We start from the raw sequence: 333,849 nt of genomic DNA on the forward strand, positions 1-333,849 counted from the left end.
GAGATATCGGTAATTCCTGAGAATAAACCCGCCTTAGAGTTTTGGCGTAAAGCCATTTCTACTTTTACAGCAAGTAACTATACCGAAGAAATCAAAGCAATTAAAAAGGACTCACATCAACTAGAACGTTATATTTTAAGCTTTGATACCCACAGCCACTCATCAATTAACAACACTGATGATGACAGCAGTTTAAAAATTTCCTTTGTTGATAGCTTAAGTGATGAGCTTGACAAGCGCATGACGGATGGGTTCATCGCTTATGAAACAAGGCATGGAATCGATGTGAATTACAAACGCTTTTCAGTAATACTATCAAAAGAAAATAATATTGTTTGTGGCGTGATCAATGCCTTCACTGCCTTTGCCGAAATCTATGTTGATGATATTTGGGTGGATAGTGCCTATCACGGTAGAGGGTATGGAAGAAAATTATTACAGGCTCTTGAAGATCATTTTAAAGGACAAGGATTTAATAACATCAATCTTGTGACCAGTGCTTTTCAAGCACCAGAGTTTTATAAAAAATGCGGGTTCACAGCCGAATTTACCCGAATAAATAAAATTAATCCCCAGCTTTCAAAAACATTCTTTGTGAAATTTTTTGAAGAAGAAAACCAAACTCAAGGTTTACTTAAGCATTCAGAGTAATAATTATAAATAGCAACAATGATGATTTCGGATAAAAAATGATAACAATTGATCTCCTTAAAAATCACCAAGACTCAATTCCCAGACTTGCCACAATTTGGCATGAAGTTCTTGGTAAAATATGGGTACCTGATGCTCCTATTGAGCAAGTCATTCAAAAATATGACGCCCATTTAAATGACACTCAATTACCTATAACTTTTGTGGCAACTGATGGGGAGAAGCCAGTAGGCATGTGTAGTTTAAGAGAAAATGATGGAATACGACCAGACTTAACACCTTGGCTAGGTCCACTTGTTGTATCCCCTGCCTATCAAAAGCAAGGGATAGCCCCATTGCTTATTAAGGCAACCCAACAAAAGGTAAAGGATTTGGGTTTTAAAAGAATTTATTAATCATCATGTTGGCATGGATTCATGGAAGATCTTAAGATTTCGAAACAGTATGACTTAATCTTTATTCCAAGCGGGTCTTTTGGCTTTGGGGAGCAGCAATTATAGAAGCAGCTCTTCAACATGGTAAAGAAAACGGCTGTACTTTTGCCACCGTCAATACTTTTGATTGGGAAGCACTTGGTTTTTATCAAAAACTTGGTTTTAAGATTGAATTTGAAAGGCATGGATTCCTCAAAGATTCAGTATTTTATTTTTTACGCAAGAATTTCTGATCTTCATATCTATCTTCACCTGGAAGTTTTGGTTTGAGTGTAGTTTGAAAGGGAGATGGTGAACTATGCTCTTTTCCTTGTTGGCTTTCAGTTGCCACTGGATCAACAGGACGTATTCCTTCTAAAATACGGCTTTTAAATCTTTGAGTTATTTCTTGCCCTGTTGGAGCTACTTTATTAGTTTCTGTGCTGTGCTTATGCTCTAAAGTCATCGCTCTATCTTCTAATTCATTACCTAAATCGGAAAGATTATCTTTTCTTGTTGGCTCCATGACCCGCGTTTTTTTCAGTTCAACAGATGAATTAAGCGCAGAAAGCCGAGACGCTACATATTTACCAATAACAGCAGTACGTTCTTCCTCGCCTTCTTTCCATCCAGGCTCTACATTTTTAGCAAGACCAAATTTTTGAAAAAACCAATTAAAGGCATGTTCTAATTTCACTACTGGACCCACAATTAATTCAGCAAGAACATGTCCAAATCCGTGGGGAGACTTATTAAGCTCCTCGTTACCATTAGCAAGTAAAACAACAGAAGATTTGGTTTCCATATCCATTGCAACCCACCCGCGCCACTGGTTCATGTCACCACTATGGAAAGCTGTGGTGACCTTACCCTGCTCATCTAATTGCAATCCAAAACCTAATCCCCATGCGAGGTGTTGTCTGTCTTTATCTGATACCTTCAAATCTTTAGCCCATTGATCTGTCATCAAAGATATTTGAGGCTTAAAAGCTTCATGCAATGTTTCATTTTTATGAGTATGCTCTGTAACAGAAGTTACCCCAGCAAGTTGCTCATCTGATAGACTATTAATTGGTTTATCTTCAGTTACTTCAGCGAATCTATGCTGTAGTTCCTCTAGTTTGGACTGATCTAATTTGATCTGGTGCAGAGTATTATCTAACTTATTGTAGTAAAAAAAGCCCGTTTCAGTAAGAATATATCGTGAGGTTATTGAGTCTTTTTGATTTTCATTTGTCGGATTTTCAGACATTTTTATCAGACCGCATACTTGCATCCAGGCTGAAGTTAAAAGAGCATAATCACTTGGCGTAGTATGTAGGGTATTTGCTGCATGGGATTTATCCTCAGTACTTCCTGGAGCTACAAAGCTGCTATGTGTCATATTCAAAGGTTGAAAAATATCTGTCTTAGCAAGCTTTTCAAGTGACATGTTTTGATCTTTTTCGATGGCCTTTTGCAAATAATATAAGGCCGTATTCCCATAAGAATAGGCTGTTCCTGGTGGAAACTCCAGTCTTGGTGCGCCATTAATAGGTATGCCTGAACTGTGAGATAAAACCATACGAGGAGTTATTTTATTTGCTTCTTCAATAAAATCTTTACTAACTTCCTTACCTAAATTATTTTTATAGAAATCTTGTATTGGTAGAATTTCTGAAATTGGGGTGTCTAAAGTAAATGGCTTGGTAAATTTTTTATCAGATATCATTTTAAGTACTAAATAGGAAAATACAGCCTTACTCAGGGATGCAGCTCCAAATTTTGTATCTGGCTCTACTTTGGCTACTGGAGTTTCAAAGTATACATCGGTTTTTCCTATTACCTCCGGTCTAATAGGCTCTCCTGGTTTAAAATATGCAATAGATACACCCGGAATTCCTCCTTTAATCATTCTCTCGTCAATTTCTTCTTTATTTTTCATAGTGATTTTATTCGCTAGGTGCCATTAGTTTATTATATAATATTTTAGTGAGACTGATTTTGAACAACCCCACTTAATATAGGCGCGGTTTTCTGGACACAAAAAAAGGTTTTTTAAGAGCTATTCTTCTTAATACAAAGAGGAGAATAAAATGTCTAAAAAGCGAGCTTATTATACGGCGGCCAAGAAGGCAAAAATAACGCTAGCTGCGATTGAGGGGAAACTCACACAAGCGCAAATTACCAGTGAATACGGTGTTCACGCAACGCAGGTAAAAACTTGGAAGCAATCGGCCATCAAAGCCATTAACGATTTATTCTCTGGGGCTAATGAAAAAGAAGCCAAGTCCCAAGAGCAGCTTGTTGAGGCATTATATCAAGAAATTGGTCGACTTCAAGCGCAGCTATCTTGGCTAAAAAAAAAGCATGAACTTTAGTCTGGATGAAAAGCGCGTCATGATTGATCCTCTTGCCGAGCTCACCATTCGTGAACAATGCTTGCTATTAGACTTGCCTGTTTCAAGTTATTATTATAGTGCCAAGCCCATTTCTGTCGAAGATGAAGCGCTTATGGCGCTACTTGATGAGCACTATCTGCAGTATCCATGTGAAGGTAAAATTAAGCGGGCAAGATGGCTGTCAAAAGAAGTAGGCTATCCTGTTGGTAAACGTCGAGTAAAAAAGTTGATGGAAATGATGGGGTTATCGACTGTTTACCCAAAGCCAAATACAAGCGTTCCCAATAAGGAGCATGAGGTGTTCCCTTATTTATTAAAAGAGGTGGATATCACCAAACCAAATCAGGTTTGGGCCGCAGATATCACCTACATCCGCATGAAAGGAAAGCATGTGTATTTAGTAGCTATTATGGACTGGTATAGTCGTTATGTGATTGGATGGGCTATTTCACCTACTATGGAGGCTGAATTTTGTATTGAGGCGCTTAGAAACGCTTTGCTGCATTCGCGTTGTGAGATCTTTAACACGGATCAGGGTTCTCAATTTACCTCAAAAGATTGGATAAATACGCTAAAATCTCACCACATTTCTATCAGCATGGATGGGCGAGGACGTTATTTAGATAATATATTTATCGAGCGATTGTGGCGTAGTGTTAAGCAAGAAAAAATCTACCGGTATGATTTTGATACAATTGAAGAGGTTGAGCTGGCCTTAACGGAGTATTTTGAGTATTATAATAACCGAAGGCTTCACCAGTCCTTTAATTATTTAACGCCCGCAGAGGTGTATTATGGCCGGAAAAGACCATAAACCCTAAATGAGAGCGTCATGACTTACCCACAAGGCCCACAGGCCTATACGAGAAAGTGAAGCTCTCCTGACCTGTGGACTTGTGGATAAGTCATTCTGATAGAGTTGTGGTAAAATGACCTAAGACAATTCGTAGTAGCAATCACTATTCATACGGTATTGAGTAGGTTTAAATAGGTTAATTTGAGTGAATTTTTAACTATAAATGATGGATGAATAGCTCTTATTTTTCCTTAATTTTGTTCCAGACATGCGGACCCATATCAACTTGTTACAATTTATTTACGATATAATTTGTCAAATTCTATAAAGAACACTAGAGGCATACAGAATGAGCACAGTTAATATATTGGTTGATAATAGTCCTAGTGATGAAAACAATGCTCGCATAAGAAATGGAATATTAGATTTTAATGCTAAATACCTCCATGAAAAAGCCAGTCCATTTAGTATTTTCGCTCAAAATAATAAAAATGAGATCATAGGTGGTGCTACTATTTGGGAACATAGTGATGCATTTTACATCGACATATTATGGGTTGAGGAGAATTACAGAGAACAAGGAGTAGGCTCTCGATTACTCAATGAACTATTTAATCAAGCAACCATTAAAAATGTAAAAAAAATCTTTGTTGATACCTATGAGTTCCAGGCCGTTGATTTTTATAAAAAACAAGGTTTTTCCGTAATTGGACGACTTGAAGACTATTTATTAGGGCATGACAGAATTTATTTAAGAAAAAACTTAGGTTAATTAAAAAAATTATTTCTCTGCAATTCAGTAATATGATTAATCAAATCAACTACTCTATTATTATCCAATTTGATAGCGGGATCAGGATTTAATTATGCAAAGAAAATCAATTGGGTCAGACTCGATTGATTATTGATACCTCAAATTGTTAACTTTTTGTAAAAAAATTTAAAACTCAAAAATGACACCCCCTGAATTGTGTAAAATAATAACAATTATAATTTAAGGGCTAATGTAATATAGGCGCGGTTTTCTGGACACAAAAAAAGGTTTTTTAAGAGCTATTCTTCTTAATACAAAGAGGAGAATAAAATGTCTAAAAAGCGAGCTTATTATACGGCGGCCAAGAAGGCAAAAATAACGCTAGCTGCGATTGAGGGGAAACTCACACAAGCGCAAATTACCAGTGAATACGGTGTTCACGCAACGCAGGTAAAAACTTGGAAGCAATCGGCCATCAAAGCCATTAACGATTTATTCTCTGGGGCTAATGAAAAAGAAGCCAAGTCCCAAGAGCAGCTTGTTGAGGCATTATATCAAGAAATTGGTCGACTTCAAGCGCAGCTATCTTGGCTAAAAAAAAAGCATGAACTTTAGTCTGGATGAAAAGCGCGTCATGATTGATCCTCTTGCCGAGCTCACCATTCGTGAACAATGCTTGCTATTAGACTTGCCTGTTTCAAGTTATTATTATAGTGCCAAGCCCATTTCTGTCGAAGATGAAGCGCTTATGGCGCTACTTGATGAGCACTATCTGCAGTATCCATGTGAAGGTAAAATTAAGCGGGCAAGATGGCTGTCAAAAGAAGTAGGCTATCCTGTTGGTAAACGTCGAGTAAAAAAGTTGATGGAAATGATGGGGTTATCGACTGTTTACCCAAAGCCAAATACAAGCGTTCCCAATAAGGAGCATGAGGTGTTCCCTTATTTATTAAAAGAGGTGGATATCACCAAACCAAATCAGGTTTGGGCCGCAGATATCACCTACATCCGCATGAAAGGAAAGCATGTGTATTTAGTAGCTATTATGGACTGGTATAGTCGTTATGTGATTGGATGGGCTATTTCACCTACTATGGAGGCTGAATTTTGTATTGAGGCGCTTAGAAACGCTTTGCTGCATTCGCGTTGTGAGATCTTTAACACGGATCAGGGTTCTCAATTTACCTCAAAAGATTGGATAAATACGCTAAAATCTCACCACATTTCTATCAGCATGGATGGGCGAGGACGTTATTTAGATAATATATTTATCGAGCGATTGTGGCGGATCAATGATTTTGTCATACACTAATAATTCGGTTGCCTCTACATGGAAACACCCGAATTGCCCAGGATCGATTTTAAGATCTGCATAGAGGCAATTTTCAACAGAAATACCAGGTAAAATAATTGTTTCAATCGAATTTTTTTGAGCTGCAATTATAGCTTGTAAACCTGGGTCTGCGAAAATTGTAGGATGTCCATAAAGTACTACAGTGATGAAATTATAAGTTCCCAAGTCAGTAAGAATTTTATCTCTTATTTTGTCATAGGAATTCTGCCGATCAATTTCAGAAAAATATATCGGCTCAAGAGATTCTGACAATTTAGAATAGCGCTCTATCCATTGTTTGGTAACAGGTTCGTTAACTAAGTATAAAACTTTATCTGCACTGGTAGTATACGTCTTAAATTCAGTTGTAAAATGGGATATAGATTTAATACCTGAACCAACTAAAGCTAATTTCTTAATGATAAATCCTTTTACTATTTAACCACTCTGGACATATCAGCAAATTGTTCAGAACTATTGGATAAGGCCGCTCTTATTTTTTGATTGTTTTTAGCCTTAAATGTCTCAAGCAGGCCGATCGATTGGAGAATGTTATCTTTGTTACTGGAGAATATGGCTTGTTTAGCCAAGTTTTCGAATTTAATCAAGACGCTCATAATTCACCCTTGTATGGCATATTATGGAAGAGTATAAGTAATATAGAATAAAAAAACCATAGGTAAAAGTAGAAGTGTTATTACCTTACATGAATATTTATGACTTCTTATGTTCACTTATTAACTGTTTTATACAGGACTTACGAAAAACCTCTTGCTTAGGTAAATAGATCAATCAAACAGGAGAAATTTCTCAAGTAGCTGAGGTCGATTAGATGATTTAAAATGGAATGATAGTTTACTATGATGAGCAATATTTTTTACCTGATAGAGACTAGCCATCGCCCGCCCGAGAAAGCCATTTGGCCGATTAGATTACTGCCAATATCTGTTAAGTAGCCAGATTAATTACACACTAACCAATTATGCAGAGCATGTATCCCATGTAAGTCATGATTTGGTGAAGCTCTATCTAGAAAGAGAACGATTAACAGCGAGTGACGTATGGTTACAGTTTAAACCAGATATAGTGGTGAGTAATGAAGGTTTTGTTGTATTTGATGATACGGTTCTTGATAAGAGCAATTCACAACATATTGAGTCGGTGTGTTGGCAGTATAGCGGTAATGCCCATGGTGTTATTCGTGGAGTTGGACTGGTGAACTGCATTTATGTTAATCCAGAGACAGAGCAATTTTGGATTATAGACTTTAGAATTTTCGACCCTGAAAAAGATGGGAAAGGCAAAGCTGACCATGTCAAAAACATGCTTAATAATATTATTTTTCATAAGAAATTAGCCTTTAAAACTGTTTTGATGGATACTTGGTATGCTACCAGCATGCTGATGTTACTTATCAATGACCATAAAAAGATATTTTATTGTCCGATGAGAAAAAGTCGTTTAGCTAAACTTAAGGACTCAGAGGATGCTTACCAACCGCTACCTAGCCTTGAATGGAACGAAGCTGAGTTAAAGGGATGCCAGAGCATCTGCAGATGAAATTGTTTTCTGTTGCTATTTCCCCCAATAGAACAGATTTTGTTGCTACTACTAATGATATTTCACAGACATGTTCTGACGATACGAAAAAAATTTGTGCTATTCGATGGTATGTGGAGCAATTTCATCGTGAAGTCAAACAGCTCACTGGAATTGATAAATGCCAGTGTCGCAAGCAACGGATACAACGTAATCATATCACCTGCGCTATTCATGTGTGGGTTAACCTGAAAAAAATCGCTTATCAAACTGCACAAACCGTATATCAAATTAAAAAGAAGTTACTTAAAAATTATCTTATTAATGAACTACAAAACCCTTCCGTTTTGATGAGTTTTTCGTAAGTCCTGGTTTCTTTGTTCGTACCTGCAAACCTTCCTAGTACAACGTTTCACTGATTCTGTCCTGTTGCATTAAGGACAGGATACAGCTTTTTTAATTTAATTCTGGCATCCGCAGTTGTAAATTGCCAATCAATTGTTGCTTCCTCTGCGTTTCTTTGCTGGTTCCATTCGGATATTTCACGAACAAAGGTCTCTTTATCAGGAATCCGTCGATCAAGACATTGCCTGCTTAAATGGCTTAGTTCAATCTCAGCCATATTTAACCAGCTTCCATGCTTTGGCGTATAATGAATTTCAAGTTTATCCAAAATTCTTTTGGCTTCCACCGGCTCAAAAGCTTCATATAAGGATGAACCAGCATGAGTGTTCAAATTATCCATGATCAATATAATGATATCCGCTGAGGAGTAATGGGTATCGAGCAACTCTCTGATAAAGTGCGCCCAGTCAATTTTTTTACGCTGCTCCGTTACCTTTGTTGTTCGTTTTCCCTTTAAAGGCTCACAACTTAAAAAAATATTACACGTACCATTTCTTTCATATTCTGCATCATAACGTAAACTCTCACCTGGGCTTGCTGGAATTGGTGTTCTTGTTTCTTTGATCAACTGTTTACTTGTTTCATCCATACAAACAACGGGACGTTTTGAATCATAGGGTCGTTTATAAATATCCAAAACATCTTCCATTTTACAAACAAATTCAGCATTAGCCTCAGGGATACACCATTCTCTCTTTTGCCATGGCTTTATTTCGTTTTTTTTAAAACCCTACAAATTGTTGAAGGTGAAACACTGTCAATAATTTCCAACGCCACTAATTTATGTGCTAACAATTTTAGCGTCCACCGACTCCTACCCTCTGGTGGTGTTGAGCAGCATAATGCAACCAAATGAGCCTCTTGTTCGCCGTCAATTTTACGAGATTTTGGATTGGCATGTGGCCTACGTGATAGTGCTGATTCCATACCTTCCTCAACAAATCGTTGGCGTATCCGAGCAACCGTTTTACTACTCACATGCATTTCAGTAGCTATTTCTTCATCCGTTTTTTGTTTTAATTTTGTATCATTTGCATCTGCAGACAATAACACTCGCGCATGCATTAATTTATTTGCCGCTTTTTTCCCAACTCGAATCAAAATCAACAATTCTTCTCGTTCTTCTAATGTTAATTTTACGATATACTTTTCCATGTGTGCTGCTTTCCAATGCGCCTCAAGAACGCGGAAGGTTAGCACACCTTGCCATAACAGGACAGAATCAGTGAAACGTTGTACTAGGGTCTGTTGACAATTTTAAGTGACTCAGTCGAGCACCGTGTTTTAGGGAAGCTTCGATCTGGATTGCTTCGCAAACGCTTGCAAAGACACGCCTTTATGCAATAAATAAAATGTGTTCACAGAACCTGGGAGTTTAAATTTTATTGATACAGACTCTTCGGTTTATCCACCAGGCCAGGACTAAAGTGGATAATACCCCCAGATACGCGCCTGTTTCCTTCCAGTCTGGGCCGACTAGCTGTAAGGCATCGGGGCTTTGTAAAATTGAAAACGGGATGGCCAGCATCACATCCATAATGGCAGATCCGGCAACAAGGCCACAGGCTATCAGGGTCCCTCTTTGTTTTCGGGTAACTGCTTCTGCTTCAGTCATTTTTGTGCGTACCAGACGTTTTTGGACAAGCAAGGCAATCATTCCCCCGATAAACAAGGGGAACGAAGAAGCCAATGGTAGGTACATACCTATAGCTATCCCTAAAATCGATAAATTAATAAAGCGTTTTAATTTAAGAATATGATTTAAAAAAAGGGCCAGTAAAATTATACAAGAACCAATTAACATCATTGTCCAGGGAAGGGAGTTGCTAAATACCGCTTCGGTAATCGCTGCCATCAATGCTGCGGTTGGAGCAGGCAAGGACTGACTTATATCCATCCCGGGATGAGGCATTACTCCGGCAATACCGTATACATTAAACAGCAATTGCATTACAGGAGGAATGACAAGTGAGGATACCACGACTCCTAATAACAACATCACTTGTTGTTTCCAGGGTGTGGCACCGACCAACTGACCAACTTTCAAATCCTGAGTATTATCATTAGCAATAGCCGCAATCCCGGTAACCACCGATCCTATTATAATCGTAATTGCTTCTGCAGCCTGAATTTGATGGGCATTTAATGGAAGAGGCAATAGATGATCAATAGCTGTCAGTAATAACCAGGCAGCAAACAACATTCCGGAAATAACTACAGAGCTTCCTGGACTTGCAGTAACCCCTACCATTCCTGAAAAATAAGCGGTAATGACGGAAAATAAAAAGCCAATAAATAGCACATACATCACCCCGCAAAATATTATTGTGGGTGAATAATCATTGTCTAAACCAACTTGACCCAAGGGAAATATAAACTGAAAAAATAAAAACAGAATCGCAGCCATGACGCCAATACCCATCAGGATAAATGGCATGGGAATGTCTTGATCAGTACGTGGCAACTCTGCATCTTTTTTTCCTTTGGAGATAAAGGCCTTAAAAGAAATGCTGATGCTTTTGGATAAAGGTTTTATCAGTTTTAAAAAAGTCCACATCCCGGCAAACAACATGGCTCCAATACCCAAATAGCGCATCTCACTACTCCATAATAATGCAGAGGCTTGCTCGGGTGGGTATTGATTTAAAAATTCGGGATAAAATTGACTTACTAGAGGTAAGGCAATCAACCAGGAGATAACTGCACCCAAAAAGATGCTTATGGCCATATCGTGACCGACAAGATAACCAGCTCCTATCATCGTTGCAGAAAACCCCGCTCCCAAACCGAATAAGGAGCGTTTCACCACAAACCAATAACTCCAGCTACTGGCAATTAACTTAAAACCAATTTGGAATAACTCGATTAAAGCACCTATTGCTCCGCCAATAAAAATATCTTTGATTCCTATTTTATCGGCAGATGATTTCAACACCTCAGCAATAGCGCGGCCCTCAGGAAATTTTAACGCCTTCTCGTGCACTAAAATACGCCGTAAGGGGATAGAAAACAAAACACCTAAAATTCCGCCGCAAGCAGCAATAAAAAAATTAGTCAGATAATCAAAATGATTCCAGTACCCAATTATAACAAGCGCTGGAATGGTATAAACAATGCCCCCAGCTACGGCTTCACCAGCAGAAGCTGCTGTTTGCACTGCATTATTTTCAAGAATGGTGGAGTTACGAAAAAAACGCAAAATACCCATTGAAATAATAGCAGCGGGAATAGATGCAGAAGTTAAAATTCCTAATTTAAGCGCCAGGTATGCATTGGACATAGCCAATAATACCGTGAGTATTATGGCCAGAAGGATCACTCGAAATGTTAACTCTGCTACATTTTGATTTGCCGCTATAAATGGTGTATCAGTCATTAATGACTCCACACAATTTTAGCAAGCTCAGGTTTCATTATGGAAGCTATTTTAGCTCGGGGTATGGCAACAGTTTGCTCACCATAAACATATGCTGCAACTTGATAACTGTTAAATATAATAGCTATTCCCTCACCAGTAAAAGACCAGACCTGATAATTATCCTCTACTGATTTGGTACCTTCCCTAATCCATTTTTCATCAGATATTTTTTTCGCAGTGATTGCGTTATTACAAAATGCCGCGATGGGGGTTAAATAATCAGCACCGGAAACGAATAAATCAGCCAGTTTAACTGGATGACCTGCAACAAAATTTTCAACAACTACAGTATTGGAAGGATGAGCAGCGCCACGATGGTAGATTGACACATTAAAACGAACGCTTAGCGCATGTTTAGACTTATAGGGAACTGTATAAGTAATATTTAAACCTGTTTTTCCTGGTGCGTCAGCAGGTGTATCGGCATCCTCAGCTAATTCCTTTATAAATTCCTGTTGCGTTTTTTCAATAAGGTGTTTTATCGTTGAATTCACTACCCCAGATTGAAACCCTTGTGGATATTTAATGTCCACAATGTAATCAGCAGTTTCTTTTTTAACAGCTACAGGAGTAATCGCTTGAGCAAATGCCACATTCAACAGGAGACCTAAAGAAAAACATATTTTTAAAGAACTCTTGGATGGATACTGCATCATTTTACTCCTAATAAATATTGTTAATTGCTACCCATTCTCCCGCTATCATTGTTCGATGCGAAAGTGGATACGCAAAATAATAACAGAGTGCCGCGCTATCATTTATAGACCACAAAACTAAATCAGCAACCTGGCCCTGAGCAATGCTTCCGACTTCTTTATCCAGTCCTAACGCTCTGGAAGCCTGAAAAGTTACCGAAGCCAATACTTCAGGCACTGACAAGGAAAACAATTGGCAAGCCATACTCATCATCAACAATAAAGACGTCGTTGGAGATGAACCGGGATTGCTGTCGGTGGCAATAGCCATCCCAACTCCGGCTTGCCGTAATAAATCTACTGGGGGTTTATTTTTTTCCCGAAGAAAATAATAAGCGCCAGGAAGCAAAACCGCAACGGTATTGGTTTTCGCCATGGCAGAAGCTCCTCGCTCATCGAGAAACTCCAAATGATCGCAAGATAATGCCCCTAATTGTGCCGCTAATCTACTCGCGCCCAGATTAGACAATTGCTCTGCATGACATTTTATAGGTAAATTCAAAGCCTGAGCAGCAAGAAAGATTTGCTCTGTTTGTTTTAGTGAAAAGGCAATCGATTCACAAAAAACATCAACGGCATCCGCCAGACGTGTTTCTTTGACTGCTGGCAACATCTCAGAACACAAATAATCAACATATGCTTGACTGTTTCCATGATACTCAGGGCCAATGGCATGAGCACCTAAAAAGGTTGTTTTTATTCTTAATCCCGTTATCTGGCCTAAATACCGGGCTACGCGAAGCATTTTCAGTTCGTTTGGTAAGTCCAAACCATAACCTGACTTAATTTCAACTGTAGTTACTCCCTCATTTCTCAAGGCAAGAACTCTTGGCAGGGATTGCTCAATTAATTGTTCTTCAGATGCAGCACGGGTTTGGTGAACAGTAGATAAAATTCCACCCCCGGCTCTGGAAATTTCAGCGTAACTCACTCCCTCCAGCTTCAACTTAAATTCAGCAGCTCTATTACCAGCATAAACTAGATGGGTATGACAATCGATTAAACCTGGAGTAAGTAATTGCCCGTGACAATCTTCTTTTACCTGTGCACCTTCAATAAAATGCGTGGGTAAGTCAGCTGTCAAACCACACCATTTTATGCTGCCATGTTCTATAGCAACAGACTGGTTGTGTAATTGCAAACCCCGATGGTCGACAGTAGTAGCATTAAATAATAATTTATCGCAGGTAAACATTAGAAGTCCCAATGCAATACTTGGTGAGGAGGTCTTAACCAATCACCGTGATGAGCCGTATCATAAATATCCCACTCCTGTGAGGAATAGGTTTCACGGTCAAGATCTAATAATAGCCAAGTCAGAAATTCAGCTAGTGTTTCTGGTGCTATTAAACGATTGTGTTGCTTTAAGCGTGTATAATAATCAACATCTTCAGGACTCATATTGACGCTTTGCCTGATAATAACCTGTAATTCGGTATCTATTATCCCGGGTTTTACACTGGCAAAGGAAACCGATTTGGATTCCAGTTGCCAACATTGAGTCAGCATGGCTAAAGCCGCTTTAGAAACGCAATATGCGGTCCATCCCTTCACTGCAAAATAAGCTGCTGCGGAGCCAATGTTTAATACTCGCCCATCGATTAATCTATCAAAGAGAATTTGTGGTAAAAAAAGTGGCGCATTCAAATTAGTATTCAATGCATGATGCCATTCTTCCGGCTGGATGTTCTGGACAGCAGCAAGAGGGGAGATAGTTCCTGCGCTATTAACCAATCCTTCAATTTGCGGTATATTGCTAACAAATGCTTTGATCGAATGGAGGCCTTCATTTGTGGATACATCGGCACAAAAATATTCAATTAAGGGGGAAATTGAAGCTGTTTCTTCTAATAATTGCCTGCGGCGCCCAACAATTAATACAGATTTACCACGCTTTGCTAAAGCTAAAGCCAAGGCTTTTCCTATTCCGCTGCCCCCGCCGGTAATAATAAACATGCTATTCTCATACGCTATCAATCAATTGATGAAGATAATAACAGACATTAGACTAACTTGGGATGTTTTTTACCGATGAAACCAGCTCTTACAGAAATAGCTTGTATTATAAATATATCAAAGTTTAAAACAGGAGAATCTAATGTTTGAAAACCTTTCTAATTATCAACCAGCTAAACCCTCACTTTGGCAAGGTCGAAAAGACAGCTTCAATGCAGAACGATTTTTTCAAAAAATGACGTTTATTCAACATCAAAATGAACTGATCACTGAGGATAAAAAAACTGTTCTTCTTGGATTTGCCAGCGATGCCGGGGTCATCCGTAATCAGGGGAGAGCTGGCGCAAAACTGGGCCCTGATCAATTAAAAATCCAGCTGGCAAAATTACCCTGCCCTATGGAAGGACCCTATCTTGACCTGGGCAATATAATTTGTGAGGCAGATGATGCTCTCGAATCAGCCCAACATCAATTCGCTGAGTTAATTAAATTTTGTCATCAGCACGGCCATAAAACTATTGCTTTTGGAGGAGGACACGAAATAGCCTGGGGTCACTATCAAGGATTAACTCCCCACTATTCCAAACTAGGTATTATTAATTTTGATGCCCATTTTGATTTACGCCCTTATCATAAAGGTCAGCCAGGCACATCAGGAACTCCTTTTTCCCAAATTGCCACTTTTTGTGACGAACGTCATTTATCATTTGATTATTGTTGTATTGGTATTCAAAAATTTGGCAATACACCCACCTTGTTTCAACGAGCTAATGATCTTAATGTTAACTATCTGTTTGCTGAAGATCTCTATGCCCAAAGCCAGGCCTGGCAAATTGCATTCCTTGATGATTTTATGTTAAATCTGGATCATATTTATCTGACAATTTGTCTTGATGTTTTAGCTGAGTGCTTCGCTCCGGGAGTTAGTGCCCCTCAGACTATGGGTCTTACTCCATGGCAAATCCTGCCCCTGTTGAAATACATCATCCAAAGTGGCAAAGTAGTCAGTTTAGATATTGCTGAACTTTCACCGCCTCTAGACCAGGATCAAAAAACTGCTAGACTAGCGGCTCTTATTATCGCAGAATTGTTAGATACTAATTAAGGAGTGTATTTCATGAGGAAAACCATGCTGTGGGGCGCTTTATTGACTTTAACCTGTACTCAGGTACAAGCTGTTGCCACGACACAACCTACTCAGTCACAAACTCCAGGTTCCCCTGCGACATCAGTGACTACCAACCCAAGCACTCAAGAGCCGGTTGTTATCCAAACAAACCCTGACACGCAACCTGTTCAGGGAAACGAACAGGGCCAACCTCAAGTAGTTCAACCCAGTCAAAACATACAAAACCCGCAACAAACTCAGCCGGTACAGCAAACACCATCTGTAGAAGCACCGACAACAGTACAACAACCCGCTGTACAAACCCCAGCAGCACAAGCCCCGACTATAGAGCCCCAAGCTCAGCCAGCTCCAGTCATCGATTGCGACTATAAAATTCCGGCAAACATCAAAACCGTGGAACAGTCTTTGGTTATAAGCTGGTCGGAAAAAGCAGTAACTCAGGCTTTTGATTTTGATCCGGCTACTTTAGACACCCAAATGCAAAAGCTAAAAGCCTGCTTTACCGATCAGGGGTGGACAGGTTTTAGTTCAGCATTAGAAAAATCAGGTAATTTAGAGGCTATTAAAACCCAGAAATTAACCGTGAGCAGCCAGCTTGATGGACAACCTCAAGTTACGGAAGCTAAGGATAATCAGTGGAAAATTACCCTGCCTTTACAAGTCGTTTATCAAAACGCTAAAGAGAAAGTTACTCAATTACTTAGCGTTAATTTAACTGTTAGTCGTAAAATAACAGGTGATCTGGGAATTGCACAGATGATTGCTACCCCACGTACTGCCACTACGATACAACAGCCCGATACATCTACATCGCCAAATGCTGGAACGAGTAACGTAACCACGCCTGCTAATACAACGACACCAACTAACACGACTTCCCCCCAACCCGCCGAAACTCCGGTAACCAACCAACCGGCCAGTAATTTCCCCACGACTAATCCTGGCGCGACTCAATAGCTTAAACAGGGAAATGCAGCATCCCGTATTACTGGATGCTGCTCAAATATAGGGAAAATCATGCGCACACAATTCATGGGTTTATTATGCATGTTGGCTTTAAATGCACATGCAAACGTGATCCAGTATTTTGCGGGAATAAGTTATAACAATCCCTCAGAGTTGTTTAAAGTAAAAAACGACCTGTTCCTTATTGGTAGCACTGGTTCATATGCTGATTTAAAATTTACAGGAAGTGTTTTAAATTTCAATACATTGCAATACGATTCAGGAACTAATCATTCACAAACCTATACGCCATTACCCTACGGTAGATTAGCCAAACGATTTAATGAAAAAATTGTATTTGCTTTGGATGTTACTCAACCGTTCAATTCTAACTTAAACTGGGGTAATCATGCATTCACTCGCTATGCGAATACCCAAAATTATCTGACCGATGTTGATGTCAGTCCCAAAATTTCCTACGCTTTAAGTCAAAAATGGAAAATTGGTGGTGGCTTGAATTTTAATTTTTTAGCAAATAATGAAGTGAATTTTGCGGTTCCAACAGGTCAATTCACTTCAGATATTCTTACTAATCCAACCTCCAGTTTCGGCTTAGGGTTTAACCTGGGTGCAACCTACATTATAAATAAAACCAACTTTCTTGGTCTTACCTATTACTCGAGAATTCGACAGAACACCAAAGGAACGAGTACTCTTGGCCCATTAGTCAATCCTAACCTGGAATTCAGTTTCTTCATGCCAACCACGATAGTTGCAAATTACGTTCATATCTTCAGCCCTGAATGGCTGATTAGTGTGTCAGGATATCGCTCTGACTGGAGCGTCAATCAGCAAGTACGGCTTTATAATACTGCGGTTCCTCCTCCAATGAGTAATTTTGTTTTTGACATGCATTTTGGTAACTCCTATGCCTTTATTGCTGCAGTACGTAAGCAAGTGAACGAACAATTAGGGTTAACCTTAGTAGGGATGAGAGATGGGGGCCCGGAAAAAGATAATTTAAGAACGATTACGTTTCCTTCCTATGCACAATACTTCATAGGTCTTTCAGGAGATTATCATTTTAATAAAAGTACATCCATTGAACTGTTATGTGGGCATCTTATCTCACATCCCAGCATTCAAAATCGGGTAGTTGTTACTAATACGTCTATTCCGTTTACAACTGGTAAAGTAAATATTAATGTAGAAGTTGTCGATCTAAAACTAAAAATAGAGGCCTAAAGCAAGGAGTGGTCGACACCAATATGTGATCTGAATAAGAAGCACTTGTGCATTAAAAAATCCTCTGGATAGGACGCAGAAAGCGCTGTTTAGGCAGTTTAATTTTTTGAGGATCGTTCCCGGCCAACCTGGGGCCTGATAAGTATCGCTTGGGATATTGCCCTCAGGTTAAGGCGGAAACCTTAACCTAGCGCTTCAAGAATTAACGTTGGGCCACAACTGGTTTACTTACTCCATTTTGATCAGGATAAGCCAATATTATTACTTTAGTACCCACCCGAAGAAACTCCTCATTAAGCCATTTGGCAGCACTGGGGAGAATGCGTACACAACCATGACTTGATGGATGATCAGGAACTTCATAAGCAGCATGAATGGTAAATCCTCGGTAGAAATACATGCAATAAGGCATTTTCGCTCCGCCTTTAGTGTCTACAGGATACTCCCCGGAACGACATTCTGCTCCACGCTTGTTATAAATTCGAAAAGTACCTGTTATAGTCCGGCACGATTGAGTTGAGTTTCCCTCACAAAAATCCACTCCTGCAGACCCGCTTCCTGTCAAAACCCGCTTACCCTCTTCATCATAGGCAGCCCATGCAGAAGCTTTAGGATCGAAAATAAATTGCCTTTCTCCCGGCGCTTTAATCTGCATTGGGAAGTATTCACGTCCTCTTTTATCTCTTAAATAATGAGTTGTTCTATGTACGTAACCAGCATCATCAGTAATTAAAGTAGATTCATCGAATTCAACGCATGAAGTTAAACCGAGACAAAGCAATAAAGCCACCCCAAACAACTTGTTCATTTAAGTATTATCTCCACAAACAAAAAAATCACCCTTCAAATCTGATTTAAGTTTTGGAGGGTGTGATTTTAAATAATTATCTAATCCTTTAGTCGTCGATATTTGATCCGCGATGGTTTATTAGCTTCATCACCTAAGCGGCGCTTCCTATCCTCTTCATAATCACTGTAATTTCCTTCAAAAAAGGTGATTTGTGAATCGCCTTCAAAAGCCATTAAGTGAGTACAAATACGGTCTAAAAACCACCTGTCATGAGAGATTACAATCGCACAACCAGGGAAGTTTAGAATAGCATCTTCCAAGGCACGTAAGGTCTCTACGTCTAAATCATTACTGGGTTCGTCAAGTAATAAGACGTTGCCACCACTTTTTAGTAGTTTTGCCAAATGGACTCGATTACGCTCCCCTCCAGAGAGTTGCGACATTTTCTTTTGTTGATCCGTACCTTTAAAATTAAATCGCCCAACATATGCTCGAGACGGCATTTGAAAACTGCCTACTTGCATGATGTCGTGACCATCAGAAATTTCCTGCCAAACTGAATTGTTCGCATCCAGATTATCACGCATCTGATCTACATAGGCTAATTTGACTGTATCTCCAATACGAATAACCCCGTTATCGGGCTCTTCTTGACCTGTAATCATTTTTAAAAAAGTCGACTTACCAGCACCATTAGGGCCAATAATCCCCAGTACACCACCTTTTGGTAACTTAAAATCCAGATTATCAATTAGAATTCGGTCACCGAACGATTTACAAATTTTTTCACCTTCAAGCACCAGATCTCCCAAGCGCTCTCCTGGGGGTATATAAATTTCATTGGTTTCATTACGCTTTTGGAACTCCTTGGAGTTCATCTCTTCAAAGCGAGCTAATCGTGCTTTATTTTTTGCATGTCGCCCTTTAGGTGAGGTACGGACCCATTCTAGCTCTGCTTTGATGGAACGCTGATGGGAGTCTTCCTGTTTTTTCTCCATGCTCAAACGCTCTTCTTTTTGCTCCAGCCAAGCAGTGTAATTGCCTTTATAGGGAAAGCCTTCACCTCTGTCCAATTCTAAAATCCATTCAGCAGCATTATCCAGAAAATATCGATCATGCGTAATGGCTACTACTGTGCCTGGAAATCCTTCCAGAAAATGCTCTAACCAGGCAACACTTTCTGCATCCAAATGGTTAGTTGGCTCATCGAGTAATAACATGTCAGGATTGGAAAGTAATAAGCGACACAAAGCAACACGTCGACGCTCCCCTCCTGATAATTTACCAACAAGAGCATCCCATTCTGGTAATCTTAGTGCATCTGCAGCAACTTCCAATTTTCTATCCAGATCCCAGCCACCGCCAGCTTCAATTTCATTTTGCAATTCACCTTGCTCCGCAAGCAAGGTATTCATTTCATCATCACTCATTGGTTCTGCAAAGCGCATACTAATTGCATCAAAACGGGCTAATTTGTCTTTCATTTCCACCACGCCCTCCTCAACTACCTCGCGGACTGTTTTTTCCAGATCCACTTCAGGCTCTTGGGCGAGATAACCTATTTTAATTCCAGGCTGAGGTCTTGCTTCCCCATCAAAATGAGTGTCAACTCCCGCCATGATACGTAATAAAGTTGACTTTCCTGAACCATTTAAACCTAAAACCCCAATTTTAGCTCCAGGATAAAAACTTAATGAAATGTCCTTTAAAATAAATCGTTGATTTTCAACAATCTTGCTCACCCGATTCATCGTGAAAATATATTGTGCCATAAATATTCTACCTCTTAAAAAACTGCTACCAATCAAGTATTACTTTTCCAGATTGACCCGATGCCATAATTTTGAATGCCTCTTGAAAATCATCTACCGGAAAATGATGCGTTATGACTGGCTCAATATTCAGACCGCTTTGGATCATGGCAATCATTTTATACCAGGTTTCAAACATTTCCCTACCATAGATCCCTTTAATAACCAGTCCCTTAAAAATAACCTGATTCCAGTCTATGGCTGTTTCATTAGGCGGAATACCCAGCATGGCAACATGGCCGCCATGATTCATGGCTTTCATTAAATCATTCAAAGCCGTTGGATTTCCTGACATTTCCAAACCAATGTCAAAACCTTCTAACATACCTAGTTCGGTAGCAACATCACTTAATTTTTCATGTCTGACATCGACAGCTTTAGTGACTCCCATTTTTCTGGCTAATTCCAGACGGGTCTCATTGACATCAGTAATCACTACATGTCGTGCTCCTATGTGTCTCACAATAGCAGCGGCCATAATTCCGATGGGGCCTGCGCCTGTAATTAACACATCTTCTCCGACCACATCAAATGCAAGGGCACAATGAGTGGCATTACCTAACGGGTCAAAAATTGAAGCCTGATCTCCGGTAATATTATCGGGAAGGACAATAACATTCGATGCAGGAAGAACCAAATATTCGGCAAAACAACCGGGTCTATTCACACCAACACCCTGAGTATTGCGACATAAATGGCGTTTTCCAGCACGGCAATTACGACAAAATCCGCAGGTTATATGCCCTTCCCCAGAAACCTTTTGGCCAACTTTTAATCCTTGCACTTCCTGACCAATTTCTACAATTTCCCCATAAAACTCGTGTCCTACCGTCATAGGAACCGGAATAGTAGCCTGAGCCCATTCATCCCAGGTATAGATATGGATATCAGTACCGCAAATTGCTGTTTTTTTTATTTTAATTAAGACATCGTTTACGCCGCACTCAGGAACAGGTACATCATGCATCCAAATTCCAGGTTCTCTTTTTGCTTTGACTAATGATTTCATGTCGTTCCTCAATAATAGATCGCTGATGCAGTTATATAGCTGAAAATTCTTTACCCGCCGTTTCAAATGCCTGTAGTGCTTGATCTAGATGATGTACCTCAAGAGCCGCTGACATTTGGGTTCGAATACGAGCCAGTCCTTTAGGTACTACAGGGTACGAAAAACCAACCGCATAGATACCTAACTCTAATAAGCGATTAGAGATGCGTCCAGCTAGACTGGCATCTCCCAACATTACAGGAATGATTGGGTGTTCACCCGGAATTAGCTTGAAACCTAATCGAGTCATTCCTTCGCGAAAATAACGGCTATTACTCTTCAATTTTTCAGCCAAACTATTACTTTTGCTCAAATTATCCAAGACCGCACAGGAGGTATGAGCAATAACTGGAGCCAAGGTATTAGAAAATAAATAAGGCCGGGATCGCTGACGCAACCATTCAACAATGACACTATTTGCCGCGGTATATCCACCGGACGCTCCACCTAAAGCCTTACCCAGAGTGCCTGTAATGATATCAATCCGGTCGCTCACCCCAAAATACTCTGGGGTTCCTCGGCCAGTTTTTCCCATAAAACCAACAGCATGTGAGTCATCTACCATGACCATAGCATCGTATTTATCAGCTAATTCACAAATAGCAGGAAGATTCGCTAAAATACCATCCATAGAAAAAACACCATCGGTGGCAATCAGACGAAAACGAGCATTTTTGGCAGCGATTAATTGCTCTTCCAATGCCTTCATATCATTATTGGCATATCGGTATCGCGCGGCCTTACATAATCTGACTCCATCAATAATACTGGCATGATTTAATGCATCACTGATAATGGCATCTTCTTCACTTAGCAGGGTTTCAAAAAGACCTGTATTAGCATCGAAACAGGAAGAATAGAGTATTGTATCTTCTTTAGTTAAAAACTGGCTGATTTTTTTTTCAAGCTGCTTATGAGGTGTTTGGGTTCCGCAAATAAATCGAACAGAGGCCATACCATAACCATACAGATCCAGAGCTTTCTTTCCTTCGGCTATTAGTTGTGGATCATTGGCTAAACCTAAATAGTTGTTTGCACAAAGATTAATCACCTGTTTATCATTGACCATTACATCTGCTTGTTGCTTACTGGAAATGATTCGCTCTGATTTAAATAATCCTTCATCCTTGAGTGTTTCCAGTTCAGTTTGCAAAAAATTAATGAATCGCTCAGGCACTCTACTCTCCTTGGGATATATAAAATTGAAAATAATACCAAATTTTAGACATTGTCACCATGAAATGCTATTAAGAAAAATCAGAACAATGTATTTTGCAATATTATTCTTAGCGTACGCGCTAAATTCTTGCTAAAATCGAGCCAAAGTTTTAACCTATCAACCAAAATTAACTCGGTAGAACAAATGAGCAATCACAGTGCACGCATTAATATGGTCAAACAACAGCTAAGAACAGGCGATGTTTTAAACGAGTCCATCCTGAATTTATATGATTTAATCCCACGCCATGAATTTGTCCCCGAACATCTGGCCCATTTTGCCTATTCAGACATGCAAATCCCCCTGGCTCACGGCCAGCGTATGTTAACCCCCCTTGAGGAGGGAAAAATATTACAGGGACTTGAACTACTTGGAACTGAAACCGTTTTGGAAGTAGGAACCGGCAGTGGATTCTTAACCGCCATGTTAAGTAAGTTGTGTAAAAAAGTAATTAGCATTGACTATTATCCTGAGTTTACATTAAGTGCTGCTCGTAAATTACAAACCCATCATTGCGATAATATAGAATTACACACGGGTGATGCCTGTCGCGGATGGCTGGAAAAAGCGCCCTATGATGTGATGGTCTATACTGGCGCTCTGGAAAAGCTCAACGAAACACACAAGCTGCAAATATTGCCAGGTGGAAAATTATTCGCTATAGAAGGTAAATCTCCAGTCATGCAGGCGTTTTTATACAGCTTGGATCACCATGATACCTGGGAAAAGTCCATGCTTTTTGAAACTGATATCCCCCCCCTTTTGGACCAATTAAAGCCAAAAGAATTTGTATTCTAGGAAGTTTTAATGAAAAAACTGCTGTTATTTTGTATGGTTACTCTGAGTCTGTCAACACCCTGTTTTGCAATAGACCTTATGGATATCTACAAACAAGCTCTTGAAAATGATACGGTGTTTAAAAATGCATATGATACTTATATGTCCAGCACAGAAGCCATTCCTCAAGCTCGATCGGCACTTTTTCCCCAGGTAGGTATCAATACCCAGGCAGGTCGCAACGTACAACTCATTTCAGACGGTACCTTTGGTGTCAACGTTTACTACAGTAATACTCAATGGCAAGTGACTGCTTCTCAAGCTGTTTTTAATTATCAGGCATGGGCAAAGGTACAACAAGCAAAAGCATCGGTAAAAGCATCCCAGGCAACTTTTAATGACGCAGCTCAAAATTTAATTTTAAGAACCGCAAAGGCCTATTTTGAAGTGTTACTGGCCAAAGATACCCTTGAATTTGCAGAAGCAAAAAAGCGGGCAAACAAACGCCAATTGGATCAGGCAACTCAGCGTTTTAATGTTGGGCTGGATGCCATAACGTCTGTATACGAAGCCCAGGCCGCGTTCGATCAATCTGTTGCCACAGTCATTTCTGCGCGAAATAACCAAATCAATCAAAATGAAAACCTGAGAAAACTAACCAATCACGTTTATGAAGGCTTGGCACGCTTGCGTGATAGCACCATTCCCTTGGTTAAACCTGAGCCTGATGATGTAAATCAGTGGATTGATACAGGACTTAAGCAAAATTACAAATTATATGCAGCAAAATACAATCTTGAAGTTGCTAAAGAAAATGTGAAAGCACTATCAGCAGGTAATTGGCCTGTTTTCGCCATTCAAAGTAATGCCACACAAACGCGTAATATTGCCAATGGTCCTGACACTTTTTTCGTTCCTGCCAAGCAAACTCAAGCAAACGTTGCCCTAGCGATGAATTTCCCGATTTTCCAGGGAGGATTAGTTCAATCACAAACACGTCAGGCGCAATTTAATTTCCAGGGCAGCAGCGAACAAATGGAACAAACCTACAGAGATGTAGTTGTAAACAGTCATATAGCATTTAATACAATTACCGATGGAATCAGCAAAGTAAAAGCTGACAGGCAAACTATTATTTCCCAAAAAAACTCGCTGGATAGTACTGAGGCTCAATTTGAGGTTGGTACGCGCACCATGGTTGACGTCGTTAATGCACAACAACGCCTTTTTGAAGCCCAGGAGCAATTGGCAAGTGATCAGTATAATCTGATCAACTCCATGCTCACCTTAAAATACCTGGCCGGCACATTGAATGTAAATGATCTAGAGCTGGTTAATTCATGGTTAGCTACTACACGAGTAAAAGGATTTGATTCTGTAGCAAGCGATGCCTCCAAATAACTTATTCAGGATGTTCCATGTCTTCTAATTTATCTTTAATTGAAAAAAAATTATTACATTACACCGGAAAAGCAATTGCTGATTTTAATATGATTCAGCGGGGAGACCGTGTCATGGTCTGTCTTTCCGGTGGTAAAGATTCTTTTACCATGTTAACAATTCTTGAGCATCTGCGACGCCGTTCGGGTAATAAATTTGAAGTATTTGCCTTTACCCTTGATCAAGCACAGCCAGGTTGGGATGACTCAACTCTGCGCAACTGGCTTGCAGATAAAAAAATTCCCTATGAAATACTTACCCGGGATACCTACAGCATAGTAAAAGAAAAAGTTCCTGAAGGGAAAACCTATTGTTCCTTATGCTCACGATTACGACGTGGAATTATCTATCGCTATGCTGAAGAAAAAGGGTATACCAAAATCGCACTGGGTCACCATCGCGATGACTTGATCCGCACTTTAATGATGTCTATCTTCTACAATGGCGATATCAGATCAATGCCACCCAAGTTACTTAGTGATAATAAAAAACATATAGTCATTCGTCCCATGTGCTATGTTCAGGAAAAAGATATAATTACTTTTGCTAATGAACAGGCATTTCCAATTATTCCCTGCAATCTATGTGGCTCCCAGGAAAATTTGATGCGTAAGAAAGTGGGTCGTTTGATCGATCAGCTGGGTGCTGAAAATCCCAAAGTACCCAGTAACATCCTTCACGCTCTCCAAAGCCTCAAACCAAGCCAACTAATGGATCAAAGCATGTGGAATTTCAAAAATCTGGAGAAAGAATTAATAACTCCTAATCCTGTCGATGAGTCAGAAGTATTCCAAGCAGATGAGTTTGAAGTTATTGAGGAGTAGCGTTTTTTGCAACAGGATAAGAAGTTATTCTATATATTTTAGAAATTGTCTATCGGTGGGAGTCGAACCCACCGAAATTAATACAATCAATAGGAAATGTTAATTTTTATCCCGGGTTATTTGAGCCAATTTATATACTGACTGATAGACCAGTGAATATTAATTACGAATTACCAAGGGTTGTTCATTTATGCTCCCTGTACTTTCAGGCTCCTTGTCTTTTCTCTTTTTAAAGAAATTATTTACCCCTCCAATGATTTTATTCGTGGCATTAAATAGCTTATCGATAACACTAGTATCCATTTCCATTTCAAAACATCTGACTGAGTTGATATCATCAAAGTCATTAACAATCATTTGAGAAAAACACGAAAGCATGTAATTAAGAACCACCTCATCCTGATCTTTCTGACTCATCTTTTTAAAATCTCCGTCACTCTCTAATTTTTTCCACATGTAAAAATTAATGCTGCGTCCATGATTAGGATCATAAAAATACGCAGTTTTTTTCTTTGGATCGTAACGTAAAAAGATTGCATGACCCCAAGATGCCTCATCTGGTGTTTGGGTGCCATCTTTTTTCATCGATTGATGCCCAATGGATATTTTTATAATTCCAGAATTTTTTAATTTTGACTTCTGTTGCTGAGTGACAGCGCTATAAAGTACTTGATAGATTGAAGTGCAACTGAAAGCGGGTTCATCTGCAAAACGCGCATCTGCATGTAGTTGTTGAATTTTCTTTAGATGAAGACGTTTTAACACAGCTTGAGATAGACCATTGTTACTGGCTATCCCCACATCTACTTGATATAAAGCTTGGGTATAGCGATCTTGTGGTGAGATTTTCACTTCCGCTTTCCAGTGTAAATCTGAAAGTGTCTCATTTCGGGCTATGCTGGTCATTTCTCGAGTAATCACTCTGTAAGCATTTGCTTGACACACTCCATTTCCTAATATCTCGCAATCCCCGCCAATAAATCCCTGAATATTTTCATACTGAATTGGATTTCCCCAAACCTTAAAAAATTCAATGTCTTGATTAACGTCTGTTGGCAGCATTGTTTGTATATGACTGGAAAACATACCATTTGAAGGGGATAGAACCTCTTTTACCTTGACATACTGATCCGTTAATACAGCCAACCTGTCTTTGTTGTCTGTAATTTTTTTATCTATAAAGCGACCTAAAGTATGCAACAGTCTGCTTTTTGATCGTTGCAAAGAGCTTTCAATATGCTGAGAGATATTTTCATTAGAGTCATTGAGTTTCTTTTTGCATTTCTCAGATTCTTGTTCTATCAAATCACTTGCTGTTGAGAGAATTTCTTGTCTCGCTTTAGTTAGCATGTGAATCAAGGGAACTAAAGAAGGTTCACCACCCGCAGCAATAATCTTTTCCTTCAAAGCCATGAGCTCAATCTGATGTTGCAGCTCTTTTAGTGTTGGGATCTCATTTTCGGCCTGACCATTAAGTACTGCATTTTGTATCACATGTTTGATTTTTTGCTGGACCAGCTCTTTATTCACTTTAATTTTGTTAGGGTCTAAGCCAAGAGCCGAAAAAACAGCCATTTCATGTGGGTTTTGGAGGAATTTTTCAGGGTGCGCAATTTGCTGATGTACAAAGGCTCGCTTTAACACAAGAGAAAAATCCTCAAAATACTCTTTAGATAACTGAGTTAGAGCACGCTTTAACTTCGGGAACATTTTAATTACTACTTCTTCTTGAGCGGTAACCTCACCTTGCTTGAGTTTTACAGTTAATTTGGCCATTTCTTCATTGTATTGCTGGAGTGTCATTTCTCCTTGAGCATATGCGATAATACGAAGTTTATCAGACTCAGTCATCATCCGATGGCTATCACGAATGTCAGTTCCGATAACATCCCAATCGCAAATCATTAGTTCAGCTTTTTCTTTACCAGCAATAGATTCCAAGCGATCATAAAGATCGATAAGGGCTGCACGATTACACGCTGAGCGAACATTCACCACAAATTGATCCAGTACCAAAACATTCTTAGGGTTATCGTTTATTGCAGGTTTATCTGTCATATGCTCAATAACATGCTGAATGTCACGAACTATTACAGGAGCTAACCTGGCTGCATGGTCAACATGCTCGTCCTTCATCATCTGGGTTACTAGCTGTATCGGATTTGTATTAACCAGTGAGAGAGATTCAAGAACAGTATCTTCATCTGCGATTTTTTTTAATTGCACCGACAAGATTTGAAAAAATGCTTCATTATCTATTTGTTTTGAACCTGTTTCAGAATGAGTTCGCTCGATTGCAACATCAAAACCCGCTGGTGAACCCTCCCACTTTTTTTTCATATCTTCAATCATAACTATCCTGCTATGCTGTTGCTCAGCAACAAGAATTATTTTTTCCATAAACTCATTTATCTCAGATATTAAGCGTAATGGTGGCGTGTTATCATCAAGACGTTTGGAGGTAGGCCAGTGGCTTTCATACAATTGTTCAAAAGGTACATTTGAACAATATTCTGCGCATTTTTGTCTCAGTTGATCAAGGATGGTCGTGTTTATTACTGCTAACAACTGGTTAACTGAACTTCGATGTATTGTTTGCCAATATTCAAAACTGTCAGGATGAATATTAAGCTGCATGCTGTCTGGAAACAGCTCTTTTTCTTTTATCAATTGTATAACAGCGGAACTATTAAAAGCACTTAATTTCTCAGGGCTGCTCCCTGGGTTAAAGCCTTGCCAAAGCTCAGCCAGATAAGTCTTGGGGCATGATTTCATTAAGGAGAAAGCATCTAAAGCCAATAACTCTTGCTTAAATTGCTCCAGATTAATGATCAGTTGCTGTTTGTATTCATTTATATTTGGAAGTGTATCTTGGTTCTGGGCATAAAAATGGCGTGCTGTTTTCTGAAAAAGCCATTTTTTCAGAACTTCGATATTAAAGATTCTTAATTGCTCCTCACTTACTTCCTGGGGCCAATCGCCATTCTTTTTCCAATAATCACCAGTATTAAAATAGTCACATATTTGTCGTAGAGAAATCACATCCTCTATGGATTCTAATGCAGTGGGAACTGCACTCATCATCCATGCCATTTTAGGATTATATGCAACGTTTATTGCCTTTACATACTCTGAGAAGCGATTTGATTCAACATTATAGTTGTCATCATTTGTGTTAACTGTAGGGTATATCTCTGGAGGTGGAGGTGGGATGAAATCTTCATCAATGAAGTGTGGAAAATCATAAACAAAAATATGTGTTCCACTAGATACATAAGAAGGCATAATAATATCAACATAATTTAAACAATTTGTGCATTGTACATTAATGCATCGAAATTATACAACCAAATAATGCACTTATTTGTTAAATTATGCCCAAATAGGAACTTATCATTTCGGTAATTAACCAGCATACTGGACCAACTACATGACTTCGTTCTGTAGAGAACTCTTCAAACAGTATTTATCGTACTCGTTACCTATTTATCCGTTTACCCATACAATGTGGTATTTTAATGCCTTTAAATTGGACAATTTTATTTATATTAACGTTGTTTTTGTATAGAAATTGAAAATTTGGGTATCATTAGCGTAAATTAACAAAGTGCGATAGAATCACACTTTGTTTATAAAATGAATTGCCAAGACTTAAACTACATACGCCACTAGGAATTTAGATGAGACAACAGAAAATGAATACCCGTATATTTCGTATATATACTAAACGCTATTTAAAATTTGATATTGTGGCCGCGATAGTTGTATTTCTTGTAGCAATACCTCTGTGTTTGGGTATAGCTTTGGCTTCTGGTGCCCCCTTATTTTCAGGAATATTAAGTGGAATCATAGGTGGTATTATCGTTGGTAGTTTAAGTGGCTCTCAGGTAAGTGTTAGCGGTCCTGCTGCGGGTATGGCTGCCGTTGTCGTGGCCGCAATTGTCCATTTGGGTGATTTCAATACTTTTTTGTTGGCTTTGGCTTTAGCAGGCATTCTCCAAATAGTGATTGGTATTTTTAAAGCAGGTTTCGTTGCCGATTATGTACCATCCAACGTTGTTCAAGGTTTACTTTGCGCCATAGGCATTTTATTAATTATCAAACAATTACCATTAGCTTTCACTCTTTCAGCTGATTTTAATGAACTTAAAACCCATCTATTAGAAACCACAGAAGGTCTTACTTTAAGCCCTATATTAGCCCTGTACCACCATCATATCAATTCAGGTGCCATGTTAATTACCAGCATGTCTTTAGCTATTCTAATTTTCTTTGATTTAACTAAAAATAAAATTTTGAAAGAAATTCCTGCTCCCATTATAGTTGTTATCATTGGCGTTTTCTTAAATCAAATTTTTATCTGGACCGATTTACCCTTAGTACAAAATTCTCCCCAACTGGTTAACATTCCGAAAACAACGGGTTTGCACGATTTCTTTAGTCATCTGGAATTTCCTCATTGGTCTTCCTGGTCTAATCCCCAAGTGTATCTCTATGCATTAATATTGGCTATTGTTGCTTCACTGGAGACCTTGCTAAATTTGAAAGCAGGAGATCGATTGGATAAAAAAAGACGCAACAGTTCTTCTGATCAAGAGTTAATAGCCCAGGGAGTAGGTAATCTGACCGCGGGTTTAATTGGAGGGATTCCCATTACTTCAGTGATAATTAGAACGTCGATCAACATACAGGCAGGTTCTAAAACCAGGGTTTCTACTATTCTACACGGTGTTTTTATCTTGATTGCGGTCATGCTCTTGCCGGGAGCTTTGAATAAAATTCCCCTATCTTCTCTGGCGGCGATTTTAATCTACACTGGTTATAAATTAAATAAACCAGCCATTTATCGCCATATCTACTCTCAGGGTAGAGATCGGTTTATCCCATTTATAGTAACCGTTGTGAGTATTATTGCTTTTAACCTACTTGCTGGAATTTTAATAGGTCTGTCTATTAGTCTGTTCTATATATTAAAATCAAACAGCCAAACCCGAATCAATATCTTTAAAGAAATCTATCCCAATGGAGTTACCAGTCGTCTGGTGCTTCCGCAACAAATGACTTTCCTGAATAAAGCAGCTTTAGTTGCCGAATTGGAATCTATACCCAGATTTGCGCAACTTGTTATCGATGCGCGCTACAGCCAATACATTGATAAAGAAATTCTGGAGTTATTAGATGTATTCAAAGACGAACAAGCACCCAGTAAACATATTTCTTTGAATTTAACTGGCTTCAAAGAAAGTTATAAAATTCATAACTACATCGATTTTATTAACGTCACTACTTATGACGTGCAATCAAACCTTACCCCGGCAGAAGTATTAAATATTTTGCATGAAGGAAATCAGCGTTTTCTTCACGACACCCGTATTCACCGCTCGAATCACATTGACATCAAACATACTGCTAAAATGCAACATCCTATAGCAGTTGTTCTTGCATGTATTGATTCAAGAGTGCCTGTAGAAACCATTTTTGATATGACTTTTGGTGATATATTTTGCGTGCGTATTGCCGGTAATGTCATTAATGCTGATATTCTGGCCAGTATCGAATATGCCTGTAAGGTAGTAGGAGCCAAGCTTATAGTTGTTTTAGGCCATACTCGATGTGGAGCTATCCAATCTGCCTGTGATGGAATCGAGGCAGGACATATTACTCAGTTACTTGCAAAAATAAAGCCTGCTTTAAAAGCTGAAACCCAAACTGAGACTAACAGAACTGGGCTAAACACCGACTTTGTAAACCATGTTACAGAATTAAATATTGCGAATACGCTGCAATGTATTTACCTGCAAAGTGATATTGTAGGCACCATGATAAAAGAGGATGAAATTGGTATGGTAGGGGCGATGTATGATGTGAACAGCGGTAAAGTAAAATATAAAAACTATACTGAAGAACTGATTCAGCTGGACGTCAAATCAACTAAAGAATTAGCCAGCAAGCTTGACCAGGTTCTGCAAGAAGCAAAAATAAACTGACCGAAACTCTCTTTGTGGTATCAATAGCGCATGGTAGTGCAAAGTATGTTAAAAGACACACGCTTTTTGTAATATACTGTGATAGAGAGGATACGATCAAAGACCTCAACTTAGTTGAGCAGGGATAACGCTCTAAGAAAGGTAATTATATGTCTTTTTTTCGCTTCTTAAATGGATTCAATCAGTTGTTTAACCGAGGCTATGATCGAAATGATAGTCTCATCGTTTCTGAATTGAGATTACGTCAAATTGAAGATTTTGAGAAACAATTTCAAAAAAACCAAGAGGCGCTCTACTATTCCAAAGAAATGCTACAAGACATAGCCAATAAAAAATTGAGGGCATTATTACATCACGCCAAATCAAAATCTCGTTGGTATAAAAAAACCCTGGCAAAAATCAATGTAGAGAATTTTACCAAAGAGCGATTGGTCGATCTTCCTACTATAAATAAAACTATTCTAATGGAACATTGGGATGCAATAGTAACCAACCCCAAGCTTTCACTAGCCTTGGTTGAAAAGCATCTGAGTAAAAAAAGTGATAAGACCGACACCATGTATCTATTCTCCCGTTATCATGTAGTTTCAACTGGAGGAAGTAGTGGCAAACGAGGCATATTTATTTATGATTGGGATGAATGGATTACATTTCACACATCGTTTATCCGCTATCCGCTCTACAATAATGAACGCACGTATCTTGTAACTAGCAAACTGAATACAAATCCCAAAATTGTTAGTTTGTTTGTAACAAATACGGCAGTTGCAGCCTACTCATTAGCAAAAACCTTTTGGCGAAATGATGAAAGTGTGTATTTTCTGCCCATGGCGGTGACGCCATTAAACATAGTTATTGCTCGTCTCAACCAAATTATGCCTGATATCTTAACTGCAGCCCCTTCATATCTTCACAAAGTATGTCAATTAGTTCAAAAAAGACAAATAAAAATTGAGCCCAAGATCATTTTTATTGGTGGAGAGCCACTTTTTGAGCAAACCCAGGCTTTAATCAAAGAAACTTGGCCTAAAGTACATATTTTTAATCTATTTGGTTGTACTGAAGGAGTAACGGGGCTAAATTGCCGAGCCAATACAGATGAGATGCATCTGAATGAGGATCTATGTATTGTCGAGCCGCTGGATGAACAAAATCGCCCTGTTGATCTAGGGATTATGGCGTCCAAAATTTATTTAACCAATTTGTATAATTATACTTTGCCACTGATCCGTTATGAAAATTTCGATGATATTTTGTTTTTAAATAAAACCTGTGATTGTGGAATCCAGCATCAGCTTATAAGAGCCCCTAGAGGTCGTCCTGGATGTGACTTTAATTATCCCGGGAATATTTTTGTACATCATTCTCTTTTTTTACCACCGCTTTTGCTTGAAAAAAACATTCAAGAATATCAGGTGGAACAAACAAAGAAAGGGGTCAATATTAAGATTTTAGCCACTGGTTTTATAGACAAGTTAAAATTACAGGAAAATATACGATTACGACTAAGCAAAGCAGGCCTCTTTGATGCCAAAGTGAATATCATTGAGGTATCTGAAATAACCTATTTATATTCCGGTAAGCTAAATCGTTTTATACCTTTGAACCCTGATTCAGCTATTGAATAATATAGAGGCTAATGTTCATCATAGCTTTGCATCACCAGATGGGTGTTGCTTCCTCCTGCACCATAACTTGAAACGCCAGCTAAATAGTACGGTTTTGTTTCGGGAAAATCTTGAAACTCCGTGGCAATATATAGTGGCGAGTCTTCCAACATAAAATCCGGATTCGGAGTCTCGAAGTTAATTGATGGAACAATAGCCTTATTTTTTAGCATCAGTACTGTTTTGATGATTGACGCCATACCGGATACAATACCCGTATGGCCCAGATTACTGATTACCGAGCTTATCGGACAACGATTGGTCATTCTAACGTCTTTAAATGCTTTTTTCAGTGCATATATTTCTGTCGCATCTCCTAGCTTGGTTGCGGCGCCATGAGCTGCAATATAGTCGAGATCACCTGGAGCAATACCTGCATTATTCCAAGCCGACTGCAGACAAGTATATTGACCATGAATTCCTGGTGCCATGAATCCTTCTTTTGAAGAATTACCATCATTATTCATAGCTGATCCGATAATCACCGCATGGATTTGATCATTATCTGCAATGGCATCTTCAAGCCGCTTTAAAACAACCAACCCAGCACCATTTGAGTATAAAGTACCGGAAGCTAAAGCATCAAAGGAATGGCAATGACCGTCAGATGAAAATAATCCGTTCTCTTCATAAATATAACCAGTTTCCTGGGGTAAATCGATTAAGACCGCGCCAGCAATTGCCATATCACATAGATTACTATTTAACTCGCGACAGCTCTGTATAACAGCGGTTAAAGAAGATGAGCACGCTGTATATAAATCAATTGAACTTCCTTGAAATCCAAATTGATAAGAAATATAAGGAGCAATGACTTTTGAATAATATCTTTCTATTGCTTTTTTAGTATCAATCGCCTGGTAATATGCGGCACCTAAGAAATGAGCGGCTGGTTGATTATTTGCGCCAATATAAACAGCCGTTTTTTTGATGTTATTTGACTCACTCCTCATCCTACTCAAAGCACAATGGGTTAAATGCGACATCACTTTACCCTGCACACCCAAGACTTCAAAATTTTTGGTAGTATTTTTAAATGGAGGGGTATTAAATGATTCTAAGTTATCTAATATTCCTCGGTAGGGTTTGTAGTGATCAGCAGTGATTAATTCCTCTGAAATACCTGATCGCCTTAACTGAACTGGTGAGAATTTACTGACAGCCTCTTTGCCAAACTTTAACAGATCCCAATATTCATCAAGATCATTAGCTCCAGGAAATTTTACTGCCATACTAACAATAGCAACTTTGTTTGAGTGGTCATTCACATCCATAATTTAAAGCCCCCATTTATGTGGTCTACTGACCACTTATCTCCAGAACGCCTACGTACCGAGACATCGAAAGACCCGTTGTCCACAGCTTCATTCAATTAGTTTTAATCTAGCCTATTTTAAATATAGGCTATGTTCTTAATTTAAATGAGATGGCTATCAAATCCTGGTCATCTTATTCCCTGCAGGTTACTTAGATTAAATGAAACTCATGAGTTGCGCTTTATCTATTTTTCCATTTTCTTTTCTTGGCAATGAACTTAACCAGATATAATGCTCAGGAACCATATAATCAGGAATTCTGGTTTTTAAAAACGATTTAAGCTCAGCATTGTTAAGCTTTATTTGTTTGTTATCAGCAATTAGAAACGCGACCATTCTATGATCAAGAGAATCCACTTTCTGGCAGACAACGACTGCATCCTGAATATTGGGATGATCTAATAAATGGTATTGTATTTCGTCTAATTCAATACGCATGCCATGTAATTTTACTTGATCATCCTTGCGGCCCAAAAATATTAATTCATTTTCTTTATTCCAACAGACTACATCTCCAGTGCGATACATTTTTTCTCCTGGCAGGTAAGGATTATCTAAAAACGATCCCTGGGTAAGTGCTGGATTATTTAAGTAACCTTGAGCTAATCCAATCCCGGAAATGAATAGTTCTCCTGGTTCGAAGCCCGTTGGATTGAGCTGCTCATCTAACACAAAAAGTTGAATATGCTGGATGGGCTTTCCAATTGGAATAGTGCGATAGTGTTTTTTTTTTTCACAAATAAAACAGGAAACATCTATTGTGGTCTCTGTGGGGCCATATAAATTGACTAATAGGGTTTCATGATCCCGAAATAGCTTATTAAATAAATTAACGCTTCTTGCATCCAGCGCCTCTCCGCTTGAGAACACATATTTTAAGGATTCCAAACGATTCATCAAAAAGTCTTCTTTAATATAACTTAAAAAGATACGTAATACCGAAGGTACAAAATGAATGACGCTTATCTGATATTGCTCAATCATACGAATAAATAACTTAATATCATGTTCTTTTTTTTGTGGTAAAAGAACCACTGCTGCACCCGCAACGGACCACCAACATGTCTCCCAAACCGAAATGTCAAAACAAATGTGCGTTTTATGAAACACGACATCATGAGTTTGTAATGGAAAGGTATGTTGCATCCATACAATCCGATTAACCAGGGCCAGATGGGAAATCATGACCCCTTTAGGTTTGCCTGTAGTACCTGAAGTGTACATCACATAGGCTAAATCGTGCTTCTCTCGAAGCAGGTTTAAATTACCCCATTGTTCATGGCTCGTGTTTTCATGAATGCTCAATATTTGAAGCTCATTTTTATCATCTAACTCATATTTTGCTGTCACTAATGAATTATCATCAACAATTAAAAATTTTACTCGCCCCTCTTCCAGGATAGTTTGATTTCTAATTGGAGGAGCCTGGGGATCCAACGGCAAATAGGCTCCCCCAGCCTTTAATACTGCAAAGATTGCCACTAACATGTCAAAAGAACGCATGAGTTGGATACCGACAATTCCATTTAATGACAACCCTCTTCTCTGCAAATGTCTTGCATATTGATTGGCTTGTTTATTAAAGGCATCATAAGAAATGTCACGATCTTCCAGATAAATAGCTGTATTTTCTGGATATTGCTTTACTTGCTCTTCGAATAGGGAACAAATTGTGGTGTATTGATCAAAGGATTTCATTTATAAATCCCCATACTAATTGACACAAAGCTTGGAAATGAGAATTTCGTGCATTTGTGAGGTTCCCTCGATAATCTCCATTACTTTAGCATCCCTATAATATCGTTCAACAGGATGAGTTTCCTCAAACCCAGCTGCACCAAATATTTGCAACGCATGATTAGATACAGATACTACCATTTTTGACGCAACGTATTTTGCTACCAAGGTTTCAGCAATATAAGCTGGATTTTTTTGCTGTCTAAGTAACCCTGCATAAAAACACAATTCTCGCGCAGCTTTAACCTGCACCACCATTTCAGTTATCATTTTTTGAATCAACTGATGCTCATCTAATGTTCGATTGAATTGTGTTCTTTCTTGAATGTAATCACGAGCTGCATCCAAACATGCTTGCCCTAAACCAACACATCCACACGCAGTGGTATAGCGTCCTTCATCCAAAGCAGTTTGGGTAACATAGGTTAAACCCATACCGATAGTGCCTAATAAATTTGTTTTAGGAATTGGGCAATTATCAAAAAATATTTCTGCCAACATATTCGAGCGTAAACCTAAAAAGCCAGACATCGGAGAAACAATCACACCTGGTGTATTTTTTTCAACTAAAACAGTAGTTAGGTGTCCCTGGTAGTTTGCTAAAACTAAAAACAAATCGGCTATTTGCCCTAAAGTAATGTATTTTTTACTCCCTTTTAGAATAAATTCACCGCTTATATCCAACAATTGAGTTTCAACATGTTCCAAATCACTACCAATATTAGATTCAGTTAATGCTATTGCAGCCAGGGTTTTCCCTGTTGCAATCCGGGGCAACCAATTTTTTTTCTGCGCTTCCGAACCAAACTGAATAAGTGACTTACTCACCATACCTAGTACCGTTAAAATATTTGCCAAGGAACAAAGCTCCTTGGCAAATGATTCATGCATTATACCAATGGTCAATTCATCCCATTGTTGCCCACCAAATTGTTTAGGAATACACGCGCCCAAAAAACCATTCTGGGCTAATGTATAAAAAAAATCACGGGGAATGCTTTGTTCTTTATCAAATATTTTCGAATGAGGGTGAAGCGAATTTTCTACGAAATGATTAAATAATCGCTTCTGCTTCATGTATTGATGTTGGTAATCAGGCAAAATTTCTCTCCTTAAGGTATATTGACTGGTCTTTCGATGTGTCGGAACAAGTCCCGGCACAACGGGTTTTTAAAGCTCAAAATTGTCAACAGACCCTGGCGAATGCCAACAGACCTTATTCATATTGATAAAATCCTTTTTTTGTTTTTTGTCCAAGAAGCCCAGCATCTACCATATTTTTCAATAACCAGCAGGGTCGGTATTTCGGATCGTTTAGCTCTGAATACAATGTTTCTAAAGAATAGAGAACCGTATCCAAACCAATTAAATCTGCAGTATGCAATGGTCCCATTTTATGTCCAAAGCATTGTTTAAATAGAGTATCTAGATCTTCGATTGATACAATGTTCTCCTGTATCATAAAGATGGCTTCATTAATAAAAATCATCATTGCACGATTACTCACAAAACCAACTGAGTCCTTAACAACGATCATTTTTTTGTGCACTTGATCCAGTAACGATTTAGTTTTTTCTATTGTCGATTCGTCAGTGTGATATCCCTTAATTACCTCTACCATAGGCATTATCGGCGCTGGGTTCATAAAGTGTACACCTATAACACGTTGAGGATGCTCAACCAGTGACGCTATTTTAGTAATCGAAATGGAAGAGGTATTTACCCCAAAAATACAGGTTGAGCTGCATTGTTTATTTAATAGTTGATACAAGGCTTTTTTTTGCTCCCAATTTTCAGGGATATTTTCAATAATATATTCAGATTGCTGCAGTCCATCCAACTTTGTTGTAAAAGAAATTGATGCCAACATTGTTTCAATGACCTGTTTAGAGGGCAAACTCTTGGTTACTACCTGATAGTGTAAATTTTTAGCTATAGTGTCTTTTGCTTTATCTAATTGAGATTGGAGATTATCAATTAAAGTGACATGAAATTTGTATTGCGCGAAAAGTTGTGCAATACCTGAACCCATTGTCCCAGAACCAAGAAGAGTAATTTTTTTTTGTCTCATGGTAGCGTGTCCAATCTGGATGTACTATACAGCCAAACTTTATCACAATTATCAAATTGAATTATAGTTTACTAAAAATAAAGTGAGCGATGTCATCAATACTAGTTAGCTGATTTGGATCAAACTCTCCCACATCAAGATCAATTTTATATTTCTTCTCTATAAAAACTAATAATTGAATGTAAAATAAAGAGTGCATTGCACCTGTATCAAAAATATTATCAGAATAGCCAATATCCCTAACTCTAAATGAATTGAGTAAAAATAGTTTTACTTCATTTTTAATATGCTGAATTTCCATCAGATCCTCCTGCTTATAAGAATCATCTTATTATTCAATACTAAGGCCTACGTATACGGATAAAAAAAGTGATGTATATTGATATTATGCAATTATAGGCAGCGTGTCTCTTTTCTTTTCAGATACTTACAATTGGCCAAAGTCCAGATACTAAGTTGAGGTTACAAAATTTTTTCCGGATCAATCATAGTTCTGCAGGCAAATCTTGACTCATAAATTCTACCCATGTTTTTACCTTCGGTTGCATATAGCGCCCGGGATGGTAATACAAAAATACTGGAATCGGTGGTACACGATAATGCTCCAGAACCTCTATTAATTCACCTTTAGCGAGAGCAGACGCCACTTGATAATGATGCAATGCAACAATGCCTAAACTGTTTATGGCACAATTCAACATTGCCTGAGCATCATTTAAATATAACAGAGGTTTAAAATAAACGACTTCTCCGGATTGAAAAATCCAACAATCATTAGGTGTTCTCATCGTATGGGTAATGTAGTCATGTTTTTGTAAATCAGAAGGTTGTTCAGGCCGACCATGAGCAGCCAAATAATCAGGAGAAGCACAAAATACATAGCGAGTCGATGTAATTTTCTTTTGAATTGAATTAGAGGCTACTTGTGCAGACATCCCAAATACCACATCCAAATCTTCTTCCAGGAGATGGGGTATTTGTTCGTCAATTTTTAAGTCCAGTATGACTTGCGGGTAAGCTACTCTGTATTCTGGTAAACGAGGTATTATAATGTGTTCCGCAAAATAACGTGCACTCTTCACGCGCAGTAAACCAGCCGGCTCCGATTTGGCAGCTGCAACAACACCATAAGCCTTCTCTAAAGCGAGTAAAACCAATAGAGCCTCATTGTAATAGTTTTCTCCTGTTTCGGTAAGGGTTACATGGCGTGTAGTTCGATTTAGGAGCATCACACCAAGATCAGCCTCCAGCAAGCTTATCTGCTTACTTACCGCGGCTCCGGAAATATGCAAAGCTTTTGCAGCTGCTGTAAAACTGGCACATTGAACTACTTTGCAAAAGGTTTGGATGAGTCCTAAGGTATTCACAGTGCGTTCCTAAATTTAATCGCAAATTGCCTCATGATAAGTATATAATAGCTTCTTTTCAACTTAGATTATCCAGGAGCAGAAATGCGTGCGTCTCAATGGTTTTTAGCAACCCTGAAAGAAACTCCTAATGATGCTGAAATTACCTCTCATCAACTAATGTTAAGAGCAGGTATGATTCGTAAGCTAGGCTCGGGGCTTTATACCTGGATGCCACTGGGCCTTAAAGTATTGCGTAAAGTAGAAAATATTGTCCGCGAAGAAATGGATCGGGCAAAAGCCATGGAAATATTGATGCCCGCGGTACAACCTGCAGAACTATGGCAAGAGACAGGACGATGGGATACTTTCGGCGGTCAATTACTGACCATGCGAGATAGCAATGAAAGAGACTATTGCTATGGCCCTACTCATGAAGAGGTCATCACTGATTTAATGCGTCATGAACTGCAATCTTACAAACAATTACCAGTAAATTTTTATCAGATTCAAACAAAATTCCGTGATGAAATCAGGCCACGCTTTGGTGTAATGCGTGCGAGGGAATTCATAATGAAAGATGCTTATTCCTTTCATCTAAGTCCTAAAAGTTTGCAGGAAACCTATCAAGCAATGTACCTGGCCTACAATCGAATATTTGATCGCATGGGTCTTAAGTATCGTGCTGTGGAGGCAGATTCGGGTGCTATTGGCGGCTCTGCTTCTCATGAGTTCCAGGTATTGGCTGAGACAGGTGAAGATCTGATTTTTTATAGTGATGCCAGCGATTATGCGGCAAATATTGAAAAAGCTACCAGTTTAAATCCCCCCAAGGCAAGCGAACCAACTACTGAAGCCCTGCAATTGGTTGATACTCCAGACGTAAAAACCATTACTGATGTTGCCAATTTCCTGAATATAGAGTGCAATCAAACGATCAAAACCTTGATTGTAAAAGGAAAAGAACATCCGATGGTGGCTTTGATTTTAAAAGGGGACGATGGACTCAATGAGGTTAAAGCCATAAAAAATCCTTTAATTGATTCACCCCTGGTCTTTATAGATGAAGAAACCGTTCTCAAAACTTTAAAAGCCCCAGTAGGCTCATTAGGTCCCATTAATTTGGATATCCCTGTCATCGTTGACCACTATGCTTTAGCTATGCCTTCTTTTGTTTGTGGGGCCAATCTTGCTGACAAACATTATATCAATGCAGCATGGGATAGAGATGCCAGTTATAACGAAGTAGATGATTTACGTAATGTTAAAGAAGGTGACCTTAGCCCTGATGGTAAGGGAAGGCTTCACTCTTGCCGTGGTATAGAAGTTGGCCACGTTTTTCAGTTGGGTGATAAATATGCCAAAGCCATGAATGCTTCCGTAATTAATGAGCAAGGTCAATTGCAAACCATGATGATGGGATGCTATGGTTTAGGCATTACACGGGTCGTCGCTGCAGCTATTGAGCAACATCATGATGATCGGGGCATTATCTGGCCTCAAGCTATAGCTCCTTTTCAATTGGTCATTATTCCAATTAATGGGCATAAATCTCAGGCTGTTAAAGATAAGGCCGATGCTCTTTATCGACAATTTAGTGATTTGGGAATAGATGTTTTATTGGATGACCGAAATGAAAGAGCAGGTATACTGTTTGCTGATAATGATTTAATCGGTATTCCTCATCGCTTGGTAGTCAGTGATAGAAACCTGGAACAGGCAATTGTGGAATATAAAGCCAGAACATCTAGCGAGTCCCAACAATTAAGTCTGGATGAAGTGATCAATTTTATTTCAGGATTGGTTCAATAGACGAATGACACTACCTTAAAGTATTGACCTACATACCACGATTTATGCGCGGTATGTAGCGCGATGTTTCTGCTAATTTGATTTTAAGACTTAATAGCAGACATCCCGCAATCACAGCTTTTCACAACAACTAAAAGCTTGACTTGTTGCTTCAAACTCATTCTCTTCTAATACAGAAGCCTCCATGGTTAGCTGTGTACCACTCAGACGAGCAAAAGACTGACTTGCCTTAAAATTTCTCAGCTCAATCTCAAAATCATAGAGCTGATCGAGATTTTCAAATCGCTTTATAAAAACACCATTTTTACTGTGTTCTTCATCTATTTTTTCTGCTAAATATTCGATTTGATCAGCCAAGGGTTTAGTACCATTAACAGCTTCGATTTCAAGAGCAGCCAAATGAGAGGCTAACTCTTGAATTTTTTTATCTATTTGCGGCTGCAGAATAGTACTTAACTGAGTATCAGGTATTCCCTTTAATCCAGCAAATTGATAACGCCAATCCTCACTTGTCTCTTGTGGAAATAACGGTCTGACCAATAATGACACAAATCTGGAGAAAAAGGATGGAGCGGGTTCTGAGTTTATTCCCCTTATTTTATTATATAATTCAATAAAATCTGATTTTAACTGCTGGTCTTTTAAGTGATTTATTTGCTCCAGAGTAAAATCAGTCGAATCAAAATCCTTTAATAAATTTCTATCAAAAAAGAGATTTTGTTCTTTTTCAGAAAAACCGTTTAAATCATCAGGTACTTTACCCGCAACATAATCTTTTAAAAGGAGTACTTCCTGAATTAGAGCATGATAACTTTCAGGAAATAACGATTGATCCACTTGTTTGTATTCTCTGGAGTGAAGCAAAGGTAATTGCTTTTGTTGTAATTCTTGCAATATACGGATTCGGGCATTATTTTGCTCTTGCAGGCTTTCTAAGCCTGTACGCTCTTGATTAAGAACTGGAACTCTTGAATTGTAACGCATAAAACTATCAAATAAAGGAATAGAGCCAGAACCCTCTATGATTAGATCATAATATTCATGAAATCCGGTATGAACAGGTGTTATCCTGACACTACCAACCACATACCCCTCTATTCCTTGAAAATGTTCCTGTAATTTCGCCGCTTTATAATCAAAATGATTGGTTTTCTTGATTAATTCCTGATGTTTTTGAGAAAATTTATTCCAAATAGTACGAAGCTCACCTCTCAACTCTATAACAGGTTTATAGACTTGCGAATTAGATTGATTTAATTCTTTACTGGTCCTGGAAAGAAAATAATATAAATCGTCAATAACATAGACTGTGTTGTTATCACGTTGAATAGAATGAATTTGATCTTTAATAGTATTCCATTGCAGATTATTTTCTAGCCATGGATTGTGTTGCTCCTCTATTTGGTTCAAAGCAGACTTAAATTGTTTTTTCATCAAATCAGAGTGCGCATCTTCTTGGCATTTATGAATAAAAGAACCATCCAATTGGTCTTGCCCACTTCCAATAACTGTTAACGTTTCTAACGTTTCTAACGTTTGATTAATCAAAGTACTGGTGTTTTGATGACCAAAAGAAAATATCCAAAGTCCTTCAAGTTGTGCTTGATGCTGAATCAAAAGTTTATAAAGATTTTTAAGTGCCAATTGCCGAGAAGGAGTATCCGTTGCCTTTTTTACCTCGTCAACAGCAATTAATATCTCTTGCGCTGCAGTTTTTACAGCAGTTCGTTCAAGCCAATAAAAGAAACCTCTATTCTCTTTGAGGGACCAAGATAAACTAAGCTCAAGATTTTCAGCGATTTCGAAGGCAACATTGCCTATGTATGTTCCTTTAAGCTCTTGCAACTCTTTAGTTTCAGGAATACCTGAATACTTGTAAATTCGTATCAATTCGCAAAGGATGGGTTGCATCCGATATTTTTCCGGAAGATCTCTCGCGTGATAATCTTTTAAAACTTGTTCAAGAGCTAAAAAATTTCCTGCTGTGCTCAGTCTTTTAATGAACAAATATTTTACATTGGCACTTAAAGAAGAGCGTTCGATTTCTCGAATAGTATCTTTAACCAGCAATTTAAGCTGACTCTTGGCAAAACCTGATCTGTATTCATTCTTTGAAACATCAGAGTAAACGAGCATGGCTCCGTTCACATCTAATCCAGAATCCACCACCCTGCTTGTTTTTTTCTGTTCAAGGGCTGTAGTTTTTTTATGATGACGAAGGGCTAGATTTTGGAGTCGCAATTGATCACTTAACATCACGCCTTCTAAATAGTTACGACGCAGTGCATTCACCGATTCTTCCTGAATTTTACTTTCGGTTTTTTCCTTAAGCACATTACGATGAGTTTTCCAAATTAACTCAATACCTTTTTCATAATCCTGTAATGCATTATCTAGTGCCGCTGTTTGTAATTTTTTATTACTATCGCGTCTTACGTAGGGATTGGAATAAACATGTCCAGGATCAGAGTCCGTTAAACATTTACTCCATTGATCAACAAGAGAAACTATCAAATCTTCTCTTTGCACAAATAACTCATGATCTAATTTTTTCCAAACATTTTGGGGGTAAAGCAGATGTAAAAATGCTTGCCATTCATCAAATTGCTTCAATACCGTCAGTTGCATGGTGGCAACTGTTTGAGTGTAGTAACGTTCAACCGCCAATTCCTGATTCTTTTTTCGCTGAATCCTGCCCACTTCATCCAGAATACTCTTTCGATTTGCTTCCGGCTGGAAAGGCCATGAATTTGAAAAAATTGTTCCTTCTTCCTCATAGATAGCAACATATTGGCCGGGTTTACCATTAGGTGATAATTGATCGATAAACTTGCCTGTTTTACCGGGTGCCTCAAGAAACGTTTGAATACCTAAAAATCCATGTTCATGTTCTGTATTAAAAGTAATATCTTTAATTAATAAAGATGTAGCAATCGTAATAGTGTTTATTTGACCCGCACAATTTACTGCCCAATTTATTCTGGTTTCTTCTGATTCCTCACCTGTGAAAGCGCCCATCCTAATGTCATTGCCATCATTTTTAAATTGGTTACTTAACTCATGGAATAAGTCTTTCACATGGTTTTCATCAGTCGCGAGCAAGACCACAGGTTGACCCGATCGAGCCTGGGTCACAATTCTCTTTATCTTTTCCAGATGCTCTGCTTTTTTAACAACGAGTGGCGTGTCAATTGAGTCACGTTCACTTTTTTTGTGATGCGAGGGCATTTGGAATGCAACCTCAGCATTTAATAGATTATTCTGATCATCTAAAGAGCGAGCTATGCGGGTAAAAATACCAACGATACGGCCATGTTCTTTATAATGGTCAAATAAATCTTTGGCGGGTACTGAATCTATAATTTCCGTTTCTGATTCAATCAAAAAAGTCTTGGAAGGATATTTTTTTTGTAAATGAGCATGTATAAAGTGCTGTGCATCTCTGCCGAATATGCAATCCGTTTGGGGAACTGATTGATATCCAGGTACCGCAATACCAGAGGTTTGAGTTAAATAAACATCAAAATCCTCACCTTCCACTAATTGCTGGACTCTGCATGCCAGATTAATCCAGGAATTGAGTTTTAAATCTGATAAATCTATTAACTGTTCGCGTTGCAATTCAGTCGTTGCGTGTGTATTAAGAAATCGTTTTAAATTCTCTCTATCTTGCTCCTCATCCCACACATCACCTGATGAGGAATCTAAATTTTTAAACTCTTTTTGTTTAATAAATTCATCAACTAAAGGATAAATCCATATATAGGGATTGGGTACAGTCTCATTCAAATCATCTTCATTTTTACTGTTCTCTACAAGATCAAATACTATTCTGTCATCTACAGTGGAAAAATCTATTGCATTGATAATTAAGTTACTTGATAATGGCTGCCCCAGTTTTTTGACTGTTAAAGCGTCACTTTCGCTAGTAGCACGTGAGCGATAAATAACCAAATCAACAACAGTTGAATAATTAATGCCTCCAACCTGAAAAGTTCCTGCTGGATCATCAGCCTCTATTACTGCTGTGGGAATATCAAGCACAGTAAAAAAATGATTTACTCCGTTATCCAGATAATTCTCTTTTACTAACCCTCTATTACCCATGCACACATCTACTGTACCGCCATCAGCTGCAACCCACTGCATAGCTGCCAACAGAGGGGTGGTGGCATTTTTTCTTTCCTCGCTACCAATTTCTAATAACATGTTAGACTGTTGATTTTGCATGGACATTAAAATCGATAAGATCTGCGTTGTATCAATGAATTGGCCTGTAGTACGGAAGTATTGCTCTCGCATCACTGCCAGTAAATTTAACTGTGCTTTCGTTTTTGCATGTTCAATCAAAACTGGATTTCTTACTCGAGCAATTAATAACTTTGATAATGTATTTAATTCTGACCTGCTGACATTGGTTAGATTAGTGTACTGTTTATTGTCAACAGTTAAAGGATGGTCCTTACCTATCGCATTAATATAAATTACTTGCTGAGCAAGGCTATGCAGAGGCGCGTTGGTTAAACGGCCTTCGTCAACCAAATTTTTCATTTTGGTTATTACTCGATGTACCTGAGCAGTATCAAATTGCTCCTCAAGAATTTTTTGGGATGATTTGATTAAGATCCCATGCGTGTCATATTGAGGCGCTCGTATTGCTTTAGGATCTTTATCAAAAAAATCAATATATTTTTTTAGTTCTTTTTTATTCTTACCCAGCTCAATAACCAATTGGTTTAAATCTGGATAAGGCAGATTATCAAATAAACTAGCAATCGAATTCAGCATAGTTCCATGAGCTACAAGACCCTTGTGTAAATCCAACAATAATCCTAAATCTTCTGATTTTGAATTTTCTCCAAAAGAGATAAGAATTTTCATCCATAAGCTTAAAGTATGCTCATTAGTTAACTCTAACGTTCCAAGCAAATTATGAAATCGTATCAATTCATACGTACCGTTCGCCCTGTAAGCTTTTAAGAGCAAAGTTAACCCATAAACTAAAGTAGGCACTTCTTTGCCTTTCGTTGCAATCACTGCATTAAGCTTATCAGTTAATGATCTCAGTAGTGCTGAATCAAGCTCAGGATCTGCCTGTTCAACGACCCTATGTACCAGATCTATTATTAAGCCGTCTTCTGGGGCAAACGTGGATAAACCAGTTGTCTTTGCTCTTCTTTCAGCAGTTTTTTCAAGAGGTCGTTTGAAGATCTGTAAACCCAAGGGACTTACTTTTTTTTCTTCAACCCAGTTTTTTTTCGCTTTTCTTATACTGACGGGCAGTTCTTCTGTAAAATCAGAACAACCATGTTGACCTGTATTTTTCAGATAGACTTTATTGAGCAATTGATTAAAAGCCGCTTGCTTTTTACTTAAAGGTTCAGGTATTAAATTAAGCTTGTAAATACAACGGCGTTCTGTTTGAAGAAAATCAATCAGATCGCTATTATTCTGTGAGTTGATCGCATCATAATTGATTTTCAAATGCACTGTTGCTGGCAACGGATCTTTTTCATAGTTAGTTTCTAAATAACTCGTAAAATCTTTAATACTAGTAAAGCTTAATTCATTTAGAATAATCTTCATGTAGACACTTCTCCCAATAATAAATGTCTTTATAGCTAGTTATTGCACAAAATCATAGCATACGAATGCTTAAGAAAATATGAAATAAAGATTCAAGATAAAAAGAGTTATTCGTTCATGAGAATAAAATAAGGGGCGTTGAGATGCCAAACATCATTAAAGCAGAAGTACCGAGTTTAACAATTGTTGGGTATAGGCGTGCTGTGGTTGCTTAAGGATGTGTTCACAGGTCCCAAACTCAACGGCCAGACCGTCTTTCATTACCAATACCTCATCTGCAATGTATGATACAACGCTCATATTATGAGTAATAAACAAAAAAGAGAGGCCAGTTTCCTGTTGTAATTCTTTTAATAAATTAAGAATTTGTGCTTGAACAGAGATATCCAGCGCACTGGTTGGTTCATCGCAAATTAAAATATCAGGTTCTGTAGCTAAGGCCCTGGCAATACAAATTCGCTGTCTTTGACCTCCCGAAAATTGATGAGGGTATCGATCTAAACTGGTACTGGGTAAATTAACCAGATTAATCAGCTTTTTCTGCCTTGTTCTGATAATTGCTGGCTTCATTCCCTGGGCCTGCATGCCCTCAGCTATTATTTCTCCTACCGTCATGCGCGGATTCATAGAAGAAAAGGGATCTTGAAAAATAATTTGAACTTTTTTTCTATATTGCCTTAAAGCCTTCCAGCCAAGAGATAAAACATCTTGATCCCTATAAATTATCTTTCCACCAGCTGCAGGTAATAAACGCAATAATGCCCTGCTGGCACTGGTCTTTCCACAACCGGACTCGCCAACTAAAGCTAAAGTTTTTCCTTGCTTCAAACGAAAAGACAAATCATCAACGGCCTTAAATATAACTTTGGGACTAAATATTCCTTTTTTTTGCTCAAAATGCACCGATAAGTTCATTACTGTAAATATGGTTTCGGCTTGTTCACGAGCAGTATCCCAAACCAGTTTATTTTTCTCTAATAAAGGTAATTGTTTCAATTCAGGATATAAATGACAACGTAAACTACGATTATTTATTGGTTGTAATTGCGGTTCTTCAACAGTGCATCGTTCAAATGCATAGATACATCGGGGATGAAATCGGCAACCTGATGGTAAAGCATCTAAAGTAGGTACACTACCGGAAATCACCGATAGTTTTTCTTCACGTTTAGCAAAAGAAGGTAACGATGCGAGCAATTGCTGAACATAAGGGTGGCCAACCTGAGAAAAAAATTCATCGACTAACGCCTGTTCCACAACTTGTCCTGCATACATCACACATACTCTGTCTGCCATTTCCTTTACTACACTCAAATCATGAGTAATCAATAATAAACTCATCTGATGTATGCGTTGTATTTTTTTCAATAAAGCCAGAATTTGCGCTTGAATTGTCACATCAAGAGCAGTAGTAGGTTCATCTGCAATTAGGATATCCGGCTTGCATGCTAAGGCCATGGCAATAACCACGCGTTGCTTTTGTCCACCAGAAAGTTGATGCGGGTATTGATGAATTCTTATTTGCGGTTGAGGCATTTCTACTTCGTTCAGAAGATCTAAAAGTGCCTCTTTAAGTTTAGTTGCTGAACACGCATGGTGCCTTACCAGAATTTCAGAAATTTGTTCACCTATCGTCATCACGGGATTTAAAGCAGTCATAGGCTCCTGGAAGATCATTGCCAGTTTACGCCCCCTTAACTGCCTCATCATATGCTCAGGCAAAGTTAAAATATCTTCTCCATTAACACTGATTTGGCTGTCAATGCCATAAACACCTGTTCGAGGCAGCAGACGCATCAAAGCCAAAGAAGTCAGCGACTTCCCACATCCCGACTCACCTAATAAAACCAAAGTTTCACCTGGATTTAGGTTAAAACTAACCTTGTCTATTGCCGAGATCATTTTATTAGGACTTTGGAAGGCAACTGATAATTGATGTATTTCTGCTATATTTTGCATGTTTTAATCGTCTATTTACAATTCGTTCACTGTACCAAGAGAATGGTTTAACTGGCAACTAAACAGATAATGGTAAAAATAACAAAAAATATAAATTCATTTTTTCAATTTTTATGTAACCTACTCAGTTCGTAAGTGAATTATGTTAAAATGGATCTAGTTTATCATTGAGTGAATACCATGGCAGAAACTTACAATGCGGAAGCGATTGAAGTCTTAAATGGCCTTGAGCCTGTTCAACGACGTCCCGGTATGTATACCGACACTACCCGCCCAAATCATTTGGCACAAGAAGTCATAGATAATAGTGTCGATGAAGTACTCGCCGGATTTGCAAGCCATATCCGAGTAACTCTTTTTGAAGACGGTTCAGTTGAAGTTGAAGATAATGGACGAGGTATGCCCGTGGATTTACATCCTCAGTTAGGTTTGAGTGGTGTTGAGGTGATCATGACTCGTCTTCACGCCGGCGGCAAGTTTTCTGATAAAAACTACAGCTTTTCTGGTGGACTGCACGGGGTTGGGGTATCAGTGGTGAACGCTTTGTCTGAGCGCCTTGATGTGACAATTAAACGTAATGGTATTGTCTACCAAATGTCATTTGCGAATGGTGATAAACTATGTGAGTTAAATGAAGCAGGCATCACTAAAAAACGAGAAACAGGGACAATTATTCGTTTTTGGCCTAATGCCAAATATTTTGATACAACTAAAATATCTTTAAAGCATCTTACTCATGTATTAAGAGCAAAAGCGGTTCTATGCACTGGTTTGTCTATGACCTTTATCAATAAGACAACGAATGAAGAAACTTATTGGTGTTATGAACACGGCTTAACGGATTACTTAAGCCAGACATTACCTGACAATTACCTACCAGAAGAACCTTTTTCGGGCGAATTTAAAAATGATGAAGCCACCGTGGATTGGGCTTTGGTTTGGTCAGAAGCCGCGAACAGCAGCTTAAATGAAAGCTATGTCAACCTGATTCCAACAGTGCAAGGTGGAACCCATGTTAATGGATTACGCTCTGGCTTGTTTGATGCCATGGCTGAATTTTGTGAATTAAGGAATCTGTTACCCCGTGGCGTGAAACTAACCGCTGATGATCTCTGGGAGCCCTGTCAGTATGTCTTATCAGTTAAAATGAAAGAACCTCAATTCGCCGGACAAACTAAAGAACGATTAAGCTCACGGCAAACAGCTGCCTTTGTAAGTAATGTAATCAAAGATGCTTTTTCTTTATGGTTAAATCAACATCGAAACCAAGGTGAGGCAATAGCTTCATTAGCAATAGACCGCGCACAAAAACGTTTAAAACAGGCGAAGCAAGTTGCCCGAAAACGTGTCAGTCAAGGACCCGCTCTTCCCGGTAAACTGGCAGATTGTTTGCAAACAGATTTAAGTCAGGCTGAATTATTTTTAGTTGAAGGGGATTCAGCAGGAGGCTCTGCAAAACAAGCACGTAATAAAGATTTTCAGGCTATCTTACCCTTACGGGGTAAAATTCTTAATTCCTGGGAAGTGGACTCCAACCAGGTCCTGGCCTCCCAGGAAATTCATGATATTTCGGTAGCCATAGGAGTTGATCCAGGCTCTGATGATCTTACAGGCCTGCGTTATGGTAAATTATGTATTCTCGCTGATGCGGACTCGGATGGCGCTCATATCGCCACCCTGATTTGCGCCTTATTTTTACGACACTTTAAACCGTTGGTTAAAGCTGGACATGTTTTTGTCGCTATGCCCCCACTATTTAGAATTGATGCCGGAAAAATTGTCCATTATGCCCTGGATGATGAAGAAAAAAATCGTGTTGTTGAGCATCTATCTAGAACAACAAAAGCAAAAGTAAACGTCCAACGTTTTAAAGGCTTAGGTGAAATGAATCCTATTCAATTACGGGAAACTACTATGGATCCGGATACTCGACGCCTGATTCAACTCACTCTTGATGATGAAGAAGGCACCGAAGCGCTTATGGATATGTTGCTCAATAAAAAACGCGCTGGGGATAGAAAAATCTGGCTGGAAACCAAAGGTAACTTGGCAGAGGTCTAATTGCAAGGAGCCCGTTGGCTAAAGGCCTATCCTCTGATTTGTTCGAATGGATTTTTTTGGATAACGATCTGGTTATAGGTGTCATTCCTAGTCTATTTTTCTGCTTTAGTGCCTGGGCGCGGTAAGCAGACAACAGGGGTATCAATCAATCCTAAAGGGTTATAAGTTTCTTTTTTACCCCGATACATCAGCTGGAAAATGACGAAACATAGATGACCCAGGCTATATATTTTTCAATTCCACTTTAATAACGGCACTATATTAGAGTAATCATCCGTCCATAAAAACTGCTTCTTTTCATCCGTTGGCCGCCAAGCATTATCTGTTAATTCAAGAATTAAATCTTGGTTGGAAGTAAGGACAGCCCACTCGGATTGAAACTGTCCAAATTTGGAATTTCCCTTATCCAACAAATACAATACCTGTAGATTTAAAAAATGCCCTGCTGCATTAAGGACAGGTAATAAATCAAGATGCCTGTTACTAATATTGACTAATATAACACCATCAGGAGCGATTTTATTCTTATAAAGAGTAAATGCTTCCAGAGTCATCAGATGTACAGGAATAGAGTCTGAATTAAACGCATCCAGGATTAATAGCTTCTGTGATCCGTCAGCTATTTTTGCTAAAGCCAGTCGTCCATCATTTTTGATGATTTCTGTATGGGGATGACAGTCACGCAAATAGGTAAACAGTTCAGTATTTTTTGCAATATCAACCATTTGCTGGTCAATCTCAATAACGTTGACAAAATCTGCTTTACGAAATTGACACAGCATAGTTCCGGCTCCTAACCCTATAATAGTCACAGACATCGAATGAAACTGCTTTTTCATCGTTTCAACCACAGCCCTAGTTGCGCCGTAATATGATCTATAGCCACTGATTGGTTTCTTCTCATTGAGAAATTGTAATCCATGAACAGTAGACTGACTAACCAACGCATGCACCTCCTGTTTTGCCAGCACCTGCTTTACCCCATAGAAGTTACGTTGTTGCAATAAAATCTTGTTTTGATTAAACAGGGGTAAAAAAATTAGTGAGAATAAAATAGACATCGAAATAAACAAACAAAGTTTGTTTTGTCGCACTAAAATTATCAGCCCTAAGGCTATAATTGCAATCAGTTGAAAAGTGGAGGTTCCCTTAATGCTAGGAATAAAATAGTGGACTACAACCAGGGCTAAAATCAATAAAGGCAGCCAAGCTGCTGACTTGTATTTCGTAGCAGGCAAAACAAGTAAACTTAACAATATAGCTAAAGGATATTCATAAACCTGGTTAAACAAGTGTGGCGCTAAAATTCCATTAAAAATACCAGCCAACACACCACCAATGGCCAAACAAAAATAAAACAAGGTAAGTGATTGAGGTTTGGGTCTTCTCTGAAATAATTGGCCATGACAAAGAACCGCTAAAATAAAGAAACTTGCTAAATTAAACAGTACCATTTCCCAAGCCTTCAACTCACTTACACCGAGGATAAATCCGAGAATGGTAAATATCAGGAAAAACATATAGTTTCTAATAACCCATGTCTGGGAAATTAAAGGTTTTTTGGAAAATGTGACCACAAAGGAAAGTAGATACAAGGCAAGTGGCAAGACCCAAAATAAAGGCGTAGCTGCTACATCTGTTGTAATATATAGAGTGACGCCCAACATCAAACTACACGGGATAAAACTTAAAAAAACCCAATACAACATCTCCTGCCAGTGTTCTATCGTTACCTTTTTTTCTGTTTGAGGTAAAGGCTGATATCGAGCTGCAAACAGGATAATCGTCAATAAACACAAATAGCAAAAATAACCTATGCTCCAAAGATGAAATTGAATAGATAAACCCATAAAGCGTTCAATCACCCAAGGATAGAGAATTAAAGCCAATAAGCTACCTAGATTACTGGCTATGTATAAAAAATAGGGATCTGTAGCTCCTTTTCCCTGAGTCTGGCTGTATGCAAATTGCAACAATGGTGCTGATGCCCCAATAACAAGTACGGGTAAGCCTATTTGAGTAAATAGGTTATGCAAAATACCCCATTCGGGTTGAACATCCATATTTAATGGGTGAAATATAATCGGAAGAGCTATTAAACTTAAGACAACCAGTACCGTATGTATCAAACGCCATACAGTAGGTTTGTTAAAGAAGCTTAGCAACCAGACATAACCATATGAAACCAGCATTACAAGCTGAAAAAAAAGCATACATACTGTCCATACAGCTGGAGTGCCACCATAAACGGGTAGCAACGTTTTAGCCACCATTGGCTGAATGCTGAATAACAGTACTGCGCTTAAGAATAAGCTTACCGGGAATAAAAAACCTAACACTAGCAACCCTTGGAAAATAATCTATTAAAATCAACTGGATATAGCGAATCCATTCTGTCTTCCTATTCTAATAGAATATTATTATTGAATCCATCCTTTGTAATAAAGCGCGGTATGAAGGAGTGGAGTTTTCAAACACAGTGCGTCACATAGCTTTATTAAAGACGCAGCTGCAAATCAGAAAATTAATTTGGCATTACCACGAGGGCAGAACCACTTCAAGGATAAACTTTAATTATGAAGCTTATGCCGATTTATTCTAGATCATTAATGAAGCTTGCTCAGCACTCGCTTTAAGCGGCGTTCCGGGATTCCGAACCCCAAAATAATAATTTAATTTTTAGATATGAAATTCGGTGTCATTCCCCTCATCGTCACCCTCCATGACTGAATTGGTTGACCCTTGAAAATTACTTGACTGCAATCTATTCTGCATTTTATCAACCCATCCTTAAACGAGCAGATTGGTGCGTTGCTGGCACTTCCAGTCCAAAGCTTTGCAGTAAGGTTTGACCAATCTCATAGACTTGCTGCAATCCTTTGGTTTTGTCATTGGAATAAGAATAGTCCGTCCAAGCTCTTTCTTCTCGGGCCAAGAGTCCTTCTATGGCTTTCCATTGTGCATAGAATTTCGTTCTTTTCAATGACAGGTCATATTCCTCCAATTCACTCCCATAAAATTGAAAGTTAGAAGAATGAGAAAGGTATTGAGAATAGACATCAAAGGCTTCATCTATGGAGCGCATAGCCTCACCCCATTCGTTTTTATTGCCTGGGTAAATTGTCTCATTTTCTAGCATAAAATCGTACAATAATTGGATGGAAGGTTTCATGAACGCCTGCATATTGGCGATGAGGTTTCGATTGAGCTTTGCTTGGATGAATGGTTTAAGGAATAAAGGATGGGCACGGTGTAGTGCTTTTCTATCTCTGCGGCAGCTGCCGAATTGACTAAAATCCATATCCTCAAACCCTAGGACATAGCCAATTTTATCGGCCTGATCTGCATTTTTCCTTAGTACTCGTCCGGCCATCTGAACGTATATGTCAGGATTGCTACATTTTTTAGCAATGATAGTCCAGTTCAAGCGAGGATCATCAAATCCGACTAAGCACATCCCCACGGCGAGAATGACGGCTCCTTCGTGATGTTGTTTCGCTGAAAAAGCTTTTATTCTCTGCTCAAGCCCTGAGCTGTTAATTTTAGAGTTAATGGTAAACGTTGCAATGTTGGCCTCTCTAAGAATCTTTTCAGCCCGTTCAGTATCCGCAATGTGGGGTAAATAAATAATCCCTTTTAAATCAAGGAGAAATTGACCGTTAGGATGACGTTTTGTTCTCAGAATTGAGGGCATTTGATCGATAAAGGAATTCAGTTCTTGCGGCGGTGATATGGAGCATTTAAATCGCTCTATAAGCAGTGGGGCCAGCACTTTATCTTCCGTTGCTTCCTCTCGGCTATAGCAGTAAGTTCGCTGAGGAAAGATGTCACTCATTGGCGGAGTTGCAGTGAGTCCAATGGTTGGACAATCACTCATCTCCATGAATTTTTTAAGCGTGTCCTTATTTGTAAGGTGAGATTCGTCAGCCATCGTTAGAACAACGTTCATCAGCTTCGACATGCTACGCGTTATGTATTGACCAAAGCTTTTGGAGCAAAAAATAAAAATGCCTTTGTTATTCGTCAGGTCGCTATCGATGACTTTTTGTACGGAAGCATTGTTTGCCTTTGAGCTGACTTTGATGATGCGATCGACAGGAATGTTTAGGTGGTCTTCGTTCCCAAATCGATTGCAATAGTCAATCATGTCCTCATAGGTTTGAGTAACCAGACTTTGGAATGGCGTAACAATGATGATAGAGCCATTGCCTGGGCGGTTATACATGAGATTGGCCAGAACAAATTGAATCATGGTTTTGCCTGTGCCTGTTGCCAGCACCAAGCTTCCATTTTTTTGGGTGAGGTTTTGTAAACTCTGGATGGCTTGTTTTTGATGGGGGCGCAAGTAGGGAAACGCTTGCAAATTCTCTTCAATGGCCGTTTTTAAAGAGTCTAGGGGAGATAATGGCGAAACTTCGGCATCCATACGGTTTGATGTGGTCAAGCAAATTGATACACACCAGTTAAGCGACTTTTTTTAATTGTATTATTTGCTCATTTTCAAACTGATTTGGACTTTTATATCCAAGGAATGAATGTAAGCGGTTACTGTTATAAAACATTGTAATATAATTCAGGATGTCTTGTTGTGCCTCAAAGCGAGTTTGGTAATTGCGCCATTGGACTCGCTCTTGTTTTAACCTCCCGAAAAAGCTTTCAGCAACAGCATTATCCCAGCAGTTACCTTTACGACTCATACTACCGATGCAACCATAAGTAGTTAATAGCATGCGATAAGCATTACTCGCATATTGAACGCCTCGATCGGAATGGGTTATTACTCCAGTATTGGGTTTGCGTTGCCAAAGCGCCATTTTAAGGGCGTCACAAGCCAGGCTTGCCTTCATCCGCGAACTCATACTCCAACCGATAACTTTTCTTGAAAACAAGTCGATAACAACAGCTAAATACAACCAACCCTCTTGTGTCCAAATATAGGTAATATCGGAGGCGTAAGCTTGATTAGGCTTTTCTACAATAAACTGTCTATTAAGTACATTTTCAAATATAGGCTGCTTATGCTTGCTGTTTGTTGTTACCCTATATTTCTTTCTGTAACGTGCGTGTATTCCTGCTTCCTTCATTAGATTTCGGGCTTTATTTCTCCCAACAGGATAACCTAATGCATTTAATGCTTTTTTCATTCGACGGCTTCCATAAGTATAATGGCTTGATTCTGCTAATTTTTTAACCCAATCAAGCATCTCCACATGCAATGGATCTGGTGGTTTATTACATTTAAGATAATTGTAAAAACCACTTCTTGTAACACCCAGCAATTGACACATCACGTCAATTGGCCAGGCCTTCTTATTCTGGGCAATAAATGAATATTTCACTTCATTTCTTTTGCAAAGAAGGCCGTCGCCTTTTTTAATATTTCTTTTTCCATTGTTACGCGTCTTAATTCTTCTCGTAAACGACGTATCTCTAGTTGTTCGTCAGTTAATTTACCATTACCTCTAAATGCTTGCCCTTCCTCTTTGGAGTGTTCTTTGATCCACCGGCTTATCAACCTGGAATCAATGCCCAGACTTTGTGCAGCTTCTGATTGCGTATAATTCTGCTCCAAAACAAGACTAATAGCGTCTAGTTTAAATTCTTTAGTATATTTCGTTGCACCCATTTTATTACCTCCAGTTAAGATGATTATCTCTTATCTGGAGTGTACAAATCCATTAGACCACATCAATTACATTTAAGATAATTGTAAAAACCACTTCTTGTAACACCCAGCAATTGACACATCACGTCAATTGGCCAGGCCTTCTTATTCTGGGCAATAAATGAATATTTCACTTCATTTCTTTTGCAAAGAAGGCCGTCGCCTTTTTTAATATTTCTTTTTCCATTGTTACGCGTCTTAATTCTTCTCGTAAACGACGTATCTCTAGTTGTTCGTCAGTTAATTTACCATTACCTCTAAATGCTTGCCCTTCCTCTTTGGAGTGTTCTTTGATCCACCGGCTTATCAACCTGGAATCAATGCCCAGACTTTGTGCAGCTTCTGATTGCGTATAATTCTGCTCCAAAACAAGACTAATAGCGTCTAGTTTAAATTCTTTAGTATATTTCGTTGCACCCATTTTATTACCTCCAGTTAAGATGATTATCTCTTATCTGGAGTGTACAAATCCATTAGACCACATCATGCTATCGTCCAATTCAAGTTCAAGGTGTTTGCGTTTGAGGGATCCCTCTGCGATGTCTTTACCCTGGGGTAAAGGCAATAATCCGAAGTCAGTAATTGACGAAAGAGTCGATAGGGCAGAGTTACATTCCTCAATCAGTTTTTCAAACCGTTCTGCGGGCAGATTTAGATTTTTTTTCTGGGAAATTTTCAAAAAATGGCTCATTAAACGGAACCATCTCGGTGCCCTGTTAGATGAGTGGGAAGCCATGTCACTCAATTGTATCACCATCTCGTGAAGTTTATGCCAATGGGCTTCATCTTCCAGAAAATGATGGCATTCAAATTTAATAAAGCTGATATCTTCACTGTTCGCTTGCAAAATGACGGCGCAGGCCTCTTCTACTTTGCCTTGGTGCATCGCTAAATGGTAACGAAATCCTGGGTGTTTAGCTTGATTACAAATTAAACCATCAACGCCATGATTCCCAGGCAAATATTTTGCAACGAGACGATACAGCTTCGCAGCTTTTGTATAATCGGGTTGCGGTTTTTGTTTGACGAAGGTAAATGCTAAAGAAGAGAGCATTTCTAACTGATTAGCCTGCCGCAATAGTTTGACGGCTCGATCTAAATCTTCTGGTCCGCCTTGTGCGCGGATGTGCATCAGGGCACGTTTAGTAAAGGCTGTTATATCTCGCATTGCCATGGCTTGTTCATAGAGCGTAACAGCAGCAGAGAAATTGACTGGCCCACCTTCACCAGCTTGATGCAACAAAGCTCGCAAGCTCATAGATTCAGCGCTATTAAGTGTAATGGCTTGATCAAGGAGTTCAATCCCTTTAACAATATCTTTTGCCCCGCCTTCACCCTTGATATACATCATGGCGCGTAAATACATTGCCCGAGTATTTTCCATAGCAATGGCCGGCTCAAGGAGTTCGATGGCTTTAAGATCATCTTTTGGCCCGCCCTGACCGAGGCAGTGAGTATATGCGCGCGTAACCATGGCGGAAACATTACCCCAGGCAATGGCTTGCTCAAGGAGGTCGATGCCTTTAGCCAAATTTTTGCAATCGCCTTCACCGAGGCCGTTTAGACGTGCGTTAGCAACCTTCTCTGGATCATTTCCCCATGCAACCGCAAGGTCAAAAAGGTCGTTGGTTTTATCAAAATCGTGTCTTAATCCCTGGCGGGTAAGGTGCAATTGGGCTAGTAAAAGCATACATTGAGTATTCCCTAATGAGCTGCCTTTCTCTAACAGCTTGACGATTTCGACGGCATTCTCAGCTGTTTGGGACACATGGTGCATACGAAATTCCGCGTAGACAAACATAGCCTCTGTACTATTATCAGCGATGGCTTCCTGAAGGAGCTCGATGGCTTCATCTCGCTTTTGTGGATCCTTTTGAATATAGAGGTATAGATTTGCCAGGCATGCCTTTGCGCTGGAATTCTTCAGAGCAATGGCCTTCTTATACAATTCAACGGCTTTATCCAATTCTTTAGGGCCACCCAACCCCTTTGAATACATATTAGCGCGACTAACAAAAGCGGCGTCACTTCCCCTCTCAATAGCTTGCTCCAATAGCTCTATGGCTAGGTTGTCCTCATTAAGCTGTTGATAGATTAAGGCACGTAGGTATAGTGTAGGGCCATTTGGCTTAGAGTCTGTTTCATAGTCATCAATAAGAGCCGTGATTACTGGAATCGCTTCCTTTTTGTGCATCTTTATAAGAAAAATCCAATGGTGTATAAATTGGTAATTTCCTCTAAGCATGAGATGGGTGATGGCAACAAGCTTATCCACACCGCTGCTATTGGATTGGGCAATACTGTCGAGGGTCATCTCGGATGTGTATGCAGAGTTTGGCATGGTTCTCTTCTATAGGGGGATTTTTGAACAAATAGTATCGTAGTATATAATTTTTTTATTAACGAATTATTAGGTATCAAAAACATACTTATCCCGATTCTTGGTACCGGACAAATTTTTTTAAAAAAGAGGAATTAAGAACAAAATAACTCGCTGATATTAAATGTATTTCATATGATTTTTCCGTAAGCTGGGCTTTCTTTGCCGGAAGACCGGAGGGCTTGCGTTCCGTAAACCCTGATATAACCTGCTTAATATAACGATTAAGCCACAGCCGAATCGTTATAATGTTCCTATTTAAATGGCACGATATTTCAGGGTTTACATACCTGATGCAGCTAACAATACATAATGCGCTCGTTCACCAATATTTGATTTTCGTTCGAGTCTTAATCAGCTTAATGCTGCTCGCTCTTCTTCGTTTAGCGATATCCTTATCATGTCTATTTTTTTCTTCTTAATTTTGAGTGGCTAAAGATACAACATATGTTGGTTTTGCGCTAAATCATTAATGAAGACTGCTTAGTTGATACCCTAAAAACCAAAACAATCCGTTTTCACTCCCTCAAACTTTGTTTACAGTGCCATACATCGCAGACACGCTAATAATTTAGGGATGTAATCCGCTAGTTACTCATTAGCCAACTTTCACCTCTTAGAGGTATAGATCATATTGTCATAAAAGAGGCAATAAAGCTTGCTATAATCTAATATACAGTGGACTGTTTATAGAGCAATATTATGAGTTATGGAAATATCAAAGCTATGCTCAAGGAATCGAAAGAAACTGTCATAGAAAACAGTTGGTTGCTTCATACCGACAAAGAAATTACCGACCTGAAATTAGGCTGGCGAGAACAAAGTAAAAAACAGCAGCTGGAACAATTTTATGACGGTCAGACTTTAATTGAGGAGAAACTTGGGCGGTTTGCCTTAAGCCTAATAAGCACCCCTTCTTTAACCCAAACTCAACAAGATAAGGTGCTAAGGATTTGGGGAAATACACACCGAAGCATGGCTGAGAAAGCAAGAGCCCTAATTCAACTTGCAGGTAAAACAGGTTACTTTGACCCTGCTCTGGTCAAGATTATGCCTCGGTTTTTGCAGTTATTTTCTAATGATCAGGCGCTTTTTGATTTCCTTCGAGCCCCTCAACAATTTATAAATCAAAATGATCACGTAACAGCTTATGACGTACAGCTTCTTGAGTTTGTTATTAAAGACCCTGTCATACACTATCTTCATCTTGGCCAACACGTTCAGCAAACATTTGAGTCAGAACTGACGCAAACCATGCAATCACTTCATCTGGAAAATTATGGTTGTCGAGATGCCAAGCGCTTTGAACAATGCATTAAACCGAATGTAAAAGATGAGGTACTGGAACAATCCAAAAAAACCTTTTCGGGGGAAATAATTATTGGAATGGCTGGCGCATCAGACAATTACACTCGCAAACTCATTACAAGCACGGCCAAAGTTGTAAGAAAAACCAAAATGGGGGAATGTCATAGCTTCGCCCAGTTGGCTGCTGAACATTTACTGACACAAGCAGAGCAAAAAAAATTAAATCTGGATATAAAAATAGTCAGTCATGATGCGCAACTTGGCTCACATACGTTTCTTCTTATTAACCATTATACCGATGATTTGTACGACCTGTCTAATTGTATAATCGTTGATCCTTGGGCTTACTCTATGGGTTACAGAGACACCCAAGGTATTTTTACAATCGATAATTACCCTTTTCCCAGTATGACCACTAACCTAACATGTTGTTATAACTCAATTAATGATGTAGAGCATTTGAATAGACGATATGACGTCAATATTGACCCTGAAGAATTTGAAAAAATGAGGTCAAATATTCCCTTTCAAGAACCACCGGAACAGAAAGTCAATTCTGAGGAAGCAAGGCAATTTATTGAGTATTTATATGGAGGTGTTCAAAACCTCATTCCCAACCCGATTAAAGAAGCCGCCCTTAAAGAAATCATTAAGGATCTCAATTTTGATGATATTTCTCCTTCGAAAGCGATTAAATTAGCGGCTGATATCTATTTTGCAGGTTTGGTTGAAGGAGGCCCTCAAGAAGGGTATAACTGGAGCAAACAAGAGAACCTTACAGGTGATGTCCTTGGTACAGAAGAGCATTTTAAGGAGTATTTTGTGGAAGCATTCAATCGCTACCCTGAAGTCAAATCATTTTGGACAAATTATCTTCAAATAAATCATCAAGAAGAAAACCTACAAACGGAGAAGATTACCGTTGAGTCTATATTAAAAATCGGTCAAGATTTAGCAAATGATAAGAATATGATGCATCAATACTCACCATCTAATCCGGACACATTTTTTAACATAAAATATTAAAATTCGATTAACCGAATTAGTAGAAATTTAAATTGGCCAGGATTGAAGACATTGAGATTGGAAATAAAAAACCCGCCATCAGGCGGGTTTTTTAAGGATAGCAGTGCAGACTACATCATTCCGCCCATGCCGCCCATATCACCAGCGCCAACAGCGTCATCTTTCTTTGGTAAATCAGCAACCATACATTCAGTAGTTAACATTAGGCTAGCTACAGAAGCTGCATTTTGCAATGCCATACGAGTTACTTTAGTTGGATCCAGAATACCTAAATCAACCATATCACCGTATTCACCAGTTGCAGCATTGAAACCATAGTTACCTTTGTTTTCAGCTACTTTGTTCACTACTACAGATGCTTCATAACCGGCATTAGATACGATTTGACGCATTGGTGATTCAATAGCACGACGTAGAATATTGATACCCATGTTTTGGTCGTCGTTATCGCCTTTTAATGCATCCAATGCTTTTTGAGCACGAATCAGGGCAACACCACCACCTGCAACGATACCTTCTTCAACCGCAGCACGAGTAGCATGAAGAGCGTCTTCTACACGAGCTTTTTTCTCTTTCATTTCTACTTCAGTAGCAGCACCTACTTTGATGACTGCAACGCCACCAGCTAATTTGGCAACACGCTCTTGTAATTTCTCCCGATCGTAATCAGAAGTAGTCTCTTCCATCTGAGCACGAATTTGAGTAATGCGAGAGTTGATTTCAGTAGCTTTGCCTTCACCATCAATAACTGTAGTGTTTTCTTTAGTAACAACAACACGTTTAGCAGTACCCAGATCTTCTAAAGTAGCAGCTTCTAAACTCTTGCCAATTTCTTCAGAAATCACTTGGCCAGCAGTTAAAATAGCAATATCTTGTAACATTGCTTTACGACGATCACCAAAGCCTGGTGCTTTAACAGCACATACTTTGACTATGCCACGCATGTTGTTAACAACCAGAGTTGCCAAAGCTTCGCCTTCAACATCTTCTGCAATAATCAACAATGGACGACCGGATTTTGCAACACCTTCCAGAACACCCAGCATGTCACGAATACTAGAGATTTTCTTGTCAACCAATAAAATATAAGGTTGCTCAAGCTCACAAGTCATGTTTTGTTGATTGTTGATGAAGTAAGGAGAGATATAACCACGGTCAAACTGCATTCCTTCAACAACAGCTAATTCATTTTCCAGACCATTACCGTCTTCAACAGTAATAACGCCTTCTTTACCTACTTTTTCCATCGCTTCAGCAATAATAGAACCAATCGCTTCATCTGAGTTAGCAGAAATAGTACCTACTTGAGCAATTGCTTTAGTATCTTTACAAGGCTTGGACATTGCTTTTAATTCTTTAGTTACTGCTAGAACTGCTTTATCAATACCGCGTTTCAGATCCATTGGGTTCATGCCGGCAGCAACAGCTTTGTTACCTTCAACAAGAATGGAACGTGCCAGTACAGTAGCTGTAGTTGTACCATCTCCAGCAGTATCAGAAGTTTTAGAAGCAACTTCTTTAACCATCTGAGCGCCCATGTTCATGAAGCGTTGCTCAAACTCAATTTCTTTGGCAACAGACACACCATCTTTAGTTACAGTAGGAGCACCATAGGATTTTTCTAATACAACATTACGACCGCGTGGGCCCATAGTTACCTGAACTGCATCAGCTAATGCATTAACACCAGCAAGCATTTGTAGACGAGCTTCGTCGCCAAAACGTAATTCTTTAGCCATTATCTTTATCTCCTTAAACGATTAGATTACTTCTCGATTACACCCATGATGTCGTCTTCACGCATCACGACTAATTCTTTACCGTCAATTTTCACTTCGGTACCAGAGTACTTGCCAAACAGTACTACATCACCCAATTTAACCGCCAAGGCACGAACATCACCATTTTCTAGTACTTTGCCAGCGCCAATCGCGATGATTTCACCACGCATGGGTTTTTCAGCAGCGCTATCTGGAATAACAATACCACCAGCTGTGGTACGCTCTTCTTCCATACGACGAACTACAACACGATCGTGTAAAGGACGAATTTTCATACTTTTATCTCCTGATTAAATTAAACTCTGAATCATGAACATTGCCTAACAGAGTAAACAATGCCGATGAAAGTCATATGGGGGCAGGAAGATAACTTTCAAGGGTAAAACAAAAAATATTTTGGTTTTCTTGTTACTGGCACTACAATAAAGGCTAAACATCTACAGCATCAAGGCCCGGAATGAACAAATGTCTCGTTTTATTACTGTTTTACTGTACTGCTTTTATCATTCATGCTGATCCACTTCCCGCTGCAGAAGTATTTCAAGTCAACGTGAAAAAAGTAGATCCTAATACTTTTGTTATTGACTGGCAGATAAAACCAAATTATTTTTTGTATAGCGACCGTATCAAATTAATTCCCCAGCCTGACAGTAACATTCATTTAGGAACTCTTCGCTTTCCAAAAGCTCTAAATAAAACTGATAAAAAAGGCCATGTCTATACCGTTTATCGCAATCAATTATCTCTTCCGGTAGCTGTGTTAGGAAACACGCCTGGAGAGGCACTGCTCGATCTTCATTATCAAGGCTGTGCTGATGATGGATTCTGCTATCCACCCGAAATAAAACAAATCAAACTATCTGTAGATGAAAATCTGGCTCTATCAGCAGTTACTTTAGAAAAAATCACTCCCGAACCAGCTACTGATTCAACAGACCAGCCTGACGAGATCTCTCAAGTCTTTGCTACCCATAGCTGGGCAATGATTCTGCTCATTTTTTTTGGTTTTGGCATACTCTTATCCTTTACCCCTTGCATCTTGCCTATGGTCCCTGTGCTGTCAGGAATCATCGTTGGTCATGGCAAGACAGTGACTACACGCAAAGCATTTTTCCTTTCATTAAGTTATGTACTGAGCATGTCCGTTACTTATGCTCTGTTTGGGGCAGTAGTCGCATTACTTGGTGCTAATTTACAAATAAGCATGCAATCACCTTGGGCTATTAGTCTGTTTAGTTTCATTTTTATTCTCCTTGCTTTATCGATGTTTGGATTTTATGAATTCAAATTACCTGATTCATGGCAAACAAAAATTACTGGCTCAAGTCGTACGCAACGAGGTGGTCATTATATTGGTGCTGCGATAATGGGCTGTCTTTCTACTCTGATCTTATCCCCTTGCGTCACCGCTCCTTTAATTGGGGTCTTAACTTATATAGCACAAACCAAAAACGTACTTTTAGGCAGTCTCACCTTATTTTTCTTAAGTTTAGGGATGGGAATCCCCCTGCTTCTTATTGGTACCTCCGCAGGAAAATGGTTACCTGAGTCCGGAAGCTGGATGAATGCAGTAAAAGGGTTCTTTGGAATATTACTACTTGCTGTAGCCATTTATCTGATGGCGCGAATTTTACCACCACAGCTCATCATGTTTTTATGGGCATGCCTGTTTATTTTTTCAGGTATTTATGCAGGGGCCTTAACATATTCCCAGACAAGTCGAGAAAAATTCTCTCAAGGTGTGGGAATTATTTTGTTAGGTTACGGACTATTGATCCTGATAGGTGTCAGCATGGGGTCTGCCAACCCCTTACAGCCCCTGTCTAATTTAGAAGCAGACCATAAGCAACCTGCCTTTTCTGCCAGGCCGATCCAGACCCTAAGCGGTATTAAAGCCGCCATTCGTGAGGCAAAAGGAACACCTGTGATGCTTGATTTTTATGCTGATTGGTGTGCTTCGTGTAAATTTATGGAAGCAACTACGTTTAAAAATAAACAAGTGATGAGCGCTCTAGAGTCTTTTAAAGTGATCAAAATTGATGTTACTGCTAACAGTACCGATAATAAGTCTATAATGAATCATTATAAGGTGATTGCTCCACCTACGTTTGTATTTTTTAATTCGCAAGGCAACGAACTGGTAAATTTAAAACTGGTGGGAGAAAGTTCTGCTGAGAAGTTTTTACAAATTTTAAGCCAAATAAAATAAATATATATATATTCCAGCGCAATATTAAAGCATCGAAAATTTGGAGAAAGAGGGGCATGGCTTTTAAGAAAGCTAAAAACCATTGACGATGGTCTTGTCGTTATACGGTAAACAAGACTTGTTTGCTCCCATCTTTTTCAGGTTCAGAAAACAGGAATAATATGACTCACATATCGAGTCATTTTTCGTTTGCCAGATATAATCTATCTCTCTCTTCATAAAGGAGCAAATCTTTATTTGCCATCTTTAAATACGTTTTATACATAATCTTTGAAACTTAGCTGCCTCTGTCGACAAACCTACTCAAAAAGCGATATAATTCGTTCACTTTTTTTACAGACAGAATTTTATGAATCATAAGGTTGGTTTTGTTAGTTTGGGTTGTCCTAAAGCGTTGGTTGATTCTGAGAGAATCATTACGCAACTTCGTGCTCAAGGCTATGAGTTAGTATCCAGTTATCAGGATGCGGGTGTGGTAGTGATTAATACCTGTGGATTCATAGACAGTGCCGTTAAGGAATCTCTGGACACCATTAAAGAAGCCATGGCTGAAAATGGTCGCGTTATAGTAACCGGTTGTTTGGGAGCCAAAGCAGATATCATCAAAGAAGCCTGCCCGGATGTCCTCCATATTAGCGGGGCTCATGCATATGAAGACGTAATTAATGCGGTACACCAGCATTTACCACCACCGACAGATCCGTTTACTCAACTCATACCTCCTCAAGGAATAAAGCTGACTCCACGGCATTACGCCTATTTAAAAATATCAGAAGGATGCAATCAAAAGTGTACGTTTTGCATCATTCCGACTATGCGTGGCAAATTACAAAGCTATCCTATGGCTCAAGTCCTGACTGAGGCAAGAAAATTAAAGGATGCTGGGGTAAACGAGATACTGGTTATTTCTCAAGACACCAGCGCGTATGGTGTCGATACACGTTACCAGGAGATTGAGTGGCAAGGAAAAACCATCAAAACCAGTTTTTATGATTTATGCCAACAATTGGGTGAACTAGGTATTTGGGTGCGTCTGCATTATGTTTACCCTTATCCTCATGTTGATGACATTATCCCTTTAATGCGTGATGATCTGATCCTCCCTTATCTGGATATCCCGTTGCAACATGCTAATTCACGAATTTTAAAGGCAATGAAAAGACCTGCCAGTAGTGAGAATACCTTACTACGTATTGCTTCCTGGAGAGAAGTTTGTCCTGATATTACCTTACGTTCAACATTTATTGTTGGTTTTCCAGGAGAAACGGAGGACGATTTTTCTGAACTTTTAGACTTTTTGGAAGCAGCTCAATTAGACAGAGTAGGCTGTTTCAAATACTCCCCTGTTGAAGGTGCAAAAGCAAATGATTTGGCATCACCAGTGCCTGAAGAAATAAAAGAAGAGCGTTACCATCTATTTATGCAACTCCAGGCCGAAATCAGCCGCAACAAATTAAAAAACAAAATTGGCAGCACTCAAACCGTGCTTGTTGATGAAATAACAAAAGATCAGGTTATAGCCCGCAGTAAAAGTGATGCACCCGAAATTGATGGCTTGGTATATCTACCCCCAACTCCAGGGATTACCGTAGGATCTTTTGTCAAGGTAAACATTACAAATAGTGATGATTATGATTTATATGCTGAGAGGGCCTTGTGATTCACTTTGATAAATGATATCACATATCTCTGCTACCTTAGCCTGTATTTCCTCACTGTCTATAGACTTGGACTGCAGTATTTTTTGATGTAATAAATAATGATAATGCTGGTAAGCTTCCTTTAATGTGATCCACTGCTCCTTAGTTAAAACATGGGCAAAAAATAACTGCTTCAGCTGGCTCAAAGTATGGGTATAGCGAGCCATTTCTGGCTGATTTAAATTGAGCACCAGAAATTGAACCAAGAACTCCAGGTCCAACAAACCACCCCGAGCATGTTTTATGGGATCGGTTTCTTGATACTGATCAATTTTTGCTCTCATTGCCAGCACCTCTTCTTGTACTGTTGCCCGGTTTTTTACTGAGGACAGGACTGATTTTTTTAGCCGTAAAAATGATTGTTTTATCTTGGGATCTCCTATAATAACGCGGGACTTTAATAACGCTTGATGCTCCCATGTCCATGCCTGATTTTTTTGATATGCAACAAATGCATCAACATGGCTGACGAGTAAACCAGCAGCACCAGACGGCCGAAGGCGTGTATCCACTGAATACAAAACACCTGTTTGTGAACGAATAGTTAACATATGCAATATTTTTTGAGTCAACCGGGTAACTAATGCTTCCTCCGATGGCTCAACACTATGTAAAAAAACCAAATCCAAATCAGAAGCATAATTCATTTCCCGACTGCCGAAAGTTCCATAGGCAATAATGGCAAAACGAGATTTAATCTGGGCCATTTCGTGATTACGTAAAGACAATTGCTCATTCGCTATGTCTAGTACCTGACTAACAATCACATGAGCTACATCAGATAAAAACTGTCCAATTCGAACAGCAGGACACAAACCATAAAGCTCTGCACGAGCAGCCATAAGCCAATGGGTTAATTTGAATTGACGAAGAATTTCTTCTTGTAATTCCACATCGGAACTATGAGAACGTTTTTCTGTTAATACCTGCTCTAATTGAGATCTGGAAAGGGGACGCCAGTACTTTTCCTGATCTAGTAATACTTCTAATAAAAAAGGTTGATTCACCAATAATCCGGTGATAAATGGACTATTAGCAAACCAGAATAATAATTCCTTTAATGCATGAGGATTTTCAGTTAACAAAGCAAGATAGGCACTACGGCCTACAATATTTTCAAGTAAATGCATTACCTGTAATAACACTTCATCCGTCTTGGCAAAATGAGTTAACTCGGTTAGCAGCAGCACCATAAAACGATCCAGTCTGATACGTGCCCCTTGCGACAAGCGTCTGCAACGAGGACCATGCCTGAATGCGTGTAGCATTTGGTAACAATGTTGTGAGTTTTCAAATCCCCAACTAGTCAACAAATTAATTGCCATAGTGTCTTCAACATGTCCCTGCCAAAGACTGGCTAACTGATTTGCCAAGAGGCGTTTTTCATCTTCATAAGCCTCTACCCTGCCTAACACTAAATGAAAGGAATGACTAATAATACGTTGATATTGATGTAATTTAGCTAAAAAATCCTCCCATGCAGAGTAGCCCATCGCCAATATAACTTGTGCTTTTTTTATTTCATCTTCGGGCAAGGAATGGGTTTGTTGATCATTCAGACTTTGCAAAACATTTTCTAACTTTCGTAAATAAAGGTAGGCTTGCTTTAATGCATCACCGCGCGGTACCAATTGTGCCTGTTTTAAGGCCTCAAGGGCTGGCATTGCACTTTGCTTGCGAAGCTGAGGTAATCGACCACCACGAATTAATTGAACATTTTGAATAATAAATTCTACTTCCCTGATACCACCCTGCCCACGTTTTATATCATTTAAGCGTGGATTCAATTGAACTTCACGTTCTATCATGGCTTTCATGCTACGCAACGATTCAATAACACTAAAATCAACATAGCGTCGATATACAAAAGGAATAATCAATCGTTCATACCAGGGTAAAGTTCCCTCTCCAGTTTCAGAAATCACCCGTGCTTTGACCATTGCATAACGTTCCCAATCGCGTCCCTGTTCCTGATAATACGTTTCCATAGCAGCCAAACTGGAGACCAGAGGGCCACTATCTCCATTAGGTCGCAGTCTTAAATCAACTCTGAATACAAAACCATCTGCTGTCACCGCTTGCAATACCTGCACCAATTGTTGTACTGCCTTGCTGAAATATTGCTGATTGGGAATCACTTCTCCATCCGTATTACCTGCCATACTGTAAGCAAAAATCAAATCAATATCTGAAGAATAATTTAGTTCTCTTCCCCCCAGCTTTCCCATGGCAAGGATAAACATGGGGACTTCTTTACCGTGCTCATCTTTAGGTATACCGTAACGAACAGAAACGGAGCGACGACAATAGCTTAACGAATGTAAAAGAATAGCATCAGCACAATCAGACCAGGATCTCATTACCTCTTCAGTACTCGCCAGCCCCCCTAATTCAAGGAGTAGTAAGCGCAAAAAATGGGTATGCCGAAAATGACGCAATTCACGGAGGTAGAGATCTTGAGGCAAATCAGGGTTTATATTACTTATCGCATTAAAATAATCTTTTCTTTCCAATAAAGAACTGCAAGAGTCATTTGCTAATAAAGAAGTTAACAATGCAATTTGCCTGCAGGCATAATCACTAATAAGAACCAGTTTAATCACACTGTCTTTCAGAGGATGATTCAAGTCAGAAAGGTGCTTTTCAATAAACCAGGCTTTTGAAGATAAAATTTCTGGTATAACGCTCTTTTGGGACATTAATCATTCTATTGGTGAATTGGAAACCTTATAGACTACCTCATGCCAGAGATAAATTACAATCAACCGCGAATATCTCATCCGTTTTTTGCCAATCAATCTGCCAATCAATCAATGAATAAACAAGATGACTCACTTGCTTGTTCATTTACCACACAGATTGCTGAGTAATATCAACGGTGGTCCTAATATTTTCGTCCTCGCCAACTTGTTAACTGTAAAATGACAGTGTAAATTTATCGTATCCAGTAATTAATCAGTTCACGGACAATCATGCATGATGCAAATTTATTATTTTTAATTTTGATCCTTACCATTGGAATGTTCATTTGGGGCCGATTTCGTTATGATGTGGTGGCACTAATGTGCCTTTTGGCACTAACATTAACCGGACTAATCCCATCGGAAAAAGCCTTTTCAGGATTTTCCAATTCAGCGGTAATCAGTGTTGCAATGGTTATGGTAATATCAGCCGCACTCATTCAAAGCGGCCTGGTTGACCAAGTCATTTCCTTCATTCAGCCTTTATTAACATCGCCCATGCTATTGATAGGCGCAATATGCATTATTGCTTCTTGTTTATCTGCTTTTGTCAATGATGTTGGGGCACTGTCTATATTAATGCCAGTAGCCATTCAAGGCGCTATCGCCGCCAAATTATCGCCATCAAAAATTTTAATGCCCCTATCTTTTGCAACTCTGCTAGGCGGTATGACAACCAAAATAGGTACTCCACCAAACTTGCTGATATCTTCTTATAGAGAGTCCATTGTTGGCGCTCCCTTTTCCATGTTTGACTATACTCCAACAGGCCTGTCGGTTGCTTTTGGTGGCTTGGTTTTTATTATTTTTATTGGATGGCGTCTCGTACCCGCCAGACGAAAACCCTCAAATGATCCTACAGAGCTTTATCAACTACATGATTATATTAGCGAAGTACGCATCCCCGAGGGTTCAACAGTTGTTGGGATGAGCCGTCAAGAACTTGAAAGTCTCATTGAAGGTGATTTGTCAATTATTGGTCTTATCAGAGGGCGGAAGAAAAAAATAGCCATTCCTGGAGACGAAGAACTCTTGCCGAATGATGTATTGATTATAGAAGCCTCTCATGATGATTTGAATAAGTTAATTACGGCAGGAAAACTTGAACTTTTTTCTGGCGAAGTGTTTACGACTGCAAGTTTGGTAGGCCAGAATTACAATACGGTTGAAGCTGTAGTGACCCCAGGGTCAAGAGTCCATGGTCGCTCCTGGCAGCAGTTAAGAATTCGCTCCAGAATGGGGCTTAACCTGATCGCTATAGCTCGCTCTGGGAAACCCTTAAAAAATCGGCTACATCATGTGAACTTTAATCCAGGAGATGTTTTGCTTCTTCAGGGAGTAATAGAGGAGTTACCTGAAAATTTAGCAAACCTGGGCCTCGTGCCTCTGGCAGAGAGAAACATATCTGTTGGCTTCCGGCGCACCTTGATTCTACCCTTGCTGTTTTTTATTGGAGGAATTTTACTAAATGTGTTTCAGATAGTGCCTATACAAGTCGCGTTTACCCTAGTAGTCGTGGCTATGATTGGCGTTAATATTATTTCTGTGCATCAGGTATATAAAAGTATCGATTGGTCCATTATAGTGATGCTGGGTGCATTAATTCCTCTTGGGCTAGCACTTAAAACTACTGGTGCGGCTCGAATGATAGGCCAGTCTCTTCTATTTTTTACAGAGGGAACCTCCGTGCTTGTAATATTAGGTTTATTGATTATGATAACGATGACTTTGTCAGATGTTATGAATAATGCTGCAACAGCTGTGGTTATGGCTCCTATTGGCGCTGATATTGCAGAGTTGTTGCATATGAGCCCCGATCCGTTTTTGATTGCTATTAGTATTGGCGCCTCTTGTTCCTGCCTGACGCCTATCAGTCACCAAAATAATACCTTAATCATGGGGCCAGGAGGCTATAAGTTTTTTGATTATTTATGGCTTGGAATACCGTTAGAGGTAATTGTTCTTCTAACCGCTCTACCATCGCTTTATTATTTCTGGCTTTAAATATAAAGCATGCCAATTAATTTGGATGGTAGCATCTTGGCATTATTTTAATGTTCTAAACTATTATCATATTGATTGTATTTTGGTTATTGGTTACACATTGATTCTTAATCTATAATATATAATCTATTATTAATGCTCACTCATTTATTAAAGGATAAGATGAATATCATTCGTTACCTATTGATTACCTCTGTTCTTTTGATCTCCCATGTCTATGCACAAGGAGAGCCTTTAAATGTTGGAGTACATAGTTTTTATCCGCCATTTATGATTCAAGGGACCGATAATGAAATTTATGGATACGATGTCGATATGATGAATGCGATCTGTAAGATTATGAATCGAACCTGCCAATTTCATATTATGCAATTTGATCAGTTATTACCGGCAGTAGCAGGAAAAAAAATAGATGCTGCGGTCGGTGCAATCACTATTACTACGGATAGATTAAAATCTGTAAGCTTTAGCATGCCCTATTTAATAAGCTACTCTCGCTTTCTAACCAACCACATCGACAAAGCAAAACTTCCTTTTTCTTTAAATTTATTAAACACCCAAAGAATTGGAATAGAAACAGGAACTATTTTTACTGATCAAATTAAACACTTGGGAATAATAAATCCCACCATAAAAGAGTTCAAAACAATGGAGCTTTTAGTAGAAGCATTAGCCAAAAATGAGGTTGATTATATTCTGCTAGATAGCTCAACCTCAATTTATTGGGCAGCCAATGCATCAGGGGAGTTTAGTTTGATAGGCCCTTCATATGTATATGGAAACGGTTATGGCATAGCCGTAAATAAAGAAGATAGGGCATTATTGCAAACCTTAAACAGTGCTTTGCTACAATATGAAAACTCTAACGATTATAAAATTAATTATAACAGGTATCTTGATTTCTGATTATTGCAGAAAAAATTCCTAATGTAGCGTTTGCCCTTGAGTGATACAACGTCCGATAACCTGTCTGGTTACATAATCCCCCTGACTGGCACCATATACTGAAACAAAATGCTTAGCTAATATGACTACCCAACCGGACAAACAAAAATTCATTCGCTTTTCAGTTTGATCCACTTCAATTTCGAACAGCCCCAACGACTCACTGTCACGTTTATTTGCATACTCTTCCATGATTATTCGAGCAGTTTGTAAATCTTTATCTTTGGTAGGCCAATTTTGATTCATAAAACACTCCCTAAAAAGCACGATTAGGTCTATAATTTTTACTATATTGAGGTAATTTGATAAATTACAAGGGTAAAAGTATTCTTATATTATGCCTGAATTTGGCTAAATACTCAATAGTAAGATCACTTTTTGAGCTGCACTTGCTTTCTAGTTTCCAATCTAAAATCAAGGAGTGAGCAAACAAATTTTTTCATATGTGCTGATGGAATGTTTATCCTGTACAGCATATGATATACCTATCAGATAACTATAATAAGACATCATGACTTATCAAATTTTACCCTCTTTGCTCTCTGCTGATATGACCCGTCTTGGTGACGAAGTCGATAGTGTAATGAAAGCAGGCGCTGACTTTATTCATTTTGATGTCATGGATAATCATTACGTACCTAACCTTACTTTTGGCCCGGCCTTCTGTGAAGCATTAATTAAACGCTTTCCCCATCTTCCTGTGGACGTTCATTTAATGGCTACTCCGGTTGATACACTCATCGAATCATTTGCAAATGCCGGAGCCAAACGGATCAGTATCCATCCTGATGCTACAATCCATCTGGACAGAAGTTTGCAATTAATCAAAAATCTGGGCTGCGAGGCAGGATTGGCATTAAACCCCTCAACATCGCTTGATACTTTGACCTGGTGTGTTCAACATCTTAGTTTTATTCTGGTGATGACAGTGAACCCAGGTTTTGGCGGCCAAAAACTCATTCCAGAGATAACGCACAAGATTGCGCAATTTCACAGTCTCTACCCTCAACTGGATCTCTGTGTTGATGGAGGGATAACCATTGATAATATTGCTTCAATAGCCGGTGCAGGAGCCAACCAATTTGTTGCAGGATCTGCTATATTTAATAGCATTGATTATAAAAAAACCATTAAAAGCATGCGTGAACAATTAGTACGTATTTAACAATGGACTGTATGACCTCAAAGGCAAACAAGAGGATTTATGAACAAATTATTAGTGTTGTGTGGGCTAAGCTGGTCAGTTCTTTCTTTCGCCCTATCAGGACAAGCATATATGGACAGGTTTAATGCTTATACCGCTTGGAATCAAAATTTACCGGCTCAGCCTTCGCCAGACTTTCTCAACTTTATAAAAGGTACCTCTCCCCTGTCCGATAAATTACGCGAAAAATGGCTTTATGAGTTAGTCCGAGTAAAAAATTGGACCAACTTCAATACGTATTACCAACCCTCTGATGATATCAATCTCGTTTGTTACAAACAGATTGCTGCCTATACTCTGGGCCAGGAAACAGAAGCACTAAAAAACTCAATTCCTCTTTGGTTAGCGGGCAATTCACAACCACAAGCCTGTGATACTCTATTTGACTTATTGCTTAAAAGTGATAATTTCGATCAAGGACTCATTACCCAACGCATAGCTCTTGCCCTTGATGAGCGAAACATTCAACTGGCGCGTTATTTGTTAAAACAATATGAAATACCCCGTTTAAATCAGATTCAAACATTAACCACCATAGACCAAAATCCGGTTAACATCAGTAAACTCAGTCCCGGTGAATTAAGCAATCATTTTTATCTTTACGGCTTAAAACGTATGGTTTCGATCAATATGGATCATGCCCTGCGACTTTGGGATCAGCCAAAAACAAAAAAAATATTGACTGAATCACAAAAACAAGATTTTTTAGCACACATAGCTCTTTATAAAGCCATGCGTAATCACGAGGATGCCCTGGCTTGGTTCGCCAAAGTAAAGCCCCAATATCATAACGAGGTCCTGGTAGATTGGCAGATTCGCTTTGCCCTAAAAAATAATGATTGGAAACATGTTGCTGAATTAATTAATGACTCAAACGATAAAGATACCCCCTGCTGGCAATATTGGCTTGCGCGTGCGCTGGAAGAACAAGGAAAAAAAGAACAAGCCATAGCTATTTACGAACCATTAGCAAAAAAAAGGCAATATTATGGATTCCTGGCCAGTATTCGCCTCAATAAGATTCCAAGCTTTGAAAATGAAAAACCCTCCACTAATTTTGAATCATTAAAGCCTTATCAACCCTTTATAGAGCAAGTCAAAGCTCTTTATACTTCCGGGCAGAGTCTACAAGCCTCTCGTCTACTTAATGATTTCATTAGTGAGTTACCTAAAGATGAAGCCAGTGCTTTAGTGAACTGGGTTGATTCAGAACTGCAATGGCATGGAAAATCTGTTTTTTTAAGTAATAATGAGACACTTAACAATCAACTCTCACTTCGCTTTCCCTTGGCGTACAAAGATACAGTAAGGATGTATGCTAAACAATACGCCGTAGCCCCAGAGTTTGTCTTTGCCATCATCCGACAGGAAAGTGGTTTTAGGGAGGATGCAGTTTCTTCAGCTGGAGCCAGAGGTTTAATGCAGATCATGCCTTTTACTGCCAGTGTTGTCACTAAAGAGGACAAAATACCCTACAGCGATCACCAACAGCTTTTTCTCTTCCAAAAGAACATCAATATCGGGGTTGCTTATTTACAACAACTAACAAAACGGTTCAGTAATCACCCAGTCCTCGTTGCTGCAGCTTATAATGCAGGTCCCAAACAAGTCGTTTATTGGCTAAAAAATCATCCACCCAAAGAAATTGACCTGTGGGTTGAGACACTCCCCTGGCAAGAGACACGAAATTACTTAAAGAACGTTATGGCGTTCTATGTAGTTTATCAATACCGTTTAAATCAAAAGCCTGACCTGAATAATTTTCTAACTCCTTTGTAGGTTCCAATAACCTGGAGCTATATGAACTCTTAAGCACATTAATCTGGTTTGAGTTTAGTTAGAAAATAACCTCAATTTACAATCAGTAAAAAAGGCTCTCAAGTCATAGGTCAAGCCAAACAGAGGTTGGATCGAGATGACGTTACTCCCCTGTATTTTGAGAAAAACGTAATAAAACATGATTCGACCGATCCATTGCTTCTTGCAAAGCCTGATCAGAATTGATTAAGCCGGCAAACATGGCCTCTAAAACCTCATCATTAATGCTACGAATTTGATTTTGCGGACCCGTATGTTTAAAGGGTTTTGCATTCACAGGTCCCTCTAAATCACTGCGGGCTAATAATAACGATGGATGCTTACTGGCTTGAACGATAGCAGCATAGATTCCTTTCAGTCCCAAGGGAAGGTATCCCGTATGTTCGTGCCACCGCTTTTGGATCTCAGGTCTGGCAATAAAAACAAAAAATTGGGCAATTCCTTTATATTGTACTTCATTTTGACCGTTAACAGCCCACAGAGCAGCTCCTCCGGCAACATTAGCATGCCTTGTTGGACTGGCTTGGGTATCCAAAGGCATGGTTGACACACCTAGATTAAAAGGGACAAATGCCAATAGACTGTTATAAGCGCCAGAAGACTGGCTAAATAAAGGACACACCCCGCTGGTAAAAAAAATGGTCGCATCATCTACTCGTCCGCCATAGCGAAAATAATGTAAATCATGCCAACGCTTTAAACGTTGAATATGCCGAGCTAGTTGTGGCGTATTAAAAACTGCGCGCGCCTCCTCCGTTAACGTTAAGCCATGAATCGCTAAATAAGATTCAAAAAGCACCCATCCTGGATATGCTGTAGTATAGGTACAGTCATAGCCTGCTTTTTTAATTTTTTCTGCCAGCACTTCCAACTCTCCCCAAGTGTGGGGGAAATTAGCTTGGCTGTATCCCACTTTAGCAAGTATGTCACGATTGTAATACAAAACCGGCACCGAGAGGTTAAAGGGCATGGCCATCAATTGGCCATCTCTACTGTAAAACTCGCGCACAGACTGAATGAAATCATCCTTGGGCAATCTCATATTTTGCTCGTGCATTAAAACATCAACCGGCTTAATTACTCCTTTAGGAGAAAGCATGATGGCAGTTCCTACTTCAAAAACCTGAACTATAGCCGGGGCCTGATGGGCTCTAAATGCGGCAGCAAAACTGGTCAGAGTTTCCACATAATCGCCTTTATACACGGGCTTAATGGTGAACTCACTCTGACTAAGATTGAAATCATCGGCAAGCAATCGGACTTCCTCACCTAAATTGCCAGCCATACCGTGCCAAAAAACCAGCTCTACTCGTTCAGCAAGGGCTAACGAACTAAACAGTAGGGAACATAAAAACAGAATTGTCGCGTTCATGCTAATAAATCCGGGTAATCACTAAAAACGGCATCCACCCCCCAAGCATATAATTTATTCGCTAAGCGTCTACGGTTCACTGTATAGGCGCAAACGATATAGCCCTGGTTTTTTACCTCTTTAACCCTATCTGCAGTTAACACTTTTCGGTTAAAATGCACTGAGTAACATCCTAATTGCTTTGCTTTTTGTAACCAATGCTCATCCCATTCGTGAAGCAACAAACCCAAGGGCATTTCGGGAGCAATACTGCGACATAAAACCAAAGCCTCCCATTCAAAGCTCGAAACTAAAGGTAAACTCTTGCCTTGAGGCCAATACCGATGGATATGACTTAATACAGCCACTGTGGTTTGTTCCACAGCTCCCTTATAGGGCTTAATTTCTATATTTGCCTGTGCATCAGAAAAAGACAGCCATTTTAGAGCTTCTTTAAAATGGGGAACATGTTCACCTTTAAACCTCCTGGAAAACCAGGAGCCCGCATCAAGGCTTTGTAAATAAGCCGCATCAACCGATCCTACCTCACCCCGTCCATTAGTAGTTCTTTTTAAATTATCATCATGAACGACAAAAGGCTCACCATCAGCACTGCACATCACATCAAACTCGATAAAACGACACCCTAATGCTAAAGCCTTATTAAATGCAGCTATAGTATTCTCAGGAGCATATGCTGATGCCCCTCTATGACCGATTACCTTATCCACAACCAACAAATTAATTCCCCTGTGTTCGATTGAAGCAGCCTCAACCAGTAACGCGTGTTGCATTAGCTGCTTTAGTAGTATTTATAGGGGCTGTCGATTTCGAAGATGCCTCAGTACGATTTGAGGCTGCTTCAACTACAGCCGTCATAATCAGCTCATTACTTACGGTTACTGCAGGGGAAGCTGCCGCTGTCATCACCATTGTATTCATTTCTTTGGCTTGATAGGCTCTTGGAGGCTGAGGAGCATTATCCCCTCCCTCTATAAATACCAAATTACTGACACTATAGTTTTGGGTCGGATAGACTTTATTCATTCGTGCAATTTCTTCATTAACTTGCTGATATAACTGTTCACGTATTTTAGCACGAACAGTCTGTGTTTCCTCTAAACTGGGTTTAAAATCTACCCCGCTCACTTCATATTTTGTACCTGGGGTACTGATTATTTTAGCATGTTGATAAATATCTGTTAAAGTAGCCTGATCGACACGGACTCGGGCCTGAACATACAATTTTTCCAGACCTGAACTATCCTGAGAACGATTAAAATCAATCAAATGCCAATCACCTTTAGCAATTTTATTTAAACTCGTCATCATGTCGGCCCGCGCTTTAACTAAATCAGCATTAGATAAAGTGGCATTAATACTGACAGTTAACAGGGCTGTTTGAGTAGTAACCCATTTTTTGGAAGAGATTTGAAAAAGAACTTTATCAAGAACCATTTGAGGAACGAGAATATCTGCAGCAAAAGCAAAAGGGGTAATCGTCATTAAAGCAAGCATTCCCACAACTTTTTTCATTAGGAACTCCATTCTGGATATAATTTAAATTAGTGTATACCAGCAGCCCCTTAGACACCAAATCATTCTGGCTATTTGGGAATTGAAGTTGAATTTTAGCCCGTATTAGCAATAGTGTAATGAGGAGCTAATTTTCATCAAAATCCAGAATCGTTTTTAAATCCGTATTACGGTATGCTAAGAACCTCTACATTTGACAAAGACATGTATTCTGATTTTTACATTTCAACAGTCAGATCTATTTCGAATGATTTTTTTTCAAGGAGAATCAAATCAAACCGATCCATTGATTTAATTAAAAAATAGGTCTATAACTTTCCAATTTATTGCAAGAGGAGCGCAAACCAATGATGTCCATTGACAATATAAATAATGATAGCCTTGCCAAAACAGAAGACGATTTCCTTGACTATGCTCTATCCCATGGTTTTGGCGATTTACACCTTAAAGTGGATCCCGAAACAGGTATGAAAGCGATAATTGCTATTCATAGCACCAAATTAGGCCCAGCTTTAGGCGGGTGCCGTTTTATTGAATACCCTAATACTGCCGCTGCCCTGAATGATGCAATGCGTCTTGCCCGTGGAATGAGTTTTAAAGCTGCTTCTGTTAATTTGCCTTTAGGCGGAGGCAAATCAGTAATTATCAAGCCCCAAGGTTCCTTCAACCGGACTGAATACATGCATCGTTTTGGGAAGTTTGTTGATGAATTAAACGGTAGGTATATTACTGCTCTTGACAGTGGAACAGTATTAAGCGATATGGATATTATTGCTGAACACACAGACTATGTTGCCAGCTTATCCAAACATAATGGCGATCCTTCTCCTTCTACAGCGAAGGGCGTAATGCGAGGAATTCAGGCTGCTGTAGCCTTTAAATTGGGAAAAAGTAATTTAAACGGTGTTCATGTAGCAATTCAAGGGCTTGGCCATGTAGGTTATTTACTGGCGAAACACTTGCATGAATCAGGTGCAATACTTACCGTTGCCGATATTTCTCCTGAGGCGGTTGAACTGGCTGTAAAAGAACTGGGTGCCAAAGCCGTCAGTACTGACGTTATTCACAAAGTTCCTTGTGATGTTTTTGCCCCGTGCGCCTTGGGTGCCATAATTAACGATATTACTATTTCGCAATTACAAACCACTATTATTGCGGGAGCGGCTAATAATCAACTCGCGCATAGCTTCCATGGCAAGAGATTGCATGAAAAAGGCATTTTATTTGCTGCTGATTATGTTATTAATGCAGGCGGAGTAATTTTTGCAGCGTCTAAATATTTGCATACCCCAGAGGAAAAAGTGAACAGTCAGATTGACGGTATCTATACTTCTTTAATGGAAATATTTAATCGCTCTGCTAAAGATAACTTACCTGCCAGTGAAATTGCTGATACTTTGGCAAAAGAAAAATTAGCTTAGGCGGGTATTTTACATGAAGCATCTACAACTTACCCCGGGTTTATATGAATACATGTTAGATAAATCATTGCGCGAGCACCCGGTACTAAGGGGTCTGCGCAAAGAAACGTCTACTATGGAATTGGCCAATATGCAGGTTGCACCCGAACAAGCGCAATTTATGCAATTTCTTTTACGCTTAATTCGTGCTAAAAATGTTCTGGAATTGGGAACGTTTACAGGTTACAGTGCATTAGCCATGTCCCTGGTTCTTCCCGACGATGGTCAACTCATTACCTGTGATATCAGCGAAGAATGGACGAAAAAAGCACATCCATTCTGGCGCGAAGCAAAACAGGAAAATAAAATTAAATTACGCTTAGGACCAGCCCTGGAAACTCTGTATGCTTTGCTGAACGAGGGCTGGGAAAAGAAATTTGATTTCATTTTCATTGATGCTGACAAAACCAATTATCTGAATTACTATGAATTAGCATTAAAGTTGATTAAACCCCAAGGATTAATCGTTATAGATAATGTATTCTGGGATGGTAAAGTCATTGATCCCCATGAAGCCGGTGGGCAGACAAGAGAGATAAAAAAGCTCAATGAATTGATTAAAAATGATCAGAGAGTATTTGTAAGTATGTTACCAATAGCCGATGGACTTTTTTTAGTACAATCAGTTTAATAATTCTAACTTGTGAGATTTACACCGGGTTTTCAGTTCAAATATTTATACAAGGAGTTCTGCTGATGCAAACAAATAATAACCCCTGCGGATTAGATGGCTTCGCTTTTTTAGAGTTTTCCGGACCGGATAAACAACGCTTGGAACAACAGTTCGTTGATATGGGCTTTCAACCAGTATCCACCCATCAAGATCAGGACATCACTTTATATCAACAGGGCGAAATTCTCTTTATCGTGAATGGAGCACGCGATTGCCAAGCCGCAGAGCACGGTGTAACACATGGACCAGGCGCTTGTGCAATGGGCTTTAAAGTCAAAGACGCTGATGCGGCTTTTCAATACGCCCTCAAGAATGGCGCGACCGCGTTTGAGGACAGTCGTCATGCTCATCATGACTTACCTGCAATTAATGCAATTGGTGGCAGTGTTATTTATTTTGTGGATGATACGCATAAACCTTTTAATAACAAATGGAAAATAAATACTACATCAGCAATTCCAGGTAACGGCCTGGTAGCCATTGATCATCTCACTCATAATGTCTTTAGAGGCAATATGGATAAATGGGCCAAGTTTTATGAGTCTATTTTCAATTTTCAGGAAATTCGTTTTTTTAATATTGTCGGTCAAATGACTGGTCTCATCAGTCGTGCTCTGAGTAGTCCTTGTGGAAAAATTAAAATACCATTAAATGAATCAAAAGATGACCAATCTCAAATTGAAGAGTTCCTTCATGACTACCATGGTGAAGGCATACAACATATAGCTTTAACTACTAAAGACATATATAAATCAGTAAACAGTTTAAGGAAACAGGGGGTCAAATTCCTCGATGTGCCAGACACTTATTACGACATGCTTGATACACGTCTTCCTTGGCATCAAGAACCCATCGCACAATTAAATGCAGAAAAAATTTTAATGGACGGAGAACGTGATCCACAATACGGATTATTGTTACAAATTTTCACTGAAAACATTTTTGGCCCAGTGTTTTTTGAAATTATTCAACGTAAGGGTAACCAGGGATTTGGAGAAGGTAACTTCCAGGCTTTATTTGAAGCGATTGAAAGAGATCAGGTCAAACGCGGTACTTTAAAAAAAGAAATGAGTTAACAGATACAACATACTGATTATTCTATGACCTATTTTTCAAGAGGCCCCTATGAAACTTGCCAGTTTAAAATCAGCTTTATCTCGTGATGGAGAATTATGTGTGGTCAATCAAACATTGACTAGCGCAGTACGAGTACCCCATATTGCCCCGACGCTTCAATATGCCCTGGATCATTGGCTGTTAAAAGAAAAAGAACTGCAACAAACCTATCAAAAATTAAACGAAGGTAGTTTAGACAATACTTTTGCGTTCGATCCCCAGCAGTGTGCATCTCCCCTGCCCCGAGCCTATCAATGGGCAGACGGCAGTGCCTACGTCAATCATGTTGAATTGGTACGAAAAGCCAGAGGAGCAGAAATGCCTGCCAATTTTTGGACTAATCCCTTGATGTATCAGGGGGGGTCAGATGCTTTTTTGGGGCCAAGAGATCCTATTCTGGCAGTTGATGAAACTCATGGAATAGATTTTGAATCAGAGATAGCGATTATTACTGACGATGTTCCAATGGGTATCAGTGCAACAACCGCAGAACAACACATTAAACTGCTGATGTTAGTCAACGATGTGTCACTTCGTAATCTAATCCCTGATGAATTAGCCAAAGGGTTTGGCTTTTTTCAATCAAAACCTGCCAGCAGTTTTTCCCCGGTCGCCATCACCCCTGACGAATTAGGTTCTGATTGGGATAACCAACGTGTCCACTTACCATTACTCACTCACTTGAATGGCACTTTATTTGGTCAACCTAATGCGGGCGTGGACATGACCTTTTCTTTTCCAGAACTTATTCAACATGCAGCAAGAACAAGAGATCTAAAGGCTGGAACCATAATAGGCTCAGGAACAATATCTAATTTAGACCGCAGCAAAGGTTCTTCCTGTATCGCTGAAAAAAGAATGCTGGAGATTTTGGAAGGCGGAAAAGGTCATACTTCTTTTATGCGTTTTGGTGATCGGGTTCGCATTGAAATGTTAGATAAGCAAGGTAATAGTCTCTTTGGCGCTATAGATCAGCTTGTAACTCATTACGAAGCAGATTCTCAATGATACTGTATGACTATTTTCGTTCTACGGCCTGTTATCGGGTACGTATTGCTTTAAATTTAAAAAATATTGCTTATGAGAAAAGAGAAATCCATTTGGTGAACCATGGTGGGGAACATCATAGCCCACTATATCGCCAGATTAATCCCCAAGGCCTTGTCCCCAGTTTAGACGTTAATGGACATGTTCTACATCAATCAATGGCAATTATTGAGTATCTGGAAGAGTCCTATCCTGAAATTCCTTTGTTTCCCAAAGATCCCTTCATTAAAGCGACGTTACGCTCTCTGGCCTTAATCGTGGCTTGTGATGTGCACCCCTTGAATAATTTGCGAGTGTTAAATCGCTTAAAGATGCAATTTAGTGCGAATGAAGCGCAAATTTCAGATTGGTACCATCATTGGCTTAAAGAAGGCTTTGATGCCTTTGAAAAACGGTTGGAGGTGCTTGAGCGAAATAAGCCTGTTTGTTTGGGCAATGAAGTAACTGTGGCAGATATTTGTTTAATTCCTCAGGTATTCAATGCAAACCGTTTTAATTTTGTTATGGACGACTACCCGCTTATTAATGAAATTAATGATTACTGCTTAACTTTAGCCGCTTTTCAAAATGCAGCCCCTGTCAACCCTTGATTTACATATATAAGTAATAGCCGTTTGCCATTAAAATAACACCTATTACAGCCATTATAATAATCATTACATAATAGCCCTTTCCACTGTATAATTTTTGGCTAAGAGTAATAACCTTCTCGGGAAATGACAAGATAAGGATGGATTTTATTAAAATGAACCACAGAAAGATACTCAGTAAATCAGTTGCAAATTGCCCGTCCCAAAAATTATGGATAGTCACTAAAAAAAGACCTAACAATAATCCAAAAGAACCACCCACTAATATCCCAAAACCATTTGGGTTAATATTCTTGAGCACTTTTTTGTAGTGTCTGGCACGACTGGCAAGTATAATGGCCAACAATATGAGATATACTCCAAATACCTGCGACAGTATAAACGTATGAAAATATTCACGGACCATTGCTTTCTCCTTAAACCAACATCTACTCTTAAGTAAAGATGCTTTACACGCATTTATCAAGTTATTTTAGGGCACCCAAGACTAATTATTGATTTTTTTAAATATCAGAATTTTGTCTCTTAAAACCAAGCCTTCTTTAAATAGACTGTCACTATTCCTTCGGAGGTTTTTGCTAACATGCTCCATGTAGCCTTACATCGTTGCAAATGACCAATAAGTATATTTTGATTAGAACAACGATATCGTACCGGCATGGAATCATAAACCTCATTCGGCTCTATAGCCTCGCAATGTTCTCCATTGGCTAATTCAATTCCCCAGGGATAAACACGCGACATATCCAGGGTAACGTGGTTTTCGTTCTCTAAGGGACTACCGACTTCAATTTGGACACTATCACTTACCCAAGGTGACTGGGGACATATTACCTCGGTTTTACTATTTGATGGCTTGACAAAACAGGGATCAAAAATTTTACCATCTGCCATACATCGCCAGGCATCCTCTCGTAAAATTAATTGAGATTGAGTCGTACATTGCCCACTTATTTTATTTTTTACAACAGGAACAGTTTGATCAGTTACTTCACCATAAGGTCTATACAGTTTTAATACAGTATCATCTGCAGAAACCAAAAAAGAACAAAAAAATAGCAATACTAATAAAACTCTTTGCATCATAGTGTTCCCCCACTGATTTTATTTAGTGTATCATCTCTATTTAAAAATAAAGCAGACTTCTTTACCGATTTTGGAGTACATAATGACAGATGTCTTTACCATAAAACAATGTTTGGAAGGTGAAATTAGCATAGATGAAACCGTTACAGTGCGCGGCTGGGTAAAAACCCGACGTGATTCTAAAGCCGGATTATCATTTATCAGTTTACATGATGGTTCTTGTTTTTCCCCAATTCAAATCGTAGCTACTGATGGGTTAAAAAATTATCACGAGGAAGTAGTGAAACTAACTGCCGGCTGTTCCATGATAGCCACTGGTAAATTAGTCGCGTCTCAAGGTAAAGGTCAGTCTTTTGAAATTCAGGCGGATCACATTGAAGTAGTAGGCTGGGTTGAGAATCCTGATACTTATCCGATTCAGGCAAAACGTCATACCCTGGAGTTTTTACGCGATGTAGCCCATTTACGTCCACGTACTAATACCATTAGTGCGGTAACTCGTATTCGTCATTGTTTAGCCCAAGCCATTCATCGTTTTTTTCATGAACAAGGTTATTTTTGGATACATACCCCCATCATTACTGCCAGTGACTGTGAAGGTGCGGGGGAAATGTTTCGCGTGTCCACTTTAGATATGTTAAATGTACCTAAAAATGAACTGGGACAAATTGATTTCAGCAAAGATTTCTTTGGCAGAGAAACATTCCTTACGGTTTCAGGTCAATTAAATGTTGAGTCCTATTGTATGGCCATGTCTAAGGTGTATACTTTTGGACCAACATTCCGCGCAGAAAATTCCAATACCAGCCGTCATTTGGCTGAATTCTGGATGATAGAGCCCGAAATTGCGTTTGCCTCTCTCGATGATATATGTAATTTAAGTCAAAACATGTTGCGCTATTTATGCAAAACAGTGCTCAATGAACGTGCCGATGACATGGACTTTTTCAATCAGTTTGTCTCTCCAGGCTGTACCGAGCGTATGGAGCAAATGGCAGAAGCCGAATTTGAAATCATGACCTATACTGACGCCATTAAAACACTTGAGTCTTGTGACCACAAATTTGAATTTCCCGTTAGCTGGGGTCTGGATTTACAATCAGAGCACGAACGCTATCTTGCAGAAGTACACTGCAAAAAGCCGGTTATCCTGACTAATTACCCTCAAGAAATTAAAGGGTTCTATATGCGGCTCAATGATGATGAAAAAACTGTAGCCGCTATGGACGTTTTAGCCCCGGGAATAGGCGAAATTATTGGTGGAAGCCAACGTGAAGAACGTTTACATATTTTGGATAAACGTATGGATGAATGCAATCTGAACAAAGAACACTATCAATGGTATAGAGACCTACGTCGTTACGGTACTGTACCGCATGCTGGCTTTGGTTTAGGTTTTGAGCGTTTGATTAGTTACGTCACTGGCGTGAGTAATGTGCGTGATGTAATTCCTTTCCCACGCACCCCAGGTCATGCTGACTACTAAATGGAACAATTAAGGGAAGCGCACTTATCTTGGGCAAAGTCATGTCCCTGATCCGCTAGCGCTTCTTTTCTTTCTCGTTTGGCCCTAGTGCTTATCAAAACTGCTTTATAAGCTACTTCACAATAGTTTGATTCTATTCCTGTATCCATTGATTCATATTGAGCGCGATCAAAAGCTGCTTTATGCGAATACGATTCTGGCAGTTCCTTATGTTCTTCACCTGCACCAAGCTCCGGGTTATCTTCCTCCCGTCCTTTCACTGCAGCCCCTAAAGGGTTTCGTGCAGAGGGGTAATAACCAGTTTTCTTTCTTTTAAAGAATGGTATTGAGATATGTGAGCCAGTTAGTTGATTTTTCTCATCTGCTTTTCCTTGAACTTTTGCACCATCTTTTATTTTTCTCTCAGAAGTAAGCATAATAATTCCCCTCATTTTGTTACTCTTGATTACACAAAGAACCTTCATGCAAAACTAATACTCTATCCATACGCTTTGCAATTTGCAAATCATGAGTCACTATCACCAAAGCAGTATTCATTTGTCTATTGAGATCCAACATCAGATCAAACACTTTTGCCGCCGTAGTCTGATCCAGATTTCCCGTAGGCTCATCTGCAAGGACACAGTTTGGTTGATGCACTAAAGCACGTGCGATGGCTACCCTCTGCCGCTCTCCTCCAGAAAGCTGGGCCGGTTTATGCTCTAACCTTGGCTTAAGACCAACCTTATCTAACATATCACTGGCTTGTTGTTCTGCTTTTTTAACCTCTAATCCTGATAATAATAAAGGTATCGTTACATTTTCAAGTGCAGTAAACTCGGGCAATAAATGATGAAATTGATATACAAATCCTAAATGCTGATTCCGTAACTGACACCGTTGCTTTTCGCTGATTTTTTGCCAGCTCACTGTATTAATGCATACTTCGCCACTAGTTGGCTTATCCAGTCCACCGAGCAAATGCAATAAAGTGCTTTTTCCTGAACCAGAAGGGCCAATTATAGCAACTCTATCACCTTTTTCTATGGATAAATCAATGCCCTTCAATACATGGACCTTTGAAGCACCATCATTATAGGATTTAGATATTTTGTGCCCCTTTAAAATAGGATTATTCATAATGCAAAGCCTCCGCAATAACTGTTTTTGAGGCACGCCAGGCAGGATAAATTGTCGCGGCAAAACTCATTAATAAAGCCATGGCACATACCTGCCAAAGATCACTGAATAAAATTTCAGAGGGTAAATAATCAACAAAATAAATACTGGAAGATAAGACCTGCACATGAAACAACGCTTGTAAGCCATTCACTATTGCAGTCGCATTTTTGGCCAAAATCAAGCCACCCACCAAACCGATACCAGTACCAACAATTCCTACCATCATCCCTTGCACTATGAACACCCATAGGATAGTCGATGGTTTTGCTCCAATAGTTCTTAAAATCGCAATCTCGGCTTGTTTATCATTAACTACCATAACCAGGGAAGATACTAAATTAAAAGCTGCTACAGCGATAATTAATAATAAAATCATAAACATCATGGTTTTTTCCATTTTAACTGCCTGAAAAAAAGCGCCAAACTGCTGGGTCCAGTTACCTACCTGATACTCCGCACCTAAAAGATGAGACAAGCGGGCAGATAATTCAGGCGCCTGATACACATTATTAATTTTCATTTTGATACCCGTTACCTGATTTCCCATCTGGAGTAATTTTTGGGCGTCTTCCATATTAATAAAAGCAAGTTTAGTATCAAAATTAAAACCTGTACCGGCAGAAAAGACACCGGCTACAGTGAAGCGTTTAAAACGAGGGATCATACCTGCAGGCGTCACAGTTGCCTGAGGAATCATCACGGTTACTTTATCACCAATCATGACCCCCAAACTATCAGCAAGCCCCTTACCTAAAATCATGCCAAAATGATTTAAATTTTTCATACTCCCGGCAAGCAGCTTATCCTCTAAGTGGGTCACCCCTTGCTCTTTTTCAGGTAATATACCAGTCAATATTATAGGTAAGACCTGGCCATCATGAGTTAGCAAACCCTGCCCGCCTACATAAGGAGCAATGGCTTTAATCTCTGGAATTGTTTGCAGTTTTTTGACCAGACCAGGCCAATCACTTAATTTTTCATTTGGCCCAGTCACGGTAATTTCAGGAGCCATTCCAAAAAAACGCTGATGAATTTCCTGATCAAAACCATTCATCACGGATAAAACCGTAACTAATACCATCACCCCCAAGCCAATACCCAGCATGGAGCTAAAAGAAATAAAAGAAACAAAATGATTCTTCTTTCTGGAACGTGTGTAACGCAACCCTATAAAAAGGGCCAATGGTTTATACATGATTGCTTTAATTTTGATTAAAGTTCTATTGTAGAGAAAAATCAGGCAAGGGGATATAGCCTATATGAAGTTTAGCGACTTATTATTATTTAATCATCAGGCAACCCACATAGTTATCCACAGAATTTGTGGATAGTAAGTCGCTGCCGCAATGATATGGACTCATCCTCTCTTTTAAACGGCTATTAGTTGAGCCTAAATGTTTTTGTTACATGGCGTTAATGAGTATGGCAAATAACAGCTGATGTGAGAATGGTAAAACCTACTCTGTAAATACCTGAACATTTTCCCCACCCCAACAATCCATCTCTAAAAAATCATGAGGCAGCACAGCTGCCTCAAAAGAAAAGGGATAAAGGAGCTAAGGGGTAAAAGCCCGGACACACCGAACAGATCGAGCGCTGCTCTTAACGATGCTGCCGACGTTACCCGGAGTGTATTCCTGAAATATTCGAATTTTTTAATAAAAAATATGGCAAGACCTACTATCCTGGCTATTCTCGCCCATCAACAACGCGATGAACGTGTTTATATCTTTGAAACGTTACTTAGGACTTTAAAGGTTACTCCAGGGAAAGCCCTGTCTATAGCTTATGAAATAGAGTCACATCTCATTGAAAAGAATATTGCTGGATTGAATTTTTTGGGGTTCAGTTCTGCTGCATGGATTGATTTTGATCCGCTAATAACAGAAACTGAGTTTGAGTCGTTATATAGTTTATGCACATGTGCAGGGCTTCTTTCCTGTTATAAAGATAGACTCAACAAGCCTGAAAAATCGTTCTTGGCTCAGCGTTGTGATGATGTAGACTATACAGGAAAACCGATCCGATCATGTATTGTCATTTGATTTTCTAATGATCATGAAAGGAATAACGGCACCCAAACCCATGCAGAAATCCACGTCAAACTCTATCTCCATTTAGTTTGTTTAACGCAGAGTAATTTAATCTTTATCATTCTTTCTCAATGAATATTTTGAGGTGACTGATGGATATATTTCATTATTTTAATAGTAGTTTCCTGCCCTTTTTTCAGGGGTTGGAATTAACATGCAATAGTGATTGGATGTTAAACAAACTTACTTAAATACCAAACTTCCAGGGAGCAAAATGTATAATAATGGAAAGAATAATATATATTCCGGATTCGTCCGACAACAGTGCCGGGTATGAATACCTCTTCTGGGCAGTGCGCTACCGGTGGTAACAGGATTTAAAGCGTAGCTGCACTGCCTCAAACGAAAAGAGATAACGGGTTAAGGGGGAGGAAAAGCCTGGGCACAACGCACCAAATGAGGATTGACTTTAGTGGTGGAGACGGGGGCACCATTGGGAAAGCTCACTGAGAATGCGGTGTTGTTGCCGTCCTGCGTGGAGCTCCAGTAGGGCACGGGCGCAAACTCGCCAAAGTTACAAGGGGTGGCTAAGTTGGAACACAGTGCATCCTGGACTTCAGTCAGCTCATTTCCTGCGGGAAGATACCATTCTGCTCCTAAATTTCGGCACTGAGCGGCCGCGCAATTATTGGGAACATTAGAACAGGATGCATTAGCCACAATGAGATCAGTATTATTAGCGCCATCATCCAGGGTTGTACCGGGTATAGGACCAGGAGAATCCGTCCATGAACGAGTAATCTCCGCTGCCACATCAATCACAACCTTACCATTGCCACCACTTTCCTGAAACACTAATCCACCCAGATAAGAAAAAGCAATCAAAGCTTGGGGGCTATTGGCTGTGTTACTGCCACTGACGGTAATGGTACACGGTACGTAAGGGGTATTGGAGGTCAGTATCAGTGTGCAGCTGGCTCCTGGAGCAACACTGGTGCAGTCAGTGTCATTAACAGTCAGGTTGGGGCAAGCGGTTTTATCCGTGACCGTAATCGCATTAGCATTCACCATACTGCCACCATCATTGGTCACCTCTAAAGACAACGAGGGCATTGGAGATACCGTAACAACCCGATTTTGCTGTATGGGGTTCGTAATGCTTATCTGTGGCTGATTGGTCACCGTAACACTCACATTAACAGTGTTGGTATTGTCTCCGGCTATAGGAATTGTTGTTGGCCCTTCTAGTGTGCCTGAGGCAAAAGTAATGGTACAACTTGCCCCAATCGCCAGACTCGCGCCACAAGTCGTGCTTTGCACGCTGATGTTACTGCCCCCAGGAATAGCTGCAATCACATTCTCTGCCGCAACCGAAGAACTTGCGTTATTGGTCACCGTCACATCCCCCGTTGAGTTTTCAGCAAACAGTAACGTGGTGGGATTGACGCTTATCATGACAGGGGAACCACGAGTGATGTTTAAGCTGTTGGCGCTACTAGGTTGATAACATTGGTTTGGGTTCGGACTGCCATCTGAATTGGCCTGACACAACGCAGGACCACCATGAACACCGCCTTGAGGCAGCGTACTGCCGGTTACGGCAAGATTTAAGGTGCAGTTACTGCCGCTCTGTCCTTTGGGCGCCAGTAGGCAAGAGCCAGTTTGAATAATACCCTGTATCGACTGAATTACCAGTCTTTTAGACTTTCCAGACTGATTTTGAATCATATACTGTACAGTGGCCGTTCCGTTTTCCGGTACGATCTGGGTCGGATTGCTTCCCGGTGTTGGAACGATGGTCCACAGCGGCCCCGCTGCCTGGGCTGTTGTCCATATCAACCAGGATAATAAGCTAATAAACATCCTGTTCATTAAAGTGTTTTTGATAATTTTTTTCATGTTCTCTATCCTTAAGTCAAGGCAGTGAGATATAACAAGACCCCATTGGTTTTAGAGGTGATTGATTACCCGTCCTGAATTCATTGTCTGTCCTGAAGCTTACTCCCGCGCAATAAGATCGTTATCATTACTTCTCTTTATGCAAGAAAACTCAAGTTAAACATTAATCCATTGGTGTATACATGTCCTTGAGATAAACCATTGCCTAGTGTTTGCCCAAAAGCACGACCTAATTGACTTTTGCCCCAATCAGCAAATTCATAGCCTATACCAACTTGCAAATTCTGATTAATAGCTTTTTGTAGACCTACGCCTACAGTATAACTAAATGCCGTTTCACTGTTAGATCCATAATTGGAATTAGGCAAAGCTTCGAAAATGACGGGCGTATTGTTAAAGTTGTGGGCACGATTAAATCCAACCCCGGCACTAGCACTGACATAAGGAATTGCCATATAGCCCATGTCTGCTAACAATTTCCCTTTTACCGCAACATGTGCGTGATTAATTTTGTAAGAATAAATAAGGGTATTAAATTGAGGATCGGCATCGTCCCAGATCTCACCATTAATTGCCGTGTTACTTGTCGCTGCAACTGCCAGACCTATTTGTCCCAAAATAGTAGCACTCAAAGAATGCTGCACACCTAAAAAAACTTCACCATTAAATAAGGTGCTTGTATTTTTGGAAGCACTATAAGTTTTTTCAATTTCAGGTGCCAGAAAAAAAGTTTGGGTATCACCGCTATCAGTCCAGGCAGGCCCAGCGCTTAAAGTAAATACTTTCGCCCAACTTCTCGGGGCATCCCCCATGGTTCCAGCCAGCACACTACCGTACAAAAAAAAACTTAACATCCCTAAAGCGACCTTATTTGCTTTCATGAATTATCCTTAGATTAATATATTTTTTAAAAAGCTTAAAAATTTTAAATTTAGTATCGTTTTGACATAAAATGCATCGCTCATATTAGAGGCTACTAATAATTCAACTTTTAAAAACCGGGTATGCCATTACTTGTTCGCGACAACCGTGGGCTGTCAACCTATGCGTTGTCAACAGATCCTGATTTTAAACACACCCTGTTAATGCTTGAACAAAACATACTCATAATCAGTATCATCAACTAGTGTTCGTTGCAATTTGGACAACATTAGTTATGATAAACTATCAAGAGGGAACCTTAACAAGATAAAGACTGCATATCCCTAAGTCAAGAACCAAAAACAAGTCTTTTTAAATCCGAGCAAACTATCCCCTCCTCAACCCAGTTTTTTTGCCTGATAAGTGATTATTAACTACTCAATTCCTTATTGATGAACAGACGATATTAAGCCTTGCTCCAAGGAAGTTTATCACCTAATATGCTCTTCAACTCACTGATTTTATTCATATAATCATCTTTTTTGGCGAAAAGAATTGTATGACATGTTATTAAAATCAGCGAGTTATTTTTTATTTATTCATACTTTTCTAAAAATCGTCCTGTGTAAAGGAAACTGAATTTGATGTTGGAACGCATTATAGTCAATCCAATTGAAACACCAAGAGGCTATAAAAATCCAGATCAAGGCATTGCGTTACGCGGACCTTTATCCCAATTTTTTAGTGGCCTTTATTTAAAACCACTCGATGACGCATTCAATGAAATGGATGTGGCTTACTTTCGGTATCAGGATGATATTCTCATTTTGTGCCAAACCAAGCGCAGTCTTAATCGCTGTAAACAGCGTCTAATGCAGGTATTACAAGAAAGGCGCCTGCGCTTGTCCGGGAAAAAAACGCGTATCGGATCCATTGATAGGGGCTTCCATTTTTTAGGCATCCAATATCCAAAGACGCAACCCTTGGATAACACCATAATAACACAGGCTGTTGTAAACGTTCCTAATACGGAGCAAGTTGAGCAAAACCAATCCAAACCCCGGGGGGGGGGTAGAGACAATTTGGCAACCCGAAAAGCAGCCTCTTTTGCAAACACACATTGTTCCTCATGCACGAACATTGCGCAAAGCGCGCGAGCAAGTTAAATGGATGGTCAAAGATGGGGTTTCTCCCCGGCGCATCATCAGTTACTTGCATCGATGGTGTATGTGGTGGGTGAGAACAGCAGCACCCTGGTTATACCAGGACTTGCTTTTATGGTTTTTGGACTCATGCTGGGACGAGCATGTGGCGGCTTACGCCGCCGAGCTTCTCCATCGACATGATGTCAATTCGGTCAAATCTGAGACACCTGGTGATGATTATCTAGCGTCATCTTGTCTTCAAGCTGCGATTTGAAATCGAGAAAATCGTTTGTTCTTACTTTACATAATGCCGTCATGGCATCCAAATCGCGCGCCGCCCCATCCCTACCCGCGATACGCCCCGGGCCCGCCCGCCCCGCCCCCGACTTATATATTGCAAAATCAACCGCCAGCTTAGAATCAACGCTAAACCAATTTTCATCCTTTTTAGTTATCCAATTATAAAACTGCTTTGATGATTTAGGCTGCGAGGTAAACTCCGGCACAGGATAAAAAGGCTCATCAGAGCAGTATTCATAAACAACATGCATAGGAAAAAGATTTTGGGCACTACCTACACCTTCTCTCCATTGTTTATCAATGGCATCCCGATTTTCAACCCCTGGCGCGTTTATCGAATCTACTTGTGTTTGCAGCTCTTTGATGATGGTATTTTCGAAATCAAAATGCTTTTCAGTGATTGTTTTTCCATTAAGCCTATAAGTGACTCCGTCCGTGTTCACTTTGTTGTATTGAGCAATCAATATTTCAAATATCGGTTTACCTTCTTCATTCTGTAGAATGCACGCAATCATTGCTGCCCACATATGTTTATCCAGAGCCCACAGCGCATATTCAAAAACGCTGATGTTCTCAAATTCTCGCCCAGAACAATCCGTAAGGATGCCCCTTTTAAAAATTAAACTCATGTCCTTATTTAACATCGCTTTAACCGCATCATGTTCCCCGCGTGTCACATGATGCAGTAACTTACGAACATCAATCAGAGGTTGAAACAAAGCCAAATGATATTTTGATGTCTGAGCGAAGTTTACTAAATCACGGTTTGATAAATTTTGAGCGGTTTCAATTTTAAGTTCTAGTGGTAATTTATTAAAATTCTCGAATTTTGATTGCATACTTTCACCTTAATTCTATTCACTTGGGATAATTTAAAAAATGAATTATACGCGAATTAATTGAAAACAAAAAGAGCTAAGTGGTTTTAAACTGACCGCATAAAGAGAGTGCTCAGAAATATTCTTACATTAATGCGAGGTCACACCCGTAGCAAAATAGTTTCTACTATATTTAGTGATATCACCGATCCATGAAGCCAAAAAAAAAACAGTCAGCATTTATTCTTAGAACTAATAATTATCACTATATGTGCCGTTATTTGTGGGGGTGAGGGTTGGGAAGATATAGAAACATTTGCTAAAGAGCGTGAGGATTGTTACGTAGATATTTAACTTTGCCCTATGGAGTTCCCTGTCATGATACATTTCGTCGCGTTTGGAGCTGAAAATTTCGACTTTTTCAGGCATATTGCCCTCAATCTGCTTAAGCAAGAGCGTTCTAATAAATTTAGCATCAAGAAAAAACGGTACGTTGCAACTCTAAATACAAAATACCTTGAAAAGAGAGTACAGGGAGTATAATTCAATATGCGCTTGCTCTAGAAAAAGTTGAGGATAAAGCCTATTGTTAATAATGTGTTAATGAAACAAGCGTATAGTTAATTTAATAGATACACATTGTCAGAAGGATAACACGATGGCCAAACCATTACCCGAACGTTTAGCAGCAGCTTTAAACGTTTCAGGTGCGTTTGATAATTGCTTTTTTCATGCATACGCCACCCACCTTTTGGCAAATAAGTTACCTTTTCCAGAAGATTTATTCACTTTTGCATCAATAAAGGGCAAAGAAAGTCCTGCATCACAATTGCAAGAAAGGTTTCCTAATCAAGATTCTTTATCACTATTCGCAGAGTACACACAACGCCACCACCCGGATAGCCCCCTGATATCTCCTAATTTTATAGTTGAAAAAACTTTAGTTCTTGGTTTTTTAATGCGTGAATGGTTTGCTACTCAAATGTCTCAAAACTTAAATGTGGCTAACCGCATCCAAGAAGATGCCTTATCTAAATTTGCCAATTATAGATCGCTCCGTTGGGACGAAATTGATACAGACCTTTTACTAAGTGGTCCTGAAGGCGTGTTATATACCGCTAATAAAGAATTCCTTGAATACTTCGTAGAACATAACCCAAATAATGGGGTTTTAACTGAGGAAGAAGCTCGATTTAAACAATACTTTACCAATGCCAATGAAGATGAAAATGAAGCTTTGGCGGTCTATTGGAAAGCAGAGGGTTATCAAAAATATTGCCAGCTCATTGCTAGTCCAAGCACAAAACTTGCTTATAATGATGTAATGCCAGTAATCGAGCTGCTTGATCAACCGCTTACTATTTACAGCACTGATCAGACAATAATTTACACTACCAAGGGAAGAGACGATTTCCCTAAAATGGAAGTGAAGCTTAATGCAATGGTAGGTCATTACTATCTGTTAAAAACGGATGAAACAGCGCCTCTATTACGTGAGTATGCTCAAAGCATGGAGCAATATACAGTAGATAGAGAAGTTGTACTGAGGGTAATAGGTAATAAAGATTTAGCTGCTGATGAACAATCCTCCTTGTTAGTGGGATCAATATGTCCTGATCGTCATCTTAGCAAACCGGCTTTTAATTTATTGCTTGATAAAGTAGATCACTTCCAAACGTTTATTCATGAACATCAACAATCTGAACTTTTACAAGCACAGCAAGAACAACTTCGCATGCACCAAGAAGAAATATGATGTGGTCTAATGGATTTGTACACTCCAGATAAGAGATAATCATCTTAACTGGAGGTAATAAAATGGGTGCAACGAAATATACTAAAGAATTTAAACTAGACGCTATTAGTCTTGTTTTGGAGCAGAATTATACGCAATCAGAAGCTGCACAAAGTCTGGGCATTGATTCCAGGTTGATAAGCCGGTGGATCAAAGAACACTCCAAAGAGGAAGGGCAAGCATTTAGAGGTAATGGTAAATTAACTGACGAACAACTAGAGATACGTCGTTTACGAGAAGAATTAAGACGCGTAACAATGGAAAAAGAAATATTAAAAAAGGCGACGGCCTTCTTTGCAAAAGAAATGAAGTGAAATATTCATTTATTGCCCAGAATAAGAAGGCCTGGCCAATTGACGTGATGTGTCAATTGCTGGGTGTTACAAGAAGTGGTTTTTACAATTATCTTAAATGTAATAAACCACCAGATCCATTGCATGTGGAGATGCTTGATTGGGTTAAAAAATTAGCAGAATCAAGCCATTATACTTATGGAAGCCGTCGAATGAAAAAAGCATTAAATGCATTAGGTTATCCTGTTGGGAGAAATAAAGCCCGAAATCTAATGAAGGAAGCAGGAATACACGCACGTTACAGAAAGAAATATAGGGTAACAACAAACAGCAAGCATAAGCAGCCTATATTTGAAAATGTACTTAATAGACAGTTTATTGTAGAAAAGCCTAATCAAGCTTACGCCTCCGATATTACCTATATTTGGACACAAGAGGGTTGGTTGTATTTAGCTGTTGTTATCGACTTGTTTTCAAGAAAAGTTATCGGTTGGAGTATGAGTTCGCGGATGAAGGCAAGCCTGGCTTGTGACGCCCTTAAAATGGCGCTTTGGCAACGCAAACCCAATACTGGAGTAATAACCCATTCCGATCGAGGCGTTCAATATGCGAGTAATGCTTATCGCATGCTATTAACTACTTATGGTTGCATCGGTAGTATGAGTCGTAAAGGTAACTGCTGGGATAATGCTGTTGCTGAAAGCTTTTTCGGGAGGTTAAAACAAGAGCGAGTCCAATGGCGCAATTACCAAACTCGCTTTGAGGCACAACAAGACATCCTGAATTATATTACAATGTTTTATAACAGTAACCGCTTACATTCATTCCTTGGATATAAAAGTCCAAATCAGTTTGAAAATGAGCAAATAATACAATTAAAAAAAGTCGCTTAACTGGTGTGTATCAATTTGCTTGACCACATCAATACTTAGCAAGCAGAGGGAAGAGCAACTTCGCATGCAACAAGAAGAAATATTTAGCAAGCAGAAGGAAGAGCAACTTCGCATCCAACAAGAAGAAATATTTAGCAAGCAGAAGGAAGAGCAACTTCGCATCCAACAAGAGCAACTCCTCATGCAAGAAGAAGAGAGACTGAGCCAGCAGGAAGAAAAAAAACTTCGCATGCAACAAGAGCAACTCCTCATGCAAAAAGAAGAGAGACTGAGCCAGCAGGAAGAAAAAAAACTTCGCATGCAACAAGAAAAGCCAGGTACCACGGCTAATGCTGTACCCAACCCATTTGAGCTGGAGTTTAAGCAAAAAATTGATTTGTTAACAAAAAAAATGATTCAGTTTCAAGATGAGCCTAATCATAAAGATGCTTTTGATGCAGCATCTTTGCTGTACGACAAATTAAAAGAGGAAGGTGATGACTATTTTGGGAATCCACCGACACGAGATAGCTACCAGGAATTCAAAAAAAACTGTGAGGGCCATATCAAAACCGCCCGCTTGGAACTTGATAATCACCGTGGATGGACAAAGATAATTTTAAATGTTATTGCTATTGTATTATCAGCTGGAATAGGCTATCTATTCGCTGCAGGAGTAAATATGGCTGTTAACAAAGGCAAATTTACCTTCTTTTCCACAGACAGCTCATTAGTAATTGATGAAATAGAGGATAGCATTAATAAATCAAAGCCTACACCATAAAATTAAATTGAACTAGACCCTAACCAAACATCCTCTCGCAATTTAGCTTATGAAGTTTCTGATTTATTACATTTTAACAACTCAACATATAATAAAAGCTACTCCTTTTATTCGTCCATGATTTAACTTTCTGCTATGATTCAGGTAAGTTTTCTTTAATCCTCAATAAGAAAAAACGAAATATTATCTATCTTGTACAAATACAAACCTGGATCATCTAAATGTATAATTTTCTGTTAATTTTTTTAGCGATGATATTGGTCTTACTAAATGCATTCTTCGTAGCAGCAGAATTTAGCATGGTGAAACTAAGAACAACACGAGTACAAGCAATTAAAGAACAATATGGGATTAGAGGACATATTTTAGAACAAGTCCATAACCAATTGGATGCATACTTGTCTGCTTGCCAATTAGGTATTACCTTGGCATCCTTGGGATTAGGCTGGATTGGCGAACCTGCCTTTGCTTCCTTACTGGAACCTGTGTTTCGCTTTTTAGGAGTTTTATCTCCCCAACTTATTGCCATCTCTGCATTTTTCATTGCGTTTTTAATCATTTCATTTCTTCATATTGTGATTGGAGAGCTGATGCCAAAATCGCTTGCTATTCGACAATCTGAATTAATTTCAATTTGGACCGCCATACCATTGTATGGTTTTTACTGGGTAATGTACCCAGCCATTTGGCTATTAAATAATTGTTCAAATTTCTTTCTTTCGAAAATGGGACTGGATGTCTCAAATCAACATGAAGGATTCTATTCAAGTGATGAACTCAAATTAATTCTCAATAGCAGTCACTTACATGGTCAATTAGATCAGGATGAACGAGACATTATAGAACACACACTCGATTTAGGTGAATTAAAGGTCACCGAAGTTATGCGCCCTACTGATGAAATGGTCATGTTGAATATTAATCAGTCCTTTGAAATGGTTTCAAAAAAAATTGTGACCTATGGTTACAGCCGCTATCCAGTATACGACTCAAATACAAAAAAAGTGATTGGTGTCATCCATATAAAAGATCTGTTTGCAGATTTATTATTAAAAAAAGAAATTAGCAGTTTAGCTCCTTATATTCGTCCCGTGCTAAAAGTTTCTCATAAATTACCTGCAATGGATCTTTTGCGTAAATTCCAGGAAGGAATGCCCCATTTTGCCCTTGTTTACAAAAGTAAAGACAGCTTGCTTGGATTCATTACTCTAGATAATTTGTTACATATTTTAATTGGGCGCATTAAGGATGAATTCCATAAAACCCATGATGATTGGGTAAAAAACTCTGATGGCTCATTTACTACTAAGGGCGAGTGTTCCATATATTCACTTGAAAGAGCATTGGATTGCGATATTACAGTCACCGCCGATGAAGAAGATCTGGATACACTTTATGGACTTATTATTACTCGGTGCGGGAAATTGCCAAAAGAGGGAGAGACCATCACTTTTGATGAATTTGATGCTTTGATTGAAAAGATACAAGATTCTTTTATTACCAGAGTCAGAATAACTCCAAAATCTGAGTGAGCTTTGAGATTAAATCGGTTTAGAAATGGCATTTTATTCCAGAAAATAACAGCAGACTCATAAAGCTTATCTAGATGAAAACATACCCTTGAAGAAGGCAATTGTGGATGATTAGCTGATAGTTCATTGGCCCAAGCAATAATATCGTCTGTATTCGGAATTTTTGGTGAGCGCGTCACCAAACCTGCTAATTCTTATTGAATATAGGGTAATTTGATATCACAATTATATTTGATTTTTGTATTTGTAAAAAAAAGACCGGGGTTAAGCACGTAATTTTTAATGTTACATTGGCCTGCTTCTGCAACTGCATAAGAATCCCTAATTTAAATTCAGCTCTTAGATATATTTCCTGTATCTTATGATCTAAATGCGCTTTGCTCATGCAATACGCCAGAATACAGCTAAAAATGATGATTAGAAAACACTTGCAGCAAATAAACTACTCCCAGTCTAGATTGCGCCAGCGTAATTCAGTTGTAGTGCCACTTGAAAGCGTCTTACTAAGCTAAGATGCTCATCGCAAATATTAGTTCTTGAGTGCTCATGCCAGCAATTTTGTCTATTTTTTGTTTCACATTGCTCCGAATTGGAAAAAAGGTCTAATATAAGCAGACATCAGTTAAAACTAAAAAGGACTTTTGAATTGCATCATTCGCTTCCTCTGATTACTACTATCGCAATGGGCTTTGCTTTGGCATTAATCTTTGGCTTGATTGCCGCGCGCTTTAAGATCCCTCCATTAGTCGGTTACTTATTAGCCGGCGTTACTATTGGACCCTTTACTCCTGGATTAATGGCGGATATCAGTATCGCCCAAGAACTTGCAGAAATTGGAGTTATGTTGCTGATGTTTGGAGTAGGATTACATTTTTCATTATCTGATTTGATGCGCGTCCGCAAAATTGCTATCCCTGGTGCGATAGTCCAAATAGTTGCAGCTACTATACTTGGCGGTGGTGTTGCAATTATGTGGGGCTGGAATTATGGCAGCGCTCTAATTTTTGGGCTTTCTCTATCCGTTGCCAGTACTGTTGTATTATTGAGAGCACTGGAAGAACGAGGGGCTATTGAGACGATTAATGGCCATATTGCCGTGTGATATGGGTCCGCATGTCTGGAACAAAATTAAGGAAAAATAAGAGCTATTCATCCATCATTTATAGTTAAAAATTCACTCAAATTAACCTATTTAAACCTACTCAATACCGTATGAATAGTGATTGCTACTACGAATTGTCTTAGGTCATTTTACCACAACTCTATCAGAATGACTTATCCACAAGTCCACAGGTCAGGAGAGCTTCACTTTCTCGTATAGGCCTGTGGGCCTTGTGGGTAAGTCATGACGCTCTCATTTAGGGTTTATGGTCTTTTCCGGCCATAATACACCTCTGCGGGCGTTAAATAATTAAAGGACTGGTGAAGCCTTCGGTTATTATAATACTCAAAATACTCCGTTAAGGCCAGCTCAACCTCTTCAATTGTATCAAAATCATACCGGTAGATTTTTTCTTGCTTAACACTACGCCACAATCGCTCGATAAATATATTATCTAAATAACGTCCTCGCCCATCCATGCTGATAGAAATGTGGTGAGATTTTAGCGTATTTATCCAATCTTTTGAGGTAAATTGAGAACCCTGATCCGTGTTAAAGATCTCACAACGCGAATGCAGCAAAGCGTTTCTAAGCGCCTCAATACAAAATTCAGCCTCCATAGTAGGTGAAATAGCCCATCCAATCACATAACGACTATACCAGTCCATAATAGCTACTAAATACACATGCTTTCCTTTCATGCGGATGTAGGTGATATCTGCGGCCCAAACCTGATTTGGTTTGGTGATATCCACCTCTTTTAATAAATAAGGGAACACCTCATGCTCCTTATTGGGAACGCTTGTATTTGGCTTTGGGTAAACAGTCGATAACCCCATCATTTCCATCAACTTTTTTACTCGACGTTTACCAACAGGATAGCCTACTTCTTTTGACAGCCATCTTGCCCGCTTAATTTTACCTTCACATGGATACTGCAGATAGTGCTCATCAAGTAGCGCCATAAGCGCTTCATCTTCGACAGAAATGGGCTTGGCACTATAATAATAACTTGAAACAGGCAAGTCTAATAGCAAGCATTGTTCACGAATGGTGAGCTCGGCAAGAGGATCAATCATGACGCGCTTTTCATCCAGACTAAAGTTCATGCTTTTTTTTTAGCCAAGATAGCTGCGCTTGAAGTCGACCAATTTCTTGATATAATGCCTCAACAAGCTGCTCTTGGGACTTGGCTTCTTTTTCATTAGCCCCAGAGAATAAATCGTTAATGGCTTTGATGGCCGATTGCTTCCAAGTTTTTACCTGCGTTGCGTGAACACCGTATTCACTGGTAATTTGCGCTTGTGTGAGTTTCCCCTCAATCGCAGCTAGCGTTATTTTTGCCTTCTTGGCCGCCGTATAATAAGCTCGCTTTTTAGACATTTTATTCTCCTCTTTGTATTAAGAAGAATAGCTCTTAAAAAACCTTTTTTTGTGTCCAGAAAACCGCGCCTATATTACAACGCCCAAAAATATTACTCGGAATAATTAAAATGTATCTTGAATCCAGTCAATTAGTGTTTTCGCCATCAGACATAACTCAGTTTATGGATAGTCCTTTTGCTTCATGGATGGAGCATCTGGCTCTGACACATCCTAATTCGTTACCAATCCCAGACAAGAATGATGGGTTAATGGATGTACTGCAAGGTATGGGACATCAACATGAATCAGCGGTATTGGCTTCTTTTATAGAACAGGGATTATCAATAGTTAATCTCAAAAAACAGGCGGATCCTTTAGGGGCAACAAGTGCTGCCATGCAAACTGGGGTGGATGTTATTTATCAGGCCAGTTTGGAGCTGTCGCCATTTCGAGGGTACGCAGATTTTCTAATTAAAGTGCAGGGAACAAGTCGTTTGGGCGATTATTATTATGAAGTATGGGACAGCAAGCTTGCTAAATCAGTGAAGCCCTGTTTTATAATTCAATTATGTTGTTATGCAGAAATGCTTGAAAAAATTCAAGGAAAGCGACCTGAATACATTACTGTTATTCTGGGAAATAAAGAACAAAAAAAATTTAGAACGGATGATTACTATTATTTTTATCGTAATTTGAAACACCTTTTTTTAGAAACTCATCAGGGTTTTATTCCAACAAAGTGCCCTGATCCGTCCTCGTCTAAAAGTTGGGGAAGGTGGAGCAATTACGCAGAAGAGTTACTCAAAAAGGCTGATCACCTAGTCCAGATAGCTACTATTACAACAAGTCATATTAAGAAATTGAATAAAGCAGGTATTACCAGCATGACTGCTCTGGTTAATGCTGAAAATAACCTGATCAGAGGACTAAAACCTGAACTATTAAAACGGTTAAAAACCCAAGCTAAAATGCAACAGGAAAGTGCAGGAAAAGAAGTTCCTGTTTATCAATTAATCCCCCATGAGGCTGGAAAAAAAATGGGGCTGGCTTTGCTTCCTCGGCTATCATCACATGATGTTTTCTTTGATATAGAAGGTTTTCCTCTTGAAGAGGGTGGTTTGGAATATTTGTGGGGCGTTACCTATTTTGATGAACACGGCGAACGTCGATATAAGGATTTTTGGGCTCATAATCAGGAGCAGGAAAAAAAGAGTTTTAAGGCTTTTATAAATTGGGTTTATGAGCGCTGGCAACATGAGCCAGGAATGCATATCTATCATTATGCAAGTTATGAAATTTCTGCCTGCCGTAAATTAATGGGTAGATATGGAATTTGCGAATATGAAGTGGATCAGTTATTGCGTAACGAAGTTTTTGTTGATTTATACAAGATTGTAAAGAGTTCGCTGCTCATTGGAGAACCAAGGTATTCCATTAAAAACGTAGAGCATCTATATCGTAATAAGCGAGATACAGAGGTGGGATCAGGGGGTGATTCTATTGTTGTCTACGAACGCTGGCGAGAAAATCCTGATGGAGATACATGGCAAACATCCAAAACTTTAAAAAATATTCGTGATTATAATATTGATGATTGTAATTCAACCCAGGAACTGATGCTGTGGTTAAGAGAAAAGCAGAAAGAGCAAGGGATCACATACCTTGGTAAGACGCAATTCATTGAGCCAGAAGTTAAGGAGGAACACGAAGAGCGCGTTAAACTTCGTGATAGATTATTAGCTAAAGCAGAGCAATTTAAAAACGAGGGTAATGAATTCCGCGCCAAAATGAATGCAGTTTTTGCCTGGTCTATTGAATTTCATCGGCGAGAAGCAAAACCGGTATTTTGGCGTTTGTTCGATCGTTTGGGATTAAGTGAGGAAGAGTTACTTGATGATATTGATTGTTTGGCTTATTGTCGCCGGACGAATAAAGCGCCTTATAAACCAACCCCCCAAGCGCGTAATCTCGTATATGAGTATACTTTCGATCCCAATCAGGAGTTTAAGGGGAATGCAAAACAGTATTACATTTTGGGTGAGGAAACGGAGGACGGTAAGAATATTAAAGCAACTTATCATGCGCAAGGCAGTGATTTAGAGCAGGGATTAATTACTCTACAAGCTAAAAATCCACCGGAGGAGCAGATTACACTGATTCCTGATGAGTTCGTAAATCCCAGACCCATTCCAGAGGCTCTTGCAAAACAGGCAGAAGCCTTTGAACAAGAAAGGCTTAATGAGACCGCAATAGTGGATTTTTTAAGTAAAGCTATTCCCCGTATAAATGACCATCTTGCCGGCAACCCCATAGCTCCCAGTCATGATCCAAAACAGCGATTACAGGAAATTATCCATGCTGTTCTAAATTTAAACAACAGCTATCTCACCATTCAGGGTCCACCGGGAGCAGGTAAAACATATACCGGGAAACATCTGATTGCTGAACTGCTTAAAAGAGGAAAAAAAATAGGAATATCATCGAATAGTCATAAAGCCATCAATAATTTGCTGATTAGTACTGCTGAGTATTGTCAAGAAAAAGGAATTTCAGGACATTTTGCTTGTACCCGTACTACTGATTCTGCAATTAATAAATTGAATATAGCTGTATTAGAAAATAAAAATATCTTTGATTTTACTCAACCATCCTGCGTGATAGGAACAACCGCCTGGGGTTTTGCCCTCGAGGATCTTGAAAATACCTTTGACTATCTTTTTATTGATGAAGCAGGTCAAGTTAGCGTTGCTAACTTGATTGCTATGAGCAGGGCAGCCCGCAATATCATTTTAATGGGTGATCAGATGCAGTTAGGACAACCTTCCCAAGGTAATCATCCGCAAGACAGTGGTTTATCTATTCTTGATTATTTGTTGCATGACACACCTGCTATTCCTGAGAATATGGGTGTATTTCTTGGTACTACCTATCGTATGCATTCGGCAGTTAATCAGTTTATTAGCGAGGCCATTTATGAGGGAAAACTGGAAACAGTTCCTGAAAATGATCATCAATCCATAAGTGTTCCTGATGGTTATCAAGGCTTGTTAAATAAAGAGGCTGGAATTTTTGCCATACCTGTCCTGCATGAAGGAAACACTCAGGCAAGTGATGAAGAAGTAGAGAAAATTTACTCCCTAACCCAAGATTTATTGGGTAGAAGCTTTAGAGAAAAAGATGGCACGCAACGGTTAATTGGCTGGGAAGACATCCTTTTTGTTGCTCCATACAATCATCAAGTTAATAAATTAAAATCCACGTTGGGCGAACAGGCTAAAGTGGGTAGCGTGGATAAATTTCAGGGACAAGAAGCACCAATAGTTTTTTTAAGTATGTGTGCGAGCAGTGCTAATGAATCTCCGCGCGGATTAAATTTTTTGTTTGACAAAAATCGTATCAATGTTGCCATCTCACGAGCCCAATGTATGGCTATTGTTGTTTACAACCCGGCGTTACTCGATACCCGGGTAAATAATATACAACAAGTAGCAGCGCTCAATGTATTTTGCCAGTTAATAAGGTCAGGAGATACGGTTTAAGGCATCATGCCCCTCCACGGGGTTGGCATAAAGGTAAGACAACGAATGGCGCGGAAAAGTACGGTAAAAATATAGGACACTGCTAATATCAATTATGTCTTTTAGGTATGATAACGGCAGCAAGATTTCTCTAACAGCCATGTGCTATTTCCATAAATTACTAAAGCTGTTTATCTCTCGAAGGGTATTAAGATGAATACGATACGTGCTTTTTTCGCAATTATGCCACCTAAATCAATGCGTGATGTTCTAGAGAATATTTTAAATACACTAGAGCATTCTGTTCCAGAACGTTCTATGCGATGGATGAACCTTGAAAATTTACATATCACCTTGCAATTTTTAGAAAAGGTGTGGCCAGAAGATGTAAATCCATTAATTAAACGAGTTCGGACTGAATTAAAAAATACAAGTGTATTTGAATTGCAAATTAATCAGTTAGAGTGGTTTCCAGAACCGAAGCATCCTAAGATTCTGTCTTTGGCAGTGGGGCCACAGGAGATTTTAAAAGCACTGTCAGACTCAATTGGATATGCAATAAGCTCTTTAAACTACTCAGTTGAATCAAGGCCTTATCGAGGACATATGTCGATAGGACGCTTATCTCAGCATCGCTCGCAACATCCATTATTACCTCAAATAAAGGTACCAATTATCCCGGCAATACTTATCGATGAGATTTTTCTGATAGAAAGCAAACCCGGTAACGGAAAAAACAGCTACTATCCTTTAGCCCAATTTAACTTAAGCTAGCAAACTTGACTGCTTACGTGCCTTAATTAATACAATTCAAGTTGGATATCCCGGAGCGTTATGCGTCCGGGAAAAGAAGATAATTTTTTTAGTGATGGACATCGAGAGGTTCAATATTGCCAGTAGTAAATACAGGACCATGATCCCCTGGCTCATAGGTATTAGGGTTTTGATTATCTAAAACCTCAAGTTGAACACTCACCCCTTCAACAGGATAGTTTTTCATTAATTCCCTTCCCATCTGAGTGGCTAAAATTTCCCAAAATACTTCTGCTGGAAACTCTTCTGATGGTTCCATGTATTTGAGCACGTCTTCTCGCATCACTCTATAGTCAATATATTTTGAAGAAGCTAATCCTTTATTGTATGCAAAACGCACATAAACAGTGACTTTTTGCCCTCCCTGGCGTTGAGTATCATATTTGGGAATGACAAATTGAAAGTAATTTCGTTCATCATGTGTATTTTGATTTGAGGCGGCCCAAAGCGATGCGGGACCAAAGGAAATTATCGCGAGGAAGACCATCGCCTTTAAAAGGTTATTCATTATATTCTCCACGTAACCGTTTAATAAATCACAGTAACAATTTTTTGTAATTGCTGTGACGGATAAAAAACTAAAACGATAGCAGAGCAGGTTTTGGCGGTTTATATATGAATGTTTTAATTCCAGAGCATAAAATACTAAAGCAGATGAAAAATAGAAGTTTACTTGTTGTTGAGAATAGATCAAAAATGAGCGAGTGTTTCATAGTACAGGCTTGAGTTTGTTTGCAATCATAAGATCCATTACTTTGTGTTTTTTGGGAGCAAGGATTGTGGTGCTGATTTAAGGTATAGGATTTTGATACGTGCGAATCAGGCAACGATTTGCCATTTTTAAAACCAGAAAGAATGATCACCAAAGCCAGGGCGATGAAGAAAAAATATTTTTTCATGATCAATATTATAACAATATAGTCAAATTATTTCAACATTAAATATTAGAGTTCGTGTATAGCAAACTTGATTGCAAACCTAAATTTCGTCAGTCATCCTTGCTCGCAATTTTAATAAAAAAGGGTAAGGGATGACGCGTTACAAAGTCCACAGAGATCACCAGAGATCTAAAATTACTATTGATATTGAACGAATAAATCGGCACTCGGAAATACCACTTCCTTCGAAAGAAACATCTCAGTTGCCTACTAAACAATCATCTGTAACGTAATCAGTAAGTTCTGATATTCCAGAATAGAACAGTACTTGTAAGCTTGGAAAGGCCGGTCCTGATAAAATGGTAAAGATCCTCTTTCTCGGGTAAACAAGTAAAGTTAGTTGGTAAAATATAGTGCTCTTATTTTATTGGGAATACTAAAAAAAGAGGTCCATTTATCGATTGTTGCATGGTGTAGCTCATGGAACTAAGAAGGATTACGTTCCGCTTCTAAGAGTTGCAAATCAACTATGCAAACATAAAGTTATAACTTTCTTTCTCGAGGTTTCACAGTTGATTCAGATCATGAGCGATGACTTGAACATTTTATTATTGAAAATTAAGGTTTTTTTAATTCAATATGGTAAAATAAAAACCATTATTCTATGGGGTGTTCATTATATGGGTAAAAAATATAATCTGGTTTTATCTCTTTTTAGTAACCACGAATCTACTGAATTGCTTAGACAAAAATGCGAACAAAAAAATGGAATAACAGATACCATCTCTATTGAGTTTGATGGATGGTGCGACATCAAACCTTTTTCTCTAGCTGATCAATTGAAATTTAAAAAGTTAACTGGCTCGTCACACTTGTATATTCACGGACATGGTGGGGTTGGCTGTGATTTTTTGGGAAATAATAACGATAATTATTTATTTTATAAATCGTTAGCCGAAATAATCGTTCGCCATGTGAATTTGAATAAAATTGCTGGATTACATATTCGGTTATTTTTTTGCCATAGTTCAGCAAGCCTGACTGTAACCGCTGATACCAGTTTTGCCTCAAAGTTAATGGATCATTTAAGATTTAGTGGTATAAACAATATAAAACTTATTGGAAATACTGACTCGATTACAATTATTCAAAATCCACATACAAAAAAAATATACAGTTACATGCAAACGGATATAGAGAAAAATATTCGGGATCAATATAAATTAAATCGTACAGAAGCATTAAATAAAGCAAAATCTGTTTTTCTACTTCATCTTCAGTCTCTAAATTCTATTTTTTTTGATGAAGAAACGTTGCGTTATATTGACGAAAGATTGTTGGTTGAAATAATGTTGGATAGAAAAAAAACCGGTGAGTTCATTGCAGACCTTTGTGGGTTTATTTTACAAAGAGGTTTTTTAACTTTAGCCAATTCCATGCTGTTGATAACCCTCGTAGGAACCCTGGCTAAGGCAAAAGAAAAACTTGAGACTTTGTCAGTGGAATATCAATCAACAGAGTTTGATAACACCATGAGACAATTAAAATCTGCTAACTTTGCAAGACCAAATGCAAAAATTTTGTTCCAATGGGATGGAGAAAACAAGGTTAACGTGGATTGTTATGAAAGCAAACGACACTTAAGCTTTGTCTAGGATGTCCTGAATTTGTGAGCTTATGGGTAAAGAAACCCATAAGCAAAGCTATATCTTTATAGTATATTTCAAAAATCAATATTCGAATCACCTGCTGAACAGCGTTTATTAAAAGCAATATTTTTTAGGGGTTTGTTCCTGCTCTTGCTCTTCATTATCCCATTTTCTTTTATTGCCAGAGTCAAAAAATGTAACCTTGATATTGTATCCTGTCAGAATCGCCGGGTAAGTGTCTGCCACTGAGCCCGGACTAATCCGAGCCGCGCGCGTCAGCAAGCGGAATTATCTCGAGATGCTTATGTGGTGCATGGAACCTGCCGCACTTTAAGTAAGATTAATTCAGCCAATGATGGCATTTCAAATTTTTTAGTCACCCTATCGTAAATATACTGATAAACGTTAACTTTCAGTTTTCTGGCCGTCTGTACAATCGTGGCAAACGTATCCTTTGATTTGGTGCCATTTTGGGAGACCGTTTGGAGATTGATGTCGCGTATCCTTGCTTGAAACCGTGTCCCTAATTCAGAGGCATTGTTGTGCAATGGCAGAAATGGATGGTCTAACACCAATAATAACGCTTGTTTTTTAGCACGTGTCTTTGCAATGCGTTGATCTAAAACATCATAGCCTGTCGTGGTTGCGAACAAAGTATCAAATTGCATTGATAGTTGTTGGGCCATTGATTGAGATGGAGCCGTCTTGTAAGTCAATAATGCATGGTAGAAATCCCATAATTGCTCAAGAAATACAGCCAATATATTCTGATTCATATCTGAGAATGGAGTGAGTTTTTTATAATGACGACCTTCATGGATCCAGCACAGCGCATGATGTAGGGCCAATTTATTAAACTGAGGCGCATCATCTGTCATTAAATAATGGATGAAGTATTTCGAGTGCTGATAATAGGCAAGAGCTGCTGACTCAAGAATTATGCGTCGATTCGTGCTGTGTTTTTTTGGATTTGGAAAAAGTGTTCCCATCAAACTATCGATTGATTCACGTGTGAGGGGTTGTGCATGCAGCATTGGTTTAATTTGATCCAACCATTTTTTTGCGAGACCAAACTCATCCATTAACTCATAAGCCTCCTGATTAAACATAAACTTTAATTGGTCTCGACACAGCAACTCCAATAAGGTCAAGCGATCTTTTTTACGACGAGTGAAGTATGCTGTAAAAAAGTCATTACATAAAACATGGGTGTAGTGATTTTTGCCGTTAACACGACTGCCTGTGTCATCCATCTGCTGGTACAAGCCTGCGTTGCTACCGGCATCGACAATATCTTCTTTTTCCTGATGAAAAATATCATTGCCTTCTGTCAGCATGGAAGCAATTTTACCATGTGATATTTGAATACCACATGTTTTTAAAAAGCGCTCAATGGCGCTCTCCGTCATCCCTGCATCACGGTATAATGTGATGACCAGCGCTTTAACCCCAGGACCAAATTCACTGCCCTTATATTCGCCAGGAATCGGCGCAATAAAGGTTTTTTTCAAAGATGGTGAGTAATACGTTTCCAGCTTGAATTCAACATTATCCGTGATGATTTTTAGATCCTGGATGATTCGAATCTCAAAACCCTTGAACTTGGCGTCATCTGGCAGCGTTGCTTTGTCCAGAGCAATCGTAACACGTCTATCAATACGTACGTTTTTTTTGTCTTTGCCTGTGTTTTTATTGTTCCCTTTACCACGTTTATTGCGATCTCCTTCAGATGAATGATTGGAATTGCCTGTATTATCGCCATTGCTACCTTTGGATTGACCGCGAATATTAGGTTTGCCCTGTTCACCCTTAAGGCGGTTTATCTCATCACGTAATACTTGGTTTTCCTCTCTGAGCAAAGCATTTTCTTCGGCAAGCATTTCGACCAAATTAACCAATACCTTAATGATAGTCACGTATCCGTTCGGTGAACTACGGGTTGCATTAGAAGAAGGGGTTAATTCATCTTGAGATTAAAAGGAAGAAGATTCGTGAAGTCTTCTGCGGTTTTACAGAAGCGGATTTTTTCGAAGAGGACTTTGAGGTAATCAAAAGGATTAAGGCCATTGGACTTAGCTGTTGCAATAAGGCTATAGAATAATGCCCCAGCATGAGCCCCTCTAGGGCTTCCAGACATGAGCCAGTTTTTTCTGCCCAGAGCAAAAGGCCTAATGATGTTTTCAATGGCATTATTATCAATCTCGAGCATCCCATCAAGCAAATAAGCAGTAAGCTCCTTCCATCGCTGAGACATGTAAACTAAGGCATCACCCAGCTTTGATTTGGGTACCGCATTTTTTAAGGATTGGTCAAGCCAAGTCTTTAAAGCGTCAAGAATGGGTTTTGATTGTTCGAGCCTTATCTGATAGCGTTGTTCTGCCGTATAGTTCCCATCCCGAGCAATTTTTTCAATGGCATAGAGCTTTTGAATATACGCCACGGCCTGATGTGATTTACCTGTGGTTTTAGCCAGTTTGACAAGCTCAGCAAAAGGACGTCTGGCATGTGCAAAACATCCCAAATGAATAATATCAGGATGGTCATCAACCCAGTCATAACCAACATACCCATCTGTTTGTAAATAGCCTTTAAACTCTTTAAGTAGTTCTTTAGGCCATTGGGCTTGTCGGGTTTCACGATAATCAAACACAATGATTTTTTTATCCGGTTTGTGATTCTGGTATACCCACATATAGCTCTTGGATGTATTTTTTCGATTAGGCTCATCCATCACCTGAAGTGGTGTTTCATCGGCCTGAAGGTAGTTTGATGCAACCAGCTCTTTGATTAGAGCGTTCCTCATTGGGCTACATACCTCAGATGCTGCCATTATCCATCCACATACTGTATTGCGAGCCATCTCAATGCCCATTCGTTTCCAGATGTGCTCTTGACGGTATAAAGGGAGGTGGTCTTGGTATTTACTAATAATGGCATGAGCTACAAGGCTTGGTGTGGCAATGCTTTTAGGAAGGAATAATTGCGGCATAGGGGCAATGCTTACCCCTTCATCACAACGATTACATGCATATTTGGGTCGCACATGGGCAATGACCGTCAGCTTTGCAGGAACAAACTCTAGCTGTTCCGTGACCTCTTCGCCAATACGTTGCTTCATACAGCCGCAAGCACACAGTTTTTCTTCTTCTGCAATGTCATGCTCAATGGTTTCACGGGGTAACTCTGGAGGTAATGGGCGTCGTACTGGTTTTTTGCGAGTATAGGTGACCGTAATTGTATTATCTTCTTGCGGCAGCTCTGTGACCTCTATGCTTTCTGCTTCATCAAATTGCAACTCGCCTTGCAGAATATTGTGTTCAGATGAGGGAGAGTATTTACGCTGTTGAGCCAGTTTGAATTGCTCTAGCATATTAAAATACTTTTGCTTCCATTCCAGAGCTTCTTTTTTTAATTGATTAATTTCTTCCTGCAAAGGCATTAAAAGTGATTGGTCTTTTGAGGAAATCATGGCTGGTTTAGTGCTTGTTTTAATGGTGATATTATACCATAACCACCATGATTTCTTCAGTGTTTTTCAATGAAAATCACGGTAAATCACCGGGTTTCCTCCTTGATGAAAGGTGAATTTATTGCTGGCCATGAGCCATTTTAAGTGCTCTTTTGTCAGCTCAATATGACCTTGGGTATTGCGGGGGAAAATGAATTTCCCTTTCTCTAATCTGCGGTACCATAAGGTAAAACTCTGCTCTTCATAGTACAGTGCTTTTAACTTATCTCCTCCTCTGCTACGAAACAAAAATAAATGACCTGCACTAAGCTCCATTCCAAAAACTTCATGCACCAGAATGGCTAGAGTATTAATGGATTTGCGCATATCAGTTATTCCACAATATAAATGCACTTGAACATCATCTGGAATTAACATAAGGTCATCAACTCCCTTAATAATATCAGTCGGTGTTGATGGTCAGCTGCATCAAGTTCACAGCGTATTTTATTAGGGAGTTCAATAACTAATTTAAACACTGCCTTAGCAGAAGGTAATGGAGTAATAATAAGTGGCTCAAATAAAGCCTCTTTGGCTGGGGTAACTGCTTTAGACTCTTTCTTGAATTTATTGCGATAAAATCTGAGCCTGGAGTCTGATATTCCTTTATTACGGCAAAATAATCCTGGTGCTAAACCACTTTCCTCATAGGATTTAACCATGTCACTCCAGTACTCATCTCTTTTTGTCATCGTCTACTCCAATAGTTATGGTGTAGCGATCTTCTTCAATTTTCACTTATTCCTCTAGGTGTATTTCACCGAACGGATACATAGTCACGGCCTTTTTGTCGGCAAGACTATCGATATCTTTTGTTAACTCATCTAAAACTTGTTTGATTTCTTGGCGTTTCATCATCTACCACTGCGTTACTAATGCTGATACGGCAATCATAACATGACTTTTTTTGAACGCATTTTTCGAGTTTTAACGCCACTAAGGGCTAAGAAAAAATCTGACCTCAGGAGGGAGATGTTTTATTAGTGAAAGGGGCTACATTGTGATCTTGGGGATCTTAGGGCATGCATATTGCATGACTTACGTTTGATATGGAAAAACATCAGTTTTACAGAAAAACCGTGTCAATAGGTATTTTGAATATTTTTAAAGAATTCCGCTTGCTGACGCGCGCGGCTCGGATTAATCCGGACTCAGTGGCAGACACTTACCCGGCGATTCTGACAGGATACGTAAATTCCTTTAAAAAACCATTGAATTCGATTTCAGATGGCTTTGCAGTGTCGTTAACAGCATAAGACGCAATTGTAATGCCAAGTGCTTTGGCTTCATTCTTTTTATCTAAAATGCTTTGTCCTGATACCGCGACAATAAAAAAAGTCATAGTTTCATCTTTTTTAGCTTATATTTTATTGTAATGTACTTACCTTAAGGAAAAATGAACAAGACTTACGCAAAACCCATAAAGCTTTGTACCGGACAATTTTTAAAAAAAGAAGAATTAAGAAAGAAATAACTCGCTGATATTAAATGTATTTCATATAATCTTTCCGTCTAAAAAAAGGTGTGAATATGAAATATATCAGCGAATTAAGAGAGATTTAAGGTCAACAATTGGATTTGCACAAGTCTAGATTGGATTTTTTTGCACAAATGTTGCTAGCTTTATTTACAGTTCGCAGTGTGAGTTTAAGTGGAATTGCTGTCGCAATGCAGGATAAAACCAATAAAGAATCGCGGCTCTTCTGCGCATCTGTAGAAATTAATCATGCGTAAATTTAGAACCCTTGGAAATCGAGAAACAGGCGCTGAAAAATAGTTTTAACAGCCGAGAATCCGTAGCATCGTCTTTTTGCTACTTTTATTTTATTATTCATTTCTTCAACAAAAACGCTGTTCTTTCGCTTTTTAAAGTAATTGACGATGTACGGCTTGTACTTACCCAGTGTTGAAATAAGGCCATCAAAACAAGTGACCTCACTTTGTTCAACCTTTTTAATCCATCTGTTTAGTTTAGCCATCCCTGATTTTCTTCCGCAGTGTGTGTTGAAAATATTGGTTAACTTCAGGGAGTAGCTATGGGCTTTTTTGAGTTTGTCGGAATGTTTATATAACAGCTCTAACTTTGATTTATCCACATCAGACAAGCATTCATGTTGCTTTCGCAATATCCACATCATACCTTCTAACTTTGCATATTCACCACTATCAAGCTCTGATTTAAGGCGTTTCATTTTTTTTATTCTCAGCTTATCAAGCGGTTTCCTATATAATTTTGCGACATGATATCTATCTATTACAACAGATTGTGGACCAAATGCTCCAATAGCAGCATAGACGAAAGCATCATGCATGTCGGTGCAAACGCTTCTGACTGTTTTTTGTGGTCGTGGCGGAATGGATTCAAAATATGACTTTATATCCGCCTTGCCTCGCCCTTCAATCACGGCAAGTACACGTATTCTGCCATCATTTAATCGCGTGCTAATAATGGTCATGTATTCGTCATGCCCCTTTTTTAAAGCTATTTCATCAATACCAAGTGTATCCAGTGATTTGAAATTTTCCCAATCCACATGCCCTGCAACAAGCCTGTCCAAAGCCGCCTGCATGACTTTGTGGCCCAACTTTTTTTTAATTGAAACATTCGCAATGGTGCTGTGAATCAAGCTACGCATTATGTATTCTTCGAGCCCTTTGGTGATCCTGGCATTACGGTCAGTCCAGTCATATTGCTCTGTTGTCGTGGGGTAGTCATCACAGTGTCCGCAAATAAGCGGTCTTCATTAATGATCTAGCGCAAATGCAGTGTTTGGTGTACTTTTAGCCCACACAAAATTACGTAGCCCCAAAGAGCCATGATAAGGATATCTCTAAACGAAGAAGAACGAGCTGCATTAAAGCGATTGAGACTTGAACGAAAATCAAATATTGGTGAACGAGCGCATTATGTATTATTAGCCGCATCAGGCATGTCAGCCCCTGAAATATCTCGCCATTTAAATAGGAACATTATCACGATTCGACTGTGGCTTAATCGTTATGTTAAGCAGGGTTTATCAGGATTTACTCCTCGCAAGCCCCCGGGTCGTCCAGCAAAGAAAGCTCCGCTTATTGAGACACATCTTCAGGAGCTTTTGAGTAAATCGCCACAAGATTATGGATATCAGGAAGCAGGCTGGCAGCTTAATTTACTACGCGATTGGTTTGAAAAAAAGGGATGTAAGGCATGCGACAACACGTTGATGAAATCGCTTAATATGTTAGGGTTTGTTTATAAGCGCTTTTCTAAAACGATGCCACAAAATGCACCTACCGCTGCAGAGAAGAAAATTAAGATAGGTGGCATTGTAGAACGGATCAAAAAGGAACCATCGGAAGATATTGAAATTTTTTTTGTAGATGAGTCACATTTTTCAAATCAACCTTATGTCAGCTGTGGTTGGTTTAAATGTGGTGAAAAAAAGCGGTGAATACCGTTAAAAATAGACTGAGCAAGACATTATTTGGTGCATTAAACCTGAAGACAAGCAGGTTTAACTGGAAACAAGCAGATACAGGGAATAGCCAGAAATTTATTATGTTTCTGCATCAGCTGCACAAGGCAAATCCTGATAAAAAATTAATGATCATTCTTGATAATGGCTCAATCCACAAAAGCAAGAAAGTTCAGAAATTTATCAAAAAGCATGGGTGGGTAGAGTTATTTTATCTTCCACCATATTCGCCGGAATATAATCCAATAGAACGCTTTTGGCATTGGTTAAAGCAAAAAGTATATGGCTGCAAATCGTTTACGAAAATGGAAGAGCGTATACAGCAAATCAGAAAATTAATTTGGCATTACCACGAGGGCAGAACCATTTCGAGGATAAATTTTAATTATGAAGCTTATGCCGATTTACTCTAGATCATTAGTGAAGCCTGCTTATATCGGACGGGCACAATTTCTAAATAGACCGGTTGATCAAAAATCGGTAGGTGTCTAATCCTTCTTATTGGTGCGCGCCAATTGGGTTTTATCGCGGGTTTTCCACACTTGTGGCAGGTACTGTGAGCATGTTTATTCTTTACTTAAAAGACAATATTGCCTTCAATATCAATACGTTACGAGACAACTTCAAGCGATTTTATATCCAATGGAAGAGTGATTTGACTCATTATTTCCGCGACATTCTAATTTAGATGCCGCATTCTAACCCTTATACAGATTGGGTTCCACTACCTACAGATGCGCAGAAGAGCCTTATTATTTCTGAAGTTCTCAGCTAGAACCCGAATATAACTGGACAAATTGTCGCTAAGATACGACAATTAACCATGATAGAAATTAAACCTAAACAAATACGGTTCTATCAAATCAGGGAAAATTCCTTATAAAGAGTGGCTTGATGGCTTAAAAAATTCTAAAGTCAGGCATCGAATACGTGCCCGATTAGATAGAGTTGAACTGGGAAACCTGGGTGATTATAAAATTTTATCCGATGGTGTTTCAGAGTTAAGATTTTCATTTGGCTCAGGATATCGTATTTATTTTGCGGTGGAGATAAAAGTCGTCAGGAAAAAGACATTGATACCGCAAAACAATACTGGGATGATTTACAGGAGCGCTGTGATGAATAAAGATAAAATTTTACACAATACAGTTGATTACGATAGCGATCTGATTACGTCCTTAAAAGATCCAGAGGAGGCTTATGGTTATTTACAAGTTGCTTTAAAGGAATACCAAGAAGACAACAATCTTGAGGCTTTTTTGGTTGCCTTGAAAAATGTCGCCTCTGCACAAGGTGGCATGACAAAGCTTGCAAAAACAACCAAACTAAACAGACAAAATCTATACAAAATACTGTCAGAGAAAGGCAATCCACGGCTGGATAACTTTGGAACTATTTTAAAAGGACTCGGATTTAAGCTTTCTATTGAGCCATATAACCACGCGCCTTAATAGCCAATGTTTAAGAATATTATCGTGTAAGATGATCTGAGAAAAGATCATTACCAGTTTGCGTTCTTGTATAATGAGCAACATAATTGGTTTCAATATAATGAACCATCCCACCCACTGAGTTGGCAATTAATAGTAACCAGCTTAGTATACAAATTGACTGTTTGAAACAAGATGGATATTCATTACATTGGAGCCGTTTATTCTTTACCGGTGCAGGACGTTTATTGAGCATTGATTACTGGGTGAATCCAGTTTTTAATGTCGAATGGAGCAAAAAAAATGGAATTAAACAAGAATAATAACAAAAAGCGACTCTGGCTATCCCAGTTAAAACGATGGTTGCCTTTGCTGATCATCTTTTTGGTGCTGGCACTGATATTTGGCACAGGACTGCAAAAATATTTAAGCTTTGAAAGCCTTAAAACCCACAGAAATGTCTTATTGGAATGGACAAACACCCACTTTTTGTGGTCATCACTAATTTTTGTAGCGATTTATACCATTGCTGTGGCCGTTTCAATACCCGGCGCTACGTTTTTAACCTTAGCTGGCGGTTTTCTCTTTGGACCTGTGTTTGGCAGTATCCTGGTGGTTGCTAGTGCCACCATGGGCGCAACGTTGTTATACTTTGCAGTCAAAACCTCACTTGGTAATTGGCTTGCACAAAAAGCTACAGGCTGGATTAGCCGGATGCGTGAAGGGTTTCAAGAAAATGCCTTTTCTTATTTGCTGTTTTTGCGACTGGTTCCTGTATTTCCTTTCTGGGTGATTAATATTGTGCCCGCCTTGCTCGGTGTCAGTGCTGCCACTTTTGTTGTGGCAACCTTTTTTGGCATTATGCCGGGTTCAGTTGTTTATACGCTGGTTGGTAATGGACTCAGCCATATCTTTGCGACCAATCAAACGCCAAATTTAAGCATCATTTTTGACCCAAAGGTGCTGTACCCATTGCTGGCATTGGCAGCGATGTCTGTGCTACCCGTCATCTACCAAAAATTCATTAAAAAGCGAAAAGGAAAATAAGCATGAGTCACGATAACACGTTTGATTTAGCGATTATTGGCGGGGGCTCTGGTGGCTTAAGTCTTGCCTCAGGCAGTGCGCAGTTAGGTCTTAAGGTTGCTTTGATGGAAGGCCACAAAATGGGCGGAGATTGCTTAAATTACGGCTGCGTGCCTTCAAAAGCGCTTTTGGCAGCGGCAAAATCAATCTATCAGGCAAGACACCAGGCACCTGAATTTGGTGCTGATCTTGAATTTAAATCCTTGGATTTTAGCAAAGTGATGGGGCATGTCTCGTCTGTTGTCAAAACCATCGAACCGCATGACTCGGTTGAGCGCTTTGAATCTTTAGGCGTGAAGGTTTTTCAGGAGTACGGGCAATTTGTAGATGAAAATACAGTTAAGGCAGGCAGCCAAACGATTAGGGCCAAAAAAATTGTGATAGCGACTGGCTCATCCCCTTTTATCCCACCCATTAAAGGGATTGATACCATAAACCATCTCACCAACGAAACCATTTTTGATTTAAAAGCGCTTCCCGAACACTTAATTGTGATTGGCGGAGGCCCCATTGGTTGTGAGTTGGCTCAGGCCTTTGTGATGCTAGGTAGTAAAGTTACTATCGTAGAAGCGATGACCATTCTGCCTAAAGACGATAAAGATGCTGTGGCTGTTGTAAATCAAACGTTAAAGGATGTGGGAATCGATATTCTGGAGCACGCAAAAGTTAACGAGCTGGTGCAGAAAAATGAATTCACCATCGAAGTGAAGGTATCCAAATCCTCAGAAGATATCGTTCTTACCGGTTCGCATGTTCTGGTAGCTACGGGGAGAAAACCCAATGTGGACAAATTAGGACTTGATAAAGCCAGGGTCTCGTTCACAAAGAAAGGCATAGATGTCAATGCCAGATTGCAGACCAGTCAAAAACACATCTATGCCATCGGTGATGTAGTGGGACCCTATCAATTTACTCATATGGCGTCTTATCAGGCAGGAATCGTGTTACGTAATATCGCCTTTAAGATACCTGCCAAAGTCAATTACAAAGCCGTTCCCTGGGTAACCTATACCCATCCGGAGCTGGCCCATGTGGGCAAAGCTTACGCTGATATCAAAGAGCCCTCAGAGTTTACTATAACCAAATGGCAATTCAGTCAATCCGATAGAGCGCAAACAGAAGGTGAAACTACAGGAATGATCAAAGTGGTTAGCAACAAAAAAGGCACAATTTTGGGTGTCACTATTGTTGGTTTGCACGCAGGTGAGCTCATTTTGCCCTGGGCCATGGCCATACGAGAAAGTAAAAGTCTTCGGGCTTTCACCGATACCATAGCCCCCTACCCAACGCTAAGTGAGATTAGCAAACAAGTATCTGGTGAGTTTTACAAGCCTAAACTGTTCTCCAAAAAGGTACGCACGCTTGTTTCCTTGTTACAAAAATTATGGTGGTAAAATGATAGAAGCCTATATAAGAATCCCTTATCAACGGATTTTAGTCGATCCTGCGGCAAGAAAAATACAAGACAAAATATCTCCTAACCAACTGACGTTGCTTTCAGGGGCTGTGGGACTTTTGATCTTGCCTTGCCTATATTTTGGCGCCCATTCATTCGCAATCATTTTATTATTGTTGTCAGGATATCTCGACACCCTCGATGGTACCTTAGCCAGATTGACCGGGCATTCCTCTGACTGGGGAAGCGTGCTTGATATCACCGTTGATCGCTTGGTGGAGTTTATTGTTATTTTAGCACTTTGGTTCGTGGCACCTGAGGCAAGAGGCTTTTGGATCATCATGATGCTAGGCAGTGTTTTACTCTGTATTACCAGTTTTTTAGTGGTCGGAATTTTTACTGCCAATGAATCTGAAAAAGGCTTTTATTATAGTCCGGGCATTATGGAGCGAGCTGAAGCCTTTGCTTTTTTTATCGCCATGATTGTGTGGCCCAACTGGTTTTCCATCCTTGCCTTTTTCTTTTCTTTGCTGGTGTTAGTCACCGCGATTATCCGGCTGAAACAGTTTTATAACGCCCAATCTAAGCTTTTGCCTAAAACCCGTGAAACTGTCGACAGGAGTTGATCTCATGATTAAAAAAATCGCCTGTATCTTCAGTGGCTTGTTGTTATTGGTTAGCACATCCTTTAGCGCACCGCAGAAAAACCTTTGGTCTTTTTGGAACCAGTCCAATGAAAAAAATACTAAAGCCATTTCGCATAGTATGTTTCAGGATTTTTTAAATCGTTATTTATTTAAAGGAGAAAGTGGTGTTAATCAAGTGCATTACAGCAAAGTCACTGCTAAGGACAAGCAAGCGCTGAACCAATACATCGAAAAACTTAAAAGCCTACCTATAAAAACATTCAATAAAAAAGAACAACTGGCTTACTGGATTAATCTTTATAACGCATTAACCATTCAATTGATACTCAAACACTGGCCGGTTCAAAGTATTACCAAAATCAATATTTCACCGGGTTTTTTTAGTTTTGGTCCCTGGGATGCGCCACTTATCTCCATTGAAGGACAAAAAGTCACGCTAAATGATATTGAACACCGAATTTTGCGGTCTATCTGGAATAACCCCTTACTGCACTATGCACTGAATTGCGCCTCCATGAGCTGCCCGCAATTGCAAAATAAAGTATTTACAGACCAAAACAGTCAGGTTTTGATGAATAAAGCAGCAAAGAAGTATGTCAACAGCCCTTATGGCGTCACGGTAGACGCCAACAGCTTAAGTCTTTCAAAAATCTATCAGTGGTATCAAGGAGATTTCGGCAACGATGAATCGCAGGTTTTAAAACATATTGCCCAATTTGCTAATCCTAAACTAAAGAAACAACTTTTAGAGAAGCAAAAATCGATTTCTTACTATTACAACTGGGATATCAATGGACGTTAATCAAGAAGGAACTATGAATTTTGAAAAAAACTGGCGGTCTCGCTGTTGAGTATGAGAGTCACTGTTTTTATTGTCATACTGATGTGGACCATTGATAAGCTGATACGACCGGAACATGCAAGTGCGGTTTATGAAAAATTTTACGGATTATCCGACGTGATGGGCTATCTGATACAGAGACTGGGTACTCTGGAGCTTCTATTACTGATAGGCTTTGTTTTGGGCTTATGGAAGTCATTTACCTACTTAATTGTTTTTATTCTTCATACTGTTTCAGTATTTTCCACGATTGGTGCCTATTTCAAGCCCTTTACCGGTAACCACTTATTGTTTTTTGCTGCCCTTCTTATGTGGGCTGCCTGCTTAAGTCTCTATCTTTTACGGAACAAAGATACACTTTTAAGTATAACTAATAAACAAAATTCTCAAGGATAGGAGCACACCATGGCGGAACATTATCAAATGAAAGCAACACTCAAAGAGAAAAATGAAGTCGATAGTAAGGCAAAAGAATTGTTTGAACGTTCTGAAATAGAGCTCAAAATGATTCCTAACCCTTACAAGGCTATGGCAAATGCACCGGAAATTCTTATGGCTTATATAGAGGGAGACAAAAACTTCCGTGAAAATTCGGGATTCACAGCTTCTGAGCAGGAAGTGATATTGCTTACCCTTAGTAATGAAAATGGCTGTGAGTATTGTATGGCGGCACACTCCACCATGGCCGATTTTTACTCTAATGTACCCCCGGAGGTGACCAACGCAATACGTGAAGACAAGCCGATTGAGGATAATAAATTAAACGCCCTGGCTGTGATGACAAGAGAAATGCTTTTATCGCGTGGTCGCCCGAAACCCTCTGTGGTTGAAGATTTTTTAAACGCCGGATACAGCGAAACAAACCTGCTTGATATTATATTGCCAATTTCTGTAAAAACCTTATCAAATTACACGAATCATCTTTTTAATACACCGGTGGATAAAGCTTTTAAGGCTCGAGAATTCAAGGTCGTGCAGTTTGCCGCGCGCGTATTAAAACATTTTAGAAAATAAAAAAACAAAGGATGCCAGGGATGGATGTTATCATTCAGTCAGCGCTTAACGGGGATGAAGAAAGTTTTAATGCGTTAATCCAAACCTATACGCCGAGCTTAAAAGCCACGCTTCGATCGATAGTGAATGAGGCGACTGCTGCCGATATTATCCAGGAAACCTGGTTATCTGTTTATACTCACCCAGGTGATTTCAAACAACAATCACATTTTAAAACCTGGTTTTACCGCATTAGCATTAACAAAGCTAAAACCCACTTTAAAAGTGCCTGGATACAAAAAATCACACCGGAATCTGATAGCTTATATGAGCAATTTGAGAATAAAAATAGCAGTAGGAAGGTTCCTGAACTTTGGGGCATGGAATCGCATGAATCACTACTGGATCAGGAAGAGCTCGCCGTTTTTATTCAGGCAAACATTGAACATCTACCGCAACAGCAGCGAATGGTATTTTTCCTGCATGATATTGAGCAGTTGTCTTCTAAAGATATCTGTTCCAGATTGAGTTTAAGTCAGCTCAATGCTTTTTCGCTATTACATTGAGCAAGAAAATTTCTATATGTTCAAATTGAGAATTTTTAACCAAAGGAAATAATAAGGATATAAAATGACTGACATTCTTAATCGAAAACAAATCGAACAGTGCACTAACTGGAAAGAAGTCTATTCCAATTTAAAAGCGCTCTTTATCAACTGTACCCTAAAGCGTTCTCCCGAACTATCCCATACTGATGGACTGGTAAAAATATCCCGGGCCATCATGGAGCGACAAAAAGTACAGGTTGAGGAAATTCGGGCGGTTGATTTTGACATCGCCAATGGCGTTTATCCAGATATGACTGAACACGGCTGGGAAAAAGATAACTGGCCAGACATTTATAAAAAAGTCATGGCCGCCGACATTCTTATTTTAACTTCACCCATCTGGCTTGGCGAAAAATCTTCGGTGTGTACGAAGGTTATTGAGAGATTGTATGGTAATTCAGCCAATTTAAATGACAAAGGGCAATACAGCTATTATGGCCGCGTAGGAGGCTGTTTAATTACAGGCAATGAGGATGGCGCCAAACACTGCGCGATGAATATTTTATATTCTTTACAGCACTTAGGTTTTGTTATCCCACCGCAGGCGGATGCCGCCTGGGTTGGTGAAGCAGGTCCAGGTCCATCCTACCGTGACGAAGGATCGGGTGGTCCGGAAAACGATTTTACTAACCGTAACACCACCTTCATGACCTGGAATCTGATGCATCTGGCAAATCTGTTAAAAAAAGCCGGCGGTATGCCTGCTCATGGCAACCAACGCTCAGAATGGGATGCTGGATGTCGCTTTGATTTTACTAATCCTGATTATCGTTAATAGTAATAAGGAGGCGCTCATGCGCTTGTCAAAAGATCGTTTCCAAAAAATCCCCTGGTATTTGAAACCTTTTTTCTGGAATCAAGAACGTAAATACGGTCAGTATTTAGAGCCAGCCAAAGTCTGGGCCAGTGTGCCAAAGCTTTTTTTGGGCGTTGCCAGTATTGTTGGGACGTTGGAGAGAAAGCGCTCTCCTGTTTCTCCAGTCATTCGTTCCCTGGTCAGCATCAGAGTATCGCAAATAAACTGGTGTTCTTTTTGTGTGGATTTGAATTCATTAACTATAATGAAACGTATAAACAACAGTGAAAAAGTTGATGCGCTTGAAAATTGGCGAGAGTCAGGGCTATTTTCACCCGATGAAGCCACAGCCCTTGATTATGCTGAACAAATGACTGAGAGCAGGCAGCAGGTAACAGATAGCTGCTTTGAACGATTAAAATTGCATTTTGATGAAGCGGCTATTGTAGAGCTTACAGCACTGATTGCCTTTCAGAATATTGATATGGGTCCGCATGTCTGGAACAAAATTAAGGAAAAATAAGAGCTATTCATCCATCATTTATAGTTAAAAATTCACTCAAATTAACCTATTTAAACCTACTCAATACCGTATGAATAGTGATTGCTACTACGAATTGTCTTAGGTCATTTTACCACAACTCTATCAGAATGACTTATCCACAAGTCCACAGGTCAGGAGAGCTTCACTTTCTCGTATAGGCCTGTGGGCCTTGTGGGTAAGTCATGACGCTCTCATTTAGGGTTTATGGTCTTTTCCGGCCATAATACACCTCTGCGGGCGTTAAATAATTAAAGGACTGGTGAAGCCTTCGGTTATTATAATACTCAAAATACTCCGTTAAGGCCAGCTCAACCTCTTCAATTGTATCAAAATCATACCGGTAGATTTTTTCTTGCTTAACACTACGCCACAATCGCTCGATAAATATATTATCTAAATAACGTCCTCGCCCATCCATGCTGATAGAAATGTGGTGAGATTTTAGCGTATTTATCCAATCTTTTGAGGTAAATTGAGAACCCTGATCCGTGTTAAAGATCTCACAACGCGAATGCAGCAAAGCGTTTCTAAGCGCCTCAATACAAAATTCAGCCTCCATAGTAGGTGAAATAGCCCATCCAATCACATAACGACTATACCAGTCCATAATAGCTACTAAATACACATGCTTTCCTTTCATGCGGATGTAGGTGATATCTGCGGCCCAAACCTGATTTGGTTTGGTGATATCCACCTCTTTTAATAAATAAGGGAACACCTCATGCTCCTTATTGGGAACGCTTGTATTTGGCTTTGGGTAAACAGTCGATAACCCCATCATTTCCATCAACTTTTTTACTCGACGTTTACCAACAGGATAGCCTACTTCTTTTGACAGCCATCTTGCCCGCTTAATTTTACCTTCACATGGATACTGCAGATAGTGCTCATCAAGTAGCGCCATAAGCGCTTCATCTTCGACAGAAATGGGCTTGGCACTATAATAATAACTTGAAACAGGCAAGTCTAATAGCAAGCATTGTTCACGAATGGTGAGCTCGGCAAGAGGATCAATCATGACGCGCTTTTCATCCAGACTAAAGTTCATGCTTTTTTTTTAGCCAAGATAGCTGCGCTTGAAGTCGACCAATTTCTTGATATAATGCCTCAACAAGCTGCTCTTGGGACTTGGCTTCTTTTTCATTAGCCCCAGAGAATAAATCGTTAATGGCTTTGATGGCCGATTGCTTCCAAGTTTTTACCTGCGTTGCGTGAACACCGTATTCACTGGTAATTTGCGCTTGTGTGAGTTTCCCCTCAATCGCAGCTAGCGTTATTTTTGCCTTCTTGGCCGCCGTATAATAAGCTCGCTTTTTAGACATTTTATTCTCCTCTTTGTATTAAGAAGAATAGCTCTTAAAAAACCTTTTTTTGTGTCCAGAAAACCGCGCCTATATTATATGTCGAGCAAATTTAACAGCGCTTTAGGTATTGAACCACAGGGATTGTGTAAAAAAAAATAAAAACAATAGGAAGAAAGATATGCAGATGTTGAAGCGAAAAAAATTAAAGTCTCGATATTGGTACTGGTTATCCTGTTGGTTGCTGCTGTTTTGGTACGTTTTTATATCCGTTATCATACCAAACCATTAATGACTCTCCATGTAAAAGAATACAAACTAAATGAATACCCGGATAATCCGGCATCTTTAAGCAGGCAACATGGAAAATACTCGCATGAAAAATTACAGTTAAAAAAAGAAAATGGTTCACATTTCACCTTTATCTTCCTGCCAGGCAATAAAGAAAGTCAGGGCAAGATCACGAGTGACTTTAAATTAAACTGATTATGTGATCTCATATCTCCTTTATTTATAAAGGAGCAGAAATGTCATCATTAGTAGAATGTTTTTCGATAATTCGCGATCCTCGTCAAGAAAGTAAAATTGATCATAAACTAATCGATATCCTTGTTCTGTGTGTTTTAGCCGTCATTTGTGGAGATGAAGGCTGGCAGGATATAAAAGAAGTGGGCCATGCTCGTTTAAATTGGCTGCAAGAACGTGGTTTTTTTAAGAAAGGAATTCCTGTTGATGACACGATTGCAAGGATAGTGTCTAGCCTTAATCCAGAAGAATTACAAAGCTGTTTCATCAAATGGATGGCGGCAGTTGAAGAAGCAACAGACGGTAAAATTGTGGCAGTTGATGGAAAAACCCTGCGCCATTCATATAACAAGAAGAAACGTAAGTCTGCGATTCACATGGTGAGTGCATATGCTTGCGAAAATGGCGTTGTACTTGGACAAAAAAGGCAGATGATAAATCAAATGAGATCACGGCTATCCCGGCTTTACTTGATTTATTGGATATTATAGGTTGCATTGTGACCATCGATGCTATGGGTTGCCAAGAGAAAATTGCAGAAAAAATTGTTAGCAAAGAAGCTGACTATGTATTGGCTGTAAAAGACAATCAGAAACAACTTCACGAAGAAATAATCGATTTTTTTGAAACATCTCGCCGATTTGAATTTAAGAACGTCAGATATGATTACTTTGAGGAGGCTCATAAAGGACATGGCCGTGTCGAGCTGCGTCGATATTGGATCAGCGACATGCTGGATACGATTAGCAATCCTGGACGATGGGCTTCTTTGCAAGGCATTGGAATGGTTGAATCAGAACAATATATCGATGGTAAAACAACTTCTGAAACCCGATATTTTATTGTATCAATAGCTCCAAACGCTAAAGTATTTGCTAATGCAGTTAGAAAGCATTGGGCTATCGAGAATCAGTTGCATTGGGTATTGGATGTGTCATTTAGAGAGGACGACTCGAGAGTTAGGTGTGATAATGCCTCTGAGAATTTTGGTGTGTTTAGACATGTCGCTATTAATGCGTTACGTAACGAAAAATCGTGTAAGAAAGGGGTAAAAGCCAAGCGATACAAAGCAACCTTACAACCTGATTATGCACAGAAAGTATTAAATGGTATTTTTTGAGCACTCATGTGGTTGCCCTGTAAAGAAAGTGAGTTCTGTCGCAAAAAGTTATCCGTCAAGGTAAGATCTGGCGTTTTGCATGTAAATCAGCATGCAAAAATGACCCCCTTTTAGGGTAAATCAGCATCCAATTTTGACCCTCTAAAATCGAGTAAAACGTGTACTCTAGATTTTAATAATCTAGAGGGAATTAGAGGATGTTGATCATGGAAACAGAAGCAAAAATTAGGCGCATGTTTCATGTGCAAAAATTAACTATTGCGGAAATTGTTCGCACAACAGGATTATCGCGTAATACAGTTAGACGGGTAATCCGAGCAGAAAAGTCTGGGAAAAATTATCAACGCTCCATTCAACCACTACCTGCACTGAATATCTTCAAAGAGACGTTGGTATCATGGTTGAACAACGACCACAAGTTATCGAAAAAGGAACGCCGTAGTGCAATGAAGTACTACACTCAACTAAAAGAAAGTGGCTATTGCGGTTCTTATGATAGTGTCCAGCGTTTTGTTAAAGTATGGCGCTGTACGAGTCGAGAGTCATTAAAAGCCTATATTCCACAATACTATCATCCCGGAGAGGCCTATCAGTTTGATTGGAGTGAAGAAACTGTAGAGCTTGCAGGCGTTGTTCAAAAAATCAAAGTAGCTCAATTTCGTTTAAGCTACAGCCGTAAATTTTTTCTTGTAGCATATCCTCGAGAAACTCAAGAAATGTTATTTGATGCGCATAATTTAGCCTTCAAATTTTTTGGTGGCTTAACGCTAAGAGGTATTTATGACAACATGAAAACGGCGGTAGATAGTGTTTTCAAGGGTAAGGAGCGTGCTTTTAACCGGCGATTTTTGGCATTAATGGATCATTACTTAATTGAACCTACAGCCTGCAATCCCGCAGCCGGATGGGAAAAGGGGCAGATTGAAAATCAAGTTGATAATGTACGTGACTGGGTATTTAAACCACGTCTTAAATATGAAACCTTGTCGTTATTAAATGAACATCTTCAGCAGCAATGCCAATTATTGGCCGAGAAAAGGCATCACCCAGAACAACAAGAACTAACTGTTGACGCTGTATTTCAAGAAGAAAGAACTCATTTTAGAGCGTTAAATCATCCATTTGATGGGTATAAAGAAGTTTCAACTCTAGTACATTCAACCTGCTTGATTCATTGCGATAGAAATCGTTATAGCGTTGATTGTGCCTATGCCAACCAGATGGTGACGCTCAGGATATACGCATTAACTATAGAGGTATTTTCAGGTAATGAGTCCATCGGTTGCCACCAACGCACCTTTGGCCGCAATAAAACACTGTTTAATCCATGGCATTATTTACCTTTACTGGAGCGCAAGCCAGGGGCATTACGCAATGGTGCTCCATTCAAAGACTGGCAATTACCACCAGCCATTTTAAAAATCAAAAGCATTCTCATGAAGCGCCGTGGTGGTGACAGAGAATGCGTTGAGGTGCTGTTGGCAATGAGTGAGCATGGCATTGAGGCGGTGAGTGTAGCCTGTGAATTAGCGCTAACAGAGCAGGTGGTTAGCCGTGATTATATTCTTAATGCGTTGCATCGATTACGGCCTACAGCACTTCCTCAAGCAACGACAATGCCCGCTGGATTAATCTTAAAGGAAGAACCCACAAGTAATTGTCATAAATATAATTTACTCTTAACGGGAGCAAATCATGCCATTCACTAAATTATCTGAGTTGCTTAAGATATTAAAATTACAAGGCATGTTAGATAGGTTGCTAGCCTATGAAGAGTCGAAGCCTTTGGTGAAACTAACTCATTATGAGTGGTTATCTATGCTATTAGAAGCAGAACAAATAACACGCAAAACGCGTGCTATTAATTATCAACTGAGTGTCGCAAAATTCCCGGTCAATCGTAATTTAAGCCAATTTGATTTTACGCAACATCCTGTTAATGAAGAAGAAATAAGTTTATTGCACGCAGGGAGCTTTGTTGATGCTGGGCGCAATATTATTTTTGTGGGTGGCACGGGCTCTGGTAAAACGCACTTAGCTATTGCTATAGCAACTAATTTAATTAAGCAAGGAAAGCGGGCTTGTTTTTATAATGTTGTTGATCTGGTCAACAAATTAGAACAAGAAAAAAAACAAGTTAATACAGGACGGCTAGCTAATCGCCTGCAAAATTTTGATGCTATTGTCCTGGATGAGCTTGGATATTTACCATTTTCTGAAGCGGGCGGAGCTCTGTTGTTTCATTTAGTTAGCAAATTATATGAAAAAACATCATTAATCATTACAACAAACTTAAATTTTGGTGAATGGCCAAAGGTGTTTTGTGATACAAAAATGACCGCAGCCATGCTGGACAGATTGACTCATCATTGCTCTATTGTTGAGACTGGAAATGAAAGTTATCGCTTTAAAAATCGAAGCTAAAACAGTAAAGTAAATAATCAATGTGATATGTTTTTGAGGGTCAATTTTGGATGCGGTTTGAGGGTCAAAATTGGATGCTGATTGACAAACTTGAAGGACCATCTCAAATGGAAAGTGATAAGCGGTCTTCATTCATGATCTAGCGCAAATCCGACTTTAGTGTACCTTTAGTCTTTGCCGCAAAAATATTTTTATACCAAGCACAGATATATTCTGGGCGAGTTTATGCGACAAAACCCAGTAACCTCTGAAGGAGGCGACCATTGATTTGTGTACTGAGTTTTCAAACCTATTTTGAGACTTAATTATAAATTCATGAACATCCAATCCCTGTGTCTGGAAACCCCATCGTTTTACGAAGGTAGCTAAACTGGTAGAATGATTTTTTATATGAAAAATTAAAGCCATGGCCTCAAAAGAAGAAACTGTTTTTTTCATCCTTGATCAAATTAAAGTTGCAGGGAGCATTTCAGCAAAAAAGATGTTTGGAGAATATGCCATTTATTGTAATAACAAAGTAGTGGCTTTAGTTTGTGATGATCTGCTTTTTATCAAACCAACAATATCAGGAAAAGCTTTCATAGGCGAGGTAGATGAACAGCCTCCCTACCCTGGCGCTAAAAATTATTATTTAGTTTCTGGTGAGCGTTGGGAAGATAGCGATTGGTTATCTGTATTGATTAAAATTACTGAAACCGAGTTACCTGCGGCAAAACCTAAAAGCAAGAGGAACTAATTCTTATCTATCCCATACTTCTGACTTTTGTAATTTAGGAATGCTTTGTTTGCTTCATCACTATCTTTTGTTATCTCTGCATTGTATCTTTGGGTGCGATTTATAAACAACGCACTCCCTCAAGATGTCAAGAATACTCTAAGGAATGCATCTATTATTGCCAATAATAGGGTGGTTTTTAATATAAAAGGTAATGACCACCGCATTTCTTGTGCCATGGACTACCCCAGGTTAGCCATGTTTATTAAATTTGTTGGTACTCACAAAGAGTATGATCGAGTGAATGCCTCGGAAGTTGAAAATGATTAAGCCAATTCATAATGAGAATGATTATAAAATTTCTCTCGAACGAGTTGATACCCTTTGGGGAGCGGAGCAAGATACTCCTGAAGGAGATGAGCTTGATGTGCTACTTGTTCTTATAGAAGGTTATGAAAATAAGAATCATCAAATGCCCCCATCTGATCCTGTTGATGCCATCAATTTTTTAATGGATCAAATGAATTTAACTCGTAAAGATTTGGAGGCTTTTCTTGGTCCTAAAAGTCGCGTTAGTGATGTTTTAAATAGAAAACGTAACTTAACCCTACCGCAGATTGTCAAATTGCATAAAGAATTACATATACCTTATGAGAGCTTAATTGAAGAGCGCTATTATCTTTAAAGATAGTTTCTGATAATTATATTAGTGTCTGTTGACATTTCGCCTGCCGCCTCCGTGCCGCGGCTTGTCCCTGTCTCTTGATCACATCTTATCCATGTAGATGCTTTGAGCGATTAGAAATCCTTCTATTCGCTCATTCAATTTAAACCAACCGTTCCAAATAGTTGACCATGCCGCTTTACCAGTGCTCTTGGAGTTGGTCCATCCACCAAGTTTGGCAATTGCTTTGAATGCCCAGTATGCATCAGGAGTTTGAGATGGAAACTCCGTTTTCTCCACCGTTTTCCATAAAACCCTCCATTCAACCTCGCTCAATAACTCATCACAAGGAACACAAACATGTTCCGCATCCAGGAGTTGAGAGTCTGGCTCAAAATACTCTTTGAGTTGAAGTAATCTAATGGCTAAAAAAGATAGAATGACTATCATTTTTTCTAAATTATCAGCAGATTGCATTCGTAAAAGTTCTACGTTTGTTCCGGATTTCCATGCTTTATGAAAGTCCTCGATACGCCACCTGAGTTCATAATATCGGATCACTTTCCTTGCTTGTTCAAAAGAGGAAATATCTTCTGTCGTTATTAATATCCACTCCAAAATAGCTTCTTTTTGAGGATGTGTTTCAGTGGCATATACTACATTCACTGAGACGGGCTTTAATGGTTTTTCTCCATTTCTGCGCTCGGGCGGTTGCAGACTTACTTTGACTGCCTTTATCATTAATTCAACTTGACGTTTTGTCAATCGTTTATCGCCTAGCTCAATACCACTAAATAATGCCTCTGACCATACACTAGAATCGCTTAATGACGAATTCATAAAACTCACCTTATTTAAAAATAATAAGGTGAATTTGATCATTATTTCTTCTTACATACAAGATGTGTAGAAGATTCAGGGACAAGCCGCGGCACGTAGACAGCAGGTGAAATGTCAACAGACCCTAGATATGATGCATATAGAAAAAGGAATTAAGATGAACAAATTTCAAATAGTTGATGAGCATTGGCAGATGTTTGAGGATATATCATCAAAATGAAAGCTATAAAAATTTAAAAGCCCAAGCAAACATATTGGGTCAAACTATGAAAGAAATTTTTACGAAGTGAATTATTTATGTAAGCTCCGGAATTTTGAAGCTGCCTCTAAAGACAGCTTCGATAGCCTATTATTTTTTAGGAGGCATAATGACCTGATTGATGACATGAATAACACCATTGGATGCTTTAATGTCTGCTTTAACTACTTCAGCACCATTAACAAACACCTTTCCATCATTTAAAGTTACATCAATTGATTGTCCTTCCACTGTTGGCACCATGCCGGCTTTTATTTTATCAGATGTCACATCACCACTGACCACATGATAAAGTAAAACAGATTTTAACGTTGCTGGATCAGCCGCCAATGCATCTAACTGTTCTTTAGGAATTGCTGCGAAGGCTTCGTTTGTCGGCGCGAAAACAGTAAATGGACCTTTCCCTTCAAGGGTTGCAACCAAATCAGCTTGCTTTAGAAGCGATACTAAAGTGGAAAAATCCTTATTACCCGATGCAATTTGCACAATATTCATATCTGTTGCATAAGCTGATATAGAAATAAAACCAGCCAGTAGAATGCCCATAAATTTTATAAGTCCTTTCATGATAAACTTTTCCTTTTAAATAGTGACGTACAGAAATGTACAATGGTTATTATAGTCCATATCCTGTTCGTTTGAAATCAAGAAAAAAAAAGACTCTTCTTTTATGTGTCACAACTCCCTATAATGGACCATAATTTAAAATTAAATGGTTTCAAACTATGGTGTCATTGGGTGTTGGATCGTAACTCAAAACATGAAAAAAGAACCCAACTGCTCAAGCAAGAGGTGAAATAATGCCCTCCATTCGATTTATACTCGCTGACCAGCTCTCTTCGTCTATTTCTTCCCTTGATGGCATCGATGCCAAATCTGATTCTGTTCTAATATGTGAAGTGATGGAGGAGGCTACATACGTCAAACATCACCAGAAAAAAATTGCTTTTTTATTTTCTGCCATGCGGCATTTCGCGCAAATGCTGCGTGAGAAAGATATCAGTGTTCGTTATATTAAACTGGATGATCCTGAAAATCAGGGCAGTTTAACGGCTGAGCTGCAACGCGCGGCGTCAATACTCAATGCAGATAAAATCATCGTGACTGAGCCAGGCGAATATCGCGTTCTCGAGATGATAAAGTCCTGGCAGAAAATGCTTGGCATACCAGTTAAGATTCTTCCTGATTCCCGCTTTTTGGCAACTCATACTGAATTTGCTGCATGGGCAAAGAATAAAAAACAACTGCGTATGGAGTTTTTCTATCGTGAGATGCGGAAAAAATACAAGATTTTACTGGAAGCAGAGGGTACGTCCCACCTGCTCAAACCAGTGGGTGGTGAGTGGAATTACGACAAGGAAAACCGAAAGCCACCAAAAGCGGGCATGGTATCGCCAAAACGAATATCCCACCAAAAATCCGCTATAACTCAGGAAGTTTTGAATTTGGTTCATAGTCGTTTTTCGCATCATTTCGGCAGACTTGAACCCTTTCATTATGCCGTAACTCGCGAACAGGCAATGATCGAACTGGATCATTTTATAGATACAATACTTCCACATTTTGGCGATTATCAGGATGCGATGGTAGCTGGTGAACCCTATCTCTATCACTCGCTTATCTCAAGTTATCTGAATGCGGGTTTATTGCTCCCACTGGAAGTCTGCCAGAGGGCAGAGGCATGATGTGGTCTAATGGATTTGTACACTCCAGATAAGAGATAATCATCTTAACTGGAGGTAATAAAATGGGTGCAACGAAATATACTAAAGAATTTAAACTAGACGCTATTAGTCTTGTTTTGGAGCAGAATTATACGCAATCAGAAGCTGCACAAAGTCTGGGCATTGATTCCAGGTTGATAAGCCGGTGGATCAAAGAACACTCCAAAGAGGAAGGGCAAGCATTTAGAGGTAATGGTAAATTAACTGACGAACAACTAGAGATACGTCGTTTACGAGAAGAATTAAGACGCGTAACAATGGAAAAAGAAATATTAAAAAAGGCGACGGCCTTCTTTGCAAAAAATGAAATGAAGTGAAATATTCATTTATTGCCCAGAATAAGAAGGCCTGGCCAATTGACGTGATGTGTCAATTGCTGGGTGTTACAAGAAGTGGTTTTTACAATTATCTTAAATGTAATAAACCACCAGATCCATTGCATGTGGAGATGCTTGATTGGGTTAAAAAATTAGCAGAATCAAGCCATTATACTTATGGAAGCCGTCGAATGAAAAAAGCATTAAATGCATTAGGTTATCCTGTTGGGAGAAATAAAGCCCGAAATCTAATGAAGGAAGCAGGAATACACGCACGTTACAGAAAGAAATATAGTGATGTGGTCAAGCAAATTGATACACACCAGTTAAGCGACTTTTTTTAATTGTATTATTTGCTCATTTTCAAACTGATTTGGACTTTTATATCCAAGGAATGAATGTAAGCGGTTACTGTTATAAAACATTGTAATATAATTCAGGATGTCTTGTTGTGCCTCAAAGCGAGTTTGGTAATTGCGCCATTGGACTCGCTCTTGTTTTAACCTCCCGAAAAAGCTTTCAGCAACAGCATTATCCCAGCAGTTACCTTTACGACTCATACTACCGATGCAACCATAAGTAGTTAATAGCATGCGATAAGCATTACTCGCATATTGAACGCCTCGATCGGAATGGGTTATTACTCCAGTATTGGGTTTGCGTTGCCAAAGCGCCATTTTAAGGGCGTCACAAGCCAGGCTTGCCTTCATCCGCGAACTCATACTCCAACCGATAACTTTTCTTGAAAACAAGTCGATAACAACAGCTAAATACAACCAACCCTCTTGTGTCCAAATATAGGTAATATCGGAGGCGTAAGCTTGATTAGGCTTTTCTACAATAAACTGTCTATTAAGTACATTTTCAAATATAGGCTGCTTATGCTTGCTGTTTGTTGTTACCCTATATTTCTTTCTGTAACGTGCGTGTATTCCTGCTTCCTTCATTAGATTTCGGGCTTTATTTCTCCCAACAGGATAACCTAATGCATTTAATGCTTTTTTCATTCGACGGCTTCCATAAGTATAATGGCTTGATTCTGCTAATTTTTTAACCCAATCAAGCATCTCCACATGCAATGGATCTGGTGGTTTATTACATTTAAGATAATTGTAAAAAACCACTTCTTGTAACACCCAGCAATTGACACATCACGTCAATTGGCCAGGCCTTCTTATTCTGGGCAATAAATGAATATTTCACTTCATTTCTTTTTGCAAAGAAGGCCGTCGCCTTTTTTAATATTTCTTTTTCCATTGTTACGCGTCTTAATTCTTCTCGTAAACGACGTATCTCTAGTTGTTCGTCAGTTAATTTACCATTACCTCTAAATGCTTGCCCTTCCTCTTTGGAGTGTTCTTTGATCCACCGGCTTATCAACCTGGAATCAATGCCCAGACTTTGTGCAGCTTCTGATTGCGTATAATTCTGCTCCAAAACAAGACTAATAGCGTCTAGTTTAAATTCTTTAGTATATTTCGTTGCACCCATTTTATTACCTCCAGTTAAGATGATTATCTCTTATCTGGAGTGTACAAATCCATTAGACCACATCAACTCTCTGCCTGCTCGGGCTTTGTGATTAACTCTCTCCCTGTTCCGACTTTGTGATTAACTCTCTCCCTGTTCGGGCTTTGTGCTTAACTCTCTCCTGTTCCGACTTTGTGATTATGTCCCTCCCTGTTCCGACTTTGTGATTAACTCTCTGCCTGCTCGGGCTTTATGATTAAGTCTCTTCCTGTTCGGGCTTTGTGCTTAACTCTCCCCTTATCCCGGCTTTTGTAATTAAGTCCCTCCCTGTTCGGGCTTTGTGGTTAACTCTCCCCTTGTCCCGGCTTTTGTAATTAAGTCCCTCCCTGTTCGGGCTTTGTAATTAATTCTCCCCCTGTCCCGGCTTTTGTAATTATGTCCCTCCCTGTTCGGGCTTTGTGATTAACTCTCCCCTTATCCCGGCTTTTGTGATTAAGTCTCTCCTTGTTCAGGCTTTGTGATTAACTCTCAACCCGTTCGGGCTGAGGAAGCGCTTTAGCGCTGTCTCGAAGCCTTCGCCAATTTGGGGCTTGAAACTTCGAGATGGAATAAATCCCACCCCAGAACTAACAATGTTGAGAGACTTGAAACATTTATGTCTGTCGAATAGGTATCTCTCTTAAATTAACAAAAAACGAAAGTTCTTTTGAATCTCATTCAAATCAAACTGATTGAGATAAAGGGAAAAGCTCATCCAGGCACTTAATGCCGCCAAATCCTGAAATGGTGGGGGTAGATAAACCGGATTGGTTAATATGCCACGTTCTTTCAACTCACCCAATAATGGCAAATCATCCAAAACCAATTTACCGCTGAATAAAAGAGGAATGGAATCAACATGCTTTTGACTGATAGCAAAACGAATATAATTGTAAATTAAAACAAAACCCTTAGCATAAGATAAATCCTTCGTAAATGGACCACCTGTTGGGGTGCTGCCTCTAAAGATACGTACCGTATGATTGTAACTGTCGTCCTCACTCAAACCACAATCTATAAAATAACGATAGATATCGAGAAAATCAGCACCGTGGGTAACTTTGTCCAATGCGATAACCCGGTTAGTAATTTTCAACATCCTGCCCGGGTAAGAAGAAAAAGTAACAACTTCAGTAATGACGGCTAACCCCTCTTGAATCACACTGCTCGACGGTGAACCTTTGGAGAGGAAGAAACAGTTAGGCTGCATGGCGCCGTTCAACGTTGTCCCCACATGTACCCAACCTTCATGAACTTCCAAATAGCGTAAATCACGGTCGCTAAACATCGCTTGCTGACTCAGCTTGATACTATCCGCACCCGCCGATGCATCAGCAACCATTCCATCACTAATCATAACGGTTACTTTACCCGGGTGTCTCGCAAAGAAATGTCCTAATCGGGCCTGAAGAATTTCCTGAGCTTGTTCCGGGGTATGACGTTTTAAATCGGCTTCTGATTGTAGTTGAACATCCAAATCAGTTAACACATCAAACAACAGTGTCCCCATCTGACTCATGCGCGGACCGCCAGCATAAAATACATCATTTGGACTGCCGTAAAGCTCCATCGACAATTCACTAAACGCAGGAGTTCCTCGTGCAGCCAACATTTGAGCCGCGCGACTGTATTCATCACATTGACGTCTAATTAACCGGGTTACGGTGGAGTATTGCCCCAATTGGTTCTGGGCATCCCGCAAAATAAATCGGAACTCTTCCTGTTTTTCATGCACATCGAAGGGTAAAGGTTTTTTTGCATAATAGGATGTATCGACATTGGGAAGTTTTTTTCCTTTATGTTTAAAAAACTCTTGTTTGACTGAATTATCCCATTTAATACTATCAAGAATCCTGATTTTGCGTTGCGCTTCCACAATGCGCCGGGACAACTCCTGTATGATCGGCAACTCACCTGATTCTGATGGTGTCATAATCAAATCCTTATGAGGTGATTACGTCCACAGGCGGTGCAATACTCACCTGTGCACTCTGATTTTGTGGCGGTAAATCATAAAAAGTACTTAAATTGGAACTCGTTAACGGCGGTGGTACTTCCAGTTTTTCACCATTTCGACTTCTTAAATAAAGATTCTCTCCGTTACTTGAATAACGAGAAGAGCAGGCCGATAAAGCCAAAACAGCAAGAACAACAAAACCTAATTTTTTCACAACATTCCCCAATTAAATCAAATCTAAACTCTTAAGTTCTTTTTCTAAAGCCTGATGGTGAATTTCAGACAAAGGAGTCAAAGGTAATCTTATCTCTTCGCCAATCAAACCCATTTTATTCATTGCCCACTTCACTGGTATGGGATTAGCTTCTACAAACAGCAGCTCATGTAGAGGCATCAATTGATCATGTAAACGCAGACAAGCAGCGTGATCTTCGTCCACAGCCAAATCGCACATTTTTGCCATGAGTTTGGGAGCAACATTCGCGGTTACCGAAATGACGCCCTTTGCTCCAGCCAACATCCACTGAGCCCCAGTGAGATCATCACCGCTAAACACATCAATACTGCCTTCGGAGAGACGTAAAATTTGTTGCAATCGGGTCATCTGCCCCGTAGCCTCTTTGATACCTATAATATTAGAAATTTTAGCCAGTCTCGCTACCGTCTCAGGCAGCAAATCACAGGCTGTTCTGCCTGGAACGTTATATAAAATAATAGGTATTGGTACTGACTGAGCTATTTGACTGTAATGCAAATACAAACCTTCTTGCGTAGGACGAATGTATGCTGGCGTCATAATCAAAACAGCATGAGCACCATATTCCATAGCCTGCAGAGTTAATGCAACACAGTCCCTGGTCGCATTCATTGCAGTACCTGCAATCACAGGTACTCTCTCTTTTGCCTGATCAATAACTGTTTTTATTACCAGGAGTTTTTCCTCATGAGACAAGGTACCTGCTTCTCCTGTGCTTCCGGCAGCAACCAGCCCGTGAGTGCCCATTTCTATGTGAAATTCAACCAATTCACGCAGACGGTTAGTATCCACTTGATCGTCCTGCATAGGTGTAACCAAAGCGACTAGACTTCCCTTAAACATGTTGTCCTCTGTTTTTTTTGTTCTTAGCCTATACTACTGGAAAAATGGGGTCCGAGTAAATTTTTAAAACAGGAATCAGCATAATATTTTAGCCTTTCAGAAAGACTTTCTCGAGAATTTATGATTATTTTATTTACATTTTTCACTTATTTTGTACTATTCTTCATATGAACGATGACAAATAACAAGAGGAAGTCAATCATGAAAAAAATAATAGCAACAGTGTTTTGTGTCGGGCTGGCAACCACAGGACTTGTTGGTTGTACTAATACCGAAGTAGGAACAACTGCTGGTGCCGCCGCAGGTGCTGGATTGGGCTATGCAGTTTCTGGTGGTTCCGCATTGGGAACGGTAATCGGTGCAGGCGCAGGTGGTTTGATAGGTAATACCATTGGCCAAAATCAAGACCGACGTGCCTATTATAATTCCCGCTATTACCGTCATGGGTACTATCGTAATGGATACTACTATTGATACGTTATGTTCTATCCCTTTTTAATAATTGGCCTTGGCTGACTTAACCCCTCTTGATAAAAGGGTTAAGTCAAGGCAATAACCAGGAAAAAATAAGAAAAACACCCCATTTCCAGCTATTCAAAAAAATTTGTTCGTGAATCATAAGCAATATGAAAATTCCATTGCTATACTGTTGAAATACAAAAAAATAATACAAGGATGGTACCCATGCGTCTAAAAAATAAAGTAGCCATAGTTACTGGCGCTGCCAGTGGAATTGGTAAAGAAATTGCCTTGGTCTATGCCAGGGAAGGAGCAAAAGTAGCAATTGCCGATCTCAACCTTACTCAAGCAAATAGTGTAGTGGAAGAAATTAAATCCCTTGGGGGACAAGCTATGGCAGTAACCATGGATGTCACCGATGAACAACAGGTCAATGAAGGGGTTGATGCTGTAGCTGAGCAGTTGGGGGGGATGGATATCCTCGTTAGCAATGCAGGAATTCAAATCATAGAATCAGTAGACAAGTTAGCTTTTTCTGATTGGAAAAAAATGATGGCCATTCATTTAGACGGAGCATTCTTAACTACTCGAGCCGCACTGAAGCATATGTATGCTTCAGGTAATGGAGGCAGTATCATCTATATGGGCTCTGTTCATTCTAAAGAGGCCTCCGTTTTGAAAGCTCCTTATGTGACCGCGAAACACGGTTTGATTGGTTTATGTGAAGTAGTTGCGAAAGAAGGAGCAGCGCACAATGTCAGAGCTAATGTGATTTGTCCAGGCTTTGTCCGTACTCCATTGGTAGACAAACAAATTCCAGAGCAAGCTAAAGAATTGGGCATTAGTGAAGAGGATGTGGTTAAAAAAGTAATGCTTAAAGATACCGTAGATGGACAATTTACTACTACTGATGATGTAGCCCAAACCGCCTTATTCTTTGCATCCTTTGCCTCCAATGCATTAACCGGACAATCCCTGGTAGTCAGTCATGGTTGGTTCATGGAATAAAACATGTCTAAGTTGACGACGAAGAAAAAGCTGACGCATCAGGTCATTGCCTGTGCCTTTCAGGGCGGAGGGGCACTTGGTGCATACCAGGTTGGCATTGTACATGCGCTGGATGAAGCTGGCTACTTCCCTGACTGGTTTGTCGGTACTTCTATAGGAGCAATTAATGCTGCAATTGCAGCAGGAAATCCACCTCAGATTCGTGTAGAAAAAATGCAGCAATTCTGGGACACCATATCAACTCCAGAGATGTTCCCTCAAGCAATTACTTTCGACGATCCGGTCAATCGTAAAATACAACACCTATTGTCGTCCCAGCGCTCTCTTTTCCTGGGGCAGCCTGGTTTTTTTCGCCCCCGCTTCCCTCCTCCGGAATTAGGCTGGCATGATAGCGCCGATTTATTGAGTTACTATGATACGTCTCCGTTGCGCAGCACACTGGAACGGTTTATTGATTTTGATCGCATCAACGACTCCAGAAACAGCACTCGTTTAAGCCTTGGGGCAGTGGAGATCAGCTCGGGTCTGATCGAATATTTCGATTCCGATGAACAAGAAATCGGACCGGAGCATATTATGGCGAGTGGAGCCCTGCCCCCAGGCTTTCCCGCAGTTGAAATCGAGGGGAAACTTTATTGGGATGGTGGAATTTCCAGTAACTCCCCTGCGACCTATGTTTTATCTCATCGGTGCCCGAAAGATTTACTTTGTTTTGCAGTTCATTTATTTGACTCCTATGGCCTGCACCCGACAAACCTCGATGAAATATTACAACGCAAAAAAGACATCGAATTTTCCAGTCGAATGGCCAAAGTAATACAACTATATCAAGAAATTCATGCGCTAAAAAATAGTATTCATGTATTGGCGCAACACATCCCTGAAGATCAAAAACTAAGTCCAGAGGTTAAGCAGTGTATCTCCAAAGGTAAAGATTCCAATATATCCCTGGTGCGGTTTTTATATGAAACCGATACGACTGAACTGTCCTCCAAAGATTATGAATTTTCCAAAAAATCAATCGCTGAACGAATAACTCATGGTTACCATGATGGTAAAAAGGCAATTAAGAAATCCCCATGGCTTGAATCAGTACCTCAAACTGTAGGTGTCGCTGTATATGATATGTCGAGCAAAAATTATTTGAATAATCAGGAGAAATAAAGATGAAGGAAGCAGAAGTGAAACAAAAAGCATTTGCCATGCCACTGTCCAGTCCATCATACCCTAAAGGTCCTTATCGTTTTATCAATAGAGAATTTTTGATTATCACTTATGAAACAGATATAGACGTACTCCGCGAATTCGTACCTGCCCCATTGGAAGTGGTAGAGCCAATAGTCAAATTTGAATTTATCCGAATGCCAGACTCCACCGGCTTTGGAGATTACACGGAATCAGGGCAAGTGATTCCGGTGCGCTTTAAAGGGAAAATGGGTAGCTTTACTCATGCCATGTATCTGGATGACCATCCTCCAATAGCCGGTGGAAGGGAAATTTGGGGCTTCCCCAAAAAAATGGCCAACCCCAAATTAGAAGTGGTGCATGAAACCCTTATCGGTACTTTAGACTATGGACCTTGCCGCATCGCGACTGCAACCATGGGTTACAAATATGAAGTGCTTGATGTAAAAAAAATCGCTGAATCAATGACTAATCCCAATTATTTACTTAAAATAATTCCCCATGTGGATGGAAGTACACGAATTTGCGAGCTTGTAGAGTATCATTTGACTGAAATTTCGGTAAAAGGAGCTTGGCAGGGACCAGCACAACTTGAGTTAGCTCATCATGCATTGGCACCTGTAGCAAATCTGCCGGTACGTCGAATTGTGAGTGCTGTTCATTTGCAATCAGATCTTACCTTGCCTTATGGGCGCGTAGTACATGATTATCTGACCAAATAATTATTGAAAATGCATTAGGGATAAAATAAAAATGCTAATTATAATAGGCTACATTGTCATCTTGTTCTGTGTTTTTGGGGGATTTGCCATTGGAGGAGGCCATCTGGCTGCTGTGTTTCAACCTATAGAGTTACTTATTATTGGGGGTGCGGCTGTAGGTTCTTTTATTGTGGGAAACAACATTTCCGGTCTAAAATCCGTATTAAAATCTATACCAGCCATTTTTCGCAGTCAGCAATCAGTAAAAACTGTTTCTATCGATTTACTAAGTCTCCTCTATAATCTTTTGAATAAAGCAAGGCAACACGGTCTGATGGCTCTTGAAAATGATGTTGATGAACCGGAAAAAAGTCCTATTTTTACTAATTATCCTTCTTTGATGGCTCAGCATCACATCATTGAGTTCATTTGTGATTATCTACGTCTTATCATTACTTCTAACATGCAGCCCTTTCAACTTGAAGCTTTAATGGACATGGAAATAGAGTCTCATCACGAAGAAAAAATGATACCCATACACGCGATCACCAAACTTGCTGATGCCATGCCCGCTTTCGGTATTGTGGCCGCCGTTTTGGGGGTAGTTCATACCATGGAGTCTATTGATTTGCCCCCTTCTGAATTAGGGGTATTAATTGCCCATGCTTTGGTAGGAACCTTTTTAGGTATTTTACTTGGTTATGGGTTTATTGGTCCGATAGCTACAGTCATGGAACAAAGAGCCAATCAGGCTCAATTGTTATTGCAGTGCATTAAAGTGACCATATTGTCCAGCCTGCATAATAATCCACCCATTATAGCCATTGAATTTGGGCGTAAAGTATTATTTTCAGATCAAAGACCGTCCTTTACACAGCTCAACGATGAAATAAAAAATCCAAAACCTGCAGCTTCAGCTGAAGACGCAGCTTCTGAACCTACACCAAGTTAGAGTATATCTATGAGTGAAATAAATGATATCAGCGATCCGCTAGGTGATGACTTTGGCGATAAGAAAGATAAAAAAGAGAAAAAGGAAAAAACCAGCCCTCCTATCATTAGAAAAATAAAAAAAGGAGGGAATGGACATCATGGGGGATCCTGGAAAATTGCCTATGCCGATTTTGTGACTGCAATGATGGCATTCTTCTTACTCATGTGGTTAATTGCATCATTAAATAAATCTCAAAAAACTGGAATTGCCAATTATTTCAAGCAACCCATAAAAGTTGCTCTTACCGGTGGGGAAGGGATCGGCGATAGGAAAATAAATATCAAAGGAGGCGGCCCTAACGTAGAAGCGGTGGAAGGACAGGTTTCTGCCACCAATAAACCATTAACCAAACAAGAAATAGCCGAGGAATCCGACTCCAATAAAGACGAAATAGCGAAACTTGAAGAATTAAAATCAGAAATCAATCTGAGTATAGAAAATGATCCCTCGCTTGCAGGCTTAAAAAAACAACTGTTAATGGATGTAGTATCTGACGGCCTGCGTATTCAATTAATAGATAACCAGAAAAAACCCATGTTTGATGTGGGATCGGAAAAACTTAACCCTGAAGTTCAACCGATTCTGGCCAATATTGCCAAACTCCTTAATTCGGTAAATAACAAAATAACCATTCAAGGACATACCGATGCCAATCCATACCATAATCCGGAAGAGTTAGACTACACCAATTGGGAGTTATCCTCCCAGAGAGCAAATGCAGCGCGTCGAGCATTGATCAAATCAGGCATGAACGAAAGTAAAGTAATGACGGTTACAGGATTTTCTTCCACCGTTCTTTTAGATAAAGCCAATCCTTATAATCCAGAAAACCGGCGTATCAGCATTATTGTCATGAAAAAAGGTGCAGAAGATAAAATTATTTCTAACAAGTAAATACAACTCAAATTGCGCGTGATTAGATCAGACTCAGGGTTCTTGCCTCATCGTCAATTATATTCTGTTCTAAAATTGATTTAGCTCGACAGACTGACAAAGCAACCAACTGGGGCTGTGTCACTACAGAAAATGCCTTTTTCTCTACATCCCTGAAGAGTACTCTAACTCCTGGAGCAACAAAAACTACCGCTAAAAAAAGCGATTTCTTAAATTTAGCCTGTTCTTCCAGGTTACAACGAGATTTATATTCTTGAGGAAGTACTTTAATTTCTGGCAACAAGGTCCCCAAATAAGCCAAGCATGCATGTCCCTCACGGGCATGATGCTCTAATCCCGTAATCAAAGCACTAAAATCCACATCGTAAGTAATGTCTAATTTTCCTGGCTGTCTCAGGGGAATATTTCTATAGAGAGGCGAATGCGAGCCATAACAACGGTAATCCACATTTTTTAGTTTAAAAGAAAGATCGCCATAATCAATCACAATACTGACTAAAGCTTTTTCTGCCATCAACCGGGCATAAGTATCCAGGGAAGGACAGATTATTTTACTATCGCCCGGGTTCATGGAAGCACAAACCTCATCATGTTCGGCAATATATTGCTCTAAATCCGGAAATAAACTTAAAGGCAAAGCCGAATAAGAAAAGAGAAAACAATTTGATGGACCAACAAATTGTTTATTCGCTGTAATTGCCAGTAATTTTTTGAACCGTGCTGCGGTAACCACCAATCCCTGATGATCGATGCTCATCTTTTGGTCGTTGAGCAGCAACTTAAACTGTGCTGATTCATGCTTTAATCCGGCAACACTCTCCGGATAATGCTCATGTAAATAACTATAGGCTTCCGGCAGTAATACGGGAATAGCCATTTTTACCTGACATTGTCTTTTTTCATCAAAAACTATCTGTTCCGAGGGCAGCATATCCATGAGTTCATTACTAAGGTGCAATGCCGCCTTTTTATTATAACGAGTCATTTCTAATGCATCATCGTGGATAACTTCTACACTGCCCTCTTGAATGAAATGATCCAGTTTTTGTCTTTGTCGCACTACAAGAGCTGAGGCAATTTCAATTATCGTGTAATGAATGGCTTTTTCAAACTTGGCCCAACGCTTATCTTCTTCAGCCATAGCCTGTATAAAGTGTAGCATTTTGAAACAGAGGTCTCCTTCTCCGGCACCACATTCAAGGATTTCAAAACGCTCTTTATTCTCTGCTGGAAGCTGCAGCCAAATTTGAAAAGCCCTGTGGCTTAAAGCTATAGAAAGTAGATACCCCTCACTGGCTTCGGTATAAAAATGCCCTTCTTTGTTTACATCGTTAGTAAATTCAATGTTACCACTGGAGTAATAACCAGCATTATCCAGATATTGCATGCAATTAATGGCTTGCCCCAAAGTTAACAACCGCTCATCAAGAACCACATCATTGAAGGGTATGAGTTGTTTAGGCATCAGTTCAGGGAAAAAACGATAAGCGAAGGACTGTTTTTCGGGGCTTAAGGCAGGCCGCTTTTGTTCTGCAAAACTATTGGTCGCATTGGATGAAAGCATACTTGATAATCCTGCCAGCGACCGAAGTCTGGGTAGTTCTGCAATCAGGAAAAATAATTCGGGAATAGTTAAATCAAAGCGCAATAAATCATCTCTTGTTTGAATCAGCTGAGCACAAGGTCTTTCTACTAATACCCTTTTAGACTCGGCTTTTTTTTCTCCGGCAATTAATGGATGCAGAGCAGGATAAGCATTTATAACACCAACCAGGTCATCTAGTTGAGTAATATAAGATTCAATTAACCTATAAAACCTGGGACGAGGTAAATTAACTAATTTATCAAGAATACGCACATAATGCACCGCGTCAGGAATAAATGGCTTAAGCTGAGGAGCATGCAATAAACGCTCAAAAGTAGTAGGCAATAACTGACAAAATACACTTAAGTCTTCGAGGCTGCTCACAGCATACACCAAAAACCCGGGGAATCGTGCATCAAGATCCTGAAAGGCTTGCAGATCATTATAAGCCAACTGTAATAGCGCATCACGCGAATGGAATGCTTTAAGACTATCAAGGGATAGGTACCATTCTTTAGGTGGCAGATTTCCTAACCTGAACATTAGATTTAGTATTATGGAAAGTAAATCATATTGGCCCTTTTTATTTACTGCTAAAAATAAACTCCCCTTTTCAATAAGTTTCTGTTCAAGCCATTTTGAAAGTCCAATATGCTCTATAAGTAACATCCCAGTTTTTAAATTAGTTTTAAGCCATCTTTCTAACTTTATCTCTGGAATTGGATGAGGATTTTTATCCACACTCACTTTTAACTCTGCAGCAAGAAGGGTATCAAGATTATTTCTTGCTTCACTTATCTCAATGGTTAAAGACAGTTTGCTTAACAGATCATCCAGTTGCTGCAATTCAATTAGAATCGGCTCAATTTCATCTGGTTCAATGAGTGCGTCAGTACCCCTTATTTGAGATATTAAAGCACCTGTGGCGCGATAATTGGGGGCAGTTTCTTTTGTTTTTAAAAGAACTTCATGAAAAAATGCTAAATAGCTGGAATGAAAAGACATAAAGTGCACTAATGAATCAAATTTAGGTCAATTATACCTTATTCATCAACCATATTCCAAATTTTGGGCAATTTTGCCTGTCCATGACTTGCTTTGTTAAATCCAGTTGGATATGATTTATGACGGCTTTGTTGAAATATTGGCTTAGTAGTGCTAATATTGCTCAGCAATAGAGGAATACCTCTACTTGGATTAGTAATGAAATGGGGATGTTCTTTCATGTCTTTAAATGATTCTGCAACAATATCATCAGCTCAGTCAAACGAACACCTTTCGGAATGGAGAAAACAAGATACTGTCTGGATGTTAAGTCTTTACGGTACAGCAATTGGTGCAGGAACTCTTTTCCTTCCCATAGATGCCGGTCTAAACGGTATCTGGCCTTTAATCATCATGGCCTTACTCGCCTTTCCCATGACTTACTACTCTCATCGCGCATTATGCCGATTTGTCCTGTCAGGTTCTGCAGCACATAATGATATTACCGATGTAGTAGAAGAGCACTTTGGTCCTTTTGCTGGCAAGATGCTCACCGCTTTATATTTTTTTGCTATCTATCCTATTTTACTAATGTACAGCGTAGCGATAACGAATACTACTGAAAGTTTTCTTGTTAACCAAATTGGGGTTACTGCACCTCCAAGAGCTCTTTTAGCTATTGTGTTGATCCTGGCTCTAATGACCGTAGTTCGTTTTGGCCAGGACATTATTGTCAAATCAATGTCAGTATTGGTATATCCCTTTGCAAGCATTTTATTGCTGTTGTCGTTGTACTTAATTCCAAATTGGAACAATGCTATTTTGCAACAAAGTAACTCCCTGCAAGCAAATGGCGGGCATGGATTATTAATGACCTTATGGTTAATTGTTCCAGTCATGGTGTTTTCATTTAATCACTCACCGATTATTTCTTCTTTTGCGGTAAGTCAAAAACAACAGCATGGAAGTCAAGCAGATAAAAGAAGTTCCTCTATTATGAAATACAGCCATTTACTGATGGTGTCCTCAGTGATGTTCTTCGTATTCAGTTGCGTTTTCAGCCTTTCACCACAGGACTTGATGCAAGCAAAACAACAAAATATTTCTATTTTGTCCTATCTTGCCAATCATTTTAACACACCAGTAATTGCCTATATTGCGCCTTTAATTGCTTTTATTGCTATTTCCAAATCCTTTTTAGGTCACTACTTGGGGGCTAAAGAAGGCCTCAGCGGCATTATTGTTAAATCGTTAAAATCATCAGGAAAAACAATTAGTAGCAAAACTCTGCAACGAACAATTGAAGTGTTTATGGTGATGACCTGCTGGATCATTGCAACAATCAATCCCAATATCTTAAAAATGATAGAAACTCTAGGTGGGCCCGTGATCGCTCTGCTTTTATTTATTATGCCTATGTATGCAATTGCCAGAGTTCCAGCAATGAAAAAATACGGCAATCGACTAAGCAATCTGTTTATTACTGCCATGGGTATCATTTCCATCTCCGCAATTGTATATGGTTTGATTTAAGCCGTTGATTGTTCTATCTTAGCCCCTGTTACACTGCTCTAATACGGCTGCATCTTGACTTCAGGTTATAGTGTTCTCAGAGGTAATCAAGCACAGGTTGCGCTTTCGTGAGCGGTATTAACTATCAATTAGCTCCTAAACCGGATGCCCATTTCGCAGGGATACATCAGATCGAGATGACTTTCTCTGCCTGTTTTCTTAAAGCAAACTGCTACCCATGTTGTCTCAATAAAGGATGAGGGACAGGATCTGAAGATTGCTAATAAAGCCTTAATACAAATGATTTATAATTAATTTTAAAGGCCATTTTAAAGACACCAGGAAAGACACCATGCCAAAACTATCAAAACAACAAATTGAAAACATATTTGATAAAGTGGATGCTGAATTTTTTATCCTGCCGTCTAAAATAGGGGATCTTGGTATTACTTCAGATAAAGGTCTCGCTGCCACGAAACAATTAAAAGAAGATTTGATTAATGCTCGAAACAATTATAAAGATGCTCTAAATGCTGATGATGGAAAAAGCTATCAAGAAGTTGGAAATGAATTTATAAGTGCATGTACATTAGCAGCAAATAGGGTGGAAAAGAATTTGGGCTTGGGTGAATACCTCGAAAATATGCTGAAAACAATTACTAATGCGGTGATTAAAATCGGAACCGTTGGCCAGGTCAGTAATTTTTTCTCTAAAAAAAGCGCAACTGAAATTGGGAAAAGTTTTGAAAATCAAGTAACTAAAGCACATGAAGAGATAAAGCAAGATGAAGAAGCAGACAAATACCAACCATAAAATATAGACTCATTTTATAATACGAACCATTTACATAAAGGTTATTAAACCTAAATGAAATGGTTTGTATGCTTACGATGCGAGACCTGATTTACATTCATTAAAAACAGTACGTTGGGTGAATATTAGGTAACTTCTCAATAACCTCGAGAAAATCCAAAATCTCGATATCCCGCGGTTATTAAGAAGTTATGATATGAGCCTGAGTACTCACCTTTTGAAACAATGCCTGGCCTTGATGCAGCGTATAGTGTAATACGACTACATCCTGATTTCAGGTTAGAATTCGATTTTCCAGAGGTTTATCATCAAGCACAGGTAGTGCGGGAGGTTAACAACTCCACTCCATTATTCTCTTCTGCATCCCCACAAGAACGAAAAAATGAAAAGCAATTTGGCTCTCTGGCTTTGATCCGGCGCAACTCGTTATCAACCATATCGTTAATCTCCCCCAGGGTAGATGTCAGACCGTAAAGACCTCTAATTTGACGAATAATCCATAGCTTGCTGCGCAATTGACGGATGTATTTAAGACCAGCATATTCGGAAGAGGTGGACTCACCGTTGATATCTTTTTTTAATTGAAGCAATATGCGTTGCATACCCGGCTGATTTTGATGTACCTGGATAAACTGAGCAATACATGCAATAGCTATATTTTTTTGAAATTTCAGGCAAAAACGATGATCTTCTCCGACATCCCTAAGAATTTCTTTCAACTGTTGATATGATTTGGCCTGAGTTACCGAATTAATATATGAAGTTTGAAATTGATGAGATTCAATTCGGGCCGCCAGATTAAATTGTTGAAACAAAGAGCTTTGTTTTGCCCCATTTTCTAATAAATGTTTCATAGTAAAACGAATATCTGTACGAATATCTTTAGGGTGATCTTCAGCTGTTACAACTCGCTCCAAAGCAACATCCAAAGGTGTTTTTCCAGCATTATTTTTTTTATTGATAAAATGTCCGAACATTTGTATGGTTTCTTCATAGCGATAGTCGCCAAGCTTAATAGCGGTATGTAAGGGAGTATCCCCCTCTTCAAATCCTTGCTCTGATTGACACAGCTCCTGATAAGTAAGTAAAGAATTTTCTACATGTTCTGGGAGCCTAGCCTGCGGTGTTGACTCGATAAGTTGCTTTAATAAGGACTCATGATCTTCCTGTTTTAAACCAGCAACAAAATCACGGAATTCTTTTATGGAAAATAATACCGATTTTAATCGCGCCTGCCGAGCAACGGTTGCTTGCTTCATTAAAGCAATTTGAGCTCGCTCCTTGGAACTATTTTCATCAAGACATTCCTTTAAGCTTAATTCAATAAGTTCTGCTGGTAACAAAATATGCTTATAAAAAGCCATCCATTTCGCTTTTTTAAATTCAGGTATTTCCCCTAACAGAGCAAAGGCTTCAGTTTCTTCGGAACTATGGTATTCTTTGGCAGACCAAGGCTTGTATGTATAACTGAATTTTGTTGGCCAATAAGAATTCTGTGAATGAGTTAACAAGGGGAAGGCCAATAAATCTTCAGCAGTAATATCAAAAGCACTGTCACTATGCAGCCAATGAAAAAAACGCCACGTTTTAAAAGACATGATGCTATCGACCAGCATTAAATCATGATCAATTTTAAAAAAAACGGCATGGGGCTTGCCTTCCTTTTCTATAAAATAAAGGCCAAAATTACCTTTATGCAAGTCATCTTCTTCCAGAGTGTACGAAGCTGCCAGAATCTGTGCTAATGAAGCATAATCAATACTAAATACATTGTCCTGTTCAGCTCTTAGTAAACTTGCAAAGAAACCTTGAGGTAATTTATCTAAAAAATAATAAGGGATTTCTTCTGCGTGGGCCACTTTTTTTACTGTGCAATTCAAATTGAATTGGGGATCATCGAAAGTAAAGAAATTTTGGTTTAATCCTTCTTTTTGTTCGATAACATAACAAAGATGCTCAGTCACTAAACCAACTACATTCAGAAAGTCATTAACAACCAATCGTTGAGGAGCGGTAGTGCCTTTGGATAAAAACAATAGTGCCAGTTGCGTAAATGCAACTTCAAAGCGTGAAAATTTCGCCATACCGAATTTGTTTCTTTTAAATATTACTTTGGATGGCTTATCGTTAGAGTATGGAGCCATGTGCACTGCATCAACATAAGCCTCATGCCCATGACGCGTAGGCTCTCCCAGCTCGATATCTGCAATATTATAAAGCCAAACCATAACAATCACAAAAAAAAATAAGTATATTATTTTAACATAATGCACAAAATAATCAATACAATTCTATTATTCTCTACCAATTTCAAAGTTTATCAACAATAACTGCCTTTTCGCATCTTCAGGAAAAAAATTAATTATTCGATCCATCGTTTGATTTGCATTATTCGCATGAAGAGTAGAAATACATAAATGTCCTGTTTCAACGCAAGCAATTGCGTGCTTCATAGAATCACGCTCACGAATTTCTCCAATTAAAATAACATCTGGCGCTTCACGCATGGCATTGGATAAAGCATTTTCGTAATTTAAGGTATCTATTTCTATAGGGGAGGTGATGCCTTCAATTTTAATGTTCGGTGGTGCGGTATTTAATCATTGGGTTAAAATCAATAATCACATTTTCTCCAGAACTTCCCGTAAATGTTTGACTGGTTCTATTATCATGGAATCTATCTGCTGCTTGGGCGCATTGGCAAAAGGAACTATAGCCCGCTTAAATCCATGTTTTACCGCCTCTTTAATTCGTTCTTGTCCACTTTGCACGGGCCTTATTTCCCCTGCGAGACCTATTTCACCAAAGATAATAGTTTCGCTATCAAACACCCGATTACGTAAACTTGAAACCACTGCTGCAAGTAATGCCAGATCGCTGCCAGTCTCAGTAACTTTTACCCCTCCCACTACGTTGATGAACACATCTTGATCGTAAGTTGCAATACCACCATGACGATGCAAAACCGCCAATAAAATAGCCAAACGATTATGTTCAAGGCCTGCGGTAACGCGTTTTGCCTGTTGTCCATGGGCCTCATCAACTAAGGCCTGTACTTCCACCAACATGGGGCGTGAGCCCTCCCAGGTTACCATCACCGCACTGCCTGGTGTAGGCTCTGGTTGACGGGATAAAAAAATTGCTGAAGGATTAGATACCTCTTTTAATCCTCTATCAGTCATGGCAAATACGCCTAACTCATTCACCGCTCCGAAACGATTTTTAATCGCCCTTATCACTCTAAAACGGCTGTCGCTTTGTCCTTCAAAATAGAGCACACTATCCACCATATGTTCCAGAACCCGGGGACCGGCCAGAGTTCCCTCTTTAGTTACATGTCCTACTAAAAATACTGCTGTTTGGGTCATTTTTGCAAAACGGACTAATTGGGCTGCAGACTCCCTCACCTGACTTACTCCCCCGGGTGCAGAGTTTAGAGTTTCAGTAAAAATAGTTTGTACTGAATCAACAACTATAATTCTTGGTTTTTCTTTTTGGGCATGCGCTATAATCGTTTCCACTTGAGTTTCAGCCAAGAGTCTTAGTCCTGCTAATGGTAATGCCAAACGTTGCGCGCGCATGGCAACTTGCTGCAAGGATTCTTCGCCTGTTACATATAAAACTGTTTCTTGCATCGATAAATTAGCCAGGGTTTGCAGCAATAGGGTTGATTTACCAATACCGGGGTCACCGCCAATTAGCACCACCGATCCATAGACCAAGCCACCTCCTAAAACTCGGTTTAATTCAGATAAACCACAGTCCATACGAAGTTCTTTATCCATTACTACGTCTTCGACAGCAGTTATCATGGATCGCTGATTTGCCCACTGGCCACTTCTTGAGGAACGGCTGGCAGCCACAACCCCTTCCTCAGCAACTGAGTTCCATGCGCCACATTGCGTGCATTGTCCTGCCCATTGTTTGAAGATTGCGGCACACTGGCTGCAAACAAATTGAGTTTTTGTTTTCATTTTTCGAACCTTAAAGGCATTAATCTTAACAGAGATAGAATAACTGATAGTCAAACGAATTACCTGAATAATTTACTAGTCTGAGGGAAATCACTTGAGATTTAGATTAGGACTATTAGCTCAAAATAATAAAAACTATTGAGAATATAGATTGGAGATAATTTTAAGGCAACTCACTGTTAACTTGGGGCTGTAGGGAACGGATTGAATCTCGATAATGAGAATTACTCAGTTATTATTTAAATCAATATAATCAATCACCTAATTAATTGTCCATCCAAAATAAGGGAAAAAAATATACTACGTTTTTTAAGGGTTAATAATTTGTTATATTGATGGCTTAATATTACTTTAAGTGATTTTTTTAACATCACATAGGGAGGCCATAATGGCAAGGATAAAGCTCAATCAAGAAAATCATAGAATACCAAAACTAATAATCAACCAAGCGGACAAGCTGGAGAAAATAAAAGCCTTCCTAATTCAGAAGAAGAATTAAATAGCTAAATGACCTGAACAAAACCATGTTAGAAAAGCTAAGCAGAAAAATATTGTATCCTGTCAGAATCGCCGGGTAAGTGTCTGCCACTGAGTCCGGATTAATCCGAGCCGCGCGCGTCAGCAAGCGGAATTCTTTAAAAATATTCAAAATACCTATTGACACGGTTTTTCTGTAAAACTGATGTTTTTCCATATCAAACGTAAGTCATGCAATATGCATGCCCTAAGATCCCCAAGATCACAATGTAGCCCCTTTCACTAATAAAACATCTCCCTCCTGAGGTCAGATTTTTTCTTAGCCCTTAGTGGCGTTAAAACTCGAAAAATGCGTTCAAAAAAAGTCATGTTATGATTGCCGTATCAGCATTAGTAACGCAGTGGTAGATGATGAAACGCCAAGAAATCAAACAAGTTTTAGATGAGTTAACAAAAGATATCGATAGTCTTGCCGACAAAAAGGCCGTGACTATCATTAAGGTATTGGTTAATTTGGTCGAAATGCTTGCCGAAGAAAATGCTTTGCTCAGAGAGGAAAACCAAGTATTACGTGATGAGATAAACCGCCTTAAGGGTGAACAGGGCAAACCTAATATTCGCGGTCAATCCAAAGGTAGCAATGGCGATAATACAGGCAATTCCAATCATTCATCTGAAGGAGATCGCAATAAACGTGGTAAAGGGAACAATAAAAACACAGGCAAAGACAAAAAAAACGTACGTATTGATAGACGTGTTACGATTGCTCTGGACAAAGCAACGCTGCCAGATGACGCCAAGTTCAAGGGTTTTGAGATTCGAATCATCCAGGATCTAAAAATCATCACGGATAATGTTGAATTCAAGCTGGAAACGTATTACTCACCATCTTTGAAAAAAACCTTTATTGCGCCGATTCCTGGCGAATATAAGGGCAGTGAATTTGGTCCTGGGGTTAAAGCGCTGGTCATCACATTATACCGTGATGCAGGGATGACGGAGAGCGCCATTGAGCGCTTTTTAAAAACATGTGGTATTCAAATATCACATGGTAAAATTGCTTCCATGCTGACAGAAGGCAATGATATTTTTCATCAGGAAAAAGAAGATATTGTCGATGCCGGTAGCAACGCAGGCTTGTACCAGCAGATGGATGACACAGGCAGTCGTGTTAACGGCAAAAATCACTACACCCATGTTTTATGTAATGACTTTTTTACAGCATACTTCACTCGTCGTAAAAAAGATCGCTTGACCTTATTGGAGTTGCTGTGTCGAGACCAATTAAAGTTTATGTTTAATCAGGAGGCTTATGAGTTAATGGATGAGTTTGGTCTCGCAAAAAAATGGTTGGATCAAATTAAACCAATGCTGCATGCACAACCCCTCACACGTGAATCAATCGATAGTTTGATGGGAACACTTTTTCCAAATCCAAAAAAACACAGCACGAATCGACGCATAATTCTTGAGTCAGCAGCTCTTGCCTATTATCAGCACTCGAAATACTTCATCCATTATTTAATGACAGATGATGCGCCTCAGTTTAATAAATTGGCCCTACATCATGCGCTGTGCTGGATCCATGAAGGTCGTCATTATAAAAAACTCACTCCATTCTCAGATATGAATCAGAATATATTGGCTGTATTTCTTGAGCAATTATGGGATTTCTACCATGCATTATTGACTTACAAGACGGCTCCATCTCAATCAATGGCCCAACAACTATCAATGCAATTTGATACTTTGTTCGCAACCACGACAGGCTATGATGTTTTAGATCAACGCATTGCAAAGACACGTGCTAAAAAACAAGCGTTATTATTGGTGTTAGACCATCCATTTCTGCCATTGCACAACAATGCCTCTGAATTAGGGACACGGTTTCAAGCAAGGATACGCGACATCAATCTCCAAACGGTCTCCCAAAATGGCACCAAATCAAAGGATACGTTTGCCACGATTGTACAGACGGCCAGAAAACTGAAAGTTAACGTTTATCAGTATATTTACGATAGGGTGACTAAAAAATTTGAAATGCCATCATTGGCTGAATTAATCTTACTTAAAGTGCGGCAGGTTCCATGCACCACATAAGCATCTCGAGATAATTCCGCTTGCTGACGCGCGCGGCTCGGATTAGTCCGGGCTCAGTGGCAGACACTTACCCGGCGATTCTGACAGGATACAAAATATTGTATCATTATTGACCAGGTTAATTCAGAACTTTCTTATTTCTTTAACGCACCGAAAAGCGCTTAGTGTTGATGCCATTGGGTTTGTATGACCTTATCACATTGGTGAATGGAAAGCACTTATAAAGCCCTACCTCTTAACAAATTGCGAAATAAAGAACAAAAAGCAGCTCTTTTGATTAAAATTGGCCATGATGACGATTTGCTAACTCATTTCAAAATCAGCTTCAAAATGTTTTTAAAACTTTCATATTGGTTTGAATTAAGCACACACAAAGGCCAATTTTTAAAAACTGTCCGTAACAAAGGGATGAAGCCTATTTTTTAAACCTCTTAATATTTTCTTAATCTTTATGCGCTAATATTAAACTATAAATTTTTTTTAAACAAAGAGGAAGCCTATCATGCCAAAATTTAAATCACACCAAAACCCGGTGGAAGAATTGACCGCGTTGAAGAAAGTTTTTGAAAAAAAAATAATGGATGCAGGTAATTCTTCTGACCTACCAACGAAAATTACATTATCAAAAGAAGTAGTGGATGAATACAATGATAGTATGGGAACTCTAAATACTATGACTAAATACAAAGCAAATCCAAATGATAGTCAAATTATTTCCCTTAAAAAAGACCTGCGCGCTCAATTCGATACAGCCACAAGAATGCATGATCGATACGGTGCACAACATGATATTGCTGTGGAAAAAGAAGCCAGAAAAATCCCTACAGGAGTGTTTAAGCGAGCAGAAAAAGCAATTCTGAAAGCAGAGGAAATTAAACAGACAAAAAAAGCGGAGAAAAAAAATACTCCTGTCGAGGTAGAGTGGGGTGAATTTGAGAGTTACGAACAGAACCGTGATAGATTAGTAAGAGAAGAGGCTGCAGAAGCTGTGGAGAAAAAAATCCCTACAGGAGTGTTTAAGCGAGCAGAAAAAGCAATTCTGAAAGCAGAGGAAATTAAAGAGGCCAAAACATTAGCAATAGACAAAATAGATGATATATTGGCCGTCCTTCTAAGTAAAACAATAAATATTGGTAACAATTTACCAGAAGCTAGAACGGTAGCTGAAACTTTATATACCGTTTTATACGATGCTAGAACTGTTTACGAAGGTGAATTAAACAATGGTAAAGAGATCACGAAAGCAGGAGATAACTTTAAAAACCTTTGTAAAGATGCAATAGCTACTGCTATGCCTGTTTTAGAGCGAGATTTAGGTTGGGGCGAATACCTTAAAAACATGATGAAATCACTAGCTAATGCAGTGATTAAAGGTGTTACTCTAGGTAATGTCAGTAACTTCTTTACTCAGAGTAAGTCAGAAGCTAGTAAAGCGTTTGATGAGGCAGATCAAGAGTTACAATCTGACGACGACAATACCCCAACTAATCCATAGGCATGCAAACAAGTTCGTTGGGTTAGGGTTCCCCTCCCTAATCCAACGAGTATTTATCGATGTATGTCCAATCCCTTTTTCTCTGCAGTCATTTGAATCATCTTTATTTTTTCAGTCAAAACCCACTACAATGCAATCAAGTCAACTCCCCAAGTTGAATCCTAATCCTAACTCAGTATAATCACAGCAATTTCACAGTATCAGAGCAATTTTATGAATAAAGGCATGCATTTCGAAAAATCGATAACAGAGCTGGAAGTGATAGTGAAACAATTGGAAAAAGGGGAGTTAACTCTTGAAGATTCGCTCAAGCAATTTGAAAAAGGAATTGGCTTAGCCAGGCATTGTCAGGATGTTTTGAACCAGGCAGAGCAAAAAATAGAAACCCTGACCGCCACCCAAGCCCTTTCTGAACCTCAATCGGATGGGCAAGCAAGTGATTGAAATTTATACCCGACGCCATGAGACATTCCTTGAACAGATGCTCAATGAAACGCATGTTCCAGCCAGACCAATACGCTCGGCAATACACTATTCTTTGTTTCCTGGTGGAAAAAGGCTGAGGCCTATTTTAGTGTATTTAGCAGGCGAATTGATTAACGTGAATCTACAGGTACTCGATGTGATAGCAGCAGCTTTGGAGTTAACCCACTGCTACTCTTTAATTCACGATGATCTTCCCGCTATGGATAATGATGACTTTCGCCGGGGAAGACCAAGTTGTCATAAAGCCTATGATGAGGCTACCGCGATTTTAGTCGGTGATGGCATGCAAGCCTTGGCTGTTGAGGTTTTATTAACCCGTTTGTCTTCTTTACTCAACGCATTTCAAGTGCTGGCTATTACTCAAATTCTGGTTCAAGCCAGTGGGGTAAGCGGTATGGTAAGCGGACAAAGTCTTGATTTATCCGAGTTGGCAAAATCATCCGTAACGGAAGAGCAACTAAGAGAAATCCATCTGCTTAAAACTGGTCGATTGATTCAGGCTTGTTTTGACATGGTTTTAGCAGCCCAAACAGCAGTACATGAATCTATTGAAATAGCGTTGAGAACTTATGCCAGACATATAGGGCTTGTGTTTCAAATGCAAGATGATTATTTAGATCGTTACGCACCAGCTAATATATTGGGTAAAGGCCGATCATCCGATCTAGCCAATGAAAAAACTACTTTCGCGACTTTGTTTACCCAGAAACAACTGGAAGAAGAAATTGCCATACATTACCAGATAGCCATTGATTCGTTACACATATTTGATAAAAAAGCGACGGTTTTGATTGAATTAACCCACCAATTACAAAACCGTAGTAAATTAGCTTAATACCCAATAACGCTGATATAACCTGGGCATCATAGGGTTACAAGTATATCATAATGGTGCTACCTTAAGGTGGTGCCATTAGGCCAAGACCCACCTCCATTTAAGTTGCGCTTCCTTAACATCTGCTAGGGGATTATTTATCCTTCCTTCTAAGAATTTGGGAAACTGGAATCAAGGTTTCTATACCACTTCCTGTTTTTCTTTGCTCCCCTTTCCAGGCATGGCCATAAACCACTTCGTAAGTAAGCGGGTACATTCCTTTATCAGTTTGCATCGTTGCATAATTTTTTTCAAATTTTTGCCATGCGTCTTTGCCGGTTAATCCTTGATTTCTTGCCGAGTTTATATTCTTTACCCCTTGCATTTTTAAAGCTCTTATTAAATGAGACAAGGTTTCATAATGAACAGATAATAATTCCATATCCATTACTGGTTCTAAAAAATGTTCTGCCATAAGACAATCACCCACATCATGCATGTCAATAAAATCATTAACATGCGCATACTGATTTGCTCCAGTCCAGGCACTTTTCAGTTCCTTAAAAGTGTCAGGACCCAGGGTGGTAAACATGAGACAGCCATTTACATTCATGACCCGATTTAACTCACGAAATACCCTTGCAAGAGAACTACCCCAGTGAATGGCCTGATTGGCAAAAACCAAATCAAACATCCCGGTAGCAAAGGGCATATTGCTCATATCTGCGGTCACCAGAGGCCATTTACGTCGCCAACTCTGTTTTTTCTTTGCCTGTAATAACATGGCATGAGCCAAATCCAAACCAAAAATCCGGGCCTTGGGGTACATCAAAGCTAATTCCCGTGAGAAACCGCCTGTACCACAGCCTAAATCGAGAATACGTTTGGGCGAAATTTTTAAATACTGCAAACGCTCGAACAAACGTTTCCCTATTTCTTGCTGTACTTTAGCAGCAAGTTCATATTCAGTGGCATGTTTATTAAATGCCTTGCTAATTTCGTTGTTGACAGCCATCATAGGAACCAGAGAAAAAGTTTAAAACAGGGAATCCAACGCCCATGCGCCAGAAGCTGCACAGTATAACACAGACTTTGCGTCTGCCTTCAATCTGCATACTTTGCAATCAATTTCATAAAAGTACTTTAGCTGTATGTTCTTCATGCATTGAGTTTATTAAACCTCTGGGTCCTGCCTGCCAACATTGCGCTACCCCGCTTCCAGATAAGGATTACCCTGTTTGCGGACAATGCATACAAAAGCCACCTCATTTTGACAGGGCACTAGTAAACTATAGGTTTGAAGAGCCTTTACGCAGTCTGTTACATCATTTTAAATACAATAATGGCCTTTATCTCAGCTCTTTTCTTTCTCAGATCATGTTGCACAGCGCACAAAATCAATCAATTTCTGCCCAGTGTTTAATTCCTGTGCCTATGCATTCCAAAAGGTTAAAGCAGCGAGGGTTCAACCAGGCTGCTCTTTTGGCTAAACGATTAGCTCGCAAGTTAAATCTGCCATATGATGCAACAACGTGCCAAAAAATCATTAATACTACGCCTCAGGCCAGTCTCAATAGCGAACAAAGAAAAAAAAACTTGCACCATGCCTTTCATGCCGGTCCCCTGCCCTATGAACACGTCATCCTAATTGATGATCTTCTCACTACCGGCTGCACTGCAAATGAGTTAGCGCGCACCATAAAAAAAACCGGGGTGCAAAAAGTTGATTTATGGTGTTGCGCCAGAACAGTGAAAAATTAATAGATTGCTGCAATTTTTTTCGCGTAAGTTAGGTCACGACCTGCCATGATAACTAAATGACTGTACTGTACATAGCCGTCGGGGCGTAGCCATAGCTCGTGCCTCCTCGCACCGTTCGGGCTGAGGAGGCGCTTTAGCGCTGTCTCGAAGCCTCCACGTCAAGACCAGCAAGGCTTCGAGACGGCGTAAACGCCTCCTCAGCCCGAACGGCCTGGATGCAGGTTTTTTGCTTGAGAAGATCGTGTAATAACACAGAGCAGGCCGGGCACAGGAAATAAATTAACCCAGCGACTGCCAAACTAAAACTGGCAATAAAAAACAGAAATACAACTATCCCCTGTTTCAAAGAGACAATGAAAGCCGCAAATAATCCAATCGGACCTGGCAAAGCTCTCGAAAGCATCGCCCATAACCGCTTTCCTCGCTCCGTTCAAGCTGAGTCGAAAGCATCGCCCATAACCGCTTTCCTCGCTCCGTTCAAGCTGAGTCGAAGGCATCGCCCATAACCACTTTCCTCGCTCCGTTCAAGCTGAGTCGGAAGCATCGCCCATAACCACTTTCCTCGCTCCGTTCAAGCTGAGTCGGAAGCATCGCGCATAGCAGTTTTCCTCGCTCCGTTCGGGCTGAGTCGGAAGCATCGCCCATAACCACTTTCTGATGTGGTCTAATGGATTTGTACACTCCAGATAAGAGATAATCATCTTAACTGGAGGTAATAAAATGGGTGCAACGAAATATACTAAAGAATTTAAACTAGACGCTATTAGTCTTGTTTTGGAGCAGAATTATACGCAATCAGAAGCTGCACAAAGTCTGGGCATTGATTCCAGGTTGATAAGCCGGTGGATCAAAGAACACTCCAAAGAGGAAGGGCAAGCATTTAGAGGTAATGGTAAATTAACTGACGAACAACTAGAGATACGTCGTTTACGAGAAGAATTAAGACGCGTAACAATGGAAAAAGAAATATTAAAAAAGGCGACGGCCTTCTTTGCAAAAGAAATGAAGTGAAATATTCATTTATTGCCCAGAATAAGAAGGCCTGGCCAATTGACGTGATGTGTCAATTGCTGGGTGTTACAAGAAGTGGTTTTTACAATTATCTTAAATGTAATAAACCACCAGATCCATTGCATGTGGAGATGCTTGATTGGGTTAAAAAATTAGCAGAATCAAGCCATTATACTTATGGAAGCCGTCGAATGAAAAAGCATTAAATGCATTAGGTTATCCTGTTGGGAGAAATAAAGCCCGAAATCTAATGAAGGAAGCAGGAATACACGCACGTTACAGAAAGAAATATAGGGTAACAACAAACAGCAAGCATATAAGCAGCCTATATTTGAAAATGTACTTAATAGACAGTTTATTGTAGAAAAGCCTAATCAAGCTTACGCCTCCGATATTACCTATATTTGGACACAAGAGGGTTGGTTGTATTTAGCTGTTGTTATCGACTTGTTTTCAAGAAAAGTTATCGGTTGGAGTATGAGTTCGCGGATGAAGGCAAGCCTGGCTTGTGACGCCCTTAAAATGGCGCTTTGGCAACGCAAACCCAATACTGGAGTAATAACCCATTCCGATCGAGGCGTTCAATATGCGAGTAATGCTTATCGCATGCTATTAACTACTTATGGTTGCATCGGTAGTATGAGTCGTAAAGGTAACTGCTGGGATAATGCTGTTGCTGAAAGCTTTTTCGGGAGGTTAAAACAAGAGCGAGTCCAATGGCGCAATTACCAAACTCGCTTTGAGGCACAACAAGACATCCTGAATTATATTACAATGTTTTATAACAGTAACCGCTTACATTCATTCCTTGGATATAAAAGTCCAAATCAGTTTGAAAATGAGCAAATAATACAATTAAAAAAAGTCGCTTAACTGGTGTGTATCAATTTGCTTGACCACATCATTCCTCGCTCCGTTCAAGCTGAGTCGAAAGCATCGCCCATAGCAGTTTTCCTCGCTCCGTTCAAGCTGAGTCGGAAGCATCGCGCATAGCAGTTTTCCTCGCTCCGTTCGGGCTGAGTCGGAAGCATCGCCCATAACCACTTTCCTCGCTCCGTTCAAGCTGAGTCGAAAGCATCGCCCATAGCAGTTTTCCTCGCTCCGTTCAAGCTGAGTCGAAAGCATCGCCCATAGCAGTTTTCCTCGCTCCGTTCGGGCTGAGGAGGCGTTTACGCCGTCTCGAAGCCTCTACGTCAAGACCAGCAAGGCTTCGAGACAGCGCTAAAACGCCTCCTCAGCCCGAACGGCCTGGATGCAGGTTTTTCGCTCGAGAAGCTTGTGTAATGACACAGAGCAGGCCGGGCACAGGAAATAAATTAACCCAGCGACTGCCAAACTAAAACTGGCAATAAAAAACAGAAATACAACTATCCCCTGTTTCAAAGAGACAATGAAAGCCGCAAATAATCCAATCGGACCTGGCAAAGCTCTCGAAAGCATCGCCCATAACCGCTTTCCTCGCTCCGTTCAAGCTGAGTCGAAAGCATCGCCCATAACCACTTTCCTCGCTCCGTTCAAGCTGAGTCGGAAGCATCGCCCATAACCACTTTCCTCGCTCCGTTCAAGCTGAGTCGGAAGCATCGCCCATAACCACTTTCCTCGCTCCGTTCAAGCTGAGTCGGAAGCATCGCGCATAGCAGTTTTCCTCGCTCCGTTCGGGCTGAGTCGGAAGCATCGCCCATAACCACTTTCCTCGCTCCGTTCAAGCTGAGTCGAAAGCATCGCCCCCTCCGTTCGGGCTGAGGAGGCGTTTACGCCGTCTCGAAGCCTCTTGATGTGGTCTAATGGATTTGTACACTCCAGATAAGAGATAATCATCTTAACTGGAGGTAATAAAATGGGTGCAACGAAATATACTAAAGAATTTAAACTAGACGCTATTAGTCTTGTTTTGGAGCAGAATTATACGCAATCAGAAGCTGCACAAAGTCTGGGCATTGATTCCAGGTTGATAAGCCGGTGGATCAAAGAACACTCCAAAGAGGAAGGGCAAGCATTTAGAGGTAATGGTAAATTAACTGACGAACAACTAGAGATACGTCGTTTACGAGAAGAATTAAGACGCGTAACAATGGAAAAAGAAATATTAAAAAAGGCGACGGCCTTCTTTGCAAAAGAAATGAAGTGAAATATTCATTTATTGCCCAGAATAAGAAGGCCTGGCCAATTGACGTGATGTGTCAATTGCTGGGTGTTACAAGAAGTGGTTTTTACAATTATCTTAAATGTAATAAACCACCAGATCCATTGCATGTGGAGATGCTTGATTGGGTTAAAAAATTAGCAGAATCAAGCCATTATACTTATGGAAGCCGTCGAATGAAAAAAGCATTAAATGCATTAGGTTATCCTGTTGGGAGAAATAAAGCCCGAAATCTAATGAAGGAAGCAGGAATACACGCACGTTACAGAAAGAAATATAGGGTAACAACAAACAGCAAGCATAAGCAGCCTATATTTGAAAATGTACTTAATAGACAGTTTATTGTAGAAAAGCCTAATCAAGCTTACGCCTCCGATATTACCTATATTTGGACACAAGAGGGTTGGTTGTATTTAGCTGTTGTTATCGACTTGTTTTCAAGAAAAGTTATCGGTTGGAGTATGAGTTCGCGGATGAAGGCAAGCCTGGCTTGTGACGCCCTTAAAATGGCGCTTTGGCAACGCAAACCCAATACTGGAGTAATAACCCATTCCGATCGAGGCGTTCAATATGCGAGTAATGCTTATCGCATGCTATTAACTACTTATGGTTGCATCGGTAGTATGAGTCGTAAAGGTAACTGCTGGGATAATGCTGTTGCTGAAAGCTTTTTCGGGAGGTTAAAACAAGAGCGAGTCCAATGGCGCAATTACCAAACTCGCTTTGAGGCACAACAAGACATCCTGAATTATATTACAATGTTTTATAACAGTAACCGCTTACATTCATTCCTTGGATATAAAAGTCCAAATCAGTTTGAAAATGAGCAAATAATACAATTAAAAAAAGTCGCTTAACTGGTGTGTATCAATTTGCTTGACCACATCATCTACGTCAAGACCAGCAAGGCTTCGAGACAGCGCTAAAACGCCTCCTCAGCCCGAACGGTATAGAGGCAGGTTTTTTGCTCGAGAAGATCGTGTAATGACACAGGGCTTGTTACTAAACCGCGATGATGGAAACCGACCTATTGATACATACGAGCTAAATCATTCATTAACAAATGAACTAATAACAAACAAAAGACAATAAACAGTAACTGGTATAACAATACTTCCATGGCTACTGATATGGGCTTACCACGAATCTTTTCAATAATGCTGTAAAGAATTGAACCCCCATCAAGACCGGGCAAAGGAAATAAATTAACCACAGCGACTGCCAAACTAAAACTGGCAATAAAAAACAGAAATACAACTATCCCCTGTTTCAAAGAAGCAACAGAAGCCGCAAATAGTCCAATCGGTCCCAGCAAAATAGCAAAAGGTATTACGCCACTAAATAATTGCTTTAAAATCATCATAAAAAAATGAATCAAATGGACGATAACAGTATTTGCCTGCTGCATTGCTTCAAGGATTGAAGAGGCTCGCTTCACGCTACTTGCAGCAGATAGATTGGGGCTGATACCCAGACTCGCTAATAAAGAATTTTCGCGTCCCGTAAATTTTATCTGGCTTAAATCAAGGGTTATTTCTTTTAATTTTTGATCTGCTTGTTTCATTGTTACTTTAACCTCTTTACTGCCCCATGAAATCACTAGCTGCATTCCTACCTCTTGCCAAGATGGAGTGGGATAACCTGCGATAGCAATAAATTGATCCCCGGCAAGAACTCCGCCCTGAGCTGCAATACTGTTGGCCTGGACGGAATGAATTTGTGGCATCTTGTAACTTATACCCAGATAAAAAACGAGTACAAAAGCAAGCCAGGCTGTCATCAGATTAGCAAAGGCTCCCGCCAGTAAAATAAGAATTCGAACCCAAACGGGTTTTTTATCAAAACAAAGAGGATATTCTTTTGGATCTACAGGAGTAATTCTTGTATTAAGTAACTGAACATAACCACCCAAAGGCCATATTGCCCAAATCCAATTACATCCGCCTTTACTTTGCCATTGGAGCAATGGTTTTCCAAAACCAATAGAGATTTTTTGAATTTTCACGTGAAAGAAGCGAGCTACCAACGCATGACCACCCTCATGGATTCCCACTACCAATATCAGGGTGAGAATTATGGCTAAAAGCACCATCAGCATAGAAACTCCTTTTATGTACTACTTGGTATTATCAACAATTAATTGCAACATGGGGATTCCTTTTTTTCCTGCCAACTCGTATCCTTTACGATAAACTTCAAAAATTCGATAAGGCTGATTCGTTTCACTATCTACCAATTCAACCTCATCACCATGCTCATCAACTAAAGTCAGGGTTAAATGTATCTCACGATAATCACTAATTTGATACCGATCTTTAAATAATTGCAGTACACGCTCCAGACTTTCAACCGCCTCATCACTATTATGTTGGCCTTGCAGGATAATATCCATTTGGTACTCCTCGTCAATTTACACATTTTGTGCAAAAAGTAGTTACTATTGTTGTCGGTAAAATAAAAAAGTACTTTAGTACGATAATGAACTTTCCCAATTATCTACAAATTTAGTGGCTAATCGTTTACAATACGCAATTAACCTTACTAATTACTAAATTCATAATCTATGGTGTTTGTTGCCTGCGGACTCAATCATAAAACTGCTCCAATAAACGTGCGTGAAAAAGTCGCTTTACCCCCGGCTATGCAGAATTCCCTGCTCCATAAGCTGCTTAACCTGCCCGAAGTGAACGAAGCGGCTATTCTATCTACCTGTAATCGCACAGAAATCTATTGTGATACGGAAGATCCCCAAATTCTTTCGAGATGGTTAGCACACGAGCATCAGTTAGCTCCGGAATTACTTTCTCCCTTTATTTATACTCATGAGGGTCATCAGGGGATTAAGCATACCTTACGTGTTGCCAGTGGTCTCGATTCGATGATGATTGGTGAACCTCAGATTCTGGGTCAAATGAAACAGGCCTATCAGCAAGCCTGTCGTCTCGGTACGGTAAAAGCCCAATTACGCCCTGTTTTTGAATATGTTTTTAGCGCCTCTAAACGAATTAGAACCCGAAGTGGTATAGGAACAAATCCTGTTTCAATCGCCTATGCCGCAGTTCAGTTAATCGGCCAATTATTCTCAAGCTATAAATCACTGAATGTATTTTTGATTGGTTCTGGAGAAACAGCCTCCCTGGTAGCAAAATATTTACACCAGCAGGGAGTCCATCGTTTCATGGTAGCGAGCCGCACTCTTGAAAATGCCCAGAAACTTGCACATACTTTTGGTGGCAAAACACTTTCCATTGGTGATATTCCCCAATACTTATCACATGCTGATGTGGTTATTTCTGCAACTGCATGCCCTCTTCCTTTTATTAATAAAAGCCTTGTTGAACATGCTCTGCAACAACGAAAACATGCTCCTATGTTTTTTTTGGATTTAGCGGTTCCCCGTGATATCGAAAGTAATGTAAGCGAATTAGAACAGGTACATCTATATAATGTTGATGACTTGCAAGTCATGATAGAAAAAGGAATGAATGAAAGACGCCATGCAGCCTTGCAAGCAGAGCAATTAATCGAAAGTGAATTGGATAATTATATTCGTTGGCATCGTTCTCTTAGAGCAAAAGAAGTCATCTGCGATTATCGCAACCAAATGCAGGATTTGGCACAACTGGAATTACAACGCGCTATAAAAAAACTGTCTGCCGGCCAAAACCAACAAACCGTTTTAAATGAATTTAGCGAGCGCCTGGTAAATAAGCTTACTCATAACCCCACTACCGGCCTAAGACAAATAGCCTGGGATGGTCGAGAAGACTTACTTACTTTGGCACATTATCTCTTTAACAAAACTACCAACCAGCCACTATATGAAGAAATCCCTTGAGTTAAAACTCCAGCAAATGCTGGAGCGCTTTCAGGAAGTAGGTCGCTTATTATCAGAAGCTTCTGTTATTGCAGATCAAAACCAATTTAAAGCATTGTCTAAAGAATATGCCCAACTGGAACCTGTAGCTACTTGCTATGAATCCTATTTAGACGCTAAAAATAATATATCCTCTCTTAAGGAGTTACTTGAGGGCGAGGATAAAGAATTGGCCAGCATGGCCGAAGAAGAATTTGACGCTGCCAAAAAACACATCGATGAACTGGATGAGCAATTACAATGGCATCTTATCCCCAAAGATCCTGATGATGAACGTAATATTTATATTGAGGTAAGAGCGGGTACAGGTGGAGATGAAGCGGCCATTTTCGCAGGAGATCTTTATCGTATGTACAGCCGTTATGCTGAAAACGTGGGATGGCAACTTGAGTTAATCAGTGCCAGTCACGGCGAACATGGCGGCTACAAAGAAATCATTGCCCGCATCAGTGGTAATGCCGTCTATTCACAATTAAAATTCGAATCAGGCGCTCATCGTGTGCAACGAGTACCCGAAACTGAATCCCAGGGACGTGTTCATACCTCTGCTTGCACGGTAGCTATCATGCCAGAAGTTGAGGAAATTGATGAAATCCAAATTAATCCTGACGATTTGCGCATAGATACGTACAGATCATCCGGCGCCGGAGGTCAACACGTTAACAAAACAGATTCCGCCATACGTATCACCCACCTGCCCACAGGTGTAGTTGTTGAATGCCAGGATGAACGTTCGCAACATAAAAACCGTTCTAAAGCGATGTCTTTGCTCAAAACTCGACTACTGGATGCAGAGCAAAGCAAACAAAAAAAAGAGCAAGCGCAAACAAGAAAATCATTGGTTGGCACAGGTGATCGCTCTGAACGCATTCGTACTTATAATTTCCCCCAAGGGCGTTTAACGGACCACCGCATTAATCTGACTATCTATCAGCTCAATGACGTCATGGAAGGTAATTTATCTTTAGTCATCGATTCTTTAAAGCGTGAATATCACGCAGAGCTGCTCGCTGAATTGGGTCGTCATGATTAATATTCGCATGGCCTTGAAACAAGCCTTGCAAAAATTAGATGAATTTGCGCCTGATTCACGGCTGGAAGCAGAATTATTACTAAGTTATCTGTTAAATAAAAACAGAGGCTACCTCTTTGCTCACCCCGAGGAATTACTAAGCCAAACACAACTAAATAAATATCAACAGTTAATAGAACAACGATCTCAAGGCACACCTATTGCCTACTTAACTGGTAGCCGTGAGTTTTGGTCACTTTCCTTAAAAGTGAATGAGCATACTTTGATTCCAAGACATGAAACAGAGCGATTGGTAGAGCTAGCTTTGGCGTTGCTCCCCAACAAACCAGAAATTCGTGTTCTTGATTTAGGCACAGGCAGTGGTGCTATTGCTTTAGCGCTGGCAAAAGAGAGACCCAACTGGAATATCTCAGCCTGTGATTGCAGCCTGGAGACACTGGGTATAGCGCAAATAAATGCCCAGGACCATGGAATAACCAATGTCTCCTTTTATTATTCCAACTGGTTTAATAATCTTCCGGATACCCAATATCATGCCATTGTATCAAACCCTCCTTATATTGCGGAGAACGATCCTCATTTAAAACAAGGGGATCTTCGTTTTGAACCACTAAAAGCTTTAGCCAGTAGTCAAGAGGGATTTGCTGATCTACAATGTATTATTACAGAAGGTTATGAGTACCTTTTGCCTGATGGGTTACTTTTGTTAGAACATGGCTCTGATCAGAAAATTGGTACAAGAGCTATACTTGAGAGAACGGGATATCGAAACATACAGTGTTGGCAAGATATTCAAGGTCATGATAGGGTTAGTGGAGGTTACCGACCAGCGAACACTATATGAGTAAAATATTATATTGATGATGTTGCAGTTTTTTGGTATATACCTAGCCACATTCTGCAAAACCCGGTTTCAGGGATTGAGTTGGAGATGGAGGCTAAAATGAAAGGGCAATTAATTGATATAACCAATGAGAGACTAAACAACGTGAAAAACGACGCAATCGGTAGCATGGGAATCTCCCCCTATATAGAAAGTGAAGGGGAAGAGTATATGAATGAAAAACAGCTGGCACATATTGAAAAAATATTGCTGGCTTGGCGTCAATCATTGATGGAAGAAGTTGATCGAACCGTGACGCACATGAAAGATGAGGCTGCTAATTTTCCTGATCCCTCTGACCGAGCAAGTCAAGAAGAGGAGTTTAGTATTGAGTTGCGTACCCGTGATAGGGAACGGAAGCTTATTAAAAAAATTGAAGATGCTTTAGAACGTTTGAGAAACGATGATTTTGGCTATTGCGAAGCATGCGGTATAGAAATTGGCCTAAAACGCCTGGAAGCCAGACCGACTGCAACATTATGCATCGATTGCAAAACTTTATCCGAAATTAAAGAGCGCCAAAATCAGGGCTCCTAAATGGTAATCTCTTGCGATAAACCATTTCCGATTATTCCCGTGCAAGCGGGAATGATCTTTTTTAAAGCATTCCAATTCTGCAACAGAATTTGAACACCTTAGCCTGATTACTGAAATTATTCTCACTGCTGTTCCAACCAACACTCATCATAGCGATTACAAAAAACATCTAAATATCTTCATATTAAAATTAAGTTTATTTCTATCAATAAATTTAATTATGCCCAAACTGTTGTATCCGTTCGGTGAAATACACCTAGAGGAATAAGTGAAAATTGAAGAAGATCGCTACACCATAACTATTGGAGTAGACGATGACAAAAAGAGATGAGTACTGGAGTGACATGGTTAAATCCTATGAGGAAAGTGGTTTAGCACCAGGATTATTTTGCCGTAATAAAGGAATATCAGACTCCAGGCTCAGATTTTATCGCAATAAATTCAAGAAAGAGTCTAAAGCAGTTACCCCAGCCAAAGAGGCTTTATTTGAGCCACTTATTATTACTCCATTACCTTCTGCTAAGGCAGTGTTTAAATTAGTTATTGAACTCCCTAATAAAATACGCTGTGAACTTGATGCAGCTGACCATCAACACCGACTGATATTATTAAGGGAGTTGATGACCTTATGTTAATTCCAGATGATGTTCAAGTGCATTTATATTGTGGAATAACTGATATGCGCAAATCCATTAATACTCTAGCCATTCTGGTGCATGAAGTTTTTGGAATGGAGCTTAGTGCAGGTCATTTATTTTTGTTTCGTAGCAGAGGAGGAGATAAGTTAAAAGCACTGTACTATGAAGAGCAGAGTTTTACCTTATGGTACCGCAGATTAGAGAAAGGGAAATTCATTTTCCCCCGCAATACCCAAGGTCATATTGAGCTGACAAAAGAGCACTTAAAATGGCTCATGGCCAGCAATAAATTCACCTTTCATCAAGGAGGAAACCCGGTGATTTACCGTGATTTTCATTGAAAAACACTGAAGAAATCATGGTGGTTATGGTATAATATCACCATTAAAACAAGCACTAAACCAGCCATGATTTCCTCAAAAGACCAATCACTTTTAATGCCTTTGCAGGAAGAAATTAATCAATTAAAAAAAGAAGCTCTGGAATGGAAGCAAAAGTATTTTAATATGCTAGAGCAATTCAAACTGGCTCAACAGCGTAAATACTCTCCCTCATCTGAACACAATATTCTGCAAGGCGAGTTGCAATTTGATGAAGCAGAAAGCATAGAGGTCACAGAGCTGCCGCAAGAAGATAATACAATTACGGTCACCTATACTCGCAAAAAACCAGTACGACGCCCATTACCTCCAGAGTTACCCCGTGAAACCATTGAGCATGACATTGCAGAAGAAGAAAAACTGTGTGCTTGCGGCTGTATGAAGCAACGTATTGGCGAAGAGGTCACGGAACAGCTAGAGTTTGTTCCTGCAAAGCTGACGGTCATTGCCCATGTGCGACCCAAATATGCATGTAATCGTTGTGATGAAGGGGTAAGCATTGCCCCTATGCCGCAATTATTCCTTCCTAAAAGCATTGCCACACCAAGCCTTGTAGCTCATGCCATTATTAGTAAATACCAAGACCACCTCCCTTTATACCGTCAAGAGCACATCTGGAAACGAATGGGCATTGAGATGGCTCGCAATACAGTATGTGGATGGATAATGGCAGCATCTGAGGTATGTAGCCCAATGAGGAACGCTCTAATCAAAGAGCTGGTTGCATCAAACTACCTTCAGGCCGATGAAACACCACTTCAGGTGATGGATGAGCCTAATCGAAAAAATACATCCAAGAGCTATATGTGGGTATACCAGAATCACAAACCGGATAAAAAAATCATTGTGTTTGATTATCGTGAAACCCGACAAGCCCAATGGCCTAAAGAACTACTTAAAGAGTTTAAAGGCTATTTACAAACAGATGGGTATGTTGGTTATGACTGGGTTGATGACCATCCTGATATTATTCATTTGGGATGTTTTGCACATGCCAGACGTCCTTTTGCTGAGCTTGTCAAACTGGCTAAAACCACAGGTAAATCACATCAGGCCGTGGCGTATATTCAAAAGCTCTATGCCATTGAAAAAATTGCTCGGGATGGGAACTATACGGCAGAACAACGCTATCAGATAAGGCTCGAACAATCAAAACCCATTCTTGACGCTTTAAAGACTTGGCTTGACCAATCCTTAAAAAATGCGGTACCCAAATCAAAGCTGGGTGATGCCTTAGTTTACATGTCTCAGCGATGGAAGGAGCTTACTGCTTATTTGCTTGATGGGATGCTCGAGATTGATAATAATGCCATTGAAAACATCATTAGGCCTTTTGCTCTGGGCAGAAAAAACTGGCTCATGTCTGGAAGCCCTAGAGGGGCTCATGCTGGGGCATTATTCTATAGCCTTATTGCAACAGCTAAGTCCAATGGCCTTAATCCTTTTGATTACCTCAAAGTCCTCTTCGAAAAAATCCGCTTCTGTAAAACCGCAGAAGACTTCACGAATCTTCTTCCTTTTAATCTCAAGATGAATTAACCCCTTCTTCTAATGCAACCCGTAGTTCACCGAACGGATACAAACTGTTCATAAAATACCACTTTACTGCTGAGATTTTGGTTTATTAATAAGCATTTTTCCTTGTAGTACTCTATAATCTAATAGCCATTACTTAAAGGAAAATGTCATGGAAAGATTAGCATGGAGTATTTTAGGTCTTGCTGTCATGGGCCACGATTACTAGCCCACTAAAGGTCGGGTTTGGCCACGATTAATGGCCCACTCCATGGCCATCTCTGAGTCCCACTTTGAGTAGCAAATAAACAGTGTTAGTTTGGTCATTACCAATAACTAACGGATTTGTTATGAGATGAGGATTAAAACAATGGCAGAAATTAGAGGTATCCGTTCGGTGAACTACGGGTTGCATTAGAAGAAGGGGTTAATTCATCTTGAGATTAAAAGGAAGAAGATTCGTGAAGTCTTCTGCGGTTTTACAGAAGCGGATTTTTTCGAAGAGGACTTTGAGGTAATCAAAAGGATTAAGGCCATTGGACTTAGCTGTTGCAATAAGGCTATAGAATAATGCCCCAGCATGAGCCCCTCTAGGGCTTCCAGACATGAGCCAGTTTTTTCTGCCCAGAGCAAAAGGCCTAATGATGTTTTCAATGGCATTATTATCAATCTCGAGCATCCCATCAAGCAAATAAGCAGTAAGCTCCTTCCATCGCTGAGACATGTAAACTAAGGCATCACCCAGCTTTGATTTGGGTACCGCATTTTTTAAGGATTGGTCAAGCCAAGTCTTTAAAGCGTCAAGAATGGGTTTTGATTGTTCGAGCCTTATCTGATAGCGTTGTTCTGCCGTATAGTTCCCATCCCGAGCAATTTTTTCAATGGCATAGAGCTTTTGAATATACGCCACGGCCTGATGTGATTTACCTGTGGTTTTAGCCAGTTTGACAAGCTCAGCAAAAGGACGTCTGGCATGTGCAAAACATCCCAAATGAATAATATCAGGATGGTCATCAACCCAGTCATAACCAACATACCCATCTGTTTGTAAATAGCCTTTAAACTCTTTAAGTAGTTCTTTAGGCCATTGGGCTTGTCGGGTTTCACGATAATCAAACACAATGATTTTTTTATCCGGTTTGTGATTCTGGTATACCCACATATAGCTCTTGGATGTATTTTTTCGATTAGGCTCATCCATCACCTGAAGTGGTGTTTCATCGGCCTGAAGGTAGTTTGATGCAACCAGCTCTTTGATTAGAGCGTTCCTCATTGGGCTACATACCTCAGATGCTGCCATTATCCATCCACATACTGTATTGCGAGCCATCTCAATGCCCATTCGTTTCCAGATGTGCTCTTGACGGTATAAAGGGAGGTGGTCTTGGTATTTACTAATAATGGCATGAGCTACAAGGCTTGGTGTGGCAATGCTTTTAGGAAGGAATAATTGCGGCATAGGGGCAATGCTTACCCCTTCATCACAACGATTACATGCATATTTGGGTCGCACATGGGCAATGACCGTCAGCTTTGCAGGAACAAACTCTAGCTGTTCCGTGACCTCTTCGCCAATACGTTGCTTCATACAGCCGCAAGCACACAGTTTTTCTTCTTCTGCAATGTCATGCTCAATGGTTTCACGGGGTAACTCTGGAGGTAATGGGCGTCGTACTGGTTTTTTGCGAGTATAGGTGACCGTAATTGTATTATCTTCTTGCGGCAGCTCTGTGACCTCTATGCTTTCTGCTTCATCAAATTGCAACTCGCCTTGCAGAATATTGTGTTCAGATGAGGGAGAGTATTTACGCTGTTGAGCCAGTTTGAATTGCTCTAGCATATTAAAATACTTTTGCTTCCATTCCAGAGCTTCTTTTTTTAATTGATTAATTTCTTCCTGCAAAGGCATTAAAAGTGATTGGTCTTTTGAGGAAATCATGGCTGGTTTAGTGCTTGTTTTAATGGTGATATTATACCATAACCACCATGATTTCTTCAGTGTTTTTCAATGAAAATCACGGTAAATCACCGGGTTTCCTCCTTGATGAAAGGTGAATTTATTGCTGGCCATGAGCCATTTTAAGTGCTCTTTTGTCAGCTCAATATGACCTTGGGTATTGCGGGGGAAAATGAATTTCCCTTTCTCTAATCTGCGGTACCATAAGGTAAAACTCTGCTCTTCATAGTACAGTGCTTTTAACTTATCTCCTCCTCTGCTACGAAACAAAAATAAATGACCTGCACTAAGCTCCATTCCAAAAACTTCATGCACCAGAATGGCTAGAGTATTAATGGATTTGCGCATATCAGTTATTCCACAATATAAATGCACTTGAACATCATCTGGAATTAACATAAGGTCATCAACTCCCTTAATAATATCAGTCGGTGTTGATGGTCAGCTGCATCAAGTTCACAGCGTATTTTATTAGGGAGTTCAATAACTAATTTAAACACTGCCTTAGCAGAAGGTAATGGAGTAATAATAAGTGGCTCAAATAAAGCCTCTTTGGCTGGGGTAACTGCTTTAGACTCTTTCTTGAATTTATTGCGATAAAATCTGAGCCTGGAGTCTGATATTCCTTTATTACGGCAAAATAATCCTGGTGCTAAACCACTTTCCTCATAGGATTTAACCATGTCACTCCAGTACTCATCTCTTTTTGTCATCGTCTACTCCAATAGTTATGGTGTAGCGATCTTCTTCAATTTTCACTTATTCCTCTAGGTGTATTTCACCGAACGGATACAATTAGAGAGGTGCTATATCAGCACAAAAAAGGGATGACTCAACGCAATATTGAAAAGTCTCTAAGCGTTTCACGAATGAGCATACGCAAGTACGTTTCAATGGCCAAGGATTTGGGTTATCAGGAGGATATTTCCAATGATGAGCTCGAAGTTATCGCTTTGCAGATACATAATAAAATCGTTAATACTACAGCCAACAACAGTAATATAGGCGCGGTTTTCTGGACACAAAAAAAGGTTTTTTAAGAGCTATTCTTCTTAATACAAAGAGGAGAATAAAATGTCTAAAAAGCGAGCTTATTATACGGCGGCCAAGAAGGCAAAAATAACGCTAGCTGCGATTGAGGGGAAACTCACACAAGCGCAAATTACCAGTGAATACGGTGTTCACGCAACGCAGGTAAAAACTTGGAAGCAATCGGCCATCAAAGCCATTAACGATTTATTCTCTGGGGCTAATGAAAAAGAAGCCAAGTCCCAAGAGCAGCTTGTTGAGGCATTATATCAAGAAATTGGTCGACTTCAAGCGCAGCTATCTTGGCTAAAAAAAAAGCATGAACTTTAGTCTGGATGAAAAGCGCGTCATGATTGATCCTCTTGCCGAGCTCACCATTCGTGAACAATGCTTGCTATTAGACTTGCCTGTTTCAAGTTATTATTATAGTGCCAAGCCCATTTCTGTCGAAGATGAAGCGCTTATGGCGCTACTTGATGAGCACTATCTGCAGTATCCATGTGAAGGTAAAATTAAGCGGGCAAGATGGCTGTCAAAAGAAGTAGGCTATCCTGTTGGTAAACGTCGAGTAAAAAAGTTGATGGAAATGATGGGGTTATCGACTGTTTACCCAAAGCCAAATACAAGCGTTCCCAATAAGGAGCATGAGGTGTTCCCTTATTTATTAAAAGAGGTGGATATCACCAAACCAAATCAGGTTTGGGCCGCAGATATCACCTACATCCGCATGAAAGGAAAGCATGTGTATTTAGTAGCTATTATGGACTGGTATAGTCGTTATGTGATTGGATGGGCTATTTCACCTACTATGGAGGCTGAATTTTGTATTGAGGCGCTTAGAAACGCTTTGCTGCATTCGCGTTGTGAGATCTTTAACACGGATCAGGGTTCTCAATTTACCTCAAAAGATTGGATAAATACGCTAAAATCTCACCACATTTCTATCAGCATGGATGGGCGAGGACGTTATTTAGATAATATATTTATCGAGCGATTGTGGCGTAGTGTTAAGCAAGAAAAAATCTACCGGTATGATTTTGATACAATTGAAGAGGTTGAGCTGGCCTTAACGGAGTATTTTGAGTATTATAATAACCGAAGGCTTCACCAGTCCTTTAATTATTTAACGCCCGCAGAGGTGTATTATGGCCGGAAAAGACCATAAACCCTAAATGAGAGCGTCATGACTTACCCACAAGGCCCACAGGCCTATACGAGAAAGTGAAGCTCTCCTGACCTGTGGACTTGTGGATAAGTCATTCTGATAGAGTTGTGGTAAAATGACCTAAGACAATTCGTAGTAGCAATCACTATTCATACGGTATTGAGTAGGTTTAAATAGGTTAATTTGAGTGAATTTTTAACTATAAATGATGGATGAATAGCTCTTATTTTTCCTTAATTTTGTTCCAGACATGCGGACCCATATCATTGAGACTGTGCTTTTACTATTGAAAAGCTGGAAGTTTTGACCAGTCGGGATAAGTTAACTCCCACAACCTGAAAATTTTTTCATCCTTATATTGAGCGATTAAAATAACTTCAATCCGTTTGGGAGACTCATTGGGTCTGTTCGTGGTAATAAATACGCGCCCGGCTAATTTTTCACCTTGTTCGAGAAAGGTCTCATCATCATACTCAACTTGATATTGAATTTCCGTTGCGTAATATTTTTGATGGGACGTTACAAAATCATCGTAATTGGTAACCAGATCATTAGTATATAAAAGAAATTCTTTATGATAGTAGCCTGGTATCAATGAGGCGTTTTTGGAAATAACCATTTTGTTGAACATTTCTTTTAGTTTTTCTGTATACATACCTTTAAGTCTCTAACTTGATATCGATGAATGAAAATAATACTATCTCCTACCAATAGCAACATCTTCCCAATAAGCAGCGCAAAACTCCATGACTTTACCCCATCAATTACATTTAAAAGAAATCAACCAGCAAGATGAAAAACGCTTCATCCAAACAATGAAGAAAAGTCATGACTTTCATCAACCGTTTACCACTTCTCCCCAAACCAAGGAAGCATTTCATACTCATTTTTTAAGATCGCAACAGGATAATCAAAGGTGCTACTTAATACTCAATCAGGAAAATCATATCGTGGGCGTATTTAACATTAACGAAATTGTTCGTGGATTTTTTCAAAGTGGGTATCTTGGTTATTATGCATCGGTAGATTTTGCTGGTAAAGGATTAATGAGCTTGGGCCTTAAGCTGGTTTTGAAAGAAATCTTTACCGAATTAAAATTGCATCGTATTGAGGCAAATATTCAGCCAAACAATACGCCCTCCATTCAATTAGTTACCCGAAATGGTTTTATCAAAGAAGGGTTCTCGCCACGATACTTAAAGATAAATAACATTTGGTGTGACCATATTCGCTACGCTTTAACTTATGAAGATTGGGTAAACACACAGTAGCTATTCACCACTGGATTGTTTACGACAACGATAGACCACTTCCCCTGTACTAATTTCTACAATCTCTCCCTCAGCACCTGATTTTTCTAATTCACACTGTCCAATTAAAAATATTTGTAAGTCGCTAATACAATCTCCTGTAGTTTGGGAAATAATTTCATCTCCTATTTTTATTTTTGCTTGATAAGGGTGTTGTTCCGTAACTGTGTTCATAGATTGGCCTTGTTTCATATCTTATGTTTTAATTATAGCTTAGGCTTTGAAAAGTTTAATTTTGTCGTGCAAAAAGTGCTAATTAGTTTAAATTTTGCACCCATGGGTTTTCATATTAAACCCGCAGCGGTTGATGTTGCCCTTCCCGCGATAGATTAAATCCTTAATCTCATTTGAATCAAAATTAACATGCAGGCTATAATCACCAATCCACTATCTGTTGTTTATTTGTAATGGAACGTAGACCGGTGGGATTGTGTCGATCATTCATATAGTTTAATTTAGGGATGCAGCAATTCCTTAAACTATTATAACAAGGTTAACGACCGTGGAATCTCAGCTTTTTTTTCATACGAGGATCTTTATTTTCACTTTGATTATAATTGTCTATTGCGCTCTTGTTTACACCATGATCACCTGCCAATACAACACTGATTTTACCTCCTTCTATTCCTCAGCATTAGCGGCAAGACAAGGCCATAACCCTTATCAGGCCATGATAACAAGCTTTCTTCCCGTGGAGAAGGAAAGCTATATTAATCTAAATCCGCCCATTATCTTATTATTATTTTATCCTTTGACTTTTTTTTCCTACCCAGTTGCTCTTAATATTTGGTTAACACTCTCTATTATCTTCGGCTTAATTGGCGCCTGGTTTACTTTTAATATTGTTTTCTCTCAATATTTTGTTAAGAAAAACTGGATGAGTCTTTATACGGCCTATCTATTTTTATTTTCAACTCTAATCTGCTTATCAGCCAATCAGGTAGGAACCCTGTTATTACTTTGCCTGATGCTAGGGTACCATTTTCACCTTAAGAATAATGATTATCCAGCAGGTATTATTTGGGGATTTATTATTGGATTAAAATTGTTTCCCGGGTTGTTATTTTTTTATATATTAAGACAAAATCGAAATAAATTGTTTGCAATAATGCTGGTAACCATTGTTCTGTGTTTTCTTATCCCACTGCTTGTTTATGGTGGGGCGATTTACAGCCAGTTTTACCACGCGATGACAGGTATTGAATGGTACGAAAATCCCTGGAATGGCTCTGTATTAGCCTTTATACATCGTGTATTTGCCGAGCTACACTATATTGATTGGACTATTCCCACCTATATTATTATCCTGTTTCTTGCTCTAATAGGCTACTTATGGAGTCTTAGCCCCAATGATACGCAAGATAATATAAACCACCAGCCGTTCTGTTTAACGCTCGTAATGATGCTTGTACTTAGTCCTCTGGGCTGGATTTATTACTTTCCGATATTACTTTTTCCTATCATGTTATTATGGACAAGTATAATGAAGGAGCATGAGCAGATGTCACAGTCAGCGAAACTATGGCTCACAAGCTTGTTTTTGCTTAATTTCCCCACAGCGGGTCTCACGACCATGCAAGTTGCACGCTATGATGATAAAACCCAATTGATTCCATTTTACTTTTTTGGCTTGGTCACTTTAATTTACCTGCTAACCGTCAAAAAAAAATACCTGCCGGGTAACAATGAACTAACTGTGGATGATAACAAAGACTCATTCATGTTTATTACATTCCTTATTATGGCCTTTAGCTTTATAGTACCGGGTACAGGTTTCTTACTGCGTCTGTCCAGAGCCTGTATTTATTAATCTGGACTCAACAATACAGGCTCCCTGCTTTGGGTTGCGAACTGCTAATTGGCCATTCTCCGTGCCTGGAAAAAGTAACCTGAACCATTATTTCCAGGAAAGAATGGTTGGTGATTGATGCTCTGGCGCTAATGTTTTTTCTGCAGGCCATCCTATAATAACAGATGCCTGAGCAATCATGTCATCAGGAATACCTAATTCTTGTTTCCACTCAGGCAAATTTAAGGCGGGGAGAGAAAAACCAATCACACAAGAACCAAGTCCTTTCGCATAAGCAGTAAGCATTAAATTTTCAGCAGCAAGCCAACATTCGGCAGTAACAAATGGACCAGTATAAGTACTGTAGATAACAATTAATGTGCTCGCATTATAAAAAACATTATAGTCTTTTTTTTCTACTACTCCCAGTATCCGTTTTCTCTGTTCTGATGCGAGTTTATCTGTTTGATTATGCAGTTCAACTTTACAACTGGCTGACAGACGATTTAACAATTCTTTCTGTTGAATCACTGCAAATGCCCTTGGTTCTTCATGCAAGGCCGTAGGTGCTTGCATGGCGGCATCTAACAAAATATGAATTAGATCTGAGCTTACTTCGGTGGGAAGATAGTTACGAACTGCTCGACGGTTATATATAGCATCCATTATATCCACTGTTTTTTTTTCATTTTCAATGGGTGAGCTTTTCATCGGTGTCTCCATGACTTGATAATAGTATTTTATTATAGCTCTATTTGCCAATTAAGATCGAACGAATTCAGTTGAATGATTACTGATAAATAATAATTAAAATCAACGAATCATTAACATAATCTATAATTAATATAATATGGATATAAAAAATCTGTCCTTACAGATAATGGATGCGTTGGAGTCAACAATGACCTATAAGAATATTATGCTGGCAATTGATGGGAGTAATGTATCAAACGCAGCGGTGGAAGAAATAAACAGGCTTACAAAAGGCAAACGTATACATTTGCGTGTTGTTCACGTAGTCGATGAAAAGATGGTCTATTGTGGCGGGCCAGGTTTTGATCATTCTCTAATAATCAATAGCTTAAAAGAAGAGGGAGCAGAGGTTCTGGAGAGTGCGGTAAAAATAATTGAAAAACAGAGCGCCATAAAGGTTGAGAAGTTTCTCCTTGAGCTTAAAGTGTTCCGGGAAACGATTGCAGACATGATTGTTGCGGAAGCAGCAGACTGGCCGGCTGACTTACTGGTTATTGGTTCGCATGGTAGAAGAGGCTTTAGTCACTTTTTTTTAGGTAGTGTAGCTGAGCAGGTTGTTCGCAATGCTACCATTCCGGTGTTGATTGTTAGAAGTTCCAATGAGTTAAAACAGTAACTCGACTTAAATGCAACCCAATGAATATTAGCATTTATAATAATGAATACCTAAATCCAAAATTTCAACAGACAGACTGATATTAAATTTCTTTGTTACTTGGCACCCCCTGTAACTGTTGTTACAATGCAAACGTAACGCAATGATAAAAAGGATTTTATCCTTTTTAAACAAGAGAGCCACATGATCAAACACATTGTCCTATTAAAATTTAAAGCAAATGTAACCCCGCATCAAATTAATTACGTATTTCATCAGCTAGGTCATTTAAAGTCATTAATTCCTTCAATAAACCATTTTTCTTTTGGAGAAAACTGCAGCCCCGAAGATTTAAATAAAGGATTTACCCATGCATTTATGATGGAATTCAATGATATCGAAGGAAGAGATACATATTTGAATCATCCGGAACATATAAGAATTGCACAAGATGTTATTGTACCCCTACTTGAAAATGGCTTGGAATCGGCTTTAACTCTTGATTATAAAGCTCAAACTCACTAGAAACATAGCTGCCATACAATGACTCCTGCCTTGTTTACCAAATATCTTTCCTTCCAAAAGCTAAAAATAAGAACGGTCAAAAATAATTTATTTAGACTCGAAAGGTTTGTTTTTTGTCTTTGATGTAGTATATTTGACCACCTATGTTGCCAGCTAAACTAACCACAAATCAAAATGATTCCTTATTTGTACGATTTACTTCCAGGATCGTCATTCAATAACAATTTTTGGAGAGAACATGCTTGAATATCTAACATGGATTACCGCCGGTATATCCCTGGCAAGTAACTTTATTTTTGGAATTATCCAACCTACTCATGAACAATTGAAAGTACCACAATGCCTTGCGGTACATATTACTGTCGGTCATGAGGTCTTAGCAGAAAACACTCAGTTCAAAATTATTGATGTACCTGATAGTGAAGTGAAGCAACTTATGCTCTTAGCAGATCAAGTTCAATGCGGTAATATCGTTCATGTCAGTAATCAATTAACGACTGCAAAAAAACAATCAGCACAGAGCCTGTTACAAAATAAAGTAGCAGCAACAACCGGAAATAACAACCGCTACATAATGAAACACCAAGATGAAGTAAATACTGCTTTGAAAGCCATCGTAGCTGACAATATATGGCAAACATTAAACCATTTAACAGCCTATACAAATCGTTCTGCAACCAAAGATACGGGGGTTGCTGCTGCACATTGGTTAAAAGAACAATTTGAAGCCATGTCCATTGAATATGGTCGTACCGATACTAAAACATTTTTTGTAAAAACGGGCTGGTATAATCAACCTTCAGTAGTAAGCGTAATTGGTAAAGACATTCAAGCTCCTGGTATTGTGATCGGCGCTCATATGGATACTCTTGATGGTCGTATGCCTGGGGCTGACGAGGGAAGTGGCGCAGCAGCAATTTTGGAAACAGCACGTGTTTTATTAGCGTCTGAATCAGAGTTGAAGCACCCGATTTATATTATTTGGTATGCTGCAAGAAACCGGGATTTGGCTGGGTCGCACTATGTAGTAAGCTATTTTGATGACCACTCCATCCGGGTTAAAGAAGTACTTCAACTGGACCAAACAGGTTACCGTGTTCATGGCGATCCGACTATGTGGGTGTTTACTGATCATGCCAACAAAGATTTAAGTGACTATATCTCCCAACTAATTACGACTTATATTCGTGTACCTGTTAATTATTCACGTTGTGGTGCTGGTTGCAGTGATCATGTTTCATGGAATGAAGAGAACATCCCCGCGGCCTTCTCAGGTGAATCCATCTTTGAAAACTTTAACCCCAACATTGGTACTCCATCAGATACTGTAGATTTATTGAACCTGGAACACATCACTAATTTTTCCAAATTAGCTTTAGCGTTTGCGATAGAGTTAGCTTCCCGGTAAAGCTGTTTAAGATTCCTTTAAATCAACCTATGGTTCCGCGGCATGTCCGAGGAACCATAACCACGCTTATACCTTATTTCAATCTACCAGAATATTGTTCAATAAATTGAGTTTTACTATCCTCTTGCAGGCGTTTTCCATTTTCCAGTTTAGCATGTGACCTATCAAGCATTTTATTTCCTTTACTAAGCTCATTTTCTCCATTAGAGATTAATTTTTTTCCCTGTGCAATTTTTTTATTTCCCGAATAAATTAATTTGTTTCTTCTTTTTTCTAATTGTTTCGACTCAATAATATCTTTCTCACCTTTAGTCCACTGTAGACTTAACTTTTTTGTCTCATCTGAACGATTTAACATTTTTTCTCCTACAGTTGGAGTATGAGTGCATGCGGCTATGTAGAATATAGAAACGGATAATAGCGCTAATTTAAGTTTCATTATGAATCCCTTTAGTTATTAAAGATCTGTTAATCGTTTTCGCTCAAATAGTAATTATTCATTAGATCAAGATCAAAAATTTTGTGGTTTAGTCTAAATGTTCTGAGTGAACAATAAAATCAAGTTGACGATATTCTAAATTAGAAAGAATATCAGTTATAAATAAGTGAGAGTCTGGATAATAGGCCATCTAATATAGGCGCGGTTTTCTGGACACAAAAAAAGGTTTTTTAAGAGCTATTCTTCTTAATACAAAGAGGAGAATAAAATGTCTAAAAAGCGAGCTTATTATACGGCGGCCAAGAAGGCAAAAATAACGCTAGCTGCGATTGAGGGGAAACTCACACAAGCGCAAATTACCAGTGAATACGGTGTTCACGCAACGCAGGTAAAAACTTGGAAGCAATCGGCCATCAAAGCCATTAACGATTTATTCTCTGGGGCTAATGAAAAAGAAGCCAAGTCCCAAGAGCAGCTTGTTGAGGCATTATATCAAGAAATTGGTCGACTTCAAGCGCAGCTATCTTGGCTAAAAAAAAAGCATGAACTTTAGTCTGGATGAAAAGCGCGTCATGATTGATCCTCTTGCCGAGCTCACCATTCGTGAACAATGCTTGCTATTAGACTTGCCTGTTTCAAGTTATTATTATAGTGCCAAGCCCATTTCTGTCGAAGATGAAGCGCTTATGGCGCTACTTGATGAGCACTATCTGCAGTATCCATGTGAAGGTAAAATTAAGCGGGCAAGATGGCTGTCAAAAGAAGTAGGCTATCCTGTTGGTAAACGTCGAGTAAAAAAGTTGATGGAAATGATGGGGTTATCGACTGTTTACCCAAAGCCAAATACAAGCGTTCCCAATAAGGAGCATGAGGTGTTCCCTTATTTATTAAAAGAGGTGGATATCACCAAACCAAATCAGGTTTGGGCCGCAGATATCACCTACATCCGCATGAAAGGAAAGCATGTGTATTTAGTAGCTATTATGGACTGGTATAGTCGTTATGTGATTGGATGGGCTATTTCACCTACTATGGAGGCTGAATTTTGTATTGAGGCGCTTAGAAACGCTTTGCTGCATTCGCGTTGTGAGATCTTTAACACGGATCAGGGTTCTCAATTTACCTCAAAAGATTGGATAAATACGCTAAAATCTCACCACATTTCTATCAGCATGGATGGGCGAGGACGTTATTTAGATAATATATTTATCGAGCGATTGTGGCGTAGTGTTAAGCAAGAAAAAATCTACCGGTATGATTTTGATACAATTGAAGAGGTTGAGCTGGCCTTAACGGAGTATTTTGAGTATTATAATAACCGAAGGCTTCACCAGTCCTTTAATTATTTAACGCCCGCAGAGGTGTATTATGGCCGGAAAAGACCATAAACCCTAAATGAGAGCGTCATGACTTACCCACAAGGCCCACAGGCCTATACGAGAAAGTGAAGCTCTCCTGACCTGTGGACTTGTGGATAAGTCATTCTGATAGAGTTGTGGTAAAATGACCTAAGACAATTCGTAGTAGCAATCACTATTCATACGGTATTGAGTAGGTTTAAATAGGTTAATTTGAGTGAATTTTTAACTATAAATGATGGATGAATAGCTCTTATTTTTCCTTAATTTTGTTCCAGACATGCGGACCCATATCAATCCTTAGCCTATTTGTATTAATAACCAATTACATAGTTAACTGAGCCTGGTAAGCGAGTTTTTTCTATGGAATAATCGCTTGAAGTTGATGTATCAGTATGTTCGCAAAAATAACTGGAATTATTCAGAGTAAATTGAATGGTCACTTTTTTAATTGGTAAGCTGATTGTATGAAAGACAAATTCACCAACCATAGGTACATCGTTTGCGCTTGAATTGATAGTAAAAACCTGTGCTGTTTTGCTGTCAATTTTTTGAATGCCGCCAGGTTGAAGCTCAGCTCCATTTAATTTTAGAGTGGTAACTAATAAGTTGTCTGCTAAATTATTTTTTATTTTAAGTTCAAATCCATCACAAGGAGTTGCGGCATATGCAAAACTTGTGGAAAGGAAGGAAGCAAGACAAGCTAATTTAATTTTATTCAAAATAATACCTTTTTAAACTAAATACATTTTCGTGTGTAAATCACACTCTTTTTATATTAGTTAGTGACTTATATCCCTATAAAATGCTCCTGTCAAACATAGGAGATTGAGGTCAAGTATGAAACAGTTAAAGCTGATAGGACTTCCTAAGTACATCTTTTGTCTCATTTCTCTATTCTGGACCGATTTTTGTTCCCACCCTTGCTAGCATTCACGATTAAATCAAAGAAGAAAAGGAAGTCTCTCACGCCTGTTTTTTCTATTTATTCTTGTGTATTATCCTCGACAGATTTGCATTTATTTTAACAAAAGGTAACGTTTATGAAGCATCTTATTAATAACTCCTTGCGCACTAAAAACATGATTGAATTGTTACAAGCTATGGGCATCAATTTAGAGAATACAGGGGTCAGTTGTAAAGATGAGCGAGTTGTTTTTAAAGCCACTACAGAGATAGAGAATTTAGCAGCCAAGTTACAGGAACTCTTGCAAAAGGATGCAGTAAAACCAGCGTTAAGTCGGATGACCTTTGCCGAGTTAATTTCAGACGACATTATTCAAGCAACCTGCAATGAAACCAGTGCCGAAGTCCATAAGCAATCTTGCCTGTCGCTTTTTAAACTCTTCCAGAACGCAGTTTATACCCTTGATCAAGAACAGGAATACCTGGAAATCATGCTTCCGTCTCCTGTTTATGAACCACTTTTCAATTTATTGACTTATAAATACATAATAATAGAAGACGGAAAAATAAGATTTAGCATCAAAGAGTACCTCAAAGAACACAAGGAAGAACACATTTTAATTGAGGGGGAATCACCCCTACTCTTCATCCATGCAGATGTCTTTGAAAGCCAAAAAGTCTTTTATGCGCAAAAGCACCTCAGTGACGGTAAAGTCGAAGTAACACCCTACTTCTTTGTTCCTAATGCGATCACCCCGCCCGAATATCATTTTGTTTTGGACACCAGCGCCAGTATGAATGAACAGGATGTTCGTATGGGGGAAAAGCGTTTGACAATATTAAAAAAATGCGTGCTCCAGTTTGCAGAGGCTTTGTTCGCCTTTCAACCAGATGCTGTGATCAAAATTACCCGGTTTAACACTGAGACTCACGAGGTTGGTCGTTACCGTAAGGCTGATTTAGAGAATTTAACATGCGATATTAACACATTAAACGCAAGTGGAATGACGCGTCTCTATGCAACTGTCGCTGAACAATTGGCATCGCTGCAGAAATCCAGTCAACATAATAACATTTTACTATTCACTGATGGGACAAATACCGTTGGGAATGATCGCGAGCAGGAAGAAGCATTGGAGAGAACAGTTCGATCTTTAGAGAGTGGTACACGTTTAATTCCTGCCCGCAACAAATTATTTATCATAAGTTATAGTGCTAAACAACCCGAAGTGTTATACAGGGTAGCTGGGGTATTCGGCTCACTGGTTATTAATACCAACAGTTCAGATTTTATGGATGCTTTATCAGAAAAAGACCAGTTGCAGGAATGGGCTGCAGCCAGAGAACTGTTTACTTGCCGTCTGGAATTTGCTGGTAGCTCCAACTCTGATACCCAAACAGAGGAATACGTGCGTTCTTATGATATGTCCGGACAATTTACTGCTTTGGAGCCTAAGTATTGTAATAGCGATGAAACTCTGCATTTAACCATTAAAGATGGTAACGGCAAAACCTTGCTTGATGAAACACGCTCATTTGTTCAAATGCCGGGAGTGGTTATGGAAGAACATGCTCCGCCTGTAGGTACCCCAGTTCTTCCTGGCAGTGCAAAAAGAGTGAAAAGTTTGGGGGTATTCTCCCATAACGATGGAGCTGTTTCGACAACAGATAATCCTGTTCAGGCCAAAACCAGTTTGGAAACTGCAACTCTTTGAGACATTTTTTAAGTTTAATATTGACTCCAGAGCTGCAGAAACAGCAATTACAGAAACGAGAAAGGGTGTTTGATATCAACGCAAGTATTTTATGGCTACCTAAATATTGATGGTAGCCAAAATGCGGCCCGACCAAAGTTTAATTGGTCATATAGTTCTGATCTTGTTTATATAAAGTATCAGGCTGTATGGGCTATAACCCTGGCTGTTTTAGGAAGGTCTAATGGTGTTACCGATCTTTTCCTCTACAGGCACTACTTTTTCTAATTGCGCAGCAACGACAAGCCACGAATTTTTATCATAAGATGTACCTTCCACTTTACACCCAGGTAATGAGATATGATGCAGCAGTTTATCAAGCTCATCTAATAAATAGGATGCAAATGAATGATTTTCATATCGTGTTCCTGGACTATTGAAAAAAAAATGCAGTTTGTCTAATAATGTATTACATGTCTCTTGTTCTTGTATTGTTACACAAACCTCTTTTGCTTTTTCTTGCCCAACAGCACCATGGCGCCACAAACTGAACCATCCGTTAGGCTGTCTTGGGTGAGTGCCATTTTGGTAGTGTTCTCGATAGCAACTTAGCGCCACAGATATCGCATTTTTAAGTAGGGTTGCCAGGCTTGTTGTTAAAGGCGAATCATTTACTTCATTTCTGTTTTCCAATTTTTCTGTAAAAAAAAACTCTCTTGTCTCGTTTAGTTTACGTGGGCGACGCGAAGGAGGTTTATGAGGAACCGCCGGTCTTTCTTTAGTAAGGTGATTAAGTGTTCTTCTTGAGTCGCTTTGTGTACTTTCCGAACGGGTAACAACAGACATTTCATCTGACTTTACAGCTGCATAACCTGAAAATTTCGCAGCAATCAAATCTGCACGGCGCTGGGCAACCAAGCCTTTTGGAATACCTAACTGAATAGTATTATTTAAGGTCGCTCTTTTTTTATCAAGGATCATAGCAATTCCTTATCCCTAAGTAACTGATTGAGTCAATTTAACGGGTATGACTGATAACAGAGGGAATGATATAGACTCTCTATTTATGATGCAACCTGATTCATGATGCAGGTGAATTAATTATTATTTTCCCCTAATTTATATAGGGTCGTTGCCCGTATATTTTACTGCTGTTCTGATTACAACCCCAGGAAACTACAGGGTTTACTGAAGTTATTTTCCGCGAACAAGCAGCACTGGTTTTGTGGCGATCCTTGCTATGCTCTCAGCCACACTACCCAAAAATAAACGATTAAAGCCACGACGACCATGAGTTCCAATAATCAACAAGTCAGTAGGCTGAGTTTGAGTAGCCTCATTAACTCTCTCAGCGATACTGCCTTGAAATGCTCTAAGTTCAATAAGCTGACTTTCAAATTTAATTTTAGCTTGACGAGCCAAATCCTCCATTCCATTTACAATTTTTTGTCCGTCTTTTCTTGCTGCTTCCCAAAGAAGATCATAATCAATTACAGCCTCTCCATCATGAACAAATCGTTCATCAACAACATATACAATGCGCAAAGTGCCCTTTTGGTCTTTAGTCAATCTAATGGCCTCTTGCATTGCTAAAGAAGATGTATCGCTACCATCAACAGCTATCATAATATTTTTGTATATCATCGATTCTCCCTTAGTTATTATTTTGTTCTGGCACGCCGCCTGTATAACTATAAATTTAGGCTTCCTTCTTCTGCTTTGAAAGTATTTAATGACAAATTGTCAAAATCAAGCTGTTATAATGGAGCATTTTTAGCATTCAATAACGATGTGATGGATATAAAACAGGTATGACTCCCATTGCTCTGAGTTGCTGGTATCATATCTTAAAGCAGTTCTGCTCTGACACCAAAATTTTATTGCTATACTTATGTTGAACAGTATTGTGCTGTTCCATAACCAGTAACTTTCAATCGAGAAAAAACATGGAACTAACTAAAAGAGTTAGAGCATTAAGAATTGTATTAGTCCTTATAGGCTTAATATTTATTTTTGGAATTTATCCGTTAACCGTTTTTTGGCCAACGGGTTGGTCTTGGCATACCACAGGTGTTTCCCCATATCTGCAAATGATCCTTGGAATTTATGCAACCCTTGGGGTGTTTTTAATCCTTGCAGCCCATAATCCCCTGGAGAACCTCAGCCTTATCTGGTTTACAGTTTGGTCAAGCTTCGTTCATGGCGGTATTATGGCTGTGCAAGCATTTTATTATCGTGAACACATAGGACATCTTTTGGGAGATGTTCCGGCACTCCTTTTATGTGCCGTTATTCTGGCAATACTTACTCCAAGAGCCAAGCAGTTAAAGCAGGCATAGGGCTGCTGCTAAAGTCCACGGGTGCATTTAAAGCACCCCTAAAAACCAGAGAAATAAGCCTGTTCATTTAGACCAAAATTTTTTACTATTTTTACTATAAAGATCAATCTCTGACAAAGGAAATGGAATGAACATAATTATCGTTGGTGGCACTGGAACAATAGGTAAAGCCATAGTTAAAGAATTAGCACCACGTCATAACACTATTTCGGTTGGAAACACCCACGGCGATTTCCATGTAGATATTGCAGATATCAATTCAATTGACGCCCTTTATCAAGCAATTGGCCCATTCGATGCGCTTATATCAGCAACAGGTAAGGTAGAATTTGCCCCTTTGACTGAGTTTACACCGGAACAATATCAAACAGGTTTGAATAGTAAACTAATGGGTCAAGTTAATTTAGTCTTACTTGGTCTTAAATACATTAATAAAGGCGGCTCATTTACTTTAACCAGCGGTATTCTCAGCCATGATCCTGTCCGCCTTGGATCATCTGCCTCGATGGTAAATGGGGCTATTGATTCCTTCATAAAAAGTGCTGCTATAGAGATGCCCGAAGGCATTCGAATTAACGCGGTAAGCCCCACATTAGTATCAGAATCGGTAGACATCGCCTCATATTTTCGCGGTTTTGAAGCAGTACCTGCCTGTCGTGTCGCCTTAGCTTATAGTAAAAGCGTGGAAGGTGCGCAAACTGGTGTTATTTATCATGTCGAATAAGTGAAGTTAATTCTTACAAGAATTTATTAACTAAGTACAGTTGAAACCGTTTGTTGCGCTTATCCTTTCTTTCATTTTTTCAGTGGCCTGAATCAAACTTAAAGCTATACCAGGTTCCATCGCAGAATGGCCTGAACACGCAACAATGCGTAATTCTGACCCTGGCCAAAGCTTATGGACCTCATATGCACTTTTAGCGCAGGTTATTGTGTCATAGCGTCCATGAACGATAATTAAGGGGAGATGGTTCATTCTATTTATATTATTTATTAGTTGATTTTCTGTAAGAAAGAAATTATTAATCGAGTAATGAATAAAAGTGCGCGAAATACCAAGAACTAATTGATCATCAGACAACAACATGCTTAATTGCTCAGCTGAAATATTAAGAAAAGCACAAACTAAATCGTATTTTAAAAATGCTCGTGCAGCAGGCATACACACACCGGGATTTGAATCCATTATTAATCGATGATAAGAGTGGATAAGATCATGTTGTTGATCTGCTGGTAAAAAATCATTAAATTCCTGCCATGCTTCAGGAAAAGTGTGACGCATACCATACCAAAAATGTAGATTATCACTTGCCCTAGCTAAGAATACACCCCTGAGAATAAAACCCAAAATATGATCGCTGTATGTTTCACCGTACGAAAGTGCGAGCGTGCTTCCCCAAGAACCACCAAAAACAAGCCATTTATCGATGTTCAGTTTCCTTCTTAAAAACTCCAAATCGGATATCAGGTCTGGTGTTGTATTTTCCTTCATTTCACCAAATGGCTTTGAACGTTTAGCCCCACGTTGGTCCAATAAAATGACTCTCCAAAAGGTCAGATCAAACAGTTGCAGATCGTTATCACTACACCCAGCCCCCGGACCACCATGCAACACGATCACGGGAAACCCTTGAGGATTGCCGAACTCACCGTACCAAATCTCATGTAACTCAGAGACCTGTAAATACCCTTCGTGAACAAGACTAATAGAGGGTGGTGATTTCGATGCGCTATCAACAAACGATTGACTTGTTTTTGAATTTTTCATTTGCATCCAACGTTACTAAATTTAATTTATCCGTATGTTCAGATTTGGAAGAGGCAATAGCTGTTCTGTTGCCTTCTATTTACCGAAACAGCACCCTGCTATCATGATAGACAAAAAAAGGTAATTGCTCGACTTTAGTAAATGATGCTACCACAGCAAGCTGGAAAATCAACGCCTAATTCCTTGGTGAGTGGTAGTTCTCGTGATGGGTTACATGTTTTTATGGTAAAATAAAAAGCAGCCTACGCCATATTTCTAATTATGTGTTAGGCTTTAAAAAGGGACGACTTTTTTTTGAGGAATAGACCATGACCTTATTAAATAATATATCGGTTGCTAGCGACTTCTCAAAACATGCTGATTGGGCTTTGCAACGAGCTATCGATTTAGCAATGTCAAACAAAGCTCAGATTCATTTCCTCCATGTATTAACCCCACCATTAAGCAGTATTGCACGATCTTCAGATACTGAATTGCAGCCCATTTTTTTGTCTGAAAAGAAAAAAATTGAAGAGAAGATTTTAAATAAATTAAAAAATAATCATTATAAACTGTTTGCCAACCTGAGTGTGGTATTGGGTAGAGCCGCTGATGAAGTGGTCCGAGATGCTGATGAAAACCATTGTGAATTGATTGTTGTTGGTGCTCATGGCAATTACTATATTAACGATTACGTTTTAGGAACGACATCAGGTTCCATTATCAGGCAAAGCCATATTCCCGTGATGCTAATTAAAAAAGAGCCTGATTTTGCTTATGAACGAATAATGATAGCTACGGATCTTTCAGAAGCGAGTAAAGAAACCGTGCAATTTACGTTTAATTGCTTTCCCAATGCAAATTTTCAGTTGTTGCATATCGTTGATGTTTATTACCGCCAATTCTTAAATCCAGGCAACTTAAATGAAGAATTCGTAGACACCAACCACCCTGAAACAAAAGATATTTTTCAAAATTTGGAGGATTTCCTAAGCCAATGTAAGGTAAATAAAAGCAGGTTCGAGAAAAGGGTTATAGGCGGTTACTATGCTGATGCCATTATTGAACAGGCAAATCGATGGAACGCTGATTTGTTAGCATTTGGCACCCAGGGTAAATCGGGACTACATTATTTACTGATGGGAAGTGTTGCGAAACGAATTCTTCATCTTTGCCCTATAGACATGCTCGCAGTTCCTCCACAACCAAAAACCTAACCCTGGAAAACACAGTGACACTGGGATAATGAATAAAAACAAAGATTCAATTTTATTTGTCGGTCTTTTTTGAATTGCTTTCTGATAGTTCCAGAATGATTTCGACTGCACGGGTTGCTGCGTCATGAAATGGCTGAAAAATGACTTCAATTCCTGCGTTTTTTAATAGTTCCATTTCCGAAATATGCTGCGTGATTACTGCAATGCGACTGCGAACTTTAGCTTGTTTCATGGTTTCGGTCAAAATAATTCTTGGATCTTGATGGGTCACCCCAAGCAAGTGTTGTGGAATCGTGCAAATAATCCATTTCGCTTGATTTAAAGGCAAGGAAGCAACAAACTCCATATCGCAAGCATCCCCATAGATTGCGTCATATCCCTGATCCCCCCAATCTCTTACTGCATCGGGATTAAAATCAACTGCTAATACGTTCAATTTTTTCTCTATTAATAATTTTGCTATCGCTTTTCCAAAACGTCCTAAACCCAAAATAATGATGTCATAGTTTTGCTTATTTATTGATGCGCCAATTTCTTTCCTCTCGCGATGGGATATTCCGCGTTCAAAAAGGGACAAGATGGGTTCCAACCAAAGGTAAAGAGTTTGTGAATAAGTAATCATGTATACCGAAAGAGCAATGGTAATCAAACCAACAAGTGTAACTAATCCTAAAGATTCCGTTGAAACATGTCCTAACGTCACCCCCATTGCCATAAATATTAATGAGAATTCACTGATTTGAGCAACAGTCAATCCTGCTAAAAATCCTGTACGCTTGCGGTAACCCATCGCTCCCATGATGGCTAACACGATAAGTGGATTTCCAATCAAGACAAATAGAGAGAAAACGATTGCCGGTATAATCTGAGACCCAAGCTGGTTTAAACTCAATTGCGAGCCTAAGGCAATAAAGAAAAAAAGTAATAAGAAATCTCGCAACGAAGAAACCTTGCGGCAATGGTGTCTCTGATGGGCGTTGATGCCAATGAGATACCTGCAATCAGTCCTCCCAATTCTTTGCTAAAGCCCAAATAACTGCCTAAAGTTGCCATGAATGCGGCGAAAGCGATAGCAAAAATAATCAATAACTCTGGGGAGTGAGCTATACGATTAACTAAAGGATTAGCCAGATAACGGATGAAAAGACCAACCAGGATTAAAAGCGTGATACCGTAGACAAATACCATAGCAATATGTGTTGTATAGCTCACTCCGTTTTCCTGGCTGCCAATACCAAATGCGGATAATGTGATCATGGCCAAAACAACTACCAGATCTTGCACAATGAGAAATCCGATTGCAATACGGCCATGAAGCGAATCCACTTCATGTTTATCGGAAAGCAGCTTGACGATAATGATGGTACTGGAAAACGTAAGAGCAACAGCTACATAAAGTGCAGTCACTGAATCCATGCCCAGGCCTATTGCAATAAAAAAACCAATCAGGGAGGTAAACAACACTTGGCCAAGTCCTGTAGCCAAAGAGACCAATCCCAATGTTTTTATTAAATGGAGATCCAGCTTCAGGCCAACAAGAAAAAGTAATACAGCAATCCCTAATTCAGCCAACAATTCAATGTGTTCATCGGACTGTACAATTCCCAAAAATCCAGGGCCTGCAAGAATGCCCACTACGATAAATCCGACAATCATAGGCTGTCGAAGCAGCAAACAGATAAAACCTACAACAGTTGCCATTATAAGAAGCGAGGTCAGCTCATAAAAAGGAGATGCATGTATTAATGACCAATCCATCATAGAACACTATCCCTATAATTAATATTCTCTCCTGCGCTAACGTGGCTTATTGCACTTATCCTTAAGCGAAGTTGTTTTTCAATTTCAATAACAGCGAAAAATATCGCGCCAATCACAACGATGAGTACCCCATCCCAGAGGGGGATGCTTTCAGTAATAAATACAGTTTGCAATGGGGGGAAATAGGTGATTGCAAACTGTGCTACAGTAATCACGATGACTGCCATCCAAACAACATTGGTACCTTTTACCGCCGCCCATGTGAGTGAGGTAGTATAGATATTACGAATATAAAACAGATGAAAAATTTCAAGAACAACCAGGGTGTTCAAAGCAATTGTGCGTGCAAGTTCAAGTGAATAACCGCGATCCAGCGCATAAAAATAGATACCAAAAACACCACAGATAAACAGAATCGAAACCAGGATAATATGCCATACCAAACCACCCCCTAGCAGCGGCTCACTTCGAGGACGCGGTGGCCGATGCATGGTGCCTTCTTCCGTTGGTTCAAATGCCAGGGCAACCCCCAAAGTAACGGCGGTAATTAAATTAACCCATAAAATCTGAATCGGGGTAACTGGTAAACTAAGCCCAAAAAGTAATGCTAAAATAATGGTCATTGCTTCGCCCGCGTTAGTAGGTAACGTCCAGCTGATAACCTTTTTAAGGTTGTCATAAACAGTACGACCTTCACGAACAGCCGCGACAATAGAAGCAAAGTTATCATCAACCAGTACAAATTCGGCCGATTCTTTGGCCACTTCACTGCCATTTCTTCCCATAGCAATTCCTGCATCCGCCCGTTTTAATGCGGGAGCGTCATTAACGCCATCACCGGTCATTGCCACAGCCATGCCATGCGATTGTAATGCCATTACAAGCCTTAATTTATGTTCGGGGCTTGTACGAGCAAAAATATCGGTTTTCAATACAGCATTTCTGAGAATCGCATCATCCATGTTATCCAAATCAATACCCGTCAAGACTTTATCCAAATTTTTAAGTCCTATTTGACGACCTATGGCAACTGCTGTACTGGCGTGATCTCCCGTAATCATTTTGACTTTAATGCCTGCTGTATGGCATTGTGCCACTGCCGAAATGGCCTCAGTTCTGGGAGGATCAATCAGTCCAGCCATCCCAAGCAAAGTCAAACCGCCCTCAACATCGGCGAATTCCAAAACAGCATGTTCTGGCTTGGTTTTTTTGACTGCAAAAGCCAGGACACGCTGCCCTTTTGCTGCTACCTGCTCCATTTGTTCCTTCCAAAAAACCTCATCTAAGGGCTGTCCTTCACCTTTATATGTTTGTTGATTATGGCACATCTTTAAAATTTGCTCAGGGGCTCCTTTAACAAAGATCACCGCATGATTCAAATGGTCATGATGCAAGGTAGCCATGAAGCGATGTCTGGCATCGAAAGGAATCATATCGGTACGTACCCAGGATGCGTTTTCTTCTTGCAGGACAAGTCCTGCTTTACCCGCAAATGCAAGTAAGGCACCTTCCATGGGATCACCCTCCACAGCCCATCCACCATCCTGTTCATAAAGTGTGGCATCATTGCAAAGCATTGCAGCACGTGCGAGTTCCCTGAGCAAAGGCTGCTCGTTGTTGTCCACCTCTTGTTCATTTAAAGTAATCATACCTTGCGGCTCATAACCGATACCATCCACAAGAAACAGCTGATTATCGGTTAGAACAGAAGAGACAGTCATCTCGTTAAGAGTTAGGGTACCGGTTTTATCGGTACAGATAACCGATACTGAACCTAATGTTTCAATCGCGGGAAGACGCCGCACAATCGTGTGTCGTCTTGCCATGGCCTGCACACCAATGGCCAAAGTAATTGAAAGAACTGCAGGAAGACCTGCTGGAATTGCCGCAACCGATAAACCAACCACAACCATAAACAACTCACCAAACGAGTGATGCTGGACAAAATAACCATAAGCAAGAAGCAGTGCAGCAAGCACTAAAATAAATAAAGAGAGCCATTTTGCAAACAGCCCAATTTGTATGACTAATGGAGTAGTTAATGACTCTACTTTGGACAATAGTCCGCTAATATGTCCAATTTGGGTCTCAGGGCCTGTTGCTACAACAATACCTTTGCCTTGACCATTGGTTACCAGGGTCCCACTAAAGGCCATACAGGTTCGATCACCTAATTCAGTACCACTTGGGACAGGATGAATATGCTTTTCAACAGGAATGGATTCACCGGTTAAGATGGCTTCCTGAACCGTTAAGCCATGTGTGTCAATCAGCATCCAATTTTGACCCTCAAACCGCATCCAAAATTGACCCTCAAAAACATATCACATTGATTATTTACTTTACTGTTTTAGCTTCGATTTTTAAAGCGATAACTTTCATTTCCAGTCTCAACAATAGAGCAATGATGAGTCAATCTGTCCAGCATGGCTGCGGTCATTTTTGTATCACAAAACACCTTTGGCCATTCACCAAAATTTAAGTTTGTTGTAATGATTAATGATGTTTTTTCATATAATTTGCTAACTAAATGAAACAACAGAGCTCCGCCCGCTTCAGAAAATGGTAAATATCCAAGCTCATCCAGGACAATAGCATCAAAATTTTGCAGGCGATTAGCTAGCCGTCCTGTATTAACTTGTTTTTTTTCTTGTTCTAATTTGTTGACCAGATCAACAACATTATAAAAACAAGCCCGCTTTCCTTGCTTAATTAAATTAGTTGCTATAGCAATAGCTAAGTGCGTTTTACCAGAGCCCGTGCCACCCACAAAAATAATATTGCGCCCAGCATCAACAAAGCTCCCTGCGTGCAATAAACTTATTTCTTCTTCATTAACAGGATGTTGCGTAAAATCAAATTGGCTTAAATTACGATTGACCGGGAATTTTGCGACACTCAGTTGATAATTAATAGCACGCGTTTTGCGTGTTATTTGTTCTGCTTCTAATAGCATAGATAACCACTCATAATGAGTTAGTTTCACCAAAGGCTTCGACTCTTCATAGGCTAGCAACCTATCTAACATGCCTTGTAATTTTAATATCTTAAGCAACTCAGATAATTTAGTGAATGGCATGATTTGCTCCCGTTAAGAGTAAATTATATTTATGACAATTACTTGTGGGTTCTTCCTTTAAGATTAATCCAGCGGGCATTGTCGTTGCTTGAGGAAGTGCTGTAGGCCGTAATCGATGCAACGCATTAAGAATATAATCACGGCTAACCACCTGCTCTGTTAGCGCTAATTCACAGGCTACACTCACCGCCTCAATGCCATGCTCACTCATTGCCAACAGCACCTCAACGCATTCTCTGTCACCACCACGGCGCTTCATGAGAATGCTTTTGATTTTTAAAATGGCTGGTGGTAATTGCCAGTCTTTGAATGGAGCACCATTGCGTAATGCCCCTGGCTTGCGCTCCAGTAAAGGTAAATAATGCCATGGATTAAACAGTGTTTTATTGCGGCCAAAGGTGCGTTGGTGGCAACCGATGGACTCATTACCTGAAAATACCTCTATAGTTAATGCGTATATCCTGAGCGTCACCATCTGGTTGGCATAGGCACAATCAACGCTATAACGATTTCTATCGCAATGAATCAAGCAGGTTGAATGTACTAGAGTTGAAACTTCTTTATACCCATCAAATGGATGATTTAACGCTCTAAAATGAGTTCTTTCTTCTTGAAATACAGCGTCAACAGTTAGTTCTTGTTGTTCTGGGTGATGCCTTTTCTCGGCCAATAATTGGCATTGCTGCTGAAGATGTTCATTTAATAACGACAAGGTTTCATATTTAAGACGTGGTTTAAATACCCAGTCACGTACATTATCAACTTGATTTTCAATCTGCCCCTTTTCCCATCCGGCTGCGGGATTGCAGGCTGTAGGTTCAATTAAGTAATGATCCATTAATGCCAAAAATCGCCGGTTAAAAGCACGCTCCTTACCCTTGAAAACACTATCTACCGCCGTTTTCATGTTGTCATAAATACCTCTTAGCGTTAAGCCACCAAAAAATTTGAAGGCTAAATTATGCGCATCAAATAACATTTCTTGAGTTTCTCGAGGATATGCTACAAGAAAAAATTTACGGCTGTAGCTTAAACGAAATTGAGCTACTTTGATTTTTTGAACAACGCCTGCAAGCTCTACAGTTTCTTCACTCCAATCAAACTGATAGGCCTCTCCGGGATGATAGTATTGTGGAATATAGGCTTTTAATGACTCTCGACTCGTACAGCGCCATACTTTAACAAAACGCTGGACACTATCATAAGAACCGCAATAGCCACTTTCTTTTAGTTGAGTGTAGTACTTCATTGCACTACGGCGTTCCTTTTTCGATAACTTGTGGTCGTTGTTCAACCATGATACCAACGTCTCTTTGAAGATATTCAGTGCAGGTAGTGGTTGAATGGAGCGTTGATAATTTTTCCCAGACTTTTCTGCTCGGATTACCCGTCTAACTGTATTACGCGATAATCCTGTTGTGCGAACAATTTCCGCAATAGTTAATTTTTGCACATGAAACATGCGCCTAATTTTTGCTTCTGTTTCCATGATCAACATCCTCTAATTCCCTCTAGATTATTAAAATCTAGAGTACACGTTTTACTCGATTTTAGAGGGTCAAAATTGGATGCTGATTTACCCTAAAAGGGGGTCATTTTTGCATGCTGATTTACAGATCTCAAACCACAACTTGAAGACAAGATGACGCTAGATAATCATCACCAGGTGTCTCAGATTTGACCGAATTGACATCATGTCGATGGAGAAGCTCGGCGGCGTAAGCCGCCACATGCTCGTCCCAGCATGAGTCCAAAAACCATAAAAGCAAGTCCTGGTATAACCAGGGTGCTGCTGTTCTCACCCACCACATACACCATCGATGCAAGTAACTGATGATTCGTCGGGGAGAAACCCCATCTTTGACCATCCATTTAACTTGCTCGCGCGCTTTGCGCAATGTTCGTGCATGAGGAACAATGTGTGTTTGCAAAAGAGGCTGCTTTTCGGGTTGCCAAATTGTCTCTACCCCCCCCCGGGGTTTGGATTGGTTTTGCTCAACTTGCTCCGTATTAGGAACGTTTACAACAGCCTGTGTTATTATGGTGTTATCCAAGGGTTGCGTCTTTGGATATTGGATGCCTAAAAAATGGAAGCCCCTATCAATGGATCCGATACGCGTTTTTTTCCCGGACAAGCGCAGGCGCCTTTCTTGTAATACCTGCATTAGACGCTGTTTACAGCGATTAAGACTGCGCTTGGTTTGGCACAAAATGAGAATATCATCCTGATACCGAAAGTAAGCCACATCCATTTCATTGAATGCGTCATCGAGTGGTTTTAAATAAAGGCCACTAAAAAATTGGGATAAAGGTCCGCGTAACGCAATGCCTTGATCTGGATTTTTATAGCCTCTTGTTGAACCTCAAGATTTCAAAAGAAAAATTTATAGAATTATTTAAATTGATACCCAAAAGGCCTATCGCTGGGGAGATAATCGAAGGAGTGTATAATTTTTCTGAGTTAGATAAAGTTATGCCTCACCCAGTATATGGATGGATGACATGGGTTTGTGTAGTAAACCCAACGCTTAAGACGATTGAATCAATGGAGGCTCAAGGATTATTTGAAGAGGCATATCAAGCGGCTATAGCCACAATTGATAAGAAATTGAAGCAGAGACGATCAAAATAACAAATTAATTGTACTAGCTCAGACTTGATCTGACAGTCGCCGGTTTTTCGGAAGTGTCTGTCAGACACCACTACCCGAAACGAAGAAACCTTGTTTTCGAAGCTCAATGCTTGTTCGATGTTGGCCGTGATCAGGATAGGCTATGGCGTATTCTTTTACTGCCGACTCGATTGCTTCACCAACACGATTTTTAAAATTTGGCTTTCTACGATTCTGATCAAACAGCGCATCTACGCCACCTTCATCTACAGCTGATTTATAACGGTAAAAGTATCTCTGGATAGCCCCATTACTTTGCATGCTTTTGACACATTGCCAAGTTCTTCGGCAAGATTGAGTAATCCAACTTTATGTTTAATGATTTTAACGTTACTATTTAACATGAGAGTGTTCCTTTGTTTTGATTTTAAGTTCGCACTTCTATCAAAACCGGAAACTCTCACCTTTTCAAGTGATGTGTCAGATTAAATCGGAACTAATACACGTCATTGTTCATTTTAAGATTCAGCAAACGTTTTAACGCATAAGCCGGTAAGTCCAAACTATCGGCAACAGTAGCAAAAGTTCGTCTTAAGTCGTGCAAAGTAAATGATGCGCCAGATAACTCCACTACCCTATTTACCGCTTTTTTAGGCTCATAGATATAACCGGTTTTACTTTCAGCAGGAAATACAAATTCACTGGTTTTATTCCGGCTTCTGCGTTCCATTAACTCGTAAACAAAGTCAGACATAGGCAGTGTGTGGATTTCGTGGTTTTTAGTATCTTGCAAGGTGATGGTTTTGGATTTGAGATCAGATTTCCAGTTTTGAGGACAGTGTCCCATCATTTTCGCCAATATTTAATTCCGTCTTTCTCTGCGATATCATGTCTCTCAAGGTCTTATGTGAATCTGTTTCAAGCCCAAGAATCTTTGATGCTAACCCTTGGCTGGTTTTTATTATTTGATACTCGGGAGAGGCTGTTATTTTAGCAACAACTTCTTTAAACTTCTCTGGACCAACGGAGCTTTCCAACTCATTTTTGAATTTATCCAAAATCTTCCCTTTTAGGGCATCACCCGTTAATTTTTTTTCTTCTTCATTCAAAAAGGTACAGTTTTGATTTTTATTCGAATTTAACGTGGCTTTAAACAGGTGAATACGATCTTTTGCTGAATTTTTGTAACTATTATCAATGGGGGATAACTCAAAAACAGCTTTATTTATACAATCTTTGAGTCTGCTCGTATTCATACCAGTCTTAGCACTTGTTTCGATACAATTTTCTTCAGCTCTACTGCTCTCTCTAAGCCATTTTTTTATATCCTCCATGTATTTGTCCTTAAAATCGTTTGATACCAAATCTGATTTGGTGAGTGCTATAAAAATCTTGGCATGCTCATTTTTTTGTTCTATGTAGTTATAATCAGTTTGCAATTTTGTAACAGCATCAGCGACGCTTAAATCTACACAAATTACAGCGACATTGGCCTTTAAAAGATAAGATTCTGTTCCCTTCGATTCTGTAGTGCGCTGTTCACCCTCATAAATTATCATTGAAACCCCATCGTTGTTCACTAAAGAGCGTTCATGAGAACTCTGGTTCGAAGGAGAAAAAGTATCCTTCGCCAATCGCTCAATCAAACTTGACTTCCCTGATCTAGATTCACCCAATACAACAACATTGATCGTTCTATTCACCACAGTAAGGCCTTATTCTCTAATTTAGTATAATTATAGCTCTGATTTGTATAATAAATGCCAAATACACTTCACTTGATCCTCTAAGTCACGCCATTTCTTGATTATCTGGTCGTTTGCTTATACGTTAGACTGTTTGCTTTGAATTGCAGACCCAGATCAATTTCCTTTCAGAGGCCACTTACAGCAGTTTTCCAGATAAAATACTCCTTGGTTTTTTTAATATATTTAAGTTACTATTCAACCACTAACCTATATGATCCCCGAGGCTGTATTGACTTTAAAGCGTCCTTTTCGAATTGCGATAGTGGCAGGAGAGTTGTCAGGAGATTTGCTCGGTGCAGGATTAATTTATGAATTAAAAAAACATCTAAACCAGGTTGAATTTATCGGTGTTGGTGGACCCAGAATGGTCGCAGAGGGCTTCCAATCACTTTATGATATGAAACGACTTTCTGTTATGGGAATTACTGATGTACTTCGACGCTATCCCGAGCTGTATCGAATTCGCCAAAATTTAATCCAAGAATGGAACAGAAATCCTCCAGATTTATTTATTGGAATTGATTACACCCAATTTAATCTGCAGCTCGAACAGCGATTAAAACACAGGGGGATTAAAACGGTCCACATAGTTAGCCCTAAAATATGGGCTTGGCGACAAAAACGGGTATTGTATATTAAAAAGGCTGTAGACCTGGTCTTAACCCTTTTTCCATTTGAGGAACAGTTTTATCAAAAACATGGTGTTCCATCCCAATTTATTGGCCACCCCCTCGCAGATCAGATTCCATTGGATAACAACAGTACACTGATAAGGCAACAAGGGGGATTTGATGCGGACGATGAGATTGTAGCCGTATTACCCGGCAGTAGAGCAGGAGAGCTAAAATACATGATGCCTCTCTTTCTGGATGTCATGAAAGAAATTAGCCTTTCTAAACCCAAAATTCATTTTATTCTGCCAATGGCCAACTTCAATTTACGCAACCTGATTATGAAGCAAATAAAGGCTAAAAATTATAATTTGAATTTAGAAATTATAGATGGACGGGCTCAAGACGCCATAATAATGTCAAACGTGGTTTTGGCAAAATCAGGAACTGCTACTTTAGAAGCCATGCTTTTAAAAAGACCTATGGTAGTTGCCTTTAAATGGAGTTTTTTAACTCATTTAATTATTGCTCCACAGCTTAAAATTCCATCGATCTCATTGCCTAATATACTGGCGAATGAGGAACTAGTTCCGGAGTTTATTCAAAATAAAGCCAGATGTCGTCCAATTGCGCAGAAAGTGCTTCAATTGCTTAATACTTCAGATTCCAGCCAATTAACCAATCGCTTCTTGTCCATTCATAAAACATTAAGACAAAATGCCAATGAAAAAGCAGCACTAGCCATTCTCAAGGTTCTTGGTCTACCTTGTACCGCGTCTTTCAAATAAACAAAAAAATGAGTTACCGAATTGGTAATGAGGCGCGGGGTAAAGAGCGTTTCCGAATACATCTAAATCAGGTTTTAGTCTTTGAATTTTTTTTTAAGAATCGGGTCTGTTTGTGCCAGCTTCGATCAGAAACTGCCGGATAGCCACCCATTCTTGCACCGGGTTCAACATCCTGAATAACCGTAGAACCCACTAAAATATTTGCCTGATTACCAATAGTTAAATGACCACTAATACCGACTTTTCCAGATAAAATAACGAATTCACCCAGGTTACTGCTGCCGGCAATGCCAACTTGACCACAGATAATAGTATTTTTTCCAACTGTAACATTATGGCCAATCTGCACTAAATTATCTACACGGCACCAATCTTCTATGACTGTATTCTCTAAAGAGCCCCTATCTATGCACGTGTTTGCCCCAATTTCAACGTCATTTCCAATAAGAACCCCCCCCCGATGAGGGATTTTGTAATGCCCTTGAGCATCACTGGCAAACCCAAAACCATCCTGCCCAATTCGCGCACCTGCATACACTAATACTCTATTCCCTATAATCGAATGAGCGATACTGACGCTACTCTCGATACGGCAGTCATCACCCATTACAACGCCATCTCCTATAACAGCATTTACTCCAATTTTGCAGCGTTCGCCAATGCTCACGTTTTCACCTATGTATGCCCCATGAGCAATAAAGCACTCTTTACCTATAGTTGCAGTAGCTGAAATATAAGCGGATGGGGCAGTAAAACTGGAAAACGGTTGTTCAGGATAAAAAGCCTGTAGAACCAGTGCATAAGCTTTGTAAGGATTCTGATGCACCAATAAATGCATTGTTTGAGGTGCATATCCTATATATTCCGGTGCAATAATACAGGCTCCCGCCTGGGATGACTTTAACGCTTTGAGGTATTTTTTTTGGTGTAGCATTGATAAATTATCAGATTGAGCCGCTGAAAGAGTAGCAATATTGGAAACCATAAAAGAGCCACTTTCTTCTTTAAAAACTAAAGCCCCTGAAACTTTCGCAAGTTGAGATAAATTAAAGGGGCCTCTAGGAGTAGCAAATTGGAAAGAGTTCATAAACACCTTACTGATTTGAATTAACGATAAATCCCTCGAGTAGAGCTTTGAAGAAACGTCACAATATGCCTAACATCCTGATTATCTGGAAACTCCAATCCCAGTCGATCAATGGCAGCAGCCATCATAAGATTTTCATGAAATAGTACTTTATAAGCACGTTTGATTTCATTTCGAGCTTTTGTAGAGTAATCATTTCTAAGCAAACGTTCCACATTAATACCATATCGTTTCGCCGGATTTCCTGTTACCAAAGCATATGGGGTAACATCTTTTGTAATCAGGCTAAGAGCTCCTATCATAGACATTCGACCTAATCTGATAAATTGATGAAGCGCACACATTCCTCCAATTGTCACCCAATCCTCTATAACTACGTGGCCAGCTATCCCTACTGCATTTGAAATAACGTTATGATTTCCTATTATTACATCATGCGCTACATGAGCTGATGTCAAAATCACATTATTATTTCCAATAGAGGTTTTTCCTCCGCCCCCTCTGGTTCCTCGATTTATGGTGACGTATTCTCGAATAATATTATCATGGCCGATGAACACTTCGCTGACCTCTCCCTGGAACTTTAAATCCTGTGGGGTGCTGCCTATTATCGCTCCAATACCGATTTGATTTCTTTTTCCAATATGGGTCCATCCTTCAATAGTAACATGCGATGAAATTGCAGTTCCCTGGCCAATACTGACATGCTCACCAATAATAGAATAAGGACCAATGCTCACATCAGGGCCAATCTTGGCACCTGGTGAAATTAAAGCGGTAGGATGAATTCGGTTAGGGATGCTTATTACATTGGTGTTCGCATAGGCAAGATCAAACGGACTCAATTGCACAATATATCTCCAAAACAGCTATGATTTACAACTTCGCAATCAACCGGAGAACTCCTATGAATTCTCCAGTTGATTTGATAAAAATTTCAGGTTAAACCTATTATAAAAGGCTTAAAACGCTTAGGCAAAGTAGGTGGCTTTCACAAATACGGTTCTTAACGCTAAACGCTGATTGATGTTTACAGTATTTGCCCCATCTTCACGTCCATATTGTTGAGCACGGAAATCAGACCAGTATTGTTCTGAACCCACTCCACCCTCAATACTTAAATGGGAGTCGTTATTCATATTAAAGTTAGCTGTAACAACCAGATTTGCACCTAAAACTGGAGACACCCATAAAGCGCTAGGAACTGATTTATTATAAGAATAAACCGTACTAGGTGGTAGTGAAAAAATCTCGCCAGCTTCAGTTGTAAGTGTTTCATTCCATTGACTTTTAGCAGAGCCTGAAAGAATAGCCAAAGACAAATCGCCTCCAATGCTCAAAAAGCTATTGATGTCCCAATAAGCTCCACCTCCGAATTTGGGACCAACTCCATAATATTTAGCCTGGTAGTTAATAAAATCCGTAACAGGCGAGTCGGGTGTATCAATTACACCGATCCCGGAATATTGGGAATTAAACCCTTTTTTAATTTCAGTTGCTTTAATACCGTAGAATTTAGCTAAACGGAGTTGATGGGCAAATGCACTTTGATAATTTCCATGAGTTAATAATTCAGCGGATTGAAACTCAAAACTATTACTGGCAAAAGCAGTTGCGGGACCAACCAAAGTAGCCGTATTATCAAAAGCACCAACAATCAAACCTACATTAGTCCTGAAAAAATCCCCTTCGTTAGTATTAGTAACTGAGCTTGAACCCTTATTTTTTAGATTAGTATAACTTAAAACCAAATCGTTGCTTTTCTGAGGACCAAATTTGTAGCCAAGGCTTAAGGAATAACCCCATCGTGAATCTAAATTTAAAGTATGGTCTACTATTCCTCCATTTACAGAAATTGTTTCAGCATATTGCAAACTGTTGATGGAACTATCTGAAAGTAAACCATAAAGTGCCGTTGCACTAAAAAAATAAGATTTTTCCTCTGGCAAGCTAAAATCCCCCATACTACCAGCACACAATGCACCTGAGTTTAGTAAGAAGAGACTCGTTATAACCAGTTGGTTTAGATTGCTTATATTGTTCAATTTTACTCCTTGTTTCATTATTATAAATTCCAATTTTTTAAAAGCGATTCGGCCGATATTATCATATTTGTTGCTATTGTCTAATTAGAAACTTACTTCACTAAAATTAGGGAAGAAAGCAAATTGGAGGCGCTTTCCTCCCATGTCAACCTGGGCACTAGTGAAGGGTCGGGTATTTGTCCCTGTTGAGAACATATTATCCAACGCCTAATGGATACCATCATTTCTTGAGCATCAAATCCTTTAAAAAAGAAAGCAAAATTTCCAGTCACCTCTCTAAATACAGGAGTATCTCGGGCAATGACAGGCAGTCCATGATGGGCCGCTTCTATTATAGGTAAACCAAATCCCTCAGCTTCAGAGGGCATGAGCAGACATGACGCAGTTTCATAAAGCTTAATCAAATACTCATCACTGGCATCTTTTATCCAAAATAAATGCTGATTATATTGAGGATGAGTCAAAACCCGCTGAATAAAAGAGTCCATCATCCAACCATACCTACCAATGATTACTAAATTCAGGGGTTGATTTTGACTCCAAAGCAATTCAAAGGCGTCTAAAGTCTGACCAAGTCCTTTACGCGGCTCTATGGTTCCTACAACAAGAAAATTTAGTTGATTTGAAATACGCTTCAAAAACGATATTTCTTCTTCAGAAACTCCTGATGTTGGGGCAGAGCTCTTAATGTCAGAGCCTAAATGAAACCAGTCAATACGAGGTTTATCCAAATGCTCAGGAACATTAATTTTTAGCCATCCTGTTAGTGCATCAGTAGTGGATCGTGATACACAAAATAACCCATCACTGAAACTCACCACGTTAAGCCACTTAGTAAACAATTCACTTACAGTGCCCGGAAAATAATCTGGCATAAGTGCTGGCAAAATATCATGCACTAAAAAATAGATCTTAACTCCTTTATTCTGCAGGTACTGATAATATTTTTGATGTATTAACATCAATCTAGGGTTACAATCCAAAACCAAAAAGAGATCACCACTGTTGCATTTTATTGGAACATCGTTAAGCAATAACGTGTTACAGCCAAAAAATCGAGTCACAAACTGATGAGCATACTTGTAACATCCATGGGAAGTTGCATATACTGGTTGTATTTTGCAACTTTCTGGCGGGTTTTTAAGCCAGTGCAATAAAACAGAACGCACAACCCTTTGAATACCCGTTTTTCTATCCTGTATGATCAAATCGGAAATATCAACGAATAATTGTCTCCCGGATTTTTGTTCCATTTCTTTAACTAAATAGTGCACTAAAGAAATGGGTACGTCTCTATTAACATATTCACCTAACTTATTGAGTCTATCCGATAAAAAATCAGCTACCCGTCTGCTATTAGTTTTTATAATAATCGGGGTTTTTATTTTCCAAAAAATAGCGGTAGAGCGGTTTAATAGCTTATATCGTATTGCTCCAGTGGCTCGCTTCAAAAACCTCCATCTGGCTCGAAAAATCTCATAAGCAGGGGCGTTTAAGTTGACTGTAATAAAACTTTAAATTGCTAGCAACTGATTCTTTCATTGCATCGCTTCTAATGTCTCTACAAAAGTATCTATTTTTGTAAAATGTTCGCCCCAGGTTGGCACACTAAAATCTGCAATGCGTTGCAATTGAGCCGATCTGAGTTTACTATTTTCTTCTGCGTAGTTTTCGATACAACTCATCCATCCCAAACCGTCAATAGGATCAAGATACTCAGGTATCGTTCCTGCTATTTCACGAAAAACAGCTAAATTACTGGCAATTACTGGAACCTTTAAGCTCAAGGCTTCAATTAAAGGAAGTCCATACCCCTCACTGAACGAGGGAAACAACAAGGCTTTCGCATGAGAAATATAATGAGCAAGTTCCATGTCGTTACAAGTAGACTCAATCACCATACCCTGTAATTCCTGGCAGCGGTCAAGCATTGCTAAAGTATTTGCACAAGTCCCACTTCGTTTACCAACAATAACCAGTTTTGGTGCTTTAGCTCCCAAACGACCTATCAAATTGCGCCAAATCTGTAATAGCAATAAATGATTTTTTCTGGCACCAATGGTGCTGAGAGTAACAAAATAAGGTCCCTTAATTGCAGGTTTATCATGAACAACCAAAGGAATAAAGCCCGGTGCTAAAGTTGAAGTAATCACCGGAGGGCAAGGTTTGCCCTCCCTCGCAAGATACTCTTTCAAAGAGGTACGGGTTGCATCAGAAACGGTCACTATCCCCTTGGCATGTTCAAGGATGGTAGCTAAACTGAGAGAGAATTTTATTGTATTATGTGCAGTACAATATTCTGGATTTAAGATGGGAATTAAATCATGAACTACAGCAACAACTTGTATGTTTTTAAGATTCAGCGCCCTAATATACCCTGGATTTTTAAAGCCCCCATGATCTGTTTTTAATAATAAATAAGTACCGGTTTGTGTACTTCGGCGCGAAAACAAAATTCCTTTAACTATCAATTTCAAAATTTTTGACAAAGAATCAGGGTTCCACTCAAGAAGCAAAAGTCCAATTTGTTTGGAAGTTTCTTGCGATAAAATAAATACCCTTTTGCGACCACGAATTAGAGCTTGCATAGAGTCAAGATATTGTTTCAGATAGGCCAATGTCACTCTGGGGATGCCGTGCGGAGGACGTTTACGTCTCAGTTCATTTACCAAACTAGAGATATCTATTAGTATCTGTTTCAATGCTCAAGCTCCATCAATCAATTGGATGCGCATTTTAGTCCTGATTCATCTGAGTATCAATGACACGAATACTTAATGATCCAACTCCTGCATCCTATCCTTGACAGGTTTTTACATAAATGAAGCTGCTTCTTGATATCACTTTTTATAAAATACTCCTCAAAGGGTAGCGTCCTTAATTCCGCACTTGAATACGACCCTTCCCTTATAATTTCCATCTGCGGTGCACCCACCACCATTGCTCCGGGTGAGCTAATATCATTTGTTCCAAAGTTTGATTGTAGATCACAGTATTATTATATACCGCCTGGGTTTTATCTGGATATTCCTGCCATACCAGTGAAGGAAAAAACTCCATTACATGTTTCCCTTTTCCCTCTCGATAACAAGATAATGGTACCACTGGACTACGGTATTTAGATGCAAAGGCTGCCAGACTGCGATAGGTTCCCGCTTTGGAGTTAAAAAAATCAACAGCTATCCCTGAATTCTTTTCTATACAGGTATGCTGATCAAAAAAATAGACCACGATCTCCTTCTTTTTTAGTGCTCGGCTTACCCATTTCGGGGCATTAACACTGCTGATAAGTTTAATGTTCCATCTATGCGAACGTTGACATATCATCTGTTCCATCCATTTCGTCCGAATAGGACGTCTAATAATATGAACTTTATCAATCAATGAATCAAAATGATGCAAACCTGCAGGCCCTGCCAACTCCCAACTGCCCAGGTGGCCTGTTAATATTAAAACGCCATTCCCCTGATTCAATGCATCTAAAAGATGCTCGGAACCACGAATTTCCACTCTACGCTTCATTCTTTCCTTACTTAGCCATCCAATAAGCAGGGTATCCTTAAAGACTAAAACCAGATGCGAGTAAAATGCTTTGATTAACCTCGTCTTTTCCAGAGGAGTAGCATTATCCTTAAAAACCCAATCAATATTATCACTAATAATTTTTTTTCTCAGCGGGAAAATTCGATACATTAATCGGCCCCAAAGGGTAACAGGAAGATTGGAAAAATAGTTTTCAGTCATGTTTATGCCTTAAAATACCAGCGTTTGTAAGACCAAAGCCATTGCTCCGGGTGCTGTAATACCAATTCGCCAAGTCGTGTATTGTAGTTCTGAGTGTTTTGAAAGAGTGCATCCTGTTTGTCACTAGTTGGATGCCTTTCAATTTCCGGATGAAATGCAATCACATGATCCTTTTTATTAATTCGGTAAAAAGAAACTGATATAACTGGGGAGTTAAAACGAGCTGCAAGGTATGCCAAACTGCTATACGAACTTGTATCCTGACCCAGAAAATTCACTTGTATTTTATTATTATCTTTCCTTGATGGTCGCAAATCAAATGGAAAAAAAACGACCCCTTTCTTTTGTAATGCTTTACTCACTTCCCGAATTGCATTTTTTTTATTAATAATATGAAAACCAACCCGTTCATAACGGCGTAAAAAGAGGTTATCTAAAAATGCAAAACGTAATGAGTTCCTGATGCAATAAAATAAATTTTTATTACCCTTGACTTTATCCGGGAAAAAAAGGGGCGAAAACTCCCAGCTTCCAAAATGTCCCGTTAAAACAAGCACTCCCTTATCTTGTTTCATTGCGCTGTATAAATGCTCCAAACCTATTATTTTTATTCGCTGATCCAAACGTTTTTTACTGACACAAGCATATAGAATCACCTCGCGAATGCTACTCAAAAGATGCGAATAATAAGCAGCCGCCAAACGTTTTTTTTCGTGGGGGCTAATCGAGTTTTGAAATACTCGCTCAATATTATTTTGTGCAATGCTCTTTTTGAACGGAGTAATAAAATAAACCATCCAACCCATCAATGTCACGGGAAGGGTTTTTAAATCACGTGTTAATTTGATCATGAAATAATTTGTCCTGTTACATACCCATCTTGGCCGGTTCATTGATTACGTGAAGAAAATCAGCAGCTTGATTATCAATCATTATCCTGGCTTTGTCATTCTGATCCCTCCATCATCAAAATGACCTCTACAGTGGACCCCATTGTCAAGACAGCGATCCGTTTAATTTAAGATATAACTTTAATTCTACTTTCTTTCGTTGACGAGGGTGCGTAGCACACGAGTCAACCACAATAGCAGTTAATGAAACACCTGTTATTGAGCCTGTGGGTATGTGGGCGCGAAGCCATCGAGTGTGGTCAAGCGGTGGATAACGTCTTTTTGTTATCCATGGCTTGTCCACATGTCCCGAAGGGCGATGGCTGATCCGCAGGACGCGTCCACATATCCACAGGCATTCCATTACGCTGCAGCCTCATATAGGCCAGCATAAACCTCTGACGGCGTGTATATTCCAAATGATTGATGAGGTCTTTCGTCGTTATAAAACTTGAAATACACCCTTAAACCATTTCGTAGTGCTAAAACTGTTCCGTATTCTTTTATGTAAATATCTTCATATTTGACTGAACGCCATAGCCGTTCAATGAACACATTATCCATCCATCGACCTTTCCCGTCCATGCTAATTTTGATGTCATGGTCTTTTAAAACATCGGTAAACGCCTTACTGGTAAACTGGGAGCCTTGATCCGTATTAAAAATATCAGGCCTGCCGTGGAGCCTGATGGCGCTCTCCAACGCGCTTACACAAAAGTCATCATCCATGCTGTTTGATACCTTCCAAGAGAGCACCTTGCGGCTATACCAGTCCATTATTGCCACCAAATATACAAAGCCTCCTTGCATCCTAACGTAGGTAATATCGGTGCACCAAACCTGATTGGGTCGATCAATCACTAAACCACGTAGCAAGTAGGGATAAACCTTTTGTTCCTTGTTCTTTTTACTCGTATTCGGCTTTGGTGCCACTGAAACCAGACCCATGATCCGCATCAAACGCTGCACTCTCTTACGGTTAACGTCATGGCCAAGGCGACGTAAATAAGAACGCATCTTTCTGCTTCCATAGAAAGGATGGCGCATGTATTCCTCATCAATCAAGACCATCAAAGCCAGATTCTCTGGGCTCTCGGTACATATTCCTTCGCCAGCAGTGCGATAGTAGCTAGCGCGTGACAAATTAACCAATGCACATTGGCGTACGATGCTGAGTGTAGGGTGATTGACATCAATCATGGCTCGCTTCTCCCGCACGCTCAACTTAGATGACCGGTCTTTTTTTTAAGCCAGTCTAACTCAACCGCTAGCTGGCCTATTTGCGTGTATAATCGATCTCGTTCTTGTATGATGGAGTCCATGTCTTTGTCATGCTTGCCGCTAAACAATTGCTTGCTTCCATCCAGTAATTGTTTTTTCCACAGATTGATTTGTGTTGCATGCACCTCAAATTCAGATGCCAATTCATTGGTCGTCTTGTGACTTTTTAATGCCTCAATTGCTACCTTTGCTTTGAAGTCAGATGTAAATTTTTTTTTAGCCACTTGGTACCCCGTTTAACAATGGTTTCTATTTTACACCACTGTCTCATTTTTGGGGTCCACTATACTCCGTCCATATGATTGTCATATTGCAAAGCATGAACGTTATCTTTATCTTTATCTTTATGAAACCAGTGTAATTGAAAATCTGTTTCAGATAAAAAAATAATTCTCCAACTGGGATAAGCAACAGAGACTGAAAGTCTAAGTTAGATGCATTGAATTCAAGGTCTTTTTTAAAATTGGTGAGACTTAACTTGATTACAGTGGCCCACCAGAATTACCTTAAATTGTTACTGTCTGTTCATAATCCAAAGACGATTCGGCCACAGGTTGATCTGGAGAAAAAAAACAGTCCCCAAGGGTTAATGCTCTGGCTTGAGAAAGAGGGTTCGTTATTCTCTTAGATAGCGCGCTTTGAATAACAGACTCATAATTTGACGGCAGCAAAGTTACTGAATGTAAGTCTTCTCTCGGAGCTGTACGATAACGAAACAATGGGTAGTCACATTCGGTTTTCCCCCAAAGCATCATTAAATCATTATTCCAGTTGAATAAAGCACACCCTGTTGCGGCCGGTGCAAATGGATTTAACTCAATAACAACCAGTACATAAGATTTTGTCCCAATCTCAATTTTATTTTCATCAGTTATATCACCGTCATAATGATTTGATGGGATTAAAGCTAAATCAACAATATACTCGCGAATACACTCTGATGAGTCATTGCCATCTTGTTCACTTGAGAAATTTAAAAATTTTGCAACGTCCGGATCTACAACCTGAAGAACATAATTTTCAAATTTTGAAACAAGGTTTTTTTTACTTTGTTCATCTAAAAAGTTGAAACAATCTGTAGGCGTTTTATCAAAATATAAAAAATGAAAATACTGTGATATGCCAGTAACAATACTTTCTTTACGTAATCGTCTTGATACAAAAACTCTAAACTCGTGATCCGGACGGATATCATGCCATTCACGTAAAATAATATTTGTCGTACAGGCTGATTTATCAGCCGAGCTAAGGAGTGCCACCAGATCACTATAAACTCTGGAACTTTGTACTAGGGTTTCTATAATTTTTCTACCATCTCTAATTTTCATTGCTTTGAACATTGATGCGACTAAGGACACTAATTGCTGATTTTTGTTGTCATTTTCTTTCCAGTAACAAAAATCATTACTCATTAGGGTTGAGGCCTCTTCCAATAAATATTTAGAATCCTTGGGGCTTCTGGTAGACAAGCGCATAAAGGCTTCTTTATTGTTAAATTCTGAAAGGACTTCATTCAAAATACGTTCCAGTTTAGTGCTGTCATATCCAGGGCAACCGCATGAGTGCTCAAAAAATACCATTTAATACTTTCTGTGCATAATCAGGTTGTAAGGTTGCTTTGTATCGCTTGGCTTTTTCCCCTTTCTTACACGATTTTTCGTTATGTAACGCATTAATAGCGACATGTCTAAACACACCAAAATTCTCAGAGGCATTATCACGCCTAACTCTCGAGTCGTCTTCTCTAAATGACACATCCAATACCCAATGCAGCTGATTCTCGATAGCCCAATGCTTTCTAACTGCATTAGCAAATACTTTAGCGTTTGGAGCTATTGATACAATAAAATATCGGGTTTCAGAAGTTGTTTTACCATCGATATATTGTTCTGATTCAACCATTCCAATGCCTTGCAAAGAAGCCCATCGTCCAGGATTGCTAATCGTATCCAGCATGTCGCTGATCCAATATCGACGCAGCTCGACACGGCCATGTCCTTTATGAGCCTCCTCAAAGTAATCATATCTGACGTTCTTAAATTCAAATCGGCGAGATGTTTCAAAAAAATCGATTATTTCTTCGTGAAGTTGTTTCTGATTGTCTTTTACAGCCAATACATAGTCAGCCTCTTTGCTAACAATTTTTTCTGCAATTTTCTCTTGGCAACCCATAGCATCGATGGTCACAATGCAACCTTTAATATCCAATAAATCAAGTAAAGCCGGGATAGCCGTGATCTCATTTGATTTATCATCTGTCTTTTTTTGTCCAAGTACAACGCCATTTTCGCAAGCATATGCACTCACCATGTGAATCGCAGACTTACGTTTCTTCTTGTCATATGAATGGCGCAGGGTTTTTCCATCAACTGCCACAATTTTACCGTCTGTTGCTTCTTCAACTGCCGCCATCCATTTGATGAAACAGCTTTGTAATTCTTCTGGATTAAGACTAGACACTATCCTTGCAATCGTGTCATCAACAGGAATTCCTTTCTTAAAAAAAAACACGTTCTTGCAGCCAATTTAAAAGAGCATGGCCCACTTCTTCTATATCCTGACAGCCTTCAGCTCTACAAATGACGGCTAAAACACACAGAACAAGGATATCGATTAGTTCATGATCAATTTTACTTTCTTGACGAGGATCGCGAATTATCGAAAAACATTCTACTAATGATGACATTTCTGCTCCTTTGTAAATAAAGGAGATATGAGATCACATAATCAGTTTAATTTAAAGTCACTCGTGATCTTGCCCTGCATCAATCAGCTATTGAATGGATTTTACTTTTAAATTAAGGTTACAATTTGGATCTTTTTGTTCTTATTTTTCCTTAAAATTATTTAGAGGATCATAACTAATTGAACCCAATAGGCTGGACAGAAAGACAAAGTCTTCAGTATCTGTTTCCATTAATTATCAGTATCTCCTTTGCTATGGATGTATTTGTGCCTGCAATTCCAGAGATGACTCGTTTTTTTAAAACTGATGGCACTGTGATGCAGGCAAGTCTTTATGTTTTTATGCTTACTGTAGCTCTGGGGCAATTACTCGCAGGTCCCTTGGCAGATCATTATGGGCGTCGATGCATCACAATTTACGCAGCACTTCTTTTTCTTATTGGATCAATACTTTCCGCATTCTCTGAATCTGTATCCACTTTAATTATTGCGCGAATGATTCAGGCAGCAGGTGCCTGTGGTACCTATCTGCTCTGCTTTATTATAATAAGGGACAACTTTTCCACTACAGTTTGCGCACGTCTGTTTAGCATTTTATGTGGAATCAACGCCATGGTTGCAAGCTCCGCCCCAGTAATCGGTGGGTTCTTGCTTGATCTAACCCAGGATTGGCATAGTGGATTTTATTTTCTTACCCTGCTTGGTCTTTTAATGAGTTTCATGGCATTTCGAAATATTCCTGATTATGTTTATCCAAAGCAGGAATCAACCCATTTAAATATATTTAAAACTACAAAGCTGATTTTAACTCACTTAGAGTTTCGTCAACATGCCCTTATCGCGTCGGTCAGCTTACTTGGTTTATATCTATTTTGCGCCTTATCTCCTGGTATCCTGATTAGTCAACTGCACCTAAGCGCGACTCAATACGGTTTGTGGTTTGGGTTAAATGCGATAACTGTATTTCTCACTAATCTAGTTTCCGCACGCCTGACCTATTCTTATCCATTGGAAAAAATTGTACGTTGGGGCCTGTTATGGATCATTTTTTCTTGTATTTTAATGATATCCTTAAATCTCTATCACGTAAGTGTTATCCGTTTTATGTTTCCCATGCTTTGTTTGACTTTCGGTATCGGCCTCAGTATGGGAACAGCAACTGCTCTTGCTTTAAAAGATTTTAAACAGCAAGCAGGAACTGCCACAGCATTGTTAGGAGCTTGTCAGTTTGGTTTATCAGGGTGTATAGGTATTCTTACCGCTCAATTGAATCCTGAACCATCGCTTCTTGCTTTTCCAGTCCTTTGTTTGGGGACATTATCGTTAGTTGGAATCAAACGATCTGACTTAAAACCCCTGATCAATTCTTAAATTTTTCATATGCTGCAACGAAATTGCTTCATATTGAACAAGGTTCCTGAATCCCTACCCAATCCAGGCTTAACTGCCATTCAGTTAAGGATGATATTGGGATTGCACCTACGACTCCCAATGGCACCTTCTTAATGAGGGAAGCAACGCAATCGTTGCGAAGCACCATGTTGATATGCTTAATATTGGTAACAAAAACACAAAATTTGTAAGTTGTGAAAAAAACATTTGCATTTAATTCAAGATTTAGATTAATCTGGAGGAGACTCACAAGGAAAAGGAGCTCACCATGGGTAAGAAAGATGCACATTCTCGTTAAGTAAATGGAGATAGTAAAACAAAAAACCCCACCAAACAGGGTTCACAACTTTTTTTCAATACAAGACAACTAAACCCATCTGCCGAAGTACAGCAAACCCAGCAAACCCAACAATTACAACAACCCGTTCAAGAAATAAGACTGCAGACTACAACTGACATTCTACTAGCTGCCATTTTACAAGAATTAAAAACTCACAATATGATTGAATTCATCAAAATAAAGGATCAACAAGAGCAAGAACGCGACGAATTGCAAGCGGCTAAAGAAATGCAAGAGCATGACAGCGAGCGATTCGAAGAACTTCGACAATCGATGTATATTTGATTAAAACAGTACATTCCTCCAAGCCAATTAACCGATCATTGTTAATTGGCATTTAATTAATCGATGATTAGTCAACTCAATATACTATTATTAGCAAGACTTCCAGTCTGTCAAGCCTAGAGAGTTCGGTACAACAAGGATCCACTGTCCCATGACCAAAATCAGTTACCCATCGCTATAGCGTTTTTCTTAGCGCATCATTGTCCCTGCTGTTTTTTCGCATCTTTGACCGGGACACCCTGATATGGGTCCGCATGTCTGGAACAAAATTAAGGAAAAATAAGAGCTATTCATCCATCATTTATAGTTAAAAATTCACTCAAATTAACCTATTTAAACCTACTCAATACCGTATGAATAGTGATTGCTACTACGAATTGTCTTAGGTCATTTTACCACAACTCTATCAGAATGACTTATCCACAAGTCCACAGGTCAGGAGAGCTTCACTTTCTCGTATAGGCCTGTGGGCCTTGTGGGTAAGTCATGACGCTCTCATTTAGGGTTTATGGTCTTTTCCGGCCATAATACACCTCTGCGGGCGTTAAATAATTAAAGGACTGGTGAAGCCTTCGGTTATTATAATACTCAAAATACTCCGTTAAGGCCAGCTCAACCTCTTCAATTGTATCAAAATCATACCGGTAGATTTTTTCTTGCTTAACACTACGCCACAATCGCTCGATAAATATATTATCTAAATAACGTCCTCGCCCATCCATGCTGATAGAAATGTGGTGAGATTTTAGCGTATTTATCCAATCTTTTGAGGTAAATTGAGAACCCTGATCCGTGTTAAAGATCTCACAACGCGAATGCAGCAAAGCGTTTCTAAGCGCCTCAATACAAAATTCAGCCTCCATAGTAGGTGAAATAGCCCATCCAATCACATAACGACTATACCAGTCCATAATAGCTACTAAATACACATGCTTTCCTTTCATGCGGATGTAGGTGATATCTGCGGCCCAAACCTGATTTGGTTTGGTGATATCCACCTCTTTTAATAAATAAGGGAACACCTCATGCTCCTTATTGGGAACGCTTGTATTTGGCTTTGGGTAAACAGTCGATAACCCCATCATTTCCATCAACTTTTTTACTCGACGTTTACCAACAGGATAGCCTACTTCTTTTGACAGCCATCTTGCCCGCTTAATTTTACCTTCACATGGATACTGCAGATAGTGCTCATCAAGTAGCGCCATAAGCGCTTCATCTTCGACAGAAATGGGCTTGGCACTATAATAATAACTTGAAACAGGCAAGTCTAATAGCAAGCATTGTTCACGAATGGTGAGCTCGGCAAGAGGATCAATCATGACGCGCTTTTCATCCAGACTAAAGTTCATGCTTTTTTTTTAGCCAAGATAGCTGCGCTTGAAGTCGACCAATTTCTTGATATAATGCCTCAACAAGCTGCTCTTGGGACTTGGCTTCTTTTTCATTAGCCCCAGAGAATAAATCGTTAATGGCTTTGATGGCCGATTGCTTCCAAGTTTTTACCTGCGTTGCGTGAACACCGTATTCACTGGTAATTTGCGCTTGTGTGAGTTTCCCCTCAATCGCAGCTAGCGTTATTTTTGCCTTCTTGGCCGCCGTATAATAAGCTCGCTTTTTAGACATTTTATTCTCCTCTTTGTATTAAGAAGAATAGCTCTTAAAAAACCTTTTTTTGTGTCCAGAAAACCGCGCCTATATTACCCAGTAAGACCTCTTAGCACTGCAGGAAAACATAGTGGATAAATATATTTAATAAATGCGTGCCGTTGATTTAATTTATAAAATATCATATGGTTATTGTCCTGAAATATACCTACCTTTGAGCATTAAATAAAAAGTATAGAAAAGGCTTGGCCATGAACGAAACACTTTAGATAAAAAACCCTGGTGATGGATTGGGGACAGTAGACTTTTGCGCTACTGCTATTAAGGATGAGAAATGAACGTAATTATAAAACATATTGCTGTTTTGAACCTGTCATTATTGTTGATGGCCATTGCTCCAAAAAATACTTTTGCACAAATCATTTATGGTCTTGACAAGGCTAGAAATTTTAATACAACTCACCATGGACCTTTCTCTATATATGCAGGAACTTTTCGAGCGAAAAATTCTGCCTGCCAATTAAGAAGTCAAATAGCCGCCCGCACCCATTATCCTGTTCGAGTTGTTTCTTCAGGTCAGTTGCACTCAGTTGTTCTTGGACCATTAGCTTCACCTCAGACAGTACGAGCGATAGGGGACTCTCTGCTAGTCACCCCTGCTTTGAAGGCTAAGAAGGTACATAAAGCAGTTAGGGTATCACAAGGCCAGTCGAAACAGACATTAACCCCATTGCCACCTGATATTGCATCAAAAAACGTTGGTACGCTAATCCATACACAGACAGGTGGGATAAGATTTACCGTATTGGCGGGTGGTAGTTCCTATGCTTTTGATCAACAAGGTCAGGTATTTTTCCCCGCTGAAGCATTTAGAACCGATTCCTACGTATCAGAGGAGCATAAAATCCAATTTGCATCTGCAATCGGCATTTCCTACGAAAAAATTCTTGAGCCCAATAAAGAGAAGTCCTGGAATATGCTGCGCAGTATCTCTTTAGGCGTAAATGCTTATTATAATGAAGGTTCGCAACATGGATCAGTATACCAGTATGGTTTACCCGACTTTAATAACGCCACCTACGAATTACAAGTTAGAAGCTTTCGTGTCATGCTGGATACAGAATGGGGGTTACGTCCTTCCTACTTCGGTATTATGCCCTTCATTGAAGCCGGTGTCGGCGGTGCCCAAAACTCAATGAGCTTCCAAAATATACCACGGCCTGATATTGGTGCTGATGGTGGAAATTATAGTCTTTCCGATAAGGCAAGAGTGCACTTCGCTTATGAGCTTGGTGCAGGACTTAAATTACCCCTTAGAACTAATGTTATGGTATCTGCCCGTTACCTTTTTGCCGATATCGGTGATGCACGAAGTGGTATATCAGATAATGAAACTGGAGTCCTGCTGGCTTACCCTGTCAGAACCAATGTTCAATCACACTCTGTATTATTTGGCTTAAGTTACTTATTTGGATAACTATTTATGAAAAACAATTTACTAAAACAACTGCCATTTCTATTCACGTTGGGTCTATGTTGTACATCCATCTACGCAGGAAGCACCCCACCGTTATCTCTTGTTACCCAAGAGACTGCTCAGAATATGTTGCCGAATACAAAACAGACACTTACTTACAGTATTAAAAATAACGTGCCTACTGCGCCAGTTATGCTGAACATAAACCCATCCAGGACAATGTTAACTCCTGCATCGCCACTAACCACATGGGAGATTACAGATGACTGTATATACAAGGGAATGAATCATTATATTCCCCCCGGCGAAATTTGCCATGTTATTGTCACCATCAATGCTGGGGGTACAGCTGCTCATATTCAACAAAACCTTATTATCAATTATGGCCCCACTTTCCAGACAATAACACCTGCCCCTGTGTTAGGTTTTGAGATCACCAGTAGCGCTACCGGATTCTTTTTTACCACCGAACCCGTAGGACACAATATGTTAGTGAATACGACCCAATTCCTAAGTTGGACCGTAGAAAACAGCTCGGCAAGTAACATTACCATTAATAGTGCGACCATTCATTTCACTGATGCATCCCCCCTAATTGCTGTGCCAACGTTTAGTAATGATTGTGGTAACATCGTTCCAGCAAATGGTGGTACTTGTACTATTTCAACCACTATTCAAGCACTTAACACCGCAGGGGAAGTGAATGAATTCCTCGCAATTCCTTATGATTCCGGCAAGACCCTCATTACTGACAAGCCAACCAATTTTTCCATCCTCTCATCAGCAAATACCCGTACATTCATGTTTGAGAATCAATGCCCCTATGATGTTTGGCTGGCTTTCGTAGGTGGTGGGCAAATTAATGGGTGTGCGACGGATACTGATTGTGATAATAAACCTAATGTCATTCCTGGAACTTTCGTCTGTGATCCAGCAGCAAATACTGGTGCTGGTATCTGTAACTGGAAAAATCCAACACCTCCTGGCGGTGATTATCGGGTGCTTGCCAATGGTGGCACCAAAAACGTCACATTAATTGAAAATGTCTATCCTCTTTCATCCACACAACACTTGGTATGGAGCGGTGTGATTGGCGGCAGAACCAGTTGCACCACTACTGGCTGCTCTACTGCTGATTGCGGTGGTGGTACAGGTGGCTGTCCGGTAGGACGCGGATTGGACCAACCCGCACAACAAGCCGAACCCACGTTCCAACAAGAGTCTGATTTTTATGACATCACTGGCATTAACGGCATCAACATTCCAATGTCAATCGAGCCCCAGGGTGTTACGCGTGATGCGGTTAATCCTTACACCTGTGGCGCACCAGGTATTACTGTTGACCAGGTAAGTACCGGTGGAACGATTGGTGCTTGTGATTGGAGTTTTACGCCACCCAGCAACAACTATATCTGGGTTGCCACTGGCGGGGCGAATTGTAATGTGAACGGTGATTGTGATGAAGCAGGAGGAGAGGCTTGCGGTTTATCTCCAGCCAATATTATAGCTAATTCTGCCCAAAGAACCTGTGGAATTTTCAAAGGTTATTGGACTGCAAATCAAGTGTGCGGCATCAACACGAGCTACTCGCAAGCCCCCTATTTATGCACCAATGCAGCGACCAATGGAACATTTACTAACATGTATCAATGCAGCGGTACGGGTTACGACCAATCGTGTTATAACTCCTCTGGTTCAACGACGTGCTGTGGTTGTCATAATTGGCAGGAAGCACCAACTTCTTTAGTGCTTCCTTCAGACCCGCTCATTGTTGCACAATGTAATGTTACCGGTAATGGCTCAAATAACGCTGTATGGAGTGCTAATGCTCTTCCAACACTAGGTTGGTACAAAGCAGCATGCCCTCCATTTTATGTTTATCCCTTTGACGACAAAAGCAGTACCTTTAGTTGTACTAATAATCCTACGGGAATCAATTCGACTAACTATAAAATTACTTATTGCCCTGGCGGAAATTCAGGCGCACCCATAGGAGTGACTCCGAACCCTTAAATGGAGAGTAGTTATGGTAAAAGGAAAGACAAAACCCATCGTCATCATTACGGGTTCCGCTGGAACAATCGGCACGGCACTGACCAGGAAACTGAAAGACTGCTATCAGGTGGTTGGTTTTGATTTATCCGAAGATGCCTGTGATATTCCTTTCGATCTCAGCTCGCCAATTTCCGTGTCATTGGCTTTCAAGTTATTTAAAGAGAAATTTGGCAATAAGATTGCAGGTGTTATTCATCTTGCCGCTTTTTTTGATTTTACGGGTAAAGAATCACCTCTATATGACACGATTAATGAAGAAGGCACAAAAAAACTGCTTGAAGCGCTGCAGGATTTTGATGTTGACCGCTTCATTTACTCCAGCACCATGCTGGTACAAAAACCCTCGGCTCGGGGTGAGCGCATCAATGAACAAACCCCGGTTGAACCCAAGTGGGCCTATCCCAAATCAAAGGCCAAAACTGAAGAGATCATAGCCAGATATCATGGCAAGATCCCCTATCTCATTTTGCGGTTAGCAGGAGTATATAATGATCAACGCTGTGTGCCGACCCTGGCCAACCAGATTGCCCGGGTGTACGAACGGGATGTCAAAAGCAATTTATACGCAGGGGATATCAAGGCCGGGCAATCGTTTATTCATCAGAATGATTTAATGGAATTGTTTAAAAAAGCATTAGATAAGCGAAATGACTTACCAAAAAAAGAGATCATTCTTGCAGGGGAACCTGAAACAATCAGTTATGAGCAGCTGCAAAAACAAATCGCACAGCTCATACATGAGGAGGATGTTGACCTGATCAGTGTACCTAAAGGTATGGCAAAGATCGGAGCATATATTGAAGAAAAAATGGAACCGATAGTTCCAGATGAATACGACAAAGGGGAAAAACCTTTTATCCGTCCTTTTATGATTGATTTGGCATCCGATCATTATGCACTGGATATAAGCAAAGCCGAAAAAGAACTGGACTGGAAGCCAAAGCATCGGATAAATGAGACATTGCCAAAAATCATTAAGGCATTAAAAAAAGATGCCAATAGATGGTATGAACTAAATGGGGTCACAAAACCGGACTGGATGGAGGCAAATAAAGGCCATCATGTTGAAACGACGCGAAAAGCTTATGAAGTCCAGTTTCGAAAACAGCATCAAAACAATCTTTGGGCGCATTTTTTAAATATCGTGCTAGGCTTTTGGCTTATTACTGCACCACCCACCTTAGGCTATGAATCATACCCTTTGGCAGTCAGTGATATGGCCAGTGGGGTCTTATTGATTGTTCTGGCATTTTTAAGTTTGTCCTGGCGTGCAGCCCCTGCCCGCTGGGGATGTGCTTTAGTTGGTTTATGGTTAATTTACGCCCCACTTTTTTTTTGGGCCCCCACTTCCGGGGCTTATTTAAACGATACACTAACAGGCTTTCTTGTGATTGGATTTTCAATACTCGTCAAGCCATCGATTGGTATTGCGCCAAACGCTGCCATGCATGGATCGTCAATTCCCCCCGGGTGGGAATTCTCACCGTCTAGCTGGTTTCAGCGATTTCCAATTATCGTACTAGCGTTTATTGGTTTGTATGTTTCCCGATATCTCGCCGCCTACCAGCTGGAACATATTGACAGTGTTTGGGAGCCTTTTTTTACGGGATTTTTACCAGATGCTAAAAACGGTACGGAAGAGATAATAACCTCCTATGTATCGAAAGTCTGGCCAATCCCAGATGCAGGACTTGGAGCTACTGTTTATATTCTGGAGATTTTAACCGGTATTCTTGGCAGCTCAAATCGATGGCGAACAATGCCGTGGCTGGTTCTATTTTTTGGAATCATGATTGTTCCTTTAGGGGTAGTATCGATTACGTTTATTATTATTCAACCTATACTGCTAAACACCTGGTGCACCTTGTGTCTTATTGGTGCGGCAGCGATGTTAATCCAGGTTCCCTATTCATTTGATGAGTTGGTAGCTACCAGTATGTTTCTCTGGCGCCGCTGGAAAGCTGGTCGCCCCATCTTGCGCGTATTGCTGTTTGGGGATGTGGATGAGGCAGATAAAAAATCAAGAGGAAATATAGAAGATGATTTTGAGCAATCTCCCCGAATCATCATTAAAGAAATGCTAACCGGAGGGGTGTCGCTGCCGTGGAATTTGGCGTTGTGTGTTCTCATCGGTGTTTGGCTGATGTGCACCCGTCTCACTCTGGGTGCTTCAGGAAGTATGGCTAATGTCGATCACTTGATTGGATCTTTAATAGTTACCATTACCGTCACCTCATTGGCTGAGTCCGTTCGTGTGCTGCGTTTGATTAATCTTGTTTGTGCTGTGGCACTATTCATTACCCCATTTGTTTATGGAGCGAACCTTACTGCAACGCTCGTAAGTATATTAGCTGGTAGTTTATTGTTTGTCTTGACCTTGCCCCGCGGCAAAATTCGCAGTTCTTATGGTGCATGGGATAAATTCATCGTTTAAGTCAAAGTGCTCAAGGAGTCTGACAAGAGGTAACATGCTTATTTTTTTATAATTTGTGACGTAATCAGGATAAGAATTGTTCCTATGATCGCTCCGAGTACTGTTCCAATACCGAGCAGCTTTAAGCTACCTATAACTGCACCAATAGCCATTCCGATGGATAACTCAATGCTAATACCCAGGGAGGGAATTAAAACTTCAAAAATATTGTCTTGTGATACTGCCTGGAGTTCCTTTTTATTTTTATTGATTTTAAAGAAGGCTATACTTCCGGTAAGCAATCCTCCGAGGATGGCGCCAATAATCAAACCGCAGATACCACCAACGAAAAGATCAGCATCAATACCAAATTTATGGTCCCTGTATCCAGAAAAAAATCCAAATAGAGGGGCGATATAACAACCGGATAAAGATCCTATAGCTCCCCCGGTTAATGCCCCGGGTATCGTGCCTACGGCTGCTGCAAGATATAATTTAGGGTTTTTAATAAGATTTAGGAGACTGCTTGTAACACTCATGATTGTGATCCCAATAGTTCAATGATAATAAGCTTCCCATGATAACTTATATTGACAAACGAATCTTTACCCTAGATCATTCTCTTGCTTGATATGCTTATGAGTCAGTACCTTCAGCAATTCACGTTTAATCTTCAAACATGCCAAGTACCGCTTTATTTTAGACCTCAAGTCCTGAGATAATATTTTCACCATCAGGTGTGGAGTGTGGACTACAGCAAAAGGATAGTAACTGGTTTGAATAAAAATATCTTAATTGAATTACAAATTGCTTTAGTTTTACTCGGAGCCCCCATTTTCGTTTTTCTGGATAGCCCGTGGTTTGCTGCGCATTTTTTTCAGGCACAGGATTTAAATAATGCGATTATGATTTTTTTTTACTGCTGGATTTTTTTTCTTTCAGGACGAAGATTATATTGGTTGATGCTTATTGTGATCGTAGTTAGTTTTTGTGCTGAAGTAATAGGTTCCACAATCCTGACCCTGTATCGGTATCATCTTGATAATATCCCTCCCTACATACCTCTGGGACATGCTGTTACCTATGCCATAGTATACCAAATTTCGCGCCAACAATTCATCTGGAACAACCATATAGCCTTTGAAAAATTTTTGCATCAATTTGCTTTTATCACTTGTTTTATGTCATTGATTGTCTTAAACGACATTGCAGGTTTTCTTTGTTATCTGTTTTTTTTGATTATTTTGCGGCAGAGAAAAAAACCTTTATTTTATTTGACCATGTTTGCCGTAACGTACTACTTAGAGTTACTAGGAACAGTTTCCTCCGCATGGTCCTATTACTTTGCTCTTGGAAATCACCCTGACTATCCTTCAACATCCGTGACACCCTGCGGAATAGCCGGTATTTACATGCTCGTTGATATATCGAGCAACTCGATATATCTCCAGGTTAAAAAATTTAAAAAACACCTTCTCAAAAAAGAACAATGTCTGGATTAAATATTATTCCTAAATATTAGGGTCTGTTGACCCTAGTTCAAATAACTTAACGTCAGTTATGGATAAGAAGCTTATTAAATCGAGTCACTACCTCGATCCGTTCGCCCTGAGGAGTCGCTTTAGCGACGTCTCGAAGGGTTTTGGCCCAGTGCCTAGCCTTCGAGACGGGCTAAAGCCCTCCTCAGGCCGAACGAAGCATGATAAAATCTGAGTTCCTTATCCATAACTCACGTTAACTTAAGTTAGACTTCCAGATTGGCAACCATAGAGTTTTGTAATGCACTGTTGTTTGGTCTAAGTAGGGTAATTTCTCGCATGGATTTGCAAAAGGTTTCCTTGATGCCAAATAAGGCAAGAACAAAAGCAGTAAGGAGAAGAATTATCATCACAAAAAAAGCGCGTTGGTAATTGACGAGGGGCACTAAAGAACTGCCTCTCACTAAAACAAGACCTATTATAGGAGAGATTGATGCGGAAAATAATGCAATCATTGCGTTATTGAATCCTAAGCCAACAGCTAAATGACATTCTTTGCATTGTTCCGCCATAATAGCGAAACCAATACTCTGACCGCTGGCACCGATACCTAGTAAGATGAAGCCCAAAGCTGTCATCACTTGGTTAAGCGGTAAGTAAATAATACCCGTAAGAGCAATCAATGCTGTAAACGCGCTAGCGATCATCAATGTTTTACGACGGTGGATTTTATCAGAAATATAGCCTAATACCGCGCAACCAACAGCATAACCAAACCAGGCTATTGTAATCATATAAGCTGAAAAATTAGCAGAAAATCCTTTATTAATTAGAAACTCTTTACATTCATTTTCAGATAAATACTCAAGGCTGAAATAGACAAATGCAGAGAAAATTGCAATGTACCAGATTTGTTTTTGATAAATAAATTTTTGTAACGTTTCTTTAACCGAGGCGGTGCGTGTAAGAGTAACAAATTTATCCTTATCCCCCCTATTTTTATCCACTACCAATAAAACAAGGGCTGCAATTGCCATCCCTACACCAGCTAAGCATCCAAAAACACCTTGCCAGCATACAAGGGATTTTTCGGATAACATGTTTAATGGTCCAGCTGCTAACATAGGCCCCATAGTTCCTATAAATTGGGACAAGCCAATAAACAGACCAATATTTTTTCGTGGCAACCAATCGTAAACGGCTACTAATAAACAAACGAATCCAAATGATGATCCTAAACCCATTAAGGTGCGAAATAGAATGGCAATACCGAAAGTGGGTGACAAGGCAAGACCTACATCAGCAAAAACACAGATAATCACTGCAATAAATAACGTTCGTTTTACACCAAAACGTTCTGAAATCAGACCAACGGGAATTTGCATCAGTCCATAAATCAATTGATAAGCAGTAGAACTAAGAAGAGCAAAAGTTATTGGCGTCAAGTGAAGTTGATCCATTATCGGCTGTTGGAATATACCTAACACTGTACGTAATAAAAATTCATACATAAAAAATAATGCACATACTAACCAGACAGCCAGAGCCCGATAGGTTATTTTGTTTGAATTCATCATTTAGCCTCTAAGATTTCACTCCAGGCCTCAATTGTCGTCTCAGCCCTGTCGTTATCAATGAACGAAGCAATTTTAAATAATGTTTGCCCTTCATGAATAAGTGGGTGGCGATTTATTCCTACCACAATTCCATCACTTGGGGATTTGACGGGTTCCCTGGCATCAGAACTGAATGGGTCACTAATTAATCCCAGAATTTGCTTTTTTCTAATCATCTGTCCTAATTCAACTTCAGTATGTAAAACGCCGCTTAAATGAGCACGAAGCCAATCTTGTTCTTGAGAAAAAATAGATTTATAGGCATTGTTTTCAAAAGTAGTTTCTTCGTCCAACATTCCTAAATGGACCATAACGTTTTGAATACCGGTTAGACCCAATGAAATTGCCGATTCATTGAGGCGCATCGCCTCACCTGCTTGATACATTACAAAGGGGATATTTAAATTATCAACTGTCTGACGTAAGGAATTATCGTTTCTAATAAGATTAGTGATGACTGGTGCAGTAAATTGTTTCGCCAAACTTTTACTGTCTGGATTATCAAGGTTACAATAAATTTGAGGTAAGATATCATGATTTAAAGAGCCCGTTTGTAACTCGATACAATAATTCGCCTTTGATAAAATCTCTTGAGTAACTAAATGAGCCGTACGCTCACCATAGGTACCTTGTTGTTTCCCTGGAAAACAACCCTCCAGGTTAGTTTCAGGGGATGAGGCTTTGGGATGGTTTATTAATCCGAGGACATTCATCACAGGAATTGCAATTAAGGTTCCCCGCAAATTTTTTAGTTGTTTCGACTTGAGCAAACGATTGATGATTTCCATCCCGTTTAACTCATCACCTTTCACGGCAGAAAAAATTAATAAACAAGGGCCAGCTTCTTTTCCGTGGATAACTTTGATGGGCATGCGAAATGAAGCACATGAGTAAAAGTCTGGGAGTGGTAGCGCTAAATTTGAACTTTCTCCTGGATAAATTATGGTATCAAAAAAAGTTAAATTGGTATTCTTCATAGGACTTGAAAACGCTCTTATTTAAATTTGAGCTATTCATTATAACAAATTAGACTAGTGTGTGCAAAAATACCTCTCACTTAGTCTAAAGACAGTAAGTCTACCTGTTTGATAACATGATTTTTTTTAGCGCATCTGTCCATTTATTGTAATGACCAAAGCACGTTCTTTAGTTTGTTTTAAAACTGCCCCGTGCTTATTTTAAGTATATGATACCATTACTAAATCGCAACATGACACAATTTAGGATACACTTAATAAGGTACTTTGATCGTCAATTGCTCCATCTTTGGGATAGCCAAAGGGTATTACTTATCAGGGCTATGCAGTTGACTAACCCAACCACTATATATAGTATTCGGCCACATGAATATCTACCCCAAAAATGTGGTTGAACTGATGGATCTTTTTCCAACTGAAGAAGCTTGTTTAGAATATTTAAGCCTTATTCGTTGGCCTGATGGCTATGTGTGCATGCGTTGCGATGGAAAGGATGTTTGTAAAATGAGCAGCGGGTTATACCGTTGCCAAACGTGTCGGTATGCCGGATCAGTCATTTCTGGAACGCTTTTTCAAGATACACACAAACCTCTTCGGCTATGGTTTCAAGCCATCTGGTATGTAGTGAGCCAAAAAAACGGCGTTAGTGCACTTGGGCTGCAGAAGGCACTTGGACTGGGTAGTTATCACACGGCTTGGGAGTGGTTACATAAACTTCGTAGAGCTATGGTGCGGCCTGGTCGTGATAAGTTGAGTGGTATTGTTGAAGTAAATGAAACCATGATTGGTGGCGAGCACGCAGGCACACGGGGTCGTGGTGCGGGCGGTAAAACATTAGTGTTGATAGCAGCAGAAGACACAGGCGGTGGCATTGGACGCATTAGGCTTTCTACTATCAGTGATGCATCCGGTGGCGTATTGACCGACACTATTCAGAAAATGGTTTCACTAGGCAGTACAATCCGAACAGATGGCTGGAGTGGATACAGTGGTTTGAGCAGTAACGGGTATACACATTTGTCGATTAGTAATAATAACGTGAAAGAGACCGATGCAATTCAGATTGCTCATCGTGTTGCGTCGTTACTTAAACGCTGGTTGGTTGGCACACACCATGGTGCTATTAACCACAAGAATTTACCCTACTACCTTGATGAATTTACGTTTCGATTTAATCGAAGGACATCCACATCAAGAGGTAAGCTTTTTTTGCGATTAATACAGCAGGCGCTTGAAATTGATCCAGTGCCAGCAAAATCGCTAAACACTATATGTAGTGGTTAGGTTAGTAAACTGCATAGCCCTGTTACTTATTTAAGGATATGTTCATGATGCCCGTTCGATTGTCTTTACTTCAGGTTTTTGCAGTAATCGTGTGTTCATACTCAGCTATGACCAACGCATTGAATGTAGACCTTATTGAAACAAGCCCTAAAGCTCCTGCGGTGTTACATCAGTATGAAGCCCTCTATGTACTTATCCATTATAAAAGCGATCAGCCATTACGTTTTCAGGCTATGGGAAAAAATCTAAACCAAAAGATAAATAAAGGGGTAAGACTCAATCCCTCGCAAGCCTATCCTTCCGGTGAAGGTAATGCAATTGCCTGGGTGGCCTATGAAAAATCAACCTATATTGATACGGTAATTGTGACTGTATATGATGCCAATTGGAAAGAACTACAAACTAAATCAATGCTGCTCTCAGCAATCTGGCAAGAAGGGACTACTGGCCAAACTCATTCCCATGCAGCTTGGGTAAAACGACTAAATCAGCAACAACAAGCCAGCGTAGGGAAGCAAGAGCCTCTTTCTATGTGGGATATGATCTTCGTCCAATTGCTCTTTCTTTCTATTCCACTTTATTGGATTTTACAAATCATACTCATTTTTAAATGGTCTGATGGATGGAGAAAGATAGTTTATCTTCCTTTATTGGTAAGCATACCATTACTTTTTTATACCCTGTATGCATTGTATGCTGGCTCCAACTTATGGCCTTTAATGATGCTGTTTATTACCCCATTCACCCTTTTGTTTTTGCTAATTCTTATAGGTATAAAAAACTCCCGCAGATAAACTATTTTTATCTGCGGTTGCTGTTTAATTATTGATGTTTACTTTATAGTACACCTAAAATGCACGGGCTATATTCGAACTACTTTTTGTCTGTAGGATTTCTCTTTGCATTTCCGTCATTTTTTCCATGTATAATTTTTCTTTGCTCTTTTCGCTATTGCCGCATAATGCTTTCTCTTCTGGAGTCATTCTAAGGAGAAGCTGTATGTAATCGCCAGCAGCTGATTTCGTTTGATCTGAATAGGTAGTGGATAACGTTCCCCTGATAACCAAGTCAAGAAGTTTTGGATTAACCTGTTTTTTCCTGATTAATGAATGTTGTAATAAAGAGGAATTTTTATGTTCAGCTTGCTGCTTTAAATTGGTTAAAACATCTTGCATCATTTTTAGAAAAAAAGTTAATCCTTCAACAGGGTTTATTTTTCCTATAGAAACATCAGCCAGGATTTCCAGACATTTTTGTCTGCATGCTAACTCTAATATATCATCCAAAGCATTGATAAATGGAGGCAACTCAACGGTTGAATTAAGGCTGTCCATAAGATGAGTACCACTCAGTAAGCTTTTATTTTTTTCTTTGCCCATAGTATTTTGATAAATAGTTTTATCAAGTAATGAGGGAGTAAAACTACTATGACAAGCCTCAGTAATATTTGTAAATCCCTTGGTATTGCGTCCCCTGCCGTGTTGTAAATCCGTGTGACCGAATGTCGGTAAAAATCCGGTATTATAATAGGCGATTAGGGTGTAAAAAAATAAATCGACCCGGCGATTTGCATGTTCGATGACGTATTTTGCGGACATATTAAGAAGCTCAGATTGATTATTCTGATTTTTTGCTAATTGGTCTGTTGGATATGGTAAAGCGAGAGCAAAGCTGTAATTTCTTTTATAATCTGAACGCCTGCGTTTTTTATAACTAAACTGTTTGTACTCTTCCAATTTTAGTTGCGCAAATGATTGAGTTTGATGTGCTCGACCAGCTAAAGGATTTGAGGAATTTTTTTTGCTCTCAGTGGTGTCATGGGTCACGATTACTAGCCCACCCTCTGGCCACTCAAAGTAGCCCACTTAGGGTAAATTTTTTTAACTCACTTGTCATCTACTAAATTAAATTTCGGTATAAATTTTTTCCTGTATGACTCCCCATCAAGAACAATTCGATAAGCTTTATTTACGATACGATCTAATGCTGCGTTTGCCATAACCGGATCATAAAATAGCTCCATCCATCCTTCTATTTTACGGTTAGTAGTTATAATTAGCATAGAGTTTACATGGATAGCTGCTATTAAATCATACAGATCAGTGGACTGTTCTGGCGATAATGCTTTCAGCCCGAAGTCATCTAAAATAAGCACATCGTATCGTGAGTAACGTTTAAAAAGCGCAGTCCATGTTTCATCCGCTCTTGCTTGGTGGAACTGATTTAACAGTTCATTCGCTCTTATAAAGCAGACTTTTTTATGTCGTTGACATGCCATTAGACCCAGGGCTTGAGCCAGGTGAGTCTTTCCGGTGCCAACAGGTCCCATGATGATGACATGGTTTTTTTCTTTGATAAACTTCCCTGTCATCAGGGTGCGGATGGCTTGTGTGACTTGTGTTGAATATCGAGCCAGTTCAAAATTTTCAAAACACTGAGGCTCCTCAAATCGAGCTTGCCTTACACGCCCAGCAAGCAATTTTTGTTGACGAGCCTCATCCTCATCCTGAAACAACATTGAGAGCAACTCTTCATAAGAGCGATAGTGTCGCTAAGCTCGTGATTGATTTTAGCCATCCATGGCTGAAATCGACTCGCAAACGCGACAAGTATGCCTCCGGCGGCCCTGGCCGTCCTGTGTCCGCTTGTTTTTTCACCCCATTCGGGGTTCAAAAACAACGCTACCCCAATGACTGACGCCTTTTCGGATGCCTTATATTTTGCCTGCGGCAAAACATCCGGCTCTAAGGCTACCAGGGACTACCAGCCTCGCTCGTTCCTCGCTTCCTTGGCTGGCAGCGAGGGACGCTGCGCGAGCCTGTTCTACTCTTGCTAGCAGTGTGTCTGGGATCCCTGTCAAACGTAGTTTTTTTGCAAGCTCTAACATATTGATATCACTCATAATGAGCCTCCATCGTTGAGCTGTAATCACTTGCTGCGCGAATATAGGCAAAGTTCTCATGATTGGCCGAGCGCTTAGTGGAGAATGTTCTCGTGTCTTTTTTATCCAGGCCTTCCGTGAGGATTTTTTTCAATGATTGATGAGTATAATTATCAAATAAAATCGCGCGTAAACATGCATTTTCAAGGCGCTCATTACCGTATTCCTCAACCAAGCGGATGATAGCCTGGGCTTTTCTTAAGCTCGTTCTAGAGCCTTCAGCCAGTACCTTTGTGACCATTTCCTCCGTTGCCTGACCAATTGCTTTGGCCGCTTCAATACAAACGCCAGCAGTATTTTCTAAGTAATACTTTGCAGAATTATGGTAGTCATTGGGATCCGTTTCCCACTGTCCACGCCCGTAGTTACGAATATGGGTCTTAATCAAAGCATGATTCACATAGGCCTGAACGGTCTTCAAGCCAACTCTAATTTTAACCTTTGTCCCGATATGTATCGTTGGCACAGAATAAAAATTACCAGCAACAACAAAATGATGGTCACGATGAACTTGAGCATCCATCCAAATGGGCATATCAAAAGCGCCTGCTGGCAGTGGGTTTAATAAATTAAATTCTTCATTTTTAAATACGTCAATTGGCTTTTCACCAGTGGTACTGCAGATGACGTGCGATACCTTATTAGCGCACCAATCACGTGCAAAGGCGTTCATCGAGGCCAAATCATCATAGGTTATCCCCGCGATAACCTGTTCTTTTACCAATTGAACACTACGCTCAACCTTCCCCTTGTGCTCGGGCGTTCGAGCCTTCGCCGGATCGGCTATAAAGTCATAAAAGCGAGATAACTCTGCATAGGTTTCATTGACCGTTGGATCATAAATATGTGCTTTAATAATTCCCGATTTCAAATTGTCTAAAAGAATGCAGTTGGGCACGCCTCCAAAAAAATGAAAGGCATTGATATGGCTTTGCGCCCATGATTGCTGATTTTGAGAATGTACAAACTCAACATATCGATACCGACTATGTGATAACGTCATAATAAAAGCGTATGTTTTTTTATTATTGATAAACCCAACAAACGCATAGTCAACTTGTGCTTCATGCCCAGGCTTTGTTAACAAATGTACCGTAGCCTTAGGCAACGAGGGGAAATGACGTTCAATATAACGACTAAGACTTCTTCGACTGCTAACAAGACCATTATCGCTTAAAATTCGGTGTATCTGCATATGGGTAATCCACTTCTCAGTGAGGAGTGATGCTATTTTTTCGTGATGCGCCTCAAGTTCTTTTTCTGATTTATTGGGTCTGTTGTTGGCTGTAGTATTAACGATTTTATTATGTATCTGCAAAGCGATAACTTCGAGCTCATCATTGGAAATATCCTCCTGATAACCCAAATCCTTGGCCATTGAAACGTACTTGCGTATGCTCATTCGTGAAACGCTTAGAGACTTTTCAATATTGCGTTGAGTCATCCCTTTTTTGTGCTGATATAGCACCTCTCTAATTTCTGCCATTGTTTTAATCCTCATCTCATAACAAATCCGTTAGTTATTGGTAATGACCAAACTAACACTGTTTATTTGCTACTCAAAGTGGGACTCAGAGATGGCCATGGAGTGGGCCATTAATCGTGGCCAAACCCGACCTTTAGTGGGCTAGTAATCGTGGCCCATGACAAGTGGTTATTGTTGATGTTGTTTTTCTTGCTACTGGTAAAAAAGGAGTGTGATGTACAGTAGAAACGGGCACTTGAGAGTTTAATCTTGGCCTTCTAGAAATCGTAAACATTCGCATCATGGTTTTCTCCTTGAAATTGCCATTATGTCCGGTAGACTCCCAACCGCTTTCACGGTCTTTTCTCCATGAACAGACCTTAATTTATAAAATATTCTGATTTAACCTCTCTGCTTTTGATGAAGTGTAGTGTCTTATTACAGTACATAGTTATCTTGCACAATTCAAATCTTAAATTATTTCCACGTAAAATCGCTGCCAGGTCCTGATAGGTTTGCTACACCTAATCATGGTTTCCGAATCGTTTCGTTATCCTGAGCCGGACTAAAAAATGCGCCCCACCAAGCAAATGGGGATCAGCAATAAAACAAGCCTATTCGTTAATCACGCACTTTTTAATGGGGAATTTTGCAGTGGTAAACCATATTTTTCTTTATAAGCTACAATAAAAAATCCGGTAATTCCCAGGGCTAAGGTGGCTGGAATAACTCCGATTCCATATACAAAAGCTTGAGTTACCTCGGTACCGCCATTGGTATTAATTATAAATCCAATTACTGTATGGAATGCATAACCAAAACTCATGATAATCATGTTGGCAATCGCTGTGGTAAGCCCAGCGAGATTCTCGGGCACGTAACTAGATACCTTATAAATGGCCAAGATCTGATAGGCACAACATACCCCAACTAAAACAAAGCTTATTGTGATACTGGTGACCGTTAGTACCCCTGCAACAAGAGCAAGAAAAGTTAAAAACATTATTGCTCCCGCAGCAATGATAGTGCCAAAATAATATCCTGTTTTTTCGGCAATCAAGCTTAAAATAGGAGAGCCAAAGCACATTCCTATAAAAATCATTGAAGGGAGATAATTTGCTGTAGTTACATTAAAACCATAAGCCTGCTTTAAAAAACCAGATCCCCATACATCAGAAAATCCTTCAAGCGGCCCAAGCATCAGTCCTGAAAAACAGCACAGCAACATTACCTTGCGGTGAGTAAAAACCGTTTTGATGTTTGCTATAACGGAAGCGTGAGGAGCAGGTTCTGCTTCTGGAACAATAAAATAAGTGATTCCAGCAAGCATTAGACCAACAACAACAAAAAGTTCTACGACTACTTTGTAACCCAATACATGACACAGATAACTTACAGGACCTCCGCCATATACAGCCCCTAGAAGTCCAATCATGACCGAAAGACTGAGCATTCGGGGAAAGTGCTGTTCTCTAAAAGTCATACGAATTATTTTAAACAAACCTAAAATTGCAGCAGAAGAACCAATACCTATAAGTAGCCTGCCAACAAGGGGGTATATCCAATGCTCAGCAAAAATGATAGGTAATAGACCAACTACCGTCAGCAAAATACATCCTGTCATTATTTTTCTTGGGCCAAAGCGATCGAGCATTATCCCAATAGGCAAATGCATCAGGGAATAACCAAGATAATATACACCTGAAAATTGTCCAAACACAGCTGCATCAATCTGAAATTGTTGCGTAATATCAGTCATCATAATGCTTGGCATAACTCGTAACACATACTGATAGGCATAGAATATAGATACAATTATCCATACAAACCAGGCACCGATTCGTGAAGCAGTCATAGTTATCCTTAAAGCAAGCGCTCAATATACTCATAGTGAGCAAGACATGAACAGAAAAGCATTTTAGCTTATTTTAAGTGAAATTATATTGCGAATTTAGCAATAAAACCGCTTATTATTAAATTAGAATTCTAATAAATTATTATTTTTTGGTGGAAAATGCTACTATTAAATAAATGTGTATTATTTTTTGATTAGAGCCATGGATCGTACCGACAAGAAGTTACTTGAACATTTACAATCAAATAGCCAAATAAGCAATCAGGAATTAGCTGACTTGGTGGCACTATCTCCCTCGCCCTGCCTTCGTCGCGTCAAACTGTTGGAAGACAACGGCTATATAAAAAAACAGGTGGCACTCCTTGATCCAGAGAAAATAGGATTAAAACTAACCGTAATTGTTTTAGTAGGATTAAACAGTCACCAACCTACGGTCATGAGTGAGTTTGAGGAACGAGTTCGTTTTCTTCCTGAAGTGATTCAATGCTACTTGATAACTGGCCAATCAGCCGATTATCTGTTAAAAATAATTGTACCTGATTTGAATGCCTACCAATCATTTTTATTGGGTAAGCTAACCTGTATCAACAGCGTGGACACAGTGCATTCAAGTTTTATATTGAGAACTATTTACGAAACAACAGCTCTTCCTCTGGATCATTTGGATTGAAGAGCACCCAACATTTGCCCTCATAGGTGCTAAAGGTGCTGGATCAGACCAAACCAGCCGTTCGGGCTGAGGAAGCGCTTAGCGCTGTATCGAGCCTTTATGGTCTCGCTGAGGCTTCGAGACGACGTAAACGTCTCCTCAGCACGAACGGCATAGATGAATTTTAAGCGACACAATCTTATAGAGCAAAAATCCCTTAACCTGCCCCAAACGATTTACCCAAAATTAAATTAATAAACATGACAATTTGTTAAAAATAAGAACTTAAATAATGGACATTATATTTTTAACATCTAAAATTTAATAGATACTTGGATTTTATTTTTAATATAATAAACGTTTTAATATAAATAATTCTTTAATCAATGGCTTATGTCAACTTGTAACTCTGGAGGAGTCACTGTGATGAGGCATTCCATTAAAACTTATATCTTGGTAATAATCACTTTATTTTCTATACCTGCTTTTGCAGAAAATACAATTTCCATCACAGTAAAAACAAATGAAAAATCAGCGTTCGCCATTGGGTATTTTGTAGGTGGAGAGGCCAAAGGAAGCATGGGCAAATCTTATTCCGGTAAAGGACCTAAAAATAAAAAATATTTATTTGGTTACAAAAAAAAATTTATTAATGGAAATAATGTCTATTGTGGTGCTCAAATTTTAACTCAGAACAGTGCGGTCACCTTAATCACGGAGGGTTCAAAATGCCATATTGCCATTAATTAGCTAACAGTTAATGACTATTTACCCGGTTAATTAGTGCTTTGTCGAACTTCATTTTTCCCAGCAGCCAAGGTCTTTGCAATGTCTTGTGTTAAATGATTTAAATTACTATTCATACTCCTAACCAAAGCCTCTATTGTTACAGCAGCTAGTTTCATATGATAAAACTTTTCATATTTTTTAATTACCTGGCCCTGATTTAAAATCATGTAGTTAGCACGTAAACTGCTATTGCCAAGTAAATCCACTTTGAATTCAGAAATTACAATCTTCAAAGTATAATCCGGTTTAAACTCAACATCCCAAGGCGCTTCCTCCAGTACAGCCCGTGGTAAAAGGGTAGTTAAATTCGTTTTTACTACACGCTTAATATTTTTATCTAACGATTCTGCCCACTGATGAAACTCCTCCAGCTGGACACGATTATAGCTGTTATAAATCATCAGTTGTGGTTTTTCCGTGAATGCTGGACTACGAATTGAATCAATACCTATCTTTAAGTAATTATATCGACTGACCGGAACTACTTTGGGCGGAACCGGATTTAACATATAAAACTGCGCCTGCTTACTCCGTCCACAAGCGCACAGAGCTAATCCTGCTGCCAGGATAATAATGAATTTATTTGTTTTCACCTTTTACCTCTTAATACTGACTCGGGATTACGTGATAAATAATCTGTTAAGTTCTGAGTAGAGGAAGCTGCGTCTGCAATTTTTTTCATGGTCAGATTAAAATAAACCAGCGTTCGCGGTAGGTACTCCTCTATACCAATTGCTAATCTATCCACATTTTCAGTCATTTCTTGCGTTGATTTGATTAGATCTTTGACCTCTTGAGAACTCACTAATTTCCTGATTGCTTCGAATGTCAACTTAGCTTCTTTTATTGAATCATCAAGGGTCGTGTCTTTATCAACCGTATTTCTGGTAGGAAAAATAGGATAACCATGAAACATTACTTGTTTTATTTGATGACGATCATTGTCTTTTACTAATTCTATTACTGCATTACCCGAAATAAAATTAGGTTTGGAGATTTGAGCAATATAACCATTGCTGATTAACAGGTGGATAGGATTTTGAGTAAATCCAAAGTTTTTTTCAACAAAAAATTCAACATATACAGGAATCATCACCTTATTCCGCGATCTATTTTCTGTAACCTCAATCAGTTTAACTTCTCCAATTTTAATCCCTCGATAGGTTACTGGCGTTGTTGAGTTTAAACCTTGTAGTGAACCTTTAAAAAACATCACATACATCTGGAGTTTGGAATGTACATATTCATAATAAAAAAACACAGATCCCATTAACATGAGAATAAATGCACCAACAACAAAAACACCAATTAATGTATAAGATTTCTCGGAACGCATTATATTCCCTATAAGTTTAAAAATTTGATTAATACACTACTTACGGTCAACCAAAGAGCTCCTCGAGTTAAGATACGCGAAACAGCTCTTCTCAAGGGTACATGCCGTGTAGCAACCTGGTAATAGTAATATCCTGCAGTAAAACTGACAATCGAACAATACACCAAAGTTTTAGCCACTGAAGTGATATAAAAAAATAGGGTGGTAGTACGTCCTATATCCAGTAAAAAAATTTGAGTGCTGATGTTTAGTAGGTGATGAAAGGTGATAAAAAGGATTAAATAAATCACCGCCATTAAATAAGTATGCAGGAGTAATCCCGTACTATTTACCCCAATAATGATGGGTAAAATATATTCAAGAATAACCTGTTGAGGGCTGCGTTGGAATTTGGTGATTTTGATACGAGCATTAATTATATTTAACGAAACCTGAACACATAAGACAAAACCAATTAATATAGGTAAAAAATCTTGTACCAAAAGAGTTTGTGCTACTGATAGCGCCTGATTTTGTAAGTGAAATTTACTAAAAATCTGGTAGCTATTAATCGCAATGGACATAGCCATTAATGCACTGATAATAATAAGCGGAACGGCTAAAGAAACACCTGAATAATACAATACTTTTAAAACATTCGGCCAGGAAATTGTTAAATGGCGGGTGATGATATTTTTAGAACTATGGCATAGATGGCCAATGAAACCAAAAAAAAAGGATATAGATTTTAAAAATCGTACAAAATGAAAACCTGTTTGTTTAAATACATACACTCAGTCTATTCCCTTATTCTTAATGATCCTTCGTTACACCATATCCAATAGGCAACGTTCGATTCCCAGCGCAACTCATTAGGATTTGTTGGTGTTCATCTTTAAAGCCCAATGCCAAAAATTACCCGTAGCATCGCGCAATACCAGCCCTGAGAATTCATAACGTCTCAACAGATCCAGGAAAATACTTTCCACAAATTCCGCTGCTTGCCTGCGGGATCCAGCAATCTCGCGCCAATTCTGGATCACTGGATCCCACGGTCAAGCCGCGGGTCGTCAGGGTTTACGATCTTTTCCAAGGCTATCTGGATAGTTCCAAGAATCCCTCAAAAATTTAATCATAACTCATTTTTTTTTAGTTAAACAGTCCTCACTCTGTATGTATCACCATCATTGATGCATCACCTACATGCAAACACGTCTTATACTTTGATGAAGAACCGTTTTTTAGTTATTGATCTGTGGCCCAGTTCTTTCATCCGCATTATCTTGTTTCATTTCTTCTAATGCTTTTTGCATTTTATCTTTAAAGATAGTTACTGCTTGTCCCGATTGAGAATACACTTTTTGCTGATTTTCTTTATGACCAAACTTATCTGAAGTCAATTTAGCTACATCCGCCACCAATGTATCTAATTGAGGACATTTTTCAAAACTCTTCTTATAACAGGAGTTTGAACTAAATTTCTCTGCTCCTTGTCCCATTTCTTTATCGGGGTTAAAGTGTTTTGATGAAGCAACTTTTATTGTTTCAGGACCAAATTTCATCTGAGGTGATTTATCCCCAATAATCATTAGTGCAGTCCACAGATATTCAAGTTGCTCTGAATTTTCACCGCGCAAAATGATCGGATTTTTAGGTGACGGAGGCTCTTTTAAACCAGCCAGTAACTGAGTCACCATTGCCACAGAATAAGCGACCCTGCCATTTGGATCAGTCGCAGGAGGAAAAGAGGTCACCGTCAACTTCACCTTTGGTTTTATCCCAATTTTATCAATTCCAGCAACGCGCTCTTCAATAAACCGGCCAACTACCTGGTTCTTCACAGCGACCGTATGTTCACGAAAATGATCCGGTTTAACTCGGTCAACCATTTGATACGGACGTGTATTATCCAACTCATAAACTTCTAAACAAGCCCCTTGCCCTGTTTTGCCACTACTGTCTAAATGATTATTTTTTGCCGCAATAGGGTAGTCGGTGTAAGACACTTTAAAGATTGAGGACAACTGCCTAAGGTCTTTTAAATCTTCTTTTGCTTGTTTTACATTTTGCAACATGCCTTGCTGATCAAGAAGATTTTTCTTGTCTTCATTTCCATTGAGCATATTTTGCACAGGCATATGGATGCGTAATTCTTCTTCTATACCCTGTAAATAACGCGCCAACAGTTTTTTATAATTGTTAACCTCATCCTTATAGTCCAATTTAGTCATATCAGGATCAGTGGGTAAACCCGCTAAAAATTCTTTTATTACGCAACGTTGGTTGTATAAATAAGGGACGATTATATCAACACTTTCAGCTAATTCTTTAAAGTGAGATTCTAATCTAATAGCATTTGTTTTAGCAGATTCCTGAAACGCCGGGTTTAGCCATACCATGGGCGTTCTACCTAAATCCTTTAATTCTTCACGTATGTCCTGTAGTGGTGCTATATTCTGCATTGGGCCTTTTAATGCTTCAAGATTGTGTTGCTCCAACTCCTTCCACACAGTAGGACTTTGTAAAATGTGGTGTCTTTGTTCATCACGAAATTCATCTAATTTATCTAAGCGAGAATGCGCTCTTTCAATAATTTTTCCAATCTCATGGCGATCATCAAGCAAAGCATGTACATTTTTGGAATCTAGTCGTCCAAACTCTATTTTCGCAAACAAGTCTTCTTTTTTGCGCGCTCTACCGATTAATTGCAGCAATTCATAGTCTCGGCTTTGATCTATTGCAACAATTAAAGCATCAAAAGCATCCTGTTGAGCCTGACTAGCGGCCCCTGAAAAAGGTTTTAACGAGGTTCTACTGGAAGTTGTTCCGTGAGGCGATAGAAGCTTTTTTCTTGGCTCTAATTGTTCTTCGTCAAACTCATCTTCTCCAAAAAATTTATCTAATCCAGGAGAGCCAAATCCCTCGAGTGGATTTCCTCCTGAAACTTGGTGAGGGGGTTTACCTAACACTTCAGGTGACTGTTCAACCTCCTCTTTTCGGTGAGGATTTTCCAATATAAATAAACGTTCTCCCGCAAGATTTCTAGCGTGGTTGAACAATAGTGGAGCTTCTTTTAAAATTTCAACATCAGCGCTATCCAAACCCAGCTTCAAAAGATCTTCAGGATTTTCAGCTTCAGTTATCGCCCTCACTCGGTCTATTCCACTATTTGCAATTTCTTTCTCTAGAACAAGAGCCACTTTTTGTTGAGCAACCAGTTTTAGAGTTTGTGTTAATTTTGCTAGTTGTTCATGTTTTTGTTGTAAGTCTTCATCTTTAGATCGAACAACTTGTTCAAGTTCTTTTTTTGCAATGCTTTGGCGCTCTAATTCGTTGGCAAATTCCGATGCCTTTGCCAGAGCAGCTTCTTCAAGCTGGGCAATCTTCGTGCTGCTGCTTCGCTCTAAGGAGCTGAGTTGTTCTGTTAACTGCCGAATCTCCTGCTGCAGTTCTTCGTTAGCCACCCCGCCTTCTTCCAGCGCTTTGACCTTCTCGTCCAGGGTCTTTTTCAGGCCGTCGATCTCGGAAGTAAACTTCAGGGTCTCTTTTTCCAACAGTTGCTCTGCAGCAACACGCTGGCGCTCTAATTCGTTGGCAAATTCCGATGCCTTTGCCAGAGCAGCTTCTTCAAGCTGGGCAATCTTCGTGCTGCTGCTTCGCTCTAAGGAGCTGAGTTGTTCTGTTAACTGCCGAATCTCCTGCTGCAGTTCTTCGTTAGCCACCCCGCCTTCTTCCAGCGCTTTGACCTTCTCGTCCAGGGTCTTTTTCAGGCCGTCGATCTCGGAAGTAAACTTCAGGGTCTCTTTTTCCAACAATTGCTCTGCAGCAACACGCTGGCGCTCTAATTCGTTGGCAAATTCCGATGCCTTTGCCAGAGCAGCTTCTTCAAGCTGGGCAATCTTCGTGCTGCTGCTTCGCTCTAAGGAGCTGAGTTGTTCTGTTAACTGCCGAATCTCCTGCTGCAGTTCTTCGTTAGCCACCCCGCCTTCTTCCAGCGCTTTGACCTTCTCGTCCAGGGTCTTTTTCAGGCCGTCGATCTCGGAAGTAAACTTCAGGGTCTCTTTTTCCAACAATTGCTCTGCAGCAACACGCTGGCGCTCTAATTCGTTGGCAAATTCCGATGCCTTTGCCAGAGCAGCTTCTTCAAGCTGGGCAATCTTCGTGCTGCTGCTTCGCTCTAAGGAGCTGAGTTGTTCTGTTAACTGCCGAATCTCCTGCTGCAGTTCTTCGTTAGCCACCCCGCCTTCTTCCAGCGCTTTGACCTTCTCGTCCAGGGTCTTTTTCAGGCCATCGATCTCGGAAGTAAACTTCAGGGTCTCTTTTTCCAACAATTGCTCTGCAGCAACACGCTGGCGCTCTAATTCGTTGGCAAATTCCGATGCCTTTGCCAGAGCAGCTTCTTCAAGCTGGGCAATCTTCGTGCTGCTGCTTCGCTCTAAGGAGCTGAGTTGTTCTGTTAACTGCCGAATCTCCTGCTGCAGTTCTTCGTTAGCCACCCCGCCTTCTTCCAGCGCTTTGACCTTCTCGTCCAGGGTCTTTTTCAGGCCATCGATCTCGGAAGTAAACTTCAGGGTCTCTTTTTCCAACAATTGCTCTGCAGCAACACGCTGGCGCTCTAATTCGTTGGCAAATTCCGATGCCTTTGCCAGAGCAGCTTCTTCAAGCTGGGCAATCTTCGTGCTGCTGCTTCGCTCTAAGGAGCTGAGTTGTTCTGTTAACTGCCGAATCTCCTGCTGCAGTTCTTCGTTAGCCACCCCGCCTTCTTCCAGCGCTTTGACCTTCTCGTCCAGGGTCTTTTTCAGGCCATCGATCTCGGAAGTAAACTTCAGGGTCTCTTTTTCCAACAATTGCTCTGCAGCAACACGCTGGCGCTCTAATTCGTTGGCAAATTCCGATGCCTTTGCCAGAGCAGCTTCTTCAAGCTGGGCAATCTTCGTGCTGCTGCTTCGCTCTAAGGAGCTGAGTTGTTCTGTTAACTGCCGAATCTCCTGCTGCAGTTCTTCGTTAGCCACCCCGCCTTCTTCCAGCGCTTTGACCTTCTCGTCCAGGGTCTTTTTCAGGCCATCGATCTCGGAAGTAAACTTCAGGGTCTCTTTTTCCAACAATTGCTCTGCAGCAACACGCTGGCGCTCTAATTCGTTGGCAAATTCCGATGCCTTTGCCAGAGCAGCTTCTTCAAGCTGGGCAATCTTCACGTTGCTGCTTTCTTCCAGAGTAGCCAGCTTTTCTTTTAACTGACGAATCTCCTGCTGCAGTTCTTCGTTAGCCACCCCGCCTTCTTCCAGCGCTTTGACCTTCTCGTCCAGGGTCTTTTTCAGGCCGTCGATCTCGGAAGTAAACTTCAGGGTCTCTTTTTCCAACAGTTGCTCTGCAGCAACACGCTGGCGCTCTAATTCGTTGGCAAATTCCGATGCCTTTGCCAGAGCAGCTTCTTCAAGCTGGGCAATCTTCGTGCTGCTGCTTCGCTCTAAGGAGCTGAGTTGTTCTGTTAACTGCCGAATCTCCTGCTGCAGTTCTTCGTTAGCCACCCCGCCTTCTTCCAGCGCTTTGACCTTCTCGTCCAGGGTCTTTTTCAGGCCATCGATCTCGGAAGTAAACTTCAGGGTCTCTTTTTCCAACAATTGCTCTGCAGCAACACGCTGGCGCTCTAATTCGTTGGCAAATTCCGATGCCTTTGCCAGAGCAGCTTCTTCAAGCTGGGCAATCTTCGTGCTGCTGCTTCGCTCTAAGGAGCTGAGTTGTTCTGTTAACTGCCGAATCTCCTGCTGCAGTTCTTCGTTAGCCACCCCGCCTTCTTCCAGCGCTTTGACCTTCTCGTCCAGGGTCTTTTTCAGGCCGTCGATCTCGGAAGTAAACTTCAGGGTCTCTTTTTCCAACAATTGCTCTGCAGCAACACGCTGGCGCTCTAATTCGTTGGCAAATTCCGATGCCTTTGCCAGAGCAGCTTCTTCAAGCTGGGCAATCTTCGTGCTGCTGCTTCGCTCTAAGGAGCTGAGTTGTTCTGTTAACTGCCGAATCTCCTGCTGCAGTTCTTCGTTAGCCACCCCGCCTTCTTCCAGCGCTTTGACCTTCTCGTCCAGGGTCTTTTTCAGGCCATCGATCTCGGAAGTAAACTTCAGGGTCTCTTTTTCCAACAATTGCTCTGCAGCAACACGCTGGCGCTCTAATTCGTTGGCAAATTCCGATGCCTTTGCCAGAGCAGCTTCTTCAAGCTGGGCAATCTTCGTGCTGCTGCTTCGCTCTAAGGAGCTGAGTTGTTCTGTTAACTGCCGAATCTCCTGCTGCAGTTCTTCGTTAGCCACCCCGCCTTCTTCCAGCGCTTTGACCTTCTCGTCCAGGGTCTTTTTCAGGCCGTCGATCTCGGAAGTAAACTTCAGGGTCTCTTTTTCCAACAATTGCTCTGCAGCAACACGCTGGCGCTCTAATTCGTTGGCAAATTCCGATGCCTTTGCCAGAGCAGCTTCTTCAAGCTGGGCAATCTTCGTGCTGCTGCTTCGCTCTAAGGAGCTGAGTTGTTCTGTTAACTGCCGAATCTCCTGCTGCAGTTCTTCGTTAGCCACCCCGCCTTCTTCCAGCGCTTTGACCTTCTCGTCCAGGGTCTTTTTCAGGCCGTCGATCTCGGAAGTAAACTTCAGGGTCTCTTTTTCCAACAATTGCTCTGCAGCAACACGCTGGCGCTCTAATTCGTTGGCAAATTCCGATGCCTTTGCCAGAGCAGCTTCTTCAAGCTGGGCAATCTTCGTGCTGCTGCTTCGCTCTAAGGAGCTGAGTTGTTCTGTTAACTGCCGAATCTCCTGCTGCAGTTCTTCGTTAGCCACCCCGCCTTCTTCCAGCGCTTTGACCTTCTCGTCCAGGGTCTTTTTCAGGCCATCGATCTCGGAAGTAAACTTCAGGGTCTCTTTTTCCAACAATTGCTCTGCAGCAACACGCTGGCGCTCTAATTCGTTGGCAAATTCCGATGCCTTTGCCAGAGCAGCTTCTTCAAGCTGGGCAATCTTCGTGCTGCTGCTTCGCTCTAAGGAGCTGAGTTGTTCTGTTAACTGCCGAATCTCCTGCTGCAGTTCTTCGTTAGCCACCCCGCCTTCTTCCAGCGCTTTGACCTTCTCGTCCAGGGTCTTTTTCAGGCCATCGATCTCGGAAGTAAACTTCAGGGTCTCTTTTTCCAACAATTGCTCTGCAGCAACACGCTGGCGCTCTAATTCGTTGGCAAATTCCGATGCCTTTGCCAGAGCAGCTTCTTCAAGCTGGGCAATCTTCGTGCTGCTGCTTCGCTCTAAGGAGCTGAGTTGTTCTGTTAACTGCCGAATCTCCTGCTGCAGTTCTTCGTTAGCCACCCCGCCTTCTTCCAGCGCTTTGACCTTCTCGTCCAGGGTCTTTTTCAGGCCGTCGATCTCGGAAGTAAACTTCAGGGTCTCTTTTTCCAACAGTTGCTCTGCAGCAACACGCTGGCGCTCTAATTCGTTGGCAAATTCCGATGCCTTTGCCAGAGCAGCTTCTTCAAGCTGGGCAATCTTCGTGCTGCTGCTTCGCTCTAAGGAGCTGAGTTGTTCTGTTAACTGCCGAATCTCCTGCTGCAGTTCTTCGTTAGCCACCCCGCCTTCTTCCAGCGCTTTGACCTTCTCGTCCAGGGTCTTTTTCAGGCCATCGATCTCGGAAGTAAACTTCAGGGTCTCTTTTTCCAACAATTGCTCTGCAGCAACACGCTGGCGCTCTAATTCGTTGGCAAATTCCGATGCCTTTGCCAGAGCAGCTTCTTCAAGCTGGGCAATCTTCGTGCTGCTGCTTCGCTCTAAGGAGCTGAGTTGTTCTGTTAACTGCCGAATCTCCTGCTGCAGTTCTTCGTTAGCCACCCCGCCTTCTTCCAGCGCTTTGACCTTCTCGTCCAGGGTCTTTTTCAGGCCGTCGATCTCGGAAGTAAACTTCAGGGTCTCTTTTTCCAACAGTTGCTCTGCAGCAACACGCTGGCGCTCTAATTCGTTGGCAAATTCCGATGCCTTTGCCAGAGCAGCTTCTTCAAGCTGGGCAATCTTCACGTTGCTGCTTTCTTCCAGAGTAGCCAGCTTTTCTTTTAACTGACGAATCTCTTCTTGCAGCTCTTTATTGCTTGCTCCACCTTCTTCCAAAGCCTTGCTCTTTTCTTCCAGTGTCTTTTTTAACTCATTAATATCGGAGGTATACTGCAGAATGGCCTTACGCAATTCTTCCTCTGCGATATCTCTTTGTCTCGCTAATTCTTTTTTGTGCTCTTCAGCAGTGCGGACAGACTCCTTTTGAAGTCCAACAATTTCTTCTTTAAGATCTTTAACAACATCACGCCCACTAGCAAATGCACTGATTAGAATATTAAGATCGCTACTTTGTCTTGCTACCTCTTGCATGACTTCAAGAGGTATTTCCAATGCGACTGATTTATCCATTTCAGCTTCTTGACTGAGAGACACCTCAGCTAATAATTTATTATAAAATATTTTTGCCGGCGAGAGTTCCTCCACATCGTTTGCTAGTTTTGCAAAAAGACCTTGCTTCAGATCAGTGGATAATTTGTCATTGTGTAACAAGTCTTCTAATGCGCCCTGACTGTGCACATTATTTGCTTTTTCAAGAAGCCATTTCTCGTTAACCAGCAAGGCAACGATGCGTGCTTTTTGTGCTTCTTCGGATTTAAAGTCTGGTGAAATTTCATCAAATAATTGATTCAAAATCTTGAATTGTTGAGATTCATTTTTTTCAAAATCCAGAAAATTTCTGATGGGATTAACTGGATGAGGATTACTCAATAAATGGACTAAAACGTTTTGAGGGTCAGCACAGTTTTTCTTAATTGCTGCCAGTAACTGAGTCAGAGTAGTAAGCTGGCCTTGTTCTAAAACATAATTAAATAAATTTTTACCATGCTCATCACTTTGGATAAACAGATTACTCCAGTCTTCCTGGGTTAACGAAACAGTCGTACCTAACTCAACAAGAGCCGCGACCCCTGCATAATTACCATTTCTTGCAGCAATCAGAACCGGATAAGCATGGGTACCAGCAGGTGGCGTTAATAAAAATTCTTTTGCTACTGAAGCCTTTTCTTTGAGATCTGCCCATGGAATAGCATCCAGATTTTTCTTATCATTCAAAAAAAGATGATACGGGGATGTTCCATCGGGGGGATAAGTCATTTTGAGAACTTGTTCCACATCAATCTGAACCGCAACATCATGATTTAATCTATTATATTTTGAAATAATTTGGTTAAATAATGCTTGATTACCTAGAACGGCACAAAGATGCAGAGCACTGTTAATAATGGGGTCATTCTTCTGGCCTTCAGGCAATAAATTTAAAATGGCCGCCAATTGATCCGTACTGTTATTACGAATGGCAATATGGAAACAATTCGTTGCCCATTTAACTTGCGGTGCTGTGTGAATATGATGTTCACCAGGACCGTATTCCTTTAACATTAATTCGAATATCTGTCTTTCAGTAGCGTCTGCTGTTTTTAATGTCTTAATCAGAGTGGAAAAAACATCCGTCATCCCTTGCTCTGCAGCGTAATGCAATAAACCGTCTTCTTGAACAAGATCTATAAATGCTTTATTAGGTTCCGTTATTTTTCCTAATAAACTGTTAACAATCTCTCCCTGGCCTTCCTTAATACATTCTCTAAATAGATGATGACAGGGTTTCTTTTCTCCAATAAATTTATCATTTAATTGATCTTCGCTAATCGCTAGATTTAAGATAGCAATGGCTTTTTCTTTATGTTGTTTGGTACTGGGATAAGTAGCGAGAATTTCAATGCGTTTTAATCCGCCTTCATGGGATAGTAAACTATCAGCTGTAAGGTTCTTTTTATCGTGTGCATTAAAAACTGTTTGTAACGTATCTGCCTTTAAAAGAGCTTCCTGGTATCCCAAATCATTGAGTTTTTCATAATTTTTAATGCACAGTTGAGCCGCTGCTAATTGTTGTTGCAGTTGCGTTTTTGTAAACCCTGTACCACTGGCAACTACTTTGTGCACCTTATTAAGTATATCATCAATGTCTTTGATAATCTTTTGTTCTGCACTATCTGGAATTTTAGATACTTCCATCGTTTGCAATTTTTCTTGTACCATTTGCAATCGACGATACAGATGTAATGGCTCACCTTCACGCTGATTCGAGGGAATGAACATTACCGCATTTTTTTTAGTATATGCTGCGCCTGTTTGTAAATCTTCTTCCGTAATGTCGTCCCCACCGCAGGCAAAAAATTGATTAAAATTATTCATAGAAGAAATTTTTAACCCTTGTGGTTTTCCGCCATCAACGTCTAAAACACCAGGAACAACATAATCAGAAACAGCACGTCCCTTAACCAGGATAAAATAGGCCTGACGATTACACACACCGAAGGTCATCGAAGTCAGTGCCCAATCATCCATGTAGGTATCATCAGTCTCTAAGACTGTATTCATGCCTGGATCAGGTATGCTGCCATCTTTGGGTATAAGGCTTCTCTCTTCACCCAAAACCTTGGGGCTGATATAGGGTAAGGTACCATTACGAGCACCATGCAAAATTTGCAAGGTTGGCTTAACCCCAAACGACTTATTATCTTCGTCTATTGTTACAAAACGTCCATTGGCATCGTTACATTCTTTTTCACCATTAGGATTAGTTGGAACAGCACCTTCAAACACCTCCGAAAAAATTGCAGCAGCAGTTGCACCAGACCCCTTATAAGTTTGTACAAATCCTCCGGTTGCCCAGTCAATGAACTTGACCTGATAACTGCCGTCTGAATTTCTTTTATAGAGAAAATTTTCCGGCTTGATGTCATTATGAGAAAAATGTAAAGCTTGAAATTTTTGCGCTTCATCAACGATAGCTTGAGATAACTCCAGAGTATCCTTTAAAGTTCCTATCAGCTCTCCCTCTATACGCGGATCCCGTTTTGAGGGATCATGATAGGCAATATCCGGTTTGGCAAAAAGATTTAATTTTTTATTTGCGGTATCCGCGAAAGTATCACCTTTCGCCCGCTCAGTTAAAATTTGGTATTGCTGAGGCGTATTACTTTTAGAAAACAGTAAGCCTGCTTTTCGCGGTTTATCACTTTCTATCCAATATTGCGTTCCTCCTGATAGAGTTCCTTTCTGGGCGTTTTCAGCTTTGGAAAGATTTTGTAACACATCACTTTCAATACGGTATAGCGGATCATCGCGTGCGGTTATGGGTCGAGTCCGAAGCTCATTACGACTCGCATCTTCAAACGTAGGGGTTTGATCCACAGTAGGAACATAACCTTTTTTAATTACCTGATTTAAACCCGACAATAAGCTTTCGACCTCTTTCACAGAGCCGTATTGTCCAACCCCAAGCAGCCTGCTATGAGTAAACAAACGACCTTTTTGTCCTTCCTCTCCAGCATAAGCTTTATCTAAACCTGCAAAAGGTGCAATTATCCCACGAGTACCACCGTAAGAAAAAATAAAATCACCACCAGGTGGTTTTACTAAAGAGTAAGGAAGCTTAACGCTGCCTAAATCAATCTCTACTGATTGAAGAAGCTTACCTTCTTGATTTAAAACGTTTATTGTTTGTCTGCCAGTGACTGAATGTTTTACTTTAAATTGCACATCGCCTATATCCTGGTCTATAGCCTTTGCGATTTGTTGTACGATAGAAAAATAGATTTCCTGTTCTGCATCTGATAGAGCGGGTTTACCTTCTCTGGTACGTTTTATTAAACGAACCATCTCTGTTGCCATACCCTTAATGTCCTCTTCCATGCGCTTGATATGGCTCGGTGTCAGTTCCAAGGTGGACGCCATAGCATGATATTCATCCAAAAAAATCTTTTCTACTTTTCCAGTAATGTCCTCTTTTGATTCAAAAGCTGCTTGTAATTCGTTTGACTTATCCAATCGTTCTTGTCTGGAAGCAGCTAAAACTTTTGATTTTTCAATTATTGGTTTGACCTGCTCGGTAGCCAACTCCGGATCAAGTTTGGAAAGTCTGGTGTACGCATCGGCTAAACTCGCCTCAAGTCCTGGAGTATCCAAAGCTTCCCTATAACGACCAGCATCTATATGCTTAAATGCAGCCTGAAGTCCTAACAGGGTAGGGCCATTCCATATTTTTTCAACACTCTTTTCGATAGAGATAAATCGTAATTCCAGTAATTTACGCAATAATAATTCATCAGTATTATCTAATTTTAATGAGCTAATCTGAGGATCTAATTGTGATAGTTTTGCAGAAGCCTCAATTAGGCTTGAGAGAAGTTGTGGAGTCCTTAATGCTTCTTCGGTCCGACCAAAGGCTAAGTGAGCCAATGCTGCATCGAGTGTTTGTAGAGTTGAGGATTTGAGTGCCCCTAGCTCGTCTTTAACTATCTTTTCCGAATAAATAGACTGTAATTCTTGCAAAGCACCTAATAATACCCCTCTACTGTTACGATCCGGCTTCAATTGGCTAAGTAAAGGATACTGGGTTATGTTAACCGTTTTTTTCAGATGATTGAATGCTTTTTGACTGGCTTCATTTTGTTTATCAGGTAATTCTAATTGATTAAGTTTTTTTTCAATCGCTGATAGAGATGAGCCTTGAATTGTTGTAGAAAAAATATTTTCAGTAACCGCTTTTTGTCCATAAAATTTATCCATCATAGGTATTACATCTCTACCAAAGCCTCCCTGACTACTAATAGTCTGGTATAAAGTCTTAACTAGCGCGTCATCCTCCATATTGAAATAATAGAGATTTACCTCTATTTCTCCATTAGGTAAAACCGTAGCCATAGGATGATTTACTTGCTCGGTAAGTATCTTTCTTATGTAATCTTTGATTGTTTCTTCTTTTGTAAACGGATCTATTTTACTACCGCTCGGAATGCCATGATCCTTGCGCTTTTTATATATCACTTCCAATATGTCTTGTAATTTTCTATAGGAAGGACTAGCGTGTTTATACTGTTTCTGAATTTGATGTCTTGCTTTAAAAGGTCTGTCTTCAATTTGTAAATAGCGTTGCTCCGCTAAACTTACAAAAGTCTCATCAGATACTTTACTTTTAGTAAATAATTCCACATCTCTAATATTCCTGGCCCAGAATAAATCCCGCGTCAAGTTACTTTCTGTTTTTTTGGCATATTCTCGACGATCTTCCTGGCCAAATCTTAAGGTATCAAACAGGGCTTTTCTGGCTTTCAGTGCATTAATTTTATCATCATTTTCCCAGCCCCCTGCTTTCTTTATATTAAATTTATCTTCCACCCCGGCTATTAAATCACCTATAGACTCGCCACTGACCGCTTTATAATTACTTAAGCCATCTATTACCGAGGACTCACCTACTTGAGGCAGTTTGGAATGTAAGTGGGCAATAAATGATTCTTGATATTTTTTGTATTGTGGCGCTTCGGCTACTGTATCTATTTTGTTGCAATCACGTCGGACGATCTCATACAACCCCATATGGACAAGTCGTTGACATTGGTTTCGTAATGCAATATTTTCTGGATTATCGTCATACATCAAAATAGCTTGGTTGACCATGTCTTGTATATTTGGAAGCAATAAAGTCTGTAGCTGAGCCTCTTGTTGGGCTGGATCAAGTTTGAATAATACTTCTGTGTATAATTGGGTCTGCAGTTTTTTAATATTAGTTGGTGCATCTGATAGGGTGTAAGCCAGATGGTTTATGTCGCGGAAGTTCTCGGCAAATGTTTTAATAAAAAGAGCAGGGTCTTCGATAATTGCTTCTGATTCTTCACTTTTTAAATGGTAATGCAGGGAAAATGCCTCTAGCTGAAGTTTTATTTCCTGGGCAATCTCATTTTGTTTTTTTTTGTAGAGTACCAGCTGATCCTGTGCAAATTGATTCTCAAGAATAGTCTGAGGCAGCTCAGACAGTTCTTTCTGAATAACTGCATGTTCGCTTTCCAACTCTTGATAGGCAAAAGCAATTAACGAATTTCTTAGAAGTTTTGCTGATTCACTGGAGAAATTAATGGCATTGATTCCATTAATAAATTTTTTGCAATATGCCATATCTTTTGACCCCACTATGGTCGTGTAATAATAGTTCACTACTGTCTTAATTTTAACCCTAAATTATTAAGGCAAAATTAATGATCTCTCTGATTATAGAACAATCATCCTGTATTAGAAAATTAGCCGTCCTGGTAATGGAACCAACCAACCAGACTATATCGTCAAAACTGGTTTTAAATAACAGAATGGGCCTAACCTCGCCGTTTTTTTCGATAGGAGCTATCTGAATCATCACTTTATATTCAACAAGACAAGCTATTTTACAGAGAACATCGAATCTTCGATTTTTTTCTGGTTTGAGCCAATCCAGATAGAACTAGAGCAAAATCCAACATCTACCAAGAAGTATATGCCCAAATAATAACATCCATGCCAATAAAAAACACTCTATTATCGTATCCTGTCAGAATCGCCGGGTAAGTGTCTGCCACTGAGTCCGGATTAATCCGAGCCGCGCGCGTCAGCAAGCGGAATTCTTTAAAAATATTCAAAATACCTATTGACACGGTTTTTCTGTAAAACTGATGTTTTTCCATATCAAACGTAAGTCATGCAATATGCATGCCCTAAGATCCCCAAGATCACAATGTAGCCCCTTTCACTAATAAAACATCTCCCTCCTGAGGTCAGATTTTTTCTTAGCCCTTAGTGGCGTTAAAACTCGAAAAATGCGTTCAAAAAAAGTCATGTTATGATTGCCGTATCAGCATTAGTAACGCAGTGGTAGATGATGAAACGCCAAGAAATCAAACAAGTTTTAGATGAGTTAACAAAAGATATCGATAGTCTTGCCGACAAAAAGGCCGTGACTATCATTAAGGTATTGGTTAATTTGGTCGAAATGCTTGCCGAAGAAAATGCTTTGCTCAGAGAGGAAAACCAAGTATTACGTGATGAGATAAACCGCCTTAAGGGTGAACAGGGCAAACCTAATATTCGCGGTCAATCCAAAGGTAGCAATGGCGATAATACAGGCAATTCCAATCATTCATCTGAAGGAGATCGCAATAAACGTGGTAAAGGGAACAATAAAAACACAGGCAAAGACAAAAAAAACGTACGTATTGATAGACGTGTTACGATTGCTCTGGACAAAGCAACGCTGCCAGATGACGCCAAGTTCAAGGGTTTTGAGATTCGAATCATCCAGGATCTAAAAATCATCACGGATAATGTTGAATTCAAGCTGGAAACGTATTACTCACCATCTTTGAAAAAAACCTTTATTGCGCCGATTCCTGGCGAATATAAGGGCAGTGAATTTGGTCCTGGGGTTAAAGCGCTGGTCATCACATTATACCGTGATGCAGGGATGACGGAGAGCGCCATTGAGCGCTTTTTAAAAACATGTGGTATTCAAATATCACATGGTAAAATTGCTTCCATGCTGACAGAAGGCAATGATATTTTTCATCAGGAAAAAGAAGATATTGTCGATGCCGGTAGCAACGCAGGCTTGTACCAGCAGATGGATGACACAGGCAGTCGTGTTAACGGCAAAAATCACTACACCCATGTTTTATGTAATGACTTTTTTACAGCATACTTCACTCGTCGTAAAAAAGATCGCTTGACCTTATTGGAGTTGCTGTGTCGAGACCAATTAAAGTTTATGTTTAATCAGGAGGCTTATGAGTTAATGGATGAGTTTGGTCTCGCAAAAAAATGGTTGGATCAAATTAAACCAATGCTGCATGCACAACCCCTCACACGTGAATCAATCGATAGTTTGATGGGAACACTTTTTCCAAATCCAAAAAAACACAGCACGAATCGACGCATAATTCTTGAGTCAGCAGCTCTTGCCTATTATCAGCACTCGAAATACTTCATCCATTATTTAATGACAGATGATGCGCCTCAGTTTAATAAATTGGCCCTACATCATGCGCTGTGCTGGATCCATGAAGGTCGTCATTATAAAAAACTCACTCCATTCTCAGATATGAATCAGAATATATTGGCTGTATTTCTTGAGCAATTATGGGATTTCTACCATGCATTATTGACTTACAAGACGGCTCCATCTCAATCAATGGCCCAACAACTATCAATGCAATTTGATACTTTGTTCGCAACCACGACAGGCTATGATGTTTTAGATCAACGCATTGCAAAGACACGTGCTAAAAAACAAGCGTTATTATTGGTGTTAGACCATCCATTTCTGCCATTGCACAACAATGCCTCTGAATTAGGGACACGGTTTCAAGCAAGGATACGCGACATCAATCTCCAAACGGTCTCCCAAAATGGCACCAAATCAAAGGATACGTTTGCCACGATTGTACAGACGGCCAGAAAACTGAAAGTTAACGTTTATCAGTATATTTACGATAGGGTGACTAAAAAATTTGAAATGCCATCATTGGCTGAATTAATCTTACTTAAAGTGCGGCAGGTTCCATGCACCACATAAGCATCTCGAGATAATTCCGCTTGCTGACGCGCGCGGCTCGGATTAGTCCGGGCTCAGTGGCAGACACTTACCCGGCGATTCTGACAGGATACCTATTATCAACCAATTCACGAATTAACCTATTTTATAATCAGCGGACACCTAATCAAAATAGGGTTTAACAAATTGACAAGCCTGCAGCTATAATAGACGACTTATACAGAAAATAAAGGTAATGCAACATGAACACCGAACTGGGCAAATTCTGTGCAGATCCAATCAATCCATCGTTAGATCAAGCTTATCAAGACTGTATTTAAATAAAATGATTAAAGAACTAACTAACCCATTATGGGATTATTCGCTGAAAATTTATACCAATAAAGACGTCAAGCTATTGTGTATTACTCTACAGGATGACTATGATATCAATGTGAATATTGTATTGTGGTGTTGCTGGTATGCCTCGGAGCTGGGGCCTTTCAGCCATCAATTCCTGAATCAAGTTTTAGCTTACAACGCGCCCTGGCATAATCATGTGACTCGTCAATTAAGACAGGCACGTCAATGGCTGAGAACAAATCTGAACAATGAGCTAATCGAGTCTTTTCGCCAGGACATAATACAATTAGAAATAACCTCTGAAGCTTTTCAACAAAACCAATTGTATGAACTTTCCATAAAACAGAATAAAGCGGTTCAAAATAGCAAAAATGCAGCACGTGCTAATCTGCAGAACTATTTTAATACCTTAACAACAAAAATAAGTGACCATCACTGGCAGCTTATTGAAACAAAATTACTAACCAGAGTATCGTTTAGAACAACCTAGTGTTTATTTGTAAACCACGATGGACGCAACTTCCCAATTCGGGTTAAAATAATCATCTTACGCCTCCATGGTATTTCAATAATCGCACTATGCTTAAAACTCCTGATTATGCAAAACGTATATCCTGTGTTGTTCCTGTTTATAATGAAGAGGCCCTGATTGCAGAGTTTATTACCGCTCTGGATAAAACCCTTAAAGGATTAGCTTATCCCTATGAAATAGTGATTGTAGATGATGGCAGCCAGGATAATACACTGGCAATCATCTATCAACTGAGAGCCATGTTTCCCATTCGCTATATTCGTTTTAGTCGTAATTTTGGAAAAGAAAATGCCCTCAGTGCAGGCCTGGATCATGCCCAGGGTGATGCGGTTATTTTGCTGGATGGTGATTTTCAGCATCCCTTGGAACTCTTGGTAGAGTTTATTGCCAAATGGGAAGAAGGCAATGAAATGGTTTATGCTGTGCGTCAAAACCGGGCAGATGAGTCCTGGTTAAAACGAACCTGCGCCAAAGCCTTTTATCACTTAACTTCAAAAATAAACCGCATTAACATCCCGGCTAATGCGGGGGACTTTAGATTACTGGATAGAAAAATAGTGAACGCACTCCAGAAATTGCCAGAGCGTAATCGTTTTATGAAGGGTTTATACAGCTGGGTAGGCTTCAAACAAATTGCCATCCCTTTTGAAGTTCAACCCCGTAAATCAGGCAACTCGCAATGGAGTTTTTATTCCCTGCTTGATTTAGCGATTACAGGCATCACCTCGTTTAGTGCCTTTCCCTTAAGAATGATTGCTTTAGGTGGCATGGCTGTTGCCAGCATCGCCATGCTCTACGCTATTTGGATTATTCTAAGCACGTTTATATTTGGTATACAGACACCAGGTTGGGCAACTATAGTGACGACCATTAGCTTTTTTGGCGGACTGCAATTATTTGCTTTAGGGGTGGTCGGAGAATACATTGGCAGAGTGTTTGATGAAGTCAAACACCGGCCTTTATATATTATTGATGAGGAATCAAGTTTCAATGACCAACTCCCATAAATTACCTCATCGCCTGATTTATTTTGGCGTTACAGGCGTAAGTGCTGCGACAGTACACGTTATAACGGTATCAGGCCTTGTAACTTTCATGCAAGTCCGACCTTTAGTCGCCAATATATTTGCTTTTTTACTTGCCTTTAACGTGAGTTTTTTAGGCCATAGATATTTTACCTTTGCAAAACTCCATAATCAAAAACAATTGAGCCTGCCCCATTTTTTTCTGGTTGCATCGTCAGCCGGAGTAATCAACGAGCTACTCTACTTCTTATTGCTTGACTACACCCCTTTGGGTTATTTAATCGCTTTGATTATCGTTTTAGGTTTAGTCTCTGTTTACAGCTTCATGCTCTCCAGATTTTGGGCTTGCCGGTAAAAACAGGCGAACCTGATGCTCCTGACAATCATTGAGAAACTCATCACTCAGAAAATAATTCATTTCTATGGAGCGAGTCCTGGTAGGGGCTAAACTTTCACCAGGATGACACATAATGAGAATGTCGGAAGGAGCTGAGGCCAGCCAATGCTTGAACAGTGTTCGATAGTCAGACTCTGGAGCAAAATCATAAACTCCAGCAAAATAAGAAGGGTGAGGAATAGTTGATTTTTCGAGATCAGCATGCAGTTTTCTCCCTCCTGCCATGGCCAGGATTATTCCTTTAAACCAGTATTTAGGAACAGTAACAGCAGGATAGGTTGAACGTATCCAGGTCCTGTGGGGTCTTATCCGTTGTTCATAAATGTCCAATATTACATTTCTTATGCCAGGAAATTGATGGACATGTTCATGGCCGTCAATAAAATCAGGCATCTCTCCCATCATTTGAATAAACTGATCGAGTTGAGCATTAAACTCTTTAGCAATAAAGTCGGGCTTAAGCAGATGTAAATGTGATTTCACCAGTAAACTATTTAATCTGAAACAAGGTCTGCCAGGTTCAGACAACAGAAAACCTTCGGTTAGATTAAAATGCAAACCGGTCTGTACTTCTCTTTTTAAAGCACATAAATCTTTGGCATAAAGATTAAAGTCCGGCATATTAGTCATGCAACTTACTGCAGATAAACGACGCATCCGCACAAGCTTTATAATTCCATGGGAAACACCAGCATTTAATCCAAAGTCATCGGCACATAACACGATTGTTTTAAAATCACTCATTACGGAATTCTAGGCATAAAAGAAGTTAATCATATACTCATCCGCAGTGATTTTGCGATAACTTTATTTTCAAGCTTCATGAGGTTGAGCTTTGGCCATAAAAAAGCGAGGGCTTAAGATATTAATACAAAGACCACTAATCACTAATAAACAGGCATTGAGTTTCCATAATTGAAATGGTTCCCCCAGAAGTAACATGGAGCTTAAAATACCAACCACAGGAACTAATAAAGTAAACGGTACGATCATTCCCACCGAATAACGGCCGAGCAACCAATTCCATATGCCATAACCGACCCAGGTTGATGCATAAACAATATAAAGAAGTGATCCTATTCCCTGCCAGGTCAGATGATGATAACTGGCAGCAATACGTTGAGGCCCTTCAAATATAAAAGACAGTAGAAACATGGGAAGACAAGCTACAAAGCTGCCCCAGACAATAATAGCAACAAAGTTGGTTGTTTTAATTTTTTTGGTGATCAGATTACCAACGCCCCACGTTGCTGCAGCGGCTAATATCAAAATAAAACCAGGTAACGATACATTAGTATCGAAATGCATGGCTACCAAGCCAATACCCATGAAAGCAACCAAAGCCCCTGCTATTTGACTGATACTTGGTTGTTCACCCAAAAAGAGCACCGCAAAAAACATACTGAAAAATACTTGGACCTGCATAATTAATGAGGCCATTCCTGCTGTCATACCTGCATGCATGCCCATGAAAACAAGAGAAAATTGCAAAGCAAACATAACCAAGCCATACAAAGCAATGATTCTAAAATGTGCTCCCGGAGGCTTTACAAAAAAAACAGCAGGAATACTGGCTAAAAAAAACCGTACTGCGCAAAGTAATAGTGGCGAAATTTCTTCCAGGCCTAACTTTACGAAAATAAAATTAAGCCCCCAGATAACCACTACCAGCAAAGTCAATAACAGATGGGGAATAGGCATTATTAGTTCAATTTAATTAAAAACAAATCTATTTTAACTCAAAGATAGAACTATTGCTAAGAATTTTAATTAATTGAGCGAAAAAAATGCAAATAATTAGGGTCTGTTGACAATTCACCTAGCCCCTACCATTTTGCAATTATATACTATCTCGACTTTAGCCAATTATGCAGCCAAAGCCAGTTGATAAATCAATAAGTTAGCAGTTTTTTCGGTTATTTTTAAAGAATCCGTATTATTTTCGTAATTTTTAGACATTGAAAAATACATCTTCACCCAGATTGATCTTCTTATGGCTGTAATAATGTCGACTAAGGTGAGCTCGCCCTTTTTGTCATACCATGATGTAGTTTCTTGCACTAACAATTTTTTAGTTTCATGCATTTTAATGGCAACCAGTACCAATATCGAAAGTAGTCCCATAAGCAGAGGGGTAGTTCTTGCAATAGCCTTATCTGACCACTGACGCTGTGTTTCAATGCCTAAGTGGGCACGGGTTTCTTCAAAGGTAACTTCAATGTTCCAGCGTAAAACAAACCACTCAATAATTTGTGTCGGTGAATTTTCCGTATTGGTGCTGAAAAATGTCTCCGCCTCATTCTTACCATCGGGTGTTTTAACAAGCACTATGCGTAGCCTTATTGGTGGAACGCCTGCATGATACCATAGGCATTCAAAGGTTAAGCACTCAATAGTTTTTTGTTCACCACCATACCACTTTACCTGAAGTGTATCCCATGTCTTAGTATCTACTAGTAATTCCTTGAGCCGGATACGCTGTCCTTTAATTTGATTTCTTCCACGCTTTCCCGCTGGCTTGACCTCAGGAAATTCAAATAACTGCGCATCCATTCGTACTCTGGATATGAGTGTTGCACCATTTTTTATACAGACTTTTGCAAGGGCCATACAAGCATAGGCGCCATCACCAACCAAAATCCAAGGGGTACGGTGCAACCATCGGCTGACACAACGCACCATTTGTATGGTCCAGTCTATCGATGTTTTGTGTCTTTTTCCTGAGGCCTCATCTGACTTTTTTGATGGTGAAAGGATAACCATAAAAGGCAAAGCCCATGGTCTTTTACACCAAGGAAGCGGTACTATCAAGGTCATGCATTCCCATTTCAAACCAAAACAAATAACCACCCGTGATTGGCTGGACGCAACAGCATCACGGTATGCTCCTTTGGCTTTGATGTTCTTTCCGCGTCGGCGCTCCAGTGTTTCATCAACAGCAACAATCTTGGGCCATGATTCAGGAAGCAGTGTGATTAAAAGACCAAATAAAATTTTGCTGGCAGTTAAACCACTCCATTGTGTACGACTCAATACACGATGATATTTTGAGAAATTTTTAACCTCGCTTAAGCCCATAACACGTAAAATACTCGTAATACGCCTTGCCCCTCGACAAAGGATGGCACCAATGAAAAGCGTATTGATATTGTTCCAGGTAGGACGTGTAAATAAAGGTGCAAAAGCAGCTAAAACGGATATAATCTCGGGTGTCATTGTTGAGCAACTCCTTGTACCTTATTGTTTTTGCGAACATCAAGATACTCGCTTTATCCGCTTTAGCAATTTTTTTAAATAGGAGTCATCCCGCTCTTGGCCTCACACCACGAACATACAGAACAAAAATCAACATGAAACGATGGAGTATTGCCGACATGGTGAATATTGGCCGCAAGTTGTTCGCCAAAATTCACAAACAAAAACATCATGCAAACCCTAATCACGACGTGCATTTCATGGCACGAGAAATAGATGATTGGCTGGTGCGGGGTGTTGAATCCATGGTGAATGGCAGCTATACACCGCGCCATCTTAAGCGCCATTATTTTCCAGATGAAATGGTTGATCAGCTGCATTTATCGGACAGGATTTTCCAAAATATTTTGCTCAAACAAATAAAACCTACCTTCCCTTACGTGATGAACCCCAATTGCTACCATCTTCATGGACCAAGTGGTGTACGGCTTGCCACGCGGCGTATCCGGCAAGTGCTTTTGGAAAAAAAACCACAATACATCATCCGCGCTGACATCAAATCGTTTTACAAGTCCATCCCGCATCACCAATTGATTCAAGATATCAAAAAGCACTATAACGATCTCAATGTCCAATCCATGCTAGAACAAATTATTATCAATCCCATTGAAACCCCTCGCGGATATAAAAATCCCGATCAGGGAATTGCGCTACGTGGGCCGCTGTCTCAGTTTTTTAGTGGCATTTATTTAAAGCCATTGGATGATGCCTTCAATTCGATGGATGTAACCTATATCCGGTATCAGGATGACATTCTTATTCTGTGCCAAACCAGCCGTCAGCTTAACCGTTGCAAACAGCGCATGATGGAGGTGTTGCATGAAAGACGGCTCAGTTTATCGCGCAAAAAGACACGCATAGGCAACATTGAGAAAGGATTCCACTTTCTCGGAATACACTATCCTGGGACGCAAACCCAGGATAACACCCATGTGATACAGGCAAATGATAGAGCAGTTATCCCGGCGGGTACTGCGCAAAATCTAACCTCATTGTGGGGGGGTACAGAGATTGCAATTAATCATCAAACGCCTGGGCTTGACACTATTGTCCCGCACGCAAGGACGTTACGAAAAGCACGAGAGCAGATTAATCTTATGGTCAAAGATGGGGTGTCTCCCAAAAAGATCAGAAGGTACCTACATCTCTGGGTCATGTGGTGGGTAAGAACAACAGAAAGTTGGCAGTACCAGGAGCTACTTGAATGGTTTTTAAATGTGTGCTGGGATTTTAGCCCGGCGGCCTATGCCGCCGGTCTGCTCACGCACGCCATTAAAAAATACGGTTATCAATCTCAAGCCCAGGTTTTGTCGGCTCCAGGTTTTTACGCGACTGCGTGAGATCTAATGTTCTTACTTCATCAAGGCGGATTATAGCCGCCAAATCATCCGGCGCCGCCGAAAGCGTCCAACCCCCACGGCCCCGCCGCGCCCACCCCACGCCCCGCCCTAATTAATGCAAAATCAACCGCAAGCCCGGAAGAATCAGAAATAACCAAGGGGAACCACGATTCGCCTTTGTTTGTATTATAATTGTGGAACGCTAACTTACGGGGTAATTTGTCCTCATTAAACTGAGGTGTTGGGTCAAACGAGCGGTCTTTACGGCAATATTCATTAGCCACATGGACTGGAACATCGCGCTGCTCTTTTCCAACCTCCATCCATGCCGCCTTCATGGCGTCACAATTCTGGGAGCTCTCCCAGTTATCATAACCATCAATATAATTGTTCAGTGCTGTTTTGAGTGGGGTTAAGTCAAAATGCTTTGAATTCTTAACCTCGACCCCATGTTGCTTATAGGTTAACCCATTGCTCTCTATCGCTTCGCAGCGCTTTAGCATCGCCGCTTTTGTATTCTCGTCCATATGCGATTCAAGCATCCGGCACATATGCTTGTCCTTTGCCCAATAAGCGTATTCATACGCTGAAATATTGGTAAAGGTTCGACCTGAATAGTCGGTCACTGTGCCTCGTTCAAGTAATAACTCCTGGAGCTGGTGGGGATTTTTTTTCCTTATTGTAAATATTTTTTCTGCATGGTCTTGCTTTCCATGAGCCACAAACTCCAGGAATTTGGATAAAATGGCAGGGGGTTGAAATAAGGTTCGGGTATGTTTATCTAATATAGCATTCGTTTTGGCTTTTATCGAAGGTAGGTGACCCGAAATTTCCTTTCCTATCTCTGAAGGTAAATCGTAGATTGATTTTTTCATACCCATTCTCTCTTAATAATAATTCACATATTATAACCAGTATCACAAAAAAAGTACATAGTGAATTTATATTTATCATTTCGAATTCCATGCTATGGTTGAGGCGAGGTGAGTAGAATTGGGTTCGATATATTGCTTGAGGTTTTAAATTATCTCATAGCAGGTTTTGGAAAATGGCCAAAGTCCAGACTATGGAACTTTAGATCTAACCTGTATCACGATACAATTGACATAAAATCCCTTAAGAACTCATTATGAAAGAAATCATTCTTGCTACCTCCAACTCAGGAAAAATAAAAGAATTTCAATATTTATTAGCTCCTGTCCAATGCATTGCCCAGAATACTTTAGGAATACCCAGTCCAGAGGAAAATGGATTAAGTTTCATAGAAAATGCCCTCATCAAAGCCAGGCATGCAAGTTTGTTAGCTAATAAACCTGCTTTGGCAGATGATTCAGGGTTAGTAGTTACCGCTTTGAACGGAGAGCCTGGTATTTTTTCCTCACGTTATGCGGGAGTGGATGCCACAGATCAAGACAACATCGATTTACTCTTAGCAAATATGGCTCATTTACACTCGGAACAAAGGCACGCCTTTTTTTATTGTGCGATTGCTCTGGTTCAACACGCTACAGATCCTACCCCCATAATTGCTACAGGTAAATTCGATGGCCGCATCAGTGCCAGTGCGTCAGGTAAAGAAGGTTTTGGATATGACCCGATATTTTATGTTATTGAACACCAATGCACAGCAGCTCAATTACCTGCTACTATAAAAAATACCATCAGTCATCGCGCAAAGGCACTAAACGAACTACGCGCCCTTACTCCGAATTTATATGAACAGTGAAATCGAAGCCCTTTTTGCCAAAGCCTATAAACTGCAATATGAAGGTCAATACGCCCATGCTATTAGCCTTTATAAAAACATCCTGACTCAGCTACCTGACCACCCTGAGGCCTTACATTTCTTAGGCCTGACTTACGCGCAATCTGGGGATATGGAGAACTCCCTGCTATATTTAACACAAGCATTAACGGTTCATCCTGATGAACCAGTTTTACTTAATAATTTGGCTAATGTTTATAAAAAAATCCAAAACTATGAAGAAGCGATTCGTTATTATCTGCAAGCTATTGAACTAAATCCTGAATATGCTCAAGCTCATAATAATTTAGCAACCATTTATGCCTTACAGAATAACTACCAACACGCACTGACTCATTATGTTAAAGCGGTTAATGCAGAGCCAGACTTTAGCGCAGCTCATTTTAATTTAGGTTTACTATTACTCCGGAATAATCAACTTGCAGCAGCTAAAACTCAATTTAATAATGTTATCTCCTTGTACCCTGCCCATACTGAAGCTCAATTTTATTTAGGTGTTTTAAATCTGGAGGACAATTTACTTGTCGAGGCGGAGCAATGCTTTCAGAACGTTATAGAGCACGATCAGGAGCACACAGATGCATTAATAAATTTGGGCGTTATAGCCCTTAAAAATGAGCAGAATCAACTGGCCGTGGACTATTTCACTAAAGCATTGGCATTGGATAATGAGAACACCGATGCTCGTAATAATTTGGCAGCCACCTTCATGCATCATGACCGGTTTGAAAACGCCTTGATGCATTATGATGCATTACTCAGTAAAGATCCCAATAATATAGAATATTTATATAATTCCGGAGTGGCACAAATGGCCTTGGGGCATTTGAATGAAGCCATCATTTTTTTTGAGCAGGTTCTGTGTTTACAGCACAACCACACACCTTCGCTTAATAATATGGCCGCCATTTATCTAAAAATGGATCAAAGAGAAACCTCTCGTGAATACTTAAGACAAGCACTGGCCATTAATCCCAAGGACACCATCAGCAAACATATGCTCAGTGCGCTATCAGGCTCCAAAGAGGCAGATACCACTCCTGAATACGCTCAAAATTTATTTAATAATTATGCTTTATATTATGATCAGCATATGCAGGGACAATTAAACTATTCCATTCCTCAACATATAGGCAGAATGATTCATCAACTCGAACTAATCCAGATTAATAAAACCCTTGATTTGGGATGTGGAACAGGGTTAACCGGAGTCGTTCTGCGTGAGATAAGTAAACAGCTGACCGGGGTGGATATCGCTGAAAAAATGCTGGCACATGCAAAAGAAAAAGGGATTTATGATGTTTTGACCCAAGCAGAATTAACTGATTTTTTAAAAAAACATAAAGGCAATTTTGATTTAATAGTTGCCGCCGACGTTTTGCCTTATTTTGGTGATCTTGAGCCACTTTTTGAAGCGATCTCTAAACACTTAAATATGGAAGGATTTTTTATATTTACAACCGAGATTAGTAAGACACCACCCTGGCTTCTTGAACCCAGTGCTCGTTTTAGCCATCATCCTGATTATATCAAAGAGTTGACCGAACGCTTTCAATTCCAACTGGTTAAAAAAGAAGCTGTTCCCGCTCGTATACAAAACCAACAACCTTTAGAAGTAATGCTTTATGCCTTAAAAAAAGCAAAAGAGCCTCAGGAAGCCTGCACACCCAGTCTGTAGTCATCCTGATAGCCTTCAAACCAAACCTCTCTTGCTCGTTTATGAGATCTTGAAGAGTACCAGCAGGACTTCAAGACAGCTCCATGGCGCTTCCTCAGCCCGAACGGATCAGTCAGAGGGAAGGCTAACTTCTCCACACCGTCAGCTCGAGCGTTAATAAGAGATCTCCAAATTATATAACTGTGCTACATCCAGAAGCTCTCTGGCTATCGCTCGAGATCACGTTGGCATCCTGATTAAAAAGGTAAATCCAACTGACTATCTACCAAATGAATTTGGTTTTTAAATAAATGTTGAATTTGTTTTAAATTATCTTTATCGGTTGCTTCAAAACGCGCCACCAGACAAGGTGTTGTATTAGAGGCACGTAATAACCCCCAACCATTGGCAAATTCAACTCGCAGACCATCAATGGCAATAATGCGCGCTTCTGAAAATCGAGCTTCGTCACCGAAGCGTTTCATAAAGATAAATTTATCTTCATCTGCTATAGCAATTTTTAATTCAGGAGTATTAATACTGTTAGGGATTAGTTCGAACTGCTGACTCACAGTTAATGCCGAAGAGCTGATAATTTCTAATAAACGACAAGCGCTGTATAGAGCATCATCAAATCCATACCAACGATCTTTGAAAAATAAATGACCGCTCATCTCGCCAGCTAAAGCAGCTTGCTCTTCCTTCATCACAGACTTGACTATAGAATGACCTGTGGGACACATTTTGGCTACACCACCAGCCTCCAAAATGACTTTTTCCAAGTGACTGGAGCATTTAACATCAAAAACTACAGTTGCCCCTGGAATACGTCCTAACAACTCGCGGGCATAGAGCATCATCAAACGATCAGGCCAAATCATTTCACCCTTGTTAGTTATCAAACCCAAACGATCAGCATCGCCATCAAAAGCCAAACCTATATCAGCCTGCTGAGTCAAAACCGCTTCTTTCAAATCAGCCAGGTTAGCCTCAATAGTTGGATCAGGATGATGATTGGGAAATCGTCCATCCACATCACAGTATAAGGGAATAACCTCACAACCCAATTCCCTGAGTACCTGCGGGATAATCGGCCCGGCAATACCGTTTCCACAATCAACAACTACTTTCAATGGTCGTTTTATTTTTATATCACCAAGAATACGCTCGATATATCCAGGCATCACATCAAGAACTGTGTCTTTGCCACAACCAGTCACTCGCCTGCCTTCAGCTACTAAATCATAGAGGACATCTATGTTTTCTTGCGTTGATGTTTTACCGGCAAGAACCATTTTGATGCCATTATAGTCGGCGGGATTGTGACTTCCAGTAACCATTAAACCACTGTCTATGCCTTGAGTATAAGTGGCATAGTACATCACTGGCGTGGCAACTGAGCCCAAATCCACTACATCAATGCCACTATCAAGTAAGCCTTTTTTTAAGGCTGCTGCCAAATCCGGACTGGTTAGACGACCATCTTGCGCCAGATAGATTTGTTGACGTTTTAATTTTTGTAAATAGCAAGCCAGGGCTAAGCCAATACTATAAAACCCATGCTCATCCAAATCTTTTCCTATTACCCCTCGAATATCATAAGCTCTGAACACTGAACGGTTAATTTGCTTTTGCTGGTAAATCATTTAGTGTCTCCCTGAACTGCCGAATCCACCTTCGCCTCGGCTGCTTTGTGTAAATGTTTCCACGATTTCAAAAGCAGCCTGAACTACAGGTATAAAAACCAGTTGGGCAATGCGTTCACCAGGATTGATTGTGAAATGCTCCTGGCTTCGATTCCAACAGGAAATTTTTAATTCGCCTTGATAATCAGAGTCAATTAACCCCACGAGATTACCCAAAACAATACCATTTTTATGTCCCAATCCGGATCGGGGCAGAATAACTGCTGCCAGATTAGGATCAGCAATATAAATGGACAGCCCAGTAGGTAGCAAAATTGTTTCCTGAGGTGCTATCTGAATGGGGTCAGTGATACAAACCCGCAAGTCCAATCCAGCAGAGCCGTCGGTGGCATAATTAGGTAAAGGAATGGTATCCCCAATTTTTGAATCCAGAATTTTTAATTGAATGGCCTTTAACATGATTATCCCTGATGAATTTAATGCATGCCATTTTGCAGAGTTGCAGCGAGGATTGCAATAATTTGTCCCGCCAACCGTACTTTGTGGGTTAGTGGCAACTCGATTTGCTTATTTTTTGTAATCACTGTGACTTGATTTACATCGCTTTCAAACCCAATTCCTTTACCTACTAAATTCGCGACAATCATATCCAGTTTTTTTTCGCGTAATTTTTCTTGGGCGTAAGAAATCAGATCGGAGGTTTCAGCAGCAAAGCCCATCACAAAAGAAGCAGTGCCACTTGCAGCCACGGTACTAAGAATATCTTTGTTTTTGGTTAACTGCAGACTCAGCTCTGCGTGATCTTTTTTCTTCACTTTTTCTGCCGCAGGTGATTTCACCTGGTAATCCGCAACAGCTGCAGTACCGATAAATACAGTATCCACTTGCATCTGTTTCATTACCTCATCCAACATAGACTGAGCCGACTCCACATTAATGAGTTCAATACCCGCAGAAACGGGTAATAGAGTGGGTCCACTAATTAACGTGACTTTCGCTCCTGCCATAGCGGCTGCCTCTGCCATTGCATAACCCATCTTGCCAGAGCTGTAGTTGCTTAAATAACGAACAGGGTCTATAGCCTCACGGGTAGGTCCTGCCGTGATCACTACATTTTTTCCGGCAAGTAGTTGATTCACATCATACAACCGTAATGCATTAATGACTTGTTCAGCCTCACTAATGCGCCCAAGCCCCTGCTCCCCACAGGCCTGGGCCCCTTCTTCTGGTCCAACAAATACCACGCCTCTCTCTTGTAAGAGAAAACAGTTCGCTTTAGTAGCAGGATGCGCCCACATGCTTCGATTCATAGCAGGGCATACAATGACAGGAATTTCAGCGACAAGGTATAACGTAGAGAGTAAATCGTCGGCTATCCCCTGAGTCATTTTGGCCAGATAATTAGCAGAGGCTGGTGCAATAAGCAAATAATCTGCCCATCGGGCTAACTCAATATGTCCCATAGCACGCTCCGCCTGAGTATCAAACAAATCAGTACGAACCTCATTGCCTGATATAGCCTGCATCAATAAAGGACTAATAAACTGTTGTGCTGACTGGGTCATCACTACTCGAACCTCAGCACCAAGACGAGTTAACTCTCTCACCAGGTAGGCGGATTTATAGGCAGCAATACCCCCACAAACACCAAGAAGAACTTTTTTATTAATAAAATCTTGCATGACTAACCATTTTTGATAAGAATAGCTGCGATCAAAGCATAAACTTCGCCATAAAGGAATATAAAAGGAATACGAAATGACGGTTGTCCAATCAACACGGCAGATAGATCTGCGTGAAAAATTGCTTACTGATGGAGCCCAAAGCCTCTCTGATGTGGAGTTATTAGCAGTTTTTATCAGCTCAGGAAATAGCAAACAATCATGTTTGCAATTAGCCTTCGATCTCATCAAACATTTAGGTGACTTGCGAGCAGTTCTCAATGCGGATCCCCAAAGCTTTAAAAAAGTACACGGATTAGGTGAAGTTCGTTACACTCAACTTCAGGCAGTAAAGGAAATATGCCGGCGTAGTGATTTCATTTACTTACAAAAAGAAATCCAGATAACGAACAGTAAACAAACCTATGCCTTTTTAAAAAAGAAAATGCGTGATTATAAAAATGAAACTTTTGCGGCACTTTTTCTTGATAATCAACACCGCATCATTGCTTATGAAGAATTGTTTTCCGGCACTATTAATTCAGCCACAGTTCATCCAAGACCAATAATTGAACGGGTTCTGCAACTCAATGCGGCAGCCCTAATTCTTGCTCACAATCATCCCTCAGGAGTTTCTGATGCCAGTCATCAGGACCTGGCAGTTACCCAACGAATCAAAGAGGCTTTGGAATTGGTGGACGCACGATTACTCGACCACATCATCATAGGTGATAATGAGGTGTACTCCATTATTGCTGAAAGTAAATCAGCATGTCATTAATTATGGAATCCGTACCGGATAACAACGCTTACTTATGATTTTTTTAAAAATTTTTTTAAGATTTATAGTATGTACCGATTATTGTTTACTGATTTCATTAGAAATCGCACGATTCAAGCCTGTTTTGCCATTTGTCTTTTCTTTGAGGTAGTCATATCAAACTCAATAAAACACACCCTGATTCTCTTTGGCCTGCCTTATTTAATCTCTATAGCCATGTATTATCGATATAAACCACCAAAAAATAGAGTCAAGGCCAGGATCAGTAAGCAATACGGCGATGCTGCATCACGTTATATTATTTTTATTAAAAGCAGGTAGGTATCTCATTCGAATTATGAGTATGATGGTACAAAAAACTAATTTCAGACAGCGATAATCAGCTATCAAGGTAAAATTGATGATTTGTCATAATACTGTCATAATTATTAAGTACTTATAAAAAATAATGGTAACCTCTCAACAACCCGGGAAAATTGAAAATCTCAGCATCGCACGGAGTGTACTTGGCATCCAGAAATCTGGTGCTAGAAAAGATACCTTGTTAACAAAGAATTTAGTACTGGCTCCCCAAACAAGTCACGGGAAGTCGAAAGGTCAACTGTCAACAGTCCCTAACAATATGGATATTAAACATTAGAGTAGAAAAGAATCTATGACGCTATCTTTCTTATTAGATGTGAAACGGAGCTGGGGAGCATTATCGACAATGCAATCGCCCGGATTTTACTGGATTAACAGTGACCGTCAAATAGATGCCGAGCTTTTTTGCCAAAAAATTATCACCGCTTTGCCTACAGATGCGCGGACTGCCCTAATTTTTCAAGGTGAAAAGCCCGAACTTCTCTTGAAAACCCCTGTTTCAGTTAAGAAACTGCCATTATTTAGCTTACCCGAAAAAAAAGCAGCTCTTTTACATTTGACCTCTGACCTGATGCGTTCATTAAAAACCAGGAAACGACTTTTTATTTTACTTACAAACTCCGTTTTCTGGCCAATTCTGTCCCAGGAAGAAATTCAACATTGGGTAAAAAAAACTCATGGATGGCTTAATTCTGAACAGAGCACCTTATTAATTCTTAATCAGGGTCCACATGCCGCCCAACTGAAAAACCAATTATCGTCACAGCATCGATTTTTAGATGGATTATCAAGACTACATTGGCAAGAGGACAGTCTGCAGTACGTCATTTCCTGGTGGGCTACAGAAAGTGGCTTAACGGCAAATCAAACATTTTCCATTCAAAAGGATGCATCAGACTGGATTATCCAGCCAAACGATCAACCACATTCCACGTTACTGTCACATGATGAATTTCTTTATCTTGCCGATAAGAGAGTTCTTGAAGGAGCCTCTCCTCCATCTGAGGATTGGCAATTGCTGGAAAATAATCAATTATTGGCCCAGAAAGCAGAACAGGCTCAGGCTGCCACGCTTATCTTTTCGCTGTCTGATAGCAATCAGATTAATGAACTTGCCCGACAAATTCATTATCTGAGGCGTCGGTGTGGTAATGCATTAAAAATAGTTATACGTGAAATGAGTAAGAGCATCCGTTATAGCGATGAACGATTGCTATTGGCTTGCGGCGCTAATTTATCCATTCCCCAAACAGTCCCCCTTCCCAAGTTCTTAACGATGGTCGAAAGCATGCAACAGCAGCGATTTGCTCGCTATGTGCAAGAGGACTTTAATTCTTTATTAAAAACGATACAACCTATAGAGCTAAAGGGCTATTTGCCAGTAAACGAATTTAGCCAGTCCGTACTGTCTCGAATGAACAATACCCTGCTGCCCGACAACGGTAAAGGAATCCTGGTCGCTTTAATACCAGAATCCGGTGTAGATGCAAATCAAGCACTTTCTCTTTGTGAATTAAAACGGTTAGGCGATATTGCCACAATCTGTGATAATCAGCTTTTTCTATTCCTCTCAACTTGTGCCACTAGCGACCTTGACCAAACGCTTAGTTTTATTTTTCAGCAACCGGTAAATATGATCTTTTCGAACCATGTGGCCTGGGATCTGGATTTGCAGATTATTACCGAAATAAAACAACTTGCTTCATACCATAATAAGTTGTTGAATGAAGGGGTAACATCATCTAAACCAGGAGAAAGTGCGATGGAAGAGTCTGCGCCCAAGGTAGTTGCAAGACACACTCCTGAGTGTATTACCCTGTCTACCAATATTGAACAAGGAAAATAATCCATGCAGCTGACTGATATTATTCAAATCATTTTGTTTTCTGCAGTGTTCTTTTTTCTACTTGGCTATACGCTCCGATCTCCATTGCAACGCGGATTAAAAGCCATAAAAAACCATCTTTTAAAACCACGATATTTAAAAGCCTCAGGTTTCCTGTCAGGTAAAAATACTTCAACGGTAAAGAAAAATAATGATTAATACGTCACAAATACAGGAAACTCCAAATATTTGGAGGAATTGGAGAGGTCTTGGGGGATGGAACTACTATTTTCTATTAAAATTTGCACTTTTGTGGTATGGATATCTGGATTTTCATCCCTTTCTTAACCTGGTCTTTTTAACCTTTCTCCTGTTCCCACTTCCTAAACAATTTTTGCATCGATGCCGAAATTGGCTGGCTATACCGATCGGATTTGCTTTGTTCTACCATGATACCTGGCTACCGAATATTCACAGCATCATGAGTCAAGGTTCTGGTGTGCTGCAATTCAGCTCCCATTATCTTCTTGAGCTGGTCATCCGCTTTATTAACTGGAACATGATAGGCGCAGCCTTTATTTTGTTGGTTGCTTACCTCTTTTTATCGCAATGGATACGCATCACTACCTTTACAGTAATCGCAATATGCTGGCTCAACATACTTACTATCCAAGGTCCAGCATACCGACTACTCCCAGTAACGAGCAAGGCTCCATTGAATCAAAGTCAATCACTTACCAACGATAAACCCAATACGACGGGACAAGATACCAATCTACCGCCCACCAATGATAATCTAAATACTTATCTGAATAAATTTTATAAAGAGGAAAAAACAAAACGTACCAAATTCCCCGCATCCTTGCCTGCAGACGCTCAACCTTTTGATATATTGATCATCCATATCTGCTCTCTGGCCTGGACTGATTTAGACGCGGTGCATTTAAAAAATCATCCGCTGTGGAGCAAATTAGATATCTTGTTTAATAAATTTAATTCAGCTGCTTCTTACAGTGCCCCAGCAGGAATACGCTTGTTACGTGCCAGCTGCGGTCAACCATCACACACTGACCTCTATAGCCCAGTCGCGCAGGATTGTTATTTAATGGATAATTTGGCAAAACTTGGTTTTACCCCGCAGCTGATGATGGATCATAATGGAATTTATGGCAATTTTCTCGCGCAGTTGCGTCAATATGGTAATGTACAGCATGTACCGTTAATGTCACAAATTGGTATTACTCAATCAATGATAGAGTTTGATGGCAGCCCTCTTTTTAGTAACGATGAATTGCTTAATCGCTGGCTTAAAGAAAAATCAAAACCTGGGGATCGAAGCGCTACTTACTACAATATAATCACATTACATGACGGTAACCGCTCTCTGAAGGACAGTAAATCAGTGCCTTATGAAAATCTGGCAACTCATTTGCTTGATCAACTGGTTGATTTTTTGGCAACATTAGAACGATCAGGTCGTAAAGTAGTCGTGATAATTATACCTGAACACGGTGCCAACCTTACTGGTGATAAATTACAAATGCCAGGTTTGCGGGATATACTGATATGGGTCCGCATGTCTGGAACAAAATTAAGGAAAAATAAGAGCTATTCATCCATCATTTATAGTTAAAAATTCACTCAAATTAACCTATTTAAACCTACTCAATACCGTATGAATAGTGATTGCTACTACGAATTGTCTTAGGTCATTTTACCACAACTCTATCAGAATGACTTATCCACAAGTCCACAGGTCAGGAGAGCTTCACTTTCTCGTATAGGCCTGTGGGCCTTGTGGGTAAGTCATGACGCTCTCATTTAGGGTTTATGGTCTTTTCCGGCCATAATACACCTCTGCGGGCGTTAAATAATTAAAGGACTGGTGAAGCCTTCGGTTATTATAATACTCAAAATACTCCGTTAAGGCCAGCTCAACCTCTTCAATTGTATCAAAATCATACCGGTAGATTTTTTCTTGCTTAACACTACGCCACAATCGCTCGATAAATATATTATCTAAATAACGTCCTCGCCCATCCATGCTGATAGAAATGTGGTGAGATTTTAGCGTATTTATCCAATCTTTTGAGGTAAATTGAGAACCCTGATCCGTGTTAAAGATCTCACAACGCGAATGCAGCAAAGCGTTTCTAAGCGCCTCAATACAAAATTCAGCCTCCATAGTAGGTGAAATAGCCCATCCAATCACATAACGACTATACCAGTCCATAATAGCTACTAAATACACATGCTTTCCTTTCATGCGGATGTAGGTGATATCTGCGGCCCAAACCTGATTTGGTTTGGTGATATCCACCTCTTTTAATAAATAAGGGAACACCTCATGCTCCTTATTGGGAACGCTTGTATTTGGCTTTGGGTAAACAGTCGATAACCCCATCATTTCCATCAACTTTTTTACTCGACGTTTACCAACAGGATAGCCTACTTCTTTTGACAGCCATCTTGCCCGCTTAATTTTACCTTCACATGGATACTGCAGATAGTGCTCATCAAGTAGCGCCATAAGCGCTTCATCTTCGACAGAAATGGGCTTGGCACTATAATAATAACTTGAAACAGGCAAGTCTAATAGCAAGCATTGTTCACGAATGGTGAGCTCGGCAAGAGGATCAATCATGACGCGCTTTTCATCCAGACTAAAGTTCATGCTTTTTTTTTAGCCAAGATAGCTGCGCTTGAAGTCGACCAATTTCTTGATATAATGCCTCAACAAGCTGCTCTTGGGACTTGGCTTCTTTTTCATTAGCCCCAGAGAATAAATCGTTAATGGCTTTGATGGCCGATTGCTTCCAAGTTTTTACCTGCGTTGCGTGAACACCGTATTCACTGGTAATTTGCGCTTGTGTGAGTTTCCCCTCAATCGCAGCTAGCGTTATTTTTGCCTTCTTGGCCGCCGTATAATAAGCTCGCTTTTTAGACATTTTATTCTCCTCTTTGTATTAAGAAGAATAGCTCTTAAAAAACCTTTTTTTGTGTCCAGAAAACCGCGCCTATATTATACCTAGCCCTGCAATTACTCATATCCCTGTTGGAATAAAATTGATTGGCTTGAAATCAAGCAATCAAAATGGAGCGCTGCAAATCAATACTCCCAGCAGTTACCTTGCAATTTCAGAATTAATAGCACGCTTGCTCGATGGAAAGATATTTAATCAGTCCCCTCTCAATTTACAAGAGCTAACCAACAAATTACCACAAACTGCTGTGGTTTCAGAAAATGAAGGGATTATCTTAATAGATTATCTGGGCATGCCTTATATCTTGCTAAAGGGGGATTCAAAGTGGATACCTTATCCACAATCCTCTCCTACCCCGGCAAAAAATATTCCTGTAAAGTAGTTTTTTTCGAATACAGGCCTGTCAAGCCATAGCCGTCAAGCCTAGTTGCTTGACGACCAACATCCGCGAAACAGGAGTGGCAGGCTGCAAAAAAATTATCGCAGAGGTCTATCTAATCACGAGTAACTGGGGGACTCGCTTGAGCTCGAATTGAGATTCGATGGGGTGTCCTGTGGTTTTTGGGGATTTGAAAAAAAAGAATTCTGGATTAATTGACTGCAGTGTTGACGATAGCCTTCTGATGCAAATATATTTTTTTGGAATTTGTTCAAATCAACTAATTTAATTTGTGAGCCTGATTCAACTAAGGCAATAAACTTGCTATCAAGAGGACCCTCATAAAAATTGCCTAACTCCGCCCATATTTTTTGTTGAGATGAATCTTTAATACCCCCCCATATGGGCATAATATTTTCCTGCAGCCTGGCGAGTAACCCCATTAATATTTGATACTCCTTTGCTGTTTTAGGGTGAGTTAATTTTTCTAAATAGTCCATGGCTAAATGATTGATCTCCTTATTTTTTCTATCTTCAATTGCAAATTCCAATGCGCGTTCAAGGCTAATAAATTCATTAGCTCTTGGCTCATAAATAAATATTTTTCCAGATTCAAATTCATACAACCATCCATGGATGGTCAATTTATTATTTGCTAATTTCTTCGCAATCCCAGGGTATGTTTTTAAATGTTCTATTTGCTGCAAGATATTTTGTTTGGTCGCGATTGATAGCTTTTCCTCAGCATCTTTCAGGAGCTCTGTATGATCGTCATGCATTTTTTGTAACACTGAAGCTGAATGATCAAGCCAGGATGCTACAGCAGGTAAACGCTTGGCTATATCAGGGGTCAATAAACCTTTCATTGCCCCACACTGAGAATGACCGCAGACAATAATGTCCTTTATGTTTAGTTCACTTAAGGCAAATTCAATAGCTGCTGCTTCGCTGGACTGCGAAGGAGCTGGAGGAATAATATTCCCTATATTGCGAATGACAAAAAGCTCTCCTGGTTTAGCCTGAGTAATAAGACCGGGATTTATCCGAGAATCCGCACAGGTTATAAAAAGAGTCTCAGGATCTTGCCCTTTACCCAGTTGTTCAAAAAGGCTTTGCATTTTGACATAAGGTTTTTTATTGAATTTGAGCACCCCAAGCATCAGTTTAATTAACATCGAATTACACCTCATTAGTTTTTAAACGTAAATTGAAAAATAAAGTATACGAACCTTATAAATCCACATTATCGTAAATTTGTTTTTCAAATTTGTAAAGGGTATTTAATATTTACGCAGGAAATGTAACGGATTGATGAGGATTATTCATGAAATGAAGGATTAAACTCCCCCCATCTGTGAGGTTGAATTTCATGACGAAAATTTTTGGGTAAACATTATTTATACCAGTAATATTTTTTATCAAAGGGATAGCCGGGCAAGACCAGCTTTTGTTGATTCTTATCTTGTACATAAATGGCTTGCCAGTTAACGTCAACACCTGCCATGAACTGTTTTGCAAGATGATCGAGTGTTTTGCGATTTTCGCCTGGCATATTGAGATGAACGCCACTGTCTGTATTTGAGAGAATTTTTATCTGGTTATAATCACCTGCTCTGAAGGTTTGCAGTTTCGCTATTAATTCTTTGTGGCTATTAATAATAAAAGCCTGACGATAATTAAAATGGCTTCTTCCACACGCCGCTAAGTAGCATAATGAAGATAATGCTATCTCGGGATGCCGTGCGAGCCACTTCAGATAATCAGTCGCGTAACGTTGCAATGACTCGATGTTTTTCGCTGATAAAAGAAATAACGAGGGACCTTCAATATCGAAATGAACATTTTTTAGGACCGGTGCTTCTTCAACAATGACATGAATATTGGTCCCGGCCAGGCTGTAATTATTAATAGCAGCCCGCAAAGGCTGATTATTAATTCGCTGCCACGATTTTTTTTCCAGTGATATTTTCAGGCTGTCGTCATTTACAATACCGCTGTCAGCACACAGCTCCTGTAAATGCAAATGCGCCGGAATAGTTTGATGGTGCATGGATAAAATCACTTTCACAAGGCTGGCAATGCCGGAAGCATATTCCAGATAACCAATATTGGTTTTTACCGCACCGACATAACAGGTATTCCTTTTATTACGATTTCGAGCATAACAGTCTGCAATAACCCGCAATTCGTTGGCATCATTAGCTACTGTACCAAAGCCATGCGCCTCTACATAATTGATCGTTTGTGCATCACATTTTGCAGCCTGCAACGCCTCCTTAATCACTGTTTGTCTTGAGTGTTCTGTTGGATGAGCAAAATCGGATCGCAAGCCGTCCTGATTCATGGCACTGCCACGGATAATCGCCATAATGTTATCCCCGTCATTCAAGGCATCGTCCAGACGTTTTAAAATAACAACAGCACAGCCCTCAGACCGAACATACCCATCAGCATTCGCATCAAAACTTCGGCATCGGCTGCTGGGTGATAATATCCACCCCTGTGATAACGCGAGGTTATTAAAAGGCGCTCCAAGAAAATTAACACCGCTGACCAGTGCCATCGGTATTTCACCTTGCTGCAGGTGCTGACAGGCGGTATGAAGTGCGACAAAGGAAGAGGCGCAAGTTGAATTAAACGTGTATGACGGTCCAGTAAAGCCATAAAAACCGGAAATTCTTGCCGCTGAAAGCCCTAAATCATTATGAAGAAGAAAATTAAAGTCGAGAAAATCCAGATTATCCGCATCATGCAGCTGCGCGAGCGCATATTCAAGGCTGCCAATACCGAGATAAACACCAACCTTTTCTTTGCGGTACCGTTCCGGAACCAGACAACCGCTTTCAAAAGCCTGCCAACTGACTTCCAGAATCATTCGTTGCTGAGGATCCAGGGTTTTCGCCCGTTCTTTTGAAATGCTAAAAAAGCCGGCGTCAAAATATTCAATGTTCTTTACAAAGCCACCTTGTTTCTGATAAGTCTTTCCCAGAGTTCCAAAATGCTCATCATAGTATTTAATGATATCCCAGCGGCTAGCCGGGATATCACTAATAGCATCAACTCCCTCTTCCAAAAGTTGCCAGAATTCATCAATATTATCCGCTCCAGGCAGCTTACATCCCATGCCAACGACAGCAATCGCTGTTTTAGGATAATCAGATTCAGGCATAGAAAATGTCCCCTGTGACAAAATCCGCTTCGTCTGACATCAAATAGAGCAGATAAAAAATTATTTCATCAATTAAAGCACTATTTTCTGGATAATAAAGTGCATTACAGTAAATGTTCTTTTGACCGTACTCTTTGCCAATACTGCGACAAAAAGCATGTAAGGCTGATTTTAACACCAGCGGATAACCTGCGGTAGAATTTGCGGCCAAAAAACAAATCTTGCCACCTTCACCACGGTATAAATAATCATCGATCGCCATCTGTGCCGCGATAAATGATTGTTTTAACCTTGCCATGACTTTGTCATCCCAGTCGGGAACAGTCATGCTCATAATGGCAACATTATCCTTGGGAAGCTCAGGCAAGGCTATAATCAAGCCGTCAAAGCGCTCCTTTTTTTGAATTTTTTGTTCGAAAAGCGGGTGAATATCCTCAATTCCTGTAACCTTTTCAGCTAAAATGGAAAATTTAGACAAAGCTCCTAGCCAGTCCTGGGGTGGATTCAAAAAATAGATCGTCTTATCGTCAACACTAAGATGCTCTCTCATACTTCCCTTTTTAAAACTATCGCTGAGTTGATACCGCCAAAACCAAAAGAGTTTGATAAAGCATAGTCAATTTTCCTTTCACGGGCTTGATGGGGAACAAAATCCAGATCAAGTTCCGGATCGGGATTATCGAGGTTTATTGTTGGATGAATAATACCCTCTCTCATCTGCATCACTGTGGCCACACATTCCATCAGGCTGGCTGCCAGCAGACAATGGCCAATCATTGATTTGGTTGAATTGACCAACAGGTGATCATAAGCATGCTGACCAAAAACCTGTTTAATGGACTCTACTTCCTTACGATCGCCAATGGGTGTCGATGTCGCATGGGCGTTAACATAATCTATTGCTTCCGGCTTAACCCCAGCTCTGTCCAGCGCTTCTTTGATAACCCGGGCCTGACCTTCCTTACTGGGCTTGGCGAGCCTTGAGGCATCCGAATTACAACTGGCGCTCATCAATTCACAATAAATCCTGGCGTCACGTTGTTTTGCACTTTCATCACTCTCTAACATCACCGCTGCCGACCCTTGGGCAGGAGCGAAACCTTCCCTCAATAAATCAAAAGGTCGGCTGGCTTTCTCAGGTTGATCGTTAAAGCTTTTGTAGCTCAGAGCATCAAAAATAGCCCAACCCTGAAGACAAACTGGATCCAAATCAGAGGCGGCCGCTGACACCATCACCCTTTCTGCCCGGCCGGAACGAATCAGATCAAAGGCTGTCATTAACGCAAGATTACCACTAGCACAGGCACCGCCAACAATATACGAGGTTCCATGAATGTTGAGAATTTCGTTACTAACAGCCATTACATCGGTGTCCAAAGCTGTTAATCCATAAAGCGGCTCGATGTATTCAGGTTCTTCAGCATAGGTCAGAACGTTGTTATAAATAAAGCGGGCATTAATATTATGACCGGCCATGATGTGACCTGTATCGTAGCCGTCAAAATCTTCATGATGAAGACCGCTGTCAATAAAAGCCTGCATAACAGCACAGGATGTTATTCGACCTGAGTACGGTGTATACCGAAGTAATTTTTTACAGCGCTGTACCATTTCTTGAGGGAAAATCTGGCTGTAATCCTGTAAATATTGATTAAAGTCAAAATCGGACAAATCACCGCCAATTTTGGAATAACAACGAGAATCCATATTGTTCCATTTACTGATACCGGATTTACCAGATATAAGATTCTGAAAATAGTCCTTCAGATTAAAACCCAAACAGGAAATAACCCCCATCCCGGTTATTAATACCCTTCGGGATGTCTGATTGTTGTTACTCATCATGAATCCTTTTGAGCATGTTCTTCAAATAAGCTCACTAAATCACCAAGATTTTTTGCCTTGCCCAGCTCAGTTCGAGGAATTTTAATTTCCAGTTTACGCATTGATCTGGATACCACTTCAACAATTTCCAGGGAATCGGCGCCAAAATCATTCATGCTGTCTTCTTCGGTGATCTCTTTGCCCTCCGCGCCATCGATCACGCTGTGAATGTTTTGCTTGATAACAGAAAATATCTCTTCTCTATTCATGAAGTTTCTCCTTGCTAAGCTAATCCCCTTAATGCAACTATAGAGCACAACCTTCCATTTTGCACACATTGACCAACTATTGACACGAACAGTCCCTCTTCAAAGCTCCTAACCCTAAGCTCAATCAGACCTGAAGGATGTATTTCGTCAATGAATTTTGCCGCATGAATATGAGACAAAAAAACCGCCTCCTCCGCTGAGGGGTTTATCTGCTGTACTTTTAATTTGTGCAGCAGCATGCCGGCTTGTCCCACTGCTTCTACCTGCAAAACACCCGGAAAAACAGGAAAACCAGGAAAATGACCTGCCAGGAAGACATCTGCGCGTTTTAAATCATAGCAGGCCAGCAGACTGTTATGCGCTATATCAACCTGTCTGACTTCATCGAGCAGCAACATGTGTTCACGATGAGGCAGGAGAGCTTCAATCTCTTTTTTGAGCATCGTCTCTGTATCTGTGCGTACAGGGAAGGTTAATATTTTTTTTTCCATAGCCTGAAAGGCCTGTTCTGCTTCTGGTTCCAGTTTCCAGTGCATCGTGATCCCCTGTTTATCAGCAATCCGTCAAATATGAAATGGGACTGATCACTGAACTGCCGTTATCAACGGTTATAATCTGGCCGTTAACCGAGTCCATTAAGCCAGAACAAAGCGCCAGACAAACCTTTGCCAGCTCTTCAGGTGCTACAAACAGTTCTGGCCTCTTATGATACAATGTCTTAATCACTTCCTCGCCAAAGGTTTGCGTTGAGCTGTCGGTCACCATCATTCCCGGTCGCAATGCATTAATTTTGCTACCAAATTTTTCCAGTCTTAGCGCCAGATATTTACAAAGCGTCTCCAATACTGCTTTCGAAACACCAGCCATCTCATATCCAGGATGGCAAACATCAGCGCCGTCACTGGAAATGGCAAGGACATATTTGGGGTAATAATCAAACACCTCTTTGCATCCAAGGATTAAATCCACCATCGGCCAGGCGGAATAATTAATTGATAACTCCAGGGTTTTTCGCTTTAAATTACTGATGTCCTGTATAATTTGTGAAAATGCAACATTACTGACCACGATATCAAGATCACATTCTTTTTCTTTAATAATTTTCATCAACTGAAGATTATCTTCCTGACTGCTAACATCACTTTGGATGATATAAGGCGGCTTGACGTTTGCGTCTAAAAAGTCTTTGCATAGATCTTTTTCATCGACACTACCCCATTTATGAGTTACAAAAACAATCGCACCTACTTTTGAGAAAGCTATTGCAATGGCTTTGCCAAGCCCTTTTGTACCGCCAGTTATCAAAACTTTCTGATTTACCAGACCAGGTATTTCCATAACCTTCTCCCTTCAAATTATATTACAGCTCCCGCAAATAGTGCTCATTGATCATTTTCTGCGTTTCCGGATCAGCAAACAGGAACCGATGCATTTTGATTTCTTCGTCCAGAACTGGCTTTAGATTTTTTAGACGACGCCCACTTAATTTTCCCTTTAATAAAGTTAAAGCAGCACGGGAATTCATGGCAATATTTTTAGCCAGTTCCAGAGATGCACTGGCTATCTCCGCTTTGGGCATGATTTCAATAGTGCAACCTGGAAAGGATTTAAATTCCTGCCCCTTATATAACTGGCCGCCAAAAAGCATTTTTCGACCTATATAGGGTCCAAATGCATCCGTAACGGCTTGTGTTGAACCCATTCCCGGGGTGAATCCCATGGAAATAAAATTGGCGCCATACAGGCTTTCTTCAGCCATCATTGCCATATCGCACAACAACCCCAGAATCAGTCCACCGCCAATCCCATGCCCTTCCATAGAGGCAATAGTTGGCACTTTAATGTTAAGGATAGCCTCTGGAATTTCTATGACGCAGCTGGGTAAGGTATCCGTTTGTTGCAGTGCGTCCTGACTGGCTCCAGCAGAAAAATAAGCCAATGTTCCGCACATAATAACGACAGCGATTTTGTCATCATGATTTATTTCCTCAACAATCGGCTTCAACTGCTGGAAAAATGCCTGATCAATATAGGGGTTGTCTTCTGTGGCAACATATAATTTGACAATATTTTCAGCGATTCGCTCCAGCTTCATGGCTTCACCTCTTTTTTAAGTCTTCAGCTCTTTCGATTGCCAATGGGAAAGTCGATTAGTCCCCCGGAGATATGCACATGCTTGCCGTTAATTAAATGCCGGCAATGTTCACTTAAATAAAGCATATCAAGGGCAATTTCGTCGGATTCAGCATGACGTTTCAAAGGACTTCCTTCGATTAATATCTGTTTCGCCAGGTCAGGATAATCAGCGGTCATCGGTGTGTCGATCAAGCCAAGAATAAAACTGTTGGCAGTAATTCCCGATCCGCTGGATTCTTCGGCAATGGCTGTAGAAAGGCCTAACAACCCCCCTTTACTGGCAGCATAACAAGCATTTGACGGTGCACCATAGCAGGCAAGCGAAGCAAGGAACGCGATGTGTCCTCCCATTTCCTGACGTTGAAATTGCCCCACAGCCAATCTGGAGAGTAGAAACGCACTTCTTAAATTTATTGCCATAACTTCATCCCATTGTTCAGCAGGCAAATTAACCAGCAGAGAATCACGGCTGATGCCGGCACAATGGATAACAATATCTATCTGACTAAAACGCTCAACTGTTTTGTCAACAACATGTTTCATATCATCAGGCTGTGACACATCGGCCTGACAAAACAACACCTTATGATTTTTATAGTTAAGTTGTGGCTTATTTCTGGCACAGTAAGCAACTTCATATTGGCGGGCAATGGCCAAATCAACCAGTGACCTGCCTATGCCGCTGGTACCTCCAGTTATCAGAATTGTTTTTTTGCAGTCATTCATCGCCATCGTTCATCCATGGTGAATAGCCCTGACAGAACAGAGAAAGTCGTTTTCGCGTTGACTCACTGTTATACAACGCCTGAAAAGCATCTTTAGCATAATCAAGGTAATTTTCAGGTAACGGAAAATGACGGCGAATTAATCGCTTCATACTTTTAGTCGCTTCACTATCCATCCGGCCAAAACGCTTAACCAAATAGCGGAGACGGGCCTGCTCATCCTCAGCAACTTCATCAGCCAGACCGCAATCATAAGCCCTTTGGGCATCAAAGATTTGAATACCCAGTGCCAGCAATTTCGCCTTCATCAAACCTGTACGCCGCATAACATAAGGAAAAACCACCGCCGGTATCAAGCCAACCATGGTTTCAGGCAAAGCAAAAACTGCCGACGGACTGGCTAGAACAAAATCCGCCACTGCAGCGATACCCAGGCCGCCGCCCATTGCAGCACCTTTGACCATTGCAATGACCAGTTGCGGCTTTTTGTCAATCGTAATCAATAAATCAGAAAAATTATTTAATAAGCTGTTAGCGGATGTTGGCCATTTTTCCTGCTTCACCAGAAAATTAATATCCAGACCGTTACAGAAATCTTTGTCATTGCCATGAAGAATTATAATATTGGCCTCATCAGACCGCTCCAGAGCTTTAAAAGCCTGATTCAGGCTGTATTCATCGAGGGTAGCTTCACCATTAACATTAGAAAAATTAACGTTCAAACAGCAGTTGCCATGAATGTCAGACAATAGGGATGCTTTACCCATAATGTTTCCCGATTTATTTTATTTTTCCCACCGATAATGGCGGTGATAGGTATCAATATTATCTAATACCAGCCAGTGATTCTTTTTGTATTGCTCTGCTACCTTGCCATAGAGCTCCCCAAAAGGCGGGATGTAATCCTTGGCGGCCATGTTCTTGTTACATTGCGCCGCCATTTGTTCGTAAGCTTCGACACTTAGTGAGCACCGGTTTTTTAAATTTTCCATAATATGCTGATTACTTAGTTGCCTTGCAGCTCCAGGCAGTACCGTTGCGGAAAACAGTTCAGAGCAGGCGCCGGAGCCATAGGAAAAAATGGCAACCCGTTTAGGGTCCTTTTCATCAGAAAGATGGTAAATTAAGCCCAGCAATGCCGCATAAACGCTCCCTGAATAAATGTTGCCGGTACGAAAATTGTAATCCAACGCTGGCAATGTCATTCGATCAAAGGAGCAGTTTTCATCATCCTCAGCATCATTTAATTCCAGAACAATTTGATGGGATTGCTTGATCAGCGACAACAATGGCGTATGGTAAAGAAAATAATTAAAATCACGAATTGAAATCTCTTTATCATGACGTTTGCAATAATTTAACCAAGAGGCTTCAAGCAAATCAAAATAGCAGCAGAGTGATAATACTGGATCAGCCCATTCCACCGTCAATGAGGGTCGGGCAACATCATAGATTTCCTTGCTGGCTGTACCGCTGACTGGGTCAATTTCTACCAGGGCAGGTTTTTTGTCGATAATCATGGCAACAGCACCTGAACCTCCGGTAAACTCTGCAGCATTATCAAAATGCGGTCTGGCGATATCCGTACAGACAACTAATGCTTTTCGGCCGGCAGCTTCTTCAGAAGCAACCCAGCACAGTGCCATTCGAACAGCGGCTGTACCGCCATAACAGGCATGTTTCATTTCAAAGTTTTTGGCATTTGGGCCTATGCCCAATTGATCTTGAACATACGTACTAATGGGTTTACCAAAATCAAGGCCGCTTTCTGTCGCTACAATCACTAATCCGATATGTTCTGGACTGACGCGTTCAACCACTGGTTTAGCTGCGTTTACCGCTAAAGTGACTGAATCTTCCCACGGTGGGATCACCGATCTACTGATAAACCCTGATTCCTGAATCATTTTACGGGAAATTTCTCTTTTTTGTTCGAGCACTTCGGTGTCGATACAAAAGGTGCTGGTATAGAGATTGATATCGCTGATCCCTGTTTTAACGTTCATGGTCATCACTACCGTTTTATGAACTCATTGTTTCTTTATAGCACATTTAGATTATTTTACACACTTTTATTGTCTAAATGGCCTTTCCTGGAAGATGCGATCATTAGATCCAAACTCAAATACCACGCATCTGGGTTGAACAGAAAATTATCTCGGGGGATCATTATTTAACCAAAATTAGCATAAGGTACCAAAGGCCTTATGGGCATATCAAGGTCTCCCATCCATCCCTCAAAAGAGTATCGGAGGTAAACAGATATATGGCTTGGAGTAAAATCTTGAGTGCGTTGTATGTTAACTATGCCGCCTAAGGTGAAGTGAGGGCCAAGGCGACGTTCTGCTAAAGCCAGTAAAGTATAACCAAAGATCGAACCGCTCCTGCTCCCGCTTAAGATGGTATTTTCAGCACGAAGTGGAGGCGGAACAAGACTTGGTATTGGATAAAGCGGGCGATCCTTAGTGGTAGTCCAAGACAAGGAAACCGACCCGCCCAACTCATAGGACCAGTTAGCTGTCCGTTGACGGTAATCAATTGGAAGCGCGAAAGATAAATATTCTTGAGGACTGAAATATCCCCCTTGTCCCAGGGAGTAATCATTCAAATCCCTCTGATAGTGCCATAGCATGCTGTTAATGCCCACAGAGACGCGACGGTTTTCTTCGTTAATTAATTTGTAGTAATAGCCATCCATTAATCGAACACGTTTATTATTGATTACATTTTTTCCGGTTAACTCATTTGCATCCATAAAAGCCCATAAACCATGCGATCCACCTCGATCATAGCTAAGTGCAAGATTAAACCCACTGGTAACTACCCCGCCCCATACAATATTTGTATTGGGATCTCTGGTGCCCGCGAAAGATAATAATGAATTTGCCATAGGGCGTCTTGATGCGCCTAAAGTCCAACCAATATGATTGAAGTCCCCTGAATAATTGATACTTCCAACCCAATTCACCACGGGAAACCCAAAAGGGGTTTCACCCAGATCTACAGACCATTTTCTATTTTGCCAACCTATTACAGGACTATACCCTCTTGCTCGCTGGGAAATACCATTAACACAGCCAGTCGTGCACGTTCCGAAATCATTCAAATAGACACCGTTAGAAGTAATAAAATCTCCAGCGCTTACATCAATTAACTCACCTCGAAAAAAGGCACGACCATCATGTAAAGGCATGTCCGCCTGCACGATAGTATCCTTAATCGATAAATCAGAAATTCCTTCTGTTCCGCTCAGGTCCCAATAATCGTTTTCAACAGTCACTCTCACCTCTTGTTGACGATAAAGCTGAGCTGCATCGGAACGAATTCCTTTTTTTAGCCAGTCATCCTCACGACGATTCCGGGTAAGATAGGTATACGTATCATTGTCCTCTGGATAAACAGGAGCAATTTTACTTTTAACCATGGCATAGGCATAATCTACTCGCGCTTGTTTGGGTTCATGTAACTGCTCTTCAAGTCGAGCCGCATCGCGAAATACCAAAGAGTTGGTCTGACTTGGCGCCTCTTTTCTGGCTTGTTGCTTTATTCGTTGGAAAATCGTATGTGCCTTATTTAGCTCTGAAACCGCTATCCAAGCATTTGCTACTCTTCGTTGCATATTAAGGTTAAGAGTCGATTCGTTGTTCTGTTCTGCTTGTAAAAAACGACGGGCTTCCTCAAGTCGTCCAGTTGCAACAAGCGCCTCAATTTCACCTAAAAGCGCATCCGCATTTTGAGGTTCAGCCGCTTTAACTTCATGATAATAAGCTAATGCCTTGCTAAATTGCCCATCCTCCAATGCCCAGTCCCCTAATGTTAAGGTGATTCTTGTCATTTTGGGTTGCTTTAAAAGGTAGGCAATGGCTTCATTTTTATTGCCCTGATCCCGTATTTTTTGTGCCTGTTCAATAACCATTTCCATATGCTTGCGGGCCAATTCTTTTTCCAGGCGCTGCGCCAACTTACTTATATCTTCATTCCAAAGTAATTTTGATAGCTTATTCAAATAGTTTAATGCACTTTGTTCTTGATTCGTAGCAGACAGATACAACGCATATATATACATTATTGTTGGGTCATTATTTTTTTTTGCGACCAACTGAGGTAATAAAGTATGTGCTTTCTGAAGTTGCCCTGTCTGATACAATATCATGGCTAAATGGTAACTCAGCCAGGGATCATCAGGAGTAAGTTGATAAGCCTCTCGATAGGTTCTCAATGCTTCTGACCATTGTTTACGCTCTTCAAATCGTGCAGCCTGCTGTTGTAAGACAGCACTTTGCAGCCCCAGCCTTGCCTCTTTAAATTTAAACTGTTTGCTTGGTGCCAGGCTTTCCAAATACTTCAACGCTTTCTGTGGTGATTCACGTCTGTAAATACTGATTAAACCATACACAGCGATACTACCACTAGGATAAAGCTCGTCTGCTTTTTGATATGCCTTCTCTGCACCTATGAAGTCGTTTCGAGCAAAAGCGACATCTCCTAATCCAATCAAAGCAAAATCATTCGTGTTATCGTACCTAAATGCCTGTTGGTACTTTTGCTCGGCCAAAGATAGATTAGCTGTTTTAAGTGCCTTGTCTCCCTCGGCATTTGATAAGCGCGACAAATTAGCTTTTAGTGAATCGATCCAGTGGACGTTACGCTTCTTGTCCTGGACAAGTTTATTTGCTTGTAAATACCGGTATATTGTTTGCAACTGTTGCAAAGCCTCAGACTCCTTTCCAGGTAGCCGCGATACCATAGTCCAATATTCAACAGCAAGGAAAGGTGTAGGGGGATCCCCTTGGAAAAGAGCGTCATAAAGTTTTTTTGCTTCAGCTAAATTTCCTGTTACTGCCATTAATCTTGCCTGCTGAAGCTGTCTTTCCCCTTCTGGCTGAGCAAGAATTACATTTATTTTTGCATGACGATAAATATTGGAGTCTGGAGTCAATTGTCTTAATTTTTCCAATTGTTGTGTAGCAAGTAACTGATTACCTTGGCGCAATGCCAGTCTAAGACGTGCCGCGATCACTTCTGGATCATTAGGCGCGATTAACTCTAATCGATAAAGAGCTTGTTTCACCAAATCATCCCGGTAATTGGCTTCAGCCGACAATACTTGTTCTAACAAAAACTGTCTGGGAGCCACGCCATTTGATGCCAGTGCCTGAGAGATGCACGCTGCGCTGAATAAAGCCAAAATTAGCCCACTTAGCCTGCTTCCAACGTTGCCCTTTGATTTTCTCAATTCTTTTACCCAATTATTTGTTTCGATAACTCCACACCAGGCTGATCAAAGGCATTAATATTCCATATTACACTCTGAGTAAAAATTTTATGCTCGTACAAAGCCATTAAGGATCCTATGGTTTTTGGTGTGCAATCAAGCAAAGAAACATGATTCATCGGTGTTTTGCTTGCTCTGAACCCATTAAGATCATTATTTTTATTGACTCCGTTACCTAATACTTTTTGATGCCCTTCACACATTTTCACCTGCTCCTCTCCGAACATGCTAACGCTAATTAAATCAGCAGCTACTCGATGTGTTCCCTGGCACAATAACTGAAAATAACTATGCTGAACCTGATTAGCTGGCCCCCCCCAAACTATAGGACCTGTAGCATAATTAATTACTCGCCCCTCTTTGTCTATTGATTTTCCATTGCTTTCCATATCAAGCTGCTGAATGTAAGGCACAAATTGCTGGAGATCATAAGAATAAATTAGCATCAGAAGATTATGAATTTTCAAAAAATTGTTATTCCAAACACCAAGTAAGGCTAACAGAACAGGCAAATTCTGTGAAAATTTTTGATTATGGAAGTGCTTATCCATCTCTTGAGCACCAGAGAGCATTTCAGAAAAAAGCTCAAACCCAATTGCAATACAGGTAATTAAATTAATAGAAGAACACGATGAATAACGCCCGCCAACCCAGTTCCAGGTAGGAATTACGTTAACTATACCTAATTCTGCTGTTTTTTTTATGTTAGCAGTTACCGCGATAATATGTTTATCGATGTGGTTGGGTTGATTAATCCATGCAATAGCTTTATTCATATTGCAAAGTGTTTCTTTAGTAGTAAATGACTTTGAGGCAATTATAAACAGAGTGGTCTCGGGCCTAAGCCTTGCTATAACACGCCTGAACTCATTCGGATCGATACCTGATATAAAATGAAATCGTAACTTTTCTGTAGTGAAATCAACTAAAGCACTGGTACAAAATTGTGGCCCAAGGAAGGAACCTCCAATACCTATATTAACAATATCAATGATCGGCTTTCCTGAATATCCTACCCATTCTCCATTTCTTATTTGAGTAGAAATAATCCTCATAGTCTCACGAACATTTAAAATATCCGGTATAATATTCTGGCAATTCACTATAATTTCTTCATCGCCAAAAGTCCTGAGTGCGGTATGTAAGGCAGGCTTATGTTCTGAATTATTGACAAGATACCCCCTCATAAGGGCATTTATTTTATTTTCTAACCCGCACTCCTCCGCAAGCAAGAGCAGGTAATGCAAAACTTTATCGTCAATGCATTGTTGGCTGTAATCAAGCTTGATATGTTCACTTGAAGCATAATAATTTTTTTTGTGATGATGTTGATTGGTTTCCAACACATTTAAATTATAATTATCAGCGCTGGAGTATGCGCATTTTTCCAGCTGCTTCCAGGAGTTAAATTGAATTGGTGATGGCATATAAATTACCGTTCAGATTATTGATTAACCGTTTCTAATAACCATTTCGAAAAATTCTCTCCTTCCAGAGAATCAATTTTCCCCAAATCTACATTAGCTTTCAGAAATCCTAATATGCTTCCGCAGTCATAACGTTTTCCCTCATAACGGTACGCCCAAATTTGTTCTTTTTTTAACAAGCCTTTAATTGCGTCTGTCAATTGGACCTCGTCTTGACCCATTTGAGGTAACGCTCTGATTTGATCAAAAATTCCCGCGCTGAGAATATAACGTCCTACAATCCCAATATTCGATGGTGCTCTATCTGGATGAGGTTTTTCAACTAAATCGGTAACTTTTATAAGATCGTCCTTTTGTTGTTCCCCTGCAATAACCCCGTACTGTTGAGTATGTTCCGAAAGGATGTCCTCTACGGCAAGGATATTAGGTCCATATTCGTTATAGAGCGTAACCATTTGCTTCATAATGGGCGTTTTATCAGTGAGGAGATCATCTGCAAGTAATATAGCAAACGCCTCTTGTCCCACTAATGTCTCAGCACATAAAATAGCATGACCTAAACCCAATGGTTTTGGTTGGCGAACATAAAAACACTCCATGTCTAGTGGTTTAACCGCACGCACCAGAGATAACAGTTCCATTTTATTATGCGATATCAGTTCATCTTCTAATTCATAAGATACATCGAAATGATCTTCAATTGCACGTTTATTATGACAGGTTATAAAGATCATTTGTCGTATGCCTGCAGAATAAGCTTCTTCAACTGCATATTGAATTAATGGCTTGTTAACAATAGATAACATTTCTTTAGGAGCTGCCTTTGTTGCCGGTAAAAACCGTGTTCCTAAACCCGCAACAGGAAATACCGCTTTAAGTATAGGGGCATATCTCGATTTCATGGGTAACCAAGCCTTGTATATAATGCGAATCAAAGTATTATTATTATTTATCAATACCATAGAATCAGTAGAAAAAAAACATTAACGTAAGAAAAGAAACTACAATTTTATCACCTGTACACGTCCCTGGGATGAAAAGTGGTAGCCATACTCAAGACTTCCTAATCCTTGCTATACTTGAATGAAGACATTCTTGCTGAGGGATACCATGGATAAAAAAATACGAAATATTAATCGGACTATGCCCATGAAAACAGCAGAAGATTTACTGGCACTCAGTCACGCTTACTCATTATCAAAGTTAAGTTATATCAATATCTCACAATTGGAGCACTTGGCGCATATGATGGAGCATTGGCCATTATTGTCAGAGTTAGCCCAATTAACCCCCAACGAATTAGACTAACCCGGACTAATAAACAAGGATAGACTCAATTATGCCAGTGATAGCCTTACAAGGAATTCGGGGAGGAACCGGTACCACCTCAATAACGGCAGGATTAGCCTGGGCCTTGCAAAGTCTGGGCGAGTCTGTTTTGGTAATTGACTTCTCACCAGACAATTTGCTGCGCCTGTATTTTAATATGTCTTTTAAACAACCTCGTGGCTGGGCACAAGGCCTGATGAACAATGTTCCATGGCAAGAAAATGCCATGCGATATACCAGGTTGTTGGATTTTATCCCTTTTGGGCACACATCAAAATCTGATTTGCTCCAACTGGATGCTAAATTTCGAGCTGAACCAGATTTTTGGCAATTGAATATCGCTCAGTTAATTGCTACCAGGAATTACAACTGGATTCTACTTGACCTTCCAGCGGCAAATACCGTATTGGCTCAAAGTGGATTGGCTTTGGCTGACCACATAATCTGTTTATTAAACCCCGATGTAGCCTGTCATGTTCGTTTACACCAACAAGATCTGGCTGAACGCTGCTATTTTTTAATGAATAAATACACCTCTTCGAATCAGTTACAGCAAGACCTGGTTCAATTATGGCAACACACTGTTCCTGATTTATTACCCATAATGATTCATCTTGATGAGGCAGTTGCTGAAGCACTTGCCGTCAAACAACCCATCGGTGAGTACAGTACCCATAGTTTAGCTACCAAAGAACTTGGGGTATTCGCTAACTGGTGTTTAACTCAGTTCACAGCAGAACATCATGAGTAGCATTTTGCACTTGGTTTTGGCAAGACCAGCATATCAAATTGTGGAGCGTCGTTATCGATATTATCGTCATTATGGAGCGTCCATTGGTGCCTCATTGTTTGCCACCCTGTTTTTTATTTTAACTTGGGTTTTTCTGCGACCCGAATCTCCAAGCTGGCAATGGGTTCGTGCAAATCGTCTTGACTGGTTTCCCCAAATATCCCCAATCCGCCCTCGCTTCGGAGATATTTTACGCTATGTGATTCAATCTATCTGGCTGGTTCTGATTGTTCACGACCGACCTAAAAAAGTTGATTTTCAACTAAAGCAATGGAAAACGCAAAGTATTAACTCTTATTATAAGTGGATAAACGCCTTACCCCAAAAAATCAGGACAAGTCATTTTGGAACAACTCTAAAACATCTGAACCAGATGAGTAACGGCACATACACTGTTTTACTCATTTTAATGAGTGTTTTTGCGACGGTGTTACTGCTGCTTTGTATTACGCAACCCTTTAACCCCACGGCTCAGTTTATTTTTTTAGTCATTCTATTATTCATCGCCTTAAGCATCCGGCATGTCCCCGGACATATCATAGTCATTATGTTGATCGTACTTTCATTAATTACTTCAAGCCGTTACATGTGGTGGCGATACAGTAACACCCTCATCTGGAATGACCCCTTGAGTTTCTTATTTGGTTTTCTCCTCATTTTTGCAGAGAGTTATATTTTCCTGGTTCTGATTTTAGGCTATTTTCAAAGTATTTGGCCTTTGCAACGTGAGCCTGTGGCATTACCTGAAGACACTACTACCTGGCCCACAGTTGATATTTTGATCCCTACTTATGATGAAGAACTGAGTGTAATCAAGCCTTCTGTATACGCTGCATTAGGCCTGGAATGGCCAAAAGACAAACTCAATATTTATATTCTGGATGATGGTAATCGTCCTCTATTTAAAAAATTCGCTCATGAAGTTGGCGTTCGCTATATTGCCCGTACGACGAATGAACATGCTAAAGCAGGTAATATCAATCACGCGTTAAAACAAACTCACGGTGAGTTCGTCACTATTTTTGACTGCGACCACATACCAGCACATACATTTTTACAATTAACTATGGGTTGGTTTTTAAAAGATCCTAAACTTGGACTATTGCAAACCCCGCACCATTTTTTCTCACCAGATCCGTTTGAACGTAACCTGGAAGCATTTCAAAATATACCCAATGAAGGCGCATTATTTTATGGCGTAGTACAAGACGGAAATGATTTTTGGGATGCAACTTTTTTTTGCGGTTCCGCAGGTGTACTCCGTCGCAGTGCTCTGGAGACTATTGGTGGATTTGCGGTAGAGAGCGTTACAGAAGACGCACTTACCTCACTTCGCATGCAACGTCATCATTACTCCTCCGCTTATATTCGTATCCCCATGTCAGCTGGTCTGGCAACTGAAAGTTTAGCACACCATATAGGACAGCGTATTCGGTGGGCGCGAGGTATGGTACAAATTTTACGTGTAGATAATCCGTTAAGGGGCAAAGGTCTGACCCTTCCGCAACGCCTTTGCTATTTCAATGCCATACTGTACTTTTTATCGGGTATTCCCCGTTTAATTTTCCTCGTTACCCCGGTAGCGTTCCTCCTGCTTCATGCCCAAATAATTTATGCCTCAGCCTTAATGGTTATCTTGTATGCATTTCCCCATATCATCCATACAGTCTTAGCCAATACCCGAATCCAGGGAAAATATCGTCATTTTTTGTGGAATGAAATATATGAAACAGTGATGGCATGGTATATCGCAATACCAACCACAATCGCTTTAATCAATCCGCGCAAAGGTAAATTTAATGTCACCGCTAAAGGAGGCTTAATAAAAGAACCCTATGCTGACTGGGTAACTGCCCGCCCTTATCTGGTTCTGCTGGCCATTAATTTAACCGGTTTGATTGCGGGGATTTGGCGTTTATTTTTTGGCCCAATTGAAGATATTCCCGCCCTGATAATCACCCTTACATGGGTAATATACAATCTTACCATTCTTGGCGGAGCACTGGGTGTAGATGTTGAAACAAAGCAGGTGCGTAAATCGCATCGGGTTAAATTTTCTCTGCCAGCAGTAATAGCTCGAAATGACGGTCACTTATTTCCCTGTACGGTGCGCAATTATTCAGATAACGGACTAGGCATAGAAATAAATGAGCCTGATTTACTAAACAATGGTGAAAATATAGCACTGTTACTTAATAACGGCATTGAGGAGTTCCAGTTTCCTTGTAAGGTTATCCGCATTTTTGACCGTTCAATAGGAATAAGCCTCAAAGACTTATCAGTCAAACAACACATTGATTTTATCCAATGCACTTTTGCTCGGGCAGATACCTGGGCACTGTGGCTTAAAAGCTTCCCTGAAGACAAACCCATACAAAGTATGCGTCATGTTTTTAGACTGGACTTCCGTGGCTATCTGAGTATTATAGAATATACACCACCATTAGTTCGGAACATCCTGATGAGTTTCGCCCGTATACTCTTATGGATAGTGTCATTTGCTCCGCACAGTATAAAAAAAAATCAAATGACAGTATCCTGTCAGAATCGCCGGGTAAGTGTCTGCCACTGAGCCCGGACTAATCCGAGCCGCGCGCGTCAGCAAGCGGAATTATCTCGAGATGCTTATGTGGTGCATGGAACCTGCCGCACTTTAAGTAAGATTAATTCAGCCAATGATGGCATTTCAAATTTTTTAGTCACCCTATCGTAAATATACTGATAAACGTTAACTTTCAGTTTTCTGGCCGTCTGTACAATCGTGGCAAACGTATCCTTTGATTTGGTGCCATTTTGGGAGACCGTTTGGAGATTGATGTCGCGTATCCTTGCTTGAAACCGTGTCCCTAATTCAGAGGCATTGTTGTGCAATGGCAGAAATGGATGGTCTAACACCAATAATAACGCTTGTTTTTTAGCACGTGTCTTTGCAATGCGTTGATCTAAAACATCATAGCCTGTCGTGGTTGCGAACAAAGTATCAAATTGCATTGATAGTTGTTGGGCCATTGATTGAGATGGAGCCGTCTTGTAAGTCAATAATGCATGGTAGAAATCCCATAATTGCTCAAGAAATACAGCCAATATATTCTGATTCATATCTGAGAATGGAGTGAGTTTTTTATAATGACGACCTTCATGGATCCAGCACAGCGCATGATGTAGGGCCAATTTATTAAACTGAGGCGCATCATCTGTCATTAAATAATGGATGAAGTATTTCGAGTGCTGATAATAGGCAAGAGCTGCTGACTCAAGAATTATGCGTCGATTCGTGCTGTGTTTTTTTGGATTTGGAAAAAGTGTTCCCATCAAACTATCGATTGATTCACGTGTGAGGGGTTGTGCATGCAGCATTGGTTTAATTTGATCCAACCATTTTTTTGCGAGACCAAACTCATCCATTAACTCATAAGCCTCCTGATTAAACATAAACTTTAATTGGTCTCGACACAGCAACTCCAATAAGGTCAAGCGATCTTTTTTACGACGAGTGAAGTATGCTGTAAAAAAGTCATTACATAAAACATGGGTGTAGTGATTTTTGCCGTTAACACGACTGCCTGTGTCATCCATCTGCTGGTACAAGCCTGCGTTGCTACCGGCATCGACAATATCTTCTTTTTCCTGATGAAAAATATCATTGCCTTCTGTCAGCATGGAAGCAATTTTACCATGTGATATTTGAATACCACATGTTTTTAAAAAGCGCTCAATGGCGCTCTCCGTCATCCCTGCATCACGGTATAATGTGATGACCAGCGCTTTAACCCCAGGACCAAATTCACTGCCCTTATATTCGCCAGGAATCGGCGCAATAAAGGTTTTTTTCAAAGATGGTGAGTAATACGTTTCCAGCTTGAATTCAACATTATCCGTGATGATTTTTAGATCCTGGATGATTCGAATCTCAAAACCCTTGAACTTGGCGTCATCTGGCAGCGTTGCTTTGTCCAGAGCAATCGTAACACGTCTATCAATACGTACGTTTTTTTTGTCTTTGCCTGTGTTTTTATTGTTCCCTTTACCACGTTTATTGCGATCTCCTTCAGATGAATGATTGGAATTGCCTGTATTATCGCCATTGCTACCTTTGGATTGACCGCGAATATTAGGTTTGCCCTGTTCACCCTTAAGGCGGTTTATCTCATCACGTAATACTTGGTTTTCCTCTCTGAGCAAAGCATTTTCTTCGGCAAGCATTTCGACCAAATTAACCAATACCTTAATGATAGTCACGGCCTTTTTGTCGGCAAGACTATCGATATCTTTTGTTAACTCATCTAAAACTTGTTTGATTTCTTGGCGTTTCATCATCTACCACTGCGTTACTAATGCTGATACGGCAATCATAACATGACTTTTTTTGAACGCATTTTTCGAGTTTTAACGCCACTAAGGGCTAAGAAAAAATCTGACCTCAGGAGGGAGATGTTTTATTAGTGAAAGGGGCTACATTGTGATCTTGGGGATCTTAGGGCATGCATATTGCATGACTTACGTTTGATATGGAAAAACATCAGTTTTACAGAAAAACCGTGTCAATAGGTATTTTGAATATTTTTAAAGAATTCCGCTTGCTGACGCGCGCGGCTCGGATTAATCCGGACTCAGTGGCAGACACTTACCCGGCGATTCTGACAGGATACAAATGACACCTGTTAAAACCGAGGGAATTTGAACATTATGGATGAATAATTCAATGACAAACAAAAAAATTTGTTTCAAAGCAGTTGTCTTGATAACCATCAGTTTGCTTGCTCAAACTGCTTCAGCTGTCTCATCAGAGCCTAAAAAGCAGAGCGTTACCACGCCCGCTGCTGATGCAGTTGCCCCAAGTAGAAGAATGCAGATTTTTTTTAATCAGAACGCTTTATCCCAAAAGAATTTCACTATAACGGGTTTAAATCCGGAAAAAACAACTGAATTTACTGTAAGAAGAGATGAAATTATTTCTCAGGCACAAGTGAATCTACAGTTTACCCCGTCACCATCGTTGATTCCAATACAATCCCAGCTTAAAGTTTATCTAAATGAAGAGTTGATGCAAGTAATCAGCCTGACTGCAGAGCAATTAGGAAAATCCAATAACGTTCTAGTACCCATTGACCCCCGCTACATCAATGATTTTAATCGCTTAAGACTGCAATTAATTGGTCATTATAATGCCGTATGCGAAAATCCAGCAAATAGCACACTATGGATTGACATCAGTAAATCCAGTTTTATTGATTTAACCATTCAGACCTTACCATTGAAAAAAAATCTCGCCCACTTTCCAGAGCCTTTCATTGATCCTTTAGATAATCGACCACTAAACCTGCCCATGGTTTTTTCTGGACAACCTGATTTAATGCAACAACGTGCTGCAGCCATCCTGGCTTCCTGGTTCGGCACAAAAGCTCGATGGCGTGGTCAATCATTCCCTGCCTTGTTTAATAAATTACCGGAACGCAATGCCATAGTATTTGTCACCAACAAAGAGCGACCTGATTTCCTCAAAAACTATCCAACAGTGAATGCACCGAAAATAGAAATGATTGATCACCCCGATAATCCCTTTATAAAATTGCTGGTTATATCAGGCCGAGATAATAATGATTTAATTATGGCCGTAAAGGGGATTGCAACCGGAACTATTCTATTTCGCGGCCAAAGTGTGACTATCGATAAAATTGAAAATCTTGCACCTCGCAAGCCTTATGATGCCCCGTTTTGGGTTCATACTGATAGGCCAACAACTTTTGCAGAGTTACAGCAATTTAAGGAACAACTGCAAACTTCCGGTTTTGATCCCGCACCAATTTCTCTTCCATTTACGCTTCCCCCGGATTTATTCCTTTACGGAAGCCCGGGTATCAATGTGGCATTGAACTATCGTTATACCATACCACCCGCGTTGAGCAGTTCACATCTAAACATTAGCTTGAATAATTATTTTGTCAAAAGTTACCCCTTATTATTAACGCCCGATCGGGAGTCAAAATTTCTCGGTATGTGGTCTTTACAAAACTTAATCGGATCAGCTAAAAAATTTACTATTCCTGTGTTAGATTTGGGAACCAACAACCAAATGGTTTTTGAGTTCGCTTATGTTAATGTGATTGGCGGGGGCAATACAGAAGGACGTTGTGAGTCGTTCACTTTAATAAAAAATTACGCCTCTATTGACGGCAATTCAACTATAGATTTCTCAAATTACTACCACTATATGGCGATGCCCGATTTAAATGCTTTCGCTAATGCGGGCTTTCCTTTTAGCCGTTTAGCTGATCTGGCGCAAACCAGTATTTTAATAAGCAAACAACCACTGGCTATAGAAGTAACTACCCTGCTAAATGTCATTGGTAATATCGGCTCTCAGACTGGATATCCTGCTTTGGCCCTGACTTTAACCGATGACTGGTCCAAAATAAAAAATACAGATACTGACATTCTGATCATTGGTACTATCCCCTCAGATCTTTATAAGGACAGTAACGTAAATCTGCTTCTGGATAAAACAAAAAGCAGGGTTAATAAACCATTCCGTCAAAATGAACTTCCAGCTTTTCCAGTCCAAGCCAATAATGCTGCGGTTAATGATCAGGCGGTCGTAAGTTCTGATGGGATAATGTCTGCAATAATAGGTCTGCAATCACCTTATTACAAGCAACGTAGCATTGTTGCCCTGCTTGCAGACAGCCCCCGGGGGTTTGAACTGCTTAATGAAACATTGACTAAAAAAGATTTGCTTGGACGAGTATTCGGTTCAGTAGCTGTAATACGAGAGTCTGGTGTGACCAGTTTGCAAGTTGGTAGTGTTTATTATATTGGCCATCTGCCTTGGTACATACAAGTTTGGCTCACTCTCAAAAAACATCCAATCAGTCTGGCACTTGGAGCAGTACTTGTGGCTATTATTTTAACATTTATGTTGTGGCATGCCTTAACAGCAATTAGTCGCCGTCGTCTAAAAAAAATGGATGATTAGGATTGAGAGATGAATTTTGCTTACAAAAGTCTGATACTTATCTTTTTGATCCTGCTCCTTCATTCTGATGGGATTCTTAGCTTTATCTATTGGCCATCATGGCAGGACTTTAAAAAGCATTATATTAATAACGATGGTCGCGTGATCGATTTATCAACCCCTAACAAGATTACTACTTCTGAAGGCCAAAGTTATGCAATGTTTTTTGCCTTGGTTGCCAACGATCGCTTGATGTTTGATAAATTGCTCCACTGGACTGAAAATAATCTGGCTTCGGGAGATTTAAGTGACCAGCTACCTGCTTGGTTATGGGGAAAAAACCATCAACAACAATGGGCCGTTCTAGACCATAACTCAGCGTCTGACTCAGACCTGTTGATAGCTTATGATTTGCTTGAGGCAGGACGCTTGTGGAAAATTAAGCGCTATGAAAAGCTTGGAACCGAATTACTTGATCGTATTTTAAATGAGGAAGTAGTGAATATTCCAGGCTTGGGTAGCATGTTATTACCAGGAAAAACCGGTTTTATTCATGGTGATAATTGGCGTCTTAATCCGAGCTATTTACCTCCCCAACTTCTGGCTAGATTTATCACTGTAAATACCCATTGGAAGGAGATAGAACAAAACAGCCTCCGCTTACTGGTAGACTCATCACCAAAGGGACTCTCGCCTGACTGGATTATTTGGAATAAAGAAGCAGGTTGGCAGCCTGATCATGAACACCCCAACCTGGGCAGCTACAACGCGATACGTGTTTATTTATGGATTGGCATGCTTGCCAAGGATCTGGGTTATAAAGAGGAGCTGGTTAAGCATTTCCAAACCATAACAACCATCACGCAACGGCTGGGTACGCCCCCAGAAAAAATAAACACGGTAACGGGGCGGTACACTGGGAAGGGACCTGTGGGATTCTCAGCTGCCTTATTACCACTCATGGCCAATAACCCTGGGCTACAAGAGCAACGTCAACGAGTTGATAACTCATCAATAATTTCGGATGGATATTATAATTCAGTGCTCCGACTTTTTGGTCAAGGATGGGATCAACAGCATTATCGTTTTGATCCTCACGGTGAACTCTTGCCGGAGTGGAACTAATTATCACATGCTAAACGTAATCAAATTGAAGCAGCCTTATTTCTCTGCCAGGAAAATTAATCAGCTCATATTTCATGGCTAAGGAATTTAAGGAGGCAAGGTTTTATAAGTAGACGGTGATAGTGGCATCCTTGAGCCTACTTATTGATACTTGGCTTGCTTTCAAAAACAAATGATTGGTACCTATCAGTTAGAGTAGACTTACTAATAATAATTGGCTGTTCCATAAACTGACTCCAAAATAGAACTATAATTAAATAACAATGCAATTATTAGTCTAGTCTCTGATATTGTTGGGTTTTGGGGACACTTTATGAATTTCATATGGTCATACTTACCCTCATTATTATGCTCTGGTTGTGATCAGGGTAATTGGCCATTGACACTCTATTATTTTGGGTAAAGTCAATTGCTCCAGTTGAAGCCTAAGCCAAGTATCAATCAACGACAGGCCTGTTTCTTTCATTAAAGTATTGACCGACGACCACGTTGAAAAATAGGCAATCAATTCTTCTTTGCTTAGATATTTTTTGATGTTAAATGAGGGTGTTTTTAATTTTGAAAACGGAATGGAAATATCTTGGTATTGACTATCAATATACTTACGCTCAGGAGCCCAGTACGGTGCCGTTATCTCGGTGTAGAATGTATTTATGATTTGATTGAGTTCACTGTTATTTGTTTGTACTAAACCATAACACCATATGGCCAAAATGCCCCTTGGTTTCAGCACTCGCTCAACCTCTTTGTTAAACTGAGCATGATCAAACCAATGTAAAGCCTGTGCGACAGTAATTAGATCAACGCTCCTATTGGAAAGATCTGTATGCTCTGCAGTTGTCTGCTGATAAATAATTTTGGGGTGATGACTAGCATGAGCTAGTTGAGAGGCATTCACATCAGTAGCTATAACCTGATCAAACCTATCAGCTAGAGCAAGAGCAACTTGTCCAGTGCCTGTGCCACAATCCCATAGACATTTATGCTCATGGCATTGCTTTACAATCCACTCGAGCATTTCTCTAGGATAATTCGGGCGAAATTGTGCGTATAATGCTGCCTGCTGGGTAAATAAATCATGTTTTTCATTCATCGGAGTCTAATTGTAGAAATTTTTATAAAAGTATAGCAGCTTAATATTTCTTGCGATCTATAAGTTTTTTGCTGAGCAATATTTTAGTTGTTTTTTGGGACAAAATAAAATTAACTTTATATACTCTATTTCTACATTAGAACTCCATCTTATAATTGATAACCTAGCTGAAATAACAAGCTTTCCCATGAGGTAGCGATGGAATAAATACATTACTGGTATTTACAAAGTCTATATGACCAATTATGATGCACGCGTTTATTGCAACAGGAAAAGTCATGCAAGAGAAATTCGATTTTTTTTATCGATTACCCGATGGTATTAAAAGCGAAGTCACTCGTTTTTTACCAACTAAAGATTTCATAAACCTTACTATGAGCTCACAATCCAATTATCAGTTGTTTAAGACAAGTCAACAATTAAAACCATTATATAAGGCCAGAAAATTTCTTCATTATGTTGTTCGTGGGAACCATGAAGCAGTAGCAACGATGCTTGAAATGGATCCCGGATTAATGTCTATCAGAGGGCAAGTATGTGATTTATCAGGCCGAACATTTACCGATACTAGTGGTTTTGAGTATTGTATGTGGGCTTTAGATAAGCATATGTGGAAGACGATGCTTGATTCTTTAGCTAAAACAATAGAAGGTGAACAAATAAAGGATGTACTACAGACACAATATCAAAAGATAAAGAAACACGGTTTGACCTATATACTTCTCGATATAACCAAACACTCTATGCCTGAAACGATAACTGAAAAGCACTTTGATTTTGAAGGCACTATCATTAAACAACTACAGGAATCTGTTGATATAGGGGCTGATAATCAATGGCGAACTGGTGTCGGCGGTGCTCAACGATTATTGCCTAGTCATGTTGTTGATGAATACTGTAGTGATACGTTTTTTTATCCGGTACCTGATTTTAAAGTACAATTTACATCGCAAAAAGATTTTTTAAATTGGCTTACCGGCAAGAAAGAATCTTGGTTCAGTCCCGTTTCTAAACTGGGTGAGGATTTTGCTATATTTAAAGGCAGCCAGGGTTTTCGGGGGCTGCGGGGTGTAGCTGCTTGCTGCAAGTTTGCCAGCGCGATTGATTTAAATGCCATAGTGGCGTTGTATAAAGTCAGAACAAGTGATTTTCTTGCCCTTGAAGATAATCTCAAGCCGTGTAACCTGTCTGAAAATCAGTACCATTACGGATCTATCCATAAAACTGTGTAAACAGCCTAGTTACTATAAGATTTGCAGCATGATTACGTAACAGATGAACTAGGGTTAATATTTATTCATGAACAATTTGGTCTATACAGCGGGGTTAAAATACAGAAACGAGGGGCTAAATGAACTTACGTTTGAATCGCATGAGATCTAGAGAAAAATGCCTGTTGTACTTTAAATAGGATATCTTAAGTTTCTGGATTATCCCTTGTCCAGCATAGCTTATATCAGAATGTAATTCGGCATTTGCCTCGTTTCTGTAAATCAATCCGATTTTTCAGGACAAAGGTGACGTTACTGCAAGCAAATTTTAATTCAGCACAATGTCTTCTCAATTAATGTAAAAAGGTGTAAACCGAGCTATACGAGAGTATCCACCCTGTGATGTCACTGTGAGTCGTCAGGCTCAAAAAACACAAGAATGGCAAATGGAGTATTTTTGGAAATTAGATCGGTTAGGAGATCAGTCGTTTTTAAGCCCTGGAAAAATCAAACGACAAGATACTTGAGATAGCTGGTTGTTGCAGAGCTAATGCCAATAATCGATCTATTCCCAAAGCAACACCACTGCAATAAGGCAGGCCCTGTTCCAAAGCCCGTAAAAGATACTGATCTGCTGTAACAGGAGCTAGTCCTTGCTGTTTTCTAAGTTGTAGATCTTGAGCAAAACGTTTAGCTTGCACCTCAACTTCAGTTAACTCATGAAAACCGTTAGCTAACTCTACTCCCTGGTAATAAACCTCAAAACGCTCTGCAACACCTCCACTGATTTTTGCGAGTGAAGCCTGTGAAGGAGGGAAATTATAAACGGCGACAGGAGCACGTTTCTTTCCCAGGAAAGGCTCCACTACATGACTCATTAATAAAAATAAATATTGGTCTTTATCCTGCTCTTGAGCAGATAAAATGTTGTCTAGGTTATATTGAACCAATACTTGCTGTAACTGTTCTACACTGACAGTAAAGGGTTCAACATCACATGACTCAAGAAAAACCTCTTGGTAGGTTTTTCTAAGCATAGGTTCAGCCTGGATAATCGTTTGTAAAAAGAAATCTACTTCATCCATCAAGGCATGATGATCAATATCCAATTGATACCACTCTAATAAAGTAAACTCAGGATTATGCCATCGCCCCAACTCATCATCGCGAAAGACACGTGCCAGCTGAAAAATAGGACCAGATCCTGCAGCAAGAAGACGTTTCATGTGATATTCAGGAGAGGTTTGTAAATAATACGCCTTATCCCTGAAAGTAGCTTTGATATTACTCAGATAGACATCGGTTACCCCATGCTTGGCCATAACAGGTGTTTCCACTTCTAAATAAGCACGTTGTGTAAAAAATTCGCGAATCGATGCCAAAAACTGTGCACGAAGACGTAACAATTCTATAGATGCAGATGGCTGCCAGGAGAGATCAGACATGATTAATAAAAAATTCCTAACTCAAGACGTGCTGCCTCTGTCATTCTCTCTTGCGTCCAAGGTGGTTCCCATACCAATTCAACGGTACAATCACTGACCCCTTCTACTTCATTTACCGCCCGCTCCACGGTACCAGGAAAGGTTTGAGCCACCGGACAGCCTGGTGTAGTCAGCGTCATCAGGATGTGTACATGTCCTTCATCATCAATTGCAACATCATAAATCAAACCCAAATCATAAATATTGACTGGAATTTCCGGATCATACACGCCTTTAAGCGCTACAATGACACTCTCTTTCAATAATTCTTTATCCTGCTTTCTCTTAAAGCCAAACATGAAGCCCCCTACGGATAACTATTCCGTTTTTACTACAGCGGTATCTTTATTTAAAGCCGCCTCCAAAGTATGCCAAGCTAAAGTGGCGCATTTGACTCGAGCTGGAAAAGCTTTAACTCCTGCAAGAACGGCCAATTTATCCATAGAGCTTAGTTGAGTTTCCTCATCCAAAGTCAGCATATGATGAAAACGATGAAACAATTCATGTGCCTGTTCTACTGTTTTACCGTTTAAGGCATCAGTCATCAATGAAGCCGAAGCTTGGGAAATGGCACAACCACATCCTACAAAACTTAAATCCACAATCAAGCCTTCATTTAGCTTGGCATAAACGGTTAACTTATCGCCACAAAGGGGATTAAAGCCATTAGCCTGTGTCGTCGCACCATCCATAGCGTGATGATTACGGGGATTGCGATTATGATCAATAATGATTTCCTGGTAAAGCTCACGTAATTCAGCACTCATGCAAAAACCTCTTTTACTCGTTTCAATGCTGCTACACACCGATCTATTTCTTCTTGAGTATTATAAAAGGATAATGAAATTCTTGATGTAGCGGCAACCTCATATAAATCCATCAATGGCATGGCACAGTGATGCCCGCTGCGTATGGCTATACCTTCGCTATCAAGAATAGTTCCTATATCATGGGGATGGATTTTTCCATGGACAAAAGAAATAATAGGTACTTTATGCTGGGCCGTACCAATAATATTAAACCCCTTTATCGATTCAACAGAGGCAGTCGCATAATTTAATAAATGAGTTTCATAAGCGGCAATCGCTTCCAAGTCCAAAGACTCCAAATAATCAATAGCGGCCCCTAAACCAATAGCGCCAGCAATATTTGGAGTACCTGCTTCGAATTTTTGGGGAAGAGAAGCATACTCAGTGGTTTCAAAAGTGACGTAATTGATCATCTCTCCCCCACCCTGATAAGGAGACATATTTTCCAGAAGTTCTTCTTTACCCCATAAAACACCTATGCCCGTAGGGCCATACATCTTATGTCCTGAAAAGGCATAGAAATCACAACCTAAACTTTGGACGTCTATGGGTAAATGAGCTGTTGCCTGTGCTCCATCAAGTAACACCTCAGCACCATGGGCATGGGCCATCTCAATCATTTTTTTAACGGGGTTGATGGTACCTAAAGCATTAGAAGCATAATTAATTGCTACAAACCTGGTTTTTTCATTTAATTTTTTTTCAAATTCATCAAGCAAAATTTCGCCGCTCAAGGAAATTGGTGCCACTTGCAACCTGGCTCCCGTTTGTTTACATACCATTTGCCAGGGAACAATATTGGAATGGTGTTCCATGTAGGTAATTAATATCTCTTCGTCAGGCAAAATACGCGGAGCAACAAAACTCTGCGCTACCAGATTAATCGCTTCTGTAGTACCACGCACAAAGACACATTCACGTACTGATTTCGCATTAATGAAGCGTTTAACCTTGGCTCTGGCTTCTTCATAGCGCTCAGTGGCTCTGACGCTTAAAGCATGGACTCCGCGATGAACATTCGCATTAATATGCTCATAATAATCCGTCATAGCCTGAATTACGGTTATAGGCTTTTGAGTAGTCGCTGCATTATCAAAATAAATTAAATCATACTCGTTGATCTTTTGATTTAAAATCGGAAACTCTTTACGAATTGCCTTAATTTCAAATGGTGAAAGTATTGAAGCATTTGTACTCATTTGCTTACTCCAACTGTTGAGTTAATAAATTACCCATCCAATCAGCTAACTCACGATTGGGAATAAGCCTTAAATTATCCTGGGCAAATGCATGAATTAAATAATGTGACGCTTCTAACCTGCCAATCCCTCGCGTTGCCAAATAAAATAAAGCCTCTTCATCTAATTGCCCCACTGTTGCACCATGAGAACAAAGTACATCGTCAGCGAAAATTTCTAATTGTGGTTTGGTGTCGATTTCAGCATTGGCTGAAAGTAACAAATTCTTATTTTGCTGTTTGGCATTGGTATGTTGTGCATCTTTTGCCACAATGACCTTACCATTAAATACTGCACGTGAACGACCCGTTAAAATACCTTTATAATCTTGTTCGCTGGAACAATCAGGTACCAAATGGTGCACGGTCGTATGATGATCTACATGCTGCCCTTCTGCTGGGGCATAAATTCCATTCATAAGGCAATGAGCATGCTCTTCTTGCAAATACATGCTGATATCACTTCGTACCAGTTTACCACCCAAACTTAATGAATGACTGGCAAATTGGCTATGGGCTAATTGCTTAACTGACAAATGACCAAGATGGTAGGCAGTTTTACTCTCATTTTGAATTTTATAATGAGTAAGTTGCACTTTTTCTCCTACGAAAATTTCCGTAACGGTATTCGTCAGGTAACAACAATCTGTTTCACCACGATACTCTTCAACAACAGTAGCCCGACTCTGCTTTTCCGCAATAATTAAATGCCGCAAATGAACCGCTTGGTTGGTTTGATCCTGAACATGAGCTAAAGCAATGGGTTCATCAATGCAAACCCCTGCGGGTATGTATAAAAACAAACCGCAATGAATCATGGCCGTGTTTAAAAAATGAAAGCCATGTTCCTGTTGCAAAATAGTTCCAAGATAAGGCTTAATCAGATCCGCATGATCAACTAAAGCTGCAGATAAGGGAAGAATCAAGACACCTTCAGGTAACTTCTCAACCAACTCTTTTTCCCCAAACATTAGGCCATTGTGTATTGATAATTGGTGTTGGAGCGGCAAATCAGAATTTTTTAAAGCATTAGGATTTACCACGGGCGGTTGTGGTGCAAAATGCTGCTTTAACAAAGCGTCAACATGGGTATACTTCCACTCCTCATCATGTCGGGTAGGAAAACCATGTCGATCTAATTCAGCTGACGCCTTAGATTGTAATTGAGCAAGCCAGTCATGGGATGACAACCCTTTTTTTGCCTGCTGTTGATAAAACTCTAAAATCTCGCTCATCACTGCTCCGTTTCTTCAAGCCAGCTGTAACCTTTTTTCTCCAGTTCAAGCGCTAAAGACTTATCACCAGACATGATGATACGGCCATTCACCAGGACATGAATAAAATCAGGTTCAATATAATCGAGTAAGCGCTGGTAGTGAGTCACTAAAATAATTGCTCGCTCAGGTGAGCGCATGGCATTGACACCATGAGAAATAACCCGCAGGGCATCTATATCCAAACCAGAATCTGTTTCATCAAGAACAGCTAATTTAGGCTCTAAAGCTACCATTTGTAAAATTTCATTGCGTTTCTTTTCACCACCTGAAAAACCTTCATTAATACTGCGATACAAGAAGCTTTCATCCATATCCAGCAACTGGCATTTTTCACGAATAAAACTCAAAAATTCTATTGCATCAAGAGTGTTTTTTCCCTGACCTTTACGAACTGCGTTAACAGACGCTTTAAGGAAATTGATATTTGTCACTCCCGGAATTTCAACAGGGTACTGGAACGACATAAAAATACCCGCTCGAGCTCGCTCTTCAGGTGCCAAAGGTAATAAATCAGTACCTAAATAACTAATTTCTCCGCCAGTCACGTGATATGAAGGATGGCCAGCCAGCACTTTAGACAAAGTACTCTTTCCTGAACCGTTCGGTCCCATAATGGCATGAACTTCACCTGCATTAACATGAAGATTAATGCCTTTTAAAATCGACTGTGCATTGATTGCAACATTTAACTCATTAATTTTTAACATATTAGCCTACTGCCCCTTCTAAACTTATACCCAACAATTTAGTGGCTTCCACCGCAAATTCCATGGGTAACTCTTTTAATACTTGCTTACAAAACCCATTTACAATCATCGATACCGCATCTTCGGTATCAATGCCACGTTGCTGACAATAAAACAACTGCTCCTCGCTGATTTTTGAGGTGGTCGCCTCATGTTCTACCTGAGCCGTTGGATTCTTAACTTCTATATAAGGAAAGGTATGTGCTGAACACAAACTGCCCATCAGCATCGAGTCACATTGAGTATAATTACGTGCATTAGTAGCAGTCGGTGCAATACGGACCAAGCCACGGTAGGCATTATGAGCATGACCGGCACTAATTCCCTTGGAAATGATTGTCGAGCGTGTATTTTTTCCAATATGGATCATCTTGGTACCTGTATCAGCCTGTTGATAATTATTGGTTAATGCCACGGAATAAAATTCCCCCACCGAATCATCACCCTGTAAGATGACACTGGGGTATTTCCAGGTAATCGCAGAGCCAGTCTCAATTTGCGTCCAGGAAATTTTTGAACGCTTCCCTCGGCAAGCCCCTCGTTTCGTCACAAAATTATAAATACCACCTTTACCCTCTTTATCACCAGGGTACCAATTTTGTACTGTGGAATATTTAATTTGTGCTCCATCCAAAGCAACTAATTCAACCACAGCAGCATGTAACTGATTTTCATCACGCATAGGAGCGGTGCACCCTTCCAGATACGAAACATAACTATCAGCATCGGCAATAATAAGGGTCCGTTCAAACTGCCCCGTAGAAGCTGCATTAATACGGAAATAGGTAGATAATTCCATTGGGCAACGCACTCCCTTTGGAATATAAACAAAAGAACCATCACTAAAGACAGCTGAATTTAAAGCCGCATAAAAATTATCTCTGTAAGGTACGACTGACCCCAGGTATTGCATTAATAGCTCAGGATGCTCGTGTACTGCTTCAGAGAATGGACAAAAAATAACTCCTTTTTCAGCGAGTTTTGCCTTAAAAGTAGTTGCGACAGAAACACTATCAAACACCGCGTCTACAGCCACCCCAGCCAGCATTTCCTGCTCCCTGAGAGGGATACCTAATTTCGCATAGGTTTTGAGTAATTCCGGATCTACTTCATCAAGACTTTTTGGAGCATCTTTCTTGCTTTTGGGTGCGGAATAATAAGATAAAGCTTGATAATCAACTGGAGGATAATGCACGCTAGACCATTCTGGATGAGGCATGGTTAACCAATGTCGAAATGCTTTTAGACGCCATTCCAATAAAAACTCAGGCTCACCTTTAATGGCTGACAAACGTCGAATTACGTCCTCATCCAATCCAGGTGGGAACGTATCCACTTCGATATCAGTTATAAACCCATGCTGGTATTCTCTATCGAGCAGAGAATTAATGTGCTCACTACTTTTAGCCACGATTTACTCCACTTGCTAATTGCCGGACGCGATTGATATCCCGCGCCTGAAGCGTTGGTTTTGCCAATGCATCCAAACTCACACTGTCCAATGCAGTCTCTATTGCCTGGCTTATTAATCGCCAATTGCCCTGAATAGTACATACTTCCTGTAAAGAGCAATCATTAGGTTGCAGGCTGCATTCAGTAAAACCACGATGCTCTTCCAAAGCATAAATAATTTGAGATACTGATATTTCAGTTGCGGACCTTTGTAGCCTATAACCTCCGGTCACACCGCGCACTGAAGTCAAGAGACCAGCGACTGTTAAGCGCTTTAAGATTTTACTTACTGTAGGTACAGCTAAATGAGTATGTAAGGCAATATCACGCGCATTACATAATTCTTGCGCATGCTTGGCAAGATAAACCATGACAACTGTTCCATAATCGGCCAATTTGCTAATGCGCAGCATAACACCCCCATTTCAAATAATCTAGTACCATATCAGTCTTAATTAAAGATAAATCCCACCTCAATCGGGCTTTGGTTTGACTTCTCTTTACCACAAGTCCGGTGAGTCGCAAGGCTTCGAAAGACCCGCTGTGACGGATCCTGGTCTGCGCCATCGCCAAGCTTATTGACTTGATTGAATGAAGCCACCTGCAATCTCTGCTTCCCAATATAAAGCACTTACTGGTAAACTTTAGCTCTATAGTATAAATATAGTACTAATTTGGTTCTATATGCGACAAAAAGCGAATAATACCTTATTGTAAAGGAACTATGCAATTAAAAGATTTTTTTCATCTTGCTAAAGGTTCAAAAACACCTAAGAATAGAGAACATAATCATTTGTCTTAAGGAGGAAGGATGTCCCATCATGACAAAGAGCTCAGTGAGCTCATGCAATCAGTAGCTGAAAAAAGCTTACAAATCATTGCTGACTTGAAGAAAAAACCTGCCCAGCTTCCAATTCTGTTGGACCAGTTTATTGAGCTGACCGAACATTTTCAGAGTATGATTACGGTTATTTTAAAAAATCCGGAAAGAGTAGTAAAAATGCAGGTATCTTATTGGGAAGATGCCGTAAACCTGGCCCAGTCAATGTTTAACTCCTGGCTTGAGGGCAAGCCGATGCCTATTAACGACTCTCGTTTTAATGGCGATGATTGGCTCCACAATCCTTTTTTCAATCTGTTAAGCCAACAATATCTGTTAGCTAGTGAACACTTGAACTCCTTATTGGAAACCATGGAATATAGTGATAAGAGCTCAGCAAAACGCCTGCGGTTTTTTACTAAACAATATCTTGATGCCTTATCACCCTCCAATTTCCTCCATACTAATCCGCAAATTATAGCGGAGACCCTGGAAAGTAGCGGGAAAAATTTACTCCAGGGGCTTCATAACTTACTATCTGACCTGGAAGCAGATTCTGCCCGTCTAACAATTAGAATGTCAGACAATAATGCTTTTAAACTGGGTGAAAATATTGCAGCCACCCCTGGGAAAGTAATATTTCGCAGTGAGATGATGGAGTTAATCCAGTACACACCACAAACGACAAAAGTATGTTCAGTTCCTCTACTCTTGATTCCGCCATGGATTAACAAATATTATATTTTAGACTTAAGCCCTCATAATTCTTTAATTCGTTGGTTGGTCGCTCAGGGTATTACGGTGTTTATTATCTCCTGGGTAAATCCAGATTCACGTTTTGCTAAAAAAAGCTTATTTGATTACTTACAAGAAGGACCCAGGACTGCGATTGCAACCATCAAGAAACAGTTACATGTTAAAGATGTGAACACTTTGGGATTTTGTATCGGTGGAACCTTGCTTACAACTCTCCTGGCTTATAACAAAGCCCATAATGACAAATCTATTCGCAGTGCTACTTTTTTAGCATCGATGATTGATTTTAGCGATCCTGGCGACATTTCCGTTTTTATTGATGAGCAACAAATTAAAAAGCTGGAAGAGAAAATGGAGTCTAAAGGGTATCTTGCTGGAAAATTTATGGCCTCGAGTTTTAATTCATTAAGGGCGAATGATTTGATTTGGTCCTTTTTTATAAAAAATTATCTACGTGGCAAAAATCCAGTACCTTTTGATATCTTATTTTGGAATGCTGATTCAACCAATATGCCAGCCACGATGCACTCCCAATATTTAAGGTGGATGTACTTACATAACGATCTGGTAAAAGCAGGCAAAATTTGTCTCAATGATACCCCGATAGATGTTAGAACTATTGATAATCCTACGTTTTTCCTTTCCACTGAAAAAGATCATATAGCTCCTTGGAAAACTACATATATTGGTTTTCAGCTGATGAACGGCCCAAAACGTTTTGTTCTGGGTGGTTCGGGACATATTGCCGGGATTATTAATTCACCCCATGCAATAAAGTACGGTTACCGTACCAATTCCAGCACTACAGCCAGTCCTGAAGAATGGCTGGAACAATCAGTGGTCAATCCCGGTTCCTGGTGGCCGGAATGGTTTAAATGGCTTAAAACCCATTCTGGAAAATCCATACCAGCCCCAGAGCTCGACCAATTGCCTTATGCGCCTTTAATGGATGCACCAGGCAGTTATGTACTTAAAAGTAGTGAGCACGCAATCAGCACTACACAGCAGAAAGATGAAGCTTGATACGAAAGTCGGGTCATAGCCCGACTAATACTAACTGCCATCCAGGTATTAGTGCTTTACTTAAAATTTCTGCCACAAAGCGAGGCCTATCAACGTGACAATTAGTCTAAATTGAGAAAATTAAGACAAGACTTCATTTACACAAAGTACGAATTTTTTCAATCAACTCTCTATTTTTACCTAAATCTGAGTACCCAATAGTCGCACTGGAGCTTACCGCTCCATCATTCTGAATGCATAACCAATCGACAAAATGAAAGACCTTACTTGGTCTATAAGCAATAATTTGGGACGCATCGCTAGTTTTAATAATCACTTCAGGTATTTTCGATTCAATACAAGAAGATAACTGAGCCAAAGACTGAGCTTTTAACGGTGCGATGTAATGGGTATCAGTCATTTCCACCTTACTGCTAACCCAATTAGGTTTTCCCTCTGGTAAATGTCCGTCAATCAAACCCTCAGGCATTCCTCTGTAATTAATTTGGGGAAATAAATACATGATTGTCACTACCATCCCTAGTATTATGAGACTGATGATTAATAATTTCATTTAAGTTTTTCCAATAGTTTTTCTGTAATTAATAGGGTCTGTTGACAATTCACCTAGCGCCTACGTGCCACGGCTTGTCCAACAAGCATAATCGATTTGACCTGAGAATAAAACATTGATTCTGCTTCCCGGGTAAATGGGATTTGGTAATCCATTTTACCCGCTGTCGCCTGACCCTGTTATTTGTTTTCTTAACAAAATTATTATCGGTTATACTCATTCACTGATTGTTTTGCAAGATTACTTGCGACTCCTTAATGGCTGTAATAAAGTGTGTGGGATGATTTCTAAACCTAACCTCTATATTAAAATAACTTGCTTGATTTTTGCATTTATTGCATTAATTTCATGCGCATTGGCGTTCCAAAAATATTCGCTCGAAATTGTTGATTGGATCAATAAACTTGGGTGGCTTGCGCCAGTACTTTTCTTAATTCTTTACTGTTTGGCAAGTTTAATGTTCTTACCAACCATGGTACTCACTCTCGCTGGTGGGGCAATTTTTGGTCCTGTCATTGGCACAATACTTAATTTGGTTGGTGCAACCTTTGGCGCTGCTTTTTCCTTTTTAATCACACGCCACCTCATTTATGACTGGTTTTCTAAAAAACGAGGAGAAAGGCTTAATAAATTAATTGCTGGTGTGGATCAAAAAGGGTGGATGTTTGTTGCTGTCTTGCGGTTATTTCTTATTGTCCCTTTTAATCTAGTAAATTACGGTTTGGGAGTAACGGGAATAAAATTTCGTCTTTATATAATCACTACTTTTATTTTTCTTATTCCAGCAGAAATTATTTATACCTATTTTGGTTACGCTGGCATGGACGCTCTATCAAGGCCAGATCACTTTTACAGAAATGGAGGCATTATCCTCTCTGGATTAGGCATTCTGTTTCTTTGTGTTATTAAACTTGTTAACAGAAAATAAACAAAAGCATCCTTATATCTGCTCCAGCCAAACAGCTAATTGCCCAAGCAGTGGGTGAGTCAAATTAAAAACAAAATTATCTAAAGAGCGCACCGAACGAATCCCCTGCAGGGAATTAGTTACAAATACCGCATCCGCTTCCTCAATCATTTTTTTGGTAACAGGAAGTTCAAGACAAGAAATCTGATAATGCAGCCCAATTGAAAGAATACGTGATCGAGTAATACCCGGCAAAACGCCATCACCTAAAGAGGGGGTTAACAAAGTATTATCTTTAATCAAAAAAAGATTGGCGCAGGTAGTTTCAGTGGCATGATGAAGCATATTAAAAAACAAAGCATCGTCAGCCCCAAGAGTAAGAGCGTGTCGTCGAGCAATTATCGCCTCCAAATAATTGACCGACTTTAATTGATAAACGGGATTAGCGCCATCCCTTAACCAAGAAGCGCTCACTAGACGCATGGGGTGTTTATGCACAACATAATTAAATGTTTGAAGCATCAGTTGGCTGACCTGTCCTTGCTCCGCCAAGCCTCTGGGAGCAGTACCCCCACTTAAAATCACCTTGATCCCGCCATGATACAAATTATCTCGTTTAATCTGCGCGATCAAATGATCCTGCCAATCATCAAATGAAAGATCGAAGGGAATAGCCAAGTTTCGCGCCGCATTACCCAGCCTTTGCCAATGTAAATAAGCAAAACAAGGTTTGGAACTATCCACTTTAAGGGTTTCAAACAAACCTTCCCCAAGATGAATACGATCATCAATTGCAAATGCGGGACTATTATCACCTTTGTCTACTAATACTCTTGTGTGCATCATGCGCTCAGCTAATAGTCAACAAAATCATCAAGTTCATCCCGTAATCTTCTTTCTTCCAACATGTTTTCAAGGCGTCTTCTGGCATCCAGATTGCCTTTAGGTGTTTCTGTGATTTCCGTATCAACTTCGACTTCTTCAAAATCATCTTCTATTTCAATTGCTTCTTCTTCATCTTCTTCAAATAATTCACTCATATCATTCTCTCAGAGAGTTTAACACCGTTTGGTTAAATCGCTTTTATCAGGAATCATAAACCTGGACGGCTATATACCGTATTTTTTTTTTTTTGCCTAGCATTTTTTACTTTTTTTTAAACAAGATCCAGTTAAAGGGGTTGTTTGACCCTCAAGTTCCTGTCAATTAGCATTGATACTTGAACTTTGGTAATAAACAACGAATAATCTAGCTTGAGAATAAAAAAACAGAAATGATATGTCTGACCAATTTAAAATTGCCATGAGAAATACCATTAAACAAGTACGTTCAAAAGTATCCACCTCATATCGCACTACATCATCTAATCAGATCTGTAATCGAATCCAAACTTTGGAGCAGTATAGACGTGCCAAAAATATTGCACTCTACTTTGCTATAAACGGTGAAATAGAACTGGATTCTTTATGGAACAGTGCCCCATTACAAGGAAAGTTTTGTTATTTCCCTGCCTTAAATGATAATTTGACCCTTTCATTTTTGCCGGCGACCCCTGCCACCCCATTTAAAAGTAATCGCTATGGAATACCCGAACCGGATGTAAGTTTTGATTCAGCTATAGACATTGAGACAATAGATCTGATGATTCTTCCTCTGGTTGCTTTTGATATGCGTTGTACGCGTCTGGGAATGGGGGCCGGCTACTATGACCGCTCGTTGGAAAAGATACAGCCGAAAAATCTTTTCGGGGTAGCATTTCAATTTCAACAGGTGGATTTTATCGATGCTCAACCTTGGGACATTCCTCTTGATGCGGTAGTAACCCAAAAGGCTATCTATTGGCGCAATCCACCAGAAGAGGTATGTTGATAAGAACCCGACATAAGCCGTTTAATGAGGCTATTTTGTTAACCAATGAGATTCAATACTTATATGGCATCTACTCCAATTTCCCCTGTGCGTATGCGAACCACTTGCTGCAATTCATAGACAAATATTTTGCCATCACCAATTTTTCCGGTGTATGCAGACTTACAAATCGCTTCGATAGCTGCATCAACCATATTATCAGGTAGCGCGAGTTCAATTTTAATTTTAGGAAGAAAATCAACCACATACTCAGCTCCTCTATAGAGTTCAGTATGTCCTTTTTGACGGCCAAAGCCACGTGTTTCTGAAATGGTTATTCCTGGAACACCTATTTCCATTAATGCTTCATGTACGTCATCAAGCTTAAATGGCTTAATGATTGCGGTAACCATTTTCATATTCTGTCCGTTTATTTGCGTTGTAATTTCTGTAAGATTACTTTTATACACAGATTTGTCAATGCCAGGGTATAGTCCTTATCTGACAGTTTTGATAGACTGTCAGCAACTACAAACACGGAGTAATTATGTTCGATCCAAAACAATTTGACGACTTAGCTAAAAAGCTTTTCACAACGCTCCCTGCAAGTCTACAAAATATTGAAAAAGACATTCAACATAAATTTAAAGAAGTTCTACAATCTACGTTCACACGTATGGATTTAGTTACCCGTGAAGAGTTTGATGTGCAGTGTAAAGTTTTGGCGCGTACTCGGGAAAAACTGGAACATTTGCAACTGCAGATTGATGAATTGATAACACATCAAGAAGATAAGAACTAAGAACAATTTAAGGATGATTGCCATTGCACTGAAATAAATAGTAGGTGCGCATTGCATGACAATCTCCTAAGCGCGGTAAGTAATGGCTGAACATTACTTACCCTGCTCTAGTCGCTCAGAGGAAAATGAGTTGACAAACCAGTCCAACGATACAGGAAGAATAAACATGAATCTTGCATTTACCAAAACACGGAGCACCGTAGGTATCATGGCACAATCAGTGTCTGTAGAAGTCCATTTATCCAATGGTTTACCAGGTTTTACTATGGTGGGTCTTGCTGAAACCGCAGTTAAAGAAAGCAAGGATAGAGTTCGTAGCGCCATCATTAACAGCCAATTCGAATTTCCCTGCCGCAGAATTACCGTTAATCTGGGTCCGGCTGATTTGCCCAAAACAGGTAGTGGTTTTGACCTGCCAATAGCATTGGGAATCCTTGCTGCATCAGATCAAATACCCCAAAAAAGTCTGATAGGTCACGAATTTATTGGCGAATTAGCCTTGAGTGGTGAACTGAGAGCCGTTTCAGCCATAATCCCTGTCGTCTTGGCAGCCCATAGAGACAAGCAGTTGTTAATCATTGCAAACGCCAACGCAAATGAAGCCTCTTTAGCAGGATATCAAGGAGTTTATACGGCTAATAACCTACGAGAAGTCTGTGCTTATCTTAGCCAGGCAACACCCTTGAATAATTTGCCTCCAAGACCTGAAATAAATACGACTCATCATGAGTTGGATTGGTCTGATATCAAAGGGCAATTTCATGCCAAAAATGCGATGGAGATTGCTGCCTGCGGAGGACATAGCATTTTATTAAGTGGTGCTCCAGGCAGTGGAAAAACAATGCTGGCCCGACGTTTTAGTACTTTGTTGCCAGAGCTATCAGAAACTCAAGCACTCGAATGTGCTGCCATTAATTCAATACGCGGTAAATCACCTGATTTTACCGAATGGCGATTACCACCTTTTCGCGCCCCCCATCATACTGCGTCACCCATGTCTTTAGTTGGTGGTGGAAATCCGCCCAAACCCGGCGAAATATCGCTAGCACATCATGGCGTATTATTTCTGGATGAATTACCAGAATTTAACAGACAAGTACTTGAAACACTTCGAGAACCATTAGAGTCGGGACATATTTGCATTTCAAGAGCAGCAGCTCAAACGGAGTTTCCAGCAAAATTCCAATTATTGGCCGCCATGAACCCTTGCCCTTGTGGGCAATGGGGAAATCCACAGGCCAATTGTTTATGTACTCCCGATCGCATCAGTCGTTACCTGACAAAACTTTCTGCCCCTTTATTAGATCGCATTGACATGCACATTACTGTCCAGGCTTTATCCCAACAAGAATTAGTCAAACCCAATACGAATCCTGAGAAGCAAAGTATGTTGATCCGGGATAAGGTAATAACCACACGAAACATCCAATTGAAGCGGCAAAATTGCATCAATGCCAATTTAAGTGCCAAATCCTGTGAGCTTGTTTGTGAATTAGGCTCAGCGGAACAAAATTTTTTAAGTCAGGCATTGAATAAACTAAAACTATCAGCAAGGGGTTACCACCGTTTATTGAAAGTAGCCAGAACTATAGCTGATATGAATAACAGTCAAGTAGTGAGCCTTAATCATTTACAACAGGCATTATCTTTTAAACAAGCCTTGCAATCACCAAAATAGCATTTCTGTAAATGTAGGTTTATCACCTGTTTTTAGACATTAACCCATCAACCTCTCTATGAGATCATATCTCTTATCAGCCAACTATTTTTTCATCAGCAAATAGGCGTCTTAGCAATTGCTGATGAAAAAAGTACGATAAGTCATCGCAAATATTGGCTTGCATTTATACGATATGTATACATATTTATGGACCTGGCAATACTGCTCTTCGGTAGAGATTATTTTTCTTTTTATTCAGTTTCCTTCTTTTCATTCAAAAACAGTGTATAATTAAAGAACAATGAGTTTATTGATTGCCAATATATGCGAATCATCAAATTAATAGCACTCTCTTTTCTAATTACTCTACCCTGGCAACTTGCACTGGCAGATGCAACTACAGCTCAAGCTCTTGTTAAAATAAATATTTGTTACGATGCGGCAGATAAAATAGATCCTGAGTTTGTAAAATGTAGCCTCAAAGAGATTCAGAAGATCCCTAATCCCAAAGGCTACAAATGTCGCATCCTTTCCGATGATAAACGAAAGTCAGCGAACGGCAAGATCCGTATTATTTTTTATACTGCATCGGGTTTTATGACTTATTGTACAGGAACTGCTGGTGATAAACTTATGATTAATTCTTGCGCTAGTGAGCAAGGCAAAGTGGTCACACCAAGTGATGAACTAATCATTGCGCCACCATAAAATTAAGAATCAAGGCACACAGCGACTAATAACCAATAGCTTTATCGGTAGTTAATGATCAATTTAAAATCAGGGATTCAAAAATAGCCATTCGTGCATAAATACCATTTGCTACCTGTTTTAAAATAAATGAGTGGTTTCCATCTGCCACCTCAGAATCTATTTCAACTCCACGGTTCATAGGCCCAGGATGCATGACCATAGCATCAGGTTTGGCATAAGCCAGACTTTTTTGTGTTAAAGCAAAATCCCGTCTATAGGACTCCAGGTCTAAATGTTCCGTTTCCAGTAAGCGTTCACGCTGTACGCGTAAACAAATAACGACATCAGCTTCGTTCAAACCATCGACTAAATCTTCCGTTACTCGACCGTACTCAAGAGCTTGAGGTTGCCAAATTTTAGGAGCAACCATTACCAATTCACCAACGCCTAATTTACTACATAGGTTTTGAAATGAGTTTGCAACACGCGAATGTCTAATATTTCCTAAAACAGCAATTTTTAGCTTATCCAAATGCGATTTTTGTTCGACAATGGTCATTATATCAAGAATAGCCTGACTAGGATGAGCATGAGTTCCATCCCCAGCATTGACGATGTGGACAGCATTTTGCAGTTTATTAGCCAACTGTTGCGGTAATCCCTCTTGCTTATGCCGAATCACAAAATATTGAATTCCCATAGCTGCCAGAGTTCCAATGGTATCCGCTATGATTTCACCTTTGCTCTCCGAGGAATTCTGTACATCAAGATTGATTACAGACATGGATAAATGATTGGCTGCCATCTCAAAACTAACACGGGTTCGTGTACTGTTTTCATAAAACAAATTGGCTACCGTATGTTGTGAATAGGAAGGATAAGGTACTTGTTGCTTGAACTCTAATCCACGTTGCAGTAAAGATTCAATTTGTTGACGTGATAATTGACTTATTTCAAGAAAATGATTCATAAAACCTCATGTGACCTTCTTTCAAACGGTTGATAAAAGAACAACAAAATCTGAAAAGGGCAGTGTACACGAAATATAGAAGTATTTTAAAGATTTTTTCCAGATCTGATCGTGTAAATCAAGGTTATTCTGGATGTTGTAACCACTGCTCCAAAATCACGCAAGCAGCTATGCCATCTATCGCAGTGTTTTTAAGTTTACGATAACCACCTTGTTCGAATAATTGTCCCCTGGCTTCGACCGTAGAAAGCCGTTCATCTACTAAATAAACAGGTAAGGCAAAACGCTTTCGTAATTGTTTCGCAAAACGACGTGCAGCTGAGGTGGTATATAATTCTGTGTCATCGATACACGTAGGTATGCCCACAATTAAGGCTTGAGGACTCCATTGTGCTATCACTTTTAACACGGCATTCCAATCAGGAGTACCCGACTTGGCATCAAGAGTTGGTAAAGGAGAAGCACTACAAGTTAATCGCTGACCTACGGCGACCCCAATGCGTTTATAACCGAAGTCAAAACCTAAATAAACACCATCAGGCATGGCCAGCACAAGAGCTAAGTTGATTCATTTTAATTCCCAAAGTTGATCCAGCATATTCCCAACGTTCTTCAAAGGGCACTTCATAAAGGATTTCTGCCTTATAGGGACAAACCAACCACACATTATCCATTACTTCCTTTTCCAATTGTTGTTCAGTCCAGGCAGCATATCCTAAAGTAACCAAAACGTCTTTTGGCCCCGTGTCATCCGCAATTGCTCGGATAATATCATTTGAAGTAGTCACCGTCACCTCATCCTGCAAAAACAAACTGGAGCGCCAGCCACCTATTTGTTTATGAATAACAAATCCTCTTTCCGGTTGAACAGGACCACCAAACATTAAAGGCAAACGATTTCGTTCCAATCGAATAGGCTCAATTTGTAATTGTTCAAAAACGATGGCCAAAGGAAATTGCATGGGTCTATTAATTATCAATCCCACTGACCCCTGTTCATGGTGTTCACAGAGGTATATGACAGTTCGCTCAAAGTTGGGATCTTTTAACGAAGGCATCGCAATCAGCATGTGATTAGCTAATGAGCTTATTATAGCCATCAGACCCCCTCTAAATTATCAGTATTTAATTTTATTATACACCATAAAAAGTATATAATTTTTTCATATGGATATTTTAATGATCAAAAGAATCCCTTTGAATTAAATCTAAATCATTTAGCACTGAGTACTTGAGTTCTATGGTTAACCCATCAATGCAATGTGCCATTGACCTATCAATTATTTAGTTCCACCTGAAGGCATGGCATTTATTATTGAGACTTTAATATATAAAGTTGAATTTTGGGAATAGGTTCTTCCTGCAGAATAGGATGTTGAGGATGGGTCGCTTTGTTGTCCTCCTTCCGCGCTTCCCAGGGAAACCCATTTATTTAGGGGAGTCATGATTGTGGTATTTAATTCCTGATTATCAAATTGTTGGCCACCTGCTGCATTCGCTTGCTCTCGAATTCTTTTTAACTTTAACCTGACCTGAGAACCTCTTAAAACTGGAGATACCAATAAACCATTTTGAATGTTACGTTGTTGGTACGATATCCCGGAAGTAAAAAAGTCTGTTCCAATGGACGTAATAATGGGTACTTCTTCACCAGTAGAAATAAAGGCTGACTCCCCACTCATTACTTTTACTGACTGGCTACGCACCTGTTCTGTTCGAGGTCGGGTGCTGTAGCTGACTGAGTTGCTGTTTTGGGGACTAAGCCAATCGGGATCGCCTTGGTAGATTGAAACATTAAACGTAACGGGTTTTACATCTACCTGATGTAATATGGCTCTAATTTGGGTCAGCGTTTCAGGTGCTACTTTTACAATTAAGGTTTGTCCTGAGCCACTAATTTTCTCACCTGTTTGAAGTAGAGGCTGGATTAACTGAATGATTTTATTTGCTGGTAAATAATTTAGCTCGATAACTTTAGTGATTAATGATTGTGAAAATGCATTACTGGCTATAAGTAACAACCCTATCCACCATTGCTTCATTATATGACTCCCTGTAGATTGTTTATAAATAAATCCTTATTATCAATTGTAGCACTATTAACCGCTTCACAAAGGAGTATAATCTTTAGTTTAGTTCCGCCAAAAGTTTGGGTATAATCGCCTCAACCTGTCTTTAAAGAGATATATACCATGGGTAGCATATTCAATATGTTTGGGCCTTCACCAATAAAGCCCATTGAACAACACATCCGAAAAGCGTACCAATGTGCAAAACAGCTGTACTCATTTTTTGAATCAGTACTAAAAAAAGACTGGAAAACAGCAAAAAAATTAAAAGATAAAATCGTCACTCTGGAAAAAGAGGCCGACTTAATAAAACGTGACTTACGTCTTCATTTACCAACAGGACTTTTTTTACCGGTCTCACGTACCGATTTGTTAGAGCTCCTCAGCGCACAGGATAGAATTGCCAATAAAGCTGAAGATATTGCCGGCTTAATTATTAGCAGAAAAATGACTATCCCTGAATCATTGATTCCTGCTTTTATGCCTTTTTTAAGCCGTTGTCTGGATGCCTCCAAGCAAGCATGCAAAGCAATTAATGAGCTGGATGAGCTCCTGGAAACAGGATTTAGAGGTAGTGAAGTTAACATCGTTGAAGAAATGATCCTTACTCTTGATGAAATTGAACATGATTGTGACGAAAGACTTGCTGACATGAGGCATCGCATCTTTGACCTGGAAAAAGAGCTTTCTGCAATAGACATCATGTTTCTCTACAAGCTGGTCCAGTGGATTGGCGAATTGGCCGATCATGCTCAAACAGTTGGTGGTCGCCTTCAAATACTCATAGCCCGGTAGTAAACTTCTATGGATTATTCAATTATTTATCTTTCTATTGCTATCATTCTTTGCTTCCTCATGACTTGGGGGGTTGGCGCCAACGACTTAGCCAATGTCATGAGTACTACGATGGGGTCAAAGGCAGTAACTGTAAAGCAAGCCATGCTCATTGCAATAGTTTTTGAATTTGCTGGTGCCTTTTTAGGCGGAAATGGGGTTACTGAAACCATGCGTGATGGCATCATTAATACCAGTCAGTTGTCTGATCAACCTGTAGTCCTCATTGAAGGCATGTTATGTGTTTTATTTGCCTGTACTATTTGGATGAATCTTGCCAGCTATCTTGGAGTCCCTGTATCCATCACTAATGCTTTAGTAGGTTCAATGGTTGGCTTTGGTACTATAGTGCTCGGTCCAGATGCAATACATTGGAATCAGGTCGGTCATATTGCTATAGGCTGGGTAACTTCTCCTATAATTTCAGGTATCACAGCCTATGCCTTATTTATCAGTATTCAACAAACTATTTTTGTAAAAAGAAATCCTTTGGCAAAAGCCAAACTTTATATACCTATTTATCTCTTTTTAATTGGTTCTATCCTGTCATTTATCACTGTTTTTAAAGGACTTAACCATTTTGATATACATTTAAATTTTAAACAAAACCTGGCAGTAACTCTTGCGACCAGTATTACCATCACTATTATTGGAATGATTTTTATTAAACGTATCCCGGAGCATCCTAAAATAAGACGTCGAGAGCGCTTCATTCAAGTGGAAAAATATTTTGCGATACTAATGGCAATGACTGCCTGTGCAATGGCTTTTGCTCATGGTTCAAATGATGTTGCACTGGCAGTAGGTCCGTTGACCATAGTACACAGCTTGGTCATGCACTCCCCCCAAGCATTTGATGCCAACAATTATCCAGCGTGGATCATTTTATTTGGGGTTGTTGGAGTAATCACCGGTTTATTAATGTATGGGAGAAAAGTAATTGAAACCGTGGGTAGTGCTATTACCGCATTAACCCCCAGTCGCGCCTTTGCAGCAACCTTATCGGCGGCCACAACAGTTGTTGTTGCTACAAGTACAGGTATTCCAGTTTCTGCAACGCAAACTCTGGTAGGTGCGGTGCTGGGTGTGGGATTGGCAAGAGGTATTGGTGCTTTAAACCTTATCGTTATTCGAAATATCTTTATGTCATGGGTACTGACCTTACCTGCCGCCTCAATTTTAACGATTATATCCTATAAGTTACTACATGCTTTTATGGGATAGTAATCATTTGATTTCCTAAATAAACGACAGTACCCAAGTCAGGGAAGTTTGAAAAATATTGTTATTTGGAACAAGATTAGAGATAATTTCTTTGGTAATTGAGTCGGTACTTTACTCTCAAAAATCTTCCCAAATTTCGCCTTTATCGTTTTTATAATCTTTGTTATCACGCATGTTGGCGATCCGCGCGTTTTTTTGAATCTCTTTCATTTGGGATGCTGATTTTTTATGTGTTGCATCAAATTCAAATAAAAATTTATCATAAGGACTTACGTACGCTTTATCTATATCATTGTTACTCATTACTACTCCAAATAACTATATTTAAGAAGACTATTTTATCGATTTTTCATCTAAAATACCATTAACCCATACAAAGTAATAAAAGGCTGAATAATGAATTTAAAAAAAGCAGAATTACATGTTCATTTAGAGGGAACAATAACGCCTGATTTAGCAGCAAGATTAGCAAAACGAAATAAGCTAACTCTACCTGATGGACTTGTGGCACCTAATGGAATCAGTTATCTATCCAAAGATTTTCTGGATTTTCTCAAAGTGTACGATACCCTGGCGGCAGTCATTAAAGTCCCTCAGGATTATTATGATATTACCTTCGATTATTTAAAAAATAATGCCATGGAACAGGCTATATATGTCGAAATGATGTATTCACCCGATCACGCCGAACAGTCAAGTGGCATTCCTTCCGCAGAACATCTGGCAGCAATACAACAAGCCATTGATGATGCAAAACAACAATTTGATATTGTTGGACGTATCCTTATTACAGCAGTACGTCATTATGGAGTTGATGCGGCAGAACGAGTTGCGCGACAAACCCATAAAGATAAATTTCCTTGTGTCACCGGTTTTGGTTTAGGGGGAGATGAAGCTAATTTCCCGCCTAAACTCTTCAGTAAAGCCTACCAAATTGCCCTGGATTCAGGACTGCAATGTACAGTGCATGCTGGCGAATTTGCTCCTGCAAGTGGTATGGTAGAAGCCATGGAAAATCTTCCTGTTAAACGAATAGGACATGGGGTAAATTGCATTTACTCACCAGAGGCTATGGCTATGGTAAAAGATAGAGGTATTTCCTTGGAAATTTGCCCCACCAGTAACATCTTTTTAGGTTTATTTAAAGACATGCAGGATCATCCCTTACCTAAATTTTACGATGCAGGAATACAAATTAGTATCAACTCTGATGATCCTCCCTTTATGAACACGACCTTAGCCAAAGAGTATCAACGTGTTCAAGAGTCTTATCAATATAGTGACGAAATAATGAATAAAATAACAACTATGGCCATCGAATCTGCATTTGTTGATGATAAAACCAAACAGGAACTCCTTGCAAAAATTTAACCGGAGTCATCAGGAAAAAAGAATAGAGAGGTTAAATTTATTCTGTTCTTTTTACCCGAGCCATATGCCATTAGGTTTAGTGTTGATTCGCAGTTATTACGTTCCTGCAGAACCTGCGAACAACTATTTAATCTAATGTTTTTCTGTAACGTTTAAATCCTATATATAAGACGACTACCGTAAATAAGAGAATTGGACCTAATTCTTGATATACTTCTGCAAAACCATTTCCTTTCAGCAAAATACCCCGAACGATTACCAAATAATGACTAATAGGTAAAATATTGCCTACCCACTGGGCCCACTCTGGCATCCCTCGAAAAGGAAACATGAATCCGGATAATAATATAGAGGGTAAAAAGAAAAACAGCGCACTTTGGACGGCTTGTAGTTGATTGGATGCTAAAGTGGAAAAAGTGAGTCCAACAGATAAATTAGCGGCAATATAAGGTAAGGTAAGTATCAACAACAAAAGCAAACTGCCTTCGGTAGGCACTGCAAACAACAGCTTGGCTAAAAGCAATATTAATAAAACCTGTATAAATCCTACCATTATATAAGGTATTATTTTTCCAGCCATTACTTCCAGTGGTTTTAATGGCGTGGAAAGCAGCGTTTCCATAGTACCGCGCTCATATTCACGTGTAATAACCAAAGCGGTAATGACCACCATGGTCATAGTCAAAACCACTCCCAGTAATCCTGGTACAATGTTATAAGAAGTAATGGCAAGAGGATTGTATTTGGCATGCACCTCTGGTTGATAAGGAGGGACTGATGGTTTTAAATAAAATAGTGTCCCTTTTATATTTTCCGTCAAGTTTCGGAAGGCAAGACCATTAAACACGGCAATAGCGCCGCTCGTTGCTGCAGGATCGCTCGCATCGGCCTCCAGTAATAAAGGCGGATGCAATCCTCTGACTAAATCTCTGGTAAAATTGGGAGGAAAGCTCACTACAAAGAGTACTTTACCTGTTTTTAACAGCCAACGCGCTTCCTCTTCACTGGATTTTGGACTAATAAAATGAAAATAAGTCGAGTTTTGCATACTGGTTAATATACGCCTGCTCATTTCAGTATTATCTGAATTCACTATTGCGGTGGGTAAATAGCGAGGAGTGGTGTTAATGGCATAACCAAATAAAATTAATTGGAGTAGTGGAATACCAATAATCATACCCAAAGTAGTTTTATCACGCATCATTTGAATAAATTCTTTAATCATTACCGCCATCAAACGGTCAAAACTGAATTTAATCAAAGAAAGACCTCTGTGATTTGTTAACTAAACTTATAAAGGCATCCTCAAGAGTTGTCTTTATTGGTCTCCACTCAATAGAGTATTGGTTATTGAACTCGTTAAGTCCTTTTTCAATCAAATCACTATCGTAACCACAAATGTGAATTACATTACCAAATAAAGCAGATTGTTCTACACCTTCAATTTTTTTTACACGCTGTAGTAAAGTAGTGGTTACTGAACCGCTAATTTCCCATGTTTTTAATTTGGTTTTCATGACTACTTCAGGTACAGTTCCTGTGATTAATAAGTTGCCTTGAGCCAGATAGGCAATGCGAGTACAGCGCTCTGCCTCATCCATATAGTGAGTGGAAACTAAAGTTGTGATTCCATTCTCACTCAAAGAATGGATTTGATCCCAAAACTCACGCCGGGCTACGGGATCTACTCCTGCTGTAGGTTCATCTAAAAGTAATAAATCTGGCTGATGAATTAAGCAGGCAGCAAGAGCAACACGTTGCTTCCAGCCCCCAGATAGCTCTTCAATTAACTGTGTTTTTCGATCCATTAAGCCGGACTGGATCAGAGACTCGTTTATTTTTTTATTTCGATTTTTTACACCATAGACTCGGGCAATAAAACTTAAATTTTCTTCTACTGATAACTCAGTATATAAACTGAATTTTTGCGTCATGTACCCTACTCGTTCTTTTATATCATCTGACTGAGTCAAAATATCAAAACCCAAACAAGTCCCTTTTCCTCCATCAGGCTTTAACAAACCGCAAATCATCCGTATAGTTGTTGTTTTACCACTTCCATTAGGCCCCAGGAATCCAAAAACCTCTCCTTTTTTTACATTCAAATCAATGTCATTGACTACAATTTTATTGTCAAAGCTCTTACGCAACCCGGAGACATCAATAATCATTTCAGAGTTCGGTCCATTCGTCATAAAGTCACCACAACCGGCTGTCCTGGCTTAAATGAAGTGGCTCTGGTTATACGCGCTTTGATTCGGAAAACCAATTTTGAATAGTTGTCCCTGCTATAAACTAATGGAGGTAAGTATTCAGCATCTGGAGAAACATAACTGATTTCAGCTGTATTATTTTTCTCACACCCTTCACAATCAAAGCTGACTTTTTGACCGACGCGAACATTATGCATATGATTTAACGGTACAAAAAATTCAATTTGAATATTTTCAGGAGTTAATAATGACACTACTGGTTTTTGGGCTACAATAAATTCCCCTTCTCGATAATAGGTATCAAAAATAACGCCACTTGCAGGCGCGCGAACAGTTTTCTGAGCTAATTCCCATTTTGCCTCTTGCAGCTTTGCTGATAACGAATCGACTTGGCTTTTTTGCGCGTTTATTTGATCATCCCGATTACCTAATTTTGCTAAAGCCAGATTAGACTCATATTGTAATTTTAAGTTCTCCTGCAATTTCAAATTGGCTATTGCCTCATCCAAAGTATCTTTGTCACCAAATTTTTTATCATGAAGTTTTTGATATCGAGTTACTCTAAGTTTAGCCAGTATAATTTGAGCTTTTGCTTGTTCTATTTGTGCTTCTATGGCTGTGAGCTCAGGAATACGTCGTGATTTTTTCAGATCAATTAGAGTATTTTGGGCTTGCTTTAATTCACCTTGAATTTGTGAAATATTCATCACTTGAGGTTTGGGGTCCAATCTAAATAACAGCTCACCCTTGGTTACATGCTCACCACGCCTAACCAATAATTTTTGTAATACTCCATAAAATGGGGAGGCCAGATAAATATTCTCCCCTTCAACGTAACCTTCAAACTGCTGATTTTCATTCGCAGTACACGTACAAATTAAAAATATCAGCGACAACAAAAATACGGATTTAATATCCATAACTCATTATTCAGAATGAAAAAACTGTATATTAATATACAGCTCTTTTTTGCTCATGTGCAAGTTAGGAATAGCACAAAAAAACATTGGTAACTAGCAGAGTACCTGCTACTATTATTTTATTTTCTGATTAGACCTTATGAAAAAACATCACTTTGACCTTATTGTCCTCGGTGGAGGCAGTGGCGGCATAGCTAGCGCTATCCGGGCAGCCAAATATGGAGCTAAAGTCGCCGTTATAGAGCAAAGTCATTTGGGTGGTACCTGTGTTAATTTGGGTTGTGTCCCCAAAAAAATCATGTTTAATGCATCAATGATCGCGGAAAATATGCAACAATGCAGTAATTATGGATTTGCTCCTGTCGATATAAAACTTAATTGGAACAAGCTGGTTAATAAACGTAATCGTTATATTGATCGCCTAAGGAAAAATTACGGTAAACGCTTTGAAGAGTTTCATATTACTCTGCTCAACGGCACAGGCACATTTAAGGACCAGCACTCCATAACTGTTGAAAATAATACGTACCATGCAGAGCATATTATTATTGCAACAGGTGGAGAACCTTCCCTGCCAGCAATCAATGGAGTTAATCATGTTATTGATTCTGATGGGTTCTTTTCACTGGCCAAACAACCCAAAAAAGTAGCCATCATAGGTAGTGGCTACATCGGAGTGGAGCTTGCGGGAGTCCTGCATGGCCTGGGAAGCGAAACACATCTTTTAATGAGAGGCAGCAAACCCTTAAGTCGCTTTGATCAGATGATTGGCAATACATTACTCGAAATTATGCAACAACAAGGGATATATATTCACCCGAATCATAAAGCCCAGGCAATTAATCTGCTGTGCGATGGAAAAAAAACAATTACATGCCAAAGTGGCTCGATTATTAGCGATATCGACGTCATTATCTCTGCGGTAGGAAGAAAACCTCGGACAGGTCATTTAAATCTGGCCAAAATATCCGTTAAAACTGATGAGCAGGGATTAGTGCTGGTTGATAGCTTCCAAAATACTTCAATAAATGGCATCTATGCTATAGGAGATGTTACTAAAGCACCCGCCCTTACCCCGGTAGCAATAGCTGCGGGCAGGCGTTTAGCTGACCGGCTGTTCGGCAATCAACCCCAAGCATGTTTAAATTATGATAACATATGTTCTGTAGTATTCAGCCATCCGCCTTCTGGTTCCGTGGGCCTGAGCGAAAAAGAAGCATTGGAAAAATATGGTGCAGAGAATATAAAGGTTTATCAGACACGATTTAATCCCTTATACGATGCATTAACTGATGATAAAACACCCACTGCAATGAAATTGGTGACTTTAGGTAAAGAAGAAAAAATCGTCGGCTTGCATGTTATTGGTTATGGTGCCGATGAAATGCTCCAAGGTTTTGGAGTAGCTGTAAAAATGGGGGCTTGTAAAAAAGACTTTGACAACACAGTAGCTATTCATCCTACCAGCGCCGAAGAATTTGTAACTATGGTATGAATAATATGTCTGATTCAATTCGTGGTTTTCAAGGTAAATTTCCTCATATAGGAAAAGAAGTGTACATCGATCCCGCAGCGGTAATTATAGGTGATGTCACATTAGGAGATGATGTATCCGTCTGGCCCATGGCCGTAATTCGCGGTGATGTCAACCATATCATTATAGGTAATTCCTGCAGCATTCAAGATGGCGCCATTCTACATGTTACTCATGATGGACCCTATACCGCTGGCGGAAACCCATTGCTGCTTGGACGAGGAATCACCATAGGCCATCAGGCAGTCTTACATGGCTGTACGATAGATGATTATTGTCTTATCGGAATGGGGGCGAAAATTTTAGATGCAGTCTATGTCCATAAACAGGTAATCATAGCTGCAGGAAGTGTAGTACCACCTGGTAAAACCTTAGAAAGCGGATACTTATATTTAGGAAATCCAGCACGCGCAACCAGAAAGCTAACATCACAAGAGTTGGAGCAGCTGGAATATTCAGCAAATCATTATGTTAGATTAAAGAATCTTTACTTAAAATAAGAAATCAGAATTGAATTTTTAAAGCGTGTTTCATTCTAAGTTAACGTGAGTTATAGGTAAGGAACTCATGTTTTACCATGCTCCGTTCGGCCTGAGGAGGGCTTTAGCCCGTCTCGAAGGCTATGCACTGTACCAAAACCCTTCGAGACATCGCTAAAGCGACTCCTCAGGCCGAACGGATCGAGATAGTGACCGGGTTTAATAAACATCTTATCCATAACTGACGTTAAGTTAATATTACTCTGTATAACAGAGAGAGTCCCCGCTAAGAAGTATGAATGATAATAAACCAAAAAAAAAGCGGCTATTAAGCCGCTTTCTAAAATTAAACCCTGGCGATGACCTACTTTCACATGAGGAGACCTCACACTATCATCGGCGCATGTTCGTTTCACTTCTGAGTTCGAGAAGGGATCAGGTGGTTCCAAACCGCTTTTGTCGCCAGGAAAACTGTTATACCGTTTGGTAAGGGGGGATTAATAAATCACACCAAGCCAAAAGGTCTGGTAAATCTTGAGGTAACACAAACTATTTTCTCTATCTCTTTATACTTACGGTACATAACCCAAAGTAACTCAGATTATATGGTCAAGACAATCAGCCAATTAGTACAAGTTAGCTTCACACATTACTGCGCTTCCACACCTTGCCTATCAACGTCGTAGTCTTCAACGGGCTTCATGGGAAAACTCATCTTGAGGGAGGCTTCCCGCTTAGATGCTTTCAGCGGTTATCCCTTCCGAACTTAGCTACCCGGCGATGCCACTGGCGTGACAACCGGTACACCAGAGGTTCGTCCACTCCGGTCCTCTCGTACTAGGAGCAGCTCCTCTCAATTTTCCTACGCCCACGGCAGATAGGGACCGAACTGTCTCACGACGTTCTAAACCCAGCTCGCGTACCACTTTAAATGGCGAACAGCCATACCCTTGGGACCTGCTTCAGCCCCAGGATGTGATGAGCCGACATCGAGGTGCCAAACACCGCCGTCGATATGAACTCTTGGGCGGTATCAGCCTGTTATCCCCGGAGTACCTTTTATCCGTTGAGCGATGGCCCTTCCATACAGAACCACCGGATCACTAAGACCTACTTTCGTACCTGCTCGAGCCGTCACTCTCGCAGTCAAGCACCCTTATGCCTTTACACTCTTGGTACGATGTCCGACCGTACCGAGGGTACCTTTGTGCTCCTCCGTTACTCTTTGGGAGGAGACCGCCCCAGTCAAACTACCCATCATACACTGTCCTCATCCCAGATAATGGGACCAAGTTAGAACCTCAATAACAACAGGGTGGTATTTCAAGGGTGGCTCCATCAGAACTAGCGTCCTCACTTCATAGCCTCCCACCTATCCTACACAGTTATCATCAAAGTCCAGTGCAAAACTATAGTAAAGGTTCACGGGGTCTTTCCGTCTAGCCGCGGGTACACTGCATCTTCACAGCGATTTCAATTTCACTGAGTCTCGGGTGGAGACAGTGTGGCCATCGTTACGCCATTCGTGCAGGTCGGAACTTACCCGACAAGGAATTTCGCTACCTTAGGACCGTTATAGTTACGGCCGCCGTTTACCGGGGCTTCGATCAAGAGCTTCTCCGAAGATGACCCCATCAATTAACCTTCCGGCACCGGGCAGGCGTCACACCCTATACGTCTTCTTACGAATTTGCAGAGTGCTGTGTTTTTAATAAACAGTCGCAGCCACCTGGTCTCTGCGGCCCTCACCAGCTTTGTTGCGCAGGCAACTAACCAGCAAGGGCGTACCTTCTCCCGAAGTTACGGTACCATTTTGCCTAGTTCCTTCACCCGAGTTCTCTCAAGCGCCTCAGTATTCTCTACCTGTCCACCTGTGTCGGTTTCCGGTACGGTTCTCTATAAGTTATGGCTAGCAGCTTTTCCTGGAAGCCTGGCATTAATGACTTCTCTGTACACCGAAATGTCAGAACCATGTCGTACCTCTGCGTTTAATAGGAAACCGGATTTGCCAAGTCTCCCCGCCTACATACACATACCGGGACAACCAACGCCCGGCTCATCTAGCCTTCTCCGTCCCCACATCACCACTTATAAAAAGTCCAGGAATATTAACCTGGTTCCCATCGACTACGCTCTTCAGCCTCGCCTTAGGGGCCGACTCACCCTGCTCCGATTAACGTCGTGCAGGAAACCTGGGACTTCCGGCGTGAGGGTTTTTCACCCTCATTATCGTTACTCATATCAGCATTCGCACTTCTGATACCTCCAGCAGACTTCTCAATCTACCTTCATCGGCCTACAGAACGCTCCCCTACCACGTACACATAAGTGCACATCCGCAGCTTCGGTGACTAGTTTAGCCCCGTTAAATCTTCCGCGCAGGCCGACTCGACCAGTGAGCTATTACGCTTTCTTTAAAGGATGGCTGCTTCTAAGCCAACCTCCTGGCTGTCTGTGCCTTCCCACATCGTTTCCCACTTAACTAGTACTTGGGGACCTTAGCTGGCGGTCTGGGTTGTTTCCCTCTTCACGACGGACGTTAGCACCCGCCGTGTGTCTCCCGTGATTCAATTAGCCGGTATTCGGAGTTTGCATCGGTTTGGTAAGCCATGACAGCCCCCTAGCCGAAACAGTGCTCTACCCCCGGTAATCATTCACGAGGCGCTACCTAAATAGCTTTCGGGGAGAACCAGCTATCTCCGGGCTTGATTAGCCTTTCACTCCTAGCCACACGTCATCCGATAATTTTTCAACATTACCCGGTTCGGACCTCCAGTTGGTGTTACCCAACCTTCATCCTGCACATGGCTAGATCGCCCGGTTTCGGGTCTACTCCCAGCGACTCGCGCCCTATTCAGACTCGATTTCTCTACGGCTTCCTTATTCAGTTAACCTCGCCACTGAAAGTAACTCGCTGACCCATTATACAAAAGGTACGCAGTCACACAGCCTAAGCCATGCTCCCACTGCTTGTACGCAAACGGTTTCAAGTTCTATTTCACTCCCCTCTCCGGGGTTCTTTTCGCCTTTCCCTCACGGTACTGGTTCACTATCGGTCAGTAAGTAGTATTTAGCCTTGGATGATGGTCCACCCATATTCAAACAGGATTTCTCGTGTCCCGCCCTACTTGTTCGCGTGCTTAGTTCCTCATCAAGTCTACGTGTACGGGACTTTCACCCCCTATGGTCAGCCTTCCCAAACTGTTCCACTCCACTCAATGATAAATCACACCAGGCTCTTCCCCGTTCGCTCGCCGCTACTGAGAGAATCTCTATTGATTTCTTTTCCTTCGGGTACTTAGATGTTTCAGTTCCCCGAGTTCGCTTCTATAACCTATGTATTCAGTTATAGATGACCGTACTCACGTACAGCCGGGTTCCCCCATTCGGACATCTATGGATCAAAGCTCGTTTCCAGCTCCCCATAGCTTTTCGCAGGATTCCACGTCCTTCATCGCCTCTTACTGCCAAGGCATCCACCGTTTGCGCTTCTCTTCTTGACCATATAACCTCAATTACCTCAAAGTTACATGCACGTACAAATAAAAAATACGAGTTCGCTTGTGTTACCTCAATTTTTACCAAATTTTTAATGAACGTCTGGTCACACCAGATTAAAATACTCTCACAAAAAAAATACTTTAATCTGATTAAACCGATGAAGAGGATTTGGTGGAGCCGAGGAGGATCGAACTCCTGACCCCCTGCGTGCAAGGCAGGTGCTCTCCCAGCTGAGCTACGACCCCCTATTTTTACTTCGGCTTTTTGCTTTACTCTTCGTTATGTTCGTGCGCTCTCTCAGTCACATACTGACGTATGCTCCTTCGTTTGCTTACGAACATGCCTCGATTAAAGCAAAAATCCTCGCAAAAACTTTTTGCTTGATTTTCATG

283 protein-coding genes, 1 tRNA gene, 2 rRNA genes and 15 pseudogenes (1 of these 301 only partly in view) are annotated in these 333,849 nt (G+C 40.0%); 142 read left to right on the forward strand and 159 right to left on the reverse strand.

What is annotated here, in order from left to right:
* Nucleotides 1-651, forward strand: the 3' portion of a protein-coding gene (locus HRS36_RS13710; RefSeq protein WP_173237735.1) for a GNAT family N-acetyltransferase. 375 nt of this gene lie to the left of the window's left edge; the window shows 651 of its 1,026 coding nt (coding positions 376-1,026); its start codon lies beyond the left edge, outside the window; it ends in the stop codon at nucleotides 649-651.
* 38 nt (nucleotides 652-689) lie between these two features.
* A pseudogene (locus HRS36_RS13715) lies at nucleotides 690-1,043 on the forward strand (GNAT family N-acetyltransferase); the annotation flags it as partial.
* A gap of 250 nt (nucleotides 1,044-1,293) precedes the next feature.
* Here the strand turns inward: HRS36_RS13715 and HRS36_RS13720 are convergent.
* The gene (locus HRS36_RS13720; protein ID WP_173237737.1) at nucleotides 1,294-2,988 is read right to left on the reverse strand and encodes a serine hydrolase domain-containing protein; all 1,695 of its coding nucleotides are present in this window, start codon (nucleotides 2,986-2,988) and stop codon (nucleotides 1,294-1,296) included.
* 151 nt (nucleotides 2,989-3,139) lie between these two features.
* Between HRS36_RS13720 and HRS36_RS13725 the strand changes: the two genes are divergently transcribed.
* The 5 genes from HRS36_RS13725 (at nucleotide 3,140) to HRS36_RS13745 (ending at nucleotide 6,307) form a co-directional block, all read left to right on the forward strand.
* On the forward strand, nucleotides 3,140-3,424 hold the full coding sequence (locus tag HRS36_RS13725) for a transposase (protein ID WP_173235475.1): 285 nt from the start codon (nucleotides 3,140-3,142) through the stop codon (nucleotides 3,422-3,424).
* Nucleotides 3,414-4,259, forward strand: coding sequence for an IS3 family transposase (locus HRS36_RS13730; protein ID WP_173235473.1), 846 nt, complete (start codon nucleotides 3,414-3,416; stop codon nucleotides 4,257-4,259). Before HRS36_RS13725 ends, HRS36_RS13730 begins: the two co-directional genes overlap by 11 nt.
* Before the next feature lie 331 nt (nucleotides 4,260-4,590).
* Nucleotides 4,591-5,013, forward strand: coding sequence for a GNAT family N-acetyltransferase (locus HRS36_RS13735; RefSeq protein WP_173237738.1), 423 nt, complete (start codon nucleotides 4,591-4,593; stop codon nucleotides 5,011-5,013).
* 312 nt (nucleotides 5,014-5,325) lie between these two features.
* Nucleotides 5,326-5,610: a transposase gene (locus tag HRS36_RS13740; RefSeq protein ID WP_173235475.1), complete on the forward strand. Its 285-nt coding sequence runs from the start codon at nucleotides 5,326-5,328 to the stop codon at nucleotides 5,608-5,610.
* The gene (locus HRS36_RS13745) at nucleotides 5,600-6,307 is read left to right on the forward strand and encodes an IS3 family transposase (RefSeq protein ID WP_173237739.1); all 708 of its coding nucleotides are present in this window, start codon (nucleotides 5,600-5,602) and stop codon (nucleotides 6,305-6,307) included. Before HRS36_RS13740 ends, HRS36_RS13745 begins: the two co-directional genes overlap by 11 nt.
* Here the strand turns inward: HRS36_RS13745 and HRS36_RS13750 are convergent.
* The gene (locus HRS36_RS13750; RefSeq protein WP_338033752.1) at nucleotides 6,251-6,766 is read right to left on the reverse strand and encodes an SAM-dependent methyltransferase; all 516 of its coding nucleotides are present in this window, start codon (nucleotides 6,764-6,766) and stop codon (nucleotides 6,251-6,253) included. The genes HRS36_RS13745 and HRS36_RS13750 overlap by 57 nt on opposite strands.
* 459 nt (nucleotides 6,767-7,225) lie before the next feature.
* Here HRS36_RS13750 and HRS36_RS13755 point away from each other — a divergent pair.
* Nucleotides 7,226-8,232 (forward strand): annotated as a pseudogene (locus tag HRS36_RS13755) (IS701 family transposase).
* 47 nt (nucleotides 8,233-8,279) lie between these two features.
* Here HRS36_RS13755 and HRS36_RS13760 read toward each other — a convergent pair.
* The 5 genes from HRS36_RS13760 to HRS36_RS13780 all read right to left on the reverse strand — a co-directional run bounded on the left by HRS36_RS13760 (nucleotide 8,280) and on the right by HRS36_RS13780 (nucleotide 14,341).
* Nucleotides 8,280-9,427, reverse strand: a protein-coding gene (locus tag HRS36_RS13760; protein WP_173236722.1) for an IS630 family transposase whose coding sequence is annotated in 2 segments (ribosomal slippage) — nucleotides 8,280-9,001 and nucleotides 9,001-9,427 — 1,149 coding nt in all. Because the reading frame shifts where the segments join, the coding sequence is not laid out codon by codon here.
* Between the two features lie 220 nt (nucleotides 9,428-9,647).
* Nucleotides 9,648-11,648 carry an OPT family oligopeptide transporter gene (locus tag HRS36_RS13765; RefSeq protein ID WP_173237740.1) on the reverse strand — a complete coding sequence of 667 codons (2,001 nt, stop codon included), beginning with the start codon at nucleotides 11,646-11,648 and terminating at the stop codon, nucleotides 9,648-9,650.
* Nucleotides 11,648-12,343 (reverse strand): DUF3298 and DUF4163 domain-containing protein, encoded by a 696-nt coding sequence (locus HRS36_RS13770; RefSeq protein WP_173238532.1) that lies wholly within the window; start codon nucleotides 12,341-12,343, stop codon nucleotides 11,648-11,650. The genes HRS36_RS13765 and HRS36_RS13770 overlap by 1 nt, the downstream gene beginning before the upstream one ends.
* 10 nt (nucleotides 12,344-12,353) lie before the next feature.
* On the reverse strand, nucleotides 12,354-13,580 hold the full coding sequence (hutI, locus tag HRS36_RS13775) for an imidazolonepropionase (RefSeq protein ID WP_173237741.1): 1,227 nt from the start codon (nucleotides 13,578-13,580) through the stop codon (nucleotides 12,354-12,356).
* Entirely contained in the window at nucleotides 13,580-14,341 is a 762-nt protein-coding gene (locus tag HRS36_RS13780) for an SDR family NAD(P)-dependent oxidoreductase (protein WP_173237742.1), read from the reverse strand. Before HRS36_RS13780 ends, hutI begins: the two co-directional genes overlap by 1 nt.
* 142 nt (nucleotides 14,342-14,483) lie before the next feature.
* Here HRS36_RS13780 and hutG point away from each other — a divergent pair, with 142 nt between their 5' ends.
* Genes hutG through HRS36_RS13795 form a run of 3 tightly spaced genes read left to right on the forward strand, consistent with a single transcriptional unit; the run spans nucleotide 14,484 to nucleotide 17,660 of the window.
* Nucleotides 14,484-15,446, forward strand: a complete 963-nt coding sequence (gene hutG / locus HRS36_RS13785; protein WP_173237743.1) for a formimidoylglutamase — start codon at nucleotides 14,484-14,486, stop codon at nucleotides 15,444-15,446.
* Nucleotides 15,447-15,458: 12 nt separating this feature from the next.
* A complete protein-coding gene (locus HRS36_RS13790) occupies nucleotides 15,459-16,427 on the forward strand; it encodes a DotI/IcmL family type IV secretion protein (protein WP_173237744.1) in 969 nt (322 codons plus the stop codon).
* A gap of 60 nt (nucleotides 16,428-16,487) precedes the next feature.
* Entirely contained in the window at nucleotides 16,488-17,660 is a 1,173-nt protein-coding gene (locus HRS36_RS13795; RefSeq protein ID WP_173237745.1) for an OmpP1/FadL family transporter, read from the forward strand.
* 202 nt (nucleotides 17,661-17,862) lie between these two features.
* On the opposite strand, the gene HRS36_RS13800 is transcribed toward HRS36_RS13795, so the two are convergent.
* The 4 genes from HRS36_RS13800 to HRS36_RS13815 all read right to left on the reverse strand — a co-directional run bounded on the left by HRS36_RS13800 (nucleotide 17,863) and on the right by HRS36_RS13815 (nucleotide 22,486).
* On the reverse strand, nucleotides 17,863-18,468 hold the full coding sequence (locus HRS36_RS13800; protein ID WP_173237746.1) for a L,D-transpeptidase: 606 nt from the start codon (nucleotides 18,466-18,468) through the stop codon (nucleotides 17,863-17,865).
* 80 nt (nucleotides 18,469-18,548) lie between these two features.
* A complete protein-coding gene (ettA, locus tag HRS36_RS13805) occupies nucleotides 18,549-20,222 on the reverse strand; it encodes an energy-dependent translational throttle protein EttA (protein WP_173237747.1) in 1,674 nt (557 codons plus the stop codon).
* Between the two features lie 25 nt (nucleotides 20,223-20,247).
* Nucleotides 20,248-21,270, reverse strand: coding sequence for an L-threonine 3-dehydrogenase (gene tdh / locus HRS36_RS13810; protein ID WP_173237748.1), 1,023 nt, complete (start codon nucleotides 21,268-21,270; stop codon nucleotides 20,248-20,250).
* Nucleotides 21,271-21,301: 31 nt separating this feature from the next.
* Entirely contained in the window at nucleotides 21,302-22,486 is a 1,185-nt protein-coding gene (locus HRS36_RS13815; protein WP_173237749.1) for a glycine C-acetyltransferase, read from the reverse strand.
* A gap of 186 nt (nucleotides 22,487-22,672) precedes the next feature.
* Here HRS36_RS13815 and HRS36_RS13820 point away from each other — a divergent pair, with 186 nt between their 5' ends.
* The 3 genes from HRS36_RS13820 to ttcA are packed head-to-tail and all read left to right on the forward strand — an operon-like array spanning nucleotide 22,673 to nucleotide 25,569.
* On the forward strand, nucleotides 22,673-23,326 hold the full coding sequence (locus tag HRS36_RS13820) for a protein-L-isoaspartate O-methyltransferase family protein (RefSeq protein WP_173237750.1): 654 nt from the start codon (nucleotides 22,673-22,675) through the stop codon (nucleotides 23,324-23,326).
* Nucleotides 23,327-23,335: 9 nt separating this feature from the next.
* Nucleotides 23,336-24,706, forward strand: a complete 1,371-nt coding sequence (locus HRS36_RS13825; RefSeq protein ID WP_173237751.1) for a TolC family outer membrane protein — start codon at nucleotides 23,336-23,338, stop codon at nucleotides 24,704-24,706.
* Between the two features lie 17 nt (nucleotides 24,707-24,723).
* Nucleotides 24,724-25,569 (forward strand): tRNA 2-thiocytidine(32) synthetase TtcA, encoded by an 846-nt coding sequence (ttcA, locus tag HRS36_RS13830; protein WP_173237752.1) that lies wholly within the window; start codon nucleotides 24,724-24,726, stop codon nucleotides 25,567-25,569.
* 159 nt (nucleotides 25,570-25,728) lie between these two features.
* Here ttcA and HRS36_RS13835 read toward each other — a convergent pair whose 3' ends face one another.
* Nucleotides 25,729-28,854: a hypothetical protein gene (locus HRS36_RS13835; protein ID WP_173237753.1), complete on the reverse strand. Its 3,126-nt coding sequence runs from the start codon at nucleotides 28,852-28,854 to the stop codon at nucleotides 25,729-25,731.
* 395 nt (nucleotides 28,855-29,249) lie between these two features.
* Here HRS36_RS13835 and HRS36_RS13840 point away from each other — a divergent pair, with 395 nt between their 5' ends.
* Nucleotides 29,250-31,556 (forward strand): bifunctional SulP family inorganic anion transporter/carbonic anhydrase, encoded by a 2,307-nt coding sequence (locus tag HRS36_RS13840; RefSeq protein WP_173237754.1) that lies wholly within the window; start codon nucleotides 29,250-29,252, stop codon nucleotides 31,554-31,556.
* Nucleotides 31,557-31,705: 149 nt separating this feature from the next.
* Complete coding sequence (locus HRS36_RS13845) at nucleotides 31,706-33,184, forward strand: phenylacetate--CoA ligase family protein (protein ID WP_173237755.1); 1,479 nt, start codon at nucleotides 31,706-31,708, stop codon at nucleotides 33,182-33,184.
* 8 nt (nucleotides 33,185-33,192) lie between these two features.
* Here HRS36_RS13845 and HRS36_RS13850 read toward each other — a convergent pair whose 3' ends face one another.
* The 6 genes from HRS36_RS13850 to HRS36_RS13875 form a co-directional block, all read right to left on the reverse strand.
* Nucleotides 33,193-34,497 (reverse strand): beta-ketoacyl synthase N-terminal-like domain-containing protein, encoded by a 1,305-nt coding sequence (locus tag HRS36_RS13850; protein WP_173237756.1) that lies wholly within the window; start codon nucleotides 34,495-34,497, stop codon nucleotides 33,193-33,195.
* A gap of 198 nt (nucleotides 34,498-34,695) precedes the next feature.
* Entirely contained in the window at nucleotides 34,696-36,237 is a 1,542-nt protein-coding gene (locus HRS36_RS13855; protein WP_173237757.1) for an amino acid adenylation domain-containing protein, read from the reverse strand.
* 15 nt (nucleotides 36,238-36,252) lie between these two features.
* Nucleotides 36,253-37,377 carry an acyl-CoA dehydrogenase family protein gene (locus HRS36_RS13860; protein WP_173237758.1) on the reverse strand — a complete coding sequence of 375 codons (1,125 nt, stop codon included), beginning with the start codon at nucleotides 37,375-37,377 and terminating at the stop codon, nucleotides 36,253-36,255.
* A 115-nt stretch (nucleotides 37,378-37,492) separates the two neighbouring features.
* A complete protein-coding gene (locus HRS36_RS13865) occupies nucleotides 37,493-38,347 on the reverse strand; it encodes a 3-hydroxyacyl-CoA dehydrogenase family protein (protein ID WP_173237759.1) in 855 nt (284 codons plus the stop codon).
* Nucleotides 38,348-38,408: 61 nt separating this feature from the next.
* Nucleotides 38,409-38,648 carry a phosphopantetheine-binding protein gene (locus tag HRS36_RS13870; RefSeq protein WP_173237760.1) on the reverse strand — a complete coding sequence of 80 codons (240 nt, stop codon included), beginning with the start codon at nucleotides 38,646-38,648 and terminating at the stop codon, nucleotides 38,409-38,411.
* Nucleotides 38,649-38,832: 184 nt separating this feature from the next.
* Nucleotides 38,833-39,714, reverse strand: a complete 882-nt coding sequence (locus HRS36_RS13875; protein ID WP_173237761.1) for a LysR family transcriptional regulator — start codon at nucleotides 39,712-39,714, stop codon at nucleotides 38,833-38,835.
* A gap of 84 nt (nucleotides 39,715-39,798) precedes the next feature.
* On the opposite strand from HRS36_RS13875, the gene HRS36_RS13880 reads away from it, so the two are divergent.
* A complete protein-coding gene (locus tag HRS36_RS13880; protein WP_173237762.1) occupies nucleotides 39,799-41,505 on the forward strand; it encodes a proline--tRNA ligase in 1,707 nt (568 codons plus the stop codon).
* 111 nt (nucleotides 41,506-41,616) lie between these two features.
* Here the strand turns inward: HRS36_RS13880 and HRS36_RS13885 are convergent, their stop codons facing one another.
* On the reverse strand, nucleotides 41,617-47,091 hold the full coding sequence (locus HRS36_RS13885; protein WP_173237763.1) for a hypothetical protein: 5,475 nt from the start codon (nucleotides 47,089-47,091) through the stop codon (nucleotides 41,617-41,619).
* Between the two features lie 156 nt (nucleotides 47,092-47,247).
* Nucleotides 47,248-49,050: an ABC transporter ATP-binding protein gene (locus HRS36_RS13890; RefSeq protein WP_173237764.1), complete on the reverse strand. Its 1,803-nt coding sequence runs from the start codon at nucleotides 49,048-49,050 to the stop codon at nucleotides 47,248-47,250.
* A gap of 180 nt (nucleotides 49,051-49,230) precedes the next feature.
* Between HRS36_RS13890 and parE the strand changes: the two genes are divergently transcribed.
* Entirely contained in the window at nucleotides 49,231-51,111 is a 1,881-nt protein-coding gene (parE, locus tag HRS36_RS13895; protein WP_173237765.1) for a DNA topoisomerase IV subunit B, read from the forward strand.
* A 233-nt stretch (nucleotides 51,112-51,344) separates the two neighbouring features.
* Here the strand turns inward: parE and HRS36_RS13900 are convergent, their stop codons facing one another.
* The 5 genes and pseudogenes from HRS36_RS13900 to HRS36_RS13920 form a co-directional block, all read right to left on the reverse strand.
* Nucleotides 51,345-53,450, reverse strand: a complete 2,106-nt coding sequence (locus HRS36_RS13900) for a spermidine synthase (protein WP_173237766.1) — start codon at nucleotides 53,448-53,450, stop codon at nucleotides 51,345-51,347.
* A gap of 440 nt (nucleotides 53,451-53,890) precedes the next feature.
* Complete coding sequence (locus tag HRS36_RS13905) at nucleotides 53,891-55,537, reverse strand: DEAD/DEAH box helicase (RefSeq protein ID WP_173237767.1); 1,647 nt, start codon at nucleotides 55,535-55,537, stop codon at nucleotides 53,891-53,893.
* A gap of 37 nt (nucleotides 55,538-55,574) precedes the next feature.
* Nucleotides 55,575-56,737, reverse strand: a protein-coding gene (locus HRS36_RS13910) for an IS3 family transposase (protein ID WP_226905474.1) whose coding sequence is annotated in 2 segments (ribosomal slippage) — nucleotides 55,575-56,476 and nucleotides 56,476-56,737 — 1,164 coding nt in all. Because the reading frame shifts where the segments join, the coding sequence is not laid out codon by codon here.
* A 71-nt stretch (nucleotides 56,738-56,808) separates the two neighbouring features.
* Nucleotides 56,809-57,197, reverse strand: a pseudogene (locus HRS36_RS13915) (transposase); the annotation flags it as partial.
* Nucleotides 57,198-57,227: 30 nt separating this feature from the next.
* Nucleotides 57,228-59,117 (reverse strand): SEL1-like repeat protein, encoded by a 1,890-nt coding sequence (locus HRS36_RS13920; RefSeq protein ID WP_173237768.1) that lies wholly within the window; start codon nucleotides 59,115-59,117, stop codon nucleotides 57,228-57,230.
* 741 nt (nucleotides 59,118-59,858) lie between these two features.
* On the opposite strand from HRS36_RS13920, the gene HRS36_RS13925 reads away from it, so the two are divergent.
* Complete coding sequence (locus tag HRS36_RS13925) at nucleotides 59,859-61,490, forward strand: hypothetical protein (protein ID WP_173237769.1); 1,632 nt, start codon at nucleotides 59,859-59,861, stop codon at nucleotides 61,488-61,490.
* Between the two features lie 110 nt (nucleotides 61,491-61,600).
* On the opposite strand, the gene groL is transcribed toward HRS36_RS13925, so the two are convergent.
* Both groL and groES read right to left on the reverse strand, forming a co-directional pair.
* Nucleotides 61,601-63,232 carry a chaperonin GroEL gene (gene groL, locus HRS36_RS13930; protein ID WP_197933226.1) on the reverse strand — a complete coding sequence of 544 codons (1,632 nt, stop codon included), beginning with the start codon at nucleotides 63,230-63,232 and terminating at the stop codon, nucleotides 61,601-61,603.
* A 23-nt stretch (nucleotides 63,233-63,255) separates the two neighbouring features.
* Nucleotides 63,256-63,546, reverse strand: a complete 291-nt coding sequence (gene groES, locus HRS36_RS13935; protein ID WP_173237771.1) for a co-chaperone GroES — start codon at nucleotides 63,544-63,546, stop codon at nucleotides 63,256-63,258.
* A gap of 182 nt (nucleotides 63,547-63,728) precedes the next feature.
* Between groES and dsbD the strand changes: the two genes are divergently transcribed.
* Both dsbD and rimO read left to right on the forward strand, forming a co-directional pair.
* Entirely contained in the window at nucleotides 63,729-65,480 is a 1,752-nt protein-coding gene (dsbD, locus tag HRS36_RS13940) for a protein-disulfide reductase DsbD (protein WP_173237772.1), read from the forward strand.
* A gap of 349 nt (nucleotides 65,481-65,829) precedes the next feature.
* The gene (rimO, locus tag HRS36_RS13945) at nucleotides 65,830-67,140 is read left to right on the forward strand and encodes a 30S ribosomal protein S12 methylthiotransferase RimO (RefSeq protein WP_173237773.1); all 1,311 of its coding nucleotides are present in this window, start codon (nucleotides 65,830-65,832) and stop codon (nucleotides 67,138-67,140) included.
* Here the strand turns inward: rimO and glnE are convergent.
* Nucleotides 67,117-69,879: a bifunctional [glutamate--ammonia ligase]-adenylyl-L-tyrosine phosphorylase/[glutamate--ammonia-ligase] adenylyltransferase gene (gene glnE, locus HRS36_RS13950; protein ID WP_173237774.1), complete on the reverse strand. Its 2,763-nt coding sequence runs from the start codon at nucleotides 69,877-69,879 to the stop codon at nucleotides 67,117-67,119. The genes rimO and glnE overlap by 24 nt on opposite strands.
* Before the next feature lie 273 nt (nucleotides 69,880-70,152).
* On the opposite strand from glnE, the gene HRS36_RS13955 reads away from it, so the two are divergent.
* Both HRS36_RS13955 and HRS36_RS13960 read left to right on the forward strand, forming a co-directional pair.
* Nucleotides 70,153-71,925, forward strand: coding sequence for an SLC13 family permease (locus HRS36_RS13955; protein WP_173237775.1), 1,773 nt, complete (start codon nucleotides 70,153-70,155; stop codon nucleotides 71,923-71,925).
* A gap of 162 nt (nucleotides 71,926-72,087) precedes the next feature.
* Nucleotides 72,088-72,831, forward strand: a complete 744-nt coding sequence (locus tag HRS36_RS13960; RefSeq protein ID WP_173237776.1) for a transporter substrate-binding domain-containing protein — start codon at nucleotides 72,088-72,090, stop codon at nucleotides 72,829-72,831.
* Nucleotides 72,832-72,849: 18 nt separating this feature from the next.
* Here the strand turns inward: HRS36_RS13960 and HRS36_RS13965 are convergent, their stop codons facing one another.
* Complete coding sequence (locus tag HRS36_RS13965) at nucleotides 72,850-73,116, reverse strand: hypothetical protein (protein WP_173237777.1); 267 nt, start codon at nucleotides 73,114-73,116, stop codon at nucleotides 72,850-72,852.
* A 265-nt stretch (nucleotides 73,117-73,381) separates the two neighbouring features.
* Between HRS36_RS13965 and rpe the strand changes: the two genes are divergently transcribed.
* Nucleotides 73,382-74,035 carry a ribulose-phosphate 3-epimerase gene (gene rpe, locus HRS36_RS13970; protein ID WP_173237778.1) on the forward strand — a complete coding sequence of 218 codons (654 nt, stop codon included), beginning with the start codon at nucleotides 73,382-73,384 and terminating at the stop codon, nucleotides 74,033-74,035.
* Between the two features lie 39 nt (nucleotides 74,036-74,074).
* A complete protein-coding gene (locus HRS36_RS13975; RefSeq protein ID WP_173237779.1) occupies nucleotides 74,075-75,853 on the forward strand; it encodes a transglycosylase SLT domain-containing protein in 1,779 nt (592 codons plus the stop codon).
* Between the two features lie 142 nt (nucleotides 75,854-75,995).
* Here the strand turns inward: HRS36_RS13975 and HRS36_RS13980 are convergent, their stop codons facing one another.
* Genes HRS36_RS13980 through HRS36_RS13990 form a run of 3 tightly spaced genes read right to left on the reverse strand, consistent with a single transcriptional unit; the run spans nucleotide 75,996 to nucleotide 78,779 of the window.
* Nucleotides 75,996-77,264: an extracellular solute-binding protein gene (locus tag HRS36_RS13980; RefSeq protein ID WP_173237780.1), complete on the reverse strand. Its 1,269-nt coding sequence runs from the start codon at nucleotides 77,262-77,264 to the stop codon at nucleotides 75,996-75,998.
* Nucleotides 77,261-78,037, reverse strand: a complete 777-nt coding sequence (gene ugpQ, locus HRS36_RS13985; RefSeq protein ID WP_420814305.1) for a glycerophosphodiester phosphodiesterase — start codon at nucleotides 78,035-78,037, stop codon at nucleotides 77,261-77,263. Before ugpQ ends, HRS36_RS13980 begins: the two co-directional genes overlap by 4 nt.
* Nucleotides 78,015-78,779: a hypothetical protein gene (locus HRS36_RS13990; RefSeq protein ID WP_173237781.1), complete on the reverse strand. Its 765-nt coding sequence runs from the start codon at nucleotides 78,777-78,779 to the stop codon at nucleotides 78,015-78,017. The genes ugpQ and HRS36_RS13990 overlap by 23 nt, the downstream gene beginning before the upstream one ends.
* A 347-nt stretch (nucleotides 78,780-79,126) precedes the next feature.
* On the opposite strand from HRS36_RS13990, the gene HRS36_RS13995 reads away from it, so the two are divergent.
* The 5 genes from HRS36_RS13995 to maiA all read left to right on the forward strand — a co-directional run bounded on the left by HRS36_RS13995 (nucleotide 79,127) and on the right by maiA (nucleotide 83,665).
* Nucleotides 79,127-80,200 carry a Leu/Phe/Val dehydrogenase gene (locus HRS36_RS13995; RefSeq protein ID WP_173237782.1) on the forward strand — a complete coding sequence of 358 codons (1,074 nt, stop codon included), beginning with the start codon at nucleotides 79,127-79,129 and terminating at the stop codon, nucleotides 80,198-80,200.
* Nucleotides 80,201-80,213: 13 nt separating this feature from the next.
* Nucleotides 80,214-80,870: an O-methyltransferase gene (locus tag HRS36_RS14000; RefSeq protein ID WP_173237783.1), complete on the forward strand. Its 657-nt coding sequence runs from the start codon at nucleotides 80,214-80,216 to the stop codon at nucleotides 80,868-80,870.
* Between the two features lie 65 nt (nucleotides 80,871-80,935).
* Entirely contained in the window at nucleotides 80,936-81,988 is a 1,053-nt protein-coding gene (gene hppD, locus HRS36_RS14005) for a 4-hydroxyphenylpyruvate dioxygenase (protein ID WP_173237784.1), read from the forward strand.
* 49 nt (nucleotides 81,989-82,037) lie between these two features.
* Nucleotides 82,038-83,036: a fumarylacetoacetate hydrolase family protein gene (locus tag HRS36_RS14010; protein ID WP_173237785.1), complete on the forward strand. Its 999-nt coding sequence runs from the start codon at nucleotides 82,038-82,040 to the stop codon at nucleotides 83,034-83,036.
* Complete coding sequence (maiA, locus tag HRS36_RS14015; protein ID WP_173237786.1) at nucleotides 83,033-83,665, forward strand: maleylacetoacetate isomerase; 633 nt, start codon at nucleotides 83,033-83,035, stop codon at nucleotides 83,663-83,665. Before HRS36_RS14010 ends, maiA begins: the two co-directional genes overlap by 4 nt.
* Before the next feature lies 1 nt (nucleotide 83,666).
* On the opposite strand, the gene HRS36_RS14020 is transcribed toward maiA, so the two are convergent.
* Entirely contained in the window at nucleotides 83,667-84,071 is a 405-nt protein-coding gene (locus HRS36_RS14020; protein WP_173237787.1) for a hypothetical protein, read from the reverse strand.
* Between the two features lie 119 nt (nucleotides 84,072-84,190).
* Nucleotides 84,191-84,751 carry a hypothetical protein gene (locus HRS36_RS14025; protein ID WP_173237788.1) on the reverse strand — a complete coding sequence of 187 codons (561 nt, stop codon included), beginning with the start codon at nucleotides 84,749-84,751 and terminating at the stop codon, nucleotides 84,191-84,193.
* Nucleotides 84,752-84,833: 82 nt separating this feature from the next.
* Here HRS36_RS14025 and asnS point away from each other — a divergent pair, with 82 nt between their 5' ends.
* Nucleotides 84,834-86,237 (forward strand): asparagine--tRNA ligase, encoded by a 1,404-nt coding sequence (gene asnS / locus HRS36_RS14030; protein ID WP_173237789.1) that lies wholly within the window; start codon nucleotides 84,834-84,836, stop codon nucleotides 86,235-86,237.
* Here the strand turns inward: asnS and HRS36_RS14035 are convergent.
* Genes HRS36_RS14035 through HRS36_RS14045 form a run of 3 tightly spaced genes read right to left on the reverse strand, consistent with a single transcriptional unit; the run spans nucleotide 86,234 to nucleotide 88,593 of the window.
* Nucleotides 86,234-86,653 (reverse strand): hypothetical protein, encoded by a 420-nt coding sequence (locus HRS36_RS14035; protein ID WP_173237790.1) that lies wholly within the window; start codon nucleotides 86,651-86,653, stop codon nucleotides 86,234-86,236. The two genes, asnS and HRS36_RS14035, sit on opposite strands and share 4 nt — an antisense overlap.
* A gap of 19 nt (nucleotides 86,654-86,672) precedes the next feature.
* Nucleotides 86,673-87,356: a lipoprotein-releasing ABC transporter ATP-binding protein LolD gene (gene lolD, locus HRS36_RS14040; protein WP_173237791.1), complete on the reverse strand. Its 684-nt coding sequence runs from the start codon at nucleotides 87,354-87,356 to the stop codon at nucleotides 86,673-86,675.
* The gene (locus tag HRS36_RS14045) at nucleotides 87,349-88,593 is read right to left on the reverse strand and encodes a lipoprotein-releasing ABC transporter permease subunit (RefSeq protein ID WP_173237792.1); all 1,245 of its coding nucleotides are present in this window, start codon (nucleotides 88,591-88,593) and stop codon (nucleotides 87,349-87,351) included. Before HRS36_RS14045 ends, lolD begins: the two co-directional genes overlap by 8 nt.
* A 472-nt stretch (nucleotides 88,594-89,065) precedes the next feature.
* Here HRS36_RS14045 and HRS36_RS14050 point away from each other — a divergent pair, with 472 nt between their 5' ends.
* Nucleotides 89,066-89,443, forward strand: coding sequence for a hypothetical protein (locus HRS36_RS14050; protein WP_173237793.1), 378 nt, complete (start codon nucleotides 89,066-89,068; stop codon nucleotides 89,441-89,443).
* A gap of 408 nt (nucleotides 89,444-89,851) precedes the next feature.
* Here the strand turns inward: HRS36_RS14050 and HRS36_RS14055 are convergent, their stop codons facing one another.
* Both HRS36_RS14055 and HRS36_RS14060 read right to left on the reverse strand, forming a co-directional pair.
* On the reverse strand, nucleotides 89,852-91,294 hold the full coding sequence (locus tag HRS36_RS14055) for a DUF1566 domain-containing protein (protein WP_226905475.1): 1,443 nt from the start codon (nucleotides 91,292-91,294) through the stop codon (nucleotides 89,852-89,854).
* Nucleotides 91,295-91,467: 173 nt separating this feature from the next.
* Nucleotides 91,468-92,211, reverse strand: coding sequence for an outer membrane protein (locus HRS36_RS14060; RefSeq protein ID WP_173237794.1), 744 nt, complete (start codon nucleotides 92,209-92,211; stop codon nucleotides 91,468-91,470).
* Nucleotides 92,212-92,835: 624 nt separating this feature from the next.
* On the opposite strand from HRS36_RS14060, the gene HRS36_RS14070 reads away from it, so the two are divergent.
* Entirely contained in the window at nucleotides 92,836-93,357 is a 522-nt protein-coding gene (locus tag HRS36_RS14070) for a reverse transcriptase domain-containing protein (RefSeq protein ID WP_226905476.1), read from the forward strand.
* Nucleotides 93,358-93,548: 191 nt separating this feature from the next.
* Here the strand turns inward: HRS36_RS14070 and HRS36_RS14075 are convergent, their stop codons facing one another.
* Nucleotides 93,549-94,475: an F-box protein gene (locus HRS36_RS14075; RefSeq protein WP_173237795.1), complete on the reverse strand. Its 927-nt coding sequence runs from the start codon at nucleotides 94,473-94,475 to the stop codon at nucleotides 93,549-93,551.
* Between the two features lie 246 nt (nucleotides 94,476-94,721).
* Between HRS36_RS14075 and HRS36_RS19080 the strand changes: the two genes are divergently transcribed.
* The 6 genes and pseudogenes from HRS36_RS19080 to HRS36_RS14105 form a co-directional block, all read left to right on the forward strand.
* Nucleotides 94,722-94,808, forward strand: coding sequence for a hypothetical protein (locus tag HRS36_RS19080; protein ID WP_420814335.1), 87 nt, complete (start codon nucleotides 94,722-94,724; stop codon nucleotides 94,806-94,808).
* 304 nt (nucleotides 94,809-95,112) lie between these two features.
* Nucleotides 95,113-96,210 (forward strand): Dot/Icm T4SS effector Ceg23, encoded by a 1,098-nt coding sequence (gene ceg23 / locus HRS36_RS14085; protein ID WP_173237796.1) that lies wholly within the window; start codon nucleotides 95,113-95,115, stop codon nucleotides 96,208-96,210.
* Between the two features lie 62 nt (nucleotides 96,211-96,272).
* Nucleotides 96,273-97,435, forward strand: a protein-coding gene (locus tag HRS36_RS14090; RefSeq protein ID WP_226905474.1) for an IS3 family transposase whose coding sequence is annotated in 2 segments (ribosomal slippage) — nucleotides 96,273-96,534 and nucleotides 96,534-97,435 — 1,164 coding nt in all. Because the reading frame shifts where the segments join, the coding sequence is not laid out codon by codon here.
* A 64-nt stretch (nucleotides 97,436-97,499) separates the two neighbouring features.
* Nucleotides 97,500-98,198, forward strand: a complete 699-nt coding sequence (locus HRS36_RS14095) for a hypothetical protein (protein WP_173237797.1) — start codon at nucleotides 97,500-97,502, stop codon at nucleotides 98,196-98,198.
* 221 nt (nucleotides 98,199-98,419) lie between these two features.
* Entirely contained in the window at nucleotides 98,420-99,730 is a 1,311-nt protein-coding gene (locus tag HRS36_RS14100) for a hemolysin family protein (RefSeq protein WP_173237798.1), read from the forward strand.
* A 646-nt stretch (nucleotides 99,731-100,376) separates the two neighbouring features.
* Nucleotides 100,377-100,829 (forward strand): annotated as a pseudogene (locus tag HRS36_RS14105) (cation:proton antiporter domain-containing protein); the annotation flags it as partial.
* 266 nt (nucleotides 100,830-101,095) lie between these two features.
* On the opposite strand, the gene HRS36_RS14110 reads toward HRS36_RS14105, so the two are convergent.
* Both HRS36_RS14110 and HRS36_RS14115 read right to left on the reverse strand, forming a co-directional pair.
* Nucleotides 101,096-101,941 carry an IS3 family transposase gene (locus tag HRS36_RS14110; protein WP_173235473.1) on the reverse strand — a complete coding sequence of 282 codons (846 nt, stop codon included), beginning with the start codon at nucleotides 101,939-101,941 and terminating at the stop codon, nucleotides 101,096-101,098.
* Complete coding sequence (locus HRS36_RS14115; RefSeq protein ID WP_173235475.1) at nucleotides 101,931-102,215, reverse strand: transposase; 285 nt, start codon at nucleotides 102,213-102,215, stop codon at nucleotides 101,931-101,933. The genes HRS36_RS14110 and HRS36_RS14115 overlap by 11 nt, the downstream gene beginning before the upstream one ends.
* 110 nt (nucleotides 102,216-102,325) lie before the next feature.
* On the opposite strand from HRS36_RS14115, the gene HRS36_RS14120 reads away from it, so the two are divergent.
* Together HRS36_RS14120 and thpR are read left to right on the forward strand one after the other, a co-directional pair.
* On the forward strand, nucleotides 102,326-105,736 hold the full coding sequence (locus HRS36_RS14120) for a TM0106 family RecB-like putative nuclease (protein ID WP_173237799.1): 3,411 nt from the start codon (nucleotides 102,326-102,328) through the stop codon (nucleotides 105,734-105,736).
* Nucleotides 105,737-105,928: 192 nt separating this feature from the next.
* A complete protein-coding gene (gene thpR / locus HRS36_RS14125; RefSeq protein ID WP_173237800.1) occupies nucleotides 105,929-106,489 on the forward strand; it encodes an RNA 2',3'-cyclic phosphodiesterase in 561 nt (186 codons plus the stop codon).
* 88 nt (nucleotides 106,490-106,577) lie between these two features.
* Here the strand turns inward: thpR and HRS36_RS14130 are convergent, their stop codons facing one another.
* Nucleotides 106,578-107,036: a hypothetical protein gene (locus tag HRS36_RS14130; RefSeq protein ID WP_173237801.1), complete on the reverse strand. Its 459-nt coding sequence runs from the start codon at nucleotides 107,034-107,036 to the stop codon at nucleotides 106,578-106,580.
* Between the two features lie 954 nt (nucleotides 107,037-107,990).
* Here HRS36_RS14130 and HRS36_RS14135 point away from each other — a divergent pair.
* Entirely contained in the window at nucleotides 107,991-109,061 is a 1,071-nt protein-coding gene (locus HRS36_RS14135) for a hypothetical protein (RefSeq protein ID WP_173237802.1), read from the forward strand.
* Nucleotides 109,062-109,357: 296 nt separating this feature from the next.
* Here HRS36_RS14135 and HRS36_RS14140 read toward each other — a convergent pair whose 3' ends face one another.
* From HRS36_RS14140 to HRS36_RS14165, 6 genes are all read right to left on the reverse strand, one after another.
* Nucleotides 109,358-110,971, reverse strand: a complete 1,614-nt coding sequence (locus HRS36_RS14140) for an IS66 family transposase (RefSeq protein WP_173237803.1) — start codon at nucleotides 110,969-110,971, stop codon at nucleotides 109,358-109,360.
* Between the two features lie 41 nt (nucleotides 110,972-111,012).
* Nucleotides 111,013-112,524 carry an IS66 family transposase gene (tnpC, locus tag HRS36_RS14145; RefSeq protein WP_173236282.1) on the reverse strand — a complete coding sequence of 504 codons (1,512 nt, stop codon included), beginning with the start codon at nucleotides 112,522-112,524 and terminating at the stop codon, nucleotides 111,013-111,015.
* Between the two features lie 66 nt (nucleotides 112,525-112,590).
* Nucleotides 112,591-112,941, reverse strand: a complete 351-nt coding sequence (tnpB, locus tag HRS36_RS14150) for an IS66 family insertion sequence element accessory protein TnpB (protein WP_173236281.1) — start codon at nucleotides 112,939-112,941, stop codon at nucleotides 112,591-112,593.
* On the reverse strand, nucleotides 112,935-113,255 hold the full coding sequence (tnpA, locus tag HRS36_RS14155) for an IS66 family insertion sequence element accessory protein TnpA (RefSeq protein WP_173236280.1): 321 nt from the start codon (nucleotides 113,253-113,255) through the stop codon (nucleotides 112,935-112,937). The genes tnpB (HRS36_RS14150) and tnpA (HRS36_RS14155) overlap by 7 nt, the downstream gene beginning before the upstream one ends.
* A gap of 473 nt (nucleotides 113,256-113,728) precedes the next feature.
* Nucleotides 113,729-113,905, reverse strand: coding sequence for a hypothetical protein (locus HRS36_RS14160; RefSeq protein ID WP_173237804.1), 177 nt, complete (start codon nucleotides 113,903-113,905; stop codon nucleotides 113,729-113,731).
* A gap of 394 nt (nucleotides 113,906-114,299) precedes the next feature.
* Nucleotides 114,300-115,295 (reverse strand): ISL3 family transposase, encoded by a 996-nt coding sequence (locus HRS36_RS14165; protein ID WP_173238537.1) that lies wholly within the window; start codon nucleotides 115,293-115,295, stop codon nucleotides 114,300-114,302.
* Between the two features lie 198 nt (nucleotides 115,296-115,493).
* Between HRS36_RS14165 and HRS36_RS18975 the strand changes: the two are divergent.
* The 12 genes and pseudogenes from HRS36_RS18975 to HRS36_RS14230 all read left to right on the forward strand — a co-directional run bounded on the left by HRS36_RS18975 (nucleotide 115,494) and on the right by HRS36_RS14230 (nucleotide 124,338).
* Nucleotides 115,494-116,431: pseudogene (locus tag HRS36_RS18975) on the forward strand (IS630 family transposase).
* Nucleotides 116,432-116,944: 513 nt separating this feature from the next.
* Nucleotides 116,945-117,016, forward strand: a pseudogene (locus tag HRS36_RS18885) (hypothetical protein); the annotation flags it as partial.
* Nucleotides 117,017-117,136: 120 nt separating this feature from the next.
* Nucleotides 117,137-117,469 carry a helix-turn-helix domain-containing transcriptional regulator gene (locus HRS36_RS14190; RefSeq protein WP_173237807.1) on the forward strand — a complete coding sequence of 111 codons (333 nt, stop codon included), beginning with the start codon at nucleotides 117,137-117,139 and terminating at the stop codon, nucleotides 117,467-117,469.
* A gap of 282 nt (nucleotides 117,470-117,751) precedes the next feature.
* A complete protein-coding gene (locus HRS36_RS18730) occupies nucleotides 117,752-118,495 on the forward strand; it encodes a TVP38/TMEM64 family protein (RefSeq protein WP_226905477.1) in 744 nt (247 codons plus the stop codon).
* A gap of 2 nt (nucleotides 118,496-118,497) precedes the next feature.
* Nucleotides 118,498-119,928, forward strand: coding sequence for a dihydrolipoyl dehydrogenase family protein (locus tag HRS36_RS14195; RefSeq protein ID WP_226905478.1), 1,431 nt, complete (start codon nucleotides 118,498-118,500; stop codon nucleotides 119,926-119,928).
* Nucleotide 119,929: 1 nt separating this feature from the next.
* A complete protein-coding gene (locus HRS36_RS14200) occupies nucleotides 119,930-120,556 on the forward strand; it encodes a CDP-alcohol phosphatidyltransferase family protein (protein ID WP_173237808.1) in 627 nt (208 codons plus the stop codon).
* A gap of 4 nt (nucleotides 120,557-120,560) precedes the next feature.
* Complete coding sequence (locus HRS36_RS14205) at nucleotides 120,561-121,379, forward strand: DUF547 domain-containing protein (RefSeq protein WP_173237809.1); 819 nt, start codon at nucleotides 120,561-120,563, stop codon at nucleotides 121,377-121,379.
* 156 nt (nucleotides 121,380-121,535) lie between these two features.
* Nucleotides 121,536-121,814, forward strand: coding sequence for a hypothetical protein (locus HRS36_RS14210; RefSeq protein WP_197933192.1), 279 nt, complete (start codon nucleotides 121,536-121,538; stop codon nucleotides 121,812-121,814).
* Nucleotides 121,815-121,823: 9 nt separating this feature from the next.
* Nucleotides 121,824-122,432, forward strand: coding sequence for a carboxymuconolactone decarboxylase family protein (locus tag HRS36_RS14215; protein WP_197933193.1), 609 nt, complete (start codon nucleotides 121,824-121,826; stop codon nucleotides 122,430-122,432).
* 20 nt (nucleotides 122,433-122,452) lie between these two features.
* Nucleotides 122,453-122,977, forward strand: a complete 525-nt coding sequence (locus tag HRS36_RS14220) for an RNA polymerase sigma factor (protein WP_173237811.1) — start codon at nucleotides 122,453-122,455, stop codon at nucleotides 122,975-122,977.
* A 64-nt stretch (nucleotides 122,978-123,041) separates the two neighbouring features.
* Entirely contained in the window at nucleotides 123,042-123,794 is a 753-nt protein-coding gene (locus HRS36_RS14225; protein ID WP_173237812.1) for a flavodoxin family protein, read from the forward strand.
* Nucleotides 123,795-123,813: 19 nt separating this feature from the next.
* Nucleotides 123,814-124,338 (forward strand): carboxymuconolactone decarboxylase family protein, encoded by a 525-nt coding sequence (locus HRS36_RS14230; RefSeq protein ID WP_173237813.1) that lies wholly within the window; start codon nucleotides 123,814-123,816, stop codon nucleotides 124,336-124,338.
* Nucleotides 124,339-124,561: 223 nt separating this feature from the next.
* On the opposite strand, the gene HRS36_RS14235 is transcribed toward HRS36_RS14230, so the two are convergent.
* The gene (locus HRS36_RS14235; protein ID WP_173235473.1) at nucleotides 124,562-125,407 is read right to left on the reverse strand and encodes an IS3 family transposase; all 846 of its coding nucleotides are present in this window, start codon (nucleotides 125,405-125,407) and stop codon (nucleotides 124,562-124,564) included.
* A complete protein-coding gene (locus tag HRS36_RS14240; protein ID WP_173235475.1) occupies nucleotides 125,397-125,681 on the reverse strand; it encodes a transposase in 285 nt (94 codons plus the stop codon). The genes HRS36_RS14235 and HRS36_RS14240 overlap by 11 nt, the downstream gene beginning before the upstream one ends.
* Nucleotides 125,682-125,897: 216 nt before the next feature.
* Here HRS36_RS14240 and HRS36_RS14245 point away from each other — a divergent pair, with 216 nt between their 5' ends.
* From HRS36_RS14245 to HRS36_RS14275, 7 genes and pseudogenes are all read left to right on the forward strand, one after another.
* Nucleotides 125,898-126,146 (forward strand): hypothetical protein, encoded by a 249-nt coding sequence (locus HRS36_RS14245; RefSeq protein ID WP_173237814.1) that lies wholly within the window; start codon nucleotides 125,898-125,900, stop codon nucleotides 126,144-126,146.
* A 41-nt stretch (nucleotides 126,147-126,187) separates the two neighbouring features.
* Nucleotides 126,188-127,305 (forward strand): annotated as a pseudogene (locus HRS36_RS14250) (ISAs1 family transposase).
* A 197-nt stretch (nucleotides 127,306-127,502) separates the two neighbouring features.
* Nucleotides 127,503-129,014: an IS21 family transposase gene (gene istA, locus HRS36_RS14255; RefSeq protein ID WP_197933184.1), complete on the forward strand. Its 1,512-nt coding sequence runs from the start codon at nucleotides 127,503-127,505 to the stop codon at nucleotides 129,012-129,014.
* Nucleotides 129,001-129,729 carry an IS21-like element helper ATPase IstB gene (gene istB, locus HRS36_RS14260; RefSeq protein ID WP_173235816.1) on the forward strand — a complete coding sequence of 243 codons (729 nt, stop codon included), beginning with the start codon at nucleotides 129,001-129,003 and terminating at the stop codon, nucleotides 129,727-129,729. The genes istA (HRS36_RS14255) and istB (HRS36_RS14260) overlap by 14 nt, the downstream gene beginning before the upstream one ends.
* Before the next feature lie 406 nt (nucleotides 129,730-130,135).
* Nucleotides 130,136-130,465, forward strand: coding sequence for a TfoX/Sxy family protein (locus HRS36_RS14265; RefSeq protein ID WP_173237815.1), 330 nt, complete (start codon nucleotides 130,136-130,138; stop codon nucleotides 130,463-130,465).
* Between the two features lie 45 nt (nucleotides 130,466-130,510).
* Nucleotides 130,511-130,774: a type II toxin-antitoxin system HigB family toxin gene (locus HRS36_RS14270; RefSeq protein ID WP_226905479.1), complete on the forward strand. Its 264-nt coding sequence runs from the start codon at nucleotides 130,511-130,513 to the stop codon at nucleotides 130,772-130,774.
* Nucleotides 130,767-131,129, forward strand: coding sequence for a helix-turn-helix domain-containing protein (locus HRS36_RS14275; RefSeq protein WP_173237816.1), 363 nt, complete (start codon nucleotides 130,767-130,769; stop codon nucleotides 131,127-131,129). The genes HRS36_RS14270 and HRS36_RS14275 overlap by 8 nt, the downstream gene beginning before the upstream one ends.
* Nucleotides 131,130-131,210: 81 nt before the next feature.
* On the opposite strand, the pseudogene HRS36_RS14280 reads toward HRS36_RS14275, so the two are convergent.
* Nucleotides 131,211-131,867 (reverse strand): annotated as a pseudogene (locus HRS36_RS14280) (IS4 family transposase); the annotation flags it as partial.
* Between the two features lie 430 nt (nucleotides 131,868-132,297).
* On the reverse strand, nucleotides 132,298-132,774 hold the full coding sequence (locus HRS36_RS14285) for a fasciclin domain-containing protein (protein WP_173237818.1): 477 nt from the start codon (nucleotides 132,772-132,774) through the stop codon (nucleotides 132,298-132,300).
* A gap of 233 nt (nucleotides 132,775-133,007) precedes the next feature.
* Here HRS36_RS14285 and HRS36_RS14290 point away from each other — a divergent pair, with 233 nt between their 5' ends.
* Both HRS36_RS14290 and HRS36_RS18735 read left to right on the forward strand, forming a co-directional pair.
* A complete protein-coding gene (locus HRS36_RS14290) occupies nucleotides 133,008-133,892 on the forward strand; it encodes a cryptochrome/photolyase family protein (protein ID WP_173237819.1) in 885 nt (294 codons plus the stop codon).
* A 62-nt stretch (nucleotides 133,893-133,954) separates the two neighbouring features.
* Nucleotides 133,955-134,541: pseudogene (locus tag HRS36_RS18735) on the forward strand (transposase); the annotation flags it as partial.
* Nucleotides 134,542-134,574: 33 nt separating this feature from the next.
* On the opposite strand, the gene HRS36_RS14305 reads toward HRS36_RS18735, so the two are convergent.
* From HRS36_RS14305 to dapA, 4 genes are all read right to left on the reverse strand, one after another.
* A protein-coding gene (locus HRS36_RS14305) for an IS3 family transposase (protein WP_420814306.1) occupies nucleotides 134,575-135,739 on the reverse strand; the annotation gives its coding sequence in 2 pieces (ribosomal slippage) (nucleotides 134,575-135,366 and nucleotides 135,368-135,739; 1,164 coding nt in all).
* A gap of 658 nt (nucleotides 135,740-136,397) precedes the next feature.
* Nucleotides 136,398-137,690, reverse strand: coding sequence for a flavohemoglobin expression-modulating QEGLA motif protein (locus tag HRS36_RS14310; RefSeq protein ID WP_173237823.1), 1,293 nt, complete (start codon nucleotides 137,688-137,690; stop codon nucleotides 136,398-136,400).
* A gap of 10 nt (nucleotides 137,691-137,700) precedes the next feature.
* On the reverse strand, nucleotides 137,701-137,928 hold the full coding sequence (locus tag HRS36_RS14315; RefSeq protein WP_173237824.1) for a hypothetical protein: 228 nt from the start codon (nucleotides 137,926-137,928) through the stop codon (nucleotides 137,701-137,703).
* A 12-nt stretch (nucleotides 137,929-137,940) separates the two neighbouring features.
* The gene (gene dapA, locus HRS36_RS14320) at nucleotides 137,941-138,813 is read right to left on the reverse strand and encodes a 4-hydroxy-tetrahydrodipicolinate synthase (protein WP_173237825.1); all 873 of its coding nucleotides are present in this window, start codon (nucleotides 138,811-138,813) and stop codon (nucleotides 137,941-137,943) included.
* 201 nt (nucleotides 138,814-139,014) lie between these two features.
* Here dapA and HRS36_RS14325 point away from each other — a divergent pair, with 201 nt between their 5' ends.
* From HRS36_RS14325 to motB, 6 genes are all read left to right on the forward strand, one after another.
* Nucleotides 139,015-139,287 (forward strand): glycine zipper domain-containing protein, encoded by a 273-nt coding sequence (locus tag HRS36_RS14325; protein WP_173237826.1) that lies wholly within the window; start codon nucleotides 139,015-139,017, stop codon nucleotides 139,285-139,287.
* A 210-nt stretch (nucleotides 139,288-139,497) separates the two neighbouring features.
* On the forward strand, nucleotides 139,498-140,280 hold the full coding sequence (locus tag HRS36_RS14330) for a 3-hydroxybutyrate dehydrogenase (RefSeq protein ID WP_173237827.1): 783 nt from the start codon (nucleotides 139,498-139,500) through the stop codon (nucleotides 140,278-140,280).
* A 3-nt stretch (nucleotides 140,281-140,283) separates the two neighbouring features.
* Entirely contained in the window at nucleotides 140,284-141,444 is a 1,161-nt protein-coding gene (locus HRS36_RS14335; RefSeq protein ID WP_173237828.1) for a patatin-like phospholipase family protein, read from the forward strand.
* 2 nt (nucleotides 141,445-141,446) lie between these two features.
* Nucleotides 141,447-142,187, forward strand: coding sequence for an acetoacetate decarboxylase (locus HRS36_RS14340; protein ID WP_173237829.1), 741 nt, complete (start codon nucleotides 141,447-141,449; stop codon nucleotides 142,185-142,187).
* Between the two features lie 31 nt (nucleotides 142,188-142,218).
* The gene (motA, locus tag HRS36_RS14345) at nucleotides 142,219-143,118 is read left to right on the forward strand and encodes a flagellar motor stator protein MotA (RefSeq protein WP_173237830.1); all 900 of its coding nucleotides are present in this window, start codon (nucleotides 142,219-142,221) and stop codon (nucleotides 143,116-143,118) included.
* A 9-nt stretch (nucleotides 143,119-143,127) separates the two neighbouring features.
* Nucleotides 143,128-144,054 carry a flagellar motor protein MotB gene (gene motB / locus HRS36_RS14350; protein ID WP_173237831.1) on the forward strand — a complete coding sequence of 309 codons (927 nt, stop codon included), beginning with the start codon at nucleotides 143,128-143,130 and terminating at the stop codon, nucleotides 144,052-144,054.
* A gap of 22 nt (nucleotides 144,055-144,076) precedes the next feature.
* On the opposite strand, the gene HRS36_RS14355 is transcribed toward motB, so the two are convergent.
* On the reverse strand, nucleotides 144,077-146,644 hold the full coding sequence (locus tag HRS36_RS14355; protein WP_173237832.1) for an SAM-dependent methyltransferase: 2,568 nt from the start codon (nucleotides 146,642-146,644) through the stop codon (nucleotides 144,077-144,079).
* Between the two features lie 38 nt (nucleotides 146,645-146,682).
* A complete protein-coding gene (locus HRS36_RS14360; RefSeq protein WP_173237833.1) occupies nucleotides 146,683-146,865 on the reverse strand; it encodes a hypothetical protein in 183 nt (60 codons plus the stop codon).
* Here HRS36_RS14360 and HRS36_RS14365 point away from each other — a divergent pair.
* A complete protein-coding gene (locus HRS36_RS14365) occupies nucleotides 146,864-148,156 on the forward strand; it encodes a serine/threonine transporter (RefSeq protein WP_173237834.1) in 1,293 nt (430 codons plus the stop codon). The genes HRS36_RS14360 and HRS36_RS14365 overlap by 2 nt on opposite strands.
* A 331-nt stretch (nucleotides 148,157-148,487) precedes the next feature.
* On the forward strand, nucleotides 148,488-148,949 hold the full coding sequence (locus tag HRS36_RS14370; RefSeq protein ID WP_173237835.1) for a hypothetical protein: 462 nt from the start codon (nucleotides 148,488-148,490) through the stop codon (nucleotides 148,947-148,949).
* Between the two features lie 308 nt (nucleotides 148,950-149,257).
* Here the strand turns inward: HRS36_RS14370 and ankK are convergent, their stop codons facing one another.
* The 3 genes and pseudogenes from ankK to radA all read right to left on the reverse strand — a co-directional run bounded on the left by ankK (nucleotide 149,258) and on the right by radA (nucleotide 152,923).
* On the reverse strand, nucleotides 149,258-151,222 hold the full coding sequence (gene ankK, locus HRS36_RS14375; protein WP_226905480.1) for a Dot/Icm T4SS effector AnkK/LegA5: 1,965 nt from the start codon (nucleotides 151,220-151,222) through the stop codon (nucleotides 149,258-149,260).
* A gap of 48 nt (nucleotides 151,223-151,270) precedes the next feature.
* Nucleotides 151,271-151,501, reverse strand: a pseudogene (locus HRS36_RS14380) (ATPase, T2SS/T4P/T4SS family); the annotation flags it as partial.
* Nucleotides 151,502-151,570: 69 nt separating this feature from the next.
* Nucleotides 151,571-152,923, reverse strand: coding sequence for a DNA repair protein RadA (gene radA / locus HRS36_RS14385; protein ID WP_173237836.1), 1,353 nt, complete (start codon nucleotides 152,921-152,923; stop codon nucleotides 151,571-151,573).
* Nucleotides 152,924-153,808: 885 nt separating this feature from the next.
* Here radA and HRS36_RS14390 point away from each other — a divergent pair.
* The 5 genes from HRS36_RS14390 (at nucleotide 153,809) to HRS36_RS14410 (ending at nucleotide 158,316) form a co-directional block, all read left to right on the forward strand.
* Nucleotides 153,809-155,500, forward strand: coding sequence for an IS66 family transposase (locus tag HRS36_RS14390; protein ID WP_173235423.1), 1,692 nt, complete (start codon nucleotides 153,809-153,811; stop codon nucleotides 155,498-155,500).
* A 207-nt stretch (nucleotides 155,501-155,707) separates the two neighbouring features.
* Entirely contained in the window at nucleotides 155,708-155,926 is a 219-nt protein-coding gene (locus tag HRS36_RS14395) for a hypothetical protein (RefSeq protein ID WP_173237837.1), read from the forward strand.
* A 76-nt stretch (nucleotides 155,927-156,002) separates the two neighbouring features.
* Complete coding sequence (locus HRS36_RS14400; RefSeq protein ID WP_173237838.1) at nucleotides 156,003-156,995, forward strand: hypothetical protein; 993 nt, start codon at nucleotides 156,003-156,005, stop codon at nucleotides 156,993-156,995.
* Between the two features lie 213 nt (nucleotides 156,996-157,208).
* The gene (locus HRS36_RS14405; RefSeq protein ID WP_173237839.1) at nucleotides 157,209-157,439 is read left to right on the forward strand and encodes an exodeoxyribonuclease VII small subunit; all 231 of its coding nucleotides are present in this window, start codon (nucleotides 157,209-157,211) and stop codon (nucleotides 157,437-157,439) included.
* Entirely contained in the window at nucleotides 157,420-158,316 is an 897-nt protein-coding gene (locus HRS36_RS14410; protein ID WP_173237840.1) for a polyprenyl synthetase family protein, read from the forward strand. The genes HRS36_RS14405 and HRS36_RS14410 overlap by 20 nt, the downstream gene beginning before the upstream one ends.
* 133 nt (nucleotides 158,317-158,449) lie before the next feature.
* Here HRS36_RS14410 and bioC read toward each other — a convergent pair whose 3' ends face one another.
* On the reverse strand, nucleotides 158,450-159,310 hold the full coding sequence (gene bioC / locus HRS36_RS14415) for a malonyl-ACP O-methyltransferase BioC (protein WP_173238542.1): 861 nt from the start codon (nucleotides 159,308-159,310) through the stop codon (nucleotides 158,450-158,452).
* A 44-nt stretch (nucleotides 159,311-159,354) separates the two neighbouring features.
* Here bioC and HRS36_RS14420 point away from each other — a divergent pair, with 44 nt between their 5' ends.
* The 3 genes and pseudogenes from HRS36_RS14420 to HRS36_RS14430 all read left to right on the forward strand — a co-directional run bounded on the left by HRS36_RS14420 (nucleotide 159,355) and on the right by HRS36_RS14430 (nucleotide 164,067).
* Nucleotides 159,355-160,056: a ComF family protein gene (locus HRS36_RS14420; protein ID WP_226905481.1), complete on the forward strand. Its 702-nt coding sequence runs from the start codon at nucleotides 159,355-159,357 to the stop codon at nucleotides 160,054-160,056.
* 720 nt (nucleotides 160,057-160,776) lie between these two features.
* A pseudogene (locus HRS36_RS14425) lies at nucleotides 160,777-161,940 on the forward strand (IS3 family transposase).
* Nucleotides 161,941-162,904: 964 nt separating this feature from the next.
* A protein-coding gene (locus HRS36_RS14430) for an IS3 family transposase (protein ID WP_226905474.1) occupies nucleotides 162,905-164,067 on the forward strand; the annotation gives its coding sequence in 2 pieces (ribosomal slippage) (nucleotides 162,905-163,166 and nucleotides 163,166-164,067; 1,164 coding nt in all).
* 170 nt (nucleotides 164,068-164,237) lie between these two features.
* On the opposite strand, the gene HRS36_RS14435 is transcribed toward HRS36_RS14430, so the two are convergent.
* Nucleotides 164,238-165,308, reverse strand: coding sequence for a M50 family metallopeptidase (locus HRS36_RS14435; protein ID WP_173237841.1), 1,071 nt, complete (start codon nucleotides 165,306-165,308; stop codon nucleotides 164,238-164,240).
* Nucleotides 165,309-165,326: 18 nt separating this feature from the next.
* Nucleotides 165,327-165,602, reverse strand: coding sequence for a hypothetical protein (locus tag HRS36_RS14440; RefSeq protein WP_173237842.1), 276 nt, complete (start codon nucleotides 165,600-165,602; stop codon nucleotides 165,327-165,329).
* 171 nt (nucleotides 165,603-165,773) lie between these two features.
* Here HRS36_RS14440 and hemA point away from each other — a divergent pair, with 171 nt between their 5' ends.
* From hemA to tnpC (HRS36_RS14475), 7 genes are all read left to right on the forward strand, one after another.
* A complete protein-coding gene (gene hemA / locus HRS36_RS14445; protein WP_226905482.1) occupies nucleotides 165,774-167,048 on the forward strand; it encodes a glutamyl-tRNA reductase in 1,275 nt (424 codons plus the stop codon).
* Nucleotides 167,032-168,120 carry a peptide chain release factor 1 gene (gene prfA / locus HRS36_RS14450; RefSeq protein ID WP_173237843.1) on the forward strand — a complete coding sequence of 363 codons (1,089 nt, stop codon included), beginning with the start codon at nucleotides 167,032-167,034 and terminating at the stop codon, nucleotides 168,118-168,120. The genes hemA and prfA overlap by 17 nt, the downstream gene beginning before the upstream one ends.
* Nucleotides 168,113-168,964 carry a peptide chain release factor N(5)-glutamine methyltransferase gene (gene prmC, locus HRS36_RS14455; RefSeq protein WP_173237844.1) on the forward strand — a complete coding sequence of 284 codons (852 nt, stop codon included), beginning with the start codon at nucleotides 168,113-168,115 and terminating at the stop codon, nucleotides 168,962-168,964. The genes prfA and prmC overlap by 8 nt, the downstream gene beginning before the upstream one ends.
* Before the next feature lie 99 nt (nucleotides 168,965-169,063).
* A complete protein-coding gene (gene dksA, locus HRS36_RS14460; RefSeq protein WP_173237845.1) occupies nucleotides 169,064-169,540 on the forward strand; it encodes an RNA polymerase-binding protein DksA in 477 nt (158 codons plus the stop codon).
* Between the two features lie 314 nt (nucleotides 169,541-169,854).
* Nucleotides 169,855-170,175 carry an IS66 family insertion sequence element accessory protein TnpA gene (gene tnpA / locus HRS36_RS14465; protein ID WP_173236280.1) on the forward strand — a complete coding sequence of 107 codons (321 nt, stop codon included), beginning with the start codon at nucleotides 169,855-169,857 and terminating at the stop codon, nucleotides 170,173-170,175.
* Nucleotides 170,169-170,519 (forward strand): IS66 family insertion sequence element accessory protein TnpB, encoded by a 351-nt coding sequence (tnpB, locus tag HRS36_RS14470; protein ID WP_173236281.1) that lies wholly within the window; start codon nucleotides 170,169-170,171, stop codon nucleotides 170,517-170,519. Before tnpA (HRS36_RS14465) ends, tnpB (HRS36_RS14470) begins: the two co-directional genes overlap by 7 nt.
* A 66-nt stretch (nucleotides 170,520-170,585) precedes the next feature.
* Complete coding sequence (gene tnpC, locus HRS36_RS14475; RefSeq protein WP_173236282.1) at nucleotides 170,586-172,097, forward strand: IS66 family transposase; 1,512 nt, start codon at nucleotides 170,586-170,588, stop codon at nucleotides 172,095-172,097.
* A 403-nt stretch (nucleotides 172,098-172,500) separates the two neighbouring features.
* On the opposite strand, the gene tnpC (HRS36_RS14480) is transcribed toward tnpC (HRS36_RS14475), so the two are convergent.
* The 3 genes from tnpC (HRS36_RS14480) to tnpA (HRS36_RS14490) all read right to left on the reverse strand — a co-directional run bounded on the left by tnpC (HRS36_RS14480) (nucleotide 172,501) and on the right by tnpA (HRS36_RS14490) (nucleotide 174,743).
* The gene (gene tnpC / locus HRS36_RS14480; RefSeq protein WP_173236282.1) at nucleotides 172,501-174,012 is read right to left on the reverse strand and encodes an IS66 family transposase; all 1,512 of its coding nucleotides are present in this window, start codon (nucleotides 174,010-174,012) and stop codon (nucleotides 172,501-172,503) included.
* 66 nt (nucleotides 174,013-174,078) lie between these two features.
* The gene (gene tnpB, locus HRS36_RS14485) at nucleotides 174,079-174,429 is read right to left on the reverse strand and encodes an IS66 family insertion sequence element accessory protein TnpB (protein ID WP_173236281.1); all 351 of its coding nucleotides are present in this window, start codon (nucleotides 174,427-174,429) and stop codon (nucleotides 174,079-174,081) included.
* Nucleotides 174,423-174,743 carry an IS66 family insertion sequence element accessory protein TnpA gene (gene tnpA, locus HRS36_RS14490; RefSeq protein ID WP_173236280.1) on the reverse strand — a complete coding sequence of 107 codons (321 nt, stop codon included), beginning with the start codon at nucleotides 174,741-174,743 and terminating at the stop codon, nucleotides 174,423-174,425. The genes tnpB (HRS36_RS14485) and tnpA (HRS36_RS14490) overlap by 7 nt, the downstream gene beginning before the upstream one ends.
* Nucleotides 174,744-174,857: 114 nt before the next feature.
* On the opposite strand from tnpA (HRS36_RS14490), the gene HRS36_RS14495 reads away from it, so the two are divergent.
* From HRS36_RS14495 to HRS36_RS14505, 3 genes are read left to right on the forward strand one after another with little or no spacing between them, the layout of a single operon-like run.
* Nucleotides 174,858-175,070: a hypothetical protein gene (locus HRS36_RS14495; protein WP_267313905.1), complete on the forward strand. Its 213-nt coding sequence runs from the start codon at nucleotides 174,858-174,860 to the stop codon at nucleotides 175,068-175,070.
* 34 nt (nucleotides 175,071-175,104) lie between these two features.
* Entirely contained in the window at nucleotides 175,105-175,389 is a 285-nt protein-coding gene (locus tag HRS36_RS14500; protein WP_173235475.1) for a transposase, read from the forward strand.
* Complete coding sequence (locus HRS36_RS14505; RefSeq protein WP_173235473.1) at nucleotides 175,379-176,224, forward strand: IS3 family transposase; 846 nt, start codon at nucleotides 175,379-175,381, stop codon at nucleotides 176,222-176,224. Before HRS36_RS14500 ends, HRS36_RS14505 begins: the two co-directional genes overlap by 11 nt.
* Nucleotides 176,225-176,507: 283 nt before the next feature.
* Here HRS36_RS14505 and HRS36_RS14510 read toward each other — a convergent pair whose 3' ends face one another.
* On the reverse strand, nucleotides 176,508-176,879 hold the full coding sequence (locus tag HRS36_RS14510) for a nuclear transport factor 2 family protein (RefSeq protein ID WP_173237847.1): 372 nt from the start codon (nucleotides 176,877-176,879) through the stop codon (nucleotides 176,508-176,510).
* 91 nt (nucleotides 176,880-176,970) lie between these two features.
* On the opposite strand from HRS36_RS14510, the gene HRS36_RS14515 reads away from it, so the two are divergent.
* On the forward strand, nucleotides 176,971-177,495 hold the full coding sequence (locus HRS36_RS14515; RefSeq protein ID WP_173237848.1) for a GNAT family N-acetyltransferase: 525 nt from the start codon (nucleotides 176,971-176,973) through the stop codon (nucleotides 177,493-177,495).
* On the opposite strand, the gene HRS36_RS14520 is transcribed toward HRS36_RS14515, so the two are convergent.
* On the reverse strand, nucleotides 177,496-177,708 hold the full coding sequence (locus HRS36_RS14520) for a hypothetical protein (protein ID WP_173237849.1): 213 nt from the start codon (nucleotides 177,706-177,708) through the stop codon (nucleotides 177,496-177,498).
* Between the two features lie 409 nt (nucleotides 177,709-178,117).
* Between HRS36_RS14520 and HRS36_RS14525 the strand changes: the two genes are divergently transcribed.
* A complete protein-coding gene (locus HRS36_RS14525; protein ID WP_173237850.1) occupies nucleotides 178,118-179,344 on the forward strand; it encodes a glycosyltransferase family 87 protein in 1,227 nt (408 codons plus the stop codon).
* A gap of 87 nt (nucleotides 179,345-179,431) precedes the next feature.
* Here the strand turns inward: HRS36_RS14525 and HRS36_RS14530 are convergent, their stop codons facing one another.
* Nucleotides 179,432-180,034, reverse strand: a complete 603-nt coding sequence (locus HRS36_RS14530; RefSeq protein ID WP_173237851.1) for a nitroreductase family protein — start codon at nucleotides 180,032-180,034, stop codon at nucleotides 179,432-179,434.
* A gap of 190 nt (nucleotides 180,035-180,224) precedes the next feature.
* On the opposite strand from HRS36_RS14530, the gene HRS36_RS14535 reads away from it, so the two are divergent.
* The 3 genes from HRS36_RS14535 to lapA all read left to right on the forward strand — a co-directional run bounded on the left by HRS36_RS14535 (nucleotide 180,225) and on the right by lapA (nucleotide 182,604).
* The gene (locus HRS36_RS14535) at nucleotides 180,225-180,692 is read left to right on the forward strand and encodes a universal stress protein (protein WP_173237852.1); all 468 of its coding nucleotides are present in this window, start codon (nucleotides 180,225-180,227) and stop codon (nucleotides 180,690-180,692) included.
* A 183-nt stretch (nucleotides 180,693-180,875) separates the two neighbouring features.
* Nucleotides 180,876-181,196: a Dabb family protein gene (locus tag HRS36_RS14540; protein WP_173237853.1), complete on the forward strand. Its 321-nt coding sequence runs from the start codon at nucleotides 180,876-180,878 to the stop codon at nucleotides 181,194-181,196.
* A gap of 238 nt (nucleotides 181,197-181,434) precedes the next feature.
* On the forward strand, nucleotides 181,435-182,604 hold the full coding sequence (gene lapA / locus HRS36_RS14545) for an aminopeptidase LapA (RefSeq protein ID WP_173237854.1): 1,170 nt from the start codon (nucleotides 181,435-181,437) through the stop codon (nucleotides 182,602-182,604).
* 73 nt (nucleotides 182,605-182,677) lie between these two features.
* Here lapA and HRS36_RS14550 read toward each other — a convergent pair whose 3' ends face one another.
* Complete coding sequence (locus HRS36_RS14550) at nucleotides 182,678-183,043, reverse strand: hypothetical protein (RefSeq protein WP_173237855.1); 366 nt, start codon at nucleotides 183,041-183,043, stop codon at nucleotides 182,678-182,680.
* A gap of 268 nt (nucleotides 183,044-183,311) precedes the next feature.
* Between HRS36_RS14550 and HRS36_RS14555 the strand changes: the two genes are divergently transcribed.
* Both HRS36_RS14555 and HRS36_RS14560 read left to right on the forward strand, forming a co-directional pair.
* Nucleotides 183,312-183,596, forward strand: a complete 285-nt coding sequence (locus HRS36_RS14555; protein ID WP_173235475.1) for a transposase — start codon at nucleotides 183,312-183,314, stop codon at nucleotides 183,594-183,596.
* Nucleotides 183,586-184,431: an IS3 family transposase gene (locus tag HRS36_RS14560; RefSeq protein ID WP_173235473.1), complete on the forward strand. Its 846-nt coding sequence runs from the start codon at nucleotides 183,586-183,588 to the stop codon at nucleotides 184,429-184,431. The genes HRS36_RS14555 and HRS36_RS14560 overlap by 11 nt, the downstream gene beginning before the upstream one ends.
* 284 nt (nucleotides 184,432-184,715) lie before the next feature.
* Here the strand turns inward: HRS36_RS14560 and HRS36_RS14565 are convergent, their stop codons facing one another.
* Entirely contained in the window at nucleotides 184,716-185,123 is a 408-nt protein-coding gene (locus tag HRS36_RS14565; protein WP_173237856.1) for a hypothetical protein, read from the reverse strand.
* Nucleotides 185,124-185,444: 321 nt separating this feature from the next.
* Between HRS36_RS14565 and HRS36_RS14570 the strand changes: the two genes are divergently transcribed.
* Nucleotides 185,445-187,022 (forward strand): VWA domain-containing protein, encoded by a 1,578-nt coding sequence (locus HRS36_RS14570; protein WP_173237857.1) that lies wholly within the window; start codon nucleotides 185,445-185,447, stop codon nucleotides 187,020-187,022.
* A gap of 210 nt (nucleotides 187,023-187,232) precedes the next feature.
* On the opposite strand, the gene HRS36_RS14575 is transcribed toward HRS36_RS14570, so the two are convergent.
* Nucleotides 187,233-187,982: a hypothetical protein gene (locus HRS36_RS14575; RefSeq protein ID WP_173237858.1), complete on the reverse strand. Its 750-nt coding sequence runs from the start codon at nucleotides 187,980-187,982 to the stop codon at nucleotides 187,233-187,235.
* A gap of 213 nt (nucleotides 187,983-188,195) precedes the next feature.
* Nucleotides 188,196-188,645, reverse strand: a complete 450-nt coding sequence (locus HRS36_RS14580) for a universal stress protein (protein ID WP_173237859.1) — start codon at nucleotides 188,643-188,645, stop codon at nucleotides 188,196-188,198.
* 302 nt (nucleotides 188,646-188,947) lie between these two features.
* Here HRS36_RS14580 and HRS36_RS14585 point away from each other — a divergent pair, with 302 nt between their 5' ends.
* Complete coding sequence (locus tag HRS36_RS14585) at nucleotides 188,948-189,340, forward strand: DUF6632 domain-containing protein (protein WP_173237860.1); 393 nt, start codon at nucleotides 188,948-188,950, stop codon at nucleotides 189,338-189,340.
* Between the two features lie 127 nt (nucleotides 189,341-189,467).
* Nucleotides 189,468-190,064, forward strand: coding sequence for a short chain dehydrogenase (locus HRS36_RS14590; protein WP_173237861.1), 597 nt, complete (start codon nucleotides 189,468-189,470; stop codon nucleotides 190,062-190,064).
* Between the two features lie 30 nt (nucleotides 190,065-190,094).
* Here the strand turns inward: HRS36_RS14590 and pip are convergent, their stop codons facing one another.
* Entirely contained in the window at nucleotides 190,095-191,108 is a 1,014-nt protein-coding gene (gene pip / locus HRS36_RS14595; RefSeq protein WP_173237862.1) for a prolyl aminopeptidase, read from the reverse strand.
* A 308-nt stretch (nucleotides 191,109-191,416) separates the two neighbouring features.
* On the opposite strand from pip, the gene HRS36_RS14600 reads away from it, so the two are divergent.
* Complete coding sequence (locus HRS36_RS14600) at nucleotides 191,417-192,304, forward strand: universal stress protein (RefSeq protein ID WP_173237863.1); 888 nt, start codon at nucleotides 191,417-191,419, stop codon at nucleotides 192,302-192,304.
* A 52-nt stretch (nucleotides 192,305-192,356) separates the two neighbouring features.
* Here the strand turns inward: HRS36_RS14600 and HRS36_RS18890 are convergent, their stop codons facing one another.
* The 6 genes and pseudogenes from HRS36_RS18890 to HRS36_RS18750 all read right to left on the reverse strand — a co-directional run bounded on the left by HRS36_RS18890 (nucleotide 192,357) and on the right by HRS36_RS18750 (nucleotide 199,471).
* A complete protein-coding gene (locus HRS36_RS18890) occupies nucleotides 192,357-193,019 on the reverse strand; it encodes an NAD-binding protein (RefSeq protein WP_420814336.1) in 663 nt (220 codons plus the stop codon).
* Nucleotides 192,993-194,065 (reverse strand): annotated as a pseudogene (locus HRS36_RS14605) (cation:proton antiporter); the annotation flags it as partial. The pseudogene HRS36_RS14605 and the gene HRS36_RS18890, both read right to left, overlap by 27 nt.
* Nucleotides 194,062-196,341 carry an HAD-IC family P-type ATPase gene (locus tag HRS36_RS14610; protein WP_226905483.1) on the reverse strand — a complete coding sequence of 760 codons (2,280 nt, stop codon included), beginning with the start codon at nucleotides 196,339-196,341 and terminating at the stop codon, nucleotides 194,062-194,064. The pseudogene HRS36_RS14605 and the gene HRS36_RS14610, both read right to left, overlap by 4 nt.
* Nucleotides 196,342-196,415: 74 nt before the next feature.
* Nucleotides 196,416-197,144 carry an IS21-like element helper ATPase IstB gene (istB, locus tag HRS36_RS14615; RefSeq protein WP_173235816.1) on the reverse strand — a complete coding sequence of 243 codons (729 nt, stop codon included), beginning with the start codon at nucleotides 197,142-197,144 and terminating at the stop codon, nucleotides 196,416-196,418.
* On the reverse strand, nucleotides 197,131-198,642 hold the full coding sequence (istA, locus tag HRS36_RS14620; RefSeq protein ID WP_197933184.1) for an IS21 family transposase: 1,512 nt from the start codon (nucleotides 198,640-198,642) through the stop codon (nucleotides 197,131-197,133). The genes istB (HRS36_RS14615) and istA (HRS36_RS14620) overlap by 14 nt, the downstream gene beginning before the upstream one ends.
* Nucleotides 198,643-198,763: 121 nt before the next feature.
* Complete coding sequence (locus tag HRS36_RS18750) at nucleotides 198,764-199,471, reverse strand: reverse transcriptase domain-containing protein (RefSeq protein ID WP_226905655.1); 708 nt, start codon at nucleotides 199,469-199,471, stop codon at nucleotides 198,764-198,766.
* Nucleotides 199,472-199,545: 74 nt separating this feature from the next.
* Here HRS36_RS18750 and HRS36_RS14635 point away from each other — a divergent pair, with 74 nt between their 5' ends.
* Entirely contained in the window at nucleotides 199,546-199,776 is a 231-nt protein-coding gene (locus HRS36_RS14635) for a DUF6194 family protein (RefSeq protein WP_173237864.1), read from the forward strand.
* A 63-nt stretch (nucleotides 199,777-199,839) separates the two neighbouring features.
* On the opposite strand, the pseudogene HRS36_RS14640 reads toward HRS36_RS14635, so the two are convergent.
* The 3 genes and pseudogenes from HRS36_RS14640 to HRS36_RS14650 form a co-directional block, all read right to left on the reverse strand.
* Nucleotides 199,840-200,159 (reverse strand): annotated as a pseudogene (locus tag HRS36_RS14640) (helix-turn-helix domain-containing protein); the annotation flags it as partial.
* A 98-nt stretch (nucleotides 200,160-200,257) separates the two neighbouring features.
* A pseudogene (locus HRS36_RS14645) lies at nucleotides 200,258-200,572 on the reverse strand (tyrosine-type recombinase/integrase); the annotation flags it as partial.
* Nucleotides 200,571-201,461 carry a hypothetical protein gene (locus HRS36_RS14650; protein ID WP_338033699.1) on the reverse strand — a complete coding sequence of 297 codons (891 nt, stop codon included), beginning with the start codon at nucleotides 201,459-201,461 and terminating at the stop codon, nucleotides 200,571-200,573. The gene HRS36_RS14650 and the pseudogene HRS36_RS14645, both read right to left, overlap by 2 nt.
* Before the next feature lie 271 nt (nucleotides 201,462-201,732).
* Here HRS36_RS14650 and lpxB point away from each other — a divergent pair, with 271 nt between their 5' ends.
* Nucleotides 201,733-202,902 (forward strand): lipid-A-disaccharide synthase, encoded by a 1,170-nt coding sequence (lpxB, locus tag HRS36_RS14655; RefSeq protein WP_173237866.1) that lies wholly within the window; start codon nucleotides 201,733-201,735, stop codon nucleotides 202,900-202,902.
* Nucleotides 202,903-202,969: 67 nt separating this feature from the next.
* Here lpxB and lpxD read toward each other — a convergent pair whose 3' ends face one another.
* The 11 genes and pseudogenes from lpxD to HRS36_RS18755 form a co-directional block, all read right to left on the reverse strand.
* Nucleotides 202,970-203,989: a UDP-3-O-(3-hydroxymyristoyl)glucosamine N-acyltransferase gene (gene lpxD, locus HRS36_RS14660; RefSeq protein ID WP_173237867.1), complete on the reverse strand. Its 1,020-nt coding sequence runs from the start codon at nucleotides 203,987-203,989 to the stop codon at nucleotides 202,970-202,972.
* Between the two features lie 20 nt (nucleotides 203,990-204,009).
* The gene (gene lpxA / locus HRS36_RS14665; protein WP_173237868.1) at nucleotides 204,010-204,840 is read right to left on the reverse strand and encodes an acyl-ACP--UDP-N-acetylglucosamine O-acyltransferase; all 831 of its coding nucleotides are present in this window, start codon (nucleotides 204,838-204,840) and stop codon (nucleotides 204,010-204,012) included.
* Nucleotides 204,841-204,960: 120 nt separating this feature from the next.
* The gene (locus HRS36_RS14670; RefSeq protein ID WP_173237869.1) at nucleotides 204,961-206,034 is read right to left on the reverse strand and encodes an Lpg1974 family pore-forming outer membrane protein; all 1,074 of its coding nucleotides are present in this window, start codon (nucleotides 206,032-206,034) and stop codon (nucleotides 204,961-204,963) included.
* Between the two features lie 92 nt (nucleotides 206,035-206,126).
* Nucleotides 206,127-207,485, reverse strand: coding sequence for a glycosyltransferase family 4 protein (locus HRS36_RS14675; protein WP_173237870.1), 1,359 nt, complete (start codon nucleotides 207,483-207,485; stop codon nucleotides 206,127-206,129).
* 87 nt (nucleotides 207,486-207,572) lie between these two features.
* Complete coding sequence (locus HRS36_RS14680; protein WP_173237871.1) at nucleotides 207,573-208,736, reverse strand: glycosyltransferase family 4 protein; 1,164 nt, start codon at nucleotides 208,734-208,736, stop codon at nucleotides 207,573-207,575.
* 205 nt (nucleotides 208,737-208,941) lie between these two features.
* Nucleotides 208,942-209,778, reverse strand: coding sequence for a lysophospholipid acyltransferase family protein (locus tag HRS36_RS14685; protein WP_173237872.1), 837 nt, complete (start codon nucleotides 209,776-209,778; stop codon nucleotides 208,942-208,944).
* A 2-nt stretch (nucleotides 209,779-209,780) separates the two neighbouring features.
* Complete coding sequence (locus HRS36_RS14690) at nucleotides 209,781-210,629, reverse strand: lysophospholipid acyltransferase family protein (RefSeq protein ID WP_173237873.1); 849 nt, start codon at nucleotides 210,627-210,629, stop codon at nucleotides 209,781-209,783.
* A gap of 402 nt (nucleotides 210,630-211,031) precedes the next feature.
* Nucleotides 211,032-212,173: pseudogene (locus HRS36_RS14695) on the reverse strand (IS3 family transposase).
* Between the two features lie 282 nt (nucleotides 212,174-212,455).
* Nucleotides 212,456-213,529, reverse strand: a complete 1,074-nt coding sequence (locus HRS36_RS14700) for a cell division cycle protein 123 family protein (protein WP_173237874.1) — start codon at nucleotides 213,527-213,529, stop codon at nucleotides 212,456-212,458.
* Nucleotides 213,516-214,460, reverse strand: a complete 945-nt coding sequence (locus HRS36_RS14705; RefSeq protein ID WP_226905485.1) for an ISAs1 family transposase — start codon at nucleotides 214,458-214,460, stop codon at nucleotides 213,516-213,518. Before HRS36_RS14705 ends, HRS36_RS14700 begins: the two co-directional genes overlap by 14 nt.
* Nucleotides 214,447-214,635 (reverse strand): transposase family protein, encoded by a 189-nt coding sequence (locus HRS36_RS18755; RefSeq protein ID WP_226905486.1) that lies wholly within the window; start codon nucleotides 214,633-214,635, stop codon nucleotides 214,447-214,449. The genes HRS36_RS14705 and HRS36_RS18755 overlap by 14 nt, the downstream gene beginning before the upstream one ends.
* A gap of 179 nt (nucleotides 214,636-214,814) precedes the next feature.
* Between HRS36_RS18755 and HRS36_RS14710 the strand changes: the two genes are divergently transcribed.
* Nucleotides 214,815-216,005 carry a Bcr/CflA family efflux MFS transporter gene (locus HRS36_RS14710; protein ID WP_173237875.1) on the forward strand — a complete coding sequence of 397 codons (1,191 nt, stop codon included), beginning with the start codon at nucleotides 214,815-214,817 and terminating at the stop codon, nucleotides 216,003-216,005.
* 520 nt (nucleotides 216,006-216,525) lie between these two features.
* A complete protein-coding gene (locus tag HRS36_RS18895) occupies nucleotides 216,526-216,651 on the forward strand; it encodes a hypothetical protein (protein ID WP_267313910.1) in 126 nt (41 codons plus the stop codon).
* A gap of 506 nt (nucleotides 216,652-217,157) precedes the next feature.
* On the opposite strand, the gene HRS36_RS14720 is transcribed toward HRS36_RS18895, so the two are convergent.
* Entirely contained in the window at nucleotides 217,158-218,003 is an 846-nt protein-coding gene (locus HRS36_RS14720) for an IS3 family transposase (RefSeq protein ID WP_173235473.1), read from the reverse strand.
* Nucleotides 217,993-218,277 (reverse strand): transposase, encoded by a 285-nt coding sequence (locus HRS36_RS14725; RefSeq protein WP_173235475.1) that lies wholly within the window; start codon nucleotides 218,275-218,277, stop codon nucleotides 217,993-217,995. Before HRS36_RS14725 ends, HRS36_RS14720 begins: the two co-directional genes overlap by 11 nt.
* Before the next feature lie 316 nt (nucleotides 218,278-218,593).
* Between HRS36_RS14725 and HRS36_RS14730 the strand changes: the two genes are divergently transcribed.
* From HRS36_RS14730 to HRS36_RS14740, 3 genes are read left to right on the forward strand one after another with little or no spacing between them, the layout of a single operon-like run.
* Nucleotides 218,594-219,736, forward strand: coding sequence for an outer membrane protein (locus HRS36_RS14730; protein WP_173237876.1), 1,143 nt, complete (start codon nucleotides 218,594-218,596; stop codon nucleotides 219,734-219,736).
* Between the two features lie 6 nt (nucleotides 219,737-219,742).
* Nucleotides 219,743-221,749, forward strand: a complete 2,007-nt coding sequence (locus HRS36_RS14735; protein ID WP_173237877.1) for a thaumatin family protein — start codon at nucleotides 219,743-219,745, stop codon at nucleotides 221,747-221,749.
* A gap of 13 nt (nucleotides 221,750-221,762) precedes the next feature.
* On the forward strand, nucleotides 221,763-224,225 hold the full coding sequence (locus tag HRS36_RS14740) for a vitamin K epoxide reductase family protein (RefSeq protein WP_173237878.1): 2,463 nt from the start codon (nucleotides 221,763-221,765) through the stop codon (nucleotides 224,223-224,225).
* A 38-nt stretch (nucleotides 224,226-224,263) separates the two neighbouring features.
* Here HRS36_RS14740 and HRS36_RS14745 read toward each other — a convergent pair whose 3' ends face one another.
* A complete protein-coding gene (locus tag HRS36_RS14745) occupies nucleotides 224,264-224,743 on the reverse strand; it encodes a hypothetical protein (protein ID WP_173237879.1) in 480 nt (159 codons plus the stop codon).
* 237 nt (nucleotides 224,744-224,980) lie between these two features.
* Here HRS36_RS14745 and HRS36_RS14750 point away from each other — a divergent pair, with 237 nt between their 5' ends.
* Nucleotides 224,981-225,706 carry a hypothetical protein gene (locus tag HRS36_RS14750; RefSeq protein ID WP_173237880.1) on the forward strand — a complete coding sequence of 242 codons (726 nt, stop codon included), beginning with the start codon at nucleotides 224,981-224,983 and terminating at the stop codon, nucleotides 225,704-225,706.
* A gap of 242 nt (nucleotides 225,707-225,948) precedes the next feature.
* Here the strand turns inward: HRS36_RS14750 and HRS36_RS14755 are convergent, their stop codons facing one another.
* Together HRS36_RS14755 and HRS36_RS14760 are read right to left on the reverse strand one after the other, a co-directional pair.
* On the reverse strand, nucleotides 225,949-227,259 hold the full coding sequence (locus HRS36_RS14755; protein WP_226905487.1) for an MFS transporter: 1,311 nt from the start codon (nucleotides 227,257-227,259) through the stop codon (nucleotides 225,949-225,951).
* Nucleotides 227,256-228,170, reverse strand: a complete 915-nt coding sequence (locus HRS36_RS14760) for a succinylglutamate desuccinylase/aspartoacylase family protein (RefSeq protein ID WP_226905488.1) — start codon at nucleotides 228,168-228,170, stop codon at nucleotides 227,256-227,258. Before HRS36_RS14760 ends, HRS36_RS14755 begins: the two co-directional genes overlap by 4 nt.
* Nucleotides 228,171-228,641: 471 nt before the next feature.
* Between HRS36_RS14760 and HRS36_RS14765 the strand changes: the two genes are divergently transcribed.
* Together HRS36_RS14765 and HRS36_RS14770 are read left to right on the forward strand one after the other, a co-directional pair.
* Nucleotides 228,642-229,559, forward strand: coding sequence for an IS1595 family transposase (locus HRS36_RS14765; RefSeq protein ID WP_173235413.1), 918 nt, complete (start codon nucleotides 228,642-228,644; stop codon nucleotides 229,557-229,559).
* 44 nt (nucleotides 229,560-229,603) lie between these two features.
* Nucleotides 229,604-230,353, forward strand: a complete 750-nt coding sequence (locus HRS36_RS14770) for a hypothetical protein (RefSeq protein WP_173237882.1) — start codon at nucleotides 229,604-229,606, stop codon at nucleotides 230,351-230,353.
* Between the two features lie 54 nt (nucleotides 230,354-230,407).
* Here HRS36_RS14770 and HRS36_RS14775 read toward each other — a convergent pair whose 3' ends face one another.
* From HRS36_RS14775 to HRS36_RS14800, 6 genes are all read right to left on the reverse strand, one after another.
* Nucleotides 230,408-231,385 carry a hypothetical protein gene (locus tag HRS36_RS14775; protein WP_173237883.1) on the reverse strand — a complete coding sequence of 326 codons (978 nt, stop codon included), beginning with the start codon at nucleotides 231,383-231,385 and terminating at the stop codon, nucleotides 230,408-230,410.
* A gap of 59 nt (nucleotides 231,386-231,444) precedes the next feature.
* On the reverse strand, nucleotides 231,445-232,077 hold the full coding sequence (gene istB, locus HRS36_RS14780; RefSeq protein ID WP_173237884.1) for an IS21-like element helper ATPase IstB: 633 nt from the start codon (nucleotides 232,075-232,077) through the stop codon (nucleotides 231,445-231,447).
* A gap of 195 nt (nucleotides 232,078-232,272) precedes the next feature.
* Complete coding sequence (locus tag HRS36_RS14785) at nucleotides 232,273-232,461, reverse strand: hypothetical protein (RefSeq protein ID WP_173237885.1); 189 nt, start codon at nucleotides 232,459-232,461, stop codon at nucleotides 232,273-232,275.
* The gene (gene istA / locus HRS36_RS14790; RefSeq protein ID WP_173235442.1) at nucleotides 232,454-234,001 is read right to left on the reverse strand and encodes an IS21 family transposase; all 1,548 of its coding nucleotides are present in this window, start codon (nucleotides 233,999-234,001) and stop codon (nucleotides 232,454-232,456) included. Before istA (HRS36_RS14790) ends, HRS36_RS14785 begins: the two co-directional genes overlap by 8 nt.
* A 118-nt stretch (nucleotides 234,002-234,119) precedes the next feature.
* Entirely contained in the window at nucleotides 234,120-234,269 is a 150-nt protein-coding gene (locus tag HRS36_RS14795; protein ID WP_173237886.1) for a hypothetical protein, read from the reverse strand.
* A 321-nt stretch (nucleotides 234,270-234,590) separates the two neighbouring features.
* Nucleotides 234,591-235,820, reverse strand: coding sequence for an MFS transporter (locus tag HRS36_RS14800; RefSeq protein WP_173237887.1), 1,230 nt, complete (start codon nucleotides 235,818-235,820; stop codon nucleotides 234,591-234,593).
* Between the two features lie 202 nt (nucleotides 235,821-236,022).
* On the opposite strand from HRS36_RS14800, the gene HRS36_RS14805 reads away from it, so the two are divergent.
* Nucleotides 236,023-236,490 carry an Lrp/AsnC family transcriptional regulator gene (locus tag HRS36_RS14805; RefSeq protein WP_173237888.1) on the forward strand — a complete coding sequence of 156 codons (468 nt, stop codon included), beginning with the start codon at nucleotides 236,023-236,025 and terminating at the stop codon, nucleotides 236,488-236,490.
* A gap of 405 nt (nucleotides 236,491-236,895) precedes the next feature.
* Nucleotides 236,896-237,219, forward strand: coding sequence for a hypothetical protein (locus HRS36_RS14810; protein WP_173238546.1), 324 nt, complete (start codon nucleotides 236,896-236,898; stop codon nucleotides 237,217-237,219).
* Between the two features lie 26 nt (nucleotides 237,220-237,245).
* Here HRS36_RS14810 and HRS36_RS14815 read toward each other — a convergent pair whose 3' ends face one another.
* From HRS36_RS14815 to HRS36_RS14830, 4 genes are all read right to left on the reverse strand, one after another.
* Nucleotides 237,246-237,851 (reverse strand): PqiC family protein, encoded by a 606-nt coding sequence (locus tag HRS36_RS14815; protein ID WP_226905490.1) that lies wholly within the window; start codon nucleotides 237,849-237,851, stop codon nucleotides 237,246-237,248.
* Nucleotides 237,848-238,594, reverse strand: coding sequence for an MlaD family protein (locus HRS36_RS14820; protein WP_226905491.1), 747 nt, complete (start codon nucleotides 238,592-238,594; stop codon nucleotides 237,848-237,850). The genes HRS36_RS14815 and HRS36_RS14820 overlap by 4 nt, the downstream gene beginning before the upstream one ends.
* 8 nt (nucleotides 238,595-238,602) lie before the next feature.
* Nucleotides 238,603-239,367 (reverse strand): ABC transporter permease, encoded by a 765-nt coding sequence (locus HRS36_RS14825; protein ID WP_226905492.1) that lies wholly within the window; start codon nucleotides 239,365-239,367, stop codon nucleotides 238,603-238,605.
* 447 nt (nucleotides 239,368-239,814) lie between these two features.
* Nucleotides 239,815-252,639: a hypothetical protein gene (locus tag HRS36_RS14830; RefSeq protein WP_173237889.1), complete on the reverse strand. Its 12,825-nt coding sequence runs from the start codon at nucleotides 252,637-252,639 to the stop codon at nucleotides 239,815-239,817.
* A 691-nt stretch (nucleotides 252,640-253,330) separates the two neighbouring features.
* Here HRS36_RS14830 and HRS36_RS14835 point away from each other — a divergent pair.
* The 4 genes from HRS36_RS14835 (at nucleotide 253,331) to HRS36_RS14850 (ending at nucleotide 257,255) form a co-directional block, all read left to right on the forward strand.
* The gene (locus tag HRS36_RS14835) at nucleotides 253,331-255,022 is read left to right on the forward strand and encodes an IS66 family transposase (RefSeq protein WP_173235423.1); all 1,692 of its coding nucleotides are present in this window, start codon (nucleotides 253,331-253,333) and stop codon (nucleotides 255,020-255,022) included.
* A 214-nt stretch (nucleotides 255,023-255,236) separates the two neighbouring features.
* Nucleotides 255,237-255,833, forward strand: a complete 597-nt coding sequence (locus tag HRS36_RS14840; protein WP_173237890.1) for a TIGR02444 family protein — start codon at nucleotides 255,237-255,239, stop codon at nucleotides 255,831-255,833.
* 89 nt (nucleotides 255,834-255,922) lie between these two features.
* Nucleotides 255,923-256,882 carry a glycosyltransferase family 2 protein gene (locus HRS36_RS14845; RefSeq protein ID WP_173237891.1) on the forward strand — a complete coding sequence of 320 codons (960 nt, stop codon included), beginning with the start codon at nucleotides 255,923-255,925 and terminating at the stop codon, nucleotides 256,880-256,882.
* The gene (locus HRS36_RS14850; protein WP_173237892.1) at nucleotides 256,866-257,255 is read left to right on the forward strand and encodes a GtrA family protein; all 390 of its coding nucleotides are present in this window, start codon (nucleotides 256,866-256,868) and stop codon (nucleotides 257,253-257,255) included. Before HRS36_RS14845 ends, HRS36_RS14850 begins: the two co-directional genes overlap by 17 nt.
* On the opposite strand, the gene HRS36_RS14855 is transcribed toward HRS36_RS14850, so the two are convergent.
* The 3 genes from HRS36_RS14855 to HRS36_RS14865 all read right to left on the reverse strand — a co-directional run bounded on the left by HRS36_RS14855 (nucleotide 257,205) and on the right by HRS36_RS14865 (nucleotide 260,513).
* On the reverse strand, nucleotides 257,205-258,041 hold the full coding sequence (locus tag HRS36_RS14855) for a ChbG/HpnK family deacetylase (protein ID WP_173237893.1): 837 nt from the start codon (nucleotides 258,039-258,041) through the stop codon (nucleotides 257,205-257,207). The two genes, HRS36_RS14850 and HRS36_RS14855, sit on opposite strands and share 51 nt — an antisense overlap.
* A 69-nt stretch (nucleotides 258,042-258,110) precedes the next feature.
* Nucleotides 258,111-258,998: an EamA family transporter gene (locus HRS36_RS14860; protein ID WP_173237894.1), complete on the reverse strand. Its 888-nt coding sequence runs from the start codon at nucleotides 258,996-258,998 to the stop codon at nucleotides 258,111-258,113.
* A gap of 165 nt (nucleotides 258,999-259,163) precedes the next feature.
* Entirely contained in the window at nucleotides 259,164-260,513 is a 1,350-nt protein-coding gene (locus HRS36_RS14865; RefSeq protein WP_173235460.1) for an IS701 family transposase, read from the reverse strand.
* A 134-nt stretch (nucleotides 260,514-260,647) separates the two neighbouring features.
* Between HRS36_RS14865 and HRS36_RS14870 the strand changes: the two genes are divergently transcribed.
* On the forward strand, nucleotides 260,648-261,892 hold the full coding sequence (locus HRS36_RS14870; RefSeq protein ID WP_197933194.1) for a reverse transcriptase/maturase family protein: 1,245 nt from the start codon (nucleotides 260,648-260,650) through the stop codon (nucleotides 261,890-261,892).
* Between the two features lie 44 nt (nucleotides 261,893-261,936).
* Here the strand turns inward: HRS36_RS14870 and HRS36_RS14875 are convergent, their stop codons facing one another.
* Entirely contained in the window at nucleotides 261,937-262,767 is an 831-nt protein-coding gene (locus HRS36_RS14875) for a hypothetical protein (RefSeq protein ID WP_173235463.1), read from the reverse strand.
* 254 nt (nucleotides 262,768-263,021) lie between these two features.
* Here HRS36_RS14875 and rdgB point away from each other — a divergent pair, with 254 nt between their 5' ends.
* Nucleotides 263,022-263,618, forward strand: coding sequence for an RdgB/HAM1 family non-canonical purine NTP pyrophosphatase (gene rdgB / locus HRS36_RS14880; RefSeq protein WP_173237895.1), 597 nt, complete (start codon nucleotides 263,022-263,024; stop codon nucleotides 263,616-263,618).
* Entirely contained in the window at nucleotides 263,608-265,335 is a 1,728-nt protein-coding gene (locus HRS36_RS14885; RefSeq protein WP_173237896.1) for a tetratricopeptide repeat protein, read from the forward strand. Before rdgB ends, HRS36_RS14885 begins: the two co-directional genes overlap by 11 nt.
* A 236-nt stretch (nucleotides 265,336-265,571) precedes the next feature.
* On the opposite strand, the gene HRS36_RS14890 is transcribed toward HRS36_RS14885, so the two are convergent.
* Genes HRS36_RS14890 through coaBC form a run of 3 tightly spaced genes read right to left on the reverse strand, consistent with a single transcriptional unit; the run spans nucleotide 265,572 to nucleotide 268,642 of the window.
* A complete protein-coding gene (locus HRS36_RS14890) occupies nucleotides 265,572-266,960 on the reverse strand; it encodes a phosphomannomutase/phosphoglucomutase (RefSeq protein WP_173237897.1) in 1,389 nt (462 codons plus the stop codon).
* On the reverse strand, nucleotides 266,961-267,419 hold the full coding sequence (dut, locus tag HRS36_RS14895) for a dUTP diphosphatase (RefSeq protein WP_173237898.1): 459 nt from the start codon (nucleotides 267,417-267,419) through the stop codon (nucleotides 266,961-266,963).
* A 17-nt stretch (nucleotides 267,420-267,436) separates the two neighbouring features.
* Nucleotides 267,437-268,642, reverse strand: a complete 1,206-nt coding sequence (gene coaBC / locus HRS36_RS14900) for a bifunctional phosphopantothenoylcysteine decarboxylase/phosphopantothenate--cysteine ligase CoaBC (protein ID WP_173237899.1) — start codon at nucleotides 268,640-268,642, stop codon at nucleotides 267,437-267,439.
* A gap of 76 nt (nucleotides 268,643-268,718) precedes the next feature.
* Between coaBC and radC the strand changes: the two genes are divergently transcribed.
* From radC to bcsG (HRS36_RS14920), 4 genes are all read left to right on the forward strand, one after another.
* The gene (gene radC, locus HRS36_RS14905) at nucleotides 268,719-269,402 is read left to right on the forward strand and encodes a RadC family protein (RefSeq protein ID WP_173237900.1); all 684 of its coding nucleotides are present in this window, start codon (nucleotides 268,719-268,721) and stop codon (nucleotides 269,400-269,402) included.
* 655 nt (nucleotides 269,403-270,057) lie between these two features.
* Complete coding sequence (gene bcsE / locus HRS36_RS14910; protein ID WP_173237901.1) at nucleotides 270,058-271,611, forward strand: cellulose biosynthesis protein BcsE; 1,554 nt, start codon at nucleotides 270,058-270,060, stop codon at nucleotides 271,609-271,611.
* Nucleotides 271,612-271,614: 3 nt separating this feature from the next.
* On the forward strand, nucleotides 271,615-271,809 hold the full coding sequence (gene bcsF / locus HRS36_RS14915) for a cellulose biosynthesis protein BcsF (RefSeq protein WP_173237902.1): 195 nt from the start codon (nucleotides 271,615-271,617) through the stop codon (nucleotides 271,807-271,809).
* Nucleotides 271,802-273,223, forward strand: coding sequence for a cellulose biosynthesis protein BcsG (bcsG, locus tag HRS36_RS14920; protein ID WP_173237903.1), 1,422 nt, complete (start codon nucleotides 271,802-271,804; stop codon nucleotides 273,221-273,223). Before bcsF ends, bcsG (HRS36_RS14920) begins: the two co-directional genes overlap by 8 nt.
* A 195-nt stretch (nucleotides 273,224-273,418) precedes the next feature.
* Here bcsG (HRS36_RS14920) and HRS36_RS14925 read toward each other — a convergent pair whose 3' ends face one another.
* Both HRS36_RS14925 and HRS36_RS14930 read right to left on the reverse strand, forming a co-directional pair.
* Nucleotides 273,419-274,264, reverse strand: coding sequence for an IS3 family transposase (locus tag HRS36_RS14925; RefSeq protein ID WP_173235473.1), 846 nt, complete (start codon nucleotides 274,262-274,264; stop codon nucleotides 273,419-273,421).
* Nucleotides 274,254-274,538, reverse strand: a complete 285-nt coding sequence (locus HRS36_RS14930; protein ID WP_173235475.1) for a transposase — start codon at nucleotides 274,536-274,538, stop codon at nucleotides 274,254-274,256. Before HRS36_RS14930 ends, HRS36_RS14925 begins: the two co-directional genes overlap by 11 nt.
* A gap of 118 nt (nucleotides 274,539-274,656) precedes the next feature.
* Here HRS36_RS14930 and bcsG (HRS36_RS14935) point away from each other — a divergent pair, with 118 nt between their 5' ends.
* A complete protein-coding gene (gene bcsG / locus HRS36_RS14935) occupies nucleotides 274,657-274,956 on the forward strand; it encodes a cellulose biosynthesis protein BcsG (RefSeq protein WP_267313911.1) in 300 nt (99 codons plus the stop codon).
* Between the two features lie 116 nt (nucleotides 274,957-275,072).
* On the opposite strand, the gene HRS36_RS14940 is transcribed toward bcsG (HRS36_RS14935), so the two are convergent.
* The 14 genes from HRS36_RS14940 to galU form a co-directional block, all read right to left on the reverse strand.
* Entirely contained in the window at nucleotides 275,073-276,128 is a 1,056-nt protein-coding gene (locus HRS36_RS14940) for a carbonic anhydrase (RefSeq protein ID WP_173237905.1), read from the reverse strand.
* Nucleotides 276,129-276,346: 218 nt separating this feature from the next.
* Nucleotides 276,347-278,122 carry a type I polyketide synthase gene (locus tag HRS36_RS14945; protein WP_173237906.1) on the reverse strand — a complete coding sequence of 592 codons (1,776 nt, stop codon included), beginning with the start codon at nucleotides 278,120-278,122 and terminating at the stop codon, nucleotides 276,347-276,349.
* Nucleotides 278,115-278,672: an SDR family oxidoreductase gene (locus HRS36_RS14950; protein WP_173237907.1), complete on the reverse strand. Its 558-nt coding sequence runs from the start codon at nucleotides 278,670-278,672 to the stop codon at nucleotides 278,115-278,117. Before HRS36_RS14950 ends, HRS36_RS14945 begins: the two co-directional genes overlap by 8 nt.
* Nucleotides 278,669-279,901 carry a beta-ketoacyl-[acyl-carrier-protein] synthase family protein gene (locus HRS36_RS14955; protein ID WP_173237908.1) on the reverse strand — a complete coding sequence of 411 codons (1,233 nt, stop codon included), beginning with the start codon at nucleotides 279,899-279,901 and terminating at the stop codon, nucleotides 278,669-278,671. Before HRS36_RS14955 ends, HRS36_RS14950 begins: the two co-directional genes overlap by 4 nt.
* 62 nt (nucleotides 279,902-279,963) lie before the next feature.
* Entirely contained in the window at nucleotides 279,964-280,215 is a 252-nt protein-coding gene (locus tag HRS36_RS14960; protein WP_173237909.1) for a phosphopantetheine-binding protein, read from the reverse strand.
* Nucleotides 280,216-280,229: 14 nt separating this feature from the next.
* Nucleotides 280,230-280,751, reverse strand: a complete 522-nt coding sequence (locus HRS36_RS14965) for a 3-hydroxyacyl-ACP dehydratase FabZ family protein (RefSeq protein ID WP_173237910.1) — start codon at nucleotides 280,749-280,751, stop codon at nucleotides 280,230-280,232.
* Between the two features lie 16 nt (nucleotides 280,752-280,767).
* Entirely contained in the window at nucleotides 280,768-281,553 is a 786-nt protein-coding gene (locus HRS36_RS14970; RefSeq protein ID WP_173237911.1) for an SDR family oxidoreductase, read from the reverse strand.
* A 22-nt stretch (nucleotides 281,554-281,575) separates the two neighbouring features.
* On the reverse strand, nucleotides 281,576-282,310 hold the full coding sequence (locus tag HRS36_RS14975) for a polyketide synthase (protein WP_173237912.1): 735 nt from the start codon (nucleotides 282,308-282,310) through the stop codon (nucleotides 281,576-281,578).
* Between the two features lie 23 nt (nucleotides 282,311-282,333).
* A complete protein-coding gene (locus HRS36_RS14980; protein ID WP_173237913.1) occupies nucleotides 282,334-283,083 on the reverse strand; it encodes an SDR family NAD(P)-dependent oxidoreductase in 750 nt (249 codons plus the stop codon).
* Nucleotides 283,070-283,843 carry an enoyl-CoA hydratase/isomerase family protein gene (locus HRS36_RS14985; RefSeq protein WP_173237914.1) on the reverse strand — a complete coding sequence of 258 codons (774 nt, stop codon included), beginning with the start codon at nucleotides 283,841-283,843 and terminating at the stop codon, nucleotides 283,070-283,072. Before HRS36_RS14985 ends, HRS36_RS14980 begins: the two co-directional genes overlap by 14 nt.
* Nucleotides 283,844-283,861: 18 nt before the next feature.
* Complete coding sequence (locus tag HRS36_RS14990; RefSeq protein ID WP_173237915.1) at nucleotides 283,862-285,082, reverse strand: hydroxymethylglutaryl-CoA synthase family protein; 1,221 nt, start codon at nucleotides 285,080-285,082, stop codon at nucleotides 283,862-283,864.
* 167 nt (nucleotides 285,083-285,249) lie between these two features.
* Nucleotides 285,250-288,312, reverse strand: coding sequence for a cellulose synthase complex outer membrane protein BcsC (gene bcsC, locus HRS36_RS14995; RefSeq protein ID WP_197933195.1), 3,063 nt, complete (start codon nucleotides 288,310-288,312; stop codon nucleotides 285,250-285,252).
* 5 nt (nucleotides 288,313-288,317) lie between these two features.
* Nucleotides 288,318-289,778: a glucose-6-phosphate isomerase gene (locus HRS36_RS15000; RefSeq protein WP_173237916.1), complete on the reverse strand. Its 1,461-nt coding sequence runs from the start codon at nucleotides 289,776-289,778 to the stop codon at nucleotides 288,318-288,320.
* A gap of 17 nt (nucleotides 289,779-289,795) precedes the next feature.
* Nucleotides 289,796-290,680 carry a UTP--glucose-1-phosphate uridylyltransferase GalU gene (gene galU, locus HRS36_RS15005; RefSeq protein WP_173237917.1) on the reverse strand — a complete coding sequence of 295 codons (885 nt, stop codon included), beginning with the start codon at nucleotides 290,678-290,680 and terminating at the stop codon, nucleotides 289,796-289,798.
* A 208-nt stretch (nucleotides 290,681-290,888) separates the two neighbouring features.
* On the opposite strand from galU, the gene bcsR reads away from it, so the two are divergent.
* The 3 genes from bcsR to bcsA are packed head-to-tail and all read left to right on the forward strand — an operon-like array spanning nucleotide 290,889 to nucleotide 294,469.
* Complete coding sequence (gene bcsR, locus HRS36_RS15010) at nucleotides 290,889-291,086, forward strand: cellulose biosynthesis protein BcsR (protein WP_173237918.1); 198 nt, start codon at nucleotides 290,889-290,891, stop codon at nucleotides 291,084-291,086.
* A 31-nt stretch (nucleotides 291,087-291,117) separates the two neighbouring features.
* Nucleotides 291,118-291,858, forward strand: coding sequence for a cellulose biosynthesis protein BcsQ (bcsQ, locus tag HRS36_RS15015; protein ID WP_173237919.1), 741 nt, complete (start codon nucleotides 291,118-291,120; stop codon nucleotides 291,856-291,858).
* Nucleotides 291,851-294,469 carry a UDP-forming cellulose synthase catalytic subunit gene (gene bcsA, locus HRS36_RS15020; RefSeq protein WP_173237920.1) on the forward strand — a complete coding sequence of 873 codons (2,619 nt, stop codon included), beginning with the start codon at nucleotides 291,851-291,853 and terminating at the stop codon, nucleotides 294,467-294,469. The genes bcsQ and bcsA overlap by 8 nt, the downstream gene beginning before the upstream one ends.
* Before the next feature lie 53 nt (nucleotides 294,470-294,522).
* On the opposite strand, the gene HRS36_RS15025 is transcribed toward bcsA, so the two are convergent.
* Complete coding sequence (locus HRS36_RS15025) at nucleotides 294,523-296,214, reverse strand: IS66 family transposase (RefSeq protein ID WP_173235423.1); 1,692 nt, start codon at nucleotides 296,212-296,214, stop codon at nucleotides 294,523-294,525.
* A gap of 385 nt (nucleotides 296,215-296,599) precedes the next feature.
* On the opposite strand from HRS36_RS15025, the gene bcsB reads away from it, so the two are divergent.
* Together bcsB and bcsZ are read left to right on the forward strand one after the other, a co-directional pair.
* Nucleotides 296,600-298,870, forward strand: coding sequence for a cellulose biosynthesis cyclic di-GMP-binding regulatory protein BcsB (gene bcsB, locus HRS36_RS15030; RefSeq protein WP_173237921.1), 2,271 nt, complete (start codon nucleotides 296,600-296,602; stop codon nucleotides 298,868-298,870).
* A gap of 9 nt (nucleotides 298,871-298,879) precedes the next feature.
* The gene (gene bcsZ / locus HRS36_RS15035; RefSeq protein WP_173237922.1) at nucleotides 298,880-299,974 is read left to right on the forward strand and encodes a cellulose synthase complex periplasmic endoglucanase BcsZ; all 1,095 of its coding nucleotides are present in this window, start codon (nucleotides 298,880-298,882) and stop codon (nucleotides 299,972-299,974) included.
* A gap of 346 nt (nucleotides 299,975-300,320) precedes the next feature.
* Here bcsZ and HRS36_RS15040 read toward each other — a convergent pair whose 3' ends face one another.
* Nucleotides 300,321-301,067, reverse strand: a complete 747-nt coding sequence (locus HRS36_RS15040) for a class I SAM-dependent methyltransferase (RefSeq protein ID WP_173237923.1) — start codon at nucleotides 301,065-301,067, stop codon at nucleotides 300,321-300,323.
* Between the two features lie 245 nt (nucleotides 301,068-301,312).
* On the opposite strand from HRS36_RS15040, the gene HRS36_RS15045 reads away from it, so the two are divergent.
* Both HRS36_RS15045 and HRS36_RS19085 read left to right on the forward strand, forming a co-directional pair.
* Complete coding sequence (locus HRS36_RS15045) at nucleotides 301,313-302,299, forward strand: F-box protein (RefSeq protein ID WP_173237924.1); 987 nt, start codon at nucleotides 301,313-301,315, stop codon at nucleotides 302,297-302,299.
* 389 nt (nucleotides 302,300-302,688) lie between these two features.
* Nucleotides 302,689-302,805, forward strand: a complete 117-nt coding sequence (locus HRS36_RS19085) for a hypothetical protein (protein ID WP_197933196.1) — start codon at nucleotides 302,689-302,691, stop codon at nucleotides 302,803-302,805.
* On the opposite strand, the gene epmA is transcribed toward HRS36_RS19085, so the two are convergent.
* Genes epmA through HRS36_RS15090 form a run of 8 tightly spaced genes read right to left on the reverse strand, consistent with a single transcriptional unit; the run spans nucleotide 302,770 to nucleotide 309,696 of the window.
* Nucleotides 302,770-303,723: an elongation factor P--(R)-beta-lysine ligase gene (gene epmA, locus HRS36_RS15055; protein WP_173237925.1), complete on the reverse strand. Its 954-nt coding sequence runs from the start codon at nucleotides 303,721-303,723 to the stop codon at nucleotides 302,770-302,772. The two genes, HRS36_RS19085 and epmA, sit on opposite strands and share 36 nt — an antisense overlap.
* Before the next feature lie 2 nt (nucleotides 303,724-303,725).
* Nucleotides 303,726-304,061 carry an SUF system Fe-S cluster assembly protein gene (locus HRS36_RS15060; RefSeq protein WP_173237926.1) on the reverse strand — a complete coding sequence of 112 codons (336 nt, stop codon included), beginning with the start codon at nucleotides 304,059-304,061 and terminating at the stop codon, nucleotides 303,726-303,728.
* A gap of 18 nt (nucleotides 304,062-304,079) precedes the next feature.
* Entirely contained in the window at nucleotides 304,080-304,529 is a 450-nt protein-coding gene (sufU, locus tag HRS36_RS15065) for a Fe-S cluster assembly sulfur transfer protein SufU (RefSeq protein WP_173237927.1), read from the reverse strand.
* Entirely contained in the window at nucleotides 304,526-305,770 is a 1,245-nt protein-coding gene (locus tag HRS36_RS15070) for an aminotransferase class V-fold PLP-dependent enzyme (RefSeq protein ID WP_173237928.1), read from the reverse strand. Before HRS36_RS15070 ends, sufU begins: the two co-directional genes overlap by 4 nt.
* A gap of 4 nt (nucleotides 305,771-305,774) precedes the next feature.
* On the reverse strand, nucleotides 305,775-307,043 hold the full coding sequence (sufD, locus tag HRS36_RS15075) for a Fe-S cluster assembly protein SufD (RefSeq protein WP_173237929.1): 1,269 nt from the start codon (nucleotides 307,041-307,043) through the stop codon (nucleotides 305,775-305,777).
* Nucleotides 307,043-307,792 carry a Fe-S cluster assembly ATPase SufC gene (sufC, locus tag HRS36_RS15080; protein ID WP_173237930.1) on the reverse strand — a complete coding sequence of 250 codons (750 nt, stop codon included), beginning with the start codon at nucleotides 307,790-307,792 and terminating at the stop codon, nucleotides 307,043-307,045. The genes sufD and sufC overlap by 1 nt, the downstream gene beginning before the upstream one ends.
* A gap of 1 nt (nucleotide 307,793) precedes the next feature.
* Nucleotides 307,794-309,242, reverse strand: a complete 1,449-nt coding sequence (gene sufB, locus HRS36_RS15085) for a Fe-S cluster assembly protein SufB (RefSeq protein ID WP_173237931.1) — start codon at nucleotides 309,240-309,242, stop codon at nucleotides 307,794-307,796.
* Entirely contained in the window at nucleotides 309,235-309,696 is a 462-nt protein-coding gene (locus HRS36_RS15090; protein WP_173237932.1) for an SUF system Fe-S cluster assembly regulator, read from the reverse strand. The genes sufB and HRS36_RS15090 overlap by 8 nt, the downstream gene beginning before the upstream one ends.
* A gap of 398 nt (nucleotides 309,697-310,094) precedes the next feature.
* Between HRS36_RS15090 and HRS36_RS15095 the strand changes: the two genes are divergently transcribed.
* Nucleotides 310,095-311,882, forward strand: a complete 1,788-nt coding sequence (locus HRS36_RS15095; protein WP_173237933.1) for a PHA/PHB synthase family protein — start codon at nucleotides 310,095-310,097, stop codon at nucleotides 311,880-311,882.
* Nucleotides 311,883-312,015: 133 nt separating this feature from the next.
* Here HRS36_RS15095 and HRS36_RS15100 read toward each other — a convergent pair whose 3' ends face one another.
* Nucleotides 312,016-312,399, reverse strand: a complete 384-nt coding sequence (locus HRS36_RS15100) for a DUF1499 domain-containing protein (RefSeq protein WP_226905657.1) — start codon at nucleotides 312,397-312,399, stop codon at nucleotides 312,016-312,018.
* A gap of 280 nt (nucleotides 312,400-312,679) precedes the next feature.
* Here HRS36_RS15100 and HRS36_RS15105 point away from each other — a divergent pair, with 280 nt between their 5' ends.
* Nucleotides 312,680-313,363: a VTT domain-containing protein gene (locus tag HRS36_RS15105; RefSeq protein ID WP_173238552.1), complete on the forward strand. Its 684-nt coding sequence runs from the start codon at nucleotides 312,680-312,682 to the stop codon at nucleotides 313,361-313,363.
* Between the two features lie 12 nt (nucleotides 313,364-313,375).
* Here HRS36_RS15105 and HRS36_RS15110 read toward each other — a convergent pair whose 3' ends face one another.
* A complete protein-coding gene (locus HRS36_RS15110; protein ID WP_173238553.1) occupies nucleotides 313,376-314,185 on the reverse strand; it encodes an aminotransferase class IV in 810 nt (269 codons plus the stop codon).
* 11 nt (nucleotides 314,186-314,196) lie between these two features.
* A complete protein-coding gene (locus tag HRS36_RS15115) occupies nucleotides 314,197-314,382 on the reverse strand; it encodes a PA3496 family putative envelope integrity protein (RefSeq protein WP_173237935.1) in 186 nt (61 codons plus the stop codon).
* A gap of 238 nt (nucleotides 314,383-314,620) precedes the next feature.
* On the opposite strand from HRS36_RS15115, the gene HRS36_RS15120 reads away from it, so the two are divergent.
* A complete protein-coding gene (locus HRS36_RS15120; RefSeq protein ID WP_173237936.1) occupies nucleotides 314,621-315,211 on the forward strand; it encodes a 5-formyltetrahydrofolate cyclo-ligase in 591 nt (196 codons plus the stop codon).
* Between the two features lie 59 nt (nucleotides 315,212-315,270).
* Here HRS36_RS15120 and HRS36_RS15125 read toward each other — a convergent pair whose 3' ends face one another.
* A complete protein-coding gene (locus HRS36_RS15125) occupies nucleotides 315,271-315,609 on the reverse strand; it encodes a P-II family nitrogen regulator (protein WP_173237937.1) in 339 nt (112 codons plus the stop codon).
* Between the two features lie 128 nt (nucleotides 315,610-315,737).
* Between HRS36_RS15125 and ubiK the strand changes: the two genes are divergently transcribed.
* From ubiK to HRS36_RS15140, 3 genes are all read left to right on the forward strand, one after another.
* Entirely contained in the window at nucleotides 315,738-315,992 is a 255-nt protein-coding gene (ubiK, locus tag HRS36_RS15130; protein ID WP_173237938.1) for a ubiquinone biosynthesis accessory factor UbiK, read from the forward strand.
* A 166-nt stretch (nucleotides 315,993-316,158) separates the two neighbouring features.
* Complete coding sequence (locus tag HRS36_RS15135; RefSeq protein WP_173238554.1) at nucleotides 316,159-317,670, forward strand: YifB family Mg chelatase-like AAA ATPase; 1,512 nt, start codon at nucleotides 316,159-316,161, stop codon at nucleotides 317,668-317,670.
* A 306-nt stretch (nucleotides 317,671-317,976) separates the two neighbouring features.
* On the forward strand, nucleotides 317,977-318,360 hold the full coding sequence (locus HRS36_RS15140) for a hypothetical protein (RefSeq protein WP_173237939.1): 384 nt from the start codon (nucleotides 317,977-317,979) through the stop codon (nucleotides 318,358-318,360).
* 58 nt (nucleotides 318,361-318,418) lie between these two features.
* On the opposite strand, the gene HRS36_RS15145 is transcribed toward HRS36_RS15140, so the two are convergent.
* The 4 genes from HRS36_RS15145 to HRS36_RS15160 all read right to left on the reverse strand — a co-directional run bounded on the left by HRS36_RS15145 (nucleotide 318,419) and on the right by HRS36_RS15160 (nucleotide 321,354).
* The gene (locus tag HRS36_RS15145) at nucleotides 318,419-319,312 is read right to left on the reverse strand and encodes an aspartate carbamoyltransferase catalytic subunit (RefSeq protein ID WP_173237940.1); all 894 of its coding nucleotides are present in this window, start codon (nucleotides 319,310-319,312) and stop codon (nucleotides 318,419-318,421) included.
* A 124-nt stretch (nucleotides 319,313-319,436) separates the two neighbouring features.
* On the reverse strand, nucleotides 319,437-319,856 hold the full coding sequence (ruvX, locus tag HRS36_RS15150; protein WP_173237941.1) for a Holliday junction resolvase RuvX: 420 nt from the start codon (nucleotides 319,854-319,856) through the stop codon (nucleotides 319,437-319,439).
* The gene (locus HRS36_RS15155; protein ID WP_173237942.1) at nucleotides 319,849-320,412 is read right to left on the reverse strand and encodes a YqgE/AlgH family protein; all 564 of its coding nucleotides are present in this window, start codon (nucleotides 320,410-320,412) and stop codon (nucleotides 319,849-319,851) included. Before HRS36_RS15155 ends, ruvX begins: the two co-directional genes overlap by 8 nt.
* Nucleotides 320,413-320,592: 180 nt before the next feature.
* Nucleotides 320,593-321,354, reverse strand: coding sequence for a type II/III secretion system protein (locus HRS36_RS15160; protein WP_420814307.1), 762 nt, complete (start codon nucleotides 321,352-321,354; stop codon nucleotides 320,593-320,595).
* Nucleotides 321,355-321,504: 150 nt separating this feature from the next.
* Here HRS36_RS15160 and HRS36_RS15165 point away from each other — a divergent pair, with 150 nt between their 5' ends.
* Nucleotides 321,505-322,176, forward strand: a complete 672-nt coding sequence (locus HRS36_RS15165; protein WP_226905495.1) for a TIGR00153 family protein — start codon at nucleotides 321,505-321,507, stop codon at nucleotides 322,174-322,176.
* Between the two features lie 9 nt (nucleotides 322,177-322,185).
* Entirely contained in the window at nucleotides 322,186-323,439 is a 1,254-nt protein-coding gene (locus HRS36_RS15170; protein WP_173237943.1) for an inorganic phosphate transporter, read from the forward strand.
* Between the two features lie 117 nt (nucleotides 323,440-323,556).
* Here the strand turns inward: HRS36_RS15170 and HRS36_RS15175 are convergent, their stop codons facing one another.
* Nucleotides 323,557-323,742 carry a CBU_0585 family protein gene (locus tag HRS36_RS15175; protein WP_173237944.1) on the reverse strand — a complete coding sequence of 62 codons (186 nt, stop codon included), beginning with the start codon at nucleotides 323,740-323,742 and terminating at the stop codon, nucleotides 323,557-323,559.
* A gap of 93 nt (nucleotides 323,743-323,835) precedes the next feature.
* Between HRS36_RS15175 and HRS36_RS15180 the strand changes: the two genes are divergently transcribed.
* Complete coding sequence (locus tag HRS36_RS15180; protein ID WP_173237945.1) at nucleotides 323,836-324,810, forward strand: adenosine deaminase; 975 nt, start codon at nucleotides 323,836-323,838, stop codon at nucleotides 324,808-324,810.
* 127 nt (nucleotides 324,811-324,937) lie between these two features.
* On the opposite strand, the gene HRS36_RS15185 is transcribed toward HRS36_RS15180, so the two are convergent.
* The 3 genes from HRS36_RS15185 to HRS36_RS15195 are packed head-to-tail and all read right to left on the reverse strand — an operon-like array spanning nucleotide 324,938 to nucleotide 327,943.
* Nucleotides 324,938-326,035, reverse strand: coding sequence for an ABC transporter permease (locus tag HRS36_RS15185; protein ID WP_226905496.1), 1,098 nt, complete (start codon nucleotides 326,033-326,035; stop codon nucleotides 324,938-324,940).
* A 28-nt stretch (nucleotides 326,036-326,063) separates the two neighbouring features.
* Nucleotides 326,064-327,005, reverse strand: coding sequence for an ABC transporter ATP-binding protein (locus HRS36_RS15190; protein ID WP_173237946.1), 942 nt, complete (start codon nucleotides 327,003-327,005; stop codon nucleotides 326,064-326,066).
* A complete protein-coding gene (locus HRS36_RS15195) occupies nucleotides 327,002-327,943 on the reverse strand; it encodes an HlyD family secretion protein (protein ID WP_173237947.1) in 942 nt (313 codons plus the stop codon). Before HRS36_RS15195 ends, HRS36_RS15190 begins: the two co-directional genes overlap by 4 nt.
* 139 nt (nucleotides 327,944-328,082) lie before the next feature.
* Between HRS36_RS15195 and gorA the strand changes: the two genes are divergently transcribed.
* Nucleotides 328,083-329,438 (forward strand): glutathione-disulfide reductase, encoded by a 1,356-nt coding sequence (gorA, locus tag HRS36_RS15200; protein WP_173237948.1) that lies wholly within the window; start codon nucleotides 328,083-328,085, stop codon nucleotides 329,436-329,438.
* Nucleotides 329,439-329,443: 5 nt separating this feature from the next.
* A complete protein-coding gene (locus HRS36_RS15205) occupies nucleotides 329,444-329,977 on the forward strand; it encodes a gamma carbonic anhydrase family protein (RefSeq protein WP_173237949.1) in 534 nt (177 codons plus the stop codon).
* 330 nt (nucleotides 329,978-330,307) lie between these two features.
* On the opposite strand, the gene rrf is transcribed toward HRS36_RS15205, so the two are convergent.
* The 3 genes from rrf to HRS36_RS15220 all read right to left on the reverse strand — a co-directional run bounded on the left by rrf (nucleotide 330,308) and on the right by HRS36_RS15220 (nucleotide 333,702).
* A 5S ribosomal RNA gene (gene rrf / locus HRS36_RS15210) occupies nucleotides 330,308-330,423 on the reverse strand.
* Between the two features lie 138 nt (nucleotides 330,424-330,561).
* Nucleotides 330,562-333,459, reverse strand: a 23S ribosomal RNA gene (locus HRS36_RS15215).
* Nucleotides 333,460-333,626: 167 nt separating this feature from the next.
* Nucleotides 333,627-333,702, reverse strand: a tRNA-Ala gene (locus HRS36_RS15220).
* Nucleotides 333,703-333,849 lie beyond the last annotated feature (147 nt).

The organism is Legionella antarctica (genome assembly GCF_011764505.1).
GTDB classification, from domain to species: domain Bacteria; phylum Pseudomonadota; class Gammaproteobacteria; order Legionellales; family Legionellaceae; genus Legionella; species Legionella antarctica.

Bases quoted from the DNA above. Each gene is read 5' to 3' on its own strand.
- HRS36_RS13720 (WP_173237737.1), bottom strand. From the start codon at position 2,988: ATGAAAAATAAAGAAGAAATTGACGAGAGAATGATTAAAGGAGGAATT.
- HRS36_RS13725 (WP_173235475.1), top strand. From the start codon at position 3,140: ATGTCTAAAAAGCGAGCTTATTATACGGCGGCCAAGAAGGCAAAAATA.
- HRS36_RS13730 (WP_173235473.1), top strand. From the start codon at position 3,414: ATGAACTTTAGTCTGGATGAAAAGCGCGTCATGATTGATCCTCTTGCC.
- HRS36_RS13735 (WP_173237738.1), top strand. From the start codon at position 4,591: ATGAGCACAGTTAATATATTGGTTGATAATAGTCCTAGTGATGAAAAC.
- HRS36_RS13740 (WP_173235475.1), top strand. From the start codon at position 5,326: ATGTCTAAAAAGCGAGCTTATTATACGGCGGCCAAGAAGGCAAAAATA.
- HRS36_RS13745 (WP_173237739.1), top strand. From the start codon at position 5,600: ATGAACTTTAGTCTGGATGAAAAGCGCGTCATGATTGATCCTCTTGCC.
- HRS36_RS13765 (WP_173237740.1), bottom strand. From the start codon at position 11,648: ATGACTGATACACCATTTATAGCGGCAAATCAAAATGTAGCAGAGTTA.
- HRS36_RS13770 (WP_173238532.1), bottom strand. From the start codon at position 12,343: ATGCAGTATCCATCCAAGAGTTCTTTAAAAATATGTTTTTCTTTAGGT.
- hutI (WP_173237741.1), bottom strand. From the start codon at position 13,580: ATGTTTACCTGCGATAAATTATTATTTAATGCTACTACTGTCGACCAT.
- HRS36_RS13780 (WP_173237742.1), bottom strand. From the start codon at position 14,341: ATGTTTATTATTACCGGCGGGGGCAGCGGAATAGGAAAAGCCTTGGCT.
- hutG (WP_173237743.1), top strand. From the start codon at position 14,484: ATGTTTGAAAACCTTTCTAATTATCAACCAGCTAAACCCTCACTTTGG.
- HRS36_RS13790 (WP_173237744.1), top strand. From the start codon at position 15,459: ATGAGGAAAACCATGCTGTGGGGCGCTTTATTGACTTTAACCTGTACT.
- HRS36_RS13795 (WP_173237745.1), top strand. From the start codon at position 16,488: ATGCGCACACAATTCATGGGTTTATTATGCATGTTGGCTTTAAATGCA.
- HRS36_RS13800 (WP_173237746.1), bottom strand. From the start codon at position 18,468: ATGAACAAGTTGTTTGGGGTGGCTTTATTGCTTTGTCTCGGTTTAACT.
- ettA (WP_173237747.1), bottom strand. From the start codon at position 20,222: ATGGCACAATATATTTTCACGATGAATCGGGTGAGCAAGATTGTTGAA.
- tdh (WP_173237748.1), bottom strand. From the start codon at position 21,270: ATGAAATCATTAGTCAAAGCAAAAAGAGAACCTGGAATTTGGATGCAT.
- HRS36_RS13820 (WP_173237750.1), top strand. From the start codon at position 22,673: ATGAGCAATCACAGTGCACGCATTAATATGGTCAAACAACAGCTAAGA.
- HRS36_RS13825 (WP_173237751.1), top strand. From the start codon at position 23,336: ATGAAAAAACTGCTGTTATTTTGTATGGTTACTCTGAGTCTGTCAACA.
- ttcA (WP_173237752.1), top strand. From the start codon at position 24,724: ATGTCTTCTAATTTATCTTTAATTGAAAAAAAATTATTACATTACACC.
- HRS36_RS13835 (WP_173237753.1), bottom strand. From the start codon at position 28,854: ATGCCTTCTTATGTATCTAGTGGAACACATATTTTTGTTTATGATTTT.
- HRS36_RS13840 (WP_173237754.1), top strand. From the start codon at position 29,250: ATGAGACAACAGAAAATGAATACCCGTATATTTCGTATATATACTAAA.
- HRS36_RS13845 (WP_173237755.1), top strand. From the start codon at position 31,706: ATGTCTTTTTTTCGCTTCTTAAATGGATTCAATCAGTTGTTTAACCGA.
- HRS36_RS13850 (WP_173237756.1), bottom strand. From the start codon at position 34,497: ATGGATGTGAATGACCACTCAAACAAAGTTGCTATTGTTAGTATGGCA.
- HRS36_RS13855 (WP_173237757.1), bottom strand. From the start codon at position 36,237: ATGAAATCCTTTGATCAATACACCACAATTTGTTCCCTATTCGAAGAG.
- HRS36_RS13865 (WP_173237759.1), bottom strand. From the start codon at position 38,347: ATGAGACAAAAAAAAATTACTCTTCTTGGTTCTGGGACAATGGGTTCA.
- HRS36_RS13870 (WP_173237760.1), bottom strand. From the start codon at position 38,648: ATGGAAATTCAGCATATTAAAAATGAAGTAAAACTATTTTTACTCAAT.
- HRS36_RS13880 (WP_173237762.1), top strand. From the start codon at position 39,799: ATGCGTGCGTCTCAATGGTTTTTAGCAACCCTGAAAGAAACTCCTAAT.
- HRS36_RS13885 (WP_173237763.1), bottom strand. From the start codon at position 47,091: ATGAAGATTATTCTAAATGAATTAAGCTTTACTAGTATTAAAGATTTT.
- HRS36_RS13890 (WP_173237764.1), bottom strand. From the start codon at position 49,050: ATGCAAAATATAGCAGAAATACATCAATTATCAGTTGCCTTCCAAAGT.
- parE (WP_173237765.1), top strand. From the start codon at position 49,231: ATGGCAGAAACTTACAATGCGGAAGCGATTGAAGTCTTAAATGGCCTT.
- HRS36_RS13905 (WP_173237767.1), bottom strand. From the start codon at position 55,537: ATGGATGCCGAAGTTTCGCCATTATCTCCCCTAGACTCTTTAAAAACG.
- HRS36_RS13920 (WP_173237768.1), bottom strand. From the start codon at position 59,117: ATGCCAAACTCTGCATACACATCCGAGATGACCCTCGACAGTATTGCC.
- HRS36_RS13925 (WP_173237769.1), top strand. From the start codon at position 59,859: ATGAGTTATGGAAATATCAAAGCTATGCTCAAGGAATCGAAAGAAACT.
- groES (WP_173237771.1), bottom strand. From the start codon at position 63,546: ATGAAAATTCGTCCTTTACACGATCGTGTTGTAGTTCGTCGTATGGAA.
- dsbD (WP_173237772.1), top strand. From the start codon at position 63,729: ATGAACAAATGTCTCGTTTTATTACTGTTTTACTGTACTGCTTTTATC.
- rimO (WP_173237773.1), top strand. From the start codon at position 65,830: ATGAATCATAAGGTTGGTTTTGTTAGTTTGGGTTGTCCTAAAGCGTTG.
- glnE (WP_173237774.1), bottom strand. From the start codon at position 69,879: ATGTCCCAAAAGAGCGTTATACCAGAAATTTTATCTTCAAAAGCCTGG.
- HRS36_RS13955 (WP_173237775.1), top strand. From the start codon at position 70,153: ATGCATGATGCAAATTTATTATTTTTAATTTTGATCCTTACCATTGGA.
- HRS36_RS13960 (WP_173237776.1), top strand. From the start codon at position 72,088: ATGAATATCATTCGTTACCTATTGATTACCTCTGTTCTTTTGATCTCC.
- HRS36_RS13965 (WP_173237777.1), bottom strand. From the start codon at position 73,116: ATGAATCAAAATTGGCCTACCAAAGATAAAGATTTACAAACTGCTCGA.
- rpe (WP_173237778.1), top strand. From the start codon at position 73,382: ATGACTTATCAAATTTTACCCTCTTTGCTCTCTGCTGATATGACCCGT.
- HRS36_RS13975 (WP_173237779.1), top strand. From the start codon at position 74,075: ATGAACAAATTATTAGTGTTGTGTGGGCTAAGCTGGTCAGTTCTTTCT.
- HRS36_RS13980 (WP_173237780.1), bottom strand. From the start codon at position 77,264: ATGAACGCGACAATTCTGTTTTTATGTTCCCTACTGTTTAGTTCGTTA.
- ugpQ (WP_420814305.1), bottom strand. From the start codon at position 78,037: ATGCAACACGCGTTACTGGTTGAGGCTGCTTCAATCGAACACAGGGGA.
- HRS36_RS13990 (WP_173237781.1), bottom strand. From the start codon at position 78,779: ATGAAAAAAGTTGTGGGAATGCTTGCTTTAATGACGATTACCCCTTTT.
- HRS36_RS13995 (WP_173237782.1), top strand. From the start codon at position 79,127: ATGATGTCCATTGACAATATAAATAATGATAGCCTTGCCAAAACAGAA.
- HRS36_RS14000 (WP_173237783.1), top strand. From the start codon at position 80,214: ATGAAGCATCTACAACTTACCCCGGGTTTATATGAATACATGTTAGAT.
- hppD (WP_173237784.1), top strand. From the start codon at position 80,936: ATGCAAACAAATAATAACCCCTGCGGATTAGATGGCTTCGCTTTTTTA.
- HRS36_RS14010 (WP_173237785.1), top strand. From the start codon at position 82,038: ATGAAACTTGCCAGTTTAAAATCAGCTTTATCTCGTGATGGAGAATTA.
- maiA (WP_173237786.1), top strand. From the start codon at position 83,033: ATGATACTGTATGACTATTTTCGTTCTACGGCCTGTTATCGGGTACGT.
- HRS36_RS14020 (WP_173237787.1), bottom strand. From the start codon at position 84,071: ATGGTCCGTGAATATTTTCATACGTTTATACTGTCGCAGGTATTTGGA.
- HRS36_RS14025 (WP_173237788.1), bottom strand. From the start codon at position 84,751: ATGATGCAAAGAGTTTTATTAGTATTGCTATTTTTTTGTTCTTTTTTG.
- asnS (WP_173237789.1), top strand. From the start codon at position 84,834: ATGACAGATGTCTTTACCATAAAACAATGTTTGGAAGGTGAAATTAGC.
- HRS36_RS14035 (WP_173237790.1), bottom strand. From the start codon at position 86,653: ATGCTTACTTCTGAGAGAAAAATAAAAGATGGTGCAAAAGTTCAAGGA.
- lolD (WP_173237791.1), bottom strand. From the start codon at position 87,356: ATGAATAATCCTATTTTAAAGGGGCACAAAATATCTAAATCCTATAAT.
- HRS36_RS14045 (WP_173237792.1), bottom strand. From the start codon at position 88,593: ATGTATAAACCATTGGCCCTTTTTATAGGGTTGCGTTACACACGTTCC.
- HRS36_RS14050 (WP_173237793.1), top strand. From the start codon at position 89,066: ATGGCAAGACCTACTATCCTGGCTATTCTCGCCCATCAACAACGCGAT.
- HRS36_RS14055 (WP_226905475.1), bottom strand. From the start codon at position 91,294: ATGTTTATTAGCTTATTATCCTGGTTGATATGGACAACAGCCCAGGCA.
- HRS36_RS14060 (WP_173237794.1), bottom strand. From the start codon at position 92,211: ATGAAAGCAAATAAGGTCGCTTTAGGGATGTTAAGTTTTTTTTTGTAC.
- HRS36_RS14070 (WP_226905476.1), top strand. From the start codon at position 92,836: ATGTTGGAACGCATTATAGTCAATCCAATTGAAACACCAAGAGGCTAT.
- HRS36_RS14075 (WP_173237795.1), bottom strand. From the start codon at position 94,475: ATGCAATCAAAATTCGAGAATTTTAATAAATTACCACTAGAACTTAAA.
- ceg23 (WP_173237796.1), top strand. From the start codon at position 95,113: ATGGCCAAACCATTACCCGAACGTTTAGCAGCAGCTTTAAACGTTTCA.
- HRS36_RS14095 (WP_173237797.1), top strand. From the start codon at position 97,500: ATGCAACAAGAAGAAATATTTAGCAAGCAGAAGGAAGAGCAACTTCGC.
- HRS36_RS14100 (WP_173237798.1), top strand. From the start codon at position 98,420: ATGTATAATTTTCTGTTAATTTTTTTAGCGATGATATTGGTCTTACTA.
- HRS36_RS14110 (WP_173235473.1), bottom strand. From the start codon at position 101,941: ATGAACTTTAGTCTGGATGAAAAGCGCGTCATGATTGATCCTCTTGCC.
- HRS36_RS14115 (WP_173235475.1), bottom strand. From the start codon at position 102,215: ATGTCTAAAAAGCGAGCTTATTATACGGCGGCCAAGAAGGCAAAAATA.
- HRS36_RS14120 (WP_173237799.1), top strand. From the start codon at position 102,326: ATGTATCTTGAATCCAGTCAATTAGTGTTTTCGCCATCAGACATAACT.
- thpR (WP_173237800.1), top strand. From the start codon at position 105,929: ATGAATACGATACGTGCTTTTTTCGCAATTATGCCACCTAAATCAATG.
- HRS36_RS14130 (WP_173237801.1), bottom strand. From the start codon at position 107,036: ATGAATAACCTTTTAAAGGCGATGGTCTTCCTCGCGATAATTTCCTTT.
- HRS36_RS14135 (WP_173237802.1), top strand. From the start codon at position 107,991: ATGAGCGATGACTTGAACATTTTATTATTGAAAATTAAGGTTTTTTTA.
- tnpC (WP_173236282.1), bottom strand. From the start codon at position 112,524: ATGATTTCCTCAAAAGACCAATCACTTTTAATGCCTTTGCAGGAAGAA.
- tnpB (WP_173236281.1), bottom strand. From the start codon at position 112,941: ATGTTAATTCCAGATGATGTTCAAGTGCATTTATATTGTGGAATAACT.
- tnpA (WP_173236280.1), bottom strand. From the start codon at position 113,255: ATGACAAAAAGAGATGAGTACTGGAGTGACATGGTTAAATCCTATGAG.
- HRS36_RS14160 (WP_173237804.1), bottom strand. From the start codon at position 113,905: ATGACTTTTTTTATTGTCGCGGTATCAGGACAAAGCATTTTAGATAAA.
- HRS36_RS14190 (WP_173237807.1), top strand. From the start codon at position 117,137: ATGAATAAAGATAAAATTTTACACAATACAGTTGATTACGATAGCGAT.
- HRS36_RS18730 (WP_226905477.1), top strand. From the start codon at position 117,752: ATGGAATTAAACAAGAATAATAACAAAAAGCGACTCTGGCTATCCCAG.
- HRS36_RS14195 (WP_226905478.1), top strand. From the start codon at position 118,498: ATGAGTCACGATAACACGTTTGATTTAGCGATTATTGGCGGGGGCTCT.
- HRS36_RS14200 (WP_173237808.1), top strand. From the start codon at position 119,930: ATGATAGAAGCCTATATAAGAATCCCTTATCAACGGATTTTAGTCGAT.
- HRS36_RS14205 (WP_173237809.1), top strand. From the start codon at position 120,561: ATGATTAAAAAAATCGCCTGTATCTTCAGTGGCTTGTTGTTATTGGTT.
- HRS36_RS14215 (WP_197933193.1), top strand. From the start codon at position 121,824: ATGGCGGAACATTATCAAATGAAAGCAACACTCAAAGAGAAAAATGAA.
- HRS36_RS14220 (WP_173237811.1), top strand. From the start codon at position 122,453: ATGGATGTTATCATTCAGTCAGCGCTTAACGGGGATGAAGAAAGTTTT.
- HRS36_RS14225 (WP_173237812.1), top strand. From the start codon at position 123,042: ATGACTGACATTCTTAATCGAAAACAAATCGAACAGTGCACTAACTGG.
- HRS36_RS14230 (WP_173237813.1), top strand. From the start codon at position 123,814: ATGCGCTTGTCAAAAGATCGTTTCCAAAAAATCCCCTGGTATTTGAAA.
- HRS36_RS14235 (WP_173235473.1), bottom strand. From the start codon at position 125,407: ATGAACTTTAGTCTGGATGAAAAGCGCGTCATGATTGATCCTCTTGCC.
- HRS36_RS14240 (WP_173235475.1), bottom strand. From the start codon at position 125,681: ATGTCTAAAAAGCGAGCTTATTATACGGCGGCCAAGAAGGCAAAAATA.
- istA (WP_197933184.1), top strand. From the start codon at position 127,503: ATGTTGATCATGGAAACAGAAGCAAAAATTAGGCGCATGTTTCATGTG.
- istB (WP_173235816.1), top strand. From the start codon at position 129,001: ATGCCATTCACTAAATTATCTGAGTTGCTTAAGATATTAAAATTACAA.
- HRS36_RS14265 (WP_173237815.1), top strand. From the start codon at position 130,136: ATGGCCTCAAAAGAAGAAACTGTTTTTTTCATCCTTGATCAAATTAAA.
- HRS36_RS14275 (WP_173237816.1), top strand. From the start codon at position 130,767: ATGATTAAGCCAATTCATAATGAGAATGATTATAAAATTTCTCTCGAA.
- HRS36_RS14285 (WP_173237818.1), bottom strand. From the start codon at position 132,774: ATGAAAGGACTTATAAAATTTATGGGCATTCTACTGGCTGGTTTTATT.
- HRS36_RS14290 (WP_173237819.1), top strand. From the start codon at position 133,008: ATGCCCTCCATTCGATTTATACTCGCTGACCAGCTCTCTTCGTCTATT.
- HRS36_RS14310 (WP_173237823.1), bottom strand. From the start codon at position 137,690: ATGACACCATCAGAATCAGGTGAGTTGCCGATCATACAGGAGTTGTCC.
- dapA (WP_173237825.1), bottom strand. From the start codon at position 138,813: ATGTTTAAGGGAAGTCTAGTCGCTTTGGTTACACCTATGCAGGACGAT.
- HRS36_RS14325 (WP_173237826.1), top strand. From the start codon at position 139,015: ATGAAAAAAATAATAGCAACAGTGTTTTGTGTCGGGCTGGCAACCACA.
- HRS36_RS14330 (WP_173237827.1), top strand. From the start codon at position 139,498: ATGCGTCTAAAAAATAAAGTAGCCATAGTTACTGGCGCTGCCAGTGGA.
- HRS36_RS14335 (WP_173237828.1), top strand. From the start codon at position 140,284: ATGTCTAAGTTGACGACGAAGAAAAAGCTGACGCATCAGGTCATTGCC.
- HRS36_RS14340 (WP_173237829.1), top strand. From the start codon at position 141,447: ATGAAGGAAGCAGAAGTGAAACAAAAAGCATTTGCCATGCCACTGTCC.
- motA (WP_173237830.1), top strand. From the start codon at position 142,219: ATGCTAATTATAATAGGCTACATTGTCATCTTGTTCTGTGTTTTTGGG.
- motB (WP_173237831.1), top strand. From the start codon at position 143,128: ATGAGTGAAATAAATGATATCAGCGATCCGCTAGGTGATGACTTTGGC.
- HRS36_RS14355 (WP_173237832.1), bottom strand. From the start codon at position 146,644: ATGTCTTTTCATTCCAGCTATTTAGCATTTTTTCATGAAGTTCTTTTA.
- HRS36_RS14365 (WP_173237834.1), top strand. From the start codon at position 146,864: ATGTCTTTAAATGATTCTGCAACAATATCATCAGCTCAGTCAAACGAA.
- HRS36_RS14360 (WP_173237833.1), bottom strand. From the start codon at position 146,865: ATGAAAGAACATCCCCATTTCATTACTAATCCAAGTAGAGGTATTCCT.
- HRS36_RS14370 (WP_173237835.1), top strand. From the start codon at position 148,488: ATGCCAAAACTATCAAAACAACAAATTGAAAACATATTTGATAAAGTG.
- radA (WP_173237836.1), bottom strand. From the start codon at position 152,923: ATGAAAACAAAAACTCAATTTGTTTGCAGCCAGTGTGCCGCAATCTTC.
- HRS36_RS14390 (WP_173235423.1), top strand. From the start codon at position 153,809: ATGATGAAACGCCAAGAAATCAAACAAGTTTTAGATGAGTTAACAAAA.
- HRS36_RS14395 (WP_173237837.1), top strand. From the start codon at position 155,708: ATGGAAAGCACTTATAAAGCCCTACCTCTTAACAAATTGCGAAATAAA.
- HRS36_RS14400 (WP_173237838.1), top strand. From the start codon at position 156,003: ATGCCAAAATTTAAATCACACCAAAACCCGGTGGAAGAATTGACCGCG.
- HRS36_RS14405 (WP_173237839.1), top strand. From the start codon at position 157,209: ATGAATAAAGGCATGCATTTCGAAAAATCGATAACAGAGCTGGAAGTG.
- HRS36_RS14410 (WP_173237840.1), top strand. From the start codon at position 157,420: ATGGGCAAGCAAGTGATTGAAATTTATACCCGACGCCATGAGACATTC.
- bioC (WP_173238542.1), bottom strand. From the start codon at position 159,310: ATGGCTGTCAACAACGAAATTAGCAAGGCATTTAATAAACATGCCACT.
- HRS36_RS14420 (WP_226905481.1), top strand. From the start codon at position 159,355: ATGCGCCAGAAGCTGCACAGTATAACACAGACTTTGCGTCTGCCTTCA.
- HRS36_RS14435 (WP_173237841.1), bottom strand. From the start codon at position 165,308: ATGCTGATGGTGCTTTTAGCCATAATTCTCACCCTGATATTGGTAGTG.
- HRS36_RS14440 (WP_173237842.1), bottom strand. From the start codon at position 165,602: ATGGATATTATCCTGCAAGGCCAACATAATAGTGATGAGGCGGTTGAA.
- hemA (WP_226905482.1), top strand. From the start codon at position 165,774: ATGGTGTTTGTTGCCTGCGGACTCAATCATAAAACTGCTCCAATAAAC.
- prfA (WP_173237843.1), top strand. From the start codon at position 167,032: ATGAAGAAATCCCTTGAGTTAAAACTCCAGCAAATGCTGGAGCGCTTT.
- prmC (WP_173237844.1), top strand. From the start codon at position 168,113: ATGATTAATATTCGCATGGCCTTGAAACAAGCCTTGCAAAAATTAGAT.
- dksA (WP_173237845.1), top strand. From the start codon at position 169,064: ATGAAAGGGCAATTAATTGATATAACCAATGAGAGACTAAACAACGTG.
- tnpA (WP_173236280.1), top strand. From the start codon at position 169,855: ATGACAAAAAGAGATGAGTACTGGAGTGACATGGTTAAATCCTATGAG.
- tnpB (WP_173236281.1), top strand. From the start codon at position 170,169: ATGTTAATTCCAGATGATGTTCAAGTGCATTTATATTGTGGAATAACT.
- tnpC (WP_173236282.1), top strand. From the start codon at position 170,586: ATGATTTCCTCAAAAGACCAATCACTTTTAATGCCTTTGCAGGAAGAA.
- tnpC (WP_173236282.1), bottom strand. From the start codon at position 174,012: ATGATTTCCTCAAAAGACCAATCACTTTTAATGCCTTTGCAGGAAGAA.
- tnpB (WP_173236281.1), bottom strand. From the start codon at position 174,429: ATGTTAATTCCAGATGATGTTCAAGTGCATTTATATTGTGGAATAACT.
- tnpA (WP_173236280.1), bottom strand. From the start codon at position 174,743: ATGACAAAAAGAGATGAGTACTGGAGTGACATGGTTAAATCCTATGAG.
- HRS36_RS14495 (WP_267313905.1), top strand. From the start codon at position 174,858: ATGACTCAACGCAATATTGAAAAGTCTCTAAGCGTTTCACGAATGAGC.
- HRS36_RS14500 (WP_173235475.1), top strand. From the start codon at position 175,105: ATGTCTAAAAAGCGAGCTTATTATACGGCGGCCAAGAAGGCAAAAATA.
- HRS36_RS14505 (WP_173235473.1), top strand. From the start codon at position 175,379: ATGAACTTTAGTCTGGATGAAAAGCGCGTCATGATTGATCCTCTTGCC.
- HRS36_RS14510 (WP_173237847.1), bottom strand. From the start codon at position 176,879: ATGTATACAGAAAAACTAAAAGAAATGTTCAACAAAATGGTTATTTCC.
- HRS36_RS14515 (WP_173237848.1), top strand. From the start codon at position 176,971: ATGACTTTACCCCATCAATTACATTTAAAAGAAATCAACCAGCAAGAT.
- HRS36_RS14520 (WP_173237849.1), bottom strand. From the start codon at position 177,708: ATGAACACAGTTACGGAACAACACCCTTATCAAGCAAAAATAAAAATA.
- HRS36_RS14525 (WP_173237850.1), top strand. From the start codon at position 178,118: ATGATCACCTGCCAATACAACACTGATTTTACCTCCTTCTATTCCTCA.
- HRS36_RS14530 (WP_173237851.1), bottom strand. From the start codon at position 180,034: ATGAAAAGCTCACCCATTGAAAATGAAAAAAAAACAGTGGATATAATG.
- HRS36_RS14535 (WP_173237852.1), top strand. From the start codon at position 180,225: ATGACCTATAAGAATATTATGCTGGCAATTGATGGGAGTAATGTATCA.
- HRS36_RS14540 (WP_173237853.1), top strand. From the start codon at position 180,876: ATGATCAAACACATTGTCCTATTAAAATTTAAAGCAAATGTAACCCCG.
- lapA (WP_173237854.1), top strand. From the start codon at position 181,435: ATGCTTGAATATCTAACATGGATTACCGCCGGTATATCCCTGGCAAGT.
- HRS36_RS14550 (WP_173237855.1), bottom strand. From the start codon at position 183,043: ATGAAACTTAAATTAGCGCTATTATCCGTTTCTATATTCTACATAGCC.
- HRS36_RS14555 (WP_173235475.1), top strand. From the start codon at position 183,312: ATGTCTAAAAAGCGAGCTTATTATACGGCGGCCAAGAAGGCAAAAATA.
- HRS36_RS14560 (WP_173235473.1), top strand. From the start codon at position 183,586: ATGAACTTTAGTCTGGATGAAAAGCGCGTCATGATTGATCCTCTTGCC.
- HRS36_RS14570 (WP_173237857.1), top strand. From the start codon at position 185,445: ATGAAGCATCTTATTAATAACTCCTTGCGCACTAAAAACATGATTGAA.
- HRS36_RS14575 (WP_173237858.1), bottom strand. From the start codon at position 187,982: ATGATCCTTGATAAAAAAAGAGCGACCTTAAATAATACTATTCAGTTA.
- HRS36_RS14580 (WP_173237859.1), bottom strand. From the start codon at position 188,645: ATGATATACAAAAATATTATGATAGCTGTTGATGGTAGCGATACATCT.
- HRS36_RS14585 (WP_173237860.1), top strand. From the start codon at position 188,948: ATGGAACTAACTAAAAGAGTTAGAGCATTAAGAATTGTATTAGTCCTT.
- HRS36_RS14590 (WP_173237861.1), top strand. From the start codon at position 189,468: ATGAACATAATTATCGTTGGTGGCACTGGAACAATAGGTAAAGCCATA.
- pip (WP_173237862.1), bottom strand. From the start codon at position 191,108: ATGAAAAATTCAAAAACAAGTCAATCGTTTGTTGATAGCGCATCGAAA.
- HRS36_RS14600 (WP_173237863.1), top strand. From the start codon at position 191,417: ATGACCTTATTAAATAATATATCGGTTGCTAGCGACTTCTCAAAACAT.
- HRS36_RS18890 (WP_420814336.1), bottom strand. From the start codon at position 193,019: ATGGCAATGGGGGTGACGTTAGGACATGTTTCAACGGAATCTTTAGGA.
- HRS36_RS14610 (WP_226905483.1), bottom strand. From the start codon at position 196,341: ATGCTGATTGACACACATGGCTTAACGGTTCAGGAAGCCATCTTAACC.
- istB (WP_173235816.1), bottom strand. From the start codon at position 197,144: ATGCCATTCACTAAATTATCTGAGTTGCTTAAGATATTAAAATTACAA.
- istA (WP_197933184.1), bottom strand. From the start codon at position 198,642: ATGTTGATCATGGAAACAGAAGCAAAAATTAGGCGCATGTTTCATGTG.
- lpxD (WP_173237867.1), bottom strand. From the start codon at position 203,989: ATGAACTCTTTCCAATTTGCTACTCCTAGAGGCCCCTTTAATTTATCT.
- HRS36_RS14685 (WP_173237872.1), bottom strand. From the start codon at position 209,778: ATGACTGAAAACTATTTTTCCAATCTTCCTGTTACCCTTTGGGGCCGA.
- HRS36_RS14690 (WP_173237873.1), bottom strand. From the start codon at position 210,629: ATGATCAAATTAACACGTGATTTAAAAACCCTTCCCGTGACATTGATG.
- HRS36_RS14700 (WP_173237874.1), bottom strand. From the start codon at position 213,529: ATGGTATTTTTTGAGCACTCATGCGGTTGCCCTGGATATGACAGCACT.
- HRS36_RS18755 (WP_226905486.1), bottom strand. From the start codon at position 214,635: ATGTCATCATTAGTAGAATGTTTTTCGATAATTCGCGATCCTCGTCAA.
- HRS36_RS18895 (WP_267313910.1), top strand. From the start codon at position 216,526: ATGATTGAATTCATCAAAATAAAGGATCAACAAGAGCAAGAACGCGAC.
- HRS36_RS14720 (WP_173235473.1), bottom strand. From the start codon at position 218,003: ATGAACTTTAGTCTGGATGAAAAGCGCGTCATGATTGATCCTCTTGCC.
- HRS36_RS14725 (WP_173235475.1), bottom strand. From the start codon at position 218,277: ATGTCTAAAAAGCGAGCTTATTATACGGCGGCCAAGAAGGCAAAAATA.
- HRS36_RS14730 (WP_173237876.1), top strand. From the start codon at position 218,594: ATGAACGTAATTATAAAACATATTGCTGTTTTGAACCTGTCATTATTG.
- HRS36_RS14735 (WP_173237877.1), top strand. From the start codon at position 219,743: ATGAAAAACAATTTACTAAAACAACTGCCATTTCTATTCACGTTGGGT.
- HRS36_RS14740 (WP_173237878.1), top strand. From the start codon at position 221,763: ATGGTAAAAGGAAAGACAAAACCCATCGTCATCATTACGGGTTCCGCT.
- HRS36_RS14745 (WP_173237879.1), bottom strand. From the start codon at position 224,743: ATGAGTGTTACAAGCAGTCTCCTAAATCTTATTAAAAACCCTAAATTA.
- HRS36_RS14755 (WP_226905487.1), bottom strand. From the start codon at position 227,259: ATGATGAATTCAAACAAAATAACCTATCGGGCTCTGGCTGTCTGGTTA.
- HRS36_RS14760 (WP_226905488.1), bottom strand. From the start codon at position 228,170: ATGCCCATCAAAGTTATCCACGGAAAAGAAGCTGGCCCTTGTTTATTA.
- HRS36_RS14765 (WP_173235413.1), top strand. From the start codon at position 228,642: ATGAATATCTACCCCAAAAATGTGGTTGAACTGATGGATCTTTTTCCA.
- HRS36_RS14770 (WP_173237882.1), top strand. From the start codon at position 229,604: ATGATGCCCGTTCGATTGTCTTTACTTCAGGTTTTTGCAGTAATCGTG.
- istB (WP_173237884.1), bottom strand. From the start codon at position 232,077: ATGTTGTTTCAGGATGAGGATGAGGCTCGTCAACAAAAATTGCTTGCT.
- HRS36_RS14785 (WP_173237885.1), bottom strand. From the start codon at position 232,461: ATGAGTGATATCAATATGTTAGAGCTTGCAAAAAAACTACGTTTGACA.
- istA (WP_173235442.1), bottom strand. From the start codon at position 234,001: ATGAGGATTAAAACAATGGCAGAAATTAGAGAGGTGCTATATCAGCAC.
- HRS36_RS14795 (WP_173237886.1), bottom strand. From the start codon at position 234,269: ATGATGCGAATGTTTACGATTTCTAGAAGGCCAAGATTAAACTCTCAA.
- HRS36_RS14800 (WP_173237887.1), bottom strand. From the start codon at position 235,820: ATGACTGCTTCACGAATCGGTGCCTGGTTTGTATGGATAATTGTATCT.
- HRS36_RS14805 (WP_173237888.1), top strand. From the start codon at position 236,023: ATGGATCGTACCGACAAGAAGTTACTTGAACATTTACAATCAAATAGC.
- HRS36_RS14810 (WP_173238546.1), top strand. From the start codon at position 236,896: ATGAGGCATTCCATTAAAACTTATATCTTGGTAATAATCACTTTATTT.
- HRS36_RS14820 (WP_226905491.1), bottom strand. From the start codon at position 238,594: ATGCGTTCCGAGAAATCTTATACATTAATTGGTGTTTTTGTTGTTGGT.
- HRS36_RS14835 (WP_173235423.1), top strand. From the start codon at position 253,331: ATGATGAAACGCCAAGAAATCAAACAAGTTTTAGATGAGTTAACAAAA.
- HRS36_RS14840 (WP_173237890.1), top strand. From the start codon at position 255,237: ATGCAACATGAACACCGAACTGGGCAAATTCTGTGCAGATCCAATCAA.
- HRS36_RS14845 (WP_173237891.1), top strand. From the start codon at position 255,923: ATGCTTAAAACTCCTGATTATGCAAAACGTATATCCTGTGTTGTTCCT.
- HRS36_RS14850 (WP_173237892.1), top strand. From the start codon at position 256,866: ATGACCAACTCCCATAAATTACCTCATCGCCTGATTTATTTTGGCGTT.
- HRS36_RS14855 (WP_173237893.1), bottom strand. From the start codon at position 258,041: ATGAGTGATTTTAAAACAATCGTGTTATGTGCCGATGACTTTGGATTA.
- HRS36_RS14860 (WP_173237894.1), bottom strand. From the start codon at position 258,998: ATGCCTATTCCCCATCTGTTATTGACTTTGCTGGTAGTGGTTATCTGG.
- HRS36_RS14865 (WP_173235460.1), bottom strand. From the start codon at position 260,513: ATGACACCCGAGATTATATCCGTTTTAGCTGCTTTTGCACCTTTATTT.
- HRS36_RS14870 (WP_197933194.1), top strand. From the start codon at position 260,648: ATGAAACGATGGAGTATTGCCGACATGGTGAATATTGGCCGCAAGTTG.
- HRS36_RS14875 (WP_173235463.1), bottom strand. From the start codon at position 262,767: ATGAAAAAATCAATCTACGATTTACCTTCAGAGATAGGAAAGGAAATT.
- rdgB (WP_173237895.1), top strand. From the start codon at position 263,022: ATGAAAGAAATCATTCTTGCTACCTCCAACTCAGGAAAAATAAAAGAA.
- HRS36_RS14885 (WP_173237896.1), top strand. From the start codon at position 263,608: ATGAACAGTGAAATCGAAGCCCTTTTTGCCAAAGCCTATAAACTGCAA.
- HRS36_RS14890 (WP_173237897.1), bottom strand. From the start codon at position 266,960: ATGATTTACCAGCAAAAGCAAATTAACCGTTCAGTGTTCAGAGCTTAT.
- dut (WP_173237898.1), bottom strand. From the start codon at position 267,419: ATGTTAAAGGCCATTCAATTAAAAATTCTGGATTCAAAAATTGGGGAT.
- coaBC (WP_173237899.1), bottom strand. From the start codon at position 268,642: ATGCAAGATTTTATTAATAAAAAAGTTCTTCTTGGTGTTTGTGGGGGT.
- radC (WP_173237900.1), top strand. From the start codon at position 268,719: ATGACGGTTGTCCAATCAACACGGCAGATAGATCTGCGTGAAAAATTG.
- bcsE (WP_173237901.1), top strand. From the start codon at position 270,058: ATGACGCTATCTTTCTTATTAGATGTGAAACGGAGCTGGGGAGCATTA.
- bcsF (WP_173237902.1), top strand. From the start codon at position 271,615: ATGCAGCTGACTGATATTATTCAAATCATTTTGTTTTCTGCAGTGTTC.
- bcsG (WP_173237903.1), top strand. From the start codon at position 271,802: ATGATTAATACGTCACAAATACAGGAAACTCCAAATATTTGGAGGAAT.
- HRS36_RS14925 (WP_173235473.1), bottom strand. From the start codon at position 274,264: ATGAACTTTAGTCTGGATGAAAAGCGCGTCATGATTGATCCTCTTGCC.
- HRS36_RS14930 (WP_173235475.1), bottom strand. From the start codon at position 274,538: ATGTCTAAAAAGCGAGCTTATTATACGGCGGCCAAGAAGGCAAAAATA.
- HRS36_RS14940 (WP_173237905.1), bottom strand. From the start codon at position 276,128: ATGTTAATTAAACTGATGCTTGGGGTGCTCAAATTCAATAAAAAACCT.
- HRS36_RS14945 (WP_173237906.1), bottom strand. From the start codon at position 278,122: ATGCCTGAATCTGATTATCCTAAAACAGCGATTGCTGTCGTTGGCATG.
- HRS36_RS14950 (WP_173237907.1), bottom strand. From the start codon at position 278,672: ATGAGAGAGCATCTTAGTGTTGACGATAAGACGATCTATTTTTTGAAT.
- HRS36_RS14960 (WP_173237909.1), bottom strand. From the start codon at position 280,215: ATGAATAGAGAAGAGATATTTTCTGTTATCAAGCAAAACATTCACAGC.
- HRS36_RS14965 (WP_173237910.1), bottom strand. From the start codon at position 280,751: ATGCACTGGAAACTGGAACCAGAAGCAGAACAGGCCTTTCAGGCTATG.
- HRS36_RS14970 (WP_173237911.1), bottom strand. From the start codon at position 281,553: ATGGAAATACCTGGTCTGGTAAATCAGAAAGTTTTGATAACTGGCGGT.
- HRS36_RS14975 (WP_173237912.1), bottom strand. From the start codon at position 282,310: ATGAAGCTGGAGCGAATCGCTGAAAATATTGTCAAATTATATGTTGCC.
- HRS36_RS14980 (WP_173237913.1), bottom strand. From the start codon at position 283,083: ATGGCGATGAATGACTGCAAAAAAACAATTCTGATAACTGGAGGTACC.
- HRS36_RS14985 (WP_173237914.1), bottom strand. From the start codon at position 283,843: ATGGGTAAAGCATCCCTATTGTCTGACATTCATGGCAACTGCTGTTTG.
- HRS36_RS14990 (WP_173237915.1), bottom strand. From the start codon at position 285,082: ATGAACGTTAAAACAGGGATCAGCGATATCAATCTCTATACCAGCACC.
- HRS36_RS15000 (WP_173237916.1), bottom strand. From the start codon at position 289,778: ATGCCATCACCAATTCAATTTAACTCCTGGAAGCAGCTGGAAAAATGC.
- galU (WP_173237917.1), bottom strand. From the start codon at position 290,680: ATGAAATCGAGATATGCCCCTATACTTAAAGCGGTATTTCCTGTTGCG.
- bcsR (WP_173237918.1), top strand. From the start codon at position 290,889: ATGGATAAAAAAATACGAAATATTAATCGGACTATGCCCATGAAAACA.
- bcsQ (WP_173237919.1), top strand. From the start codon at position 291,118: ATGCCAGTGATAGCCTTACAAGGAATTCGGGGAGGAACCGGTACCACC.
- bcsA (WP_173237920.1), top strand. From the start codon at position 291,851: ATGAGTAGCATTTTGCACTTGGTTTTGGCAAGACCAGCATATCAAATT.
- HRS36_RS15025 (WP_173235423.1), bottom strand. From the start codon at position 296,214: ATGATGAAACGCCAAGAAATCAAACAAGTTTTAGATGAGTTAACAAAA.
- bcsB (WP_173237921.1), top strand. From the start codon at position 296,600: ATGACAAACAAAAAAATTTGTTTCAAAGCAGTTGTCTTGATAACCATC.
- bcsZ (WP_173237922.1), top strand. From the start codon at position 298,880: ATGAATTTTGCTTACAAAAGTCTGATACTTATCTTTTTGATCCTGCTC.
- HRS36_RS15040 (WP_173237923.1), bottom strand. From the start codon at position 301,067: ATGAATGAAAAACATGATTTATTTACCCAGCAGGCAGCATTATACGCA.
- HRS36_RS15045 (WP_173237924.1), top strand. From the start codon at position 301,313: ATGATGCACGCGTTTATTGCAACAGGAAAAGTCATGCAAGAGAAATTC.
- epmA (WP_173237925.1), bottom strand. From the start codon at position 303,723: ATGTCTGATCTCTCCTGGCAGCCATCTGCATCTATAGAATTGTTACGT.
- HRS36_RS15060 (WP_173237926.1), bottom strand. From the start codon at position 304,061: ATGTTTGGCTTTAAGAGAAAGCAGGATAAAGAATTATTGAAAGAGAGT.
- sufU (WP_173237927.1), bottom strand. From the start codon at position 304,529: ATGAGTGCTGAATTACGTGAGCTTTACCAGGAAATCATTATTGATCAT.
- HRS36_RS15070 (WP_173237928.1), bottom strand. From the start codon at position 305,770: ATGAGTACAAATGCTTCAATACTTTCACCATTTGAAATTAAGGCAATT.
- sufD (WP_173237929.1), bottom strand. From the start codon at position 307,043: ATGAGCGAGATTTTAGAGTTTTATCAACAGCAGGCAAAAAAAGGGTTG.
- sufC (WP_173237930.1), bottom strand. From the start codon at position 307,792: ATGTTAAAAATTAATGAGTTAAATGTTGCAATCAATGCACAGTCGATT.
- HRS36_RS15090 (WP_173237932.1), bottom strand. From the start codon at position 309,696: ATGCTGCGCATTAGCAAATTGGCCGATTATGGAACAGTTGTCATGGTT.
- HRS36_RS15095 (WP_173237933.1), top strand. From the start codon at position 310,095: ATGTCCCATCATGACAAAGAGCTCAGTGAGCTCATGCAATCAGTAGCT.
- HRS36_RS15100 (WP_226905657.1), bottom strand. From the start codon at position 312,399: ATGGTAGTGACAATCATGTATTTATTTCCCCAAATTAATTACAGAGGA.
- HRS36_RS15110 (WP_173238553.1), bottom strand. From the start codon at position 314,185: ATGCACACAAGAGTATTAGTAGACAAAGGTGATAATAGTCCCGCATTT.
- HRS36_RS15115 (WP_173237935.1), bottom strand. From the start codon at position 314,382: ATGAGTGAATTATTTGAAGAAGATGAAGAAGAAGCAATTGAAATAGAA.
- HRS36_RS15120 (WP_173237936.1), top strand. From the start codon at position 314,621: ATGTCTGACCAATTTAAAATTGCCATGAGAAATACCATTAAACAAGTA.
- HRS36_RS15125 (WP_173237937.1), bottom strand. From the start codon at position 315,609: ATGAAAATGGTTACCGCAATCATTAAGCCATTTAAGCTTGATGACGTA.
- ubiK (WP_173237938.1), top strand. From the start codon at position 315,738: ATGTTCGATCCAAAACAATTTGACGACTTAGCTAAAAAGCTTTTCACA.
- HRS36_RS15135 (WP_173238554.1), top strand. From the start codon at position 316,159: ATGAATCTTGCATTTACCAAAACACGGAGCACCGTAGGTATCATGGCA.
- HRS36_RS15140 (WP_173237939.1), top strand. From the start codon at position 317,977: ATGCGAATCATCAAATTAATAGCACTCTCTTTTCTAATTACTCTACCC.
- HRS36_RS15145 (WP_173237940.1), bottom strand. From the start codon at position 319,312: ATGAATCATTTTCTTGAAATAAGTCAATTATCACGTCAACAAATTGAA.
- ruvX (WP_173237941.1), bottom strand. From the start codon at position 319,856: ATGCCTGATGGTGTTTATTTAGGTTTTGACTTCGGTTATAAACGCATT.
- HRS36_RS15155 (WP_173237942.1), bottom strand. From the start codon at position 320,412: ATGGCTATAATAAGCTCATTAGCTAATCACATGCTGATTGCGATGCCT.
- HRS36_RS15160 (WP_420814307.1), bottom strand. From the start codon at position 321,354: ATGAAGCAATGGTGGATAGGGTTGTTACTTATAGCCAGTAATGCATTT.
- HRS36_RS15165 (WP_226905495.1), top strand. From the start codon at position 321,505: ATGGGTAGCATATTCAATATGTTTGGGCCTTCACCAATAAAGCCCATT.
- HRS36_RS15170 (WP_173237943.1), top strand. From the start codon at position 322,186: ATGGATTATTCAATTATTTATCTTTCTATTGCTATCATTCTTTGCTTC.
- HRS36_RS15175 (WP_173237944.1), bottom strand. From the start codon at position 323,742: ATGAGTAACAATGATATAGATAAAGCGTACGTAAGTCCTTATGATAAA.
- HRS36_RS15180 (WP_173237945.1), top strand. From the start codon at position 323,836: ATGAATTTAAAAAAAGCAGAATTACATGTTCATTTAGAGGGAACAATA.
- HRS36_RS15185 (WP_226905496.1), bottom strand. From the start codon at position 326,035: ATGATTAAAGAATTTATTCAAATGATGCGTGATAAAACTACTTTGGGT.
- HRS36_RS15190 (WP_173237946.1), bottom strand. From the start codon at position 327,005: ATGACGAATGGACCGAACTCTGAAATGATTATTGATGTCTCCGGGTTG.
- HRS36_RS15195 (WP_173237947.1), bottom strand. From the start codon at position 327,943: ATGGATATTAAATCCGTATTTTTGTTGTCGCTGATATTTTTAATTTGT.
- gorA (WP_173237948.1), top strand. From the start codon at position 328,083: ATGAAAAAACATCACTTTGACCTTATTGTCCTCGGTGGAGGCAGTGGC.
- HRS36_RS15205 (WP_173237949.1), top strand. From the start codon at position 329,444: ATGTCTGATTCAATTCGTGGTTTTCAAGGTAAATTTCCTCATATAGGA.